The 458,920-nt window shown below is 59.4% G+C and carries 429 protein-coding genes, 10 tRNA genes and 17 pseudogenes (2 of these 456 only partly in view); 194 read left to right on the top strand and 262 right to left on the bottom strand.

From position 1 onward, the window contains the following. Positions 1-84 carry the 5' portion of a tetratricopeptide repeat protein gene (locus BVL55_RS07160; protein ID WP_075997990.1) on the bottom strand. It extends 744 nt beyond the left edge of the window, so the window shows 84 of its 828 coding nt (coding positions 1-84); it begins with the start codon at positions 82-84; its stop codon lies off the left edge, out of view. Next, on the bottom strand, positions 71-1,819 hold the full coding sequence (gene ilvD, locus BVL55_RS07155) for a dihydroxy-acid dehydratase (protein ID WP_075997989.1): 1,749 nt from the start codon (positions 1,817-1,819) through the stop codon (positions 71-73). Before ilvD ends, BVL55_RS07160 begins: the two co-directional genes overlap by 14 nt. Before the next feature lie 406 nt (positions 1,820-2,225). Between ilvD and BVL55_RS07150 the strand changes: the two genes are divergently transcribed. Further along, on the top strand, positions 2,226-2,879 hold the full coding sequence (locus tag BVL55_RS07150) for a class I SAM-dependent DNA methyltransferase (RefSeq protein WP_075996313.1): 654 nt from the start codon (positions 2,226-2,228) through the stop codon (positions 2,877-2,879). 125 nt (positions 2,880-3,004) lie between these two features. Here BVL55_RS07150 and BVL55_RS07145 read toward each other — a convergent pair whose 3' ends face one another. The 7 genes and pseudogenes from BVL55_RS07145 to BVL55_RS07110 form a co-directional block, all read right to left on the bottom strand. Beyond that, positions 3,005-4,129 (bottom strand): OmpP1/FadL family transporter, encoded by a 1,125-nt coding sequence (locus BVL55_RS07145; RefSeq protein ID WP_075996312.1) that lies wholly within the window; start codon positions 4,127-4,129, stop codon positions 3,005-3,007. Between the two features lie 201 nt (positions 4,130-4,330). Beyond that, positions 4,331-4,726 (bottom strand): hypothetical protein, encoded by a 396-nt coding sequence (locus BVL55_RS07140; protein WP_075996311.1) that lies wholly within the window; start codon positions 4,724-4,726, stop codon positions 4,331-4,333. A gap of 21 nt (positions 4,727-4,747) precedes the next feature. Continuing rightward, positions 4,748-7,659: pseudogene (locus tag BVL55_RS07135) on the bottom strand (valine--tRNA ligase). A 198-nt stretch (positions 7,660-7,857) separates the two neighbouring features. Further along, complete coding sequence (locus BVL55_RS07130) at positions 7,858-9,027, bottom strand: DUF2497 domain-containing protein (RefSeq protein ID WP_075996310.1); 1,170 nt, start codon at positions 9,025-9,027, stop codon at positions 7,858-7,860. Between the two features lie 232 nt (positions 9,028-9,259). After that, the gene (locus tag BVL55_RS07125) at positions 9,260-10,633 is read right to left on the bottom strand and encodes a TolC family outer membrane protein (RefSeq protein WP_075996309.1); all 1,374 of its coding nucleotides are present in this window, start codon (positions 10,631-10,633) and stop codon (positions 9,260-9,262) included. Positions 10,634-11,027: 394 nt separating this feature from the next. Next, positions 11,028-11,681: a protein-L-isoaspartate O-methyltransferase family protein gene (locus BVL55_RS07115; protein WP_075996307.1), complete on the bottom strand. Its 654-nt coding sequence runs from the start codon at positions 11,679-11,681 to the stop codon at positions 11,028-11,030. A gap of 144 nt (positions 11,682-11,825) precedes the next feature. Beyond that, positions 11,826-11,900, bottom strand: a tRNA-Asn gene (locus BVL55_RS07110). Positions 11,901-12,107: 207 nt separating this feature from the next. Here BVL55_RS07110 and BVL55_RS07105 point away from each other — a divergent pair. The 7 genes and pseudogenes from BVL55_RS07105 (at position 12,108) to BVL55_RS07075 (ending at position 16,710) form a co-directional block, all read left to right on the top strand. Then, positions 12,108-12,181 (top strand) — tRNA-Cys (locus BVL55_RS07105). Positions 12,182-12,397: 216 nt separating this feature from the next. Next, a pseudogene (locus tag BVL55_RS07100) lies at positions 12,398-13,440 on the top strand (cysteine synthase A). A gap of 12 nt (positions 13,441-13,452) precedes the next feature. Beyond that, on the top strand, positions 13,453-14,196 hold the full coding sequence (locus BVL55_RS07095) for an alanyl-tRNA editing protein (protein WP_075996306.1): 744 nt from the start codon (positions 13,453-13,455) through the stop codon (positions 14,194-14,196). An 18-nt stretch (positions 14,197-14,214) separates the two neighbouring features. Next, positions 14,215-14,709 (top strand): GFA family protein, encoded by a 495-nt coding sequence (locus BVL55_RS07090; RefSeq protein ID WP_075996305.1) that lies wholly within the window; start codon positions 14,215-14,217, stop codon positions 14,707-14,709. Next, complete coding sequence (gene sseA, locus BVL55_RS07085; protein WP_075996304.1) at positions 14,702-15,553, top strand: 3-mercaptopyruvate sulfurtransferase; 852 nt, start codon at positions 14,702-14,704, stop codon at positions 15,551-15,553. The genes BVL55_RS07090 and sseA overlap by 8 nt, the downstream gene beginning before the upstream one ends. Before the next feature lie 57 nt (positions 15,554-15,610). Next, entirely contained in the window at positions 15,611-16,144 is a 534-nt protein-coding gene (locus BVL55_RS07080; RefSeq protein WP_075996303.1) for a GNAT family N-acetyltransferase, read from the top strand. A gap of 89 nt (positions 16,145-16,233) precedes the next feature. Continuing rightward, complete coding sequence (locus tag BVL55_RS07075; RefSeq protein WP_075996302.1) at positions 16,234-16,710, top strand: DUF1203 domain-containing protein; 477 nt, start codon at positions 16,234-16,236, stop codon at positions 16,708-16,710. Between the two features lie 233 nt (positions 16,711-16,943). Here BVL55_RS07075 and ald read toward each other — a convergent pair whose 3' ends face one another. Next, positions 16,944-18,062 carry an alanine dehydrogenase gene (gene ald, locus BVL55_RS07070; protein WP_075996301.1) on the bottom strand — a complete coding sequence of 373 codons (1,119 nt, stop codon included), beginning with the start codon at positions 18,060-18,062 and terminating at the stop codon, positions 16,944-16,946. A 140-nt stretch (positions 18,063-18,202) separates the two neighbouring features. Here ald and BVL55_RS07065 point away from each other — a divergent pair, with 140 nt between their 5' ends. The 6 genes from BVL55_RS07065 to BVL55_RS07040 all read left to right on the top strand — a co-directional run bounded on the left by BVL55_RS07065 (position 18,203) and on the right by BVL55_RS07040 (position 23,835). Beyond that, positions 18,203-18,679: an Lrp/AsnC family transcriptional regulator gene (locus tag BVL55_RS07065; RefSeq protein ID WP_075997988.1), complete on the top strand. Its 477-nt coding sequence runs from the start codon at positions 18,203-18,205 to the stop codon at positions 18,677-18,679. A gap of 119 nt (positions 18,680-18,798) precedes the next feature. Beyond that, a complete protein-coding gene (locus BVL55_RS07060) occupies positions 18,799-19,770 on the top strand; it encodes an alpha/beta hydrolase (protein ID WP_075996300.1) in 972 nt (323 codons plus the stop codon). A gap of 51 nt (positions 19,771-19,821) precedes the next feature. Next, complete coding sequence (locus BVL55_RS07055; RefSeq protein WP_075997987.1) at positions 19,822-20,358, top strand: SixA phosphatase family protein; 537 nt, start codon at positions 19,822-19,824, stop codon at positions 20,356-20,358. Between the two features lie 119 nt (positions 20,359-20,477). Beyond that, positions 20,478-21,941 carry a YcjX family GTP-binding protein gene (locus tag BVL55_RS07050; protein ID WP_075996299.1) on the top strand — a complete coding sequence of 488 codons (1,464 nt, stop codon included), beginning with the start codon at positions 20,478-20,480 and terminating at the stop codon, positions 21,939-21,941. A 49-nt stretch (positions 21,942-21,990) separates the two neighbouring features. Further along, positions 21,991-23,121, top strand: coding sequence for a YcjF family protein (locus BVL55_RS07045; RefSeq protein WP_205410853.1), 1,131 nt, complete (start codon positions 21,991-21,993; stop codon positions 23,119-23,121). 189 nt (positions 23,122-23,310) lie between these two features. Continuing rightward, complete coding sequence (locus tag BVL55_RS07040) at positions 23,311-23,835, top strand: hypothetical protein (RefSeq protein WP_083649417.1); 525 nt, start codon at positions 23,311-23,313, stop codon at positions 23,833-23,835. Positions 23,836-23,847: 12 nt separating this feature from the next. On the opposite strand, the gene folK is transcribed toward BVL55_RS07040, so the two are convergent. Genes folK through folP form a run of 3 tightly spaced genes read right to left on the bottom strand, consistent with a single transcriptional unit; the run spans position 23,848 to position 25,648 of the window. Next, positions 23,848-24,411 (bottom strand): 2-amino-4-hydroxy-6-hydroxymethyldihydropteridine diphosphokinase, encoded by a 564-nt coding sequence (gene folK / locus BVL55_RS07035; RefSeq protein ID WP_156892459.1) that lies wholly within the window; start codon positions 24,409-24,411, stop codon positions 23,848-23,850. Further along, on the bottom strand, positions 24,395-24,760 hold the full coding sequence (gene folB / locus BVL55_RS07030) for a dihydroneopterin aldolase (RefSeq protein WP_075996295.1): 366 nt from the start codon (positions 24,758-24,760) through the stop codon (positions 24,395-24,397). The genes folK and folB overlap by 17 nt, the downstream gene beginning before the upstream one ends. An 18-nt stretch (positions 24,761-24,778) precedes the next feature. Beyond that, positions 24,779-25,648, bottom strand: coding sequence for a dihydropteroate synthase (folP, locus tag BVL55_RS07025; protein WP_075997986.1), 870 nt, complete (start codon positions 25,646-25,648; stop codon positions 24,779-24,781). 199 nt (positions 25,649-25,847) lie between these two features. On the opposite strand from folP, the gene BVL55_RS07020 reads away from it, so the two are divergent. Continuing rightward, positions 25,848-26,696, top strand: a complete 849-nt coding sequence (locus BVL55_RS07020) for an MBL fold metallo-hydrolase (RefSeq protein ID WP_075996294.1) — start codon at positions 25,848-25,850, stop codon at positions 26,694-26,696. A 43-nt stretch (positions 26,697-26,739) separates the two neighbouring features. On the opposite strand, the gene BVL55_RS07015 is transcribed toward BVL55_RS07020, so the two are convergent. Then, positions 26,740-27,582, bottom strand: a complete 843-nt coding sequence (locus tag BVL55_RS07015) for a FecR family protein (RefSeq protein WP_156892458.1) — start codon at positions 27,580-27,582, stop codon at positions 26,740-26,742. A 194-nt stretch (positions 27,583-27,776) separates the two neighbouring features. Here BVL55_RS07015 and BVL55_RS07010 point away from each other — a divergent pair, with 194 nt between their 5' ends. The 4 genes from BVL55_RS07010 (at position 27,777) to BVL55_RS06995 (ending at position 33,637) form a co-directional block, all read left to right on the top strand. Next, on the top strand, positions 27,777-29,960 hold the full coding sequence (locus BVL55_RS07010; protein ID WP_083649416.1) for a CHASE2 domain-containing protein: 2,184 nt from the start codon (positions 27,777-27,779) through the stop codon (positions 29,958-29,960). A 15-nt stretch (positions 29,961-29,975) separates the two neighbouring features. Then, complete coding sequence (locus BVL55_RS07005; protein ID WP_083649415.1) at positions 29,976-31,496, top strand: cryptochrome/photolyase family protein; 1,521 nt, start codon at positions 29,976-29,978, stop codon at positions 31,494-31,496. 246 nt (positions 31,497-31,742) lie between these two features. Next, a complete protein-coding gene (locus BVL55_RS07000) occupies positions 31,743-33,008 on the top strand; it encodes an SAM-dependent methyltransferase (protein ID WP_075996291.1) in 1,266 nt (421 codons plus the stop codon). Positions 33,009-33,064: 56 nt separating this feature from the next. Next, positions 33,065-33,637 (top strand): DUF922 domain-containing protein, encoded by a 573-nt coding sequence (locus tag BVL55_RS06995; protein WP_075996290.1) that lies wholly within the window; start codon positions 33,065-33,067, stop codon positions 33,635-33,637. Positions 33,638-33,674: 37 nt separating this feature from the next. Here the strand turns inward: BVL55_RS06995 and BVL55_RS06990 are convergent, their stop codons facing one another. The 3 genes from BVL55_RS06990 to BVL55_RS16815 form a co-directional block, all read right to left on the bottom strand. Next, positions 33,675-33,995, bottom strand: coding sequence for a 2Fe-2S iron-sulfur cluster-binding protein (locus BVL55_RS06990; RefSeq protein WP_075996289.1), 321 nt, complete (start codon positions 33,993-33,995; stop codon positions 33,675-33,677). Between the two features lie 262 nt (positions 33,996-34,257). Beyond that, positions 34,258-34,614: an Hpt domain-containing protein gene (locus BVL55_RS06985; protein WP_075996288.1), complete on the bottom strand. Its 357-nt coding sequence runs from the start codon at positions 34,612-34,614 to the stop codon at positions 34,258-34,260. A gap of 124 nt (positions 34,615-34,738) precedes the next feature. Next, on the bottom strand, positions 34,739-35,068 hold the full coding sequence (locus tag BVL55_RS16815; protein ID WP_205410852.1) for a hypothetical protein: 330 nt from the start codon (positions 35,066-35,068) through the stop codon (positions 34,739-34,741). A gap of 388 nt (positions 35,069-35,456) precedes the next feature. Here BVL55_RS16815 and BVL55_RS06975 point away from each other — a divergent pair, with 388 nt between their 5' ends. Then, complete coding sequence (locus BVL55_RS06975) at positions 35,457-39,476, top strand: apolipoprotein A-IV repeat region-like domain-containing protein (protein ID WP_075996287.1); 4,020 nt, start codon at positions 35,457-35,459, stop codon at positions 39,474-39,476. Between the two features lie 62 nt (positions 39,477-39,538). Here BVL55_RS06975 and BVL55_RS06970 read toward each other — a convergent pair whose 3' ends face one another. The 4 genes from BVL55_RS06970 to BVL55_RS06955 form a co-directional block, all read right to left on the bottom strand. After that, positions 39,539-40,201 (bottom strand): ABC-type transport auxiliary lipoprotein family protein, encoded by a 663-nt coding sequence (locus BVL55_RS06970; protein WP_083649414.1) that lies wholly within the window; start codon positions 40,199-40,201, stop codon positions 39,539-39,541. Positions 40,202-40,318: 117 nt separating this feature from the next. Beyond that, positions 40,319-41,689 (bottom strand): MlaD family protein, encoded by a 1,371-nt coding sequence (locus tag BVL55_RS06965; RefSeq protein WP_075996285.1) that lies wholly within the window; start codon positions 41,687-41,689, stop codon positions 40,319-40,321. Beyond that, positions 41,689-42,513, bottom strand: coding sequence for an ABC transporter ATP-binding protein (locus tag BVL55_RS06960; protein WP_075996284.1), 825 nt, complete (start codon positions 42,511-42,513; stop codon positions 41,689-41,691). Before BVL55_RS06960 ends, BVL55_RS06965 begins: the two co-directional genes overlap by 1 nt. Before the next feature lie 7 nt (positions 42,514-42,520). Next, positions 42,521-43,711, bottom strand: a complete 1,191-nt coding sequence (locus BVL55_RS06955; RefSeq protein WP_083649413.1) for an ABC transporter permease — start codon at positions 43,709-43,711, stop codon at positions 42,521-42,523. Positions 43,712-43,852: 141 nt separating this feature from the next. Between BVL55_RS06955 and dgcA the strand changes: the two genes are divergently transcribed. Further along, positions 43,853-44,836 (top strand): N-acetyl-D-Glu racemase DgcA, encoded by a 984-nt coding sequence (gene dgcA, locus BVL55_RS06950; protein WP_075996283.1) that lies wholly within the window; start codon positions 43,853-43,855, stop codon positions 44,834-44,836. Here the strand turns inward: dgcA and BVL55_RS06945 are convergent. The 4 genes from BVL55_RS06945 to BVL55_RS06930 form a co-directional block, all read right to left on the bottom strand. Further along, on the bottom strand, positions 44,802-45,995 hold the full coding sequence (locus BVL55_RS06945) for an MFS transporter (RefSeq protein ID WP_075996282.1): 1,194 nt from the start codon (positions 45,993-45,995) through the stop codon (positions 44,802-44,804). The two genes, dgcA and BVL55_RS06945, sit on opposite strands and share 35 nt — an antisense overlap. Further along, a complete protein-coding gene (locus BVL55_RS06940) occupies positions 45,992-46,927 on the bottom strand; it encodes a threonine ammonia-lyase (protein ID WP_075997982.1) in 936 nt (311 codons plus the stop codon). Before BVL55_RS06940 ends, BVL55_RS06945 begins: the two co-directional genes overlap by 4 nt. A 121-nt stretch (positions 46,928-47,048) precedes the next feature. Beyond that, a complete protein-coding gene (locus BVL55_RS06935; protein WP_075996281.1) occupies positions 47,049-48,083 on the bottom strand; it encodes a glycosyltransferase family 4 protein in 1,035 nt (344 codons plus the stop codon). After that, positions 48,083-48,895: a UDP-2,3-diacylglucosamine diphosphatase gene (locus tag BVL55_RS06930; protein WP_083649412.1), complete on the bottom strand. Its 813-nt coding sequence runs from the start codon at positions 48,893-48,895 to the stop codon at positions 48,083-48,085. Before BVL55_RS06930 ends, BVL55_RS06935 begins: the two co-directional genes overlap by 1 nt. 146 nt (positions 48,896-49,041) lie before the next feature. On the opposite strand from BVL55_RS06930, the gene BVL55_RS06925 reads away from it, so the two are divergent. Genes BVL55_RS06925 through gltX form a run of 5 tightly spaced genes read left to right on the top strand, consistent with a single transcriptional unit; the run spans position 49,042 to position 56,485 of the window. Beyond that, a complete protein-coding gene (locus BVL55_RS06925; protein ID WP_075996280.1) occupies positions 49,042-49,821 on the top strand; it encodes an SDR family oxidoreductase in 780 nt (259 codons plus the stop codon). A 31-nt stretch (positions 49,822-49,852) separates the two neighbouring features. Beyond that, a complete protein-coding gene (locus tag BVL55_RS06920; RefSeq protein ID WP_075996279.1) occupies positions 49,853-52,177 on the top strand; it encodes an NADP-dependent malic enzyme in 2,325 nt (774 codons plus the stop codon). Positions 52,178-52,182: 5 nt separating this feature from the next. Beyond that, the gene (locus BVL55_RS06915; RefSeq protein ID WP_075996278.1) at positions 52,183-53,856 is read left to right on the top strand and encodes an NAD+ synthase; all 1,674 of its coding nucleotides are present in this window, start codon (positions 52,183-52,185) and stop codon (positions 53,854-53,856) included. A 35-nt stretch (positions 53,857-53,891) separates the two neighbouring features. After that, positions 53,892-55,130: an MFS transporter gene (locus tag BVL55_RS06910; RefSeq protein WP_075996277.1), complete on the top strand. Its 1,239-nt coding sequence runs from the start codon at positions 53,892-53,894 to the stop codon at positions 55,128-55,130. Beyond that, entirely contained in the window at positions 55,127-56,485 is a 1,359-nt protein-coding gene (gene gltX, locus BVL55_RS06905; RefSeq protein ID WP_075996276.1) for a glutamate--tRNA ligase, read from the top strand. The genes BVL55_RS06910 and gltX overlap by 4 nt, the downstream gene beginning before the upstream one ends. Here gltX and BVL55_RS06900 read toward each other — a convergent pair. Both BVL55_RS06900 and BVL55_RS06895 read right to left on the bottom strand, forming a co-directional pair. Further along, positions 56,448-57,554, bottom strand: coding sequence for a DUF2865 domain-containing protein (locus BVL55_RS06900; RefSeq protein WP_075996275.1), 1,107 nt, complete (start codon positions 57,552-57,554; stop codon positions 56,448-56,450). The two genes, gltX and BVL55_RS06900, sit on opposite strands and share 38 nt — an antisense overlap. Positions 57,555-57,596: 42 nt before the next feature. Further along, a complete protein-coding gene (locus BVL55_RS06895; protein ID WP_075996274.1) occupies positions 57,597-57,830 on the bottom strand; it encodes a hypothetical protein in 234 nt (77 codons plus the stop codon). A gap of 240 nt (positions 57,831-58,070) precedes the next feature. Between BVL55_RS06895 and BVL55_RS06890 the strand changes: the two genes are divergently transcribed. Then, positions 58,071-58,580 (top strand): BA14K family protein, encoded by a 510-nt coding sequence (locus BVL55_RS06890; protein ID WP_075996273.1) that lies wholly within the window; start codon positions 58,071-58,073, stop codon positions 58,578-58,580. A gap of 274 nt (positions 58,581-58,854) precedes the next feature. Next, positions 58,855-60,828, top strand: a pseudogene (parE, locus tag BVL55_RS06885) (DNA topoisomerase IV subunit B); the annotation flags it as partial. Between the two features lie 26 nt (positions 60,829-60,854). Here the strand turns inward: parE and BVL55_RS06880 are convergent. The 3 genes from BVL55_RS06880 to BVL55_RS06870 form a co-directional block, all read right to left on the bottom strand. Then, a complete protein-coding gene (locus BVL55_RS06880; protein WP_075996271.1) occupies positions 60,855-61,190 on the bottom strand; it encodes a DUF5615 family PIN-like protein in 336 nt (111 codons plus the stop codon). Between the two features lie 3 nt (positions 61,191-61,193). After that, a complete protein-coding gene (locus BVL55_RS06875) occupies positions 61,194-61,415 on the bottom strand; it encodes a DUF433 domain-containing protein (protein WP_075996270.1) in 222 nt (73 codons plus the stop codon). A 176-nt stretch (positions 61,416-61,591) separates the two neighbouring features. Continuing rightward, a complete protein-coding gene (locus BVL55_RS06870) occupies positions 61,592-62,185 on the bottom strand; it encodes a hypothetical protein (RefSeq protein ID WP_156892456.1) in 594 nt (197 codons plus the stop codon). A gap of 307 nt (positions 62,186-62,492) precedes the next feature. On the opposite strand from BVL55_RS06870, the gene BVL55_RS06865 reads away from it, so the two are divergent. Next, positions 62,493-63,995 (top strand): DEAD/DEAH box helicase, encoded by a 1,503-nt coding sequence (locus BVL55_RS06865; RefSeq protein ID WP_075996268.1) that lies wholly within the window; start codon positions 62,493-62,495, stop codon positions 63,993-63,995. Between the two features lie 42 nt (positions 63,996-64,037). On the opposite strand, the gene BVL55_RS06860 is transcribed toward BVL55_RS06865, so the two are convergent. The 12 genes from BVL55_RS06860 to BVL55_RS06810 form a co-directional block, all read right to left on the bottom strand. After that, positions 64,038-64,529, bottom strand: coding sequence for a phytanoyl-CoA dioxygenase family protein (locus BVL55_RS06860; protein WP_075996267.1), 492 nt, complete (start codon positions 64,527-64,529; stop codon positions 64,038-64,040). 4 nt (positions 64,530-64,533) lie between these two features. Further along, positions 64,534-64,902: a TfoX/Sxy family protein gene (locus tag BVL55_RS06855; protein WP_075996266.1), complete on the bottom strand. Its 369-nt coding sequence runs from the start codon at positions 64,900-64,902 to the stop codon at positions 64,534-64,536. Between the two features lie 9 nt (positions 64,903-64,911). Continuing rightward, positions 64,912-65,409, bottom strand: coding sequence for a VOC family protein (locus BVL55_RS06850; protein ID WP_205410851.1), 498 nt, complete (start codon positions 65,407-65,409; stop codon positions 64,912-64,914). Positions 65,410-65,661: 252 nt separating this feature from the next. After that, positions 65,662-66,051: an iron-sulfur cluster assembly accessory protein gene (locus tag BVL55_RS06845; RefSeq protein WP_075996265.1), complete on the bottom strand. Its 390-nt coding sequence runs from the start codon at positions 66,049-66,051 to the stop codon at positions 65,662-65,664. Positions 66,052-66,139: 88 nt separating this feature from the next. Further along, entirely contained in the window at positions 66,140-66,562 is a 423-nt protein-coding gene (locus tag BVL55_RS06840) for an SUF system Fe-S cluster assembly protein (RefSeq protein ID WP_075996264.1), read from the bottom strand. A 5-nt stretch (positions 66,563-66,567) separates the two neighbouring features. Next, a complete protein-coding gene (locus tag BVL55_RS06835; protein WP_075996263.1) occupies positions 66,568-67,809 on the bottom strand; it encodes a cysteine desulfurase in 1,242 nt (413 codons plus the stop codon). Between the two features lie 65 nt (positions 67,810-67,874). Continuing rightward, positions 67,875-69,143, bottom strand: coding sequence for a Fe-S cluster assembly protein SufD (gene sufD, locus BVL55_RS06830; RefSeq protein ID WP_075996262.1), 1,269 nt, complete (start codon positions 69,141-69,143; stop codon positions 67,875-67,877). A gap of 32 nt (positions 69,144-69,175) precedes the next feature. Further along, complete coding sequence (gene sufC, locus BVL55_RS06825; protein ID WP_075997980.1) at positions 69,176-69,931, bottom strand: Fe-S cluster assembly ATPase SufC; 756 nt, start codon at positions 69,929-69,931, stop codon at positions 69,176-69,178. A gap of 24 nt (positions 69,932-69,955) precedes the next feature. Further along, the gene (locus BVL55_RS06820) at positions 69,956-70,444 is read right to left on the bottom strand and encodes a cupin domain-containing protein (RefSeq protein WP_075996261.1); all 489 of its coding nucleotides are present in this window, start codon (positions 70,442-70,444) and stop codon (positions 69,956-69,958) included. Between the two features lies 1 nt (position 70,445). Continuing rightward, on the bottom strand, positions 70,446-70,613 hold the full coding sequence (locus BVL55_RS16465; RefSeq protein ID WP_156892455.1) for a hypothetical protein: 168 nt from the start codon (positions 70,611-70,613) through the stop codon (positions 70,446-70,448). Then, complete coding sequence (gene sufB, locus BVL55_RS06815) at positions 70,610-72,136, bottom strand: Fe-S cluster assembly protein SufB (RefSeq protein WP_075996260.1); 1,527 nt, start codon at positions 72,134-72,136, stop codon at positions 70,610-70,612. Before sufB ends, BVL55_RS16465 begins: the two co-directional genes overlap by 4 nt. Before the next feature lie 66 nt (positions 72,137-72,202). Then, positions 72,203-73,327: a cysteine desulfurase family protein gene (locus BVL55_RS06810; RefSeq protein WP_428977281.1), complete on the bottom strand. Its 1,125-nt coding sequence runs from the start codon at positions 73,325-73,327 to the stop codon at positions 72,203-72,205. A 370-nt stretch (positions 73,328-73,697) separates the two neighbouring features. Here BVL55_RS06810 and BVL55_RS06805 point away from each other — a divergent pair, with 370 nt between their 5' ends. Together BVL55_RS06805 and BVL55_RS06800 are read left to right on the top strand one after the other, a co-directional pair. After that, positions 73,698-74,381 (top strand): alpha/beta hydrolase, encoded by a 684-nt coding sequence (locus BVL55_RS06805; RefSeq protein WP_075996259.1) that lies wholly within the window; start codon positions 73,698-73,700, stop codon positions 74,379-74,381. A gap of 11 nt (positions 74,382-74,392) precedes the next feature. Continuing rightward, positions 74,393-74,791, top strand: coding sequence for a hypothetical protein (locus BVL55_RS06800; RefSeq protein WP_083649411.1), 399 nt, complete (start codon positions 74,393-74,395; stop codon positions 74,789-74,791). Positions 74,792-74,865: 74 nt separating this feature from the next. On the opposite strand, the gene BVL55_RS06795 is transcribed toward BVL55_RS06800, so the two are convergent. From BVL55_RS06795 to BVL55_RS06765, 7 genes are all read right to left on the bottom strand, one after another. Further along, complete coding sequence (locus BVL55_RS06795; RefSeq protein ID WP_075996258.1) at positions 74,866-76,296, bottom strand: Glu/Leu/Phe/Val family dehydrogenase; 1,431 nt, start codon at positions 76,294-76,296, stop codon at positions 74,866-74,868. Positions 76,297-76,740: 444 nt separating this feature from the next. Then, positions 76,741-77,742 (bottom strand): N-acetyltransferase DgcN, encoded by a 1,002-nt coding sequence (gene dgcN, locus BVL55_RS06790; protein WP_075996257.1) that lies wholly within the window; start codon positions 77,740-77,742, stop codon positions 76,741-76,743. Between the two features lie 167 nt (positions 77,743-77,909). After that, a complete protein-coding gene (locus BVL55_RS06785; protein WP_075996256.1) occupies positions 77,910-78,401 on the bottom strand; it encodes a DM13 domain-containing protein in 492 nt (163 codons plus the stop codon). Between the two features lie 110 nt (positions 78,402-78,511). Then, positions 78,512-79,030 (bottom strand): GNAT family N-acetyltransferase, encoded by a 519-nt coding sequence (locus tag BVL55_RS06780; RefSeq protein ID WP_075996255.1) that lies wholly within the window; start codon positions 79,028-79,030, stop codon positions 78,512-78,514. A gap of 34 nt (positions 79,031-79,064) precedes the next feature. After that, positions 79,065-80,567 (bottom strand): Asp-tRNA(Asn)/Glu-tRNA(Gln) amidotransferase subunit GatB, encoded by a 1,503-nt coding sequence (gene gatB / locus BVL55_RS06775; protein WP_075997977.1) that lies wholly within the window; start codon positions 80,565-80,567, stop codon positions 79,065-79,067. 137 nt (positions 80,568-80,704) lie between these two features. Continuing rightward, the gene (locus tag BVL55_RS06770) at positions 80,705-81,913 is read right to left on the bottom strand and encodes a trans-sulfuration enzyme family protein (RefSeq protein WP_075996254.1); all 1,209 of its coding nucleotides are present in this window, start codon (positions 81,911-81,913) and stop codon (positions 80,705-80,707) included. A gap of 90 nt (positions 81,914-82,003) precedes the next feature. Continuing rightward, positions 82,004-83,230 carry an MFS transporter gene (locus BVL55_RS06765; protein ID WP_075996253.1) on the bottom strand — a complete coding sequence of 409 codons (1,227 nt, stop codon included), beginning with the start codon at positions 83,228-83,230 and terminating at the stop codon, positions 82,004-82,006. A gap of 363 nt (positions 83,231-83,593) precedes the next feature. Between BVL55_RS06765 and BVL55_RS06760 the strand changes: the two genes are divergently transcribed. After that, the gene (locus BVL55_RS06760) at positions 83,594-83,848 is read left to right on the top strand and encodes a YjhX family toxin (RefSeq protein ID WP_075996252.1); all 255 of its coding nucleotides are present in this window, start codon (positions 83,594-83,596) and stop codon (positions 83,846-83,848) included. A gap of 12 nt (positions 83,849-83,860) precedes the next feature. On the opposite strand, the gene BVL55_RS06755 is transcribed toward BVL55_RS06760, so the two are convergent. The 5 genes from BVL55_RS06755 to BVL55_RS06735 all read right to left on the bottom strand — a co-directional run bounded on the left by BVL55_RS06755 (position 83,861) and on the right by BVL55_RS06735 (position 87,789). Beyond that, on the bottom strand, positions 83,861-84,631 hold the full coding sequence (locus BVL55_RS06755) for a HalD/BesD family halogenase (RefSeq protein WP_075996251.1): 771 nt from the start codon (positions 84,629-84,631) through the stop codon (positions 83,861-83,863). Positions 84,632-84,678: 47 nt separating this feature from the next. After that, a complete protein-coding gene (gene gatA / locus BVL55_RS06750; protein ID WP_075996250.1) occupies positions 84,679-86,160 on the bottom strand; it encodes an Asp-tRNA(Asn)/Glu-tRNA(Gln) amidotransferase subunit GatA in 1,482 nt (493 codons plus the stop codon). Next, positions 86,161-86,577 (bottom strand): GNAT family N-acetyltransferase, encoded by a 417-nt coding sequence (locus BVL55_RS06745; RefSeq protein ID WP_075997976.1) that lies wholly within the window; start codon positions 86,575-86,577, stop codon positions 86,161-86,163. An 83-nt stretch (positions 86,578-86,660) separates the two neighbouring features. After that, positions 86,661-86,948: an Asp-tRNA(Asn)/Glu-tRNA(Gln) amidotransferase subunit GatC gene (gatC, locus tag BVL55_RS06740; protein WP_075996249.1), complete on the bottom strand. Its 288-nt coding sequence runs from the start codon at positions 86,946-86,948 to the stop codon at positions 86,661-86,663. 130 nt (positions 86,949-87,078) lie between these two features. Continuing rightward, entirely contained in the window at positions 87,079-87,789 is a 711-nt protein-coding gene (locus tag BVL55_RS06735; protein ID WP_075996248.1) for a metal-dependent hydrolase, read from the bottom strand. Between the two features lie 109 nt (positions 87,790-87,898). On the opposite strand from BVL55_RS06735, the gene ruvX reads away from it, so the two are divergent. Further along, positions 87,899-88,387 (top strand): Holliday junction resolvase RuvX, encoded by a 489-nt coding sequence (gene ruvX / locus BVL55_RS06730; RefSeq protein ID WP_156892454.1) that lies wholly within the window; start codon positions 87,899-87,901, stop codon positions 88,385-88,387. Here ruvX and BVL55_RS16810 read toward each other — a convergent pair. Then, complete coding sequence (locus tag BVL55_RS16810) at positions 88,347-88,790, bottom strand: DUF6105 family protein (protein ID WP_075996247.1); 444 nt, start codon at positions 88,788-88,790, stop codon at positions 88,347-88,349. The two genes, ruvX and BVL55_RS16810, sit on opposite strands and share 41 nt — an antisense overlap. A 471-nt stretch (positions 88,791-89,261) precedes the next feature. Here BVL55_RS16810 and BVL55_RS06720 point away from each other — a divergent pair, with 471 nt between their 5' ends. Then, positions 89,262-90,197, top strand: coding sequence for an AEC family transporter (locus BVL55_RS06720; RefSeq protein WP_075996246.1), 936 nt, complete (start codon positions 89,262-89,264; stop codon positions 90,195-90,197). Here BVL55_RS06720 and BVL55_RS06715 read toward each other — a convergent pair. Both BVL55_RS06715 and BVL55_RS06710 read right to left on the bottom strand, forming a co-directional pair. Beyond that, positions 90,182-91,861 (bottom strand): acyl-CoA dehydrogenase family protein, encoded by a 1,680-nt coding sequence (locus BVL55_RS06715; protein ID WP_075996245.1) that lies wholly within the window; start codon positions 91,859-91,861, stop codon positions 90,182-90,184. The two genes, BVL55_RS06720 and BVL55_RS06715, sit on opposite strands and share 16 nt — an antisense overlap. Positions 91,862-92,105: 244 nt before the next feature. Beyond that, positions 92,106-93,815, bottom strand: a complete 1,710-nt coding sequence (locus BVL55_RS06710; RefSeq protein WP_162841465.1) for an ATP-dependent nuclease — start codon at positions 93,813-93,815, stop codon at positions 92,106-92,108. A gap of 307 nt (positions 93,816-94,122) precedes the next feature. Between BVL55_RS06710 and BVL55_RS06705 the strand changes: the two genes are divergently transcribed. The 4 genes from BVL55_RS06705 to dprA all read left to right on the top strand — a co-directional run bounded on the left by BVL55_RS06705 (position 94,123) and on the right by dprA (position 98,246). Continuing rightward, on the top strand, positions 94,123-95,115 hold the full coding sequence (locus BVL55_RS06705) for an aspartate carbamoyltransferase catalytic subunit (protein WP_075997974.1): 993 nt from the start codon (positions 94,123-94,125) through the stop codon (positions 95,113-95,115). Further along, on the top strand, positions 95,112-96,404 hold the full coding sequence (locus tag BVL55_RS06700) for a dihydroorotase (protein ID WP_075996243.1): 1,293 nt from the start codon (positions 95,112-95,114) through the stop codon (positions 96,402-96,404). The genes BVL55_RS06705 and BVL55_RS06700 overlap by 4 nt, the downstream gene beginning before the upstream one ends. A gap of 33 nt (positions 96,405-96,437) precedes the next feature. Further along, positions 96,438-97,052, top strand: coding sequence for a glycerol-3-phosphate 1-O-acyltransferase PlsY (gene plsY / locus BVL55_RS06695; protein WP_075996242.1), 615 nt, complete (start codon positions 96,438-96,440; stop codon positions 97,050-97,052). Between the two features lie 78 nt (positions 97,053-97,130). Then, entirely contained in the window at positions 97,131-98,246 is a 1,116-nt protein-coding gene (dprA, locus tag BVL55_RS06690; RefSeq protein ID WP_075997973.1) for a DNA-processing protein DprA, read from the top strand. Here the strand turns inward: dprA and BVL55_RS17025 are convergent. After that, positions 98,224-98,562 (bottom strand): hypothetical protein, encoded by a 339-nt coding sequence (locus BVL55_RS17025; protein WP_075996241.1) that lies wholly within the window; start codon positions 98,560-98,562, stop codon positions 98,224-98,226. The genes dprA and BVL55_RS17025 overlap by 23 nt on opposite strands. 315 nt (positions 98,563-98,877) lie before the next feature. Here BVL55_RS17025 and topA point away from each other — a divergent pair, with 315 nt between their 5' ends. From topA to rpmG, 7 genes are all read left to right on the top strand, one after another. Then, on the top strand, positions 98,878-101,433 hold the full coding sequence (topA, locus tag BVL55_RS06680) for a type I DNA topoisomerase (RefSeq protein WP_075997972.1): 2,556 nt from the start codon (positions 98,878-98,880) through the stop codon (positions 101,431-101,433). After that, the gene (gene rnr / locus BVL55_RS06675; protein ID WP_075996240.1) at positions 101,430-103,748 is read left to right on the top strand and encodes a ribonuclease R; all 2,319 of its coding nucleotides are present in this window, start codon (positions 101,430-101,432) and stop codon (positions 103,746-103,748) included. The genes topA and rnr overlap by 4 nt, the downstream gene beginning before the upstream one ends. Before the next feature lie 11 nt (positions 103,749-103,759). Then, positions 103,760-104,176, top strand: a complete 417-nt coding sequence (locus tag BVL55_RS06670; protein WP_075996239.1) for a DUF983 domain-containing protein — start codon at positions 103,760-103,762, stop codon at positions 104,174-104,176. Then, positions 104,166-104,567, top strand: a complete 402-nt coding sequence (locus BVL55_RS16240; protein ID WP_083649410.1) for an NUDIX hydrolase — start codon at positions 104,166-104,168, stop codon at positions 104,565-104,567. The genes BVL55_RS06670 and BVL55_RS16240 overlap by 11 nt, the downstream gene beginning before the upstream one ends. Continuing rightward, complete coding sequence (locus BVL55_RS16235) at positions 104,534-104,956, top strand: NUDIX domain-containing protein (RefSeq protein WP_162841464.1); 423 nt, start codon at positions 104,534-104,536, stop codon at positions 104,954-104,956. The genes BVL55_RS16240 and BVL55_RS16235 overlap by 34 nt, the downstream gene beginning before the upstream one ends. 108 nt (positions 104,957-105,064) lie before the next feature. Then, positions 105,065-106,279 carry an MFS transporter gene (locus tag BVL55_RS06660; protein ID WP_075996238.1) on the top strand — a complete coding sequence of 405 codons (1,215 nt, stop codon included), beginning with the start codon at positions 105,065-105,067 and terminating at the stop codon, positions 106,277-106,279. Between the two features lie 232 nt (positions 106,280-106,511). After that, positions 106,512-106,679 (top strand): 50S ribosomal protein L33, encoded by a 168-nt coding sequence (rpmG, locus tag BVL55_RS06655; protein WP_075996237.1) that lies wholly within the window; start codon positions 106,512-106,514, stop codon positions 106,677-106,679. Between the two features lie 702 nt (positions 106,680-107,381). On the opposite strand, the gene BVL55_RS06645 is transcribed toward rpmG, so the two are convergent. Both BVL55_RS06645 and BVL55_RS06640 read right to left on the bottom strand, forming a co-directional pair. Continuing rightward, on the bottom strand, positions 107,382-108,758 hold the full coding sequence (locus tag BVL55_RS06645; protein WP_075996235.1) for a PleD family two-component system response regulator: 1,377 nt from the start codon (positions 108,756-108,758) through the stop codon (positions 107,382-107,384). Positions 108,759-108,800: 42 nt separating this feature from the next. Further along, positions 108,801-109,172, bottom strand: coding sequence for a response regulator (locus BVL55_RS06640; protein WP_075996234.1), 372 nt, complete (start codon positions 109,170-109,172; stop codon positions 108,801-108,803). A gap of 204 nt (positions 109,173-109,376) precedes the next feature. On the opposite strand from BVL55_RS06640, the gene BVL55_RS06635 reads away from it, so the two are divergent. Together BVL55_RS06635 and BVL55_RS06630 are read left to right on the top strand one after the other, a co-directional pair. Next, positions 109,377-109,658 (top strand): DUF3572 domain-containing protein, encoded by a 282-nt coding sequence (locus BVL55_RS06635; RefSeq protein ID WP_075996233.1) that lies wholly within the window; start codon positions 109,377-109,379, stop codon positions 109,656-109,658. Between the two features lie 42 nt (positions 109,659-109,700). Next, positions 109,701-111,083 (top strand): DNA polymerase IV, encoded by a 1,383-nt coding sequence (locus BVL55_RS06630; protein ID WP_075996232.1) that lies wholly within the window; start codon positions 109,701-109,703, stop codon positions 111,081-111,083. Positions 111,084-111,401: 318 nt separating this feature from the next. Here the strand turns inward: BVL55_RS06630 and BVL55_RS06625 are convergent, their stop codons facing one another. Beyond that, a complete protein-coding gene (locus BVL55_RS06625) occupies positions 111,402-112,172 on the bottom strand; it encodes an EipB family protein (protein ID WP_162841463.1) in 771 nt (256 codons plus the stop codon). Between the two features lie 280 nt (positions 112,173-112,452). Between BVL55_RS06625 and BVL55_RS06620 the strand changes: the two genes are divergently transcribed. The 3 genes from BVL55_RS06620 to BVL55_RS06610 all read left to right on the top strand — a co-directional run bounded on the left by BVL55_RS06620 (position 112,453) and on the right by BVL55_RS06610 (position 114,990). Beyond that, positions 112,453-113,202 carry a glycerophosphodiester phosphodiesterase family protein gene (locus BVL55_RS06620; RefSeq protein WP_075997971.1) on the top strand — a complete coding sequence of 250 codons (750 nt, stop codon included), beginning with the start codon at positions 112,453-112,455 and terminating at the stop codon, positions 113,200-113,202. 20 nt (positions 113,203-113,222) lie between these two features. Continuing rightward, positions 113,223-114,413, top strand: coding sequence for a GNAT family N-acetyltransferase (locus BVL55_RS06615; RefSeq protein WP_075996230.1), 1,191 nt, complete (start codon positions 113,223-113,225; stop codon positions 114,411-114,413). A 145-nt stretch (positions 114,414-114,558) separates the two neighbouring features. Beyond that, positions 114,559-114,990 carry an HIT family protein gene (locus BVL55_RS06610; RefSeq protein ID WP_075996229.1) on the top strand — a complete coding sequence of 144 codons (432 nt, stop codon included), beginning with the start codon at positions 114,559-114,561 and terminating at the stop codon, positions 114,988-114,990. A gap of 95 nt (positions 114,991-115,085) precedes the next feature. On the opposite strand, the gene BVL55_RS06605 is transcribed toward BVL55_RS06610, so the two are convergent. The 3 genes from BVL55_RS06605 to clpS all read right to left on the bottom strand — a co-directional run bounded on the left by BVL55_RS06605 (position 115,086) and on the right by clpS (position 118,631). Next, positions 115,086-115,529 carry a hypothetical protein gene (locus tag BVL55_RS06605; RefSeq protein WP_075996228.1) on the bottom strand — a complete coding sequence of 148 codons (444 nt, stop codon included), beginning with the start codon at positions 115,527-115,529 and terminating at the stop codon, positions 115,086-115,088. Positions 115,530-115,751: 222 nt separating this feature from the next. Continuing rightward, a complete protein-coding gene (gene clpA / locus BVL55_RS06600) occupies positions 115,752-118,190 on the bottom strand; it encodes an ATP-dependent Clp protease ATP-binding subunit ClpA (protein WP_075996227.1) in 2,439 nt (812 codons plus the stop codon). Between the two features lie 114 nt (positions 118,191-118,304). Next, complete coding sequence (gene clpS, locus BVL55_RS06595) at positions 118,305-118,631, bottom strand: ATP-dependent Clp protease adapter ClpS (protein ID WP_075997970.1); 327 nt, start codon at positions 118,629-118,631, stop codon at positions 118,305-118,307. Positions 118,632-119,144: 513 nt separating this feature from the next. Between clpS and BVL55_RS06590 the strand changes: the two genes are divergently transcribed. Continuing rightward, positions 119,145-120,500 (top strand): serine hydrolase, encoded by a 1,356-nt coding sequence (locus BVL55_RS06590; RefSeq protein ID WP_075996226.1) that lies wholly within the window; start codon positions 119,145-119,147, stop codon positions 120,498-120,500. Between the two features lie 116 nt (positions 120,501-120,616). On the opposite strand, the gene BVL55_RS06585 is transcribed toward BVL55_RS06590, so the two are convergent. The 5 genes from BVL55_RS06585 to BVL55_RS06565 all read right to left on the bottom strand — a co-directional run bounded on the left by BVL55_RS06585 (position 120,617) and on the right by BVL55_RS06565 (position 124,188). Next, complete coding sequence (locus tag BVL55_RS06585; RefSeq protein WP_075996225.1) at positions 120,617-121,306, bottom strand: DnaJ domain-containing protein; 690 nt, start codon at positions 121,304-121,306, stop codon at positions 120,617-120,619. After that, positions 121,303-122,091, bottom strand: coding sequence for a hypothetical protein (locus tag BVL55_RS06580; protein ID WP_075996224.1), 789 nt, complete (start codon positions 122,089-122,091; stop codon positions 121,303-121,305). The genes BVL55_RS06585 and BVL55_RS06580 overlap by 4 nt, the downstream gene beginning before the upstream one ends. A 90-nt stretch (positions 122,092-122,181) precedes the next feature. Next, positions 122,182-123,117, bottom strand: coding sequence for a division plane positioning ATPase MipZ (locus tag BVL55_RS06575; protein WP_075996223.1), 936 nt, complete (start codon positions 123,115-123,117; stop codon positions 122,182-122,184). A gap of 144 nt (positions 123,118-123,261) precedes the next feature. Then, positions 123,262-123,696 carry a DUF1489 family protein gene (locus BVL55_RS06570; protein WP_075996222.1) on the bottom strand — a complete coding sequence of 145 codons (435 nt, stop codon included), beginning with the start codon at positions 123,694-123,696 and terminating at the stop codon, positions 123,262-123,264. Positions 123,697-123,792: 96 nt separating this feature from the next. Then, entirely contained in the window at positions 123,793-124,188 is a 396-nt protein-coding gene (locus BVL55_RS06565; RefSeq protein ID WP_075996221.1) for a rhodanese-like domain-containing protein, read from the bottom strand. A 529-nt stretch (positions 124,189-124,717) separates the two neighbouring features. Between BVL55_RS06565 and BVL55_RS06560 the strand changes: the two genes are divergently transcribed. Beyond that, positions 124,718-125,497, top strand: a complete 780-nt coding sequence (locus tag BVL55_RS06560) for a heparan-alpha-glucosaminide N-acetyltransferase (RefSeq protein ID WP_075996220.1) — start codon at positions 124,718-124,720, stop codon at positions 125,495-125,497. Positions 125,498-125,588: 91 nt separating this feature from the next. Then, on the top strand, positions 125,589-126,071 hold the full coding sequence (locus BVL55_RS06555) for a methyltransferase family protein (protein WP_075996219.1): 483 nt from the start codon (positions 125,589-125,591) through the stop codon (positions 126,069-126,071). Between the two features lie 56 nt (positions 126,072-126,127). Here the strand turns inward: BVL55_RS06555 and BVL55_RS06550 are convergent, their stop codons facing one another. After that, on the bottom strand, positions 126,128-126,535 hold the full coding sequence (locus tag BVL55_RS06550) for a MerR family transcriptional regulator (RefSeq protein WP_428977274.1): 408 nt from the start codon (positions 126,533-126,535) through the stop codon (positions 126,128-126,130). Positions 126,536-126,648: 113 nt separating this feature from the next. Continuing rightward, positions 126,649-128,076, bottom strand: coding sequence for a magnesium transporter (gene mgtE, locus BVL55_RS06545; RefSeq protein WP_075996217.1), 1,428 nt, complete (start codon positions 128,074-128,076; stop codon positions 126,649-126,651). 218 nt (positions 128,077-128,294) lie between these two features. On the opposite strand from mgtE, the gene BVL55_RS06540 reads away from it, so the two are divergent. Both BVL55_RS06540 and BVL55_RS06535 read left to right on the top strand, forming a co-directional pair. After that, a complete protein-coding gene (locus BVL55_RS06540) occupies positions 128,295-130,364 on the top strand; it encodes an ATP-binding protein (RefSeq protein ID WP_162841461.1) in 2,070 nt (689 codons plus the stop codon). 453 nt (positions 130,365-130,817) lie between these two features. Continuing rightward, positions 130,818-132,683 carry a 5'-nucleotidase C-terminal domain-containing protein gene (locus BVL55_RS06535; protein WP_075997969.1) on the top strand — a complete coding sequence of 622 codons (1,866 nt, stop codon included), beginning with the start codon at positions 130,818-130,820 and terminating at the stop codon, positions 132,681-132,683. Positions 132,684-132,734: 51 nt separating this feature from the next. Here BVL55_RS06535 and BVL55_RS06530 read toward each other — a convergent pair. Beyond that, positions 132,735-132,821 (bottom strand) — tRNA-Leu (locus BVL55_RS06530). Between the two features lie 155 nt (positions 132,822-132,976). Here BVL55_RS06530 and lipB point away from each other — a divergent pair. After that, the gene (gene lipB, locus BVL55_RS06525; protein ID WP_083649407.1) at positions 132,977-133,750 is read left to right on the top strand and encodes a lipoyl(octanoyl) transferase LipB; all 774 of its coding nucleotides are present in this window, start codon (positions 132,977-132,979) and stop codon (positions 133,748-133,750) included. Between the two features lie 24 nt (positions 133,751-133,774). Here lipB and BVL55_RS16230 read toward each other — a convergent pair whose 3' ends face one another. The 7 genes from BVL55_RS16230 to crcB form a co-directional block, all read right to left on the bottom strand. Beyond that, complete coding sequence (locus BVL55_RS16230) at positions 133,775-134,188, bottom strand: hypothetical protein (protein WP_156892451.1); 414 nt, start codon at positions 134,186-134,188, stop codon at positions 133,775-133,777. Beyond that, positions 134,164-134,796 carry a hypothetical protein gene (locus BVL55_RS16225; protein ID WP_083649405.1) on the bottom strand — a complete coding sequence of 211 codons (633 nt, stop codon included), beginning with the start codon at positions 134,794-134,796 and terminating at the stop codon, positions 134,164-134,166. The genes BVL55_RS16230 and BVL55_RS16225 overlap by 25 nt, the downstream gene beginning before the upstream one ends. A gap of 129 nt (positions 134,797-134,925) precedes the next feature. After that, complete coding sequence (locus BVL55_RS06515) at positions 134,926-135,948, bottom strand: DMT family transporter (RefSeq protein ID WP_083649404.1); 1,023 nt, start codon at positions 135,946-135,948, stop codon at positions 134,926-134,928. Between the two features lie 107 nt (positions 135,949-136,055). Beyond that, entirely contained in the window at positions 136,056-136,835 is a 780-nt protein-coding gene (locus BVL55_RS06510) for an ATP12 family chaperone protein (protein ID WP_075996215.1), read from the bottom strand. Further along, positions 136,828-137,559: an HAD-IA family hydrolase gene (locus tag BVL55_RS06505; protein ID WP_083649636.1), complete on the bottom strand. Its 732-nt coding sequence runs from the start codon at positions 137,557-137,559 to the stop codon at positions 136,828-136,830. Before BVL55_RS06505 ends, BVL55_RS06510 begins: the two co-directional genes overlap by 8 nt. Before the next feature lie 71 nt (positions 137,560-137,630). Continuing rightward, positions 137,631-138,581 carry an RluA family pseudouridine synthase gene (locus BVL55_RS06500; RefSeq protein WP_075997966.1) on the bottom strand — a complete coding sequence of 317 codons (951 nt, stop codon included), beginning with the start codon at positions 138,579-138,581 and terminating at the stop codon, positions 137,631-137,633. Between the two features lie 100 nt (positions 138,582-138,681). Continuing rightward, positions 138,682-139,065 (bottom strand): fluoride efflux transporter CrcB, encoded by a 384-nt coding sequence (crcB, locus tag BVL55_RS06495; protein ID WP_075996213.1) that lies wholly within the window; start codon positions 139,063-139,065, stop codon positions 138,682-138,684. Positions 139,066-139,264: 199 nt separating this feature from the next. On the opposite strand from crcB, the gene BVL55_RS16720 reads away from it, so the two are divergent. Both BVL55_RS16720 and BVL55_RS06485 read left to right on the top strand, forming a co-directional pair. Then, positions 139,265-139,498 carry a hypothetical protein gene (locus BVL55_RS16720; RefSeq protein WP_075996212.1) on the top strand — a complete coding sequence of 78 codons (234 nt, stop codon included), beginning with the start codon at positions 139,265-139,267 and terminating at the stop codon, positions 139,496-139,498. After that, the gene (locus BVL55_RS06485) at positions 139,422-139,850 is read left to right on the top strand and encodes a hypothetical protein (RefSeq protein ID WP_156892449.1); all 429 of its coding nucleotides are present in this window, start codon (positions 139,422-139,424) and stop codon (positions 139,848-139,850) included. The genes BVL55_RS16720 and BVL55_RS06485 overlap by 77 nt, the downstream gene beginning before the upstream one ends. A gap of 12 nt (positions 139,851-139,862) precedes the next feature. On the opposite strand, the gene BVL55_RS06480 is transcribed toward BVL55_RS06485, so the two are convergent. The 35 genes and pseudogenes from BVL55_RS06480 to rpsL all read right to left on the bottom strand — a co-directional run bounded on the left by BVL55_RS06480 (position 139,863) and on the right by rpsL (position 164,072). Then, the gene (locus tag BVL55_RS06480) at positions 139,863-140,405 is read right to left on the bottom strand and encodes a flavodoxin domain-containing protein (protein WP_075997965.1); all 543 of its coding nucleotides are present in this window, start codon (positions 140,403-140,405) and stop codon (positions 139,863-139,865) included. 32 nt (positions 140,406-140,437) lie between these two features. Further along, positions 140,438-140,725: a C2 domain-containing protein gene (locus BVL55_RS06475; protein ID WP_075996210.1), complete on the bottom strand. Its 288-nt coding sequence runs from the start codon at positions 140,723-140,725 to the stop codon at positions 140,438-140,440. Between the two features lie 87 nt (positions 140,726-140,812). Then, a complete protein-coding gene (locus tag BVL55_RS06470) occupies positions 140,813-142,144 on the bottom strand; it encodes a replication-associated recombination protein A (protein ID WP_075996209.1) in 1,332 nt (443 codons plus the stop codon). An 8-nt stretch (positions 142,145-142,152) separates the two neighbouring features. Further along, positions 142,153-143,688 carry a DegQ family serine endoprotease gene (locus BVL55_RS06465; protein WP_162841460.1) on the bottom strand — a complete coding sequence of 512 codons (1,536 nt, stop codon included), beginning with the start codon at positions 143,686-143,688 and terminating at the stop codon, positions 142,153-142,155. Positions 143,689-144,458: 770 nt separating this feature from the next. Continuing rightward, on the bottom strand, positions 144,459-144,899 hold the full coding sequence (rplQ, locus tag BVL55_RS06460; RefSeq protein ID WP_075996208.1) for a 50S ribosomal protein L17: 441 nt from the start codon (positions 144,897-144,899) through the stop codon (positions 144,459-144,461). A gap of 208 nt (positions 144,900-145,107) precedes the next feature. Next, the gene (locus tag BVL55_RS06455; protein WP_075996207.1) at positions 145,108-146,118 is read right to left on the bottom strand and encodes a DNA-directed RNA polymerase subunit alpha; all 1,011 of its coding nucleotides are present in this window, start codon (positions 146,116-146,118) and stop codon (positions 145,108-145,110) included. A gap of 100 nt (positions 146,119-146,218) precedes the next feature. Continuing rightward, the gene (rpsK, locus tag BVL55_RS06450; RefSeq protein WP_075996206.1) at positions 146,219-146,608 is read right to left on the bottom strand and encodes a 30S ribosomal protein S11; all 390 of its coding nucleotides are present in this window, start codon (positions 146,606-146,608) and stop codon (positions 146,219-146,221) included. Between the two features lie 126 nt (positions 146,609-146,734). After that, positions 146,735-147,103 (bottom strand): 30S ribosomal protein S13, encoded by a 369-nt coding sequence (gene rpsM, locus BVL55_RS06445; protein ID WP_075996205.1) that lies wholly within the window; start codon positions 147,101-147,103, stop codon positions 146,735-146,737. Positions 147,104-147,417: 314 nt separating this feature from the next. Beyond that, positions 147,418-148,065, bottom strand: a complete 648-nt coding sequence (locus BVL55_RS06440; RefSeq protein ID WP_075996204.1) for an adenylate kinase — start codon at positions 148,063-148,065, stop codon at positions 147,418-147,420. Further along, positions 148,065-149,456, bottom strand: coding sequence for a preprotein translocase subunit SecY (gene secY, locus BVL55_RS06435; RefSeq protein WP_075997963.1), 1,392 nt, complete (start codon positions 149,454-149,456; stop codon positions 148,065-148,067). The genes BVL55_RS06440 and secY overlap by 1 nt, the downstream gene beginning before the upstream one ends. Before the next feature lie 493 nt (positions 149,457-149,949). Next, positions 149,950-150,402 (bottom strand): annotated as a pseudogene (gene rplO / locus BVL55_RS17020) (50S ribosomal protein L15); the annotation flags it as partial. A 17-nt stretch (positions 150,403-150,419) separates the two neighbouring features. Continuing rightward, on the bottom strand, positions 150,420-150,614 hold the full coding sequence (gene rpmD / locus BVL55_RS06425; RefSeq protein ID WP_205410850.1) for a 50S ribosomal protein L30: 195 nt from the start codon (positions 150,612-150,614) through the stop codon (positions 150,420-150,422). A 32-nt stretch (positions 150,615-150,646) separates the two neighbouring features. Further along, positions 150,647-151,216 (bottom strand): 30S ribosomal protein S5, encoded by a 570-nt coding sequence (rpsE, locus tag BVL55_RS06420; protein ID WP_075996202.1) that lies wholly within the window; start codon positions 151,214-151,216, stop codon positions 150,647-150,649. A 96-nt stretch (positions 151,217-151,312) separates the two neighbouring features. After that, positions 151,313-151,675, bottom strand: coding sequence for a 50S ribosomal protein L18 (rplR, locus tag BVL55_RS06415; RefSeq protein ID WP_075996201.1), 363 nt, complete (start codon positions 151,673-151,675; stop codon positions 151,313-151,315). An 11-nt stretch (positions 151,676-151,686) separates the two neighbouring features. Next, on the bottom strand, positions 151,687-152,220 hold the full coding sequence (rplF, locus tag BVL55_RS06410) for a 50S ribosomal protein L6 (RefSeq protein WP_075996200.1): 534 nt from the start codon (positions 152,218-152,220) through the stop codon (positions 151,687-151,689). A gap of 43 nt (positions 152,221-152,263) precedes the next feature. Continuing rightward, entirely contained in the window at positions 152,264-152,662 is a 399-nt protein-coding gene (gene rpsH, locus BVL55_RS06405) for a 30S ribosomal protein S8 (RefSeq protein ID WP_075996199.1), read from the bottom strand. Positions 152,663-152,674: 12 nt separating this feature from the next. Further along, positions 152,675-152,980 carry a 30S ribosomal protein S14 gene (rpsN, locus tag BVL55_RS06400; RefSeq protein ID WP_075996198.1) on the bottom strand — a complete coding sequence of 102 codons (306 nt, stop codon included), beginning with the start codon at positions 152,978-152,980 and terminating at the stop codon, positions 152,675-152,677. A gap of 24 nt (positions 152,981-153,004) precedes the next feature. Further along, a complete protein-coding gene (gene rplE, locus BVL55_RS06395; RefSeq protein ID WP_075996197.1) occupies positions 153,005-153,562 on the bottom strand; it encodes a 50S ribosomal protein L5 in 558 nt (185 codons plus the stop codon). Then, the gene (gene rplX, locus BVL55_RS06390) at positions 153,555-153,869 is read right to left on the bottom strand and encodes a 50S ribosomal protein L24 (protein WP_075996196.1); all 315 of its coding nucleotides are present in this window, start codon (positions 153,867-153,869) and stop codon (positions 153,555-153,557) included. Before rplX ends, rplE begins: the two co-directional genes overlap by 8 nt. An 11-nt stretch (positions 153,870-153,880) precedes the next feature. After that, positions 153,881-154,249, bottom strand: coding sequence for a 50S ribosomal protein L14 (gene rplN, locus BVL55_RS06385; protein WP_075996195.1), 369 nt, complete (start codon positions 154,247-154,249; stop codon positions 153,881-153,883). 72 nt (positions 154,250-154,321) lie between these two features. Continuing rightward, positions 154,322-154,558 (bottom strand): 30S ribosomal protein S17, encoded by a 237-nt coding sequence (gene rpsQ, locus BVL55_RS06380; RefSeq protein WP_075996194.1) that lies wholly within the window; start codon positions 154,556-154,558, stop codon positions 154,322-154,324. Positions 154,559-154,569: 11 nt separating this feature from the next. Further along, positions 154,570-154,773: a 50S ribosomal protein L29 gene (gene rpmC / locus BVL55_RS06375; protein ID WP_075996193.1), complete on the bottom strand. Its 204-nt coding sequence runs from the start codon at positions 154,771-154,773 to the stop codon at positions 154,570-154,572. A 31-nt stretch (positions 154,774-154,804) separates the two neighbouring features. Then, a pseudogene (gene rplP, locus BVL55_RS06370) lies at positions 154,805-155,217 on the bottom strand (50S ribosomal protein L16). 55 nt (positions 155,218-155,272) lie between these two features. Then, the gene (gene rpsC, locus BVL55_RS06365; RefSeq protein WP_075996192.1) at positions 155,273-155,974 is read right to left on the bottom strand and encodes a 30S ribosomal protein S3; all 702 of its coding nucleotides are present in this window, start codon (positions 155,972-155,974) and stop codon (positions 155,273-155,275) included. After that, on the bottom strand, positions 155,974-156,360 hold the full coding sequence (rplV, locus tag BVL55_RS06360; protein ID WP_075996191.1) for a 50S ribosomal protein L22: 387 nt from the start codon (positions 156,358-156,360) through the stop codon (positions 155,974-155,976). Before rplV ends, rpsC begins: the two co-directional genes overlap by 1 nt. A gap of 2 nt (positions 156,361-156,362) precedes the next feature. Beyond that, on the bottom strand, positions 156,363-156,641 hold the full coding sequence (gene rpsS, locus BVL55_RS06355) for a 30S ribosomal protein S19 (RefSeq protein WP_075996190.1): 279 nt from the start codon (positions 156,639-156,641) through the stop codon (positions 156,363-156,365). Positions 156,642-156,653: 12 nt separating this feature from the next. Further along, positions 156,654-157,487 carry a 50S ribosomal protein L2 gene (gene rplB, locus BVL55_RS06350; RefSeq protein WP_075996189.1) on the bottom strand — a complete coding sequence of 278 codons (834 nt, stop codon included), beginning with the start codon at positions 157,485-157,487 and terminating at the stop codon, positions 156,654-156,656. 27 nt (positions 157,488-157,514) lie between these two features. Then, a complete protein-coding gene (locus BVL55_RS06345; RefSeq protein WP_075996188.1) occupies positions 157,515-157,808 on the bottom strand; it encodes a 50S ribosomal protein L23 in 294 nt (97 codons plus the stop codon). Further along, positions 157,805-158,425 (bottom strand): 50S ribosomal protein L4, encoded by a 621-nt coding sequence (rplD, locus tag BVL55_RS06340; RefSeq protein ID WP_075996187.1) that lies wholly within the window; start codon positions 158,423-158,425, stop codon positions 157,805-157,807. Before rplD ends, BVL55_RS06345 begins: the two co-directional genes overlap by 4 nt. Before the next feature lie 238 nt (positions 158,426-158,663). Then, positions 158,664-159,303 (bottom strand): annotated as a pseudogene (gene rplC / locus BVL55_RS06335) (50S ribosomal protein L3); the annotation flags it as partial. A gap of 59 nt (positions 159,304-159,362) precedes the next feature. Beyond that, positions 159,363-159,671 carry a 30S ribosomal protein S10 gene (rpsJ, locus tag BVL55_RS06330; RefSeq protein ID WP_075996185.1) on the bottom strand — a complete coding sequence of 103 codons (309 nt, stop codon included), beginning with the start codon at positions 159,669-159,671 and terminating at the stop codon, positions 159,363-159,365. 98 nt (positions 159,672-159,769) lie between these two features. Further along, positions 159,770-160,945, bottom strand: coding sequence for an elongation factor Tu (gene tuf, locus BVL55_RS06325; RefSeq protein ID WP_075996184.1), 1,176 nt, complete (start codon positions 160,943-160,945; stop codon positions 159,770-159,772). A 66-nt stretch (positions 160,946-161,011) separates the two neighbouring features. After that, a complete protein-coding gene (gene fusA, locus BVL55_RS06320) occupies positions 161,012-163,105 on the bottom strand; it encodes an elongation factor G (RefSeq protein ID WP_075996183.1) in 2,094 nt (697 codons plus the stop codon). A gap of 52 nt (positions 163,106-163,157) precedes the next feature. After that, positions 163,158-163,628, bottom strand: a complete 471-nt coding sequence (rpsG, locus tag BVL55_RS06315; RefSeq protein ID WP_075996182.1) for a 30S ribosomal protein S7 — start codon at positions 163,626-163,628, stop codon at positions 163,158-163,160. Positions 163,629-163,700: 72 nt separating this feature from the next. Beyond that, positions 163,701-164,072, bottom strand: coding sequence for a 30S ribosomal protein S12 (gene rpsL, locus BVL55_RS06310; RefSeq protein WP_075996181.1), 372 nt, complete (start codon positions 164,070-164,072; stop codon positions 163,701-163,703). 546 nt (positions 164,073-164,618) lie between these two features. Between rpsL and BVL55_RS06305 the strand changes: the two genes are divergently transcribed. Beyond that, a complete protein-coding gene (locus tag BVL55_RS06305; protein ID WP_075997962.1) occupies positions 164,619-164,936 on the top strand; it encodes a hypothetical protein in 318 nt (105 codons plus the stop codon). 54 nt (positions 164,937-164,990) lie between these two features. On the opposite strand, the gene BVL55_RS06300 is transcribed toward BVL55_RS06305, so the two are convergent. After that, positions 164,991-166,442, bottom strand: coding sequence for an O-antigen ligase family protein (locus tag BVL55_RS06300; RefSeq protein WP_075996180.1), 1,452 nt, complete (start codon positions 166,440-166,442; stop codon positions 164,991-164,993). A 373-nt stretch (positions 166,443-166,815) separates the two neighbouring features. Here BVL55_RS06300 and BVL55_RS06295 point away from each other — a divergent pair, with 373 nt between their 5' ends. Continuing rightward, positions 166,816-167,685 carry a polysaccharide pyruvyl transferase family protein gene (locus BVL55_RS06295; RefSeq protein WP_156892448.1) on the top strand — a complete coding sequence of 290 codons (870 nt, stop codon included), beginning with the start codon at positions 166,816-166,818 and terminating at the stop codon, positions 167,683-167,685. Positions 167,686-167,818: 133 nt separating this feature from the next. On the opposite strand, the gene rpoC is transcribed toward BVL55_RS06295, so the two are convergent. From rpoC to tmpA, 12 genes and pseudogenes are all read right to left on the bottom strand, one after another. Beyond that, entirely contained in the window at positions 167,819-172,012 is a 4,194-nt protein-coding gene (gene rpoC / locus BVL55_RS06290; protein ID WP_075996178.1) for a DNA-directed RNA polymerase subunit beta', read from the bottom strand. 154 nt (positions 172,013-172,166) lie between these two features. Next, positions 172,167-176,317: pseudogene (gene rpoB / locus BVL55_RS06285) on the bottom strand (DNA-directed RNA polymerase subunit beta). A gap of 371 nt (positions 176,318-176,688) precedes the next feature. Then, positions 176,689-177,069, bottom strand: coding sequence for a 50S ribosomal protein L7/L12 (rplL, locus tag BVL55_RS06280; protein ID WP_075996177.1), 381 nt, complete (start codon positions 177,067-177,069; stop codon positions 176,689-176,691). A gap of 45 nt (positions 177,070-177,114) precedes the next feature. Further along, on the bottom strand, positions 177,115-177,633 hold the full coding sequence (gene rplJ, locus BVL55_RS06275) for a 50S ribosomal protein L10 (RefSeq protein WP_075997961.1): 519 nt from the start codon (positions 177,631-177,633) through the stop codon (positions 177,115-177,117). Positions 177,634-178,079: 446 nt separating this feature from the next. Then, positions 178,080-178,772 (bottom strand): 50S ribosomal protein L1, encoded by a 693-nt coding sequence (rplA, locus tag BVL55_RS06270; RefSeq protein ID WP_075996176.1) that lies wholly within the window; start codon positions 178,770-178,772, stop codon positions 178,080-178,082. After that, a complete protein-coding gene (rplK, locus tag BVL55_RS06265; RefSeq protein WP_075996175.1) occupies positions 178,772-179,200 on the bottom strand; it encodes a 50S ribosomal protein L11 in 429 nt (142 codons plus the stop codon). The genes rplA and rplK overlap by 1 nt, the downstream gene beginning before the upstream one ends. A 251-nt stretch (positions 179,201-179,451) precedes the next feature. Further along, positions 179,452-179,982 (bottom strand): transcription termination/antitermination protein NusG, encoded by a 531-nt coding sequence (gene nusG, locus BVL55_RS06260; RefSeq protein ID WP_075996174.1) that lies wholly within the window; start codon positions 179,980-179,982, stop codon positions 179,452-179,454. A 55-nt stretch (positions 179,983-180,037) separates the two neighbouring features. Beyond that, positions 180,038-180,238 (bottom strand): preprotein translocase subunit SecE, encoded by a 201-nt coding sequence (gene secE / locus BVL55_RS06255; protein ID WP_075996173.1) that lies wholly within the window; start codon positions 180,236-180,238, stop codon positions 180,038-180,040. Positions 180,239-180,537: 299 nt separating this feature from the next. Then, positions 180,538-183,189, bottom strand: coding sequence for a response regulator (locus BVL55_RS17015; protein ID WP_075996172.1), 2,652 nt, complete (start codon positions 183,187-183,189; stop codon positions 180,538-180,540). A gap of 122 nt (positions 183,190-183,311) precedes the next feature. Next, positions 183,312-184,103: a phytanoyl-CoA dioxygenase family protein gene (locus BVL55_RS06245; RefSeq protein ID WP_075997960.1), complete on the bottom strand. Its 792-nt coding sequence runs from the start codon at positions 184,101-184,103 to the stop codon at positions 183,312-183,314. A gap of 209 nt (positions 184,104-184,312) precedes the next feature. Further along, complete coding sequence (gene tmpB / locus BVL55_RS06240; RefSeq protein ID WP_075996171.1) at positions 184,313-184,909, bottom strand: (R)-1-hydroxy-2-trimethylaminoethylphosphonate oxygenase; 597 nt, start codon at positions 184,907-184,909, stop codon at positions 184,313-184,315. Then, positions 184,906-186,063 (bottom strand): 2-trimethylaminoethylphosphonate dioxygenase, encoded by a 1,158-nt coding sequence (gene tmpA / locus BVL55_RS06235; protein WP_075997959.1) that lies wholly within the window; start codon positions 186,061-186,063, stop codon positions 184,906-184,908. Before tmpA ends, tmpB begins: the two co-directional genes overlap by 4 nt. Positions 186,064-186,170: 107 nt before the next feature. Between tmpA and BVL55_RS06230 the strand changes: the two genes are divergently transcribed. Next, positions 186,171-187,028 (top strand): LysR family transcriptional regulator, encoded by an 858-nt coding sequence (locus BVL55_RS06230; RefSeq protein WP_075997958.1) that lies wholly within the window; start codon positions 186,171-186,173, stop codon positions 187,026-187,028. A gap of 37 nt (positions 187,029-187,065) precedes the next feature. Here the strand turns inward: BVL55_RS06230 and trhA are convergent, their stop codons facing one another. Both trhA and BVL55_RS06220 read right to left on the bottom strand, forming a co-directional pair. Beyond that, complete coding sequence (gene trhA, locus BVL55_RS06225) at positions 187,066-187,704, bottom strand: PAQR family membrane homeostasis protein TrhA (RefSeq protein ID WP_083649401.1); 639 nt, start codon at positions 187,702-187,704, stop codon at positions 187,066-187,068. A gap of 389 nt (positions 187,705-188,093) precedes the next feature. Continuing rightward, positions 188,094-189,737, bottom strand: coding sequence for an isocitrate lyase (locus BVL55_RS06220; protein WP_083649400.1), 1,644 nt, complete (start codon positions 189,735-189,737; stop codon positions 188,094-188,096). A gap of 393 nt (positions 189,738-190,130) precedes the next feature. Here BVL55_RS06220 and BVL55_RS06215 point away from each other — a divergent pair, with 393 nt between their 5' ends. Further along, positions 190,131-190,478 carry a hypothetical protein gene (locus BVL55_RS06215; RefSeq protein WP_156892447.1) on the top strand — a complete coding sequence of 116 codons (348 nt, stop codon included), beginning with the start codon at positions 190,131-190,133 and terminating at the stop codon, positions 190,476-190,478. Between the two features lie 466 nt (positions 190,479-190,944). Here the strand turns inward: BVL55_RS06215 and apbC are convergent, their stop codons facing one another. Then, positions 190,945-192,117, bottom strand: coding sequence for an iron-sulfur cluster carrier protein ApbC (gene apbC / locus BVL55_RS06210; RefSeq protein ID WP_075996169.1), 1,173 nt, complete (start codon positions 192,115-192,117; stop codon positions 190,945-190,947). Between the two features lie 186 nt (positions 192,118-192,303). On the opposite strand from apbC, the gene BVL55_RS06205 reads away from it, so the two are divergent. After that, positions 192,304-192,379: transfer RNA gene (locus BVL55_RS06205), tRNA-Thr, on the top strand. 241 nt (positions 192,380-192,620) lie between these two features. On the opposite strand, the gene BVL55_RS06200 is transcribed toward BVL55_RS06205, so the two are convergent. After that, positions 192,621-193,049, bottom strand: coding sequence for a hypothetical protein (locus BVL55_RS06200; RefSeq protein WP_156892446.1), 429 nt, complete (start codon positions 193,047-193,049; stop codon positions 192,621-192,623). Positions 193,050-193,441: 392 nt separating this feature from the next. On the opposite strand from BVL55_RS06200, the gene BVL55_RS06195 reads away from it, so the two are divergent. Beyond that, positions 193,442-194,443, top strand: a complete 1,002-nt coding sequence (locus BVL55_RS06195) for a hypothetical protein (RefSeq protein WP_075996167.1) — start codon at positions 193,442-193,444, stop codon at positions 194,441-194,443. Between the two features lie 79 nt (positions 194,444-194,522). Here the strand turns inward: BVL55_RS06195 and BVL55_RS06190 are convergent, their stop codons facing one another. Continuing rightward, positions 194,523-195,389: a TrmH family RNA methyltransferase gene (locus BVL55_RS06190; RefSeq protein ID WP_075996166.1), complete on the bottom strand. Its 867-nt coding sequence runs from the start codon at positions 195,387-195,389 to the stop codon at positions 194,523-194,525. A gap of 224 nt (positions 195,390-195,613) precedes the next feature. On the opposite strand from BVL55_RS06190, the gene BVL55_RS06185 reads away from it, so the two are divergent. From BVL55_RS06185 to BVL55_RS06155, 7 genes are all read left to right on the top strand, one after another. Then, positions 195,614-195,698, top strand: a tRNA-Tyr gene (locus BVL55_RS06185). 155 nt (positions 195,699-195,853) lie between these two features. Next, positions 195,854-195,927, top strand: a tRNA-Gly gene (locus BVL55_RS06180). Between the two features lie 303 nt (positions 195,928-196,230). Next, on the top strand, positions 196,231-197,535 hold the full coding sequence (locus tag BVL55_RS06175; RefSeq protein ID WP_075996165.1) for a DNA cytosine methyltransferase: 1,305 nt from the start codon (positions 196,231-196,233) through the stop codon (positions 197,533-197,535). Then, positions 197,535-199,112: an ATP-binding protein gene (locus BVL55_RS06170; RefSeq protein WP_075996164.1), complete on the top strand. Its 1,578-nt coding sequence runs from the start codon at positions 197,535-197,537 to the stop codon at positions 199,110-199,112. The genes BVL55_RS06175 and BVL55_RS06170 overlap by 1 nt, the downstream gene beginning before the upstream one ends. Then, positions 199,102-201,303, top strand: coding sequence for a Z1 domain-containing protein (locus BVL55_RS06165; RefSeq protein ID WP_083649399.1), 2,202 nt, complete (start codon positions 199,102-199,104; stop codon positions 201,301-201,303). Before BVL55_RS06170 ends, BVL55_RS06165 begins: the two co-directional genes overlap by 11 nt. A gap of 6 nt (positions 201,304-201,309) precedes the next feature. Continuing rightward, the gene (locus tag BVL55_RS06160; RefSeq protein ID WP_075996162.1) at positions 201,310-202,272 is read left to right on the top strand and encodes a PD-(D/E)XK motif protein; all 963 of its coding nucleotides are present in this window, start codon (positions 201,310-201,312) and stop codon (positions 202,270-202,272) included. Positions 202,273-202,302: 30 nt separating this feature from the next. Then, the gene (locus BVL55_RS06155) at positions 202,303-202,995 is read left to right on the top strand and encodes a restriction endonuclease (protein WP_075996161.1); all 693 of its coding nucleotides are present in this window, start codon (positions 202,303-202,305) and stop codon (positions 202,993-202,995) included. Positions 202,996-203,134: 139 nt separating this feature from the next. Here the strand turns inward: BVL55_RS06155 and BVL55_RS16440 are convergent, their stop codons facing one another. Both BVL55_RS16440 and BVL55_RS06150 read right to left on the bottom strand, forming a co-directional pair. Then, positions 203,135-203,302 carry a hypothetical protein gene (locus tag BVL55_RS16440; RefSeq protein WP_156892445.1) on the bottom strand — a complete coding sequence of 56 codons (168 nt, stop codon included), beginning with the start codon at positions 203,300-203,302 and terminating at the stop codon, positions 203,135-203,137. Between the two features lie 109 nt (positions 203,303-203,411). Then, on the bottom strand, positions 203,412-204,674 hold the full coding sequence (locus BVL55_RS06150) for a tyrosine-type recombinase/integrase (protein ID WP_075996160.1): 1,263 nt from the start codon (positions 204,672-204,674) through the stop codon (positions 203,412-203,414). 620 nt (positions 204,675-205,294) lie between these two features. On the opposite strand from BVL55_RS06150, the gene BVL55_RS06145 reads away from it, so the two are divergent. Genes BVL55_RS06145 through BVL55_RS06130 form a run of 4 tightly spaced genes read left to right on the top strand, consistent with a single transcriptional unit; the run spans position 205,295 to position 210,890 of the window. Next, positions 205,295-207,424: a hydantoinase/oxoprolinase family protein gene (locus BVL55_RS06145; protein ID WP_075996159.1), complete on the top strand. Its 2,130-nt coding sequence runs from the start codon at positions 205,295-205,297 to the stop codon at positions 207,422-207,424. Then, a complete protein-coding gene (locus BVL55_RS06140; protein WP_075996158.1) occupies positions 207,417-209,066 on the top strand; it encodes a hydantoinase B/oxoprolinase family protein in 1,650 nt (549 codons plus the stop codon). The genes BVL55_RS06145 and BVL55_RS06140 overlap by 8 nt, the downstream gene beginning before the upstream one ends. After that, positions 209,063-210,160: a pyridoxal phosphate-dependent aminotransferase gene (locus BVL55_RS06135; RefSeq protein WP_244530602.1), complete on the top strand. Its 1,098-nt coding sequence runs from the start codon at positions 209,063-209,065 to the stop codon at positions 210,158-210,160. Before BVL55_RS06140 ends, BVL55_RS06135 begins: the two co-directional genes overlap by 4 nt. Next, positions 210,150-210,890 (top strand): maleate cis-trans isomerase family protein, encoded by a 741-nt coding sequence (locus BVL55_RS06130; protein WP_075996157.1) that lies wholly within the window; start codon positions 210,150-210,152, stop codon positions 210,888-210,890. The genes BVL55_RS06135 and BVL55_RS06130 overlap by 11 nt, the downstream gene beginning before the upstream one ends. A 27-nt stretch (positions 210,891-210,917) precedes the next feature. Here BVL55_RS06130 and BVL55_RS06125 read toward each other — a convergent pair whose 3' ends face one another. Further along, a complete protein-coding gene (locus tag BVL55_RS06125) occupies positions 210,918-211,883 on the bottom strand; it encodes a D-2-hydroxyacid dehydrogenase (protein WP_244530601.1) in 966 nt (321 codons plus the stop codon). Between the two features lie 76 nt (positions 211,884-211,959). Beyond that, positions 211,960-213,083: pseudogene (locus tag BVL55_RS06120) on the bottom strand (YeeE/YedE family protein). A gap of 41 nt (positions 213,084-213,124) precedes the next feature. Between BVL55_RS06120 and BVL55_RS06115 the strand changes: the two are divergent. Then, the gene (locus BVL55_RS06115; RefSeq protein ID WP_075996155.1) at positions 213,125-214,045 is read left to right on the top strand and encodes an MBL fold metallo-hydrolase; all 921 of its coding nucleotides are present in this window, start codon (positions 213,125-213,127) and stop codon (positions 214,043-214,045) included. Between the two features lie 126 nt (positions 214,046-214,171). Continuing rightward, the gene (locus tag BVL55_RS06110) at positions 214,172-214,990 is read left to right on the top strand and encodes a mechanosensitive ion channel family protein (protein ID WP_075996154.1); all 819 of its coding nucleotides are present in this window, start codon (positions 214,172-214,174) and stop codon (positions 214,988-214,990) included. A gap of 110 nt (positions 214,991-215,100) precedes the next feature. On the opposite strand, the gene BVL55_RS06105 is transcribed toward BVL55_RS06110, so the two are convergent. The 4 genes from BVL55_RS06105 to BVL55_RS06090 form a co-directional block, all read right to left on the bottom strand. Continuing rightward, positions 215,101-215,310: a hypothetical protein gene (locus tag BVL55_RS06105; RefSeq protein WP_075996153.1), complete on the bottom strand. Its 210-nt coding sequence runs from the start codon at positions 215,308-215,310 to the stop codon at positions 215,101-215,103. 433 nt (positions 215,311-215,743) lie between these two features. Then, a complete protein-coding gene (locus BVL55_RS06100; RefSeq protein ID WP_075996152.1) occupies positions 215,744-216,817 on the bottom strand; it encodes a YeeE/YedE family protein in 1,074 nt (357 codons plus the stop codon). Positions 216,818-216,850: 33 nt separating this feature from the next. Further along, positions 216,851-217,219 carry an ArsR/SmtB family transcription factor gene (locus BVL55_RS06095; RefSeq protein ID WP_075996151.1) on the bottom strand — a complete coding sequence of 123 codons (369 nt, stop codon included), beginning with the start codon at positions 217,217-217,219 and terminating at the stop codon, positions 216,851-216,853. Between the two features lie 83 nt (positions 217,220-217,302). Next, the gene (locus tag BVL55_RS06090; RefSeq protein WP_075997954.1) at positions 217,303-217,668 is read right to left on the bottom strand and encodes a thioredoxin domain-containing protein; all 366 of its coding nucleotides are present in this window, start codon (positions 217,666-217,668) and stop codon (positions 217,303-217,305) included. 228 nt (positions 217,669-217,896) lie between these two features. Here BVL55_RS06090 and BVL55_RS06085 point away from each other — a divergent pair. The 18 genes and pseudogenes from BVL55_RS06085 to BVL55_RS06005 all read left to right on the top strand — a co-directional run bounded on the left by BVL55_RS06085 (position 217,897) and on the right by BVL55_RS06005 (position 233,117). Then, positions 217,897-218,630, top strand: a pseudogene (locus BVL55_RS06085) (cytochrome c biogenesis CcdA family protein). Positions 218,631-218,687: 57 nt separating this feature from the next. Continuing rightward, entirely contained in the window at positions 218,688-219,233 is a 546-nt protein-coding gene (locus tag BVL55_RS06080) for a SoxW family protein (protein ID WP_244530628.1), read from the top strand. A gap of 165 nt (positions 219,234-219,398) precedes the next feature. Continuing rightward, positions 219,399-219,860, top strand: a complete 462-nt coding sequence (gene soxX, locus BVL55_RS06075) for a sulfur oxidation c-type cytochrome SoxX (RefSeq protein WP_075996149.1) — start codon at positions 219,399-219,401, stop codon at positions 219,858-219,860. A 22-nt stretch (positions 219,861-219,882) separates the two neighbouring features. Beyond that, positions 219,883-220,338, top strand: a complete 456-nt coding sequence (gene soxY / locus BVL55_RS06070; protein WP_075996148.1) for a thiosulfate oxidation carrier protein SoxY — start codon at positions 219,883-219,885, stop codon at positions 220,336-220,338. Between the two features lie 25 nt (positions 220,339-220,363). Next, on the top strand, positions 220,364-220,687 hold the full coding sequence (gene soxZ, locus BVL55_RS06065; RefSeq protein WP_075996147.1) for a thiosulfate oxidation carrier complex protein SoxZ: 324 nt from the start codon (positions 220,364-220,366) through the stop codon (positions 220,685-220,687). Positions 220,688-220,759: 72 nt separating this feature from the next. Then, positions 220,760-221,599, top strand: coding sequence for a sulfur oxidation c-type cytochrome SoxA (gene soxA / locus BVL55_RS06060; protein ID WP_075997953.1), 840 nt, complete (start codon positions 220,760-220,762; stop codon positions 221,597-221,599). A gap of 146 nt (positions 221,600-221,745) precedes the next feature. Then, positions 221,746-223,458: a thiosulfohydrolase SoxB gene (gene soxB, locus BVL55_RS06055; protein ID WP_075996146.1), complete on the top strand. Its 1,713-nt coding sequence runs from the start codon at positions 221,746-221,748 to the stop codon at positions 223,456-223,458. Between the two features lie 92 nt (positions 223,459-223,550). Continuing rightward, positions 223,551-224,851 (top strand): annotated as a pseudogene (gene soxC, locus BVL55_RS06050) (sulfite dehydrogenase). Then, positions 224,835-225,953 (top strand): c-type cytochrome, encoded by a 1,119-nt coding sequence (locus BVL55_RS06045; protein WP_075996145.1) that lies wholly within the window; start codon positions 224,835-224,837, stop codon positions 225,951-225,953. The pseudogene soxC and the gene BVL55_RS06045 overlap by 17 nt, the downstream one beginning before the upstream one ends. Before the next feature lie 72 nt (positions 225,954-226,025). Beyond that, positions 226,026-226,763, top strand: a complete 738-nt coding sequence (locus tag BVL55_RS06040) for a c-type cytochrome (protein ID WP_244530600.1) — start codon at positions 226,026-226,028, stop codon at positions 226,761-226,763. A gap of 42 nt (positions 226,764-226,805) precedes the next feature. Then, positions 226,806-228,077 (top strand): NAD(P)/FAD-dependent oxidoreductase, encoded by a 1,272-nt coding sequence (locus tag BVL55_RS06035; protein WP_075996144.1) that lies wholly within the window; start codon positions 226,806-226,808, stop codon positions 228,075-228,077. 121 nt (positions 228,078-228,198) lie between these two features. Beyond that, a tRNA-Gly gene (locus BVL55_RS06030) sits at positions 228,199-228,272 on the top strand. Positions 228,273-228,466: 194 nt separating this feature from the next. After that, on the top strand, positions 228,467-228,634 hold the full coding sequence (locus BVL55_RS16435; protein WP_156892444.1) for a hypothetical protein: 168 nt from the start codon (positions 228,467-228,469) through the stop codon (positions 228,632-228,634). Between the two features lie 113 nt (positions 228,635-228,747). Further along, positions 228,748-229,518, top strand: coding sequence for a hydroxyacylglutathione hydrolase (gloB, locus tag BVL55_RS06025; RefSeq protein ID WP_075996143.1), 771 nt, complete (start codon positions 228,748-228,750; stop codon positions 229,516-229,518). Positions 229,519-229,742: 224 nt separating this feature from the next. Then, complete coding sequence (tuf, locus tag BVL55_RS06020) at positions 229,743-230,918, top strand: elongation factor Tu (RefSeq protein ID WP_075996142.1); 1,176 nt, start codon at positions 229,743-229,745, stop codon at positions 230,916-230,918. Between the two features lie 125 nt (positions 230,919-231,043). After that, positions 231,044-231,119, top strand: a tRNA-Trp gene (locus tag BVL55_RS06015). Between the two features lie 294 nt (positions 231,120-231,413). After that, positions 231,414-232,118, top strand: a complete 705-nt coding sequence (locus BVL55_RS06010) for an HAD family hydrolase (protein ID WP_075996141.1) — start codon at positions 231,414-231,416, stop codon at positions 232,116-232,118. A gap of 57 nt (positions 232,119-232,175) precedes the next feature. Continuing rightward, entirely contained in the window at positions 232,176-233,117 is a 942-nt protein-coding gene (locus tag BVL55_RS06005; protein ID WP_075996140.1) for an alpha/beta hydrolase, read from the top strand. Positions 233,118-233,149: 32 nt separating this feature from the next. On the opposite strand, the gene BVL55_RS06000 is transcribed toward BVL55_RS06005, so the two are convergent. Beyond that, positions 233,150-233,995, bottom strand: coding sequence for an alkaline phosphatase family protein (locus BVL55_RS06000; RefSeq protein WP_075997951.1), 846 nt, complete (start codon positions 233,993-233,995; stop codon positions 233,150-233,152). 105 nt (positions 233,996-234,100) lie between these two features. Here BVL55_RS06000 and BVL55_RS05995 point away from each other — a divergent pair, with 105 nt between their 5' ends. After that, positions 234,101-236,134, top strand: coding sequence for a CocE/NonD family hydrolase (locus tag BVL55_RS05995; RefSeq protein ID WP_075997950.1), 2,034 nt, complete (start codon positions 234,101-234,103; stop codon positions 236,132-236,134). A 6-nt stretch (positions 236,135-236,140) separates the two neighbouring features. Here the strand turns inward: BVL55_RS05995 and BVL55_RS05990 are convergent. Next, positions 236,141-237,612 (bottom strand): annotated as a pseudogene (locus BVL55_RS05990) (protein adenylyltransferase SelO). A gap of 163 nt (positions 237,613-237,775) precedes the next feature. Between BVL55_RS05990 and BVL55_RS05985 the strand changes: the two are divergent. Continuing rightward, positions 237,776-238,270, top strand: a complete 495-nt coding sequence (locus tag BVL55_RS05985) for a PH domain-containing protein (RefSeq protein WP_075996139.1) — start codon at positions 237,776-237,778, stop codon at positions 238,268-238,270. Between the two features lie 7 nt (positions 238,271-238,277). Here BVL55_RS05985 and BVL55_RS05980 read toward each other — a convergent pair whose 3' ends face one another. The 9 genes from BVL55_RS05980 to BVL55_RS05950 all read right to left on the bottom strand — a co-directional run bounded on the left by BVL55_RS05980 (position 238,278) and on the right by BVL55_RS05950 (position 250,597). Next, positions 238,278-238,901, bottom strand: a complete 624-nt coding sequence (locus tag BVL55_RS05980) for a class GN sortase (RefSeq protein ID WP_083649396.1) — start codon at positions 238,899-238,901, stop codon at positions 238,278-238,280. Continuing rightward, a complete protein-coding gene (locus BVL55_RS05975) occupies positions 238,898-241,282 on the bottom strand; it encodes a marine proteobacterial sortase target protein (protein WP_075996138.1) in 2,385 nt (794 codons plus the stop codon). Before BVL55_RS05975 ends, BVL55_RS05980 begins: the two co-directional genes overlap by 4 nt. 534 nt (positions 241,283-241,816) lie before the next feature. Then, positions 241,817-241,972, bottom strand: a complete 156-nt coding sequence (locus BVL55_RS16430; protein ID WP_156892443.1) for a hypothetical protein — start codon at positions 241,970-241,972, stop codon at positions 241,817-241,819. A 368-nt stretch (positions 241,973-242,340) separates the two neighbouring features. Then, on the bottom strand, positions 242,341-245,328 hold the full coding sequence (gene uvrB, locus BVL55_RS16425; RefSeq protein ID WP_428977280.1) for an excinuclease ABC subunit UvrB: 2,988 nt from the start codon (positions 245,326-245,328) through the stop codon (positions 242,341-242,343). Positions 245,329-246,164: 836 nt separating this feature from the next. Beyond that, the gene (locus BVL55_RS05965) at positions 246,165-246,905 is read right to left on the bottom strand and encodes an HNH endonuclease (protein WP_075997948.1); all 741 of its coding nucleotides are present in this window, start codon (positions 246,903-246,905) and stop codon (positions 246,165-246,167) included. Next, on the bottom strand, positions 246,899-247,219 hold the full coding sequence (locus BVL55_RS16415) for a hypothetical protein (protein ID WP_156892442.1): 321 nt from the start codon (positions 247,217-247,219) through the stop codon (positions 246,899-246,901). The genes BVL55_RS05965 and BVL55_RS16415 overlap by 7 nt, the downstream gene beginning before the upstream one ends. 263 nt (positions 247,220-247,482) lie before the next feature. Then, complete coding sequence (locus BVL55_RS05960; protein WP_075996137.1) at positions 247,483-247,725, bottom strand: EF-hand domain-containing protein; 243 nt, start codon at positions 247,723-247,725, stop codon at positions 247,483-247,485. A gap of 388 nt (positions 247,726-248,113) precedes the next feature. Continuing rightward, a complete protein-coding gene (locus BVL55_RS05955) occupies positions 248,114-248,338 on the bottom strand; it encodes an EF-hand domain-containing protein (protein ID WP_075996136.1) in 225 nt (74 codons plus the stop codon). A gap of 348 nt (positions 248,339-248,686) precedes the next feature. Continuing rightward, a complete protein-coding gene (locus BVL55_RS05950) occupies positions 248,687-250,597 on the bottom strand; it encodes a bifunctional lysophospholipid acyltransferase family protein/GNAT family N-acetyltransferase (protein ID WP_075996135.1) in 1,911 nt (636 codons plus the stop codon). A gap of 360 nt (positions 250,598-250,957) precedes the next feature. On the opposite strand from BVL55_RS05950, the gene BVL55_RS05945 reads away from it, so the two are divergent. Beyond that, complete coding sequence (locus BVL55_RS05945; protein WP_075997947.1) at positions 250,958-251,293, top strand: hypothetical protein; 336 nt, start codon at positions 250,958-250,960, stop codon at positions 251,291-251,293. Between the two features lie 3 nt (positions 251,294-251,296). After that, positions 251,297-253,236 (top strand): annotated as a pseudogene (ggt, locus tag BVL55_RS05940) (gamma-glutamyltransferase). Here ggt and BVL55_RS05935 read toward each other — a convergent pair. Further along, on the bottom strand, positions 253,184-253,489 hold the full coding sequence (locus BVL55_RS05935) for a hypothetical protein (protein WP_156892440.1): 306 nt from the start codon (positions 253,487-253,489) through the stop codon (positions 253,184-253,186). The pseudogene ggt and the gene BVL55_RS05935 sit on opposite strands and share 53 nt — an antisense overlap. A gap of 154 nt (positions 253,490-253,643) precedes the next feature. Here BVL55_RS05935 and BVL55_RS05930 point away from each other — a divergent pair, with 154 nt between their 5' ends. Continuing rightward, on the top strand, positions 253,644-254,402 hold the full coding sequence (locus tag BVL55_RS05930; protein WP_075996133.1) for an NAD kinase: 759 nt from the start codon (positions 253,644-253,646) through the stop codon (positions 254,400-254,402). A gap of 18 nt (positions 254,403-254,420) precedes the next feature. On the opposite strand, the gene BVL55_RS05925 is transcribed toward BVL55_RS05930, so the two are convergent. The 3 genes from BVL55_RS05925 to BVL55_RS05915 all read right to left on the bottom strand — a co-directional run bounded on the left by BVL55_RS05925 (position 254,421) and on the right by BVL55_RS05915 (position 257,137). Next, positions 254,421-255,791: a DUF2336 domain-containing protein gene (locus BVL55_RS05925; RefSeq protein WP_075996132.1), complete on the bottom strand. Its 1,371-nt coding sequence runs from the start codon at positions 255,789-255,791 to the stop codon at positions 254,421-254,423. 163 nt (positions 255,792-255,954) lie between these two features. Further along, entirely contained in the window at positions 255,955-256,554 is a 600-nt protein-coding gene (locus BVL55_RS05920) for a flavin reductase family protein (RefSeq protein WP_075996131.1), read from the bottom strand. 4 nt (positions 256,555-256,558) lie between these two features. After that, the gene (locus BVL55_RS05915) at positions 256,559-257,137 is read right to left on the bottom strand and encodes a nitroreductase family protein (protein ID WP_075996130.1); all 579 of its coding nucleotides are present in this window, start codon (positions 257,135-257,137) and stop codon (positions 256,559-256,561) included. A 158-nt stretch (positions 257,138-257,295) separates the two neighbouring features. Here BVL55_RS05915 and BVL55_RS05910 point away from each other — a divergent pair, with 158 nt between their 5' ends. Next, positions 257,296-257,952 (top strand): methyltransferase, encoded by a 657-nt coding sequence (locus tag BVL55_RS05910; RefSeq protein WP_075996129.1) that lies wholly within the window; start codon positions 257,296-257,298, stop codon positions 257,950-257,952. Positions 257,953-257,986: 34 nt separating this feature from the next. Further along, positions 257,987-258,838: a hypothetical protein gene (locus BVL55_RS05905; RefSeq protein ID WP_075996128.1), complete on the top strand. Its 852-nt coding sequence runs from the start codon at positions 257,987-257,989 to the stop codon at positions 258,836-258,838. A gap of 35 nt (positions 258,839-258,873) precedes the next feature. Here BVL55_RS05905 and BVL55_RS05900 read toward each other — a convergent pair whose 3' ends face one another. The 6 genes from BVL55_RS05900 to BVL55_RS05875 all read right to left on the bottom strand — a co-directional run bounded on the left by BVL55_RS05900 (position 258,874) and on the right by BVL55_RS05875 (position 266,312). Beyond that, a complete protein-coding gene (locus tag BVL55_RS05900; RefSeq protein ID WP_075996127.1) occupies positions 258,874-259,821 on the bottom strand; it encodes a lysophospholipid acyltransferase family protein in 948 nt (315 codons plus the stop codon). A 401-nt stretch (positions 259,822-260,222) separates the two neighbouring features. Further along, a complete protein-coding gene (locus BVL55_RS05895; protein WP_075996126.1) occupies positions 260,223-262,136 on the bottom strand; it encodes a vWA domain-containing protein in 1,914 nt (637 codons plus the stop codon). A gap of 149 nt (positions 262,137-262,285) precedes the next feature. Continuing rightward, entirely contained in the window at positions 262,286-263,335 is a 1,050-nt protein-coding gene (locus tag BVL55_RS05890; RefSeq protein ID WP_075996125.1) for a zinc-dependent alcohol dehydrogenase family protein, read from the bottom strand. Positions 263,336-263,338: 3 nt separating this feature from the next. Then, on the bottom strand, positions 263,339-265,318 hold the full coding sequence (gene thrS / locus BVL55_RS05885; RefSeq protein WP_075996124.1) for a threonine--tRNA ligase: 1,980 nt from the start codon (positions 265,316-265,318) through the stop codon (positions 263,339-263,341). Between the two features lie 164 nt (positions 265,319-265,482). Then, a complete protein-coding gene (locus tag BVL55_RS05880; protein ID WP_156892439.1) occupies positions 265,483-265,830 on the bottom strand; it encodes a hypothetical protein in 348 nt (115 codons plus the stop codon). Between the two features lie 62 nt (positions 265,831-265,892). Continuing rightward, on the bottom strand, positions 265,893-266,312 hold the full coding sequence (locus tag BVL55_RS05875) for a hypothetical protein (RefSeq protein ID WP_075996122.1): 420 nt from the start codon (positions 266,310-266,312) through the stop codon (positions 265,893-265,895). A 39-nt stretch (positions 266,313-266,351) separates the two neighbouring features. On the opposite strand from BVL55_RS05875, the gene BVL55_RS05870 reads away from it, so the two are divergent. Next, positions 266,352-267,593 carry a cytochrome P450 gene (locus BVL55_RS05870; RefSeq protein WP_075996121.1) on the top strand — a complete coding sequence of 414 codons (1,242 nt, stop codon included), beginning with the start codon at positions 266,352-266,354 and terminating at the stop codon, positions 267,591-267,593. Here the strand turns inward: BVL55_RS05870 and BVL55_RS05865 are convergent. The 5 genes from BVL55_RS05865 to BVL55_RS05845 form a co-directional block, all read right to left on the bottom strand. Next, on the bottom strand, positions 267,545-268,771 hold the full coding sequence (locus BVL55_RS05865) for a GGDEF domain-containing protein (RefSeq protein WP_075996120.1): 1,227 nt from the start codon (positions 268,769-268,771) through the stop codon (positions 267,545-267,547). The two genes, BVL55_RS05870 and BVL55_RS05865, sit on opposite strands and share 49 nt — an antisense overlap. A gap of 127 nt (positions 268,772-268,898) precedes the next feature. Next, complete coding sequence (locus BVL55_RS05860) at positions 268,899-269,531, bottom strand: trimeric intracellular cation channel family protein (RefSeq protein ID WP_075996119.1); 633 nt, start codon at positions 269,529-269,531, stop codon at positions 268,899-268,901. 22 nt (positions 269,532-269,553) lie between these two features. Continuing rightward, complete coding sequence (locus BVL55_RS05855; protein WP_075996118.1) at positions 269,554-270,573, bottom strand: asparaginase; 1,020 nt, start codon at positions 270,571-270,573, stop codon at positions 269,554-269,556. Further along, entirely contained in the window at positions 270,564-270,887 is a 324-nt protein-coding gene (gene yidD / locus BVL55_RS05850; RefSeq protein ID WP_075996117.1) for a membrane protein insertion efficiency factor YidD, read from the bottom strand. Before yidD ends, BVL55_RS05855 begins: the two co-directional genes overlap by 10 nt. A gap of 5 nt (positions 270,888-270,892) precedes the next feature. Next, positions 270,893-271,453 (bottom strand): iron-sulfur cluster assembly scaffold protein, encoded by a 561-nt coding sequence (locus BVL55_RS05845; RefSeq protein WP_083649389.1) that lies wholly within the window; start codon positions 271,451-271,453, stop codon positions 270,893-270,895. Positions 271,454-271,592: 139 nt separating this feature from the next. Here BVL55_RS05845 and BVL55_RS05840 point away from each other — a divergent pair, with 139 nt between their 5' ends. Together BVL55_RS05840 and BVL55_RS05835 are read left to right on the top strand one after the other, a co-directional pair. Further along, entirely contained in the window at positions 271,593-272,453 is an 861-nt protein-coding gene (locus BVL55_RS05840) for a bile acid:sodium symporter family protein (RefSeq protein WP_075996116.1), read from the top strand. A 145-nt stretch (positions 272,454-272,598) separates the two neighbouring features. Next, complete coding sequence (locus BVL55_RS05835; protein WP_075996115.1) at positions 272,599-272,967, top strand: hypothetical protein; 369 nt, start codon at positions 272,599-272,601, stop codon at positions 272,965-272,967. A 23-nt stretch (positions 272,968-272,990) separates the two neighbouring features. Here BVL55_RS05835 and BVL55_RS05830 read toward each other — a convergent pair whose 3' ends face one another. Then, positions 272,991-273,275, bottom strand: a complete 285-nt coding sequence (locus BVL55_RS05830) for a hypothetical protein (RefSeq protein WP_075996114.1) — start codon at positions 273,273-273,275, stop codon at positions 272,991-272,993. Between the two features lie 186 nt (positions 273,276-273,461). Between BVL55_RS05830 and BVL55_RS05825 the strand changes: the two genes are divergently transcribed. From BVL55_RS05825 to BVL55_RS05805, 5 genes are all read left to right on the top strand, one after another. After that, positions 273,462-273,719, top strand: coding sequence for a type II toxin-antitoxin system HicA family toxin (locus BVL55_RS05825; RefSeq protein ID WP_075996113.1), 258 nt, complete (start codon positions 273,462-273,464; stop codon positions 273,717-273,719). Then, positions 273,716-274,057, top strand: coding sequence for a type II toxin-antitoxin system HicB family antitoxin (locus BVL55_RS05820; RefSeq protein WP_075996112.1), 342 nt, complete (start codon positions 273,716-273,718; stop codon positions 274,055-274,057). The genes BVL55_RS05825 and BVL55_RS05820 overlap by 4 nt, the downstream gene beginning before the upstream one ends. Positions 274,058-274,356: 299 nt before the next feature. After that, positions 274,357-274,821, top strand: a complete 465-nt coding sequence (gene rplM / locus BVL55_RS05815) for a 50S ribosomal protein L13 (protein WP_075996111.1) — start codon at positions 274,357-274,359, stop codon at positions 274,819-274,821. Continuing rightward, positions 274,821-275,300 (top strand): 30S ribosomal protein S9, encoded by a 480-nt coding sequence (rpsI, locus tag BVL55_RS05810; protein WP_075996110.1) that lies wholly within the window; start codon positions 274,821-274,823, stop codon positions 275,298-275,300. The genes rplM and rpsI overlap by 1 nt, the downstream gene beginning before the upstream one ends. A 378-nt stretch (positions 275,301-275,678) precedes the next feature. After that, a complete protein-coding gene (locus tag BVL55_RS05805; RefSeq protein WP_156892438.1) occupies positions 275,679-276,521 on the top strand; it encodes a lytic murein transglycosylase in 843 nt (280 codons plus the stop codon). Between the two features lie 6 nt (positions 276,522-276,527). On the opposite strand, the gene BVL55_RS05800 is transcribed toward BVL55_RS05805, so the two are convergent. Both BVL55_RS05800 and BVL55_RS05795 read right to left on the bottom strand, forming a co-directional pair. Beyond that, positions 276,528-277,385, bottom strand: coding sequence for a branched-chain amino acid aminotransferase (locus BVL55_RS05800; protein WP_075997945.1), 858 nt, complete (start codon positions 277,383-277,385; stop codon positions 276,528-276,530). A 176-nt stretch (positions 277,386-277,561) separates the two neighbouring features. Then, entirely contained in the window at positions 277,562-278,392 is an 831-nt protein-coding gene (locus BVL55_RS05795; RefSeq protein ID WP_075996109.1) for a cyclase family protein, read from the bottom strand. Positions 278,393-278,621: 229 nt separating this feature from the next. On the opposite strand from BVL55_RS05795, the gene BVL55_RS05790 reads away from it, so the two are divergent. Both BVL55_RS05790 and BVL55_RS05785 read left to right on the top strand, forming a co-directional pair. Then, entirely contained in the window at positions 278,622-279,017 is a 396-nt protein-coding gene (locus BVL55_RS05790) for a carboxymuconolactone decarboxylase family protein (RefSeq protein ID WP_075996108.1), read from the top strand. Between the two features lie 11 nt (positions 279,018-279,028). Further along, on the top strand, positions 279,029-280,012 hold the full coding sequence (locus tag BVL55_RS05785) for a quinone oxidoreductase family protein (protein ID WP_075996107.1): 984 nt from the start codon (positions 279,029-279,031) through the stop codon (positions 280,010-280,012). A 33-nt stretch (positions 280,013-280,045) separates the two neighbouring features. Here the strand turns inward: BVL55_RS05785 and BVL55_RS05780 are convergent, their stop codons facing one another. Both BVL55_RS05780 and BVL55_RS05775 read right to left on the bottom strand, forming a co-directional pair. Beyond that, positions 280,046-280,648, bottom strand: coding sequence for an HD domain-containing protein (locus BVL55_RS05780; RefSeq protein WP_205410849.1), 603 nt, complete (start codon positions 280,646-280,648; stop codon positions 280,046-280,048). Then, on the bottom strand, positions 280,645-281,589 hold the full coding sequence (locus BVL55_RS05775) for a phytanoyl-CoA dioxygenase family protein (protein ID WP_075996106.1): 945 nt from the start codon (positions 281,587-281,589) through the stop codon (positions 280,645-280,647). The genes BVL55_RS05780 and BVL55_RS05775 overlap by 4 nt, the downstream gene beginning before the upstream one ends. A gap of 128 nt (positions 281,590-281,717) precedes the next feature. On the opposite strand from BVL55_RS05775, the gene BVL55_RS05770 reads away from it, so the two are divergent. The 3 genes and pseudogenes from BVL55_RS05770 (at position 281,718) to argC (ending at position 284,680) form a co-directional block, all read left to right on the top strand. Beyond that, positions 281,718-282,593 carry a LysR family transcriptional regulator gene (locus tag BVL55_RS05770; protein ID WP_075996105.1) on the top strand — a complete coding sequence of 292 codons (876 nt, stop codon included), beginning with the start codon at positions 281,718-281,720 and terminating at the stop codon, positions 282,591-282,593. A 108-nt stretch (positions 282,594-282,701) separates the two neighbouring features. Next, positions 282,702-283,655, top strand: coding sequence for an agmatinase (gene speB, locus BVL55_RS05765; RefSeq protein ID WP_075996104.1), 954 nt, complete (start codon positions 282,702-282,704; stop codon positions 283,653-283,655). A gap of 87 nt (positions 283,656-283,742) precedes the next feature. After that, a pseudogene (gene argC, locus BVL55_RS05760) lies at positions 283,743-284,680 on the top strand (N-acetyl-gamma-glutamyl-phosphate reductase). Between the two features lie 4 nt (positions 284,681-284,684). Here the strand turns inward: argC and BVL55_RS05755 are convergent. Further along, on the bottom strand, positions 284,685-285,779 hold the full coding sequence (locus BVL55_RS05755; RefSeq protein WP_075996103.1) for a COX15/CtaA family protein: 1,095 nt from the start codon (positions 285,777-285,779) through the stop codon (positions 284,685-284,687). Positions 285,780-286,014: 235 nt separating this feature from the next. Between BVL55_RS05755 and BVL55_RS05750 the strand changes: the two genes are divergently transcribed. Beyond that, on the top strand, positions 286,015-286,227 hold the full coding sequence (locus BVL55_RS05750) for a DUF2842 domain-containing protein (RefSeq protein ID WP_075997943.1): 213 nt from the start codon (positions 286,015-286,017) through the stop codon (positions 286,225-286,227). A gap of 8 nt (positions 286,228-286,235) precedes the next feature. Here BVL55_RS05750 and BVL55_RS05745 read toward each other — a convergent pair whose 3' ends face one another. Then, on the bottom strand, positions 286,236-287,291 hold the full coding sequence (locus BVL55_RS05745) for a polysaccharide deacetylase family protein (protein WP_075996102.1): 1,056 nt from the start codon (positions 287,289-287,291) through the stop codon (positions 286,236-286,238). A 118-nt stretch (positions 287,292-287,409) separates the two neighbouring features. Between BVL55_RS05745 and BVL55_RS05740 the strand changes: the two genes are divergently transcribed. Next, positions 287,410-288,621: a GNAT family N-acetyltransferase gene (locus BVL55_RS05740; protein WP_075996101.1), complete on the top strand. Its 1,212-nt coding sequence runs from the start codon at positions 287,410-287,412 to the stop codon at positions 288,619-288,621. Positions 288,622-288,643: 22 nt separating this feature from the next. On the opposite strand, the gene BVL55_RS05735 is transcribed toward BVL55_RS05740, so the two are convergent. Further along, complete coding sequence (locus BVL55_RS05735) at positions 288,644-290,845, bottom strand: exopolysaccharide transport family protein (RefSeq protein ID WP_075996100.1); 2,202 nt, start codon at positions 290,843-290,845, stop codon at positions 288,644-288,646. Positions 290,846-290,879: 34 nt separating this feature from the next. Between BVL55_RS05735 and BVL55_RS16805 the strand changes: the two genes are divergently transcribed. The 8 genes and pseudogenes from BVL55_RS16805 to BVL55_RS05700 all read left to right on the top strand — a co-directional run bounded on the left by BVL55_RS16805 (position 290,880) and on the right by BVL55_RS05700 (position 296,818). Beyond that, entirely contained in the window at positions 290,880-291,143 is a 264-nt protein-coding gene (locus tag BVL55_RS16805; RefSeq protein ID WP_205410848.1) for a hypothetical protein, read from the top strand. Next, positions 291,131-291,699 (top strand): annotated as a pseudogene (locus BVL55_RS05730) (polysaccharide biosynthesis/export family protein). The gene BVL55_RS16805 and the pseudogene BVL55_RS05730 overlap by 13 nt, the downstream one beginning before the upstream one ends. A 15-nt stretch (positions 291,700-291,714) precedes the next feature. Further along, positions 291,715-292,842, top strand: a complete 1,128-nt coding sequence (locus tag BVL55_RS05725; protein ID WP_075996099.1) for a glycosyltransferase family 4 protein — start codon at positions 291,715-291,717, stop codon at positions 292,840-292,842. Positions 292,843-293,044: 202 nt separating this feature from the next. Then, a complete protein-coding gene (locus BVL55_RS05720) occupies positions 293,045-294,592 on the top strand; it encodes an undecaprenyl-phosphate glucose phosphotransferase (RefSeq protein ID WP_075996098.1) in 1,548 nt (515 codons plus the stop codon). Then, entirely contained in the window at positions 294,589-295,944 is a 1,356-nt protein-coding gene (locus BVL55_RS05715) for an O-antigen ligase family protein (protein WP_244530599.1), read from the top strand. Before BVL55_RS05720 ends, BVL55_RS05715 begins: the two co-directional genes overlap by 4 nt. An 87-nt stretch (positions 295,945-296,031) precedes the next feature. Next, positions 296,032-296,109 (top strand) — tRNA-Pro (locus BVL55_RS05710). A 119-nt stretch (positions 296,110-296,228) separates the two neighbouring features. After that, entirely contained in the window at positions 296,229-296,468 is a 240-nt protein-coding gene (locus BVL55_RS05705; RefSeq protein ID WP_075997941.1) for a GIY-YIG nuclease family protein, read from the top strand. Between the two features lie 110 nt (positions 296,469-296,578). Beyond that, positions 296,579-296,818, top strand: coding sequence for a GIY-YIG nuclease family protein (locus BVL55_RS05700; RefSeq protein ID WP_075997940.1), 240 nt, complete (start codon positions 296,579-296,581; stop codon positions 296,816-296,818). A 79-nt stretch (positions 296,819-296,897) separates the two neighbouring features. On the opposite strand, the gene BVL55_RS05695 is transcribed toward BVL55_RS05700, so the two are convergent. The 6 genes and pseudogenes from BVL55_RS05695 to BVL55_RS05670 form a co-directional block, all read right to left on the bottom strand. Then, entirely contained in the window at positions 296,898-297,485 is a 588-nt protein-coding gene (locus tag BVL55_RS05695; protein ID WP_075996097.1) for a MerR family transcriptional regulator, read from the bottom strand. A 188-nt stretch (positions 297,486-297,673) separates the two neighbouring features. Beyond that, positions 297,674-297,994 (bottom strand): integration host factor subunit alpha, encoded by a 321-nt coding sequence (locus BVL55_RS05690; RefSeq protein WP_075996096.1) that lies wholly within the window; start codon positions 297,992-297,994, stop codon positions 297,674-297,676. Positions 297,995-298,167: 173 nt separating this feature from the next. Beyond that, positions 298,168-299,138 (bottom strand): annotated as a pseudogene (locus BVL55_RS05685) (beta-ketoacyl-ACP synthase III). A gap of 42 nt (positions 299,139-299,180) precedes the next feature. After that, positions 299,181-300,233, bottom strand: a complete 1,053-nt coding sequence (plsX, locus tag BVL55_RS05680; RefSeq protein ID WP_075996095.1) for a phosphate acyltransferase PlsX — start codon at positions 300,231-300,233, stop codon at positions 299,181-299,183. Positions 300,234-300,436: 203 nt separating this feature from the next. Then, positions 300,437-300,994 (bottom strand): YceD family protein, encoded by a 558-nt coding sequence (locus BVL55_RS05675; RefSeq protein WP_075996094.1) that lies wholly within the window; start codon positions 300,992-300,994, stop codon positions 300,437-300,439. 31 nt (positions 300,995-301,025) lie between these two features. Then, positions 301,026-301,721 carry a ubiquinol-cytochrome C chaperone family protein gene (locus BVL55_RS05670; protein ID WP_083649386.1) on the bottom strand — a complete coding sequence of 232 codons (696 nt, stop codon included), beginning with the start codon at positions 301,719-301,721 and terminating at the stop codon, positions 301,026-301,028. Between the two features lie 72 nt (positions 301,722-301,793). On the opposite strand from BVL55_RS05670, the gene BVL55_RS05665 reads away from it, so the two are divergent. Beyond that, on the top strand, positions 301,794-302,312 hold the full coding sequence (locus tag BVL55_RS05665; RefSeq protein ID WP_156892437.1) for an outer membrane protein assembly factor BamE: 519 nt from the start codon (positions 301,794-301,796) through the stop codon (positions 302,310-302,312). 485 nt (positions 302,313-302,797) lie between these two features. Here the strand turns inward: BVL55_RS05665 and BVL55_RS05655 are convergent, their stop codons facing one another. The 12 genes from BVL55_RS05655 to glyA form a co-directional block, all read right to left on the bottom strand. Beyond that, positions 302,798-304,942, bottom strand: a complete 2,145-nt coding sequence (locus tag BVL55_RS05655; protein WP_075996092.1) for a sodium-translocating pyrophosphatase — start codon at positions 304,940-304,942, stop codon at positions 302,798-302,800. A gap of 256 nt (positions 304,943-305,198) precedes the next feature. Beyond that, positions 305,199-305,765 carry an OmpA family protein gene (locus BVL55_RS05650; RefSeq protein ID WP_075996091.1) on the bottom strand — a complete coding sequence of 189 codons (567 nt, stop codon included), beginning with the start codon at positions 305,763-305,765 and terminating at the stop codon, positions 305,199-305,201. A gap of 109 nt (positions 305,766-305,874) precedes the next feature. After that, positions 305,875-306,846 (bottom strand): TIGR00341 family protein, encoded by a 972-nt coding sequence (locus BVL55_RS05645; protein ID WP_075996090.1) that lies wholly within the window; start codon positions 306,844-306,846, stop codon positions 305,875-305,877. 14 nt (positions 306,847-306,860) lie between these two features. Further along, on the bottom strand, positions 306,861-308,078 hold the full coding sequence (locus BVL55_RS05640; protein WP_075996089.1) for an MFS transporter: 1,218 nt from the start codon (positions 308,076-308,078) through the stop codon (positions 306,861-306,863). A gap of 11 nt (positions 308,079-308,089) precedes the next feature. Then, positions 308,090-309,082 carry a thiamine-phosphate kinase gene (thiL, locus tag BVL55_RS05635; protein WP_162841457.1) on the bottom strand — a complete coding sequence of 331 codons (993 nt, stop codon included), beginning with the start codon at positions 309,080-309,082 and terminating at the stop codon, positions 308,090-308,092. A 30-nt stretch (positions 309,083-309,112) separates the two neighbouring features. Further along, entirely contained in the window at positions 309,113-309,637 is a 525-nt protein-coding gene (gene nusB / locus BVL55_RS05630) for a transcription antitermination factor NusB (protein ID WP_075996087.1), read from the bottom strand. Next, entirely contained in the window at positions 309,630-310,088 is a 459-nt protein-coding gene (locus BVL55_RS05625) for a 6,7-dimethyl-8-ribityllumazine synthase (protein ID WP_075996086.1), read from the bottom strand. The genes nusB and BVL55_RS05625 overlap by 8 nt, the downstream gene beginning before the upstream one ends. Positions 310,089-310,243: 155 nt before the next feature. Continuing rightward, positions 310,244-311,125 carry a hypothetical protein gene (locus tag BVL55_RS05620; protein ID WP_156892436.1) on the bottom strand — a complete coding sequence of 294 codons (882 nt, stop codon included), beginning with the start codon at positions 311,123-311,125 and terminating at the stop codon, positions 310,244-310,246. Positions 311,126-311,218: 93 nt separating this feature from the next. Further along, positions 311,219-311,827 (bottom strand): riboflavin synthase, encoded by a 609-nt coding sequence (locus BVL55_RS05615; protein ID WP_075996084.1) that lies wholly within the window; start codon positions 311,825-311,827, stop codon positions 311,219-311,221. A 17-nt stretch (positions 311,828-311,844) separates the two neighbouring features. Further along, positions 311,845-313,038: a bifunctional diaminohydroxyphosphoribosylaminopyrimidine deaminase/5-amino-6-(5-phosphoribosylamino)uracil reductase RibD gene (ribD, locus tag BVL55_RS05610; protein ID WP_205410847.1), complete on the bottom strand. Its 1,194-nt coding sequence runs from the start codon at positions 313,036-313,038 to the stop codon at positions 311,845-311,847. 3 nt (positions 313,039-313,041) lie between these two features. After that, positions 313,042-313,500, bottom strand: coding sequence for a transcriptional regulator NrdR (nrdR, locus tag BVL55_RS05605; protein ID WP_075996083.1), 459 nt, complete (start codon positions 313,498-313,500; stop codon positions 313,042-313,044). Between the two features lie 93 nt (positions 313,501-313,593). Continuing rightward, positions 313,594-314,910, bottom strand: coding sequence for a serine hydroxymethyltransferase (gene glyA / locus BVL55_RS05600; protein ID WP_075996082.1), 1,317 nt, complete (start codon positions 314,908-314,910; stop codon positions 313,594-313,596). 338 nt (positions 314,911-315,248) lie between these two features. Here glyA and BVL55_RS05595 point away from each other — a divergent pair, with 338 nt between their 5' ends. Then, the gene (locus tag BVL55_RS05595) at positions 315,249-316,157 is read left to right on the top strand and encodes a metallophosphoesterase family protein (protein WP_075996081.1); all 909 of its coding nucleotides are present in this window, start codon (positions 315,249-315,251) and stop codon (positions 316,155-316,157) included. A gap of 37 nt (positions 316,158-316,194) precedes the next feature. Here the strand turns inward: BVL55_RS05595 and BVL55_RS05590 are convergent, their stop codons facing one another. The 4 genes from BVL55_RS05590 to BVL55_RS05570 all read right to left on the bottom strand — a co-directional run bounded on the left by BVL55_RS05590 (position 316,195) and on the right by BVL55_RS05570 (position 320,102). Continuing rightward, positions 316,195-316,806 carry a hypothetical protein gene (locus tag BVL55_RS05590; RefSeq protein WP_075996080.1) on the bottom strand — a complete coding sequence of 204 codons (612 nt, stop codon included), beginning with the start codon at positions 316,804-316,806 and terminating at the stop codon, positions 316,195-316,197. A gap of 161 nt (positions 316,807-316,967) precedes the next feature. Next, a complete protein-coding gene (gene leuA / locus BVL55_RS05585) occupies positions 316,968-318,704 on the bottom strand; it encodes a 2-isopropylmalate synthase (RefSeq protein WP_075996079.1) in 1,737 nt (578 codons plus the stop codon). 452 nt (positions 318,705-319,156) lie between these two features. Then, positions 319,157-319,408, bottom strand: a complete 252-nt coding sequence (locus tag BVL55_RS05575) for a DUF6552 family protein (RefSeq protein ID WP_205410846.1) — start codon at positions 319,406-319,408, stop codon at positions 319,157-319,159. After that, positions 319,398-320,102, bottom strand: a complete 705-nt coding sequence (locus BVL55_RS05570; protein ID WP_075996077.1) for an SDR family oxidoreductase — start codon at positions 320,100-320,102, stop codon at positions 319,398-319,400. The genes BVL55_RS05575 and BVL55_RS05570 overlap by 11 nt, the downstream gene beginning before the upstream one ends. 98 nt (positions 320,103-320,200) lie before the next feature. Between BVL55_RS05570 and BVL55_RS05565 the strand changes: the two genes are divergently transcribed. Further along, entirely contained in the window at positions 320,201-321,088 is an 888-nt protein-coding gene (locus tag BVL55_RS05565) for a LysR substrate-binding domain-containing protein (RefSeq protein WP_075996076.1), read from the top strand. 152 nt (positions 321,089-321,240) lie between these two features. Here BVL55_RS05565 and BVL55_RS05560 read toward each other — a convergent pair whose 3' ends face one another. From BVL55_RS05560 to BVL55_RS05550, 3 genes are all read right to left on the bottom strand, one after another. Further along, positions 321,241-323,427 (bottom strand): anthranilate synthase, encoded by a 2,187-nt coding sequence (locus BVL55_RS05560; RefSeq protein WP_075996075.1) that lies wholly within the window; start codon positions 323,425-323,427, stop codon positions 321,241-321,243. Between the two features lie 638 nt (positions 323,428-324,065). Further along, positions 324,066-325,169: a DUF2333 family protein gene (locus tag BVL55_RS05555; protein WP_075996074.1), complete on the bottom strand. Its 1,104-nt coding sequence runs from the start codon at positions 325,167-325,169 to the stop codon at positions 324,066-324,068. Positions 325,170-325,181: 12 nt separating this feature from the next. Continuing rightward, positions 325,182-326,459 (bottom strand): DUF6638 family protein, encoded by a 1,278-nt coding sequence (locus BVL55_RS05550; RefSeq protein WP_075996073.1) that lies wholly within the window; start codon positions 326,457-326,459, stop codon positions 325,182-325,184. Positions 326,460-326,505: 46 nt separating this feature from the next. On the opposite strand from BVL55_RS05550, the gene BVL55_RS05545 reads away from it, so the two are divergent. Together BVL55_RS05545 and BVL55_RS05540 are read left to right on the top strand one after the other, a co-directional pair. Beyond that, entirely contained in the window at positions 326,506-326,706 is a 201-nt protein-coding gene (locus tag BVL55_RS05545) for a type II toxin-antitoxin system HicA family toxin (protein WP_075996072.1), read from the top strand. Between the two features lie 16 nt (positions 326,707-326,722). Beyond that, on the top strand, positions 326,723-327,118 hold the full coding sequence (locus tag BVL55_RS05540) for a type II toxin-antitoxin system HicB family antitoxin (RefSeq protein WP_075996071.1): 396 nt from the start codon (positions 326,723-326,725) through the stop codon (positions 327,116-327,118). Between the two features lie 142 nt (positions 327,119-327,260). Here BVL55_RS05540 and BVL55_RS05535 read toward each other — a convergent pair whose 3' ends face one another. From BVL55_RS05535 to BVL55_RS05465, 17 genes are all read right to left on the bottom strand, one after another. Then, a complete protein-coding gene (locus tag BVL55_RS05535; RefSeq protein WP_156892433.1) occupies positions 327,261-327,599 on the bottom strand; it encodes a type II toxin-antitoxin system PemK/MazF family toxin in 339 nt (112 codons plus the stop codon). Then, positions 327,596-327,844 (bottom strand): AbrB/MazE/SpoVT family DNA-binding domain-containing protein, encoded by a 249-nt coding sequence (locus BVL55_RS05530; protein WP_075996069.1) that lies wholly within the window; start codon positions 327,842-327,844, stop codon positions 327,596-327,598. Before BVL55_RS05530 ends, BVL55_RS05535 begins: the two co-directional genes overlap by 4 nt. Before the next feature lie 48 nt (positions 327,845-327,892). Further along, entirely contained in the window at positions 327,893-329,803 is a 1,911-nt protein-coding gene (locus BVL55_RS05525) for an AAA family ATPase (protein WP_075996068.1), read from the bottom strand. Between the two features lie 12 nt (positions 329,804-329,815). Beyond that, entirely contained in the window at positions 329,816-331,051 is a 1,236-nt protein-coding gene (locus tag BVL55_RS05520; protein ID WP_244530598.1) for a hypothetical protein, read from the bottom strand. Between the two features lie 26 nt (positions 331,052-331,077). Beyond that, positions 331,078-332,163 (bottom strand): coiled-coil domain-containing protein, encoded by a 1,086-nt coding sequence (locus tag BVL55_RS05515; RefSeq protein ID WP_075996067.1) that lies wholly within the window; start codon positions 332,161-332,163, stop codon positions 331,078-331,080. 156 nt (positions 332,164-332,319) lie between these two features. Next, positions 332,320-334,458 (bottom strand): calcium-binding protein, encoded by a 2,139-nt coding sequence (locus BVL55_RS17185; protein WP_162841456.1) that lies wholly within the window; start codon positions 334,456-334,458, stop codon positions 332,320-332,322. Between the two features lie 384 nt (positions 334,459-334,842). Then, on the bottom strand, positions 334,843-335,346 hold the full coding sequence (locus BVL55_RS05505; RefSeq protein WP_075996065.1) for a hypothetical protein: 504 nt from the start codon (positions 335,344-335,346) through the stop codon (positions 334,843-334,845). Beyond that, positions 335,346-335,759 carry a hypothetical protein gene (locus BVL55_RS16405; protein ID WP_156892431.1) on the bottom strand — a complete coding sequence of 138 codons (414 nt, stop codon included), beginning with the start codon at positions 335,757-335,759 and terminating at the stop codon, positions 335,346-335,348. Before BVL55_RS16405 ends, BVL55_RS05505 begins: the two co-directional genes overlap by 1 nt. Continuing rightward, positions 335,756-335,881, bottom strand: coding sequence for a hypothetical protein (locus tag BVL55_RS17180; RefSeq protein WP_280161843.1), 126 nt, complete (start codon positions 335,879-335,881; stop codon positions 335,756-335,758). The genes BVL55_RS16405 and BVL55_RS17180 overlap by 4 nt, the downstream gene beginning before the upstream one ends. A gap of 155 nt (positions 335,882-336,036) precedes the next feature. After that, on the bottom strand, positions 336,037-336,558 hold the full coding sequence (locus BVL55_RS05500) for a hypothetical protein (RefSeq protein ID WP_156892430.1): 522 nt from the start codon (positions 336,556-336,558) through the stop codon (positions 336,037-336,039). 220 nt (positions 336,559-336,778) lie between these two features. Next, a complete protein-coding gene (locus BVL55_RS05495) occupies positions 336,779-337,129 on the bottom strand; it encodes a nitrile hydratase accessory protein (protein ID WP_075996063.1) in 351 nt (116 codons plus the stop codon). Continuing rightward, on the bottom strand, positions 337,126-337,785 hold the full coding sequence (gene nthB / locus BVL55_RS05490) for a nitrile hydratase subunit beta (protein WP_075996062.1): 660 nt from the start codon (positions 337,783-337,785) through the stop codon (positions 337,126-337,128). The genes BVL55_RS05495 and nthB overlap by 4 nt, the downstream gene beginning before the upstream one ends. Further along, the gene (gene nthA / locus BVL55_RS05485) at positions 337,782-338,426 is read right to left on the bottom strand and encodes a nitrile hydratase subunit alpha (RefSeq protein ID WP_075996061.1); all 645 of its coding nucleotides are present in this window, start codon (positions 338,424-338,426) and stop codon (positions 337,782-337,784) included. The genes nthB and nthA overlap by 4 nt, the downstream gene beginning before the upstream one ends. A gap of 14 nt (positions 338,427-338,440) precedes the next feature. Next, entirely contained in the window at positions 338,441-339,034 is a 594-nt protein-coding gene (locus BVL55_RS05480) for a thymidine kinase (protein WP_075996060.1), read from the bottom strand. Positions 339,035-339,129: 95 nt separating this feature from the next. After that, positions 339,130-340,794 (bottom strand): putative bifunctional diguanylate cyclase/phosphodiesterase, encoded by a 1,665-nt coding sequence (locus BVL55_RS05475; protein ID WP_342097960.1) that lies wholly within the window; start codon positions 340,792-340,794, stop codon positions 339,130-339,132. A gap of 167 nt (positions 340,795-340,961) precedes the next feature. Continuing rightward, positions 340,962-341,726 carry an RlmE family RNA methyltransferase gene (locus tag BVL55_RS05470; RefSeq protein ID WP_083649384.1) on the bottom strand — a complete coding sequence of 255 codons (765 nt, stop codon included), beginning with the start codon at positions 341,724-341,726 and terminating at the stop codon, positions 340,962-340,964. After that, positions 341,723-343,279: a Ppx/GppA family phosphatase gene (locus BVL55_RS05465; protein WP_244530597.1), complete on the bottom strand. Its 1,557-nt coding sequence runs from the start codon at positions 343,277-343,279 to the stop codon at positions 341,723-341,725. Before BVL55_RS05465 ends, BVL55_RS05470 begins: the two co-directional genes overlap by 4 nt. Positions 343,280-343,327: 48 nt before the next feature. On the opposite strand from BVL55_RS05465, the gene BVL55_RS16400 reads away from it, so the two are divergent. Then, on the top strand, positions 343,328-343,807 hold the full coding sequence (locus tag BVL55_RS16400) for a hypothetical protein (RefSeq protein ID WP_156892429.1): 480 nt from the start codon (positions 343,328-343,330) through the stop codon (positions 343,805-343,807). Between the two features lie 265 nt (positions 343,808-344,072). Further along, positions 344,073-344,146, top strand: a tRNA-Gln gene (locus tag BVL55_RS05460). 172 nt (positions 344,147-344,318) lie between these two features. Here the strand turns inward: BVL55_RS05460 and BVL55_RS05455 are convergent. Both BVL55_RS05455 and BVL55_RS05450 read right to left on the bottom strand, forming a co-directional pair. After that, on the bottom strand, positions 344,319-345,092 hold the full coding sequence (locus BVL55_RS05455) for an MBL fold metallo-hydrolase (protein ID WP_075996058.1): 774 nt from the start codon (positions 345,090-345,092) through the stop codon (positions 344,319-344,321). A 188-nt stretch (positions 345,093-345,280) separates the two neighbouring features. Continuing rightward, positions 345,281-346,552, bottom strand: a complete 1,272-nt coding sequence (locus tag BVL55_RS05450) for a L,D-transpeptidase family protein (RefSeq protein ID WP_075996057.1) — start codon at positions 346,550-346,552, stop codon at positions 345,281-345,283. Between the two features lie 574 nt (positions 346,553-347,126). Between BVL55_RS05450 and BVL55_RS05445 the strand changes: the two genes are divergently transcribed. Together BVL55_RS05445 and BVL55_RS05440 are read left to right on the top strand one after the other, a co-directional pair. Next, positions 347,127-350,642, top strand: coding sequence for an autotransporter outer membrane beta-barrel domain-containing protein (locus tag BVL55_RS05445; protein WP_156892428.1), 3,516 nt, complete (start codon positions 347,127-347,129; stop codon positions 350,640-350,642). A 313-nt stretch (positions 350,643-350,955) separates the two neighbouring features. After that, a complete protein-coding gene (locus tag BVL55_RS05440) occupies positions 350,956-354,450 on the top strand; it encodes a class I SAM-dependent DNA methyltransferase (protein ID WP_075996055.1) in 3,495 nt (1,164 codons plus the stop codon). A gap of 72 nt (positions 354,451-354,522) precedes the next feature. Here the strand turns inward: BVL55_RS05440 and ldtR are convergent, their stop codons facing one another. Both ldtR and BVL55_RS05430 read right to left on the bottom strand, forming a co-directional pair. Further along, the gene (gene ldtR / locus BVL55_RS05435) at positions 354,523-355,017 is read right to left on the bottom strand and encodes a transcriptional regulator LdtR (RefSeq protein ID WP_075997932.1); all 495 of its coding nucleotides are present in this window, start codon (positions 355,015-355,017) and stop codon (positions 354,523-354,525) included. A gap of 207 nt (positions 355,018-355,224) precedes the next feature. Beyond that, complete coding sequence (locus BVL55_RS05430; protein WP_156892427.1) at positions 355,225-355,659, bottom strand: DUF6163 family protein; 435 nt, start codon at positions 355,657-355,659, stop codon at positions 355,225-355,227. A 226-nt stretch (positions 355,660-355,885) separates the two neighbouring features. On the opposite strand from BVL55_RS05430, the gene hemB reads away from it, so the two are divergent. From hemB to BVL55_RS05380, 10 genes are all read left to right on the top strand, one after another. After that, positions 355,886-356,899 carry a porphobilinogen synthase gene (gene hemB, locus BVL55_RS05425; RefSeq protein ID WP_075997931.1) on the top strand — a complete coding sequence of 338 codons (1,014 nt, stop codon included), beginning with the start codon at positions 355,886-355,888 and terminating at the stop codon, positions 356,897-356,899. Beyond that, on the top strand, positions 356,896-357,234 hold the full coding sequence (locus BVL55_RS05420) for a cupin domain-containing protein (protein WP_075996053.1): 339 nt from the start codon (positions 356,896-356,898) through the stop codon (positions 357,232-357,234). The genes hemB and BVL55_RS05420 overlap by 4 nt, the downstream gene beginning before the upstream one ends. A gap of 29 nt (positions 357,235-357,263) precedes the next feature. Further along, complete coding sequence (locus BVL55_RS05415) at positions 357,264-357,554, top strand: type II toxin-antitoxin system RelE family toxin (RefSeq protein ID WP_342097955.1); 291 nt, start codon at positions 357,264-357,266, stop codon at positions 357,552-357,554. 9 nt (positions 357,555-357,563) lie between these two features. Continuing rightward, positions 357,564-357,902, top strand: coding sequence for a helix-turn-helix transcriptional regulator (locus tag BVL55_RS05410; RefSeq protein ID WP_075996051.1), 339 nt, complete (start codon positions 357,564-357,566; stop codon positions 357,900-357,902). Positions 357,903-358,281: 379 nt separating this feature from the next. After that, positions 358,282-358,818 (top strand): fasciclin domain-containing protein, encoded by a 537-nt coding sequence (locus BVL55_RS05405; protein ID WP_075997930.1) that lies wholly within the window; start codon positions 358,282-358,284, stop codon positions 358,816-358,818. 128 nt (positions 358,819-358,946) lie between these two features. Next, entirely contained in the window at positions 358,947-359,459 is a 513-nt protein-coding gene (msrB, locus tag BVL55_RS05400) for a peptide-methionine (R)-S-oxide reductase MsrB (RefSeq protein ID WP_075996050.1), read from the top strand. A gap of 66 nt (positions 359,460-359,525) precedes the next feature. Further along, positions 359,526-360,014 (top strand): RDD family protein, encoded by a 489-nt coding sequence (locus tag BVL55_RS05395; RefSeq protein ID WP_075996049.1) that lies wholly within the window; start codon positions 359,526-359,528, stop codon positions 360,012-360,014. A gap of 166 nt (positions 360,015-360,180) precedes the next feature. Then, positions 360,181-361,977 carry an SLC13 family permease gene (locus BVL55_RS05390; protein ID WP_075996048.1) on the top strand — a complete coding sequence of 599 codons (1,797 nt, stop codon included), beginning with the start codon at positions 360,181-360,183 and terminating at the stop codon, positions 361,975-361,977. Then, entirely contained in the window at positions 361,974-362,726 is a 753-nt protein-coding gene (locus tag BVL55_RS05385) for an arginyltransferase (protein WP_075996047.1), read from the top strand. Before BVL55_RS05390 ends, BVL55_RS05385 begins: the two co-directional genes overlap by 4 nt. A 118-nt stretch (positions 362,727-362,844) precedes the next feature. Then, positions 362,845-363,738, top strand: coding sequence for a DMT family transporter (locus tag BVL55_RS05380; protein WP_075996046.1), 894 nt, complete (start codon positions 362,845-362,847; stop codon positions 363,736-363,738). Positions 363,739-363,765: 27 nt separating this feature from the next. Here BVL55_RS05380 and BVL55_RS05375 read toward each other — a convergent pair whose 3' ends face one another. Then, a complete protein-coding gene (locus BVL55_RS05375) occupies positions 363,766-364,404 on the bottom strand; it encodes a glutathione S-transferase family protein (protein ID WP_075996045.1) in 639 nt (212 codons plus the stop codon). Between the two features lie 9 nt (positions 364,405-364,413). Continuing rightward, complete coding sequence (locus BVL55_RS16395) at positions 364,414-364,584, bottom strand: hypothetical protein (RefSeq protein WP_156892426.1); 171 nt, start codon at positions 364,582-364,584, stop codon at positions 364,414-364,416. A 123-nt stretch (positions 364,585-364,707) separates the two neighbouring features. Between BVL55_RS16395 and BVL55_RS05370 the strand changes: the two genes are divergently transcribed. The 4 genes from BVL55_RS05370 to BVL55_RS05355 all read left to right on the top strand — a co-directional run bounded on the left by BVL55_RS05370 (position 364,708) and on the right by BVL55_RS05355 (position 366,678). After that, positions 364,708-365,475, top strand: coding sequence for a YHYH protein (locus tag BVL55_RS05370; RefSeq protein ID WP_244530596.1), 768 nt, complete (start codon positions 364,708-364,710; stop codon positions 365,473-365,475). A gap of 82 nt (positions 365,476-365,557) precedes the next feature. Further along, entirely contained in the window at positions 365,558-365,884 is a 327-nt protein-coding gene (locus tag BVL55_RS05365) for an ArsR/SmtB family transcription factor (protein WP_075996043.1), read from the top strand. Further along, positions 365,881-366,309 carry an SRPBCC family protein gene (locus BVL55_RS05360; RefSeq protein ID WP_075996042.1) on the top strand — a complete coding sequence of 143 codons (429 nt, stop codon included), beginning with the start codon at positions 365,881-365,883 and terminating at the stop codon, positions 366,307-366,309. Before BVL55_RS05365 ends, BVL55_RS05360 begins: the two co-directional genes overlap by 4 nt. Positions 366,310-366,366: 57 nt before the next feature. Then, the gene (locus BVL55_RS05355; protein WP_075996041.1) at positions 366,367-366,678 is read left to right on the top strand and encodes a YciI family protein; all 312 of its coding nucleotides are present in this window, start codon (positions 366,367-366,369) and stop codon (positions 366,676-366,678) included. Between the two features lie 19 nt (positions 366,679-366,697). Here BVL55_RS05355 and BVL55_RS05350 read toward each other — a convergent pair whose 3' ends face one another. From BVL55_RS05350 to BVL55_RS05340, 3 genes are all read right to left on the bottom strand, one after another. Further along, complete coding sequence (locus BVL55_RS05350; protein WP_075996040.1) at positions 366,698-366,952, bottom strand: Txe/YoeB family addiction module toxin; 255 nt, start codon at positions 366,950-366,952, stop codon at positions 366,698-366,700. Positions 366,953-366,957: 5 nt separating this feature from the next. After that, a complete protein-coding gene (locus tag BVL55_RS05345) occupies positions 366,958-367,212 on the bottom strand; it encodes a type II toxin-antitoxin system Phd/YefM family antitoxin (protein WP_075996039.1) in 255 nt (84 codons plus the stop codon). A gap of 80 nt (positions 367,213-367,292) precedes the next feature. Next, positions 367,293-368,381: an agmatine deiminase family protein gene (locus BVL55_RS05340; protein WP_244530595.1), complete on the bottom strand. Its 1,089-nt coding sequence runs from the start codon at positions 368,379-368,381 to the stop codon at positions 367,293-367,295. Here BVL55_RS05340 and BVL55_RS16710 point away from each other — a divergent pair. Next, the gene (locus BVL55_RS16710) at positions 368,380-368,619 is read left to right on the top strand and encodes a hypothetical protein (RefSeq protein ID WP_162841419.1); all 240 of its coding nucleotides are present in this window, start codon (positions 368,380-368,382) and stop codon (positions 368,617-368,619) included. The genes BVL55_RS05340 and BVL55_RS16710 overlap by 2 nt on opposite strands. On the opposite strand, the gene BVL55_RS17175 is transcribed toward BVL55_RS16710, so the two are convergent. Together BVL55_RS17175 and merF are read right to left on the bottom strand one after the other, a co-directional pair. Next, positions 368,592-368,738, bottom strand: a complete 147-nt coding sequence (locus tag BVL55_RS17175; protein WP_280161834.1) for a GDCCVxC domain-containing (seleno)protein — start codon at positions 368,736-368,738, stop codon at positions 368,592-368,594. The two genes, BVL55_RS16710 and BVL55_RS17175, sit on opposite strands and share 28 nt — an antisense overlap. 53 nt (positions 368,739-368,791) lie before the next feature. Further along, complete coding sequence (merF, locus tag BVL55_RS05330; RefSeq protein WP_075996036.1) at positions 368,792-369,004, bottom strand: mercury resistance system transport protein MerF; 213 nt, start codon at positions 369,002-369,004, stop codon at positions 368,792-368,794. A gap of 63 nt (positions 369,005-369,067) precedes the next feature. On the opposite strand from merF, the gene BVL55_RS05325 reads away from it, so the two are divergent. Next, positions 369,068-369,457, top strand: a complete 390-nt coding sequence (locus BVL55_RS05325; protein WP_075996035.1) for a MerR family transcriptional regulator — start codon at positions 369,068-369,070, stop codon at positions 369,455-369,457. A 77-nt stretch (positions 369,458-369,534) separates the two neighbouring features. On the opposite strand, the gene parC is transcribed toward BVL55_RS05325, so the two are convergent. Further along, positions 369,535-371,808, bottom strand: a complete 2,274-nt coding sequence (gene parC / locus BVL55_RS05320) for a DNA topoisomerase IV subunit A (RefSeq protein WP_075996034.1) — start codon at positions 371,806-371,808, stop codon at positions 369,535-369,537. Positions 371,809-371,838: 30 nt separating this feature from the next. Here parC and BVL55_RS05315 point away from each other — a divergent pair, with 30 nt between their 5' ends. Further along, on the top strand, positions 371,839-373,686 hold the full coding sequence (locus BVL55_RS05315) for a hypothetical protein (protein ID WP_156892425.1): 1,848 nt from the start codon (positions 371,839-371,841) through the stop codon (positions 373,684-373,686). Here the strand turns inward: BVL55_RS05315 and BVL55_RS05310 are convergent. The 5 genes from BVL55_RS05310 to aspS all read right to left on the bottom strand — a co-directional run bounded on the left by BVL55_RS05310 (position 373,673) and on the right by aspS (position 379,850). Next, positions 373,673-374,896, bottom strand: coding sequence for an MFS transporter (locus BVL55_RS05310; RefSeq protein WP_156892424.1), 1,224 nt, complete (start codon positions 374,894-374,896; stop codon positions 373,673-373,675). The genes BVL55_RS05315 and BVL55_RS05310 overlap by 14 nt on opposite strands. A 36-nt stretch (positions 374,897-374,932) precedes the next feature. Further along, complete coding sequence (locus BVL55_RS05305; RefSeq protein ID WP_075996032.1) at positions 374,933-376,309, bottom strand: FAD-dependent oxidoreductase; 1,377 nt, start codon at positions 376,307-376,309, stop codon at positions 374,933-374,935. Between the two features lie 67 nt (positions 376,310-376,376). Continuing rightward, complete coding sequence (locus BVL55_RS05300; protein WP_075996031.1) at positions 376,377-377,222, bottom strand: alpha/beta hydrolase; 846 nt, start codon at positions 377,220-377,222, stop codon at positions 376,377-376,379. A 191-nt stretch (positions 377,223-377,413) separates the two neighbouring features. Next, positions 377,414-378,001: a GNAT family N-acetyltransferase gene (locus tag BVL55_RS05295; protein WP_075996030.1), complete on the bottom strand. Its 588-nt coding sequence runs from the start codon at positions 377,999-378,001 to the stop codon at positions 377,414-377,416. Between the two features lie 22 nt (positions 378,002-378,023). After that, complete coding sequence (aspS, locus tag BVL55_RS05290) at positions 378,024-379,850, bottom strand: aspartate--tRNA ligase (protein WP_075997928.1); 1,827 nt, start codon at positions 379,848-379,850, stop codon at positions 378,024-378,026. A 236-nt stretch (positions 379,851-380,086) separates the two neighbouring features. On the opposite strand from aspS, the gene BVL55_RS05285 reads away from it, so the two are divergent. Beyond that, positions 380,087-381,307, top strand: coding sequence for an MFS transporter (locus BVL55_RS05285; protein ID WP_075996029.1), 1,221 nt, complete (start codon positions 380,087-380,089; stop codon positions 381,305-381,307). A 100-nt stretch (positions 381,308-381,407) separates the two neighbouring features. On the opposite strand, the gene BVL55_RS05280 is transcribed toward BVL55_RS05285, so the two are convergent. After that, positions 381,408-382,241, bottom strand: a complete 834-nt coding sequence (locus tag BVL55_RS05280) for a class I SAM-dependent methyltransferase (protein WP_075996028.1) — start codon at positions 382,239-382,241, stop codon at positions 381,408-381,410. A gap of 208 nt (positions 382,242-382,449) precedes the next feature. On the opposite strand from BVL55_RS05280, the gene rnd reads away from it, so the two are divergent. Next, a complete protein-coding gene (rnd, locus tag BVL55_RS05275) occupies positions 382,450-383,637 on the top strand; it encodes a ribonuclease D (RefSeq protein ID WP_075997927.1) in 1,188 nt (395 codons plus the stop codon). A 32-nt stretch (positions 383,638-383,669) separates the two neighbouring features. Here the strand turns inward: rnd and BVL55_RS05270 are convergent, their stop codons facing one another. From BVL55_RS05270 to BVL55_RS05255, 4 genes are all read right to left on the bottom strand, one after another. Further along, positions 383,670-385,229, bottom strand: coding sequence for a Ppx/GppA phosphatase family protein (locus tag BVL55_RS05270; protein ID WP_075997926.1), 1,560 nt, complete (start codon positions 385,227-385,229; stop codon positions 383,670-383,672). Beyond that, the gene (locus BVL55_RS05265) at positions 385,192-387,384 is read right to left on the bottom strand and encodes an RNA degradosome polyphosphate kinase (protein WP_083649379.1); all 2,193 of its coding nucleotides are present in this window, start codon (positions 387,382-387,384) and stop codon (positions 385,192-385,194) included. Before BVL55_RS05265 ends, BVL55_RS05270 begins: the two co-directional genes overlap by 38 nt. Positions 387,385-387,586: 202 nt before the next feature. Further along, positions 387,587-388,366 carry a P-loop NTPase family protein gene (locus BVL55_RS05260; RefSeq protein WP_083649378.1) on the bottom strand — a complete coding sequence of 260 codons (780 nt, stop codon included), beginning with the start codon at positions 388,364-388,366 and terminating at the stop codon, positions 387,587-387,589. A 14-nt stretch (positions 388,367-388,380) separates the two neighbouring features. Beyond that, entirely contained in the window at positions 388,381-389,529 is a 1,149-nt protein-coding gene (locus BVL55_RS05255) for an AI-2E family transporter (protein ID WP_075996027.1), read from the bottom strand. A gap of 260 nt (positions 389,530-389,789) precedes the next feature. Here BVL55_RS05255 and purM point away from each other — a divergent pair, with 260 nt between their 5' ends. The 7 genes from purM (at position 389,790) to BVL55_RS05220 (ending at position 395,566) form a co-directional block, all read left to right on the top strand. Further along, positions 389,790-390,911, top strand: coding sequence for a phosphoribosylformylglycinamidine cyclo-ligase (gene purM, locus BVL55_RS05250; RefSeq protein WP_075997923.1), 1,122 nt, complete (start codon positions 389,790-389,792; stop codon positions 390,909-390,911). Next, positions 390,911-391,600, top strand: a complete 690-nt coding sequence (purN, locus tag BVL55_RS05245) for a phosphoribosylglycinamide formyltransferase (protein ID WP_075996026.1) — start codon at positions 390,911-390,913, stop codon at positions 391,598-391,600. The genes purM and purN overlap by 1 nt, the downstream gene beginning before the upstream one ends. Positions 391,601-391,636: 36 nt before the next feature. Further along, positions 391,637-392,515 (top strand): 23S rRNA (adenine(2030)-N(6))-methyltransferase RlmJ, encoded by an 879-nt coding sequence (locus tag BVL55_RS05240; protein ID WP_075996025.1) that lies wholly within the window; start codon positions 391,637-391,639, stop codon positions 392,513-392,515. A 226-nt stretch (positions 392,516-392,741) separates the two neighbouring features. Next, positions 392,742-393,533, top strand: a complete 792-nt coding sequence (locus tag BVL55_RS05235) for a GNAT family N-acetyltransferase (protein WP_075996024.1) — start codon at positions 392,742-392,744, stop codon at positions 393,531-393,533. A gap of 52 nt (positions 393,534-393,585) precedes the next feature. Continuing rightward, the gene (locus tag BVL55_RS05230; protein ID WP_075996023.1) at positions 393,586-393,984 is read left to right on the top strand and encodes a RidA family protein; all 399 of its coding nucleotides are present in this window, start codon (positions 393,586-393,588) and stop codon (positions 393,982-393,984) included. A gap of 183 nt (positions 393,985-394,167) precedes the next feature. Further along, complete coding sequence (locus BVL55_RS05225) at positions 394,168-394,569, top strand: hypothetical protein (RefSeq protein ID WP_075996022.1); 402 nt, start codon at positions 394,168-394,170, stop codon at positions 394,567-394,569. Positions 394,570-394,714: 145 nt separating this feature from the next. Continuing rightward, entirely contained in the window at positions 394,715-395,566 is an 852-nt protein-coding gene (locus tag BVL55_RS05220; RefSeq protein ID WP_075996021.1) for an AIM24 family protein, read from the top strand. A 37-nt stretch (positions 395,567-395,603) separates the two neighbouring features. Here the strand turns inward: BVL55_RS05220 and BVL55_RS05215 are convergent, their stop codons facing one another. Continuing rightward, complete coding sequence (locus BVL55_RS05215; RefSeq protein WP_075996020.1) at positions 395,604-396,317, bottom strand: outer membrane protein; 714 nt, start codon at positions 396,315-396,317, stop codon at positions 395,604-395,606. Between the two features lie 303 nt (positions 396,318-396,620). Between BVL55_RS05215 and BVL55_RS05210 the strand changes: the two genes are divergently transcribed. From BVL55_RS05210 to BVL55_RS05175, 8 genes are all read left to right on the top strand, one after another. Beyond that, a complete protein-coding gene (locus tag BVL55_RS05210) occupies positions 396,621-397,565 on the top strand; it encodes a calcium/sodium antiporter (RefSeq protein WP_075996019.1) in 945 nt (314 codons plus the stop codon). Positions 397,566-397,588: 23 nt separating this feature from the next. Further along, positions 397,589-398,353 carry an SDR family oxidoreductase gene (locus tag BVL55_RS05205; protein WP_075997922.1) on the top strand — a complete coding sequence of 255 codons (765 nt, stop codon included), beginning with the start codon at positions 397,589-397,591 and terminating at the stop codon, positions 398,351-398,353. Positions 398,354-398,369: 16 nt separating this feature from the next. Continuing rightward, complete coding sequence (locus BVL55_RS05200; protein WP_075996018.1) at positions 398,370-399,602, top strand: patatin-like phospholipase family protein; 1,233 nt, start codon at positions 398,370-398,372, stop codon at positions 399,600-399,602. A gap of 77 nt (positions 399,603-399,679) precedes the next feature. Further along, positions 399,680-401,641 (top strand): excinuclease ABC subunit UvrC, encoded by a 1,962-nt coding sequence (gene uvrC, locus BVL55_RS05195; RefSeq protein ID WP_342098045.1) that lies wholly within the window; start codon positions 399,680-399,682, stop codon positions 401,639-401,641. A gap of 100 nt (positions 401,642-401,741) precedes the next feature. After that, a complete protein-coding gene (gene pgsA, locus BVL55_RS05190; RefSeq protein WP_075997921.1) occupies positions 401,742-402,350 on the top strand; it encodes a CDP-diacylglycerol--glycerol-3-phosphate 3-phosphatidyltransferase in 609 nt (202 codons plus the stop codon). Positions 402,351-402,354: 4 nt separating this feature from the next. Next, positions 402,355-402,609: a molybdopterin converting factor subunit 1 gene (gene moaD, locus BVL55_RS05185; protein ID WP_075996016.1), complete on the top strand. Its 255-nt coding sequence runs from the start codon at positions 402,355-402,357 to the stop codon at positions 402,607-402,609. Positions 402,610-402,617: 8 nt separating this feature from the next. Further along, on the top strand, positions 402,618-403,088 hold the full coding sequence (locus BVL55_RS05180) for a molybdenum cofactor biosynthesis protein MoaE (protein WP_075996015.1): 471 nt from the start codon (positions 402,618-402,620) through the stop codon (positions 403,086-403,088). A 21-nt stretch (positions 403,089-403,109) separates the two neighbouring features. Beyond that, complete coding sequence (locus BVL55_RS05175; protein ID WP_075996014.1) at positions 403,110-403,727, top strand: LysE family translocator; 618 nt, start codon at positions 403,110-403,112, stop codon at positions 403,725-403,727. A gap of 15 nt (positions 403,728-403,742) precedes the next feature. Here BVL55_RS05175 and BVL55_RS05170 read toward each other — a convergent pair whose 3' ends face one another. From BVL55_RS05170 to BVL55_RS05150, 5 genes are all read right to left on the bottom strand, one after another. Next, positions 403,743-405,557, bottom strand: coding sequence for an SLC13 family permease (locus BVL55_RS05170; protein ID WP_342097945.1), 1,815 nt, complete (start codon positions 405,555-405,557; stop codon positions 403,743-403,745). Between the two features lie 9 nt (positions 405,558-405,566). Then, positions 405,567-406,256 carry a nitroreductase family protein gene (locus BVL55_RS05165; RefSeq protein ID WP_075996013.1) on the bottom strand — a complete coding sequence of 230 codons (690 nt, stop codon included), beginning with the start codon at positions 406,254-406,256 and terminating at the stop codon, positions 405,567-405,569. 92 nt (positions 406,257-406,348) lie between these two features. Then, a complete protein-coding gene (locus BVL55_RS05160; RefSeq protein WP_075997919.1) occupies positions 406,349-406,870 on the bottom strand; it encodes a GNAT family N-acetyltransferase in 522 nt (173 codons plus the stop codon). Between the two features lie 366 nt (positions 406,871-407,236). Continuing rightward, positions 407,237-407,659: a nucleoside-diphosphate kinase gene (gene ndk, locus BVL55_RS05155; RefSeq protein WP_075996012.1), complete on the bottom strand. Its 423-nt coding sequence runs from the start codon at positions 407,657-407,659 to the stop codon at positions 407,237-407,239. Positions 407,660-407,785: 126 nt separating this feature from the next. After that, on the bottom strand, positions 407,786-408,481 hold the full coding sequence (locus tag BVL55_RS05150; protein WP_075996011.1) for a glutathione S-transferase family protein: 696 nt from the start codon (positions 408,479-408,481) through the stop codon (positions 407,786-407,788). A 128-nt stretch (positions 408,482-408,609) separates the two neighbouring features. Between BVL55_RS05150 and BVL55_RS05145 the strand changes: the two genes are divergently transcribed. Beyond that, positions 408,610-409,128 (top strand): DinB family protein, encoded by a 519-nt coding sequence (locus tag BVL55_RS05145; RefSeq protein ID WP_075996010.1) that lies wholly within the window; start codon positions 408,610-408,612, stop codon positions 409,126-409,128. Positions 409,129-409,453: 325 nt separating this feature from the next. On the opposite strand, the gene BVL55_RS05140 is transcribed toward BVL55_RS05145, so the two are convergent. Next, positions 409,454-410,380: a DUF4189 domain-containing protein gene (locus tag BVL55_RS05140; protein ID WP_075996009.1), complete on the bottom strand. Its 927-nt coding sequence runs from the start codon at positions 410,378-410,380 to the stop codon at positions 409,454-409,456. A gap of 100 nt (positions 410,381-410,480) precedes the next feature. Between BVL55_RS05140 and BVL55_RS05135 the strand changes: the two genes are divergently transcribed. Then, the gene (locus BVL55_RS05135) at positions 410,481-412,361 is read left to right on the top strand and encodes an ABC-F family ATP-binding cassette domain-containing protein (RefSeq protein WP_075996008.1); all 1,881 of its coding nucleotides are present in this window, start codon (positions 410,481-410,483) and stop codon (positions 412,359-412,361) included. Between the two features lie 278 nt (positions 412,362-412,639). Here BVL55_RS05135 and BVL55_RS05130 read toward each other — a convergent pair whose 3' ends face one another. Genes BVL55_RS05130 through BVL55_RS05115 form a run of 4 tightly spaced genes read right to left on the bottom strand, consistent with a single transcriptional unit; the run spans position 412,640 to position 416,022 of the window. Continuing rightward, positions 412,640-413,248: a hypothetical protein gene (locus tag BVL55_RS05130; protein WP_075996007.1), complete on the bottom strand. Its 609-nt coding sequence runs from the start codon at positions 413,246-413,248 to the stop codon at positions 412,640-412,642. Positions 413,249-413,277: 29 nt separating this feature from the next. Further along, positions 413,278-414,075, bottom strand: coding sequence for a class I SAM-dependent methyltransferase (locus tag BVL55_RS05125; protein ID WP_205410845.1), 798 nt, complete (start codon positions 414,073-414,075; stop codon positions 413,278-413,280). Beyond that, complete coding sequence (locus BVL55_RS05120; RefSeq protein ID WP_075996006.1) at positions 414,072-414,521, bottom strand: DNA polymerase III subunit chi; 450 nt, start codon at positions 414,519-414,521, stop codon at positions 414,072-414,074. Before BVL55_RS05120 ends, BVL55_RS05125 begins: the two co-directional genes overlap by 4 nt. Before the next feature lie 22 nt (positions 414,522-414,543). Next, the gene (locus BVL55_RS05115) at positions 414,544-416,022 is read right to left on the bottom strand and encodes a leucyl aminopeptidase (RefSeq protein ID WP_075996005.1); all 1,479 of its coding nucleotides are present in this window, start codon (positions 416,020-416,022) and stop codon (positions 414,544-414,546) included. Between the two features lie 375 nt (positions 416,023-416,397). Here BVL55_RS05115 and BVL55_RS05110 point away from each other — a divergent pair, with 375 nt between their 5' ends. The 6 genes from BVL55_RS05110 (at position 416,398) to rsmA (ending at position 424,316) form a co-directional block, all read left to right on the top strand. After that, on the top strand, positions 416,398-417,606 hold the full coding sequence (locus BVL55_RS05110) for an LptF/LptG family permease (protein WP_075996004.1): 1,209 nt from the start codon (positions 416,398-416,400) through the stop codon (positions 417,604-417,606). Then, positions 417,603-418,697, top strand: coding sequence for an LPS export ABC transporter permease LptG (lptG, locus tag BVL55_RS05105; protein WP_083649376.1), 1,095 nt, complete (start codon positions 417,603-417,605; stop codon positions 418,695-418,697). The genes BVL55_RS05110 and lptG overlap by 4 nt, the downstream gene beginning before the upstream one ends. Further along, a complete protein-coding gene (locus tag BVL55_RS05100) occupies positions 418,697-421,186 on the top strand; it encodes an LPS-assembly protein LptD (RefSeq protein ID WP_083649375.1) in 2,490 nt (829 codons plus the stop codon). The genes lptG and BVL55_RS05100 overlap by 1 nt, the downstream gene beginning before the upstream one ends. 181 nt (positions 421,187-421,367) lie before the next feature. Beyond that, positions 421,368-422,450 (top strand): SurA N-terminal domain-containing protein, encoded by a 1,083-nt coding sequence (locus tag BVL55_RS05095; protein WP_162841454.1) that lies wholly within the window; start codon positions 421,368-421,370, stop codon positions 422,448-422,450. Continuing rightward, positions 422,410-423,486 (top strand): 4-hydroxythreonine-4-phosphate dehydrogenase PdxA, encoded by a 1,077-nt coding sequence (pdxA, locus tag BVL55_RS05090; RefSeq protein ID WP_075996002.1) that lies wholly within the window; start codon positions 422,410-422,412, stop codon positions 423,484-423,486. Before BVL55_RS05095 ends, pdxA begins: the two co-directional genes overlap by 41 nt. Then, entirely contained in the window at positions 423,483-424,316 is an 834-nt protein-coding gene (gene rsmA / locus BVL55_RS05085) for a 16S rRNA (adenine(1518)-N(6)/adenine(1519)-N(6))-dimethyltransferase RsmA (RefSeq protein WP_244530594.1), read from the top strand. Before pdxA ends, rsmA begins: the two co-directional genes overlap by 4 nt. A 13-nt stretch (positions 424,317-424,329) precedes the next feature. Here rsmA and gmk read toward each other — a convergent pair. From gmk to fabD, 8 genes and pseudogenes are all read right to left on the bottom strand, one after another. Next, positions 424,330-424,937 (bottom strand): annotated as a pseudogene (gene gmk / locus BVL55_RS05080) (guanylate kinase). 118 nt (positions 424,938-425,055) lie between these two features. Continuing rightward, positions 425,056-425,943, bottom strand: a complete 888-nt coding sequence (locus BVL55_RS05075) for a YicC/YloC family endoribonuclease (RefSeq protein ID WP_075996001.1) — start codon at positions 425,941-425,943, stop codon at positions 425,056-425,058. Positions 425,944-425,995: 52 nt separating this feature from the next. Then, complete coding sequence (gene mltG, locus BVL55_RS05070; protein ID WP_075997914.1) at positions 425,996-427,189, bottom strand: endolytic transglycosylase MltG; 1,194 nt, start codon at positions 427,187-427,189, stop codon at positions 425,996-425,998. Positions 427,190-427,452: 263 nt separating this feature from the next. Further along, positions 427,453-428,712 carry a beta-ketoacyl-ACP synthase II gene (gene fabF / locus BVL55_RS05065; protein ID WP_075996000.1) on the bottom strand — a complete coding sequence of 420 codons (1,260 nt, stop codon included), beginning with the start codon at positions 428,710-428,712 and terminating at the stop codon, positions 427,453-427,455. Positions 428,713-428,856: 144 nt separating this feature from the next. Next, a complete protein-coding gene (locus tag BVL55_RS05060) occupies positions 428,857-429,093 on the bottom strand; it encodes an acyl carrier protein (RefSeq protein WP_075997913.1) in 237 nt (78 codons plus the stop codon). A 236-nt stretch (positions 429,094-429,329) separates the two neighbouring features. Continuing rightward, positions 429,330-430,511 (bottom strand): YbfB/YjiJ family MFS transporter, encoded by a 1,182-nt coding sequence (locus BVL55_RS05050; protein WP_075995998.1) that lies wholly within the window; start codon positions 430,509-430,511, stop codon positions 429,330-429,332. Between the two features lie 31 nt (positions 430,512-430,542). Further along, positions 430,543-431,280 carry a 3-oxoacyl-[acyl-carrier-protein] reductase gene (gene fabG, locus BVL55_RS05045; protein WP_075995997.1) on the bottom strand — a complete coding sequence of 246 codons (738 nt, stop codon included), beginning with the start codon at positions 431,278-431,280 and terminating at the stop codon, positions 430,543-430,545. A gap of 68 nt (positions 431,281-431,348) precedes the next feature. Then, positions 431,349-432,290, bottom strand: a complete 942-nt coding sequence (gene fabD, locus BVL55_RS05040) for an ACP S-malonyltransferase (RefSeq protein WP_075995996.1) — start codon at positions 432,288-432,290, stop codon at positions 431,349-431,351. A gap of 343 nt (positions 432,291-432,633) precedes the next feature. Between fabD and BVL55_RS05035 the strand changes: the two genes are divergently transcribed. After that, on the top strand, positions 432,634-433,260 hold the full coding sequence (locus BVL55_RS05035; protein ID WP_156892421.1) for an acyl-homoserine-lactone synthase: 627 nt from the start codon (positions 432,634-432,636) through the stop codon (positions 433,258-433,260). A gap of 46 nt (positions 433,261-433,306) precedes the next feature. Here BVL55_RS05035 and BVL55_RS05030 read toward each other — a convergent pair whose 3' ends face one another. Beyond that, positions 433,307-434,212 carry an alpha/beta hydrolase family protein gene (locus BVL55_RS05030; RefSeq protein WP_075997912.1) on the bottom strand — a complete coding sequence of 302 codons (906 nt, stop codon included), beginning with the start codon at positions 434,210-434,212 and terminating at the stop codon, positions 433,307-433,309. Between the two features lie 459 nt (positions 434,213-434,671). Here BVL55_RS05030 and rpsF point away from each other — a divergent pair, with 459 nt between their 5' ends. The 16 genes and pseudogenes from rpsF (at position 434,672) to BVL55_RS04950 (ending at position 453,993) form a co-directional block, all read left to right on the top strand. Continuing rightward, positions 434,672-435,097: a 30S ribosomal protein S6 gene (gene rpsF / locus BVL55_RS05025; protein ID WP_075997911.1), complete on the top strand. Its 426-nt coding sequence runs from the start codon at positions 434,672-434,674 to the stop codon at positions 435,095-435,097. Next, the gene (rpsR, locus tag BVL55_RS05020) at positions 435,097-435,333 is read left to right on the top strand and encodes a 30S ribosomal protein S18 (RefSeq protein WP_075995994.1); all 237 of its coding nucleotides are present in this window, start codon (positions 435,097-435,099) and stop codon (positions 435,331-435,333) included. Before rpsF ends, rpsR begins: the two co-directional genes overlap by 1 nt. Before the next feature lie 152 nt (positions 435,334-435,485). Further along, a complete protein-coding gene (locus tag BVL55_RS05015; RefSeq protein WP_083649372.1) occupies positions 435,486-436,421 on the top strand; it encodes a DUF2232 domain-containing protein in 936 nt (311 codons plus the stop codon). A gap of 35 nt (positions 436,422-436,456) precedes the next feature. Next, positions 436,457-437,035: pseudogene (gene rplI / locus BVL55_RS05010) on the top strand (50S ribosomal protein L9); the annotation flags it as partial. Positions 437,036-437,276: 241 nt separating this feature from the next. Beyond that, the gene (locus BVL55_RS05005) at positions 437,277-438,350 is read left to right on the top strand and encodes a hypothetical protein (RefSeq protein ID WP_156892420.1); all 1,074 of its coding nucleotides are present in this window, start codon (positions 437,277-437,279) and stop codon (positions 438,348-438,350) included. Between the two features lie 270 nt (positions 438,351-438,620). After that, positions 438,621-440,132: a replicative DNA helicase gene (locus BVL55_RS05000; RefSeq protein WP_083649370.1), complete on the top strand. Its 1,512-nt coding sequence runs from the start codon at positions 438,621-438,623 to the stop codon at positions 440,130-440,132. 21 nt (positions 440,133-440,153) lie between these two features. Then, a complete protein-coding gene (gene alr, locus BVL55_RS04995) occupies positions 440,154-441,293 on the top strand; it encodes an alanine racemase (protein ID WP_083649369.1) in 1,140 nt (379 codons plus the stop codon). 31 nt (positions 441,294-441,324) lie between these two features. Beyond that, on the top strand, positions 441,325-442,398 hold the full coding sequence (locus BVL55_RS04990; RefSeq protein ID WP_075997908.1) for a D-alanine--D-alanine ligase family protein: 1,074 nt from the start codon (positions 441,325-441,327) through the stop codon (positions 442,396-442,398). An 89-nt stretch (positions 442,399-442,487) separates the two neighbouring features. Then, positions 442,488-443,915 (top strand): DNA repair protein RadA, encoded by a 1,428-nt coding sequence (gene radA, locus BVL55_RS04985; RefSeq protein ID WP_075995991.1) that lies wholly within the window; start codon positions 442,488-442,490, stop codon positions 443,913-443,915. 216 nt (positions 443,916-444,131) lie between these two features. Next, positions 444,132-444,686: a CvpA family protein gene (locus tag BVL55_RS04980; RefSeq protein ID WP_075995990.1), complete on the top strand. Its 555-nt coding sequence runs from the start codon at positions 444,132-444,134 to the stop codon at positions 444,684-444,686. A 68-nt stretch (positions 444,687-444,754) separates the two neighbouring features. After that, a complete protein-coding gene (gene purF, locus BVL55_RS04975; RefSeq protein ID WP_075995989.1) occupies positions 444,755-446,227 on the top strand; it encodes an amidophosphoribosyltransferase in 1,473 nt (490 codons plus the stop codon). A 3-nt stretch (positions 446,228-446,230) separates the two neighbouring features. After that, positions 446,231-446,953 (top strand): SDR family NAD(P)-dependent oxidoreductase, encoded by a 723-nt coding sequence (locus BVL55_RS04970; RefSeq protein WP_156892419.1) that lies wholly within the window; start codon positions 446,231-446,233, stop codon positions 446,951-446,953. 94 nt (positions 446,954-447,047) lie between these two features. Next, complete coding sequence (locus BVL55_RS04965; protein WP_075995987.1) at positions 447,048-448,595, top strand: AMP-binding protein; 1,548 nt, start codon at positions 447,048-447,050, stop codon at positions 448,593-448,595. Between the two features lie 312 nt (positions 448,596-448,907). Continuing rightward, entirely contained in the window at positions 448,908-449,456 is a 549-nt protein-coding gene (locus BVL55_RS04960; RefSeq protein WP_075995986.1) for a PadR family transcriptional regulator, read from the top strand. A gap of 53 nt (positions 449,457-449,509) precedes the next feature. After that, positions 449,510-450,658 (top strand): efflux RND transporter periplasmic adaptor subunit, encoded by a 1,149-nt coding sequence (locus tag BVL55_RS04955; protein WP_075995985.1) that lies wholly within the window; start codon positions 449,510-449,512, stop codon positions 450,656-450,658. Further along, positions 450,655-453,993: an efflux RND transporter permease subunit gene (locus tag BVL55_RS04950; protein ID WP_075995984.1), complete on the top strand. Its 3,339-nt coding sequence runs from the start codon at positions 450,655-450,657 to the stop codon at positions 453,991-453,993. The genes BVL55_RS04955 and BVL55_RS04950 overlap by 4 nt, the downstream gene beginning before the upstream one ends. A gap of 19 nt (positions 453,994-454,012) precedes the next feature. Here BVL55_RS04950 and pssA read toward each other — a convergent pair whose 3' ends face one another. Both pssA and BVL55_RS04940 read right to left on the bottom strand, forming a co-directional pair. Next, positions 454,013-454,951: a CDP-diacylglycerol--serine O-phosphatidyltransferase gene (pssA, locus tag BVL55_RS04945; protein ID WP_075995983.1), complete on the bottom strand. Its 939-nt coding sequence runs from the start codon at positions 454,949-454,951 to the stop codon at positions 454,013-454,015. Positions 454,952-454,954: 3 nt separating this feature from the next. After that, entirely contained in the window at positions 454,955-455,653 is a 699-nt protein-coding gene (locus BVL55_RS04940; RefSeq protein ID WP_075995982.1) for a phosphatidylserine decarboxylase, read from the bottom strand. A 174-nt stretch (positions 455,654-455,827) separates the two neighbouring features. On the opposite strand from BVL55_RS04940, the gene BVL55_RS04935 reads away from it, so the two are divergent. Further along, entirely contained in the window at positions 455,828-456,304 is a 477-nt protein-coding gene (locus tag BVL55_RS04935) for a hemerythrin domain-containing protein (protein WP_075997907.1), read from the top strand. 49 nt (positions 456,305-456,353) lie between these two features. On the opposite strand, the gene BVL55_RS04930 is transcribed toward BVL55_RS04935, so the two are convergent. Together BVL55_RS04930 and BVL55_RS04925 are read right to left on the bottom strand one after the other, a co-directional pair. Further along, positions 456,354-456,890 (bottom strand): hypothetical protein, encoded by a 537-nt coding sequence (locus BVL55_RS04930; RefSeq protein ID WP_075995981.1) that lies wholly within the window; start codon positions 456,888-456,890, stop codon positions 456,354-456,356. A 92-nt stretch (positions 456,891-456,982) separates the two neighbouring features. Next, on the bottom strand, positions 456,983-458,920 hold the 3' portion of the coding sequence (locus BVL55_RS04925) for an ATP-binding cassette domain-containing protein (protein ID WP_083649366.1). Its footprint extends 12 nt past the window's final position; 1,938 of the gene's 1,950 nt are visible here — the last part of the coding sequence; the start codon falls outside the window, past its right edge; the stop codon is at positions 456,983-456,985.

Genomic DNA, 458,920 nt, shown 5'->3' with positions numbered 1-458,920 from the left:
GGACGGCAGGGCCGCCCCCGCAGCAAGCACGGCTGCTGCGACAAGCGTGGTGCGGACCTTACGCGATACTTCAGATGTCAGCATAACAATGCGTTTCTTCTTCTCCGCCCGGATGGGTCACGGCACCATATTGCGCGGTGCCGACCGTCTGGGCGTATTTCCACAATGCGCCGGACTGATAGTCGTGGCGGCGCGGTTTCCAGTTTTTGGCGCGTTCGGCGAGTTCCTCCTCGCTCAATCGCACATCAAGCGTTCCTTCAACGGCGTCGATCTCGATGATGTCGCCATCCCTCAGCAGGCCGATCGGACCGCCAACAGCTGCTTCCGGGCCCACATGGCCGATGCAGAAGCCGCGCGTGGCACCGGAAAAGCGCCCATCGGTGATCAGCGCCACCTTGTCGCCCATGCCCTGGCCATAGAGCGCTGCAGTGGTTGCCAGCATTTCGCGCATGCCGGGGCCGCCCTTGGGGCCTTCATATCGGATGACAAGCACTTCGCCTTCCTTGTACTCACGCTTCTGGACCGCTTCGAACGCGGCCTCTTCTGAATCAAAGCAGCGCGCGGGACCTGAAAACTTCAGCGTCTGCATGCCTGCGACCTTCACGATGGCGCCTTCCTGCGCCAGGTTGCCCTTCAGTCCGACGACACCGCCGGTCTTGGTGATCGGGTCGTTGGCGGGACGCACCACATCCTGCTCACCGTTCCAGGAAACATGCGACATGTTTTCGGCCAAAGTGCGGCCAGTGACCGTCATACAATCGCCATGAAGGAAACCGTGATCGAGCAGGGTTTTCATCAAAAGCGGAATGCCGCCAACCTCGAACATGTCCTTGGCGACGTATTTTCCACCGGGCTTCAGATCGGCAACATAGGGCGTTTTCTTAAAGATTTCGGCAACGTCAAACAGGTCGAACTTGATGCCGCATTCATGGGCGATCGCCGGCAGGTGTAGCGCGCCATTGGTCGAACCGCCGGAAGCGGCCACCACGGCAGCAGCGTTTTCCAGCGCCTTGCGGGTAACGATATCGCGCGGGCGAATGTTTGAGGCAATCAGGTCCATCACCTGTTCGCCGGCAGCATAACAGAACTTGTCGCGGATTTCGTATGGCGCGGGCGCCCCGCAGCTATAGGGCAGCGAAAGGCCGATGGCTTCGGCCACGGTCGCCATGGTGTTGGCGGTGAACTGCGCCCCGCAGGAACCGGCCGACGGACAGGCGACCTGCTCCAGTTCGTCGAGATCCTCATTGCTCATCTCGCCAACGGAATGGCGGCCGACTGCCTCGAACACGTCCTGAACCGTAACCTGGCGGCCCTTGAAGGAACCCGGCAGGATCGATCCGCCATAGATGAAGATCGATGGCACGTTGAGGCGCACCATGGCCATCATCATGCCGGGCAGCGACTTGTCGCAGCCGGCAAGGCCGACCAGCGCGTCATAACAGTGGCCGCGCATGGTCAGTTCAACCGAATCGGCAATAACGTCGCGGGAGACCAACGAGGACTTCATGCCCTGGTGGCCCATGGCGATGCCGTCGGTAACGGTGATGGTACAAAATTCGCGCGGGGTGCCGTGCCCGGCCGCAACGCCTTTCTTGACCACCTGGGCCTGGCGCATCAGGGCGATGTTGCAGGGAGCGGCCTCGTTCCAGCAGGAGGCAACGCCGACCAGCGGCTGGGCGATCTCGTCGGAAGAAAGCCCCATGGCATAAAGATAGGAGCGATGGGGCGCCCTGGACGGCCCCACCGTGGTGTGGCGGCTCGGCAATTTCGACTTGTCGAAACGGCTGGCGCCTTTCGAGCCGGTGTTTTCGCCGCTCATTGCATCCCCTGCATGCGTGTTGCCGCCTGTGGCGGCCTTGCTTCTTGTTGCCATGATGATCCCCAGCTACTGACTTTCGCGCAGGCTGCGCGCAATCTGCGCCGCCGCACCCGACAAACCGCCGTTTTCGGATTTTATTTCCGATCAGGCAAGTCTGAACGCACGCTATGCAATCCCGGTTTCCAAAATCTTATCCGGAACAGGATTTGCAGGTGCCGGGCCGTCAGGCCGGAAAAATCACGGATTTCCTGCCCTGCTCTGTCCTGCCGCAATGTGGCGCAATAGGGGCAAAGCCGGGCGGGACTGCCCTGCAGCGACCGGCCAGGGACAATCGGCAGGAAGATGTTGCAAAAGGGCAACGATTTTCGTTCACTGCGGCACGGATCGGAGAGGGAAGGAGGCAGACGTGAGCGGGCAGGACAGACCGAAAGCGGCGGCAGACAAGCGCTATTTCGAAAAGGCATATGACCTGAAGACGACCGACGAAACCCGGCAGCACTATGCCGAGTGGGCAGATGTCTATGATCTGGAAATCGGCAAGGAAAAGGGTTACCGCCAGCCGCAGCGCTGCGCGGCGGCGCTGAAGGCGGCCGGGCTGGAAACCAATGCGCCGGTTCTTGATGTGGGCTGCGGTACCGGGCTTTCAGGCAAGGCGCTGGCGGATGCGGGATTTACAACCCTCGACGGCTGTGACCTGTCACCTGAAATGCTGGCAAAGGCGAAGGCCACCGGCGTCTACCGTCGGCTGTTCGAGGCCGATCTGAACACCCCTCCCCTTGATGCGGGCGATGGCCAGTATGGCGCGGCCGCCTGTGTCGGCGTCTTTTCCTTCGGCCATGTCCGGCCCGATGCGATTGACGACATCCTGCGCGTGCTGGGATCCGGCGGGCTTCTCGTTATCGGTCTTAACGACCATTATTACGAGGAAGGCAGTTTTCCGGCCAAGCTGGATGCACTGGAGAAAGCCGGCGAGTTGACGCTGATCAGCAAGGAACACGGCGCGCATCTTGAGAATGTCGAAGGCTCCACCGGCTGGGTCTTCGTGCACCGGAAGGGGTGAAGGCTGCAGCTTCACGATCAAGCCTCTATGAAAAATGGCAATGTGCAGCCGGCTGCATGATAAAAAAAAGCCGCCCATTGGAACTTCCAAGGGCGGCTTTTGAATTTTTGTATAATCAGGCTGGCTTAGAAGCGCAGCGCGATCTTGGTGCCAAAGGCCCAGGCGTGGTTGTCTTCGAACTGGGCTTCAACAGCCTGTCCGGTGTCTGTTTCGTTGTCGCCCAGCCAAGTGTGGCTGACACCAGCAGACAGTTCGATGTTTTCCGTCAGCTTGTATTTGGCGCCCAAGCCAAGCGTGACTTTACCATCAACGGGCTGCAAGGTGCTAGGCTTTCCACTGCCATCTTCATACGTTCCACTAACCGACATGCTCAGGCGGTCGGTAAGCTGCTTTCCGACACCCAGTTTCCAAGTCAGACTGTCTGAAAAGTCTGTAAGAGCGAATGCATCAGGATTACCAACGCCGGGCTGGGAGGTATTCATTAGCTGAATGTTGGCACCGCTCCAAGATGTGTGGCGAACGCTGCCGAACAGCAGGGTGCCAGGCGCAATCCCGGTCTGAAAATACAATTCCCAAGCTTCAGGAATTGTAGCAGTTGTGGTGCCAGATGTTGGCCCCAACGCATTGCCGGTGACGGTAGTATCCAGATCAATGTCGAAGGCTGACTCGTAAGTCAGCGATACGCGAAGAGCAATATCGGGAATCGAGTAAGCGATACCCGCAATGTAGCCGGTACCGTGACCGGTATCGAAATCCCACACGTCCGCGCCAGCAGATAGGCTCGGCGTAATAGCTGTCGCATCTCCGCCCGCAACTATATGTTTGAAACCGCCAAAGAGTGAAATGTTGTCAGTGATATCAACTTTAACCGTACCTGTATAAGCGCGACCACTTAAGGAAGCCGTTAGTGGGACGTAAAAGTTGCCAGCGCCACTATAGTCAATGTCTGATCCCACCGCCTCAAATGTCTGGAATGCTACCGCTACGCGATCCGTAACGTCCATCTTTATGCCAGCTGACATCAATCCGTAATTTGGACTGATATCGTCAACTCCATTGATCGGGCCAACGTTGAGATCGCCGTCCACATCCGGATAAACCCGTGCAAACGAGCCTTCGATGTACACCTTGCCCTGTTCAAACAGAATGTGCGGTGTGTAGGTGGTACGGTCCAATCCCCCCGCATGGGCCGTGGTGGCCATCAGCGCAAGAGAGAGTGCCGCAAGGGTGGTTTTGGCTTGCATTTTCATTTTGGTATGCCCCCCAGGGTGAATCCCGAAAAATCTCCAGTTAGCCTATCCAAACGAAATCAGCCGCTTTCGCAAGCGAATTTTGACGTTTACGTCAGCGATCCGCGTTTGAAATCTTAACTGTTGCTTAAGGGCAACAAAATCCGCCGCCAATGGGGGAAAACAGGCGCGATTGACCGGGTTTTGCGGGCAAATGGGCCGTTATTGCTCGTATTTTTCCGCCTTTTGACGGAATTCCACGCATTGCGGGGTTTTGTCGCCATCGCTGCCCTGCAGCGATTCGCAGCTTTGTTCGGCCATCGAATCCATGCATTGAGCGGCGGAGCTTAACAGGTCCTGATAGACGAGCGCGGTGCCAAAGCCCACTTCAATGCTCTTGCACATGGAGTTGAGCGAATTCATCACCATGGCCTTCATGTCCTCGCTCATGCCTTCGGCATCTTCCATCTGGGACATGGCGCAGGACTTCATCTTGTTGCACAGGCGGTCATAGGATTCCTGATAGTCGCTGGCCGATGCCGGGGCGGAAAAAAGGACGCCTGCAGCCACAGCCGGGGCTACAAGGGCGATGGTGCGTCTTGCGTTTTGAAGCATCATGTTGATTTCCTTTGCCTTGGGTCAGGATGCCTGGCGGATGCGCTCCAGCGCGGCAACGGTTTTCTCGCGCTGTTCACGATAGCCCGACAGCTTTTCGCGTTCCTCGGCGACCACCGCCTCGGGCGCGTTGGCGACAAACTTCTCATTGCCGAGCTTGCCTTCAAGCCGCCTGATCTCGCCATCAAGCTTGCCGATTTCCTTTTCGAGCCGTTCGGTTTCCGCCGACTGGTCCACAGCGCCGGCAAGCGGCAGACAGTAAAGCGCGCCGGAAAGCACGATCTGGGCTGCTCCCTTTGGCGCTTCGGATGCAAACTCCACCGGCTCGACACGCGCCAGGCGGTGCAATGCCGGTTCGTGGCGGGCGACGTGTTCGCGGGTTGTCGCGTCCCCATCAACCACCACCAGCGGCAGGTGGGCGCCCGGCTTGATGCCCATTTCCGCGCGCACCGAACGGATTTCGGAGATCAGCGAGACCAGCCAGTTGATTTCATCGGCTGCCGCTTCATCGATCTTGCCCGCCTGCGGCCATTCTGCGTGGCACAGCAGGCTGTTGCGCTGGGCGGTCTTGCTCCACAACTCCTCGGTCATGAACGGCATGAAGGGATGAAGCAGCTTGAACGTTTCATCCAGCACATGGCCGATGCATTCCTGTGCTTCGGCCTTCGCGTCTCCATCCCCGCCGGCAAAGACCGGTTTCAGCAGTTCCACATACCAGTCGCACAGCGTGTTCCAGACGAACTTGTAGGCCACGTTTGCCGCATCGTTGAAGCGGTATTTTTCGATGCCTGCGGTTACATCGGCAACCGTTCTGGACAGTTCGGCCAAAATCCACCGGTTGACGGTCAATTTGACACCCTCGGGATCGAACCTGCCGCCGTGAACTGCGCCATTCATTTCGGCAAAGCGGGTTGCGTTCCATAGCTTGGTTCCGAAATTGCGATAGCCGGCGATGCGGTCGGGATCGAGTTTCACATCCCTGCCCTGGGCCGCCATGATCGCCAGGGTGAAGCGCAGGGCATCTGCGCCATATTTATCGATCAGTTCCAGCGGGTCGATGACATTGCCCTTGGACTTGGACATTTTCGCGCCGTGCTTGTCGCGCACCAAAGCGTGGACATAGACCGTGTGGAAGGGCTCCAGCGGGTCGCCTTCATCATCCTTCATGAAATGCAGGCCCATCATCATCATCCGGGCCACCCAGAAAAAGATGATGTCGAAACCGGTAACCAGTACATCGGTCTGGTAATAGCGGTCGAGTTCGGGGTTTCGTCGGGCCAGCCCAGGGTGGAAAACGGCCAGAGCGCCGAGGAAAACCAGGTATCGAGAACGTCCTCGTCCTGTTTGAGGATTTCACCCGGCTTGAAGTCGTTCATCCGCTCCTCGACCCAGGCCTTCCACGGGCCTTCATGGGCGAGATAATGGTTGACCGCTTCGTCAAGCGCCTCCTCCTCGCTCTTGGCCACGAACACCTGACCATCGGGTCCGTACCAGGCGGGAATGCGGTGGCCCCACCATAGCTGGCGGGAGATGCACCAGGGCTGGATGTTCTCCATCCACTGGAAATAGGTCTTTTCCCAGCTCTCGGGCACAAAGCGGGTGCGTCCCTCCCTTACCGATGCGATGGCCGGCTTGGCCAGGGTTGCCGCATCGGCAAACCACTGGTCGGTCAGCATGGGCTCGACCACCACATGGGAACGGTCCCCGAAAGGCTGCATGATGCGCTTTTCCTCGACCTTGATCATCAGCCCTTCAGCGTCGATGTCCGCAATGACGCGCTTGCGCGCCTCGAAACGGTCGAGACCTCGATATTGGTCGGGAACCAGATTTATTTTGTCGACATAGTCCGCGTCCGGCTCGCCACCTCCTTCGGCGCTGTTGCCGATCAGTTCCATCGCCTTGGCGGCTTCTGCAGCATAGGGTTCGCCATCGTTGCGCATGGCGGCCCTGGTGTCCATCAGCCGGTACAGCGGAATGTTGTTGCGGCGGGCGACCTCATAGTCGTTGAAATCGTGCGCGCCGGTAATCTTCACCGCACCGGAACCAAAATCCGGATCGGGATAGTCATCGACAATGATGGGAATCTGCCGCCGGTGCTCTTTTGGTCCCACAGGGATTTCGCAAAGCTTGCCGATGATGGGCGCGTAGCGCTCGTCGGAAGGATGCACGGCAACCGCGCCGTCTCCCAGCATGGTTTCGGGGCGTGTGGTGGCGATGGAAATATAGTCGCGTGTTTCACGCAGGGTAACGTTTCCGTCCGCATCCTTCTCGACATATTCGTAGGTTTGGCGTTTTCCGGTTTTTGGATCGGCGGCCAGCGGATACTTGAAGTGCCACATGTGGCCGTCGACCTCGATGTTTTCCACCTCAAGGTCGGATATGGCGGTCTCGAATTTCGGATCCCAGTTGACGAGGCGTTTGCCGCGATAGATCAGCCCTTCATCATACAGCCGGACGAAAACCTCCAGCACGGCTTTTGAAAGCCCTTCATCCATGGTGAAGCGCTCGCGCGACCAGTCACAGGAAGCGCCCAGCCGCTTGAGCTGGTTGAATATCAGGCCGCCCGACTCGCTTTTCCACTCCCATACGCGGTCAACGAACTTGTCGCGTCCCATTTCACGGCGGTCGGGCTGCTGGCGCTCGGCCAGCTGGCGTTCCACCACCATCTGGGTGGCGATGCCGGCGTGATCCATGCCCGGCTGCCACAAAACGTCCTTTCCGCGCATGCGTTCAAAGCGGATCAGAATGTCCTGCAGCGTGTTGTTGAGGGCATGGCCCATGTGCAGCGAGCCGGTAACGTTTGGCGGGGGAATGACAATGCAATAGGGCTCGGCGCCCTCGCCGGCTCCGGCCCCTGCGGCAAAGGCATTGGTCTCGTCCCATTTGGCAGCAATGCGCGGTTCGGCGCTTGCCGCATCGTAAGTCTTGTCCAGCATGATGGTCCGGCGGTTTGAGCCTTGAAAAGGCGAACAGAATTGATGCCGGGTGTAATGCCATGGCGCTGGCCAAGTCAACCGGCAGCAAGGGCTTGACGCTGCGCTGAAAAGGTACGGCAAACGTAACGGCGATCAAACTCCCGCACCTGCCGGAGCTTGATCGCCGTTCTTTGTCTGACAACGCTGCAAACCGGTTGTTCAGGCAGATTTTGCCTGCTGCGGCGCATCTTGAGGCGATTGATCCGCACCGCTTTCGCCTGCATCATCGACAATGCGGTCGATTTCCTGTTGCACCATGCGCTCCACCAGGCGCGGAAGGTTGTCATCCAGCCATTCACGGAGCAGCGGGCGCAACACGGCTTCAACCCGTGCCTGGTCAAGGCCGGACACTGCCTGTTTCAACCGGTCCATGGAGCCGGAAACCGCCTGCTGGGTGGAAGGGGAAACCAGTGCTTCCCGGAATTCCTCCGGCTTGTCCCCGCCCATCTGTGCAAGGTTGGATGCCAGTATGGCAGCTTTGGGTGCTTTGCCGGCAGACTGGCCGGATTCTGCGGTCTCGCCCGCTTCCTCCGTTAAGCCATCCCCCGTGGCAGCAATGGTGGTCTTGGGCGCCGTGGGGGCTGCCTGCGGCGGTTTGGCGCCGGAAACGCCGTTGTTGGAAGCTTCTTCAGCGTTGCCTTCGGGCGTGGCCGGTTGTGCCGCAGTCCCTTGCGCCCGGGCCTGAAGCGACTGGGCAAGTTCCGACAGGCTCCCGGCGGAGGCCGGATTGGGACCTGTATTTTCCAAGCGTGGTTCATCGCCCTGCGCTGCCTTGTCGCCGCCGCTCTCAGGCGTTTGCTTGGATGCAACGCTTGCCTCCACATCCTTTGTGGCAACCGCATCGATTTTCCTGTTGATCGATTTGGCCAGATCGGCAAGGCTCCGTGCACCGCTGTCAGATGCAGCATCCGATGTGGTTTCGGCCACTTTGCTGTCCGGTTTTTCAGCTGCCGTTGCACTGGCTGCTTTCACGTCGGTGGTTTCATTCTGACTTGCACCGGGCGCAGACTCATGGCCGTCTGCCTTGGCTTCGCCTTCAAGGCCCTTCGTTCCGCGCAATTGCTGGGCAAGGCCGGCAAAGGTGCCGGAACCGGCTTCCTGCCCGGCGGCCGGCTGGATGGGTGTATGACCTTCCTGTGGTGAAGCGGGCGGTGTATCCGCCGCCGCTGTCGCAGCCTTGCTTTCAGCAGCCGGCTGAACCGGTTTGCCTTTTGCCGGTTCCGGCGGCGTTTGCGGCGCCGCGCCCTCCTCGCTGTCCGAACTGATAATCCGGCGGATGGAAGCCAGTATCTCTTCCATCGAATTGTCTTTGGGTGCTGCGTCCCCCATGGCCCGATCTTCCCCATAGCCCGATCTCCGCTTTGCTGTCCCAATCAGCGCCCTCCCCGTTCCATTGAGGCGCATTGCCCCGCTCATGGGCCAGTAAAGAGCGCTGGCCATCCCCATGGCACGATGCGCTGAAAGCCACGAATCAATGAATGATACCCTATCGGCAAGCGAATTGGTAACCGCTGCGCACATGTGCTGCTACAACCGAAAATGGCTGTGGGATAGCGCGCCGCTACTGGCCGTCGGGCGTGCGCAGACCGTACCACTTGTCCTTGACGGCCTGATAGTGATCTTCAGGCTCATAGCGGGCGACGCTGAGCTTCAGCGTTGGCACATCCAGCTTGCCGATTGCCGAAAGGGCAGCATAGGAAGCGACCACAAGATCGCGGCGCGCCTGGGCCAGTGCAATCTGTGCATTGATCACTTCCTGCTGGGTGTTGAGGACGTCCAAGGTCGTGCGCTGGCCGACCTTGCGCTCTTCGACGGCCCCCTGCAGGGCAAGGTTTGCCGCCTCAAGCTGGGTCTGGTTGGCAATGACGGATGCGCGCGCGGCCTCTAGCTGGGAATAGGCGGAAACCACGGCGGCGCGCACATTGTCGATGGCCTGATCGACCTCGATGCGGCGCTGTCCCAGCACTTCCTTGTTCTGGCGGACCGTCGCCGATACGCGGCCGCCCTGATAGATGGGAACGCTCAAGCGGGCGGTGACGCTGGCTGAATCGCGGTCTGTATTGACGCCAACATCGACATCGCGGCTTATGCCGCCATTCAGCGACAGCGTCGGCAGAAGTTCGCCCTCGGCACTCTTGACGTTGAACAGCGCCTGGTCGACGAGATGCCTGGTTGCCTTGATGGCCGGGTGGTTGGTGCGCGCAACGTCCAGGGCGGTCGTCATGCTGGAGGGGATAAGGCGGGTTACCGGTTTGGGCGAGCGAAGGTTTTTCGGCTCACGGCCAACCACCTGCATGAATACTGCAATGCTCGATTTCAGCTGCGCCTGGGCTGCAGCAAGCTGCGCCTGGGCCGCGGCACGGCGGCCTCTGGCCTGGGCAACGTCAGTGCGGGTGCTTTCGCCCACATCGAAACGGCTTGTTTCCGAACGCACCTGTTCTTCCAGGAAAACCAGCGACTTGCGGCGGTAACCGGCAACGGCACGATCTCGCAGGACATCCATATACACGCTGGCTGCATCGAACAGGATGTTCTGCTCCACATTGCGCAGCGTTTCCCGGCTGGCCATCACGGCAGCTTTTGCCGACCGCACGTTGTTCTGGGTGCGAAAGCCGTCGAACAGGTTCTGGGAAATCTCGACACCGAACCCACCCGGCGCCAGACGCGTGGTGGTTTTGCCAAGGGGGGAACGTGTTTGTGTCCAGCTCTTGCCCTGATAGGCGCTGCCGGCAATCGTGGGCCGGTAACCGGATTTGGCGATTGCGACCGCCTCATCTGCTGCCCTGGTCCCCGCCCTCTGGGCATTGATGGAAGGATTGTTGGCATAGGCCAGCGCCAGCGCTTCCTTCATGGTCTGCGCCAGGGCAGGTTGCCCGCCGGCCAACAAGCCAACACACAGGCAGGCAGCAAAGAGAAACTTCCGGTGAATACGCATATCAACTCTACCCAGTGTCGACCCGCCGCGATGCCCCAAGGATGCCCCAAGAATGCCCCAAGAATGCGATGCGCAGTGCCGGTTCGGGCGCTTCCCCGTGCGCCGTGACAATTGCTGTTCCAGACTGTTTCGGCCGGTAAAGCGGCCACCCGCCACCGGCAGAGCGGAATTCCGACCGATACATGGCCCCATACAAAGCCCCATACAAGGCGTTGGCGGCAATCTGCACCAAATGCCGGCGCCAAAATATCGCGGATTTCCGAATTCAGAATTCTGCAAAGACACTAATGCCTGCTGCGGCAGGGTCAATGAAAATGACCGGTTTCATCGAGGCCGCTCACAAGCGTGGCAAAGAAGCAACAACCAGCCGTTGATTGCATGCGGCAATTCTCACTTAAAAAACGAATTCAGGTTTCTTTTCGAACCCGGGCAAAGGCTGGATGGCGCAATTGAACAGGCTGCGGCCGCTGAAATCCGACCCGTTGCGCATGTAGAGCCGTGCAACGCCCGCATTTCCGTGGCCCTCCACGGCCAGCAGTTTTCCGCCCTCGCTCAGTTGCGCAAACAGGCCGGAAGGAATTTCATCCACCGCACCGCCGAGAAATATCACATCATACGGCCCCTCGGAGGGGTATCCGGCGCGCAGATCGCCTTGAACGACAATCGCATTGTCGTAATCGAGTTCGGAAAGCGTGCTGGTTGCCAAAGCGGCAAGCCCCTCGTCCTGTTCAACCGCAATGACGATGGAGGCAAGACGGGAAAGAACAGCCGTGGTGTAACCGGAGCCGCAGCCCACATCGAGCACCACATCATCCTTCGACACGCCGGCGGCCTGAATGAGCTTGGCCAGGGGGGCCGGCTCCATCAGATAGCGGCCCCTGGCAATTTCAACGTCCTCGTCGATATAGGCAAGTTCCGCCTTTTCTTGCGGCACGAAGCGCTCGCGCGGCACGGTGGAAAGGGCTTCCAGGAGTTCATGGTTGGTGACGTCGCTGGTGCGTATCTGGCAATCAACCATGTTTTGGCGGGCGGTATCGAAATCTAGCATGGCATGTGCCCTATCCGGTTTCTGGCCGACTTTCGGGTCCCGAGACTGACTGCCATTCCCCGGCCGGGCGCCGGTGCCGCGGGGCGGATCGGGATGCCGGCCTGCCGGCGCACCAAGAGCCTGTCTGAGTGCGCTGTAAAAGAGTGGCTCCCCGGGCCGGATTCGAACCAGCGACCAATTGATTAACAGTCAACTGCTCTACCACTGAGCTACCGGGGATCACGTCGGTATCGACCGCGAAGCCTATACAAAGGGGAAACCGGTTTGCCAAGCCGCACAGCAAAAAATTCTTTGTACGGGGTCTGTTTTGCAGCCTGTGTTTGCCACCCGTTCACCTTGCGGTGAAATAAACCGGCCAATGCGGGTGCCTTTTGCCGCCTTCAACCTTGACAGGTTGTGGTGCTTGGCAGATATGGGGCGCCGGTTGGCCTCGTGGCGGAGTGGTTACGCAGAGGACTGCAAATCCTTGCACCCCGGTTCGATTCCGGGCGAGGCCTCCATCATTCCCTCCCCTTTACCGATAGCAATTTATTGCCGTGCCCGGCCCGGGCCGGAAAACGCGTTGCCGCCAATGGCGCGGATATGACATTTCCTTCGCATGACAGGTTTATCGTCTTGCTCCCGGTCTGCTTGGCCAATAGTCTGCCGCGTCAACAGCTTGGCAAAATGCGTAATGCGCGGTGCCAGACAAGTTTGCGGACAGGAAACATGCAATGATCAGGAATTCCACTCTCGAAGCGATCGGCAACACGCCGCTTATCCGCTTGCGGCAGGCCTCTGAAATGACCGGCTGCAACATCCTCGGCAAGGCCGAATTTGCCAATCCGGGCCAGTCGGTCAAGGACCGAGCCGGTCTCTTCATCATCGAGGATGCAATCAAGAACAAGCAGATCGAAAAGGGTGGCATCATCGTTGAAGGAACCGCCGGGAATACCGGAATCGGTCTTACGGTTGTGGCCAATGCGCTTGGCTTTAAGACCGTCATCGTCATTCCCAAGACCCAGAGCCAGGAGAAAAAGGATGCGCTGCGGCTGATGGGGCAGAGCTGGTGGAGGTGCCTGCCGTTCCCTATCGCAATCCCAACAACTATGTGAAAATCTCGGGTCGGCTTGCCGACCAGATCGCCAGGGAAAGTTCGGCCGGAGCAATCTGGGCCAACCAGTTCGACAATGTGGCCAACCGAGACGGGCACACCCGCACCACGGCGCAGGAAATCTGGGAACAGACCGAAGGCAAGGTGGACGGGTTCGTTTCAGCTGTCGGCACGGGCGGCACGCTGGCAGGGGTCGGCGCCGGGCTGAAGGCAAAGAACAGCAACATCAAGGTAGCGCTGGCAGACCCGAACGGCGCGGCGCTTTATTCCTACTACACCACAGGCGAATTCAAGTCCGAAGGCGATTCGATCACCGAAGGCATCGGCCAGGGCCGCATCACCGCCAATCTGGAGGGATTTACGCCGGACTTCTGTTACCAGATACCAGACAAGGAGGCTGTACCGATTGTTTTCGACGTCCTGGAACATGAAGGGCTTTGCCTTGGGGGTTCGACCGGTATCAACATTGCCGGCGCGATACGGCTGGCCAGGGAACTGGGGCCCGGCCACACGATCGTGACCGTATTGTGCGATTTCGGCTCGCGCTATCAGTCGAAACTGTTCAACCCGGATTTTCTGCGATCGAAGGAATTGCCGGTTCCGCCATGGCTCGAACGAACGCCCCGGGCCGATATCCCCTATGAAGACGTTCCCGAAAGCGCGTAAGGCAACCATCCCATGAGCGGACAGACCCGAAAGGCCTTTCTGGACGATGCCTATCTGAGCGCCTGCGAAGGCATGGTCACCGCCATCAATGAGCGCGGCGGCATTGTTCTTAACTGCACCAATTTTTATGCCACCAGCGGCGGGCAGCCGGGCGACAGCGGCCACCTGGAGCGCGCCGACGGCTCGAAAATCGCCATCGCCACCACCGTTCACGGAGATGACAAATCCGAAATCGTGCTGGTGCCGGCCGAGGGCGAAACAGTGCCCGAAGTCGGCGAGACACTCACCGGCCATATCGACTGGGAGCGCCGCTACAAGCTGATGCGCATGCACACAGCCTGCCATCTGCTTTCCGTCGTCTGCCCCTATCCAATCACCTCCGCCAATGTGGGCGAGGAAGAATCGCGGGTGGATTTCGACCTTCCCGAGGCCGGTATCACCAAGGAAGACGTGACGGATCAACTGATGGCGCTGGTTAAGGGCAATCATCCGGTCTTTTCGCAATGGATCAGTGAAGCCGAACTCGACGCCAATCCCGATATTGTGCGCTCGAAGAATGTGCGCCCGCCGCGCGGCCTCGGCGATATCCGGCTGGTTTGCATCGGGGAAAATTCATCGGTGGACAGCCAGCCCTGCGGCGGCACCCATGTGAGCGAAACCCAGGAGGTGGGCGAAATTCACATCGGCAAGATCGAGAAAAAGGGCAAGGAAAACCGCCGTTTCCGGCTGCGATTCGGTGCCCTTGCGCCACAGTAGACAAAACAGGGCTTAGCCATGAAGCTTGAAGGTTCCTGCCACTGCAAATCCGTCCGCTTCAGCGTGGAGACGAACACCCCCTACCCGTATCAGCGCTGCTATTGCTCGATCTGCCGCAAGACCCAGGGCGGCGGCGGGTATGCAATCAACATCATGGGCTGGGCCGATTCGCTGGAAGTCGAGGGCGAGGAACACATCGCCGTCTACAACGCGGTTACCGAGAACGGCATAAGCGACCTGGAGCGCCGGTTCTGCAGCAAATGCGGCTCGGGCCTGTGGGTCTATCACGGTAAATGGCCCGATCTGGTGCACCCGTTCGCTTCGGCAATCGATACCGACCTGCCCGCTGCGCCCGAAACCGTCCACATCATGACGGAATTCAAGGCGAGCTGGGTGGAGCCAGCCCGCGGGCCCAAACACCAGCATTTCGAAGGCTATCCCGACAAATCCATCGAAGTCTGGCATGAGGCGCTCGCCCAGCCGCAAGCAACCAGGGAAAACGCCGATGACTGAGCGCAGCGAGTTCTTTGTTTCAGCGCCGGAACTTGCAGAACGGCTTGAGAACAATCAGCCGAAATGTGTGGATGCTTCCTGGTATCTGCCGGCGATGGAACGCGACGGCAAGGCGGAGTTTTCGACAGCGCGCATTCCCGGTGCTGTCCATTTCGACATCGATGCCATCGCCGATACATCATCGGACCTGCCGCACATGCTGCCCTCTCCCGATGCCTTTGGAGATGCTGCTGGCGCCCTTGGCCTTGGTGAACAGGATGAAATCGTCGTTTATGACGGACCGGGGCTTTTTTCCGCAGCACGCGTGTGGTGGACGCTGAAGGTCATGGGGGCACGGAATGTACGCATTCTGGAAGGCGGGTTCGACCGCTGGAAGGAGGCCGGATATCCGGTTGAGACAGCCACGCCGCAAACACCAAAGGCTGCCACCTTCAAGCCGCGTTTTCAGGCAGACAGGGTTTGGGGGTTCGACCGGATGCTTGCCAATATCCGCCGCGGACAATCCCTGGTGCTCGATGCCCGGCCCTTTACCCGCTTTAGCGGGCAAGAAGCAGAACCAAGACCTGGCCTGGCGTCCGGCCATGTTCCTGGGTCGCGCACGCTGGCCGCCAGCGATGTGGTGCGCGAGGGAAGCCTGTTGCCCGCAGATGAGCTTTCGGCAAAGCTGCGGGAGGTTGCCGCCAACAAGGCCGAACACGTGGTGACCAGTTGCGGCTCGGGGGTGACGGCGGCCATCCTGACGCTGGCGCTTGATGTGTGTGGATATGAAAACCATGCCCTTTACGATGGATCATGGGCCGAATGGGGCAGCCGCAGGGAAGCGCCGGTGGCCCGCTGGGCATAAACCGGTCACCGGAACAGGCCACAGGGCTCGGGAAATCGCAAAACGGAGCAGCAATCCATGGCGGCAAAAAAACCTCGCAAGTTGAAGGCGCGGGTCACCCATCTGGAAATGCCTGCCAGGCCGCACAAGACCTTTGCAGTGCCCACCGTGCCGCGAACCGCCCTGCTGCACGCCGAAAACATGAAGCTGCATTTCTACCGCTATCTGTACGAACAGGTGGGCAGGCCCCATCACTGGTATGAGCGCCGTGTCATGAAAGACGGTGATCTTGCAGCCATTCTTGACGCTGAAACAACGGAACTTGCCGTGCTGTATGCCGATGGCTGCCCGGCGGGCTTTTTCGAACTCAACCTTGCCGGCCTGCCGGAGGCTGTTGAAATCGCCTATTTCGGCATCATGCCGGACTATCAGGGGCTCGGCTTTGGCAAGTGGTTTCTCAACGCCGCCATCCAGCAGGCATGGGATCATGATCCGGCCAAGGTGACGGTTCACACCAACACGCTGGATCATCCCGCCGCCCTGGGGCTTTACCAGAAGATGGGTTTTTCGCCCGTGGCCGTCAGCGAGGAAACGGTCACGACCTGGGAATAGGTTGCCAAATCGCACAATGTGCAGGAATCGGGTGGCTTGCGGCAGCAAACCCCGCCATCTCTCTCCCGTCATCAACACGGGAGAAAGCCATGTCAGTCAGATTTGTCGGAATGGATACGAAAACCGCCCGCCAGTTCTGGGACGGCAGCACGGATGCCTATGGCAATGCACCGATAGAACGCGTTTGCGATGGCGGGGCCATCCCCTGCCGCCATTGCCTGAAACCGGTTGCTGCGGGTGAAGCCTATTTGACGCTTGCCTACAGCCCGTTCGGCGAGCGCCAGCCCTATGCGGAAACCGGCCCGGTCTTCCTGCATGCCGAGCCTTGCGAACGCGCTGCCGATGCAAGCGAACCGGCCGCGATGTTCCACTACAACAACAATGAATACATTCTGCGCGGTTATGATGGCAAAGACTGTATCCACTACGAAGTCGCGGATGTGGTGCCGGCGAGCGAACTTGCTGCAGCCGCCGAAGCGATGCTCGCCCGCCAGGACGTTGCCTATCTGCACATGCGTTCATCGCGCTTCAACTGCTACCAATGCCGCATCGAGCGGGCAGAATAGACCGCCTGCCGCAGGCATGATTGGGGGGCAAAGGGCCGCTCACCGCCACCCCTGGGCTTGTCCCAAGGGCCCGAGGGCAGTCCAAGGGCGAGCACTCCAAAACGCGTTAGCCGGTTATGCAAAACCTGCCCTGTATCCCCGGCACAAGGCCGAGGATGACGAGGTGCAGGTTAGCCGTTCCGGGCCGCAGTTAGCAAATCCCCGGGCACCCCTTGTCTGAAGTGTTTCAAGCCTCAGGCGGTTTCAAGCGCCTTGAGCGGAGCAACCATCTTTTTCTTCAGCGACTGGGCAACGGCCTCATTGGTGATCATGCCGCGATGAACGTTGAGGCCGTTCTGCAGGTGGATGTTGCCGCGAATGGCATCAAGCCCCTTGTCGGCCAATTGCAGGCCGTATTGCAGGGTTGCGTTGTTGAGCGCGTAGGACGAGGTCATCGGCACAGCGCCCGGCATGTTGGCAACGCAATAGTGAATGATACCGTCGACCTCATAGGTTGGTGCTGCGTGGGTGGTTGCCTTGGAGGTTTCAAAGCAACCGCCCTGATCGATCGCAACGTCGACCAGTACCGCACCCTTGCGCATGTTCTTGAGCATTTTGCGGTTTACCAGCTTGGGAGCAGAAGCGCCCGGGATTAAAACCGCGCCGATGACCGCATCGGCCTCGTTGACACATTCCTCGATCGTGTCGGTGGTCGAATAGCGGGTGATGACGCGTCCCCCGAACAGATCGTCCAGCTCCCGCAGGCGCGGCAAGGAGCGATCGAGCATTGTGACGCTGGCACCAAGGCCAACGGCCATCTTGGCGGCATGGGTGCCGACGACACCGCCGCCGATCACCACCACATTGGCGGGCGCAACGCCCGGAACGCCGCCCATCAGCTTGCCCCGGCCGCCATTGGGTTTTTGCAGCGCCGTTGCAGCCGCCTGGATCGAAAGGCGTCCGGCAACTTCCGACATCGGCGCCAGCAGCGGCAGGGCGCCGCGATTGTCGGTCACGGTCTCATAGGCAACTGCCGTGCAGCCGGAGGCAATCAAGCCCTTGGTTTGTGCCGGGTCCGGAGCCAGATGCAGATAGGTATAGAGGATCTGGTCGGCACGCAGCATTTTCCACTCTGCGGGCTGGGGCTCCTTCACCTTGACGATCATGTCGGCCTTGGCAAAGACGTCCTTTGCCGTCTTGAGGATGGTCGCCCCAGCTGCCCGGTAATCCTTGTCGGAAGCATTGATGCCGCCCCCGGCATTGGTTTCGACAAATACCTTGTGGCCATGGGCAACATATTCACGAACAGAACCCGGCGTCAGCCCGACGCGAAATTCGTTGTTCTTAATCTCCTTCGGCACGCCAATGCGCATGGGGCATCCTCCCTTACTGAGCCTCAACTAAGATTGGCGCAATATGCCGCAACCGACACTGCATTTCCTTGCTAATTGAAGCGGGCGACCAAGGGGTGTTTCGAATTTTCTTTTGTGTTGCAGCGTGCTATTCGAAGATCATGCCATTTGAACGCTTCGACAAGATTGATCGTGCGATCCTTAGCGCGCTTCAGGACAATGCACGCATTTCCAATGTGGACCTCGCCGAACGGGTCGGGTTGTCGCAGTCGGCCTGCCTGCGGCGGGTGCAGTTGCTGGAAAAGGAAGGCGTTATCGAAGGCTATCACGCCGTCATTTCCAACCGTGCCATCGGCCAGACGATCACCGCGATCATCCAGATCACCCTCAACGGCCAGTCAGAAGAGCATCTTCGCAAGTTTGAGGACGCGGTTTCCAAATGCCCGTTCATCGTCGCCTGCTTTCTGATGTCGGGCCAGAGCGACTATGTCATCCGGGTCAACGCCCGTGACATGGAGCATTTCGAGCAGATTCACAAAAACTGGCTTTCCACCCTGCCCGGCGTTTCGAGAATGCTGTCCAGTTTTGCAATGCGCATGGTGGTCAACCGCGCCAATGTGGATGTTTCCAGTCTTTGAGCGGCCATTGCTCTGCGCGCGGCAATCCATGTGGCACTCCACACGCATGAACTCCCTTGCAGCTTTGCCTTCAGACAGGCAAAAAGAGAGATGAACGGCGACGGGACGATGAGGCACGCATGCGAAGGTTTGGCAAGATTGCGCTGGTGCTGCTCGTTGTCCTTGTGGCTGTCTTTTTGCTGGGGCCGCGTCCCGACACACGGCAATCCATGACCTTCGACGTCTCAAGCCTTGGCGATGACCTTGATGCCTATCTTGCCGGCAGCGAGGCGGCGTTTTCCGATATCCGTGAGGGCCTGCACAAGGAGATCCTGTGGGCCGATCCGGCCACGAAAGCCAAAACACCGGTGTCGGTCGTATATCTGCACGGCTATTCGGCCAGCCGGGTGGAAATCGATCCGGTGCCGCAGACCGTGGCAAAGGCGCTCGGCGCAAACCTCTTTTATACCCGGCTTGGCGGTCATGGGCGCAGTGGTGAAGCCATGGCCGAGGCAACGCTTTCGGGCTGGCTGGACGATACTGCTGAAGCACTGGCAATCGGAAAGCGGCTGGGCGACAAGGTATTGGTGCTTTCCGTCTCCACCGGCGGCACACTGGCGACCTGGGCGGCAAGCAATGGCGAACTTTCCGCCATGATGGATGCGCTGGTGCTGATCTCTCCCAATTATGCGGTGCATGGCGCCCCGATCTGGCTGCTCAACATGCCCTGGGCTGAAACCCTGCTGCCGCTGGTCCTCGGCTCACAGCGCTCCTGGGAGCCGCGAAACGAAGGCCAGGCCCATGGCTGGACGACCAGCTATCCCAGCAAGGCTGTGTTCCCCATGGGGGCGTTGCTGAAGGTGGTCTCAAGCATCGACCCGGCAAAAATCAAGGTACCTGCCCTGTTTGTCTATTCCATGCAGGACACGGTGGTGGATGCAAAGCGCACGGCAAAAATTGCCGCGGCCTGGGGCGGGCCGGCAAAGTCCGTCAAGATCGAAAACAGCGAGGACAAAAATCACCATGTCATTGCCGGTGACATTCTCAGTCCGGGCACGACCCGGGCGGTGGAGGATACCATCATCGAATGGGCCAAAGACCTGGGCCTATGATATCAAATCAGTTTCAGTAGCCGTTTGCCTGCGGCGTGAAGGAGAACAATGTTGCGTTTGATCATCTTGCGTCACCTGAAGACCGGCTGGGCCCTGCCCGGCCAGCGCGACATAGGGCGGCAGTTGGAGCCGCGCGGTATCGCCGATGCGGAAATCGTCGCAGGCTGGATCGGCGAGCACGGCCTGACGCCCGGCCATGTTTACTGCTCGGAAGCGGTGCGAACACGCCAGACGCTGGATGCCATCACGCCGGCTTTCGAACAGGCGCCGGGCATCACCCATCATCCGGACCTTTATTCCGGCACGGCGGATGACTACCTTGCCGTGCTTGAATCCCATGGCGAAGCTGAAACGCTGATGATCGTGGGGCACAATCCCTCCTGCGCGGCGCTTGCCAACATGCTGCTCGACCGCAATGCAGCGCTTGCCCCCGGCAGCGAGAAGGCATCCATCGCCTACAAATATCCAACCGGTGCGATGGCCGTTTTCGATTTCGACATCGAAAACTGGCAGGACCTGCGGCCAGGGACAGGAAATCTGGTTCATTTCCTGACGCCAAAGCCGTTTCGCCAGCCGGCCAGGTCATGAGCACTGGTTGAAGAGTGGCTTCAACGCCGGTGCAAACCGCTTTGATTTGCGTCCCTTAACTCCCATATACAGGGGGAACAGCGGACCTATCAGACCGTGGAGAACAGAGGGGCACCCGTTTGGCCAGCATCACCAATCTCGCCGATGAGGCGCTGATTGCGCTCGATAACCTGCAGGACAGCGCGAAAAACCTGTTTCAGCCGACGGTGCGCCTCGGCGTGACGGGCCTGTCGCGTTCGGGCAAGACGGTGTTCATTACCGCCCTGGTGCACAACCTGCTAAAGGGCGGCAGGCTGCCGCTGTTTGAAGCCCATGCCAGCGGCCGCATCGCCAAGGCGCAGCTCAACCCGCAGCCTACCATGGATGTGCCGCGCTTTTCCTATGAAGAACACATCAAGACGCTGGTGGAAGAACGCGCCTGGCCGGATTCGACCCGGGCGATCTCCGAACTGCGCCTGACGCTGCACTATGAAAGTGCATCCGCCTTTTCGCGCCGGTTCGGTGCGGGAACGCTCAACATCGACATCGTCGATTATCCCGGGGAATGGCTGCTCGATCTGCCACTGCTGGGCATGACCTTTACCGAATGGAGCCGGCAGGCGCTTGAACTGGCGCAAAAGGGTAATCGCAAGAAACTTGCTGAAAAATGGCTGAAGCTGCTGGCAAAGACCGATGCGGCAAAGGATGCGGACGAGAACCGGGCGATTGACCTTGCACGGGAATTCACCGGCTATCTGAAGGCCTGCCGGGAAGATGAAACGGCGCTGTCGACCCTGCCGCCGGGCCGGTTCCTGATGCCGGGCGATCTGAAGGATTCCCCTGCCCTGACCTTTTCGCCGCTTGACCCCGGCGACGGGGAGAAGGCTGCCTCAACATCCCTTTACGCACTGATGGCAAAGCGGTTCGAAGCTTACAAGGATGTGGTCGTACGGCCCTTTTTTCGCGAGCATTTTGCCCGCCTCGACCGCCAGATCGTTCTGGTCGATCCGCTGCAGGCGATCAATGCCGGGCCGGAGGCGCTGGGCGATCTTGAACATGCCCTGGCCGATATCCTGCGCTGTTTCAGGGCCGGATCGTCTTCCTGGCTGCCGTCCCTGGTGCTGCGTCGCATCGACAAAATCCTGTTTGCCGCGACCAAGGCCGATCATCTTCATCATGAAAACCATCAGCGGCTGGAGGCAATTCTCAACCTGCTGGTCAACCGTGCCGTGGAGCGGGCCCACTATGCCGGCGCCAAGGCCCAGGTCCTTGCCATGGCCGCCGTGCGGGCAACCAAGGAGGGTGTGGTGGAGGAAGGCGGGGAAACCTTTCCGGTCATTCTGGGCGAACCGATCAGCGGAGAGACGATCGGGGACAAGACGTTCGACGGCAAAACGCAGACGGCGGTGTTTCCGGGGGACCTGCCAAAAGATGTTTCCGTACTGCTCGATGAAACCGGCAAGGGCAGCGTTGCCGGTGATTTGCGTTTCGTGCGCTTTCGCCCGCCAAAACTGGAAACCACCGCGGAGGGGCTGACCCTTTCGCTGCCGCACATCCGGCTTGACCGGGCGCTCGAGTTTCTGCTCGGCGATCAGCTGGCTTGATGCACAGGGGAGCATGCCTTCAATGAGCAGGAAACCGAGAAGTTTCGCGGTGAAACAACAATCGGGCGACGGGGATCGTGCCGAACCCGCAGCCACCGCAAAATCGCAGTCAGCCAGGACTGCCCGCAGGCCCATGGCCATCGACGCGGCGGAGAAGAAGCGCGCGAAAAAGGTCAAACTGACCACCCTGCCGGAGGAAGCAGTCGATCCCGTATACGAGGATCTGGTGAGATCCGGTGCCAACTCAGAACAGATGCGCGACCTGCAGAAACTGGAAGCAGAACCTGCTTCCCCTGCCGGTCCACCGCGCACCTTCAGCTGGGGTAAGCTGGCGCTTTCAGCTTTCGGCCTGCTGGCTGGCCTTGCGCTGTCGCTCTGGCTCGACAGCCTGGTGCGAGACCTGTTTGCCCGAAACACCTGGCTTGGTTATGCCGCGCTCGGGCTCACCGCACTGCTGGTCATTGCCGTCCTCGCCATCGCGCTGCGGGAAATCAGGGCACTTTGGCGGTTGCGAAGCATTGACGGATTGCGCCATGAGGCGCAGACGGCCCGCACCGAAAACAACCTTGTCCTTGCCCGCCGGGTTTCGAAAGACGTTGTCTCGCTTCTGGCCGATCACCCAGAAACCGCGCGCGGCCGGGAGAAGCTCGCAGCCCATGACGGCGAAGTGATGGATGGGCGCGACATGATTGATCTGATCGAGCGCGACCTGCTCTTGCCGATGGACCAGACGGCACGGGCAATGGTGATGGGCTCCGCCAAACGGGTTTCTGTGGTAACGGCCGTCAGCCCGAGGGCGCTGATCGATGTGGGGTTCGTGCTGTTTGAAAACGTCCGGCTTATCCGCCGCATCGGCGAGCATTATGGTGGAAAGCCAGGTGTTCTGGGCGCTGCCAGGCTGGTCCGCCAGGTGGTGTTTCATCTGGGTGCCACCGGCGCCATCGCCGTCGGCGACGGACTGTTGCAGCAATTGATCGGCCATGGCCTCGCGGCAAAACTGTCAGCGCGGCTTGGCGAAGGGGTTGTCAACGGGCTTCTGACCGCCCGAATCGGCCTCGCCGCCATGGATATCTGCCGGCCGGTTGCCTTCGGAAAAAACAACCGCCCGAAGCTTTCCGAGTTCATGTCAGAGATCGTCAGGCTGCAGGGGAATGCCCCTTCCGGCAAGCCGGATGGCTGATGCTGCTTGAAGGTGTTGATTTGCCAACCCTGCCCGGCGGCTGTATTGTTTATGACCAATGACCGCCTTTTTTGTCGGCAATATGCGCGGCTGTAACATGATTTGAAGGCTGGCCGAGAGGAATGGTTAACCATTTTGGGTAACATTCCGCATACCAGTTTCGTTGTCCCCGTTATGAAAGAATGGACCATGTTGCGTAGCCTGATCAGTGCCTTGTTCTTCGCCCTTGCCGCATTCGGCTATGCCCATGCGGGCGAAACAGCCTTTTTCAAGGAAGTCCAGGGCAAATGGTCCGGACCGGGTGAAATCGTCGCCGGAAAGTACAAGGGGACCAAATTCACCTGCGTTTTCAACGGCATTAATCCATCCACCAGAACGGGCATGAAAATCGACGGGTATTGCCGTGTGGGGGTTTTTTCACAGCCGATGAACGCCTTAATTGAAAAGGCCGGTGGCAGCTATCGCGGCAAGTTTCTCGATGGCGAAGCCGGGGAAGGCATGGACATTACCGGCGGGCGCTATTCGCGCAACAAGCTGGTGGTCAACATCAAGCGCAAGGACCTTCGCGGCGTGCTGGTTGCCAGCAAGGACAATGCCGATCACATGCAGATGACGATTTCCGTGCGGGTCGACGGGCGCCTGATCCCGGTTATCGGCATGCGCCTTGACCGCATGGCAGGCAGCAGCAACGCCAAAATCGCCAAGCGCAGCTGATCCCTTTCCACCCTATCGCTGTAAATACTGCCCGGACCAGGCATCGGCTGCGTCCTGCAATTCGATTTCCGACCCTTCGCCCCTGGCAATCAGCGCATCAAGGTGTGTTTCAACGGTTTTTCCCTCGATTACCAATTGCGGGTTAAGGTCGAACAGCGGACGGATGACGAATATCCGCTCAGCCGTTCTTGGATGCGGCAGGGTCAGGCCATCCCACGTCCCTTCAATGCCTTCATAGACCAGAATGTCGAGGTCGATTGTTCTCGGACCCCAGCGGCGTGTCGTGCGGCGCTGCAAGCCGGTTTCGATCCGTTTTAGTTCCGCCAGCAATTCAATCGGCGCAAGCGCGGTCGCCATGCGAAGGCAGGCGTTCAGGAAATCGTCCTGATCCCTATCGCCCCACGGTTTGGTACGATAAAGCGCCGAAGCTGCTTCAATGCGGGTCTCAGGCAGAGCGGCAATCTGAGCAAGTGCCGTTTGCATCGCGCTGCGCACGTCGCCGACATTGCCGCCAAGACCGATCCACACCCGTGAAGAGGAACTTCCCGGGGCTTGTTCACTATTGGGGGTAGACAACCGTCACCTCGATGGTGTCGAGAATGCCCTGGACCGGTGCGTTGGGCTTGCGGATGGTGATTTCGGCCCTGCGGATCATCTTGAACTTCTTGCACAGGGCTTTTGCCACCTGCAGCGCCAGTGCCTCGATCAGATAGCGCCGCTGGCCGGTAACAACCCGTTCGATGACCCTGAACGCCTTGCCGTAGTCGACGGTGCCGGTGATGTCGTCGTTTTCGAGCGAAGTGCCGCCATCGACCTTGAGAACCGCATCGACAAAGAAGCGCTGACCGAGCACCTCTTCCTCGTTGTATATGCCATGGCGGGCGAAGAAGGCGCAGTTTTTCAGGGTGATGGTGTAGTCGCTCATTGGGTCCTTCCGGCGGCTTTACGGGCTGGGTTGGCTTAAAACGCGGCCTTCTGCGGCCAGTACGGCATCGGCAATGCGCAACGCATCGCGGTTTTTTGCCACATCATGCACCCGAAAGACAGCGCTTCCTTTCATCCGTGCGATAACGCTTGTCGCAGCCGTACCGGTATCACGGCGGCCGGCAGAACGGCCCGTTACGTGACCGATAAACCGCTTGCGCGAAGTGCCGGTCAAAATGGGATAGCCAAGGGAAAACAGCTCTTCCATGCGGGCCAGCAGGTCGATGTTTTCCTGGTGATCCTTGGCAAAGCCAAATCCGGGATCCAGCATGATCCTTTCGCGCTCTACGCCTTCGGCGGCTGCGGCCTTGAGGCTTTCTTTCAAGAAAGCATGCTGATCGCGGATGACGTCGGCATCCTTGTCTCGCTCACGCCCGGTATGCATCAAAAGACAGCCGCTTGAATGGTTGGCCGCCACGCCGGCAAGCTCCTTGTCGCGCTGGAAGCCCCACACATCGTTGATAATGTGAGCGCCGGCCTTGACGGCAAGAACTGCCGTTTCGGCCCGCCAGGTATCGACCGAAAGCAGAATTCCGTCATTCTTCAGGGCCTCGAAAACCGGCAGAATGCGGTCCTGCTCTTCAGCCGCGGAAATCTCGTTGAAACCGGGGCGCGAGGATTCCCCGCCAATGTCGATGATCGCCGCCCCTTCCCTTGCCATGCGTCTGGCACGGCGAATGGCTGCATCCGGGCGCTCATAGCGGCCGCCATCGGAAAACGAATCCGGCGTTACGTTCAACACGCCCATGATCACGGCCCGCGGGCCGATTTCAATCTCCCGGCCATGGCCGAGCTTCCAGAGGGAAGGAGCAAAGGGATCAAAAGCCATTTCAAGCGACCTGCACAGACGCGCCAAAACCGTTTCAGCACGAACCAGGCGGTAGCGCTGTAACAAATATTTTTCAACCGTGAAGAAGTTGATCGCCGGCTGTCAATATGACAGTTGATCGGAGCCGTTGATGCAAATAGGGTCGAGACGGGGCATTAGCGCTGCAGCAGGCGGCGGAATAATTGGCTGACAGGTTTACATGCAATCCATAAATCCTGGTGAAACGGACGATCTGTCCGTGACGTTCTGGGGCACCCGCGGAACCCGCATGGTCACCGGAGATGGCTTTACGCGCTATGGCCGCAAGACCATCTGCGCGGAAGTGCGTTGCGGCAGGCGCGTCATCGTGCTGGACGCAGGATCGGGCCTTGTGCCGCTGGGCTCTGCCATGATGGGCAACGGGATTCGTGCATTCGATCTGTTGCTGACCCACGCCCATTACGACCATGTTGAAGGCATTCCCTTCTTCGAACCGTTTTACGATCCGGGCTTTTCGATCGGATTTTGGTCCGGCAAGCTGAAAGGGATCGATCGCACGCGGGACATCGTCGATGGCCTCATGAAGGAACCGTATTTTCCTATTCGCCGGGAAAAATTTCGTGCGGGCATTCGATATCATGACCTGGAAGACGGCGCCTCGATTGATCTGGGTGATGGCATCATGGTTTACACAATGCGGCTGCACCATCCCGGCGGGGCAACCGGATACCGGATCGAATATGGTGGCAAGCGCTTTGCCTTCATTACGGATACAGCTCACGCACCGGGCCAGCGCGATGCTGCGCTTGTGTCGTTTTTAAAGGACGCGGATGCCTTCGCCTATGACTGCAGCTATGTGGATGAAGAGTTTCCACGCTTTGCCAGTTTCGGCCACTCAACCTGGGAAGAGGCGGAGCGGTTGAGGAAGGAAGCCGGGGCGCGCCATGTTTTCGGCATCCATCACATGCCGTTTCGCGACGATGCGGCGCTGGACAGGATTGCCGCCCGGATGGAACGGGACATGGCAAACTGCACCGTTACCAAGGATGGCATGCAGATCAGGCTGTAATGTACTGCCCTGGATGTTGCAAGATGTCCATTCATCCCACCGATCACGGATAGCCGGTAGTAGGGCCATAATCATTGGACTGCGGATCTGATTTCCGGTCGGATCTCGGCGACGGTTCCGTTTTTCCGCTGCCACCTTCACTGCCCTGAGATGGCGCTGGCGCCTTTTTGACGGCCGGGTCGAAAGCGGCGCGGATGGCGCAGGTCAGCACCGGGGCACGCCATCCAAGGCGAAAACGATTCTGGCGGGAGGTCAGGGTATAATTGCTATCCTCTCCGGTACGGTCGCCAGAACGCAGGTAAGGCAATTCGTGCGCCTCGCTGGACGTTACCTCGGCAATATCGCAGGGCCGGTTCACGACGACGCAATTGCTGCTTGAACAGGCCTCTATCTCTCCCTTGAACAGGATGACACGGGTCAGGCCAAGCGCATTGACATAGACATCGAAGACCGTTCCCCGCACGCCGATGGTCGACACCGGGGTCTTTACCGTGAAGGCGCCCTTTGGAGAATTGCCGGTGATGAAACGGAAAGCCCCCTTGGCCACCTCGATGGTGCCCTGCTGAAAGCCGTCTGCGCCGACGACAAACTCGTCAAGGTGAATAACGGAGTTTTCGCCGACAATGATGCGGGATTTGTCGTTCAGGCGGATTTCACCATGGGAGTTGAATTCAGCGGAAACAGACTCGCTGGCATAGACCGGGTCCCTGGGCGCAAGACGCCGGTTGTTCAGGGAACCGGTCACCACATTCTTAACCCTGATCGAACGCCCGATCTCCTCAACCGTCTGTGCGGGCGCGGGCGTTACCAGCAACAGCAGCGGAAGTGCCGGCAACAGTGCGCGGACACCGGCTTGCGGCATAACGGACCGGATTTTCTTCAACATGACGGACTCCACATTCGCCTTCAAAAACACCGTCTCCGGTGTCCCTCGCTGCCTGCACAGACTTTCCCGGAGGATGTAACTATTGTGTTGTGTGCCCCGTTTGCGGGGACTACCGTAACGGCTAACCTACCTGACGTAAAGCTGCTGTGACGTGCGTCACACAGCCGGTCTGAACCGTCTTTGTGACTCGCGGCATGATAAATCGCATCTTCAGGGGAAAAACACCGTATGTGCTGGCGATCTCTGCCGGCGTGGTTTTGATTGCACTGTTTTTTTCGCTGTCGCGTCCCGATCTGCTGCGCCCGCTGCAAAACCTGGTGTTCGATTTCTACCAGCAGCTCAAGCCGCGTGATGCATCCCAAAGCGCGGTGGTGGTAATCGATATCGACGAACCGTCGATTGCTGCCAGAGGCCAATGGCCATGGCCGCGCAGCGATCTGGCCGAATTGACAGACCGCCTTTCCCGGGCCGGGGCCGCTGCGATTGCCTTTGACATGGTGTTTTCAGAACCCGACCGGACGGCCCCCGCCTTTCTGGCCGGCAAGCTGCCACCGGACATGGCGGACCGGGAGGCAACCGCAGCAAAGCTGAAGGCCCTGCCCGACCACGATGCGCAATTTGCGGCGGCGATATCGCGCTCGCCCGCGGTGCTGGCATTTTTCGATGCCAGAGGACAAACACGCGACAGTGCCAGAAAGATTGCCGGGGTTAGCTGGCTCGGCGAAGACCTGAACGGCCTGCTCGAACCCCTGCAGGGTGCGATCTCAAGCCTGCCGGTACTGGTCTCGTCCGCAAGCGGCCATGGCCATATCAGCCTGGGGGAAAGCCAGACCGACGACGTGGTGCGGCGCATACCGCTGTTTGCGGCCCAGGACGGCAATGTCTATCCGGCTCTTTCGGCCGAAGCGCTGCGGGTTGCGCTGCAATCTGCCAGCGGAAAGCGCCACTCCTTTCTGCTGGTCACCACCTTTGCCGGCAGGGAGGGAGGCGAAGCAGACCGGGCCAGCGGCGGCTCGGCTGCAATCACCATGGCGCGGCTGGGCAATTTCACCATTCCACTCACCAAAAACGGCGGGCTCGATCTTTATTTTGCGCCCGCAGATCAGACCAGCTTTCTGTCAGCCGATAGGGTTCTGTCGGGCTCTGTTACCGAACTCGCGGACAAGGTGGGCGGCAAGATTGCCCTTGTGGGGGCATCGGCTGCGGGCCTGCGCGACATCCGAACGACCATCCTGCGCGAAGCGGTGCCCGGCGTTGCCATTCATGCCCAGGTGATCGACCAGATCATGCAGGGCAAGTTCCTCAACCGGCCCGACTGGGCGCCGGGCGCGGAAGCCGTGCTTGCGGTCCTGCTTTCGCTTGCGATCATCGCCGCCTTGCCGTTTCTGGGTGCGCTGTCGGCCGCCGCCTTCGGGATGGCGTGCGCGGTTATCGTGCTGGCAGTGAGCTGGTGGGCGTTCTCACGTCACGGGCTTCTCATCGATCCGCTGTTTCCCCTGCTGCTGTCGCTTACCGCCTATTTCCTGACAACATTGCTGCTCTTTGCCTTTGCCGACCGCGAGCGGCGCTTCATCAGAACCGCCTTCCGCCACTACATCGCCCCCAACCTGCTGACGCGGCTGGAGGAAAACCCCGACGCGCTCAAACTGGGCGGCGAAATCCGCGACATGACCGTGATGTTCATGGATGTGCGCAATTTCACGCCGCTTTCGGAAAATCTGACGCCCGAGGAACTGGTCACCTTTTTGAACAATCTGCTTTCACCGCTGTCCGACATTATCCAGCGCCATGAGGGCGCCATCGACAAATATATCGGCGATGCCATCATGGCGTTCTGGAATGCGCCGCTGGATGTCGAAGACCATGGCGGCAAGGCATGTCTTGCGGCGCTTGAAATGCTGGAGGAGGTCGAGCAGCTCAATGAGCGCGATGCGTTCGGCTTCAGGGCGCGCGGCCTTGGCGCGGTGGCAATCGGCATCGGCATCAGCACGGGGCCCGGCTGTGTCGGCAATCTGGGCTCAACGACGCGGTTTGATTATTCGGTGGTGGGCGACACCGTCAATGTCGCTTCAAGGCTTGAAGCGGCAACGAAGGATACGGGTGCGCCCATCCTCGTCTCACAGGCAACGGCTTCGGCAGCGCCCGGCCTTGCCTATCTTCCAGCCGGAAAACTCGATCTTAAGGGCAAAACGCGGGCCGAGGAGGTTTTCGTCCTTGCCGGGAACGAGCGTTGCGCAGAGAGCGCCGGGTTTCAGCGACTGGCCAAGACTGTTTCCCGTCTGCCATCGCTTCCTGCAGCAAAACGGAAAAAGGCCGTCAGCGATTGCCTTGCCGCCGCAAAGCCCTATCTGCATCCCTTCCTTTCACGGTTTTCCTGATTTCGGGATGATTTCATGACCAGCATTGCAAATCTTGCCGGAGCCGGGCCAGAAGATGGCGGACCGGGTGATGACCGGCAAGCCCCCGTCATTGTCTGGTTTCGCAATGATCTGCGCTGTGGCGACCACCCTGCCCTCAGCCATGCCGCCGGCCTTGGACGGCCTGTGCTTGCAGTCTATGTGCATGACGAGGAGACTAACGGCGTGCGGCCCATGGGGGCGGCACAGAAATGGTTCCTGCATCAAAGCCTGTCGGCGCTTGGCGATGCGCTTTCGAAGGCGGGCTGCAGATTGCGCATCTTTCAGGGCAAGAGCGAAACCGTTCTTGGCCGGCTGGCTGAGCAAACCGGTGCCAGCAGCGTTTACTGGCTGCGGCGCACCGGTGGCGCTGAAACGGCGATGGACAGCCGGCTCAAGATGCGCTTTCAGCGGGCCGGCATTGAAGCAAGAAGCTTCAACGGCAATCTGCTGCATGAGCCCAGCCGCTTTCTGACCGGCAGCGGTGGCCCCTACAAGGTTTATACGCCGTTCTTCAAGGCCCTGTTGCGTCAGGGTGAGCTGCGCCCGCCCCTGCCCGCGCCAAAGAAGCTGCAGGCCTTCAACAGCGAGATATCAGGGACCGTAAGCCTTGATGCTATTCGCCTTCAGCCTGAAAAACCCAACTGGGCGCAGGGCTGGGAAACCTTCTGGCCGGCGGGTGAAGCGGGCGCAAGAGAATTGCTGGCGCAGTTTCTCCAGGAGCGCAGCAACGGCTATAGCCAGGGGCGCGATTTTCCGGCCCGCAACAAGGTTTCCCGCCTGTCGCCCTATCTGCGGTTCGGGATCCTGTCACCCCGCCAGCTTTGGTATGCAGCACGCCAGCACCAGGAAAAAGGCACGATCGGCGACCGCGACGCCAGCAAGTTTCTTTCCGAACTTGGCTGGCGCGAGTTCTGCCATCATCTGCTGTTTCACTTTCCGGACCTTCCTGTGCGCAACTTCCAGCAAAAGTTCGATGCTTTCCCGTGGCGCAGCGACGAAACCCAACAGTTTGAGCGCTGGAAGAAGGGACAAACCGGCTATCCCGTTGTCGATGCCGGCATGCGTGAATTGTGGCAGACCGGTTACATGCACAACCGCATTCGCATGGTTGCCGCCTCCTTTCTGGTCAAGCACCTTCTGGCCGACTGGCGGATCGGTGAACGGTGGTTCTGGGACACGCTGGTTGATGGCGATGGGGCGAGCAATCCGGCGAACTGGCAATGGGTTGCAGGCTGCGGCGCCGATGCAGCGCCCTATTTCCGCATCTTCAATCCGGTGCTTCAGGGCCGCAAATTCGATCCTGACGGCGGCTATGTGCGCCGGTTTGTACCGGAAATCGCAAACCTGCCCGACAAATACCTGCATGCCCCGTGGGAAGCGCCCAAATCCGTTCTTGAGACCGGCGGCATCGTGCTGGGAGAAACCTATCCTGAACCGATGGTCGATCATGCCACCGCACGGCAACGGGCACTTGCTGCGCTTAAAGAAGTGAGCGGGCTGTCCGGCAATGCATGAACACCAGCCATTCTGCTTGCCCCAAAACCCTTGCCAACCCTTTGCAGAACATGGAAATATCGCTTCTTGAGGCCGCCAATGGCCGCAGAAAAAGCGGTTTGGCGGCGCAATGGAGGAACCCGAACATGCTCCCGCCGTTTGAGCGAGAGAACAAGGGCAACTGTAAGTTATGACAAAAAGTGCGGGGAACAAGCCTGAAAAATACCGATTTTACAGGCATCCTTTGATCGGAGGAGGCGTAGGGTCATGAAGGGAGCAGGTTCGGTAACGGCAGATGGCGGCGGAAAGTCCGGGCCGCTTGAAGTTACCCTGGACAACATCAAGCAAATTACGGCGAACCTGCCGTTTCACAGCACGGCCATTTTGAAAGCGCTGACCCAGCTCGACACGGGGGCGCTGACGATCGTGTTTCCCAATGGTGCGTCCTACCGGTTTGAGGGCAGCAGGCCCGGCCCGGATGCGGACATCACCCTGCATAACTGGAACCCGCCGCGCAAGGCGCTGATGGCCGGCTCAATCGGGGTTGCCGAAAGCTACATGGACAAGGAATGGGATTCCAGCGACGTCACCGCGCTGCTGGAGTTGTTCTCGGTCAATTATGACCTCGGCAACCAGCTGACCTCACCCGGTTTCATTCAGGTCATTCTCGAGCGCTTCCGCCACTGGATGAATACCAACACCAAGCGGCAATCGCGCAAGAACATTTCCGCCCATTACGATCTGGGCAACGAGTTCTACAGCCTGTGGCTCGACAAGAGCATGACCTATTCCTCGGCGATCTATGAGGATGGCGCCAATTCGCTGGAAGCTGCCCAGGCGGCAAAATACCGTTCACTGGTGGAAAACACCGGTATCGGTGATGGCGACCGGGTGCTGGAGATCGGTTGCGGCTGGGGCGGCTTTGCGGAATATGTGGCGAAGAATACCGACGCCCATGTCACCGGATTGACAATCAGCCAGGAGCAGTTCGACTTTGCCAGTGAGCGCATCCAGAAGGCCGGGCTTGGTGAAAAGGTTGATGTGAAGCTTCAGGACTACCGCGATGAAACGGGCGTTTATGACAAAATCACTTCAATCGAGATGTTTGAGGCCGTGGGCGAAAAATACTGGCCGGTCTATTTCGGCAAATTGCGCGAATGCCTCAAACAAGGCGGCAGGGCAGGTCTGCAGATCATTACCATCGCCGACCGCAGCTATGAAATCTACCGCTCCCGGCCGGATTTCATCCAGCGCTATGTTTTTCCAGGCGGCATGCTGCCTTCCCCTTCCATTTTATCGAATCTGGCTGCCGACGCTGGCCTGAGCGAACATCCGCCCCGCATCTTCCCCCAGGATTATGCGCGTACGCTTGCTGAATGGCGCGACAATTTCTGGAGTGCCTGGGAACGGATTGCCAGGTTGGGATTTGACGAACGCTTCAAGCGGATGTGGGAATTTTACCTGCACTATTGTGAAGCGGGTTTTCGTTCCGAGAACATTGATGTAAGGCAGGTCTTCTACGCAAAGCCCTGACATTGCCCTTACCGCCCGGCGTCGGGGGAACGGGTAAAGGCACGAAAGAAACCAGAATGCGGCTTACCAAGTGGATGACCATCGGACTGCTGGCGCTCGTTGCCGGCTGTACCGCCGTGTCGTCACGTACCAATGTCAATGTCGGCTACTACGATGTGGGCGGCGACTCATTCAGCGAGCTCGATCGCCAGATTGCCCTGCACGGACCGCAAGTCCCCGGCGTCGGCAAGGCGATTGCGGCAACCAGTGTGCGCATGACCCCTGCCATCCGCTTTGGTAATGTCGGCGGACAGTGCCGGGTGACCAGCGCCAAGGTCCGGGTGCATGCCAATGTCACCCTGCCGCGCTTTACCCGCCGCAGGGCCGCCGACAGGAAGCTGAAAAGCGCCCTCGACAACATCGAGTCCTATGCGCGGCTGCATGAGGCGGTGCATGTGTCGATCGCCGACCAGTTTGCCGAGCAGGCCGAACAGGAAATATCCGCTTTGCCGCCCGTTACCGATTGCCAGACCATGCGCGAGCGCATCGCCGCCACCTATAATAAAATCATGAAAGAGCACGAATCTGCCCAGCTGGCATTCGATGCCCAGGAACAGAGGCGGTTTGCAAGACTGCGCAAGGATTCCTGATCTATTACTTTAAATTACTTATATAATTTATTGATATCTATGCTTGTTTTTCGGGAACCTGGACCACCAGGCCATCCAGTTCCTCAGTCACCTTGATCTGGCAGGACAGGCGCGAACTTTCCTTCGGCTCATAGGCGAAGTCCAGCATGTCAGCTTCCATGATGTCGGCCTCGCCGGTCTTTTCCTGCCAGGCGTCATCAACATAGACATGGCAGGTGGCGCAGGCGCAGGCACCGCCGCATTCGGCCTCGATGCCCGGCACGGAATTCTTGATGGCGTTTTCCATCACCGTGGTGCCGACTGCGGCCTCCACTTCGTGGGACTTTCCGTCATGGGTGACATAGGTGATTTTCGGCATGTAGACTTCCTCTTGCAGCTTCTTGCTGCGGCCAGAACTCCGGAACGGGTTTTGTGATGAAGACGCGGCTTGCGGGGTGTGGCGAATTTCCTGACTGCGACGGCCTTGTTGCCGCAGGCCAGATCATGAATTGGCGTTTTCTGCCCGGGCAGTTTGCACTTAAGCAAAGATGGCTGCAAGTCAAGAGCAGCAGGCGGTTGCCGCGATTATCCAGGCAGTCGGCACCCTGGAGCGAAACACCGCCCTGGCTCTTTGATCGGGATCAGGCCCCCAATTCCTCGATATAGCCGATGACCCGTTCCAATTCGGCCTCGACCTCCTGATACCCGCCATGGCGGGGAGATTCCACATCGGCTGCCCGGTCTGCCAGATCAAAGGCCCCGATACCGCGTGCGGCACCCTTCAGCGAATGGGCTGCACGGATGCGATTGGTGACATCGCAGCTGTTGAGCATCATCTTCAGATAGATCCGGGACTGGGTCTTGAACATGGAGAGGATTTCAGCTTCCAGAGCCTGATCGCCTTGTGTCTGGTTTCCCAGATGAACCAGATCGACCGGCTTTGCGTTCCCCTCGCGGTGGCGGGCTTCGACCACATCCCGCTTTAGCGCCATCGGCATAAAACAACTCCTGCTTTACGGTCTCCCGCAAAACAGGTTAGCAGGTGGGGGTAAACAAGTTGCTTACTGACGGGAAAGCGGCAGGTGGCCTCTGTCAAAACAGCCGCCCAATGGAATGGCAAAATCAGGAAAGTCCGCGCTCGGCAGCCTTGCGGCCCTCTTCCGTCAACCGGCAAACCAGCCAGCCGGGCTTTACCGGATTTGAGAACCATGGTTCTGCCAAACCCTTTTCGATACAGCTTTTGATTGTGGCTGGCTTGATTTCCTGGCCGCCTTGGTCAAACAGCGGCAGTTTGCCGCCTGGCTGGCCAAGTCCGAGGCGCAGATAGCGCAATTGCGCCTGGCTGACCCTGCCGGCGGCAGAATTCCCCTCAGCGGCTGACGCCGGGACTTTTCGGGAATTGCCTGATTTTTCAGGCGTTTGGTCCTTGCGTGGCATTTGAACGACGGTCATGACGCACTCCAGGATGGCCCGTTCGGGCGCCGCAAAAAGCGGTTTTCATCATCCGGCAAGCCATAAGGAGCGCGCATCCCTGCCGGTTTTTAACCTTGTTTTAACTATTTGCTGAACAGCAAAGCCGATTTATTGTACCCTCAACCACAGTGTGCCATGTAGATTGGCTTGCGGCAAGACGGCAGCAGGAGCGCCCGGTAACCAGGGTTAACCAGCTGCCGATACGAGGGTGACCAGGGGCGCGGACACGGCTTGGCGATTTTTTCGCAGCCAGCCGCCTTCAATCGGCATCCAGCTTTCTGCAACAATCAAGGCCCACACACGACTGCCATACCGGCAGCCGGGCTTGGCCCGGAGCGGCGAAACGGGGATGCAAGAGTAACCGACCATGGCCAGCAAGTCCGGCAAAAAGCTTGAAACCGATGCGGTAGCCCAGGCCGTCGAGAAGGCACTGGACATTGAGGTCTCCTTTGATGATCTCGATGAAGCCACGCGCCAGGCGGCAGATGACGGCGATGCCCTGTTCAACGAACTGGAGGAAAAGCTTGCCGCTGCCGCCAGTGACTTGCGCGAGGCCGAGGAAAACGGCGATGCCAAGGCAAAAACCGGCGGTTCAAAAAAATCCGGCAGCACAACAAATACCGCTGCCAGCGCGCCCTCGGCCCGGCTTCCCGCCGGCGATGCGCCCGTTGACCGGGATGAAGCGGAAAACCCTTATCTGGTTCCGGCCAATGACGAGACGCGCAACGCGGTTTCCGAACTGGTTTACAGCCTGCAGAAGAAGCCTTCCCGCATGCCGCTGGTTATTGCCGCGATATGTTCTGTGCTGTGGCTGGCGCTGCTTTGGTATTATGTCCGGACAAACGAGCCCGGCCTTTTGGACCCGGCCATTCCGCTGCTTGAACGCCTGAGCGATCCGCAATCCTACATTTATGCCGGGCTTGCCATCATTCCGGTCATGATGATGTGGGCCTATGCCACGCTGCTGCGGCGGGCGCAGGAAATGCGGCAGGCAGCAGGCTCCATGACGGAAGCCGCCATACGGCTGATGCAGCCAGAATCGATTGCCTCTGATTCCATTCGTTCGGTGGGCAGTGCCATCCGCCGCGAGGTTGCAGCCATGAGCGACGGTGTGGAACGCGCCCTCGCCCGCGCCGGACAGTTGGAAAGCATGGTGCAGAACGAGGTCTTGAACCTGCAGCGCTCCTACTCGGACTCTGAAGTCCGCCTGCGTACGCTGTTGTCGGACATTTCGACGGAACGCGAAAGCGTCATCGGACATGCCGCACAGCTTCGCGATTCAATTGCCGGCTCCCATACCGGACTGGCGGAAGAACTGGATGCTGCAAGCGGGCGCATCAAGGGCGCCATCGAAGAAGCGACCAGCGTATTGAGCGACACGCTGCAAACACGCGAACACGGCATTACCGCCTCTCTCGGTGAAGCCGGCGAGCGGCTGGTTTCCCTGCTTTCCTCCAGCGGCACGGAGCTTGAATCCAGGCTTTCAGACCGCACTGCGGAGCTGGAAAAAACGCTGATGGCCAGAACCCGCGATCTCGACGAGCAGATATCGCTGGCCGGCTCCACCGTTGCCAATCTGATGCAGACCCGGTCGACTCAGCTCAAAGAACAAACTGAATCCCTCACCCGGGACTTCGAGGATTCGATCGGCATCCGGGTGTCGGACTTTTCCTCGCGAATGGCAGAAACGGGCGATAGCCTGAAATCCCTGCTGGATGCGCGGCTGGCTGCCCTCAACGACTCCCTGGAAAACAAGGGCGCCGCCTTTGTGGAAACGCTGGGCGGGCGAACCGCCGAACTCGACAAGGTGCTGACCGAACGCACTTCCGCCGTCAACGAAGCATTGAAGGCGCGCCTCGACAGCTTCTCCGGCGACGTGGGCAATCAGTTCGCCAGCTTTACCGGCATGCTGGACGAGCGCCAGAACCGGCTTGAAACCTCCATTCAATCGGTGGGCGAAGGCATCGCCCAGCGCTCCAAGAAGCTGGAAGAGGCGATACACAAGCAGCATGCCGACATCGCGGCATCGCTGATGAACGGCCTGACTGCCGTCAACGCCAAGGCGGCGGAGATCCGCGAAAGCCTCGACGGCGAAAACCGCAAGCTTGTCGAGGGCATGGATGCACAAAGCCAGTCGCTCATTCAGCAACTCGATGCACGCCTCAACTCCTTGACGCAATCGGTGGAAAACAACGCCGCCACGCTAGCCAGCCTGATGGAAGAAAAATCGACCCGGCTTGCCGAAACGCTTTCTGCCGGCTCGGAGGCCCTTTTCAGCGGCCTCGACACCCAGACCATCAACTTCGCCAGCGGCCTGGATGAGAAAAGCGACAAGCTGCTGGGCAATCTCGACCGGCGCACCGAGGACATGATTGCCAAGATCGATGGCAAATCGGACGGATTTGCCTCCACCCTTGAAAACCGCGTCGCGGCAATCGGCCAATCGATAGACGCCAAAACGGCGACATTTGCCGAAGAGCTTGAAGGCCGCAAGAAAGGCATCAGCGAGGTTCTGGACGAGAAACTGACGGAGCTTGGCGGTATCATGGCGACCGGCGAAGCCGGCATCACCAAGGCGGTCGAGAGCAAATACGGTCTTTTCTCGAAGATGCTGGAGGAGCGTCAGAATGCCATTGCCGCCGAACTTGATTCAAAAATCCAGTCGACGGTCGGCGCAATCGATGAAAAATCAGCAGCCATTTCCACCATCCTTACCGAACGGGCGAACATCATCCAGAACAGCCTGGGAAGCGGCCTGACCGAAAGCCAGCGCATGCTGGAAGCCAAGACCAGGGAATTCAACGAACTTCTGGAAAGCCGCTCGAAGGAGCTCTCGGAAATCCTCGATTCCACCGCCCTGCCCCTGGTCGAACAGATCAAGACCCAGGGAGACGAGGTGGCCGGCAAGCTCGGCACTGTCCATGCGTCCGTCAAGGAGGATGTTGGTGCCCTGCTTACCAGCCTCAGCGATGTCACCAGTTCGATGGGCGTGCTGATCGACCAGGCCGGCACCGATCTTGCCAGCATGCGGGAAACAATCTCCTTCCAGGCCGCCAACATGGCAGAGACAGTGGGCAAGGCCCGCAGCGATGTGGAGCAGTCAAGCGATTTGGCCAATGCCACCCATCTGAAGATGGAGGAAACCGTCCGAAACCTGCTGGCCAATATCGGCGACATCGCCGGCCGTTTTGAAAAACAAGGTCAGATGCTTGAGGAAGCAACCTCGCTTATCGACAATGCACAGCGCAATTTCTCCCAGACGCTGGAAGACCGCGAGGGCGCCCTTACCGAGCTTGCCGCTGGCCTTTCGGCGCGTACCAGCGAAATCGAACAGTCGATGGCGGCCTTCGGCAACATGCTGACCAAGACCATGGACGAAATGACACAACGCTCGCGTCTGGTCGGCAGCACGGTATCATCGGAAGTGGGCACGGCAATCGAGGAAACCACACAGCGCTTTTCCGCCGCCACCGAGGCGATGCGCCATGCCGCACAGCAAATCCAGAGCGAGTTGGAAGAAACCCGCAACCAGATGCGCCGCGGTGTCATGGAACTGCCGGAGGAAACCCGCCAGAGCGCCGATGCGATGCGCAAGGTCGTCGCCGATCAGATTGCCGCCCTGCGCGACCTGTCGGAGATTGTCACCAAATCGGGCAAGGCACTCGATACCGCACCAGCCCAGGCAACCCCGGCAAAGCAGTTTGCCAGTGCCGGTGCCAAGCGGCCGATTGCCGCCCCTCGCCCCCAACCTGCACCAAGCCCCCAACCCGCACCGGGCCTCCAGAACGTAGCAAGCACACAGGCTGCGCCCCGCCCGCAAGCGCCAACGCAGGCTCATGCTGCACCCCAGCGGGATTTTCCCCCGCAGACGCAGCGCCCGGCCGCTACCGGCCCCATCCCGGCGCCGCAAACGCCGGCAGAAGCGGCAAATGACGGCTGGGTCAGCGATCTGCTGCGCCGGGCATCGCAAGAAGACCGGAGCGCTCCCGCCAGCCCCTATGCGCCCGGCGGCGGGCGCCAGCCGCAGCAAAGCGACCTGCACCGCATTGAAAGCCTAAACGCGCTGTCAATGGACATTGCCCGGCTGATTGACGATGAAGCCTCGATTGACCTGTGGCAGCGTTATCAGCGCGGAGAGCGCAATGTGTTCACGCGGCGGCTCTATACCCTTCAGGGGCAGCAGACATTCGACGAAATCCGCCACAAATATTCAAGCGAGCCGGAGTTCCGGCGCGCCGTGGACCGTTATGTGGACGATTTCGAGCGGCTGCTGAAGGATGTTGCAGCCAAGGACCGCGACAACATCATGACGCAGACATACCTGACGTCGGATACCGGCAAGGTCTACACCATGCTGGCACATGCCGCGGGCCGCTTCGGCAACTGATATGCAAGCCTGTCTGAAAACTGTCCGGATATCGCGCGCGGCGACCGTGAGCGGCGTTGGCATTACACGCCCGAATAAGTCCATTTGACAATGTCCGCCGACACCAGATCGAAGGCGTCGTCGAGCGCCGTTGCCACGGCAAGGCCACCTGTGCCGCCCAACGGGACCGATGCGGTGAATACCCGGGTGCGCACGACCCGGCCCGTACGGTCGGAGACGAGTTTCACCGAAATCGAGACCTTGGCAACGCTGCCTTCCTGCAGGTTGGCTTCAAAGGCTCTGATATCGCTGGCCAGCTGATAATCGATGACCAGCCCCTCCCCGGGTTTTGAAACCGCCCTCGCCCGGCCCGTATTCTCAAAGGTTTCGACCAGCTTTGCCTGCACAACCTTGGGCAGGCGGTCTGTCCATTGCGCCCTGGCGATATACTCGACTTCCGCTTCGGACGGCTTGATGACGATCTGTTCGCTGTCGAGCACTTTCAGGGCGGTGGGCTCAAGAACCAGCAACTGGGCACGGGTCCCTCCCCGCAGGCCCGGCACGGTTTCCAGCGCCGTCAGATCGTAGGTGCTTGGAGCAGGACCGGCAAGCAGCGACGTGCAGCCGGAAACGGCAAGCGCCAGCGCCAGGCCGGCAGCGGCGGGAAGCAGTTGCATGCGCAAGTGTCTCACCACCACACCCGGCGCCGATTGCGAAATCTGATATGGCGCACCCCGCTTACGCATTACTGATTTACCTCTCAAAGCGCTTTACTTGCCCGAATTGGAGCAACCTCGCGCCACGCCCCATGTCATTGTTCCAGGACCCCTGCATTCCAGGATGCCTGCCGCCCCAAAGGCCGCCTATCGGCGTGGCCTTCCATTGTAGGTGCGCACACCCCCGCCCCCGCCAAGCAGAAAGCGCTGCGGATCGCGCTCGATCTGACCGACCACCCGGTCAATCCGGTTGACCGAACGGCGGGCATCGGTGATCAGCGCCTGTATATCGCCCAATCCGCTGTTGGTAAATCGGCTAATGCCGCCGGTGATCGAGTTGATCGAGGTCTGCATGGTTTTTGCAACAGTGCGGAATTCGGCCAGCGTCAAACGCACATCCTTCATGACATCGCCGCTGCCATCGGCGCCGAGAAAACCGTCCAGCTTGGCCAGAACGCCGTCAACCCGGGTGGAGGATTGGTTCAGCCGTTCGGCCATCTGCCTGGCGTCGGTGATGATCTTGTCGATGTCCTGCTGGCGGTCGGTGAAGGTCTTCGTCACCGTCCGGGCATCGGCGACAACCTGGCGGGCGCCCGATGCCGTCTCGCGAATATCGGTAATCGCCTGCTTGACGGTTTCCGGCTCGACGGAAGCAAGTACCCCGTCGGCCTTGTCCAGTGTGCCCGAGAGTTTGGTGGAGATGGTTTCAAGCTGTTTGGCCACTTTTTCAACCGATACCACCACGCTCTCGATGCGCTCGCCGCCCTTGCGCAAATCGGAGGAGAAGGCCGCCACATTGTCGACCGTGGTTTTGACCTTTTCGGGCTCAACCGCTGCAACGATGCGCTCCAGCCCCTTGGCGGTGCCGTCGATCTTGGAGCCAAGATCGGCCAGCGAATTGCCAATGCCCGAAGCGCTCTCCAGAAACTCGTCGACGCCATCGGCATTGCGGCCCAGCGCCTCCGAAAATGTTTCAAGATTCTTGACGGCATTGGAGACCGGGGTTCGGTTTTCCTCGATAAAGGCTTTAAGCGTGCCAAGGGCATCGTTGGCCTTGCTGGAGACGTCCCTGACTGTCTCCAGAATATCGGCGACCGCTGAAGGGCGGGCGGTAATCCTGGGTATCTGACCGGGCTCGGCGATATCGAACAGCGACTTGGCAGTGGGCGTTCCGCCTTTCAGCGACACGATGGAGACACCGGTCAGCCCCTGGGCGGCAATGGTCGCGGTGGTATCGGCGCGCACCGGCGTGTCCTCATTGACCTGGGCCAGCGCCAGGACTTCGCGCGGATCGTCGGGATTGAACACCACACGGGTGACCTTGCCGACCTTGATGCCGTTGAAATGAACGGCGCTGCCCGGCGCGAGCCCGGTTACCACACCGCGAATGGAAATGGTGATCGGGCGCTGGGCAACGTCCTCATCCAATTGGGCAACCCAATAGATGAAGCCAAAGCTCGCCAGGATGACGGCCATGGTGAAAAAACCCACTGCGACGAAATTGGCCCGTGTTTCCATTATGTCTGCACCAAACGCCGATTGTCCCGGTTGACCAGCCTGGCCCTTTTTCCCTGAAAATAGGCCTGCACCCAAGGGTGGTTGTATGCCAGCATTGTTTCAATATCGCCAGCCACCAGCACCTTTTTTTCCGCCAGAACGGCAATACGGTCACAGACCAGGAACAGGCTGTCGAGATCGTGGGTGACCATGTAAACGGTCAGACCCAGCGTATCGCGCAAGGTGGCAATCAGTTCATCGAATTCAGCCGCACCGATCGGATCGAGCCCGGAAGTCGGCTCGTCCAGAAACAGCAATTCGGGATCAAGCGCCAGGGCACGCGCCAGGGCCGCACGCTTGATCATCCCGCCGGACAGTTCGGACGGCAGTTTGCGGCCGGCATCCTGCGGCAGGCCGACCAGGCCGATCTTTACCCGTGCCAGTTCCTCCATGAGTGCGTTGGGCAGATCGAGATATTCCCGCAAGGGCACCTTGATGTTGTCGATCACCGACAGGGAGGAAAACAGCGCGCCGTGCTGGAACATCACACCGATGCGCTGGTCGAGCGCAAAGCGCTCTTCCTCGGAAAGCTTGCGGTAGTCGTGGCCGAACAGGCGGATTTTGCCGGCATTCATCTTGTTGAGGCCCAAAATGGCCCGCATCAGCACGGACTTGCCCGCCCCCGAGGCGCCGACAAAGCCTAGGATTTCGCCGCGATATACATCGAGATCCAGGTCTTTCAATATCTGCCGGTCGCCAAAGGAGACATCGACATCGCGAACCGACAAGACCACTTCGCCATGTGGCTGGCCGTTTTTTTCCGGTTTTGTTGTCTTTATTGCCATGGTGCGCTCAATAATCGATGGCCGCATAGAACATGGCGAACAGCCCGTCCACGACGATGACGAAGAAGATCGCCTTGACCACTGCAGCGGTCGTTCTGCGGCCGAGGCTCTCGGCGCTGCCTTCCACCTTCATGCCTTCCACCGCTGCCATGGTGCCAATGATCAGGGCCATGAAGGGGGCCTTGATCAGGCCGGAAAACACAGTGGAAAGGTCAATCCCGGCGCGCAACCGCAAAATGAAGTCCTCAATGCTGATGCCGGCATAAAACCGCAGAACAAGGCAGGCACCTGCAAGGGCTGCCATGTTGGCCAGGAAGGTCAGCAGCGGAAGCGCAATGGTCAGCGCAACGAGGCGCGGAAAGACCAGTACGCCAATGGGATTGAGCCCGATCACCGTCAGCGCGTCCACCTCTTCGCGCATCTTCATCGAGCCGATTTCGGCGGTCATCGCACTGCCGGAGCGGCCTGCCACCATGATGGCGGTCAGCAACACGCCCACTTCGCGCAGCAGCAGGATGCCGACCAGGTCGACAGCCCAGACCTCCAGGCCGAAGACACGCAGCTGAAAGGCGCCCTGCTGGGCAATGATGGCGCCGATGAGAAACGACATCAGGGTTACGATCGGCACGGCCCGCAGGCCCATCCGGTCGATGTGATGGACGATGGATATGGGGCGCACGCTGCCGCGGCGGCCGGCTTTGAGCTGCGGGCCGCGGATGGCAGCGCCAATCACGTTGAGCCCCATCAGCGTGTCCACCCACAAGGTGTTCACCACGCGGCCCAGGCTGTTGGCGGTTCGAACCAGCGCGTTTTGCCGCTTGTGGCGGTCAAGATGCTCGCCGACTTGAAAATCAATGGCGCCGATCAGGCGGCTGGCATGGCTGCCGGCATTGACCAGTTCCCATTGAATGCCGTGTTCACCGGCACTGCGCACCAGGCGAACGATCAGCCAGGCACCGGACGTATCGACACTTTCAAGGCCTGAAAGGTCTACCTTCAGCGCGGTTTTGCTGCCCGCAAGGCCGGCAAGCTCTTTTTCCAGTTCCGCCACCGCGAGCGCCATTTCGCCCGACTCGGCAACCAGCCAATCGCCTTCCGGCCTGGCGACCATGCGGTCGTCCTCCCGCAGAACGGGAAGCAGGGCCGCTTTGGCTGGCGCGCCGTTATCGGCGGTTTCGTTTGATGGCTGGATGTTCATACGTTTCGCTGCGGGTTTGCCGCCGGGTTACTCGGTTTTACCTGTGCCAGGCGGACATGATGGTAACAGCCCTTGCCTGTGTCACCGCAGCACCATAAACCTGCCGCAGTCAAATTGAAACGGCGTTGAAAGGCTGATTGCGTGGCAAGAAAACTGAGCATCCTGCGGGAGGTGTTTCCCATCGCCGGAAGTTTCACCATTTCAAGGGGTGCGCGTACCGAGGCGCATGTGGTTCGGGTCATCCTTGAAGACCAGGGGGCTAAGGCCCATGGTGAGTGCGTCCCCTACCCGCGTTACGGCGAAACCGCCGAAACCGTTACCGCCGCGATCGAGGCTGCAAGAACGGAAATCCAGTCGGGCTGTTCGCGGGCCGATCTGCAGCACATCATGCCGGCAGGTGCAGCACGCAATGCGGTCGATTGCGCCTTGTGGGACCTGGAAGCAAAAAAGCGCGGCAAAACCGCAGCCGAGATTGCCGGTCTTGCACCGCTCAAACCCGTGGTAACTGCCTATACGATCAGCCTTGGCGATCCTGAAAAAATGCGTGCCGATGCCCAAAAGGCCGCCCATCGCGACCTGCTCAAGATAAAGCTCGGCGGCGATGGCGTTGGCGAGCGCCTGACTGCAGTGCGCGAAGGCGCACCGCAGGCAACGCTTATCCTCGATGCCAATGAAGCCTGGAGCGAGGCCCTGTTCGAGCCGCTGATGGCGGAGGCGGCAAAAGCGGGCGCTGCCCTGGTGGAACAGCCCTTGCCCGCCGGCAAGGATGCGATGTTGCAGACGGTGTCGCGGCCTGTCCCCGTTTGCGCAGATGAAAGTCTGCATACGCGCGAAGAACTTGGCCAATTGCGCGAGCGCTATGATTGCATCAACATCAAGCTCGACAAGGCGGGCGGCCTGACCGAGGCGCTGGCATTGCAGAAGCAAGCAAGAACGCTCGGCTTTCAGATCATGACGGGCTGCATGGTGGGAACGTCCCTTGCCATGGCGCCGGCCATGCTCATTGCCCAGGATGCCGAATTCGTCGATCTCGACGGGCCGTTGCTGCTGGCTGAGGACCGTAAGCCACCGATCGAATTTCCCGGTTCGCTTATTTCACCACCGCCGCAGGCCCTGTGGGGATGACCCTGTAAAAAGCCAGAAGTGCCAATGCTGCCAGACAGACCGCGGTCATGATGAGAAAACCATGGGCGCCCAAACCGTCATATAGCGGCCCGGAGAAGAACACCCCTGCCCCCATGGCAATGCCACCCAGGACGAAACCGGCGCCCTGGGCAGCGCCGAGATTTTCTTCCGGAACCGCCTCCATGATGTAGTGCATCAGCCCGATGTGGACGGCACCGAAGGAAAGCCCGTGCAGAATTTGCAGGGCAAGAAACGCTGCCCCGCCATCCACAAAGGGAAACAGCGCCCAGCGCAGGGCGCCACCGGCACAGCCCGCTGCAATGACCTGAACCGGTGAAAGACGGGCAAAGACGGCTTTGGAATACTGAAACACTGCAATCTCGGCAAAGACGCCAATCGCCCATAAAAGCCCGATGAAAACGCCTGAAAACCCCAGTGTCTGCCAGTAAATCGATCCGAAACCGTACAAAAGGGCGTGGCTTGCCTGGCCGAGCCCGCTTGCTGCCAGAACCAGCAGAAAGGGCCGGTTGGCAAGCAGTTTGCGCCGTGTGAGGGCTTCTTGCCCATGGGGAGAGGCGGCCTGGCGGCGGCCAATGCGGGGGATGACGAAGGATATCGCTGCCCCCGCCACCATGGCTGCAATGATCGCATGGAGCAGCAGTTGCGGCTCACCTGACGCCAAAAGCCACCCGCCGCCAAGATTGGCGAGCACAAAGACGAGCGAACCCCAGATGCGGATGCGCCCGTAGTCAGTGCCATAGCGGCGCACCCCCGCAAGGGTGATGGCGTCCAGCAGCGGCAAAACCGGATTGAAGAAGAAATTGTAGAGCAATGTCACGGCCAGGATCGGCCAGAAACTACCGGTAAAAAGATACAGCAGGACAGACAGGGCCGAGGCCACATAGAGGTTCGACAATAATACCGAACGGTCATGATATCGGTCGGCAAAGGCCATGACCTGACCGGAAGCCAGCACGCGAATGACCAGCGACATGGAAAGCACCGTGCTGATTTCAAACGGCGTTAAGGACTGGGCTTTCAGCCAGACCGGAAAATACGGCAGGTACAGGCCGACAAAGATGAAATTGGCGCTGAATCCCAGTGCCAGACGGGTGGCAAACCAGGGTGGCGGGGTTTCACCCGCCTGTGGCAGATTCACCGGATCTGCGGCAGTTCTGCCGCCCTTTGCAGCATACCGGGGTCGACATTGCCGCCCGACAGAACCACCAGCACTGTCTTTGCGGCAAAATGCTCCCTGTGCTTGAAAAGGCTTGCCAGCGCCACCGCGCCGCCCGGTTCCACCACCAGTTTCAGCTCGCGGAAGGCGAAGGCAACGGCCTGCAATGCCTGTTCGTCAGAAACAGCAAAGCCCCGACCTGCCAGCTGGCGGTTGAGGGCAAAGCCGATTTCGCCAGGACTGGGGGTGAGCACCGCGTCACAGACCGAACCACCCTCGGCCGGATTTTTTTCCAGCCTGCCCGAGGCAAGCGAGCGCCGGTAATCATCGAACCCCTCCGGCTCACAGGTATGGACTTGCGCGCCGGAAAAAAAGTGCGCAACCGAAAGCGCTGTCCCGGAAGTCAGGCCGCCGCCACCGGTGGGAACCAGCACGTGGTCAAGATTTTCTTCGCCACGCGCCTGCAGGTCCCGGCAGGCTTCAAGCGCGGCGGTTCCTTGCCCTGCAATGACACGCGGATCGTTGAAGGGGTGGATGAAGGCGGCGGCGGTTTTCTCGCGATGGCCAGCGGCGACCTGTTCGCGGTCTTCGTTCATGCGGTCGTAAAGGATGATTTGCGCGCCAAGCCGCCTGGTCCGGTCGATCTTTGTTTTGGGTGCATCGGCGGGCATGATGATCGTCGCAGGAATGCCGTGAAGGCTGGCAGCATCTGCAACGCCCTGGGCATGGTTACCGGACGAGACGGCAATAACGCCGTTGGCACGCTCCTGCGGGGACATGGAGGCAATGGTGTTGTAGGCACCGCGAAACTTGAAGGAACCAGTGCGCTGCAGGCATTCCGGCTTGAGGTAGACGCGGCAGCCCGCCACTTCGTCAAGATAGGCTGAATTGAGCAGCGGCGTGTGCACCGCCATGCCTTCAAGGCGGCCTGCGGCGGCAACAACATCATCGAATGCGGGAGGCACTACCTTGTCCGGCACGGGCTTACTCCAAAGAGCCAAGCCTTTACCCAAGCGCGGCCGAATTACAATAGGTTCAGGCCGCTTCGCGCAGATTGGTCTTGAGTACGGAAAGCAGAATTCCGGCGCAAGCCTGCCAAGTGTAACCAAGGGCGTGGCGGCGGGCGGCGGCGCGGTCAAGATCGAGCGCGCAAAGCGCGGCGCGGCGCAGGTCGGCATCGACCACTCCGCATGCCGGGTCGGTAAGAATATCGATGGGACCGGGCACGGGAAAACCGGCAACCGGTAAGCCGCATGACAGGGCTTCCAGAATGACGTTGCCGAAGGTGTCGGTAAGGCTGGGAAAAACAAAGACATCGGCATTGGCATAGTGTTCTGCCAGCAAAACACCCTTGTGCACACCGGGGAATACGGCGCCGGGATACTTCGCCTTCAGCTTGGGCAGGTCCGGGCCGTCGCCAACGACTACTTTGGTCCCCGGCAGATCAAGCGCCAGAAAGGCATCGATGTTCTTTTCCGTGGCGATGCGACCGACATTGAGGAAAACCGGCCGTTCCAGCCCGGCATAAGGCCCGTCCTTTTGCGGGTTCTCGCGCCGATGGGCCGGATTAAACAGTTCATGATCGACGCCACGGGTCCAGGCCACAAGGTTGTTGAAACCCTTTTTGCGCAACTCCTGTGCCATGGACCGGGTTGCCACCAGGCAGCCATTGCCCGCATTGTGAAAGCGGCGCAAAAAGCCGTAGGTCCAATCCACCGGCACAGGGAGGCGGGCGTTAAGATATTCGGGAAAACGGGTGTGATAGCTGGTTGAAAACCGCCAGCCCAGTTGCAGACAGGCTTTTCGCGCCGCCAGTCCAAGAGGGCCTTCGGTTGCAATGTGCACCGCATCCGGCGCCGCATCGGCCAAGAGCTTGCGCATCGGGCGGGCAGTCGTCAGCGACAGGCGTATCTCGGGATAAGTGGGCATGGGAACGCTGACATGATCCTGAGGGGTGACGGTGATAACGTTGTGACCGCGCCGCTTCAATTCGCCGATAACGTTGACCAGCGTTCGCACGACGCCGTTTACCTGGGGGTGCCAGGCGTCGGTGACGAGGAGAATGTTCATCAGGCGGCCTTGCGCATCCGCCCGCTGCCGGATTTGCCATCTGCCGGCAGGAGGATGGTTCGATCGTCTTCACCGGCATTTTCATCCGCCCAGCGGATCAGTTCCAGATTGCCCTTTTGCGTTTCAACAATGGCGGTGCAGCTTTCCACCCAGTCGCCGGTATTACAGTATTGAATGCCTGCCCGCTCGGCGATGACGGCATGGTGAATGTGGCCGCAAATGACCCCGTCCAGACCGTGTTCGCGTGCCTCGCTGGCGAGTGAAACCTCGAATTCGCCGATGAAATTGACAGCATTCTTGACCTTAAGCTTTGCCCAGTTCGAAAGCGACCAGTAGGGAAAGCCGAACTGACGGCGCACCTTGTTCAGCCAGGTGTTGGCCCACAGGGCGAATACGTAGGCCCAATCACCAAAATAGGCGAGCCATTTGGCGTGGCGAACGACAACGTCGAACTGGTCGCCATGGATGACCAGAAACCGCCTGCCATCGGCTGTTTCATGGACCTGGCGGTCGCAAATCTCGATGCCGCCGAAATGCGAGCCCAGATAACTGCGCAGAAACTCGTCATGATTGCCGGCAACGTATTTGACCTCGGCGCCCTTGCGCACCTTGCGCAGCAATTTCTGGACAACGTCGTTGTGTTCCTGGGGCCAATACCAGGCCTTGCGCAGGCGCCAGCCATCAACAATGTCACCGATCAGATAATAGCGGTCCGCTTCAACCTGCCTGAGGAAGGATAACAGTTGTGCCGCCTGGCATCCTGCCGTACCAAGATGAACATCCGAGAGAAATACGGTTCTGAATTGTTGCACTTAATCGTCCCCATCCTTGGTAGCCGCTGCAGCCGGCTTGCTTGATTTGCATGACGGCGGCTTGACAGAGGTGTGACAGCTTTCAGACAGGATTGTGTACGGTAAGCAGGCGTGATGTGCCCGTTGGAAGTGAGGAGAGGCAGGACATGGATTTGGGAATTGCCGGAAGAAAGGCAATCGTATGCGCAGGCAGCCGCGGCCTGGGGAGAGGTTGCGCCGAACATCTGGCAGACGCCGGCTGCACAGTCTTCCTCAACGGGCGCAACCCTGAGGTCACCAACCAGACAGCAAGGGATATCCAGGAGCGCACCGGCTCGAAGGTTATCGTGGTGCTGGGCGACATTTCCGATCCGCTAACGCAGATGCATGTTTTCGACGCCTGCCCCGAGCCGGACATTCTCATCAACAACAATGGCGGCCCGCCGCCGCGTGACTTCCGCGAGCTAGGGCGGGAGGCAATTCTCGAGGGCGTGGTGCAGAACATGGTGACGCCCATCGAAATGGTGCAGAAATCGCTCGACGGGATGGTGAAGCGCCGGTTTGGCCGTATCGTCAACATCACGTCCCTGTCGGTCTATTCGGCCATTCCCGGCCTCGACCTGTCATCGGGTGCAAGAGCGGGGCTGACGGCATTTTTGGCCGGCATTGCGCGCACCACCGCGAAAGACAATGTCACCATCAACCAGATCCTGCCGGGAAAGATGGATACAGACCGCATCCGCTCCAACCTTGAGAATTCAGCCAGCAAAAAAGGCACGAGCCTTGCGGACGAAGAGGCTGCTTCGATTGCCGCCATTCCTGCCGGGAGATTTGGAACACCAAGCGAGTTCGGCGCCCTGTGCGCGTTTTTGTGTTCGGCGCATGCCGGCTATATGACGGGCCAGAACTTCCTGATGGATGGCGGCCTAAATCCAAACGCATTCTAATTTTAAAACAAGGTCATATAGAGTTTTATTAATGTCAGATATCAAGAAAACAAAAAAACAGAAACCGGGCGGCTACAAGCCGGCCAGCGAACTGGAAGAAGCAGCGCTGCACTTTCACCGCTATCCCCATCCGGGCAAGCTGGCGATCGTGCCGTCAAAGCCGCTGGGCAACCAGCGTGATCTGGCGCTGGCCTATTCGCCCGGCGTTGCCGCGCCCTGCCTGCACATTGCCGACGATCCTGCGATGGTGAGCGACTACACCTCACGCGGCAATCTGGTTGCCGTCGTCTCCAACGGCACTGCCGTGCTTGGCTTGGGCAATATCGGTGCGCTGGCTTCCAAGCCGGTGATGGAAGGCAAGGCCGTTCTGTTCAAGAAGTTTGCCGGGGTCGACGTGTTCGACATCGAGGTCGATGAAACCGACGTGGAGAAGTTCTGCAATGTGGTGGCAGCGCTGGAGCCCACCTTCGGGGGCATCAACCTTGAAGACATCAAGGCACCGCAGTGTTTCGAGATCGAAAAGCGTTTGCGCGAACGCATGAACATTCCGGTCTTTCATGATGACCAGCACGGAACGGCGATCATTGCCGCGGCGGCCATCCTCAATGGGCTGGAACTGGCCGGAAAGCAACTTTGCGACACCAAGATCGTTGCATCGGGTGCGGGCGCTGCCTCGATTGCCTGTCTGAACATCCTGGTCTCCATGGGCGCCAACCGCGACAATATCTGGGTCTCCGATTCAGCGGGCGTCATCTACAAGGGCCGCAAGGAGCGCATGGACCCTTACAAGGAAGCTTATGCCAAGGAGACCAATGCCCGCAGCCTGACGGACATCATGGAAGGGGCGGATGTGTTCCTTGGCCTTTCCTCGGCTGGTATCTTGAAGCCAGAAATGCTGAAGGAGATGGCGGAAAAGCCGATGGTGATGGCGCTGGCCAATCCCACGCCGGAAATCATGCCGGAAATCGCCATGGCGGCACGGCCCGACGCGATGATCTGCACCGGGCGCTCGGACTATCCAAACCAGGTCAACAACGTGTTGTGTTTCCCGTTCATCTTCCGCGGTGCGCTGGACTGCGGCGCAACGACGATCAACGAGGACATGAAGCTTGCCGCGGTCCATGCGATCGCCGAACTGGCAAAGGCGGAGCCGGCCGATGCCACCGCCATGCCGGGCGGCATGACACCCAAGCGCTTTGGCATCGATTATCTCATCCCCTCGCCTTTCGATCAGCGGCTGATCATGCGCATTGCGCCGGCGGTTGCCGAAGCTGCCATGAAAAGCGGCGTCGCCACACGCCCGATCAAGGACCTTAAGGCCTATCAGGACGAACTCTCCCAGATCGTCTTCCGTTCCGGCCTGATCATGAAGCCGATCATCGAAAAGGCACGCTCACAGCAAAAGCGGGTGATCTACGCCGATGGCGAGGACGAGCGGGTGTTGCGGGCTGCACAGGTGGGCATCGAGGAGCACGCTTTTGCGCCGATCCTGGTTGGCCGCCCGAAAGTGATCGAAAAGCGCCTTGCGCAATTCGGCCTTGGCTTGAAACCCGGCAAGGATTTCGAAATCATCAACCCGCAAAGCGACCCGCGCTACCAGGATTATGTGCAAGAATACATGATGCTGACAGGGCGGCGGGGAACGACGCCGGAAACCGCAAGGCTGCTGGTGCGCACCAACACCACGGTGATTGCCGCCCTTGCGGTCCATCGCGGGGACGCCGATGCGATGATCTGCGGCCTTGAAGGACGGTTTTCACGCCATCTCAACTATGTGCGCCAGATCATCGGGCTTGAAGACGGCGTTACGGATGTTGCTGCCCTCAGCCTGCTGCTCACCCAGAACAAGGAGATGTTTCTGGCAGACACCCATGTACGCGAGGAGCCGAGCGAGGATGAAATCGTCGCCACCACCCAGCTTGCCTGCCGCGCCATGCAGCGTTTCGGCATCCGCCCAAAGGCGGCGCTGCTGTCGTTTTCCGATTTCGGTTCGCGCGATACGCCCTCGACCCTGAAAATGCGCAAGGCGGCCGAGCGCCTGCACGAACTCGACCCCGAACTCGAGGTCGACGGCGAAATGCATGGCGACACGGCGCTTTCACGCCTGATCCGCGACCGGGTGATGCCGATGTCGCGGCTCAAGGGACATGCGAACCTGCTGATCTTTCCCAACCTGGACGCCGCAAACATCACGCTTTCGGTTGCCAAGCAGATGGCAGACGGGCTGCAGGTCGGCCCGATCCTGCTGGGAACGGCCAAGGCCGCCCATGTGCTGACGCCGGCGGTGACCTCCCGCGGGGTCTTCAACATTTCGGCGATTGCTGCCGTTGATGCCATTCATCATCAGGAGGGGTAAACGCGATGGCCAAACGCCCCGACACGCTGCGCATCGCGATAGCGCAACAAAATCCGACCATGGGCGACATTGCCGGCAATCTGGCGCTTGCCCGCGAAGCCCATGGCGATGCTGCACGCAGCCATGCCGATCTGGTTTTTTTCACCGAATTGTTCATTTCCGGCTATCCGCCGGAAGATCTGGTGCGCAAACCGGCCTTTCTGCGCGATTGCATGGAGGCGGTGGAAGAACTGGCGAAAGTGACCGCCGATGGCGGCCCCGGCATCGTCATCGGTTCGCCCTATGTGCACAAGGACGAGGTATACAACGCCGTTGCCGTGCTGGACGGGGGCAAAATCAAGACCTGGCGAATGAAGGCCGATCTGCCGAACTATGGCGAATTCGACGAAAAACGCGTGTTTGCCGCCGGCCCCATGCCGGGGCCGGTCAACTTCCGCGGGGTGCGGCTCGGCATTCCGATCTGCGAGGACATCTGGGGCGAGATGGGCGTTTGCGAGACGCTGGCCGAATCAGGCGCCGAAATCCTGCTGGTGCCCAACGGTTCGCCCTATTACCGCGACAAGATGGAGGTGCGTCAGCAGGTGGTGATCCGCCAGATCATCGAATCGGGCCTTCCCATGGTCTATGCCAACCAGCTTGGCGGCCAGGACGAACTGGTTTTCGACGGCGGTTCGTTCGTCATGAACGCCGACAAGACGCTTGCCGTTCAGATGAACCAGTTCGAGGCAAGCGTGGTAACTACCACCTGGCGGCGCGATGGGGATGAGTGGACCTGCGATACCCATGCGCTTGCCCGCCTGCCCGATGCCGACGAGGCCGACTGGCGCGCCTGTGTGATGGGTCTGCGCGATTATGTCGACAAGAACGGCTTCAAGAATGTGGTGCTGGGGCTTTCCGGCGGCATCGACTCGGCGATCTGTGCGGCGATGGGCGTTGATGCCCTGGGCGAGGAACGCGTGCGCTGCATCATGCTGCCCTACAAATATACCTCGAAAGACAGTTTCAAGGATGCCGCCGAATGCGCCGAACTTTTGGGCACGCGTTATGAGGTCATCCCCATTGAAGAACCGGTAAAGGGCTTTCATGCAGCGCTCGATGCCGCCTTTGACGGCACCGATGAAGGGGTAACGGAGGAAAACCTGCAATCGCGGGCGCGCGGCGTTATCCTGATGGCGATTTCCAACAAGTTCGGCTCCATGGTGGTCACCACCGGCAACAAGTCGGAAATGTCGGTGGGTTATGCCACGCTTTATGGCGACATGAATGGCGGCTATAATCCGATCAAGGACCTCTACAAGATGCGGGTCTATGAACTGGCGGACTGGCGCAACAAGCACCATCCGCCGGACTGCAAGGGCCCCACGGGCATGGTGATCCCGCAGAACATCATCGACAAGGCGCCGTCGGCCGAATTGCGGCCTGACCAGACGGATCAGGATTCCCTGCCGCCCTACCCCGTGCTCGACGACATTCTGGAATGTCTTGTGGAAAAGGAAATGTCGACGGAAGAGATCGTCGCCCGCGGCCATGACGAGGAAATTGTGCACCGCATCGAACACCTGCTCTACATCGCCGAATACAAGCGGCGGCAATCGGCGCCGGGGGTAAAAATCACCCGCAAGCAGTTCGGCCGCGACCGGCGCTATCCGATCACCAACCGGTATCGGGACAGGGGATAGATTTCCATTACAACAAAGCCGGTGCAGCAGGCCACATGACCATTTTCACCTTTCTTCGCGATAATGCCCGCTGGATTGGCGGCGGGTTTTTGCTGTGCTTCTTCTCTTCGTTCGGCCAGACGTTTTTTATCGCGCTTTCGGGCGGTGAAATTCGCGCCGAATACGGGCTGTCGAACGGCGAGTGGGGCTCCCTCTACATGCTGGCGACGCTGGCAAGCGCGATAACGCTGACCTGGCTGGGACGGGTCGTCGATCGCCTGTCGATTGCCACAACAACCGCCTTTATCATTCCCATGCTGGGTCTTGCCTGCTTTTTGATGTCCAGGTCCCGATCGGTGGTGCTGCTCGGGCTGACGCTCTACCTGCTTCGGCTGTTTGGCCAGGGCATGATGAGCCACACTGCCATGACGGCCATGGGCAAATGGTATGCTGCAAGGCGCGGCACGGCGGTTTCCATCGCCACGGTCGGCCTTCAGGGCGGCGAAGCACTGCTGCCGATCGCCATGGTATCGCTGTTTGCCGCCGTTGGATGGCGCCACTCCTGGCTTGCCATGGCCGCGCTGCTGGTTTTCATCGCCTTGCCGGTGCTTTACGGCCTGATGCGGGTGGAGCGCGTACCGGGCACCAATGAGGGGCCGGCAAGGCCGCGCGTGGCAAGGGACTGGACGCGGGGCGAGGTCATGCGCGATGCGCTGTTCTGGGTGATGCTGACCGGCGTGCTCGCGCCTTCCTTCATCGGCACGACCATCTTCTTTCATCAGGCCTATCTGGTCGAATTGCGCGGCTGGGAGCTTAATGCCTTTGCGGCCGCCTTCTCGCTGATGGCAGCGATGACGGTTCTGTTCGCGCTGATCTGCGGCCAGCTCATCGACCGCTTCGGCGCACCGGCGATCCTGCCGGTCTTTCTGCTGCCCCTTGCTGCCTCCTGCTTTGCCCTGTCCTTGGTGACCGGTGAAAGCGGCATCTTTCTCTTCATGGGGCTGATGGGCATTTCCTACGGCTTTTTCTCCACCCTGTTCGGCGCGCTGTGGCCGGAAATCTACGGCACGCTGCATCTGGGCGGCATCCGCGCCATCACCGTTGCCCTGATGGTGCTTTCCAGCGCCCTGGGGCCGGGCGTGAGCGGCATTCTGATCGATGCCGGCATTGCCTATCCAAAACAGATTTTCGTCATGGGCCTGTGGTGTCTTGCGGCCAGCGCCGTAATGCTGTTTGTAGCGCGCAAACTCATCGCCAGAGCCAACACCGAACGTCTGGATACCCGACCCGCATGACCGTTACCGTCCGTTTCGCCCCCTCGCCCACCGGCAACATCCATATCGGCAATGCCAGAACGGCGCTGATCAACTGGATTTACGCGCGTCAGAACAACGGAACCTTCATCCTGCGCTATGACGACACCGACCGGGTGCGCTCAAAACAGGAATATGCAGAGGGCATTGCCCGCGACCTTGCCTGGCTCGGCATTACCCCCGACCGCGTCGAACGTCAGTCCGAACGCATGCAGGCACACGAAGCGGCAACGCGGAAGCTGAAGGATGCCGGCCTGCTCTATGCCTGCTATGAGAGCGCAGACGAACTTGACCGTCAGCGCAAGCGGCTGGCCATGCGCGGCCTGCCGCCTGTCTATAACCGGGCCGGATTGCGCTACAGCAAAGAGGAACTTGCGGGGTTTAGCGCAGAAGGCCGCACACCCCACTGGCGCTTTCTGCTGCCAAACCACAAGGGGGATCCCTTCAAGCCGGAACGCACGGAAGTTCACTGGGACGATCTGGTGCGCGGTCCCCAGACCGTCGATCTGGCGTCGCTCTCCGATCCCGTTCTGGTGCGCGAGGACGGAAGCTGGCTTTATACCCTGCCAAGCGTTGTCGACGATATCGACATGGGGGTTACCCATATCATCCGGGGCGATGATCACGTCACCAATACCGGGGTGCAGATCGCCATCTTCGAGGCGATGGGCGCCGATGCACCGGGTTTCGGCCATCACAACCTGCTGACGACAGCATCCGGCGAAGGGCTTTCAAAGCGGTTGGGATCGCTGTCGCTGCAGGCGCTGGCGGACGACCATTACGAACCGATGGCCGTTGCCTCGCTCGCCACACTGATCGGCACTTCAGGCCCGGTGGAGGCGATTGCCTCCATGGACGAACTGGTAAGCCATTTCGACATCGCCTCGGTTACAAAATCGGCGGCCAAATTCGATGTTGGCGAACTGGACAAGCTGAATGCCAGGCTGGTGCATGAGATGCCGTTTGACGCGGTGGCCGGCCGGCTCGCAGCCGCGGGCGTTGGCGGCGGGGAAACGTTCTGGAATGCGGTGCGCGGCAACATCGACAAGGTGGAAGAGGCAGCCTTCTGGTGGCAGCGTGTTGAAAGCGCAACCCCGCAAATCGACGCTGAAGATGCCGAGTTCATTCAAACGGCGGCAGAACTGCTGCCGGACGAGCCCTGGAACGAAACCACCTGGAGTGTCTGGACAGCGAGCGTTAAGGAAAAAACCGGCCGCAAGGGCAAGAGCCTGTTCATGCCGCTCAGAAAAGCGCTGACGGGGGAAGGTCACGGACCGGAACTGGCGGCGCTGTTACCGTTTATTGGACGGGAAAGAACTCTGGCCCGACTATCCTGATACGCGAACTGCCGTTTGCGGCAGGTTCACTTTCACGCCGGTTTGCCAGCGCGATGAGGCGCTTTGCCGAAAGCCTGCCCCCGGCCAGCGCGAGGCCGTCGAGATCGAGATCCCGGTCGATGCGGAATTGGGGAACGGGGATGCTTCTGTCATTCTGCTCAGCCGGATCAGGCTCGGTCCCGGCGACTTCCTCAAACTCGCGTTTTGGATAGCGGCAGGTGCAGGACGTATCGACATTCTTTCGGTAGGCAAAGGCGTTGGGCAGGTTCTGGTAGGGTTCGCCGCTGCGGAAGGAAATCGATTGTTCCGCGTCCCCGTTGGGCATGGGGTGAAAAAAGAGCTCGGTTTGCGTGCCCGGGCACATTTTCTGGCACTGGTCCTCATCGGTGATGAAGCGGTCCGATGTGGTCGAAAAGCTGATGGGAAAATAATAACCGTCGCAGGTTCTCACACACAGGGTTCTGAACGTGCCGAAGCGGCGGTGCATGTTGGGATCAACTTCCCCATGGGCGCCGGTGTCGGAATAGGTCTTGGTTCCGAATATCTGCTCGAGCAGGGTCCTGCGCCCGGAGCGTGCGGGCTGCTGTTGTTGCTGGCGGCGCACGGTGACGGTGGAACGGTCATTGTCGAGGCAGCCATTGTTGCGCATGGAACGGATGATGCGCTCGCGGTCGCGGCTGGTTGCCTTGCGCGGCGCGAGCCGGTCGCGCTGGCGGCGCAGGCTTTCAAGATTGGCAATCATGGCGGCAAGGCTTGAATTGATCCGCTGGCAGACATTGGAACGGCGGCGGTTGCAGCCGTTTCGCCGTGCAGCGCGTTCTGTCTTTCTTATCTGCAGTTCCTGCTGGCGCACCGCACGGTCATATTCCTTGTAGCGGGCGGAGCTTCCCGCGCCCCTGCCCGTCTCCACGGCGGCCAGTTCCGCCTGCAGCGAGCGGCACAGCGCTCTTTGGGCGCTGGCGGGTGTGGCCGCGGCAAGGGCCGTCAACAGGAAGGCAGTGGCCAACAGCAGGCCGGCTGCGTTCCTGCGTCCATATCCTTTGGCCATATGGCTGGCGCTGTCCTTCATGTCCGCCTTTCAAGTCCGCCCCAAACGACGGCGCCCAATATCCTAGAACCTTTCACCTTCATACGGAATCGCTTGAACGCCGGCAATTGGGACTTTGGCAAGGCGCAAATAGCGCAGCAGTGCAGGCACTGTCAGCTTTTTGCAACGCGGTCCGACGGCCCGAGAACCAAGTTCAAACGATTGCAGGAACGACAGGTGTTTCAACAGGTCAAACTCCCGGCTGTGGAAGCTTTTCCAACCTGACTTCGCCGAAATCCTCGCAGGATGGATAAACATCCTGCTGCGGTGTTCTCCTTGTCAGATGCGAAAAATCCTACCATTCAAACGGCTTCCATATGAACGTGAAAGTCTCTTGTTCAGGTGGCCGAATTGTGTCAGCCCAACCCCACTTTCCGTCCGCTTTTACCGCAAACTTGGTTAACGAAGCCTGTTCAGCTTGCGTTCAGGCTGAATTTGCGAAGGTGCAGAAAAGGCGGAGTGCCGCTGAACACCAACAGGGAATAATTGGAGAGGACGATGAGCAATCAGGAATTGATACCAGTCAGGAAAGCCATCGCCACGGCGGTTGCCGCAGCATTTCTCGCAACCATTGTGCTGCCGGTGGCGACAGCCGATGCAGGGCACAAGAAGCGCTGGAAAAAGCACCATGGCCAGCATGTCGTGTATGTGAAGAAACACAAAAAGCGCAAGAAACACCGCAAGCATCGCAGACACGATCATGGTGATGCCCTGGCAGCGGGTATCGTTGGTCTTGCCGTAGGCGCGATCATTGCCGATCAGGTCCATCGCAGCCGCCGCTCGGAAGTCATCTACGTTCAGCCCCAGCCGCGTTATGTAGCGCCGCAACCGGTCTACCGTGCACCGGCGCCGCGCGTCATCACCTATGAAGACACGGTGCGCGCCACCTACGAACCCTGGTCGCCGGAGTGGTATCGCTGGTGCAATGCCAAATACCGCAGCTTCAATCCCTCCAAGGGAACGTTTCGCGGCTATGACGGGTATGACCATTTCTGCGTCGTGAAGTAAGACCCCACTTCCCTTCAAAGGGCGCGCTCGCACGCCTCGACGCAGGGCGAACCCGGTTGCCGGAGACGGCAGCCGGGTTTTTGCTGGACCGGTCCTTTCCGGCAGGTGGAGGACTCTCGCCATTCTGAAGTCCAGCAGGTATTGTTTGCGGAGTGATTCGACAGCGTTGAATGCGGCAAACCATACGAGCGTCATGGACAATACGAACGATCTGTTTGGCGGCAGCGAAGCTGAGCCGGAAATGGGTGGCAACGGCAATAAGCCGGGCACCGGCGGCAAAGCGCCGGCTGCCGGAAAAGGCAAGGACGTCAGCGGTGACTACGGTGCCGATGCGATTGCCGTGCTCGAGGGCCTTGAGCCGGTGCGCAAGCGGCCCGGCATGTATATCGGCGGCACCGACGAAAAGGCGATGCACCACCTGTTCGCCGAGGTCATCGACAATGCCATGGATGAGGCGGTGGCCGGCCACGCATCCTGGATCGAGGTGGAACTCGATGCGGAAGGCTATCTTTCCGTCACCGACAACGGGCGCGGCATTCCGGTAGAGCCGCATCCCAAGTTCAAGGACAAGTCCACCGTCGAGGTGGTGATGACGATCCTGCATGCAGGTGGAAAGTTCGACGGCAAGGCCTATGAGACCTCCGGCGGACTGCACGGGGTCGGCGTATCGGTGGTCAATGCGTTGTCTGCGCATTTGCAGGTGGAGGTTGCCCGCAATCGCAAGCTTCATATTCAGGAGTTCGCTCAGGGAAAACCCAAGGGAAAGCTGAAAGAGGCCGGCGAAGTCCACAACCGCCGCGGCACGAAGGTGCGGTTTCTTCCGGACCCTGAGATTTTCGGCAAGGGGTGCAAGTTCTCCCCTGCCCGGCTGTTCAAGATGGCCCGCTCGAAAGCCTATCTGTTCGGCGGGGTGGAAATCCGATGGACCTGCGACCCCTCACTGCTGGGCGAAAAGGACGAAACGCCGCAAAAGGCGAGTTTCCACTTTCCCGGCGGGCTGCGCGACTATCTGGAAGCCTCGCTTGGCAGCCAGCACAAGGTAACGGCGGAACCCTTTTCCGGCCGCTCGGAAAATACCGGCCGCAATGGCACGGTGGAATGGGCCGTCGCATGGCACGGGGATGACGGTTTCGTCAATTCCTACTGCAACACGATTCCAACCCCTGAAGGGGGCACCCATGAAGCCGGTTTCCGCATTGCCTTGACGCGCGGGCTGAAAGCCTATGGCGAGATGATCGGCAACAAGAAGGTGTCGATGATCACTACTGACGATGTCATGACATCGGCGGCCGCCATGCTTTCGGTGTTCGTGCGCGAGCCGGAATTCGTTGGCCAGACCAAGGACAAGCTGGCGACGGTGGAAGCCCAGCGCATTGTCGAAAACGCCATTCGCGACCCCTTCGATCACTGGCTTGCCGCCTCGCCGGCACAGGCTGCCAAACTGATCGAATGGGTGGTCGACCGCGCCGAGGAGCGGCTGCGGCGGCGCAAGGAAAAGGAAATCAACCGCAAGACGGCAACGCGCAAATTGCGGCTTCCGGGCAAGCTGGCCGATTGCTCGGCCAATGCCACCGGGGGGACGGAACTTTTCATCGTTGAGGGCGATTCTGCCGGCGGCTCGGCCAAGCAGGCGCGCAACCGTGTCAATCAGGCGATTTTGCCGCTGAGGGGCAAAATCCTCAACGTTGCTTCGGCCGGCCGCGACAAGCTTGCGGCCAACCAGCAGATTTCCGATCTGATCCAGGCGCTGGGCTGCGGCACGCGGTCGAAATACCGCGAAGAAGATCTGCGCTATGACCGTATCATCATCATGACCGATGCTGATGTGGACGGAGCCCACATCGCCTCGCTGCTGATCACGTTTTTCTATCAGGAGATACCGGAGATCGTCCGCGGCGGGCATCTGTACATGGCGGTGCCGCCGCTGTTCAAGCTTTCCCAGGGCGGCAGAACCGCCTATGCGCGCGATGAACTGCACCGCCAGGAATTGCTGGAGACGGAGTTTACCGGACGCGGCAAGGTGGAAATCACCCGCTTCAAGGGCCTTGGCGAGATGATGCCGCAGCAATTGAAGGAAACCACCATGGACCCGAAAAAACGCACGCTGCTGCGTGTGGTGGTCGATGAAAGCCCGGAAGCGGCAACCGGCAAGACCGTGGACCAGCTGATGGGCAACAAGCCGGAAGCGCGGTTCAAGTTCATCCAGGAAAACGCCGAATTCGCCACGGACGACCTGCTGGACGTTTAGAGCGTGTCTTGATCCAGATGGCAATGCTAATCCTGAGTTAGCATAAGGAATGAACTTGTTTTATCCTCAAGGAATACGGATATCAGCTGCACGTTGCGATCCAGCAATTCCTTGATCTCTTCGGTGCTGCTGTTTCCACAATTCAGCCAAAGAACTTTTGGCGGCGCACCATTGAGAAAGCTCATCTGCCTGAAGTCAGCATCCTTGGATGTGATGCAAAGCTTTCGCTTTCTCGCATATTTCCATATCTCAATGTCCGAAGCCCGGGAAAGCCCGACATCGTTTACATGAACGGTTGCGGGGAAACGATCCGAAAGATGACCAACCAGCCTCCAAGGCAAGTTTTGGTCAAGCAACAGCATGTCTTAGGCAGCGCCCATCAACCTGCGTTCGCGATCAGCGGCAAATTTCAGGCAGGCAAGAATGTCCGCCTCTTCGAGTTCAGCAAATTCAGCCAAAATATCATCCGAACTCATCCCGGAGGCCAGATATTCCAGTACATCGTATACGGTGATACGGGTGTCCCTGATACAGGGCTTTCCAGACCTCTTGTGAGGATCGATGGTGATGATGCCTTTTGCTTTCATTCAATTAATATGGTGTTATTTGGTCAAGCCGTCAATCAACGCAGACTCTATGGACCAGCTGATGGGCAACAAGCCGGAAGCACGGTTCAAGTTCATCCAGGAAAACGCCGAATTCGCCACGGACGACCTGCTGGACGTGTGATGGCGGTGCTGGCGCTCCCAACAGGTAGCTGCGCTTATTCAGGGTCGGGAAACGTCAGACCGGGCGCCGGCTCCAGACGCTGAACGATGAAGCTCTCGAAAGCGCTGCTCTTCATCGTGGTCTCCAGCCTGGGGACATAGCCGGATTGCGGGTCTACCCAGAACTTGTCGTGGATATCTGCAGTAAAACTGCCCTGCATCTGATAGTCGGCTTCGACCACTTCGTGCATTACGCCGTCAAGTTCCTCCTCGCCGCATACGGCATTTTCAACCGTCTTTGCGCGTTCTGCGAGCGATTTTTGATGGGCTTCGTTGTTTGCTTCCATGTCCCGCACTTTGGCCCAGGTCTTGCCCTTGTCGGTGGAAGAATACAGGACATTGTCGAGCCCCATGGACCATTGGGCATTGGCAGGCTCGATCATCTCGGTCAGCCAGTTTCCCTTGCCGTCCTGATAGTTCCAGTTGACGGTCTTTGTGCCACCCTTGATCTTTTGGGTGACGTGGATTTTCGTCGGCTCTTTCGCCGTGCGGTCGGTCATCAGCTGGACGAATTTTTCTTCGCAAGTTTCAGCCAGTGCGAACGATGCGGACAGGCCGGTGATTACCAAGGCGGCAAGGGCTGTTTTCATGATTGCTCCCTTCAAGGTCTTGCGGTTCAACTATGGAACATTCAATCGCGGTTTTGCGCCAGGGGCAAGGGATCGGGGCAAGGGATATGCGCGGAGCAGCGCAACCCCAATAGCCTGCAGCGACAGTCCGTCCGGTTGACTTGGCCCGCGCAAAGCCCTATGTGCAGCACAAACAGGGCGGATAACGCGCCATGTCAATACGGACATGGCTGCGCCTCGGGTTCGCAACACAGAAAATTGCGACATGCGGGCAAAACGAGCCCGGCCGATACCGCCCTCCTTTCAGAAGCAACAGAAATACCCGCACATGACATTTGATTCGCTCGGACTGAGCAAAAAAGTCCTCAAAGCTGTTGAGGCATCCGGTTACACCATCCCCACCCCCATTCAGGAACAGGCCATACCGCACGTGCTGGAGCACCGCGACGTGCTGGGCATCGCACAAACGGGCACCGGCAAGACGGCCGGCTTCGTGCTGCCGATGCTCTCGCTGCTGGAAAAGGGCCGTGCCAGGGCGCGCATGCCGCGCACGCTCATTTTGGAGCCCACCCGCGAATTGGCCGCCCAGGTGCATGAAAACTTCGAAAAATACGGCCAGAACCACAAGCTTTCGGTCGCCTTGCTGATCGGCGGCGTATCCTTCGATGAGCAGAACAAGATCCTCGACCGTGGCGCCGACGTGCTGATCGCAACGCCGGGCCGGCTGCTCGATCATTTCGAGCGCGGGCGTCTGCTGATGACCGGGGTTGAAATCCTCGTCATCGACGAAGCCGACCGCATGCTCGACATGGGCTTTATCCCCGACATCGAACGCATCGTGAAGCTGGTGCCGTTCACCCGCCAGACGCTGTTCTTCTCAGCGACAATGCCGCCGGAAATCGACAATCTGGCCAAAAAGTTCCTGCAGAACCCGGTTTCGGTTGAAGTTTCCAAACCCGCTTCTGCATCGGCTACCATCGTTCAGCGCGCCGTCGCTTCCCCTGTCGATGACTGGGAAAAACGTGCGGTGCTGCGCAAATTGATCGATGAGGCCGATGATCTGCAGAACGCCATCATTTTCTGCAACCGCAAGATTGACGTCGCCAATCTGTGGAAATCGCTCGACCGGCACGGCTATTCGGCCGGCGCGCTGCATGGCGACATGGACCAGAGCGCGCGGACAGCCACGCTGAAGGCGTTCAAGGACGGCAAGATCAAGATTCTCGTCGCCTCGGACGTCGCGGCCCGCGGCCTCGACATTCCGGAGGTCTCGCACGTCTTCAATTTCGACGTTTCGGTCAATGCGGAAGACTATGTGCACCGTATCGGACGCACCGGACGCGCCGGACGCAAGGGCGCTGCCTTCATGATTGTCACGCCGGTTGACCAGAAGGGCTTTGAGGCCATCGAGGACCTTATCGGCGAAACCATCGAATGGCAGGGCGAAAAGGTTGAATGGGATGCGCGGGCCGGCCGGCGCGGACGCGGGCGCGGCAAGCCTTCAAGACCCGAAAAACCGGCACGCCGGCAGCGCGAAGGCGGGGACAAAGCCAGCGCCAAAAGTGGCGACAGGGGCCGTGAAAAAGACAGCGGCAAAGACAGGGAACGGGGCGGCCGCAAGGAACGCACCGAGGCCAGGGACGCCAGGGACACTGCCCCGGCAGAGCGCAAGCGCGCCGCAAAGGGGGCGGGCCGCGATGATAACCGTTCTGAAAAACGTTCAGGCCGCAGCGGCGGGCGCCGCAATGACGGGCAAAAGGATCTTGTTGCCAGCGACCAGGATCACGCCTTTGGCGGCGAGGAAAACGTCCCGGCGTTTCTGCAGCGATAGCGCAATTGCCATTGAGGTTTTGTCAATCAGGGGATGGGCCGCTCAGGTGGCGGCCTCCTGATAGAGCGGTTCTTCCATTCCCTCCTGCAGGGTAAAGAGTGAGCCGGTTGCGTTGCCATCCTTGGGCTTTGGCGTGGGATTGGGTACGCGCACCGGAACGGGCTGAAGGCGCGGTTCGAACGTTGGCTCGCCCCGCAGGATACGGCTGTTGAATTCCTCCCATTCAAAGGAATTGAACACCGGAAACGCATCCACTGCCACATAGTTGAACAGCAGCAGCGGGCGGTTGGCCTTGCTGCGGTTTGCGCTTGAACCGTGCAGCGTTCTGACATGGCGGATCGAAATCGACCCGGCAGGCGCTGTCAGCGGAACCGCCCGATCAAGAACGTCTCCCAGCAGACTGGCCCGGATACCGCCAACAAAGCTTCCGCCCTGGTGGTGATCATAGACCGGCCCCTTGTGGGAGGCAGGCACCACCATCAGCGGGCCGTTTTCCAGGGTGCAGTCCTCCAGCATGATGCCGGCGGCCAGCATGTCGTTATGGGCTCAATTTGCGCTTGGCGGGCGGTTTTTTAGCACCGGCCCGCATGGCGACCTCAAACGCCTTCTGCGCCCACTGGCGCCGCGCCTCCTCATCGTCCATCAGGTGTTCGGGCATCTGCCAGTAGCCCATGTCCATCTTCCTGCCGTTTCGTTCGTAAACCCACGGCGCGCAGCCTTCTGCCGTGAAATCCGCATGGGTCTGCTCATCGGCTTTCAGGCAGATTTTGCCGTCTTCCAGCGCCAGCGCATACATCAGGCCGTGGCGGAACACGCCAACGCCGCCGAACATGCGCCTGGTATGAGAACCGGGCAGCACCGAAAACAAGTCCTCAAGATGGGAAGCAAATTCCCTGGTGATGGCCATCAGGAAATCCTAGCCATGAGGGTTTTCCGATGTGGCAGCCATTTCCATGTCCCAGAACATGGCCTCGATCTTGTGGCCGTCGGGATCACGCAGGAAACAGCCATAATACGGCGCACCATAATGGGGGCGTGGTCCCGGCTCGCCATCGGGCGTCGCGCCGGCCTTCACGGCCGCGTCCCAGAACGCCTGCACGGCCTCTTTCGACGGCGCCAGAAAGGCGAGGTGAACGCCATTGGCGGTTTCCGCCTTGCCGTTGTCATGGGGTGTCTGCACCCAGAATTCGGGAAACTGCTTGCCATAGGCGACCGCATAAGCGCCCTCCGGCATGCCTTCAGGTTCAAATACCCGCCGTGCACCAATGGTTGGCATGACGGCATCGTAAAAGGCCGTCGCTCTGGGATAGTCGTTGGTCCCGATGGAGACATGGGACATGATGGAGGGAGATTCCATGGCTTTTTCCTCATTGCCGATACAGCCGAGGATTGCGCCGCAGATCGCCGCCGTCAACCGCCATGTGCCAGACCTGCTGACAGGGTTTTGTCAGGAGGAAGGAGGGTGGCGCTGTAGCCCGTCACTCCTGGGCATTCCCTCGGATCTGCGTTGTCCCGACCGGAGCAATCGTGTTGATGCCACCAACCTTCGTCTTCGTCGGGCCTGACCCGCGATCCAGTGCTACAGTTTGTTCCCTGGATCCTCGGCTCAAGGCCGAGGATGACGAAAGTGCGGAGGAGTAATCAGCAGAACTCCGAACGCAGATAACTAACCGCCCGCCTGCATCTCCCGCTCGCGCAGCATTTCCGGCGTCATCTCGGCGGGTTTGAGCTCCACCGATTCGCCGCAACCGCAGGCCGACGTCTGGTTGGGATTGTTGAAGGTAAAGCCGGTCTTCAGCTTGGTCACCTCATAGCCCAGTTCCGTGCCGAGCAGAAACAGCGTTGCCTTGGGGTCGACATAGACATTGCCGGCGGGCGTTGCCACCTTGTCGTCGGCGGGATCGGGCTCGTTCACCAGATCGACGGTGTATTCCATGCCGGCGCACCCGGCATTCTTGACGCCGATCCGGATGCCTTCGGCATCGGGATGTTTGGCGAGGATTTCGCCGAGGCGGTTCTGTGCCGCCTCATTGACGGTAATGACCTCAAAAGCCATGTCGTTCTCCATTACAGGCGGGGTTAAGGCCCGCAGAATGAATCGTATGCGTTAAATGTGGGCATTTGGTTGCCAAAACGCAAGCCGCCTACCACAGCCCCACGGCGATCTGGGCTTCTTCCGACATGCGATCGGGCGTCCAGGGCGGATCGAAGACCATGTCGACTTCCACATCCATGACGCCCTCGACGCCGGCAACGGCATTCTGCACCCAGCCGGGCATCTCTCCGGCAACCGGGCAGCCCGGCGCTGTCAGCGTCATGTCGATCTTCACCGTGCGGTCATCCTCGATGTCGACCTTGTAGATGAGGCCGAGTTCATAGATGTCCGACGGGATTTCGGGATCGTAGACCGTCTTTAGCGCGGCGATGATGTCGGTGGTGATGCGCTCCAGTTCCTCGGGCGGGATGGCGCTGCCGGAAAAGGCAGCCGCGTTCGGCCCGGTAAGGCTCTCGGCCAGATCGGGTTCGGCGATGGGATCGGTATTGGCTGTGTCGCTCATTGTCTCCATGCCTTTCAGGTAAAGAATTTGCGCGCTTTTTCAAGGGCGTCAACCAGCGCATCCACCTCGGCGCGGGTGTTGTACATGCCGAAGGAGGCACGGCAGGTGGAGGTGACGCCATAGCGGTTCATCAGCGGCTGGGCGCAATGGGTCCCGGCCCTGACGGCAACGCCCTGGCGGTCGATCACCATGGAAACATCATGGGCGTGGATGCCCTCAAGCTCGAAGGAGAAGATTGCGCCCTTGTCCGGCGTGGTGCCGAAAAGCCGCAGGGAATTGATCCTCGACAATTGCTCGATGGCATAGTCGCGCAGATCGTTCTCGTGCGCCAGGATCGCCTCGCGGCCAATGCGGTCGACATATTCCATCGCCGCGCCCATGCCGATTGCCTGGGCAATGGGCGGCGTTCCCGCCTCAAAACGGTGCGGCGGCTCGCCATAGGTGACTTCGTCCTCGGTTACATCGAGGATCATCTCGCCACCGCCCTTGAAGGGCTGCATGGCGGCCAGGTGCTCCATCCTGCCGTAAAGCGCACCGATGCCGGACGGGCCGTAGAGCTTGTGGCCGGTAATGCAGTAGAAATCGACGTCAAGCGCCTGCACGTCCACCGGCAGATGGACGGCGCCCTGGCTGCCGTCTGCCAGGATCAGCGCGCCATGTTCATGGGCAATTGCCGCCACTTCCTTCAGCGGCACGATGGTGCCCAGCACGTTGGACATGTGGGTGATGGCAACCAGTTTTGTGCGGTCTGAAAAACAAGCCCTGAACTGTTCCAGATCGAGGCTGCCGTCTTCTGCCACCGGTGCCCAGACCAGTTTGATGCCCATGCGCTCGCGAAGGAAATGCCAGGGCACGATGTTGGAGTGGTGCTCCATCTGGGAAAGGATGATCTCATCGCCCTCCCGCAGATGTTTCATCGCCCAGCCATAGGCGACCAGATTGATCGCCTCGGTGGCGCCGGAGGTAAAGACGATCTCCCCGGCTTTTTCCGCGTTCAAAAACCGGCGGGCGGTCTCTCGCGCTTTTTCATAGGCGTCCGTTGCCGCATTGGAAAGAAAATGCAGGCCGCGGTGGACGTTGGCATATTCATGGCAATAGACATGGTTGAGTGCATCGATCACGGCCTTCGGCTTCTGGGCGGAAGCGCCATTGTCGAGATAGACCAGCGGCTTGCCATAGACCTCGCGCGACAGGATCGGAAAATCGGCGCGGATTTTGGCAACGTCATACATGCCGGAAAGATCATGCTTGTTCATGACTACCACCTGTTAGGTGCGAAAACGGCGCCTCCCTCCTGTGAGGGGGGAAAGCCTGGCAATGCTCAACCATTGAAATCCAGCCAGCTTTCAATACGGCCGATCAGCGCTTCACTCAGCGCCTCATTGCCGATGTCCTCGAACACTTCCTCGACAAACGCCTTTACCAGCAAGGCGCGCGCATCGCGCTCGCGGATGCCGCGGGCGCGCAGATAGAACAACTGCTCTTCCTCGATGTCGGCGACGGTTGCGCCATGGGCGCAGACCACGTCATCGGCAAAGATTTCCAGTTCGGGCTTGGCGGAGAAATCCGCTTCGTCCGACAGGAGCAGCGTGTTGCAGGCCATCTGCGCATCGGTCTTCTGGGCGGGCTGCGCCACCCTTATCTGACCCTGGAAGACCCCCCTGCCCGACCCCGGCACCACATTGCGGAAGAGCTCGGTTGCAGTGGTTTCGGGAACGTTGTGGGCAAGCGTCGTCGTCACGTCGATGTGGGAATCATCGCCCACCAGATTAACGCCCTTGATCGCCAGATTGGCGTTTTCGCCATTGACGGCCACATGAACTTCCTGGCGCACGAGCTTGCCGCCGGCGTTGAATATCAGGATGGTCAGATCGGCATCGGCTCCCAGTTCAACGTTCAACTGGCCGAGCCTGGTCGTCTCAACGCCCAGTTCCTGATCGATCAACCAGACAGCCTTTGCGCCTTTTTCAATAACGAGATTGCAGACGACATTCTGGAAATTGCCGGTGATCGAGGAGTGATGGCGTTCGATGAAGGTTGCCTTTGCGCCTTGTCCGACACGAACCGAATGGCGAAGGTTGGAAGCGGTTTCATCGGCGCAGGTATGGGCCAGGATGACCGGTTCGGCCAAATCCGCGCCCGCTTCGACGGAAAGGTTTACGCCGGTCTCGGCAAGTCCGGCATTAAGCGCTCCGATGGTATCGGCTTCGATCTCCACTCCATGGGTGCTGGCGATTGCGTCCTCGCCCACGGTGCCCGACAGGCCGTCCGGCATGTCGGCAAGATAGCCGATGACGTGGAAAGTATTGGAAAAGCCGAGCGTGTAACCATCCACCAGCGGCGGCAGATCGACCAGGCTTTCCGATGAGAACTCGCTCTGGATGGCGCGCGGCGGCTGGGGATATTCGCGCAGCAGATTTCGCAGATCGGTATAGTGCCAGGCCTCGACGCGGCGCGTCGGCAGACCGGCTTTCTCGATTGCGGCCAGTGCCTTGACGGCCGCGTCCCTTGCCTTGCCCTCGGTCCGGCCAAGGGCTGCAATCAGCCCTTCCTCAGCCGCGGTATGGGTGATCGGGGTTTGCATGTTCATCGTTTCAACCTCAAACCTGCCTTAAGCTGCCCTCAGGCGGCCTTGGCGATAATGTCCGCATAGCCCTGCTCTTCGAGCTGCAGCGCCAGTTCCTTGCCGCCAGACTGGATGATGCGGCCCTTGTAGAGCACGTGCACGCTGTCGGGCACGATGTGCTCCAGCAGGCGCTGATAGTGGGTAATCACCAAAAAGGCGCGTTCGGGCGAGCGGAGCGCATTGACCCCGTCGGCAACGACCTTCAGCGCATCGATGTCGAGGCCGGAATCGGTCTCGTCCATGACGCAGAATTTGGGTTCCAGCAGCGACATTTGAAGGATTTCAGCACGTTTTTTCTCGCCGCCGGAAAAGCCGGTATTGAGCGAACGCTTCAGCATGTCCATGCCAATGCCGAGCTTGGCCGCTGCCTCCTTCACCTTGCGGATGAAATCGGGCGTTGAAAGCTCGTCCTCGCCGCGGGCCTTGCGCTGGGAATTCATCGCCGCCTTGAGAAAGTTCATGGTCGGCACGCCGGGAATTTCCACCGGATACTGGAACGCCAGGAAAAGACCGGCGGCAGCGCGCTCGTCCGGCTCCATTTCAAGGATGGATTGCCCGTTGAGCAGAATGTCGCCCTCGGTGATCTCGTAATCCTCCTTGCCGGCCATGACATAGGAGAGCGTGGACTTGCCGGACCCGTTCGGGCCCATGATGGCGGCGACCTCGCCTGCCTTTACCGTCAGATCGACCCCGTTGAGGATCATCGTATCGGTCTCGGCGATTTTGACGTGCAGGTTCTTGATTTCGATCATTTTCGTCTCTTCCTTCATCTTTCGTCATTCCTCTCCGTCGAAGTAGTCGAGCGGTTCGCCAGGGCGGAAGATGTGGCGAATGCCGCCGCTCATGGCCGACCAGTCGAAGCGGCTGACGACGGCAACCTTGCCTGAATCGGGGTATTCCACGACTTCTGTTTCGGCCATGGTCGATATGCCGAGATATTTGAGCGTTTTTTTGCCGGTGTTGATCAACTGGTGGGCGTTTTCGGTTCCCCCGGCGGGGGCCGCGCAAACATCGCCCGCCTTTACCGGGTATTCCCTGTCGCCAAAGCGGTAGGTGCCTTCGCCTTCAAGAATCACGAACAGCTCTTCAATCTGGTGGTGCGCGTGAAAGGGAAACGCCTTCTTGCCGGCTTCAACCACATGCAGCATGACGCCCATGCCTTTTGAGCCGATCTGCGGCCCGAAGGAGGCGACGCTGGCGGAAAAGCCCGCCCCATTGCCGGTTTCGCGCATTTCAAGGTCGCCGATGTTGATGACCGGTTTCATCTCAATAGCCCATCATGTTCTTGACGAATGGCAGGATGCTTGCCGCCAGGATGCCGACCACCGCGCCGATGGTAATGCGCAGGCCCCGCCCGCCCAAAGAGGGCGCAAACGCCGCCAGCGCGCCGCAGATCGCTGCATACCAGACGATGGCCGTGCTATCGATAATCACCCCACACTCCCCTCAAGCGAGATGCCGATCAGTTTCTGCGCCTCGACCGCGAATTCCATCGGCAGTTCCTGAATGACCTCCTTGACGAAACCGTTGACGATCAGCGCAATGGCTTCTTCCTCTGGAATGCCGCGCTGCAGGCAATAAAACAGCTGGTCGTCGGAGATTTTCGACGTTGTTGCCTCATGCTCGAGCTGGGCGGTGGCATTCTTCGCCTCGATATAGGGCACGGTATGGGCGCCGCATTTGTCGCCGATCAGAAGCGAATCGCACTGGGTGAAGTTGCGCGCATCGGCTGCCTTGCGATGGACGGAGACCTGACCGCGATAGGTGTTCTGGGATTTGCCCGCCGAAATGCCCTTTGAGATGATGCGGCTGGTCGTGTTCTTGCCAAGATGCAGCATCTTGGTGCCGGAATCGACCTGCTGGGCGCCATTGGAGACGGCGATCGAATAAAACTCGCCGCGCGAACCGTTACCGCGCAGGATGCAGCTTGGATATTTCCAGGTGATCGCCGAGCCGGTTTCCACCTGGGTCCAGGAAATCTTGGCGTTGTCGCCACGGCAGTCGCCACGCTTGGTAACGAAATTGTAGATGCCGCCCTTGCCGTCGGCATCGCCGGGATACCAGTTCTGCACCGTGGAGTACTTGATCTCCGCATCTTCCATGGCGATCAGTTCGACCACGGCAGCGTGCAACTGGTTTTCATCGCGCTGGGGCGCCGTGCAGCCTTCAAGGTAGGAAACGTAGGAGCCTTTTTCGGCAATGATCAGCGTGCGCTCGAACTGGCCGGTGTTCATCTCGTTGATGCGGAAATAGGTCGAAAGCTCCATCGGGCAGCGCACCCCTTCGGGCACATAGACGAAGGAGCCGTCGGTAAACACCGCCGAGTTGAGCGTGGCGTAGTAATTGTCGGTGACCGGCACGACAGAGGCGAGATATTTCTGCACCAGTTCAGGATGGTTGCGAATGGCTTCTGAAATCGAGCAGAAGATTACGCCGGCCTTGGCCAGTTCTTCCTTGAACGTGGTGACAACGGAAACCGAATCGAACACCGCATCGACCGCCACCCGGCCGGATTTGTAGACGTTGTCGCCGCCATCTTCGTCAAGCGGGGAAGCTTCGCCCGGCTTGCGCACGCCGGCCAGGATTTCCTGCTCTTTCAGCGGAATGCCGAGCTTCTCATAGGTTGCCAGCAATTCGGGATCGACTTCGTCGAGCGATTTGGGGCCGTCGCCGAAGTCTTTCGGCGCGGCGTAATAATAGATGTCCTGAAAGTCGATCTGGGGGTATTCGACCCGCGCCCATTTGGGCTCCACCATCTGCTGCCAGCGGCGGAAGGCTTCCAGCCGCCACTGAAGCATCCATTCCGGCTCTTCCTTCTTGGCCGAAATGAAGGCGATGACATCCTCGTTCAGGCCCTTTGGGGCCTTGTCGGATTCGATGTCGGTGGAAAAACCGTACTTGTATTTGTCAACGTCGAGTTCAGCGACGGCATCAACCGTCTCCTGCACAGCAGGCATTGGCTCTCTCCATCCTTTGCGGGTTCAACTTCCCGCCAGTTGGTTTCACCTGAACCGCCTGCTGCCTCAGGCAGCGATGCGGTTCACTATGTTGCGGAAGGCGCCGAGAAATGCCTCGGCATCGCTTCCGGTCGATTGCGGTCCGGTGCTGACGCGCAGCGCGCAGACCGCCAATTCATCATCCACGCCCATGGCTTCAAGCACATGGGACTTGTTTACCTTTCCCGACGAACAGGCCGATCCCGAAGAAACGGCAATGCCGGCAAGATCCAGCGAGATCAGCGCCGTTTCGGCCTTAATGCCCGGCACGGCAAAGCAACTGGTATTGGCCAGCCTGCCTGCCGGAGCGCCGTGTCCGAAAAAGACCGGCTGCCCGGCCTTGTTTCCGGCTTCCCCACATATAGTGCTTATCCCGGTTTCAATCGAGTCCCTAAGCGCGGCAATTGCGCCTATTTCACCGGCCGTTTTACCGTTTGCACCTGCTGCCAGGCCGGCAGCAGCCGCAAAACCGGCAATTGCGGCAACGTTTTCCGTCCCAGCCCGGTTGAAATTCTCCTGTCCGCCGCCGCGTATCAGCGGCGCCGGTGAAATCGAGCCATTTGCCAGAACCAGCGCGCCTGCACCCTGTGGCCCGCCGATCTTGTGACTCGACAGCAGGATAAAATGCGCGCCCAGCTCGGTGGCCGAAAACGGTATCCGGCCGAAAGCCTGAACGGCATCGACCACGAAAAACCCGTCATGGGCATGCACCAGTTCGGCAATCTGCGCCACCGGCTGGATTACGCCGGTCTCGTTATTGGCGAACATTACGGCAACCATCGGCGACCCCTGCGCGCGATCATGGCCTGCAAGGGCATCCTTCAGGGCCGCAAGGTCCAGGGTGCCGGTGGCATCCACCGGAAGCACCTCGACGTTTTGCGCGGAAAACCGCCCGCCCGCCAATATGCAGGCATGTTCGGTAGCGCTCACATACAGGGTTGAAACCGGTATCTCGCTGCCGCCAGCGCGCACGACCGGGCAAAGGGCGTGGGCCGCCGCCTCGCTGGCACCGGAAGTAAACACCACCTGTCCGGGGGAAACGCCAAGCGCTTCGCCAAGCTGGCGCCGTGCCTTCTCCACGATAGCACGCGCTTGCCGCCCTTCAGAGTGGATGGAAGAGGCATTGCCACAAACCGACAGCGCCTGGACCATGGCGGCCCGGGCCTCCTCCCTCAGGGGAGCTGCGGCATTGTAGTCAAGATAGGTTCTCACCCTGCTTCGCCTTTGCGATTTGACCTTTGCTTGCGGCCCTGTTCTTGCGGCCCTGTTCTTGCCTGGGCCGTTTCGCCGCTTCAGGACCAAAAGCGCCGTTTTTCCCGCTGATTCCGCATTTTTCTTGTATTCGGCACCTTCAATTGTCTAAAGAAGCGCCCACGAGAAAATTCCACAGACGGACCGTGCTGTGAAGACCGGCCATTTAGAACGATTCTAAATGGTCTTAGACGGGCCGTTATCCAAGGTCAAGTATCCGGGGGTGCAGCGGCCAATGGCTGCCGAAGTGGCGCCCCTATCAGGAGAGACGATGCCAGAAGTGATTTTCAATGGCCCAAGCGGCCGGCTGGAAGGCCGCTATCAGCCTTCGGAAGACAAGACAGCCCCCATCGCGATCGTATTGCATCCCCACCCCCATCCGAAGTTTGGCGGGACCATGAACAACAAGATCGTCTACGATCTTTTCTACATGTTCGTGGAGCGCAATTTTACCACCCTGCGCTTCAATTTCAGGGGTGTGGGACGCAGCCAGGGCGAGTTCGACCATGGCCAGGGCGAACTTTCCGATGCTGCTGCCGCGCTCGACTGGGTGCAGAGCCTGCATCCTGATTCGCGCGGCTGCTGGGTGGCAGGTTTTTCCTTCGGTGCCTGGATCGGCATGCAGCTTTTGATGCGGCGGCCTGAAATCGAAGGATTCATTTCCGTCGCGCCGCAGGCAAACCTGTATGATTTTTCGTTTCTTGCCCCCTGCCCTTCATCGGGCCTGATCATTCATGGCGAAATGGACCGGGTGGCACCGACGAGCGATGTGCAGGGCCTTGTCGACAAGTTGAAGACACAAAAGGGCATCAAGATCACCCAGGATATCGTCGAGGGCGCCAATCACTTCTTCACCGATCAGGAAGACGAGTTGATCGAGCGCTGCGGTACCTATCTCGACAAACGCCTCGGCCTCATCGAGGGCGGCGTCGAGGAAACCATGCTGTTGCGATAAACCTGGCCATAATGGGCGAACTGATAGCAGACATATGGCACTCTCTCAGGGCGCTGCCGCTGTGGGTTCAGATCTGGACGATGGGCATTCTGGTGCCCGTCAACCTCGCCAGCATCCTGTTTATCGGCGAAGCTGACGGCGGCTGGATTGCCTTTCTGGCCATCGCCGGCATTGCGCCAAACCTACCGGTCATGGTGATCCAGCGCGGCTTTTCCAGATTGATGGCGTTTTCCCATGTGGTTTTCTGGACGCCGCTCGTCATCTGGCTGATCCTTTTCAGGCCGCAAGGCGCGCAAAGCTATCAGCTTTATCTGTTGCTGCTGCTCGCGGCCGATCTTATATCGCTCGGCTTTGACTATGGCGATGTTGTGCGCTGGTGGCGCGGTGAGCGCAAACCGGCCGGCCGATAGCACCGGGCTATGCCGGGGTAAACACCCCGGCATTGTTGCCGGACAAACCGCCGATTTTCCAATTGACGCTTTGGTTACAGGCCAAGCGCCTTGTAGCTGTCGGCAACCCGCTGAATGGCGATTATGTAGGCGGCGGTGCGAAGATCGAAATCAGGATCATCGCTGCGCTTGTCGTGCCAGGTTTCCCGCATGGTCGCATAGGAACCGCGCATGGTATCGTCCAGGCCGGAACGAACCAGGGTCAGTTCGTCAGCACCCTTGATGTAGCGCTCCTTGAAGGCCTTGGAGAGCTTGTTGCTGGTTGCCCGCTCGATCTCCTCGATCAGCATGCGGTGGCGTGCTTCCTCTTCGCGGCGCTGCATGCGGCCAAAGCGGATGTGGGAGAGGTTCTTGACCCATTCGAAATAGGAGACCGTCACACCGCCGGCATTGGCATACATGTCGGGGATGATGACGGTTCCCTTCTTGCGCAGAACCTCGTCGGCACCGGCCGTCACCGGGCCGTTTGCAGCCTCGATGATCAAATTGGCGTCGATGCGGTCGGCGTTTTCCAGATTGATGACCCCTTCCATCGCAGCGGGAATGAGAATGTCACACTCGGCCTCGAAGAGGGGCTTGGTTTCCTCGACGAATTCGCCCAGTTCGCAGTCCTTGAAGGAGCCGTGATGGGTAAACCAGTCCTTGGCTTCCTGCACCTTGATGCCCTTGGGATTCACCAGTCCGCCATTGTACTCGAGAATATGGGTGATCTTTGCATCGTCCTCCTCCTGGAGGAACTTGGCCGCATGATAGCCCACATTACCGAAGCCCTGGACGATAATGCGCTTACCCTTGAGATCGCCCTTCAGGCCCGATGCCTTGACGTCCTCGGGATAGCGGAAGAAATCGCGCAGCGCGTACTGGATACCGCGGCCGGTTGCTTCGGTCCTGCCGCGAATCCCGCCGGCATTAAGCGGCTTGCCGGTAACGCAGGCGCGCGCATCGATGTCGGTGGTATTCATGCGCTTGTACTGGTCGGCAATCCAGGCCATTTCCTTCTCGCCGGTTCCCATGTCCGGAGCCGGCACGTTCTGGGAAGGATTGATCAGGTCGCGCTTGATCAGTTCGAAGGCAAAGCGGCGGGTGATGCGCTCCAGCTCGTCTTCGCTCCAGTCGCGCGGATTGATACGCAACCCACCCTTTGAACCGCCAAAAGGCACCTCCACCACGGCACATTTGTAGGTCATCAGCGCTGCAAGCGCCTCGACCTCGTCCTGGTTGACGCTCATGGCGTAGCGGATACCGCCCTTGACCGGCTCGGCGTGCTCGGAATGCACCGAACGGTAGCCTGTGAAGGTATGGAAGTCGCCGCGCAGCTTGACGCCGAACCGCACGGTATAGGTGGAATTGCAGACGCGGATTTTTTCCGCCAGCCCTTCGGAAATGTTCATGTGCCGGATCGCCCGGTTGTACAGGGCATCCACACTTTGGCGAAAACTGGGTTCCTTGCGGTTATTGGACGACACGCCGAATCTCCTCCCTCGGTGGTGTAAGGCTTTCAGCCTGTCATACTGCGACGAAAGTTTAAACTGCTTGCCGGACAAAAATATTGTGAGTGGCGCGTGTCCCGCGGCGTGGCGGGCGCCTGGAGCGTGCCCGGTTTAAATGGAAGCAGTTTGCATGGATGGATTTTTCGTTTCTGGTGAGGAGAACACCGCAGCGCGGTGCCTTGCCACCTTGCGAGGATTTCGACGAAGCCAGAACGCAAAAGACACCACAGCCGGGCACTTAACATCATGAATGTATCGGGTTTTCTGCAATCGTTTGAACCTGGTTCCTTGCCCTTCGGGCAGCGCCGGAAAATACTGACAGTGCCTGCACTGCGCCGCATTTTCCTCCTTGCCGAAGACCAAACTCCCGGCGCTCAAACGATTCCATTTAAGCCGGACACGCTCTAAAAACAGCTTTCCTTACAGAGCCTTGAGCGCGTCAGCCAGGGGTTCAGCGCCATGGCGGAAGGGATCGACCGCAGGCAGGCCGAGCCGTTTTTCAACAGAGCGGCAATATTCCAGCGCCTCGCTGTCCCCCATTGCCGACGTGTTGAGCGAAACGCCCACAGCCTGACAGGCCGGATTGACAATGCGGGCAAGCGATAGAGCCATGTCACGAACCTGTTCCAGCGATGGCATCTGATAGTCCGGCAATCCGCGCATGTGCGCCCTGCCCGGCTCATCGCACAAGATCAGGGCATCGGGCTGGCCGCCATGGACAAGCGCCATGGTGACACCGGAATAGGAAGCGTGGAACAGGCTGCCCTGCCCTTCGATGAGGTCCCAATGGTCTGCCTCATTGTCCGGGGTCAGATGTTCGATGGAACCGGCCATGAAATCGGCGATGACCGCATCGAGCGGCACGCCGTCGCCGGTGATCAGAATGCCGGTCTGGCCGGTGGCACGGAACGTCGCCTTCATGCCTTTGGCGTGCATCGCCTTTTCCATGCACAGTGCTGTGTACATCTTGCCGACAGAACAGTCGGTGCCGACCGGCAGGCAGCGCTTGCCGGTTCGTTTCACACCACTGGCGATGGGGTATTTGACCGACGGAATGCGCACATCGTGCAGCATCCGGCCTGCCGAATTGGCAACCGCCACGAGATCGGGTTCATCGCGCAGCAGGTTGTGCAGGCCGGAGGCAAGGTCATAGCCCATGTCGAGTGCCTGATGGAGAACCGCCTTCCAGCTGGGGGAGATGACGCCGCCCCGGTTTGCAACCCCGATAACAAGCGTTCGGGCGCCCTTATCCCAGGCTTCCTGCAGGCTCATGTCCGGGGCGCCAACATCAGCCCTGCAGCCTTCGAGCCGCAACTGGCCTACCACATTGTCCGGCCGCCAGTCGCCGATACCGCGGGCAACCTTTGCGGCAAGCTGGTCCGGCGCATCGCCAAGAAAAAGAAGATAAGGCGTCTTGATCACAGCGAACTCCCAAAACCTGCCGTGTTGGATGATCTGACGTGGCGCTTGCGCGTCTTTATTCTCCAAAAGGTTGGCCAGCGGCCGCCCACGCCAATTTCACAGTAAACTACACAAAGCTGCAGCCGGAACAATGTTCTTCCAGCGCCACGGATGGAAATGTTTTTCGATCAGGACCCGTTGGCCGAACTCAGCGCCGCAGGCGAGAACAGCACGGAAAACTGTTCGCACCAGATGACAACCGAACCGTAGGCAGAGACATCCGTCTCTGCCGGAATGACATAGGTCTGATCGCCCACATTGCCCTTGAGCGCGCCCAGTGACACCCATTCGGAGGCCAATACATCGGAAGAGGATTTGGGGTCTGGCGCCTTGACCAGCCAGACTTCCAGATCAGGACCGTTCGTGACACGGAAATCGGTCATGCGCAGCAGCGTGGTGCCTGCCCCACCCTGGAGGATTTCAGCCTTGCCGGAGCCTTTGTGAGCACTGTCGGCATCAACAAACGTGCCGCTTTTGAGCGTGGTAAGCTGCAGTTCGGCCGGCAGGCTTTCGGAGACTTCCCGGTCAATCCACAGCGGCGAAAACAGATACCAGAAGGCATTGCCGGCAACAAAACCGAGGATGAAGACAGGAATGGCGATTTTGAGAAAGCGTATCATGGTGGAAGCTCCGGGAAAGAGGATAACGCACCTGCCCTATTGTGCCGCAGTGGGCGTTGCAACTCAATTGACGATGGCAAATGCGTGAGCTGGTTGTGAACTGAACGGAACTAAAGCGCATTCCAACGGTGCTGTTCGGGAATGTCGAGCAGCAGCGTCACATGGTCCATGCCCGTTGCTTCCTCGCGCACCGGATCGCTGCCATCAGACGCAAAGTCGAATGCGGTATAGAAGCCAACTGCGCCGGTATTGGCGCTGGCAACCTGAACCCGCATGGTCTCAGCACCGATGAAACAGCTCAGCAACTCCCGGATGAGCTTCGTCCCAATACCGCTACCCTGGTGCGCCGGTGAGACATAAAGCTGCTGTAAGTCGATGACCTTACCGTCCTGGCTGGCGAAGGCCATGGCGGTGATCTCGCTGCCGGTGTCGGCAACCAGAAACTCGGAGTTCGGTGCAGAGAGGCGGCTTTCCAGCGCCTCGGGCGAATGCCAAATGGCAGTAATCTCATCGACCTTGTCCGCGCCGATGATCGGTTCATAGGTCGCATGCCAGGTCTCGATCAGCAGTTGCCGGATCGCTGCAAGATCGCGTTTTGAAGCTGTACGGATGAAGACCTGGGATGCCACAGGGAAAAATTCCTATTGAGAATAACGGCCCGGTTCAGCCCTCAATACCCAACTTCTCGCGCACCAGCTTGTTGACGGCCTGGGGATTGGCCTTGCCGCCGGTCGCCTTCATCACCTGTCCGACAAACCAGCCCGCCATGTTGGGCTTTTCCTTCGCCTGTTCGGCCTTGTCGGGGTTGGCGGCGATGATCTTGTCGACCTCGGCCTCGATGGCGCCGGTATCGGTAACCTGCTTCATGCCGCGTTCTTCGACAATTTTTCCCGGGTCGCCGCCTTCCGCCCACACGATGTCGAACAGTTCCTTGGCGATCTGGCCGGAAATGTCGCCCGACTTGATGAGGTCGAGGATTTTGCCTAGCTGATCGGGTGAAACCGGGCTTTCCCCGATCTCCTGTCCGGTTTCGTTGAGCTTGCCGAGCAGGTTGTTGATGACCCAGTTGGCGGCCTGCTTGCCGTCACGGCCCTCGGCCACCTGCTCGAAATAATCGGCAATCGCCTTCTCGGAAACCAGAATGGAAGCGTCATAGGCCGTCAGGCCCAATTCGGCCATCAGGCGGTTTTTCTTGTCGTCCGGCAACTCAGGGAGATTTTTCGCCAATTCATCGACCCAGGCCTGTTCAAATTCAAGCGGCAGCAGGTCGGGATCGGGGAAATAGCGGTAATCGTGGGCATCTTCCTTGGAGCGCATGGAGCGTGTCTCACCCTTGTTCGGGTCGAACAGCCGGGTTTCCTGATCGATCGCTCCGCCGTCTTCAAGGATCGCGATCTGGCGGCGGGCCTCGTATTCGATGGCCTGACCGATGAAGCGGATCGAGTTGACGTTCTTGATCTCGCAGCGCGTGCCGAACTCGCCGCCGGGCTTTCGAACCGACACGTTGACATCGGCGCGCAGGGAACCCTGCTCCATATTGCCGTCACACGTGCCCAGATAACGCAGGATGGTTCTCAGCTTGGTGATATAGGCCTTCGCCTCGTCGGCAGAACGCATGTCGGGCTTTGAGACGATTTCCATCAGCGCAACACCGGTGCGGTTCAAATCCACATAGGACATGGTGGGATGCTGGTCGTGGATCGACTTGCCGGCATCCTGTTCCAGATGCAGGCGCTCGATGCCGATTTCAATGTCCTCGAATTGCCCCTTGTTGTCCGGCCCCACGGAGATGATGATCTTGCCCTCGCCGACGATCGGATCCTTGAACTGGGATATCTGATAGCCCTGGGGCAGATCAGGATAGAAGTAGTTCTTGCGGTCGAAAACCGAGCGGTGGTTGATTTGTGCCTTCAGCCCCAGCCCCGTGCGGATCGCCTGGGCCACGCATTCGCGGTTAATGACGGGCAACATGCCGGGCATGGCGGCATCGACCAGCGACACGTTGTGATTGGGTTCAGCGCCGAACTCGGTGGAAGCACCGGAGAAGAGCTTGGCGTTGGAGGCGACCTGGGCGTGTACTTCGAGGCCGATGATGATCTCCCAATCGCCGGTGGCACCGGGGATGAAGCGTTTGGGATCGGGCGTGCGGGTATCGATGAGGGTCATGATGTCGTTGGGCAAAACCGGGCGGTGTACAGCAAATTTGTACGCCCTAATGGCGGCTTGCCGCTGGCAGGTCAAGGAGAATTGGCTCTTGCCGCCCGGCCATTGCTGGCTTCCATGAAAATACCCGTTCCGTTTTCCTATAAAACACGGTCGAGATCGCGGATCAGGTCCTCGGCATCCTCCAGTCCCACTGACAAGCGGAAAATCCCGTCGCCGGCAAAGGCGCGGTAGCTTTCAAGCTGTTTTCCCTCAAGACGGAAAGAAGATTCCATCAGGCCTGCGGTCTCCATCCAGAAGATCAAGGAGCGATGGTGGCCCAGGGAAACGGCGTAGTGAATGATTTCAAGATCGCTCGCCATGCGGGTGGCAGTTGCCTGTCCGGTTGCCGCATCGCCCACCTGAAAGGCAATCATGCCGGAGAAATTATGCATCTGGCGTTTTGCCAGATCATGCTGGGGGTGGCTTTCAAGGCCGGGATAAATCACCCTGGTCACCTTGGGATGGTCTTCCAGAAACTGCGCAACCGCCTGCGCCGTTTCCTCATGCGCTTTCATGCGAAGCGGCAGGGTTGCCGCACCACGGGCGATCAGCCAGGCGTTGAATGGCGACATGATGCCGCCATGATGAATGCCCGCTTCAAGGTTGAGGGCCGCGATATCGGCTTTCGAGCCGGCCACCGCGCCGCCGACCGCATCGCCATGGCCGCCGATGTATTTCGTTGCCGAATGCATCACGTAGTCAACGCCCACAGACGCCGGTCTTGTCGCCATGGGCGAAGCAAAGGTGGAATCGCAGGAAACCTTCGCACCGGCTTGCCGGGCGATGGCGCAGACCGCTTCAAGATCGGTCAGCCGCACGATCGGATTTACCGGCGTTTCCACATGAACAAGACGGGTGTTTGGGCGCATGGCGGTGCGCACCGCATCAAGATCGCTCATGTCGGCGAGTGTTACGTCTATGCCGAACCGCGGCAGGGTTTCGCGAACCAGTTCAGCCACCCCGGCATAGCTGACATCGGAAACCACCACATGGTCACCGCTCGAAAGACTGCACAGAAAGATCGCGGTTGCTGCTGCCATGCCGGAGGCAAAACACATGCAGGCCTCGGTGCCTTCCATCGCGGCGATCTTGCGCGAGAGCATGTCGACCGACGGATTGGCCCAGCGGGCATAAAGATACGGCGCGTCATCTTCCAGATCATGGGCGGAAAAGCCTGCCACCTGTTCGGTGACATAGGTTGAACTCATGACAATGTTGGGGGCCGATGCCCCGGTTGCCGGATCGGGCGCTTCGCCGGCATGGATGGCCTTGGTGCGTTCGCCCGTCATGTTGGATTTTTCCGACATCGATTTTTCCTGAACTGGTCGGGACCCTGTCTTGAGTACGCTGGATGCGCGAACCCTCAAAGCCCGGCGTGGCAGCGTTTGCAAGCACTTTCATGCCGCAGGGCGGTGTCCCTTGCCAAGCCTGGGATTGAGCCTTGCAGCAACAAACCAGCAGGCAAGCAGGCCAGCTCCCGTGGCGGCAAAGACCGCCGTCAGCGGTGCAAAGACGAGGATCAGGCGCGCCGCACCGGGGGTGACGACGGCTGAAACATCGCGATAGGTGGAATAGACAGCCGCCATTTCGGTGCGTTCTGAAGGTTTGACCGACATCAGGAACGGCAGGCCTGCTGCAACGTCGAGCACGACGAGAAAGACGGTGGAAAGGAAGAGTGTGGCCACCGTTGCCATGGCGGCGGCGCTGTAGGGCAGAAAGGCAAGGCCCACGGCAGCAAAGTAAAACAGGGCGCTGAAGCCGAAGCCGATCTGGATGGCAAAGCGCACGCTGCGGGCAACCAGAAAGCGCAATACCAGGGGCGCCAGGAACAGCAGGGCGTTGGAGAGCGACAGCATCATCCCGCCAAGCTGCTCTCCCAGGCCGTTTTCGACGGCAAAAATCGGCAGATAGACGATATAGACCTGCCAGCCGACCGAACGCAGGCAGGAAAAGGCCCAGCCGGCAACCAGCAGCGGCTGAACGGCAAAGCGCTTCAGATAGGCCAGCGGATTGGCCGGTTTTGACCGGGCACGGGTGATGACCTTGCCGTCGCCAAGGCGCAAATACCAGAAGAAGGCGAGCAGGGCGAAGCAGAACACGACCGCGAGCCAGAACGGGCCTTGCGGCCAGATGTCCATCAGCAGAACGCCAAGATAAGGCCCACCCGCCCAGGCAAGACCGGAATAAAGCAGCCTTGCGGTTTCGTTTTTGCCCATGGAAGTGCGGTCGATGAAATCCATGACATAGGCGTTAAAACAGACCGTCATGACCACCAGCGCCACCGTATTGCCCAGCAGCGCGAAAGGGGCTGCCGGGGCGCCCAAAAGCGCTGCGGCAATGTTGGAGGCGATCATCACCACAATGCCGCCGGTATAAAGAAAGCGGCGCGGCACGTGGCCCGCCAGCCAGGGGGTGAACAGGGCGACGACCAGCGAGACCAGCCCTGCGCCGAAATAGACCTCGGAAACGGCCTGGGCGTTGCCCAGGCTGCGGTAGAGCAGCACCGGAAAGACCGAGATGATGACGGCACGGGAGGCTGCCTCAAAGGCCGCCAGAACGGCAAATGCCTGCACCCCTGCCCTTGCAGGGCGGTAGACAGTAAGCGGAATGCGGCGCTGAACCATGACTGCTGCCCAGATTTGACACCGGCAGCCTGCGGACAATGGGATTGGGTACCACATCCCCGCGTGTCGGATAGGAAAAGACTGACCGCGAAAAAGGCAGCCTGACAAGCAGCCAAATGCGGCAATCGGGGTCGCAGATCGCCGGATCAGGCGGCAATTGGTGCCTTTTGTTGCCGATTTGGCTTTGACAAGCCCCTGGCCCCGGCCTTAAAGAACTCCCGCAAACCGGAGCTTTTATGTTCAACGAGACCCGTTGAAGCCCGGCCGGTCGATCCGGCGGGGCAATCACTGAACCCAACCGGCCGCCTCATTCAGGTGGCCCGTTGATGCTTATCCAGTGTTTTCAGCGGACCTCTCACAACCATGGACATTTCACGCGACGAGCAGCGTGTCCTGCACCTTTTGGCGCAGGGCGGGCGCATTGAAATCATCAAACAGCACAGGAAGATCACCGCGACAGTGTGTTTTACCCGCGAGGGCTGGCGCTATGGCGGGCTTGATCTTGAACTCTTCCGCAAATTAAAGCGCCGGCGCGCCATCGCCTCGCGCCTGGGCGGACCTTATCGCATTACAAGGCGCGGGCTCGAACTGGTGCGCGGCCAGATGGACAACCGGTAGGGCTTGCGCAAGTTACGCGGTGCGGCCGTAAAAGGTCCGCATCGCGCTTTCGGACAATGAGATGCCGGGCTCTGAATTGTAGGCCAGCACGGCAAGCATGCGCGTTACCGCACCTTCGGCCGGGGTTACCCGGTGGAGGGAATCGCGGCCTCTAAACAGCATCAGCGTGCCGGGTTCGGCATCGAGCGATTGCGGCTTGATCTTACCGTCGAGCACGGCGGCGACGCCTTCATAATTCATCTCGCCCTTTTGCGAGTTTCGAAGGTCGCGGACATATTCGAAGCGCCCGCCCGCCTGCGGCTTGTGGATCAGGATGGTGGTGGCGAAAGAGGAATTGTCGAAATGCCAGCCAAGCTCCTGGCCTTCCCCGGCAAAATGCAGGTTCACCGCCGAAAGCCGATCGGCATAGGGATGAACTTCCCTTTCCCCGGTCACATGGCTGATGAAGGCCGTAAAACCGGGATCGTTGTAGATCGCCTTGAGCGGCGAATTTTCCCCGATCTGGTCATCGGCAATCAGGCCCTTTGAGGAAACCACCTGCCGGTTGAAGGGGTGATCGCCGGGCAGGGTTTCATCGGTCTGCGTCAAATAGACATTGTGGCTGGTGGTGCAGAAATAGGCTTCCCCGATTTTCGCTTCCCCCTCCGCGCGTACGGCTTCGACCGCCTCAGGCGTCAAGAACCCGTGCAGCACCAGCGCACCGGCTTCGTCGAACGCCGCCTTGCATTGCTCCCTGAAAGCAAGACCGGTGATCGGATAGCGGCTGGAGATGTGATGTGTCATGCGTTTTCGCGCTCCCCGTCCGGCCCTGTTTTGCCGGGATACACAGTCTACCACCACTTTTCCGGTTCGAACCTTCCCGCAGCATCCTCGATGACGTTGGCGGCCTGAAACAGGGTTTCCTCCTCGAATGGCTTGCCGATCAACTGCAGGCCAAGGGGCAGGCCCTGATGGTCGAGGCCGGCAGGAACGGCGATGCCGGGAAGGCCTGCCATGTTGACGGTGACGGTAAAGATGTCGTTGAGGTACATTTTCACCGGATCGGCGGCCATGTCCTGATCGGCGACGCCGAAGGCTGCCGACGGGGTTGCCGGCGTCAGGATGGCATCGATGCCGTCGGCAAAGACCGTCTCGAAATCCTTCTTGATCAGGGTACGCACTTTCTGGGCCCGCAGGTAATAGGCATCGTAATAACCGGCCGACAGCACATAGGTGCCGATCATGACCCGGCGCTTTACCTCCGCGCCAAAGCCTGCCGCCCGGGTATTTTCATACATTTCGACGATGTCCTTGCCGTCAACGCGCAGGCCGTAGCGCACGCCGTCATAGCGCGCCAGGTTGGAAGAGGCTTCCGCCGGGGCGACGATATAATAGGCCGGCAAGGCATATTTGGTGTGCGGCAGGGAGATATCGACGATCTCGGCGCCCGCTGCCCGGTACCAGTCAATGCCCTGCTGCCAGAGCGTTTCGATCTCTTCAGGCATGCCGTCCATGCGGTATTCGGCAGGAATGCCGATCTTCATGCCCTTTACCGATTTGCCGATGGCTGCCTCGTAATGGGCTTCGGGCAGGGGAACGGACGTCGTGTCCTTGTCGTCGGCGCTGGCCATGGACTGCAGCAGGATCGCCGCATCGCGCACGTCGCGGGCAATGGGGCCTGCCTGATCGAGCGAAGAGGCAAAGGCGGCAATGCCCCAGCGCGAGCAGCGGCCATAGGTGGGCTTGATGCCCACCGTGCCGGTAAAGGCGGCGGGCTGGCGGATCGAGCCGCCGGTATCGGTTGCCGTGGCGCCTGCGCACAGATGGGCTGCGACGGCCGCCGCCGAACCACCCGATGAACCGCCGGGCACCAGATCCTTGTTGGAACCCTTTGCCCGCCATGGATTGATCACCGGGCCGTAATAGGACGTTTCGTTGGAGGAACCCATGGCGAATTCGTCCATGTTGAGCTTGCCCAGCATGACGGCGCCGTCATCCCACAGGTTCTGTGTCACGGTGGATTCGTATTTCGGCCTGAAGCCGTCAAGCACATGGGAGCAGGCCTGGGTATGGACGTCTTTCGTGCCGAAAAGATCCTTGATGCCGAGGGGGATGCCTTCCAGCGCGCCTGCTTCGCCCTTTGCCCGGCGCTCGTCGGACACCTTCGCCATTGTGCGCGCCTTGTCGTGAGTCACCGTGACATAGGCGTTAAAAGCCGAATTGGCATTGTCGATGGCCGTCAGATAGGCGTCCGTCAACTCGGCAGACGTAAATTCCTTCGCGGCCATCTTGTCGCGAGATTGAGCGATGGTTAGTTTCGTTAAATCTGTCATTTATCCAAGTTTCTTCATGTAAAATCTCGACCAGCCGGAATCCGGGTAGTCGAGAAACGCGCCGCAAACCGTATAGCCGCTGCGCTCATAGACCTTCCAGGCTTCCTCGAACCCCGGCGCCTCGCCGGTTTCGAGCTTTAACTCCTTCAGTCCCTTTTGGGCCGCCAGGGCTTCGACCTGCTGCAACAGCTTCCAGCCAACGCCCTTTCCGCGTGCCTGAGGGCGGGTATACATGCGCTTGACCTCGCCCATGTTTTCATCGTGCACCTTCAGCGCACCCATGCCCAGCGCCCTGCCCTCACCGTCCCGCGCCAAAAACAGCGTGGTATCGCTTTCGTCGATCTGCTCTGCGGTCATCTGGAACTGAAACTGCGGCGGCGACAGCGGGTTCATGACGGCGTTCAGTTCCTTGATCATGGCCCGCACTTCATCCTGCAGCGGCGTTTCGGCTTTAATCGTGACCTTCGGGCCACCAAGAGACGTAACCACGGGCGCAGGCCTTATTCGACAACCTTCGGAACCATGAAGAAGTGATCTTCCGTCGCCGGTGCATTGGCGACGATGTCATCGGCCTTGTTGCCGTCACTGACCACATCATCGCGCTTTTTCATTTCCATGGAAACGACCGAGGTCATCGGCTCGACGCCCGAAACATCGACCTCGTTCAACTGCTCGACAAAGCCAAGGATCGTATTGAGCTCGCCCTGCATCTTTTCTGCCTCCTGGTCGGAAACGGCGATACGGGCAAGTTTGGCGACGCGCTTGACGGTGGCAAGATCAACGGACATGGGAGAACCTGACGATTACGACGGCAATCGCACTTGTGCGACTTTTGCTACAATTATCACAGCAGCCTATAACGGCAGCATCGCGCCGGTTCAATGGCGCAGCGCCAAATTGCCTACGTAATTCGAGGCATCAAACCTCGATCGAGCCGCCGGCTTCCAGCACCTTCACCTTCTCCGCATCGCCTTCCATCGCCGCGACAAACCCATCGGCCGTCTGGTCGATGATGGGAAAGGAGGCATAGTGACAGGGCAAAATGGTGCTGAAATCAAAAAAACGCCGGCAGGCAAGCGCCGCCACGGCCCCGCCCATGGTGAAGCGGTCGCCAATCGGCACAATGCCCACATCCGGCTTGTGCAGTTCGTTGATCAGCGCCATGTCGCCGAAAATGTCCGTATCACCCATGTGGTACAGCGTCTTTTCGTTCGCCGCGTGGATCACCAGCCCGGCAGGATTGCCCAGATAGACATTGTTGCCGTTCTCCCCGGTCTGTTTTGAGGAAGAATGCACGGCCTGCACGAAGGTGGTGGTAAAGCCGCCGCAATCGACCGTCCCGCCGTGATTTCCGGGATTGATCTGCTTGTCGGACAACCCCTGGCCGACCAGATACATGCAGATTTCGAAATTGGCGACCAGCATGGCGCCGGTTTGCCGGCAGATGGCAAGCGAATCGCCGATGTGATCGTCATGGCCGTGGGTCAGCAGCACATGGGTGGTACCATTGATGGCGCTGTTCTTCTTGTCCTCGTCCTCATAGGGCCCGAAGAAGAAGGGATCGATAAGGATCTTGGCTTTTCCGGTCTCGACACCGAAGGCGGAATGGCCATACCAGGTGATTTTCATGGGTTTCTCCCGACTGCGCGCCGTTTTGCGCGGCTGTTTGCCGACTGTGTGCCCAACTGTCTGTCAACGGCGCGTTGCATTTACCGGTTGAGGCGATCATAGAGGCTCCATGACAACAGGAAAAAAGGCAACTGGCAACATTATCTCAGTTGAGGATTTGAAGGCGCTGCACAAACCCGGCAGGCGCCTGCTCGGGCTTGATCTGGGCACCAAAACCATCGGGCTGGCGATTTCCGACGGTCTGTTGACGGTATCCTCCGCCTTTTACACCATCAAGCGCACGAAATTCACCGCCGACGTGGCCGAACTGAAAAAAATTGCCGAAAAGGAAGGGGTTTTTGGCCTCGTCCTCGGCCTGCCGCTCAACATGGATGGCAGCGAGGGATCGCGGGTCCAGGCGACGCGCGCTTTCGTGCGCAATCTGGCGGCCCATTGCGATCTGCCGGTGCTGTTGTGGGATGAACGGCTTTCCACGGTCGCCGCCGAACGGGCCATGCTGGAAGCTGATCTGTCACGCAAGAAAAGAGCGGAAAAAATCGATGCCGCGGCGGCGGCGGTTATTCTGCAGGGTGTGCTGGAACGGTTGCAGCGGCTGTAAGGCCGTCATACGCATTGCCATTGACGGGCGCACTGTCATCGACAGGATCGTCCTGCCAGTAGGAGGCCAGCATCTCGCGCAGATGAGGCATCCAGGAAGCGCGCCAGCGAAAGGCCGCAATCGCCATGATCAGCGCTGAATCGACCGCGCAGGCTCCGGCAATCATGCCCGGCAGCAATTCGCGCTCGACGCCCAGCGTGCGGGCATAGATGTCGAAGACGACATCATGCAATTCACGCGACAGCATGACGAAGCCGAAAGACCAGTCGTTCACGCTTAACGCAAACCAGCCCCAGAACAGAACCAGGGGGAAAAACCATAAAAACAGAATAACGCGCAAGGTGACCGCCTTTCGTTCGCCGCCAGCATGGGTGAAAGCGCGGCGCCCTGCAACGTAAACCAATTGTTAAGGTTAACGGGGCGGGCGAGGAGCATAGCGGAAGTTTTCCACCTGTCATCCTTCACTGGACAGCCCAAGCACCCAAGCAAGACGGCCTGTTCTCCTGTTGTTGCAAGGCTCCTCGAATTGGGAGCGACGCTGATGAGCACTCCGTCATTCCTGTGCTTGTCACAGGAATCCATGCCTCGAACCATCCGTATACAGACTGTTGGCGACCGGCAGAATGCAACCCACCAGATAGCTGTCAGCGGAGCAGAATGGACCCCTGTGACAAGCACAGGGGTGACGAAATCCCGGCGGTACGCTGGGAACGTTGACCGGGACGCGATTGCTTAGCCCCATGGAAAGCAACGGCAATGATGACGGGCAAGGGCAATTGCGCTATTGCACAGGAAACGGCCTGGTACCCTGCCCCAAAGGCAGCCCATACCGCCCGCTGCTGCCATCTCCCGCCCTGTTCGGAGCGCCCTGCCCTTGCTCGCCATTTTTGAAAGCCTGTTGCCGGTATTCCTGCTCATTGCGCTGGGCGCAGGGCTGAAGGCGATCTGCCTGATCGAGGACGCCCACTGGACCGGCATGGAGCGGATCAGCTATTTCGTGTTCTTTCCCAGCCTGCTGGTCCACACGCTTTACAATACCGATTTTGCCGCCATTCCGGCCAGCCGCTCGGTTGCCGCCTATTGCATCGGGCTTGCGGCCATTCTGGCGGTGGCGCTGATCCTGCGCGTGCCCTTTCGCAGGCTGTTCGGTCTTGACGATCCTTCCTATTCCAGCGTGGTCCAGGGATTTATCCGCTGGAATGCCTTTGTCGGCCTTGCCATCGCCGAAAAAATCGGCGGACCGGCAATGTTCACCGTGGTGGCGCTCGGCATTGCAGTGCTGGCCATTCCGATCAACATCGCCGCGGTTTCGGTTGTTGCCCGCCTGGGCAGCAAGTCGGCAGAAGCGGGCGGCACGGTAAGACTCGTGGCGCGCAATCCGCTGGTCATCGGCACGGCGATTGGCCTTGTTCTCAATTTTTCCGGCATCAGCCTGTATGCGCCCTTTGCCGATGCGATCGAGCTTTGCTCGCGGGTTTCCCTGCCCATGGGGCTGATTTTGGTGGGCGCCGGACTGCGTTTTGTCCTGCCGCGCCAGGCGGTTGCCGCCGCTGCAGCGACCGGGGCGCTGAAGCTTGCCCTGGTGCCGCTGATCTATGCAGGGGTTGCCTACGGGCTTGGACTGCGCGGGGAGGAACTCATCGCGATTGCCGTTTCCGGTTCGGTTCCCACCGCCATGAACGGCTATCTGGTGGCGCGCGATCTGGGCGGCGATGCGCCGCTTTATGCCGCCATTGTGACAATGCAGACCATTGCCGCCTTTTTCACCATTCCGCTGGTCGTGCTGACGGCAAGCTATCTTGCCGGATAAAGCTGCTCGATGATGGCAGCTGCATTCTGGCGGCTGTCCAGCATGCCGTAAGTGTTGCGCCACAACCCGCCGAGGCGGGTTTCCACAAAGGCATCGGCAAGATCGGCAAGGCCGATGCGGCGCAGTTCGGCGGCAGCGGCCGTCAGCGCCAATTGCTCGGTGAGAATACGGGCCGATCCCGGATCGCCCAGTGCCATGCGGGCGGCGGTGCGGATCACATCGACGGTCTTTGCCGCCTTGTCGCCGCCCAGATCGCGCTCGAGCGAGGCAAGCACCGTTTCCAGGCTTTCCGGCTCCCTGGAAAGCACCCGCAGCACATCAAGGCACATGACATTGCCGGAACCTTCCCAGATGCCGTTCAAAGGCGCCTCACGATAGTGGCGGGCAAGATTGCCGTCCTCCACATAGCCATTGCCGCCAAGGCACTCCATGGCCTCATAAATGAGCGGGGAAGCGATCTTGCAGTTCCAGTACTTGATGACCGGCGTCATCAGCCTTGCATAGGCAGCTTCGGCCGGATTGGCGGATGCCCGGTCAAAGCTCTGTGCCAGCCGGAACGCAAGGGCCGTTGCGGCGGCAACATCCAGCGCCATGTCCGCCAGCACGCGCTGCATCAGCGGCTGGTCGATCAGCCTTGCTCCCATGACGGAGCGGTGTCGGGCATGTTCGACCGCCTCCCACAGGGCCATGCGCATCAGGCCGGCCGAACCCAGCGAACAGTCGAGCCTTGTCAGCGTCACCATCTGGATGATGGTCTGCACCCCCTTCCCCGGCTCACCGATCAACTGGCCATAGGCACCACAGATCTCGATTTCGGTGGAAGCGTTGGAGCGGTTGCCGAGCTTGTCCTTCAGGCGCTGGATGCGAAGCCCGTTCTGGCGCCCGTCAGAGAGCCGGCGCGGCACCAGAAAACAGCCCAACCCTTTGGCACTGCCCTGTTTGTCGCTGCCGTCTTCCATCTGGGCAAGGATCAAAAACGCATCGCACATGGGGGCGGAAAAAAACCACTTGTGGCCGGTCAGTTGCCACAGCCCGTCGCCTGCCGGGCGGGCCGTGGTCGTGTTGGTGCGTACATCGGTGCCGCCCTGCTTTTCCGTCATGCCCATGCCGACGGTAACGCCCGATTTCTGCACCGGCGGGCGGTTGGAGGGATCGTATTTGCGCGAGGTGATCAGCGGCAGCCATTCTGCGGCGATTTCCGGCGAATTGCCCATCGCCGCCACACAGGCGCTGGTCATGGTGATGGGGCACAAATGCCCCTGCTCCACCCCGCCGGTCATGTAAAAACGCACGCCGCGCGCCACGTGCTTGTGGCCGGTCTCCGCCCCCTCTTCCCAGATCGAACAATGCAGGCCCAGGCCCACCGATTTTCGCATGAAGGCGTGATAGGCCGGATGGAACTCGACGAGATCGATCCGGTTGCCCTTGCCGTCATGGGTTTTTAGTTGCGGCAGATGGCGGTTGGCCAGCCGGGCCAGTTCCAGCGTGTCGGCAGCGCCCAGCCAGGCGCCATATTGGGAAAAGCCGGCCTTCGTCCCGGCCGGAAGCGCCGAGGCGATGCGCTGCAGCAGCGGATCGCCCTCCCAGGTGTTGATGGCGCCAAAGACCGGCGACTGGTTGAAGACCTCATGGGTGTCGAAGGGGGTATTGTGGGAATCTGCCATGGGGCGAGTTTAGCGGGAAAAAGCCCGGATGAACATTCGGGTCACCAACATCTCTGAAACGTATTCCTATGAGGTGGAGGTGCATGCGGTTGGTTTGCGAAGGCGGTAGACGCGCCATAAATAGCTGTTGTGCGGGATATTCAAGACCACTTTGGGAACCCAATTGGAAAACTAGGTGAGAAGTGAACATTGGGTGACTTGCATAGACAACCGACAGCCCAACCACTGCAGGGACCGAAACACACTATCGTTCATTCATGTGTCGGGGTTGCCCCGCACGACCTCTGATCGCCTCTAGGGTTACATCCGCTTGAACTTCCCCAACATTGGGGTCTAGGAAGCGAACATTGAATCGCTCCTGCAACACGCGGCGTATCCGGCGCCTCCTTTGTTTCGGGTGCATCATGCCCCATGGATCCTGCCGACATTCCCGGGAGGCAGCGGCGGCAAGGTTTCCATGGTTGATTTGGGCACCACGGCCAGCTTTCCTCTCAATATCAACACGGCCATTTACGTAGTTTTCGACAGTTCTATCTAGTTGGTTTTCACATACGAATTCTTTTAGTTCTTCAAGTTGACAGGCAACATTATCACGCAAGAAATTCTCAAGATATTCATCAGAGATGAGGTAGCCTTCGATGTCACGGTCAGCGGTGACAAATGGTTCGGCGCCCAACGCGCGGATGCTAACCTCCCAAGTAGCAATTTCATCAGGCTGCAAAAAGTCTTTGTCCCTGTGCACGATGATTTGACTCGGACTCACATCTCGGATCTGCCTGAGCAAAGGCTCTAGTAGGTGCACTCCCGTAATCCCCTTGTAGGGCAAAATTAGAAATTCATTCTCAGCGTAACCGCTTGCTTCCAACACTTTTCGCAGGGTGCTGTAATCTGAATCCTCTGAGAGTATAACAAAGGCGGGGTTCTCGGCTGCAAGCCTTTCGCGAACGTCCAGTGCGCCCAAGTCGATCAACAAGTCCACTTGATCATCACGTGAAGCAGGATTAGCGCTGCCGTTTTGCATCCAGACGATCACGCAACTATCCGAAAGAGAGTCAATCATGTGGCGCGAATGCGTGGTGAGAACAACTTGTGTATTCCGTTCACTCGCAATTGTCTTGAATACCGCACAAAGATTGCGTTGATTGTTTGGGTGCAAGTGCGAATCTGGTTCGTCAAACACCATGAGTTTTGGTTTGAACAAATGCAGATAAGCAAATATCTGAATTGCCTGAAGCAAGCCAGTGCCCGATAGGTCGAGAGGAACAACAACATCTCCCCTCTTGGTTGAAATGTTTATTGACTCATCAACCTCTTGGTCGAAATTGACTTCGAATTCCAGGTGTTGAAAAAGAGTGTCTAAATCGGTTGTGAATGCTGCCCACGCTTGTCTATCATCGTGTAGACGCAATAACGTATTCCTAAGAAACGCATTGGCGTCGCCTCGAGAAAGTGCCCGGAGCAAGACACCATCCGAAACATACTGTTCAGACTTAGAGACCCCTGCTAGTCCAGGTGAGAAGATTGAATAGGGCTCGTTTAATCCAGCAATGTTTCTGAGATAATCAACATTAGTGGGCTCAACCAAAACATTAGTAATTCGCCCCTTTCGGACCTTCAATTGCGTGTGCTCGCCATCTGAGAAATAGAAGTCCAATATTATTGCTTGATCTTCCGCCTCGCGTAATTTTCCGCCTATCCCCAAAGAATAAGGGTCCAACGACGGAACATAAATCAGTTCTTCAGGGCTGATAGTAGTTGAACGCTGGTTTCGAGAAGGCCATTTGTTCGAAATCTGTAAGGACTGGAAAAGCGTGAAAGCAAAGTGAATAGCCTGAATAATCGTTGTTTTTCCAGAATTGTTTCCCCCGACAAAAACCGTCAGCTCACCTAAGTTAAAATCCACGTTTTCAATACTTTTGAATCGCTGGATGCGCACCCGGTCAATCTTGGCCACAAACATCTCCCCAACTACAGATTCATCAACCCAATCGCTAAAATAGTTGCGGTAACAAGGCTGTCCAATGCATGTATGGCACACTATTTTCTATTGATGCAAACTTCTGAAAGTTGGCTGGAAAATAGGCGCGAAAATCGAAATAAACGTCCGGAATGGGGCAGAACTCCGCGTTCAACCAAGTAAGGCGTGAGTTTCAAACCAATTTGCTACTGCCTTCCCCATCTTTCCCTCTGCTTCCCCCTTGTGGCCTGAGCGTTTCCCCCCTATAGCAGCCGTTTTAATGAGCGCGAAAAAATCCGACCGAATGCCGGGCATTCCCGGCTACGCCTTTCCCCACCGCCATCTGCTGGGGATCGCAGATCTTTCCCCCCACGATATCGAGTTTCTGCTGGAGCGCGCCGACGATGCGGTGTCGGTCTCTAGGGCAGTTGAAAAGAAGAAGGTCGCCCTGCGCGGGCGCACCCAGATCAACCTCTTTTTCGAAGCCTCCACCCGCACGCAATCCTCCTTCGAACTGGCAGGAAAGCGCCTTGGCGCCGATGTGATGAACATGCCGGTGGGCGCTTCCTCGGTCAAAAAGGGCGAAACGCTGATCGACACGGCGATGACGCTCAACGCCATGCAACCGGACCTCTTGGTGGTGCGCCATCATTCGGCGGGCGCGGTGGAACTGCTTGCCCAGAAGGTCGGCTGTTCGGTGATCAATGCCGGTGACGGGGCGCATGAACATCCAACACAAGCCCTGCTCGATGCGCTGACCATGCGGCGGCATCTGGGCAGCATTGCCCGGCGCACGGTGGCGATCTGCGGCGATGTCCTGCATTCGCGGGTTGCGCGCTCCAACATCATTCTGCTCAACGCGCTGGGCGCACGGGTGCGGGTGATCGCGCCCTCCACCCTGCTGCCTGCCGGCATTGGCGATCTTGGCGTCGAAGTCTTCAATCGCATGGAAGACGGGCTTCCCGGCTGTGATGTGGTCATGATGCTGCGCCTGCAGCGCGAGCGCATGGAGGGCGCGCTGATCCCCTCCGTGCGGGAATATTTCCGCTATTTCGGCCTCGACCGGCAAAAGCTGAAACTTGCCAGGAAGGACGCGCTGGTGATGCATCCAGGCCCCATGAACCGTGGCGTGGAGATTGCCTCGGATGTCGCCGACGGGCCGCAAAGCGTGATCGAGGAACAGGTGGAAATGGGCGTTGCGCTGCGCATGGCGGTGATCGAAACCCTGATCGAAACCGCCGACCGGCTCGATCAGCGGCGCAAGAACAAGCCTTCCTCCAAGGGGGCGGCTTCATGAAACCCCTGATGATCGCCAAGGCCCGGCTCGCCGATCCCTCGCAGGATTATGACGGCCCCGCCTCGCTGCTGATTGCGGACGGAAAGATCGAGGCGGTCGAAAAATCTGCCAGCAGGATTGAGGCGCCCGAAGGGGCCGAAATCCTCAATGCACGGGAAAATCTCGTCATTCCCGGCCTGGTCGACATGCGCGTTCATCTTGGCGAACCGGGCAGCGAGTATCGCGAAACCATCGCCTCTGCCTCTCAGGCCGCAGCATGCGGCGGGGTGACGGGCTTTGTGATGATGCCCGATACCAGCCCGGTGATCGACGAGGTCTCCCTGGTCGATTATGTGCGCCGCGCCGCGCGCGACAATGCCCAGGTGCATGTCTATCCCAGCGCTGCCATCACCCGCGGGTTCGAAGGCAGGGAACTGACCGAATTCGGCCTGCTCAGGGAAGCGGGTGCGGTCATGCTCAGCGAGGGCAAGCATTCGATCCGCTCGGCGCTGACCCTGCGGCGGGCGCTCACCTATGCGCGCGATTTCGGCCTGCTGATCGCAAAGGAAACCCAGGACCGCGACCTCGCCTCCAACGGCGTGATGAACGAGGGCCTGACGGCGACCCATCTGGGTCTTGCCGGCATTCCGCGGGAAGCGGAGATCATCGCGCTGGAACGCGATCTGAGGATCGCGCAGCTTTCCGGCGGGCGCTATCACGCCGCCAAGATTTCCACCAGCGATGCTGCCGGGGCCATTGCCCGCTGCAAGCAGGCAGGCGCGGATGTTTCGGCCGGGGTATCGATCAATCACCTTTCACTGAATGAAAACGATATCGGACGCTACCGCACGTTCTTTCGCCTGTCGCCGCCGCTCCGGGCCGAGGAAGACCGCCAGGCGATGGTTGCTGCGCTGCGCGATGGCCTGATCGATGTGATCGTCTCCTCGCACGACCCGCAGGACGTCGATACCAAGCGCCACCCCTTTGCCGAGGCCGCCGATGGCGCCATCGGGCTAGAAACCCTGCTGGCTGCCGCCTTGAGGCTGCATCACAATGGCGATGTGCCGCTGCTCAGACTGATCGATGCAATGTCAACGAGACCGGCACAATTGCTCGGCCTTGAAGCAGGATCGCTGAAAGCGGGCATGCCGGCCGACCTTGCGCTGGTTGATTGCGACGCCCCGTGGATTTACGGAGAAGACCAGATTCGCTCGCTGTCGAAGAATACGCCGTTCGAGGGAGCACGGTTTTCCGGACGGGTATTGCAAACGCTGGTGGGCGGGCGCACAATATTCACGCATAACGCGTAGCACCGGCAGCACTGGTCTGCGCGGGAGGAAGTCATGCCCGATCCGATCAGTTGGTCCCATTCCCTGCCCTATTATCTGGCTGCCCTTGTGTTCGGCTATCTGCTGGGCGCCATACCCTTCGGGCTGATTTTTGCAAGGCTTGCCGGGCTCGGCGACATCCGCAAGATCGGCTCGGGCAATATCGGCGCAACCAATGTGCTGCGCTCGGGCCGCAAGGGCATTGCCGCGCTGACCCTGCTGGCCGACATGGCGAAGGGGGCACTCGCTGCCTGGCTGGCGGGCCGTTTTGGCCCCGATCCGGCGGTGATTGCGGGCCTGGGCGCCTTTTTGGGCCATTGCTTTCCGGTCTGGCTCAAGTTCAAGGGCGGCAAGGGCGTTGCCACCTATGTGGGGGTTCTGCTGGCGCTTGCCTGGCAGGGCGCGCTGGTTTTTGCGGGCGTGTGGCTGGCGGTTGCAGCGGTTACCCGCTATTCGTCGCTTTCCGCGCTTGCCGCCACCCTCGCCGTACCCGCCGTGCTGTACTGGATGGGCGATATCCAGGTGGCCGAACTCTTCATGTTGATGTCCGCCCTGGTCTGGCTGTTTCACCGCCAGAACATCGCACGGCTGCTTTCGGGCTCTGAAAGCAGGATCGGCGGCAAGGGGTAGGCTGTGGGCGGGGAGGAAGACGGCAAATCCGGTACACCGCGATCGCTCTCGCCTGGCGGTTCAGCCGCATCCGGGGCCATTCCCTTAAGCGACGAACAGCGGCTTACCTGGCTGCAATTGCTGCGCAGCGAGAATGTGGGGCCGGCCACCTTTCGCGACCTGATCAACCACTTCCGCTCGGCGGCTGCCGCGCTGGAAGCGCTTCCCGACCTGATCGCCCGCGGCGGGGCGGCAGGGAATATCCGTATTGCCAGCCGTGAAATGGCCGAGCGCGAAATGGCGCTTGCCGAAAAGGCGAATGCCTGTTTCATCGGCATGGGGGAACCTGATTATCCCCCTGCCCTTCGCAGCATCGATTACCCACCGCCGCTTGTCTGCGTTACCGGAAATCCGGGCATCCTGACCCAGAATGCCGTGGCGATTGTCGGCTCGCGCAATGCATCGATCAACGGCATGCGGCTGGCAGGACGGTTTGCCTCCGGCCTTGGGGCTGCGGGCTATGCCATTGTATCAGGGCTTGCGCGCGGCATCGACACCGGCGCCCACAAGGGCAGTCTGAACACCGGAACGATCGCCGTCTTTGCCGGCGGAGTGGATGTCGTCTTTCCCGAAGAGAACGAGGCGCTGGCGGCAGACATCACCGGCAATGGCGGAGCCATCGTTTCCGAAATGCCGATGGGCTGGAAACCGCGTTCGAAGGATTTTCCGCGCCGCAACCGCCTGGTCTCTGGCATTGCCCACGGGCTTGTTGTGGTGGAAGCGGCGCGCCGGTCCGGCTCCCTGATCTCCGCACGTCTTGCCAATGAAGCAGGCAGGCCCGTCTATGCGGTTCCCGGTTCGCCGCTCGACCCGCGCCATGAGGGAACCAACTGGCTGATCAAACAGGGCGCTACTCTGGTTACGGAGGCAGACGACGTGGTGCGCGATCTGGCCGATTCTGTTCCCCCTGCCGGCAACGCCTTCTGGAGCGGGGAAGCGGAAGACGAAGCCGGCGACCTGCCGGTTGCCAGCGCTGATCATGCGCGCCAGGCGGTGCTTGGCGCCCTTGGGCCGGAGCCGGTGGAGGTTGACGATATTATCCGCTTTACCGGTGCCACCAGCGGCGAGGTTCAACTGGTTCTCATCGAACTTGACCTTGCCGGGCGCCTCGAACGCCATGGCGGCAACCGTGTCAGTCTGATTCAGGCGCCTTGAATTCCTCATTGAAGCGGCCGGTCTGCAGGGCGCTGGCCGTTTCCACCAGTGCCATGTCGATCAGGTAGGAAACCATTGGCTCTCCAACCGAAGCGGCCAGTTTCCTTAATTCGACCAGCATTTCGTGGATATAGGTCAGTTTTTCAACCTTCAAGTCCCCGCTGACATGGGTGTTTTCCACCAGAGCGGACAGGCGGCTTTCAGTGACCGCCGGATCGTCGGGATGAAAGACATCCTGTTTTTCTTCTGTTTCCTCTGCCTGTGCGGGATCCTGCGGTTTTGAATGCAAATCCGGTAGCGGTTTGCCAGCAGCCATGGGTTGCTCCCCAATTCCTGATTGCCGCCCGCTTTCCTGTTGCCATCATGCCGATACCCTGCTGCCCCCGGCCTTCCCACTCGTCTTTTCGGTGTGGTTGGCAGGTAGGTAAAATTTTAACGTGTATATTTTCATGTTGCAATCACTAATTGTTTTTTGGTGCGATTTGCCGGTCAGCAGACAGGAAATATACCTGCCGCCCTTGACGGATCGCCTTTGTGCCGCCAAGTCAACGGCCCGGTCGGGGCAGTGCTGCGGCCAAAAAAAAATGCGGCCAACCGCATATCCACCACCGTCAACAAGCTGAAGTGTCCTATGGGCCAGAGTGTCGTAATCGTCGAATCGCCCGCCAAGGCGAAAACCATCAACAAGTATCTGGGCAAGGACTACACCGTCCTGGCCTCCTATGGTCATGTGCGCGACCTGCCGCCCAAGGAAGGTTCGGTCCTGCCGGACGAGGACTTTTCCATGTCTTGGGCGGTCGATTCGAAATCGAAGAGCCGGCTCAACGATATTGCCAAGGCGGTGAAAACCGCCGACCGTCTGATCCTCGCCACCGACCCCGACCGGGAAGGCGAAGCGATTTCATGGCATGTGCTTCAGGTGCTCAGCGAGAAAAACCTGCTCAAGGACAAGGACGTCCAGCGGGTCGTGTTCAACGCTATTACCAAGCAGTCGGTTCTCGACGCGATGGCCCATCCGCGCGAAATCGACGGCGACCTTGTGGATGCCTATCTGGCGCGCCGGGCACTGGATTACCTGGTGGGCTTTTCGCTTTCACCCGTTTTGTGGCGCAAGCTGCCGGGCGCACGCTCGGCCGGCCGGGTGCAATCGGTCGCGCTGCGGCTCATTTGCGACCGGGAGGCAGAGATCGAGGCCTTCAAGCCGCAGGAATACTGGTCGATCACGGCCATGCTGAAGAACGGTGCCGGAGCTGCCTTCGAAGCGCGCATTGCCGAGTTCGACGGCCAGAAGCTCCAGCGCCTCGACATCACCACGCAGGAGCAGGCCGAAACGATCAAGGCCCTGCTTGAAGCTGCCGATCTTTCGGTTTCAAGGGTCGAATCAAAACCCACCAAACGCAATCCCTATGCACCGTTTACCACCTCTACCCTGCAGCAGGATGCCAGCCGCCGCCTCGGCTTTTCGGCAAGCCGAACCATGCAGGTCGCCCAGAAACTCTATGAGGGCATCGACATTGGCGGCGAAACGGTGGGGCTGATCACCTATATGCGTACCGACGGCGTGCAGATTGCACCGGAAGCCGTCCCCCAGGTGCGCTCGCAGATCGAGGCACAGTTTGGCGCCCGCTACGTGCCGGAAAAGCCGCGGCATTATTCGACCAAGGCCAAGAACGCCCAGGAAGCGCACGAGGCGATCCGGCCCACCGATGTGAGCCGCACGCCAAAGGACATGAAGAGCTATCTGAGCGAAGAACAGATGAAGCTCTATGAGCTTGTCTGGCGGCGCACCGTGGCTTCGCAAATGGCCTCCGCCGAGATCGAGCGAACCAGCGTCGACATCACCGCGGCAAGCGGCGGCAAGAAGGCCGTCCTGCGGGCAACCGGCTCGGTTGTGCGCTTCGACGGTTTCCTCGCAGCCTATGAAACGCAACCCTCCGGTGAGGATGAGGAAGACGCAAAGCGCCTGCCGGCGCTCGCCGAGGGCGAAGCAGTGTTGCGCGAGGCAATCGAGGCAAAGCAGCATTTCACCGAACCGCCGCCGCGCTATTCGGAAGCCTCGCTCATCCGCAAGATGGAGGAATTGGGGATCGGGCGCCCGTCGACCTATACCTCCGTGCTTTCAACCCTTCAAAACCGCGATTACGTGACGTTGGAGAAGCGCCGTTTCACGCCTGCGTCCAAGGGGCGCGTGGTCACCAGCTTCCTTGAGAGCTTCTTCAAGCGCTATGTGGAGTATGATTTCACCGCCGATCTGGAGGAAAAACTCGACAAGATCTCTGCCGGAGAACTTGCCTGGAAGGATCTGCTGCACGATTTCTGGAAACAGTTTTCCGCCAGCATCGAGGACATCAAGGATCTGCGCGTTTCGCAGGTTCTCGACATGCTCAACGAGGAACTGGCCTATCTTGCCTTCCCGCCGAAAGAAGACGGCTCCAATCCGCGCGCCTGTCCCAAATGCGGCGAAGGCCAGTTGTCCTTGAAGGTCGGCCGGTTCGGCGCCTTTATCGGCTGCTCGAACTATCCTGAGTGCAATTTCACCCGCCAGCTGGGCGCGGGAGAAGACGCCGATGCAGAAGACAGCGGCCCGAAAGTTCTGGGCCGCGATCCGCAAACCGACGAGGAAATCACCGTGCGTACGGGCCGTTTTGGACCTTATGTACAGCGCGGTGAAGGCAAGGAAGCCGTTCGCGGCTCCATCCCGAAGGGCTGGAACCCGGCTGAAATCGACTATGAACGCGCCATGCAGTTGCTGTCCCTGCCGCAGGAAGTGGGAAAACATCCCGAGACCGGCAAGATGATCAGCGCCGGCATTGGCCGCTACGGCCCGTTCGTGCTGCATGAGGGCGTTTACGCCAATCTCGACAGTCCCGAAGAAGTCTTTACCGTCGGGCTTAACCGGGCGGTGGACCTGATTGCCGAAAAGGCAGCCAAGGGCGGGCGCCGCGGGGCGGCAAAGTCGCTCAAGGACCTGGGAGAACATCCCGAGCTTGGCGGCATGATCGCCGTCAAGGACGGGCGCTATGGCCCTTATGTCAATCATGGCAAGGTCAATGCCACCCTGCCGAAAGACAAGGACCCCCAATCGGTGACGCTGGAAGAAGCGGTGGCGCTGATTGCCGCCAAGGCCGGCGCAAAAGGCAAGGCCAAGACCAGGAAGAAGGCCACCGCCAGGGCCGGCAAGGGCTGAGCGTGACACGCCGAACCCCACGCCCGGCAAAAGAGCGAAAGCGCAAGGAGCGCGGCATTCCGAGCCGCGAGGCGATCCTCGATTATGTTGCGGAAAATCCCGACATGGCGGGCAAGCGCGAGATCGCCCGCGCCTTCGGAATCAAGGGCTCGGCAAAAATCGACCTCAAGGCTTTGCTCAAGGAAATGACCGAGGAAGGCCTGCTGGAGCGGCGCGGCAAACGGCTTTCGCGCCCTGGCGACCTTCCGCGGGTAACCGTGCTGGATATTACCGCCCGCGACCGCGAAGGCGGTTTGCTGGCAACGCCCGCCAGTTTTGATGGCGAAAGCGGCAAGGCCCCGGTCGTACACATGCGCCGGCAGAAATCCGGCGAGACGGCGGCAGGCATCGGCTCGCGGGTTCTTGCCCGCATCGAGCGCGGCGATGGCAGCTATCATGGCCGTATCATCAAGGTGCTGGAAAAGCAGCGCCGGGCTGCGCTCGGCATTTTGCGCATTGGCGAAAACGAGGCGCGTATCGAGCCGATTTCCCGCAAGCAGGATGAAATGATCATTCCCGCCGACGCGCTGGGGGAAGCAAAGGACGGCGATCTGGTGGAAGTGGAGCCGCTGCGCTCAACCAGCCGGTACGGGCTCAAGCGCGGCAAGGTGCGCCAGGTGGTGGGTTCGGCCATCACCGAGCAGGCTGCCTCGATGATCGCCATTCATGCCAACGAAATACCGCACATTTTTCCCGATGCCGTCATGGCCGAGGCGAACGCCGCCAAACCCTTGACGCTGAAAGGCAAAAACAGTGCCGCTGAAACTCATGAAGACTGGCGCGATGTGGCGCTGATCACCATCGATCCGGCCGATGCCAAGGATCATGACGATGCCATTCATGCCATGGCCGACCCGGAGAACGAAGGCGGGCACATCATCACCGTCGCCATTGCCGATGTGAGCTATTATGTGCGGCCGGGCAGCGCCATGGACCGGGAAGCGGAAAAGCGCGGCAACTCGGTGTATTTTCCCGACCGCGTGGTGCCGATGCTGCCCGAGCGCATTTCCAACGATCTGTGCTCGCTGCGCGAAAAGGAGGACCGCCCTTCCCTTGCCGTGCGCATGTGGTTCGACAGCGAGGGCCGCAAGGTGCGCCACAGCTTTCATCGCATCGTGATGCGAAGCCATGCCAAACTGGCCTATGTGGAAGCCCAGGCAGCGATCGACGGTGCCCCGAACGACACATGCCGTGCCTTGCTTGAACCGGTTCTGAAACCGTTGTGGGAAGGCTATGAGTGCCTCAAGCGCGGCCGCAACGCGCGCAGCCCGCTGGAACTTGACCTGCCGGAGCGCAAAATCCTGCTCAAGGAGGATGGAACGGTCGACCGGGTGATCGTTCCCGACCGTCTGGATGCGCACAAGCTGGTCGAGGAATTCATGATCCAGGCCAATGTGGCCGCCGCCGAAACGCTGGAGGCCAAGCGCCAGGCGCTCATCTACCGCATTCACGACAGCCCCTCCCTCGACAAGCTGGAAACCCTGCGGGAATTCCTGAAGGGCCTTAATCTGAGCCTGTCACGCTCCGGCAATCTGAGGGCCGAGCACTTCAACGGCATTCTGGCTGCCGTTGAAGGCAGTGAAAACGAGGAACTGGTCAATCAGGTGGTGCTGCGCTCCCAGTCGCAGGCCGAATACAGCCCGGACAATATCGGCCATTTCGGCCTGAACCTGCGCAAATATGCCCACTTTACCTCGCCGATCCGCCGCTATGCCGACCTGATCGTTCATCGGGCGCTGGTCAAGGCCCTTGGCCTTGGACCCGGCGGCATTACGCCGGAAGAGGAAAAGAACCTCGATGCGGTTGCCGCCGATATCTCGATGACGGAGCGGCGCGCCATGGTGGCCGAACGCGAGACGAAGGACCGGCTGATTGCCGGCTTTTTGTCCGAACGCGTAGGCGAGCGCTTCAACGGCCGCATCAACGGGGTCACCAAGGCCGGATTGTTCGTGACCCTCAACGATACCGGGGCAGACGGGTTTATTCCGATTTCGAAAATTTCGGACGAATATTATGTTTACGATGCTGCGACCCAATCGCTCATTGGCGAACACAGCGCGCTGTCCTATCAGATCGGAATGGATGTGGAAGTCCGCCTTGCGGAAGCTGTCCCTGCGGCCGGCTCGTTGCGCTTTGACATGCTGAGCGAGGGAAAACCGGTTGACGGGCTGCCGCGCTCGCGCCGCACGGGCCAGAACCGGCGCGGCCGGGGGTTCCGTCCGGGGACGGGCCAGTCCAAATCGAGGAAGCATCGCGGCAGAAAAGGCCGCAAATAAGGGAAGAAGACATGCAATCGTTCAGCGAAACCGCCGTCTATGGCACTGAGGGAGATGATCCTGAGCGCTCACTCCTGCAGGCAGCCCGCCGCGGCTTTGCAAAGACCTGCCCGGCTTGCGGCAAGGGAGCGCTCTTCAACGGCTTTTTGAAGGTGCGGCCCAACTGTGAGCGCTGCGGCGAGGAACTCCACCACCACCGCGCCGACGATCTGCCGGCCTATCTCAACATCTTGGTTGTCGGCCATGTGGTGCTCGGCGCCATGATGGTGCTGATGACGTGGGAGTTTTTCGGCATGTGGACGACCATGTTCATCACCATGGCCGTTTCGGTCATCGCCGCCGGGGTATTGATGCAGCCGCTTAAGGGCATGGTGGTCGGCACCCAGTGGGCGCTCAGAATGCACGGTTTCGGCGGGCATGACGACTGAGGCCGACAACAAGGTTTTTGAGGAAATCGCCCGCATCGAAACGATGATCAATTCCGAACCGATGCAGCGCATGCGCCGCAAGGTGCGGGCGGGCGGGCCGCGTGTCATACCGAAAAATGCGGCGACCATCATCCTGCTGCGCGGGGAACCGGGCCGCGAAGAACTGGTGATGGGCCGGCGCAACCGCAATCTGAAATTCATGCCCGGCGCCATGGTGTTCCCCGGCGGCAGGGTCGACCGCGGCGACTGGCGCGTTCCCGCCGCCGATCCCTTGCAGCCGCACGTGCGGGCAAAACTGCTTGAAAACCTGCGCGGCAGACCGGGGATGCCAGTGCCCATGCGCTGGGGATTGCCGCCTTGCGGGAGCTCCTTGAAGAGACCGGCCATCTGATCGGCCGCAAGGCCGCCACCCTGCCCCGCCATCCCGACTGGCAGGCCTACCGGCAAAAAGGCCTTGCCCCCAGCCTGGACAGGCTGCGGCTGCTGGCGCGTGCCATTACCCCGCCGGGCATGCACCGTCGCTTCGACACATGGTTCTTCGTGACGCGGCTGGACGAGCGCCATGTACAGCCTGATGGCGGCTTTGCCCCCTCCGGCGAACTTGAGGAACTCAAATGGCTGACGCCGGAAGCGGCCATGGCCGAGGATACGCGGGAAATCACACGGGTAATCCTGGTTGAACTGATCAACCGGTTGAAGGAAGACCCGCGGCTTGATCCGGCCTGGCCGGCGCCGTGCTACACAACGCAGCACGACCGCTTCAAGCGGAAAATGATGTAAGGCCGGCGTTCTTCCCCCGCCCGCCAGAAGCAAACATCGATCCAGATCGCTGTAACCTGTTCAAGAATCCGGATTGCTCCGCAGAATCTTCCGGGCTACGGATTATCGATGTCCGATAGTCATATCCACAGCTCCGGTGCGGTAACCGACAGCAGAACCGATTTTGCCGGCGCCTTTGCCTCCATCGCCGCCATATCGGCGATCGGCAGCGCCATCGGGCTGTCCTTCCCCCTGCTCAGCCTCATCCTGGAACAGCGGGGCTATTCGGCCTCCGTCATTGGTGCCAATGCGGCAACGGCCGGAGTTGCCTCCATGGCGGCGGTCTGGCTGGTCAACCCGCTGGTCGACCGGCTCGGTGTAGTCAGAACCCTGATTGCCAGCGCGCTGGTGGCCGCTGTCAGCCTCATCCTGTTTTATCTGTTCGATTCGCTGGCGGCGTGGTTTGTCCTCAGGATCACCTTCAACGGCGCGCTGACGCTTTCCTTCGTACTGTCGGAGTTCTGGATCAATTCGGCAGCTTCCGAGCGCCAGCGGGGCATGATGCTCGGGCTCTATGCCACCGTTCTGAGCCTGGGTTTCGGCATTGGACCGGGGATACTGGCCCTGGTCGGCTCGGCGGGCCCCTGGCCGTTTGCCATCGGCACGGTGATCATTCTTCTTTCCTGCCTGCCGATCCTGTATGCCCGCAAAAAGGAACCGGTTCTCGACGGCTCGCTGGGCTCGTCCGGCGGCTTCCTGAAATTCGTTCTGATTGTGCCGCTTGCAACGGGTGCAGTTGCAATCTTCGGCGCGGTCGAGCAGTCCATCCTTTCGCTTGTGCCGGTCTATGGCCAGCGGCTGGGTTACAGCGAGGCAGGGGCGGCGCTTTTCCTGATGATGATTGCAGCGGGCAATGTCGCCTTGCAGATCCCCCTTGGCATCGCCAGCGACAAGGTGCGCGACCGGCGCATCATCCTGTATCTGTGCGGGATAATCGGCGTTGTTGGCGCGCTCATGCTTCCCGTGGCGCTCAGCAGCGGCGCACCGGCATTTCTGCCGCCGCTTGTCCTGTTTGTGTGGGGCGGAGTGATATCCGGCATGTATACGGTGGGGCTTGCCCATCTGGGATCAAGACTCAAGGGCGGCGACCTGGCGCAGGCCAATGCCGCCTTCGTTTTCTGCTATACGCTCGGCATGATCGCCGGCCCGCAGCTTTCGGGCATCGCCATGGAAGCAGCCCCGCCGCACGGCTTTGCCTGGGCCATGGCTGCCTTCTTCGGCCTCTATCTGGCCCTGTGTGTGCAGCGGGCAATACGGCGGCGCAGCCTGTCCGATGGAAAATAGCGTAACAGTGCCGCCACAGGCATGACTTTCACTTGACTTTCAACGGCCAATGAGTAGGTTGCGCGCCGACCAGAGGGGCACAACAGCGATTGCGCCCCTCGATTTATTGGATTGCGGCTAGCCGCGCTTTCTTATGGTGCTGATACAGGCGCCCGGAACACCGGTTCCACGGCAAAAGCGCGTTTCGCCAAACTCCCCGATTTCGACACGTTAACCGGGCTGGAACAGCACCATGGCAAAAGCAACCACCATCAAGATCAAGCTTGAGAGCACGGCCGATACCGGCTTTTACTACGTGACCAAGAAGAACAGCCGCACCATGACCGAAAAAATGGTCAAGCGGAAATATGATCCCGTCGCCAAGAAGCACGTGGATTTCAAGGAAACCAAGATCAAATAGGTTTCCTGCTGCCAGAACATATTGCTTGAGGCCCTGGCATTTCGCCGGGGCTTTTTTGTTTTTCACGCTGCGATGCAGGCGGCTGTACAATGCCCGGCAAGGGAGCCCGGCAAAGGGGGCCCGGCAAAAGGGGGCCCGGCAAAGGGGGCCCGGCAAAGGGGGCCCGGCAAAGGGGCCCGGCAAGGGGGGCCCGGCAAGGCGTACAGCAAAGGGCTCAGCAAAAGGCGCAGTGCGGAAAGCTTGAAATTCTTGGGGAAGAAAGGGTCGGCCGGTCAGCCGGATATGGTACGAGGAGGCCAATAGTCCGGTGACCGACCGACAACCCCACGGACCCAGGAGATGCGGCGGACCTGAGCACTCCGTAGGGAAACTGTTCATATGTCGGGGCTTGCGCGGCTTCTTCTTCAAGCCGGTTTTGTGCAACCGCCCCTTCGGCGCATTTCATTTCCAGGACAGCAAAACCTGCCAATGCCCTGTAGATGGGGAAATATAGAAACAATCTGTCAGGAAAATCAACGATTTCGTAACCATACTCGAAACAGTCGTTCAAGATGGTTAGAGATCAACCTTAACGCGGCACGCCGATTTTCCGCTGAAAACCGGTAATTGCGGCGTCAAAACCCAAGTATTTGCCGGGTTTTTCAGCTTGTGGACAAGGGCGAAATCACCCCGGCCAGTTGCATGAGCCAGGCCAAGGCGGCTTCATGCAGCCTCGTAGACCACCATGTTGCGCCCGCCGCGCTTTGCCTGATAAAGCCCGTTGTCAGCGCGTTTGAGCAGGCTTTCGGGCGTGTCGTCCGGCGCTTCAAGCGATGCAACGCCCAGGCTGACGGTGACGGCCAGCTGCTTGCCGCCCTGGTCCACCACAAAGGGATGCATGGAAATCTCGTTGCGGATCCGCTCGGCGACGATACGGGCCGTCTTGATGTCGGTTTCCGGCATCGCAACGACAAACTCCTCGCCGCCGAAGCGGCAGGCAAGATCGATGTTGCGCACGTTCTTCTTGATGCGGCGGGCAAACTCGGCAATGACCTCGTCGCCCACGTCGTGGCCGTGATTGTCGTTGACCTGCTTGAAATGGTCGATGTCGCAGATGATCAGCGAAAGGGGCGAGTTGCGCTCCTGGGCCTTCTCGATCATGCCCGGAAGATGGCTGTCGAGATAACGGCGGTTGTTGAGGCCGGTAAGGGAATCGGTCACCGCCATTTCGATGGTCTGCTGCACCGAATCGCGCAAAAGCAGGTTGAAGCGCTTGCGGCGCACCTGGGTGCGGACGCGGGCAAGGATTTCATTGCGGTCGACCGGCCGGCGGACATAATCGTTGATGCCCATGTCGAGGGCCTGGATGACCTTCTGTTCCTGATCGATCTCGCTGACAATCAGCAGCGGCAGCATGCGCGTTTTCTCCAGCGACTTGAGCTGGGCGCAAAGACGCAATGCGTCCATGTCTGCCAGGGAAAGGGAGATGATGGCGGCATCAAAATCATTGTCGGCAGCCTTCAGCAGCGCCTCCCGGGGATCGGACACCAGGGTGATGCGGTTTTCGGCCGACAGGTATTTGACGATGCGCTCATACGATGAAGGCTTGTCGTCGACGACGAGGATTTTCGCCTTCTCCGATTCTGCGTTGCGCAGGGATTGCGCCATCAGTTCCTGAACACTGATTTCCTGCCCGGTGGTTGCTCTCAGGCGAAGTTCGTCGGTCAGCATCTTGAGCCGCACCAGGCTCTTTACCCGCGTTACCAGGGCAAGGTCGTTGACCGGTTTTGTAAGAAAATCGTCGGCGCCCGCGTTGAGCCCCTGAACCCGGTCCTCGACCTGGTCGAGCGCTGTCACCATGACAACGGGAAGATGCATGGTGCGCGGATCGGCTTTCAGCCGGCGGCAGACCTCGAAACCGTCCATTTCCGGCATCATGACGTCGAGCAGCACCACGTCGCATTCGCCGTTGGCGCAGATTTCCAGCGCATCGCGTCCGTTATAGGCGGTCAGCACCTGAAAATACTCCGCCATGAGGCGGGCTTCCAAGAGCCTTACATTGGCCTCGATATCGTCAACAACCAGAATTCTGCCTGACATGCGATGGGATCTCTATCGTGCAATGCGTGTAAACGTTGGGAACTAGTCCCGGTTCAAATATGTCTCAATGGTTTCAAGGAAGGTGTTCACCGAGATCGGCTTGGAGATGTAAGCCTCGCAACCGCCCTGGCGTATCCGCTCCTCGTCCCCCTTCATGGCAAAGGCCGTCACTGCAATGACCGGAATGGCATGCAGTTCATTTTCCTCTTTCAGCCATTTGGTGACTTCCAGCCCGGAGACTTCCGGCAGCTGAATGTCCATCAAGATCAGGTCAGGCTTGTGCTTGCGCGCCAGATCCAGCGCTTCCATGCCGTTTCTGGTCTGGATCGTGCTGTACCCCTTGGCCTCCAGCAGATCGTTGAAAAGCTTCATGTTGAGTTCGTTGTCCTCAACAATCATCACGGTTTTCGTCATGCCAAATCCGCTTGCAGTGTTTCAGTCCCCGTAGACCGGCCAATCCGGGTGAGCCCGGCTTTGATCATCGTGCCATTGATCCCGGCAAGGCTAAAGCAATAGTATTGACGAAATGGAAACAAACGTCACCTGCGGCCACGGGATTGAGCCCCACAATGCAGGCTGTTCAGGGTTTCTGTCATTGTCATCAGGAAATACACGCTAATGACCGAGGAAGAAGCCCGAGACATTGCCGTTTCCGGCCTGACCTATATCGCGGAGGACCCGGAGCAACTCAGCCGTTTTCTGGCGCTGACCGGGGTTGATCCCGGCGGCATTCGCACGGCCGTCAGGGAACCGGCCTTTCTTGCCGGAGTTCTCGACTTTTTTCTCGGCTTTGAGCCGGCGCTGCTGAAATTCTCGGAAGCCAGCGAAATAAGGCCCGAACGGGTGGCCAAGGCGCGGCAAATCCTGGGAGGGCCGACCGAACCTTGGCAGAGCACATGACATCATGCCGCATTCCGGCAGATCGCGACTGAGGCACTGGCGGTGACAAAGCAAAAGCCATCGAATACGCGCGAGCCTGCAGTTCCTCAAGAAAGCGCCGCCGCGCCGCCGGCAAAGGGCGGCAACGGATTTTGCCGGGACTGCCTTGCGCCGCTTGCGCAGGCTGCATCTTCCGCGTCTTCCGCGCCGGCGTCCCGGTGCAAGAGCTGCGGCAGCCCGCGGCTGGTCATGCATCCCGAGCTTTCCCGCCTGCATGTTGCCCATATCGATTGCGATGCGTTCTACGCCTCGGTGGAAAAACGCGACAATCCGGAACTGGCCCCCCTGCCCGTCATCGTTGGCGGGGGCACGCGCGGCGTTGTTTCGACCTGCTGCTATGTGGCGCGCATCCGCGGCGTGCATTCGGCGATGCCGATGTTCAAGGCGCTGGCGGCCTGTCCCGATGCGGTGGTGATCAAGCCGGACATGGCCAAATATGTGGCCGTCGGGCGGCAGATACGGGAGATGATGCGCGAACTAACGCCAATGGTCGAACCGCTTTCCATCGATGAAGCGTTTTTGGACCTTTCAGGCACCGAAAAGCTGCACAAGGCGACCCCTGCCCTGACGCTGGCACGCTTTGCAAGGCGCGTGGAAGAAGAACTCAACCTGACCGTCAGTGTTGGGCTTTCCTATTGCAAGTTTCTGGCGAAAGTGGCCTCCGACCTTGAAAAGCCGAAGGGTTTTTCGGTCATCGGTGAAGCGGAAGCCTATGACTTTCTGCGCAAACAGCCGGTCTCGCTGTTTTGGGGCGTGGGCAGGCAAACACAGAAAATGCTGGCATCCGACGGCATTACCGGCATTGCCGCCGTTCAGGACATGGAAGAAACCGAACTGGTGCGCCGCTATGGCTCCATCGGCCAGCGCATGGCGCGGCTTGCCCATGGGCGGGATGTGCGAACCGTCTCGACCAGCATGGCCACAAAGAGCATCAGTTCGGAAACCACGTTCAATACCGACATTTCAGACGCTGGCGAACTCATGCGGATAGCAAGGCGGCTTTCGGAAAAGGTCTCGGCCCGGCTGAAGGACAAGCATCTGGCCGGTCAGACCGTGGTGCTGAAACTGAAGACAGCCGACTTTAAAACCCGAACCCGCAACCGCTCGCTGCCCGACCCGACACAGCTTGCCGACCGGATTTTTCGCATTGCTGCCAGCCTGCTGGAAAAAGAGGCGGACGGCACCCGTTTCCGCTTGCTGGGGATCGGCGTTTCGACGCTGATGAGCGATGAGACCGCCGACCCCGAAGATCTCGTGGACAGGGATGCAGCGCAACGGGCGAAGGCCGAACATGCGATGGATCATATCCGCCGCAAGTTCGGCGACAAGGCGGTGGAGCTGGGGCTTACCTTCAAGGAAGGACGCAAACCGCCTGCAGGGCGCTAGAGCGTGTCCTGGTTAGCTGGAAGCAGTTTGAATGGATGGATTTTTCGTGCCTGGCAAGGAGAAGACCGCTGCAGGATGTTTATCCATCCTGCGAGGATTTCGACGAAGCCAGCGCAAAAGACACCACAGGTGATGCAATATCATGTTGAATGCCTTTTGTTTTCTGCAATCGCCTGAACCTGGTTCCCGGGCCTTCGGGCTGCGTTGCAAAACGCTGACAGTGCCTGCACTGCTGCGCTTTTTGCGCCTTGCCGAAGACCAAACTCCCGGCGCTCAAACGATTCCATCCAACCAAGGCACGCTCTGGGATGTTCCAGGTCAGTTCCGGATGGTGCAATCGCTGTCGTCGAGGAATTCCAGGGAAACGAGCGAGCCGCGCAGGGAATAGTCGGGATAGCGCATGACGAGCTTGCGCGATATGCCGCCCTCATAAAGCAGGAAGGAAACCTCATAAACCGGTGTCGGCTCGGTGGAATCGGTTCTTTCCTTCTTGAAATAGCCGATGGTAACCGGCCAGGCGGGGTCTTCGGCGAGTTCCTCGACTGCTTCTGCCTTTTCACCGGGCAGCAGTTCGTCATAGGTTTTCGCCTCACCGACGATGTTGGTTGTCTTCAACACCTCGTCGGCATCGTCGCCACCGTCGAAAACGTCAAGACTGAAGAACCGGCGCCCTTCCCTGGCGCCCTCGATCACCTTGACCAGATGGCTGGAAATGAAGTTGGCCGCCTCCAGTTCCAATTCGCGCTCCTGTGGCGATGACAGGCTCACATCCATGGTGTCGCGGCGGTTGACGGCAACACCCTTTACGGTGCGGTCAAGCCTGTCATTGACGAAGGACTTGGTCAGAAAGGAGTATTCATTTCCATCCGGCGTTTCGTGGGAAGCGGTGTGCTGATCGGTCGTGAAGATATCGCCGTTTGCATTGACGCGGGAAACAAAGCGGTAACTGACTGAAATTCCGTCGCATTCATCCCCCTTCATCTCGTAGACGATCCGCCCGCTCATCGAATTGATGCCGGAGCGTTCGCTCGCCTGCTCAAGTTCGATCTCATAGACGGCACGATGGGGCTTGAGGATCTCAAATCCCACGGCAGCAGCCGGTGCGGGAGCGAATATTGCGGTCAGCGCAAAACTTGCTGCCGCAATGCAGGTAACTGGATTACTTCCTTGCATGGGTTTTTTCTTCATCAACTCCGGCCACATGGCCCGCTCCCCGTTTATTGAGCCTGCAGGATGTGGCAAAATTGGGTTGCATACAACGGCTTTCTCCGACAATCCTGAAACAAGGCTAATTCTGGTAAACGCAGCAATTTGCAGCCGGTTGCATTTTGCACTTGCAGGAGTCGATCCCATACCTGGTAATGCGTCCGTGACCGCGAAGACCCAAAAAGCACCCTGCCCGACAGACTGGATCAGGCAGCGTCCGATCGCCCATCGCGGACTGCATGATGTTTCAAACGGCGTTTTCGAGAACACCCTTTCAGCTGCTGCGGCGGCAATCGACCATGGCTACGGGATCGAAGTTGATCTGCATCCGTCAGCCGATGGTGTGCCGATGGTCTTTCACGACAACATCCTTGACCGGCTGACCGACGAAAGCGGCAAGTTCCTGGACCGCACGGCCGATGAACTGGGTGCCATTACCATTGGCGGCTCGAAGGACCGCGTGCCCACGCTCCGGCAATTGCTTGATCTGACCGCCGGCAGAAGCGGACTGGTGCTGGAGCTCAAGGGCATTGCGGGTGAGGATGACGGCTTTGTGGCCGCTGTACTGGCGCAGCTTGAAGCCTATGACGGACCTGTGGCCATCATGTCATTCAACCACTGGCTTCTTGAGGACGCACGCAAGCTCGGCACGCAAATTCCGGTCGGTCTGACGGCAGAGGGCGGCGACAAGCTCCATGAGACCCACCACCAGGCCCTGGCGGCCTACGATCCCGATTTCCTGTCCTATGGCATCGACGATTTGCCGAACCGGTTTGTGCACGAATTCCGGCAAACCGGCAGGCCGGTGATCACCTGGACCGTGCGTTCGCCCGAAGCTGCCGCAAAAAGCGCGCTTTATGCTGATCAGATCACCTTTGAAGGATTCTTTCCGCCTCTGCCGCAGGGGGACTGATACCCCATTGATTGGAGCTCATGGATAGCCAAGCCAGTTTCAGCATTCGCATACATGCCTCGATCAACGCGGTGGATGCAGCAACATGGGACCGGCTGGCACAGGTCCCGTCCGGCACCGGCGCCGCAGCCTTCAATCCTTTCGTTTCCCATGCCTTTTTGTCGGCGCTGGAAGACAGCGGCTCGGCGGTGGCCGAAACCGGCTGGCTCGCACAGCATCTGATTTTGGAGAACGACAGCGGCAAGGCGCTGGCCGCCCTGCCATGCTATCTGAAAAACCACAGCCAGGGCGAATATGTCTTCGACCATGGCTGGGCCGATGCGTTCTACCGTGCCGGTGGTGAATACTATCCAAAGCTGCAATGCAGCGTGCCCTTTACCCCTGCAACCGGCCCGCGCTTTCTGACCGGACAAGCGCACAACCGCCAGGCGCTTTCCTATGCCCTCATCAACGGGCTGCAGCAACTGACCCAGCGCCTGGGTGCTTCCTCGGCCCATATCACCTTCATGCCAAAGGCCGAATGGCAGCTTTCACGCGATGCCGGCCTGCTGGCGCGCACCGACCGGCAATTTCACTGGTTCAATCGCGGCTATGAGAATTTCGAGACATTTCTGCAGTCGCTTTCCTCCAGAAAGCGCAAGAACATCCGCAAGGAACGGAAAACCGCACTGTCGGTGCCGGGGCTTGAGATCGAGCACCTTACCGGCAGCAAATTGAGCGAAGCGGCATGGGACGCCTTCTTTGGCTTCTACATGGATACCGGTTCGCGCAAATGGGGCACGCCCTACCTGACCCGCACGTTCTTTTCACATGCCAGCGAACGCATGGCCGACAAAATGTTGCTGGTGATGGCAAAGCGCGATGGCCGGTATGTTGCAGGTGCGCTCAATTTCATCGGCGGCGATTGTCTGTACGGGCGCCATTGGGGATGCGTTGAAGACCACCCCTTCCTGCATTTCGAATTGTGCTATTATCAGGCCATCGAATTTGCCATCGCCCACGGCCTGGCGCGGGTGGAGGCCGGTGCGCAGGGCGAACACAAGCTGGCACGCGGCTATGAGCCGGTTACGACCCATTCGGCCCACCATATCGCCAATGCCGGCCTGCGGCGGGCAGTCGATGAGTATTTGCGATCAGAGCGCCATCACGTGAAGATGGAGCAGGAAATCCTGCGCGATCACCTGCCCTTCCGGCAAAGCGGCGATTCATGATGGCATCCCCTGCCGGGCGGTGCCTGGCGGGCAGTGCCTGGCGGGCAGTGCCTGGCGGGCGGTGCCTGGCGGGCGGTGCTTGAACCAGCCCTCACTTGTGCCCATAGTGTTGCCGGAAAGCGCTGAATTGCCTGGAGGACAGCCCATGCCGGACCCCTATGATGACGAGAACATTTTCGCCAAGATCCTGCGCGGTGAGATGCCAAGCCACAAGGTCTATGAAGACGATGATACGATGGTGATCATGGACATCATGCCGCGTGGCGACGGCCACTGCCTGGTGCTGCCGAAGCGCCCTGCCCGCAATCTGCTTGATGCCGATGATGAAACCGTTGAAGCGGTGGCGCGCACCTCGGCGAAAATGGCCAGAACCGTCGTCAGGGCCTTCGGTGCAGACGGGGTAACGGTTCAGCAGTTCAACGAACCGGCCGGCGGACAGGTCGTCTTTCACCTGCACGTTCATGTCATCCCGCGCTTTGAGGGGGTGAGCCTGAGGCCCCATACCGGCGCGATGGCGGATCAGGAAGCGCTCACCGCCCATGCGGACAAAATCCGCGCCGCGCTGGAAAGCGCGTAACGCTGCCCGCCACACATCATGACCATGGCAGCGGGGTTTCAGCGAGCAAGAACTGGCTTTAAGAAAAGCTCTTAAAATCCTGTTTTAAATTGGTTTCAAGGTTTTGAAGCCCCGTCATCCACGTTGAGAAGTTCAGCTTCCAGGCTGTCCTCAAGCGAAAACTCCTCGCTTGCAGGCGCAGCTTCTGCGGCCTCTTCAACTGCATCGGAGGCAGGATCGGAAGCAGTTTCGGGCGCTGCTTCTGCCTGTGGCTCACCCCCCGAATTAAGGTCGGCCTCCGAGTTAAGGTCAGCATTGGCATCAACCGGATTGTCCCCGCCAGCGCTTTCGGCAGTTTCGCCGCCGGTTGGCGCAGCACCACCTGCTTCGGCTGCAGCGGCGGCCTCTTCAGCCTCGAAGGATTTTTTCAGATCGTCGATCAGCAAGGTGAGTGAGGCAACCAGCTTTGCATCCGGACTGCGCTCAAGTGCTGCGCGGGCTTCTTCAAGCCGCTTTTCCGCCGCATCGCGAATGCTGGCGAGTTGTTCCAACTGTTCCATGACTATAACCCCTTTTGACCGGGCATGGCTTCCCCGGTTTCCGGCCCTGAACCGGCCGCATCTTTCATTTTGTGGTACTTGTTTCGACCGCAAGCTTGTCTAAACGGTTTGTTCTGCTCTGCCAAGAGTTTTGCGGACGGGCCGGAGTCCGTTCGATGACAAACTGTTTCAACTGAAACCCGGCATTGCCGGGTTTCAGTATGTTCAGATGGTGTTTTTGCCTCAGGTCTTGAGCGGAACCTTGGGAACCGAGCCGGATTTGCCCGATTTACCGGTCGATTGGCCACCCTTGCCGGTTGCAGGTTTCGCCTTCGCCTTGGCGGCAGGTTTGCGCGCCGGTTTGCTGCGCTTGGCGGGCTGTTTTTTCGGCTTTACGGGTGCATCCTCCATGGCTTCCAGTTCGATGCGCTCCTTGCCGTCGTCGTCCCGGCCAAGGGAGACCTTCACCGTACCGCCGGTCTTCAATTTGCCGAACAGCACCTCTTCAGCCAGCGGCTTCTTGATGTGCTCCTGGATGACGCGGCCGAGCGGGCGGGCGCCCATCTTCTCGTCATAGCCCTTGATCGCCAGCCAGGCGGTCGCTTCCTTCGTCAGTTCGAAGGTTACCCCGCGCTCTGCAAGCTGGGCTTCAAGCTGCATGATGAACTTCTCGACCACCTTGTGGATGACGGGGGTCGGCAGCGAGCTGAAGGGAATGACAGCATCGAGCCGGTTGCGGAATTCCGGCGGGAACAGGCGGTTGATCGCCTCCTCGTCATCGCCGGTGCGCTTGGTGGAGCCGAAACCGATGGCAGCCTTCTGCATTTCAGAAGCGCCGGCATTGGTGGTCATGATGATGATGGTGTTGCGGAAATCGATCTGCTTGCCGTTGTGATCGGTCAGCTTGCCGTGGTCCATCACCTGCAGAAGGATATTGAAAAGATCGGGATGGGCCTTCTCGATCTCGTCCAGCAGGATGACGCAATGGGGGTGCTGGTCGACGCCGTCGGTCAGCAGCCCGCCCTGGTCAAAGCCAACATAACCGGGAGGTGCGCCGATCAGCCGTGAGACCGTATGGCGTTCCATGTATTCGGACATGTCAAAGCGCAACAGCTCGATGCCCATGGAGCTTGCAAGCTGCTTGGCAACTTCGGTCTTGCCGACCCCTGTCGGGCCCGAGAACAGATAGCAGCCGATCGGCTTTTCCGGCTCGCGCAAGCCTGCCCGCGCCAGCTTGATGGAGGCCGACAGCGCTTCCACAGCCGTATCCTGGCCATAGACCACCCGCTTTAGCTGGTTTTCCAGATTGGCGAGCACCATGGCATCGTCCTTGGATACGGTCTTGGGCGGGATGCGTGCCATGGTGGCGATGGTTTCCTCGATCTCCTTGACACCAATCTGCTTGCGCCGCTTTTTCTCCGGCAGCAGTTTCTGGGACGCGCCGGTCTCGTCGACCACGTCGATCGCCTTGTCGGGCAACTTGCGGTCATGGATGTAGCGGGCCGACAGTTCCACTGCGGCCTTGATCGCATCATTGGTATATCTGATCTTGTGGAAGTCCTCGAAATAGGGCTTCAGCCCCTTCATGATGTCGATGGAATCGGCAATCGTCGGCTCGATCACATCGATCTTCTGGAAACGGCGCACCAGCGCCCGGTCCTTTTCAAAGAACTGGCGGTATTCCTTGTAGGTTGTCGAGCCGATGCAGCGGATTGTGCCGGCAGAAAGCGCGGGCTTCAGCAGGTTGGAAGCATCCATCGCGCCACCGGACGTGGCGCCGGCACCGATGACGGTGTGGATTTCGTCAATGAACATGATCGCGCCGGGGGTATCCTCGACTTCCTTGATCACCTGTTTCAGGCGCTCTTCGAAATCGCCGCGATAACGGGTTCCTGCCAAAAGCGTGCCCATGTCGAGGGAGAAGATCGTGCTCTCGCGCAGCACCTCCGGCACATCATCCTCGACGATGCGCTTGGCCAGGCCCTCGGCGATGGCCGTTTTGCCCACGCCCGGATCGCCGACATATAGCGGGTTGTTCTTCGAGCGGCGGCACAAAACCTGAATCGTGCGGTTGATTTCGGACGTCCGGCCGATCAGCGGATCAATCTTGCCCGAGCGCGCCTTTTCGTTGAGGTTGACGCAATAGGCCGACAGGGCATCGCCTTGCTGCTTGGCTTCATCATCGCCAATGGCGGCGTTTTCGTCTTCCACACCCCGCACGATACGCGGTTCGGAAGCGCCGGGACGCTTGGCAATGCCATGGGAAATGTAGTTGACCGCGTCATAGCGGGTCATTTCCTGCTCCTGCAGGAAGTAGGCGGCGTGGCTTTCGCGCTCGGCAAATATGGCGACCAGCACATTGGCGCCGCTGACTTCCTCGCGGCCGGACGACTGGACGTGGATCACCGCACGCTGGATTACCCGGTGGAAACCGGCGGTGGGCTTGGCGTCCTCATCGAAATCCGTCACCAGATTGGACAATTCGTTGTCGATGTAGTCGGACAACGTGCTGCGCAGGCTTTCGAGGTCCACATTGCAGGCGCGCATGACGGCGACCGCATCCTTGTCCTCGGTCAGGGCCAGCAGGAGATGTTCAAGTGTAGCGTATTCCTGGCTTCGTTCGTTGGCCAGGGTCAGCGCCGTGTGAAGCACTTTTTCAAGGCTTTCGGTAAAAGAAGGCAATGGCTGCTCCGTTCTTCCTCTTCAAGTTCCTTTAATATGGGCATCCTTGTGCCCGCCGCCAATCCCCAGATTGCATGAACCTGTTTGAACCGGCCTGTGTAATCTGCGCCCCATCTATTTCTTCTCCATCACGCATTGCAGCGGGTGCTGGTTCTGCCGCGCAAAGTCCATGACCTGGGTTACCTTGGTTTCGGCCACCTCATAGGTATAGACACCGCATTCGCCGACACCGTTATTGTGTACATGCAGCATGATCTGCGTAGCTTGCTCGGGGCTTTTGCGAAAAAAGCGCTCCAGCACATGCACGACGAATTCCATCGGGGTGAAATCGTCGTTGAGCAACAGGACGCGATAAAGATCGGGCTTTTTGACCTTGGGCGCCGTCTTGGTTGCAAGCCCGGTTCCCGCGCCCTCATCCGTGCCCTTTTTTCCCGCCTGCATGACCAGCGCATCCTCCCGTGCGGCAATTGGGGCCACAGCACGCTGGCCGCCCCCTTGCGGGGACCCCGCAAGATCGTTCAGTGCTGCGATGACGGCTCTTTTCATTTCTTCCTTCACACGGATTTGTCCAACCTGCCAAGGCAATTCATCAGCTTTTGGGCCAATAGCGGCCAGTGGCTGCGCGGCAGATCAAACCGTTACCGACTCAAAAGACTAGGACCGCAATTCCCACCCGTCAATGCATCCCGCACTGCAGGAAAGCCAACCGAAAACCGGCGCCACGGCGCGCTTGCGTGGCCATACAAATAGGTTGCCGTGGCGATGGTTTCATCGCTTCAGGTCAAAAAAATGACAGGCGGCCCCGCGCATAAACCCCTTGGTAACCATGGCCCGTTACTCTCGCTCCAATGCCACGCCCAATACCGGTGTTGGCACATTACCGCGCCACCACCCGGCAGGGACAGCCGGGGGCGTACAAGGGACAGGCGGAAGCCTATCAGGACGGGGATAGTTGTGCGTACCGTATTCGCTACACTCAAGCGCATTCATGCGCCTTTGCTTTCAGCCATGCTTGCAATCCTGACCGCCCTGGCGGTGGCCATTGGCCCGGCGCAGGCAAAGCAGGACTATGCCGGCATTGTGATGGATGCCAAGACCGGCAAGGTGCTCTATTCCCACAAGGGCACCGCCAAACGGTATCCGGCCTCGCTGACGAAAATGATGACGCTCTACATGCTGTTCGAAGCGCTTGATACTGGCCGCGTCACCAAAAAGACACGCATCCGCTTTTCAAGGCATGCAGCCTCAATGCAGCCTTCCAAACTCGGCGTTAAGGCAGGCAGTTCGATTTCCGTACAGCAGGCGATTTATGCGCTTGCCATCAAGTCGGCCAACGATGCGGCGGCGGCCGTCGGCGAGCATCTTGGCGGCACGGAAAGCAAATTTGCCCAGATGATGACGGCAAAAGCCCGTTCGCTCGGCATGAAGAACACCGTGTTCAAGAACGCATCGGGCCTGCCGAATTCGCGACAGCTTACCACAGCCAGGGACATGGCCCTGCTCGGCATTGCGCTGCGTGAACACTATCCCCATTACTACAGGTATTTCTCCACGCGTTCCTTCAAGTTCGGAAAGCGCAGCTATCGCAACCACAACCGCCTGCTTGGCCAGATTCGCGGCTATGACGGCATCAAGACCGGCTATACGCGTGCCTCCGGCTTCAATCTGGTTTCCTCGGTTGAGGACAAGGGCCGTTCGATTGTCGCCGTGGTCATGGGCGGCAGAACGGGCAAGAGCCGCAATGCGCAGATGGCCAAGCTTATCCGCCAATATCTGCCAAAGGCTTCGCGCGGCCGCGACCGGATCGTTGTCGCCAAGGCCGGCGGGGGCGCGGGCAATGTGTTTGCCTCGCTCCTGAAACTCGTCAAGCGTGCTCCTTTGCCGGAGCCAAGCCCGAGAGAGCCCGATCCCGCGCCGGTCGTCACAGCCTATGCAGCGCCAACGCCGGCGCCCTCACAAGTCATAGGCCGTTCACCCGATCCGCTCACAACAGCAAGCGTCAAACCGGCTGCGCCGGTTACCAGCGCTGCAGCATCCGAACCGATTGCGATCCGCGAAAGCATTTCAGGATGGCATGTGCAGATTGGCGCCATGCCCAGCAAGCACAGCGCGCTCGCCCGGCTTGAAAAGGCCCGCAGCGCCCTGCCCGGCCTGTTCGACACCGTCGCCAACTATACCGAGACCGTGGAAAGCGGCGGCACGACTCTGTACCGGGCCCGCTTTGCCGGCTTCACCTCAAAAGACGCCGCATGGGGCGCCTGTTCGCGCCTGAAGAAAGCAAAATTCGACTGCCTGGCACTCAAACAGTGACACAGGCGCAATGACTGGGGGCGGCATGACAGCGTGCAGCCCGGGTAAAGCGTAATCCGGCGGCGTTGTAATCCGGCGGAGTTGAGTAGGGAAAAGACATGTCAGTCAAAAAGCACTCAGTCGAGAAGCACGTCCTTGGCCGCGTTGATTTTGGCGGCAAGAAACTCCGTTCCGCCGGAATCGGGATGCACACTCTTCATCAGCTTGCGCCAGGCCTTGCGGATTTCCGCCGGAGAAGCACCCGGTTCAAGACCAAGAATCTGATAGGCCTCCTGCTTTGTCATGGTGCCAGAAGCCGGCGCGCTTCGCTCCCCTTCCGCCCCATGCGGGTCAGCGTGTTCGCGCCAGAGGGGCATTCTGCGGTCAAGATAAGCTTCCAGTAAGGCGCCGCTCTCGGGATCCTCGCCAATCTGGCCATAGAGTTCCAGCAACTGCTCTTCGGTAAGTGCGGACAGTGTCTTTCCCTCGAAAGCGCCTGCAAGAACCCTTCCCTCCATTTCACCGGTATCAAGGTCGAGTTCCATTTCAAGCGCTGCAGAGCGCACGGTGGACTTTCGTGCACCGCCGCTGGTGCCAATCGGACGGGTTGCCCGCATGCGCTGCCAAAGGGCAAGACCGAATGCTGCAAGCGGTATGCCGAACCCGCCCCGGCCCACCAGCGTTAACAACCCTCCCAGGGCAACCAGCGCCAGGGGCGCGCCCGTTTTCATGCCGCGGGCAAGGCGCTCTGCGGGTGTGGACACAAACAGCCAGGCCAGGCCGCCGGCAAAAAACACAAACAGGACGAGATAGAAGATCGCCGTCATGAAGAAGATTCCAAACGCTCAAGCAGCAGCCGGTCGGCTTTCTTCCCGCTTGACTGAAGCGCTGTAAGTCCGCCGCGGGCATAGCTGGCGACGGCAGCCAGAAGATCGGCAAGTTCCCGTGAGGAATTCGGCCCGAGGCGAAAATAGGCGCCACAGGTCAAGCGGGCCATCTCCCGGAAAGCGCGTTCGGTAACGCCATCGCCGCCCTCCTGAAAAAAGAAGCAACGGGTGCCCTTGAGCCCCAACTGGCCTGCCCGGTCACACAGAAGATCGATGTCCTCCTCCATGGCATCGCCGATGAAAACCAGCGCATCGACCTTCGCCTTGGCATTTTCCTTGTTCACATGGGAAAGAACCTTTCCGATCTGGGTCTGTCCGCCGCGGCATTCGATGCCTGTCATGAGATCGCGAAGGGCTTTGGCGTTGACAACGAAGCGGGATGCCCGGCACTCGCCAAACCCCCTGAAATAAACCAGTTGCACGCTCAATCCGGCGCCGCCGTCGCGGCTTTTTCCCGCTTCATCGACCGCATCGAACATCGATGCCTGCAGCGTCATCGCGCGGTCCCAGCTTGGCTGGCGGCTCATGGTGGCATCCATGGCAAAGACCAGGCGGCCGGCAGCGGTGGTATTCGTGGTTCTGGCAGATTTGATGAAATCGGCGATTTCGCCCGTGCTGGAGCGGCTGGCAAGGTCACCACTGCTTTTGCGGGCTACATCTGATGTGCCCTTCGCGGCGGTAGCGCGCTGGGGCGTGTCCGCACGGCTTTTGTCGTCTTCTGCCATGGGTAATATTTGGGGTGATTGCCGGTGACAGGCAAGGCCCAAACGTCTTGGCAATCAAGGTAATTGCGGCAAAAATGGCCGGGCGCGGCCCTAATCGGCAAAGATGCGCAGTCCCTCAACCGGTTTTTCCGCCTCTTTCATCCAGTTTTTGCGGGCGGCAGCCCGGTGGCGGCTTGCTGAATCCACCGGCAGGCGAAGGGTCGAAACCAGCGCGCGGACTTCCTGGCGCCCTGCAAGGTGGGAAATGCTTGGCTGGCTGCCCAGGGTTTCCTCGTTCAGTTCATCAAGCGCCGTCAGGCCGAGCGGAAACAGTTCGCGGAAAATGACGCGTTCTGAAATGCCGTCTGCCAGGCGGCAGCCAAGCTGCATGGACAGGTTTTTCAGGCTTTCAGAAACACTCGCCTGGTTTCTCGATGAAAGATGGGAAAGCCGGTTGCGCACGACGATCCAGTCAAGCAGTGCATTGTCGACAGAATGCCGGTGCCGGCGCGCCTCGCGCACCATCTGGGCATAATGGGAAATCTCGATGACTTCGCCGGTTGCCGGATCGACCCGGCCCAATACATCAAAATCCACATAGGAATCGTTTAGCGGTGTGACCAGCGTATCGGCCATGGAATGGGCAAGCCGCATCAGGTAGCTGTCGTGTCCCGGGGTATCAATGACGATGAAATCATATTCGTTTTCAACGCGTTGCACGACCTCGGAAAAACGGCGCAGCTCCTCGGACTCATTTTCGAATGCGCTGTCGTGGCTGCCGCGCACCAGGTGATCGTGATGGGGATGGGGGACGGAAAGCTTGTGCTTGCGTGACCAGTTGCGGCGATTTTCAAGATAGCGCGTCAGGCTTAGTTGGCGGGCGTCCAGATCGATGCTCGCCACGGTATGGCCGCTGTTCAAAAGATGCACGATAATGTGCATCGCCGTGGTGGTTTTGCCCGAGCCGCCTTTTTCGTTGCCGCAGACGATAACGTAAGCTTGTCTGCTGCCAGCGCTGCTGCCACCTGTGATTGTATCCGGATACATGACTTGTCCCTCACCCAGAAGTCCCAACCGCAAGTATTATTGTTCAACAAGTGCTCTGCCTGCGCAAGCAAAACCGGAAAATCGAAGGATTTTGTTTCCCCATGGTTAAGATAAGAAACGGGCCAAAACCCGGCTTTTTTTACATCAAAGCAGGCCGAGTTCGGCCAATTCATTGCGCAAGCCGGGCGGCAGTGCAGCAATGCCTTCATCGCCGCTGAGATCGCCTGGTGCGTCTTCGGCGGTCAGATAGCGCCAGCCCTGAAAAGCCCGGCGCGGCTGCCAGCGGGTTGCAATCAGTTTGCCGTCCATCACCAGTTCACAGCGGCGAATGCCCTCCTTGTCGGTAAAGGGGCGAATATCGACGAGGCGTTCGCGAACCTGAATATTGCCCTTGATGACCCAGTACAGCGAGCCGCCATCCAGCAGTTCGTCCATGCGTTTTGGCATCATGCGGGTGACATGGATATGCTCCTCGGCAAGGCCCTCGGCACGTTTTTGCGCCATCCTGCCTTCAATCCAGCTTTGCAGGTCCTCTATTGAGGTGGCGCCAACGCATAATTTCAGCAGGTTCAAGGCCATGGCCGCCAGCTTAGCAGGGCAATTGACCCGGCAACAGGCAGCCACGCATTTGCGCTGATGCTATCCACAGACCGCTTGCCGGGTTTGCCCTGCCGGTCAGCTTTCGGCTTTTTTGCCCGTGATGGTGGCGCCCTGTTCGCTGAGCGCCCCGAAGCCGCCGTCCACATGGGCGATGTTTTCAAATCCCATGTCCTTGAGGGTTTTCGCTGCAAGGGCGGAGCGCCAGCCTGCCGCGCAGAACAGAATGTATTCGCTGTCCTGGGCAAAGACCTCCTTGTGATAAGGGCTTTCGGGGTCAAACCAGAATTCCAGCATGCCGCGAGGGGCATGAACGGCGCCTTCAACCCGGCCTTCACGGTTCAATTCGCGAATGTCGCGGATGTCGACCAGGACAGCACCTGAAGCCTGGCGGGCCAGGGCCTCAGCCGGTTCGTGGGTGGTGATCTCCCTGTTTGCGCGTTCCACCAGGGTTTTGACGCCGGTAATCGCCATGCCGCTTCCTCTTTGTCTGACTTGTTGCTTTCATCCTTCCACGATAAAAGCAAAGCAGCCAACAAAAAACCGCACCGGCAGGCGCCTGGTGCGGTTTTTTATTAATCCCGGTCTTGCCCGGTTATTGCGCTGAAGCCAGCGTTGCAGTCTCCGGGCCGGGTACCAGCCCGCCAACGGCCATTACGGCCAACAACACAACAATGGCTACCACGGCCACGTTCCAAACGGAGCCGGGAGATTTTTCATGAAGCATGTTTGACGCCCACTGAATTTATCGCCGGTTGATCCGGCTTGGTCTTGGCGCTGCTCAACAAGGGCAGCGGGCGGCATTTAAGGATTTGGTAAGATTTTGGCAAGCGGATTCTGACATCAAACGGTCACAATTTGGGATATCTCGCATGCACGCCGTGCATGCCTCGCAAGACCTTTAACGGCCCTATCCCGCTACAGCAGCCAAAGAGGGCAGCAATTGCCCCTTCCCTGCATGCAGCCCCTTCAACAATGCCGGTTTGAAGTGCATAAACAAGCCATGCAGAGCAAAGCCCAAACCATGGCTGATCCGATCGGGCAGGCCGAGCCTGAAGCCAGATCCTTTCGGGTCGATGCGGTCGATCTCGCCAGAGGGCTGGCGCTCGTTGCGATGACCACGTTTCACTTTGGCTGGGATCTGGAACTGTTCGGTTTTGTCGAGCGCGGTTTCGCCACCCAGGCCTGGATGATCTGGTATGCACGGCTGATCGCCTCCAGCTTTCTGGTACTGGTCGGGGTCTCCTTTGCCCTTGCCCATCACAGCGGCCTGAAGGCAAGGCCGTTTTTATGGCGGCTGGGAAAGATAGCCGGTGCAGCCTTTCTGATCACCCTTGCAACGCGATTCGCAACACCGGACATTTTCATCTTTTTCGGCATTCTCCATCACATCGCCCTGGCAACCATATTGTGCATCTTCTTCGTACGGCTGCCGGTACCGGTCCTGCTTGCGCTTGCTGCCGGCGTGCTGCTGGCCGCTTCTTATGCCCGAAGCGAGCTGTTCAATGCGCCCTGGTGGTGGTGGAGCGGGCTGAACGCCGTCATGCCGCGTTCGAGCGACTATGTGCCGGTGTTTCCGTTTCTTGCTGCAGAACTTACCGGGCTGGCATTGGGCAAGTGGCTGATTTCAAGCGGCATGGCCGCTCAACTTGCCGGCAGGCGGGCGAAGGGAGGCATTGCCGCCACGCTTCGTTTCATCGGCCGCAACAGCCTTGTCTACTACCTGCTGCACCAACCGGTCATGCTGGCAATCCTGTATCTGGTTCAACTGGTTATGCGCTGATGTTCAAAAACCGATTCAGGGCGCTGAAACGGCAAAAGCCTGGCTGCGGAGCCCAAAGCCACAGAAATTGGTGCCAGACGGATCGCTATCGATGACGACACTTCAGGAAAAGCCACCCTCGTCCTTTCCCTGGCCGCCGGTTCTTTATGCGGTAGCAATTCTGTCCGCACTGTCTATCCAGGCGTGGGTCTATCCCCTTCCCTGGCTGCCGGGAACGGTTGGGGGCATGGCGTTCATGGCCGGGTTATTGCTGATCGCGGCAGCCGTTTTCATCGATGTGCGGACATTTGCCGAGTTGCGCCGGCACAAGACGACCATCCTGCCGACAAAGGCAGCGAGCCGTCTGGTAACCAGCGGTCCGTTCAGTTTTTCAAGAAACCCGATTTATCTTTCCAATACGATGCTGACGGTCGGGCTTGGGCTGGCGCTTGGCAATGCCTGGCTGTTGCCGGCCGCCTTTCTGGCAGCCTATGCGGTGACCAAACTTGCCATTGAGGGGGAGGAAAAACACCTTGCCCGCAAGTTCGGTACGGCCTGGCATCACTATGCAAAGAAGGTTCGGCGCTGGCTTTAGGGCCAAAACTCACTGCTATTGAGTCTTGATCCTGGTTCCGCCGGGAGGATCAACCGTCAGGTGCCGACGCCGATTTCGGCCAGCCGTGCCAGGCTGGTTTCCTCGACCTGATCGAGTTCGCGCAGCGTTTCCTCGATGTCGCGGCGCTTTTGTTCCAGTTCGCCGCGCTTTTCCTTCACCTTGTCGATCAGGAGGCGCAATTGCCCGGATTCGCCCGGCGGTTCCTTGTACATGTCCTTGATTTCGCGGATTTCGGCGATGGAAAAGCCGAGCCGCTTTCCGCGCAGGATGAAGCTCAGCAACCGCCGGTCGGACTGGCGGAACAATCGGGTGCGGCCGCGCCGCTGGGGGCTGATCAGCCCCTCATCCTCGTAAAAACGGATGGTGCGGGTGGATACGCCGAACTCCCGGGTCAAATCGGTGATCGTGTAGAACTCGCGCGAATCTGGAATGGCAGTGTCCAAGGTCATGCCCTGTTGTTTGGCAGATTTACGTAAAAGTCAACGCTGACTTACGTAAAAGTAAAGTGCCGTGCCAATGCCGTTCCAGTGCCGTGCCAATGCCGTGCCAGTGCCGGTCAGATGCCGAACCACCAGGCTGCCAGTCCCAGAAAAGCGAAGAAGCCGACCACATCGGTGACAGTGGTGACGAAAACGCTGGAGGCAATCGCCGGATCAAGATCAAGCCGATCCAGCAGGATGGGGATCAAAATACCTGCCAGCGCGGCACAGAGCATGTTGAAGACCATGGCGACCGCAATGATCAGGCCGATGTCGGGGCTGGAAAACCACCAGGCGGCGATCACGCCGATAAGCAGCGCGAACGCAGCGCCGTTGAGCAGGCCGACCAAGATTTCGCGGCGAATGATGCGCCTTGTGTTGTAGCTGTCCATGTCGCGGGTGGCGAGCGCGCGCACGGCGACGGTCATGGTCTGGGTGCCGGCATTGCCGCCCATGGAGGCAACAATCGGCATCAGGATGGCCAGTGCCACCATCTGTTCGATGGTGCCATCAAACAGGCCGATGACCGCCGAAGCAAGGACGGCGGTTACAAGGTTGATCAACAGCCACAAAAAGCGCGAGCGGGCAATCTCGAGCACCGTATCCGACAATTCCTCGTCACCGACCCCGGCCAGGCGTTTGATGTCTTCTTCAGCCTCCTGATTGATGACATCGACAATGTCATCAATCGTCATGACGCCGACGAGCCGCCCGCCATTGTCCACCACGGCAGCAGACAGAAGATCGTATTGCTGAAAAATGTAGGCCGCCTCCTCCTGATCGAGCATGGCGTCGATCGGGTGGATGGATTCTTCCATGATCGTTTCGATCCTGGCGCTGCGCCCGGTGCGCAGCAGCCGGTCGAGCTGGACATAGCCGAGAAGTTCGTATTGCGGCGAGATGATGAATATCTCGTGGAAACGGTTGGGGAGCTCTTCCTCTTCCCGCATGTAGTCAATCGCCTGCCCTACCGTCCAGAACGGCGGCACCGCGATAAACTCGGTCTGCATGCGGCGGCCGGCGGACTCCTCGGGGTATTCGAGCGCGCGGCGCAGCAATATGCGATCATCGAATGGCAGGCGGTCAAGAACCTCTTCCTGATCCGCCTTCTCCATGTCCTCGAGAATGTAGATGGCATCGTCAGAGTCGAGGTCCTGGATGGCATCGGCAATGGCCGCATTGGGCAGCGAGCCGACAACGTCCAGGCGGATTGCCTCGTCCACCTCGGTAAGCGAGGTAAAATCGAACTCCCCGCCGGCAAGGCGCACCAGACCCTGGCGATCCTCGGAGGCAAGCGCTTCGAGAAGATCGCCAAGTTCTGATTCATGCAGCGGACCGATCAGCCCCACGACGGCTTCACGATTGCCTGCTGCGACCGCCTCGCGCACGGCCTCGGTGAAGTCGGTGCGCAGGTGGCCATCTTCGTTGTAGAGGGTCTCGTCGAAACCGGGCACGGCTTCATGCCCTTCGCGGGGCGTGCCGGTATCGGTATCCTCCAAGCTCATACAGCCCTCCTCACGCCGGCGCCAATGCGCAGTATCCCCTGCCGGGACAGCCCGGCCTTCTTGCTCAACGGCTATCCCGACGCAATGAAGCGCATCCGGTGCAAAAGCAAGGTCGGCAGCCGAAATTGAACCAAAAATTTACCTTCCTGAACGAAACTGTATACATCCGCCGTAACAGTTGTGTGATCGACTTGCAGAGTGAACCGACAGACCATGCGATGGCCGTAAGGGCAAGCGAGAGCGCGCCGCAGAACCCTGCCGGCACGGGCGAGGGCGAGCTTGACCCGGACCGCCGCCGCACCCGGGGCCATGTGATCCGGTGCGATGCCCACCATGCGGTGATCGCTGCCGAGGTGGACGACCGTCTCGAATACATGGAAAACTACTGGGCAGTCGGACAGATTGTCTCGATCTGGGTTGGCGAGAACCGCGTTATCGGACAGACCGCCAAGGTGGTTTCGCCCGACAATGGCTGGGTGGACGGCGAGCGCAATCATGTGGCCGTCCATGTGGAACTGATCGGTGAAGTGGCGCCCACAAGGGACGGCACCCGTTTTACGACCGGCATTTCCGGTTTCCCGCAATTGGGATGCATTGCCCACCGTATCCGCTCCAGCGATCTGGCGGCGGTATTTAGAAACAATTCGGAAACGACGATCCGCATCGGGCACGTTACCCAGGATCCCTCGATCGAGGCAAAGATCGACTTTGAAAAGCTGCTGAGCCGGCATTTTGCCGTGGTTGGCTCCACCGGCGTTGGCAAATCCACGTCGGTCACCCTGATGTTGCGGAAGATCGTCGAGGCGCGGCCCGACATTCGCGTATTGCTGCTCGACCCGCACAATGAATTCGGCTCTGCATTTCCCAGAAACGGCTATGTACTCAACGCCAGCCGTCTTGTGCTGCCCTTCTGGCTGTTCACGCTGGAAGAGATTGCGGAAGTGATTTTCCGCGGCCAGGACGGCATCGAGGTGGAAAAGGAAATCCTGCGCGACATGGTCGTTACGGCCAGAACGCAGCACATGGAAGAGGCCCGCGACACGAACATGTCGCTGATCCGTTCGGCCAACACCGCAAAACAGCGCATCAATGCCGATACACCTGTTCCCTATCGCATGCTGGACCTTCTCAAGCTGATCGATGACCGGATCGGCAGGCTCGACGGCAAGGCCGAAAAACCGCATCTGAAATCGCTCAAGGACCGCATCGAGACCATCGTCAACGATGCACGCTTCCAGTTCATGTTCGATCCTTCCAAATGCGGCGGCGACCGGATCAACGAAGTGATCTCGGAGATTTTCAGAATCCCGCAGGGGGGCCGTCCCATCTGCATCCTGGAGATGTCGGGTCTGCCTTCAGAGGTGGTATCGTCCGTCGTCTCGGTTTTGTGCCGGCTCGCCTTCGATCTTGCGCTGTCGAGCGAGGGGGCGGTTCAGACACTGGTGGTTGCCGAGGAAGCGCACCGCTACATTCCCGCCGATCCAAAGGCCGGATTCTGGCCGACCCGTATGGCGATCGGACGCATCGCGAAGGAAGGCCGGAAATACGGCGCCTATCTCGGCATCATCACCCAGCGGCCAAGCGAACTCGACCAGACCATCCTGTCCCAGTGCAACAGCTTTTTCGCCATGCGGCTTTCCAACACCAAGGACCAGGAAATCATCGCAGGGGCGTTCAACAGCGGCGCGCAGAGCACGATCGCCTTCCTGCCTTCGATCTCCAACCGCGAGTGCATCGCCTTCGGCGAAGCCGTCTATTCGCCGATGCGCATGACGTTCGAGACGGTCGGTGCAGAAGACCTGCCGGGGGCGCATATTCGCGAGAACCAGGACGCCGTGCGCGCCGGGCGCGAAGTCAACCTGAATGCCGTTGTCACCCGCATGCGCGGCAACCACATGCCGGCAAACCTGACCCAAACAGACGATCCGTACGGGCAGGAACCGGTGCGTGCGGCAACTGCGGCCATGACTTCGCCTGCACCGGCAATGGCGCCTGCACCGGCAACCGCACCGCAAGCAGCACCTGCAACGTTTCATGCAACGCCAGATGCACCGCCACATTCAACACCACCGGGCGGAAATGCCGGGAATGCGGCAATGGCTGATGCACCTGCTGCGCCCGGTAGCAAAATGCCGGACCGGTCGAAAATCGATGCCCTTGAGGCGCTTGCCACCAAGAGCATCGAACAGCGCTATGCGGAGGCAGCCAAAAACCCGCCGGGGGCGCCCAAGGCCCCTGTGGCTCGCAAGGAAGACGGCAACAGCCTTGTCAAGCGGCTGCGCGGATAGCTCTCTCCAGGCTGTATCGACATTTAGAGCGTGTCCGGCTTAAATAGAATCGTTTGAGCGCCGGGAGTTTGGTCTTCGGCAAGGAGGAAAATGCGGCGCAGTGCAGGCACTGTCAGCTTTTTGCAACGCGGTCCGAAGGCCCGGGAGCCAGGTTCAAACGATTGCAGAAAACCCGATACATTCATGATGTTAAGTGCCCGGCTGTGGTGTCTTTTGCGTTCATGCAAACTGCTTCCATTTAAACCGGACACGCTCTGGCGCCTTTGCGCAAGCGGCCGCGTTCCCGCCAAATCGTGAAAAATCCTTGTCACAATCGGGCGCGATAACTACCCTGTCATGTGCTGTGACCGTGCACCGGCCCAACTGACCGGCACGGCAAGGCAATGCCGGATACACGGCAAAAAGCGCGCAACAGCATGCCGGGGCATGCCCGCCCGCCAACAGGAGGTTATCATGAACAGATTTGTTTGGCTTGCATCGGGCTCGATGCTGGCGGTGAGTGCAGGCACAGCGCAGGCCGACTATGTACTCGATATTCTGCACACAAATGATGTGCACAGCCGCATTCAGTCCGTCAACAAATACAATTCCACCTGTGCGGTTGAAGACGAGGCCGAAGGCAAGTGTTTCGGCGGCATGGCACGCATCAAGGCCAGGATCGACGAGCGCCGCGCCGCACTGGCGCAAGACAATGCCAACGTTCTGGTGCTCGATGCCGGCGACCAGTTCCAGGGTTCGCTGTTTTACACCACCTACAAGGGGGAAGTGGCAGCCGAACTCCTCAACATGATCAGGCCCGATGCCATGGCCGTGGGCAATCACGAATTCGACGATGGGGCGGAAACCTTGTCGAAGTTTGTCGACAAGGCCGAGTTTCCGGTGATTTCCGCCAATACGTCTGCCTATTTCGAGCCGCTGCTGAAGGACAAGCTGCCAGGCTATGTGATCGTTGAGAAGGGCGGCGAAAAAATCGGCATCGTCTCGGTGGTTGCCGCCGACACGAAGGAGCTTTCCTCGCCGGGCGACAATGTTGCCTTTGCCGGTGAAATCAGCGTGTTGAAGTCGGCCATTCCCGAAATACAATCCCAGGGTGTCAACAAGATCATCGCGCTGACCCATGTGGGCCTTGCGATGGACAAGCAGATCGCAGCCAGTGTTTCCGGCATCGATGTGATTGTTGGCGGCCACAGCCATTCCCTGCTTTCCAACGGTGAAGAGAGCGCCGCAGGTCCCTACCCTGTCTGGGTGGAAAATCCGGACGGCGTTAAAGTGCCGATCGTGCAGGCTGGTGCCTATTCGAAATATCTTGGCGAGATCAGCGTCAACTTCAACGATGAAGGCGTGGTGACGGCAGCCTATGGCGAACCGCATCTTCTGGATTCAAGCGTAACGCCCGATGCGGCGGTTGCAGCGCGGGTTGCAGAACTTGCCGCCCCCATTGAAGAATTGAAGAAAAAGCCGGTGGGAGAAACAGCCGCCGTCATTGACGGCGATCGCAGCTCCTGCCGCGTTGGCGAATGCGCAATGGGCAATCTGGTGGCCGATGCCATGCTGGAACGGGTCAAGGGCCAGGGCGTTACCATCGCCATTCAAAATGGCGGCGGATTGCGCGCCTCGATTGACGAGGGTCTGATCACCATGGGCGAAGTGCTGGAAGTCCTGCCCTTCCAGAACTCGCTTTCGACCTTTGAACTGAAGGGCTCGGATGTGATGGCCGCGCTTGAAAACGGCGTCAGCCAGGTTGAGGAGATCAAGGGCCGTTTCCCGCAGGTTTCAGGCCTTCGCTTTTCCTGGGATGATTCTGCCGAGCCGCTCAAGGGCCGCGTCAAGCAGGTTCAGGTCATGGCGGACGGCAAATGGAGCGACCTCGATCCAGACGCCACCTACAAGGTTGTCTCCAACGACTTCATGCGCGGTGGCGGCGACGGCTATGCGGTGTTCAAGGACAAAGGCCTGAACGCCTATGATTATGGTCCAGGTCTTGAAGAAGTGGTTGCCGACCATCTTGCCGCCAACAGCCCCTACAAGCCCTACACCGATGGCCGTATCCTGAAGGGCGGCATGTTTGAAATGGCCATGACGGAAGCGCCCGCAGCGGCCGAGGAGCCAGCCCAGCAGGAAGAAACCGCGATAGAAGAAAGTTCCACGGCAGAAGAAACAATGACCGGCGATCATGTCGTCAAGGCCGGCGATACCTTGTGGTTCATCGCCAAGGAACATTATGGCGACGCGCTGGAGTGGAAGAAGATCGAAACCGCCAATTCGGTGGAAAATGTCCGCCGCCTGCAGATCGGCGACAAACTGGTCATTCCCCAGTAAAGGCCAGAAGGGCAGAAAAAAAGCCTCCGGCAGGATGCCGGAGGCCTTTAATGGTGCGGTCGAGAAGACTCGAACTTCCACCCGTGTTACCGGACAGCGACCTCAACGCTGCGCGTCTACCAATTCCGCCACGACCGCATGAAAATCTGGGCGCCCGGTTTGGACCGGACCTGCCGATGGGGCGTTTAGCAAATGCCCTGATGCGAAACAAGGGTGCAATTGGCAGGCCCGGTGATTTTTTGTAAACAGGCCTGTGCACTCAACCTGCTGCAGAAAAGGCGAAGCCGCCGCTGATGGCTCCAATTTCCACCCCCACCGCTGTCTCTCAAGACGAAAATCCGGGCCCTGCCGGCCGCGCCATTCCGCGTGAGGGGCTGGCGGCGCGGTTTTTGCCGCTGCAAGGCGCGCCACCGGTGCGCTGGCGTGTCCTGGAAGGATTGAGCGCATACGAACAAACCGTGCAGGACATGGAGCAACTGGCGATGACAATCGGCCAGGGAAACGAACAGGAAGCCGTCTGGCTGGTCGAGCATCCCCCGCTCTATACCGCCGGCACCAGCGCCCGTGACGGCGATCTCATCGCCCCGGGGCGCTTTCCCGTGCACGCAACAGGCCGTGGCGGTGAATATACCTATCACGGACCCGGCCAGCGCGTTTGCTATGTGATGCTGGATCTGAAGCGCCGCAAACAGGATGTGCGCGCCTTTGTCGCTGCGCTCGAAGCCTGGATCATTTCGACCCTCGCCGATTTTTCCGTCACCGGCGAACGGCGCGAGGACCGGGTCGGCGTTTGGGTAAGGCGGCCGGACAAGGCACCGCTTCCCGGCGGCATACCGCACGAGGACAAGATCGCGGCAATCGGCATCCGGCTGAAGAAATGGGTCAGCTTTCACGGCGTTTCGCTCAATGTGGAACCGGAACTTTCCCATTTTGACGGCATCGTACCGTGCGGCGTTACCGGCCACGGCGTAACCAGCCTGGCCGATCTGGGCCTGCCCGTCACCATGGAGGATGTGGACGTGGCGCTGAAACGCAATTTTCAAACGGTATTCGGGCCGGTTGAATGACGTCAGGCAAGTTGCTTGTGTTGCTTATGCTGCCACTTCGTCAATCAGGCTTTTTACCGAGGGATCAATGCTGTGGCTTTCGGCTTTCAGGAAGCTCAACAGGGCCTTTTCGTTTTCATTGACCGCCCCATCGCGGCGGATGCGCTCGATCAGCCATTTCGCCTCACCGGCATCGATCCGTTCGTTTGCCTGCGCTGCGGCCTCGAAAGCCCGGTTTTTGCGTGACCAGGCGCGCTCCATCTGGACATGGGCCGAGGTAAAGACATCGTCGAAAAAGCCTTCGGTGAACAGGCCGCCGAGCCCGGTAAAGACCTGTCCCATAAAACCTGCAACATCGGTGTCGTTATCCTCAAGCCATTCCTGGCGGGCAAGCGCCTCGGCCCTTGTGGGGGCAGAGGGAGAGGAAACCGCCATCAGATAGTTTGCCGTGGCACGCACGAACAGGTCCTGCCAGCTCGGGTGATTGCGTGCGCCATCGGTGCGCTCATTGATGTCGAACAGGATTTCAGCTTCCTGACGGGAGATCGAAAGTCCATTGGCGCCCCTGCCGCATACAATACGGCGCGAAGCAGATCGACCTCCGCCTCGCCGATTACGCCCCTGGTCAGTTGCATGCCGCGGGCAATCGGGCCTTCCCCCTCGACCACCGCATAGGCAATCTGGGCCAGCGCGAAACCTGCCAGCGCCGGCGGACACTGGGTGGATTTGGCCAGCACACGAACCAGCAGTTCCAGTTCACTGGCACTGTCGACCACCCCGTCATGGGAAATCCGGTTTGCCAGCCATTGGGCATTGGCGTTTGAAACATAGCCGCGCGGTTCTGCCTGCATTACCGTGTAGTCGGTCAGCGCCTCGACGAAAAACTCGTTCCATTCGTCACACTTGACCGCGATGGCATCGTTAAAGGCAAAAACGGCATCGGCCTCCAACTGGCTGACGATGCCGTCCCGAAACATCTCCCGGCGCAGCCGGCGCACATCACTGGCACTGATTTCACCCGGTTTTTCAAGCAGTTCTGCATATGGGCCGTAATTTTCTGTATGCATGGCAAATTCCCCTGTGCCGAATTCCGGTGTGCCAAATTCCCGTGTTTGTGGCGCTGTGACAGGATATCAGGGCATGGTTTCCCGATTGCCAACAAACACGGTTAATGGGGGGTGAATACGGGGAGACCGCTACCCTTTCAAACGCCGTTCGCGCAGAAAGATGTAAAGGCCGGAGGCGATGATGATGAAGATGCCGAGCCATCGCAGCGGCGTGGGAAATTCGCCGAACACAAAATAGCCGGCAACGGTGATCGTGGCGATCTCAAGATACTGGAACGGCGCCAGGATGGAGGCTTCGGCGCGGGAAAAGGCGATGATGATCAACAGATGGGAGAAGGTGGCGATGATGATGATGGCGATGAGCCATAGAAAAGGTTCAAGGCTTGAAGGGGCTGTCAGCACGAAGTCCGAAATGCCCGCCCATTGGCCGGCAACCAGAAACGCTGAGCAGGTGGCGACCCCGCCAAGACCCGACCAGAATTGCATGGTGTAGGGGTTTTCCTTCTGCCCGACGACCCGCGACAAGATCAGATAGATCGAAAACAGCAGGGCGGTCACCAGCGGCAGAAGCGCGGTTGGCCCGAAGATGGCATAGGTCGGCTGGATGATGAGCAGCGCGCCGCCAAAGCCCACCAGGGCGGCAAGATTGCGCCGCCAGCCCACCTTCTCGCCCAAGAACAGTGCCGAAAGCTGCAGCACGATCAGCGGCTCGACAAAGAAGGTGGCGATCGCCTCTGCCAGCGGCAGGTATTTTATGGCAATGAAGAACACACTGACCGCTCCGCCGATCAGCATTCCACGGACAAAGTTGACCAGATTGTTCGTGCCGCTAACGCCGGACAGCCCCATTCGCAGCACGATGAAGAAGAGCATCAAAATCGCCTGACCTGAAAACCGGGCCCAGGTGATCGTCACCGGACTGATGGCGTGGCGCGTCGATAGATATTTCGAAATAACATCCATCAGCGGCACGATGGTCATGGCAATTACCATCAAAATGATCGCGCTTGTCACCGTTGCGCGATTGTCAGCTTGAGGGCCGGACTCCGGCAGCGTGGGGCCGGCGGCAAGGGTGCCGGTCAAAGGTCTTGCCGGGCCGCGGGAGGGCATGCCGTTCGGTGGTTTCTTGGGGGAAAACTGCTTGCCGGTCATTGGCCAAGCGTTACCCGGATTGCTTCAGCTTGGAAAGCAAAATGCTGACAGACACTGTCAGCACAATCCGCATGGACGACGGGCGATTTGCAGCTGAAGTCGACCGGTCAGGAAAGGGCCGCCAACAGGTCGGCTGCCGCCTTCATTTCAGCGAAACGTTGTTTGCGGCGTGTGGCCGCCTCATGGTCTTCGCCCCACTGGGCGATGTTGTGGTCCTCATCGACATGGGCAGCCTTCCAGGCAGCATCGAGGCTGATTTCCCCCTCCGCCAGCGCATAGGCGGTCAGGGCCGAGCCGGTCAGCGAGGTCATGGTGTGCACACAGGCAAGGGCGACCGGCTCGTCATAGGGCTTTAGATGCGCGGAAAACAGCGCCAGCGCCTCCCGGCTCTGGTCGATGTGCATGACGCCCTCCACACATTCAAACCGTGCCCCGGTGCGGGTACCAACCCAGTCCAGGATCGGGTCCCAGTGCTGTTTCTGGCTTTCGACCAGCGCTTCGGGATAGGAAGCGCGGTAAAAAAGCAAATCGCTGGCGGCAAAGCGGACGATGTCCTCCAGCACCGGCTGTGTATCGCCTGCAATGCCGTCCAGCGCCGTATTGACCAGCCGGGTAACCGGCATTGCCGCAGGGTCAATATGCTCGCCCTGGGCCTCCCATTCGCCAGCAACGAGCCTGGCGGCCGCTTCGCCCGGCAGCGACAGGGTGGCCTTGGCAGGCGTTCGCACGGATTTGCCATCGAGCAATACCGCATAGGCATCGTGCTGCGGTGCGATGGAAACGGTTTTGTAGAAACGTTTTGGCAGGACGGGGCGCATGTTTTCCTGGGCAGCGGCTTCAGGCGTTCGCTCGCCCCCGTTTCCCCCACCCGTCAGGATGTCACGCATACTGGAAGTTCCGCATGCCCTGAAAAAGGTCTGCAGGCTCGGCGGGTTCGCCCAGCGTTTCCCCATCAAGCCAGTCATCAACCATCGTCTGCAATGCCTGGCTGGAATGGGCAACCGCGCTGGCGCCGGCCGTCAGCATGCGCTCGGCCGGATGGTAGCCCCAGCCGACCCCCAGTCCCGTAGCCCTTGCTGCGGCGGCCATTTCCATGTCGAAACTGGTATCGCCGATCATCAGGGTGTTGGAAGGAGAAATGTTGGTTTCATCGCAACATTCCAGAACCATTGCCGGATGGGGTTTCGAGGGGCAGTCGTCGGCACAGCGGGCGACCGAGAAACGGCCCGAAAAATGCGGCGTCTGCAGCATTGTGTGAACGCCGCGGCGCGATTTTCCCGTCGCAAGGCCGAGCAGTACATCGTCGCGCCGCGCCAGCCGGTCGAGCAGCGATGCAATGCCGGCGAACGGAAGGGATTGCATTTCGGGCTGCCGTGAAAGCTGCAGATAAATATCCTTGTAGTCGGATACCATGGCGAGAATTTCATCATCCACCTCGCGCTGGAGCAGTCTGGCAATGGCTGTATCCAAGGTAAGGCCGATCAGGGTGCGGGTCGCCTCGCCGGAAGGTTCGTCATAGCCCCAGCGCTGTAGTGTAAGGCGCATGGATGCGTGGATGACAGCCTTGCTGTCAATCAGTGTCCCGTCCACATCGAATAAGATCAGCCGCATGATTCGCTTTGTATAGCTGCTTCGCGAATCAGCGGTCAATGCATGGCGAATCGGTTTTGCAAAAAAATGTTTCAAACAGAGTCAAGTTCTGAATCCGGATCGAAGCCGAGCAGATTCCATGTCTGCACCATGTGCGGCGGCAGCGGGGCTGTTACATCCAGCATGCCGCCGTCGGGATGGGCGATGCGGATACGGCGGGCATGCAGGTGAAGCTTTTTTTGGATGCCGCCCGGCAACTGCCAGTTTTCAATGTCGAAATATTTCGGATCGCCAAGGATGGGATGGCCGAGGGACTGGCAATGAACCCGCAGTTGATGGGTTCGCCCTGTAACCGGTTTTAGTTCCAGCCAGCACAGCGCTGAGCCTGACGCCTCCACCACCTGGTATTCGGAAACGGCGTGATCTGCGTCAGGCGTACCATGGCGCACCACGCGCATGATGTCGTCGCCCTCTTCATTGCGGACTTTCGCCAGCCAGTTGGAAATGCGCCCCTGGCGCGGCTTCGGCACGCCCCTGACCACGGCCCAGTAGGTTTTTTCGGTATTGCGGCCTCGAAACTCCCTGGTCAGCGCGGCAGCAGCGCCCCGGGTCTTCGCCACCACCAGAACCCCCGACGTGTCGCGGTCAAGGCGGTGAACCAAGCGCGGCTTTTCGCCCTTCTTGTTGCGCATCGCCTCAAGCATGCGGTCGACATGGCGGTTAAGTCCCGAGCCACCCTGCACGGCCAGCCCGGCGGGCTTGTTGAAGACAACGACCTTGCCGTCCTCATGGAGCGTCATTGCCTCAAGTACTTCCAGATCGTGTTTGTCACGGATCGTGTTGGCGGTGAGCGGGCCGGTGCGCACCCCGCTTTGAAGGCCGGTTACCTGCGGCGGCAGGCGAACCGCCTGTCCCGGCTTTAACCGGGTGTCGGCCTTTACCCGGCCGCCATCGACGCGGATCTGGCCCGAGCGCAGCAGTTTCTGCAACTGGCCAAAGCCAAGGCCGGGAAAATGCAGCTTGAACCAGCGGTCGAGCCGCATGTTCTGCTCGTCTTCGACAACGGTTTTCTGGCTTACGATCGGGGTCAATGCGGAACCTTTTTCAACGACACTTTTTTTTATGACAATGGCCTGCCGGGTTTCATGCAAGGGCGGCACGCGCCAGCCACAGGCCGGCAAAGATGGCGGCCAGAGAGAGTACAACGCTTGCTGCAGCATAGCCGAAGGCGATTGCCAGCCTGCCATCTTCCCAAAGCGCGGCAAAATCAAGCGAAAAGGCGGAAAAGGTCGTAAATCCGCCCAGCAGGCCGGTTGCCAGGAACAGCCGTAGTTCCGCGCTTGTCCCGCCGGTGCGCCGCGCCAGCCAGCCGATCAGCAACCCCATGGCAAGCGATCCTGCCACGTTAACGAACAGCGTGCCGAAGGGAAAGGCCGGCCCGAAGGTGCGCAGGAAAAACAGGCCGGAAAGATGACGCAGCGACGCGCCAACAGCACCGCCAAGGGCAACAAGCAGAAGATGGATCATGCGACCAGTGAATAGCCTTTTCGCGGCTCAAAACAAATGCAAAAACACCTGTTGCTTGTAAAGCCGTACCCAATCTCATGCATTTTTTCATGAACGAGACAACCACGAAGCCTCACAAACACAGCCAAAATGGCAAGCTATCAGAGTTTGCCGGTGACATTGGCCTGCGTGGGTTGCCTTTGGTCTACTGGCTGGCGGAATGGCTGGCTTCCTCTTTACCAAGCTTGCAGAGCAAATGAGAAGCAGCGGCAGCCTGGGCGAGCAGATTTTCGCCATGATCGCTTCTCCGTACTTCACCCTGTTTACCGGATTGATACTGGTTACATCCACCATCGTGGCATGGCATTCGCACAGCCATGCTCAACGCCCGGATGAAGCGCGGCGAGCTCTGCAACAACGCATTGATGCCCTGCGCGACCGCGACCCGGCCTAAGGAAGAAAACCCTTGTGGAGCCGGCAAAACTGGAATCGCTGCTGAAAGAACCCCAAGGCTTCTTGTCTGGCTTGGCAGCCAACACTATTTCAATAATCCGATATTTTATCTGGAAAGCCTTGATCGCACGAATTTTCTGACTATTCGCGATGATTTCGAAATCATCAACGATTTCCTCAAGGCACGTGCTCCCACTGCGCCAAGAGCGTTCTTCAAAGATGGCATCTGGCTTGGTGGCGCCACCGTGTGGGGAACGGGCGCGGTGTTGCCGAAGATCGGTCTTGCAGCAGACCTTGCCGAAGACCCGGTGACCGGCGTTCAAACGATTCCATCCAACCAGGACACGCTCTAGCCAAAAACCCTGCTACGTCACCACATCCACTTCCAGCACGAAGTTGGAGACAAATTCCTTCAACTGGTCCCAGTCGGTCAGTTCGTGATCCTTGGATGTGTCGACCGGGCCGCCTTCCATGGCCGAGATGCGGCGCATCATCCAGCGCTTGAAGAAATCGTATTCAATATATTTCAGCGCACCGGCAACGTTGTGCACCCGGTTGGCGCGCCAGCCGGTTTGTTCAAACAGCACTTCAGGAAATGATTCGGCTTCCTTGCGTTCCACCCTGATTTTGCTGGCAATTCCCAGCGAGGACGTGATCAGCGCCGTGGGAATGTCGGACAACTGGGATTTCCAGCTCTGAATGAAAGCGACAAAGGCCTGGGGATACTGGCCGACGTGAATGGGCGCTGCCAGAATGGCAGCATCCATGTCCGCAACCCCTGTCGGGCCAGGCTGGCTGACGTCGACAAGGACCGCTTCATGGCCGGCCTCTTCAAGCTGGGCTGCGACCCTACCTGCAATCTTGCGGGTGTGGTCTTCCACCGTTGCAAAGAAAACAGCAATTTTCATGGAAGTTCCTTTCGTGCGGCGCTGCGGCTTGTTCAACAGGTCTGCACTTGACAGGGCTTGGCGGTAAACTCGCCCTCCTCACCGATGCGGCTGGCGTCGAACTGCCGTCCATCGACGCATTGCAACCGCGCTTCATAGGTTTTCTGCGCGCCCAGTTGGCCTTCCTTGATGTGAAGGTAATAGGCGACCTCGCATTCGTGGTTCTTTTCCATCTCGAAGTTGAGCGTTTCGATCCAGGCCGGATTTTCGGACTGCGCGGCAGCGGCAAGCGGCATGGCGCAGAACAGAAGAGCGGCAGCAAGGTGCTTTGATTGGTTCATGAATTTGCCTCTTGAACTCAGGGTCGGTCATGATCCCGTAACGTGATTTGGCGGCGGTTTCCTTGACCGGTGTCAAAGCCGCCGGGCTCAATCAGCTTTTTTTGCACGCTCGCGCCGCAGTTTTTCCCAGTATTCCAGCCGCTTCCTGATTTCGCGCTCAAAGCCGCGTTCGGGCGGGTCGTAGAACGTGCGCCTGCCCATCGTTTCAGGGAAATAGTCCTGGCCGGAAAAGGCATCGGGCTGGTCGTGGTCGTAACGATAGCCCTCGCCATACCCCTCCCCCTTCATCAGCTTGGTGGGTGCGTTGAGGATGTGTTTGGGCGGTGGCAGCGAGCCGTGTTCCCTGGCCGCTGCCATGGCGCCCTTGAAGGCGGTATAGACGGCATTGGATTTGGGCGCGGTGGCAAGATAGACACAGGCCTGAGCCAGCGCCAGTTCGCCTTCGGGCGATCCGAGAAAATCGTATGTATCCTTTGCGGCATTGCAGACAACCAGCGCCTGCGGATCGGCATTGCCAATGTCTTCTGAAGCCATGCGCACCAGCCGGCGGCCGATAAAGCGGGGATCTTCACCTGCATCGAACATGCGGCAAAGATAGTATAGCGCCGCATCGGGATCAGAGCCGCGCACCGATTTGTGCAGGGCTGAAATGAGATTGTAATGGCCGTCGGCGCCCTTGTTGTAGATTGGCGAGCGCCGCTGCAGGATCTGCTGCAAGGCGGCTGCGCTCAGGGTCTCCTCCGGCTTGGCGACGCGCCAGACTTCTTCAGCCAGCGACAGAACCGCCCTGCCGTCGCCGTCGGCCATGCGAATGAGCGAAGCGCGCGCTTCCTCATCAAGCGGCAGTTTTCGCTCCTCCAGGGCTTCGGCCCGTTCCAGCAGTTTTCCAAGCGCATCGCCATCCAGGGGCTTGAAGGTCAGCACGCTGGCGCGCGACAAAAGCGCAGCATTGAGTTCAAAGCTCGGATTTTCCGTCGTTGCGCCAACGAGCACGATGGTGCCGTCTTCCATCACCGGCAGAAAGGAATCCTGCTGTGCCTTGTTGAAGCGGTGGATCTCGTCAACGAACAGCACGGTGGTTTTGCCGTTGGCGCGCCTGAGCCTGGCTGCCTCGAAGGCCTTCTTCAAATCGGCAACGCCGGAGAAGATTGCCGACAACTGCTCGAAAGCAAGGCCGCTCTCGCCGGCGATCAGCCTTGCCGCTGTCGTTTTGCCCGTACCGGGCGGGCCCCAGAAGATAAGGCTGCCAAGGGATTTGGAGCGAAGCATGCGGGTCAGCGACCCGTCCGGTCCGGTCAGATGCTCCTGGCCGGCAATTTCGCCGAGGCTTTGCGGCCGCATGCGATCTGCGAGCGGGCGATAGCCTTCGGGCGCTGCTCGCTCCCCATCATCATCATCAGCTTTGAACAGATCGGCCATGCAAAATTTCAGAGCCGGTATTGGCGGAAGAAACGGCCATTGCGCTCGAAGGCCAGCTGGCGGCCATTGCGCTCCAATACGACCTGCCAGCCGCGGCGTGACTGGCGGGCGGTGATGCGCTCGACCTCCCGCACGGTATCCACCTCAACGCCATTGATGGCCAGAATGATGTCTCCCTTGCGCACGCCATTTGCAGCCGCACGGGTGCCACGCTGAACGTTCAGGACAACCACCCCGGTGTCGCGCGAGGAAATGCCCACATCCTGCGCCACTGCCGGCGAGAGATTGGCAATGGTGGCACCACCCAAAACCGTTTCGGGGGCCATCACGGTTTCACGGCGCGGCACGGTTTCAGGTGCTTCCTGCAGCCGCAGGGTCACCACCTTGCGCTCATCGCCGGAAAGGACCACCAGTTCGGCATCCCCGCCAATGCCGATGGTGTCCAGGCGATAGGCGAGCGCGTCGTTGTTCTGCAAGACCTTGCGGTTGATGCCGATGATCACATCGCCTGGCTCCAGCCCTGCCCGGTCCGCCGGGCCACCGGGATAGACGGAGGCCACCAGCACTCCGCCCGGCCGCTTCATGCCCAGGGATTCGGCGATCTCGGCCGTTACTTCCTGGGTGTCGACCCCAAGCCATGGACGGGTAACGCTGTCATCGCCCGATTCAACGGAGCGCATTACCACCCGCGCCATGTTGGAGGGAATGGCAAAACCGATGCCGTGGGAACCGCCCGAGCGCGAATAAATGGCCGTGTTGATGCCGATCAGTTCGCCGCGCATGTTGACCAGCGCACCGCCGGAATTGCCGGGATTGATGGCGGCATCGGTCTGGATGAAGAAGTCGAAATCGGTGATCCCCACGCGCGAACGGGCAACGGCGGAAACGATGCCGCTGGTGACCGTCTGGCCAACGCCGAATGGATTGCCGATGGCAAGCACGAGATCGCCGACAGCCACTTCGTCGGAATCGGCGATTTCGATGGGCTCAAACCGGCCACCCTCGGTAATCCTGAGCACGGCAAGATCGGACTTTTCGTCCTTCAGCATGATCTCCGCCTCGTATTCCGAGCCGTCATTGAGCACGACCTTGACTTCGTCGGCATCGGTTATGACGTGGTTGTTGGTCAGCACGAAACCGTCTTCGGAAATGATCACGCCGGAGCCGAGGGAGTTCTGCATCTTGCGGCGCTGGCGCGGTGCGCCGAACGGACTGTTGCGGCCAAAGAACCGCTCAAAGAAGGGATCGCCTTCAAACGGGGAACGGCGCGCCTGCACCAGTTTTGCGGTAAAGACGTTGACCACGGACGGCGCCGCCTCACGCACCAGCGGTGCAAAAGTCAGATCGATTTGCGCCCTGGAGGCGGGGACCTGCTCCGCCCGGCTCTTGCCATCGCCACCTTTGGTGGTGCCGCCGAGCAGGTCGTCAAGCGTCTTCTTGAAGACATCTTCAAGGGCATTCTGGGCGCGCGCAGGCGGGGTTGCCAGGGGCATGACGAAAACAAGGCCGATCAGGGCCAGGACGGCAATTGGCCAGCGTTTCATGGAGAAATCCTTCTGCGGAAAGCGGGAATCCTGCCATGAAAATAGGGACGCAAACATGGCAAGTAAACCGCGCGCAGGCAGCCATACCGTCAAAAAGCCAACGGAGCAGAGGCCCCGATGGCTGGCGCGGGCTGAATTGCAGCTTAGAGCGTGTCCGGTTTAAATGGAAGCAGTTTGCATGGATGGATTTTTCGTTTCCGGCAAGGAGAATACCGCAGCGCGGTGCCTTGCCACCTCGCGAGGATTTCGACGAAGACAGAACGCAAACGACACCACAGCCGGGCACTTAACATCATGAATGTATCGGGTTTTCTGCAATCGTTTGAACCTGGTTCCCTGCCCTTCGGGCAGCGCCGGAGAATACTGACAGTGCCTGCACTGCGTCGCATTTTCCTCCTTGCCGAAGACCAAACTCCCGGCGCTCAAACGATTCCATTTAAGCCGGACACGCTCTAGCGCTCGTGATGCAATCGCGCGCTGTCACCTGGTGAAACCGTCAGCGGTTGCGGCCGGCCATATAGCCAAGGCCGAACCCGATCGCCAAAATCACCAACAGGAAAAAGAGCATGCCGAAGCCCATACCGAACATCATGCCGTCGCCGTAACCCTGCATCATCGTTCAAACCCTCCTTGGTGATGAGGGCCAAGCATGCAGCTTACAGCTACGGGAAGGTCAAGAAGTTTCGTTCCGGCCGGCGCGGGAGCAGCCACAAAAAAGCCGGGCTCTGGCAAGCCCGGCCTTGTTTGCAATGCTGTCGATCCGCCGGTGATCAGGCTTCCGCGCCCTCGGCGGTTTCCATCTCGGTTTCCATTGCCTCAAGACGGGCACGGTCCTTTGCACCCTTGGCATCGGGATCGCGGTCGACCAGCTCGATGACCGCCATCGGCGCATTGTCACCGTAGCGGAAACCGGCCTTCAGCACGCGGCTGTATCCGCCATTGCGTTCAGCATAGCGCGGACCCAGTACGTCAAACAGCTTCCTGACCTGTTCCACATCGCGAACCTTGGCAATGGCCTGGCGGCGGGCATGCAGATCGCCGCGTTTTCCCAGCGTGATCAGCTTGTCGATGATCGAGCGCATTTCCTTGGCTTTCGGCAGCGTGGTGACGATCTGCTCGTGCTCGATCAGGGATGCGGCCATATTGGCGAACATCGCCTTGCGGTGGCTCGCCGTCCGATTGAGTTTGCGATGGGCTTTTCCGTGTCTCATTTGCCTTCTCCTTCAGCGGAATGTGCTGCGCCTAGGACTTGAGATCGCAGCAACTGTGATTTTCGCTCACGGCGAGGAAGCTACGCTTCCTGCCTGCGCGGGGGCGGCCCACCGGCCGGCTCGCTCTTCGCCCGCACAATCGCGAACGAAGAAGTTTCATTTCGGCCCCCCGGATCGCATCGCCATTGCGGGCGTCCGGCTTTGCCGGTTAGTACTGGTCCTCGTAACGCTTTGCGAGGTCCTCGATGTTTTCCGGCGGCCATGCCGGCACTTCCATGCCCAGATGCAGGCCCATGCCTGCGAGCACTTCCTTGATCTCGTTCAGCGACTTGCGGCCGAAGTTCGGCGTGCGAAGCATTTCGGACTCGGTCTTTTGAATGAGATCGCCGATATAGACGATGTTGTCGTTTTTCAGGCAGTTCGCCGAGCGTACGGAAAGTTCCAGCTCGTCGACCTTTTTCAGCAGCGCAGGGTTGAAGGCCAGTTCCTGGACTTCTTCCTGGACTTCCTCTTTCACCGGCTCGTCGAAGTTGACGAAGATGGAAAGCTGGTCCTGGATGATACGGGCTGCATAGGCAACCGCATCTTCCGGCGTGACAGCGCCATTGGTTTCGATGGTCAAGGTCAGCTTGTCATAGTCGAGCACCTGGCCTTCACGGGTGGCGTCGATCTTGTAGGAGACCTTGCGTACCGGTGAATAAAGGCTGTCGACGGGGATCAGGCCGATCGGCGCATCCTCGGCGCGGTTGCGGTCTGCAGGCACATAGCCCTTGCCGGTGTCGACCGTCAGTTCCATGCGGATTTCCGTGCCCTCGTCGAGGGTGCAGATGACCAGATCAGGATTGAGGATTTCAACATCGCCCACGGTCTGGATATCGCCAGCGGTTACAACGCCCGGGCCTTCCTTGCGCACGACCATGCGCTTGGGGCCATCGCCTTCCATGCGGATGGCGATTTCCTTGATGTTGAGCACCATGTCGGTGACGTCTTCGCGGACACCGGCAATGGAGGAGAATTCATGCAGAACGCCGTCGATCTGCACGGCGGTGACGGCTGCGCCCTGAAGCGAGGACAGCAGCACCCGGCGCAGCGCATTGCCAAGGGTCAGGCCGTAGCCGCGTTCCAGCGGTTCGGCAACAACAACGGCCTTGGTTGGGCTGGACGACACGATATCAAGTTTGTTGGGCTTGATGAGTTCGGACCAGTTCTTCTGGATCATGGGACATGTTTCCTATGGTTGGCTGCCACCATCCACTCGTGGCATTTTCCAAAGGCAGACCTGCAATGCGGAATGGTTGCAGGCGACTTGCAGACTGGCGTCAGACCCGGCGCTTCTTGCGCGGTCGTACACCGTTATGCGGAATGGCGGTCACATCACGAATGGAGGTGATGTAGAAGCCGGCGGCCTGCAGTGCACGCAGCGCCGATTCACGGCCAGAGCCCGGACCGCGCACCTCGACCTCAAGGGTCTTCATGCCGTGTTCCATGGCTTTCTTGGCGGCATCCTCTGCAGCGACCTGGGCGGCATAGGGGGTGGACTTGCGCGAGCCCTTGAACCCCTGCATGCCGGCGGATGACCAAGAGATTGTATTGCCTTGGGCATCGGTAATGGTGATCATGGTATTGTTGAAGGTGGAATTCACATGGGCAACGCCCGATGAGATATTCTTGCGTTCACGCCGTTTGACGCGTCCTGCTTCCTTGGCCATTTACGTTTCCTTGCTTTGATCTCAACACCGCCGTAATGCCAGCGGCTCCACCAGGTATCTGCCCATGCAACCGGCAGACACCCGATTGTTTTCCTGCAGCGCCCCGGCCGGAACGCCTGCAGGGCGTTACTTCTTCTTGCCTGCAATCGCCTTTGCCGGTCCCTTGCGGGTGCGGGCATTGGTGTGGGTGCGCTGACCGCGAACGGGAAGCCCGCGGCGATGGCGCAGGCCACGATAGCAGCCAAGGTCCATCAGGCGTTTGATGTTCATCGACGTTTCGCGGCGCAGATCGCCCTCAACGGTAAATTCGGCATCGATGATTTCACGGATGCGCACGACTTCCGAATCGTTGAGTTCATTGACCCGGCGGGCAGGCTCGATACCGGCCTGTTCGATGATACGGGCAGCCCCCTTGGGGCCAATTCCATGAATGTATTGAAGGGCGATGATTGCGCGCTTGGCGGTCGGCAGGTTGACACCGGCGATACGGGCCATTTTTTCACTCCATGTGTTCGGGCAGGCAGATCCCGCCCCGATTGCATTACCCGCGTCCGGTGGAGGCCGGCCCTTGCAGGCGTTTAACAAGTCTTGAAAGCTGTTTTCAAAACAAAAGACCGGTTCCGGCCATTTTTCCGGTTCCGATCTGTATCTTTTCAGATTGTGGCCCCGATTTAGTAGCGGGACCGGGTGTTGTCAAGCGCATTGTCGGGTATGTGACCAGCAATTGGCACGAAAACTGCTTTATTGCGGGGGCGCTGGCTGTCACAGGGGGCTTTTTGGGGGGGCTTTTGGGGGCTTTGAGGGTGGCTTCAGGCCTCCAGAACGGCCCGAATCGCCTTGGTCACATCGCCGATATCGGCCATGCCGTCGACGGTCCTGAGCTTGCGGTAGGCATGATAGTAGCCGATCAGCGGGGCGGTATCCTTGTAATAGGCAAACAGCCTGGTGCGCAGCGTTTCGGGATTGTCGTCCTTGCGGCGCTTGAAGTCACTTTCGCCGCAACGGTCGCAAACGCCTTCCTTTGCCGGCTGTTTGAATTTGTCGTGGTAGCCTTCCCCGCAATTGCCGCAGGTAAACCGGCCTGAAATACGCTCGACCAGCGCATCGTCGTCCACTTCCAGGGCGATGACCGTGTCGATCTCCATGCCCTTGCCTTCGAGCATGTGGTACAGCGCGTCTGCCTGTTCCAGGGTACGGGGGAAGCCGTCGAGGATGAACCCCTTCCTGCAGTCTGGCTGGCTGATGCGCTCGGAAATGATTGCATTCATGATATCGTCGGAAACCAGCTTGCCGGCCTCCATGATGGCTTTTGCCTGTTTGCCGACATCGCTGCCGGCAGCAACTGCCTCGCGCAGCATGTCGCCGGTCGAAAGCTGCGGAATGCCATAGGCGTCGACCAGAAACTTGGCCTGTGTTCCCTTCCCCGCTCCCGGCGGTCCAAGCAGTATCAGTCTCATCAACGTCTGTTCCTCCCCGATCTGTGGCCGGATTTTTGACCCGATCTCTGTCCACCACGGTTTTTGCCGCCGCGAAGCTGAGACTTCTTGACCAGGCCTTCATACTGGTGGGCCAGCAGATGGCCCTGGATCTGCTGGATCGTGTCCATGGGCACCGATACCATGATCAGCATCGACGTGCCGCCCAGGAAGGCGGAGATGCCGATATTGCTCAGGAAAACTTCCGGAATAAGACAGACGATCACCAGATAGACCGCACCGACAGCAGTAACGCGGGTCAGCACGTATTCGATGTATTCGGCGGTGCGCTCGCCAGGACGGATACCCGGAATAAAGCCGCCCTGCTTTTTCAGATTGTCGGCGGTGTCCTTGGGATTGAAGACGATTGCCGTATAGAAAAAGGCGAAGAAGACGATCAGGGCGGCATAAAGCAACAGATAGACCGGCTGGCCGCGTCCCAGATTGGCGGCAATCACCGAAAGCCAGCCAGGCAGGCTTTCATTGTTGGCAAAGCTTGCAACCGTCAGCGGCAGCAGGAGCAGCGAAGAGGCAAAGATCGGCGGAATAACCCCGGCGGTGTTCAGCTTGAGCGGCAGGTGGGAGGTGTCCCCCTGGAACATCTTCATGCCGATCTGGCGCTTGGGGTACTGGATCAGCAGGCGGCGCTGGGCGCGCTCAACGAACACGATCACGCCGATCAGCACGATCATGGCGGCAAGGATCAGCAGGATGATAGGCGTTTCGATAATGCCCTGACGGCCCTGTTCGAGCAATTGCGCCACGGCGCCAGGCATGGCAGCGACGATGCCGGCAAAAATGATCAGCGAAATGCCGTTGCCCACCCCGCGGGCGGTCATCTGTTCACCAAGCCACATCAGGAACATGGTGCCGCCAACCAGCGACAGCACCGCAGTGATGCGGAAGAACCAGCCCGGATCGGTGACGATCCCCTGCCCGCCTTCAAGGCCAATGGCGATGCCATAGGCCTGCATGGTGGCGAGAATGACCGTGCCGTAGCGGGTGTACTGGTTGATGATCTTGCGGCCCTGTTCGCCTTCCTTTTTCAACGCTTCCAGCGAGGGAACGATGGACGTCATCAACTGCATGATGATGGAGGCGGAAATATAGGGCATGATGCCGAGGGCCAGAATGGCCAGGCGCTCCACGGCGCCGCCGGCAAACATGTTGAACAGGCCAAGCACGCCCTGGCTCTGGCTGTTGAAGGCCTGGGCATAGGCTTCCGGGTTGATGCCCGGCAGGGGAATATAGGTTCCGAGCCGGTAAACGATCAGCGCGCCAAGGGTGAACCACAGCCGCTTTTTAAGCTCGGTTGCCTTGGAAAAACTGGAAAAATTGAGATTGGCGGCAAGTTGTTCGGCAGCTGATGCCATGGAATTCTCCGCGGTTTCGGGCTGATTATCCAAGGCCCGCAAATTCAACGCCTATATGGACCTTCGCGGGGGCGTTTTTCAACCGCTCATTGCCGATCCGTCTGCAATTTTAGCCAGACTTTGGTTCAACAATGTGCGAGGACCGCAAGGCCGAAACAATAAAAAAGCCCGGGAATTTCCCGGGCTCGATCTTCATTCCCGGTTGTTATTTACCGGATTTTTCGCCCATTTTGCGGGCCAAGTCCCGGTCAACCTGGGCACGCGGCGGTTTGCCGTCGATCATTTCCTGGGCCTGGACCTTCCATTCCTGGGATTTCCAGGACGAACCGGCGCCTGCTTCCTTGCATGCCTTTGCCAGTTCCCCATCGTCCATCTTGACGAGCTCGCTGAGCCTGGAAACGCCTGCAGCACGCAGAGCCCTTGCCGTCTTGGTGCCGATGCCGTCGATCAGCACGACATCGTCGACAAAGGGAACATCACCGGCATCACCGGAAATCTCGAACTTGCCGCCGGCTTTTTCGAGCTTGGCGATGGCGGCCCTTGAGGCACCGGCAACGGAAACGCTGACCTTGGCCTTGATGTCGCCGTCGGAAAGGATGCGAACACCGTCGCGCACGCGGCGGATCACACCGGCCTTTACCAGTGCCTCGGCGTCCACGGTGGCCTTGGCATCGAGTTTGCCGGCATCAATCGCTGCCTGAATGCGGCCAAGCGAAACTTCGTTGTAATCCTTGCCGAACATTGCGTTGGAGAAGCCGCGCTTTGGCAGGCGGCGGTAGATTGGCATCTGCCCGCCTTCGAAGCCGTTGATGGCAACGCCCGAACGGGATTTCTGACCCTTGACGCCACGCCCGCCGGTCTTGCCCTTGGAAGAGCCGATGCCGCGTCCAACGCGGCGGCGCGAGGGATTGGCGCCCTCATTGTCCTTGATATCATTCAGTTTCATAATCGTAACTCCCCGGCTCAGGCTTCTTCGACGATGCGCACGAGGTGCGGGATCTTGTTGATCATGCCACGCACGGCAGGAGTATCTTCCAGCGTGCGGCGGCGGTTCATCTTGTTGAGACCGAGACCGATCAGCGTGCGGCGCTGAATGTCAGGACGGCGCAGCGGGCTGCCGATCTGCTCAACCGTAATGGTCTTTTTCTTGTCAGCCATGATTTGGCTCCTTGTAACCGGTTGACGCCTGCTTATTCCTCGCTGCCGATCAGATCACGGCGGCGGGCCTGCAGGGTCGAGTATTTCAGTCCGCGCTGGGCGGCGATGTCCTTGGGATGCATCTGCTTTTTCAGCGCATCGAAGGTGGCACGCACCATGTTGTAGGGGTTGGAGGAACCGATCGACTTGGCGACCACGTCCTGAACGCCCAGGGTTTCGAAAACGGCACGCATCGGGCCGCCTGCAATGATGCCGGTACCAGGTTCGGCAGCGCGCAGATGCACCTTGCCCGCGCCCCAGCGCCCGTCAACATCGTGGTGCAGGGTACGGCCCGAACGCAATGGAACGAAGATCATGTCGCGTTTGGCAGATTCGGTTGCCTTGCGGATCGCCTCGGGCACTTCGCGTGCCTTGCCATTGCCAAAGCCGACGCGGCCTTTCTGGTCGCCAACGACCACCAGGGCTGCAAAGCCGAAACGGCGTCCGCCCTTGACCACTTTGGCAACGCGGTTGATGCCAACGAGCTTGTCGACGAATTCGCTGTCGCGCTCGTCACGGTCATCGCGGGAGCGATTGCCGCGGGGTTTTCTGTCCTGTGCCATGATCCTGTCCTTGTTCTTTTCCGGAAGCACGCGTGTTTTCCGCCTGGTGGTTTCGCTGCTTCATGCAAAGCGCGACCTGCCGGGCGGCATGTGAAATCAGAAGTTCAGACCGCCCTCGCGGGCAGCATCGGCCAGCGCCTTGACGCGGCCATGATAGATGAAGGCGCCACGGTCGAAGACCACTTCCTTGACGCCTGCCTTCACGGCGCGCTCTGCAACCAGCTTGCCAACAGCTGCCGCAGCAGCTGAATCGGCGCCGGTTTTCAGATCGCCGCGCAGATCCTTTTCCAAAGTGGAGGCTGCGGCCACCGTCACGCCCTTGGTATCGTCGATAACCTGGGCATAGATGTTTTTGGAGGAGCGATGAATGCTCAGGCGCGGACGGTCGCCGGCCACCTTGCGGAGCTGGCGGCGGACGCGGGTAGCGCGCCGTTTGGTGCTTGAATGATTGGAAGCCATGTCCGTCTCGCTTACTTCTTCTTGCCTTCCTTGCGGAAGATCGTTTCGTCGGCGTATTTGACGCCCTTGCCCTTGTAAGGCTCAGGGCCGCGATATTTGCGGATTTCCGCCGCCACCTGGCCGACTTTCTGCTTGTCGATGCCGGTGACCGTGATTTCCGTCGGCTTGGGGGTGGCAACGGTGATGCCCTCGGGCACTTCGTAGATCACTTCATGGGAAAAACCGAGCGAGAGCTGCAGGTTCTTGCCCTGCATGGCCGCACGATAGCCCACGCCGTTGATTTCCAGCGACTTGCTGAACCCTTCGGAAACACCGGTCATGATGTTTTCGATCTGGGTGCGTGACATGCCCCATTTGGAGCGCGCGTCTTTCGACTGGTCCCGCGGGTCGACCTTGATTCCATCATCGTCCATCTTGACGATAACTTCCTCGTTGACGACAAAATTCAGTTCGCCCTTGGGCCCTTTTGCAGTCACGGTCTGCCCGTCGACGGAAGCGGTCACGCCGTCGGGAACTGCTACCGGTCTTTTTCCTATCCGAGACATTTGTTCACCTGTCCGGTTGCGTTAACTGGGTTCGCCTGCCCGATCAGAAGATCTGGCAGAGCACTTCACCGCCGACATTCTGTTCGCGGGCCTCGTGATCGGCCATCACACCTTTCGGCGTCGACAGGATCGCGATGCCAAGACCATTGGCGACGCTGGGGATGTTCTTTACCGACGCGTAGACGCGGCGGCCAGGCTTGGAGACGCGGGCGATCTCGCGGATCACAGGCGCGCCTTCAAAATACTTCAGTTCGATCTCGAGTTCGGACTTGCCGTTGTCGAAATCGGTCTGGCTGTAGCCGCGGATATAGCCTTCGGACTGCAGCACATCAAGCACGCGGGCACGCAGCTTGGAGTTCGGCGTGCTGATCTTGTTCTTTCCGCGCATCAGGCCGTTGCGGATGCGGGTCAGCATATCGCCGAGAGGATCGGTCATGGACATGTGCTTGCCTCCTTACCAGCTCGACTTGACGATGCCGGGCACCTTGCCGACATTGCCCAGTTCGCGAAGCGCGATGCGCGACATTTTCAGTTTGCGGTAGTATGCGCGCGGCCGGCCGGAGACTTCGCAGCGGTTGCGGATGCGGGTCTTGGAGCCGTCACGCGGCATCTGGGCAAGCTTCAACTGCGCGCGGAAGCGTTCTTCCATCGGCGTTGACTTGTCCATGATAATCTTCTTCAGCGCAGCACGCTTTTCAGCGTGGTTTGCCACAGTCCTGCGGCGGCGCTTGTTCTTTTCTACGGCGCTAACCTTAGCCATGTTGTTCCTTCCTTTCGCTTGCCGTTACTGACGGAACGGGAAGTTGAACTCGCGCAGCAGGGCGCGGGCTTCATCATCCGTTTTCGCCGTCGTACAAACGATGACGTCCATGCCCCAGATTTCGTCTACCTTGTCGTAGTCGATTTCCGGAAACACGATGTGCTCCTTGATGCCCATTGCGAAGTTGCCGCGGCCGTCGAAACTTTTCGGGTTCAGGCCGCGGAAGTCGCGCACGCGGGGCAGCGCGATGTTGATCATACGATCAAGGAATTCGTACATGTGTGCCTTGCGCAAGGTGACCTTGGCGCCAAGGGGCATTGCTTCACGCACCTTGAAGCCGGCGATCGACTTGCGGGCGCGGGTCACGACGGCCTTCTGGCCGGCGATCAGCGAGAGGTCGTCTGCCGCTTTCTGGGCTTTCTTGGAATCGGCGGTCGATTCGCCGATACCCATGTTGAGCACGACTTTCTCGATACGCGGCACTTCCATGGGATTGGCGTAGCCGAACTGCTCGAGAATCTTCTGACGAACCACGTCGTCATAAAGCTTGCGCATGCGCGGGGTGTATTGGGTGTCAGCCATCGATCACTTCTCCCGAACGCTTGGCGACGCGAACCTTGCGGCCATCGTCCGTTGTCTTGAAGCCGACACGGGTCGCCTTGCCGTCCTTGGGATCGGCAAGCGCCAGGTTGGATACCTGGATCGGCGCTTCCTTGGTCACAATGCCGGCCTCGGCGGAAGCAGTCTGGCGCTGGTGGCGGCGAACCATGTTCACACCCCGTACAAGCGCCCTGCCCTCTTTCGGCATCATCTGCACTACTTCGCCGGTGCGGCCCTTGTCCTTGCCGGCAAGGACGACCACCTGGTCACCTTTGCGGATCTTCTGCATGGGAACGCTCCTTAGAGTACTTCTGGGGCCAGGGAGATGATCTTCATGTGGTTCTTGGCGCGCAATTCGCGCGGAACCGGTCCGAAGATACGGGTGCCCACTGGCTCTTTTTTGTTATCGACGAGCACGGCGGCGTTACCGTCGAAACGGATGACGCTGCCGTCGGCGCGGCGGATGTCCTTGGCCGTGCGAACAACGACGGCCTTCATGACGTCGCCCTTCTTTACACGGCCACGCGGGATGGCTTCCTTGACGGATACCACGATGATGTCACCAACCGAGGCGTATTTCCGTTTGGAACCGCCCAGGACCTTGATGCACATAACACGACGGGCGCCGGAGTTATCGGCGATGTCGAGGTTTGTTTGCATCTGAATCATGACTGGCTACCTTCTGTCAGATGTGGCGGAAAACCGCCGCGCATTTCTACCAGGCCGGTTTCCCGGCCGCATTCAGCTTTGCGACTGGACGATGGTCCAGCGCTTGTCTTTCGAAACCGGTGCGCACTCCTCGATGAACACCGTGTCGCCAACCTTGTGGGAATTGGCTTCGTCATGGGCCTTGTAGTTCTTGGAGCGGCGGACGGTCTTTTTGAACAGCGGGTGGGTAAAGCGGCGCTCTACCTTGACCACGACCGTCTTCTCGTTCTTGTCACTGACCACAGTGCCCTGCAATACGCGCTTTGGCATATCCGGCTTCCTTACGCTTTTTGTGCTTCGGCCCGTTTTTCGCGGGCGATGGTTTGAATACGGGCGATGTCGCGGCGCACCTGGCGCTGGCGAACGGTGTTGTCCAGCTGGCCGGTCGCCTGCTGGAAGCGCAGGTTGAACTGCTCTTTCTTCAGCTTGAGGAGCTCATCCTTGAGCTGGTCCTCCGTCATCACACGAACGTCGCTGGCCTTCATGGCTTTACTTCCTTCTGTCTAACTGAGCCGCTCAGTCAGCAATGCGCTGAATGAAGCGGGTCTTGATCGGAAGCTTCATTGCGCCAAGGCGCAGAGCTTCGCGTGCCACATCCTCCGGCACGCCATCGATCTCGAACATGATTCTTCCCGGCTTGACGCGGGCCGCCCAGTAATCGACCGATCCTTGCCCTTGCCCATGCGGACTTCGGTAGGTTTGGAGGTTACCGGAAGGTCCGGGAAAATGCGGATCCACACACGCCCGGCACGCTTCATGTGACGGGTGATCGCACGGCGGGCAGCCTCGATCTGGCGGGCGGTAACGCGCTCGGGTTCCTGGGCCTTCAGGCCGTAGGCGCCGAAGTTCAGATCGGTGCCGCCCTTGGCGTTCCCGTGCAGCCGGCCCTTGTGCTGCTTGCGGAATTTGGTGCGCTTTGGCTGTAACATCTCGTCTTATTCCCAATCCAGTCGGTTGTGGCGTTCGGTTGCCTTGCCGCTCCGGTTATGCGTTCTGGCGGCGGTTGCCGCCCTGTTCTGCGCCCTCGGTGGCGCGGCGCTCGGAGGCCATCGGGTCATGCTCGAGGATTTCCCCCTTGAAGACCCAGACCTTGACGCCGCAGATACCGTAGGCGGTCGATGCTTCGGCAGTGCCGTAATCGATGTCGGCGCGCAGGGTGTGCAGTGGCACGCGCCCCTCGCGATACCATTCCATACGGGCGATCTCGGCGCCGCCAAGACGGCCCGAACAGTTGATGCGGATGCCTTGGGCGCCAAGGCGCATGGCAGACTGCACGGCGCGCTTCATGGCACGGCGGAAGGCGATGCGCCGCTCAAGCTGCTGGGCGATCGACTGGGCGATGATGGTCGCATCGATTTCCGGCTTGCGCACTTCCAGGATGTTGATGTGCACCTCCGAATCGGTGAGTTCACCGACCCGCTTGCGCAGTTTCTCGATATCGGCACCCTTTTTGCCGATGATGATGCCGGGGCGGGCAGCATGGATTGTCACGCGGCACTTCTTGTGCGGGCGCTCGATGACAATCTTGGAGACCGAAGCAGCCTGCAGTTCCTTTTCCAGGAACTTGCGGATCTTCAGGTCTTCATGCAGCAGCTTGCCGTATTCGGCGGATTCAGCATACCAGCGGGAATCCCAGGTACGGTTGATGCCGAGGCGCAGGCCAACGGGGTTCGTCTTCTGACCCATTATGCGGCCTCCTCTTCTTCTACTTCGCGGACCACGATGGTCAGGTTTGAGAACGGGCGAAGGATGCGGCTGGCACGGCCGCGGCCACGCACGTGAAAACGCTTCAGCACGATCGACTTGCCGACATAGGCCTCGGCGACAACCAGATTGTCGACGTCGAGGTCATGGTTGTTCTCGGCATTGGCGATTGCGGACTGCAGGGTCTTCTTGACCGTCTCCGCGATACGCTTGCGCGAGAAGGTCAGGTCGGCGAGTGCCGCTTCGACCTTCTTGCCGCGGATCATGGCCGCAACCAGATTGAGTTTCTGCGGGCTGACGCGGATGGTGCGGGCGACAGCCCGGGCCTCGTTGTCTTTCAGCGCCCGTTCGCGCTTCGGCTTGCCCATGGTTACTTCCTCTTAGCTTTCTTGTCCGCGCCGTGACCGTAATAGGTCCGCGACGGGGAGAATTCGCCCAGCTTGTGACCGACCATGTCTTCGCTCACATTGACGGGGATGTGCTTTTGGCCGTTGTAGACGCCAAAGGTCAGCCCCACGAACTGCGGCAGAATGGTGGAGCGGCGGCTCCAGGTCTTGATGACTTCATTGCGGCCGCCTTCACGGACCTTGTCTGCTTTCTTGAGCAGATAGCCGTCCACAAACGGGCCTTTCCAGACTGAACGTGTCACTTTATCGACCTCTTACTTCTTGCGCTGATGGCGCGAGCGCATGATGAACTTGCTGGACGTTTTGTTCGTCCGGGTTTTCTTGCCCTTGGTTGGCTTGCCCCACGGCGTAACCGGATGACGGCCACCCGACGTGCGGCCTTCACCACCGCCATGGGGGTGATCGACCGGGTTCATGGCAACGCCGCGGACATTGGGACGGCGGCCGAGCCAGCGGTTGCGGCCTGCCTTGCCCTTGTTGGTGTTGGAGTTGTCCGGATTGGAAACCGCGCCGATGGTGGCCATGCAATTGCTGTGCACCAGGCGCTGCTCGCCGGAATTAAGACGGATGATCGAATAGGCACCGTCGCGGCCGACGAGCTGGGCGTATGCGCCTGCGGAGCGGGCAACCTGGGCGCCTTTTTCCGGCTTCAGCTCGATGGCATGAATGATGGAACCGACCGGAATGGCTTTCAGCGGCATGGCGTTGCCGGGCTTGACGTCAGCGGAAGCCGAAGCCACCACCTTGTCGCCGGCGGCAATGCGCTGGGGTGCCAGGATATAGCTCAATTCGCCATCGTCATACTTGATCAGCGCGATGAAGGCGGTGCGGTTGGGATCGTATTCGAGGCGCTCGACGGTTGCTTCCACATCCCACTTGCGGCGCTTGAAATCGATCTTGCGGTAGCTGCGCTTGTGGCCGCCGCCGCGATGATGCGAGGTCACCCGGCCATAGTTGTTGCGGCCGCCGGAAGCTGAAAGGCCTTCGGTCAAGGTCTTGACCGGCTTGCCCTTCCACAACTCCGAACGATCGACAATCACCAGCTGGCGTGTGCCAGGCGTGATTGGATTGAACTTCTTGAGTGCCATGGTTTTAAACCCTTGCCTGCTATTGCCTTAAAGACCGGTGGTCACGTCGATCGACTGGCCTTCGGCCAGGGTGACGACAGCCTTCTTGACGTTGCTTTGACGGCCCTTGATGCCGCGAAAGCGCTTAACCTTGCCCTTGCGGACCAGTGTGTTGACCGAAGCAACCTTGACGGAAAACAGGCTTTCTACAGCCGCCTTGATTTCCGGCTTGGTGGCGTCGGGAGCAACGTTGAAGACCACCTGGTTCGATTCAGAGGCCATCGTCGATTTTTCCGTAATGACCGGTGAAACGATCACGTCGTAATGATGGATGTTGCTCATTTGAACCGTGCCTCCAGGGCTTCGACGGCGGCCTTGGAGAGAACCAGTTTCTCCCGGCGCAGAATGTCGTACACGTTGATGCCCTGAACCGGCAGAACATCCGTGTTGGGAATGTTGCGGGCAGCCATCGCAAAATTGCTGTCGACTTCGGCGCCAGCGATGAACAGTGCATTTTCAAGGCCGAGTTTCTTCAGCTTGCCGCGCATTGACGATGTCTTGGCTTCCTTCAGGGCCAGATCGTCCATGACGATCAGCTGGTCGGAAGCGCGCTTGGCCGACAAGGCATGTTTCAGTGCCAGGGCGCGAACCTTTTTCGGCAGATCGAAACCGTGATCGCGCGGGGTCGGGCCAAAGGCACGGCCGCCACCGCGGAACTGCGGAGCCTTTGCCGTGGAGTGACGAGCCCGGCCGGTGCCCTTCTGCTTGTACATCTTGGCGCCGGTGCGCGAGATTTCACTGCGGTTTTTCACGTCATGGGTACCGGCACGCCGCTTGGCGAGCTGATAGCGCACCATGCGCTGCAGGATGTCGGTGCGCGGCTCCAGGCCGAACACGGCATCGGAAAGGGCAATCTTGCCCGAAGCCTTGCCGTCAAGGGTGGTTACGTTCATGTCCATCACGAATTGTCTCCCTCGCCTGCACTACCATCCGGTTTGGCGTCAGATTTTGCATCCGCGTCCGAAGCAGCTTCCTTCTCGGCATCGGCAGCAGCTGCAGCACGGGCGGCCTCACGCTCGGCAGCTGCTGCTGCCTGTGCTTCGGCTTCTTCTGCCACCATCGCTTCTTCGGCAGCCTTGGCAGCTTCTTCTGCGGCAGCAATGTCCTTGCGGGTTGCAGCCGGCAGAATCACGTCTTCAGGAAGCGGTTTCTTGACCGCATCCTTGACCAGAACCCAGGCGCCCTTGGGGCCGGGAACCGCACCGCGAACCAGGATAAGGCCGCGATCGTTGTCGACATCGTAAACGCGCAGGTTCTGGGTGGTCACGCGGCTGTTGCCCATGTGGCCGGCCATCTTCTTGCCCTTGAACACCTTGCCCGGATCCTGACACTGGCCGGTGGAGCCGTGCGAGCGGTGCGAAATCGAGTTGCCGTGGGTTGCCCGGCCGCCGCCGAAATTGTGGCGTTTCATGACACCGGCAAAGCCCTTGCCGATCGTGTCGCCGCTGACATCCACATACTGGCCCGGCAGATAATGGCCGGCGATGATCTCGGTGCCCACATCCAGCAGGTTTTCCGGAGATACGCGGAACTCGGCCACACGGCGCTTGGGCTCGACCTTCGCTGTGGCGAAATGGCCGCGCATCGGCTTGGTCGTGTTCTTGACCTTGGCAAGGCCGGCGCCAAGCTGCACGGCGGTGTAGCCATGCTTGTCCTCGGTACGCTGGGCGACAACCTGGAGCTTGTCCAGTTTGAGAACAGTGACCGGCACCTGCTCTCCCGCATCGGTATAGATGCGCGTCATTCCCAGTTTCTGTGCAATTACACCAGAACGCATCGGTTCATTCCTTCACAGAGTTGCGGAGCAAAAGCCCCTACTCCCGTTTATCTCTTCGCCTACAGCTTGATCTCGACGTCAACGCCGGCGGAAAGGTCCAGTTTCATCAGGGCATCCACGGTCTGCGGCGTCGGGTCGACAATGTCGAGCATCCGCTTGTGGGTGCGCATTTCGAACTGCTCACGGCTTTTCTTGTCGATATGCGGCGAGCGGTTGACCGTAAACTTCTCGATCCGGGTCGGCAGCGGTACGGGACCGCGAACCTGGGCACCGGTGCGCTTGGCCGTGGAGACAATCTCCTTGGTCGAAGCATCGAGGATGCGATGGTCAAACGCCTTCAGGCGGATGCGAATGTTTTGCCCAGTCATGTTCTTGCTTTCTCAAACCTGGATACCAGCCTGCAAATCGATGTTCACAGTGCCGTTTTTCCTGGCGGGACAGGTCACCTGCCCCGCCGGTTTTTTCCTCACTCGACGATTTCTGCGACGATGCCGGCGCCGACGGTTCTTCCGCCTTCGCGGATGGCAAAGCGCAGGCGCTCTTCCATGGCGATCGGCACGATCAGTTCAACATCCATGGTGATGTTGTCGCCCGGCATCACCATCTCGGTGCCTGCGGGAAGCTGCACAACACCCGTCACATCCGTCGTGCGGAAGTAGAACTGCGGACGGTAGTTGGTGAAGAACGGCGTGTGGCGCCCGCCTTCCTCTTTCGTCAGAATGTAGGCCTCGGCCTTGAACTTGGTGTGCGGCTTGACCGAACCGGGCTTGCACAGCACCTGACCGCGCTCAACCCCGTCACGCTCGATGCCGCGCAGCAGAACCCCGACATTGTCGCCCGCTTCGCCGCGGTCCAAGAGCTTGCGGAACATCTCAACGCCCGTGCAGGTCGTCTTCTTGGTGTCGCGGATGCCGACAATCTCGATCTCGTCACCCACATTGACCACCCCGCGCTCAATGCGGCCCGTCACAACCGTACCGCGGCCCGAAATCGAGAACACGTCCTCGATCGGCAGCAGGAAGGGCTGATCCACCGGACGGTCGGGGGTCGGGATGTATTCGTCCACCTTCGCCATCAGCTCGCGGATGGCATTCTCGCCAATCTCAGGATCGCGGCCCTCAAGGGCAGCAAGCGCAGAACCCTTGATGATCGGAATGTCGTCGCCCGGGAACTCGTAGGAAGACAGAAGCTCGCGAACCTCCATGTCGACAAGCTCCAGAAGCTCCTCGTCATCCACCTGGTCGACCTTGTTCAAGAACACCACAATCGCCGGAACGCCAACCTGGCGCGCAAGAAGAATGTGCTCGCGGGTCTGGGGCATCGGGCCGTCGGCGGCAGAGCAAACCAGGATCGCGCCGTCCATCTGCGCTGCACCCGTGATCATGTTCTTCACATAGTCGGCATGGCCAGGGCAGTCCACATGGGCGTAGTGGCGGTTTTCCGTCTCATATTCCACATGGGCCGTCGAAATCGTGATCCCGCGCGCCTTCTCCTCAGGCGCACCGTCAATCTGGTCATACGCCTTGAACTCGCCGAAATACTTCGTAATCGCAGCCGTCAGCGTCGTCTTGCCGTGGTCAACGTGACCAATCGTGCCGATGTTCGCATGCGGCTTCGAACGCTCAAACTTCTCTTTTGCCATGGGACTTCTCCATTTCAGCGGATGAGAAACTCATCTCAAGCAATTGAACTCAATAGGTTAATTTCGTTAGCCAGTGTATTTTTCCTGGATTTCCTTGGAAACCGCAGCAGGCACCGGCGCATAGTGGTCAAACTGCATGGTGTACTGGGCACGGCCCTGTGACATCGAACGCAGGTTGTCGACATATTTGAACATGTTGGCGAGCGGCACATGGGCGTTGATCACCACGGCAATGCCGCGCATTTCCTGACCCTGGATCTGGCCACGGCGGGAATTGAGGTCGCCAATCACATCACCGACATACTCTTCGGGCGTTACCACCTCGACCTTCATGATCGGCTCAAGCAGCTGGGCGCCAGCGCGGGGAGCAGCCTCGCGGAATGCAGCGCGCGAGGCGATCTCGAAGGCCAGAACCGAGGAGTCGACGTCGTGATAGGCGCCGTCCAGCAGGGTTGCCTTGACGCCGAGCATCGGGAAGCCGGCCAGCGGGCCCGAATTGAGCACGGACTGGATGCCCTTTTCGACGCCGGGAACGTATTCCCTGGGAACGTTGCCGCCAACAATCTTGGATTCGAATGCGAAATCCTCGCCGTCGGGGTTCGGCTCGAACAAGATCTTGACGCGGGCAAACTGGCCCGAACCACCCGACTGTTTCTTGTGGGTGTAATCGACTTCGTGGGCCTGGGTGATGGTTTCGCGATAGGCCACCTGAGGCGCACCGATATTGGCCTCGACCTTGAACTCGCGCTTCATGCGGTCAACCAGAATGTCGAGGTGAAGCTCGCCCATTCCGGCGATAATGGTCTGACCGGATTCCTCGTCGGACTTGACGCGGAAAGACGGGTCTTCTGCTGCCAGGCGGTTGAGCGCGATGCCCATTTTCTCCTGGTCGCCCTTGGTTTTCGGCTCGATGGCAATCTGGATCACCGGATCGGGGAATTCCATGCGCTCGAGAATGACCGGCTTGAGCGGATCGCAGAGCGTGTCGCCCGTGGTCGTATCCTTCAGGCCGGCGAGCGCAACGATGTCGCCGGCATAGGCAACGTCAATGTCCTCGCGGGAGTTGGAGTGCATCTGCAGCATGCGGCCGATGCGCTCGCGCTTTTCCTTGACGGTGTTCTGCAGCGAGCTGCCCTTTTCCAGAACGCCCGAATAGATGCGGGCAAAGGTCAGGGAACCCACAAACGGGTCGTTCATGATTTTAAAGGCAAGCAGGGAAAGCGGCTCGTCATCGGAGGACTTGCGGCTGATTTCCTCTTCGGTCTTGGGATCGACCCCCTTGATCGCGGGAACTTCAATCGGCGACGGGAGGAAGTCGACAACACCGTCGAGCAGCGGCTGAACGCCCTTGTTCTTGAAGGCTGAGCCGCAATACATCGGGAAGAATTCAACGGCGATGGTGCCCTTGCGGATCAGGCGGCGCAGGGTGTCGTTGTCGGGCATGTTGCCTTCAAGATAGGCTTCCATGGCCTCGTCATCGACCTCAACGGCCGTCTCGATCAGCTTTTCGCGGTATTCCTCGGCCTTTTCCTTGAGGTCGGCCGGAATGTCCACAACATCCCATTCAGCGCCGAGATTTTCAGACTTCCATACCAGCGCATTCATCTCGATCAGATCGACAACGCCGGCAAATTCGTTTTCCGCGCCGATGGGAAGCTGCATGACCAGCGCCTTGGCGCCGAGGCGGCTGCCCACCATCTCCACCGAGCGGTAGAAGTCGGCGCCGATCTTGTCCATCTTGTTGCAGAAAATCATCCGCGGGACTTTGTACTTGTCGGCCTGGCGCCAGACGGTCTCGGTCTGCGGCTCAACGCCGGCATTGGCATCCAGAAGGGCAATCGCACCATCGAGCACGCGAAGCGAACGCTCCACCTCAATGGTGAAATCGACGTGGCCGGGGGTGTCGATGATGTTGAAGCGGCGCTTCTTGCCGTCGCGGCCTTCCCAGAAGGTCGTGGTGGCAGCAGAGGTAATGGTAATGCCGCGCTCCTGCTCCTGCTCCATCCAGTCCATGGTGGCAGCACCATCATGAACTTCGCCGATCTTGTGGGACTTGCCGGTGTAGAACAGGATACGCTCGGTCGTCGTCGTCTTTCCGGCATCGATGTGGGCCATGATGCCGAAATTGCGGTAATCCTCAATTTTGTATTCGCGGGCCATTGCCGTCTACCTCTTGCTTGCCGGCCCGGGGCCGGCGATCAATTCAAATCCGTTACCAGCGATAATGGGCGAATGCCTTGTTGGCGTCCGCCATCTTGTGGGTGTCTTCACGCTTCTTGACCGCTGCGCCCCGGTTGTTGGAGGCGTCCATGAGCTCACCGGAAAGGCGTTCGACCATGGTGGTTTCGTTGCGCTTGCGGGCAGCGGCGATCAGCCAGCGGATGGCCAGTGCCTGGCGGCGCTCGGGGCGCACTTCAACCGGCACCTGATAGGTTGCACCACCCACACGGCGCGAACGCACTTCCACGTGGGGCGAAACATTTTCAAGCGCTGCGTGAAACGCTTCGACAGGGTTCTGCCGGGCCTTTTCCTCGACCTGGTCGAGGGCGCCATAGACGATGCGCTCGGCGACCGACTTCTTGCCGTCAAGCATGATGGCGTTCATGAATTTCGTCAGAACGAGATCGCCGTATTTGGGATCCGGGTTGATCTCTCTTTTCTCTGCGCGGTGACGACGGGACATTTGGTATCTCTCTCATGGACCCCGGGTCCGTCGCGCCTTGCGCTGCCCGGGGTAACCTCCACTACGTTTCGGTTACTTCGGACGTTTGGCGCCGTATTTGGAACGGCGCTGCTTGCGGTTTTTCACGCCCTGGGTGTCCAGAACGCCGCGAATAATGTGATAGCGCACACCGGGAAGGTCCTTGACGCGGCCGCCACGGATCATCACCACCGAGTGCTCTTGAAGGTTATGCCCCTCGCCCGGAATATAACCGATCACTTCAAACCCGTTGGTAAGACGAATCTTGGCAACCTTGCGGAGCGCCGAGTTCGGCTTTTTCGGCGTCGTGGTATAGACGCGCGTGCACACGCCGCGTTTCTGCGGGCACTGCTCCATGGCCGGAACCTTGTTCCGCTTTACGACTTTCTTGCGCGGGTTGCGTACAAGCTGGTTAACCGTTGGCATTCAAAACCTGACCTTGTTACGGTTTATCATAACCCTTGCGGGCAATCTCGACATGGCGTCTTCCGGCGCCGCGGGCCGCACAACATGCAAAAAGGCTCGCCGCTCGTGACCGGTGAATTTCACCCGGAAATCCCAGAGCGGAAGCCTCAAACACGCAGAGGAACGGTTTCCCGTTCGTGCAGCCTGAAATCAGTTTCGTTTTTGCAAGCCTTGTTTGATACGGTGTCTGGAAACAAACCAGACGGTTCTGGAGCGAGTCGCTCCGGAACGGTCCCGGATCACATCGGCTTGTGCTGGCGCTGCCTATAAATGCTTCGATTCTGCCCGTCAACCCTGATCGCGGGCAGGCAAGCAAAAAAACGAGTCAAAACAGCAATTTGGACTGCAGGATTGCCATGGCGCAGCGGAATATCGGCTGCATGGCGCGCAAAACCTGGCAAATCCCGGCAAATCTCCCTGGCCGCCTTGCAATGGGCGCTGTTTTCAGGCTTGGTCGGCGGACACGGGTGCACAAAGCGCCCCTATACGCGCAAACCGGAAAAGAGCATGTCCCAACCCGGCCAGGAAGAAGACGACGTCATGGTGTTCATCATCCTGGGCGAAGTGCGCCGGGCAGAAGAGAGCGAAATGCGGCCCTTCAACGCGCTGCTGAGCGGGGCCGACGATGATTCTGCGGTGCGCAGCTGCCTGGAGGCACTGGCCCAGCAGGGCTATGAGGAAGCCAATCTGCACCAGATCGGCAATCTGGAGGAAGCGCCCGACGAGGAACCCTTCGCATCAGCCTATCAGGCGGCCCTTGAAGGCGAAATCGCGCTGATCGCCTATGACGGCGAGGAAATCGACGGGCTCGGCACCCTGCAGTAGGGGGGGCCTCTGAGACTTTTCGGCAACACGGGACGCTTGGCATTTGGACAGGATTTATACCTGCAATCGAGACTTGTGAACCAGCACGTAGGTGGCGGTTGTCATCAGCGTCCATGAGGCAAATACGCTATACTGAAGATTTGCAAAGTTCAGATTGAAAAGATTCTCGACCATAATGAAAACGCTAAAAGCAGCACTCGGCGCATAGAGTATTGCCCCCTGTTTGCCGCACCACATTGCATGAAACATGAGCAGTAGCGGCGCGGCCAAAATTATAAGTACGGGAATCAACAACACGAGACCGCCAATAACGGCAATATGCAGATACAAGTTGTGCGCATGATCCAGATAAAGAACAGCACACATGTCGTCGGTCGGGATGTGTTTAACCAGTTGATGCTTGTCGTAGGCACCATATCCGAGCAGAGGACGCTCCAACCAAGCCCTGAAAGCAAAATCATAAATGGCAAAGCGAAGCTCGACATTAGCGTCCCTCCCCTTCCAGGTGACATCGGCTGCTGTCGCTTTGCCATCGGAACAGTCGGGCCCACCATCAAGCGTGTTGTCGGGTTCTCCAGCCGCGTCGTCCGGCTTGGCTGAGTTATCAACTTGCGCTGCAGGCCGGTTTGCTTGTCGAGATTGATTCGGCTCTTGCAAAAGCGATGTTATGTGGCGTTTTACCGTAGGCCAGCTTTTCGTTGCCTCGGGAACAATCCGATCCCATTGGGATGCCGACAGAAGCAAAACTATTACGATCGCAGCAAGCGCCACAGCGTATTTGCGAAAACAAACAAGAACCGCTAGCGAGAAGCCGAGAGCTGCCGTGATACCTAACCAGCCGCCCCGGCTTTCTCCATAAATTATAATGCCCCAAAGGATTGGCATCATAATCACTACAATCAGCCAATGCGGGTTCAATCTGCTATTGCTGCTGTTCCAAACCGCCAACATCGTTGTCCATATTGATGCACAAATTGCCGCAACGGCGTAATCATCGTAGAAACTTGGGTTCCTGCCAAAAAAACCACTAGACTGGCCAAGCACCCCTTCGAGACCAGTCCTAAAGGGTGCTTCCTTGGTAAGAAGCACATACACCAACTTGGCGAAAATTATTAAAAACAGAGAAACATGATATAAATAAAATACTTTATAATAATCCAACTCAGATTTCATAATTGTTACATAGGAAAAATCCACAATCACCGGCAAAAATAAAATTAGTAAAAATAGCCTATGCCTATCCACAAAAACGCTCTCAAAATCACTCCCAATCAAGAATCCATTTAGCAGTACAATTAAAGATATTATTGCGATAAAAATAAAGAAACCTTTCAAAAAATACCTTTCAACATCTCCATCCCTCTCTTTAAAGTAATAAACATTGCATAAATATGACAACAGTAAAACTATAAATGTAATATTCTCATCGCCTAAAACGCTTGCTAGCGCTACTGGTAATAATATATTTGAAAACTTTTCAGCGCTAAACTCTGTTTTATTCAACATTTTATTCTCTTTTATTTTTCAGTCGACTTCCTGGAAATAGCTGTATGCACACTCTCCGTGAGGCGCAGCTTTGACATTGCCTCCCGTGACTTGTCGAACTGCGGCTGGCATATTTCACAAGATGAGCTTCTTTTATACCACACGATGGCACATAAGGAGACCCAACACCCACAGGCTAAGATGCAGCTTTTTAACGCAAATTCAGCTACGATGGGCAGAGAAACGTTACATTGGCCGAGTATTACCTCGCCCCAGTGCAATTCGGGTTTTTCGAGATCGGCAATGTGATTTTGGCTAGTATCGGGCTTGCAGTTCTGCCAAATATGACTTGCGCCAAATAAAGTAGCTTACTGCCCAATATTGAGAACTCAAAGTGAAACGAAGTGATGATATCTGGCAGCGGCCAGCCAAACTTGGGCCGTTGAGACTTGCCCAAAAGGCGGGACTTTGCAACGCACGAAACATGTACTGGGCGTGGTATAACCCCCGCAATTTTGGTGATTGGATCGGGCCGCTGATTTATGAATGGCGGACAGGTAACGAGCCATACCACTTTAGACCCAAGAAATTCAATGTTGGCTTTGGCAAGATGTTTTTTACCGCGGGCAGCATTATGCGGAAGATACGCGTTGATAACTGTGCGACGGTATGGGGGTCAGGTATCATACATCAGAATGATACATTTTCGCGGCCGCATGAAATTCTTGCTGTTCGCGGCCCGCGGACACGCGCACGCTGTATTGAACTTGGGTACGACTGCCCCCCTGTGTATGGAGACCCTGGTATTATTCTGCCCAAAATATTCCCAGATACCGGGATAGCGACGACCCGCCTTGGGATAATACCGCATTACGTTCATTTGGATACTGTACGCAAAAAGTTTCTGGCCGACAGTCAGATAGAAAAATCAGTAAAGATAATTGATGTTCGCAAACCTGTTCAAGAAGTTGTTGAGCAGATAATGGACTGCAATGTGACCGTATCCAGCTCGTTACATGGGTTGATTATTTCACATGCATATGGCCGCCCCTCGGCTTGGGTTACATTTAACGGCGATCCCCTGGACGGGGACAGCATCAAATTTGTGGACTATTATGAAGGAACAGGATGCTTCGACTCCGTAGAGCCACATTTAATCGATGAAACGTTCTCAATGGAGAGAATTGAGCAATTAGCAAAGCTTTCGCCGCAGCCCGATACCTCAAAGATGGCAAACCGTCTGCTTGATGTATGCCCATTCTAATCGATAGCTGACACAAGCCTGCATTCTATCACCGCTATGAGTGCTGTGTCCCTGAGTGCTGCGCCATACCACCATTGGCAAAAAGGCCCGCACAAGCGGGCCTTTTCAGTATTGTGCTCTGTGGCAAGGCGCCCTATTCGGCAGCCTCGCCCGACATGTCCTGGAGGCGGGCATTGGCATCGGCGATCTTGCGCTTTTCCTCGATGATGAGGTCGTCGCGCTGGTTTGCCAGACGGCGCACCCTGTTCATCACGCCGCCCGTGCCGGCCGGGATCAGGCGGCCAACGATGACGTTTTCCTTCAGCCCTTCCAGCGTGTCGGACTTGCCGGCAACGGCCGCTTCCGTCAGCACGCGGGTTGTCTCCTGGAAGGAGGCAGCCGAGATGAAGGAGCGCGTCTGCAGGCTTGCCTTGGTGATGCCGAGCAGCACCGGATTGGCCTTGGCGATTTCCTTGCCTTCCTCGGCAAGGCGCTCGTTGAGGATGTCGAACTCGATGCGGTCGACATGTTCACCGACGATGAGGCCGGATTCGCCTGCATCGGTCACTTCGACCTTCTGCAGCATCTGGCGCACGATCACTTCGATGTGCTTGTCGTTGATGACCACCCCCTGCAGGCGGTAAACTTCCTGGATCTCGTTGACGAGGTAGGCGGCCAGCGCCTCCACGCCCCTGATGGCCAGAATGTCGTGCGGCGCAGGGTTGCCGTCGAGAATATAATCGCCCTTTTCGATCTGGTCGCCATCCTGCAGATGGAACGGTTTCGATTTGGGGATCAGATATTCAACCGGCTCCTGGGTCGAGTCATTGGGTTCGATCGCAATGCGGCGCTTGTTCTTGTAGTCGCGGCCAAAACGGATCGTGCCATCGATTTCAGCGATGACGGCATGGTCCTTGGGACGACGCGCCTCGAACAGTTCGGCAACCCGCGGCAGACCGCCGGTGATGTCCTTGGTCTTGGCGCTTTCAAGCGGAATACGCGCCAGAACGTCACCGCCCGACACCTTCTCGTCCGGCTCCACCGACAGTACGGCATCGACCGACAGCAGGTAGCGCGCCTCGCCACCGCGATCCAGCTTGACCACCTCGCCGTTCTTGTCCTTGATGACAATGGCGGGCTTGAGATCGGCGCCGCGCGGATTGGCGCGCCAGTCGACAACAACACGCTTGGTAATGCCGGTCGATTCGTCGGCGCTTTCGGCCACCGACAATCCGTCCACCACATCCTCGAACTCGACGGTGCCTTCAGCTTCCGTCAGGACCGGGCGGGTATAGGGATCCCACTCGGCAAGGCGCTGACCCTGTTTGACCTCATCGCCATCGTCCACATGGATGCGCGAACCGTAGGTGATGCGGTGGGAGGCCCGCTCATTGCCCTTGGCATCCTCGATGACGATGGCCATGTTGCGGCCCATTGCCATCAGCCGGCCTTCGGAATCGCGCACAACGTTGCGGTTGCGGATTTTCACCGTGCCGTCATAGGAGGCTTCCAGGAAGGAGGAGTCGACCACCTGGGCCGTTCCGCCGATGTGGAAGGTACGCATGGTGAGCTGGGTACCCGGCTCACCGATCGACTGGGCCGCGATCACGCCGACCGCCTCGCCCATGTTGACGGGCGTTCCGCGTGCCAGGTCGCGGCCGTAGCAGGCTGCACAGACGCCGTTCTGGGTTTCGCAGGTCAGTGCCGAGCGGATTTTCACCACCTTGACGCCGGCCTCTTCGACCACGTCCACGTCCCGCTCGTTGACGAGCGTGCCCGCAGCAAGGATCACCTCACCGGTTTCGGGATGGACGATGTCTTCGGCAACGGTCCGGCCAAGGATGCGCATGCCCAGGGTTGCAACCACCTGACCGGCATCGACCACGGCCTGGACGTCAAGACCGTCTTCGGTGCCGCAGTCCTCGGTGGTGATGATGCAGTCCTGTGCCACGTCAACCAGACGGCGCGTCAGATAACCGGAGTTGGCCGTCTTCAGCGCGGTGTCGGCAAGCCCCTTGCGGGCGCCGTGGGTCGAGTTGAAGTATTCAAGAACGGTCAGCCCCTCCTTGAAGTTCGAAATGATCGGGCTTTCGATGATCTCGCCAGAGGGCTTGGCCATCAGGCCACGCATGCCGGCAAGCTGCTTCATCTGGGTCGGCGAACCGCGGGCGCCCGAATGGCTCATCATGTAGATCGAGTTCATCGGATGCTGGCGGCCGGTTTCCTCATCGACCTTGATGGCGCGGATGCGCTGCATCATCTCCTCGGCAACCTTGTCGCCGCATTTTGCCCAGGCATCGACCACCTTGTTGTACTTCTCGCCCTGGGTGATCAGGCCCTCATTGTACTGCTGCTCGTATTCCTTGACGAGCGCCTGGGTTTCACCGACCAAATCCACTTTGGTTTCGGGGATCACCATGTCGTCCTTGCCGAAGGAAATACCGGCCTTGCAGGCATAGGAGAAGCCAAGCTGCATGATGCGGTCACAGAAGATCACGGTGTCCTTCTGGCCGGAGTGGCGGTAGACGGTGTCGATCATCTTGGAGATGTTCTTCTTGGTCATCTCCGTGTTGACGATTTCAAACGGCACGTTCGGATTTTTCGGCAGCAATTCGCCGAGGATCATGCGGCCAGGCGTCGTGTCGTAGAGCTTCGACACCAGGTTGCCTTCATCATCCTTGGTCGTATAGCGGCCCTTGATCTTGGTGTGCAGGGTAACGACGTTGTTCTCCAGCGCATGGTGCAGTTCGCCCATGTCGGCAAACGCCATGCCCTCGCCCGGCTCGTTTTCAGCCACGATCGACAGGTAGTACAGGCCCAGCACCATGTCCTGGGACGGCACGATGATCGGCGCGCCATTGGCCGGGTGCAGGATGTTGTTGGTCGACATCATCAGCACGCGGGCCTCAAGCTGGGCTTCCAGCGAAAGCGGTACGTGCACGGCCATCTGGTCGCCGTCGAAGTCGGCGTTGAAGGCCGCACAGACCAGTGGATGAAGCTGAATTGCCTTGCCCTCGATAAGCACCGGTTCGAAAGCCTGAATGCCGAGGCGGTGAAGCGTCGGCGCGCGGTTCAAGAGAACCGGATGTTCGCGGATAACCTCGTCGAGGATATCCCACACTTCCGGCTTTTCCTTTTCAACCAGCTTCTTGGCCTGCTTGACGGTGGACGAATAGCCCTTTGCGTCCAGCCGCGAATAGATGAACGGCTTGAACAGTTCGAGCGCCATCTTCTTGGGCAGACCGCACTGGTGCAGCTTGAGCTCCGGTCCGGTCACGATGACCGAACGGCCCGAATAGTCGACGCGTTTTCCAAGCAGGTTCTGGCGGAAGCGGCCCTGTTTGCCTTTCAGCATGTCGGAGAGCGACTTCAGCGGACGCTTGTTGGCGCCGGTGATCGTGCGCCCGCGGCGGCCGTTGTCGAACAGCGCATCGACCGCTTCCTGCAGCATGCGCTTTTCATTGCGGATGATGATGTCAGGCGCACGCAGCTCCATCAGGCGCTTCAGGCGGTTGTTGCGGTTGATCACGCGGCGGTAAAGATCGTTGAGGTCGGACGTCGCGAAACGGCCGCCATCGAGCGGTACCAGCGGGCGCAGGTCCGGCGGGATGACGGGAATGACCTTCATCACCATCCATTCGGGCCGGTTGCCCGATTCGATGAAGCTCTCGACGATCTTCAGCCGCTTGGTCAGCTTCTTGTATTTGAGTTCCGAATTGGTGTCGGCAATCTCGACGCGCAGATCGGCGGCGATCTTCTCCAGGTCCATGGAGGCCAGAATCTCGTGAATGGCCTCGGCGCCGATCATGGCGGTGAAGGAGTCCTCGCCATATTCGTCGATCGCCATCATGTATTCTTCTTCGGAAAGAAGCTGGAATTCCTTCAGCGCGGTCAGGCCCGGCTCGGTTACGACGAAGTTCTCGAAGTAGAGCACGCGCTCCAGATCCTTCAGCGTCATGTCGAGCAGGTTGCCGATGCGCGAAGGCAGCGACTTGAGGAACCAGATATGGGCAACGGGCGAAGCCAGGTCGATATGGCCCATGCGCTCGCGGCGCACGCGCGAAAGCGTTACCTCGACACCGCACTTTTCGCAGATGATGCCTTTGTACTTCATCCGCTTGTATTTGCCGCACAGGCACTCATAGTCCTTGATCGGCCCGAAAATGCGGGCGCAGAACAGGCCGTCACGTTCCGGTTTGAACGTGCGGTAGTTGATCGTCTCCGGCTTCTTGATCTCGCCATAGGACCAGGAGAGGATCTTGTCCGGCGAGGCGATCGATATCCGGATGGAATCGAAATTCTGGGCGGCTGCCGGATTGTTGAAGAGATTCATGACCTCTTGGTTCATGTGTTGGCTCCTTCGGGAACTTGCCCTTTTGAAGAGTGCTTCAAATGTCTATTCGCTCGACTTCAAAACACATGATAATTCGTTATGCGGTTTACGCTGACTGATCACGCTAACTGGGGGGCAGGAGCGCGTTGCTGCTCCCCTGCCCTTTTGATTATTCGGCGGCATCGGCCATCGGTTCGTCCTCATCGCCCTCGGCAATGAGATCGACCTTGGTGTTTTCCAGATCAACGCTCAATCCAAGCGAACGCATCTCCTTGACGAGCACGTTGAAGCTCTCGGGAATGCCGGCTTCGAACGTGTCGTCGCCGCGTACGATGGATTCGTAGACCTTGGTACGGCCAGCCACATCGTCCGACTTGATCGTCAGCATTTCCTGCAGCGTATAGGCAGCGCCATAAGCTTCCAGTGCCCAGACCTCCATCTCGCCGAAGCGCTGGCCGCCGAACTGCGCCTTGCCGCCCAGCGGCTGCTGGGTAACGAGCGAGTACGGGCCGATGGAACGGGCATGGATCTTGTCGTCGACCAGATGGTGCAGCTTGAGCATGTAAATATAGCCCATGGTCACCTGGCGGTCGAAGGCTTCGCCGGTACGCCCGTCATAGACAGTGGACTGGCCCGATGAATGCAGACCTGCCTTCTCGAGCATTTCCACAATGTCGGCTTCATGCGCGCCGTCAAAGACCGGCGTTGCAATCGATACGCCGTGCTCGAGCTGGTTGGCCAGGCGGACAACCGAGTCGTCGTCGAACCTGGAAACCGGCTCGTTGCGGTCGTTGTCGTCGAACAGGCTCTCGACTTCCTTGCGCAACGGCTTGATCTCGCCTTTTTCCTTGTAGGCCTCGATCAGCTCGCCGATCTTTCGGCCCATGCCGGCACAGGCCCAGCCCAGATGGGTTTCGAGGATCTGGCCGACGTTCATGCGGCTCGGCACGCCGAGCGGGTTGAGCACGATATCGGCATGGGTGCCGTCCTCAAGGAACGGCATGTCCTCGACGGGCAGGATGCGGGAGACCACACCCTTGTTGCCGTGGCGGCCGGCCATCTTGTCGCCGGGCTGGATCTTGCGCTTTACGGCGACGAAGACCTTGACCATTTTCATGACGCCGGGCAGCAATTCATCGCCGCGCTGCAGTTTTTCGACCTTGTCCATGAAGCGGCCTTCCAGCATCTTCTTGGAGTCGTCATACTGGTTGCGCAGCGCTTCCACCTTGGCCTGAAGCTTCTCGTCTCCGGCGGCAAACTGCCACCACTGGGAGCGCGGGAACTCTTCCATCACCTCGGCTGAGAGCTTGGTGCCCTTCTTGAAGCCCTTGGGTCCGGCAACTGCTTCCTTGCCTTTCAGCATGTCGATAAGGCGGCCATAAACGTTGCGATCGAGGATCGACTGCTCGTCGTCACGGTCTTTCGCCAGCGCTTCGATTTCCTCGCGCTCGATCGCCATGGCGCGTTCGTCCTTCTCCACGCCGTGGCGGTTGAAGACGCGCACTTCCACGACCGTGCCGAAGGCACCGGGGGCATGCGCAGGGACGTATCGCGCACGTCGGAAGCCTTTTCACCGAAGATGGCGCGAAGCAGTTTTTCCTCCGGCGTCATCGGGCTTTCGCCCTTCGGCGTGATCTTGCCGACCAGAATGTCGCCCGGCCCGACCTCCGCACCGATATAGGTAATGCCGGCCTCATCGAGGTTCTTCAGCGCTTCTTCCGATACGTTGGGAATGTCGCGGGTGATTTCTTCCGGGCCAAGCTTGGTGTCGCGGGCCATGACCTCGAATTCCTCGATGTGGATCGAGGTGAAGATGTCATCGCGCACGATGCGCTCGGACAGCAGGATGGAATCCTCGTAGTTGTAGCCGTTCCAGGGCATGAACGCGACGAGCACGTTGCGGCCGAGCGCCAGATCGCCGAGATCGGTGGACGGGCCGTCGGCGATGATGTCGCCCTTTTCGATACGGTCGCCAACACGCACCAGCGGACGCTGGTTGATGCAGGTCGACTGGTTGGAACGCTGGAACTTCTGCAGGCGGTAGATGTCGACGCCCGATTTGGAGGGATCGAGGTCCTGGGTGGCGCGGATAACGATGCGGGTCGCATCCACCTGGTCGACCACGCCGGTGCGGCGGGCAACAATGGCAGCGCCTGAATCGCGGGCCACGACGCTTTCCATGCCGGTTCCCACATAAGGTGCCTCGGCACGCACCAGCGGCACGGCCTGACGCATCATGTTGGACCCCATCAATGCGCGGTTGGCGTCATCGTTTTCCAGGAAGGGAATCAGCGAAGAAGCAACCGAAACGAGCTGCTTGGGCGAAACGTCCATCAGATCGACATTTTCAGCCGGCATCATCATCACATCGCCGGCATGGCGGCAGACAACGAATTCGTTGGTGAACTTGCCGTTCTTGTCGAGCTCGGCATTGGCCTGGGCCACGTTGTAGCGGGCCTCTTCCATGGCGGACAGATAGACAACCTCGTCGGTCACCTTGCCATTGGCCACCTTGCGGTACGGGCTTTCGATAAAGCCGTATTTGTTGACACGGGCAAAGGTCGCCAGGGAGTTGATCAGACCGATGTTCGGGCCTTCCGGCGTTTCAATCGGACAGATGCGGCCGTAATGGGTCGGGTGCACATCGCGCACCTCAAAGCCCGCACGCTCGCGGGTAAGACCGCCCGGTCCAAGCGCCGAGAGGCGGCGTTTGTGGGTGATCTCCGACAGCGGGTTGGTCTGGTCCATGAACTGGGAAAGCTGGGAAGAACCGAAGAACTCGCGCACGGCGGCAGCCGCCGGCTTGGCGTTGATCAGATCCTGCGGCATGACCGTGTCGATCTCGATGGAGGACATGCGCTCCTTGATGGCGCGCTCCATGCGAAGAAGGCCGATACGGTACTGGTTTTCCATCAGTTCGCCGACAGAACGCACCCGGCGGTTGCCCAGGTTGTCGATGTCGTCGATCTCGCCCCTGCCGTCGCGCAGGTCCACCAGCGTCTTGACGATGGCCAGGATGTCTTCCTTGCGCAGCACGCGCACGGTGTCCTCGGCATCCAGGCCAAGGCGCATGTTCATTTTGACGCGGCCAACGGCCGACAGGTCGTAGCGCTCTGAATCAAAGAACAGCGAATGGAACATCGCTTCCGCGGTTTCCATGGTCGGCGGCTCGCCGGGACGCATGACGCGGTAAATGTCGAACAGTGCTTCCTGGCGGTTCTCGTTCTTGTCGGCAACCAGCGCATTGCGGATGTAGCCGCCGATATTGACGTGGTCGATGTCGAGGATCGGCAGTTCGTTGATGCCGGCCTCGGCCAGCACAGCCATGTTCTTCTCGTCCAGCTCCTCACCGGCATCAAGATAGATCTCGCCGGTTTCCACGTTGACGATGTCTTCTGCAACATAGGAACCGTAAACCTGTTCGTCGGTCACACGGATCGCCTTGAGTTTCTTTTCCTCAAGCTGCTTGAGCAGGCGGGGCGTCAGCTTTTTGCCGATCTCGGCAACCACCTTGCCCGTATCGGCATCGATCAGGTCATGGGTCGGCTTGGTACCTTTGACCGCCTCGGCGTTGAACGGACGGCGCCAGCCTTCCTTCTCCCGCTTCAGCGTGGAGGAGGTGTAGAAGGTCGACAGGATTTCCTCCGGTTCCAGTCCCAGCGCCATCAGCAGCGTGGTGACCGGCAGCTTGCGGCGGCGGTCGATGCGGGCAAAGACGATGTCCTTGGCGTCGAACTCGATGTCGAGCCAGGAACCGCGATAGGGAATGACACGGCTGGCAAACAGCAGCTTGCCGGACGAGTGGCTCTTGCCCTTGTCGTGATCGAAGAAGACGCCCGGCGAACGGTGCATCTGGGATACGATAACGCGCTCGGTACCGTTGATGATGAAGGTACCGTTGCCGGTCATCAGCGGCATGTCGCCCATGTAGACATCCTGTTCCTTGATGTCCTTGATCGACTTGGCGCCGGTATCCTCGTCGATATCGAAGACGATCAGGCGAAGCGTCACCTTGAGCGGCGCGGAATAGGTCATGTCGCGCTGGCGGCACTCTTCCACGTCATATTTGGGCGGATCGAACTCGTAACGCACGAATTCGAGCATTGCCGCACCGGAAAAATCGGTGATCGGAAAGACCGATTTGAACACCGCCTGGAGTCCTTCATCGGGACGTCCGCCTTCCGGCTCGTCGACCAGCAGGAACTGGTCATAGGAAGACATCTGGACTTCGATGAGGTTGGGCATGTCCGCGACTTCGGCGATGTGACCGAAAAACTTGCGTACCCGTTTGCGACCGTTGAAAGTGACTGCCTGAGCCATCGTTGCTCCTTGATCAGGTTGCGGGCACCTTGCGCGAAACAGCGCCCATCAAAACGTCAAAATGCGGCTGTCCGCCTGAACCATCTCCGAAGAACCCATTCTGTCGGTTCTTAAGACATGCTTCAGCGGCATCACCGCTAAAATTTCCGGGGGCAAACCGGTACTGTACCTGCCGCAGGGTGCTGCCATCCCTTCGCAACAACCCAGATATGTACTGTCCGGCATAAAAACAACCACGCCGCTTTGGCCGGACAATGCCCGGGGCTGCCAATCTGGTGAAGTTTGGCGGCAAACCCGGTTGCAGGTTCCGGAATCGCTGCGAATCCGGAACCCGATCTTGTGGGCCAGACGAATCTGGCGAAAAAAAGAACCTACTTGAGCTCAACCTTGGCGCCGGCTTCTTCGAGTTTCTTCTTGATTTCCTCGGCTTCCGCCTTGGCAACGCCTTCCTTGACAGGCTTGGGCGCGCCTTCGACGAGATCCTTGGCTTCTTTCAGGCCAAGGCCGGTGATGCCGCGGACTTCCTTGATGACGTTGATTTTCTGGGCGCCGGCTTCGGCGAGAACGACGTCGAATTCGTCTTTCTCTTCTGCAGCAGCTTCGCCACCGGCAGCACCGCCTGCAGCAGCAGCCACAGCGACGGGAGCAGCGGCGGACACGCCCCATTTTTCTTCAAGCATCTTGGAAAGCTCGGCAGCTTCCAAAACCGTAAGGTTGGACAAATCGTCCACGATCTTTGCGAGATCAGCCATTTTGATGTTTCCTTTTCAGTTCGAACTGTTTGTCGAAAAACGGCCTTACGCCGCTTCGTCCTTCTGGGAATAAGCCCCGAACACGCGGGCAAGCTGGCCTGCCGGTGCGTTGACGACCTGTGCGATGCGGGTTGCCGGCGTGGAAATCATGCCGACAAGCTTGGCGCGCAGCTCGTCCAGTGACGGCAGGTCGGCAAGCGCCTTCACACCGTTCACGTCGAGGTTCGTTGCGCCCATCGCTCCGCCAAGGATGACGAGTTTGTCATTGGCCTTGGAAAAATCGACGGACGCCTTGGGTGCAGTCACCGGGTCCTCGGAATAGACGACCAGCGTCTGTCCCTCGAAAAGTCCGGAAATGTGTTCTGCATCCGTGCCCTGAAGAGCGAGCTTGGCGAGGCGGTTCTTCGCGACCTTGACCTGGCCGCCTGCTTCCTTGACCTTGGCGCGGAACGCGCTGATCTCGGAAACGGAAAGCCCGGTATAGTGCGCCACAACCACGGCCCCGGCGTCGTTAAACACCTGGTTCATGGATTGGACGAACTCGCGTTTTTCCGCTCTATCCACAGTCTCTCTCCATTCTGGCTCCAGCCCTTCAATGCGCTGGAACCGGTTGACATTGCCGCTCCCCGTGCGGGCCCTTCCGGCTCCGCCGGGAGACAACACCCGCGCACAAAACGGCGCTTCAAGGTCCTGTCCCCTGATGGCCATTCCGCCGGTCCCGCAGGACGGTGGAACAGACAAGGTCAACGAGTTCGAACCGAAACCCTGGCGCCAGGCGCCCAAATTCCGTTTCTCACCCCCATCTCATGCAGGCCCGGCAACGCTTTCGCAATTGGCCGGATTAAGGCGCTCCCAAACGGGAAACCGCCCGCAATCTCGGACAGGATACCGTTGAAAAACATGACTCTACGTCATTTTCTTCAACAGCCGCTTCAACTTCATCCACTACCGGACTTGGTTGAAACTACCGGGCCTGGAAAACCGGACCCGGAATTCTACATCGCCATCGCTCAGGCTTCGCCGAGTGATGCCAGATCCACTTTTACGCCAGGCCCCATGGTGGAGGAGATGGCGATCCGTTTCAGATAGGTGCCCTTGGCGCCGCTGGGCTTGGCCCTGGAAACGGCGGAGGTAAAGGCACGAATGTTTTCTTCGAGCGCCTTGGCATCGAACGAAGCCTTGCCGACACCGGCGTGAACGATGCCCGCCTTCTCGACGCGGAATTCAACCGCACCACCCTTGGCGGCAGCAACAGCAGCTGCCACATCAGGCGTAACGGTGCCAACGCGCGGGTTCGGCATCAGGCCGCGCGGGCCCAGCACCTTACCGAGGCGGCCTACAAGTGCCATCATGTCCGGTGTTGCGATGCAGCGGTCGAAATCGATCTCGCCCTTCTGCACGGTTTCCACCAAATCCTCGGCGCCGACCAGGTCGGCACCGGCCTTCTTGGCTTCTTCGGCCTTGTCACCCTTGGCAAACACGGCAACGCGCACATCACGGCCGGTACCATTGGGCAATTCGACCACGCCGCGGACCATCTGGTCGGCATGGCGCGGGTCAACGCCCAGGTTCATCGCCACTTCAACGGTTTCGTCGAATTTGGCCGTGGCACGCGCCTTGACCATCTCAACGGCTTCGTCCAGCGAATAGGCTTTCTTGCGGTCAATGCCCTCGACGGCATTACGAGTACGTTTGCCAGCCATCAGCCCTGCACCTCAATTCCCATCGAACGGGCAGACCCTTCAACCATCCGCATGGCGGAATCGATCGTGTCTGCGTTCAGATCCTGCATTTTCGCCTCGGCGATCTCGCGCACCTGCTTGGCGCTGATCTTGCCGGCGGTTTCCTTGCCCGGCGCCTTGGAGCCGGACTTCAGCTTGGCGGCCTTCTTGATGAAGTAGGAGACGGGCGCCTGCTTCATGTCAAAGGTGAACGACTTGTCCTGGAAGATGGTGATGACGACCGGGATCGGTGCGCCCTTCTCCATCTCCTGGGTCTTGGCGTTGAATGCCTTGCAGAATTCCATGATGTTGAGGCCGCGCTGACCCAGGGCCGGCCCGATGGGCGGCGACGGGGAGGCATTGCCTGCTGGCACCTGCAGTTTCAGGTAACCGGCGATTTTCTTGGCCATGTTGACTGCCTTTCACTTGCCTGCCCAAACCGGGCGGGCGATGCGGTTTCCCGGTGGCGCCCGATGCCATTGTCGGCAGGCGGTCCCGGCGTTGCAGTTGCGTGGTGCGGTTTGACCGGCGGCCAGCCAGCCTTACCTTCCACGCATTGTGCTATTCAAATCTTGCGCATCCCCCGCCTTCGCGCGGTCTGCGTTCAACTTGAATGTGCTCAAATCCCGCGCTTCGCCCCTGGCGAAATGCCGGACCTGAACTAGACCTTCTCGACCTGGCCGTATTCCAGATCGACGGGGGTTGCCCGTCCGAAGATCGAAACTTCTACCTTCAGGCGGGCGCGTTCCTCGTCCACTTCCTGAACGACGCCGTTGAAGGATGCGAACGGCCCGTCGGAAACCCGCACCTGCTCGCCGATTTCGTAGGAAACGGACGGCTTGGGATGTTCCACGCCTTCCTGTACCTGGTTTAGGATGCGCTCGGCTTCACGATCGGCAATCGGCTGCGGCTTGTTGTCGGAACCCAGAAAACCGGAAACCTTTGGCGTGTTCTTGATCAGATGGAAAGCCTCGTCGGTCAGTTCCATCTTCACCAGCACATAGCCGGGAAAAAACTTGCGCTCGGCATCCACCTTGCGCCCGCGGCGTACCTCAACCACCTTCTCGGTCGGCACCATGACGGCCTCGAACAGATCTTCGAGACCTTTCTGGCGCGCCTGTTCCTGGATCGATTCCGCCACTTTCTTTTCGAAGTTCGAATAGGCGTGAACGATGTACCAACGCTTGGCCATTTGTCTTAAGTCCAGTTCCTCGTAGCCGGCCGGCCCAAAAGGCCGCCGTCTTTCCTCAGCTTCCGATATCCAGGAGCATGCCCACGACCGTTGACAGCACCTGATCCACCGCCAGGAAGAAGAATGCCGCCAGAAGGATCATGATAAACACCATGACCGTCGTCACCATGGTCTCGCGCCGCGTCGGCCAGGTGACTTTCGACACTTCCTGGCGGACCTGCTGAAGAAAGGTGAACGGATTGGTTTTCGACGCCATTCCAAAGAATTCCTGATCAAACCCAAAGCCAGAGCCGGTAAAACCGGGGCGTAAACGCCACCGCGACAACCGCCATTCCTCGCGGAACGGGTGATTCAGCCCGCACTGGATTCGAAAAAACCTTGCTTTTCCATGAACTTAAGCGCGCAAAGACCCGTTGCGGCCCAGCGCGCTGTTTCATTACTTGCGGTGTAGATAGCGGCGGGCGGTGCAAAAGGCAAGGGTAAATCTTGCCGGAATTTTGAATTCACGGAATCTTTTCAATGGCATGCGATGGCTGGATCAGCGGGGCCAGCGTTTCACACCGCGGTCATGGCGCGCGCCGCTTGCGTTTCGCCCTTGTCCGCCGCCTGCGGCATCCACCGGTCGATCTTTTCGCACAGCCGGTCTGGAGAGACGGGTTTGGCAAGATAATCGTCCATGCCCGCTTTCAGGCAGCGCTCCATGTCGCCCTTGATGGCGTGGGCGGTCACGCCGATGACCGGGGTATGGCCCCCCGTGCCCTGCTCCAATTTGCGGATCGCCCCGGTTGCCTCCAGCCCGTTCATCCGCGGCATGGAGACATCCATCAGGATGAGATGGGGACGGTATTTGGAATAGAACGCCACGCCCTCCTTGCCATCCTTTGCGATCTTGTAGGAATAACCGGTGCAATCCAGTATCTGGGTGAAAACGATCTGGTTCACCTCATTGTCCTCGCAAACAAGGATATCCAGCGGCGCTTCGCCGTTTTCTGCAACCCCGGCAGTTTCGCTTGCAGCCTTAGCCTTGCCGGAATTCGTGCCGGATGCCGTGCGCTGCTGTTCCGGCTCCAGGGTCGGCTTGTCCGATCGGGAAGCAGTCGCCTTCGAAGGAGCTCTGTCTTGCAGTGGCTCTTCATGTTGCGGCTCACCATGCTGCGGCTCTTCATGTTGCGGCTCACTGTGCTGCATCTCACCGAGCACCGTCTCCCTGGCCTCGCAAACGTCCTCAGACGGCGATGCAGTCCCCACGGTTGCCATTTTCCGGGCCATGGCAATGCCACTCAACATGCCCTCCTCGCCTTCAGCCCGGCCGCGCGCATCGCGCAATGCCTGCTGGATGGCTTCCAGCAATTGTGAAGAGCGTGCCGGCTTGACCAGTTGCGCACTGATGCCAAGGGAGGAAAACGCCTTGCCGTCCTCGGTCTGCTCTACCGAGGTGAGCATGACGACCGGGATGTCACACAGCAGGTCTTCGCCTTTCATGGCCCTAACGACATCGCCGCCGTTCATGCCGGGCATGTGGTAATCCATCACCACGCAATCGACGGCCAACCCGCGGCAGGCAGCCTCCCGGAGAACCGCAAGTGCCTCCTCCCCGCTCACACAGGCAGCCGCATCGAACTGCCAGGCGGCCATCTGTTCGCTGAGGATGGAGCGGTTGACCGCGTTGTCGTCCACCACAAGAATTTTCGCACCGGCAGCATTGACGGGGATGTCCTTCGCGCTTTCCTTACCCTCATGGGCCGGCAGTTCGACGGTAAACCAGAATGTCGATCCCTTGCCGGGTTCCGATTGCAAACCAATCTTGCCGCCCATCAGTTCGGCCAGCGAGGCTGCAATGGAAAGTCCCAATCCGGTTCCCTCGTGCCTTCTGGTGGCCGATCCGTCGACCTGGGAGAATTTCTCGAACACGGCGGCGCATTTTTCCGGTGGAATGCCGATGCCGGTATCCTCGACCTCGAACGTCAGCCGGTATCGGCTGGCGGGGCCGCCGTCTTCCCCATCGCCCCTGGATGGACAGACCGCTTCGCCGCGGATGTTGAGGAAAATGTGTCCTTGTTCGGTGAACTTGACCGCATTGCCCATCAGATTGGTGACGATCTGGCGCAGGCGCCCGGCATCGCCAACCAACATTTTCGGCAGATCGGGATCGATCCTGACGATCAGTTCCAGATCCTTCTCGACAGCGCGGGAGACAAACAGGGCCGTTACATCCTCCATCGCCTCCGCCAGATTGAAGGGCACGGCATCGAGCTCCATCTGGCGGGCTTCCAGCTTGGAAAAATCCAGAATGTCGTTGATGATGGTCAGCAGCGATGCGCCTGACTTCATGATGATGCCGGCATAGGTTTTCTGTTTCGCGCTCAGCTCCGTTTTAACCAGCAATTCGGCCATTCCCATCACGCCGTTCATCGGCGTGCGGATTTCATGGGACATGTTGGCGAGAAATTCCGATTTTGCCCGGTCGGCGGATTCGGCGCGGCGCCGTTCGCGGCGCAGGGCCCGCATCGTGCTTTCGATGGTTCGCTCAAGCGGGCGGAAAATCAGCAGTATCACAGCGGCGTTGAGCAGCAGGAAAACGGAAACGAACACCCAGGCAACGCGTGTAAGAACCTGGTGCTGCAGCGTCGCGCGCTGGGCAAAGGCTGCGTTAAGGGAGTTGTAAAAGGCTGCCGTGTTGTTCTCGTACAGTTCAAGCAGGCCGGCAATGCGGCCCTGCATGTCGGCAGGTCCTTGCGCTTCGATGACGTAATCGACCTCATCGGCAAACAGTTCAGCGGCGGCAAGGGCCGAGGAATAGGCCCGGTTAAAGGCCTGCAGAGACGCGCTGGCGGGAATCTCCAGCATCCCCAATTGCCCGGTCAGCGAGATGATCCACTCAGAAAGGCTGTTGACCTTGCTGATCTCCTCCATGGCGGCATCCAGCTTTTCCGTCTCGCGCTTGATTGCCCCAACCTCAATGGAGAGGCTTTTGGCGGTGCGCTCGAACATGGTCGCGCTGCTGACCGCCCGTTCACGCCGGGCCACGGTGACAAGGTTGAACGTTTTTCGCTCAAGGTATGAAAACTCTTTCGATGCTTGGCTGATGCCGGTGGCGGCGGAGTTGAACAGCAGCAGGGCAGCGGTAAACAACGTCACCGCCCCCAGGGTAAGAAGGCCTGCGATCAGATAGCCAAACCGCAGTTTTCTTGTTTCTGCACCGTTCATTTGAAGCCCGCGCCTGGGCCTTGCGGCCACGCCCCCACCAAATGCAGAGAGCCTAGAGGGTCATGGTTAACATCCGGCTAATGGAGCGGGGCCGGTGCGCCGGCCTGCAGACGGCAGCTCGCCTATGAAGCGGAGTAGAGGACCGGGAATTCCTCGCCTTCGAACGGATCGCCCGGAGAATAGGAAAGATCCGGAAAGGCGGGAGACGTTGCGCCCAGCCGGTCGGCAAACCGGGCATCATCGCCAACCCAGCGCACGGAGACCACCCGCCTGCGATCGGGCGAAGCATTGGCCGGCGCGCCATGCAGGGTGGTGAATGCGAAGGCAACCGCATCGCCCGGCTCCACCGCCCAGCCGAGAATTTCATACTGATCGCGATTTGCATCGATATCGGGCACGGCTTTGGAAGCATCGCCCTCAAACAGCGGCGTCCCGTCGAAGCGGTCGGGGCGGAAAACCGTGTTCCATTTGTGGGATCCGGCGACATATTCAATCGTGCGGTCGCGCGGCACCGCATCAAGCGGCACCCAGAAGGAAACGGTCTTGTCCCCTTCTACCAGGTAATAGGGCGCGTCCTGGTGCCAGGGGGTAACGTTGGAATTGCCCGGCTCCTTGACCAGGATGTGGTCGTGGAAGATGCGCGCCGTCTTCGAACCCATCAGCCTTGCCGCCATTTCAGCCATGGGCGACTCCTTTACCAATGTGCGGTAGCCGTCAAACCGGTTCCAGACCACATAGTCCTGGAAGAAGGGCGCGGCCGCTCCGTCGGGCTGGTAGGTGCGCTCGCGCCAGGAGGGGTTGGCCTTGTTTTCCTCAATGGCCTTGCGAGCAATGTCCACATAATCGCGGAACGCGCCCTTCAACAATACCGCGCCATCGCGCCGGAAAGCCTCGATCTGTTCATCGGTCAGCATGCCAACCTCCTGTGCCGCGATGTGCAGTGCTGCCACGCACCGCCTGTTCCATTTGCCTGACCATACAATTCCGGCGGCAGGCGGCAAGCAAAATCATGAGCGTCATGGCCCCAATGGATCATGCCGCCAATACGGTGGCCAGGTAGACTCGGTGCCGGGCTTCATGACCGGGAGGTCGATGGTGTGCGGCTGTCTGCCCTGCCCGGCCACTAGCCGCCACAATGAGCGTCCACTACCCGCTGGACCATCGGGGCGTAGTGGGAAAACGGCCTGGTTTGCAAACCTGCCTGTTTGCCCGCTTCATCATAATGGCGGACCTTGATGATGTCGGCCAGGTTGGGGTTTTTCTCAAATTCCGCCACTTCGCCGTCGTTCATCGGCCCGCCCTGCAGTTTCAGCGAATGAACGGAAGCCTCCGACAGGCGTTTGAAATAGGCCGGCCGTGTGGCGCACAGATAGCGCTTGGCGGCAACGTGGTATTTGACGCAGTCGGTGACCAGCGAAGGAAAGAAGGGCGCCAGAACCTCGGCGCCCGCATCCTCGTGGTGGCGGTCCTGGGTATCGGCCATCGAGAAGGTGCCGAACTCGCTCGTAAAATGGCCGATATCGTGCAGCAGGGCGGCAACGATCACTTCTTCCCTTTCGCCCGCCTTTTCGGCGAAATGGGCGCCCTGCAGCATATGCTCTGCCATGGTGACGGGTTCGCCGAGATATTCCTCGCCGCCCCGGCGCTCGAAGATATCGCCGAGAAAGGCGACGATCGTCTCCCGGGTCAGGTGCGGCTTGCTGGCCGTGCCGGCACTCATTGGGCGGCCTTTGGCACGTCGGCCTTGAGTGCGGCAAGGGTCGAATACAGCCCGTCCTTGTCGGCATAACATCCCTGCAGCCAGCGCGTGCCGGTGCCCGAATAGGCCTTGCGGGCATGAAGCACCCGCGTGTTGTCGACCACGAAGCACTCGCCCGGTTCAAGGCGGAAGGTCACTTCCATGGCGCGATCATCGATGATCTCGCCCAGCCTGCGATAGGCTTCATAATAAAGCGGCATATCGTCATAAGGGATGTCGGTGAAGGCGGCTGCCGAGCGGTTGTTGAAACGAACGCCGATCAGCTCGCCATCGGGTGCCAGTTCGATCATTGGCCGGCGGGCGCGCAGCGCCACACCCTGCGAGCCGGCATATTCAAAGCGCGCGCAATGGCGCGAAAGCACCTTGAAAAAGTCCGGGTTTTCCTCTCTCAACCGCAAGGCGGCGGCGAAACCGTCTACGACCATGTTCTCGCCGCCTGCCGCCGAACTTTCCAGACAGTAAAGCACCTGGATGGTCGGCACGGGGTCGCGGTAGGGATTGTCGGTGTGGGCCTGAAGGCCAAGACCGGTATAGGCCAGATTGGTGGGATTGACCTCAGTGCGGACCTCGAAATGACGGCCGTAATTGGTCTCGCGCACATGGCCGAACAGATCGACGACCGAAAACAGGGCCCCTTCCTTGACGGGGCCGTTTTCGAGCTTGGCAAAACCGTAGCGGGCAAGGGCTGAAAGCCAGGCACGCAAGGCATGGCGGCTGCTTGAAACGTCCGTAAAGTCGCCACCGGGAACAGCCGGTTGCAGGGTGGCATCCCAGGTTTCGACGGCCTCATCGAGCCAGCCCGGTTCACGGTGCTGCTGCCGGTCATAAGCGTGGGCGAAAAGCCAGGAAAGATCGTAGTCAATGGACTTTCCTTTCGGGGTCTTTCCCCCCGGCTCGAAGACGAGCTGCAACACGCCGTCCCTGATCTCCGCTTCGGTGATCCTTGTATCGCGGGGAATATCCGACAGGGTGATCAGACGCTGGCCATTGCCGGGATTGCGTGTTGTCTCATCGAAGGCATTGTCGCGCAGCCAGAGCGCATGAAAGCGCCGCTCCTCGCCATTTTGTGCGATCGCGATCGCGCTGCCGCCAGCCAGCAAGGTCACCTGTGCCATTTGTGCCTCCTTCAAAGCCGCAAACATTCGTGGACAGGGTGCCATTATTCTGCGATTCACCCATTAGGGCAAATTAGCTGTTTGCCATCATGGATACGGTTTTCATTATGGCTGATACAACACTCGCCAACCTCCCGCTGGAATGGATCCGCGCCTATGAAGCGGCCGGGCGCACTGGCAGTTTCACGGCGGCAGCTCGCGAAACCGGGCTTACCCAGGCTGCCATCAGCCAGCGCATTCTCAATCTGGAAGGCCGGCTTGGTGCCCAACTCTTTGTGCGGCAGGCGCGGGGGGTGGCGCTGACGGTCGAGGGCGAGGCGTGGCTTCCCTATGTAAGCGCTGCGCTGGCCACCCTGCGGGAAAGCAGCGAGGAACTGTTCGGCACGCGGCAAAGCCGGATTACGGTCTCAGCCAGTGCATCGGTGATCGAACTGTGGCTGGCACCGCGGCTGGAGGCTGCCGGTGGCGACTTTGCACCGGAGCTGGCCTTTTCCACCCTGGTTCTCGAACCGCAGGGCGAGCAGGCAAAAGGACAGGTCAAAATCCGTTATGGAGGCGGCAACCGGCCCGAACATTACAAGCGCCGGCTGTTCAGCGAAGCGCTCAGCCCCGTCTGTGCGCCAGGGCTGGCGAAGGCTGCCAGCAACTGGCAGGATCTGCCGCGCATCGCCCTTTCAGGACCGCGTGCCGGCTGGCAGGAATGGGTGCGCCAGACCGGTGACAGCGCCGTGCCGGTGCCATTGATCCGGTTTGACAGCCTTGCCGCCGCCCTTGCCGCTGCTGAGGCAGGCGCAGGGGTGCTGCTTGCTTCCCTGCCCCTTTGCAGGCAGGCGCTTGACGGCGGCAGCCTGGTGCGTCTTTCAAGCCATGTTCTGACGCCGCAGGAAACCTACTGGATGGTGGCCCATCGCAATGCGGTTTCCCGCCGTGACTGGGCTTATTTGACCGAACGGTTCTGCGAATAGGTCTTTATGTCGAACCGGCGAACGGGGGCGCGGAAGTTCAGGCCGAAAAGGCGCTCACCCAGATGGCAGAATAAAACAGCGCCGTGCCGCCGAGCACGAAACCGTGCCAGATGGCATAACGGTAGGCCTGGAACGTCCTGGCATAGAATATCGTTCCGAAGGAATAGACCAGCCCGCCCGCCACGATGGCGGCCAGCGCCGGCCAGGGCAGTCTTGCCCCCATTTCCGGCAGCGCCAGCAGGCCGATCCATCCGATTGCCAGATAAGAGGCGAGCGACCAGCGCGGTTCCAGCTTGGGCGCCACGAGTTTGTAGATCATGGCGGGAACGGCAAGCAGCCAGACGATCGCCAGCACGGCAAGACACCAGAACCCGCCGAGCAGCACCAGCAGCGGGGTAAACGTACCGGCGATCAGTGCATAAATGGCGGCATGATCAACCCGGCGCCATGCCCTGCGCCAGTAATGCCAGGGCAACAGGTGATAACCGGCCGAAACGCCGAAGGAAAACAGCATGGTCAGGCAATAGACGGTACAGGCGATGACAACGGCCCAGTCAAGACGGGTGGCGGCATTGACCAATAGCAGGACGGAGCCTGCAAAAACGCCGAGAAGGCTCACCAGGTGTACGGCGGTATCGGCGAAACGTTCCCGCCTGCACTCCGATGGATACATCATACGCGATACCCTTATGCGCGATACCTGAAAAAGAGCCTGACAGCAGAATATGACCTTTACGTAAACAGCTATGCTTTTTTTGGCCAGTCACGATGAATTACAATCCTGCAACAGGGTTGCAATTGGCCTGCAACAGGGTTGCAATTGGCCTGCAACAGGGCTGCAATTGGCCTGCAACAGGCCTTTCGCCCGCAAAAGCGATTTACCAATGGGTTGAATCGGTTGGGGGAAAATACTGCAGAGAAGAATCAGGTTTAAGCTGCCGAGATAGCATAATGACGGCTTGCAAGCCGTCATGGTGACCGTGCTGTACCGACTCGCAAAAAAGGCGGGGCTTTGCGCCCCGCCTGCCAGTTGACCGAAGGATATGCCGGTATCTGCCTTTTGGTTCACACTTCCGAGAACTGGTTCATGGTGTTGTCTTCACCAGCCGCTTTGAGCGCCGCTTCGCCGGCAAAATACTCCTTGTGATCATCGCCAATGTCGGAGCCTGCCATGTTCTGGTGCTTGACGCAGGCAATACCCTGGCGGATTTCCTCGCGCTGAACGTTCTTGACATAGCCCAGCATGCCGTCCTCGCCGAAATAGCGCTTGGAAAGATTGTCCGTCGACAGCGCCGCCGTGTGATAGGTCGGAAGCGTAATCAGATGGTGGAAGATGCCGGCCTCGCGCGCAGCGTCCGCCTGGAAGGTGCGGATGCGTTCATCGGCTTCTGCGGCCAGTTCCGACGCATCGTAGGTCTGGCTCATCAGGGTTGCCCGGTCATAGGCCGATACGTCCCTGCCCTCTTCTTTCCAGGCATCATAGACCTGCTGGCGGAAATTCAGCGTCCAGTTGAAGGACGGCGAATTGTTGTAGACCAGCTTGGCGTTGGGGATGACTTCGCGGATGCGCGAAACCATGCCGCCGATCTGGCCGATATGCGGCTTTTCGGTCTCGATCCAGAGCAGGTCGGCGCCATGCTGCAGCGAGGTGATGCAGTCGAGCACGCAGCGGTCCTCACCGGTGTCCGGCTTGAACTGGTAGAGGTTGGAGGCCAGCCGCCTGGGCCGCAACAGCTTGCCGTCGCGCTTGATGACGACATCGGAGGATGCAAGCTCGTCCGCGGTCACTTCCTCACAGTCGAGGAAGGAATTGTACTGGTCGCCCAGATCGCCCGGCTCATTGGAATAGGCAAGCTGCTGGGTCAGGCCCGCGCCAAGGGAATCGGTGCGGGTGACGATGATGCCGTCCTCAACGCCCAGTTCCATGAAGGCATACCGGCAGGCGCGCACCTTGGCGAGGAAGACCTCGTGGGGAACGGTGACCTTGCCATCCTGGTGGCCGCACTGTTTTTCATCGGAGACCTGGTTTTCGATCTGCAGGGCGCAGGCGCCGGCCTCGATCATCTTCCTGGCCAGAAGATAGGTCGCCTCGGCATTGCCGAAACCGGCATCAATATCGGCGATGATCGGCACCACATGGGTCTCGTGGTTCTCGATTGCCGCGGTGATTTCGGCTTCCCTTGCACCATCGCCGGCTGACCGGGCGCCATCCAAATCGCGATAAAGACCGCCCAGTTCGCGGGCATCGGCCTGGCGCAGGAAGGTATAGAGTTCCTCGATCAGCGCCGGCACGGAGGTTTTTTCGTGCATGGACTGGTCGGGCAGCGGGCCGAATTCAGAGCGCAGCGCAGCGACCATCCAGCCGGACAGATAAAGGTATTTGCCCTTGGTAGTGCCGAAATGCTTCTTGATCGAGATCATCTTCTGCTGGCCGATAAAGCCGTGCCAGCAGCCCAGGGACTGGGTGTAGTTGTTCGGATCGGCATCGTAGGCTGCCATGTCGGCACGCATGATCGCGGCGGTGTATTTTGCGATGTCTAGGCCGGTCTTGAACTTGTTCTGCAGGCGCATGCGGGCAACCGACTCAGCGTCAATGCCGCTCCAGGTCTTGCCCTGTGAATCGATGAAGGACTTGGCTTCGGCGATGGCCTTGGCGTAGCTGCCAGCACCGTGGTTTGGGCCGGCGGGATTGGGCTGATGGGCCGTCATGGGAGGATCTCCTTGGATTTGCCGGTCGTTCCGGGATTGCCGGATCGCCGGGATTTGTAAAAGCCGGTAAAAAACCGGGCTGAATTGGTGTTTCCGGTTGCATCGACACCAGCAAAACGCCTGCAAGCAGTTCACTGGCACGCTTCGGGTCCGCTTTTACAAGGATTTTTACAAAAGTCAGTACACCAAAAGGCCTATTTCACCGCTTTTCGTGTCGGATTGTGTGGAATGCGGTGTGAGAATTCTGTCAATTTGTAAAATTTTTACAGAGTATGGATAGGCAGGTGTGAAAACCGGGGCCGCGCACCAAATACCAAGGTTCGCGCAATGTTGCGCGCCTATTGTGATTTCATGTCCAACCCGTTTTCCATGGCCGGGCAATCAGGTGCACCAATGAAATTGCTTCTTTGGGCAGGACTTGCCCTTGCCGTTCTTGTTGCCGGCGTCTGCTGGGCGCAGGCTTCTACCTTGTCGGTGCAGCAGCAAAAGGGAATGCTGCGCCACGGGATTTGGGAATGGAGCCTTAAAAACTGCCCCGGCGCCTATCGCAATACGGGATACTGGTTTGCCCTGAAGGAAGTCGGCGAATTTGAGAACGCTGACGAGATCATCCGCAATGAAGGCGGCCCGGACTTCAAGGACGGATGGAACTACATGGATCTGAACGCAAGCCTGTACGGGGTGGAGGCAACTTGCGATTATGCGTTCGAGCAATGGCCTGCGGTTTTGTACCGGGAGTAAGGGGCTTTGCCGGATTTTCTCCTTTCGGCGAATGCATCCAATCGCCTGCCGTGCAGTGGTGACAAGCACAGGAATAACGGTGGCGGGACTGTGCGCAATCCGGCACTCGCCCTTCGACAAGCCCAGGGTGAGACCGGATAGAATGAGCCGCCCTTCTCCTTCGTCATCCTCGGCCCTTCTCCTTCGTCATCCTCGGCCCTTCTCCTTCGTCATCCTCGGGCTTGACCCGAGGACCCAGTGAACAAGGGTTAACGCTTGCTCCCCGGCTTGCGGCGGCGCTTTGCTTGCCTTTCGCGATCGGCGGCGCTTCGCTTGCCTGGGGACAGGCCTGGTGATGACGAACTTTGCCGGCCCTGTGATCATGGAAAATCACGGAACGGGTCCTCGGGACAAGCCCGGTGATGACGACCGAGAACAGGCGCCCCCTCCCCCGGTGAGTTAATTAAGTCATGAGGAAAACCAGGACCTATTCGAAAACGATCTCCGGGCCGGTTTGCACCTCCGTTTTCATCGCCGCCAGCACTTTTGCAGCGATATCGGAATAGACCCTGGCATGAGGGCCTTCGGGAGCGGAGACCACCACCGGCGTACCGCCGTCGGAGTTGGTGCGGATATCAATGTGCAGGGGCACTTCGCCCAGAAAGGCAACCCCGTCTTTTGCTGCTTCCTGGCGGGCGCCGCCATGACCGAAAATGTCGGAGCGCTCGCCGCAATGGGGGCAGATGAAGGTCGACATGTTTTCGATGATGCCGAGGATCGGCACTTCGACGCGCTTGAACATGTTGATGCCCTTGCGGGCATCGATGAGCGCAATATCCTGGGGCGTTGAAACGATGACGGCGCCGGCCAGCGGCACCTGCTGGGCCATGGTCAGTTGCGCGTCGCCGGTGCCCGGCGGCATGTCCACCACCAGAATGTCGAGATCGCCCCATTCGACCTCGCGCAGCATCTGGGTGAGCGCGGATATCACCATGGGCCCGCGCCAGATCATCGGCGTTTCCTCTTCCACGAGAAAGCCCATGGACATGACCTTGAGCCCGTAACCTTCCATCGGGGTGAGCGTGCGGCCCTTTGCGGTGGGTTTTCCGGTAACGCCCAGCATGCGCGGAATGGACGGGCCGTAGACATCGGCATCGAGAATGCCGACCTTTTTGCCATGGCCGGCAAGCGCGAGCGCCAGATTGACCGAGGTGGTCGACTTGCCGACACCGCCCTTGCCCGAGGCAACGGCAATGATCGACTTGATGCCGGCAACGGCAGCCTTGGGTTTTGGCCCGCCTTTCCCGCCTTTCCCACCCTGGCCTGGCTGGCCCGGGGAAGCCGCGGCAGGCGCGGGCCTTGCTTGTGCTGGGCCGGAACCGGCCTTGCGCTCGGCGGTCAAAATGACCGACGCCTTGGCGATCCCCGGCAGCAGCGACACCGCCTTTTCGGCCGCCACGCGCAGCGGCTCCAGCTTTTCGGCCTGTTCAGCGGGCACTTTAAGGGAAATAACGGCCGTATCCTTCGACAGATGCACCCCTTCCACCATGCCGGCCGAGACAATGTCCTTGCCATCAGGCCCGGAAATCGCCGACAGGGTCTGAAGAACGGTCTTTTCGGTTGCCGGTTTTTCGGCATCGGGTTTGCGGCGGAAAATCATGAGACTTGGTTCCGGTCTTTTCTGGGTGGAAAGGTTGGAAACTGCGGCAGGCCATTGGGCGGCGCCTTGTTTCCTGACATATCAGCCGCGCAAAAATTGACAAGGGCGGCGGCAATTCAAGCTGCCGCGTGATGGCCGCAAAACACGCTGGACAGCGCCCGCCATTGTGGGTATCAGCGGCGCAGTGCCGGCTTAGCTCAGCTGGTAGAGCAGCTGATTTGTAATCAGCGGGTCGGCGGTTCGAGTCCGTCAGCCGGCACCAATAATATTCCGTCAGCCGGCACCAGTAATATCAAGTGTCCGACCCGGAGCCATTGGTAACGGTTTGTACCCAAGACATGGGTGACAATGTCGTGCCGAACGGATTGTCGATGGTCTGCAAGGTTCTTTGCTCCAGGTCGATATATCCCAGATCATAGTGCATGATGCGATGCAGGGCTGTTGATCCAACGGACGAAGTTCGTCAGCTATTGTGCGCATTGCCCGCCGGTAAAGCCAGAAGGTCAGAATTCGCCGTAGCCCGCTGCGACCTGCTGGAGGGGTTCCGCGGCGGACTGTTCGCGTTCAAACAGCATCATCGACGCGGATTCTTCATCCGAAGCCTGCATCAGACGATCAATCATTGAGGCCTGCAGCAGCATTTCCCGCATTCGTTCAGCCTGCATTTTGGCCAGGTCCGCATCCGCGGCGGCCTGGCCATAGCCGGGCTTGCGGGACACCGCGCCGGATGATCCAGCAGCGTCGTGAGCGTTTGATGCAGATTTGCCGCCTGCGGAGGCGTGGGCAGAGGCGCCCGGCGCAGTATTGCCGGAGGAGGTTCCGTCCTTTGCCTTGGTTCCAGAATCACTGCCGGCTTCATTATGTTCGTTGTCCACTGCAGGCGGGTTGCCGGAAGCCGGTGGATTCGTTGTGCCGGCGCCGTCACCCGGCAAGATCGGAGAAAGAATGGATGATATCAGCATGATGCCCCCGTGTTGTTGTCATCAAACCATATCCGTTTCGAATTAACGCAGCGGCAAGCAGCGCCCTGGCGTTTGTTTCAAAGTTGATTAAACCTTTTCCATTCTCCCGGCAGATGAACCATGGCGGGACGCTGCGCCGGCAGGCAGGGAATTATCCACATTCAGCGCCGCCGCGGGGCATGGGCGCTTTTGCGGCCTCCCCCGCCGTTAACCATGTTTGTTGAAACAGGGTTAACCACACCCACTTTGCCCCCTCCCGGTCTTGCCCTGCCCTGCCGGGGCATCCTAGGTTGGGGGTGGATGCGGATCCATCGAAACCAGGCGGCGCAAAAATGCCGGCCTGCGGCCTGAAAGGTTAAGCGATGCCCCGCACCCCGTTTCCGCCATTTGTTTTTGTTCACGGATTTTCAGCAAGGTTTGCCGGCCTTTTCGCTTTTGCCTGTCTCATCGCTGCTGCGCTGACCCTTCAGGAAAGGCCCGCCCGGGCCGGCAACAGCCTGCTGATGCAGCACGTCGCCGGTGACGTGAAAGGCAGCAGGAAATCAGGCAAGCGGAGCGGCATGCGGGAGTTGCGCCCCAACAAGCGGGGCGACGGCCAGGACAGCAAGGCAAACCGGCGGGCAAACCGCCAGGACAAAAACCGCGGCAATATGAGGACCGCCCGTCATGAGGGGGGATATGGCGGCAGCGGATATGACGGTGGCGGCCATTACCGCAAAGACAAACGCGATGGCAAAAACCGGCGTGACGGGCTGCGCAACATCAACCGCAACAACAATGCCAATGTGAATGCCAACCGGAACGTCAACCGCAACACCAATACGAACCGCAACGTCAACACCAATCGCAATGTCAATACCGCGGTCAACCGCAACAACATCAACATTGAAAACAACATTCTGCTCGGCCAGCGCCGCAGCGGCGTGCGCTATGTGACCGGTGGAAAACACCGTTCGGTGCGTTATGCAGGCGGGCAGTACCGTTCCAGCAGCACGCACACCGTTTCCAAGCGCCGCATGACCCGCTCCAAGGTCGGCCGCTACAGGCTTGGCGGCAGCACGGTCATGCATGGCCGGCGGGGCGGCAGCGGCTTCAACAACAGCGGCATGATCATCGTGTCGATCAACAACAATTCCAACAATAACGGCCTGCAGGAAGTTGCCGGCAGCGGCAGCGTTGCACAAACCGGCGTCGCCGATTGCGCCTATGGCACCTATTGCACCATCGATCTGGGCGGGCCGAAGATCATCACCTTCAACGATGTCGCCGACATTCAGGACGGGGAATTTTCGCAGCAATCCGATGACGGCTATCCCGCGCTGGAAGACGACCTTCCCGAGGATTACCTGCGCCATACCAAGTAGTCACCGTCTGCCGGCGGGCGGCGGCTGGCTGCCGGCAGAGCGTGTCTTGCCGTCTTGTTCACCTTGTTCGTCTTGATTGTCAGCCGAGCTGCCGCCTTGCAATGTAAAGCGCCAGAATGGCCGCGTTTGAAACGTTCAGCGAGCGGATGGCTCCCGGCATGTCGATGCGCGCCAGCGCCGTGCAGGTATCCCTGGTCTTGCGGCGCAGCCCCTTGCCCTCCGAACCGAGCACCAGCGCCATGCGGTGATGGCCTGCGACCGTTTCCTCAAGGCCCTGCGGCCCCTCGCTGTCGAGGCCGATGGTGGCAAAGCCGAGGCCGTGCAGGCTTTCCAGCGTTTCGGCAAGGTTGCGCACCTCGATATGGTCGATGAGATCCAGCGCGCCGGAGGCCGATTTTGCCAGTACGCCGGTTTCGGCCGGCGAGTGGCGGGACGTGGTGATCAGCGCGCCGGCGCCCATGGCCACCGCCGAACGCATGATCGCGCCCACATTGTGCGGATCGGTCACCTGGTCGAGCACCAGCAGCAGATCGCTGTCGGCCAGTTCCTGAAGGGTGCGCGGCTGAAGCGGTTCGACGGCCAGCACACAGCCCTGATGGACGGCATCGGAACCCACCAGCCGGTCGAGCGCTTTGGGCTGTGCTTCGCGGATTTCCACCTCGCGCGGTATCCTGCCTTCAAGGTCGAGGCGCTGCAGGGCATTGGCGGTAACATGCAGCACGGATTTTCTGCGTGCCGGATTGAGCAGCGCATGGCGCACCGGATGCAGGCCATAGACATGATAGGCGGACGGATCGTCAGCTTCGATGTGCGGCCGGCCCCTGCCCCCGGTGTGGCGTTGATCTTCCCCCCACTGTGATTTCTTTCCACCCGTGCGCTGCTGGCGCGACGCTTCGCGGCGTTTGCGCCGCTGTTCGGCATGATGGCGGTCATGGGCCTCGCTCATCTGCTTGCCCTTTTTGCCGCTTTGTCCCTGACCGCCGGGAGGTGAAGTATCGCTCATGAACTCCCGCCTATCGGCGTCGCACGGGACGGTCAAGGACAAAGCGGAAACCGGCCGGTTGACGGCCGCCGCAGCGCGCAAACAAAAACATGCCGCAAGTCCCTTCCCCTTGTTGACAGGGCAAGGCCATGGCGGCATAACCCACGCGGCCCGACGGAAGCCGAAACGGGGGAATGTCCCGAGCGGCAAAGGGGGCGGACTGTAAATCCGCTGCGTAATGCTTCGTAGGTTCGAGTCCTACTTCCCCCACCATTCCGGCTACCGTCATACGGCCCGTTCCTTTCCGAAGTCCGCAGCTTGCCGAAAGGCGCAAGCGGGAAGATGACGGACAGCAGCGCTGCCCGGTATTTCCAAACCGGATGCATGTGCTGCTGCCAGCAACGGAAAGCGGAACCGGGGCAAAATGGGCGGGTATAGCTCAATGGTAGAGCAGCAGCCTTCCAAGCTGAATATGCGGGTTCGATTCCCGCTACCCGCTCCAAAATTCCTTCATTAATTCAATAATTTATGACTTCGTTGGTGTCGCGTTCTACGCGCACGGGTCGCGCTGGATAGCAACTGGATAGCAAATCGAGGGAAAAGTTGTGGAAACTTACATGCGACTCGTCCACACAAACGAGGCTGTAGAAGCGACTCGACCTACAAAAAATTCGCGACGCTCATGGATTTTTCGAGCGCGCTTCGTTGACTGCTCAACGTATAGATGTAAATTGAGTTCGAAGGGGATATAGCTTCATTTGCGAAACTGAAGTTAAGCTGTTCTAGGCTGGAAAAGAATATACATATGAAGTTCATTGATCTCTTTGCTGGTCTGGGGGGCTTTCATCAAGCGCTAGCAAGTAGAGGGGCTGTGTGCGTATTTGCATCTGAGCTTAACAGGGAGCTTGCTTCGCTTTATGCGAAGAATTTCGGAATCGAGCCTGCTGGCGACATCCGGAAAGTTGACCTCTCAACTATTCCTAACCATGACATCTTATGTGCTGGATTCCCTTGCCAACCCTTTTCGAAGGCAGGCGACCAGAAGGGTCTCGAGTGCCCGCAATGGGGCAACTTGTTTGACTATGTTGTTGCGATCTTAAAGCTTAAACAGCCTCGTTATTTCATAATCGAAAATGTGCCAAATCTGATCCGGCATAAAGGCGGAGAGACTTGGTCTATCATCTGCGATCAACTTACAGATGCCGGTTATGCGATCAGTTTTGAGCGGCTCTCACCGCACTTTTTTGGTGTTCCGCAAAAGCGCGAACGAGCATTTATTGTCGGCGACCGTCGAGGTCTTGAGAGTTTTTTATGGCCCGTCCCAGATGTTGTGCCGCAAACAACGGTTAGATCAGTCCTCGATGAAAATCCGGACGGGGCGCACTGCCTAAACCCCGACCATCTTCACTACTTGGAGATTTGGCAGGAGTTTATTGCGACATTTCCGACCAATAAACATCTGCCGTCTTTCCCTATTTGGGCAATGGAGTTTGGTGCCAATTATGAACTCAATGGCCCTACACCTGACGCGCGCGGGTATGAGGGATACGGTAAATCAAAGGGCGCATTCGGCATATCACTGTCAGGAATGACGCCGGAAGAAGTCAAAGCGGCTTTGCCTTCCTATGCCTGTACTTCACTTGATCGTTTTCCCGCCTGGAAGATCGATTTCATCCAGAAGAATCGCGCCTTCTACAAAGAGCACAAAAATATCATTGACCCGTGGATCGATAAGATCAAACACTTCCCGCCAAGCTTTCAAAAACTGGAATGGAACTGCAAAGGAGGCAAGCGGAGTATTTGGGAGCACATTATTCAATTTCGGGCGAGCGGCATAAGAGTAAAAAAGGAAGACACTGCTCCGTCGCTCATAGCCATGACGACGAGCCAAGTCCCAATCATTGCATGGAAAAAACGCTATATGACTCCGCGTGAGTGTAGCAGATTGCAAAGTATGGGCGGGCTAGCTCATTTGCCGGATACTAAAAATGGAGCCTACAAAGCATTCGGTAATGCAGTAAATGTGGATGTTGTAGGAAACATTTACGATGCCCTAGTGGCCGACTCCGAAGCGGCAAATTGCAAATATCCCGCCGTGGCAGCCGAGTGATGGCTCAATTAAATTCCGTAAATATCCGTCCCGGCGTCAACGTACTTTCCGTTCTCCCACACCTTAACTACAAGGCATGGTTTGCCTTGGCCGAGTTTGTAGACAACGCGATCCAGAGCAGTCTGGATAGGATAAGAGAACTGAAAGCTATTGACGGTGATGATTATCGCCTTCAAGTCGATATTCGCTTCATGTCACAGGAAAACTGCATCACGATCCGCGACAATGCAGCCGGCATCGCCGCTTCCGATTATCAGCGAGCCTTTCGTCCTGCTGAAATTCCGCCTGATGCATCGGGTTTGTCCGAATTCGGCATGGGGATGAAGAGCGCTGCGTGCTGGTTCGCTCCAAACTGGACCGTCCGGACAACCGCGCTTGGGGAAAACATCGAGCGTACTGTTATCTTTGATATCGACAAAATTGTTGAAGATAGTACCGAAGAACTGCATATCATCTCGACGCAAGTGGCGTCAGAGAAGCACTACACGGAAATCCGCCTGGACAATATCCGCCGTTTTCCGCGCGGTCGCACGGTTCAAAAAATTAGGGACCATCTATCCAGTATCTATCGGATCTTCATTCGTGACGGATCTATGCTTCTGACCGTTGATGGTGAGCCGCTGACCTACAAAGATCCAAACATATTGGTTGCCCCAAGCTATCGGGAGCCCGACGGGCCTGACATCACCTGGAAGAAAGAGATCGATATCGACCTAGGCGACTCTCGTGTCGCAACGGGCTTTGTGGCGATTCGCGAACCCGCCAGTACCAGCCTTGCAGGCTTAGCGCTTTTTCGCCGCAAACGCTTGATTATGGGCAGCTTTGACGAGACCTATCGCCCCGAAGACATATTTGGTCGATCCAACAGCTTTGCCTATCAACGCATCTTTGGAGAAATCCATCTCAAAGGTTTTCACGTCAGTCATACTAAAGACGGGATCAAATGGGAGGAGGCCGAAGAGACTTTCTTGAAAGAGCTCCGCGATGCACTTTCTAGTGAAGCATTTCCGCTTCTCCAGCAAGTCCGCGAGCACAGAAGCAAGAAGGATGCAAGAACCACTCGAAATGACGCCGCCGCCGCGCTCAAATCAATGGCTGAGCGGCTAAATAATCAAAGCCTCACAACGCATGCAAATGCAGATACGCAAGATCGGACTAATCCGCTGCAGTCTGATCAGGAGCCTGATGAGAGCTTGCCGCTTCCCGAGCTACCTGATGCCGATAACGAGCATGTCCGTTTTCGGATGCGTTTTCGCAGCGATGACTGGATCGTCGCCGTCCAGTTATCCTACGCCGATAACGGCGCAGACTGGCTGGATATCCGCAATCGTCCATCAATCGCAGACCCAGAACCGCGCCAGATCACAATACGGCTAGCCATGCTTCATCCGTTCATGGCTCAATTCCCAACGCTGGACTCCGAGAGCTTTACTGCGGTCTTGAATATCGCAGCTGCGATGGCCCTTGCCGAGATAGAGGCAGTAGAGCTTGCTGATCGCAACCCATCCGCCATCCGCCGCTTCACCAACGAGATTCTTAGAAACCAAATGTCCAAGAGGCTGTTCGATGGCGAATGATCACCGAACGATCACAATCACACCTAGCCGTGCTGACCGAGATGGCAGTTGGGTGCCTATACAAGGAAGCGCATTCACCGATTTGCTGAATACAAACACGGCCTTGTCGGATGATGAGAAGGAGCGGCTTGTTCAGGAAACCGTTTCGATTATGCGCGATTGCGTCCCGCCGGAGGCAACTGACGCTGTAAATACCGGGCTCGTGATCGGCTATGTTCAGAGCGGCAAGACGTTGTCTTTCACGAGTCTTGCCGCGCTCGCGCGGGACAATCAGTTTCGGCTTGTAATTTTGCTTGCAGGGACGACCAACAACCTTGTCGAACAGAGCTTTGACCGCCTTAAGGGTGATCTGGATATCGCAGGGACCCGCGAGTGGAACCTGTTTACGACACAGCAAAAGGCTTTCCAGCAGAGTGAAGTGGAGCGCGTGAATACCGAACTCGCACGCTGGCGTCGTGGAAGTCGCCGAGCGCGGACGATTATGATCGTCTCGATGAAGCAGCATCAGCACCTGGACAACCTCGCTAGACTTCTAAGTCAGTCTGAATTTTCCGATGTGCCGACCCTGATTATCGACGATGAGGGTGATCAGGCGGGCATGAACACGAAGGCCAAGCAAGATGACGAGAGCACGACCTATGCACGGATCAAGGCCCTGCGCGCCTTGTTCCCCCATCACAGCTATATCCTCTATACGGCAACGCCCCAGGCACCACTCCTGATCAGCCGCATTGATGCGCTCTCGCCTGATTTTGGGCGCGTCCTAACTCCCGGCACACATTATGTCGGTGGGCAAGAATTCTTTGTCGATGGAGCGGACAAATACGTCAAACTGATCCCCTTGAGTGAAGTGCCCGATAAGAACGACCCGCCACATGAAGCGCCGAAGAGTCTGCGAGCAGCACTTCAAGACTTTTTTGTTGGTGTCGCAATAGGCTTGCTTGAAGATGAATTTCAGAAGGGCCGAAATCGCTCAATGATGATCCATCCCGCCGTAGCCAAAGATGAACACTTAATGTTCAAGCGATGGACGCAGCAGATCAAGGATCAATGGTCAGCGATCCTGCAGGACAGCGCGCATCCTGACCATACAGGGCTTTTGGATGAGTTTCGCAAGTCCGCAGAAGGTATCTTCAAGACTTACAGTACGTCACTGACCTTTGAGGATATCGCCCCTATCTTGTTCGAAGCGATGGAAGAAACCGCCGTTGCCGAACTCAATACTCGTGAGAAAAGCCGCATCGCCCCCGTCGATTGGGCCGGTGAATATAGCTGGATTCTGATCGGCGGCATTGGCCTTGATCGTGGGTTTACAGTCGAGGGCCTGACAGTCAGTTACATGCCTCGATCAACTGGCGTTGGAAATGCTGACAACATCCAGCAGCGTGCTCGATTCTTCGGCTACAAGAAGCGCTATCTCGGGTTATGCCGCATCTATCTGACCAGCGCGAATACCGATGCCTTCACTGACTATGTGAAGCACGAGGAATCCGTTCGCAACTCTATCCGAAAACATCTAGAAGAAGGCGGGAGTCTGAAGGATTGGCGTCGCACATATTACTTGGATCAGAGGCTTAAACCCACACGTTCCTCGGTCATCTTGCTGGAGATGTATCAGTCTAAAGGTCAAGGCGGTTGGATCGTCCCCGATCATCCCTTCGACGACAGCGAAACAGTTGCTGAAAATCGAGAGCTTGTAGAACGGATTCTCGTGTCTTTCGCTTTTGCGCCCTATGGCGAAGATGGTTGGAACGACAATCAGGTCATACCCGCTTTCAGCAACACGCTTTCCCTTGCCGACATTCTGCCAATGATCAGTCAATTCCGCTATCGCTGGCCTGACGACAACCTTCGCCATAGCGCGCTTTTGCTGGGGTTGGAACGCATGATATCTGAAGAACCGACTATGACATGCAGCTTCTATGCTCTTCCCGGTCCGTGGTCGGGCGTGGATTACAGGCGCACACTGTCAGAGAAATCACCGCCAAAGGTCAAGCAACTCTGGCAAGGTGCAAATGCGCCGACCAATTATCCGGGTGCGCGCGCATTGGTGTCTTCCGAGACGGTGACCTTCCAATTCCATCGTTACGATATCCAGACTGCCGACAAGAAGCGTACGCTGCGCGACGTTCCAATCCTCGCTGTGCATATTCCTGATCCGTTGATGGAGCGTGTTTGGGTTGAGCGGTGAGTGCACATGCTGACCGATCTGTACCAAACGCTTTGTCAAACAATCCCCGAGGATGGCGCTGCCATGTTCGGACTGCCAGTTGTTGGCGACTATCCGTATTGGCTTGCCATTGATGCGCAAGCCTATCCCGCGCTATTGCTTCCCGCACGTGCGGATGACCTCCGGCCCGATATCAAGTTGCGCGCGGTCGATACCTTGTTCTCCCGTAACTGTGTCATCGCCACGGACACGCCATTACCGCACGAGGGGTACTTCTCGCTTATCCGCCTGAAGGATAGCGATCCGGCCATTGTGCGCCTGTTTCTGAGAATACTTGAGGAAAGTTTCTCTACGGCAAGTCCGCCGATCTCCAACGCCAATATAGCCGCACGTGTTCAACAAATCGCGGCACTCTTTAGCCGCATCGAAGACAATACGCGCGATCTTGTCGGCCTTTGGGGCGAACTTGCTGTTATCGCACATGCACGGAACACAGATGCCGCCGTGCGGTGCTGGAGTACCCGAAAGACCGCCAAGTATGACTTTATCGCCGAGCACTTCGTACTGGATGTGAAGACGACAACAAAACCTGCGCCCAAGCATCGTTTTTCGCTCGATCAACTCCGGCCGTCAGGCGCATTTGACGCCTATATCGCTTCGCTTTGTGTCATAGAGGTTCAAAGTGGTCAGACCGTTGTCGAACTCATGGAGACCATTGCCGCCAGAATTTCAGATCAAGAACTGCGTAGCGCCTTTTTGATCCAGTGCCTCGCCAAGGGTGGCCGCGACCTTTACCATAGCGATCTGGTCCTACAGACCTATCCGGATAATACCTCACTGGATATCTTTCGGGCCGAAGATATTCCGGTGCCGCATATTCGTTCATGTGATCCAATTGAGAACATCCGCTTCGATGTTGATCTGTCTGGCTTAGCGTCACTGCCAGACCATATTCGCACATCGGTTTTGGAATTCGAGGCAGGCGAATGAAATAAGGCTAACAAATTTCGACAGTAGATTATGACAACTGACGTTCCCGATTGGCGAATTTACGAACGGGTCGCTGCCTGTTTTGAGATTGACGTTGCAGGTATGGATATGTCTGTTACGCCAAATGCTTTACTAATGGGTTCTATCAGCCGGGTTAATCGGCAGATTGACATACTTGTGGACGCCCGCTGGGAGGACGGGATCGAACGACGCATCATCTATGACGCGAAGCGCCGCCATCGAAAGATTGACGTAAAAGACGTCGAGTCCTTTGAAGGCATGATGCGGGATGTCCGTGCGAACCGAGGAGTGATCATTTGTTCGGGTGGGTGGACCGCAGCAGCTGAAAGTCGCGCGGCTCAAATTATCGATATACGCCTCATGACAGTTGAAGAGGCTGAACACCTCGACCACGCTGCGTCCGATGACTGTCCAAATTGCCGGAACACGTCTCGAAAGCAAAGAGGTATCGTTTTTTGGGACGGACAGCTATCTCTGCCGCTAACGGGTTGGGCCGTCATTTTCACGGGGAAGTGTGACACCTGCCGTAGTTTTGCATTCTGGTGCTGGGATTGCGGCGAGAAAGTTGTTGTTCCCGACGACGAAAGCTATGAATGTGGTTGCGAACGCATCTGGTTCACTGAAATGAACGCCGATGAGGTCCTTTTCATCGTCCGCGTCGAAAATGGTGAGATACCGCTCGATAGGCGCCCGCTTCGCTAGAGGATTTCATGGGTGCTGATTCAAGCGGCTTTGAGATGCTTGTGAATAAGCCTGTTTTGGACAATGGAGTGATGGACAGGGATGGATGAGCGAGGGAGTGGAGTGAGGACAAGATAAAACAATTGGCACCAAGGTCGGGTCAGTTCGTTGTTTTCAAAAGGCTTTTTTGATCCCATCCATTTTTCGTTGGTGTTTCAGGCAAGCCAAGCGTTTGAAAATTCTCGGCAAATCTGGTGCCCATTGTCCGGCTTTGGATTGCAGTTCCTTCCGCCAGTTTTGCATCGCCAAGCCATCCGTCAAGGCGCATGCCCGCTTTCGCGGCGCGCCGGTTGAGGTTGGCGCGGCCTTGACCGTGCGGCTTCCGGCGATGCTCTGGCTCCGGAAGCGCTGCGAAGGGAAGCGTATTCGAACTCCGTTCAGTTGGCTGCTGTCGTGCCCTTGTAGGCATTCGCAACCACTTCCGAAACCGGCCTGCGGGCATCAAGCAGCAGGTGCGCATAACGCTCCGTGGTGCTCGCCCGGGCATGGCCCAGATTCTCGCCGATAGCCTTCAGCGAGAAGCCAGCATTGATCGCAAAAGAGGCATAGGCATGGCGAAGATCGTGAATCCTGAAATCGGCAATCCCGGCCTTGGCCATCACCTTGTCCCAGGTGTAGGCAAGCGTCTTGATGTGCATGTCGCCATCCGGCTCGATCGGGAAGACACAGGCACTCGTACCGGCGTGACGGCGGCACCGCTCGAGGATCACCATACAGTCATTTGAAAGTGGGATCGCCTTGGGTCGGTTGGCACCGCCGGTCTTGTGCCTTGCAGGAGGCAACAGGAGCCTCTGGTTGTCCGCATCGACCTCTGACCATCTGAGACCCATGATCTCGCCCTTGCGCGCTGCGGTATAGGCAATCAGGCGCAGACAATCGGCATGGAGCGGATTGATCACCCCGGATTGTTCCAATTCGTCCATCGCCGAGAACAGGCGTTTGGCTTCGTCCAGGCTCAGATATCGGTCGCGCCTGCCATCGGCGAGGCGTTGGACCGACTGGCAAGGGTTCTTTTCCGCCATGTCCCGCGAGATCGCCCAGCCATACATTGCGGAGAGGCAGCGCATGGCGTGAACTGCCGCACCGCGCCCACCGCGCACTGTAGGGCCGCGTTTGGGCTTGCGCCGCGCAGCTATGCCGTTGGCAACCGCATGCTGGAATTGGACAAGCTGGTCGCGATGCAATTCGCGGAAGGGGATATGGCCCAGATGCGGGACGACATGGTTGTAGAGATAGCCCTTGTCGTTGAGCCAACTGCTTTCGCGCTTGTTAGGCCGGTCCAGCGGACCTTCCGTTAGATACCGCTCGACGAGTTCGGTAACAGTCGTTGCATCCAGCCGTTCTCGGATCTTCTTTTCATGCGGGAAGTCGCCGGTCGCGACATTGCCCAGAAGTTCCCGCGCCTTGATGCGCGCAGCCTCGGCTGTCCATGGATCGCCGTGCTTGCCGATGGTGAACCAGCGGAAGCGTGTAGAGCGGTCTCGGTATCCGATCACATAGACCTTGCGCCCGGTTGGATAGGCGCACACGCAGAAGCCCTTTAATTCGCTGTCCCAAAGACGCGCCTTTCCCTTGACGGGCAGGGGCATGGCATCCACTGTCCGTTTGGTGATCCGGGCGATGTTCTTCTGTAGAGCCATCCTGATCCATAAACCGGTGCTTCGTGTCGCTCCGAACCTACCCGCTTCTTGGAATCCTGGATAGCAAATGGATAGCAGACGGAACGAATTCGCGGCCATTTCGGGCCATTTCGAGCAGCTTCGAATGCTTCAGCGTATCTTTGTAAGATGTTGATATAAAGGCATATTTTATGGATGCGCGTGGACGCCTATGGAAGCCGCCGGGCGAACTTCCAAGCTGAATATGCGGGTTCGATTCCCGCTACCCGCTCCAGTTATCCGCCAAACCATGCCAGGCTTTTGAAGGCATCGCGATATTGCGGTGTGACTTTGGTGCCATAAGCCACGCGCTTGATGTCCAATAGCGGGGCGTTGGCGTCCCGGTTTCCGGCCAAAGTCCTTGGGCATGCGGGAAATTTTCCGCCATCTGCTGAAAATCGTGATTGCACGGGCGATGATCCGGGCGTAGGTTTTCTCCATGAGAGGTCTCTTCGTGCCAAAGCGCATGGATCGCCGCGCAACGGGCTGCGATCTGGTTGCCTAGCAAGCCCGCCATACGCTCACGGCGGTGAGCAGATACGCGTTGTGCGGGCGGGCAGTCCGCCGGCAAGTTTGCTTCAGTGAAGAGATAACTACCTTAAATGGCTTCCTCCAAAGATCTGCGCAACGAATTACGCCTGGCCATCGACATCGGCGGCACCTTCACCGACACGGTTCTGATGGAGGGCGAGGAAGGCGTTCTGGCCTCTGCCAAAACGCTCACCACCCATGCCAATCCTGCCGACGGGGCGATGGAGGGGGCAAACCGTGTCATTAAGGCCGCAGGAAGGTCCTTCGGCCAGGTGACCGGCTTCATCCACGGCACGACACTGGCCACCAATGCCCTGATTGAAAAACGCGGGGCAGAGGTTGCCACCATCACCACCGATGGCTTCCGCGACATTCTGGAGATCGCCTATGAGCGGCGATACGCGCAATATGACATCAATCTGGAAAAGCCCGATTTCCTCGTCCCGCGCGAGCGTTCGCTGACGGTCAGGGAACGCATGTCGGCGGCCGGTGAGGTGCTGGTGCCGCTGGATGCAAGTGCAGCCGGCCGGCTGGCAGAAAAGATCGGCAGGATCGGCGCGCAATCGGTCGCCATATGCCTGCTGCATGCCTATGCCAATGGCGAACATGAGCGTACCCTGCGCGATGGCCTGCTTGAACGGCGGCCAGACCTCTCGATCTCGCTTTCCAGCGAAACAAGCCCGGAAGCGCGCGAATTCGACCGCCTCTCCACCACCGTCGCCAATGCCTATATCAAGCCGCTGATACAGGGCTATCTTGAGCGCTTCAGCGCTCGGTTCGGCGAAGCGGGCCTGACATGCCCCATCCTGATGATGACGGCAGGCGGCGGCATGTGCACCCTTAACATCGCGGCGCAATTTCCTGTCCGCCTGGTTGAATCCGGCCCTGCCGGCGGTGCCATCCTGGCAGCGCGGATCGCCGGCGCAGCCGGGGAGCGCGAAGTGCTTTCCTTCGACATGGGAGGAACGACCGCCAAGCTCTGCCTGATCGACAAATACCGGCCGCAGACCTCCCGAAAGTTCGAAATCGCCCGGGCAGCCCGCTTCATCAAGGGGTCTGGCATGCCCGTGCGCATTCCGGTGATTGAAATGATCGAGATTGGTGCGGGCGGCGGCTCCATCGCTTCGGTCGACCGGCTTGGCCGCCTTGGCGTTGGGCCCCAAAGTGCGGGTTCGGAGCCCGGTCCGGTTGCCTTCAAGCGGGGCGGGAAGCAGCCGACAGTCACCGACAGCGACATCACGCTCGGCTATATCGTGCCGGGCGAATTTGCCGAAGGGCATATCGAAATCGACCCGAAGGCGGCGGCGCAGAGCCTTGCCGAAGCCATTGGCGCGAAAATCGGCACCGATCATGCCGGAGCCGCGGACGGCGTCAGCCGGATCGTCGATGAAAGCATGGCCAGCGCCGGGCGCATGCATGGCGTTGAATCCGGCAAGGAACTGGCAACACGCACCATGATCGCCTTTGGCGGAAACGGCCCGCTTCACGCCACGCGGGTTGCCCGCTCTGCCGGGATTGGGCGGATCATCATTCCGCCCAATCCGGGCGTTGGTTCGGCCATCGGGTTTTTGTACGCGCCGGTTTCCTTCGAGATCGTTCGATCCCATTACGCACTGCTGGCCTCCATCGACCTGACCGCCATCAACGGGCTGGTGAAATCCATGGTGGAGGAAGCAAGCGCCGTCGTAGCCTTGGGAACAGGCAAGAATGGCATTGAGGGCGCGCAAATTCACCGGTCCGCCTTCATGCGCTATCGCGGACAGGGCCACGAAATCGAGATCCCGATTGACGGCGAAACGATTGTCGAGGACGATATTCCCGGTCTTGTCAGCGCTTTCGAGGAAGCCTACCGCAAGCAGTTTTCCCGGCCCGTTCCCAACATGCAGATCGAGATTCTCAACTGGTCGGTGCGGGTGGCAACCGCCGAACGCGATGCCGCGCCGGTGCAGGAAACAAAGGCGCAACGCGATGTTGTTCCATCACAGCAGGTGACCATCATCTGCGATATCGACGGCACAGAGTGCAAGGCAGCGCTCGTTCATCGCTCCGACCTTTGCGCCGGGGACACGATCACCGGCCCTGCCCTGGTGGTCGAACCCCAAACGACGACCCTCGTGTCGGCTGACTTCACGGCGCTGGCCGATGGGGCCGGAAATCTTGTACTGACCCGCATTCTTCAACAGGAAATGGCAGATGGCTGAACCTACGAGCGCCCAATACCAGGTCATGTGGAACCGGCTGCTTGCCGTTGTCGAAGAACAGGGCCAGACGCTGATCCGCGCGGCCTTCAGCCCGATCGTACGCGAATGCGGCGACATTTCAGCGGGCATTTTCGACGTTTACGGCCGCATGCTGGCGCAAGCGGTGACCGGTACGCCCGGCCATATCAACACCATGGCGGCGGCGGTGGCGCATTTGAGAGAGTGTTTCCCGGTGCAGACCATGAAACCGGGCGATATCTACATGACCAACGATCCGTGGCTGGCGTCCGGACATTTGAACGACTTCCTGCTGATGATGCCCGTTTTCCGGCAGGAACGCGTTGTCGGCTTTACCTCATGCACCTCCCATCTGGTCGATCTGGGCGGCCTCGGCATGGGGCCGGAAGGAAGCGACATCTATGATGAAGGCCTGCTGATCCCGCCCTGCAAACTTGTCGAGGAAGGCGAGCCCAATGCCCTGCTGCTCGACATCGTCCGCGCCAACAGCCGCGAACCGGTGGCCAATGAAGGCGATATCTATGCGCTGATTGCCTGCTGTGAAGCGGGTGCAAAGCGGCTGGCCGAAATGATGGATGAATACCGGCTCGACGATCTCGATGATCTCGCCGCATACATCATCGAAACCTCCAGGCGCGGCACGGTTGAAGCCATAAGCGAGATTCCCGAAGGCATTTACCGAAACACGATGAAGCTGGACGGCTATGAAAACGAGCTGGAACTGCATGCCACGCTGACAGTCCGCAACGGGACGATGCATGTGGACTTTGAGGGGACGTCACCCTGTTCGCGCAAGGGCATCAACGTGCCGCTCAATTACGCAACCGCCTATACGGTTTTTGCGCTGCGGTGCATCGTCGGGCCGGACATCCCCAACAATGCCGGTTCGCTCGAACCCTTTACGGTCACGGGGCCATCGGGCTGTATTCTCAACGCGCCGCGGCCGGTGCCGGTCGCCATGCGCCATACCATCGGACAGGTCACGCCCGACCTTGTCCTGGGCTGCCTGTTTCAAGCGGTGCCGGAAAAGGTTCCTGCAGAGGGCGCCTCCTGCATGTTCGATCTGCCGATGCGCCATGCGCCGGAAGTTGCACGCGATGGCGGCGAAGAATTCGCCATCGAACTGGTGCACAATGGCGGGACCGGGGCGCGCCCGCACAAGGACGGCCTTTCGGCCACTGCCTATCCTTCCGGCGTTTACGGGTCTCAGGTCGAGATTACCGAAAACGTTGCCCCGGTCATCATTTGGAAGCGGGAACTGCGCCCTGATTCCGGCGGCGCGGGCACCTTTCGCGGCGGCTTGGGCCAGCGCATCGAGGTGACATCCGCCAATGGCGCGCCCTTTGTGCTGTTCCTGTCGGTGGAGCGGCTGAAATATCCTGCCCTGGGCCGTGCCGGCGGTTTGCCGGGCGCGCCCGGACGCATCCGCATCCGCGGACGGGAAAAGAATCTTCCCGGCAAGGGCGAGCTGCGGGTTGAGGCGGACGATTATCTCATTTTTGATACACCCGGCGGTGGCGGTTATGGCGATCCGGCAAAGCGGGACAGGAAGGCACTGGAAAAGGATATAAGACAGGGACTTGTGAGCAAGGATGGCGCCAGTATTTACGGAGAAAAGCCATGATACGCCCGGCAACTCGCGGGGGCATCCGCCCGGTAGGTCATGTGGGCGCGATGGCGCCTTACGCCCTGGCCGATCCGGTGGAAAAAGGAACGGTTTCACTGGCCCAAAACGAATCTGCCTTCGCCCCCAGCCCGCTGGCAATTGAGGCGGCAAGGAAGGCCGCTACCGATCTTCTTCCTTATCCAGACCCTGACTGGACGGAATTGCGCGATGTCATCGCCGGGGTTCATCACCTGGACCCCAAGGCCATTTTATGCGGCGCCGGTTCGATGGAACTGATTGCCAGCCTTGTCAGGGCCTATGCCGGCCGGCACGAAGAGGTGCTGGGTTCTGAATATGGTTATCTGTTTATGGCATCGGCCTGTGCGCAGGTAGGCGCCCGGTACGTTACAGCGCCTGAAACCGGTTACAGGGTCTGTGCCGATGCGCTGCTGGACGCCGTCACCAGCCGCACACGCATGGTATTTGTGTGCAATCCCGGCAATCCGACAGGTACCCTGATCGCCAACAGCGAGATGGTGCGCCTGCGCAATGGCCTGCGCGACGACATTTTGCTCATCGTCGATCAGGCCTATGGCGAATTTGCCGACGGGGCCGAAGACGGTTTTGAGATCATGCAACTGGCGCAGGGATCTGCCACGGTCGTGACCCGAACCTTCTCCAAGGCCTATGCCCTTGCCGGTGCCCGGGTGGGATGGGGGATGTTTCCAAAACCCGTTTTGCTTGAAGCAAGGAAAACCCTGAACCCCAACAACATCTCCCAGATTTCCCAGGCTGCAGCCGCAGCGGCGATGGGCGACCAAGCCCACATGAAGTCGGTTGTGGCCAGAACCGCTGCAATCCGGGACCGCTTTTCGGCGCGGTGCCGAAAAATGGGATTTGCCGTTCCCGACAGCCACACGAATTTCGTATTGATCCCCTTCGCCCATGCCGATGCCGCCGCCAGGGCCGACAGGATGCTGCGCGAAAACGGGCTGCTGCTGCGCGGCATGAGGGGATACGGATTGGCCCATTGCCTTCGGGCAACCATCGCCGAAGCCCCCGTGATGGACCGCGTTGCATCGGTACTGGAAAGGATCAGCGATGAAACATGAAGCGCGTGACCGCGGCAGGATCGGGGTTCTGGTTCCCTTCACCAATACCAATCTTGAACCCGATCTGATGATGATGCGCCCGCCGGGCACCACACTGCATTTTCAGCGCCTCGGCGGGTATGATGTCGACGAAATTCCGGCAAGCGGCCAGATGGCGGGCCTTGGTGCTTCCGACATTACCCATGACCTGCAGATGATCGCAGGGGTGCGCCCCGACGTCGTACTCTATGGCTGCACCTCGGCAACCCTGACCCACGGGCCGGCCTTCGATGCAGATCTTGCGCAGAGAATCAGGGAGAATTCCGGCGCAAGCTGCTTTACCGCCGCCGGTGCGCTGGTGTCTGCGCTCAAGGTGCTCGGGATCGCAAAAGCGGGGTTTTCCTCGCCCTATGTTGGGGAAATCAACGATCAGGCAACGGATTTTCTGCAATCCAACGGTATCGAAATCGTCAAGCGTGCCGATATCGGGCGGCCATTGAGCAATTACGGCCAGGGGGAGTTGACGCCGCAAGAAGTGTTCGAACTTGCCTGCAAGGCGGATGACCGGGATGCCGAAGCGATCATCCTGAGCTGCACGGACATGCGCTCGGCCGAAGCGGTGAGCACAATCGAGAAGGCGCTCGGCAAGCCGGTGGTCACCTCCAACCAGGCTCTGGTCTTCTGTACGCTGCGCACACTCGGCATTCCCCCCCATGACAGATTGCCGGGCCGCCTGTTCGATCATTTGTAAGCGTTTGGCCGGAGATCGTATCCGCGCTTAATAACCGCGTTCGGGATCGACCACGTTGTGCAACGGCTCGCCGCGCCGGTAGCGGTCCAGATTGTCGCAGAACATCTCAACGGATTTCAGTTCCCATCCATCATAGATGGACGAGCAATGGGGGGTGAGGACAAGGTTGTCCATGGCCCAGAGCGGACTGTCGGCGGGAAGCGGCTCCGTTTCGAAGACATCGAGAACCGCGCCCCTGATCTGCCCGCCTTCAAGCGCCGCGATGAGAGCTGTGCCATCGATCACCCCTCCCCTGGAAACATCGATGACGACGGCGGTCTTCTGCATGGCGGCAAACGCTGCCGAATCAATGAGCTTGCGCGTCGCCGGCAGCAGCGGGACACATACCGCGATATAATCGGCCTGATGCCAGAGATCGGGCAAACGCTCGAAGTGATGCACTTCATCGGCATTGGGCACGGCTTGCGGGTTGGCGCGCACGCCGATCGTGCGCATTCCCATGGCCTTGGAAATCGCCGCCACCGCCTGTCCGGTCTTGCCAAGGCCGATGACGAGCACGGTTTTTCCCGTCAGGGGTTCGACCTTGCCGGCGGTCCATTGGCGGCGGTTTTTTGCCGCCATGAACGCAGGCAGGTTCAGGGAGAAATGCAGCATGCCGCCAAGCACGTATTGGGCCATCATTTCGGCGGCAACGCCGGCCGAATTGGTGACCGTGACGTTGGAGTTGTCCCATGGGGCAAGGTGATCGGTGCCGGAGCCGCCAACCGCCACCCATTTTACGCAAGGTGATTCCACCAGCGCCTGGCGCGGAAAGCCTGACGTGCCGGCAAAGCGTACCGTATAAACGATTTCGGCGTCCGATTGGGCGACAAGCCCCGGAAGATCCTCATAGGTTTCGCAGGCAATAACATCAACATCGCCATGGCGGGCCTTTACCAGTTCGACTGCCGGACCTGTGATGTCGTTGTGGATGATAACGGTTGGCGCTGTCACTGGCATCTCCTCACGATCCGGGGCGTTTAATCCGGCACTGTACCTCTACATCCCTTGGAGGTTGGGCCGCGAACCGTCAACCCGCGTTCACGGGCCGGGCGCTGCGCCGGTCCACCAGCCAGTCGGTGATGCCGGCAGAAAGCCAGATGGCAAAGAGCGTTATCCAGGCGGTCAGTGCAAAGACACTGGCGCCGGTAACGCCTGCCCCGACGGCACATCCGCCCGCCAGCATGCCGCCGAACCCCATCATGGCGGCCCCCAGCAGGTAGCGCCGCATGGCCGCCCCGCCCTCAAAGCCCTGCAGTGCCAGCTGGCCGGTCAGGGCGGCGGCCAAGAACGCACCCAGAAAGACCCCCGGCACCAGGCCGGTGTCGAATTCCAGTGCCTGGCCGGGGGCGTCAGGAACATCATCAGCGTATCGGCGGATGGCCCGGTGAAGGTTACCCCTTCAAGCTGCACCGGATCGAATGCCATACGGCCCATTTCCGCGGTAAACAGCCAGGCAGCGGGAATGGCAAGGCCTGCCAGCATGGCAAACAGGGTGATCTTGATGCCGTTCCTGCGGAACAGGGAAAACAGGACGGCCAGCATGAAGGCAAAGACGCTGGCCAGCAGCGCAATTTCGGGCGACAGGCCCAGCATGCCGGTCAGGGAATTGCCACTGGTAACCCGGGTTGTTGCAAGGCCGGCGATGGCTTCACGGGCGGGAGAAAGAAATCCCCTCAGGCTGGCCTGCGCCACCACGGCAAAGACAAGGCCGGACAGCAGCGCGCGCAGATTGCCCGTTGCCGACAATACCAGCAGGCGGCTGGCGCAGCCGCGCGCCAGCACCATGCCGGCCCCGAACAGCAACCCGCCAATCAGGGCGCCGGAAAGGCTTTGCGGGGATGCAATCTGGCGTGCTTCGGCCACCGGTACGGCACCCGAAAGCGCGGCAAGCTGGGTGCCCATGACAGCGACGGTAAAAACGACCAGCCAGATCGCGGTGCGGTTGCCGATTTGCCCATGGGCAAACTCGACGGCTGCCGCCCGCAGGCAGAATTTGCTCTGCTGAGCCGCGATGCCGAAGATTGCGCCAACCAGAAGCCCCCGATGGCAAGGGTGGCGCCCTCGCCCGCCCAGTCGATGATCGCTAGCAAGTCCATGATGAAAAGATGCCGCAAAATCCCGGCTGCGAGATTGACCTGCATCAAGCAGCATGAAAAAATATGCGAAAAATACAATGTATTGGAGATCGCACCATGCCCGCGCGCCTTAACAGAAGGCAATTGCTTGCCGCCGGCCTTCCCGCAGCCGCCTTCATGCTGGCACCAGGGCCTGCCTGGTCGAAAATGGCGGTCGGTTCGAAAACCGTTTCCACCCTTTCGGACGGGCATTTGACCCTGCCAATCAACTTCGTCTTTCCCGATGTGCCGTCGGAAGAATTGCAGGCACTGCTTTCACCCGGCGGCAGCCCCGTTGAAGCAATCGAGCCGCCCTGCAACCTGACCCTTTTGGAGGACGGCGATCGCAAGGTGCTGTTTGATGCCGGATCGGGGCCGAACTTCATGCCGACGGCAGGCAAGCTTGGCGATGCACTGGCCGAAGCGGGGATCGATGCCGAGGCAATTACCGATGTGGTGTTTACCCATGCCCACCCCGATCACCTGTGGGGGATCATAGACGACTTTGACGAGATCGCCTTTCCTGCCGCGCAGCTGCATGTTCCGCGAAAAGAGTGGGAATACTGGCATGACGAGAACACTGTCGACACGATCGGCGATGCGCGCAAGACCTTTGCCGTTGGCGCCCGCAACCGGCTGGAACTGATTAGGGAACAGGTTACCCTGTTCGATGCCGGAGCAGAGGTCGTGCCGGGTGTCGAGACCGTCGGCACCCACGGTCACACTCCCGGCCATACTTCCTACGTTATTCATGACGGCAAGGGCGGCGGCGTTATGGTGATCGGCGATGCCATCACCAATGCCAGCGTTTCCTTTGCAAAACCGGACTGGCCGACCGGCTCCGACCAGGATCAGCAGCAGGGCGTCAAAACACGCATGGCACTGCTTGACCGGCTGGCCACCGACGGACTGTCGATTGTCGGCTTTCACCTTCCCGATGGCGGGACCGGCCGGGTGGAGCGCTCCGGCACTGCCTACCGGTTCGCCGCCTCCCGCTGACGGGCAGCGCCTCCCCTGCCGGATGCTGAACGCACCGGCACTGGGCGTAGGGTAGACATTGCCGCCTCCAATCTTTACGTTAGGTAGTATTCCGTTACGTAATGATAAGTCTGGAGGGTTTCCGTCATGGAAAACGAAGCAATCGAGCAGGCCTCGGCCGGATGGTCCTGGTTTGTCTCCAATTCGATGAATGTGCTGTACGCCATTGCGATCATCGTCGTGGCACTGTTTCTGGCCAAATTGGCCAAGCGCTTTATCGTGCAAATCGCCAATTCCAAACCGTCGCTGGACGACACGCTGTTCGAGTTTCTCGGCAGTCTGGTGTTTTACATTATCCTGGTCTTTGCCGGTCTGATGGTGCTGGAGCGCTTCGGCATCACCACCACCTCGCTGGTCGCACTGATTGGTGCAGCAGGTCTTGCGATCGGCCTTGCCCTGCAGGGAACGCTTTCGAACCTGGCTGCCGGCGTCATGCTGCTTTTGTTCCGCCCGTTCAAGGTGGGGGATTTCATCGATGGTGCAGGCGTGTTCGGCAAGGTTGATGCGATCAGCCTTTTTACCACCGACCTTGTCACCTTCGACAATCAGCAGATCATCATTCCCAACAGTGAATTGTGGGGCACGAAGCTGATCAATCACAGCCATTTTGAGGATCGCGGCGTGGATCTCACCTTTGGTGTTTCCTACGGCACCGACCTGAAAAAAGCGGAAAAGGCGATCCGCAAGGTCCTGTCAGCGCATGACAAGGTGCTAGAGACGCCCGAGCCATTCATCGCGGTCGACAAGCTCAACGACTCCTCGGTCGATTTTCTGGTCCGCCCGTTCTGCAAGGGCGAACACTATTTCGACCTACGCTATTCGCTGCCGCAACTGGTGAAAGAGGAATTCGACCGCCAGAAAATCGAAATTCCCTTTCCGCATCGCAAGGTCATCATGGCCAAATAAGCGAGTATAAAGCCTGCTGGCACCCGATGACCGAGGCGCCAGCATCTTGCATAGCAAAACCCCCGGTGCGGTTGCACCGGGGGTTTTGTTGTTTTCAGGATGTGGTCTGCTTAGCGCAGGGAAGCGGGGATACCGCCCTGGTTGGCATCAAGGCGGTTGTCATAGCCGCCGGCAATGCCGGTGAAGCCGGAGACCTGAACAGCGGATGCTGCGTGGTTGTTTGCCAGGCTTGCCGGAATGCCGTTCTGGCTGGCATCAAGGGCAAAGGCCGAGGTGGCAGCGGCCAGGGAAACGATGAGGGTTGCGATCAGGGTTTTCATGACATTAGTTCCTTTCGGGTTTATGTGCCCCGGTTTGACGCCGTAATCTGTGGCTGGCGGGGCGGGTTGGTTTGTGCCGGAAGGAGGTAGCGCCCGGGCCCAGGGAATGGGGAACTCTTGGAGAGAACTCTTGGAGAGAACTCTTGGAGAGAACTCTTGGAGAGAACTCTGGGGAGAGAACCCTGGGGGAGAACCCTGGGGTTTGGGGAGGACTTTGCACCGGGCGCTACCTCCTTCCGACGCAATGGAAGTTAGGCAAGATCGCGCTCACTTGGAAATGAAAGGACGGCGAGAAAGCCGTGATCGCCAGTCGCGAAAACGCGAGTGGCCGTGATCGGCGCGTCATCGCAGCAGCAAAGGAGCATTACCGGCGCATCATCAAGGGAACGGGAGGATGGTGAAACAGCGCCCGAACCGCATTGGCAGCCAGCCCCTATCGCCGGAAGGCAGAGGCGATGGAGCCTTCCAGCAGCCAGGCAAGACCAATGCGTGCGCCGATGATGATGGAACCCAGCGTAAGAGGAACGGAGACCGCGAGCACGGAGGCGGCGCTGATGCCCTGGCCTATGGTGCAGCCGAAGGCCAGCACTCCGCCGAACCCCATCAGCGCGGCACCGGTAATGTGACGCTTGAGTTCGCGCGCATCATCGCAAGCCTCCCAGCGTATGTCATCGCCAAGGCGCGCTGCAATCCCCGCACCCAGCACCACACCGAACACCATGCCCACGCCATAATCTGGCGCTGCCCCGGTAAAGGTCACCATTTGCAGAAGCGCATCGCCTACCGGCGCCACGAAGCTCGCCGTTTCGATCTGGAAGGGATAAAAAGACCGTGCAGACAGAAATGTGGTGGCAAGCCAGCCAAAAAGAATGATGAGGCCGACCATTATTCCGGTGGCAATGGCCCGCCGATCGGTCCTGAACTTCACATCGCTGAACACCCATGCCGCCGGCAGGCCAATCGCCAGCGCGGCTGCTAGCGGGCCTGCTGCAGAACCGGCAAGGGCGGACGCAATGTCGGGTATGGACTGCGATCCGGCGAAAGAAAAATCCAGCACCCATTGCTCGAAGAAGCGCTCCCTGCCAAGGCCCAGAATGCCCCGCATGGTGGAGAGCGCCGTGATGCCAAGCACCAGGATTGCCATCAGGCTTTTCAGGGAACCGCCTCCCAGTCGAACCAGTGCACCAAAGCCGCAGGTGCCCACCAGCGCCATGCCGATGCCAAAGGCAAGCCCACCGGCAATTGCGCTTACGGGAAAAAGTTGCGGCATCAGATAGAAACTGGACGAAGGCCTTATCCATCCCAGCGCAGAGAATGCCCATACGCCGGCAGCGGCCACGATGGCAGCCAGCACCCAACTGCGCACGCCGCTCGCATCATCGGCATACCAATAGCGTTCAAGGGCAGAAAGCGTACAGAAGAAGTTCCGCCGGGCGACATAGCCAAGTGCCGTGCCGGCAAGAAGCCCCGCGAGGGGAAGCAGTATTGGAACCAGATCGACAAGCATCGGGCAGTTGACCCCGGCGGCTTGCTGAAAGCCTTATTTTTTGGTTTCCGGTTTTCCGGACTCCGGTCTTACGGGCGCGCAGAAGATTGAGTACAGCTGGTCGATGATACCACCGACTTCCTCGCTTGCAATTTGATAGTAGATGTTGCGTCCGTCCCGGCGCGTGGTCACCAGGCGGTCAAAACGCAGCCGCGCCAATTGCTGGGAAACCGCAGCCTGGGGAACAGCCATGATCTTTTCCAGTTCGGAAACGGACTTTTCCCCCTCCGACAGCAGGCACAGGATGAGCAGCCGGGTTTCGTGCGACAGCGCCTTGAGCAATTCGCTGGCCTTGCGGGCCTGAGCCAGCAACTCGTCCATTTCCTCGGGCGTTGCATCTGCTTTCAGTTTCGGCAAGGCCATAACTGCTATCCCTCAATCTGTCCCCATTCCGCCTTTCGCGGTGCCCGGGAGCCTGATTCTGCACCTGCCCAACGCAGTTTGGCCTAAGGCAGCTTGGCCAGCATCTCATCGAGCAGAAACCAGAAAAACTCATCCCCGGAATAACCGCGCATGCGGGCTATCTCACGGCCATCTTCTACCAGAACGAACGTCGGGGTAAATGCCTCCCGGCGAATTGCCGCAAGGTCCCCGGGCCAGGGCTCGTGAATGTCAACCTGGCGCAGTGGCGCAATCTTCGCTTCCGCAGTCTTGGGATAGATTTCGCCGATTTCCTTGTGCCAGCGCACACACCAGGCGCATCCCTTCTGCTCCAGCATGAGGAGTTCGGCAGCAAAACCCTGCCCCGGCAAGGCGGCCACCAGCGCGCTGCAGGCAGCCATCACAAGCAGCAGGTTGCGAACCGGACCCATCCTGTTTCCACTTTCCGTTCTGGCACGTTTCTGTTTTGACCCGGCTGATGCCTGCCGGAACACGGCCAGTGGCAGCATCGCCTTCGCCACATCATGTGTGAATCACAATACTACCGGCCACAATATATATTGAAATTCGAATGTTTTCCAGCCATGGTTCTGCATGACCCTGCCCGGGCTAATGCAAGCAAGATTTGCGGAATGCCGGGACAATACCGGAGGAATGCCGTGCTGGATGTGGGATTTGGAGCTGCCCTGATTGCAGGATTGCTGTCTTTCGTTTCCCCGTGCGTGCTGCCGATCGTGCCGCCCTATCTGGCCTATCTTGCCGGCATCAGCTTTCAGGAACTGGGCAGCGAGAGCGTCTCGGCGGCCATGCGCCGGCGCATCGTGCTGGCATCCCTGTTTTTTGTCCTCGGCTTTTCCACCGTCTTTGTGGCGCTGGGGCAACGGCCAGCTTTATCGGCCAGACCATCGCGCAGTATTTCGGCATGCTGTCGGTCATTGCCGGCGTTCTGATCATCCTGATGGGGCTGCATTTCCTCGGCATCTTCCGCATTTCGATGCTGTACCGTGAAGCGCGGATCAACGTTGCTTCTAAGCCGGCGGGTTTCGTTGGTTCCTATGTCATGGGGCTGGCCTTTGCGTTCGGCTGGACGCCCTGTGTGGGGCCGGTACTGGCCACCATTTTGTTTGTTGCAGGCGCGGAGGACACGGCTTTGCGAGGGACCGGGCTTCTTGCCGCCTATTCCCTCGGCATTGGCCTGCCCTTCATGCTGGCCGCGCTGTTTGCCAGCCGCTTTCTTGAATGGGCGAACCGCTTCAAGCAGCACATGCGCAAGATCGAGATCGCCATGGGCGGCCTGCTCGTGATCACCGGTATCTTGTTCATTACCGGCTCGATGTCGCGCATCGCCCAGTGGCTGCTCGAGACTTTCCCCGGTTTTGCAACCATCGGATAGGAGATAGCCGTGAACCGCCTCATGAAATGGTTTTCCCCCCTGTTTTTCGCCCTGGCGATGCCCGCCCTCGTCCATGCGGTGGAGATCGGCGATGACGGATTGCACAAGCAACCCTGGTTCGCCCTCACCTTCAAGGACATTGGCGAAGACATCGAAACCGCCAGGCAGGACGGCAAGCGGCTTGTGCTGATGGTCGAGCAGCGCGGCTGCATCTATTGCCAGGAAGTGCATGAACAGTTGCTGACCCAGCCGGAAATCCGCGACTACATCAAGGAGAACTTCATGGTCGTGCAATACAACCTGCATGGTGACGAGGAGGTCACCGACACCGATGGCGAGGTGCTGACTGAAAAGACGGCGGCGCGCAAATGGCGGCTGTTGTTTACGCCGACCTTCCTGTTCATGCCGGAGGAAACACCAGAAGGCGTGGATGCAGCCACGGCAGCCGTTGCTGTTATGCCCGGCGCCTTCAAGCGCAACACCTTCATCGAGATGTTCATCTGGGTAAGGAACAAGGGATATGCGGGCGAAGAATCATTCCAGACCTATTTCAACCGCCGGTTCAACGCCGGCAAGGCTGGCGATACCGCGACGGCAAATTGAAGCAACGCGGCGAGCCGCCAAAGGTTGTTCAGGCGGCAGTTCAGCCGGCTGTTGATATATTCAAATATTCATATTTGTCCTTGATCGGTGAAAAGATCGCGGCTACGCTGGCCGTGCCGAGGCGGGATAGAGGGCCCGGTTCGACTTGGAGGAGGTTATCGGCAAATGAAATTTTCTATGTGTGTTGTCGCGGCTGCCGCGATGCTGGGATTTGCAGGTCAGGCCCTGGCTGATGCTGTGGCGCCTGCAGATGTGAAGTTCGAGGATGGTGCTGTTGCGATGCCGGTTTCCGGCGCAGCAGGCGATCCGACCAACGGGGCAAACGTGTTCAAAAGCCGCAAGCTCGGCAATTGCCTTGCCTGTCATGCCAATTCGGCGATGAAGAACGAATTGTTTCATGGCGAGGTCGGCCCCGAGTTGGACGGCGTTGCCGACCGCTGGAGCGCGGAAGAACTGCGCGCCATCATCGTCAATTCGAAGGCGGTGTTTGGAGAAGAAACCGTCATGCCCGGCTTTTACAGCCTGGATGTCGGCAAGAATGTTCGCGAGGATCTGGTCGGAAAGACCATTTTGAGCGCGCAAGAGGTGGAAGACGTTGTAGCCTATCTGGGCACACTCAAAGAGTAAGGGACAACGAGGAGACATACGCATGAAAATGAACAGACGCCATGCAATGGCGATGTCCGCAGGCGCGGTGGTCTTCGCCGCGACCGGACTGTCTTCGACACGGGCTCTGGCCACGGCCGAGGACGTCGACAAGGCGATGATGCAACTTGGCGGCGGCAAGATGCCGGAAGCCGGCAAGGTCACCCTGACCGCACCGGAAATCGCTGAAAACGGCAATACGGTGCCGATCAGCGTGGAGGTGGACAGCGCCATGAGCGACGGCGACATGGTCAGTTCGGTCACCATCTATGCCGAAGGCAATCCCAATCCCGACGTGGTGACGTTCAATTTCTCCGCGATGAGCGGTACTGCCACAGCATCGACGCGGATGCGCCTTGCCAAGACCCAGAATGTTGTCGCCGTTGCCAAGATGGCCGACGGTTCAACCTATATGGACAAGAAGGAAGTCAAGGTCACGATCGGCGGCTGCGGCGGCTGACCCGAGGGATTGAAGGAGAAACGACATGGCATCGAAACCACGGGTTAAAGTCCCCAAGACGGCATCGGCCGGTGAGGTCATCACCATTAAAACCCTGATTTCCCACAACATGGAATCAGGCCAGCGCAAGGACAAGGAAGGCAACCTCATCCCGCGCAAGATCATCAACAAGTTCACGGCGGAATTTAACGGCCAGCCGGTCTTTTCCGCCGATATGCACGGGGCGGTATCGGCCAATCCGTACATGGAATTTACCGCCAAGGTGCAAGAGAGCGGCACGTTCAAGTTTGCCTGGGTGGACGATGACGGTTCGGTCTACGAGGCGGATGCAAACATCGAGGTGAGCTAAGGGCGAGAGGGCGCCCTGGCCGCTTTTTGCAAATTCAGTTGGGAGGAAGACAAGGTGAGGAAGTCTGTTCATATTGCTGCAGCGGCTGCCGTAGCGCTGTTTGCGTATTCCGGTTCGGCAAATGCCGAGCCGGTGGATGAAAAACTGGTCATTGACGGCGAAATCGAGATGATCACAAAAACCGCCGCGCCGGAGGGTCATCCTCTCGACGAGGTGCTGTCGGGCTGGCTTTTCCGCACCAAGGAGACGCGGGCACTGGAAGCTGATTCGTTCCAAAATCCCGGCTTGCTTGGTGTGGAACAGGGTGAAGCGATCTGGAACACGGTGGAAGGCAGCGAAGGCAAGTCCTGCGCTTCCTGCCATGGGGATGCAGCCGAGAGCATGAAGGACGTGGGGGCGAACTATCCCAAATGGGATGCTTCGGCAAACCGGCCGATCAACATCGAACTGCAGATCAACAAGTGCCGCGAAGAGCGCATGGGCGCCGAGGCCTACAAGTTTGACAAGGGCGGCCAGAAACCGCTGACCGCCTATATCAAGCACCAGTCGCTGGGCACGCCGGTCAAGCTCGATCTTTCCCAGGGCGGTCTTCAGGAATGGTGGGAAAAAGGCAAGGAACTCTACTATACCCGCACGGGGCAGTTGAACCTTTCCTGCGCTTCCTGTCACGAAGCCAATTCCGGCAAGTATATTCGCGCCGACCATCTCAGCCAGGGGCAGGCGAACGGGTTTCCGACCTACCGCCTCAAACAGGGCAAGCTGATCTCCATACATAACCGGTTTCGCGGCTGTATCCGCGACACCCGTGCGGAGTATCCGGCTGCGTTTTCCGATGAACTGATGGCGCTTGAGGTCTACGTTACCTGGCGCGGAACCGGTCTTTCGGTGGAAACACCGGCGGTACGCCAGTAAGGCGAAGACCGCTTGCGCGGCCCGCCCGTTCAACACCGGGCGGACCGCATTTTTGAAATGCCCCCGGCTTCAGTTTCCGGAAATTCCTGTTTCCGGAACAGGTATAACATTGCCCTTGCGGGCGACCAGAAGGTGACAGAAAGTCAATGGCAGCAAAGTTTTCGCGGCGGGAATTCATGCAATATGGCGCAGTGGCGGGTGTCACATTCGCCGGCGCCAGTGGCTTTGCCGGCAATCTGACACGGGCTCTCGCCCAACAAGCCCTGACCCAGGAGGGCCTGCTGAAATTCGACAGCAAGGGTCAGGTTACGCTGCTTCACTTCACCGATGTGCATGCACAGCTCAAGCCGGTTTATTTCCGCCCGCCGGACACCAATATCGGCGTTGGCGCATTCGAGGGCATTCCGCCTCATCTTGTTGGCGAGGCCTTTCTTGAATATTTCGGGCTCGATGCGGGCTCCCCCCTCGCCTATGCCCACACCATGGTCGATTACGTCAATCTTGCCCGCAGCTATGGAAAGCTTGGCGGGCTCGACCGCACCGCAACCCTGGTCAAGGCAATCCGGGCCGAGCGCGGCGACGACAAGGTGCTGTTTCTTGATGGCGGTGATACCTGGCAGGGCTCGTACACTTCCCTGAAGACCAACGGCCAGGACATGGTCGACTGCATGAAGCTGTTAAAGCCCGATGCGATGGTGGGCCACTGGGAGTTTACCTTCGGCGCCGAGCGGGTGCTCGAACTGGTTGAGGAGATGGGCTATCCCTTCCTTGCCTCCAACATTGTCGATACCAATTGGGAAGAGCCGGTTTTTGACTCTACCGCCATGTTCGAACGCGGCGGCGTCAAGGTCGCCGTCATCGGCCAGGCCATGCCCTATACGCCGATTGCCAATCCGCGCTGGATGTTTCCCGAATGGTCGTTCGGCATCCGGCCGGAGGTCCTGCAGGCGAATGTGGATCAGGCGCGCGAGGATGGCGCGGAAGTTGTGGTCCTGCTTTCCCATGACGGTTTCGACGTCGACCAGAAGCTTGCCACGGTGGTTTCGGGCATTGATGTTATCCTGACCGGCCATACCCATGATTCCATCCCGCGGGCAATCGAGATCGGCAACACGCTGCTGCTGTCTTCCGGCTCCCACGGCAAATATCTTGGCCGGATCGATCTGGAAGTCTCCGGCGGCAAGGTTACCGGTTATTCCTCCAACATGATCCCGGTCTTTTCAGACGTGATCACCCCCGACCCGGAAATGGCAACGAAGATTTCCGAAGTGCGCGCGCCCTTTGAGGATGAATGCAACAGGGTAATCGGCAAGACGGAAGACCTGCTCTACCGGCGCGGCAATTTCAACGGCACGTGGGATGATGTCATCTGCCAGGGCCTGATTGAAGAGCGCGATGCGGAAATCTCCCTGTCGCCGGGCTTCAGATGGGGCACGACGCTGCTGCCGGGACAGGACATCACCATCGACGACCTCTACGCGCAGACCTCGATGAACTACCCCAATGCCTACCGGCTGGAATTTACCGGCCAGCAGTTGAAGGACATCCTCGAGGATGTTTGCGACAACCTGTTCAACAAGGATCCGTTCTACCAGCAGGGCGGCGACATGGTCCGCGTCGGCGGCATGAGTTATGCCTGCGCGCCGAAAGAGGAAATCGGCAACCGCATCTCCGACATGACCGTCATCAGGACCGGCGAACCGGTCGATGCGGCCAAGAAATACGTCGTCGCGGGCTGGGCTTCTGTCAACGAGGCAACCGAAGGCCCGCCGATCTACGAACTGATGGAAAACTATATCACGCGCAAGAAGGTGATTACCGCACCCCAGGTCTCCACCGTCAAGGTGACGGGCTATTAGCACGTGCCCTGCGATAGGCGGTGCGGCCTTTTGCAGCATGACATATAGTGTTTTTTGAATGTATATTCTGGCTTAGTCCTGAGGAGGAGTTCATGTCAGATACCACCAAACCCGGCAATGATGCAGAACCGCTGGTGACGGCGAAGGTCAGCCGGCGCAAACTGCTGACCGGAGGTGCTGCGCTGGGCGGCACGGTTGCCGGCGCAACCGCAGCCCGTGCTGCCGGTGCACCCGATCCGCTGATTACCGAAATCCAGGACTGGAACCGCTATCTTGGCGACGGGGTCGATGCCCGGCCCTACGGCACGCCATCGCAATTTGAAAGCCATGTGGTGCGCCGCGATGTTGCCTGGCTGACGGCAGATTCAAAGTCGTCGGTCAACTTCACCCCGCTGCATGAACTTGATGGCATCATCACGCCGAACGGGCTGTGCTTTGAGCGCCATCACGGCGGCATTGCCGAAATCAGCCCTGCCGACCACCGGCTGATGATCCATGGCCTGGTCGACAAACCGCTGGTCTTCACCATGGAGGATCTGATGCGGTTTCCGCGCGAGAACCGGGTCTTCTTCCTGGAATGCGCGGCAAATTCGGGCATGGAATGGCGCGGCGCCCAGCTTAACGGCTGCCAGTACACGCACGGCATGGTGCACAATGTCATGTATACCGGCGTTCCGCTCAAACACCTTCTCAACGAGGCTGGTCTTAAATCCTCCGCCAAGTGGCTCCTCCCGGAGGGCGCCGATGCCGCTGCCATGACACGTTCCGTGCCGCTGGAAAAGGCGCTGGACGACTGCCTTGTCGCCTTCAAGATGAATGGCGAGGCGCTGCGGCCCGAACAGGGCTATCCGGTGCGCCTGGTGGTGCCGGGCTGGGAAGGCAACATGTGGGTGAAATGGCTGCGCCGCATCGAGGTTGGCGACCAGCCGTGGCACCACCGCGAGGAGACGTCGAAATATACCGACCTGCTGGCCAATGGAAAGGCACGGCGCTTTTCCTGGGAGATGGATGTCAAATCCGTCATCACCAATCCCAGCCCCAGGCGCCGATACTCCATGGCCGCGGCCAAACGGTGATCACCGGGCTTGCCTGGTCGGGTGCAGGCACCATCAAGCGGGTCGACGTGACCATCGATGGCGGGCGCAACTGGCACACCGCGCGGCTTGACGGGCCGAGCCTGCCGAAATCGCTGCACCGATTCTATTTCGACTTCGAATGGGACGGATCGGAACTGCTGATCCAGTCCCGTGCGATGGATGAAGCCGGCAATGTGCAGCCCACAAAGGACATGTTGCGTTCGGTTCGCGGTGAAAACTCCATCTATCACAACAACGGTATCCAAACCTGGCACATCAAGGGCGACGGGAGTGCGGAAAATGTCGAAATTTCTTAAGCTTGCCGTATTTGCCGGGGCACTGGCCGCGCTTCCCGCCGCATCCATCGGCGCTGCACTGGCCCAGGATGCCGGTGCAGGCGAAAAGGTCTTCCGCAAGTGCAAGGCCTGTCACGCGGTTGGTGAAGGCGCCGGCAACAAGGTCGGCCCGCATCTCAACGACCTGATCGGCCGCACGGCGGGATCCATCGACGGCTTCAAATATTCCAGGGCGATGAAACAGGCCGGGGAAGAAGGCCTGGTTTGGAACGATGAGACGATCGATACCTATCTGACCAAGCCCAGGGCCATGATCAAAGGCACGAAGATGGCCTTTGCCGGTTTGAAAAAGGATGAGGACCGGGTAAATGTCATCGCTTATCTGAAGACATTCGCGTCCGAGGCTGGCGAAGAAGCAGAACCGGCAGCCGAGGAAAGCAAGACGGAAGAAACCGGAGCGCAAACCGAAACGGCAGCAGCAAAGCCTGCGGTCCTGGCCAGGGATGCAGCGGTGCCCGATCACGGCGTGTTTCACCTTGGGCGCGAAGCGCTGAGCGAGGAAATCGCCGCCTGGGATATCGACATCAGGCCCGATGGCACCGGCCTTCCCGAAGGACGGGGAACGGTTGCGCAGGGCGAGCCGATCTATACGGACAATTGCGCGGTCTGCCATGGCGATTTCGGCGAAGGCACGGGCCGCTGGCCGGTGCTGGCGGGCGGATTTGACAGCCTGACCGAGGAGCGTCCGGAAAAGACCATCGGCTCCTACTGGCCATACCTTTCCACCGTCTATGACTATGTCCGGCGCGCCATGCCGTTTGGCGATGCACGTTCCCTTTCCGATGACGATGTCTATGCGCTGACGGCCTATCTTCTGTACCTCAACGACGTGGTAACCGAAGAAGACTTCGAGCTTTCGAAGGAAAACTTCACCGAAATCCGCCTGCCGAATGAAGAGAATTTCTTCATGGACGACCGGGCCAGCGAACCCCATTATGCAAAAAAGGCCGAACCCTGCATGAAGGATTGCAAAGCAGAACCTGCGGAGATCACCATGCGCGCCCGGGTTCTGGACGTTACGCCCGATGGCGAAGAAGGAGAAGCAGCCGGCTCCATCGAATAACCTGCGATGAAGCCACGCAACCGGCGCTGCACAAAAAGACAGCACCGGCGGGATGATATGGGAGGAACGCAATTGCCAACGCAGGTAAGCGTCAGGAAGCCGGCATTCTCCGTGCAGCCAGCAGCTGCGGGGTTGTGGGCGGTGCTGGCGGCCATCCCTGCTTTCGCGGTAGCAAAAAATCCCGATGCGGCAGGCGAAAAACTCTTTGACGCCTGCAAGGCCTGTCATGACGTGGGCGCCGATGCAAAACACAAGGTTGGTCCCCATCTTGACGGGATCATCGGACGGCAGGCAGGCAGCCTGAAGGATTTCCGGTATTCCGGCGCCATGCGCAAAGCGGGTGAAGCCGGTCTGACATGGTCGCGGGAAAACCTGCACCGCTATCTTGAAAAACCGAGGGAATTCATCCCGGGCAACCGCATGTCGTATCGCGGCATGGCATCGGCTGAAGACCGCAGCACGCTGATTGAATGGCTTGCCCGGGTTTCGGCAGCCGCGCCGGCGGAAAATCCGGTATCCGACACCACAAGCTCAATCCCGGGGTTTTCCGAAGCACTGCTCGACATGGAGGGAGACCCCGAATACGGCGAATACCTCGCCGGGGAATGCGTTACCTGCCACCAGCAATCGGGCCAGGTTTCAGGCATCCCGTCCATTGTCGGCCTGCCGCAAGACTACTTCATCCGCTCCCTGTTTGAATACAAAAGCAATGTGCGCAGCAATGAGGTGATGAAGTTGCGGGTGATCAATCTGAGCAATGAAGAGATCGCGGCGCTGGCTGCCTATTTCAGCAGCCTGGAACCGCAATAAACCCCTGCCGGAAGCGATGGCAGGCAAAGCAAGGAGAATGCCATGACCAGAATGAACAGACGGCAGTTTTCAACCATGCTGGGAGCGGGTACGGCCGCGCTCGCCCTGCCCCACTATGCCCGGGCACAGGACAAGCCGCGAGTGGTGGTGATCGGCGGCGGCGCCGGTGGGGCAACCGCGGCACGCTATATCGCCAAGGATTCTGAAGGCGCGATCGACGTTACGCTGATCGACGATTCCGGCACCTTTACCACGTGCTTCTTCTCCAACCTCTATCTGGGCGGTTTCCGCGACTTCAAGTCGATCACCCACGGCTATGACAAGCTTCAGTCGGATTACGGCATCACCAAGGTGACCGGGATGGCAACCGGCGTTGACCGTGGCGCCAAGACCGTCACCATGGCCGACGGCGCCACCGTGCCCTTTGACCGGCTGGTGGTCTCTCCCGGCATCGACCTGATCTGGGATTCGGTTGAAGGCTATTCGGAAGAAGCAGCGCAAATCGCGCCCCACGCCTGGAAGGCGGGGCCGCAGACACAGCTCTTGAAGGAAAAACTCGATGCCATTTCCAACGGCCAGCAAATCGTGATGGTGGCACCGCCCAATCCCTATCGCTGCCCGCCCGGCCCTTATGAGCGGGTTTCCATGATGGCACATCTGCTCAAATCGAAAGGGATTGATGCCAAGATCATCATTCTTGATCCCAAGCCGAAATTCTCCAAACAGGGCCTGTTCCAGGAGGGCTGGGAGAAACACTATCCCGGCATGATCGAATGGTACGGTCCCGACGTTCATGGCGGCATTGCCAGCGTCGATGTTGCCGCCGGTACGGTGGAAACCGATCTCGATACGTTCAAGGGCGACCTGCTCAACATTATCCCGGCCCAGAAGGCCGGCATGATTGCTGCTGAAGCCGGGCTCACCAACGAAACCGGTTTCTGCCCGATCGACGCTGCCTCGATGCGCTCGACGGCAGACGAGAACATCTTCGTCATCGGCGATGCCTCAATTGCCGGCGCCATGCCGAAATCGGGCTTCTCGGCCAACAGCCAGGCGAAGGTGGCGGCGATGAACATTCGCGGCGACCTGATCGGTTCGAAAGTCTTCCCGGCGAAATATTCGAATACCTGCTGGAGCCTGATCGAAACCGATGACGGTGTGAAGGTAGGTGCCCAATACGCACCGGCGGAAGGCAAGATCGCTTCCACCTCTTCCTTCATTTCCCAAACGGAGGAGGACACGGCCATCCGCAAGGCAACCTATGAGGAATCGATCGGCTGGTATGCCGGGATTACGGCCGACATGTTCGGCTGATCCTGCCGGTCTTGCATCCTTGTGAGAGGCACGTCTGCTGACGGCAGGCGCGCCTTTTGCCTGCTGCCCGGCTTTTGCCGGTTGCATTCGGATCAGGCGCACCGCATGCTGGCCGAGCTCTGCGGGTGTAGCTCAATGGCAGAGCAGAAGCTTCCCAAGCTTACGATGAGGGTTCGATTCCCTTCGCCCGCTCCATTTTTTTCTTGTTCGCAGGCGGCTGTGCCGCGCTCACGCCGCTTCGCGGACCGCTCTTCGCGCTCAAAGAATGACAAATCCCCTGCTGTTCGCAGGCGGCTGTGCCGGCAATTGCGCCCGCGCAAGGGAACCATCATGCGGCCCTGGCGTTGAACCGGGAAGGAACAGCCCTCCTTCGACCGGGGAGAACAGTCATGAATGCGAACCACAAGCCTGAAAAAGCCGGTGAAAAACTGGAACAAGCTGCCAGGGAAGACGAGATCAAAACCGAAGACGCCAAAGGCTCCCCGCTGAAAAAGGGCGCAGAACGCGTCACCGAAAGAGCGGTTTCGGCAAACGAGGAAGGCCCGAAGGCAGAATAAGGCAGTTGCAGACTGCCGGCGAAAATGAACTTCCAGCTCTCTGGACAGACAGGGCTGTGCTTGCAACAGTGCGCACCAATCGACGAAACATGCCCAGTTGCAGGAGACCATGAATGCCGCGTTTTGCCTATCATCTTTTCCCTTATCTTTCAGATAATTACGGCGTTCTGCTTCACGATCCCGATAGTGGCGCCACCGCAGCGGTGGACGCCGGTGACGGGGAAGCCGTGCTGGCAGCGCTGGCGGAAAAAGGCTGGAACCTCACCGAGTTGTGGATCACCCACCACCATGGCGACCACACGGACGGCCTTGCCATGGTGAAGGAGAAGACCGGCTGCACGGTTACCGGCCCGAAGGGCAAGTCCGCCTCCATTTCCGGCATCGACCGCGAAGTGGGCGAAGGCGACACGTTCGAGTTTGCCGGGGCTGAAGTACAGGTTCTCGAAACGCCGGGGCATACGCTCGACATGATCAATTTTTATCTGCCCTCGGAAAAGGTGGCCTTTACCGGCGATACGCTGTTCACCCTGGGCTGTGGACGGGTGTTCGAAGGCGATTTCGCGATGATGTGGGAGAGCCTTTCCAAACTGATGAAGCTGCCTGCAGACACGGTGATCTACTCCTCGCACGAATACACGCTGGCAAATGCCGAATTTGCCCTCAGCGTCGATCCGGACAATGCGGCGCTCAAGGGGCGGGCGGAGAAGTTCAAGGCGATGCGGGCCAATGACCAGCCGACCGTTCCCAGCACCATGGCCGAGGAACTTGAGACCAATCCCTTCCTGCGTGCGTCCGATCCTGCCATCCGCAGCCATCTGGGGATGGAAGGCGAAAGCGATGCGGCGGTGTTTGCCGAAATCCGCCAGCGCAAGGACAATTTCTGACCTGAATCCGTCGCTCAACCTGCCGGGAGTGGATGGAGCGTACGGTTTTCAGACGGCCAGCATCGCCTGACGGACATCCGGTGCAGCGATGCGTTGCGCCAATACGTTGCCCCCTTGCGAATCCGGCTCAAACACATTATGTCCCCACACGAGTTGAACGGGCCTCGCGGGAGGCCCTTTTCGTATGTCTCAATACCACGTGTTTAGCGACAGGAAGAAGTCCCATGGCAAAAGAGAAGTTTGAGCGTTCGAAGCCGCATGCGAACATCGGCACGATTGGTCACGTTGACCACGGCAAGACGACGCTGACGGCTGCGATTACGAAGTATTTCGGCGAGTTCAAGGCGTATGACCAGATTGACGGTGCGCCTGAGGAGAAGGCGCGCGGGATCACGATTTCGACGGCCCATGTGGAATATGAGACGGAAAACCGCCACTACGCCCATGTGGACTGCCCTGGCCATGCCGACTATGTGAAGAACATGATCACGGGTGCAGCGCAGATGGACGGCGCGATCCTGGTTTGCTCTGCCGCCGACGGCCCGATGCCCCAGACCCGCGAGCACATTCTTCTTGCGCGCCAGGTTGGCGTTCCGGCGATTGTGGTGTTCTTGAACAAGGTCGACCAGGTGGATGACGAGGAGCTTCTGGAGCTTGTCGACATGGAGGTTCGCGAGCTTCTGTCTTCCTACGAGTTCCCGGGCGACGACATTCCGATCATCAAGGGTTCTGCGCTTGCTGCCCTTGAGGGCCGCGATCCTGAGATTGGCGAGAATGCCATCCGCGAGCTGATGGCGAAGGTGGACGAATACATCCCGACCCCCGACCGTCCGGTGGATCAGCCCTTCCTGCTGCCGATCGAGGACGTGTTCTCGATTTCGGGCCGCGGTACGGTTGTGACGGGCCGCATTGAGCGCGGGGTGGTCAATGTGGGTGACGAGATCGAGATTGTCGGCATCCGCGACACCAAGAAGACGACCTGCACGGGCGTTGAGATGTTCCGCAAGCTCTTGGACCGCGGCGAAGCGGGCGACAATGTCGGGGTTCTGCTGCGCGGCATCGAGCGTGACGGGGTTGAGCGCGGCCAGGTGCTGTGCAAGCCCGGTTCGGTCAAGCCGCACACCAAGTTCAAGGCCGAGGCCTACATTCTGACGAAAGAGGAAGGCGGGCGCCACACGCCGTTCTTCACCAACTACCGTCCGCAGTTCTACTTCCGCACGACGGATGTGACGGGTGTTGTGCAGCTTCCCGAAGGCACCGAGATGGTGATGCCGGGCGACAACATCACCATGGATGTTGAACTGATCGTGCCGATCGCCATGGAAGAGCGCCTGCGCTTTGCCATCCGCGAAGGCGGAAGAACCGTCGGCGCCGGCATCGTCGCAGAAATCGTCGAGTAAGCAGCGGTTCAAGCGAATTGAAAGGCGGGCTTCGGCCCGCCTTTTTGTTTTCGTCTGATGCCGGATGCAAAACGCTTGCAAACCAACTGCCTTTGGCGCTATCAAGCGCCTGCCTTGACGGCCACAGGGGTATAGCTCAGTTGGTAGAGCGACGGTCTCCAAAACCGTAGGTCGCGGGTTCAAATCCTGCTGCCCCTGCCAAAGCGTTTCAGCTTGCTGAAACGCCACAACCTCCAACACGAGCTATTCTCGCAGCGGCAGGTGCATTGCGAAGCAATCACCGGGAGTCTTCTCCTTTTTAACCACCACTGATTGGAAAAGGCTCTCGACGTCACCCGCTTCGCGGGCTCGTCTGCCGCCCAACGGCGGCGCTTTGCTTGCCTTGGGACGTTCGCGGCTTTATACGCTCACTTCGCGGGTTCAAATCCTGCTGCCCCTGCCACTTTTGCCTTGCAAAAGTGGTGCGAAGTTTCCCCAGGCACCGTGAGGCGATTCATGATCCGTGCGGTTTTGTTCGACAAGGACGGTACGCTGATCGATTTCGAGCGCACCTATGGACCTGCAACCGCACAGGTGATGCTGGCGCTTGCCGGGAACGATGCCGGGCTTGCCGCCCGATTGGCCGAACCGGTCGGCTTCAACATGGAAACCTGCTCCTTCAACCCCGCGTCGGTAATCATTGCCGGCACGGCACGCGACATGGCGCACAGCTGGGCCGGCATGCTGGGCGAGAGCGACACCGAGACACTGACGGCCCGCATCGACGCACTTTACCTTGATTACAGCCGCACAAGCGTCGTTCTTTTTGCCGAAACCGTTCCGGCGCTGTCAAACCTGAAAGAGCGGAGCCTTTCGCTGGGCATTGCCACCAATGACAGCGAAGCGGGGGCCCGCGACCATGCCGAACAGGCCGGCATTCACCACTTCTTCGAATTCTTTGCCGGTCATGACAGCGGCCACGGTTACAAGCCCGGCCCGGGCATGGTGCTGGCCTTCGCCGAGGCGATGGGGTTCGACCCCGCGGAAGTTGCCATGGTGGGCGACAGCCTCCACGATCTGGAAGCAGCACGGGCTGCCGGTGCGGTGCGCATCGGGGTGGCTTCGGGCCTGGCAAGAGCCGAAGAACTGCAGCCGGCGAGCGATCACCTGCTTGAGGGCATCGGTGCCCTGCCCGCACTGATTGCCGAACTCAACGGTTAGCCGCCACGGGCGTGGCTGCATTGCCACCGGGATTGCCCGGGCGGAAAGGAAAATCCCGTGACCGATTATTCCAGACTGCTTGCGCCGGGAATTGAAGCCTTCATCGCCCGAACCGATGCCTGTTTTCCGCCGGATGCCGCAGCGCGCGGCATTGCAGAACAGCGCGAACTCTATAACGCCATGTGCAAGGTGTTTCATGCCGGACACCCTGATGGTGTGACGGCAACCGACGGCAAATTGAATGCTGCAGGAAGAGCGATACAGGTGCGCCGCTATTTACCTTTCTCACCTGCCGGCGAAGCGCTTGTTGTTTATTATCATGGCGGCGGGTTCATCCTCGGCGGGCTTCAAAGCCATGACGATGTGTGCGCAGAAATCTGTTCTGCTGCGGGATTGCCCGTGGTTTCGGTCGACTACCGTCTGGCGCCGGAGTTCACCCACCCTGCACAGTCGGACGATGCCATCGATGCCTTCCGTGCGCTGGCAGCATCCCACAAGGGCCCGATCATCCTGTGCGGCGACAGCGCCGGCGGAACCCTGTGTGCTGCGGTGTGCCATGCCGTTCGCGGAGAAGAAATAACCCCGGCAGGACAGGTGCTGATCTACCCTTCCCTGGGCGGCGATGAGAGCCGGGGCTCCTATATCACCCATGCCAATGCACCGGGCCTGACCACCGCCGACATGAAGGTGTATGCGGCCTTGCGCAGCGGCGGGCGCAAAATCATGGGTGATCCTGCTTTCAAGCCGCTCATGGATACCGATTTTTCCGGCCTGCCGCCCACGGTCATGGTTTCAGCCGAATGCGATCCGCTGAACGATGATTGCCGCGACTATCGCGACGCGTTGCTGAGTGCAGGTGGAAAGGCACACTGGATCGAGGAAAAGGGCCTCATCCACGGATTTCTGCGCGCCCGGCACATGGCCGAGCCCGCCAGAGCGGCGTTCAGCCGGATTATCGAAGCCGTTGCCGCGCTCGGCAAAGGTAATTGGCCCTATTGACCTTTACTGATCGGGATTGATCCGGCAAGCGGTCACGCCAGAAAGGGCTTCGCCTTCATTGTCGAAGGAATGGCAACGCCCAGGTGCTTCAGGATGGTCGGAGCAAGCTGGCGCTGATCGATGACGCTGCCAGAGGCTGCAAGCTCCTTTTTGAGCTTCGCCTTGCCGAACCAGTAGAGCGCGGTTTCCTGCTGCAGGTCCTCGCGCCCGCCATGATGGCCCCTGTCGGTCTGGCCATGATCGGCGGTTACGATCACCTCATAGCCCATTTCCCGCCATTTCGGCAGAAAGGCGGCCAGCATCGCATCCATGGCACAGCAGGCATGGTCCATGGGCGTGTTGTCGTGGCCGAAGCGGTGGCCCATGGAATCCAGCGTGCAGGTATGCAGGATGCCGTAATCGATGCCATGACGCAGGCACAGCATGGTCAGCGTGGCGAAAAGATCGGCATCGCAGGGCGTCATCTGGTTGTCGTGGTTATAACCGGTCATGGTGTGGAACCGGCCGTGATGAATCGGCCCCTCCGCCTCGTCATATTCGATATCGCGGACGTAATCGAAGGGATGGCGGTTGAAGAATTCCGACCAGTAGGAATGGGTCACCGCACCGCTCTTGCCGCCTGCCTTCGCCACTTCGGAGAAGATATCGGGCTGGGCAACGCGAAAACGCACCTCGTTGGAAAAAATGCCGTGGATTTGCGGCTCGACCCCGGTATGGATCGTCGCATAACAGGGGCCCGATACCGAGGGCAGGCAGGCGCGGTGCCTTGTCACCTGGGCTTCGCCTGAATCCACCCAGCCTTCCAGATTGCCGAACAGGCGGCGGAAATTGCGCCACGGCACGCCGTCGAGCACAATTAAAAGCAGTTTGTTTTTCATCGCCTTGACCTGTTTGGCTGAGGTTTTGATTCCGATACTCACCACGGTTTTTGTGACTTGCCAAGCGCAATCGTTTTCCAACAAAGTGCAGGGAGGAGGATGGTCATGAAAATCGTATCGCAGTTTCCCCGCAAGGCTGTCGAAAATCCCGACGTGACGCTTACCATGTCCGATGGCTGCCGCCTGTCTGCGCGCCTTTGGCTGCCTGAAGACGCGGAGGAAAATCCCGTGCCGGTGATCCTTGAACACCTGCCCTATCGCAAACGCGACGGCACGATCGCCCGGGACGAGCAAACCCATCCCTGGCTTGCGGGCCATGGCTATGCCTGCTTGCGGGTCGACATGCGAGGCAATGGGGATTCCGACGGGCTGATGGCGGATGAATACACGCCGCAGGAACTGCAGGATGCCTGCGAGGCGATTGCCTGGGCAGCAGGCCAGCCCTGGTGCAATGGCAAGGCCGGCATGATGGGAATTTCCTGGGGCGGGTTCAATTCCCTGCAGGTGGCAGCGTTAAGGCCCCCTGCCCTGAAAGCGATCATTACCATCTGTTCGACCGTCGACCGCTATGCCGACGACATTCACTACAAGGGCGGCTGCCTGCTGGGTGAGAATTTCGGCTGGGCGGCCACCATGCTTGCCTATTCCTCGCGCCCGCCGGACCCGGCACTGGCCGGCAACCGGTGGCACGAAATGTGGATGCATCGTCTCAACAACCAGCCCTTCCACATCCAGCAATGGCTGCGCCATCAATGGCGGGATGCCTACTGGAAACACGGCTCGGTGTGTGAGGATTACGCGGCAATCGATGCGGCGGTGCTGGCCATTGGCGGCTGGCATGACGGCTACCGCAATACCATGGCGCATCTTGCCGAAAACCTGCCGGAACACGGCAATGACAAGGTCAAGGCCATTGCCGGCCCGTGGATTCACAAATATCCCCACATCGCGAAGCCGGAGCCGGCCATCGACTTTCTTGGCGAAGCCAAACGCTGGTGGGACAAATGGCTGAAGGACGCAGAAACCGGCGTTGAAGACGATCCCGCCTTCCGCCTGTGGCTGATGGACTCAATCAAGCCGAACCGATGGATGCCGGAACGGCCCGGGCGCTGGATCGCCTGCAGGAACTGGCCTGACCCGGCCATTGAAAGCAAAACGCTGACCCTTGGTCTGAACACGCTGGATGATGCAGGTGGCGATGGGGAAGGCAATGCCGGCGCCTTCTCGCTTTCTGTGTGTTCACCACAGGATTGCGGCATTTGCGGAGGCGAGTTCTTTCCCTTCGCCTATTCCGATGAACTGCCGGGCGAGCAGACACCGGACGATGAAAAATCGCTGTGCTTTGACGGCGAGCCGCTCAAGACACCCATCGACATTGTCGGCGCGCCGGCGGTCAAGCTCACGCTTTCATCTGACAGGCCCCATGCGCAGATTGCCGTGCGGCTGTGCGATCTCAGACCGGACGGTACTTCAGCATTGATCACTCTGGGCGTTCTGAACCTGACCCATCACCGCTCACACGAACATCCCGAACCTCTCACCCCCGGCGAAAGCTTCGAAGCGGTAGTGACGCTGGACCAGATCGCCTACCGGGTTCCGGCAGGACACCGGCTGCGGCTTGCGGTCTCCACTGCCTATTGGCCGCTCATCTGGCCTTCTCCTGAAGCTGCCACGCTGACCCTGTCTGGCGGGGCGCTCAAGCTGCCCCTGCGCCCGCTTGCAGAAGCAGATGAATGGCAGTTTGACCCGCCCCAGGGCTCGCCGGCCTGGAAGATCGAGGTGTTACGCACGCCTTCCTACAGCCATGAAGCAAAAAAGGATGCAGATGGCGGCAAGACGCTGGTTCTGGTCGACAACGACATGGGCGAGCAGCGCGATCTGAACCACGGTCTGATTTCCGGCTCGCACAGCTGGGAGCGCTGGTCGATAGACCCCGATGATCCGACGTCGGCAGTGGCCGAGATCGACACCGAGAAGACCGGCGGCCGCGATGGGCAAAGGTGGAAAACGCGCATTGAAACCCGCATGAGCTGCGACAAGGAAAACTTCCTTGTCGAGGCCAATCTGAAGAGCTGGGAAAACGACAAAGTCGTTTTCGAACGGGATTATTCCGACACGATCGAACGCAAGCTGGTCTGAAAGGCCTCACGTCCCGCAGAAGGTGCGGTGGACCACTTCGCCGGGCTCCGGCGGCAGGGCGTAACGCTCCATGCCCTTGCGGCGCTCGAATGGCTTTGCGACTGCCTCCAGCAGCTTGTCCATCGGTTCGAAGTCAGAAGAATGCTCGGCTTCCCGGATTGCTTCCTCGACCAGATGGTTGCGCGGAATGTAGAGCGGATTGGCAAGGCGCAACCGTTCGCGGATCGCGTTAATGCCGCCTTCCCCGGCAAGGCGGACACGCCATTGTTCCAGCCAGGGACCAATATCCCCAACTTTGTCGAGGGGGCGGCAGACGCTGCGGCCTCTCCCTCACAAAGGGTTTCAAGCGCGGCAAAGCCGCTGGTGAAGTCGATTGATCCCTTGTGCAGCAAGGTCAGAAAATCGAGAATGAGCGGCCGGTCGTCTTCACCGGGGGACGAAAGGCCCAGCTTGGCGCCCATTGCGGCAAGCCAGGCGTCTGCAAAAGCCGTGTCGAAGCCATCCAGGGCAGTTGTAGCGGCCTTAACTGCCTTTTTCCCGTCCTCACCCATCAGCGGCAGCAGCGCTTCGGCGAGGCGGGCAAGGTTCCACTTTGCGATGGCCGGCTGCGCCCCATAAGCATAGCGGCCCTGCTGGTCGATGGAGGAAAAGACCTTGTAGTGCTCATAATGATCCATGAAGGCGCAGGGGCCGTAATCGATGGTTTCGCCGGAAATGGTCATGTTGTCGGTGTTCATCACACCATGAATGAAGCCAACCGCCATCCATTGGGCGATCAGGCTTGCCTGCCGTTCGATGACGGCGCCAAGCAGGGCAAGGGGCGGGTTGTCAGCCTCCTTCAATTGGGGGTAATGGCGCGCCAGGGTGTAATCCAGCAGCTTCTTCAGGTTATGTGTATCGCTTCTTGCGGCAAAATGCTGAAACGTGCCGATGCGGATGTGGCTTGAAGCAACCCGCGTCAGAACGGCGCCGGGATGGATCTGCTCGCGGATGACCATCTCACCGGTGGTGGCGATTGCCAGGCTTCTCGTGGTCGCAATGCCAAGCGCATGCATCGCCTCGCTGATCACATATTCGCGGATTACCGGGCCAAGCGCCGCGCGGCCATCGCCCTGCCGGGAAAAGGGCGTGGGACCGGAACCCTTGAGCTGTATGTCGAAGCGGCCGCCCTCTTCCGTCACCACTTCACCCAGCAGCGCTGCCCTCCCATCGCCCAATCCCGGATTGAACTGCCCGAACTGATGGCCGGAATAGGCCATGGCGAGCAATCTTCCGCCATTGCCCGGCGCGAGGTTGCCGGCAAACAGGTCCGCCAGTTCCTTTTCGTCAATTCCGCCAAGGTTTAGCCCCAGATTTTTGGCCAGCGCATCGTTCAGCCTGACGAGTTTGGCATCGCGAACCGGCGAGGGGGGAACCAGCGCATAAAAACTCTCCGGCAGGCCCGCATAGCTTTGTTCAAGGCAAAGCGCTTCGGCCAGGGCTGAATTCTGATGACCGGAAGTTGCGGATGCTTCAGGTGATGTCACGGTGCCGTTCACAGGCCTGCGTCTCCATTTCGTGCTTGCCTTTCCTATTTAGTGCATTTGCGGCACACTTTCATCCTGCCGGAATCAAATAGCGGCAATGGCGGGGAATAATGCCATGCGGTCGGTACATGACCTGGAGGACAGTACGGAACTGGAAATGCCGGATAGGCCGGGCGGCAAGACGTTCCGGCCGCACTGGCAATTGTTCGTGCCGACCGTGGTCATTTTCGCAGGTTACGGGCTTTCCCTGCTCTATTTATGGATGACGGGACGGTCCGGAAGCGGGCTGTTTCGCCTGTTTGCGATCGTTGCGGCCATTGGCGTGCCGCTTCTGGCCGCTCACGCCTTTCTGCGCTACGAAACGGTGCGGGTACGGCTCGGCAAGCAGCGCATTCTTTTTCATCCCGGCTGGCCGCGGCGCAATGCCCGTGAAATTCCCGCCGGGCTGGTTTCTTCGGTGAAGGTCAAGCGCGGGCTTGCCGGCCGGTTGTTCGGCGGCGGAACGCTGGTCATCGAGACAACGACCGGCGGCCGGTTTGCGGTGGCCGATCTGCGCATGCCGGATGTGCTGGCCGAGGAGATCAACCGCCTGCGCGAAAGCGCGGGCTGAACTGGCGTCAAATGGCCTGATCTGCCGCTTCGCTGCCTGTTTCCACGCCCTCGACAATATAGCGCCAGTCGCTGCGCAGGGTGGAATTGAGCGGCCAGCAGGTTGTCAGCATCAACAGGCGCTCCGGCGCATGGCGATCGATGCCCGGCGCGTCGTATTTGGCAACCCAGGCGCGGCGGATGCGGTATTGACGGCGCTTGCCGTCTGGAGTTTCCACTACTACGAGATCGCTTTTGCGCAAGTCACCCAGCCAGCGGAAATGGGTGTCGCGGTGGGCTGAAAAAACGGCGGCGCCGGTTTCTCCCGGCTTTGCGCTGTCCGGCAGATGGCCGGGACCAAAGGCAAGTGCTTCGCCACTTACATTGTCGAGTACGATGTTTTCGGCGCCGAGCCGTGGCGCTGAAATCCGCGCGAAGGGCCTGATATCGGCCCAGCCCCAGGGTTTTTGCAGGCTTGCCTGCCCGGCGGAAGCCAGAAATGCCCGGTCCAGCATGACCTGCGCCACCACTGCCTTGGTCTTGATCCACAACCCGTCGGCGAACAATGCCGCTCCGGCGAGAAACACAGCCCCGAATACGGCGTGATGAAGTCTTGGCCGAAAACGCCGCATTTTTTTCAGGATGCTGTTCATGGCAGACGATCCCGCGCTTGCGCGTTGCGGGCCGCGTCGGCCCGGCGCACCTTGCGGCCAAGCCGGCCATACATGCGCAAAATGGCGCCGCTCAGCACGGCCAGCAACATCAGGATCAGTCCGATGATCATGTTGCGTTCTGCAGGGGTTGCCGTCTGCGGCAGGCTCAGTGCCTGATTGGCCCGGGCGACCTTGGCAGCTGCCTCCTGTGTCGGTGCAGCGGCAACCAGTTGCGTTGCCTGTTTGCGGAAATTCTGCAGGAAGGTTTTCTGCGGGCCAGGCGCATCCACGGCCTCTTCCCCGCCGAACCATTTGTCCGCATCCCAGCCATCAGGCAGGTTGAGCGGCAGTTGGGTGGAGGCAAGGGGTTCCCCGCCAGGCCGCGTGACCTTTACATCGACGGCAACCAGGCTGGTGCGGCTGGAAACCAGACGATGGGCAAGCGCAACCATTTCCACTTCGCGGTTTACCGCCTCCCAGTCAGAGCCATAGGAGCGTGCGGCCTCCAGCGCGGCGATCTTGCGCCGTGCCCAGAGCTTGCCGATGCCCTCTCCTTTTGCAGCCTGGGCGATGTCCATGTTGACCTGCCAGGGATTGCCGGCAAAATCCCCGCCGATCGCCAGCATGCCCGACGGCTTGTCGATGATGGCGGCCAGCACCACCGGCTCACCCAGATATAAGTCGGGCAGAGGATCGGGGCTGACCTCAGACAAAACTGCCCCCACCTCCGCCCGGCCGGCCAGTTGGGCCGACAGCCCGGTCAAGACCGGGTTTTCAAGCTTGGCGAAGAATGCTCCCATTTTTTCGCGCACCTCACCGGTGGCACCGATATGGGTGAAGGTGCCACGGCCGAGTTCGGCGGCCCGCGTCATGAAGAAGGAATTCGGCGCAGAGCCGATGCCCACGGTAAAGACCCGGCTTCGGCCGCGCTGCCGGGCAATTGCGTCGAACAATTGCTGCTCATTGCCGATGGCACCGTCGGTGATGAAGACAATCTGGCGCACACGCTGTGTATCGCCGGCATTGCGGTCCACCAGCGCAGCCTTCAGCGCTGGCAGCATTTCCGTGCCGCCATCGGCAGTCAGCCGCCTCACGAAGGCGCGGGCAACGGCAAGGTTTTCACCGTCGGCGCGCACTGCATCATCGAACAGCACTTCGAACGTGTCGTCAAAACGCACCACGTTGAAGGTATCGGCGGGTTTCAGGCGCGACAGCGCGTCGTCCAGCGCCAGCTTGGCCTGGTCGATGCTCTCGCCCGCCATGGAGCCTGAATTATCGATGATGAAGACGACTTCACGGTCCTTTTTCGGCAGCTTGGCGGGGGCAATGCGCGGCGGGGTCAGAAAGGCGAGCAGATAGTGCTGACCATCGACCTCCTCGGTAAACAGCGCCGCATTGGGCGCATCGCCCGACGCGCGCCATGTCAGTTCGAAATCCCGGTCGGCGGGTACGGTCTCGTTTTTCAGCGTCAGGATGCGGGTCTCATCGTCCTGGCTGGTCGAGATCATGTCATGATAGGGATTTTCCACCGCACCGAGAGGAAACCCGGCAGCAAGCTTTACCGTCAGCGTGACCGGGTTGATCTTCGCGTTTTCGCGCGGATCGAGCACCGGGGCTTCAATCTTCCCGCGCTCCGGCACCGGATCGACCACGCCGAAGCCGCTGCCGTTCCTTTTGTCGAAATCCACCATCTGAATGACAGGCTGGGGGTTGTAACGGGGGGCTACCACCATGGGAAAGCGCAGCGAGAAGACGCCGCCGTCCTGGCGTATGGTCTGCTGATATTCGATGTAGACGATGACCGTCTCGCCGGGGCCGATATTGGCGATGTTGTTGGTGAAAAGGTTGTCGCGCTGCTGTTCGAGCAGGGCTGCCTTCCTGCCATCGCGCTTGGCATCCTCGTAGATCCGGCGGGCTTCCTCGCGCACCTTGATGACGCCCTCGATCAGCCGGTCGCCGACGCGCATTCGCAGCGTGTCGACGGCGCTGTTCTCAGGCAGGGGAAAGACGTAAACGCCCTCGACCCAGCCGTCAGACGGGTTTTCGAAGCGCTGGGTGACCTTGACCCGGGCAATGGGGCCGTTGATTGCGATGTCCACATCGCTGGCAAGGCGCGGCGCCTCGACATACTGGCCCGGCCTGGTGGAAGGCAGCAGCAGCGCCCCGGTATTCATGTCGTTGGGACGAACGAATTTCGCCTTGATGACGGGCGCTGTACCGGCAGCCTGTGTGGTGGACGCTGCAGCTTGCGCAAAGGCAGTGCTGGCAGCGCTCATCAGGCCGAAGCTTGCCAGCGCGATGGCGAAGATGAGTGTAAGATTGACAATCAGGTGAATGGCGGCCAAGCGGACGCGCACGGCGATGTGGTGGTGTTCCTGCATGTATCCCCTCCGGAACGTTGCGCGCCGCGCCGGAGTGGGCAGCGCTGCGGAAGGGAGCCCTCTTTTCCTCTCCGCGACAGGACCGGCAGATCACCGGCACGCAGAAGATGAAGCCCCAGTTCGGCGAGGATGGGCCGAAAAAACGGCGGGAACGGACAGTTCTTGTGGCGCAATTGAGGCGGGGTTTGCCTCGAAATGTCATCCTCGGGCTTGTCCCGAGGATGACATCAGGTTCAGTTTTCCCGATCTTCCAAAAAAAACCAAAGCCCCGCCTGATCCGCTTGTCGCGGGGCGGGGCTTTGGATGTCTTGCGCCCTTTCCTGTCGGGATGGGCGGCTTGTCTGTTGCCGTTCGACTTCGGCGCCAACGCGCCTTGTCTTGGGCACTCGACGTCGCCATGCCTGTGGCATGGCTTGTCTGTTGCCGTTCGACTTCGGCGCTAACGCGCCTTGTCTTGGGCACTCGACGTCGCCATGCCTGTGGCATGGCTTGTCTGTTGCCGTTCGACTTCGGCGCTAACGCGCCTTGTCTTGCTTAGCGGCCAGCGTGCTCGGTGGCGACCGGCAGGTTGCGCAGGGCAGCGGTAACCGACGGGCGCATGGCTCTTTCGGTCATGTTGTGACGGGTATCGACCGAATGACGGAAGCCGAGTTTCAGGCCATAGGTGAGTTCGCGAATGGTATCGAACATTGGAAGTCTCCTCTCGAAAGAAAAGCGTTGATCGTTTCGAGGCCTTATCTATGCCTCCCCGCGCCCGGCCACAAATGCTCTTTGAGCATGGGGGGCATGCAATAGGGGCATGGGCGGTGGCTGGCGCTTGCAAGCCGGTTATCGCCCTCGGGCTTGTCCCAAGGATGACATCGAGGAAAGCTTGAAAAACGGAAGCCCCGCGTTATCCGTTCAGACAGGCAGGAGTAGCGGCATATGCTACCGCCCCGGCCTGCCCGTCTTCTTCGGGCGACCCCGGCGGCGTTTTTCGTCCGCCGGATCTTCGTAGGAGCCAATGCCGGGTTTGTTTCTTTTCATGTTTCCCGCCGGGACGTCCTGATTGTTTTCGCTCACGCGAGTGGCCCCTGTTTCACCGGGCCCACCGCTGCGCGGGCGCGGCGCATCAGCGCCGGACGCCTCTTCGGCGTCCGATCTTGCTCCCCTGCCTGCTTCCCCCGTACCGTTCCGTCGGTTGAAAGATTCTCGCGCATGTCGTCGCCATAGGATTTGCGCGGAGATTGCCATCTTCCGTCCAAATCTTGCGCATCACTCGGCTGGTTCGCTTCGGCATCGCTCGTGCTGGATTCTCGGGTCAAGCCCGAGGATGACGACTCGGCAGGTTTCTCAGGAGCCTGCCAGCCTTTTGATTGGTTCGCCCCAGGCGGCTGCGCCGCGTCGCTCCGCTGCCCGCGCGCCTCTTCGGCGCGGTCCGGCTTTGCACCCGGTTTTTGGGGCGCCTGCCACCCCTCCGGCGCTTTCTTCTTCTCGGTGCGACCGACGGTCATTTCGTCGAGATGGGGCTTGCGGAAGAGTGAGGCTTTGCTTTGCTCGCCTTTCCCTGACCCGTCCGGGTTATTTTCTTCGTTCTCTTGGGCGGAAGTTCGGGCTTCACCCTCACCCGCCCGCCGCTTCGCGCCTCGGCTATCGCCTCGGTTGGCCGTGCCCTCGCCACCCTTTCTCCCCTTCGCCTTGTCGCGGCGGGAGGTTTGCGTGTTGGCAACGCCCGCATCGCGGGCCAGCGGATCGTCGGCTATCGCCAGTTCCACTTCGCGCAGGCGCTTGATCTCGTCGCGCAGGCGGGCGGCGGTCTCGAAGTCGAGGTCGGCGGCAGCATCCCGCATGTCCTTTTCCAGCGCTTCCAGATGGGTGGCAAGATTGCCGCCCACCAGTTCGCCCGAATCCTTGCCCAGCTTGTCGGATATGCCCTTGCCGGGGGTCACGTGATCGGCCTCGTAAACGCTTTCGAGAATGTCGGCGATGTTGGATTTGATCGATTCGGGCGTAATGCCGTGCTCGGCATTGTAGGCGAGCTGCTTTTCGCGGCGGCGTTCGGTTTCGGCAATGGCCCGCTCCATGGAGCCGGTCACCTGGTCGCCATACATCAGCACCCGGCCATCGACGTTGCGCGCGGCACGGCCGATGGTCTGGACCAGCGAGGTTTCGGACCGCAGAAAGCCCTCCTTGTCGGCATCGAGAATGGCCACCAGGCCGCATTCGGGAATGTCGAGCCCCTCGCGCAGCAGGTTGATGCCGACCAGCACGTCGAAGGCGCCAAGCCGCAGGTCGCGCAGGATCTCGATGCGCTCCAGCGTGTCGATGTCGGAATGCATGTATCGCACCCGCACGCCGTTTTCGTGCAGGTATTCGGTCAAATCCTCGGCCATGCGCTTGGTCAGGGTGGTGACCAGCGTGCGATACCCCATCTTCGTGGTGGCGCGGATTTCACCCAGCACATCGTCGACCTGGGTCTTGGCCGGGCGCACCTCCACCGGCGGATCGATCAGGCCTGTGGGACGGATCACCTGTTCGGCAAAGACGCCGCCCGATTGTTCCAGTTCCCAGCCGCCGGGCGTCGCGGAGACGGCAATTGTCTGGGGGCGCATGGCGTCCCATTCCTCAAAACGCAGCGGACGGTTGTCCAGGCAGGACGGCAGGCGGAAGCCGTATTCGGCCAGCGTTGCCTTGCGGCGGAAGTCGCCGCGATACATGGCACCGATCTGGGGGATCGTCACATGGCTTTCATCGGCAAAGACGATGGCATTGTCGGGAATGTATTCAAACAGGGTCGGCGGCGGCTCGCCCGGCTTGCGGCCGGTCAGATAGCGTGAATAGTTTTCGATTCCGGCGCACGAACCCGTCGCCTCCAGCATTTCAAGATCAAACCGCGTGCGCTGTTCAAGGCGCTGGGCCTCCAGCAGGCGGCCTGCCGCGTTGAGTTCGTCGAGGCGCTGCTTCAGCTCCGCCTTGATGCCTTTGGTGGCCTGGTTGAGCGTCGGGCGCGGCGTGACATAGTGCGAATTGGCGTAGATCTTGACCGATTGCAGTTCATCGCTCTTGTGGCCGGTGAGCGGATCGAACTCGGTGATCTGTTCGATCTCGTCGCCGAACAGGGAGACACGCCAGGCGCGGTCTTCAAGGTGGGCGGGAAAGATTTCGATCGTGTCACCGCGCACCCTGAACGTGCCGCGCACGAAATTGGCATCGGCACGCTTGTATTGCTGGGCCACCAAATCGGCCAGCAACTGGCGCTGGTCGAGCCGGTCGCCGACCGACATCTTGAAGGTCATCGCCGTATAGGTTTCGACCGAGCCGATGCCGTAAATGCAGGACACCGAGGCGACGATGATGACATCGTCACGCTCCAGCAGCGAACGGGTCGCGGCATGGCGCATGCGGTCGATCTGCTCGTTTACCGAGCTCTCCTTCTCGATATAGGTGTCGGAGCGCGGCACATAGGCTTCGGGCTGGTAATAGTCGTAATAGGAAACGAAATACTCTACCGCGTTGCCGGGGAAGAACTGCTTCATCTCGCCGTAAAGCTGCGCGGCCAGGGTCTTGTTGGGCGCCAGGATCAGTGCCGGGCGCTGGGTCTCCTCGATCACCTTGGCCATGGTGAAGGTTTTGCCCGAGCCGGTCACGCCCAACAATACTTGCGTATTGTCGGGTTGGTGTAGGTTTTCCGCCGGCGCCTCCGCGCCGCCGTCCGCCAACCCGTTTTCCTGGGCACCTGCACTCACTTCGCTCGCTTGCGCTGCCAGGGAGGGTGGACGCCCTGCCCTCCGGGCCCGTTCGGCGGCTTCTTCCACGTCCAGACCTCCCGCCAGCAGCGCCTCGCCATAGGGCTTGCCCGTAATGCCCTCGACCAGATCGCCGATCGCGGTTGGCTGATCGCCGGAAGGCTTGAATTCCGTCACCATCTTGAGCGGGATGCCGCCCTCGGACTTTTCCGGCCGTTCCGGGCGGTGGGGCACCCAGCCCTGCACCAGATTGGGATCGCCTGCCTTGAGCAGGCTTTCCAGCGCCGTGGAGGTCGCTGCAACGCCAAAGTTCTCGCTCACGCCAGGCTCGCCGCGCCCGCCGGCTTTGCGGGAGCGCTTCGCGGCGGCCTCTTCGGCCGCTTTGCCAGCAGCGAGCAGCGCTTCCGCGTCCTCCAGTGAGACATCGACGCCGGCAACCGGGTTCAGCCCCACCGCGGCACGCTCATGGGGATCGTTGGTAGCGCCAATGATGCCGCGCGAGGAGCGTTTTTCGCTCACTGCCGAGTTGCGCGCACGCTTCGCTTTCTTTTCGCTCACGCCAGATGCTGATGCATCGGCTCCGCGTGGGCGGGCTGACCGCCCGGCTCGCTCTCCGCTCGCTTGTGCTGCCACGGAGGGGGGCTCTTCGCCCGTTTCCGATCTTTCTTGGCCGGAAGTTCGGACTCCTTGATGTTTCTCGGAGCCCTCACCCGGCCGCCGCTGCGCGGGTCGCTCTTCGCCCGTTTCCGATCTTTCTTGGCCGGAAGTTCGGACTCCTTGATGTTTCTCGGAGCCCTCACCCGGCCGCCGCTGCGCGGGTCGCTCTTCGCTCCCTGCCTGATTTTCCCCGGCAGCCTGGCGGGCCTTTTTCTGCACCTTTACCCGGTGCTTGCCGGCCTCTGAACGGATCTGCCGCATTTCCTCGGCACGGGCCTGTTTTGCCGCTTCCTCCTCGGCAATGCGCAGCCAGTCCTCCAGGGCATCCCCCTGCAAGGGGCCACCTTCCAGGTCCGGCTGGGGGACTCCGAGAACCCCTCCGGCTGCTTTTTCTTGCGGGAATCCGTCATGCCCTAAATATGGGCTGGAAGCAGGGCGAAAGAAAGGGGAGAAGGGAAGATCGCACCGGACCTGCTGACAGGGGAATGTCAGGAGGCTTGCTAATCGTGAAAGTTTTCTCGATGCTCTCTAAGCAATCCAAGGTCTGGCCGAAAACGCGACGGAAATGAAATATAGCCCGTCTTGTTCATGTTGGTCAGTTTGTCTCTCGCCTCCGGCAGTAGTCGCCGCGAATACAGTATCTTCCCATCGTCTTCGATGGCAATTAGGTGCGCTTCAAAGGCTTTGTCATGTAGTCTATTTAGACAAATCCCATTTCTGGGATTCATCCGGTTTCTGTGATCAACTGACCATGGTCGAATGTGGCCGGCTACAAGAAGTTCCTGCTGCTCAATTCCAGTAATTGCGCATTTGAAGTCATAACTTGCCAGTATCATGTCGCGGAAAAATTGTTGCCCTTGTCGAACTGAGACAACCCGCTTTGTATCAGTTCCCAGCCTTGCGTCAGATTCGAAAACTTCTTGTTTATTGTCTCCAAAACCCCTGCTGTGTGAAACGCGTGTATCTGCTTTCGGTAACATTGCAGCGCTTTCCGCCAACGTGTCGAAGAAGCTTTTCCATACGTCTTTATCCAACCTGCTAGCGTTCGCCATTCCTCTTCTATTTAGTGTCTCATCAATGCTAGCAAGATTAGCGAGCTTGAGCGCAACTGCACTTGGCGTTCTTCCAATTTGATGCGACAGGTCTATGATTTCTGGGTTGCTACTATGTATTTTACCAAACGGCGTAACTAAATATAGCCGAATGGCTTCTTCAATTTCTTCTCGTGTCCAGTTTACCATAGCTTGTTTGTAAAACTCGAAAACCAACCGTTACGATGCGCTGATTTGAACCGTTCTGCAAGTTCGTCTGCACTACAGATCGGTTCCCCGCTGGATACAGCTTCAAATTTCTCCAATGTGTGGAGATAGTGATCATCCTCATTCATGGGCAGGTTGAGGAGATGGGGCAACCCGACTTCATGAGGCACAAAAAACTCCCCATCGAATAGGCAATCTTCTACCATCTCCAAGCTGAATTTACCTGATACATGAAACTCACCCCAAAACTTGTAGTTTGATGCATCACGGTAGCGATAGGTAACTTTGGTTATCATCTTCAAACACCCCTTCAGTGCCGAAGATGAGCTATTTTCTTGATCATTTCTCCTGGTCTTTAGACCAGGAGAAATGATCGCTATCGACAGACTTCAAATTTTGCCAACTCCCTGTTTCTTTAAAAAACCCCCGGTGGGTGACACCGGGGGAGCATTGTCGGGCTTTGTGCGATGGATCGGGCGGGCGGGTACCATGCAGGGGCAGGCAATGAGCTCTGCTGCGCCCAGTCCCGCAGAAAGCGGCTGGCAGAAGCCGGCAGTACTCAGCCGGCGGTTGCGGCTGCAAACTCCTCGCTGTTGAGCGCGCCGTCGCCATCGGCGTCGGCCTCGTCGAACTGCTCTTCACTCCAATCCCAGCCGGCCGCAGTTACCTCTTCCAGGGAGACCATGCCGTCAGTGTCAGTATCGACCATGGCAAAGTCCGTTTCGGTTGCCTGAGCAGACATTGAAAGGACGGACAGGGAAGCAAAACCCGCGACTGCGAGTGCGAGAACGATTCTCTTCATTTCTGGACAACTCCGTAAGAAAACCGCAGCGGGCAGAGGCTGGAACCGGACTGGTTCGCACCTCATTTCCGTCCCCTGCGGCATCTCTGCCAAGGCGCCCGGATTGCGGCGGATTCAAGGCTGTTGCCGGGCGCGGGCAGCAATTATTTCATCTGCCGCCACACTGCGGGAATCCTCCTCGAAACAGCAACAAGCAAAAGGCCATCCGCGGACATGCCGCGAATGGCCTTCCCAGATACTGCCGGCGCCCTTTTGAGGCCGGGCCGGGGGACCCGTCTGCCGGCAGCAGCCCCTGGCCGTTCCGCAGTTCGGCAAAACCGGGAACGGCCAACCGGTCAGAGCAATTCAGACCGTCCGATTACGGCCAACCCAAACTGCTCCATGAGGCTCAGCCCGCCGCAGCAGCAAATTCCTCGGCGTTGAGAGAGCCGTCACCATCGGCGTCGGCTGCCTTGAAGTCGTCTTCCGTCCAGGTCCAGCCTGCAGCAGCGGCTTCTTCCATGGACACCATGCCATCGGCATCGGCATCCACCTTGGTGAAGTCGGCTTCCTGTGCGAGTGCCGGCAATGCGGCAAACCCGGCAAGGGAAAGGGCAAGAACAAGTTTCTTCATAACTACCTCCTTGAGGAACGCTGTCGGGCGCGTGGCCGCCGGCACCTGGCCGCAACGGCTGGCCCGTTTCTCGGGATGCGCTACTTACGGGTATGTTGCCCGGGTGGCGCAACGGCCGATACTGCCTTCCAACATGGCGGCAATCCGGCGAAAATAGTGCGAAATCTTGATCTGCGGTAAAGCCTGGTTTCAGTGTAAAAAATCTTTTGAATTCAATTTGTTATGCAAAGTGTTACATCACGCTTTCTATCGGCATGAAAGAAAGGGAAAAGCACGGCGTGGGGCGCCAGAAACGGCGTTGGGAAGCAGCTCACGGCAAGATGGGTGGCGCCGTTGCGGGGGGCGTGCTCAGCGGCCCTCGAAGAACTCTTCGGCGTTTTCCTTGCCGAGATAGCGCGAAACGAAGTCGCGCCGCGCCTGGGAAAGATCGAGCACGGCAAGCGAGGCCATGGCGTGGTCGAGTTCGGGCCACTCGCCCGTTGCCACATATTTCAGCCCGACATTGGCATATTGGCGATAGAGCACGGGCAGCTTGCGTTCGCCGCCTTCCAGGGCCTCGATGATGCAGCCGATCTCCGGCACGGTTTTCGCCTCGCCGATCAGATCGTCGACTTCGACCTGCAGCGGCAGGGGCACGGTAAAGGGCTTGCGCGGCGCGGCATAGCCGAACAGCGAGGGATCCGAAGACGTCTTTTCCAGAAAACGCTTGAGCACATGGCGCGACAGCGGAGAATAACTTTGCGGGATCGTGACCGGCCCGATCAGGTATTTCAGCGATTTGTCCCGGCGCAATATGTCCATGATGCCGCGCCACATCATCATCAGCGGCGCATAAGAGCGCTGGTAGTCCTCGCTGATGGCGGCACGGCCAAGTTCCAGCGCCTGGGGAAGAATGTCGACAAAGGGCTGTTTCAAATGGAAGATCGAGGCAGACACCAGATCGGAAAGATCGACCCCGCCTTCAATGCGCGAAGGAATGATGTAGCGGTAACTGCCGGCGATCCGGCCGGCTTCCTCGTCCCACAGGACAAGGTGGGAGTAGACGCGGTCATATTCATCGATCAGATCCAGGGGCGAAGCCACCGAGGCGCCGCCTGCATAGGCATCGAAACGCACGCGGGCAATCGCCGCTTTCAGGCTTTCCGGCATGCCGTGGCGCACATTGTAGGTTTTCAATGCGCCATGCTCGACCAGCACAGGCCAGTCAGCCAAGGCCTTGCGCAAGGCGCTGGCGGGGGGCTGTTTGACTGCAGCAGCGGCAGCGGCGCTGCGGGTCTGGGGGACGCGGACCGGGACATCGCCCCTGCCCTTGAACTGGGCTGCATAGCGCGGGTTGGTGGCATAGGTGAGTGCGCGGGCAATCTGGCCGGGAGGCGCGATGCGTCCGGCCTTTATCAGCGCCTCGGCGGGAACGGGTTCGCCCAGCGTGAAGGAAAAATCGTGGCCGCCGCGGATGAATTCACGCAGGATCAGCAGGGTACGCAGTTTGGGATGGACCAGCCCGGCAGCCTGAAAACGCCAGCTGTTGCGCCCTGAAACATGAACCGGGACCAGATTGGCGCCGCCTGCCTCGACAAAAATGCGCACCTGATCGGTCCATTCGCCATCCTGAATGACGCGCTGCCCCCATTTAAGGTGCGAGCACAGGCGTCCGGGAAACAGGGCAAGATCGCCCCCTTCCTTCAGATGCTTGAGCGCCGACATCATCGAGCGGCGGTTCATGGCGCGGCTTTTTTCATTCATGAACGGGTCAACGAACAGCAATTTGTGGGTGATCGAATCCGCGCTGGTCAGGAACGAATTGGCAAACAGCTTGAAGTTGGGCCGGTGGGTTTCCAGCATGTTGTTCATGGCGAAGGCATCGGCCATGCCATAGGGGTGATTTCCGACAAAAACGGCAGGCTTGCCCTCAAGGCGGTCGAACATTTCCGGATTGCTGACCTTCCAGCTTATCGAAAATTCCCGGAACAGATGATCGATCATCTGCCGGCTGGAAGGCCAGGGCATGCCGGCCTTGCGGCAGATCGCGTTGACGTGGCCGATGCCAAGCACCTTTTCGGCAAGCCACACGGCAGCGCGGCCGGGCAGGGTCTCGGTGTCGGCGTCCAGGAGTTCCTCGGTGCGCAGATATTTCGGCCCCGGCCCGCCCGAACCGTCGGGATTGTAGCGCATCTGGTGGGGCTGGGTCGAAAGACCGGCCTTGCGATCCGGGCTGACCTTAACCGCAGCGCTGCTGTTCGGCTTGTCCGTGACTGTCATCGCCGCCCGTACCGTTCCTTGCCGAGATCAAATCAGGCTGGATGGAACCGGGGATTGTTCCCGCATCCTGAATGCCCACCGTGCTGTACAGCCAGTGCCCACACCGCCTGCATGCCGTTTGTGTCCACTGTGTGGCCTTGTAGTCCACTGTGTGGCCTTGGGTGAACTTATCGTATCAAACCGCGGTTCGAAAGCGCGAAAAGCGTACAAACACCACTTTGTTGCCAGGAAAACGGCATTCCGGCGCAAAATGGCGTGGCACCGTTCACAATTGCGCCAATTCTCCGGGCGAAGCTTGTCAAAGCGGTTCGCGCTATCCAGAGTGCACCGATACAGGCTTTTGCCCAGAAAGGAGAAGACATGTTTGCGCACCGTTTAAAGGCTGCTCTTGCCGCCACACTGACGCTGACATCCGTCCTTGCAGCATTTTCCCCCGCACAGGCGGCCAGGGTCGATGCCCGCCAACTGACCTGCCAGCAGGCGCGAGCGCTGGTTCAACAAAGTGGCGCTGTTGTCATGAGTTTTACCAACACGGCCTATGACCGCGTGGTGAGAAACCGCGTTTTCTGTGACCACGGCCTGATCACCAAGCCGAAATTCACCCAGACGCTGGATAACCCCAGATGCCATGTGGGCGGGATTTGCATTGATGATCCGTGGAAAGACACCATGCGGTTTTTGATGCGGCGCAATTAGCGAATGCCAATTCCATTTTTGCAATCCGGCACCTGCCGGGTGCTACCGGCCTTTGCCTTTATCCTGGCATTTCTGGCAACTGCATCCGCCCAGCAGGCAAGCGATGCGATACAGCCTGAAACCGGCCATGACCGGGCTGAAAACAGGCTTGTAACGGCAAAGAGCCAGATGGTCGCGGCAGCCCATCCCCAAGCGAGCGCAGCCGGAATTGCCATGCTGGAAAAGGGCGGAACGGCAGCCGACGCCATGATTGCTGTGCAACTGGTGCTGGGGCTTGTCGAACCGCAGTCTTCCGGCCTGGGCGGGGGGCTTTCCTGCTATATCACGACAGCGAGGATGACCGGCTTGTTACCTATGATGGCCGTGAGACGGCGCCAATGGCGGCCGATGGCAGTCTGTTCATGGGGCCGGACGGCGAACCGATGAAATTCTTCGATGCCGTCATCGGCGGGCGCTCGGTTGGTACACCGGGCACGGTTGCGCTGCTGGCTAGGGTTCATCGCAAGCACGGCAAGCTCGACTGGGCGGAATTGTTCGAACCGGCCATCGAGCTGGCCGAACAGGGCTTTACCGTTACGCCGCGGCTCAATGAGTCAATCGCCCGCAATGCCGAAAGCCTGTTTCGCTATCCGCAAACCCGGCAGTATTTCTTCTCCGAGGAAGGCGTGCCGATGTTTCCGGGCACGGTGTTGAAAAACCCGGCCTATGCGCAAACCCTTCGCGCTATCGCTTCGGAGGGTGAAAAGGCCTTTTATTCCGGCAAGATAGCTGAAGACATTGTCAATGTGATTCAATCTGCCGAAGGCAATCGCGGCCTTTTGGCGATGGCCGACCTAAGCGCCTATCAGGTCAAGGAACGCCCGCCGGTCTGTTTTGACTACCGCAAGACAAAAGTCTGCGGGATGGGGCCGCCTTCCTCCGGCATGCTCACCGCCGGGCAAATTCTCGGCATGCTTGAAGCCTACGACCTTGCCGCCCTTGGGCCGGACAGCCCGGAAGCCTGGCGGCTGATCGGGGAAGCCTCGCGGCTGGCCTTTGCCGACCGGGGCCGCTACATGGCTGACAGCGATTTTGTGAAAATGCCGAAGGGCCTTTTGAACCGGGCCTATCTTGCAGAGCGGGCAAAGCTTCTCAAGGCGCCAGATGGCGGACCGAAATCCCTGCCGCAAAACGAAGTGCAGCCTGGCGATCCACCCCGCGACCATGCCGGGCGATTTGCCGATGAACAGTCGCTGGAATTGCCTTCAACCAGCCATTTTTCGATCGCCGACCGGTATGGCAACGCAGTGTCCATGACCACAACCATCGAGAATGCCTTCGGCTCCCGGCTGATGGTGCGCGGGTTTCTGCTCAACAATGAGCTGACGGATTTTTCCTTCGTGCCGGAATTTGCCGGCAGGCCGGTGGCAAACCGCCTTGAACCCGGCAAGCGGCCGCGGTCTTCCATGGCGCCGACCATCGTCTACCGTGATGACCGGCCCTGGCTGCTGATCGGCTCGCCCGGCGGCAGCCGTATCATCGGCTATGTGGCCAAAACGCTCATCGCCATGATCGACTGGGAGATGGATGTTCAGGCGGCCATCAATCTGCCGCATCTCGTCAACCGCTTCGGCACCTATGATGTGGAGGAAGGAACGGCTGCCGAGGAACTGGCACCTGCCCTGGCGGATTTCGGCTACCGGGTTGAAGCGCGCCAGCTCAATTCAGGCCTGCACGGCATCGTGTTCACCGGTGGCGGGCTTGAAGGGGGGCCGACCCCCGGCGCGAAGGCGTTGTACTGGGGGATTGATATCTACTGTTTACGGAACGCAAGGAACCCTGCGGGAAATACCCGCAGGGCGTCCTTTGGTTCAGGCCTGATCGTGCCCCGGCCTGCCGGGTATTTGCATTCTAAGCAGCGAGCTGCTTCATGTTGGCGATCAGACGATCCTGCTCAACGGTGAGGCGGTCCACTTCCGGCTGGTTTTCGGCCCGCTCGGCTGTGACACGCTCGGCGATGATGGCCATCAGTGCATCGCTGGAAGATTTCAGCGCTTCCATGCGGGCCAACATGCTTGCTTTTGCACGAAGAGCTTCGGAAGGCGGGTACTCGATCTGGCTGGCTGGACGGATCATTGACTTACTCGCTACTGTTGCAAGGGCAAAAGCCCCATGGGTTAATTGATGGTCGTGCAGGCTGCCGGCAATTTTCGGCAACCATGCATTCCTCACCAAATTGTCGGCCAACAGGATTAACAAAGCCCTAATCAGCAGTGCGCAATGCCAGGCAATCGCCTTTGCGTTGGCTGTCCTTCAATGTAGACTACCATTCCCGCCCGTCCCTCCCGTCACCTTCAATCAGGAACTTCCATTGAAAATCGCATTTGTCGCCAGCCGCTCGAAGGAAGCGCTTGAAGGCCTCAAACGGCTGGAGCAGCGCTATGGCAGCGTTCCACCCGGTGAAGCAGACTACATCGTTGCCCTGGGCGGTGACGGTTTCATGCTGTCCACCCAGCACCGCTTCATGAATTCCGGCACCGGTGTCTACGGCATGAACAAGGGCACCGTGGGCTTTTTGATGAATGAGTACCGGGAGGAAGACCTGGAAGAGCGCCTGGCCAAGGCGAGCGAAAGTGTCATCCAGCCCCTGGTGATGAATGCGGTGGATGCCGGCGGCAAGAAATACCGGCACAAGGCAATCAACGAGGTTTCGCTGCTGCGCCAATCCTATCAGGCAGCCAGCCTGAAAATCACCATCGACGGAAAGGTACGGCTGCAAAACCTGGTGGGAGACGGCATTCTGGTGGCAACGCCGGCAGGCTCAACCGCCTATAATCTGTCGGCGCACGGGCCAATCCTGCCGCTCGATGCGCCGCTGCTGGCGCTGACGCCGATCAGCCCGTTCCGGCCACGGCGCTGGCGCGGAGCACTCATTCCGTCAAGAAGCGTCGTGGAAATCGACATCAACGAGGCGCAGAAGCGGCCGGTCAATGCGGTCGCCGATCATTTCGAGGTAAAGTCCGTCGTCAAGGTCACCGTTCGCGAGGACCGCGACTCAAAGGGCATCATCCTTTTCGATCCCGATCACTCCTGGGATGAGCGCATTCTGGCTGAACAATTCCAGTATTGAGACAGATGGGGCGGCGGATCATGCTGCCCGTTCAAGATCGCCAGCAAGCCCCTGCTCCAACAGGCTGGAAGGTCCGCCAATGGACGACTGGCCTCCATTGGCCGCATCAAGGCGCTGGCGTGCCTCGCCAAGGCTGTATTTGTCCTCCAGGGCCAGTTCGGCCAGTTCTTCGGCAAGGTTTTCGGCAAATTCCATCAGCTGTTCAGGTTCTAGTTCCTCAACGGCCTCTTCCGGTTGGGGCAATGCCATGGCCTGTTCGTGGCGCAGGGCCAGTTCGCTGACCTTGCTGCGTGCTGATTCGCGGGCAAAATCGGTGCAAATGCGCCGCAACAGGATCAAAAGCTCGTCGACCACCGCATCCCGCCTGCCCTCATATCCGGCCAGCACCTCCCGGGTGACCCGGTAGGGCAGTCTGGAAGCATCCGCAGCAGCCCCATTGCCAAGGTGATGGCTCCAGCTTGCAAGCGCTGCAAAAAACACCGGTTCTGCTGAAGCAGGCAGTCCGGCTTTTTCATAAATGGCGCGGAAGGCGTTTGCCCGCTGATCCTTCAAAATACGCTCCACCCGATCCGGCGCCTGACCGGAAAGAACCGAGAGGGCATGGCAATAAAGGGTCAGATTGCCCATGCAGATCGCCCGCAGCAAGAATGCCGTGGTCAGTTTCTGGCGGCCGATCAGCGCCTCGACAATCTGGCGGTTTTCACTGTCCCCCAGTTCAGCCGCGTAGGTGATGATGGCCTTCTCGGCAATCTCTGCGGTTTCAAGTTCGCGCGCGGGATGATCAAGATCTTCATCCTCGGCAAGACAGGCCGCATATTTCTCGATCAAAAGGGTGCGCGCGCGCATGCCAATATCAGGCCGGGCAAACAGGCATTGGCGTGCATGGGAGCAATCGCCGAAACGTTCGGCCAGGGTGTAAAAACTGTCCTCGGTGAGGCGGGCCGCCGGATTGGTCAGCATGATCAGGCAGGCAAACTTGCAGCCGTGGCTGGCAAGTGTCGCGCCGATACGCTCATTCACCACCGCACGGCGGGCGATTGCCGCCTGTTGTTCCTCAGTGCCGTTTTCGATCAGATGAACCAGTTCCCCATCGACCAGAACCGTGCTGTGGGCAAGCACCGGCAGGGATATTTCTGGGCTGTCTTCTGCAAGCGCAAGGACAAGATGGCGCGGCGGATCGATTGCTTCGGCGAGCGCTGTTGAAAGCGACAGGCGGACCTCCTCATCAGGATCGTCCAGCATGCATGTCATTGCCGCTTCCGCGCTTTCGCGCTGCTCGGGTGAAAGATCGGCGACCTGCCAGGCGCGAACCAGTGCGCTGGCTGCCCTGGCGCGCTTGTCGGCGGGCGCTGTGTCCATCCAGCCGACAAGTTTTTCAATGATCAACAAATGCGTACTCCGTACCTTTACTGAACTGCATTTTGCTGCAGGCCGGCTGGACCCCACGGCCATATCTGCTGCGAGCCAAGTCATTGTAAGCGCAAAAGGATTAACGTTCGGTTCACCATGGAAACGAAGGTTTCGTTAACCATTGGAAGGCAGCTCGTGCCGGTCAGCCGGGCCGGCGCATCTCGAACAGATCGCCCAAACGGGCATAGTCCATATAACCCAGCCGGGTAATCGGAGCAGCCTTTTTCACATCGAAACGGCCGTCCTTGATGTAGGCATCGTCAATATAGATACCGAGTACCTGGCCGATCACCATGAAATGGTCTGCGGATGCACCGTGAACATCCTTCAATTCCACAATTTCCGTGGCGCGGCATTCAAGCGCCGCCGCGACGCCCCTTACGCGGGGAGCGGAAACCAGCGTGCTCTGTTCGGCCTGTAGCTGCGCGAGTTCGAATTCCGATATTTGCGCCGGGGCCGGCGCAGAAGTGGCGTTCATGGCGTCTGCCAGATCTGCGCCTGCGTAATTGCAAACGAATTCTCCACTCGCCTCGATATTGGCAAGGGAGTCCTTTCTGCCGGCAGAGGAGAACATCACCATGTCCGGACGGGAGGAGACGGCGTTGAAAAAGCTGTAGGGGGCAAGATTGTTTACGCCTTCGGGCGAACAGGTCGAAATCCAGCCGATCGGGCGCGGTGCAACCAGCGCCTTGAACGGGCTGTGGGCAAGGCCGTGATCTTCCAGAACCGCGTCGTAGAACATGGTTTCAGTCCATCCTGGTGAAAATGGTTTCAATATCCGGGCGGTCGCGCTCGGTTTTGGGCGCTGTCCTGGTACCGATATGAATAAACCCGGCGATTTTCTCCCCTTCCCGGCAGCCCAGTTCGGCAGAAAGCACTTCGTCGAAGGCAATCCACTCGGTCAGCCACTGGGCATCATAGCCATGGGCGTTGGCTGCAATCAGCCAGGCAAGACCCGCTGCACCGCTGGAAAGTTCCTGCTCCCAGCGCGGAATTTTGGGATGATCGACGGCAGCGGAAATCAGTCCGATCACCGTGGGGGAACGGGCCATCCGCCCGGCCTCGATCTGCAGCGCTTCGCCTGAAAGGTCCGGATATTTTTCCCGGGCCCGCTCATGGATGCGCTTGTCCAGCCGCAGCTTTGCGTCTTCGGAGTAATGAATGAAGCGCCAGGGCGCGATTTTGCCGTGGTCGGGTATGCGCGAGGCGATCTTCGCCATGTCCAGGATTTCCGCTTCATCCGGCCCCGGCCCGCCCATCGTCTTGGCGGGAACCGAGCGGCGCGTGCGCATGAAGTCGAGAACCGTTGTGTTTTTCGTCTGCATTCCTGTTTGCCCATATAGCTGCGACCGGACAGCCTTTTGCAGATTGTCATCCGACCGTCCACCCCATGGCAGGGTCAACAGACCGTCAAACCCATTTTTGCCATATTGAAAGTGGAAGTTTCATGCCGTGCTTGCGGGAATTCCCGGAGAATAGTGCAATGAGCCTTCCTGCCTCTTCCTATCGATTCTCTGCCGGACGCTTCCTGGCATTCAAGGCGGCACCGGTCTGGCTGGTGGTTGCCGTACTTGGCGTCACAACAGGCCCCGGCCTGCCGGACGACCACGCTGTGCGCGAGTTGCTGGAAGCTGCCGGTATCATGGTGTTGATGGCCATGGTCGTCGGGCGTTTTTGGACAATTCTTGCCATGGAGGCCGGCAGGAACGGGCAAATCGCCGTTCAGGGACCGTTCCGTTACCTTGCGCATCCAATGGAGTTCTTTTTCGCGCTCGGCATGCTGGGCATCGGTTTCATGTATGAGTCCATCCTGCTTGGCGTGTTCATGTTCCTGGGATGTCTTGCAGCCTTGAAGTACTGGGTTGATGCCGGCGATGCCATGCTTGAAAAAGATCAACCTGCCGTCAGTGGTCATATGCGTGATTTTCGCGAGCAGTACCGGCGATTGGTACCGGCCTTCATTCCGTCGATTAAGCCAGCCATCGTTCCATATTATGGTGATCATCTGAACTACACCCAGCACACGCTGCTGCGCTCGGCGTGGGATATCATCGTGTTTACCGGCTGTATCCCGATCATCGAACTGGTGGCATTCCTGCGCGAAACCGGCGCGGTGCCGGGATTGCTCGTTCTGCCATAGCGCTGCCTGCCCGTTTTATGTAATACCAGCCATCATGAACACCCCGGTACGAATCCTGCTGTTTCCCGCTGTTGCGTTCTGCGCCTTTTTGGTGCTGGCCTTCTCCGCCAGCGCCCAGGATGAAACCTACCGGGTCACCTTTGTGGCACAGCTGACACCCGACAGCATTCCCGTCGAGGAAGGGCTTGAATGGCGCGTCTTCGGCCCCAAGATCGGTGCCGACGGGCAATTGCCGCTGCTGGCCAATGCCACCGGCGGCAGCCGCTCCTTCAACATGTCGGCGGGTGAATACCTGGTGCATACGGCCTATGGCCATGCCAGCGCCATCCGCAAGATCGAGGTCAATGCGGACAGCAATGAGGAATATTTCATCCTCAATGCCGGTGGCATGGAGCTTAGCGCGGTGGCCGGCGACGACACCCCTATTCCCGACAATCTGCTGCGTTTCGACATATACGAAGACCAGGCCGATGAACGCGGCGAGCGCAAGCTGATTGCGAGCCGTGCGCTGCCAGGCCAGATCATCCCCTTTCAGCAGGGTACCTATCACGTGGTTTCACAATACGGCACGCTCAATGCCGAAGTGCGGGCTGATATCCGCGTTACCGCGGGAAAACTCACAAAGGCCAGACTCAAACACCGCGCTGCGCGCATCACGCTCAAGCTGGTGCGGACGACCGGCGGCGATGCGCTGGCCGACACCCAGTGGTCCGTGCTCAACGTTTCCGGCGACCTGATTACCGAATCGACCTCCGCCTTTCCGCGCATGGTGCTGTCGGAGGGCGTCTATACAGCGATCGCCAAGAACGGCGACCGCATCTTTTCCCAGGATTTCGAGGTGCGCCCGGGCGTCAACCAGGATGTGGAAGTTCTGACGGGAGCATAGGCTCTGGGCTGCACCTGCCCTCAATGCAGCTGCACTCAGGCCGCGATGCTGTCATCCATTGGGGGCTCGGCTCTTTTTGCCGAAAGCAGCGGACGACGCCGCATTGAAAGCACTCGTTTGCGGGCAGCCGGTGCCAGCGAGAACACAGTGTCGTGGAGATGACGGGTAAGCTCCTGACGGCAGCCAATTCTTGCCAATTCCGGTGCAGAAAGAACATCGCCCACATGGGCGCGAATTTCCCGGCCTGCCAGGCGGCGGAATTCGCGAATCAGCAGTGCCGTGCGCAGGGTCAGGCTGATACGGCTGGCAAGTTGAAAGCTCCTGCCGCACTGCCCTTCAAAAAAGACCGGCAGGACCGATGCATTGGCTGCCTGAATGAGACGGGCGGGAAAACGTTTCCAAGGCAGGTCCTCGGCCTTGCCAAACCCCTTTCTGGCAGTGGCGACGCCGCCGCCAGGAAAAGCAATGATCGTTACGCCTTCATTGAGCAGGCGGATCGCCTCACGCCGGGTCTCCAGATTGAGCCGGGTCGCCTCCCGTGTTTCCGCAAATGAAATCGGCAGGGCATAAGGGGCGATTTCGGGAACTTTCATCAATTCGTTGTTGATCAGAACCCGGAAAGGGCGGCCCATGCGTTCAGCCAGTGAAAGAATGGCGACACCATCGCCAATACCAAATGGATGGTTGGCAACAATCACCAGTGGTGCGTCCGGCAGCTCTCCAGGCTCCGGCAGACGGCCATTTACCGTGAGCTTGATATCCAGCAAGTCGAGCATGCTGCCCATGGCCGGTTTGCCGGCGCTGATCGCCGCACGCCAGATATTGTAGCGTCTGGCGAAAAAGCCGCGGCCGGAAAGGGTTTCCACACGGGCAATAAACCAGCGTTTCCAGCCCGGATCATTGGCGCAGGCATAGGTCAGTTCGGGAAAACGCCGGTGTTTGATAGCAAAACCTGGAATGGCGGAAAGCTTGATGCGCGGCATGGCTTGGCCCAGTCAGATGCAACTGGCACCTGCCATGCCCGTTTTCCATGTCACCGCGATGACAAGCTGCCGCGCCTTGGACCGGTCCGCCGCAAAACCAGGATGTGCGGCGACGTTCGCCAGACCATGGCCTAGGCTGTATCGACATTTAGGATTTGGAGCGCGGTATGGGGGAAAATCGTTCAATTCCAGGAGCGGGACCGATGACCGGTCGGTATCCTTTCGAGGTTCCGCGACGCCGAAGTGGGCAATTTTCGCCGTATTCTTCTAGAACGCGGCGGATTTTGCCCCTGGCATCGTTGAAAACCCCTTGTGGTGGGGCCACACCACGGCGAAATTTTCGCCTTGCCAGAGACGAAATCCGTCTCGCGCCGCGTCCGAAACCTAAATGTCGATACAGCCTATGGCGCCAGCTTGACTTCCGTCAGCTTGCCGGCGGTGACTTCCACCTCCGCCTCGGCCACCTTGTCGCCGGTCTTGCCGGATAGAACGTATTTTCCGGCCGGAATGATGACGGGCTTGCCGTTGGGCCGGAAAGAATCAACATGGGTCCGGGTGCCGTCGAGGCTCTTCTCCGCCTCGAAGACCGACACATACACCTCTTTGGAAGCGTCAACCAGCAGTGCGCCGGCCTGAAGGTTCAGCACCGGTTCGGCCAGGCTGCCGGCCTTGACTTCCACCTCTGCTTCGGCGGTCGCATTGTCCATCTTGGCATGGACGACATACTTGCCAGCCGGCAGGGCAAAGCGGTTGCGCTGATTGCCGCCCTCTACGCGGTTGCGAGAGCCATCCAGTGCCTTTTCAGCCTCGTAGACGGTGATATAGGCATCCTTGAACGGCTTGCCGCCCTCAGCGGGAATGGCCGATGCCTGCAACATGCCCATGTCGATGATGATGGAAGCTTCTGTGCGCTCGCCCGGCTTGACCTCAATCTCGCGCCCGGCCACTGCCTTGCCTACCTGGCCGGTGACGTAATAGGTGCCGGCGGGAATGGAAAACTGGGTGCGCTGGTTGCCGTTTGCCACCTTCTTGCGCTTGCCGTCGGCCGACATTTCCGGCTCGTAGACATGGATGTAACCATCATCAAGCGGCTTGCCGCCTTCCATCGCCAGCACATCGACCTTGAGCACGCCTGCCCCCAGCACCAGGGTGACATCGGTGCGTTCGCCCGGCTTTATCTCGACCTCTGTGCCCTTGGTGGTTTCGCCGAGGGTCGCGGTGGCATAGTAGCGACCTGTCGGCAGGGTGAACAATTGGCGCTGATTGGCGCCGGTGATCCGGTCACGGCTGCCATCGGCCTTTTCTTCCGGCTCATGGACATAGATATAGGCTTTGGGGTTTGGCTCCCCGCCCTCCTTTTCCGTTGCCTTTACCGACAGCAGGCCCGCATTGAGGATGATATCGGCCTCCAGCGCGGCGGCAGCTTCCACATCAACGACGGTTGAACCCGGCGCCGCGCCCACCTTGGTGCTGACAAGATATTTGCCCGGCGCCAACTCAAAGGTGTGACGCGCTGCTCCCTGGCCCGCTTCTTTTCCCTTGGCACCGGCATCGTCGGTTTCATAAAATCGCAGATAAGCTCCCTTAAGGGGTTCGCTTCCTTCTGCCAGCCGTACCGTTATCTTCACATTGCCGGGTCCGGTGGCAGGCTCAGGTTCGGGCTTTGGTTCGGGTTCAGGCTCAGGTTCGGGGGCAGCAGCAACCACTGTTCCGATGGCCTCGCCGAGCTGGTCGGCGCTTTCGGCCGCCAGATATTTGCCGCCCGTCGTGGTGGCCAGGCATTGCAGGCTGGCGGTATCCTCGTCCTTCAGATCGAAGCCGACCACATGGGCGGTGAAATCGATGCCGGCGCTTTCAAGCTCGGAAGCAAGGGCGCACGGATCCGCATCGCAGGTCTCAAGCCCGTCGGACACCAGAATGACGGTTGCCTTTTCCTCGGTAAAGCGCAGTTCCTCTGCTGCCTTCCTTACCGCCGCAGTGATCGGCGTCTTGCCCTTGGGATTGAGCGCGTTGATCTTTTCCATGTAGCGGGCGCGCTCGACCTTGCCGACCGGGATCAGTGTTTCGATATCTCCGCAATCGCCCTTCTTGCGGTGGCCATAGGTCATGATGCCGATCTCGGCCTTGCCGTCGAGATCGCCCAGCACCTGGTCCATTACCTCGCGGGCAATCTGGATTTTCGGCTTGTCATCGATACGGCCCCACATGGAGCCGGAAGCATCGAGCACGACGATGACGTTTTCATCGGCGGCGCGGGCAAGCGAAGTGATGGCAAACAGGGAAAGGAAAACAGCAAGAACGATGCGGGTCAGCATGTGGGGCACACTCCAAGTAAACTGGCCAAGTAAATTGGCCAAGTGTATTGGCCTGCCATCAGGCAGGCGCAATTATCGCCCCAACGATCTGTCCTGTTTTCCAATCCTGCTGCGGCAAGTCAAGTGACATCCGTCACACCATGCCCGCCTTACGCGTCAAATTGGTCGATTACCGTGACGCCCGGGCTGGCAAATCGTTCCAGCTCAGCCAGGGCTTCGCCTGCCTTGTTCAAGGCAACCGCCCGCTTGATGAGGCGTGCCGGGTCGATCTTCCCGCTCTCCACCATGGTCAGCATGGCGGGAAAACGCCTGGCGGCGATGCCGCGTGTTCCCATGATCTGGATTTGGCGCGAATAGACGGTTTCAAGCAGCGGCACCACGGGATTGGCGTGAGCACCCACGGGCATGCCGATCTGCACGTGGCGGCCGAGTTTGCGCAGGCTGCGAACCGAATTATGAAAGGTAGCGGTTACCCCCAATCCCTCGATGGAAACATGGGCCCCACCGCCAGTCCGTTCGCGGACCGCGTTACCGACATCGTCAATGGACGACGCGTTCAGGGTTTCGCTTGCGCCCATACCGGTGGCCAGTTTCAGGGCGGCTTCGTCAATATCGACGGCAATCACCTTTGCGCCCATCGCCGCGCCGATCATGATGGCGGACAGACCCACCCCGCCGCAGCCATGCACCACCATGGTCTCTCCCGGCTGCAGCTTTGCCCGGTCGACGATGCCGCGAAACGCCGTCGAAACCCTGCAGCCCATGCCCGCCGCCTCGACAAAGCCGATGGCATCAGGCAGGCGAACCAGGTTGAAATCCGCATGGGGGACTGCACAGTATTGGGCGAAGGCGCCGTGGCCCGAAAAGCCCAGAACATGCTGATGGTCGCAAACGGTCGGATCGCCGCCGAGGCATTCATGGCATTCGCCGCAGGCCAGAATGAACGGCGCCGTGACGCGGTCGCCCTTGCGGTAGCGGGTACAGTCCGGCCCTGCCTCCTCCACAATGCCTGCGAATTCGTGGCCCGGTACATGGGGCGGTGAAACGTCCGGGTCCACGCCCTGCCAGGCATGAACGTCAGAGCGGCACACGCCACAGGCTTCCACCTTGACGATCACGCCGTTTGGCGGGCACGCCGGTGTGTCGATCTCCTCGACATTGAGCGGCCCGGAAAACTCACGGAAGATCGCTGCTTTCACGGGTCAGACGTCCCGCAAATCCGGCGGAGTTGCTTCTTCGGCCAGCATGGCAATCGCCTCATCAAGGGGCATCGACTTGCTGTCCTTGGAGCCGAGCCGGCGCATGGAGACGGTGCCCTCCTCGGCCTCGCGATTGCCGACAACGAGAATGACCGGTACCTTGGAAAGCGAGTGTTCGCGCACCTTGTAGTTGATCTTCTCGTTGCGGGTATCGGCCTGCGCAATGAGCCCGGCCTTTCGCAGCTTCGCCACCGCTTTGTGTGCATAATCGTCGGCATCGGAGGTGATCGTTGCCACCACTGCCTGCACCGGCGACAGCCAGAGCGGAAAGTGGCCGGCGCAGTTTTCGATCAGGATGCCCAAAAAGCGCTCCATGGAGCCGCAGATGGCGCGGTGGATCATCACCGGCTGGCGCTTTTCCGACTTGTCGTCGATATAAAAGGCGTTGAAACGCTCCGGCAGGTTGAAGTCGACCTGGGTCGTGCCGATCTGCCATTCGCGGCCAATGGCATCCTTCAGCGTGTATTCGAATTTAGGCCCGTAAAACGTGCCCTCGCCTTCATTAACACCGGTCTTGATGCGGCCGCCGGATTCTGATGCCATTTTCTCCAGCACCCGGCGCAAAATGTCCTCGGCATGATCCCAGGAAGCATCGGAACCGACACGCTTTTCGGGCCGCGTGGCGAGCTTTACCTCGACTTCCTCAAAGCCGAAATCGGCATAAACCTTCATCATCAGATCGTTGATGCGCAGGATTTCTGCTTCGAGCTGATCCTCGGTGCAGAAGACATGGGCATCGTCCTGGGTAAAGCCGCGCACGCGCATCAGCCCGTGCAGGGCGCCGGACGGCTCGTAGCGGTGAACATTGCCGAATTCGGCCAGCCGCACCGGCATGTCGCGATAGGATTTCAGCCCGTGCTTGAAGATCTGCACGTGGCCGGGGCAGTTCATCGGTTTCAGGGCAAAGACGCGGTGATCGGCTTCCTCGTCCTTGTCGTTGATGAAGGCATGGGCGGATTTTACCGCGAACATGTTCTCATTGTACCAGCCCCAGTGACCGGAGGTTTCCCACAGCGCCTTGTCGAGCACTTGCGGGGCGTTGACCTCCTCATAGACCCCGTCGAGCTGGCGGCGCATATAGGAAACCAGGCCCTGGAAAACGCGCCAGCCCTTGGCATGCCAGAAGACGACGCCCGGGCCCTCCTCCTGAAAGTGAAACAGGTCCATCTCGCGGCCAAGCTTGCGGTGGTCGCGCTTTTGCGCCTCCTCAAGCACATGAAGATAGTGCTTTAACTGCTTTTCATCGGCCCAGGCGGTGCCGTAGATGCGCGTCAGCATGGCGTTGGAAGCATCGCCGCGCCAGTAAGCCCCGGCAACGTTCATCAGCTTGAAGGCATTGCCGATATCGCCGGTCGAGCGCATGTGCGGGCCGCGGCACAGGTCGAGCCATTCACCCTGCTTGTAGATTTTCAGGTCCTGGTCTTCAGGGATCGCATCGACCAGTTCGACCTTGTAGTTCTCGCCTTTTGCGGCAAAGAACTTCTTCGCCTCGTCGCGGCTCCACACTTCCTTGGTGAAGGGCTCGTTGCGGGCAATGATCTCCCGCATTTTCTTTTCGATCACCGGCAGGTCTTCCGGCGTGAAGGGCTCGTTGCGGGCAAAATCGTAGTAGAAGCCGTTTTCGATCACCGGGCCAATGGTAACCTGGGTGCCCGGCCACAACTCCTGCACGGCCTCTGCCATCACATGGGCCGCGTCATGGCGGATCAGTTCCAGCGCCTTTTCATCGCCCCGGGTGACGAGTTCAATCGTGCCATCGGCCTCGATCGGATCGGCAAGATCGCGCAATTCGCCGTTGAGAGCATAGGCGACGGATTTCTTGGCAAGCGATTTGGCAATCGAACCAGCAACCTCTCCACCGGTGATGCCGGCGGGAAATTCCTTCTTGTTGCCATCAGGAAAGGTGAGCGTAATGGAGGGCATGTTCTGTCTCCTATCCAGTCCCGCCTACGAGCGCGGGTGGTTGATCGGAAGCGCCGCTCATACTGCGGCTTATGTGTGCTGCGCATATAGGTGATTTGATAGGCGAGGATCAAGGGGCCGCGATTACCCGTGTGGCCGGTTAAAAACCGTGGTGCTTGCTACGGTTAGCGTGCACGGTCCAATAAATCGTCGGTTTCGCTTTGCTCCAGCCTGGCAGCTTCCTCGACAAGCATTTTGCGGATTTTCGCTGTCGAATCTGAATCATCAACCTCGAAGCCCAACCTGCGGGCAGCTTCCACCAATTGCTTGTGCCTAAGGTAACGGGCAGTTTTGGGATTGAGCGCAAGTCTGAGGCTTTGCTTGCGGGCCAATTTGCGTTCGTTCTCTCCGATTTCCGCGCGCTTCACACCAAGTTTGGTCAGTAATTGATTCAAGGACTGAGTATCCTTGGCGCTGGCTGAAACCTTATTCCGGCCTTGCAGCTTCCTTGGCTTTCTATTTCCAGATGGCATGTCGCTCTCACCTTTCCCTTTCCGCAGGGCTTTCAAGTAAGGAATCTAAGCCAGATGGTCAGTTATTCCAAATCCGAAAGGATTTCATACACTGGTTCGGAGTATTCATCAGGCCGGGTTTCAGCCAAAGTGGTAAGGAAATAAATACCCGCCATGGTGACTTGCGGCTGATCGTGAACCAACATTTCAACGCCTTCCTTGAAACGCTGCAATGCCCATTTCCTTTCCTCCAGTTCGTGGTTACGATCAGCAGTTACTGCCCGCCAAATGGCGATGGCAATTCCCACTGCACCAGCGAGAACCAGAGCATAGGAACGAACAATTTCGTGGTTGGCGCCCGAAACCAGCCAACCGAAAAAGTCAGCGCCTACAGGCGTCGCTGCCGCCAGCGCGGCGAAGGCTGATAAAACAAACACGACAAATGCCATGTGCGTATAGTAATCACACAAACACTTGTCAGAAGAATCTTGGAATTCCCCCACCAAAACCTCCCACAATAACCTAGAATATTAACAGCAAACATGCATTCAACTCAAGAACCCTACGGCAACATCCTCTCCTTCGACCTGACCTGCCCGCCGGAGGCGTTCATTGCCGACCCATTTCCGTTTTATGCGGCGATGCTGGAACACGCGCCGGTGCTCAAACAGCCCGACGGCAGCTACATCCTTTCGCGTTATGCGGACCTCGATGCGGTCTACAAGGATACGGAGCGGTTTTCCTCCGACAAGAAGTCTACCTTCGGACCGAAATACGGAACGGGCAGCCTGTTGTTCGAACATCACACCACCTCGCTGGTGTTCAACGACCCGCCGCTGCATACCCGTGTCCGCAAGGTGATGGTCGGTGCGCTCAATGCACGGGCCATCGCCGCGATGGAACCTGGCCTTGTGGCCACCATCGACCACCTGCTGGAGGAAATGGCGGGAAGGCAAAGCGTCGACCTGATAACCGATTTCGCCTCCCGCATTCCCATCCAGATCATCGGCAACCTGTTTGACATGCCCATGGCCGAACGCGGGCCGCTGCGCGACTGGTCGCTGGCGATCCTTGGTGCGCTGGAACCGTCGCTTTCCGCCGAGCAGGAAAAGCGCGGCAATGAGGCGGTGCGGGATTTCAAGGTCTATCTTGAAGACCTTGTGGCACGGCGGCGTGCCAAGATGGGCGATCCGGAGACGGATGTGCTGACGCGGCTGATCCTTGCCGAAGGCGATGAACTATCGGAACTGGAGCTGCTGCAGAACTGCATTTTCATTCTCAATGCCGGCCATGAGACCACCACTAATCTGATCGGCAATGCCCTTGCCGCATTACAGGCGTTTCCCGATCAAAAACAGGCCTTGCTGGACGATCCCGGCCTCATTGGCACCGCCGTCGACGAGTTTCTGCGGTTTTTGTCACCAAACCAGTTCGGAAACCGGCTGACGACCTGTGAGGTGGTATTTGGCGGAACAGAAATCCCCGTGGGAACCAATCTGCATTTGTGCATTGGTGCTGCAAACCGCGACCCGGCGGTTTTCGACGATCCGAACCGCCTTGATCTGACACGCAAGCCGAACAAGCACCTTGCCTTTGCCGGCGGGCCCCATCTGTGCGTTGGTTTTCAACTGGCACGGCTGGAGGGACGCATCGCCATCAGCCGTTTTTTGGAGCGCTATCCGGCATACCGCCTTCTTGACGGTGCAAGGCTTGAAGGAAGGATCCGCTTTCGCGGCTATGCCGCCTTGCCGGCGGCGCTTTCGCCGATATCCGGCGATGCCTGAGCGCGCCCTGTGATTTCAGGGAACCCCTTTCCCGATGCCGCCATGACCTGATTGCGGCCGCTTTTCTTGGCGAGAAACAGGGCGGCATCAGCGCGTCCGAATACGCGTTCAAGGCTCTCGCCCAGCCTCCCCTCTGCGACCCCCATGCTGACGGTGGCCGTAACACCGGTATCGGGCCTGTCCGGCTGCCAGTTGGCCATTTGGGTGCGCAGTTTCTGGGCGACAAAGATTGCCGCACTTTCATTGGCTTTCGGCAACAGAATGCAGAACTCGTCCCCGCCAATACGCCCGGCGAGCCCCTTTCGCCCGATGCCGCTTGAAATATAACCGGCAAAGGCCCGGACCACTGCATCGCCTGCCAAGTGTCCCGCGCGGTCGTTGATGTCCTTGAAACTGTCGAGATCAGCGATGATCATTGAAACGCGCTGTCCGTTGCGGCCGGCTTTTTCAAGCAGTTCGCCGGCACGGCTTTCAAACCCCCTTCGGTTCAACAGGCCCGACAGAGGGTCGGTCATCGACTGGTTTTCCAGATCGCGGATAACGACGATGCCGTAGGAGATGAACAGCGCCACGGCGATGGCGGGAGAGATGACTGAAACCAGCAGGTTGACGGCTGCCATGTAGACGGAAAGATGCAGGTTCTCCACCGTCAGGCTTTCGCCGTGAACGCGGTGGGTCAGAACGCTGTTGGCAACCAGCATGAGGGCAAAGATCACCAGAAGCCAGGCCAGCACGTGGTCGATTTTCCACAGCCGTTTCGGCCAGATGGTGGCAGCAGACATGAGCAGGTATGTGGCGCTGGCCAGGGTAATGATGTGAATGCGGGCAACCACATCCGGCTCGGCAAAGCGGAAATACGCATCCGCCACAATCGCCAGGGCGGCCACGCCAGACGCCCGGATCAGGGGAAGCCGCACATGATAAAAATCCGCTGTGGCCTGGAGAAAGAGAAGGGCTGACACCACGTAAAAACTGTCGCCGAGAAAACGCAGATAGCTCGCATGCATGGGCACAACCAGCGCTTCGGCCGTGAAGGCGGCTGCCGCAAAGCCGTAACTGAGCGCAAAAAGCGCAGCCGAATGCAGCTTGCTATAGTAGAGCCTGAATCCGGCAAAGCCGAGCGCGAACAGGGCAAACAGAAATGCCGGAAGCAGTTGGTTGATCAGGTTTGCGCTCATACATCCGCCATTATTCGGCACCCGCTGAAAGACTGGCGACAGCGGGCACTTGATTCGTTAACGAGTCTCGTTGGGTATGGTTACCAAATGGTTATGAAGCGGGCCGCAAGGCGGTCTGGGTCATGACCTACTCTCCACCGCTGATGTCGCGGCCGGCACGCGGCTTGTAGCGCGGCAAAGTCCAGCCGAAGCGCAATGCGCCGCCCCGTATGATGAAGGCGATGGCAAAGGCAATTGCCAGCGAGAGTGCCTGGGGCAGGCCTGCTGCCACCGAAACCGTATAGGCGGCGGCGCCCGCCATGGCAGCAGAAACATAGATTTCAGAACGCAGCAGCACGGAAGGTTCGCCGGCCAGCAGGTCGCGCAGGATGCCGCCGAAGGTGGCTGTCAGCATGCCGGTGATGATGGCAAGCGTTGCCGACCCCGTGGCGTCCAGTCCCTTGGCAGCCCCCATGGCGCCGAACGCGGCAAGCCCGACACAGTCGAGCCAGAGCAGCACCCGGTAGCGGCTTTCCATCAGATGCGCCGTGCCATAGACCAAAAGGGCCACAGCCGCACAGACCAGCACATAAGCAGGATTGAGCACCCAGAAAACCGGCAGATCCAAAACGAGATCGCGGAACGTGCCGCCGCCAATGCCGGTGACGGAGGCAAGAAATACAAAGCCGACAATATCAAGCTGTTTTCGCGAGGCGGCAAGCGCACCGGTGGCAGCAAAGACGGCGACCCCTGCATGGTCCAGGACAAGCAGCGCGTTCATGCCGTCCCTTCCGAAACTTTGGTCATGGCCTTGTTCTCAGACTGCCAACCACGATTTCATTGCGGTTCTTCAGAACGGGATTACACAATTCTTTCAATGCCTTGACCTCGGCTTGCGAAAGTTTCGAATCGGATTCTTCAAGCATCGATTCAACCAGATGGGCGCAAGCAACTTCCGCTGCCCGGGTGGCCCCGTCCCGGCATTTCAAGGCAGCGCCAAGACCAAGTTCAGGAATGGCGATGATGAAAACACCCTCCGCCCCGGTTTTGGTGAAAACACGGCCGGGAAGCGCCTGCATCATGGCCGTATCGAAACGTTCACTGCCGGCCACCATGACCGGATGCGCCATGCAGGCATCGCGCAGGCGCAGCATGGCGGCTGAACGCTCCCTTCCCGGATCGCTGCCGGTGCCAAACCTTGCATAGGCCACGGCAAGGCTTGCCAGCGGGATTTCGTAGGTGGGGATCGAGCAGCCATCAATGCCGTAATTGTCCTCACCATGGGCCGCGCCGGTGACGGTTTCCAGCACGCCGGCGATCTCCTTCTGCACGGGATGCGTGGCGTTAACGTAGCCGGCGGTTTCCATTCCCTCCTGAACGGCGAAGGCAAGGAATCCGGAATGCTTGCCCGAACAATTGTTGTGGATCGCACCTGCAAGCTCACCTGACCGCACCAGCGCTTCGTGGTCGCGCGGATGGTAGGGAAGTTGCGCGCCGCATTCCAGACAGGTCTGTGAAAGACCGGCCGCCGCAAGCATTTCGCCGGCACCGGCGGTGTGGACCGGCTCGCCATTGTGGGAAGAACAGGCCAGGGCGAGGTGTGCAGGCGAAAAGCCAAACCGGTCGGCAGCGCCACTCTCAACGAGCGGCAGGGCCTGCAATGCCTTGATCGCGGAGCGGGGAAACACACCCCGGTCGCCATCGCCATGGACAGCAGCAATGCTGCCGTCTGCAGATGCGATCACGGCATCGACCGCATGCAGGCTTTCCACACGCCCGCCGCGCAGAGCTTCGACGATGAGGGGCTGATTTGTTATTTCCATTTTGTCCAACGCATTTTTACCGGGACCGGGTCGATACCGCTGGTTCCCAGGGGATTGCATTTGAGCACCCGCCAAAAGGTCAGCCACGAACCGGGGATCAGGCCGTGGCGGGCAATCGCCTCATAGGCATATTCCGAACAGGTGGGGAGATGGCGGCAGGAGCGGCCTATTATGGGCGACAGGGTGATCTGGTAGAGGCGTATCAGACCGGTGCCAAGCAGGCGGCCCGGTGTTTTCGGCCATTTGCCCTGCCAGTTGCGGTCAGCATCCCGGCCGCTGTGGCCAGACCGCCGTGTGGGCCTGCCGTCTGCCATTGTTTTCAACGTACCCGGAATTTGATGCCGGCCGCACCGAGCGCATGAACGGCCGCCTTGGTGGCCTTTTCGCGTTTTTCAGTGCGGGCCTGCTTGTCGCGGGCCTTGGCGGTTTTCTCCGCGGCCTCGATCTGCTCGATGCAATCGACCACCGCATCGAAGGTGAGCAGGGTGGAGGCATGACGGGCCTTGTAGTCGCGCACCGGCTCGAGAAAGCGAAACTCGGCGAAGCGGCCTTCCGGCGGCGGGCCATCGTCCTTGAGCATGGCATACATGGTCTTCTTCAGCGCCTTCAGTTCGTCTGCCGTCGCCCCAATGATGGTGCGCGCCATGATGGAGCTCGAGGCCTGACCCAGCGCGCAGGCTTTCACCTCATGGGCAAAATCGGTAACGACCTTTCCCCCAGAGCCATCAGGGCCATCGGCCATCTTCAGGTCAACGACAACGGTTGAACCGCAAAGTTTTGAATGAGCCTTGGCAGTGGCATCAGGCGCCTTGAGCCTGCCGGTTCTCTCGATGTTGCCGGCATATTCGATGATCTTGGCATTGTAGACATTGTCGAGCATGAATGAACCCTTTTCCGAAATGCGAATATAGGCCCGGCTGCAGCAAAAATCGAGTGGCTGATGGCAGGGTTACCGGCTTGCATTTTTACCGCAAGCCAATAGGTTGCCCGTGCCGCAAGGCAACTGGGAGGGATAAATCATGGGAATTTTGCTGAGCGTGTTTTTGCCGCTGTCGCTGGCGGTTATCATGTTTGCACTGGGTCTGGGACTGACGGCTGGCGACTTTGTTCGCGTGGTGACGCGGCCGCTTGCCTTCATAGCCGGTGCCCTTGGCCAGATGGTGATGCTGCCGCTGGTTGCCTTCGGACTGATCCAGGCCTTCGGAATTACCGGCGAACTGGCGGTCGGCATGATGATCCTGTCCCTGTGCCCGGGCGGGGTGACCTCCAACATCCTGGCCAAGCTCGCCCATGGGGATGTGGCGCTTTCGGTGACGCTGACCGGTGTCATTTCTCTGCTTTCGATCCTGACCGTCCCGCTCATTACAGCTTTCTCGGTCAACTGGTTCATGGGTGAAGATGCGCCTGACGTGAACGTCACCAGCCTTGCGATTGCGATGTTTCTCATCACCGCCGTTCCGGTGCTGATCGGCGTTTTGATCCGCCACTTCAAGGAGGACTGGGCGGTGAAGGCCGAGCCGCTGATGTCACGCCTGGCAACGGTGCTTTTCATTGTCATCGTTGCCGGTGCACTGGCCGCCAACTGGCAGGTCTTCATCGACAATCTGCCGAGCCTTGGGCCGGCGCTCGTAGTGCTCAACATCGTTCTTCTGCTGGCCGGCGGCCTGCTCGCCAATCTGATGGGGCTCGACCGGGAAGAGCAAAAGACGGTATCGATCGAAACCGGCATTCAGAATGCGACGCTCGGCATTACCGTCGGCGCGCTGATCCTGCCCTCGGCAACCGAACTGACGGCCTATTCCCTGCCGTCGGGTGTTTACGGCATTACCATGTACATCGTGACGATCCCGTTCGTGCTGTGGGTCGCCAACCGGGGGTAGTGCGGCAAAATCCCGAAGCTCAGATCACTTGCGGGCTTGCATGCACGTATGGGCACTGGAGGTGTAAGCGCAAAGATTTCGCTTTACTGTGTGTTGCCCACATCCTCTAATGTTCCGAGGCGCTTTTGCGCCAGGGAGAAGACCCATGAAAATGCCGAAAACGCTTGCCATGACGGCAGTTGCAATGCTGCCAGCCGCTTCCTTTGCGCTGGCACAGGGCACGGGCTCGGAAGGCTATTTCGAAATCCACAACAACACCACAAACAATGTCGTGGTTGGTTTCTACACCAATGACGGAGAAGGCTGGAGCACAAACTGGCTCGAGGATGGCCTGGTTCCCGGCACTGCGGCCGTTGCCCGGTTTACCGCACCGTCCGGCAATTGTGACCAGACCTTGCGCGTGGGGTGGCTTGGTGCCGATGGCGAGAGCGAAGTGCTGGATGACCCGATCAACATCGACATTTGCGCTGCCACCGACGTTTACCTCGACGACAACGAGATCTATTTCGACTGAGACTGCTCCGCTCCCAGAAGCGGTTATCCGGCCAGGTCCGGGCGGTATTTCGCGATCGCAGCCAAGGCCGCACCGGTACTCGCCGCTTCGGCGACCGGCACGAGGTTGGCAAAGCGCTTGCCGGTGGTGACCACCTTCAGATAGTCGTGACGGCAATTGCCCTGTGGCATTTCCAGCCCCTTAACGTCGCTCCAGCGGATCAGATACTCCTGCGCATAGCGATGAAGGATGTGGATGCCGGCGGCATCGAAACGGCAAAATCCTGGAGAGGTGTAACTTTCGGCCTTGCGGCTTGCATGGCTTGCCATATCGCCATCCTTCCTGCTGCAGGGCCCTTTGCCCGCCTTCGCTGGACCGGCGCGGCAAGGGTGCGCCGGGGCATGACAAAAGCCTGCGGCAAAATCGTTAAAATTTTACGAGTTTGGTCGTAAACCAAAGCTTGCAAATAACGCAATGCTGCATGCTTGCATATTCTGATAGCAGCCTTGTATTGCTTGCATGAACAGCAGCATAAACGAACCCTTGCAACTGTGTTTGCCAACCCGGTTTCAGGCACAATCAACTGGTCTGATATTGAGAACCTGCTGATCGCTGCAGGCGCCGAAATCATTGAGGGTTCCGGCTCCCGTGTTCGCTTTCACAAAGACGGCGAGATTGAAGTGTTTCACCGTCCTCACCCCGAAAAGGAAGCAAAGCGGTATCAGGTAAAAGCTGTACGGGAGTTTCTAATCAGAATTGGAGTAACACCATGAGCAATGTCATGACTTACAAGGGCTACAGCGCCCGAGTTCAATACGACGACAAAGACGAGATTTTTTTCGGTAAACTGGCCGGCATCCGCGATGGCGTCGGCTTTCATGCCGACAGCGTCAGCGGATTGAAAGCAGCCTTCCGTGAAGCGGTGGACGATTACATTGAAACTTGCAGCAAAGCCGGCAAGTCTCCGCAAAAACCCTTTTCCGGCAAGGTGATGTTCAGAATAAGCCCCGAAACCCATCGCCGGGCAGTCATTGCCGCTGAACTGGAGGGAGTAAGCCTTAATCAATGGGCTGAAAGCGTTTTGGAACAGGCCACCACAGCGCAGGACTGACTGACAGGACCCAAAACAAATTTATCCACCCATAGCAATTTACTCCCTCGTAGACGGTAAAATAATACCGTATTTTTAAGTCATTGTTTTTATTGCGTTTTGTTGAGCATCTTGCAAACAAAGCGCTTGACGCCTTGTCTGCCCTCGCCTATAAGCCAACGCGAAACGGGCGTCCGGCACGGCCTTGACAGGTTTTGCGGGTGCTTTGGGTTTTCCGGCACATCCTTGCATGAGCATCTGCCTTTTTTGCGGGCGGTGGCAAGGCGATTGCCGATACAAAGAAAAAGCGAGTTTGACCGATGAACACGTTCAGCCAGAAGCCTGCCGACGTGCAGAAGAAATGGGTGCTGATCGACGCCGAGGGTGTGGTGCTTGGCCGCCTTGCCGCCGTCGTCGCCTCCCGCCTGCGCGGCAAGCACAAGCCGACCTTCACCCCGCATGTGGACGATGGTGACAATGTCATCATCATCAATGCCGGCAAGGTGAAGCTGACCGGCCGCAAATACAACGACAAGAAATATTATTGGCATACCGGCCATCCCGGCGGCATCAAGGAGCGCACGGCGCGCCAGATCATCGAGGGCCGTTTCCCCGAGCGGGTGGTACAGAAGGCCGTGCAGCGCATGCTTCCCGAAGGCCCGCTGGCCCGCCAGCAATTGCGCAATCTGCGCGTTTATGCCGGTAGCGAACATCCCCATGAAGCCCAGAGCCCCGAAGTGCTCGATGTGGCTGCAATGAACTCGAAGAACAAGAGGGTAGCATAATGGCCGAGCTCAACTCACTGGAAGAACTGGGCAGCGCCGTTGCCGAAACCGAAGAGCCGCAGGCTCCGGTTTACGAGCAGAAGCTTGATGCCCATGGCCGTGCCTATGCGACGGGCAAGCGCAAGGACGCCGTTGCCCGTGTCTGGCTGACGCCGGGAAGCGGCAAGATCACCATCAACGGCAAGGAATACAACGCCTATTTCGGCCGTCCGGTGCTGCAGATGCTGATCCACCAGCCGATCAAGGCGGCCAACCGCGACGGACAGTACGACATTGTTGCAACGGTTACCGGCGGCGGACTTTCCGGACAGGCCGGCGCTGTGCGCCATGGCATTTCCAAGGCGCTGACCCATTACGAGCCGACGCTGCGCCCGGTGCTGAAAAAAGGTGGTTTTCTTACCCGCGACAGCCGCGTGGTGGAGCGCAAGAAATACGGCAAGGCAAAAGCCCGCCGGTCTTTCCAGTTCTCCAAGCGCTAAGCGCGCTTGCGGGGCCAGTTCTCCAAGCGCCAAACGCGCTTGCGGGGCCAGTTCTCCAGGCGCCAAGCGCGCTTGCGGGGCCAGTTCTCCAGGCGCTACGTGGGGCAATTGGAGACGGCTTTTACAGCAAAGTTCAAACGGGGCCCGCACGGCCCCGTTTTCTTTTTGACTCTTTGCCTTTTTCACGGCCGGGTTTGGCTCGCGAACAGGGACAGCGCTCTTGCCCCAAGGGCAGGCTGTGGCATACTCCGCCGCGATTGCCCTGCGCGTTCGTGATTCCAAAGTGGCTTGAGCCGTCACATTGGAGCCGGATTCTTCGCTAGAACGTGCTGTTTGCTGGAACCTGCTGTTGACGGTTTTCTTGAGGTGGAGATTTACATGTATTCTGCAAAATCAGTTCGCAATTGGCTTTTTGCCCTGCCCCTTGCCTTGCCCTTGGGGGCAGCGCTTGCCCTGCCCGTGCTTGCTCCGGGCGAAGCCCTGGCTGCCTTCTGTTCCAATGACAGCGCCCGCTTCAACGAATGGAAACAGGCGGTCAAGGCAGAGTACAGGGGCAAGTTCAAACCGTCGACACTGGCAAAGATCGACGGGCTGAAATACTCCTCATCCGTCATCAAGCTCGACCGCAACCAGAAAAGCTTCAAGATGAGCTTTGATCAGTTCTACAAGCGCCGGGCGACAGGGGTCGCGTCGGGCGCGCGCAAGCGCATCAAGAAGTACAGGAAATATTTCGACCGGGCCGAGCAGAAATTCGGTGTACCGCCGGAAATCATCGCCGCGATCTGGGGGCTTGAATCGGCTTTTGGTACCTACAAGGGCAAAACCTTCCCGATCCTGCAATCGATCGCCACACTGTCCTATGACTGCCGCCGAACCGATCTGTTCAGCCGAGAATTCCGCGCAGCGCTGGAGGTCATAGACCGGGGATATTACGATCTTTCCCGGGCCAAGGGCGCCTGGGCCGGCGAGATCGGCCAAACCCAGTTCCTGCCTTCATCCTTCCTGCTTGGCGCCACTGATTTCGACGGCGGCGGCATTGATGTGTTTCGCTCGCCTGCCGATGTGATCGGCTCGACCGCCAAATGGTTTGCCCGCAATGGCTGGCAGCGCGGTGGCAGCTATCAGCCGGGCAGTGCCAATTTCGGCGTCATCCAGCGCTGGAACAAGGCAGGCGTCTACCAGAAAACCATTGCCAAGCTGGCAGCGGAGATCCGCGGGTAGTCCCGGTCAGGCCCCTGCCCATTCCCAGTAGAGTTCGCGCGCCAGCCTGGTTTTCGGCCCGTGTTCATAGTCGCGCTCTTCCAGTTTCGTGGCGGGCGTGACCTTGTTGTAATTGCCCGACAGGAAGATTTCGTCAGCGGCGCGGAAATCGTCCAGCGTCAGCGTTGTCTCCCAGACCTTTTCCCCCCTGTCACGCAGGAGCTGCATCAGCCGCTGGCGGGTAATGCCATTCAGGAAAGTGCCATTGGGGATGGGCGTGAAATATTCGCCGTTCTTGACCATCCAGATGTTGGCCGTCGCGGTTTCGGCCACATTGCCCAGGCCATCGCAGCAGATCGCGTTGGAAAATCCCTTTTGCTGGGCTTCTTTCAGCATGCGCGCATTGTTGGGGTAAAGACAGGATGCCTTGGCGTTGACCGTGGCAGAGGCAAGCGTCGGGCGGATGAAGCGCGTGGTCGCCAGCGTGACCGAGGCATCGGGTGGGGCAAGCGATGCTTCCTCAATGCACAAGGCAAACCGTGTTGAATCGGGATCGGCATCCACCGTCATCGTGCCCGCTTCAGTCGACCAGGCCATGGGGCGGATGTAGAGCGCGTTCTTGCCGGAGAACTTCTTGCACCCCTCGGCTGCCAGTTCGACGATCTCGCCGGTCGCCATGGGCGGTTTCAGGCCGAGGGCCGCAGCGGAGTGGTTTACCCGGGCACAATGGCGGTCAAGATCGGGCGTAACGCCATCAAACCAGCGCGCGCCGTCGAATACCATGGTGCCAAGCCAGGTGCCGTGATCGGCCGAGCCCATGATGGGAATGTTGCCCTCCTGCCACTTCCCCTCGAACCAGGTCCATATCTGGCGGTTTTTCGCCATTGCCATGAGATTACTCCATCAAAACAGACAGGCTGTGCAGGCCTGGACAGGACCATAGCGGTATGGTCCGGTCAAGCTGCTGTCTGCCGGCAATCACAGAACAAATCAAAACGCCAAAGGACAAAGGGCAGGTCTGCCCCTGCCTTGCTCGAGATTCACTTTGCCCTGGCCGCGATTTAAACCATGGCAAAGACGCGCGCCGGTCCGCCCGTGCCGCCGCGATGCTTGGGCGCACCGACCACCAGCGTTGCGCCGGCAGCAGGAACCCCGTCGAGATTGGCGAGATTTTCCAGCCCCCAGCGGCCGGCCGGCAGCCAGGCATAGTGGGTGGCGAAATCACCCGACATGCCATAGTCGAGCGACAGCGTATCGACGGCGATGCCGGCGGCACTGGTTTCTTCCAGCAATTGCTGTGCTGCTTCAACATGGAAGCCGGGGAAGTGCATTTTCTCATCCTCCCCCACATTGCGGAACTTGGCGTCGTTGACATAGGCACCCCAGCCGGAATTCATCGCAACGCAGGCCTTTTCGGGAATGGGCCCGTTGCGGTCTGTCCATGCCTTGACGTCGTCGGGCGTGACCTGTGCATCGGGGTTTTCCACGGTCTTGGCGCGGATATCGATGACGCAGAGCGGCACTACCAGGTCACCAACCGGGATCTCGGCGACCGAACTGCCGTCTTCGGAAAAATGCAGCGGCGCGTCCATGTGGGTGCCGGTATGTTCGTTGACCCGCAATTCCAGCAGGTTGAACTTGTGTTCGGCGTAGTTGAACTTCTGGTCGCGGAAGAACTGCTGCTCGCCGAAGAAGGTCGGAAAATCCTCGTGCAGTTCATGGGTCATGTCGGTAACCGAGCCGTGGGAGGCGGCGTTTGCCGGCAAGGCGGTGGCTGCAAAGCCCGTTGCTGCTGCGCCTGCCGCCGCACCGGCGGTTGTTGCGCCCTTCAGGAAGCTGCGCCGCGACAGCATGGTATCCTTGATTTCGTTGATAATGCACGCGTTGCACATGACATTCCTCCCTGTGGTTGCGCCACTCTCTTGCAATTTACCCATCTGCTCCGCCCACACCGGCAGGCAGCAGAGGATGCCTCATGGAAACGCCAATCGCGGCTCCGGTCAAGCCTGGCGGCACGGATGATAGCGCATGTCGACGCAGGTAGCGGTTCCGGCGTTTGCCGAAGGCAGATTATTTGCTAGGTTAGCCGGCGAGCGGCATTTCGCCGGCGGGGTAACATTGATGGCAACGACAAAGCTTATCCAGGATGGGGAAGCATCTGCAGAGGTGACGGCGGTCTTTGACGATATCCGCAAGGTACGCGGCACCGATTTCGTCAACAATTTCTGGCGCGCACTGGCCAATGATCCGGCGGCGCTGAAGGCAACCTGGGAGGAAATCAAGCAGGTGATGGGGCCTGGCAGCATCGATCCCCTGGTGAAGGAAATGATCTATGTGGCGGTGTCGACCGCCAATGGCTGCAGCTATTGCATCCATTCACACACAGCATCTGCCCGTGCCAAGGGCATGAGCGAGGAACAACACAGCGAATTGCTGCGTGTAATCGGGCTCGCCGGCAAGACCAATCACATGGTCAACGCAATGCAGGTCCCTGTCGATCCCGAATTTACCGTCTGAAAGGAAAGAGTATGGCTTACGCAATGATCGCCGAAAAGGCGGGGGGTTCGAACGTCTTCAAAAAGCAGACGATCGAACTGCCCAAGCCCAAAAAGGGCGAGGTACTGATCCGCCAGACCGCGATCGGAATCAACTTCATCGACGTCTATCACCGCAGCGGGCTTTACCCCCCGCCAGGGGGTGAATTTCCGGCCATTCTCGGCTCGGAAGGTGCTGGCGTCGTGCAGGGCGTGGGCGCCGGTGTGACCGGGCTGAGGCCCGGCGACAAGGTGGCCTATACCGTGCCGGGCGGAGCCTATGCCAGCCACCGGGTGATCGAGGCCGAAAAGCTGGTGAAAATCCCTTCAGGCGTCAAGGACGAGGTGGCGGCGGCAGCCATGTTGAAGGGGCTGACGGCGCATTATCTCATCCATGATTCCTACAAGGCGAAGGCTGGCGACACCGTGTTGTTTCACGCGGCGGCCGGCGGCGTCGGGCTGATTGCCGGCCAGTGGCTGAAGGCAAAGGGCGTTACCGCCATCGGAACGGCAGGCAGCAAGGAAAAGGCAGCCCTTGCCCGCAAGAACGGCTATGCCAAATGCATCGACTATACCAAGCAGGATTTCGTCGACGAGGTGCGCAAGATCACCAAGGGAGCGGGCGTACAGGCTGTCTATGACTCGGTTGGCAAGGCGACCTATCCCGGTTCGCTCAAATGCCTGTCGAATTTTGGAACCTTCGTTTCCTTCGGCCAGTCTTCAGGCCCCATCGAGGATTTCAAACTGGCCGATCTTTCCGCCTATGGTTCGCTTTATGCAACGCGACCGACGCTGTTTGCCTTCATTGCCGAGCGCAAGGAGCTGGAGCGGCGGACAAAGGCACTGTTCAAGGCCATCAAGGACGGCGACATCAAGATCCAGGTCAACCAGACCTTTGAACTGGACAAGGTGAAGGCAGCCCATGATGCCCTGGAAAAACGCCAGACAACCGGGCAGACGGTTCTGCTGGTAAGTTGATGGTGTGTTGGCGCGCGGAGTGCTGGCGAACGCCTATCCAAGCCCCCTCACCTCACCTTCGCAGATGACCGCCGGGTCGTAGGCCTTGCGCGAGAAGACCTCATGCACCCGGTCCTCGAAATGTTCGAGCGGCTTCATGGGATAGCCGGGATCAAAACTCGACTGGTCCCAGCGTTCGCAGAAGTCGGCGCAGGTCTGATAATAGGGGTGGTCCTTGTAACGCTCGCGGGCATTGCGGTCCCAGCCATAATGATGGCCGTAAAAATAGGACTGAAACAGGCCGTGATGTTCGATTACCCAGGCAACTTCCTCGCGCACAAAGGGGCGCAGGATTTCTGCGGCAAACCGGTCGTGATTTTGCGGCGCCAGCCCGTCACCGATGTCGTGCAGCAGGGCGGCCACCACCCAGTCAATGTCCGCGCCGTCATCTTCGGCGCGGGTGGCCGATTGCAGGGCATGCTGCAGGCGGGTGATCTTGTAGCCGGCAAGGGTTTCCTCATCCTGGGATTTCAACTCGCGCAGCAGGCGGCTGGCCGTCATCTCGTGGTGCGGCTTCTCCAGCGTGGCCAGGAGTTCATAATCTTCCTTCGTGCCATCCTTCATGGCGGTGAACGATACGGTGCGCTGGCCGTTCATTCTGCCTCTCCCTTTCTCGCCCGGCGGGCATCCCCGCCAGCCTGTTTTTCATACAAGGATACGGCACCTTGGGCGCCACCGGCAAGAACGGCTGACTGTACGGCGAGAATTTCCTCGTAAAGATCAAGGCTGTGCGGCTCAAAGGGGTATGCGGGCGCTGCAATGTTGATCCAGGCCGAGTTACGGTCCTGGCCGCGCACCAGCATGGCATAATCGGCAGGGCCATCCACCGGCTTTACCCGCGGCGTGACATAGCGGACCGCAACGCCAATGCGCCGGTCTGAGGAGCGGTTGGGGCCGGAAGCGTGGAAGGTACGGCCATGGTGGAAGGACATCTCGCCGGGCTTCAGCGCACCGAACACTGCCTGTGTCTCGTCAATGCCGGCGATCTGCTGGCCGCGGGACAAGAGGTTTTCGCCATCGAACGTGTCTTCATGGGCAACAATCGTGTTTTTGTGGCTGCCGGGAATAAACCGCATGCAGCCAGCCTGTTTTGAAACATCGCTGAGCGCGATCCAGGCCGTCAATTCCTCGTCGGTCTCGCCCATGCCCCAATAGGTGATGTCCTGATGCCATGAGACGACCTTGGTGGTTCCCGGTTCCTTGATGAACAGTTCCACCGACCAGACCAGAAGGTCATCGCCCAAAATGGCAGCAACCTTGCCGACAATGGCCGGCGTTCGGGCGATATCCGCCAAAAGCGGCAGCACCACATGGCCGTTGACGCGGAAATACTGGTTGAGATCGCGCTCACCGCAGCCGGCTGAATGATCGCGCTCAAGCGTTTCCACCGCCTGCCGCAAGGCATGTGCCTCCTGCCGCTCAAACGCCTGAAGCGGGCTGAGGAAGCCATTGTCACGATAAAAGGCAAGCTGACGGGGCGAAAGACCGCCCATCCCCTGCAGCCCTTGCGTTTCTTCAAGTGCCACGCCCTGCGCCATGGTGATTTGTCTCCCGTAACAGCGTTTGGGCGATCTGAAAGGCAAAAGACCGCGAAAACAAACGGTCTTTGTTGCGTATGAGCATAAGTGCAACTTATGCTGGGGCGCAAACACTTGGAGATCGAAACGTGCCGGCAAGCCGCATTCCCTCGCTGAACTGGCTGCGCGTGTTCGAGGCGGCGGCCCGCACGGAGAGTTTTGCCCGCGCTGCCGAACTGCTCAACATGAGCGCTGCCGCTGTCAGCCAGCAGATCAAGGCACTGGAAACCCATCTGGGCCGCGACCTGTTCGTCCGGGAGGCAAAGCGCGTGGTTCTGACGGAAACCGGCCGATCGTTTCTGCCCGCCGTTCAGCAATCGCTGTATTCGGTGGAAACCACCGCAGCAGCCCTGTTCGGCACCAGGGAAGAAGAGCAGGTCACCATTCAGATGGTCAGCGTTCTGGCGATCGGATGGCTGGCACCGCGCCTTGCCCGTTTTGAGGCAGCGCATCCGGGCATCCGGGTCAATGTCAACACCGCCAATCTGGTCAGCGATTTCCGTGCGCTATTGCCGGGGCGCGATGCCGATCTGCAGGTTGCGTTCGGGTCGGCGACAGACTTTCCCGAGGGAGCTGAAAGGCTGATGGGAGAAACGCTTTATGCCGTCGCTCCGCCTCAGATCGCGGAGGCAATCCATTCTCCGAAAGACATCAGCGGGCACCTGCTCAACGAAGTTGCCACCCATCGCAGCGGCTGGCACCAGGTGCTGTCAGGGGCAGATGGCACCGATATCGGCCAATGCAGGCTGCGCATGGTCGACAACACGCCGCTTTCGCTCGTGCTTTCAGCAAGCGGTGACGGGCTGGCGCTGGCCAGGGCCCCGGCAACGGATTTCTTGACCGGCAGATTGGGTCTGGCGGCAGTCGGTGCGCTGGCGCCGGTTCGGGGCAACCAGCACTACCATCTCTTTACCAGCCAGACACGGCCCTTGGAAAGGGCGCGATCCTGTTTCGCGACTGGCTGATGGCCGAAGCCCGGCACTCAGTGGGCAAAAGCCCCGCGTAAGAGGGTGGTTGGCAGCATAAAACCGAGGTGCTACCGCTAACGTCTCAATCAAGGCAGGAATTTCCCGATGGCCAGCAAGACCACCGCCGATCACGCGATCACCACCACCGACCTTCATGCGCCCGCTGGCGACAACACCTTTTCCGGCGTCATGTCCTTCATGCGGCGCAAATATACCAAGGATGTCGGCGGGGCGGATGTGGCGGTATGGGGCATTCCGCTGGATACGTCCGTTACCAACCGCAGCGGGGCGCGCTTCGGGCCGGCGGCCGTGCGCCGTGCATCGGCGATTTTTGACAATGATCCGCAATATCCCTTCAACGCCGATCTGTTCAGACAGATGGCGGTGGTCGATTATGGCGACTGCCAGCTCTCCTATTCGCGGGTCTGGGAGAATCCCGAACGCATCGAAAACGAGGCGGCTGCCATTCTCGACCAGGGCTGTTATCTCCTGTCCCTGGGCGGGGATCATTTCGTCACCTGGCCGCTCCTGAAAGCCCATGCCGACCGGCACGGCCCGCTCGCCCTGGTGCAGTTTGACGCCCATCAGGACACCTGGGCCGATGACGGCGAAGAGATCAGCCACGGCAATTTCGTCACCCGTGCGGTGCGCGAAGGCATCATCGACCCCGAGCGCTCGATCCAGATCGGCATCCGCACCCACGCCCCGGACGATTTCGGCATCGAGATTTTATATGGCGACGAGATCGACGAGATGTCTTCAGAAGAGATCGCGGCAACCATCCTGAAACGTGTCGGCGCCATGCCCTGCTACATCACCTTCGACATCGATTGCCTGGATGTTGCCTTTGCGCCCGGCACGGGAACGCCGGTCGCCGGCGGCCCCTCATCGGCCAAGATGCTGGCCGTACTGCGAAAGCTTGGCGGCCTCGACATCAAGGGCAGCGATGTGGTCGAAGTGGCGCCGGCCTATGACCATGCCGACATAACGGCAATTGCAGCTTCCACGGTCGCAATGTATATGCTCGGCCTGCGTGCGGAGAAACTGGCGGACGAATAATCTGCTTGCTGGCGGCTAAAGTATCGATTCAGATTCCGGTGTTTTCTGCAACGCATTGATTCTGAATCTTTTTCCGGAAACCACTCCATGACAAAACCGCGGATTTTCATTGACGGAGAACACGGCACGACGGGTCTGCAGATCCGCGAACGGCTTGCCGTGCGCGATGATCTTGAGGTGCTGTCGATCCCCATGAGAAGCGGCGCAATGCCGATGTGCGTGCCCGGCTGCTCAATGAGGCCGACCTCGTCATTTTATGCCTGCCGGACGATGCAAGCCGCGAGGCGGTTGAGATGCTGGCTGCCGCCGACAATGAGACAACGCGGGTGATCGATGCTTCGACCGCCTTCCGGTCAGCGCCCGACTGGGTTTACGGTTTTGCGGAACTGGAAGCCGGCCAGCGCGAGAAGATTGCTGCGGCGCGGTTCGTTTCCAATCCCGGCTGCTATTCCACCGGTGCCATTGCGCTGCTGCGCCCGCTGATCGTGTCGGGGCAGCTACCTGCGGATTATCCGGTCACCATCAATGCGGTTTCGGGCTATTCGGGCGGCGGCAAGCAGATGATCGAACAGATGGAAAATCCGCAGGCCGAAGGGGCGATCACCGCCAACCACTTCCTTTATGCCATGCCGCTAAAGCACAAGCATGTGCCGGAAATCGTCAACCGGGCGGGACTTGCACGCGAACCGATCTTCACGCCCAATGTGGGCCGGTTTGCCCAGGGCATGCTGGTCAACATTCCGCTGCATGTGGAATTGTTGAACGATGCTTCGCTGGCCGCAATCCACCACTGTTATGACGAGCATTATGCAGGGCAGGAGGTGATCGAGGTGGTCAGCCTGAAGGATGTGGCGGCGGCCAACCGGCTGGACCCGGAAGAAATGCGCGGTACCGACCGCATGAAGCTCTATGTCTGCGGCACCGCAGGCGCGGGCCAGGTCAATCTGGTTGCCTCTCTGGACAATCTGGGCAAGGGCGCGTCAGGCGCCGCCGTGCAGAACATGGACATCATGTTGGGCGCATAGATATTCACGCACGCACTTCCAGCCCCGTTACCGGCGAATACGGCCCGACAATGCCGCGCCAATGGGCGATGGCTGCCGCCAGCAGGACCACCGCCACCGCCTGATGCGCAAGGGCGGCATGGAGCGGCACTTCCCAAAGCACGGTCAGGATACCAAGGGCAAGCTGGACAAAACCAATCAGCACGATGAGCAGCGTGCGGCGCTTGTGCTGGCGTTCAGCACCGCTGCGCAGCGCCACCCAGGCCTGGGCCAGGATCAACACAAAAAGCAGATAGCCGCCCAGGCGGTGGTTGAACTGGACGGAAATCGGGTTCTCAAACCAGTTGAGCCAGATGGGCGCAAGGTCCCAGATGGCTTCCGGCACCCACTCGCCCAGCATTTTCGGCCATTCATTGGACGCGAGTCCGGCATCGAGGCCGGCCACCAGTCCGCCGAGAAACACCTGCGCGAGGATTGCCAGCACGACCACAGGCGCAAGAATGGCAACGTGCCGCGGCACGTCACGGGTGGTCGTGTGGGGCGCCAGTCCCCGTGCAATCCAGAAGGCATAGGCAAAAATCACGCAGGCCAGCGTCAGGTGGACGGCAAGCCGGTACTGACTGACATCGACGCGGTCGACCAAGCCCGATTTTACCATCCACCAGCCGATGAAACCCTGAAGACCGCCCAGCGCCAGCAGGAAAAGCAGTTTCGGCTTGAGCCTGGTTTCGATGCGGCCTGAAAGCCAGAAGACAATGAGCGGAATGGCGAATACCAGGCCGATCATGCGGCCGAGGAAGCGGTGGCCCCACTCCCACCAGAAGATCGTCTTGAAAGCATCAAGGCTCATTCCCGCATTCTGAAGCTGGTATTCGGGGATCTGCCTGTACTTTTCGAACTCATCGTGCCAATCGGACGCAGAAAGCGGGGGGATGATGCCGTGGACCGGCTTCCATTCGGTGATCGAAAGGCCGGAATCGGTCAGCCTGGTTGCGCCGCCGACGACCACCATCACCAATATCATCAGGCAGACGAAATATAGCCACCAGCGCAGCAGGTTGCGGTTGCCGCGTTCGCGCTCAATTGCAGCTTCGATCGGGTTTTCATCTTCCATCGGCATTCCGGTTTTGCTTATCTGCTGGCATAAGCGGCAGGCAACATGAAAATGGCGGCCACCATGGCCAGTTCAACTGACATGGGGAATAGCCCAAAGCGGGGCTCGCCTTGATGGGACATCACGTCGCGTATGGCGCAATGATACCGATCGCCTATAGAATGCTTCCGGTTTCATGGATGTGTGGCCCCACGACGCCCTGCCCGCCAAGATCGCCGCGCCCGTTCCGGAGAAAACAGCCATGCCTGTAGCCATCAAGAAGATTTTCGGCATGATCGCCCTGGTGGCGCTGGTTGTCGTTTATGCGCTGGTGGCAACCGCGATCGCAACCGCCCATCTGGGGAATTCGCCCTGGTGGGTGCACATGCTCTACTTCTTCCTGACCGGAATTTTATGGGTGGTGCCGGCAATGTTCATCGTCAGCTGGATGATCCGCCTGCCGAGCGGTAAATAGGCGAGGCTTCAGGCGACATTCAGCCGCCTGCCCTTGTTGGCAAGTCTCGTGGTGGTGCCAGAAAGCAGGGCGCGCACATAGCGCAGTTTCTGAAAATGCCCGTTAAGGGAAATGCGCGGCAGGGCTGTCAAATGGTTCGCATGGTCGCGGTACACGACGCCATGGCGGGTCGTGACGGCGGTTTCATAACCACAACGCCCGGCAAGGACAAACTCCCGTTCGCCGGCGGCAGCAGGATAGCCGTAGGGATAGGCAAAGTGCTTTGGGCGAATGCCGGTTTCAAGTTCGATCAGGGACCGGCTTTCTTCAAGTTCTGCAATGGCATCCTGTTCGTTGAGCCGGGCAAGTGCATAATGGCCGATGGTATGGGCACCCAGAGTGCAGAGCGGGTCGGAAGAAAGCTCTTTGAGCTCCTGCCAGGTCATGATCGATTGTGCCCTGTGGGCCTCGGCATCCACGCCGGACATCCCGCAAAGCCCTGAAACGATGCGGCGCTGATCGTCCTCGCTGACCTCATTGGTCAGATAGGCCATCAGATAATCAAAGGCTTCCTGCTTTTCCTTGTGGTTTGACAGGGGCAGTTCGCGGCGCAGGCCCTTCCAGTCGAAATACAGTGTGTTGCGGGCTTCAAGCACCGCGGCAAGGTCTTCCCACCACAAACTGGCGCGCCCGTCGACAAGGCCCGGCGCAACAAAAACCGTGTAGGGTATGTTGTATTTGCGGAAAACCGGCACGGCATTTTGCAGGTTGTCTCTGTAGCCATCATCCAGGGTTACGGCAATAAACGGCCGGTTGCCCTTGCCGCTGTCGCGAATGCGCTGGGCAGCTTGATCCATGCTGACGAACTCGAAAATGCTGCGCGACAGGGCATCAGCAAGACGGTCGAGAAATTCCGGCGTCACCGACAGGTGCGCATTGGGCGCAAAGCCGTTGTTTTCAGGCTTGCACACCCGGTGCAGCATCAGGATTGAGCCGATACCCCGCAAACGTTCATTGGCCAGATTGGCAGCGCCTGAAAGCCGGATCGCTTCAAGCATGATGCGGGTTGCGAGCGTTCCGGGCATTGTGCGTTAACCTGCTGTTAGGGAAAACCAGTACGGACCCAAGCTAATCATGGATTATTTAGATTCGGTTGATAGCGTGCAGCCGATCAACAGTTCCAACGCATGAGCCAGGAAAAACGTGTCGCGCGCCGCTGTACTGAACGCCGGAAAATCCATTGCCGCCGCCAGGGATGTTCGCATTCTGGCTGATGAAATCGACTTGTCGATCCATGGCAGCGCGCAGGGGCTCAGGGAAGAATGGGAAGCGCTGGAAAAAACCGCACCGGTTTCCGTTTACCAGCGGTTTGAGTGGATTGAGACCTATCTTCAGGAATATGCCTCCAGAAAAAACATTCATCCCTTCATTGCCGTTGGCCGGCATGAGGGCAAAATCGTGTTCATTCTGCCGCTGTCAATTCACGGCCGGTGGGTGCGTCGGTTGAAGTTTGCCGGCGGCAGCCATGTCAACTTCAACATCGGTATCGTTTCGCCGGAATATGCCGGCCGGCTCGGGCCGCAGAGTTTTGACCGAATCTATACCCGGCTGCGCCGCATTCTGCCCGGCGTTGGCTATGTCGCCTTGTGCTGCCAGCCGCAGACTTGGCTTGGAAAGCCGAATTCCGTCATTGGCTCGCAGGCACATCGCAGCGGCAACCCCGCCTATGTACTTGACCTTGAAGGCGGCTTTGATGCAACGCTTGCCCGCGGCAATGGCAAGCGCAAGCGCAAGAAATTCCGGCAGCAGGTGCGTATGGCCGAGTCGATGGGCGGATATGAATTCGTCACGCCGCAAAGCCTGCCGGAAGTCGAACACATCATTGATGTGTTCTTCGAGCAGAAATCCCGCCGGCTGAAGGAATTGGGCATCCGGGATGTCTTTGCCGGACAGGAAACCAAGGCCTTCCTGAAAAAACTGGCGCGCAAGTCGCTTCATGACAGCGAACCGCTGTTGCAGATCTTCGCCCTGAAAATAAAGGGCGAGATTGTCGCCATTTTTGGCGGCGGTGCGCACAACAGGCGGTTCTCCGGCTATTTCTCCTCAATCGCCAGCGGCTGGGAAAAACTGTCACCCGGCGAGATGCTGCTGTATCTGGTGGTGGAGAAGCTTTGCTGTGAAGGCTATGTCCAGATGGATCTGGGTGCCGGGGATGAACGCTACAAGCGTTCGTGGAGTTCTGAACGCATCGAAACCTATGAAACGCTGATGCCCTTCAACCGGGCAGCGCTTCCTGTAATCGCCCTGCGCAAGCTGTATGGCGGCCTGCGGCGCATTGTGCGCGAAGACGAGCGGTACTGGTCGCTTTACAAGGATTTTCGCAAACTCAAAGCCCGGCTGCAGTTTATGAATTAACGAACCAGCTTTGCCCGCCCCTTCAGGCAACATGCGCTGCTGCAGCAAACGGATGATCGCGCACCATGATGGTCTCGGAAAAGCCGGCTGCCTTGAGCTCACGTTCAATGCGTTGTCCCGGCTCAACGGTGTGCGGCGTCACGGAGACCAGAACCACCGTATGGCCGCCGGCAATGCGTGAAATTCCGGCAACTCCGGCATCACCGCAATCGAAGATCGCGTAGTCGTAGCTTGCTTCCAGGGCTTCGGCGACCTGGGACAGATTGTCCATGGACGCGCCCTGCTCATTGTTGCCGGAAGCCAGCACGTGAACGCCACCGCCCTGGTCGACAAACAAGACCTCGCGCAAGGTTGCCCGCCCTGCAAGAACATCAAAGAACCCGGTTTGCGGCAGGCTTCCGAGCATTTTCAGCGCAGTGGTGCCGTTGCCTGAGAAGTCTGCCACGACGACCGACCTGCCGGACGCCGAGAGTTGGCGTGCGGTTTCGCTTACCAGGGTGCCATTGTCGCCCCGGTTGGATGGATTGACCACGGCGATCGCCGCCCGGCCCATGTTCTGCAGCGCCTTGACGGCAAACTCCGGTGCAAAGGCGTCTGTGTCATTGGCGGCTGCCTGGGTACGGGGCGGAATGGGAACATCCTGAAGCAGGTCATTTTCAGCCGGTACCAATGGCGGTGCGACGGCAGTATCCGGATTGGCCGGAGCCTGACTGGCGGCCGGAGCTGGCGCCGCCGCAACCGGACGGACCGTTTGCGGCTCCGCGCGCATTGGATAGTCTTCTTCACGAATGGGCGCCACAGGCCTGAACGCCCGGCCGCTCAACAGTTCGAACGTCAACAGGCCGACAATGCCGAGCACCAGCAGCGCTGTCATGCCAGCCAGCGTGAAGGGAACCACTTTGGGGAAGTAGCTGCCGGCGGGCAGAACCGCGTGTTCGATGATCTTGGCCTCGCTTGCGGCGTAACCGGAGTTCTGCCGGCTTTCAGCCTCGTTAAAGCGCAACAGATAGCCTTCCAGACGCTCGCGCTGGGCGGTTGCCTCACGCTCCAGGGCACGCAACTGCACCTCGGCCTCGCCTACCCGCGCCGATTCCGACTTGTAGCGGTTGACCTCCTGCAGCAGGACCTGTTCCTGCTTGCGGGAACGCTCGACGGAGTTTTCCAGGCTGGTGAGAATATTCTGCGCCGCCTTGCGGATCTGTTTTTCTATTTCCGGTAATTGCGAACGCAGCGCCTTGATCCGCGGGTGGTTCGGCAACAGGGTTGTCGACAGCTCCGAGATTTCCGTCTGGGTCGTCACCTGGCGTTCACGCAGGCGCTGAATCAGGGGCGAGGAAATGACTTCCGGAATAACATCCAGCGATCCGCCATTGGCGAGCGCTGTGCGGATGGAATCAATGCGCGCTTCGGCCGCCGTGCGCTCGGAGCGAACGCGCGAAAGCTCGGAAGAAACCTCAGAAAGCTGCTGAGTTGCCAGCAGGGCATTGTTGTTGCCTAAGAGAATGTCGGACTGGGAACGGAATTCGGCGACCCTGGCTTCGGCCTGCTGCACTTTCTCGCGCAGTTTTTCGATCTCCGGTCCTAGCCATTCGGCAGCGCCGGAATCGGTTTCCAGTGTCGCATTGCGCGTTGTCTCAAGATAAAGATTGGCAAGCGTGTTCGGCACGTCGCGCGCCAGACGTTTGTCCCGCGCCCAGAACTCGACAATGATGACGCGGGATTTTTCCGCGGCATAAACAAGCAGCTGTTTTTTGAACCGCTTGAGCACCTTGGGCGACACGTCAAGTCCGGTATCGGGTGCGCCCGCCACGGGACTGTTGTCTTCCGGCGATTTCAGAAGGCCGGTTGCCAGGGAGATCAATCCCTTGCTGGAACTTCCCTTGAACTCTGAATGATTTTCCAGATCGAGTTTCTTGATCACCTGCGCGGCCAGATCATCGGAGTTCAGCACCAGAACCTGGCTTTTGACCGCCTCCTCGTCGAATTCACCGCCATTGGGTTGGAACTCGTTGGTCTGAATGCGGGTGAAAACCGACTCGCGCTTTTTAATGAGGATCTGCGCATCGGATTTGTAACGCGGGGAAATGGTGGCGAGCATGGCGAACAGCAAGCCGCCGCCCACAAGGGTCAGCAAAAGCAGGAAAAACTTTCTGCGCCAGACGGCTGAAAGCAATCCCTTGATATCGATATCTACATCGGCTGAAAGCGTACGCGCGCCTGACATGGTCCCACTCCGTTACAATAATGGTGAGCAGACCATGAACGAACATGGTTTCCATCGGGTTAAGACGCACCGGCTGTTGTCATTTGTTTATATCGAAAACCCGACAGCAAACCGGCTTTTTTGTTTAACCGGAAGGCTGCACCCTTTACCGGGCATTAACCTTAATGAGGGATTAAATGGAGAGCCGGTGAAACGGCGGTTTTTCATTTTACGGAAAGCGTTATGTCTTCAAAGTACCCTTCCCGTCCCTTTCTTTTTGGATTCTTCTCCGGAACATCCCGGCGAATGGCCAGCGTGATTATGCGCAGCCTGGGCGCTGTTGCTGTGTCCGGCTTGCTGGTTTCCGGTTGCGCCACCTATCAGCCGGTGGATGAAGCCTTTCACGCCGCACTTCAGCAGCCCTATCGCCTCGACGCGGGCGATGCCATTCGCATCACCGTCTTCGAGCAAAAGGAACTGACCAATGCCTATTCGGTGGACAAGGCAGGCTATATTGCTTTTCCCCTTGTCGGCAGCGTTGCTGCACGGGGCCGCACCCCAAGGAAGTCGAAGCGGATATTGCCGCCAAACTGCGCAACGGGTTCATCCGTGATCCCGATGTGTCGGTGGAAGTGGAGCGCTATCGCCCCATCTTCGTGATGGGTGAGGTCGGCTCTGCCGGACAATATGTATATGTGCCCGGTATGACCGTTCAAAATGCGGTTGCCATTGCCGGCGGCTTTACCCCCCGCGCCCAGCAGGCCAATGCCGATATCACCCGCAACATCAACGGCAAGGTGCTCAGCGGCAGGGTACCGCTCAGTGACCCTGTGCTGCCTGGCGATACCATCTACGTCCGCGAACGGTTGTTCTGAGGGTCCGGCCGGCAAATGCCAGATGAAAAGCTACGGATCATCCACTGCTTCAGATCGCCAGTCGGCGGCATTTTCCGGCATGTTCGTGACCTGATCGACCTTCATGCTGCCCAGGGCCACGAGATCGGCATTTTCTGCGATTCCCTTACCGGGGGACCGCACGAAGAGCGGTTGTTCAGGGAAATTGAGCCAAAGCTTGCACTGGGGCTGACACGCATTCCCATGCGGCGGGCGATCACGCCGGGTGACCTTGCCGCGTTGTACAGAAGTTACAAGCATTTCAAGGAATTGAAGCCGGATATCCTGCATTCGCACGGCGCCAAGGGTGGCGCCTATGCACGCATTATCGGCTCCGTGTTACGGGTATCAGGTTCCAGCGTTGCCCGTCTTTATTGCCCCCATGGCGGTTCGATCCACTACGATGAGAACAGTTTGAAGGGAAAACTGTTCTTCACCCTCGAACGGGCCATGGAACGGCTGACGGATTGTCTCCTCTTCGTCAGCGATTATGAACAGCGCGGCTATCACCGCAAGATCGGCGAACCGCGCTGCCGGACCCGTCTGGTTTACAACGGTCTTGCCAAGGCTGAATTCATACCGGTGGCCGCTTCCCCAAAAGCGGCCGATTTTCTTTACATCGGCATGATGCGCGACCTTAAGGGGCCGGATGTGTTCCTGCACGCACTGGCCATGCTCAATTCGTCCACTCAGAAGGCGACGGCGCATTTTGTGGGCGACGGTCCCGACAAGGACCGATACCGGACCATGATCGGCAAACTCGGCCTTGAAGCAAACATCACCGTGCACGACGCCATGCCGGCACGGGAAGCCTTTGGGCTTGCCGATATCGTTGTCGTGCCGAGCCGCGCTGAATCCATGCCTTACATCGTTCTGGAGGCGATTGCCGCACAAAAACCGGTGATCTGCACCAGGGTCGGCGGCATACCGGAAATCTTCGGTGATGACGCCGGCCGCCTTGTCGAGCCTGGCGATCCCAAGGCGCTTGCAGGTGCCATGGCGGCAGCCCTCAGCAATCCAAACCGGTCAAAACAGGCAAAGAAGATGCGGGAAGCCCTGCAGAAACGCTTTTCCGTAGAGGGGATGGCCCACGACGTCATGGAAGCCTATCGCGCCTGCCTGTAACCCAGTCCGTTGGCCGACTGATTGTTAGGTTTTGTTAGCTATCCCGGCCGCGCTGGCAGCAAAACGGCCCAAATCCGCACAATCTGGTACCGGTTTGTTAGGCAATTTCGTCTAACAATTTCCCATTGGTCATTCACGCTTGAAAACAGGAAACGGCGTTGCAACCGGCCGTCCTGCGAGAGCCCAGCCAAACGGGGAAGCCATGGCAACCGAAACAACAGACGCCAAGCAGATTTTCTCGGCCCGCAAGGTTCGCGAGGCTGCCAACGACGCCAGCATCGACGATGCCCGGAAGATCGAGCTTAACGAGCTGGCAAAACAGGTTGCAGAGCAGTTTTCCTCCAATGTGGTGGCGCCGGGTTTCATTGCAGGCCTTGCCCGGATAACGGAATTTCTGGCGCTGAGCGGAATTTCCCTGCTGATTTACATGCTCTATGTGGGGCCGCAAGCCTATCAGGGCGGGCTCTATCTTGCCGCCTCCGTTCTTGGCGCATTTCTGACCGTTGCCGGCATTCAGGCAATCGACGGCTATCAGATGGATACGTTCCGCAGCCCCGTTTCGCAGATATCGAAGGTGATTGCGGGCTTTGGTTTTGCCATGCTGCTGCTGGCAGCACTCGGCTTTTTTGCCAAGATGAGCGATGAATATTCCCGCGTCTGGTTCGGTTCGTGGCTGGTTGCCGGTGGCGCATTTCTTGTCTTTTTCCGCCTCTGGCTGACCTATTATGCCCACCGCCTGATGAGCGATGGCCGCCTTGAGCGCAGGGCGGTCATTGTCGGCGGAGGAGAGCCGGCAGCTGAACTGATCCGCACACTGGAAGCCCAGCACAGTTCCGACATCCGCGTATGCGGCATTTTCGATGACCGCTCCGGCGACCGGTCACCGCCCGTTGTGGTTGGCTATCCCAAGCTCGGCACCGTCGCCGAACTGGTTGAATTCGGCCGTATGGCGCGCATCGACATGCTGATCGTTACCCTGCCGCTGAGCGCTGAAAAACGGGTGCTCCAGCTGTTGAAACGCCTGTGGGTCCTGCCGGTAGACATCCGCCTGTCGGCCCATACCAACAAGCTGCGCTTCCGCCCGCGCTCCTACAGCTATGAGGGATCTGTTCCCTTTCTCGACATTTTCGAAAAGCCGATCGCCAATTGGGATGCCGTCAGCAAGCGCATCTTCGATCTGTTCTTTGCCAGTCTTGCCCTGGTGTTGCTGAGCCCGGTGATGCTGGTAACCGCGGTTGCAATCAAGCTGGAGAGCAAGGGGCCTGTGCTGTTCCGCCAGAAGCGGTACGGCTTCAACAATCAGGTGGTGGATGTACTCAAATTCCGCTCCATGTATCACGAGATGTCGGACCCTGATGCCAAAAAGGTAGTCACCAAGGGCGATCCCAGGGTCACCCGGGTCGGCCGCTTCATCCGCAAGACCTCGATCGATGAATTGCCGCAGCTTTTCAACGTGCTGCAGGGTGGCCTGTCGCTGGTGGGGCCACGCCCGCATGCCGTCAACGCGCACACCGCCAACCGTCTTTGGGACGAGGTGGTGGACGGGTATTTTGCCCGTCACAAGGTGAAGCCCGGGGTTACCGGCTGGGCCCAGATCAACGGCTGGCGCGGCGAAGTGGATGATGAAGAAAAGATCAAACAGCGGGTCAATTGCGATCTGTACTATATCGAAAACTGGTCGCTGATGCTTGATCTGCAAATCCTGTTCTTAACGCCGCTGAAGCTGCTGAACACGGAAAACGCCTATTGACCACCGCCAGCGCGCCCTTTTTTGCCGCCTCTGCACCGCTTGCTGCCAGCGATCAGCGGGCGGCCAACGCTGCCGCGGGCCAGATGCTCGCCAACGGGGCCATTGCCTTTGCGGTGTTTCTTGGCGGCTTCGTCATCTTCGAGCCGGCACCTTATGAACTGTTTCTGGCCGCCCTGCTCGGCGTGTGGTTCATCTGCGGCATGCGCATTCCGCGCGAGATCGCGCCATTGCTGTTCTTGTTCACCCTGTTCAATTTCGGCGGTGTGATTTCCTCCCTCACCATGGAGGAATACACCCGCGGCCTGATCTATGTGGCGATATCCTATTTTCTTGCGCTGACCTCGGTGTTCTTTGCCATCGTCATCCGTCAGGACATGGGGCGGCTGCGGCTGATATTCCGTGCCTATATCGTGGCTGCCACGATCACGTCGCTTCTGGGCATTATCGGATATTTCAACGTCGGCGGGTTCGAGATTTTCACCCGTTATGAACGGGCCATGGGCGCCTTTCAGGATCCCAACGTCTTTGCCCCGTTTCTGGTCACCCCGATCCTCTACCTGATCTACGGAGTGGTAAACCGCTCCCCTACCCTGTTGCCATTGCGGGCCGGCTTGCTCGCCATTTTGCTGCTGGGGCTTTTTCTGGCCTTCTCGCGCGCCGCCTGGGGACTTTCGGTCGTCTCCGGCGGGCTTTTCTACCTGCTGCTGATCATCAATGAACAAAAAGCGCGAACCCGCCTGAAATACATCGTTATCGGGGTTGCCGGCATTGTCGCCATCATGCTGCTGCTGCTGGTTGCACTCCAGTTCGATGAGGTGTCGAAGCTGTTTGCCGAACGGGCAAAGGCCGTGCAGGATTATGACGGAGGCCGCATTGGCCGGTTTGCCCGCCATCTGCTGGGCTTTGAACTGGCGCTCAGCAAGCCGCTGGGGATCGGGCCGCTGGAATTCGGCTACATCTTTGGCGAGGATACCCACAACAACCTGGTCAAGGCCCTGATGGCCCATGGGTGGATCGGGTTTGTCACTTGGGTGGCGGTCATGGTGTGGACACTTGTTGGCGGCTTCAAGCTGCTTTTCCGCCAGCGCCCCTGGCTTCCCTATCTGCAGATCGCCTATGTGGTCTTTTTCGGCCATGTGTTGATCGGAAATGTGATCGATACCGACCACTGGCGCCATTTCTATCTGCTGATCGGCATTATCTGGGGCTGCATGGCGCTTGAAAAAAGCCGGCAAAACACCAATGCGCGGCAGATGAGCGTCCGAGAAAACATGCCCGGCAGTTCTGTTGCCCGTACCGAGGCCCGGCTCAACGCAGCGCCAACAGCACGAAATTCGCTGCTGGAAGCATGAATGGCACTGAATGCGCAGCAGCCTCTGTTTACGGTTGAATTGGAACTGCCGCTTGCCTATAGAGGGGCTGGTTTTACAACCATTTGTCGGAGCGTAGCGCAGCCCGGTTAGCGCACCCGTCTGGGGGACGGGAGGTCGGTGGTTCGAATCCACTCGCTCCGACCATCCGCCTTCGCGGTTTCCGGCGAAGCCGGCAACCTGCTTCGGCGTGATTGGCCGAAGGCCAATCCTCCGAACACCGCGAAGGCGGATGTCACGCCGCAGCTTCAGCGGAGGCGGACTTCATGAAGTATGCCTATATGCTTCAAAGCAAAGTCAATCCAAGCCGATACTATGTTGGCAGTACGCGTGATCTCAAAAAGCGTTTCAACGCGCACAATGCAGGGCACTCTGAACACACGCGCAAATATCTTCCTTGGGAATTGCGCGGATATGTTGCCTTCAGCGAGCCTGCCAAAGCCGACAAATTCGAGGCTTATCTGAAAACAGGTTCGGGCCGCGCATTTGCAAAAAGGCACTTCTAGAGCGTTTCCGGCGAAGCCGGCAACCTGCTTCGGCGTGATTGGCCGAAGGCCAATCCTCCGAACACCGCGAAGGCGGATGTCACGCCGCAGCTTCAGCGGAGGCGGACTTCATGAAGTATGTCTATATGCTTCAAAGCAAAGTCAATCCAAGCCGATACTATGTTGGCAGTACGCGTGATCTCAAAAAGCGTTTCAACGCGCACAATGCAGGGCACTCTGAACACACGCGCAAATATCTTCCTTGGGAATTGCGCGGATATGTTGCCTTCAGCGAGCCTGCCAAAGCCGACAAATTCGAGGCTTATCTGAAAACAGGTTCGGGCCGCGCATTTGCAAAAAGGCACTTCTAGAGCGTTTCCGGCGAAGCCGGCAACCTGCTTCGGCGTGATTGGCCGAAGGCCAATCCTGCGAGTTTCAAACCAGACAACTTCAGTCCGAGCGGACCTGATCGAGAAGGCGTTTGCATTCCAGCAGCTCATACAGGGTGGTCTGCAGATTGCGGCGGTCTTCCACCGACAGGCCGCTGCCAAGTTCTGCGGCCATTTCACCGGCTTCCTCGCTGCTGCCGCGCAGGCGGCCAAGCAGCCCCTTGCCGGATTTCTGTCCCTTGCGCCCGGTCAACTCGCCAACCGTCACGGCTGCCTGCCGCGGGGCGTCGGCCTCAACTTGCGGTTCGGGGACGGGCGCGGCAGCTTCGTTGCTGCTGGTTGCCGCCAGCAAAGCTGCGGGATCGCCGATATCGATCTCGCCGCTGCCAATGCCGATGACAAACCGGTTGCCCTGCTCGCGCAGGATGCGCTGCACACCGCGAATGGTGTACCCTTCCTCGTATAGAAGATGCCGGATGCCGCGCAGCAAATCGATGTCGTCGGGGCGGTAGTAGCGTCTTCCGCCGCCGCGTTTCATCGGTTTTATCTGGGAAAACCGGGTTTCCCAAAAACGCAGGACATGCTGGGGAAGGTTAAGGTCGTCCGCAGCCTCGCTGATGGTGCGGAACGCGTCTGGGCTTTTTTCCAATCCTCACTCCCGTCGAACCCTGTTCAACCTGCCGCCCGGAAGCGAATCATAGCACAGGATTTTGCCGAAGGCACCTGACGGAGACGGTGAAATTCACACCAATGGAAGACAATGGCCGTTAAAACAAAGAAGGGAATGCCAGCTGCGGCAAGAACGGCTTCTGCCGGGGCCCTGACGGTTACAGCGCCCTACTCTTCGCCACCCGCGCGGCCTGAATTGCCCTTCAGCACCACATCGCGAAGCTTGTTGGAGGGTTTGAAGACCATGACGCGCCGCGGTTTGATGGGAACCTCTTCGCCGGTTTTCGGATTGCGGCCAATGCGCTCGTTCTTGCTGCGCACCACAAAGGACCCGAAGGAGGAAAGCTTGACGGTTTCCCCATTGACGGCGCAATCGGAAATCGCCGCCAGAACGCTTTCGACCAGATCGGCGGACTCCGTCCGCGAAAGGCCAACCTTGCGGTAGACAGCCTCTGCCAAATCCACACGGGTAAGTGTCTTTCCCCCCATAGCAATCCTACCGTTTCAAGAAACGTTCACTAGCGCGGCAAACCGTTGATTTGTTCCCACTTGCGGCGCGCGCTGGAAAGAATTTCGCCAAGACTAGGTTTTTTTGTTCTCTTTTACAAGCAAGTTACCGGGAAGATTGAACAATACCCTTACCCAGCGTCATTCATCTGACATCACCAGCGAAGCAGAACGCTACCCCAGGTAAAGCCACCTCCCATCGCTTCCAGCAGCAGCACGTCGCCCCGTTTCACCCGGCCGTCACGGACCGCCTCGCACAGCGCGAGGGGATGGAAGCAGCAGAGGTGTTGCCGTGATGGTCGACGGTGATCACCACCTTTTCGGGCGCGATGTTGAGCTTTTTGGCCGAGGCATCGATGATGCGCTTGTTGGCCTGATGGGGAATGAACCAGTCGATGTCATCCGATGTCATGCCGGTTGCATCATAGGCAGCCTCGATCACATCGGTGATCATGCCGACGGCGTGGCGGAAGACCTCCCGGCCCTCCATGCGCAGATGGCCAACCGTCCCGGTGGTGGAAGGACCGCCATCGACATACAGCTTGTCCTTGTGGGAGCCGTCGGAGCGCAGATGCGAGGACAAAATGCCCCGGTCCTGCGGCGTGCCCTCGCCCTCCACCGCTGTGACGACAACGGCACCGGCGCCATCGCCAAACAATACGCAGGTGGTGCGGTCGGTCCAGTCCAGAATGCGCGAGAAGGTTTCTGCGCCGATTACCAGTATGGTTTTTGCAAAGCCGGTACGGATGTACTGGTCTGCGGTTGTCAGTGCAAAGATGAAGCCGGAACAGACGGCCTGGGAATCGAATGCCGCGCCGTGCCGCATGCCGAGCCGTTCCTGTATTTCGACGGCGGTTGCCGGAAAGGTATTGTTGGGCGTGGAGGTGGCCAGAATGATCATGTCGAGATCGTCGACTGCAACACCGGCATCCGCCAGCGCCGCGCGGGCTGCTTTCTCGCCGATGTCGGCAGTGGTTTCCCCCTCTGAAACGATGTGGCGCTGGCGAATGCCCGTGCGCTGGACAATCCATTCATCGCTGGTTTCCACAACCCCTTCAAGATCGGTGTTTTTCATCACCTTTTGAGGGGAGTAGGAACCGCACCCGATGATCGCTGATCGTATCATGTAACTCTGCCTGCCCAGGGTCGGAACCCACGAAATATTGAATTAGGTTTCAGCGCTTTTCGACATTTCCGGCACTTCCTTGATGCTGCGAAGGTCCGTCGCGATCTTGTCCATTATTGCGTTTGCCACCATGTCATGTCCCATCTCCACGGCGGCGGCAAACCCTTCCGCATCCGTGCCGCCATGGCTTTTGATCACCACGCCGTTCAACCCCAGAAAGACGGCGCCGTTGACCTTCCTGGGATCCATCTTCTCACGCAACTGTTCAAACGCGTTGCGGGCGAAGAAATAACCGATGCGGGCCATGATGGTGCGGCCCATTGCCGAGCGCAGATAGGAGGCGATCTGCTTGGCCGTGCCCTCGGCGGTCTTCAGCGCAATATTACCTGCAAATCCCTCCGTGACCACCACGTCGACCGTTCCCTTGCCGAGGTCGTCGCCTTCGACAAAGCCGTGATAGTGCAGGTTTTCAAGTTCCGCCTCGCGCAGGCGCTGGCCGGCCTCGCGCACATCTTCCTGCCCCTTGACCTCTTCGACGCCGATGTTGAGCAGACCGACGGTCGGGCGATCAAGGTCATACAGCGCGCGCGCCATCGCCGAGCCCATCAGGGCAAAGTCGACCAGCTGGCCGGCATCGGCGCCAACATTGGCGCCAACGTCCAGGACCACGCTTTCGCCCTTCATGGTCGGCCACAACGCCGCCATGGCAGGACGGTCAATTCCCGGCATGGTGCGCAGGCAAAACCGCGCCATGGCCATCAGCGCGCCGGTGTTGCCGGCAGAAATACACACGGCGGCATCACCATTCTTGACGGATTCAACGGACCGCCACATGCCCGATTTCCAGCGCCCGGCACGCAGCGCCTTTGATGGCTTGTCGTCCATGGCAACGTGAACTTCGGCGGGCACGATCCCGGATTTCTTCGCCAGAGCCGGAAATCCCGCCAGTTCCCCCTTGATGGCACTTTCATCGCCATGCAGCAGAAAGGAGAGCTGCGGTCGGCGCTCCAGAGCCAGGGCCGCACCGGCAATCGAGACGGACGTCCCGAAATCGCCGCCCATAGCATCGAGCGATATGATGTCCGTATCTGGCATTCTGGCTCTACCGAGAGTTCCCAATTGATGCCCAGCGCCACGAAAGCCGGAAACGAACGGCCGAAAAGACGCGGGCCATAGCCATTAGCCGTTTGGCACAGGGGGATCAAGCTTGGGATGGCGATCTCTTCGCTACCCCTTGCAGGAGGGCAGGCCCGGCTGAACGGCGTAAGCAGATTTTCCTGCCCAGTCAGATTTGTGGTTCAGTCCGGCCGCTTGAGCTTGTTCAGCACCGCGAAGGGCGAAGGCGGCCTGTCATCTTCTGCTTGCGGGTTTTCGGCCTCGTTGAAGACGGCGCCCGGTGCCCGGGGAAACGGGTCGATGGCCAGCAGGAAATGCTCAAGCAGCACGCCCCAGATCTCCAGTGTATCGGCTTCCAGTACATCGGGCGGGTCGGCGCCCTCGGCATCGAGCAGCCATTCCCCGTCGCTGTTGAGCCGTGGTTTTGCCAGCCTTGAATCCGGCGGCACGAAAGTGCGTTCAATCGTCTCCTCGGCATGCCCTGCCACCGGCTCCAGGGTGACGATGCAGGCCTGTGTGAGGTCCGCGCGGAGGTTTCCCGACAGTTTCACGCCGTCGCGCTGCCAGCGCTTGAGCGTCAAGTCCGCCCTGAAGGTTTCAACGCTTTCCACCCCCGCCTGCTGCGCCAGCCAGGCCCGTTCGGCTTCATTTGCGCTAACCGGTATGCTCATGCCTTTTGAGGGCAGTACGTTCACCTGAACGGGCATGGAAGGCGCCGGCCCCGCTTTTTTTACAGTCATCTCCAGTCTCCCTCAGCCGGCCGCAGCAATATCAGCGCCTTGTGGTACGGTCATTTCTTGCGTGTCGGCCCTTGCGTGGCGGCACATCGGGCCAGGTCAACCGCCCGGCGAGAATGGCCTCCATGTCCTGCGCCTGCAGATGCTCTGCGCAGTCCAGGGTGTAGCGGGCAATGACGGATGCATCGAACGTTGCCTGATCTCCCTCGTGTTCTTTGAAGCGTGCAGCGAGCGTTTCTGCCAGCAGGGTCTCATCGCCATTACCGAGCGGCGCGCCAAGTTCGTCGACCATGGCGTAAAACCCGCGCAACAGCTTCTTGTTGCGCTTTGCCACACTGGTGTCTCCAACCCCCAGTTCACGCAGGGCACGATCGGTGTCGCGCACGAAGTGGTCAAAGACTTCCTGATTGAGGCTTGCAGCAAGCGGATGGGGGTCAGCCACCAGCCGGCGGGTGAAAAGGTACAGATGCAGCGCCAGGCAGTCGAAGCGTCCCGTCACCGTGTCGGCAAAGCCATGATGAAGAAAGAAGGCCGGTTGCCGGGCCTGCTCAACGACTGCCGAATAGAGCATCTGCGGCACCTCTGGGGGCTGGCTTTTGTTGAACGAGTTCAGGATCATGCATCCGCCACCTTGTTTGTCGCTCCAGGTCATGAATTCACGGACAGGATCGAAATTGCCGGCAGCTTGCTGCCCATCAACAAGCCCGGTTGAACTTTTTCGCCGCCTCATGTACTGCGTCCACAATTCGGACACCCTATTGGCGTAGCGACAGCCCTTGTAAGGCGGCAGGCACGAATTTCAATGCTTTCAAACAATATGATCAACCGACCGGCAAACAGATCGAACGTGGTGCGCAGCGGTTGCGCTGCCATGGCCCTGGCAGCAACCTTGATGCTCGGTGCCTGCAACACGGCGGATGTGGTTACCAACGGCCCTGTCATCGGCGAGGAAGAAATCGCGCTGGTGCCTGTGGGCTCAAGCCGCGAACAGGTTTTGCTTGCTCTCGGCTCACCGTCGACGACCGGCACCTTCGACAATGAGGTGTTTTACTACATCACCCAGAAGCGGCAGCGCAAACTGGCGTTCCAGAAGTTCAAACTGGTCGACCAGCGGGTGCTGGCAATCTATTTCGATGAAGAAGGCATCGTCGTTCAGGTGGCCGATTACGGGCTGAAGGACGGCAAGGTGTTCGACTTCATCTCCCGGACCACCCCGACGGGCGGCAAGGAACAGACACTGCTGGGCCGAATTCTTTCACCCAGCAAAAAAGGCATCACTGCGGCACCACCGGCGGTCGGCGAGCCCAGTGACAATTTCTAGAGCGTGTCCGGCTTGAATGGAATCGTTTGAGCGCCGGGCGTTTGGTCTTCGGCAAGGAGGAAAATGCGGCGCAGGGCAGGCACTGTCAGCGTTTTGCAACGCGGTCCGAAGGCCCGGGAACCAGGTTCAGACGATTGCAGAACAAAAGGCATTCAACATGGTATTGCACCGGCTGTGGTGTCTTTTCCACCTTGGCTTCGTCGAAACCCTCGCAAGGTGGCAAGGCACCGCGCTGCGGTGTTCTGCTTGCCGGAAACGAAAAATCCATCCATGCAAACTGCTTTAATTTAAACCGGACACGCTCTAGCCTCTTTGTACATTGTAACAAAAACCCCGCCGGAACAGCGTCCGGCGGGGTTTTTTCGTTTCTTGCGATCAATACCAATCTGATCGTTTCACGTTTCGCAGGAAACGCGACGGCGGTTTAACCTGCAGATTTGTTTGCGCATCCAGGTTTCACCAATTCCGGCGAAACCTGAATTGCCCTAGTGTGCAAGAACCGCCAGCAGCAGCAGCGCCACGATGTTGGTGATCTTGATCATCGGGTTGACGGCAGGCCCGGCGGTATCCTTGTAGGGATCGCCGACGGTATCGCCGGTTACCGAAGCCTTGTGGGCTTCGCCGCCCTTTTCATGCTTTACGCCGTCCTTGTCGATGAAACCGTCCTCGAAGGATTTCTTGGCGTTGTCCCAAGCACCGCCACCGGCGGTCATGGAAACGGCCACGAAAAACCCGGTTACGATCACGCCGAGCAGCATGGCGCCCAGCGCAGCAAAGGCGTCCGCCTTCGAGCCGGTGATCCAGTAGATCACGTAGAAGCAGACAATCGGCGACAGCACCGGCAGCATGGACGGTACGATCATTTCGCGGATGGCCGCTTTTGTGAGCATATCGACGGCACGGCCGTAATCCGGCTTTTCGGTGCCTTTCATGATGCCCGGCTTTTCCTTGAACTGCCTGCGCACTTCCTCAACAACCGCACCGCCTGCACGGCCAACTGCCGTCATGGAGATGCCGCCGAAAAGATAAGGCAGCAGACCGCCGAACAGCAGACCGACCACCACATAGGGGTTGGACAGCGAGAAGTCGACGGAAACGCCTTCGAAGAAGGAACCGGCTGTTGCCTGGGACGCGAAGAATTTCAGGTCTTCGGTATAGGCAGCAAACAGCACCAGCGCGCCAAGACCGGCCGAACCGATGGCATAGCCCTTGGTAACCGCCTTGGTGGTGTTGCCCACGGCATCCAGCGCATCGGTGGTGACGCGCACTTCAGCCGGCAGTTCCGACATTTCGGCGATGCCGCCGGCGTTGTCGGTTACCGGGCCAAAGGCATCGAGCGCAACCACGAAACCGGCCAGTGCCAGCATGGTGGCAACCGCAATGGCGATGCCGAACAGGCCGGCCAGTGCATAGGTGGCGATGATACCGGCGATCACAACCAGCGCAGGCAGCGCGGTTGATTCAAGCGATACGGCCAGACCCTGAATGACGTTCGTGCCGTGGCCGGTCACAGAAGCCTGTGAGATCGAACGGACCGGGCGGTAGCCAACACCGGTATAGTATTCGGTGATCCAGATGATCAGGCCGGTGATGATGAGGCCGATAAAGCCGCAATACATCAGGTGACGGCCGAGGAAGGTGCGAGCGTCCTCGCCGGTTCCTGCGGTGAACTGGGTATCCATGCCGAGCCACAGCCAGACAATGCCCACCAGCGCGACGGCTGACAGAACAGCGGTGGCAATAAAGCCCTTGTAAAGGGCACCCATGATGGAGTTGTTGGAGCCCAGGCGGACAAAGAAGGTTCCGATGATGGACGTGACAACGCAAACTGCGCCGATCATCAGCGGGAAGACCATCAGCATGTTGGCTGCTTCACCGGTGAAGAAGATCGATGCCAGCACCATGGTGGCAACCACGGTCACCGCATAGGTTTCGAAGAGGTCGGCGGCCATGCCGGCGCAATCGCCAACGTTGTCGCCCACATTGTCGGCGATGGTGGCCGGGTTGCGCGGGTCATCCTCGGGAATACCGGCCTCAACCTTGCCGACCAGGTCGCCGCCGACATCTGCACCCTTGGTGAAGATACCGCCGCCCAGACGGGCAAAGATCGAGATCAGCGAAGCGCCGAAACCCAGTGCCACCATGGCATCGATCACCGTGCGGTCAGTAGGCGCAAAGCCTGCAGGACCGGTCAGGTACCAGAAGTATACGGCAACGCCCAGCAGGGCGAGACCGGCAACCAGCAGGCCCGTTACCGCGCCCGCCTTGAAGGCGACATCAAGTCCTGCGCCAAGGCTCTGGGATGCGGCCTGGGCGGTGCGCACATTGGCACGGACCGAAACCAGCATGCCGATGAAACCGGCAATGCCCGACAAAATGGCGCCGATTGCAAAGCCGATGGCGGTCAGAATACCAAGCAGCCAGGCTACGATGGCGAAGACGACGATGCCGACAATGGCAATGGTCATGTACTGGCGGGTCAGGTAGGCTTGTGCGCCTTCCTGGATGTAACCAGCGATTTCCTGCATCCGGCTATTACCGGCGTCGGCACTCATTACCGACATGGTAGCCCAGATGCCGTAAACAATGGACAATACGCCAGCGGCGATTGCCAGATAAACAGCAGTCATGGTCGAGAATCCTCTTGTTCTTTTCCCCGAAAGAAAGGTCATTCCAACAGGGCTGAAAAGCCGCTTTCCCCGCTTGCCCGGGACGTGCTTCCCGACATGCTTCGGGACTTGCTTCGGGTTCGGGCGGCCTTTCCCCATAGATCAGCAGCCGGTTTTGGACAAACCGGCTGCGTCAGCGCGCGTTTTAACCGAAAATTCGCGGTTTGCAAGGCTTTGAGGGGTAGCCTTTGGAAGGGGCCGGTTTACCTGTGGACGATCAGCGGATCACGAAATCGGTAACCCGGCGCAGGGTAACCCTGCGGTTGCGCCATTCAGGCGCGGAGGTGGGAACGAGCAGGTAGTCTTCGCCATAACCGATGGTTTCCAGCGCGTAGGGATCGATGCCGAAGCGGCGTACCAGCACCCGCCTGAGGCTGGCTGCCCGGCGTTCCGACAACAGCTGGTTTGAATAGCGCGACCCTACGGCATCGGTGTGGCCTTCGATCAGAAAGATTTCATCCCGGTTGCGCCGCAGGATACGCCGCATGGCAATCGCGATTTCCTCAACCTTCCAGCGCTCTTCACGGGGGATGCGGGCGGAACCGAACTCGAAATTGATCGCCTGGATATCGATGGAAGGCGCTGCGATGCGCAAATCGCGGCGGCGCTTGAGTTCGCGGCGTTCAACACGGTCCTGACGGCGCAGGCGCTTGCGCGGAGCAGCAGACAGCGAGCGCTCAATCTGGTCGGCGGTCGGGGCATGCTGGGCAAAGGCCGTGCCGGGCACAGCGGCAGCAAATGCTGCAGCTGCCGATGACAGAACAAGATAACGTCGTGTGAGCATGATGGTCTCCTCGTGGCAAACGGGTTTGCTTTCCGGGACATCATGAAACCGGCAGGCTGAACGGGTACTGAACGGCCCGTTCAGGCGTAACGCCGATTTTGCCGGGGTATCAGGCCTTGAATTCGAACCAGATGAGCGTCAGCAGGACAAGCATCAGGACGCTCCATGCAAGCAGGCTGACCTTGAAGGACTGCTCCGCCTTCTTGCGCATGTACCAGGTTCTGGGTTTGATGCCGCGCACCAGGAAAACGATCTGGCCTGAAAGAAACAGTGCGCTCAGATTGACTGCAAGCAGCAGCGCCGCCCCCAATGCCAGCGGCAGATCGCCATTGCCGGCAAAAATGCCGATGGCCGCTGCCGGCGGCAGCAGGGCCACCGCCACCATGACCCCGACCAGAGCTGCCGAAACGCCGGCGGTGATCGACAAGGCGGCGGCAATACCGGCGGCCAATGCCAGCGCCATATCCTCAAAACCGACCGCGCCGCGGCGGGCCAGTTCCGGCTGGCCAAGATCGGGATGAAGCAGCAGCCCCATCACCGCGCCGGTGGCAATGGCAAGCGCGATGCCGCTGGCACTGGCGAGCGCAGCCTTGGCGATCAGCTTTCTGTCCCCCAGCGAAACGCCGAGAATGGAGGCAAGTACCGGGCCAAGCAGCGGCGCGATCACCATGGCGCCGATGATGGCCGCGACGTTGTTTGCGATCATGCCGAGCCCGGCGACAATGGCGGATACGAACACGAGTGCGAAATAGGTGGGATTCAGGCGCGCACCGCGGGAGATTTCGTCGAGCAGCTCTTCCCGGCTTTGCGCATTGTCGCCATCGGACTGCTTGCCCGACTTCATCACCACAGCATCGACCGGCATGATGGCAATCTGCCAATCGTCGAGCTTGTTGCAAGCAGTCTGAAGATCGTCCAGCAGGGACTGCTGGGCGTCGGGGGCTGTCAGAAAGGTTATTGTGCGGGCAGGCCCCTTGACGGCGGAGATGCCGCTGACTGAAACGCCCTTGCGCTCGGAGCGTTTGAGAACGTCATCGACCGACTTTTTGGGAACCGTAACCTGGACAGAATGATAGGCCATCGCAGCTTGCGCCTTTATGCCGTGGCCTTGCCCCTACCCTTCAGCCACCAGAGGCTGACAAGGCAGAGGGCAACAATCGGGAACACGATCCAGTTGATGAAATCCCATCCCATGTTGTTCAGCGAGATACCCGACATCAGGCTTGCCAGGGCAACCGTTCCGAACAGCACAAGATCGTTGGCGCCCTGTGCCTTGTTTTTTTCGTGCGGTTCATAGGTGTCGGTAATCATGGCGGTCGCGCCGATAAAACCGAAGTTCCAGCCAACGCCAAGCAGGATGAGCGCAAGATAGAAATGGGCAAGCGAAATGCCGTTGAGCGCCACAATGGCACAGGCGACGAGAATGAAAAGACCGATGGCCACGATGCGCTCCTTGCCGAAGCGGGCGATCAGGTGGCCGGTAACGAAGCTTGGCGCAAACATGGCCATCACATGCCACTGGATGCCCCAGGTCGCATCATTGATATCAAAGCCGCAGGCAATCATCGCAAGGGGGGCAGCCGTCATGACGTAGGACATCAGCGCATAGGCTGACGTACCGCACATAACCGCCACGATGAAACGCGGCTGGGCCATGATTTCCAGCAGCGGGCGCTGCGGCTTGTTGGCCAGTTCCTCCGCCGATTTCGGCGGATGGCCGGGCGCCATGAACTGGATGATCAAAATACTGGCCAAAAACAGCCCGGTGCCCCACAAAAACGCACCAGCGAACGGTATTGGCTGCAAATAGTCCTTGAAATGCAGGATCATCTGCGGACCGATGATCGCCGCCGCGATGCCGCCGATCAGAACGATGGAAATCGCCTTGGGCTTGTATTCCGCCGTCCCGCGGTCGGCGGCGGCAAAACGGTATTGCTGAACAAAGGCATTGGAAGCACCGGCAAGTAGCAGGGCAAAGGCAAACAGCCAGAAGGACTGCATGCGGATGGCCTGGACAGCAAGCAGCATCCCGGCGGCACCAACCAGCGCGCCAATGCGAAACCCGTTCCGCCTGCCGATGTTGCGCATCAGAATCGCCGCAGGAAGCGACATGATCGCAGCGCCAACCGTAAAGCCGGTTACCGGTGCGGTCGCCAGGGACTTGTCGGCTGCCAGCAGGTAGCTGCCCACTACCCCGCCAAGGGCGATGGAAAGCGGCGCGGCAGCACCATTGACCGACTGGCACGCCGCCAGAAGGATTGCATTCTTGCGGGCAACCGCGTTTTCGCGAGCTTCCGCCTCGATGACCGCCATGTCCACGTGCCTTACTCCCGAGAATCCGCCGAGAAATGGTCATACCCATGCCGGCGGCCAAATGCCATGGGCTTTCCCGCCGCATCAATCACTTGCACGCCCTCCGCCTGCGGCACGATCTCGCCAACCGGGTAACAACGGGCAATGCCACCGGCATTGGCAAGCATTTCAGCCTTGTTTTGCGGCACGGTGAAGAGGCAGACATAGTCATCGCCACCGATAAAGGCCTGCTCACGGGTGAAGGCACCAGCCTCGACAAGACGGCGTACGTTCCGATGCAGCGGCACCGCTTCTGCTTCAACGCGCGCGCCAACGCCGCTGGCAGCGCACAGGCGCTCTAGATCGATGAGCAGCCCGTCTGAAACGTCCATGGATGCTGAGGCGTGATCGCGGATGGTCCTCGCATAAATGTCGTTGAAGGGCGTTGTGGGGGCGCGGTATTCTGCGATCAATTCGGCCAGGTCATCGCCTCCGGCAGCCTTTGTCCATGCTTTATCGGTTAATGCCTTGAGCCCGGCAGCCTTGGTACCAATGGGACCGGATACGAACAGCCGGTCGCCGGTTCGTGCGCCGCTGCGTTTTACCATTTTTCCATGGGGCACTTCGCCAATGGCGGTCACCGTTACCGACACCACATCGCCGCCCACGGCCAGATCACCGCCGAGGATTTTTCCGTGAGCGCGGCTTGAAAGCCCCTTGGCAAAACCCGCAAACCAGTCCTCGCACGGGCTTTCAGGCAGGACCAGCGCCACGAGATAGCCAAGGGGGGCAGCGCCCTTTGCGGTCAGATCGGACAGGTTGACGGCAATGGCCTTGGCCGCAATATCGGCCGGAGGATCGCCCGGCAGGAAATGGGTGTTCTCGACGATGGCATCGGTGGTGAAAACCAGTTCCATGCCGGGGGACGGTGTCAGGCAGGCGGTGTCGTCGGTCAGGCCCAGCCCGCCGGGCGCTGCGAGCGGCGCCAGGTATTTCTGGATCAGCTGCGTTTCACCAACCGGCACACCATCACCCCGCTGCAGTTTTTGCGCCGCCTATTCGCCATCCTGCGGCGATCCGGAAACCGGTTCGGCAAGCAGTTCATCACGGCTGGTCCGGGCGATACGGTCGAGTACGCCGTTGACCAGTTTGTGCTCGTCTTCCTCGAAAAAGGCGCGTGCCACATCGACATATTCGTTGATGACGACTTTGGCCGGAACATCCTTGCGGGCAATCAGTTCCCAGGCCCCTGCCCTCAGCACCGCCCTGAGCAGGGTTTCAATGCGGGCAAGCGGCCAGTCCGGCGGCAGGTTTTTGGCGATAACCGGATCGATTTGCCGCTGCTCTGCCAGTACACCCGACAGCACGGCACGGAACCATTGCGGGTCGGCCTCGCGATAGATCTCTGGGCTTTCGCCGGGATCGACTTCCTTGCCAAGGCGGAAATTCTCGAACTCGGCAACCACGTCCATCAGCCGGGCCGAAGTCAGATCCATCTGGTAAAGCGCCTGCACGGCCGCAAGGCGCGCAACGCCCCGCTTGTTGGCGGCCTTGGAAAGCTGTGGTGCCGGTTCAGCCATTGCCGCTGCCCAGCCTGTTTTTCAACTCGATCATGGCAAGGGCCGCACGGGCCGCAAAACCGCCCTTGTCGAGACGGGCCGGATCACAGCGTTCCCATGCCTGTTCGGCGTTTTCGGTGGTCATGATGCCATTGCCGAGCGCAAGGCGCTTTTTGACCGACAGGTCCATCAGGGCACGGGCAGATTCGTTTGCCACGATGTCGAAATGATGGGTCTCTCCGCGAATGACGACGCCGAGCGCCACATAGCCATCATAGGCCTTGCCGCCATTCTTGGCGGCCTTGGCCGCAAAGGCGACGGCGGCCGGAATTTCCAGTGCACCGGGCACGGTGACGACATCACAGCTCGCGCCGGCAGCTTCGATTGCCGCCTGCGCACCTTTCAGCAAGGCGTTGGAAAGATCGTCGTAAAAACGCGCCTCGACGATCAGGAGATTCAGCTTGTCAGGCATTGCGGATTTCCGTCACTGGATCGCCGGCAGGGGCGGCGAATTCGATTGGCCGGGAGAAACCACGCAGCGCCCGCTTTGGCAAGGGGAAAGTCCTGCTCGACTGGTGTGCACGGCGCGCATGGCAACGGTTCGAGCCGCAGAAACCCAACCGGCGTTCAACGGCTGTTGGATTGGGCGATCACCCTTGCATGCAACTGATCGTTGTCGCCAAGGGGGATGTGCGAAGACTTGTAGACCTTGCGCTCAAAAATCGTCGAGGTGTTGCCCTTGGCCATCCTGACCCGGGCGCGGGTGCAGTCGATGTAGGAACAGGTCAGATTGTCGGCCTTGCGCACATTATCGGGAACCGGCTGCAAATGTGTACCGTCCACAATGCCCAGATAATTGACCGGCACACCTTTCTTGTCGAGTTCGCCGGCAATCACCGTGACAAGGTCGGCGCCGAGCGAAATCCCGATCAGATTGATCATGGTGTCGGGATTCTGCCGCCAGGCCGCCTCTGCATCGGCAATCACCTTGGGAGCGATAATGGCAGGGCCCTCGACAATGCCCATATAGGAGTAGATTTTTGCCTGCGGCATCTTCTTTTTCAGGTTGCGAAAACCGTAGCCAATGAAGGGCACTGCACTTAACAGGCCGTTGATAAGATAGGTCTTTTTCGGTGATTGCGCAGCGGGCGCAAGGCCACCTTCCAAAGAGGGCTCCAGTGCATCGGATGACGGGCGCACCGCAGCAGGATCAAGGGCTGCCAGCGCAGGCGCGGATTGCGTGGTAGCGCTCAGGGTATCCGGCCGGGGTGCAGCGGGGGTATCAACGCCCGGCAGCGCGGTATTTGCCGGGGGCTCCTGCGCCGCCATTGCCTGCAGGCTGTCAGGACGGGCAACCGTTTGCGGTTGCGGCGCGATGGAAGTTTCAAGCTCGCTTTCAGACGATGTTGATGCCGATTCGAGCACATCGGCCGACTGGCATGAGGCAAGCAGGATCGCACCGGCCACCAGGCCGGCAATGGCAATCGGTTTTCCTGCAAGCTCAGTCAAAGTGCGGCACCCTTCAGATTCTGCAAGCCATGCCCGGCCTGCGGCAGGAAGCGCCATACCGGGGAACCTTGACCGGAACATGGCATAAGCTGTTCAGCTTTCGCGCTGCTCCAGCAGACGGGCGGCATAGCGGGCCATCTGGTCAACTTCCAGATTGAGGCTGTCGCCTTCCCTTCGTTTGCCCCAGGTGGTTACTTCCAGCGTATGGGCGATCAGCAGCACATCGAAACGATTGCCGCTAACGCCGTTAACGGTAAGCGAAGTGCCATCGAGGGCAACCGAACCCTTGGGCGCGATGAACCTTGCCAGGGCTTCAGGCGCTTCGAGCGTAAAACGGGCCGCCTCCCCTTCCCGGGTCACCGAGACAATCCGCGCCAGGCCGTCCACATGGCCTGAAACCATATGGCCGCCCAGTTCATCCCCCATTTTCAGCGAGCGTTCCAGGTTCATGCGCTCACCCGTTTTCCAGCCGCCCAGCGTTGTCAGCCGCAGCGCCTCTTCCCAGACCTCAACCTCATGCCATCCGCCGTTTTTGCCATCCCCCTTGGCAGTGACGGTCAGGCAGACGCCGGCATGGGCGATCGATGCGCCAATGTCGACCGTCGCATAGTCATACGCCGAACGAATGCGGAATGCCTTGCCGCCATCGCGCTGCGTAATCGCGTCAAGCGTGCCAATTTCGGTAACGATACCGGTGAACATGATGGGTTACCTTTCGTTCAGCGTGCCGTGTACCGCGTCAGCGTATCCTCGCCAAGGGTGAGTGTTTCGCGTTTTTCGAAGGCCGCCAATTGCCGCTCTCCCACCGGCGATGTGACCGGTTTGCCCGTGCCGCCGATTTTGCCGGCACCGTTAAACAGCATCACCTGATCAACCAGGCCTTCCTGCAGAAAAGCAGCAGCGGTTTTTGCGCCGCCCTCAACGAGGACCGAGTGAATGCCGGCCGCTGCCATATCCTCCAGAAGTTCGGGCAAGGCAACACGGCCCTTCTCCATCTCGCAGGGCATGATGGTGCATCCCGCCGCTTGCAATGCAAGACGGTGGGCCTGCGGCACGGCCTCACCCAGAACGATAATCGTGCGCCCCTGGCCAGCCGTTCTGATCGCTGCCGCGCCTGGCTGCACACGGCCATTGGGATCGAGCACAATGCGTATGGGTGAGCGGCCTTGAAGGCCGGGCAGCCGGCAGGTCAGTTCCGGGTCGTCCTCGATTACCGTTGCAGCGCCGACCAGAATGGCGTGATGGCGTGCGCGCATCAGATGGCTTTGTGCGCGGGCAACCGGACCGGTAATCGCAACCTGTCCCTTGCCTTCAATGCCGATGAACCCGTCGGCGGAAACCGCAAGTTTCAAAGTCACTTGCGCCCGGTTTTTCGCTTTTTGAATCAGATAAGCCGCCAGGCCTTCAGCCGCCTCTTTTGCCATGCAGCCGGCGGTAACGTGGATCCCTTCGGCCCGCAGCATGGCATGGCCTTTTTCGTTTACCCGCTCGTCGGGATCGACCACCGCTGTGACCACCCGGGCAATCCCGGCATCAATCAGCGTTTGGGCACAGGGCGGGGTGCGGCCGTGATGGGCACAGGGCTCCAGCGTCACATAGGCGGTGGCGCCTTTTGCCAGACTGCCCGCTTCGGCCAGGGCAATCGGCTCTGCGTGGGGCCTGCCGCCGGGGGCCGTGATGGCGCTGGCAACAACATACCAGCCCTCACCGTCATCGCGCACCAGTACACAGGCAACCGAGGGATTGGTGCCCGTCAGCCCCTCATTGCGCCGCGCCAGGCGGATGGCCGCCGCCATATAGCGTTGATCGATACGGTTGTGATCCATGCCGGAATTGGTAGCGGGTGAAGGGCCGATAGGGAAGAGTGCAGAAGGGGTTTGACAGGCAGCGGCCAGCACGCAGCCGCCAAGCACCAATTACTCCTCCGCGTTTCCTATCTCGTGCAGGAACCCTTCAAAGTCCTCCGCTTTCTGGAAATCCTTGTAGACGGAGGCGAAGCGGACATAGGCGACTTCGTCAATCTGCTTCAGCCCGTCCATCACCAGCATGCCGATTTCGCCTGAAGGGATATCGCCCTCGCCGCGGCTTTCGAGCTGGCGCACAATGCCGGTAATCATGCGCTCGACGCGTTCGGGGTCCACATCGCGCTTTCTGAGCGCCGTCTGCACCGAGCGGGTGAGCTTGTCACGGTCGAAAGGAACGCGCTTGCCGGATTTTTTCGCCACGGTCAGTTCACGCAGCTGCACGCGTTCGAAGGTTGTGAAGCGGCCACCGCAATCGCTGCACACCCGGCGGCGGCGGATTGCGGTGTCGTCTTCCGTCGGACGGGAGTCCTTCACCTGGCTTTCAGTTGAGGAGCAATAGGGACAGCGCATGGTTTCAAAGCAAGTAGTGGATAGCGAAACAGCGAATAGCGTTTGAAACGCTGCAGCGCCACCCCAATTCGCAATTGGCTACTCCCAATTCGCTTACCCCATATAACCATACATCGGGAACCGTTCTGTCAGTTCGATGACTTTCTTTTGTACCGCAGCTTCCACATCGGCATTGCCCTCGTCGGAATTTGCAGCCTTCAGCCCGTCCAGCACTTCAGAGATGAAGTTGCCGATTTCGGCAAATTCCGCCTTGCCGAAGCCGCGGGTCGTGCCGGCCGGCGTGCCAAGGCGCACGCCCGAGGTAACAAACGGTTTTTCCGGATCGAAGGGAATGCCGTTCTTGTTGCAGGTGATGTTGGCACGGCCAAGGGCGGCCTCGGCGCGCTTTCCCGTCGCATTCTTGGGCCTTAGATCGACCAGCATGAGATGGTTGTCGGTGCCGCCGGAGACAATGCGCAACCCGTTGGCGGTAAGGCTTTCAGCAAGTGCCTTGGCGTTGTCGGCAACGTCTTGCGCATACTGCTGGAAGCCCGGCTGCAGCGCCTCGCCGAACGCCACCGCCTTGGCGGCGATCACATGCATCAGCGGGCCGCCCTGAAGACCGGGAAATACGGCGGAGTTGATCTTTTTGGCAATGGCTTCGTCATTGCTCAGGATCAGACCGCCGCGCGGGCCGCGCAGGGATTTGTGCGTGGTGGAGGTCACCACATGAGCGTGCGGCACCGGCGAGGGATGAACGCCGCCGGCAACAAGACCTGCAATATGCGCCATGTCGACCATCAGATAGGCCCCGATTGAATCGGCGATCTCACGGAAGCGCTTCCAGTCCCATACGCGCGAATAGGCGGTGCCACCGGCAATGATCAGCTTGGGCTTGTGTTCCCTGGCCTTGGCTTCCACCGCATCCATGTCGAGCAGTTCGCTGCCCTCGGCGACGCCATAAGAGATGACGTTAAACCACTTGCCGGACATGTTGACCGGCGAGCCGTGGGTCAGGTGGCCACCGGAATTAAGGTCAAGCCCCATGAAGGTGTCGCCGGGCTGCAGCAGGGCCAGAAAGACGGCCTGGTTCATCTGCGAACCGGAATTGGGCTGGACATTGGCGAACTCGGCGCCGAACAGTTTCTTTGCCCGCTCGATCGCCAGTTCCTCGGCGATGTCGACGAACTGGCAGCCGCCATAGTATCGTTTGCCGGGATAGCCCTCGGCATACTTGTTTGTCATGATCGAGCCCTGGGCCTCCAGCACGGCGCGCGACACGATGTTTTCGGAGGCGATCAGCTCGATTTCGTGGCGCTGGCGGCCAAGTTCCTTGTCAATCGCGCTGGAAATCTCCCCATCCACCTCCTCCAGCGGCTTGTTGAAGAAGTCGGTGAGCGCTGCAGATTTCTGTTCAATGGACTGATCCATGCGGAGGCTCCTGATCGGGTGCTGTCAGAGATTGTGACACAATGGGGGACTGGCTATACCAAACCGGCTTCATAACCAATGGCCATATCGGTATTGACGGTATTCGGCGCTGTTTTCCACAAAATGCGCTTAAACGCCGCATTCGCTCAAAACACCCGTGTTTTTGCGCCGTTTTTGGATGGGATTTGCGACGTGACAGCAAAACCGGGGCGCCGATGGGGGCTCATGCCGGAAAATTCATCCCCAACTTGCTACCAAAGCCTGCAAGCCCGCCAACCTTGCCCACCCACCTTGCCCGCCCGCCTTGCCCGCCAGCGGCAAACCGGCATAGTGGGCCCATGACACTGCGCCTTGCCCATATCTCCGACATCCATCTTGGTCCCCTGCCCAAGGTGAAGCGAAGCCAGCTTTTTTCAAAGCGTATCACCGGCTATGTCAATTTTCGCCGCAACCGGAGAAATGTGGACCAGCCGCAGATCACCGCAAAACTCGTTTCCTTCCTCAAACGGCTAGCGCCCGATCACACCGTGATCACCGGCGACCTGATCAATCTGGGGCTGGAACTGGAATTCGAGAATGCCGCACGCTGGCTTGCCGGGCTGGGCGAGCCTGCCGACAACACCGTCGTTCTGGGTAATCATGATGCCTATGTGCGCGGGGCGCGGGACAAGGCCATGATGGCCTGGCAGGAATGGATTTGCGGCGATGACGGCAAGACCATCCGCAATGCGGATGATTATCCGGTTGTGCGCAGGCGCGGCAAGGTATCGCTGATCGGCTGCAATTCGGCGCGCGCATCCGCACCCTTTCTTGCAACCGGCTATTTCAAGAAGAAACAGGCCAGAGGGCTAGAGGAAATCCTGGATGCCGAACATGCAGCAGGCCAAATCACGGTCATCCTGATCCATCACCCGCCCTACCCCCGGGCAACGGCGCGCCACAAGCGCCTGATCGGCCTGTCGAAATTCACCAAAGTGATCGCCAAACACGGCGCCGACCTCATCCTGCACGGCCATACCCATCTGGCAACGCAGGCTTCACTCAAGGGGCCGGACGGCAAGGTGCCGGTCATCTGCGTGCCCGCGGCCTATCAATGGCCCGGCCACCGCAAGCCGCCTGCGGGCATCAATCTCTTCACGGTGAGCGGCCATCACGGCAACGCGCAGATCGCCCTGGAGCGCTATGCCTATAGCGGAACCCCGGGCGAGGAAATCACCCTGGCGGAAAAAACCGTGCTGTCGGAATAGCCTGCCCTGAAGACAGGCTTGTTTAAGGCAAATAGGGTTACTGGAACCAGGCCATGATGTCCGCGCCATAGCGCTGCCAGCCGAGCAGTGCCACAACACCGGCGGCGATGCCCAGCAGGAACCAGGAAATCACTTCCCCAATGCCCCGGCCCCTGACCTTGCCGTTTGCGGAAACAGATTCGCTTTCTTCCGGCCGGTCGAAATCGTAATCGCGCATGGCAGTCCATTCGCCCTCGATCATCCGCTCGCGCTCGAGAATGCGCTCGGCGACATAGTTCGACACCATTTTCGACATCCGCTCGCGGTCCTCGGAATGTCCAAGAATGGTGCGGCCCATCCTGGTATCCTTGACGAACTCGTATTCGCGGCGGTCACGGCCCATGCGGATATAGGAGGTCATGTCTATCCAAAGGCGCGGGTTTTCACCGCTGGTCAAGGCAAATTCGAACTGGTCGTTGTCGTCCGGAATTTCCTTGAACAGTGGCTGCAGATCCTTTGCCAGCAGTTCAAGGCGGGCAATCCTGGCCTGTTTCATCTCGATGACCACATCGTCCCGAGCTGCCTGATCGTCGCGCACCCGCTCCATGGCCTCGGCAAGATCACTGACCTTGCTTTCGATCTGCTTTGCATCCAGTTCGACTTCCGACATATCCCGTCTCCATGCGCAGCTTGAAGGCAACCGGCCTGCCGCGGTAACAATTCGTTAACTTATAGACAAAATTTGGCCGGAATACAGCCCTGCCGGTTGGGCGGGCACAAAATGCAAAAGGGCTGCTTCAAGCAGCCCTTTCACCGGTTCACCCATGAAAATCAGCCAAGCGAGCGGTTGCAGGCCGAAATCAGCGCCTCAAGCGAGGCAGCTACAATGTTGGTGTTGATGCCCACGCCGAAGACGGTTTTGCCGTCAATGTCGGTTTCCATGTAGCAGATGGCGGCCGCGTTCGAGCCCTGTTTGAGCGAATGCTCGGAATAGTCGCGCACGCTGACCGACTTGCCGAGGTGTTTTGAAAGCGCGTCGGTAAAGGCGTCGATCGGGCCGGTGCCCGTGCCCTCGACCACCATCTTGCTGCCCTGGTCGGTAATCTCGGCTTCAATGCGGCGCGTTCCCTGGCCGGCGGGATCTGGATAGGTCGAATGATCAACAAAGGAAAGCCGCGCACCGGGCTGATTGACGTAGGCTGCCAGGAATTCGTCATGGATGCGCTGGGGCGAGAGTTCCCTGCCTTCAGTATCGGTGATCGCCTGGATGACTTCGCGAAACTCCATCTGCAGCTTGCGCGGCAGGTTGATGCCGAAATCCTCCTGCAGGATATAGGCGATGCCGCCCTTGCCCGACTGCGAATTGATGCGGATGATCGCCTCATAGGTGCGGCCCACATCCTGGGGATCGATCGGCAGATAAGGCACTTCCCACAAGGGCTTGTTGGCCTTGCGGATGGCCTTCATGCCCTTGTTGATCGCGTCCTGGTGGGAGCCGGAAAAAGCCGTGTAGACCAGTTCGCCCACATAGGGGTGGCGCTCTGGAATGCGCAGCTGGTTGGCGTATTCATACACCTTCTTCATCCGCTCGATGTCGGAACAGTCGAGTTGGGGATCGACCCCCTGGGTGAACATGTTGAGCGCCAGGGTGACGATGTCCACATTGCCGGTGCGCTCGCCATTGCCGAACAAAGTGCCTTCCACCCGGTCGGCCCCGGCCATCAGGCCCAGTTCAGTCGCCGCGATGCCGGTGCCCCGGTCGTTGTGGGGATGCAGGGAGATGATCAGGTTTTCGCGGTTGTCGAGATTGCGGCACATCCATTCGATCTGGTCGGCATAGATGTTGGGCGTCGACATCTCCACCGTTGCCGGCAGGTTGATGATCAGCTTGTTGTCGGCATCGGGCTGGATGATTTCCGTCACCGCGTTGCAGATTTCGAGGGAAAAATCGAGTTCGGTGCCGGTAAAGCTCTCGGGCGAATACTGGAAGCGGTAACCCCCGCCGCCCTGTTTGGCGATGGCGTCTTCGGCCATGTCGCGGATCATTTTGGCCGCATCCATCGCAATCTGCCTGATGCCGTTGCGGTCCATGCCGAACACCACCCGGCGCTGCAGTTCGGAGGTGGAATTGTAAAAATGGACGATCGGCCGGTTGGCGCCTTCCAGCGATTGGAAGGTCCGCGTGATCAGTTCGGGCCGGCACTGCACCAGCACCTGAAGCGAAACATCGTCGGGCGTTCCCTTCCCATTGGGGCCCTGTTCCACGCACCAGCGCGCGAAGTCGAAATCCGTCTGGGAGGCGGAAGGAAAGCCGATCTCGATTTCCCTGAACTTCATGTCGAGCAGCAGGCGGAACATGCGCTCCTTGCGGTCATGGCCCATGGGATCGATGAGCGCCTGATTGCCGTCGCGCAGGTCGACGGAACACCACACCGGTGCCTTGGTGATCGCGTTTGAGGGCCATTGCCGGTCCGGCAGGTCGACCGGCTGGTAGGGCTGGTATTTGGATGCCGCCATGGGCATTACCGGTTTGATGCCGGCCGGCTTGATATCGGGTTTTGCAGTCATGGAGTTCGCTCGCTGTCAATCGGATCGGCGCTGCGATCCGGTTATCTCAAATCTGTTGTGGGAGACAAGGGGCTGGGGCGTTCGAAACCGAACCATTTCGACCGCCGAACGCCCTCCTTAAAGCCGAGCCCGACGGTCGCCGCTAAGGCCGAGTAGGGCCAGCAGGAAATAAGCAACAGGCTTGATGGCGTGCGTCGTCATGAATCAACTATGCGCGAAGAAACCCAAAAGGGCAAGGGAGATTGGGTTGGGGTGGGGGAGTGCTGAGATGCTGAATGACGGAATGGGGCGGGAAACGGTCATTCGCGGCGTGTGTGAGCTAGGCATGCAGCTATGGGGAAAGCTGACGTTCATCAACCGAGATTTCTCGGCTCTGCTCTGCACTGCCGCAAGTCGGCTCGGAGCCCAGAGTGACTGATGCTGCACAACGCTCAAGCGGCTGCTTTTGCTCATCAGCCGCTTGCCATACCGGCGATCATTGCACCTAACGCGACAAGGTGGACAAGCATGAGCGCCCTATCCTTCCATAGCGCGCCGACCGCGAACCACCCCACGACACCGACAAGAAACAGGTAAAGGTTCCAGGGTGTCCAACCAAACCCCGTCGCGGCGTATCCCATGATCTGTATGGCAGATGCACCCCACTTCACTGAGAAGACAAGGCGCTCACGCGGTAATACGAAGTCCAAGGTATCAGACAGCACGGGTCAACCCCCCGTCAATGCGCAGGTTTTGTCCCGTCATGTAACTACCGTTCTCCGAGGCAAGCCAGGAAATGAGAGAAGACACTTCCGAAGCGAAGCCGTAACGTCCCATTGGAATACGCGCTTTGCGATCTTCTGTTTCGGGCAGGCTGTCTATGAAGCCCGGCAGGACATTGTTCATACGAATGTTCTCTGACGCATACTTGTCCGAATAGAGCTTTGTGAATGCGGCAAGCCCGGCTCGGAAGACCCCCGACGTTGGAAAAAGCGGATCGGGTTCGAATGCTGCAAAGGTTGAGATGTTGATGATCGCCCCGCCGCCCTGCGTCTGCATAGAGGGTGTGACAAGTCGCGTTGGGCGTATCACGTTCATTAAGTAGACTTCCATCCCTTGATGCCAGTCGTCGTCGCTGATTTCTAGGACCGGCCCTTTCGGCCCGTGGCCAGCAGAGTTGACCAAGATATCGATACGGCCCCAACGTTCCTTCGCACCCTCGACCAAAGCGCTAAGTGCTTCTCCATCAAGGTTAGAGCCAGTCACACCAAAACCGCCGAGTTCGTCGCCGAGCGCTTCACCCTTGCCGGACGAGGACAGAATGCCGACCTTGAACCCGTCTTCCGCCAATTTGCGTGCTGCATTCGCACCCATGCCGCTGCCTCCAGCTGTTATCAGAGCCACTTTTTCTACTGTCATTTCTCGTGTCCTTTCATGTTTGAGCCTTATATTATATATCAATGGAGAAAGCTCGATTGAGAATTGATGTTACATGGCAGTAGAAATACTATTGCGAAATGCCTGAACTTCCCCCACTCAACAGTTTGCGTGCTTTTGATGCAGCAGGCCGCCGCCTCAGTTTCCGCTCAGCCGCTGATGAATTGGGTGTCACGCAAGGGGCTGTTGCGCAACAAGTGCGCCAGCTCGAAGCGCATCTTGATGTGGTCTTGTTTGAACGGGTTCCGAAAGGCTTGGCTTTTACTTCAGCCGGGCGCAGCTATCATAACAGGATAGCAGGGATATTCGCTGACCTTCGATCCGCAACTGCGGAATTGAAGCCAGAGCCGAACAAAGTCATTATCAGCGTCACTCCGACCTTTGCTGCGAAATGGCTTATCCCCAATCTACCGGACTTCACAGCAGCCCACCCGAATATTGACTTGCGGATCATGGCTACTGAAAAAGTCTCGAGCTTTTATAGCGACGGGATAGACCTTGCAGTGCGCCAAGGATCGCCGCCCTTTGGCGCATCATTGGACGTATCGTTTTTGTTCAAGCAATCGTTAATCGCGGTCGCCGCGCCAATGTTTGCGGACAATGGTGACAATCCTCTTGATCCAGAAACACTTGCAAAACAGCCGAAGGTCCATGACACCCATGACTTATGGCCAAGCTATCTTGCGCATATGGGTGTTCAGGACAGGTCTCGTCGACACCTTCGTCTAAGCCAGACGTCTCTTGCGGTTGATGCAGCCATCGCCGGGCAAGGCGTGGCCTTGGTAAGCCGGTTTCTGGTGGCTCATGACCTTGAAACCGGACGATTGGTCGAGGTAGGCGCGGCGTGGGACGCAGGCAAGAATGACTTTTATGTCCTCATGCCGCGAACCGCCAAAAACAATAAGTCGGTGGCCAACGTTTTGACATGGCTCAAGTCGCGCTCCGCCGAAGATACCCAACTACATTGAATGAGGGCGGTCATACAGATCATTCGGACGAACGGCAGAAAAGTCCGCAATGCCGCCATCCAGGCATGGATAACTTTCGATTGAGGTAAATGTCCGCTCTCGAGAAGCTTGCCGGAATTGATCGAATGTCCGCCAAGGGCCGAATACCCCCCTCAGACCCGCTCACTCTTATCCCGGGTGTTTGCCCGCCGTGCCAGATGCGCCACCACGTTCTCGATCATTTTGATGCCGGCGTCACCGCCCAGGCTCATGATCGATTCTGGGTGAAACTGAACGGCGGCGACGGGTTCTGATTCATGCTCGATGCCCATCACCACGCCGTCTGGCGTCTGGGCGGTGATGGCAAAGCCGCGCGGCAGGCGCACCGGATCGGCAAAAATCGAGTGATAGCGGCCCACGGTGATTTCCCTTTCAAGGCCGCAAAACACCTTGCCGGGCTTTAACACCTTGATGCGCGAGGGCTTGCCATGCATGGGGACCGCCAGTTGCCGCAGGGTGCCGCCATAGGCTTCTGCCAGCGCCTGCAGGCCCAGGCACACGCCGAAGACCGGCAGCTTGCGCTCGCGCAGTTTGCGGATTGTCGCCTTGCAGTCAAAATCGGACGGCATGCCCGGTCCCGGCGACAAGACGACGAGATCGGGCTGGTGCGCGTCGATCACCGTCTCGGCAACCGGCGAACGCACGGTGGTCACCTCAGCGCCCGTCTGGCGAAAATAGTTGGCCAGCGTGTGAACGAAACTGTCTTCATGGTCGATCAGCAGGATCTTGACGCCCGCGCCGACCTGGGCGGCCTTCCGCTTGCCGCTGTCCTGATTGGATTTGCCCGCTTCGCGGATTGCCGACAGAAGCGCGGAGGCCTTCAACTCGGTTTCGTTTTCCTCTTCCACCGGATCAGAATCAAACAGCAGCGTTGCCCCTGCGCGCACTTCGGCAATGCCCTCCTTCAACCGGATCGTGCGCAGGGTCAGCCCGGTGTTCATGTCACCGTTGAAATGCACCACGCCCACCGCGCCGCCATACCAGGCGCGGGCGCTCTTTTCGTTTTCCTCGATATAGCGCATGGCCCAGAGCTTGGGCGCGCCGGTAACGGTCACCGCCCAGGCATGGGACAGGAAGGCATCGAAGGCGTCCATGCCGTCGCGCAGCCTGCCCTCGATGTGGTCGACGGTGTGAATGAGCCTTGAATACATCTCGATCTGGCGCCGCCCGATCACCCGCACGCTGCCCGGCTCGCACACCCGGCTCTTGTCGTTGCGGTCCACATCCGAACACATGGTGAGCTCGGATTCGTCCTTTTTCGAGTTGAGCAGTTTGAGGATTTGTTCTGAATCCTCGATAGCGTCCCTGCCCCGCTTGATGGTGCCGGAAATCGGGCAGGTTTCCACCCGCCTGCCCGTCACCCGAACATACATTTCAGGCGAAGCGCCGATCAGATATTCGTTGGCGCCCAGATTGATGAAGAAGGAATAGGGCGAAGGGTTGATTGCCTTGAGCTTGCGCGAAATGGCGGAGGGTTCGTTGTCGCATTTTTCATAAAAGGTCTGGCCGGGCACCACCTCGAACAGGTCGCCGCGCTTGAATTTTTCCTTGGCCTTTTTGACGCCCCGCGCATATTCGCCGGGCTCATGATCGCCGCGCGGCGGCTGTTTGGCGCTGGCTTTGAATGCCGCATCGGGCGTGTTGCGGGCAAGGCCCTGCGTCGAGTTGCCATCGACCTCGAATTCGTAGCGGTCATGCCAGGCGGTCGCCTGGTGATGGTCCACCACCAGGATTTCATCGGGCAAAAACAGAACCAAGTCGCGATTGTCGCCGGGGCGCTCAAGGCGCTGTTCGATCTCCTCGAACTGGAACGCCAGATCGTAGCCGAACGCCCCGAACAGGCCGAGGCTGGGGTCCTCCTCACTGTAGAACAGATCGGTGATCGCCCGCACAACGGAAAACACCGTCGGTGCCCGCGAGCGCATTTCCTCGGACTCGATTTTTCCCCCATCCCTTACGGCCAGTTCGATGGCTTCCTCGTTCTGCGTCAGGGAGGCAACATGGTCGTGGCCATCCAGCACTTTTCCGATCTTCGGCAACAGCACTTTGCCGCGACCGTTATAGGCAAGGATGCGGACCTTGCGGCCGTCTGCCTCAATCCCCAAGGGGGGGTCGACAATCGCCGTATCCCAGCGGGTATAGCGCCCGGGATATTCATAGTTGGAGGAAAGCACCGCACCGCGCCGCCGGTTGACGCGCTCCAGCATGTCCTCAATGGCCGTCGCATAATCGGCCTCAACGCTGGCGCGCGAAACGCGCACCCCACCCTTTGTCACATAGTCGATTGGACGCGAAACCATCTGTTTTAATCCCGTCTTGCCGTTTTACGATGGGCCGGCCACAGGCAAACAAAAAGCCGCCCTGGCGGTTCCCCGGCGGCTTTAATTCCATGATGCATGCGCAGCAATGGCCCGGCCGCCTCAGCGAACCTGCCACCACCAGTCATGTGCCATCACGATGTTCATGCGCGTGATGTAGACCGAAACGGCGCGGCGTGCAACCGCCGCCTTGCTGCTCTGGGGCCACGGTCTTCTTGCTGAAGAAAGACGACAGGAAGACCCGAACCGGGCGGATTGGTTCGGGCCTTCCATTCAGGGACCCGGCCCCTGCAGGAGGCAGCAGCCAGGTACACGTGTGCCGGGATGTTAGCAGGGGGTCCGGCACGCCGTGTCTCGTTACGCGCTGCGGTGTCTTGCACTCTTTATGCGCGTGTTTTTGTTCTTATATAACTTTAGATTGTATTTGTAAACAAAATGCTAAACGCACCGGATGCTGTGTGATTTGAAATACTATAATAATATCAAATAGTTGATTGTTTAGCAGGTTTCAGGCCAAGGCCCATGTGCACGGGCCAGTCCTCAACAGCGACCGACAATACAACCGGAAGGCGAATCATCTCCAGCCAGAACGGCTTTCGACGCCCGTCTGCAGATGCAGGTTATTTGTCGAGAACGTCGCGGATTTCGACAAGATTGGCACGAACCCTGAGCAGGTCGAAACCGATCGATTCCAGATGGGATTTGACGAGGCTGGAAGCGCTGCCGTTCATCACAATGGGCGGGCGCATGGTCAGGGCATCTGTCAACTGATTGTCAACGCGCTGCCAAAGCGAATAGAGGTTGCGCTGGCGCACCACATCGCGGAAGTCGCTTTGGGCCGCGGTAAGAATGCCGTGATAGGCATAGAGCTGGCCATAGGTGAACCAGAACCGGTCATCGGCGCGGCGGTCCAGCCCGAAGAAATTGGCTTCCTGCATGCGCCGCTGCAGGATTTCCGATGTAGAGCCGATGTCGGCGGTCATGCGGTCGATAAACTGCAGCAGGTTGTCGGCACGGGTGTCGAAATCCGCCTGGCAGTTGGCAAGCTCCTGGTTGAATTCCAGGAAGCTTCGGCGGGCGTCACGCAGCCGCGCCGGCGTTGAGGGTTGAAGGAATGGCGGAGACAGGGTGACCACCCATGCGTTTTCGCGGTAATTGGCCGCTTCACGGGCATCCTGCAGGCTCTTGTTGATCGACGATGTGCCGCGAACCCTGCCCAGCCGGTCGACCAGCTCGATGGCCGTGCGCCGGATGGCCTGGTTGGTTCCAAGCTGAAAGGCGGCCTTGTTGTCGAAAAACGGCGTATCCTTCCAGTCCCAGATGAAGAACAAGCCCATCTTGTGCAGCGGATTGGACGGCACCCAGCTGTCCTCCACCACATTGCGGGCAAGGAGGTCGGCTGTTACCTGCACCATGGCGGAAGGCTGGCACTTTCCGTCTTCAAGCGGCGCGCCGGCGGCCTGATAGGTGTTCTGAAAGTCGTATTTGCTGGCGTATTCAGGGTCGGTATTGCCCCAGAACTGGGTGATATAGAACATATAGGCATAGCCGAACACCAGCAGCAGAAGCAGCAAAAACACCGGTATCTTTACAAACCATCCGCGCCCGCGCAGCCAATTGCGGAAGGCAACGAAGGGCCAGATGAGGATGGCGATACCCTTGCCGATTCCCCGGCCGATCCAGTAGAAAACGCGGGTGAAAAAGTCGACCACCGGGTCCAGCATGAATTCCTGTCCTTATCCGTAGAAGCGGGCACGCAGCGCGCGTTTGTCCTTGAAATAGGTATTGCGGATCGTCTTCACAACATATTCCCGGTACTCCTCCGGCCAGTCCTGATAGGCACGGTAGAAACCCTGTTTGTTGAAAACGAACAGGGTGAGAAAGTCAAAACGCAGATACTCCGAAATCAGCCGGTTGGTAAGCCACCAGTCGGCATGTTTGGGGTTGGCGCGCGAAATCAGGAACCGGTGTTCGGGCCGCACTTCGTGCAGGTCCACGGCCGACCAGTCGCGTGAGCGCTTGAGGACGAATTCCAGCAGCGGCAGGGCGCCATCGCGTTCGATTGCCTTGGCGTGCTTGTGCACCCAGCCATCAAGCATGCGGTTGGACAATTCATCCAGTTCCACAGCGGGATCGCGCTCGACCATCATGCCGATCACCAGCATGCGGGCGCGCTGCTTCAGCAGGCCGGACTTTTCCACCCAGGAACCGCGCGGCGGTTCGATGCGCCGCGTTTCGAGCAGAAAGCGGAATACCTGGGCATGGTTGTTGATGTCGATATAAGAGACTTCCCAGGGGCGCGACTTGCGGAAACCGCGGGTGTTTGGATCGGCGATCACCGTCACCTGCCGGTCGTCGTTGAAGACGTAAACCCCGCCAAAATGGGATGTCCAGAAGGCATTGTGGCGGAACACCACCTCCTTGGGCAGCAGTTCGTTCGTCCGGATGTCGCCGGTAACCTTTGCGATCTCCACCATTTCCGCCAGCATCGCCTCATCCTGCCAGGCATCGGGATCCTTCATCAGCTTGTCGATCATCACCTGAAGTTCATGCGCCTTGCCGAGAAGATCAGCAGAGGTCGACAGCTTGAATTCCACCTGTTCGATGCGCAGCAGGTCTTCCAGATTGTCAACCGCATGCACATTGTCCTCGATCTCGCCATAGAGGACATCCTTGATGGTCAGGGCGAAGATTTCCCGCCGGTTCTTGTCAAAGAACTCCAGCATCAGTTCTTCGGTGTTGGAGAACTGGGTGTGCACCACCGGCAGTTCGGACTGTTCGGGCGAAAGAATGATGAAACGGCGGTTGACCCCGTTTGGATCAAGATATTCCAGGTCGTTAAGCGCATCGGCGACTTCCGGCGAATATCCGGTCATGTCGATCTGAAACCGCTTGAGCTTGACGGGCTTGAGCCCGAACCCCTTCAGCGCCTTGTTGTAGCGCTCGACGAGATGCGGCTCGTCGATCGTCAAAAGCCCACCGAAAATCAGCTTGTGGTCATACAGGCGCTTCATGTGTCAGGTGCCTTGAAAGAAAAGAATGGTGAGTATATAAATACACATGATATCAAAATCGCCCTCTACCGAAACCAACAGCCGCACCATTATCAGACGTCTGAAAAAAGAGGGCTTCGAGCTTGTTGGTATAAGAGGCTCCCATCACAAGTTCAAGAAAGGCAACCATACCGTCGTCGTTCCGCACCCAAAGAAAGACCTGCCGCTTGGAACGGCAAGAAACATTGCAAGGATGGCGGGCTGGTAATGAAAGCGAAAACACCATGACCCACTATATCGCAATCGTGCACAAGGATGAGAACAGCGCCTGGGGCGTCAGCTTCCCGGACCTTCCGGGCTGTTTTTCCGCAGCAGACAGCGAAGCCGATATTCTTCCCAATGCCATGGAGGCGCTGGAGTTTTTTGCCGAAGACCTAGCCAGGATGCCCTCCCCCTCGTCCATTGAGGCAATCCGCGGCCTGCCGGACATCGCCAGTGACCTGAAAACAGGCGCCTATCTGATCTCCGTTCCGCTGTTGAAAAACATCGGTAAATCGGCCCGCATCAACATCACCCTCGACAAGGGGTTGCTGGAAGCAATCGACGATGCGGCGCAGCAGCGCAAGATGACCCGGTCAGGGTTTCTGGCCCAGGCAGCGGCGAAAGAGATTGGGGGTTAGATTTCAATCCCCGTCTTGTTCTTTGTTTATGTTCTAATGTGGCCTGTCATTAAAGTGCGACGGACTTGCTCCCAGTTCACAACCAAAAAAGGATTTTTCTACAGCGCGTTCACTTGTGGTCATACAGGCGCTTCACGGCTGTTTACTCATATTGAAAAATCTCAACCAGCCTTCGGGCGATCAAGCGGGCATCCGCAACAGCGATCTTTCCAAGGCGTCTTTCCAGTCTCGTTTTGTCCACAGCCCTTACCTGATCCAGGGCAACGTCCCCGTCCCTTTTTTCAAACCTTACGGGAACCCGGCTCGGCCACTTTTTGCGGGTGCTTGTCATCGGCGCAACGATTACGGTGTTCAATATGTCGTTCATGACAAGCGGTGATACGACGACACAAGGCCGAACCTTGCGAATTTCCGATCCCCGGGCAGGTTCAGGATTGAAGAGCCAGACATCGTAACGATTGAACTGCCGTGATGGCGTCACCACTGCCACTCCGAGTGGTCAAATTCGTTTGGAGCCTCGCCCATCAGCAGGCCTTCATCCTTTGCCGGAGGGTCGGCTCTGAACGCCTCCTCCCAGTTTTCCCGCACCTTCGTCAGTGGCGAAAGCACAATTTTACCTTCCACAATTTCAATCTCCACAGCCTCTTCCAGCCCAAGCGTGTCGATCAGCGCCTTCGGGATGCGGATGCCCTTCGAGTTTCCGATCTTGATGATGTCGACCTTCATGTCTACAGCCCTTTCGTAATTACAATGTAATTATATATTGATTGGGCATCAAGCCCCCCAGTGGCCGTCCTTTTTCATCTGCTTGATTTTGTCGACTGCTTTTTCGCGCTGGCGCTCGCGGCGGATGATTTCCTGCACCGCCGCATTGTCGGCCTTGTCGGTGTAGCGGAATTCTGAATCCGCATAGCGGTTGATTTCCTGCATCACCATGTCGAGGGTGAACGGCCCGCGCAGTTCCTCGATCATCGCGGTCTTTTCATCATAGGGCTTGTGCATGAAGGTTTCCGCTTTTTCGAACCATTCATCCGGCAGATCGACATCCATCGCCCGCATCTTGATCGCGTCGGTGATGTTCTTGATCGCCCGGCCGGTAAAGCGCGGCTCGGCCTTCTTGATCATGTGAAGATAGGTGCCCACATCGGCCATGGTCTTCAGCTTGCCATGGTCCTTCTTGAAGCGCTCATAGATCGCCAGCAGTCCCTCTTCCTGTGGCTTGGTGTGTTCGTCATAGGCAACCGATACCGCCTTTTCGATGACCTGCGCCTCATACAGGTCATGATCGCCCAGGGGAATGTTGTGGTTCTTGCCGGCCAGCAGCACGAAAATGTCGATATAGTCATCCCGTGTGATCGGCCCGTCCACCAGCCAGCGCGCACCCGCCCGCTGGCGCAGGGCATCGTCGACATTTTCCGGATAGTTGGAGAACATGCCGAAAGAGCAATTGCCGCGCACCACGGTGGTCGCGCCGGCAAAACTCTCCATCAGCACCGCCGTTACCTCCTGCTGGCCGGCCGAAGCACGATCATCGGAGCGCTTGGCCGCCACCTGGTCGATATCATCGACGGTGCCGAACCCGATGGCCCGCGGATTGAGACAATTGTTGATGAACTGCTTGCAGTTCTGGCCGGATTTGCCCTGATAGGAGGAAATCTGGTCGACGCCGAAATTCTCGTAGTGGAAGGGATAGCCGGCGATCTGGCAGTAATCGTTGATGAGGCCGGCGATCATCTGGATCAGAATCGTCTTGCCGGTGCCCGGCGCCCCGTCGCCGATAAAGGTGAAGACAAAGCCGCCCAGCTCGACAAACGGGTTCAACTGCCGGTCGAAATCATAGGCCATCAGCATCTTGGCGAGCTTCATCGCCTGGTATTTGGCGATGTGGTTGCCGATGATCTCGTTCGGCTTCTTGAAGGTCATCACCAGGGGCTTGACCTTTGCGCCGGGCACATCGTCAAAACCGTTGAGTTCAAACCCGTCGCTGTCGAGCTTCAGATGGGTGTTTTCGAAGGCTGCCAGCCCGCTGAACCGCGCCTTGCGTGACAGAAGGTCCTCGATACAGGCTTCTGCCGCCTCTCTTGTGCGCGTCAGCAGCACCATGTCATCGGCCGACGATGCGGCGGCATCCTCAAGACAGGCAACAAACCCCTTGAGCGCATCCTGGGGCGTTGAAAAATCGAAACTGGGCGGGGTGACATCGCTGACCGGCTCGCCGGAAGCCTCCACCATCTGCTTGACGTAGGCTGCCGCCGTGAACGCCGCCACATAAGCCGATGCTTCCAGCATGGCGCGGAACCGCTCTGCCTCCTCTCCCTGCAGGGTGGCCGATGCGTTCTTGTCGCGCAGCGCATCCATGCCTGTCCGCCTTGCATAAAGATCGGCAACCGCCAGCGCCACGGCAATCGCCCGGCGCGCCTTGTAAAGGACGCCGTGCTGAGCCACCGACAGCATGGAATCGTCCGGCGTGATCTGCGTCAGCGTGGAGGCCAGCTCAACGCTGCGGGAGGACTTGGCACCGGAGGTTGAAACCGTCTGCACGAAACGGCGCCTGGTGCCGGCAATCTCGGTCTTGGACTTCGACTTGGCTGCCTCGATCACCGATGTCCTGGTGACCAGCGATTGCGCCGTTGCAAGATGTTTGGCGATGTCCTCTTCGCGCAGTGTCGTCAGCGCAGCATCCATCCATTCGCTCCTCTAGAAATTCCTCAGCACCTGCCCGCCGGAAATGACGTGGGTCTTGTAGTCCTCGAACAGCGCCTTGCGCTGGCCGGAGGCAAATACCGCCTGATAGGCTTCATGGGGCACCAGGGCATGGCGCTCGAAGGCAGAGACGCCCATGCGCGCCGCATCGAGATTGTCGGTATCGATGTGGAAGGATTCGCGTGCCGGCTCGCCGCCCCACAGCCCCCATTTGGCAGGCTTTTCATTGACCGAGAAGATTTCCTGGATGGTCCAGGTCAGCAACCACTGGTTTTCGGCCCGTTTCACCTTCTGCAGGATCTTCTCGACCTTTTCCCCGTGGCTGGTGATGTCGGCGTGATAGAACGGCCCCAGCACGAACCGGCGCAGCTGTTTGGGGTGGAGAAAATCGAAGTCCTTGTCGAGACTGGAGGCGATGGTCGACAGCGTCAGGGAGTAGGATGAGTTCTTTTCACAGAATTCGTCGAACCGGTTGGCAAGTGCCGGATTGAGCAAGCCGCCCACCGGCAGCGGAATGTCCACATCCTTGTTGAGCTTGCCGCCCTCGGCGACCAGCGTCTTGATCATGTCCTCGCTGGAATCCTCCAGCGCCACCATGTAAACGAGCGGCAGGTTGGCCATGCCGTCATAATAACCCCAATGGACGATGTAATAGGGCCAGTTCGTCTTCGGGTTTACCGAGACGCGGATGGTCTTGGGCAGAACCAGGGGAGAAAAGTGCTGGCCTTCCTGAACGCTTTGCAGATAGCGCCGCTCCGCCATGGCGCGGATCAGCGGTTTGGGCATCGCCTTCTTCTTCAGGATGTAGTCGACCATCTCCTGGCGCAGGGTCTCCTCGTCCTGGATTTCGGCAAGCCGCTTTTCTGCTTCCCGCCGGTCGTTTTCCAGTTCCAGCACATTCTGAAAAGCGGGAAAACCGGACTCTGACCGGGATATGCGGAACTTATCGGCAAAGGCCAGCCGGTTTTCCCAGCTTGCAAAGGAGCCGCGCAGCCGCGCCAGATAGGAGGCAATCACCGCCCCAACCAGATCATGCTGGTAGAGCGGCGAATCCTCTTCCTGAAGATAAGTGTCGAGCCCGTCCAGCGCTGCGCGAACGGCATTGAAGTATTTTCCGACCGGCTCTGCGGCAGCTTTGCCGGACCGGTTCGCATCCCCGCCGGCAGTTCGGCTGGCAGGCCGGCCGGCGGATTTCGAAGGGCTTTTGGCCCGCTTTTGCCTGGCAGCCATATGCCGCTACCCCTGCCCTGACACCATCATGTCCGCAGGTAGTCGGCGGAATTGTGCTTTCGCATCACCTCTTCGAAACGCCGGCCAAACGCCTCGTCGGCAAGTTTCTTGCGGCGCTGGATATCCTTGGTGGAAAGCATGTTCTTTTCATGCATTTCCAGCAGATCGCCGATATGGGACTGCGCGGCGGCGCCAATGCCGGCCATGGTTTCTTCTGCCGCCGTGTCGACCTTGTTGCCCAGGGTGTTGATCTTGTGGGCGACATCCTGCTGGGCGGCAGTTTTCAGGGAGTCTTCCAGCGCCTTGTAGAGCACGACCCGCTGCTCGGTATCGATTTCCAGCTTGTTGATCAGCGTCTGCTGGGCAGCGATCTGGTTGTTGAGGGAATCAACGAAGGTCTGGAACATCGAGGTATAGCGCTCCAGCGTCTGGCTTTCGGCCAGCAGCTCCTGCTCCTTGGCCTGGGCCTGGTTGTATTCGGTTGCCATGTCGGAGCGCTGGGCTTCCAGCTTGGTGCGCTCCTTCTGGTTGGTGGTGGCGGAAATCCGGTTTTCCAGATCGAGCAGCAACGGGTTGAGCTCCTCGATACGGGCCTGCGTCCCCTCCAGCACTTCCATGGTGGACTTGCGCCGTTCCAGCACCTGTTTGAGCGAGGTTTCGGAGGACTTGTAGCGGCTTTCAAGCGCTGCCTTCTGTCCCTTCAATATGCCGATGATCTTGTCGGATTTCGACAGCAGTTCGGAAAGATTGCCGGCAAGCGACATGTTGCGCACACGCTCCGAGCGCATGCGCTGCATGCGCTGCTTGGAAAAGATGCCGATGAACTTTTCCCAGCCGGTATAGCTTTTCATGCTCTCGAACTCGGCGCCGAAGACGTTCGTTGCATCCTCAAGGCCGATGATCAGGTCGGCAATGTTGCCTTCCATCACCCCCTGCTGGCGCAGCACGTCCTCGATGCGGGCGTTTTCGATGTCGAAATCAACCTCGCCAATGGTTTCCGCCTTGGCCAGTTTTTCGAGCACAATCCCCGACTGCTCGAGCTTGGTCTTCATTTCCTCGACCGTCTGGCGCGTCTTCTCGATCTCGGCGTCAAACTTCTGCAAATTGGCCATGTATGGAATCTCCCGCAATAGGCGGCGCAAGGGGCTCATGCCGCACAAGATAAGCTGTCGGCAGTCAATATAGACATCGCCGCCCGCCATTTGAAGCAGGGAAATAGGGAAATGCAGAGTCGGGAAAATCGGCTTCAGCTAGCCAGGGTCAGGACCCTAGATCACAAAATCGCTTTCGTGCAGCGCGCTTTGTTCGATCCCTTCGAGGAAAATCGAGCCGGTGCCCAGGGAGACCAGGGTGCCCACCAATTCGCCCTCATCGTCGAATTGATCGGCACTGGCCGAAAGCAGATCTGCAAAGTCGGTCACGCCATGATCGCCGTTCAGACGAATTTTGTCGCCGGGTCCCGTTCCGGCCTCGAAATCGGTGATCGTGTCGCTGCCGAATGACTCGTTGAAGATGAAGACATCCCGTCCCGCACCACCGGTGAGTATATCGTTGCCAAGTTCCCCCAGCAGACGATCATTTCCTTCCCCGCCCAATATCACATCGTCACCCTCGCGGCCTGCCAGCCGATTGTCACCTGCATCGCCGGAAAGGACGTCATCAAACCGGGAACCCACAAGGTTTTCGACTTCCTCAAGACTGTCGCCTTCTGCGTCCCCGCCGCTGCCCATACCATCGGCAAGAAAAACACTGATCCCTGCTTCTGATGCGAGGTAAACCGCAGTATCAACACCACTGCCGCCGTTCAAACCATCGGCGCCTGCGCCACCGATCAGCCGATCATCGCCCGCACCGCCAATCAACTGGTCATCACCGTCACGACCCGCCAGCCGGTTGTCTGCGGCATCTCCTTCCAGAAAATCCTCATATGACGATCCTGCCAGATTCTCGATCCCCGTCAGCGTGTCGCCTTCGGCATCCCCGCCCGACGCGGTTTCGCCGGCCAGCGAAACCGCCACGCCTGCGTTGGAATTTCCATAGGCCGCCGTATCGCCGTTACCTTCCCCGCCATTAAGAACGTCGCCACCGGCACCACCGTTCAGCCGGTCGTTGCCCATGCCGCCATCAAGAGCATCGTTGCCTGCCCTGCCCCGCAGCGTGTCGTTGCCAGCACCACCATTCAAAAGGTCGTCGCCTCCGTCACCGCGGATATCGTCATCGCCTTCGCCGCCGGTCTCTTCAACGGGCGGTGGCGGGAGCGGCTCCTCGGGGGCGTCGGCAATATCATCGATGTTGATCTGGATATTGTAGACCGGGTTCGTGAAGTCGATGACCGGCACGAACTGGTTTCCGAAGAATGGCTGTTGCGATCCGTCAAGATAGAGACTGTCACCACCGATGTTGAAAAGCGCATAGTCCAGCGTGATATCGAGACCGGTTTCGAAAACCGCCAGGGAAACCGCATCGCGCAACAAGCCAATATCGATGAAGTCCGCCGCCCAGTCGGTCAGGCCGGCAATGTCAAAAATGCCGATGATGTCGGTGAACGACGATCCCCCGCCCTCGCCGGGATCAAAAGTCTCCGACTGGAAGTAGTAGTTGTCAGCGCCGCTACCGCCAATAACATAGCTTGCACCGAAACCGATCTGGTTCTGGAAATAAAAGTCGTCATCTCCAGCTCCCCCGACCAGAAAATCGCCCCAGCCACCGCTGTAGAAGTCATCGTCGCCGTCGCCGCCAAAAGCGTTGTCCGGCTCGTAACCCAGTGGAGCGCCGGCGGAAGTGCCGTCCTGAAGCGACGCCAGGATTGCTTCCGGTTCGGCTTCAGAGAGATCGAAGGTGAGCGGATCGACACCCGCAAGTTCACCCGTGACAATGATGTCATTGCCAAGGCCACCATAGAGGGCATCGAAACTGCCGGGGCCATCCGGTCCCGTGCCGCCGATCAGCTGGTCATTGCCATTGCCGCCGTAAAGCCGGTCTACCCCCGAACCGCCATGCAAATGGTCGTTGCCGCCGCCGCCGCGCAGAACATCCCAGCCGGAACCGCCGGACAGCGTGTCGTTGTTGGCGCCGCCATAGAGCTTGTCGTCGCCACCATTGCCGATCAGGATATCGTCGCCGCCTTCACCACGAAGCACATCATCGCCATCGCTTTCCGTCTCGCCGCCCTGCGCATCGCCATACAAGGTGTCGGTACCGCCGCCGCCATGCAGCCTGTCGCCACCACCATTGCCAATCAGGGTGTCGTTACCGATGCCCAATCGTATCGTGTCATTTCCATCCGATCCCGTGATGTTGAGCGAAATGAGATTCCCGCCACCGACACGGTCAGTCAGTATATTGCGTTCCACACTAGGGAAGCTGTCGATTTCAGGCGCTGTTACTCCTAGGAGGTATGTCGCCATATCGATCCCGACAATTGACAGAAGCGTTGTTACGTAGGCGTTGCTGTTCTGGTTGAAGTTATAATCGATCTCAAATCCGCCAGTCAGGAACTGATTATGCACCTGAGCCAGAATACTCCAAACAGCATCCTCTGACATACCATCTGGTAATGTCACCGCTTCTGCCGCATAGTAATTTGTATTTGTGTCGGAATAGTTTGGTGTATTCGTTGTGTGATCGCGTATCGGTGGGAAATCAAAATCACCAAGAAGAACCAAATCCGGCGCCTGCGCTTCAATTTCAAGCTTTGATGTACCATCAACGCGCACAATCTGAAGATGCCCCCAACCCGGCGTTAAGTTGATGTAATTTGCTGCAATTTGGATTGCCATCCTCAATTCCTCTTACTCGTAGTTGTACAGAGCCTGTGTGCTAACCAGATTTCCAGATTTTGATATCGTTACGGATACAAACAATCCGTATGCGAATGTTCGCCGCCACCAACGACCAAGCGGACCATCGATCTCGCTCGGGTCGCGCGTGCCTTGAACCGAAACTCCGGGTTCATTGAATCCATTAAGACGCATCACCAAAGAGCCAACTGGAATCACCCCAACTTTAAAACCGGAGTTTTCCAGATAGTCCCGGATTTGCTCTTTGCTACCCAGCAATATCGCCTGCTGTTCGAGGTGACTTTCGAGTTGTTGCAGCGTTTTGATTTCCTGCCAGGGGATACCGTCCTTCATGCTGGCTTCTTCCGCGTGAAGTTCAGTCATGGCTGTAATCGGTAGAATCGCCACGAAGGAAATGGCGCAGAAAACAAGGAAGGAAATGTTTGCGCGCGGCGTTAATTTCCAGAGAATGAATTTGCGAGTCATGAAATCTGATAAAAATCGTATCTCACTCATTACCAAGCCCTTTCAATTCTATCAGATCGTCCCGCTTCCTTGCTAATATCCAGGCGGATAATTTTTCTATCTATAATCGAGAAGCCAATTGGGAAGCAGGACATATCATTTCTTGGTCTATCAAATACGACCGTATAGTTCTTATCTTTAATATCAATATTTCGAATACGATATCCACTGTTCTGAACATAGTTCAGAACTTTATCCGCGAAATAATTCTCAGTTTTTGCGTATGACATCACTGCCTGCTGGAACCATCTTGCATTTTGCGAGGTAATACATGATGCCGCTGGTCCATAGAATGAATACGGAACGAGAAGGTATGCCAAATAGCCCGCTACGACCCACCAGCGCTTCTTCTTCCACCATGGCCGGTGCCGACGGGTCTCTTCGCCGGTCTTGTTCGCTGTCACGCCCTGAAACTCCCACACTCAAATTCGCCCGCCACCAATTCGCCACCTGCGGTTTCATAGACAATTTGCAGGTGACCATAGCCGGCCGCCACGAGATTTGATGCAAGATACAGGCCTGCCATATTCATTTCTCCCTATTTCAAATTATAACCGCTATTGACATCCAGCGGATTGCCGCCGCCGTCCAGAACCAGCGAAACACTGAAAGAACCCACCAGTGCGTTCGGAGGGCGCAACAGGCGTTCAGCATAGCCGGCAAACCGGCTGATACGCGCCGTCATTGGGGGATAAGGTAGCTAACGTTTATTCTATTTCCATCACCATGGACGCCGTAACTGCGCATCAGTATTGAATCCACTTTGAGAATATTCAGCCTCTGATTGGAATCTCCCGGCTTCAGCCATCCAAGCAGCTTGTCGGCATCACCAAATTGCCTTGCCGCCCAGAAGGCGCAGACTTCAAGATCCTCAAGGAACCGAAGCCTGCGCCAGTACATGGCACCCTGATCGTCAATGCAGGCGTTAAAGTCGGGAAAGGCGATGGCCGATGCCTTGTAATAACGTATGGCGTTGTTGTTGGGGCGGCCGTGTTTATCCTGCCAGCTTGACAGCGGTTTTCCGCGGATCAGTATCTCCTCATCAATTGGATAAGTGTAAAATACGTGCCCCAAATACGGAAACCTCGGAACGGAATATGCTCCCGTAATCCAAAGCACCAACAACCCCACGACCCACCAGCGCTTCTTCTTCCACCATGGACGGTGCCGACGGGTCTCTTCGCCGGTCTTGTTCGCTGTCACGCTTTATAACTCCCACACTTTAATTCGCCCGCCACCAGTTCGCGCGTCATCTCTTCGACACGCAACCGGCCCATAGCCCCACACGCAAAACGCGAATCATGGGTGCATGAGATCAAGCCCAGGCGGCGGATACAACTCCCCATAATTGGGGGTGTTGAAAGATGATGCCATGGCGTGGCAACAAACCACATTCAGCTCATGGCGCCAGAACGGCCCGGCATTACGCGCGATCAAGCTCTATCGGCTCGCCATGGGGCGTTCTTGCCGCGGCAGCCTGCCATTGTGCTGAACGGCGGGCACGTTCCTGCACGCTGGCAAGGGCATGTTGCTCGCCGATCTCCTCCAGCGTGTGCCACCAGACCTCGTAATAGGAGTTTGGCTCGCCCGCCCTGGTATTTGCCTTCAGATTGGCGCCGAAGGCTTCTGCCCATTCGTCCCATGTGAACACGCCGCGCTCATTAAGATGCACGGCGAGGGCAAAGGCCCGCGCCTCCCAGGGTTCGGCAAAGACCGGCTCACCGCAATCGCGCGGTATGCCCGGAACGGCAGCAAGTGCATCCTGAGCGCTCATTCCACCGCCCTTTCAAGATACGGCTCCCAGCAATCGACAAACACTTCATGGCTGCCGGCGCCAAACAGGTCTCGGGCGCGAAATGCTACCGAATAAAGCCAGTGGGGGTCTTCCCCCTGCCCATCTGCATTTGCATCGGGAAAGACATGAAAACCCTGCACGGCGGCGATGATGCCGGGCCTGCCCCGCACATAGCGCGGCAGGCGGGTGTGGCCCTGCGGATGGTGGTTGCGGGCAACAATGGGTTCGCCCGGCGCAAATGCCGGCTGTGTGGAAGTCTCCCGGCTTACGGGGCCGCCGGCAGCAAGCGCCACACCCATGGCGGCCCGGTCCGGCGCCGGGCGCTTCGTTTGCACTGCAGAAATTTCCAGTTTTCCGCTCTCAAGCTCTGCGCCATTCACCATGCCGCGTGCTTTCATCAGGCTTTCGAGCCCGGCCAGCCAGATCTGATAGTAGGAGGAAGAAAGATAGGCAACCGGCGGCAGGTTTTCACGGGCAAAGCGCGACTGATCGAGGTTCCACATGCCCGCTGCCCCCATGGCAACGGTAATGGCCAATGCCCGCTTTTCCCATTCGCCATGAAACACCGGCTCATCAATTTCCGGCTCGACGGGACCGTAACATTGCATGCCGCCCATGTCGTGCGGGCCGTTCATGTGGCTTGTCCTGAAGCTGCGCCCGGCGAAAGCGCCAGTCCCGTGCCGATCATGCTGTCACGGGTGACCAGTGCGGCGAGTTGCTCTTCATCCCAGCCCTGGGTTTGTGGCGGGCGCTCGGGGATGACGAGATAGCGCATTTCGGCGGTCGAATCCCACACGCGGATGGTCTTGCCTTCCGGCAGTTTGACGCCGAACTCCGCCAGCACGGTTTCAGGTTCGCTTACCGCCCGCGAGCGATAGGGCGCCGATTTGTACCAGACCGGCGGCAGGCCCAGCACCGGCCACGGATAACAGGAGCACAAGGTGCACACGACCATGTTGTGGACTTCAGCCGTATTCTCGACGATGCGCATGTGCTCGCCCTGGCGGCCGGAAAAGCCGAGTTCGGCAATGGCCGCCGTTGCATCCTCGCGCAGGCGCTCAAGATAGGCCGCATCGCTCCAGGCCCTGGCAACGACCTTCGCCCCGTTGCGCGGGCCGACGCGGGTCTCATAGGTTTCGACAATCTCGTCCAGCGCGCCGGGGTCGACATAGCCCTTTTCCACCAGCAGTGACTCCAGCGTGCGAACCTTCAGTTCCATTCCCTCCAGATGGGAATGCTCATGATCATGGTGATCGTGACCGTCGTCTTTACCCATCTGTTCTCATCCGGCTATTTTGATCCGGCAGGGCCAAGCTGCTTTTTCGACCAGTGCTTCCTGCACAGCGAAACGTACTTGTCTTCACCGCCGATGACAATCTGTTCGCCGTCCTCGATGATCTTCCCCTTTCCATCGAGGCGCACAACCATGATTGCCTTCGAACCGCACCAGCAGATCGTGCGGATTTCGCGAAGCTGATCGGCAATCGCCAGCAAAATGGCAGAGCCGGGAAACAGCTTTCCCTGAAAATCCGTCCGCAGCCCGTAACACATGACCGGGATGCCCATCTCATCGCCCACCCGTGCCAGTTGCCAGACCTGGTCTTCGGTAAGAAACTGCGCCTCATCGACAAACACGCAATCAAGCTTTCTGCAAGCGTGCTCCTTTGCAACAAAGGCGTGCAGATCGGTATCGGGGTCAAACAGCTCGGCGGCCATGTCGAGGCCGATGCGCGAGACGATCCGCCCCTGCCCCTGCCGGTCGTCGAACGCGGAGGTGAGCAGCAGCGTATGCATGCCGCGCTCCCGGTAATTGTGGGAGGCCTGCAGCAGGACGGTGGATTTCCCGGCATTCATCGCCGAGTAGGAAAAATAGAGTTTGGCCATGGCACCGGCAGAATGGTTGCCGGTATTCCATGCCTTTCCCGCCGCCCGCTTTCAAGCGTCCCGGCAAGGTCTCCACAACTACGGCAGGTGATGGCTCAGGCGATTTTTGCTTCGCGGTCCGATTTTGAAATGCGCCGGAATTCGCGAATATAGCTCATGGTGCGCAGGGCATCCTGGGGCTTGCCGAACAGATAACCCTGGCCGGCGTGACAGCCGTAACGCTTCAGGTTTTCGGCCTGATCGATTTCCTCGATCCCCTCGGCAACCACGGTAAGGTCCAGTCCGGCGCACATTTCCAGAATGGCACGGACAATGTGCTGGGATGGCCTGTCGTTGGCAAGCGCCATTACAAATGCCCGGTCGATTTTCACCTTGTCGAGCTTCAGGTCGCGCAGCCTTCCAAGGCTCGACTGACCGGTACCGAAATCATCCATCGAAACGCGCACCCCGGCATCGTGCAGTTCCGCGATGATCTGTTCGGCGGTTTCCGGATCGCTCATCATCGCGGTTTCCGTCACCTCGATTTCCAGGCGGTGCGGCGGCAATCCGGCCTGCTCGATGACGTTGAGGATTTCGTTGGCCGTATTGGGGTCAACCAATTGGGTGCTGGACAGGTTAAAGGACAAAAACAGGTCCTCCGGCCATTCGGAGGCGGTTTTCGCAGCCTTGAAAAGCAGCAGTTCCGTCAATTGCGCGATGATGCCGCGTTCTTCGGCCAGCGGCACGAATTTCGCCGGAGAGACAAAGCCCAGCTCAGGATCAATCCAGCGGGCAAGTGCCTCAAATCCCAGCAGATTGCCTTCCTGCAGGGAAACAATCGGCTGATAGTGCGGCGAGATGTTGTCGTCGGAAATGGCGCGTCTGAGCGCCTGCTCCAGAATGGCGTTTTCGCGAACGGTCTGCTCGATTTCCGAAGAATGGATCGTCAGGCGGCCCCTGCCGCGGCGCTTGGAATGATACAGCGCCGTTTCGAGTGCGGCCGTCATCTTTTCGATCGTGGTGCCCGCTTCGGGATAAAGGGCAAAGCCGAATGATGCCGACAACCGTACCGAAGAGCCGTTGATGTCGAAGGGCGCAGCCAGCACCTCCTGCAGCAACCGCCCCATCTGCTTAACTTCCTCGCGGCTGGTGGCATCTGGAAGGATGAAGGAGAACTCGTCGCCCTCATAGCGGAAAACGTAGCCGTTATCCTCAATTGCCGCGCGAAGGCGGTTGGCGCATTGGGTCAGCAGCAGATCGCCGCCGGCAAGGCCGTAAAGGTCGTTGATCGGCTTCATGCCGTCCAGATTGAGAACCCCGACAGCAAAGCTCGCCGGTTGTTCGTTTCCGTTCTTCAGATTGGCTGCCTGGGAAACCGTCTTGAATTTCTCCAAAAACCGCATCTTGTTGCCAAGACCGGTTGTCTTGTCGGTAAAGGAAAGGGTCAGGACCTTGCCATCTTCCCGGCGGCCAGGCTCGTTCCTGTCCTTGCCTGACCGGTCGTCTTGTTCGGATGCTGCTTCCTCGCGTTGCCTGTCCAGGGACTCCTTGGTGTCCACACTCATCAGCTGGACAATAATGCAGGCAGCCGCACTCGCCATCAGTGCGGAGATCCAGTACTTGGCCGATTGCGGCGAAACGAGCCATTCGGTGGTGAGCGAAACGAAGCCGGAGGCGATCAGGAAGAATGCAGCCGCAATCAGAAAGATGCGGTTGTGATCCTTGGCCTGCGCGGCAACCCGGTCAAGAAAACGCCTTTTCCTGCCGTCCTTGTTCTGCATTGCCGCTTTTCCTGTTCCCCGATCCATTGAGGCGACCATGGGTAAAAAAGGTAAATGCCCTCCTGCCGCGCTGTACAAATCAGCGCTTTGACCGGGTTTGGACCGGCAAAACAGTCAACGTGGTTAGCGGGAGGTAAACGGCTGGTGCCCGCTGGCGGGTCAAGGCACTATCCTTGGAAATCCTTGGCCAGAAGGTACAATTCGACCGAGCCGGTGCGAGAGGCCGGCGGCTTGACGTGATGCACCGAGCCGAAGCGTTTCTTCATCGCCTTGAGCAGTTCAGCCTCGGTGCCGCCCTGAAAGGTCTTGCACAGGAAGTGCCCGCCCGGTTTGAGCACCTTTACGGCAAAGTCGAGAGCAACTTCCACCAGATGCATGGTCCGCAGATGGTCGGTCTTGCGGTGCCCGGTGGTCGGCGCGGCCATGTCCGACAGAACGACATCCGGCAGTCCGCCACCCAGGGCCGCCATCAGAAGATCGGGCGCATCCTCATCGAGAAAGTCCTTCTGCAGAATGGTCGCGCCGGGAACCTCGATCATCTTCAGATAGTCGATCCCCACCACCAAAATGTTTTCCGCCGTGGAACCGGTCCGCTCCACGCTCACCTGGGTCCATCCGCCGGGGGCTGCCCCCAGATCGATAACCCGCTTGCCGCGGCCGAGCAGGCCATGGCGGTCATCGATTTCCTTCAGCTTGTAGGCGGCCCTTGATGCATAGCCTTCTGCCTTGGCCTGCTTCACATACGGATCGTTCAACTGGCGCTGCAGCCAGAGGGTGGAGGACAGTTTGCGGCCCCTTGCCGTCTTCACCTTCGTGGTCAGGCTGCGGCTCTTGACGCTTTGGCGGCCGCTGCGGCCGCGCACACCGGGAGTACCGGAAGAAGCTCCCCTGCCGGTTCTGCCCTTTCCGCCGGGCGGTTCTCCCTTGCTCATCGCTGTTTCTTTCTCACCCAGCGGCCCTTTTTGGGCGGCAGCCAGGCATTGTCTGCACTCATCAATTGCGTCAGCGCACCCTCGCGCAGCCCCCGGTCGGCCACTCTGAGGGTCTGGCAGGGCCAGGTGCGCCGGATGGCCTCCAAAATGGCACAACCGGCCATCACCAGGTCGGCCCTCTCCTGCCCGATGCACGGACTGCTGGCGCGCTGGTCATAATCCATTGCTATCAACTGGCGCAGTACCGTGTCGATATCATCAGAACGCATCCACAATCCGTCGACCAGACGGCGCTCATAGCGCGGCAGGTCAAGGTGAATGCCTGCAAGCGTCGTCACCGTTCCAGACGTGCCCAGAAGGTGCACCCGGCCATTGCGCCACACCCGGGAAAAACCCTCATTGTCGGCAAATTCGGCAAGGTGGACGCGCACCTCTTCCACCATGCGCTCGAACAGTTCCTGGTCGACCATCTTGCCGCCAAAACGCTCGGCAAGCGTCACCACACCGATCTGCAGCGAGGTCCAGTCCAGGATCTGTTCGGATATCGCGGCGTTCTTGCGGCCCCGCCTGACAAGCACGAGCTCGGACGAACCGCCGCCGATGTCAAACAATACCGCGGCCTCCGCCTTGCGGTCGATCAGCGAACCGCAGCCCTCGGCAGCAAGATAGGCTTCCGTCTTGCGGTCGATGATTTCCAGCTTCATGCCGGTATGTTCATACACCCTGTCAAGAAACGCCTTGCCATTGCCGGCCTGGCGGCAGGCCTCCGTCGCGATCAGGCGGTGGCGGCTGATATCGTGGCTGATCAACTTGCCGGCACACACCTTCAATGCCTCAAGCGCACGGTCCATGGCGGCCTGCGAAAGTTCGCCGGATTGTGCCATTCCCTCCCCCAGCCGAACGATGCGGGAAAACCCGTCGATCACCCGGAACCGGCCCTTTTGTTGCGGCAGGGCGATGAGCAGCCGGCAATTGTTGGTGCCAAGATCGAGCGCTGCATAAAGCGGTCTTGTGTTTCGTGCCGGGCGGCCATGACTGGCTGGGGCCCCATGTCTTCGGCCGGGTTCTGCTCTGGTCTGCTTGCGGCCTCTGCCGCCTGCTTCATTGCCACCACGCTTGTGATCTGCACGGCTGCCCGGATGTTGCGGCCTTTTCTGTCTGTGCGGTCTGTTTTCTGCGCCGTGGTCGGGCACGGCGGTTTCACCGCGCTGCGCAGAACCGCCGGCGGCGTTGCCCCGGCCCGGGTGGTAGACAACATCCGGCGCCGGTTCCACCGGGCCGCGCAGGCCGCGGATTTCGGCTTCGCCATTGTGTCTGCGCCTGCGTTTTTGCTTGCCGTTTGGCCGCGACGCACCAAAGGCGTTTGCCGGCACCGGCTTGTCCCGGCCGCCGGAGGGGGGGCCGCCATGGGCATGCTCGCCCGCCGGCTGCTTTTGGCGGCCGGAAACCGGACTAATGGAAGATGCGTTCCGTTTGCCTGTTCTGCTGTTCAGCGGGTGCTGATTGGCGGCCTTGCCGGCGGCAGGATGGCCGGCATCACCGCCGGCATGCACTGCGCGGTCATCATCCCGCGGTGATCCGCCGCTTCTTGGCGCTGGCGTTTGCTGCAGTTCAGGATTGCGTTGAAAAGCGCTGAGCGTGTCATCGAAAACTTCTTTCTTTTCAACGTTTTTACGGCTTCGCTTCTTCCCCTTTCGGCGCGAATGGCCAGGGAATCTGCTCAATTTGATGCCTTTCAGATCCGGCACGTCGGCCCGATCGGATGTTTACAGTTGGCAAAAGGCTACCACTCAAAATGCAATTCGCAAATACCCCATCAAGCTTGTAATGGTCCGCTGGCGTCTGCCTTAGGCTGTATCGACATTCAGGTTTCGGACGCGGCGCGAGACGGATTTCGTCTCTGGCAAGGCGAAAAAACCGCCGTGGTCCGCCGTGGTATGGCCCCGCCACAAGGGGTTTTCAACGATGCCAGGGGCAAAATCCGCCGCGTTCTGCAAGAATTAGGGGGAAAATCGCCCACTTCGGCGTCGCGGAACCTCGAAAGGATAGCGACCTGTCATCGGTCCGGCTTCTGGAATTGAACGATTTTCCCCCATACCGCGCTCCAAATCCTGAATGTCGATACGCCTAGACCCCTCCCACGGGTTTGCCGGCCTGCCGCTGTCATCGAGCGCTTTAGCCCGGCGTTCCTTAAAGCGGCAGGACGGGCTTGCAAATGGGCTTGCAAATGCCGTTTTTGGGCAGTAATAGCTGCCCAGGCTTTTCGCATGGCACGGTACCGGGCACGTCCCGCCGGTCATCTCTCGATGCACCGCCGGTGTGTTGAAGGCAGCGAAACCATCCTACTGGGGATTAGTTTAACGGTAGAACAGCGGACTCTGACTCCGTCAGTCCTGGTTCGAATCCAGGATCCCCAGCCAGCCTTTCCGGCGATAATTTATTGAGAGAATTTCCAATCGTCATGGAATGCCGGTGTGCATTTCTTGAGGCACTACACGTTTCATCACCAATGGCACAGCGCTCTAATCCGCCGGCCTTGGTTGCACATTCAGCTTTTCCGATCTGCCCGCAACCTGTTTGTCAACAACACAGCTAGGCGTACCAGCCAGCCAGCTTAACCTCCACACCATCGCCAACGAGCTTTGCAAAGGCTTCTGGATCCTGGGTGCCGCCATCGCGGCCGCGATAGTGATAAGGATAGACGTATTTCGGCTTGAACTCGGCAACCGCGGAAGCGGCCTGTTCGACATCCATGGTGAATGGCAGGTTCATGCAGACAAATGCAAGATCGATGCCCGTCAGCGCCCGCATTTCGGGAATGTCCTCGGTGTCGCCGGATATATAGACGCGCAGGCCTTCAAAGCCGAGCACATAGCCGTTGTCGCGGCCTTTCGGGTGGAAATTCAACCGCTCCTTGGTTGTGTTATAGGCGGGGATGGCCTCGATCGACACGCCGTTGAATTCACTCGACCCGCCATTGGCGATCTGTGATGCCCTGGCCTTGAGCGTATCGGGCAGCATGGCGAAAACCGCCGGATTCGTGATGATTGACGTGTTTTCGGCAATGATCGCCGAAAGCGTATCCGCCTTGTAGTGGTCGCCGTGCTCGTGGGTGATGAGGATGAGGTCAGGCGCCGGAAAGCTGCTATAGGCTGCCGCGTCGCCGACCGGATCGGCATAGATGGTACCGGCGGGCGTTTCCATGACAAAGGAGGCGTGGCTGACGGGATGGACAGTGATGTTGCCGCCGGAGGCTTCAAATACATCGCCACCATGGCCTGCGGCGCGCACGCCATAAGGCAGCAAGGTCACAGTTCCGGCTATCGCCGAGGCGGTGGCAACAAACTGGCGTCTGGTCTGGTTCATGAGGTTTCCTCTCCTTGCAATTATCAACGTTTATCCCCAGCCATCCGCCGGCGAATGTAGCCGGGAAGCCGGTAACGGCGAAAGCATAACAGGCAAACACACCGTCAACCGGATGCAGTCCGCCACCATCCAGGCAGATCCTGGAAGCAGAACCGCGGCCAAATTCCGAATTCAGGGCACTAGGCCGCTTAAAGCGTGGTGCCCGTGCCGAGCGCCAGCTCCTCCACCCCGTCGCGGCGGTAGATATCATCGCGGAACTGGACCACGCCGGTTTCCGTCGCCCAGGCGGTCACATAGGTGAAATAGACCGGCACGGGCTCGGCAAGCGCCACGTCGATGCGCTCACCGCTTTCGATGACGCGCTCAATCTCGCGGCGCGACCAGCCCGGCGTGTCCTTGACGAGCCAGGCCACCAGGTCGCGCACGTTCTGGACGCGCACACAGCCGGAGGATTCAAAACGAAGCAGCTTGCCAAACAGGCTCTGCTGGGGAGTATCGTGCATGTAGACGGCGTGGGGATTGGGGAAGTTGATCTTCACCGAGCCCATGGCGTTGATGCGGCCGGGGTCCTGGCGGAACATGTAGTCCACGGCCTGCTCTGAATTCCAGTCGATGCTTTGCGGCGGAATTTCCGTGCCGTCCGGCGCAAAAATGCGAATCGCATTGCGCGTCAGATAGGTCGGGTCCTTCTGCATCAGCGGAATAATGTCCTTCTTCACGATGGAAACCGGTGCCGTCCAGTACGGATTGAGGTTTATCTCGTGAATCTTGGAATTCAGGATCGGCGACTGGCGGTCGACCTTGCCGACAATCGCCGTGTGGCGGGAGACCACCTCACCGTTTTCCACCGCCTCGATATGGGCAGCGGGAATGTTGACCATGACATAACGCTGGCCGAGAAAACCCGACATGGCGCGCAGGCGCACCAGGTTGGTTTCAAGCTGGCCAAGGCGGGTCGAGGCGGGAATGTTCATCGCCGCATAGGTGAAGCGTCCAAGAACCCCGTCGGCCGGCAGGCCATGGCGGGCCTGAAAGCGTTTTACCGCCGCCGTCACCCATGTGTCGTAGACTTCCGAACTGCCGGCAGCCCGGTCAAGATCGCCGGAGATGGCCAGCCGCTGGCGCAGCAGCGGCACATTGCGCGAGGTGGCGCCCAGTTTCAGTTTCTGGTTTGCCGGCACCACGGGCCAGCCGCCATTGCCGACAATGCCGCGATACTCGCCAATCGCCCGCTCGATATGAAAGGGCGTCTGCTCTGAGAAGATCGGCGATTTCGAGGAATTGAGCGCAACACCCGATGCCTGAGCATCGAACTGGTCATTCCAGCTGCCATGGCCGGGATTCTTCAGGATGCGATCGATGACGCTTTCCGCACGCGCCTCGGTGCCGGCCATCGTCCCCGAAAGGGCCGAGGCCCCCAGCAATGCGGTCGCACCGCCAAGAAATTCGCGTCTCTTCATAGTCGATCCCGTGTTTTGCGGATGGCCGGTTATATAGGCGCAAATGTGACCATTGAAAGGCTTTACCGCCCTTCATGGGCGGAAATCGATACCACTTTCAAGTCGATATCCCGATTCGCCCATCAATCCTAAGTGAGCGGTTGTATAGAAAGCGTTAACCATGGCGATTTGAGTATTGTGCCGGCGCCTGGCAGGTGCCCGGGTTGAAGCCGCTGGTTTCGGGTTCCTGCCAGCGGTAAAGATGTCACGGCCAAACGCGCTTCCGGCAGATGGCGGCACGCCGATTTGCAGCATCAACCGAAAGCTTTACCGCCACAAGCTTCACACAAGCGAATCGCGCAAACGGCGCGCGATAAAAGTAAAATATCCTACAATAAAATATAAAACTGATTCTCGCTGTAATATATCTGATACTTCCCCGTAGTGCCCAAGCAATTCCATTAACCTTTTGTTAACCATTTGGGCCAAAGCGTGGGATTGCTGATGCGGCGGATCCTCTTTCTCTTCAGGTTCTGGTCAGCAGAAATTTTTGATCGACTGCCGAACCATCCGGCAGGTTACAGGGGGCAATTTCATGACCATACTCCGTATGGGTCAGCGCTTTTCGCGCGGCCTGATGCTTTGTTCTGTCTCAACGACTGCGATGACGCTCGGACTTGCGGTTTTTGCAGCCAATCCGGCCCAGGCAGCTTGTACCGGTTCGACCACGGCAGGCGACGACATCATCGAGTGTACCACGGATGGCGCTCCACCCGATGGCGGTACCGGCAACGACACGCTGATCCTCAACGCCGGGTCCTATACCGGCGGCGACATCAATCTGGACCAGGGCAACGACTTCATCGACATTCGCGGCGACGTGAACACGCTTGAGGATCTGGCGCTCGGCATCAGCGTCTCCCCCGGCAATGAAGACCCGCAAGGCGGCAACAACGTCTTTCAGGTCATCGGGCACACCCTGAACGTCAACGGCGTGCTTTCGGGCGGCGTGGTCAGCCCCAATTTCAACGGTGTTGTTGGTGGCGGCGAATATCTTGACGAATTCATCATCACCAATTCAACCGTCCAGGGCCGCTTCGATCTCAACAACGGCAATGACATCATCCGCATCACCAATTCGACCGTTGCCCAGCAGACCGGCAATGTGCGGGTTATCGAAGGCGAGAACGGGAGTGATTTCATTCTGATCGAAAGCGGCAGCGTCATTGGCCGCGCCGACCAGACCAACAATGTTCTCATCGATGGCGGCAATGACGGCGATCGCATCGAGATCAACAACTCGACCGTGCATGGCCGTATCGACATGGGCAATGGCGACAACGACAATTCGCTCGCCATCACAGCCGGCTTTACAGGCACGGCCGGCGCTGCCGGCGAGAGCATTTCGGTAACCGAGGTTGTCACCACCGGTGGCCTCTACATTGCCAACTCTACCGTCAACGGCACCAACAACACGATCAGCGGCGGTACCGGTAATGATTATGTCGAAATCAGCGGCACTTCGAGCATTGCCGAGGACATCAACCTGTTCGGCGGCGAAGATGAAATCCTGATCTCGGGCACAACGAATGTCGGCGGCGGGGTCGATATGGGCGTTGGCAACGACATATTCGGCATGAGCGGCGGCACGGTAACCGGGCTTGTGGATCTGGGCACCGGCGATGACACGGTCAACCTCTCCGGCACGGTCACAATCGGCGCGCTGGAAGGCGCTGACGGTGTGGAAACCATCGACATTGCAGCCGGCACCACGGTCAATTTCACCGATGCCAGCGGACTGGGCGCACTTGTACCCGGCGAAGTTGTCGACCTTGGCACCGATGGCGACACCCTGTCGGTGAGCGGCACCATCAACGCGCTGATCGGCGGTATCTACCAGACGGTCAGCCTGGGCGGTGGCGAAGATACCTTCAACCTTGATGGCGGCACGCTGGATGCCAATCTCGACACCGGCTCCGACAACGACATCATCAATCTGAACAGCGGCACCGTCAACGGCCAGGTGTTCGGTTCGAACACTGTCGGCGACGTGTTCAATGTCCATGCGGGTGTGACGCTCAATAACGGCCTGGGTTCTGCCCTGCCCGTGCGGCGGGCCGATGAAGGCGATGTCTTCAACATTTATGGCGGCACGATCAACGCCAACACGCTCGATACCAGCGAAGCGGACGGCGGCAATGCCATTTTTGCAGGTTCCGGTCCCGATGAGGTCGGCCTGTTCGGCGGCACGATCAATGGCGAAATCAATCTCGGCGACGGGCTCGACACGCTGGTGATCGATTTCGGCGGCGACGAATTCGCCGCAAATCCGGACCTGGCGGGAACCGGCCTGACAGCACCGGCCGGCGCAACCGGCCCGCTCAACCTGGCGTCGCCCCGTTTCAACGGCGATGCCGGCGAGGACAGTGCCTATATCTACGATCTGGACCCTGCCGACGATCTCATCTTCGAGAGCTTCAACGACGTCAACATGTTCGGCCAGGCCTTCTCCCTGGACAATACGGAAGTCGCCGGTGAGCAGCAGAACACCATCGACAACCTCAACCTGTTCACCGATGCAGGCGGCGTTCATTCGACCTTCCGCCAGACCGACGGCGATCTCATCATCCGCAATGAAGCGGGCGGATCGCGCGGCGATCTTCGCGTTCAGACCAACAATACCGTCACCATGGTGGACGGCGTTGCCGATGATTCCATCACCGTGCAGATTTATGCGCCGGAAAGCGGCAGTATTCTTGAGGTCGACACCAATCCTTCCCTGCAGACTTCCGATGTTCTGACCGTTACCAGCGTTGACCGCAGCAACATCACTGCCGGCAGCCCGGTGCTTGTCGACACCCGCATCATCGGCGGCGGTGCGGTGCCGATCACGGGCTCCATCGCAATCGTCGACGATGATGGCCGTGTTGACCCTGCCGTTCCCTCCCCTGGCGACACCCTGACCCCGTCCGAGGACTTCGTCTTCCTCAACGACCCCTCTTCGGCGGCAAGAAGCTATTTCCTGGTCGATGAAGGCGGCAGCACCAATGGTGTCTTCCTGCAGTGGGTAACGCCGGCAAGCGGCGCGACCGCGGGCGGCGCGGCGGCAGCAGCAGCAGCCGGTGCGGGCTCGGCAGGCGCGGCAATTGGCGGAGCGGGCAATGCGGTGCTGGCGGCAATCAGCGGCCCCAACCTTCCCGGCCTGCCCGAAACGCCCCGCCTTTCCGATCCCGAGCGCCCGGTTGACGAGACCGATCCATATGGCGATCCGACAGGGCGGCAGAGCTTTGCGGGCGCCTGCGCCGACTCCACGGCAGCCTGGATCGACCTTTCCGCCTACCGCACCGACCGCGACGCGGTGAGCAGCGGGGGCCAGACCTTTGCCGGCTATGATACCACCGGATACGGAATCACGGTGGGCGGCGACATCGACCTTGGCGGCTCGCTGATCGAGGAATGCGGCAAGGTTCGCGTCGGCGCATTCGCCAGCTACGGCATGGCATCGGTCTCGGTGGAGGACGGCTCTTCGGCCGATGTGACCAGCACGATGGGGGGCATCTATGCCACCCTGCGCCAGGACGAGTTCTACGCCATGGGCATGCTGGTCTATGGCCAGCTTGCGACCGAGGCCTCCAACGCCCTGCTCGGCGCGACGTCGGAAGAAGACGCCACGCTGTTCGGCGGACTGGCAGCCATCGGCAAGCAGATGGCGCTGAGCGAGAACACCTTCCTGGATGCGCGCCTGTCGGCCCAGATGAACCAGATCGAGGGCGCCCCCTACAAGGACTCCATGGGGCTCGAATTTGAAACCAACACGGTGTCCCAGCGCTATGAGGCCTCTCTTGGCCTGGTCAGCGCCGGTGTCAACGAACTGGGCCAGCGGGTAACCGGCGAGTTGCGGGCAGCCGTGATCTGGGACATGTCGGAAACCGAAGTTGGCGTTGGCGGCCTGCCGGTTACCAACGAGACCGAAGACCTGCTGCTCGGCCTTTCGGCCCGCTTCACCACCCAATTGACCGACAGCGCCAAGCTTTATGGCCGGGTGGCGACAGAATTCGGCGACACCACCTCAACCATCAGCGGCAGCGCCGGCATCCGCTTTACCTTCTGAGGCTTCGCCGCCTCGCCCTGCCCTGCCGCCGGCTCCCCTGGCCGGCGGCGGAGCGGGGATTATCTGAAAGAATGCAAAACCCCGGTCTTCGGACCGGGGTTTTTTGCTGACCAGGTCTTCACGCCCTGATACCGGGAAAAGAGGCGGCTGCGATATCAGACCGGTGTCTGCACGGGTGACAGTGGGTGAAGGATAGGGGGAGGAGGGAAAAGCGTGCGATAAGTTTTTGCTGAAAACGCCACCTGCCCCGCTTTCCGCTTTGCCTTTTGCCCGCGACTTTCTAGAATAAGGCAGGTGTGAGGGGAATTTAGGTATGAGTGCTGACGATCAGCTTGAAGCCTTTATCAAGCGCTGGCAGGAAAATGCGGGCGGGGCCGAACGTGCCAATTTTCCGTTGTTTCTCACCGAACTGTGCGAAATCGTGGGCGTTGAGAAGCCCGAGCCGGCGAGCACAGATACCGAAAACAACGCCTATGTTTTCGAACGCGCAGTCACCTTTCGCGAGGCGGGAAACCGTACCGGCCATGGCCGCATTGATCTCTACAAACGCGGTTCATTCGTCCTTGAGGCCAAGCAAAGCGTCAAACGCGCCAGCCAGAAAAAACTCGATAATCAGGAAGACCTGTTCCGCGCCGAGGACGACAAGGGCGCAAGCCGCCGTGCCGACCGCAAATGGGACGTTCTGATGATGAATGCCCGCCGTCAGGCGGAAGAGTACGCCAAGGCACTCCCTGCAGCCGATGGCTGGCCACCCTTCATACTGGTCTGCGATGTGGGGTTCTGTATCGAGGTCTATGCAGATTTCACCGGTCAGGGAAAGAACTACTCCCAGTTTCCCGACCGTCGCGGTTACCGCATTTACCTGGATGACTTGCGTGATGCCAAAACCAGAGAGCGTCTGAAAGCGATCTGGGAAGACCCGAAATCACTGGACCCCACGGCGCGCGCGGTGAAGGCATCACGGGAAATCGCCGAGCGTCTGGCGCAGGTATCCAAATCGCTGGAAGCTGCCAAGCATGACCCCGAAGAGGTTGCCGCTTTCCTGATGCGCTGCCTTTTCACCATGTTTGCCGAAGACATGGAACTGCTGCCAAAAGACAGCTTTCGCGACATGCTGAAAGGCTGTGAGGACAAGCCGGAAAATTTCGCGCCCATGGTAAGTCAACTGTGGCAGGCAATGGACAAGGGCGAATTCGCCTACGGAATTGCCGCCAAGGTACGCCAATTCAATGGTAATCTTTTCGCTTCATCCAAGGTGTTTGAGCTAAATCAGGAGGAGATCGGCGAACTGCGCCACGCTGCTGATGCAGACTGGACGGAGGTGGACCCGTCCATCTTTGGAACGCTTCTGGAACAGGCGCTCTCGCCAACTGACCGGTCAAAGCTCGGCGCTCACTACACGCCACGTGCCTATGTGGAACGGCTGGTGATTGCCACCATCATGGAACCGCTGCAGGAAGACTGGCGTAACGTGCGCAACACGGCTGAACGCCTGCATTCGGAAAAACGCGACGCCGAAGCCATCAAGGTGGTGCGCGAATTCCACGAAAAACTGTTTAACACAAGGGTGCTGGACCCTGCATGCGGCACGGGCAACTTCCTCTATGTTTCGCTGGAACTGATGAAACGGCTGGAAGGCGAAGTACTGGAAGCGCTGCTTGATCTTGGCGGACAGGAAGCGCTACGCGGACTTGAACGGCACGAAGTCGACCCGCATCAATTTCTCGGGATCGAACTCAACCATCGCGCCCGCCACATCGCCGAACTGGTGCTGTGGATCGGCTTCCTGCAATGGCACAAGCGCAACCGGGGCGAACTGCCAAGCGATCCCGTGTTGCGCGACTATGGCAATATTCGACAAGGTGATGCGGTGCTGACCTGGGATGGCTATCCCGTGCCGACCATCAAGGACGGCAAGGAGACCTTTCCCAATGCTCGACGGCCGGACTGGCCGGAGGCCGAATTCATCGTCGGCAATCCGCCGTTTATTGGCAAGGGCGCAATGATGCGTGAAGCGCTCGGCGACGATTATGTTGAGGCTTTGTGGAAGGTTAACAAGCACATCAACAAGAGCGCCGATTTCGTCATGTACTGGTGGGACCGGGCAGCGGAAATCCTCACACGTAGGGGGACAAAGCTCCGGCGCTTCGGGCTTGTGACGACAAACTCCATTACCCAGATATTCAACAGGCGTATTCTTGAAGAGCGCCTTGGCGACAAGAATCCAATCTCTGTGGTAATGGCGATACCGGATCATCCATGGACCAAAGCCTCCAAGGATACAGCGTCAGTCCGAATAGCCATGACTGTTGCCGAAGATAAAAACAGCGTTGGGCAGCTTTTGAAAGTGACCAACGAAAAAGCCCTTGATACGGACGATCCTGAAATCAGTTTTCGCCACGATTTCGGGAAAATACATGCCAATCTTTCGATCGGCGCTGATCTGACATCTGCCGTAGAGCTACAGGCAAATGAGGGAATGTCGTGCAATGGCATGATGCTGGCAGGACGCGGTTTTGTGCTAAGTGAATCGGAAGCCAACCATCTTAGGAAATTGGATAGAGAAGCGGCTGGCTCGGTTATCAAACCATTCATCAACGGTGGTGAGCTGGTTCGAAGCTGGTCCCGGCGCTACGTCATTGACTTCTTTGGTTTGGACGAAAAAGAAGCAAGGGAGCGGTTTCCAAACGCGTTCCAACATCTTCTCACCAACGTGAAGCCTGAACGTGATAAAAATCGCCGTCCTGCCTTCAAAAAGCGTTGGTGGATATTTGGAGAGCCCCGTCGGACCTTCAGGCCAGCTTTGGAACGACTTCAGAATTACATTGGAACCACCGAAACAGCGAAACACCGCGTGTTTCAATTTCTCAGCACCGATTATCTGCCAGACCATATGATCATTGCGATTGGTTCGGATGATCCCTTTGTTCTTGGCGTATTGATGTCGGACATTCATTCGATCCTATGGATGAAAGCGAGCGCTGGGTCACTTGGAGTATACAAAGGAAATGTTCGCTACAACAAATCCCGCTGCTTCGACCCATTTCCGTTTCCCGATCCTGACGACAAAACCCGCGCCGAGATCGGTGCGCTGGCGGAGGAGATCGATGCGCATCGAAAACGTGCGCAGGCAGAGCATGGCGTGACGCTGACGCAGATGTACAACGTGCTGGAGAAGCTAAGGGCTGGCGCGGCCTCTCATCCTGAGCCTGTCGAAGGAGAAGGGGCCGCCCCTATGGTTCGACAAGCTCACCATGAGGGCGGAGCCGACATGCACCTCACCCCCGAGGAGCATGAAATCCACGACAAGGCGCTGGTGACGACGCTCAAGCATTTGCATGACAGGTTGGATGAAGCCGTTGCCCGTGCCTATGGCTGGCCTGCTGACTTGTCCGAGCAGGAAATTCTCGCCAATCTGGTCGCGCTCAACAAGGAGCGGGCAGAAGAGGAAAAACGCGGCACCGTGCGCTGGCTGCGGCCCGAATACCAGATACCGCGCTTTGGCTCAGCAGCGGAAAAAGCCAAGCTGGAGGAACAGATCGAAGCCGATCTGGGCGAGCAGGCGGCGCCGGCAACTAAAACGAGGAAGCCAAAATATCCCACCGACGAACTGGCGCAGACCATTGCCGTTACCCATGTTCTGGCCAATGCCGGGCACTCGCTTTCCATTCCTGAAATTGCCGCGCACTTTTCGCAAGGCATGAAGGTACGCAAGCAGATCATATCCACCCTGCTTGCCATGGCCCGTATGGGAGAACTGACCTCGCACGACGGCAACAAGACGGTCACACTGAAACGGGCCGCCTGATGAAAAAACCCCGGTCTCTCAACCGGGGTTCTGGGTCCTCGGCACAAGGCCGAGGATGACTAATTGTGAGATTCAAAGCCGATACAGGATCTGGTCGGTCCAGAAGCGTTCGAGGCGCTGCAGGGCCTTGTTCATCTTTTCGAATTCGCCATAGGAAAGCCCGCCGACCTTTTCGATCGAGGCGATATGGCGCTGGTAAAGCCCCTCGACGATGTCGGCAACTTCCATGCCGGAATCGGTCAGGCTGACGCGGACCGAGCGGCGGTCGACGCGGCTCTTCTGATGGGAGATCAGGCCCATGTCGACCAGTTTCTTCAGGTTATAGGAGACGTTGGAGCCCAGATAATAGCCGCGGGTGCGCAACTCGCCGGCGGTCAGCTCCGAATTGCCGATATTGTGCAGCAGCAGCGCCTGGACGGCATTGATGTCGTTGCGGCCCTGGCGGTCGAATTCGTCCTTGATCACGTCGAGCAGGCGGCGGTGCAGGCGTTCCACCAGCGTCAGGGCTTCCAGATAGCCCTGTTTGATGTCGCCTTCGGTTTCCGGCTCGATCCGTTTTCCCACCATTGCGGATGTCATGGTCATTTGATGCCTCTTATTGTTGTTTTGACCGGATTGTTTCCCCCGGCTCTGAAGGCAACATAGCGCTTTCATCTCAAATTTTATTTAAAGCGCAGGCTTAACGGTTTCTTTCACCCTGCCCCGTGGTGAAACAGGGTTATCAATTCTTCACCGCCTGCCGGAACGGCGACAGGCGGGTCGGCAAAGCGGTCCCTATGAGCGCGAAGGCAGGATGCGGCGCCTGCCGCCGATCATCCGGGAAAGGGCCTTGAGGGCAAAATAGACAATAATGGCAGCAAGATGGAACCAGACCACCTCGCGCCCGCCGGCAAAACGCTCGGGCAGGCCCAGATACATGACAAGCTCGATGCTCACCGTCAGCAGCCAGGAGATCGTGCCCCAGGAAAACTGGCCCCAAAGGCCGAGGGCGGAAACCGGCAGCATGACGGCCAGAACGGTGGAGGCGATGCGCCAGTGTTCGGGCATGGTGTCGAACTGCAGGCCGTTGCCGGGCCAAAGCCCGGTAATGCGCGCCCAGTAGCCAAGGGCAAAGACGATGAGGAACAGCGCCACCATGCGCTTGAAGACGACAAGCGCGGCGCCGATCAGGCCCTGATCGCGTTTGCGGTGGTAAAGCTCAAGTTCCATGCCGGTGTTCCAGCCGCTCGCCTGTTCCAACGGTTCAAATGTTCAAACCGTCCGGTTGGCGCTGGATAGCCTTTGGCGGGACGGCGGGCAAGGGCAGACGCCAATACGGGACTATATGAGCGGGACAGCACGGCGGGACAAGATGAACAATTGCAAATTGGCCCCTGTCACGGCTATGAGAGGCTGATGGTCCTTCATGAACACCAATGGCACAAACGGGCAGGTCATGAAACGCAGTGTGGATGAGATTACCGGTTCCAGGCGCTTGCGGCGCAACCGGCGCTTTGACTGGTCGCGGCGCATGGTGCGCGAAAACCGGGTAACGAGCGATGATCTGATCTGGCCGGTCTTTCTGATCGAGGGGAAAAACCGCACCGAGCCCATCGCCGCCATGCCGGGGGTTGAACGCCTGACCGCCGACAAGGCGGTCGATGCGGCAAAGAAGGCACGTGACCTGGGCATTCCGGCGATCGCCACCTTCGCCAATATCCCGCTGGAAAAGCGCGATGAAACAGGTTCTGCCGTGCTCGATGCGAAAGGCGTGGTCAATGAGGCGACACGGGCGATGAAGGCCGCCGTGCCGGAAGTCGGCATCATCACCGATGTGGCGCTCGATCCGTTCACCAGCCATGGCCATGACGGTATTTTGCGCGACGGCATCATCCTCAACGATGAAACGGTGGAGCAGGTCGCCAGGGCGGCGGTCGTACAGGCCGATGCCGGTGCCGACATCATCGCACCATCGGAAATGATGGACGGACGCATCGGCGCAATACGCGACGCGCTGGATGACGCAGGCCATCAGGACGTTGCGATCATGAGCTATGCCACCAAGTTCGCCTCGGCGTTTTACGGCCCCTACCGGGAGGCGGTCTCCACCGGGGGGCTGTTGAAGGGCGACAAGAAGACCTATTACCTGGACCCGGCCAACAGCGATGACGCGCTGCGCGAATGCGAACTCGACATTGCCGAGGGCGCCGACATGCTGATGGTCAAGCCCGGCATGCCCTATCTCGACATTGTCGCCCGCGTGAAGGACGCCTTTGCCATGCCGACCTTCGCCTATCAGGTGTCGGGCGAGTATTCGATGATCATGGCCGGTGCAGAGAAAGGCTTTCTCGACCGTGACAAGGCCATGATGGAAGCAATGCTCGCCTTCAAGCGGGCAGGCTGCGACGGCGTGCTGACCTATTTTGCGCCGCTGGTCGCCGAACTGCTCCAAAAGGGGTGGCGGGAATGAAGCACTGGCTTAATATTGCAGCGGCAGGTAGCGGGGAAACGGAACGCCCTTCGTCCGATAAGGTTATCAGCGGCGATCCCGTCTTTACCACCTGGAACGCAGAAGAGCGCGACGGGCTTTACTGCGGGGTTTGGCAATCGACCCCCGGCAAGTGGCGCATCCGGTATGATGAGTGGGAATTCTGCCACATCCTGTCCGGCACCTCGATCATCACCGACGCCGATGGCAATGCCCGTACCGTCACCGCCGGCGACAGTTTTGTGCTGCAGCCGGGCTTCAGCGGCAGTTGGGAAGTGGTCGAGACCACCCGCAAGGAATATGTCATCCGGCTTTAGGCTGGCGGCCTGGCCATCCACGAGATGTAGTGATTGACTACATAGTAGCATTTCACTACAGTCTCGCCATGAGGCAGATTGCCTACACGAAAAGTGCCCTGCGCACCCTGAGAAAAATACCGGACAACACGGCAAATCTCATTCGTTCGAAAATCGGGTCATATGCCGCTGATCCGGAATCTGTGGCCAACAATGTGACCGCGCTGCAGGGCCGCAACGCCATCCGGCTCAGGGTCGGTGATTGGCGTGTCATCATGAACGATGAGGGTGCCGTATTGATGATATTGCAGATCGGCCCGCGCGGAGGGGTATACAGATAGGAGTGCAAGATGAACGTCACCATCTCCAAGGAAGAGTATGACCGGTTGCTTGAAGCCGCCCAAACCCTTGCCGACCTGCAGGCATATGACAGGACCATGGCAGCCCTTGATTCGGGAGAAGAGGAACTGATACCGGCAGAAACGGCAAACCGGATTTTGAACGGTGAAAGCCCTCTTGCGGTGTTTCGCGAATGGCGTGGTTATAATCAGTCGTCGCTGGCAAAGGCATCCGGTGTCAACCGGGTGCAAATCGCCGATATCGAAGCAGGACGCAGCAGCGGTTCGGTTGCAACGCTGAAGAAACTGGCGGATGCACTTCAAGTGAGCATTGATGACCTGGTGGCGTGAGGCCGCAAAAGAATCTTAATGCGGCAAAGTCCGCTGGCAGGAAATATGTCATCCGGCATTAGGACTGGCCGGCTCAAGTTCTGATTCACATTCATTGCAACCAACCAAGCATTTGTTTTTGTGCATTTTTCTTCGCGCTAGCGCAGCACCTTGAATTTTCAAGCGTGGGCTTGCCTCACGATTTGTTCAAGTGTTGGGCATGCCGTTTGGCGAAACCAATTTTCCCTTTCTCCCGTAATCCCCAGCAAGACCGCGATGACCGGTCTGCCTGACAAGACGGCGGTCAGCACCGCTTAAATCCAACGCTCAAAACGGGAGAATCCCCATGCATGCCAAGAGGCATTCCGTGAAAACCACCCTTGCCGCGCTTGCCGTGGCCATGATCCCCCTCACCGCCAGCGGGCCGGCGGCGGCAGCCAGCCATTCGGCCACCGGTAATCCGATGGTCGGCGGCGCAGCGATGTTTCCCGACAAGAACATTGTCGAGAACGCGGTGAACTCGAAAGATCACACGACGCTGGTCGCCGCCGTAAAGGCAGCCGGTCTGGCCGAGACGCTGCAGGGCGATGGCCCGTTCACGGTGTTCGCGCCAACCAATGCGGCATTTGAAAAACTGCCGGCAGGAACGGTGGATACGCTGTTAAAGCCGGAGATGAAGGCCGACCTAACCAAGGTACTGACCGCCCATGTGGTGGCCGGGAAGATCACCTCGGAAGACCTGGCGAAAAAGATCAGCGCCCATGGCGGCCGCTACAACATGCAGGCGGTAAGCGGCGATGCGCTGACGGCTGCCAGAAGCGGCAGCAGCATCTACATCTACGATGAAAGTGGCGGCGCCGCCAAAGTGGAGATTGCCGACGTGATGCAGTCGAACGGCGTCATTCACTCGATCAACGACGTGTTGCTGCCGAAATAAGCAGTGCGATCCCAGTGTGCCGGCGTGAGCCCACCGCGGCGCGCCGGCCCGCTCGCGGCAAGTTGAACCTGTTTGATTGGCCTCACACCTGCTTCTGCACTACATCGGGAAAAACACTGGAGACTGTCATGAGACGACGCGACATTATCTTTTCAGCCCTGGCTGGTTCCGCTTCGCTTGGAACGCTGGGATGGCTTTTGTCCGGCAACCGCACCCCGGCAAAGGCTGCCAGCGAAAGTTTCGAGATTACAAGGACGGAAGCTGAATGGCGGGAAATCCTTACCGAGACGCAGTATGCGGTTCTGCGCGAAGAAGCTACAGAACGCGCCTTTACCAGCCCGCTCAACGATGAAAAGCGCGCCGGCACCTATCATTGCGCAGGCTGTGACCTGCCGCTTTATTCCTCAAAGACCAAGTTCGACAGCGGCACGGGCTGGCCGAGCTTTTACGAGGCGCTGCCCGATGCCGTCGGCACCAGAACCGATTTCAAGCTGATCTATCCGCGCACAGAGGTTCATTGCCGCCGCTGCGGCGGGCATCTCGGCCACATCTTCAACGATGGTCCCGCCCCTACCGGCGAGCGCCATTGCATTAACGGTGTGGCGCTGACCTTCAAACCCCAGGCAGAAAGCGCCTCGTAAGCAGATTCAGGCGGAACTTGCCGATGCCTCCATGCGTTCCTATATCAACGCCAAGGAGCCATCAGCATGAAGCAGACAGATCACACCGCAGATAATACCATCGAACACGACGGCATGGACCGCTATGGCGCGTCCCCGCGCCTTGAAGGTGTGCGTACACGGCGCGTCATGGCGTTCATCGTCGACTATCTGATTGTTGCGGTACTGACCATGATTGCCATGGTGGCGGTTTTCTTCATCGGCATTCTGACCTTTGGCCTTGGATGGCTGCTTTATTTCGTGCTGGCACCGCTGGTCGCCATGGCCTATGTGGGCTCGACCATGGGCGGGCCAGCCCAGGCAACGCCCGGCATGCAGTTCTTTTCCATCCGCATCGAACGCGACGACAGCCAGCCGGTTGATTTCTTCCTCGCCGTCCTGCACGGGGTGATTTTCTGGGTTGCCCACATCACCCTGACGCCCCTTCTGCTGGCCGTGGCACTCATGTCCGAGCGCAAGCGCCTGGTACAGGACATCCTGCTGGGTACATCCGTGATGCGCTCTGATATCGGCTAACCCAGCCGGCAGAAACGCAATCGGGCGTACCAAGATAATCCTTGAAAATTGCTCGGAAATGCGCCCACTCTTGGCTGCGGGACGCATTATCCCGTAATTGGCGGGCCTGTAACGGCAACAGGCGTGCAGGACTGGAGGCGGCACGATATCACCTGACCCGTTCCTGATGTGGGCGACCTATGCGATCATCGCCTTTTCGGTGATCGGCTTTGCACTTGAAAAATGGTCGATCGAGGCGACGGCGCTGGCAACGCTGGCGGCGTTTCTGCTGCTGTTTTCCGTCGCGCCGGGCGATGCGGCGGGCGTTACCTATCATGATCTGGTGATGGGCTTTGCCAATCCTGCGCTGATTACCGTCTTGAGCCTGCTGATGATCGGCCAGGCGCTGTTCAACACCGATGCACTGGACACGCCGACCCGGATTTTGGCGCGCATCAGCGGTACGGGCATCACGCGCACCCTGCTGGTGCTGCTGGGGGCGGCGGGCGCGATTTCGGCCTTTCTCAACAATACGCCGGTGGTGGTGATGTTCATCCCCGTCATGACGGCGATTGCCGCCCAGCGCAATTTTGACGCGGCAAAGGGGCTGATGCCGCTCTCCTATATCTGCATTCTGGGCGGCATGACGACGCTGATCGGCTCGTCGACCAACCTGCTGGTGGCCGATGTTGCCGGCAAGGAAGGGTTCGACATCGGTTTTTTCGATTTCACCGTACCCGGCCTGATGCTGGCGGCCGCCGGGGCGCTGTACATCATCTTCGTGATGCCCCTGATCCTGCGCAAGCGCTCGGGGCTGATCGACCAGTTCAAACCGGGAACCGGACGGCAATTCGTCTCCCAGATCGAGATTACGCCCAACCATCCCCTGCTTGGCATTCAGTCGCGGCTGGGACTGTTTCCCCAGCTTGAGGACATGACGGTAATGATGGTGGTGCGCCGGGCCATCCCCATCCGTCCGCCGTTTGAGGAGCTGGTTCTGTCGGAAGGCGACATCGTCATCGTGGCCGCCACGCGGGCATCCCTGACCAAGGCGCTTTCCACCGGTTCGGCCAATGTGCCCTCCCACCCCCGGGACGCTGAACCATCCGCGGAAAAGGAGATTGAACCGGATTTTCACCTTGCCGAGGCGATCGTCTCGCCCGGTTCGCGCTATGTGGGCCGCACCGTACAGGGCGCCAATATCCGCTTCATCGAGGGCGTGATCGTGATGGGCGTGCAGCGCACGCGGCGCATGCAGCATCGCGAATTCCGCGAAATCCGGCTGGAGCCGGGCGACACGCTGCTGGTGGGCGGCACGATGGAGGCAATATCCCGGCTGCGCGCAAGCCGCGACCTGCTGCTGCTGGAATGGTCGGCGGCAGCAGTGCCCCTGCGCCGTTTTGCGCCGCGGGCAATCTTCATCTTCCTTGCCATCGTTGCGATGGCCTCCACCGGGATGCTGCCGATCATGGTGGCCTCCGTGCTTGGCGTACTGGCGATGATCGCAACGCGCTGCCTCAACGTGCGCCAGGCGATGCGCACCGTCGACAGCCGAATCTTCATGCTGGTGGCCGCAGCGCTTGCCGGCGCGGTGGCGCTGGAAAAGACCGGCGGGGCGGCCCATATCGCCAATTCTGTGGTGGCGCTGTTTGAGGGCAGTCCCACCTGGGTCGTGCTGTCGGCCTTTTTCCTGGCCATTGCCCTGCTCACCAACTTTCTGTCAAACAACGCAACGGCGGTGCTGTTCACGCCGATCGCCGTCAAGATCGCCCAGGGCATCGGCGCGCCGCCGGAAGCCTTTATCAGCGCGGTGATCTTTGCCGCCAACTGTTCGTTTGCGACCCCGGTCGGCTACCAGACAAACCTGCTCGTCATGGGCCCCGGCCACTACCGGTTTTCCGATTTCATCAAGGCGGGGACACCGCTTGTCATTTTGATGTGGCTCACCTACTCTTTCGTCGGGCCCTGGTACTACGGACTATGACGAAGCACTCGCTTGACACTCCCCAGTTTTACCTGACTGCGCCGCAGCCCTGCCCGTATTTGCCGGGCCGGCAGGAGCGCAAGGTCTTTACCCATCTGGTTGGCGAGAAGGCCGGACAGGTAAACGACATGCTGACCCATGGCGGCTTCCGCCGGTCACAGAACATCGCCTACCGGCCCGCCTGCGAGGGCTGCAGGGCCTGTGTTTCCACACGGGTGCTTGTCGATTCCCACAAGGCCGGCCGCAGCCTGAGACGCAATCAGGCAAGAAACAAGGACATCATCAGCCGGGAACTGCCGCCAGCACCCACATCCGAGCAGTTTTCGGTATTCCGTGCCTATCTCGACGCCCGCCACTGGGACGGCGGCATGGTCGACATGACGGCGCTCGACTATGCCATGATGGTGGAGGATACCCACGTCAATACCATGCTGATCGAGTACCGGAAGCGGTTGCCCGATGACGGCATTACCGGCCGGCAGGAAGGCCAGCTCGTCGCCGTGGCGCTGACCGACATCCTGTCGAACGGGCTGTCCATGGTCTACAGCTTTTTCGATCCCTTCGAATCGGACCGCAGCCTTGGCACGTTCATGATCCAGGATCATATCCAGCGCGCGCGCAAGCGCGGCCTGCCCTACGTCTATCTCGGCTACTGGGTGGAAGGTTCGCCGAAGATGGACTACAAGACCCGCTTCATGCCGCAGGAGCACCTGACGATGAACGGGTGGCGGATGGCTGAAAAAGGCTGAACCACCCTTCCCTGTGCTGAGCCCCGTTTTCTCTCCGCGATTGCCCTTCAGCATGCTGGAACCCGCAGGCGATTGCGTGTAAAGCCAGTCTTCTTTTCGAACGGACGGCAGGCAATTCATGACGGCGATCAGGACCTATCAGACGGCGGGCATTCTGCTCGGCCTTGTCGGCGGGCTGGTCATTTCCTTCGACGTGCCGGTGATCCGCGCAGCCGGCACCGATCCGTGGCTGCTGCTGGCCGCACGCTCCCTGGTGCCTCTGCCGCTTTACCTTGTCATTTGGCGCTACTTCCGCCGTTTCCACGGCACGCCGCAAAACCCCTTCGCCAACATCACCTGGGTCCAGGTCGGCATCATCTACGGCCTTTCGCAAATCTGTTTTACCACCAGCGTGTTCAATACGTCCGCTGCCAATCTGGTTTTCATCCTGGCCTTCAACCCGCTGCTGGCGGCGGTGCTGTCGTGGTGGCTGATCGGGGAAAAGCCGAAGCTCTCGACCTGGATCGCCATTGCCGCGACCATGGCCGGGGTGGCGATCATTGTCGGCGGCGGGTTGCAGGCCGGCACCTGGTTTGGCGATTTCTTCGCGCTGGGAGCTGCCGTCACCCTGGCGCTGGCCCTGACATTGTCACGAAAGTCGGGCGCCGACATGTCGCTCGCGCCGGGACTTGGCGGATTGATTTCCGCTGCCTATGTCCTGCCGATGGTGATCACCCATTACAGCCCGCCGGAAAGCTGGGGCTGGCTGATCGTCAATGGCGCCCTGCTGGTGCCCATTGCCGCCATCTGCCTTGCCATGGCGCCGCGCTTTATTCCCGCGCCGCAGGCGGCGATCTTCTATCTGCTGGAAACCGTCCTCGCGCCACTTTGGGTCTGGTGGTTCTTCGGCGAAAAAATGACCCGGGAAACGATGGCCGGCGGGGCGATCGTGCTGGCCGCCATTGCCGGCCACACGCTGTGGAAACTGCGCAGACCGGGGCCGCGGGTCAAGCAAGTCGAGCTGCCGGCATGAGGCGGACAGGGTGGCGTTGAGGCCCGTTCAGGCTTCGTCGGCGGGCACGATCCAGGGTTCGGCAATCGCCGCCCTTTCCCATTCGATCCAGGCAGGCAGTGCCTTCATGGCGCCGGTATAGGCCGCAACGGCCTCATGGTCCGACAGTGCGTATGTTTCCAATCGGTTGACCACCGGCGCGAACATGGCATCGGCATTGCAGAATTCGCCAAACAGGAACGGCCCGCCCGAGGCTGCAAGGCAGCCGTCCCAGAGCGTTTCGATGCGGGCGACATCCCGGCGCACGGCACCGGTTACGCCGATGGCGCGCACTTTACGGCGCATGTTCATCGGGCATTGCGACCGCAAGCCGCCAAAACCGCCATGCATTTCGTTTGCCACGGCCCGGGCTCTGGCCCGCACGGCGATATCCTGCGGCCAGAGGGCCTTGTCGGGGAAGCGGTCTGAAAGATATTCCAAAATGGCAAGGGATTCCCAGATGGTCAGATCGCCATCCACGAGGGTCGGCACCTTGCCGCTCGGCGAGAACTCCCTGAACTCAGGATTGCCGCCTTCATCGTCGAAGGGAACGAGCACCTCCTCAAATTCGATGCCCTTTGCCTTCATGGCGATCCATGGCCGCAACGACCATGAGGAATAGTTCTTGTTGCCGATAAAAAGCCGCATGAAAGGTCCCTATTTGCGATGCCAGTAGACGGGGATCATGAAGGCGATGTTGGCGGCCAGAAAGGCGAAAGCTCCCGCCAGTGCCACACCGTCGCCTGCCCGCCAGGCTGCCCAGATGAAGAAACAGGCGGAAACGACGAAAAGCCACCAGCCCAATTTCACGAAGAACGCGTCGTTCATGACCATACCCCGATCATTCGCCACCCTTTCATGACATGAAATTCATTCGCCGGTAATCTTCCGGTCATGTGGGGTTCTCCATTCTCGCGGCGGGGCAGTCAACACGCAAACGGGATGATTTTCATGCGACACAAAACAACCCTGATCCTGGCAACCGCACTGTGCGCTGCCTCCGCTACCGCCAGCATTGCCGCCAACAATGCACGGATATCGAAAAATGCCGGTCAGATCTGTATTGCTTCCAACGGCTTGCCCAACCACGCCATGGGCCGGTTTCCCAACCGCGGCAATCCCCATGCGGTGTCCGCCCAGCGTATTCGCGTCTGCGTTCCCTCCAATCCCAAGAAGGCATCGCAGCCGCGCTGGATCGACCGTGGCGGAATCGGCATAGCACTGAACGGTGTGATGATCCGGCCAGAGGCCGCCGATTGCTGGGACCCGTCGAGCCCGCGCGGCTTTTCGCGCAACTGTGCTTCAGGCTGGCGGCTCGAACCGATGGGTCCCGGCAACAAATTCGGGCTTGATCAAAACAAGGCGCATGTGGACCGTCGCGGCCTGTACCATTATCACGGCATGCCATCGGGCCTTGGTGCTGCAAAACAGGGAACGCTGATCGGCTATGCAGCGGACGGCTTTGAAATCCACCATGCGGGCGGGCGAGTGAAATCCGGCTACAGGCTTAAACCCGGAAAACGGCCCTCCGGCGGAGGCAACCCAGGTGGCCGCTATGATGGCTCTTTCGTGGAAGACTATCAATATACAGGCGGCAGCGGCACGCTGGATGCCTGTAATGGCGGCATGCTGAACGGCAAGTATGTCTACTTTGCCACGGCCGAGTTCCCCTATTTCCCACGCTGTCTTTATGGCACCCAGGCAAAGGCGTTTCGCTAGTTCTTTTTTGCAAGACGAAGCAATGGCCGGTTGACATTCCTTGATTAACATGTTTGTTAATTAACAAATATGGGAATAAAGAATGCAGCAACTTGTCAGCACGTTTTCGGCTCTGGGCGATCCTGTCCGGTTTGCCATTGTCGAGCGCCTGCTTGGCGAGGGGGAATTGAGCGCTGGAGATCTTCAGGACAGCGCTTCGGTTTCCCCGCCGGCCATTTCGCGGCACCTGAAGGTGCTGCGGCAGGCGGGAATTGTTGATCGGAGAATTGAAAAGCAGCGGCGGTTTTACTCCGTTCGCCCGGAAGCCGTGCAGGCGATCAGCGCCTGGACGATGAGCCACCGGGAGTTCTGGGAAGCCAGCCTTGACCGGCTGGAAGCCGCAATAATGAGAGAGGTACAGCGCAAATGACCGATCTGAGGATTGAACGCAAATTTGCCCGTGACCCGGAAACGGTGTTCAACTACGTGACCCGTACCGAGCACCTGCTGGAATGGTGGGGACCGGAAGGCATGGGCGTTCCGGAATACGAGATGGATTTCACCAGGCCCGGCCCGTGGTGGTCGGTGATGGTGAATGCCGAGGGAAAGCGCTACAAGGTTTCCGGAAAGGTCATTGCCGTGGACCCGCCAAAGGCGGTGGAGTTCACCTGGGGCTGGCACGACGAAAACGACGAGCGCGGGCACGAAAGCACCGTGCGCTTTGAGGTTACAGCGGACGGCGCCGGAGGCAGCGTGTTCACACTGCTTCACAGCGGCCTTGCCGATGAGGAAAGCGCCACCAACCACAATATGGGCTGGACCTCGGCACTGAAAAAGCTGGAACGCATGGCCTGAACTGCACAAACTGAACTGCAACAAGTAAATACCCAACCCGAACTGAAGGAGGAGAGCATGCCCAAATTCGTATTCGCCTATCACGGGGGCAAAATGCCGGAGACGCAAGAAGAGGGCGCCAAGGTCATGGCCGCCTGGGAAAGCTGGCTGGGCGGGCTGGGCGATGCCGTTGCCGATGGGGGCAATCCGGTAGGCATGTCGAAGACCGTCACCGCATCGGGCGTTGAGGACAATGGCGGGTCGAACCCCCTTTCCGGCTATTCGCTGGTCAACGCGGCCGATATCGGTGCTGCCTGTGATATCGCCAAAGGCTGCCCCATTCTGGACGCCGGGGGAACCGTGGAAGTGGCCGAAGCCATGGAGATGTAGGGCCGGGAGCGCGCGAACCTCAATAGTGATAGCGGCATTGGGCAATCAGCAAATCGTCCTTTTCCGCACGATAGACCAGCCGGTGTTCGCGGTCGATGCGGCGCGACCACCAGCCGCTCAGAGGGCCGCGCAAGGGCTCCGGCTTGCCGGTCCCCCTGTAGGGCGTCCTGGTACATTCACGGATAAGGGCATTGATGCGCTCAAGACGCTTGCGGTCTTTCGACTGCCAATAAAGATAGTCTTCCCAAGCCTGCGGGCTGAAGACAATCTGCACCTGGCCTACTCGGCCAATTCGCGTACTTCGCCTTCGCCTTTCGAAAGCCCTCCGATGCTTTCAGCGAGGCGGCGGGCATTTTCAGGCGACTTCAGCAAATATTGAGTTTCTTCATAAGAAGCGAAATCCTCAAGCGACATCAGCACGGCTGAAGGCTTGCCGCCTTCCCGGGTAATGAGAAGCGGTTCATGATCGCCGGTTACCCGGTCAACCATCTCGGCGAGGCGCTTGCGCAATTCTGTGATCGAGGTGCTGTTCATGGCAGCAATGTACGTTATTGCGTACGCTCATGCAAGTCTATGCTTAAACCGGCCATCCGCCGCAAGCGCGCACGTTTCACTTAACGCGCGCGCCTGATGCCTGTATTTATCGTCCCCGTCCAGATGCCTGCCGATGCGGGCTGCTGCTGGGTGGCGCAATGAATGCCGCCCCCCGCTTCGCCGATGGCATCCACGTTGAGCAGGACGATTTCGCGGCCGGGATATAGTTCGCCAAGGGTTTTGGCCGCAATGGCATCCGCCTTGTCATCACCGAATTCGGCGGCAATCACGGCGCCGTTGCATAGATAATAGTTCACGTAGGAAGCGACGAAATCAGGATAGGCCGAGCGAACCTGAAGCGGTTCGGGAATGACCACGATCTCGAATTTCCGGCCTGCATGGTCCACCGCGTCCTTCAAAATCCGGTATGTGTTCCATGCTGCTGCCGACCAGGGATCAGCCGGATCGATTTCATCGGGCAATTGAATGAGGATCACGCCCGGTTCGACAAACCGCGCCAGGGCATCGATGTGGTAATCGGTAATGTCCTGACCATAGACGCCCTTTGCCCAGATCAGTTTTTGTGCACCATAGGCCAGTTTGAGCTGCCGGGTGACCACATCGCGGGAGGCGCTGTTCCGGTTCGGATTGAGCCAGGAGGATTCATGGGCGATCAACGTACCCTCCCCGTCGAATTCGATGCCGCCCGGCTCCCCCACGACACCGGTGTTGAATTCGTGCACGCCCATTTTTTCAAGCAGGGTTTGCGCCACCCTTCCATCCCTGTCGTGCTTCTGCTTTTGGCCCCAGCCATTGAAGTTCAGGTTGGCGGCGGCAAGTTCGTCCCTGCCGTTGAGCAGAAACAGCGGCCCTGCATCCCGGCACCACAAATCTTCGGTGGCCACATCCCACAGTTCGATGTCTTTTGACGACAGCCAATAACCGATTTCATCATGCAGTCCGGCATCCGCCAGCATGACGACGGGTTCATACCGGGCGATCGTATCGGCGATCAGCGCAATTTTTTCCTGTACCGCTTCAAGGTCATCCCGATTCTTGTAGACCTCAAGGGCGTTCGGCCACTGCATGAAGGTGCGCTCATGGGGGTCTGCTTCCTCGGGCTGGCGAAAGCCGAGCGCCATCGGGTTGCTCATGCCGGAAGCGGCCATGGCGGAACCGGAAAACCCAGCAAGCGCACAAGCAGCAAGCCCATGGTTAAACGTCCTTCGGTCGGTCTTCATGCAATTGCCTGACCCGGTGAACCATCGCGCCATCATTTCCCCGAACGGCAGGAAAAGCAATCACACCGAAAACTCGTCTTTTTCGGGAACACCGTTGGGCGGCAGGCTGGAATGGCGGATTGCAGGCTATCAAGGACATCAGCTGCAGCACGAATTGCCTTCCTGAATCGGCGGACAGGCAACCGTTCCGTATGAACAAAAGACGCAACAATCTCCGGGTTTTGGTTTCAGCAATTTACCGCACCCTTTGCAGTCATAAAACCACTGGCAAGCGTCTGTTGGCATGGTCTCCAACTCGGTGTGACCGCAATCGGGACACGTGATTTCCGACTGAAGTGTTACCGGGTCTGACGTCGCCAAAATGCATATCCTGTAACAAGAACAAACACGCCCAAAGCAGGGAACAAAACGATATCCAGATAGCCTATTATTCCAGCAAGCCCGATTGCCGTGAGAAGCCAAACCAGAATTGGTGTAAAGCAGCACAAGGCGGTCACGAGTGTCCCGGCAACGCCGGTTTTGAGCAGCCTGTTTCCCAAACTTGTCTCCATGCTTGCCAGTTTCCGGTCTCAGTATACAATCTGTAGTGACTACAGGATCAAGAGGGATGTCCGATGCTGGCGATTGGAAAAGCAGCCGAACTGAGTGGCGTAAACATTGAGACCATTCGCTATTATGAACGCGAGGGGGTTGTTCCCAAACCTGAGCGTACAGTGTCTGGCCGGCGGATCTACTCAAAGGCAGATATTGACCGCCTCCGGTTCATCAAGCGATGCCGCGAATTGGGACTGCCAATTTGCGAGGCCAAATCACTGTTGGGATTGGCTGGCAAGAAGAAGCTCAACTGCGCAAGCGCACGGAGCATTGCCACCGATCATCTTTCTGTGGTCCGGAGGAAAATCGTTGAGCTTGGGCGGATGGAAACCGCATTGCAGAATTTGATTGTTCAGTGTGAAGAAAACGATCGAAACTGCCCGATCATTGATGAACTTCTGGCAGATTGACTGGCCAGCTTAATGCGCTTGGCAACATTCACGGTGATGCGAAAAGATGCCGGAAATCCGGCCGCCTTCAGGGTAAATCAGCCTGAAAATCTGCCGTTTTTGGGAAAACCCTTGGGCACCATGCGGCCGGCCTGTGCGCGCTCGCCGAGATATTCGGCAAGATCGTCCTTCGTCCTGGTAAAGGTGCGGCCGGCTGAATCGGTCCAGGAAAGCCCGTCTTCGAGCCTGAAGGGGCGGGCATCCTTCGCACCGCCATCCTTGTATTTTTGAAGCCTGACGCCCTTGCCGCGGGTCATCTCCGGCAATTGTTCGAGGGGAAAGAGGATCATCTTGCGGTTCTCGCCGACCACCGCCAAATGGTCGTCATCGTCGGCTACCGGAACACACAGCAGCGCCTCGTCGGGCAGTTTGACGTTCATGACCTGTTTGCCCTTGCGGGTATTGGCGATGATGTCGGCCTGCTGCACGGTAAAGCCGTTGCCGGCGCGTGAGGCCAGCAGCAGCCTGCCCCCGGGATCGTGGCGGAAGGCGGCGACGATGTCGGCATCGTTTTCCATCTCGATCATCACGCGCACCGGTTCGCCATGGCCCCTGCCCCCGGGCAGTTTGTCGCCGCCAAGGGTGAAGAACTTGCCGTTGGTGGTAAACAGCACGATCTTGTCGTGGCTGTCTGCATGGAACGCAATTTTCAGCCGGTCACCCTCCTTGAAGGCAAAGGTGGAAAAATCTGCCACATGGCCGCGCATGGCGCGGATCCACCCCTTTTCGGAGATGACGACGGTGATCGGCTCCTTTTCGATCATCGCCTGCTGGACGGCTTCCAGATCGATTTCCTTGGCCTCGGCAAACCGGGTGCGGCGGCGGCCAAGGTCTGTGTTCTTGCCGAACTTCTTCTTGATTTCGCCGATGTCATTGGCGAGGATTTTCCACTGCCGGTCCTCATCGGCCAGGATCGCCTCGATCTGTGTTTTTTCCTCCGTCAGTTCGCCGTGCTCGCGCCGGATCTCGATCTCCTGCAGCTTAGCAAGAGCCCTCAGCCGCATGTTGAGGATCGCCTCGACCTGGGTCTCGGTCAGCTCGAACCTGGCGATCAGCTTCTGCTTGGGCTCATCCTCGAAACGGATGATGCGGATCACCTCGTCGATGTTGAGATAGGCGATCAGCAGGCCGTCAAGGATTTCGAGGCGTTTCTCGATCTGGGCAAGGCGGAATTTCGAACGCCGCACCAGCACGTCGCGGCGGTGGTCGAGCCACTCGCGCAGGACTTCCTTCAGCCCCAGCACACGCGGCACCTTGCCGCCGGAAAGCACGTTCATGTTCATGGAAAAGCGGCTTTCAAGGTCGGTAACCTTGAACAGGGATTCCATCAGCAGGTCGGGGTCGACAGAGCGGCTCTTGGGCTCCAGCACGATGCGCACGTCTTCCGCGCTCTCATCGCGAATGTCCTCCAGCATCGGCAGTTTGCGGTTGATCAGCAGTTCGGCGATCTTCTCGATCAGCCGAGACTTCTGCACCTGATAGGGAATTTCGGTGACGACGATGCGATAGCCGCCCCGGCCGGTTTCCTCCTTTTCCCATTTTGCACGAACGCGGAAAGAACCCCGCCCGCTCTTGTAGGCCTCGATGATCGTGCCCTTGCCGTCGACGATCACGCCGCCGGTGGGAAAATCCGGCCCCTGCACCATGTCGACCAGGGTTTCAGCGCGCGCATTGGGCGTCTTGATCAGGTGCAGCGCCGCCTCGCACAGTTCGGCCGCATTGTGGGGCGGGATGGACGTTGCCATGCCGACGGCAATGCCGGACGAACCATTTGCCAGAAGGTTCGGGAAGGCGCCGGGCAGAACCACCGGCTCCTTGTCTTCCTCGTTATAGGTCAGGCGGAAATCGACCGCGTCCTCGTCAATGCCCTCCAGCAGAAGGGTCGCCACCTCGGTCATTCGCGCTTCGGTGTAGCGGTAGGCGGCGGCGTTGTCCCCGTCGATATTGCCGAAATTGCCCTGGCCGTCGATCAGCGGATAGCGCTGCGCAAAGTCCTGGGCGAGCCGCACCAGCGCATCGTAAACGGCCTGATCGCCATGGGGGTGGAACTTACCGATGACATCGCCGACGATGCGGGCGCATTTCTTGTAGCCGGTATTGGGATCGAGCTTGAGCACGCGCATGGCATGCAGAATGCGGCGGTGGACCGGTTTCAGCCCGTCACGCACATCGGGCAGAGCCCGGCCCATGATGGTCGAAAGCGCATAGGCAAGATAGCGCTCTTCCAGCGCCTTCTTCAGATCGATGAGTTCGATATCATCTCCGCCGCCGCCATCGGCACCACCGGGGGGAGAAAGCAGGTCTTTTCCCATAGTCCGCACCTTTTGGACGGGGTTAGCGAAATGGTTGATTCGTGGCAAGGGCGGATTGAAGCGAAAACTTTCAGCGTTTCTTCACATCCCGCCTTTACCCGTGCCTGCATATCGACACGATTTGCCGTCAAGAAGCTGAAACCACATGACGATCCACATGACGATATTGGGGCAAGCGAGGAGTTCAACATGCCAGTTACGCCATCTTCCGTCACCGCACTGCCCGCAGGCCGGATCATCCGGCATTCAGCCGCCGCGTTCCTGCTTGGCACCAGTGTCTTCGCTGCAGGCCCGGCATCTGCACTCGATGCAACCGACTTCTTCAGGGGCTTGCAGGCGGAAGCTGAAAAGGACGGCAACACGCTGACCTGGCGCTCGCTGGAAACCGTCGGCAGCGACGGTGCCCGGGCCCTTGATGTGGTGATGGAAAACAGCACTGAGGGCGAACGCATCACCATCGGGGAAATGACGCTTTCGGGGACCGAGGTCATCGGCGAGGACGGCTTTTCCTTTGCCACCATGGACGCAGTCAATCTTGTCTTCCAGACCACCGGAAAAAGCGAAGACCAGGACGGCCAGGACGAAAAAGGCCCGGCAACGCTGACCATCGACCATCTTTCAGCAGAGGATTTCAACTTCCCTCCGATCAAAAACCGCAAGCGGCCGTTCTGGCCCTTCGACATGGCGCAAGGTGAAGCAACCGGCGTCAACATCGTCTCAAGCGGCAAGCAGAGCGTTGCCCTTACCCTGCCCTCCGTCAGGATTTCCGGCTTGACGCATCTTGGCGGCGAGCGGAATTTTTCCGTCGACAACTTCACTTCCGATGCAGCGACCGGCTCGGCCGCCGAAGACGGTAAAGGCGGTTCGTTTCAACTGGGCGCGATTTCCGTTCAGGGTTTTTCGCTGTTCGGTGAAAGCGGCTATAGGGCCGAAAGCGCGGAATTTGCCGGGTTCCGCATTGACGGCACCGACGAAAAAAACCGCAGCTTCTCGATCGATATGGGTGACGTTGCCATCGACAACTTGTTCAGCCCCGATTTCGGCGAGGGAAGCGATCTGGTCTTTCCTGACAAGGACATGACCGCGACGCTGGGCAGTGTATCCTTCCATATGGAGGGTACTGAACTTGCCCGGCTGGCGGGTGGAAAATCCGTGGCCCGCTTTGACAATGAAACCAGGGAATATACCGGCACGGCGACCTTCAACGACCTTTACCTTGCCGTTTCCCAATTTCCCGCCGAGCCAGGAAAGGATCAGGGCCGAAAGCAGTTCGAGGCGCTGGGATATGATTCCATCAACATGGACATCGATATCGAGGCTGCATGGAATGCCATGAGCGGCGACCTCACCCTTTCGAAATACCGCTTTGCCGCCGATGAAATGATGGTGCTCGATCTCGGCTTGTCGCTGGCCGGCTACACCGTGGACTTCGCCCGGAACCTGCAGAAGATTTCAAGCCGCATGAACTCCGCCATCGATGACGAGGTCCGCCAGGCGTTGAGCTTCCAGCTGCTGGCTGAAATGTCGGAACTGGAAGTAAAGGACATGCGCATCACGGTGGAAGACCAGTCGCTGATGGGCCGCATCATGGAAATGCAGGCCGCCCAGTCCGGACAGACAAAGGAAGACATGCTGGCCGCCGTTCCGTTCATGGTGGGGGCCATGATGGCGCCGCTGGAAGCGCCGGAATTTGCTTCCTCCGTTGCATCCGCCGTGGGCCGTTTTCTGCAGACTTCCGGCACGCTGACCCTTACCGCAAATCCTGAAAACCCGGTTTCCCTGGCGGAACTGATGGGGATCGGTGCAGGGCTGAAGGCCGGCAATGTCAAACCGGCGGAACTGATCGAGCGCTTCAACGTCGAGATCAGCGCGCCGTAGCCTTGTGGGCTACCGGGCCGGCGTGACGCATCAGCGGCAGAAGCGGCAGGACCGCCACGAGGCCGGCAAGGACGATTGCGGCAATGCCCCAGCGGTTGCCGCCGACATCACTCACCCAGGCGATGGCGAACGGCGCGGAGGCGGTCACCAGAATGCGGAAGAACCCAAGATTGCCGGTCAAACGGCCATAGCCCTGCGCCCCGAAAAGGTATAGCGGCACGGCGCCGCGGATGATGTGGGCAAGCCCCTGGCCTGCCCCGAAAAAGACGGCAAACGCAATCGCCGCCGGAACGCCGAAGGCAAAGGCGAACATCAGTGCTGCACCGGCCAGCAGGGCGATGTTGCAGACAAGCGCCGTCCACAGGGGATGGCGCGACTGGCCAAAGAGCACTTCCACCACCCGTGCGCCCACTTGAAAGGGGCCGATCATGGCGCCGACCGCGGCAGCAGCAGCCACCGTATAGCCGGTCTCCAGCAGCAGGCGCGGCAGGTGCGCCTGAACGGCAACCACGACAAACCCGGCAGCCGAAAACGACAGCGCAAGCGCCATCAGCGCGATCGTGCGATCCCTGCCGGCAAGCGGTTCGGGAAGCGGCTGTTCATGGGCTGCGGCCGCCGGATTGCGGCTTGCCTCATGGCGGGGCAGGGACAAATGGATGGGCAGGCAAACCGCCAGGTTGATTGCCGCAAGCCAAAGATAAACCTGCTGCCAGGTAAAGTGTTCGAGCAGGAAACTGCACAGCGGCCAGAAGATGGTTGAGGAAAAACCGGCTATCAGCGTGATCGCGGAAATCGCCGCCCGTGCCTTGCCCTGGCGGATCTGGGTCATGGCGGTAAAGCCCGCCTCATACTGGACAAAGGTGGCCATCGCCTCGATGGCAATCAGCGCTGCAAGATAGGCAATTGGCGTTTCAACAAAGAACATGGCGGCAAGCGCCAGGCTTGCCAGCACCGTTCCCGCCGACAGGACCAGGCGTCCGCCCAGCCGGTCGAGCACCCTGCCCGAAACGGGCGCGAAAACGGCGCTGGCCAGCAAGGCAATCGAGAACGAGCCGAAAACGACCGACCGCGACCAGCCGAAATCCGACATGATGGCAGGCGCCAGGATGGCGAAGGAATAAAACATCGCCCCGTAGGAAACGGTCATGGTGATGCCAAGACCGATCGCCACCGGCGAAAAGCCGGCCAGTATGCGCTGCAAGGGTGTCAACGATTGTCCCGCCGAGAGCCGATACCAAACCCGGTATTACTGGTAGCGCACGCCCTGGCGGTCAAGCTCCTTGTGCACCTGGGCAATGTCGATCCGGTCGAGTTCGCGGTTCGATTTGAGCGACAGGGCAGCGGCAATCCCCGCCCCCTGCCCGGTCACCGCGCAACAGCTCATGTTGCGGGTCGCGGCATGGGAAATACGGTCGCCACCGGTTGCGCGGCCTGCCACCAGCAGGTTCCTGACCTTTTTCGGCAGCAGGTTGCGGTAGGGCATGTGGAAATAGCGGCCCGTCGTCGGCAGGATCAAAACGCCGTAGCCATCGATGAACTCCGGATAGATGCCGACCGAATCCTCGAACCGGGCCTGGTTGCGCACATCGTCCTCGGTCATGTTGTAATGGCAATCGGCCTTGCGGGTGTCGCGAATGCCGATGGTCATGCCGAAATTTCTCAGCCGCACGCTTTCGCAGCCGGGCATGTAGCGCCGAAGCGCCTCGATGGCCATCATCGACTGGCGGCGGCCCTCGATCTCGAAACGGGTCATCGAATCAGGGTCCGTGCCGTCGCATCCATCAAGATGGATGAGGTTCATATAGGTCAGTTCGCCGGTGTCGTGCAGGGCGCCCCAGGTGCCGGCAATGGTCTGCAGATGGGCCGGGATCAACCCGTCCTCGATTGCCTTCTGGAAGGGCTTCTTGATGAAGGGCGAAAACATCTCGTCCTCCTTGCCGGAGGTTTCGATGTTCCATTCGCCGCCGCCGCCCCAGTCCCTGTAGGTCTGGGGATCGTTGCGGATGCCCTGCATGAATTTCGCCTTGTCGACCCCTGCAACATGAAACATCACCGAGGCGGCCATCATCTCTTCTTTCGGCGTCTTGAACGTCGGCGCGCCGGCATGGTGCAGCACGTCGGCATCGCCGGTGGCATCGATGATGCGTTTGGCCAGGATCGCCTCGCGGCCTGCCTTCGATTCGGTGATGATGCCGGTAACCGTATCACCATCCATGATTGGCGCGACGAAAAACCGGTGCATCATCGGGTGAACGCCGGCTTCTTCCACCAGCGTGTCGGCAACCAGCTTGAAGCCTTCTGAATCCAGTTCATAGGAATTCGACTGGCTTTCGGGCACCGCAGCGCCCATTTCATGTGCCCTGGTCTCGAATTCGCGGCCAATGCCGTTGGCTTCGACCGTCTTGTCGTGGCGGTACCAGGCAAAGCCCTCAACGCCAACGGCGGTGATGTTGCCGCCAAGACAGCCAAAGCGTTCGACCAGGGTTACTTCAGCCCCGGCACGGGCCGCCGCAAGGGCAGCCGAAAGCCCGGCAGGGCCGGAACCCACCACCAGAACATCGGTTTTCCGGATGACCCCGATTTCGCGCGCAGGTTCGCGAATGCTGCCCAGACCAACGGCCATGTGAATTCCTCCCGGTCCAACGCCTCGTAGTGATGGCCGGCCAGAAAGCCGGCAAAAGCGAAAGACGTTACCGGTAGGCCCGGCGCAGGAAGTTGTCCAGAGCCCTTGTAACTTCCGCGCTGGTGCCGATGCCGCGGGCAATCGAGCCGTGGGAATAGCGCGAACCGTTAAACAGGGTGACATTTGTGCCCCTTCGGCGCAGCTCGCGGGCAAAGGCTACCGAGACGATCGCCCGGCGCGGGCGGTGGGAGCGCGAATACATCACCAGAAAAGGCGGAAAGCCGTTGGAGCGGCGGGCATAGGTAACGGGCGACCATCTGATCCAGTTGTCGGGATTTTGGCCGAAGGCCTTCAGATAGACCCCATCGATGCCGCCGCGGATCGAGGCATAGGCCACCATGTCATAGGCCTGAACGTCGTTGGCGACGATGCCGCGCAGCGGGCCGGCCTTTTTCTGCACGCCCACCATGGACACCAGATGGGCACCGGCCGAATGGCCCATGATGACGATTTTCTTGGGATTGCCGCCATAGCGGGCAATGTTCTTGCGGGTCCAGTTGATGGCACGGATCACATCTTTCACCTGACCATCGATGTTGGTGCGCGGGACCGGGCGGTAGCTTGCCGAAACCAGCATGTAGCCACGGGAGTTGGCGAAGGAGGGCAGGTTGTAGACGCGGCTGGTATCGCCCTTGATCCAGCCGCCGCCATGGACATAGAGCAGAACCGGAACCTTCCTGCGAATCTGAAACAGGCCCTTGGGCTTGGCGGCATCGGGGACATAGATGTCGACATGCTGGCCGAAGCCGACAGGCACACCGGCCTTAAGCTCCTGCGCGGCGGCGGCCAGCGTAGAAAGCAGAATCAAGACTATGACGGCAGGCGCGGCGAAAACGCGTGCAATGCGAACCATGGATGAAACCCGGAAAACTCCTCCGCCCCGCCCTGATGTCGGGGCCTTCTAACGCAAGGGCATTCCTAGCGTTTCCTGCCGGCGATGCAAGGGGTCCGCCCCTCCCGCAGATCAACATTTCGTGGATGTTGCAGATTTGCTGGCAGCGCCGGCATGTTCCAATTGCCGTGACTGGCCGGACAAAACCGGCGTCAGACAGGCCGCTCCATGCGTGCTGAAGAGGAAAATCCGAACAGGAATTTGAGCGGGCCCAGATGTTCGCTACCCGTCTTGACGAAACCGAGCCGCTCATAAAGTGCCCTGGCGCGTGGGTTGGTATCGATGACATCGAGCCGGATGCGTTTCTTTCCCCGGCTTTCGGCTTCTTTGAAAATGGCCTGCAGCAGTTTCGTGCCGACGCCCTGCCCGCGCGCGGCCTGGGAGACGGCAATGCCGTCCATCAACAGGACATCGTCTTCAAGGTCACGCTCCAGCAGCGACAGGATCAGGCCGCGCCACAGCGCGCCGAACCAGCCATGGATGGCGGCAAGGTCAGACAGTTCGCCGCCCACCAGGGCGCCTTCGGAAGTCTTGAAACCGGCAATGCCGTAAAGCGTGTTGCCGTCCCTGGAGACGGCGCTGATGGCGTGGCCGGGATCGATGACGCGCTCGATGAAGCGCACGCCCCTGCCGTCACGGCCGAGAATGCCGCCGATCTTGCCTTCGAAGGCGGCAAAATACAGGGCGGCCGCATCGGGCTTGAGCGCGGGCGGAAAACCGTTTTGAAGCTTGATCTGCACCGGCCCTGCTCCCGTGAACGGCTCAGGCGTCCCTGGCCTTCGGATTGACGCGGATGTTGAGGTCGCGCAGTTGCGCAGCCGAAACCTCGCCGGGAGCGCCGAGCAGCAAATCCTGTGCCTGCTGGTTCATGGGGAACATGGTGATCTCGCGCAGGTTCTTTGCGCCCAGCAGCAACATGACGATGCGGTCGACACCGGCGGCCATGCCGCCATGGGGCGGGGCGCCATAATGGAAAGCACGGTAGAGCCCGCCGAATTCGCGCTCCACCGTCTCCTTGTCGAGACCGGCGATTTCAAACGCCTTGACCATGGTTTGCGGCAGATGGTTGCGGATACCGCCCGAAGCAATCTCGAAGCCGTTGCAGACCAGGTCGTACTGATAGGCCTTCAGTTCGAGCAGGGCAGCATCCCCCTCCTCCTGCGCCTTTTCCAGCGCTTCGCGGCCGCCCTGGGGCATGGAGAACGGGTTGTGGGAGAACTCGATCTTCTTGTTGTCCTCGTCCCACTCGTAGAACGGAAAATCGACAATCCAGGCAAGTTCGAACCGCTCGCGGTCGACAAGGTCTAGTTCTTCGCCCGCACGGGTGCGTGCGTCCCCGGCAAATTTGTGAAACTGCGCCGGATCGCCGGCGGCAAAGAAACAGGCGTCGCCCGCCTCAAGACCGAGCTGTGTGCGGATTGCCTCGGTGCGTTCCTCACCAATGTTCTTGGCGATGGGACCTGCGCCCTGCACCCTGGCTTCTTCTGCGCCGTCCTCTTCACGCCAGAAGATGTAGCCCAGCCCCGGCTGGCCCTCTCCCTGCGCCCAGGAATTCATCCGGTCGCAGAAGGCGCGCGAACCGCCGGTTTTCGCCGGGATTGCCCAGACCTGGTTCTTTTCCGACTTGTCGAGAATGCCGGCGAAAACCTTGAAGCCGGAGCCGCGGAAGTGTTCGGAAACATCCTCCATGACGATGGGGTTTCTCAGGTCCGGCTTGTCGGTGCCGTATTTCCTGATCGCCTCGTCATAGGCAATGCGCGGGAATGCCTCCGTCACCGGTTTTTTACCGGCAAACGCCTTGAACACATCGCGCACCACCGGCTCCATCGCGCCCAGCACATCGTCCTGCTCGACAAAGCTCATTTCCAGATCGAGCTGGTAGAACTCGCCCGGCAGGCGGTCGGCGCGCGGATCTTCGTCGCGAAAGCACGGCGCAATCTGGAAATACTTGTCGAAGCCACTCATCATGACGAGCTGCTTGTATTGCTGTGGCGCCTGGGGCAGCGCATAGAACTTGCCGTGATGCAGGCGCGAGGGCACCAGAAAATCGCGTGCGCCTTCAGGGCTTGAGGCCGTCAGGATCGGCGTTGAAAACTCGGTAAAGCCCGCATCGTTCATCAGCTTGCGCATTTCGGCAATGATCCTGGTGCGCATCATGATGTTGTGATGCAGTGTCTCGCGGCGCAGATCGAGAAAGCGGTATTTCAGCCGCGTGTCCTCGGGATAGTCCGGCTCGCCGAACACCGGCAGCGGCAATTCGTCGGCCTTCGACAGAATTTCGATTTCGCGGGCAAAGACCTCGATCTCCCCCGTCGGCAGGTTGGCGTTCACCGTCTCATCGCTGCGCGCCTTGACGTCGCCGTCTACACGGATGACCCATTCAGATCGCACGGTCTCGGCCAGGCTGAAAGCCGGCGAATCGGGATCGGCGACCACCTGGGTGATGCCGAAATGATCGCGCAGATCGATAAACAGAACGCCGCCATGGTCGCGCACCCTGTGCACCCAGCCGGAAAGGCGGATTGTCTGTCCCACATCGGACTTGCGGAGTTCGTCGCAGCGATGGCTGCGGTAGCGGTGAAGCGTCATCGTCCCGTGAATCTCATCTCTTGGAAGGCTTTTGTGCAGGCACTCGGCGCGTTCGGCCCGGGCCAGCGGGAATCTGCCGGGACAAACACCTTTCCGGGGTGATTTGTCAAGGTTTCGGCGGCCTTTGGCGCACAGCCAGCCGCAAGCGCGGGAAAACAGTGAATTGAATGCCGGCTTCTTGCAATCGGCGGCCTTCGGGCGCAACAGTTGGCAGGTCCAATCCGATTCGCGGTTTCATGCAAGCGATCCGCCCGCTCATACCCCTTCTCATCGCCGCCGGCATTCTGCTGGCCGGCAACGGAATGCAGGGTACGCTGATTGCGGTGCGCGGCGGCCAGGAGGGATTTTCAACAGCACTCATCGGCCTGATCGGCGCCGGTTATTTTGCCGGTTTCATGGCCGGCTGCTATGTGGTGCCGCATGTGCTGCAGATGGTCGGCCATGTGCGCGCCTTTGCCGCCATGGCGGCGCTGACCGCATCGGCCACGCTGGCGCTCGTCATGCTGGTCGACCCGATTGCCTGGCTCATCCTGCGCTTTATCATCGGGCTTTGCTTTGCCTGCCTTTTCGCCACGGTGGAAAGCTGGATCAATGCCAAGGTTTCGAGCGACAATCGCGGCCAGGTGCTGTCGATTTACCGGCTGGTCGATCTGGTTTGCGTGGTCTCCAGCCAGTTCATGATCCCGCTTTTCGACATCAGCGGGTTTTCCGTCTTCGGCGTCATGGTGATCATGATCACCCTGTCGCTGGTACCGGTGTCGCTTGCCGACCGCTCGCGGCCGCAACCGCCGGGGCCGTTCAAGTTCGACATGCGGTTTTTGTGGCACCTGTCGCCGCTTGCCTGTGTGGGCTGCATCGCCATCGGCATGACGGGATCAGCCTTCCGCATCATCGGTCCGGTCTATGCCCAGTCGATCGGCATGTCGGTTGCCTCGGTGGCGACCTTCATGAGCGCGGGAATTTTCGGCGGCATCATCTTGCAGTATCCGCTGGGCTGGCTATCGGACCGTTACGACCGGCGCGTCGCGCTGGCGGCAGCTTCCGCAGGCGCTGTCCTTGCCGGCATGTTCATCTATCTGTTTGCCGGAACCAACGAGACGCTGAACTTCACCGGCATCTTCCTTTTCGGCTGTTTTGCACTGCCGCTTTATTCCCTGTCCGCCGCCCATGCCAACGACTTCGCCAAGGAAGGCGAATATGTGCTGATCGCCACCGGCATGATGTTCTTCTGGTCCATTGGCGCGATTTCAGGGCCGCTGGTTGCCTCCCTGCTGATGCAGGGTTTCGGCCCGGGGGTTCTGTTCATCTTCACCAGCATCGTTCACGCCGCGCTGGTGGGCATGACGCTGTGGCGCATGACCGTGCGGGCCACCGTACCGCGCGACAAGCGCAGCCGTTTCATCGGCCTGCTGCGCACGTCTCCGATGATGATGAAGATCGCCAAGCGGCGCGACTGATAACGGCTGTTTCCTGGTTGGGGTTTTTGTGGCGGGATTGTTTCTGCATCACCATTCCGCGAAAGTCTGTAACCAGGCAAACCAGATCTCACTTGCCTGGCTAAACGGCCACCGCAGCCGTAACCACTGCCGGGATTGGCACGTTCCAAAGGGGTCCGCCGCCATGCTTTTCCATTACCAGCGCAATCACTGCATCGCGGATCGCAACAGCGTTCTTTTCAGGCTGCGGCCGCAATAGCGCACCGCCTCGTGCCGTTCCTTCGAGGAAGTAATCATATGGTGCCCCGGGATCATCTACCTGCCACATTGAGGCCACCGTTGTGCAGTGGCACTCCTTGAAGCCTGCAGCTTCCAGTACCGGAAAGGATATCGCCGGATCTGCATAGTCATTTGCGCCGGGTCCGGGCGGCAAAGCAATGTCCGGGTGCCCGTGCGCTTCAATGGCACCGAAGACATATCCAAGTGCTGTATCCACTTCAGGACCGCACCAAACCGAAAATGCCAATCGTCCATTGGGCCGCAACACCCGGCGAACCTCTTCAACAACCCTTGCAGGGTCTGGAACATGTGGCATGCCGAAGCCGATGGTGACCGCATCGAAGGTTTCTGCCTCGAAACCGATATTCATTGCATCGCCTTCAACGAACCGTGCTTGGGGCGCCGCCTTGCGCGCCATTTCCAGCATTGCAGGCGAGAAATCGAGACCTGTCACTTTCGCGCCCTTGTTCACCAAACCGCCAGTAACGTTGCCATGCCCGCAGCAAAGGTCGAGCACCTCTGTATTCGGCCCGGCTTTTACCGCAGATACCAAGTGCGGCACCACCATATCCGCCGCCTGGGCAAACGCACGGGCATAGGATTGCGCGACGGCCGCATCCGACCACTCATGCTTTTCCAGAGCAGCAAAGCCGGTGGTATCATCTTGAATTTTCATGGCACCTCCCAACCCGATCCTAGCAGCCAGGGACTTTTGCACAAAACGGTACCTGTTGAACGTGGTTGAGGAGGACCGCTCAGCCCCCCAAACCGAAAATCAGGCCAAGCCACCACCCCTGATTTCAGCGGTTTGCAAACTCGCGTGAGATATGTTCAAAATGGCGTGAGCCGGTTTCCCGGCAGCCCGATGAAGGTAACCCATGCATATCATAACAAAAACGGACGATCTTCGCTCCGCCTGCCAACACCTCTCCCAAGCAAAATTCGTTACTGTTGATACCGAGTTCATTCGCGAGTCCACCTTCTGGCCGGAGCTCTGCCTGATCCAGTGCGCCACGCCGAAAGACAATGGTGGCACCGGCTACATCATCGATCCGCTGGCCGACGGGATGGACCTGGCGCCGTTCTTCGAGCTGATGGCCGATGACCGGATCGAGAAGGTGTTTCATGCCGCCCGCCAGGACATCGAGATCATCTACAAGCTGGGCAATCTGATCCCCCACCCGGTTTTCGACACCCAGGTTGCTGCCATGGTCTGCGGCTATGGCGACAGCATTTCCTACGATCAGCTGGTCTTCAAGGTAACCGGCACAAGGGTGGACAAGTCCTCGCGGTTTACAGACTGGCGCCGGCGCCCGTTGACCGACAAGCAGCTCAACTATGCAATCGCCGATGTGACGCATCTGCGCACGGTTTACCAGAAGCTGAAGGCCAATCTGGAAGAACAGGGGCGCGCAAACTGGGTGACCGAGGAGATGGACGTCCTCACATCGCCCGATACCTATGAGATGCTGCCGGAAAACGCCTGGAAGCGGCTGAAGCTGCGTGTGCGCAAGCCGCGTGAACTGCTGATGCTCAAAGAGCTGGCGCGATGGCGCGAGGAACAGGCCCAGCGCTTCAACCTGCCGCGCGGGCGGGTGGTGAAGGACGAGGCGATTTACGAGATATCCGGCAATCCGCCGGCTTCCTGCGCCGATCTCGACCGTTATCGCGGGCTTTCCCGCGGCTTCGACAAGAATCGCTGGGGCGAGGCCATCGTCGAGCTGTCAAAAAAGGTTCTTGATGTTCCCAAGGAGCAGTTGCCGAAACTGCCACGGCCAAAGAACGCGCCGGAGGGCTGCAGTGCAGCGACCGAAATGCTGAAACTGCTGTTGAAGCTGACGGCGGAAAAAGAGGGCGTGGCGCCAAAGATCATCGCGACGGTGGACGATCTGGAAAAAATCGCTGCCGATGACGAAGCCGATGTGCTGGCCTTGAAAGGCTGGCGGCGTGACGTGTTCGGCCTTCAGGCATTGAAGCTCAAACACGGCAAGCTGGGCATTTCCTACCGCAACCGCAACATCGTCATGGTCGATCTGGAAAAAGTGCAGGACCTTTCCATGGCTGCCGAGTAACTGCCGGCGCGGCGAAACGTTGCGCTCTGCGATCAGTTTTCCACCACCATCTTCAGCGTCAGCCCGATCTCGTTGCCAAGCTGGCGGACCCGTTCTTCCGGCCGTTCGCCGACAAGGTCTGCCAATTCGGCCGGAATGAGAAGTTCGCCATCCGAAGGTCCGCTCTTGCGGAAACCGATCATCGGCAGCACGCCGGGGGTGGAGGCCGACAAGAGATAAAGCACACGAAAGAATGCCGCCAGAATGCGGGCGCGGCGCTTTGAGGTTTCGCTCGCCAGCACCGCCACCTCCGGCTCGCCGGCTTTTTGCGAAAGCCCCTGATAGCGGTGATAGGCGGCTATGGCGAGATAGGCGCGGCCTTCATGGCTGATGCCGACGAAACCGGCATTGGCAATGACTTCCAGCGCCTGGCGGGCGCGAAAATCGGGATGCGAACGCCAGCCGATATCGGCCAGAAAGCAGGAGGCCATGCGATGGCGGCGATCGTCCTCGCTTTCCTCGATCCCCAGTTCGGCGAAGGCCTGTCCGGTCCACTCGGCAAGTTCAACGCAGTGTTCGGGAGCGCGGGCGCGCAGGATGGAAAGGTCGCGCGCAGCGGTCAGCAGCGAATCCTTTGCCCGCTCGTCTTCGGTCAGTCTTGAATACAAAAACCCTTCGCGCACTCCCAGGGAGGAGATGGCGACGGTCTCGGGCTGATAGGCCTTGATGACCTCCCCCATCACCGCTGCACCGTAAGGCAGCAATTCACGCCGGTTCTTGGAAACCGCCTCGATGCCGCGAATGTCGGAGAGCTGGCGGGCAGCCACCTTTGAACAGAAACGCAGCATGCGGTCTGCCGGAACTTCATACTCGTGCACCGCCGGCAGGGGATGATCGTAATAGGAAAGATGCAACCGGCCGAGGGAACGCCAGGTGCCGCCCACCGCATAGAAGGTGCGGCGGCTGTCGGCCCAGGTTACCGGACTTTCCGCAAAGGCCTTGCGTGCGATCTTGGCGGCCTTGGAAAGGGATTCGCCGGCCATCTCGCGCAGGCGCAGACCGCCGAGCGGCAGGGTGATGCCGCTTCCCTTTTTCGCATTGACGTTGACGAGTTCCAGCGAACCGCCACCCAGATCCCCCACAATGCCCGATGGCCGGTGAAATCCGGCATGAATGCCCAGGGCCGCATAATGGGCCTCCATCGCACCGGTCAGCACCTCCACCGGATATCCCATCAGTTCCTCGACACGGGCGATGAACTGGGGGCCGTTTTCCGCCTCCCTGGCGGCGGCGGTGGCCAGAATGTGTACATCGCCAACCCCGGTCTGGTGTTGCAGCTGGCGAAAGCGGCCCAGCGCCCGGATGGCGCGCTCGACGGCAATTTCATTGAGCCTGCCGCTCAGATGCAGTCCCTCGCCCAGGCCGCAGAGGATCTTTTCGTTGAAAAGCACGGCCGGCGAGCGGGTCTGGCCCTCATAGATGACCTGGCGAACCGAGTTCGAGCCAAGGTCGATGACGGCAACCGGTTCACGCTCCTTCAGCCGGCCCTGCGCCAGCTCCACGGCCTTGCGCTGGTTAGCGGAAAAACTGCTTTGCAAAGCTTTTCGGAGCATCATCTTTGAGAGAATCCCCCCTGCCGGAGAGGCTTGGATTTGTCATGAAGTAGCGCTGTGCGCTGAAGGATTCACTTTCCTCGCTGGGAGCGATACGGCGCGATTTTCCTTCCGACGTGATTTCCCAACTCTGCTCGTTGTCCATCAGGTTTGCCACCATGATCTGGTCCAGCACCTGCTGAAGGACGGTTTCGGTTTCCAGCCTGACCATAACTTCGACCCTGCGGTCAAGGTTTCGCGGCATCAGATCGGCCGAACCCACATAAACAAGCGCTGCCGCGGAAGGAAGGCCCTCACCATTGCCGAAGCACAGAATGCGGCTGTGTTCGAGAAAACGGCCGACAATCGACTTGACGCGGATGTTGTCGGACAGTCCGGCCACCTGCGGGCGCAGGCAGCAAATGCCGCGCACCACCAGATCGACCTTAACGCCTGCCTGAGAGGCACGGTACAACGCATCGATCACCACCGGGTCGACCAGTGAGTTCATCTTCATCCATATTTCGCCGCGCCGGCCCGCCTTAACATGGGCGATTTCCTGATCGATGTGTTCGAGGATGCGATTTTTCAGATGCTTGGGCGAAATTGCCAGCGTGTTGAGTTCGTCGATCTCCGCGTAACCGGTAAGGTAGTTGAAGACCTGCGCCACATCGCGCGCAACCCGCGGATTGGCCGTGAAATAGGACAGATCGGTGTAGATGCGGGCGGTGATGGGGTGATAGTTGCCGGTACCGATATGAACATAGGTAACGAGCCTGCCTTCCTCCCGGCGGACAACCTGGCTCAGCTTGGAATGTGTCTTCCAGTCGACAAAGCCGAAAACGACCTGAACGCCGGCGCGCTCCAGATCGCGTGCCCAGCGGATGTTCGCCTCCTCGTCAAACCGGGCCTTCAGTTCGACCAGCGCGGTAACCGACTTGCCCTGTTCTGCCGCCTCGATCAGCGCGGCGACAATCGGTGAATCGTTGGAGGTTCGGTACAGTGTCTGCTTGATGGCGACGACGCCGGGATCGTTGGCCGCCTGGCGGACGAACTGCACCACCACGTCGAAAGACTCATAAGGATGGTGAACGATGATGTCCTTTTGCCGGATGGCGGCAAAACAATCGCCGTTCATCTCCCGGATGCGTTCCGGATAGCGCGGAATATACGGCTCGAACTTCAACCCCGGCCGGTCGATGGAAACGATTTCCGAAAGGTTGTGCAGCGCCAGCATGCCGTTGACCGTGGCGACATGGGTCATTTCCGAAACGATCTCCTCGCCGATGAAACGGCGCAGGTTTTCCGGCGTATCGGCATCGACTTCGAGGCGGATCACCGATCCGCGGCGGCGGCGCTTCAAGGCCGTTTCAAAGGTTCGCACGATGTCTTCGGCCTCTTCCTCCACCTCGATGTCGGAGTCGCGAATGACGCGGAAATTGCCCGAACCGATCACCTCGTAACCGGGAAACAGCTTGCCGATAAACAGCGAGATTACCTTTTCGATGGAGACGAAAATGGTCTTGCGGTCCTTGCGCGGCGGCAGTTCGACGAAACGGCGGATGCCCGAAGGCAGGCGCAAAAGCGCGACCATGGCATCGCCGTCGCGGGTGCTTTTGAGATCGTAGACCAGCGCACTGCCAAGATTGGGAATGAAGGGAAACGGATGGGCCGGATCAATCGACAATGGCGTGAGCACGGGAAAGACGTTGTCCATGAAATAGGCTTCCAGCCAGGACACGTCGGTCTTGTTGAGCTCGCGGGGATGGGCAACGATGATGCCTTCTGCCTCAAGCTGGGTGTCGAGGCTGTTCCACACCTTCTGCTGGTCGGACTGCAGGCTGTTGAGGGATTCGCCAACCGCTGCAAGCTGCTCGCGCGGGGTGAGGTTTTCCGGCGTTGTCGTTTCAATGCCCTGGCGCACCTGGCTGATCAGGCCGGCAACGCGAACCATCAGGAATTCATCGAGATTGTTGGCCGAGATCGACAGGAAACGAACCCGCTCCAACAGCGGATTGCGCGGGTTTTCGGCTTCTTCCAGAACGCGGCGGTTGAATTCCAGCCACGACAGCTCACGATTCATGAAGCGCGAAGGCTCGCTGAACCAGTCCGGTGTGCCGGCATTTTCGCCGGTTTGTGATGGGCCCTGCCCAGATATGGTCTCATGCTTGGTCATCTTGGCTATCAATATCAGTCTTTGGGCTGGACTCAATATCGTTCCCCTTGAAGCTTCACGCGAGCTACCATGAGTCAGCACTGGCGCGCGATATGGCCCGTAGGTGCCGACACGCTCTAGCGGCGGAATATGACAATTCGGTTGCTGTTTACCGCGTAATTGCCACTTGCCGGCATGGCGCCGTTTCGCGATCAAACCGCCCTCAGTTGTTTTCCGGGTTGTCCATCGCCGCCAGTGCTTCGGCGGCAAGACTGCGATTGATCTTGCGCCCGCGCGCCAGTGCCTCCCGGTCGAGCCAGGCTACCAGCCTGCCCGCAGCCTCCATCGAACGTTCCATTCTGGCGACAAGATAGGCAACGGTTTGCGGTGGAACCTCCAGCTGCCGGTCGGCAAAAAGCTTGATGATGATGGCCGAAAGCAGCTCATCGTCCGGTTCGCTTAGCTCGACGAGATGGGCAAGGCGCAGACGCGATTGCAGGTCCTTGAGGCTCACCATCCAGGCGGAAGGAAAACTGCGGCTGGTAAGAAGCAGGAAATGACCGGCCGCCTTTACCTGGTTGAAGGCATGAAACAACGCTTCCTCGTCAAGACAGCCGGGACCGGCATCCTCAAGCACAAGATTGCCTTGTGTGGCGATGCCGGGATGCTCGCCAAGGGCAGCGGAAGGCAGAATGGTTGCCCCGGCCTGTGCCGCCCAGATGGCGGCGAGATGGGATTTTCCCGAACCCACAGGGCCTGCCAGCACCACCACATTCGATGGCCAGTCCGGCCAGCCGTCGATCAGATCGACCGCAAGGCGGTTGGCCGGGCTTTCAAGCAGGTCGTCACGGCTGACAGCCCGCTCGACCGGCAGTTCGAGGGCAAGTTGCGCCGGCTTTTCACCCTTTTTCGGACTGCCTTGGAACTGGTGTTCAGGCGGGCGTTCAGACCGGGATTCAGACGGGCGGGGGGACGGGCTGACGGGCGTTTGCGGTTTTGCCATGGCCGGTAAAGGGCTCAGCCCTTGCGCTTGTTGCGGGCGGCACGGCTGCTTGCAGGCGGTGCCAGCAACCGTTCCTCAACGCCGTCTGCCCCGTCGGTGTACAGTTCACTCTCCTTGTAGCGGCTCATGGCAAAGCGCACGACAACGCCAATGGCTGCCGCCGCCGGAACGGCGATCAGCATGCCGACAAAGCCGAACAGGGAGCCGAAGGCAAACAGCGCAAACATCAGCCAGACCGGGTGCAGGCCGACGCTGTCGCCGACCATTTTGGGCTGCAAAATGTTGCCTTCGAGAAACTGGCCGAGGCCGAAAATGCCGGCAATCAGCGCAATCGAGATATAGTCCGGCCAGAACTGGACCAGGGCAACGCTCATGGAAAGCACCAGGCCGGTGAGCGAACCCACATAGGGAATGAACGATATCAGTCCTGAAATCAGTCCGATCAGAAGGCCGAAGTTGAGGCCGGCCAGCGTCAGCGAGATACCGTAAAACAGGCCGAGCACCAGACAGAGAGACCCCTGCCCGCGGATGAAACCGGCAACGGCCACATCGATATCGTGAAACAGCTCCCGTACCGTTTTTCGGTTGCGCGGCGGCACCCAGCTGTCGACCTTGGCGACCATGCGGTCCCAGTCGTAAAGCATGTAGAAGGCAACCACAGGGGTCACCACCAGCAGGGAGACCACGTTCAGCAGCGATTTTCCCGACGCCCACAATTGTTGCAGAACGGTGGAAACGAACCCCGCGCCCTGCTGCAACAGGGCGTTGAGGTTGTCTTGCAGGGTCTTGCCGTCGATGCCGAAGCGGTCGCGTATCCACTTGTTTTCCGTGGAGGCTATGAGTTCCTGCAACCGGTTCACCAGTTCAGGCAGACGATCCAGGAATCCGGTCAGCTGATTGACCAGAACCGGGATGAGGATTGCCATGGAAAGGACGAAGAGAACGAGCAGCAGAAGCGTGATCAGAACCGTCGACCACATGCGGGAGATGCCGCGGGCTTCGAAGAAATCTGCAACCGGGTCAAGGAAATAGGCAAGTGCCATGCCGGCGATGAACGGCAACAGGATATCGTCGAACAGCCACAGAAAGGCCAGGAACGCTGCAAATGCAGCCGACCAGAAGAGCGCCTGTTTGCGCACATGCATGACCGTTTTCTGTTTCATGTTCTATTTTCCGCAACCTGCTGTCAGGATTTGTAAGGCCTGCCAGGCAAATGTGACACCTGCTATGTAAATGGCGGGAAAGAGCGGCGCAAGGCGAAGCATGGCCGCCAGCCCAGCTTTGCGCAGGAACATTCGCGTTTCCACACTATCAACAGGCTGCGTCATTCAAAACGCTTGCAGTTTGCCCCGCCATGCCGCAAACCCGCCGCACGGTGTTTCAGCCTGCAACGGATCTTCGAAAACGGACATTGTGCGCGCAGATGAGCAGCAATTCCCCCAAGGACACTCTTCGCCAACACAACCGGCAGGGCATGACCTATGCACAAGCCGGGGTCGATATCGATGCCGGCAACGAACTGGTCACCCGCATCAAGCCGGCGGTAAGATCCACGCTGCGCTCGGGCGCAGACGGAGAGATCGGCGGGTTTGGCGGGCTGTTCGACCTTAAGGCGGCAGGATTTGAAGACCCGGTTCTGGTTGCCGCCAATGACGGCGTCGGCACCAAGCTGAAGATCGCCATCGAAGCTGAAAAGCACGATACGGTGGGCATCGACCTGGTCGCCATGTGCGTCAACGATCTTGTTGTGCAAGGTGCCGAACCGCTGTTCTTCCTCGACTATTTTGCCACCGGTGCGCTCGACGTTGAAGCTGCAGCCCAGGTCATCGAGGGCATCGCCGAGGGCTGCCGCATCGCCAATTGTGCACTGATCGGCGGCGAGACGGCGGAAATGCCCGGCATGTATGCAAAGGGCGATTACGACCTTGCCGGTTTTGCCGTGGGGGCGGCCGAGCGCGGCACGCTTTTGCCCAGCGCGGAACTTGCCGAAGGCGACGTGCTTTTGGGGCTTGCCTCTTCCGGCATCCACTCCAACGGCTATTCCCTGGTGCGCAGATTGGTGGAAAAAAGCGGGCTTTCGTGGGATTGCCCGGCGCCTTTTGACCCGGAGATGACACTGGGCGAAGCGCTGCTGGCGCCGACCCGCATTTACGTGCGGGCGCTGCTTGCCGCGCTTGGCAGGCAGGAAGCCGCCCATGGCGGCATCAAGGCGCTGGCACATATCACCGGCGGCGGCTTCACCGAGAACATTCCCCGGGTGCTGCCGCAGGCGCTTGCGGCGGAAATCGATCTGTTTTCCCTCACCCCGCCACCGGTTTTCGGCTGGCTGCAGGAGGTGGGCAACATTGCCGAAGCCGAGATGTTGAAAACCTTCAACTGCGGCACCGGCATGGTGGTTGCAACCGCTGCCGACAACGCGGACGCGGTCACCCGAACGCTGGAACAGGCAGGCGAGCGCGTGCAGCGTATCGGGCAATTGATCAGGCGGGAGAGCCAGCCGGTCGTCTACATAGGCAAGCTCGAATACGCGCGGGCCGCATCGTGATGGCAAAGGCCGAAGACACCCGAAAGCGCGTCTGCGTCCTGTTTTCCGGCCGTGGCACGAACATGGCAAGCCTGATCATGGCGAGTATGGCGCCCGATTACCCGGCCATCATTACCCATGCCTTCACCAATGTGCCGGGCGCCGGCGGACTAGAGATCGCCGACTTCCACAACATCGCCTCGGCGGTTGTCGATCACAAGGCATTTGACAGCCGCGAAGCCCATGAGGCCGCGCTGCTCGAAAAAATCGAGGAGGCCAAACCCGACATCATCTGCCTTGCCGGCTATATGCGGGTGTTGACGGAAAGCTTCGTGCGACGCTTTCGCGGCAAGGTCCTCAACATTCACCCCAGCCTGCTGCCGGCCTTCAAGGGAGTCGACACACACCACCGGGCGCTGCTGGCAGGCGTTCGCATTCACGGCGCCACGGTGCACTTTGTCGATGAAACGCTTGATGGCGGGCCGATCATCGCCCAGGCTGCGGTTAGCGTCGATCCGGCCGATACCGACGACAGCCTCGCAGAGCGGGTGCTGGAGACCGAACACCTGCTTTATCCCCACGCGCTGGCGCTGGTAACTTCAGGAAAGGTGCGGCTTTCGGGCTCGCGGATCGTGGTATCCGATGGTGCGGCCACCGGGCAACCGGCGCTCTTCTCCCCGCCCGTCGGCAGCACACAGCGGGTTCTTTAGGGCCAAAACCCCAAGCACGCCCTGAACGGGAAGCCAATGAACTACCGTCACGACTATCATGCGGGCAATTTTGCCGATGTCTTCAAGCACATCGTGCTGTCGCGGCTGATCGAATATCTGAAACGGAAGGAGAAAGCCTTCCGGGTCATCGACACCCATGCGGGCGCCGGGCGCTACCTGCTGGCACCGAAAGATCAGCGCGATACGCGCGGCAATCCGCCCGAATGGGTGGGCGGCATCGGCAAGCTTGCCGGCTGGAAACCGCAAGGCGAAGCAGCAGGCCTGCTTGCCCCCTATCTTGGCGCCGTGTTCGGCAATGGGGCCAATCAGAAGGCACTTTCTGAGTATCCGGCTGAATATCCGGGCTCGCCGCTGCTGGCGATGGAATTGATGCGCAGGCAGGACCGGCTGACGGCCTGCGAGTTGCATCCGGAGGCTGCCGGAAAGCTGAAAACCCTGTTTGCCGGCAATTATCAGGCCCGCATTCTGACCCTTGACGGCTGGCTGGTTCCCGGTGCCCACCTGCCACCAAAGGAAAAGCGCGGGCTTTTGCTCATTGATCCGCCGTTTGAGGACGCTGCCGATTTTGGCCGCATGGCAGAGGCGGCCCTGCGCGCGGCAAAGCGCTGGCAGGGCGGCAGCCTGGCCTTCTGGTATCCGCTCAAACATCCCGGGCCCGTTGCCCGTTTCAAGCAAATGCTGAGGGAAAGCGGCATCAGCGATCTGGTGTATCTGGAACTTGAAATCTGCAAGCGCGAAACGCCGCCTGTCCTGCATGGCTGCGGCATGATCCTGCGCCATGCGCCCTATGTGCTGGAGGGGGAAATGGCGGCGATCCTGCCGCAGCTTGCCGCCCGGCTTGAGGCGGCGAAGGGCCAGGGCCGCTGGCGTTATGAGCGGCTGACGGCAGAGTGAAGGCGGGAGAACCCTCCAAAGACCATGCGGCAAGGGTCAAGTTGCGTGCCTGCCATGCGGATAAAGCTGTCATTTGTCGAAGCTCGCCTTCAGCCTTCACGGTATCACGCTTTGCGGGGTGTTTTTGCAATAGCCAAGCAAGAGCACTTGATCAAACTCAGCATAAAAAACCGGTTTCTCGCAATTTTGTTCCGGTAAATGTATCATCAACCCGCTGGAGGGTGCGATGGACTGGTACTTTGGAACGGATCAGCAGGTTCGACTGCAAAAGAAGGTCGACGAGCTTACCAAGTGGTGTTCACAAACCAAGGGCGCTGTAAACGGCGGAAGGTTTCTTGGAACGGATGACTACAATGCCCTTGGCTGGGAGAGGGTCATTGAACTCATCAAAGACCATGGCGTCTTTACCTTCAGAATGATCCCGGTTGAGATGCTGGACGAGTTTCGGGCCAGTTTGAGCAAGCATGATATCCGGTTTGATTCCTGGAACGTGTTCTCAGCGGACCGCCAGACAATTGACACGCATACCAGGCAGCTGGTTGAAGCCTCCTTGCCCGAGGGGTATGCGCTGGTTGACGAAAAAGAACTGGCTGACGCCGCGGTGATTTCCGCGATTCAGGAATGCATGGCCCGAAGCGGCGTTGTTCCATTCACAGGACGCCTGCTGGCCGGCATGTCCTTGCCTTCGGTTACAATCGCCATAAGGGATGAAAACGGCGCAATCGTTGGAACGGCTTTTGGTTACTATCCGTACAATCAGCATAGCCGGTGGGCTTCAACCGCCTGGGGCGGCCTTGTGTCGGTAGACGAATCCCAACGCGGGAAAAAGCTGGGCGTCTTGATCAACGCACTTATGGTCCGCGGATGTGTGGAAAAGCTGGGCGCCCATGAAGTGCAAGAATACGCTGCAGCCACCAACAAACCTTCCCGCAGGATGATTGAGCGAAGCGGCTTGCGGCTTGATCCCGGTGTCGTTTGCGGAATAGCGACTACCGGGGCAGCACGATTTACCGCATAGGGTTTTCTTTTACCTGATATACTCCCGTCTCTTCACAACAAGGGAGCCAACCATGAGCTACAAGCGCCAACTGATTTCCAATGGTAACCCAATGGAAGAGATCGTGGGGTTCAGCAGAGCAGTGCGCGTTGGTCCGTTTATTGCCGTTGGCGGGACAGCTCCAGTAGATGAGAACGGTGAAACTGTTGGTATCGGCAACGTTTTTGCTCAGACCACCCGGTGCTTTGAGATTATCAAAACGGCTCTGGAAGATGCCGGTTCTGGCATTCACGATATCGTTCGCACACGTGTCATACTGACCGACATAGAAAACTGGAAAGAAGCGATTGAAGCCAGAAAGGCGTATTGTCGCGAATGCAAGCCAGTTGACACCATCATGGCAATTGACCGGTTCGTAAATCCGCAGTGGCTGGTTGAGATCGAAGTTGATGCATTTGTGGCAAAGGGATAACACCACCTGATCGGTTACTCAAAACTGGCGTCCGCAAAGGGCTCCAGGCAGGCATTCGGACTGGCCGCCGACCGACCGGACACACGGCTTGAACTTCACGCGCCTTTGGTACAGGTTGGGGCAAGTTGTACCAAAACCAGCTACCATCCGCACCGAAAAGCAGCCGACGTGATGAAACCCTCCATGCCAGCAAGAACCCTGTTCTCCTTGAAGCTTGCCGCCATCGGCCTTGCCCTTGCCGGCACGGCCAGCGCGGCGCAGTTTCCCCTGTGCACCGACCTTCCGGTGGCTGGGCGCATCATCGATGAGTTCAACTGGGCGGAGAAAAAGACCTGGCAGCGCGGCTTCACCCTGGTGAAGCTCGACCGCATGCACGAGCACCGCACGACGAGCATGGTCAATTCACCGGTCACGCGGCGCTATTGCAACGCCACGGCGGTTCTTTCCAACGGCCAGCGCCGGCAGATCTGGTACATGATCGAGGATATCGGCGGCTTTGTCGGCCAGAACTGGGATGTAACCCATTGCGTTGCCGGGCTCGACCCGTGGAAGAACCATGACGGATACTGCCGCACAATGAGATAGTAGCCGGGCGGTAATATCGGCGCTGTAACAGCAGCGGCTGGTTGAATGCCTTTTTCGGGCAAGTTTCTCCAATCCAAAATTGCCCCGGCGCGGCCGATCGGGCACATCATGGCGCAACCGATTCTCATGCCAAAGGAACAGCGCCATGGTCTTGAACACCGTCCCCAGCATTCCCATCGCCCGGCACGAACGCTCCGCCAGCCTGGCAGACGACATCGATTTCGAAATCAAGGGCCAGGAGATGCAATTTGCCGAGATCGAACTCGATCCCGGTGAATCGGCCGTCGCCGAGGCCGGCTCGATGATGTTCAAGGATGCCGATATCGAGATGACGACGGTGTTCGGCGACGGGTCACAGGCACAAGGCAGCGGGTTTCTCGACAAGCTGGTGGGCGCGGGAAAGCGGCTGATCACCGGCGAAAGCCTGTTTACCACGGTGTTTACCCATACCGGCGCCGGCAAGGCACGGGTTGCCTTCGCAGCGCCCTATCCCGGCCACATCCTGGCAATCAAGCTCGATGAAGTCGATGGTGAACTCGTCTGCCAGAAGGATGCGTTTTTATGCGCGGCCCGCGGCGTGTCGCTGGGCATTGCCTTTCAGCGCCGGATCATGACCGGCCTGTTTGGTGGTGAAGGGTTCATCATGCAGAAGCTTGAGGGCGATGGCTGGGTGTTCGTCCATGTCGGCGGCACAACGGTGGAGCGCACGCTTGAAGCGGGAGAGGAACTGCACATCGACACGGGCTGCGTCGCCGCCCACACGGCAAGCGTCGATTTTGACCTGGTGCGGGCCGGATCGATCAAGTCGATGATTTTTGGCGGCGAAGGCGTCTTCTTCGCCAAGCTTACCGGTCCGGGCAAGGTGTGGATACAATCCCTGCCCTTCTCGCGGCTAGCAGGCCGCATGTGGGCCGCAGTTCCAGGCCGCGGCAACACCAAAGGCGAAGGATCGATCCTGGGCGGTATCGGAAATCTGCTCGACGGCGACAACCGGTAAACCCCGCCGCCCCGCAGGGCAGGGCGGCAGGCTTTGGTTAGAACTTCAAACCGACGCCCAGCTTGATGCCATGGTCGGTAAGATCGACATCACGATTGGGTCCGGCGGTCTCGAACTCAGTCTTGCCGAAGCGCGAATAATCATATTCGATGCGCCCGATAATGTTGTCGGTCAACTGCCGTTCGACGCCGGCGCCGACCGTCCAGCCGTTCATCCAGTTGGTGTCGGAATTTCCGGCATTGGAGACCGTCACGCGTGAGGTCTTGACCCCAGCCAGCCCGTAAAACAGGTTCTGCTCGAGCGCATAGCCCATCCGGGCACGCAAGGAGGCATCCCAGTCCTGTTCGACCGTGTAGCCGCCCTTGCTCTGGCTCTTGCCGGAATAGCCGCCCATGACCTCAAGGCCGCCGATAATGGGGCCGTAGATTTCCTGGTTGTAACCGATATATCCGCCGATACCGGGGCTGTGGCTCATGTCGATGTCCGATGAACCCATCACGCCGACCTTGCGCCATTTCAGATCGCCATGAACGCCGGCATAGGCACCGTTCCAGACCGAGCTGTTGGCGACCGGATCAAACCCCGGTTGCACAATGCCCGGATCGGTCCCGGTGTTAAGGTCGGCAGCGTTTGCCGCCACCGTACCCAGAAGAATGGCAAGACCGGACAGTGCACCGCGCGAAACGGCGGCCGCCGATAGCCGGGGATTTGCTTTTTTCCCTGATCGGGAAACGATTTTCTCAGGATACATAACTCATACTCCTCGTGGTCCGCAGGAGACTTGTCGCAGCCAAATCGGGCAAAGAGATAGAGGAACCTTGACGACAAAGCGGCAATCTCGTGGCGCTGCAACTGTGGTTAACGCGCGCCAAACCCTCCCGGCCACGCGGTCTCATGTACAGAACCTGCCAGTTATTGCGCCGATTATGGGCGCCGGGGCTTCCAACCTTCGCCGCAGCATCCTATATGCGCTGCTTGTATTCTTCCGTTATGCCGCCACATTTGCCACTCCCTGCGGCCAGTTGATTGTCCATGATACCATCCGGAATGTTCGATGCTTGATTATGTGCTGCTAGTGACTGGGCTTGGACTGCTTCTGGTTGGCGGCGATGTGCTGGTCAAAGGCGCGGTTGGCCTGGCCGAACGGCTGCAGGTCCCTGCCCTGATCATCGGGCTGACAATCGTCGCCTTCGGTACGTCGGCACCGGAACTGTTCATCTCGATACAGGCAGCGCTGGCCGGCGCACCGGGCATTGCCATCGGCAATGTGGTGGGCTCCAACATTGCCAATGTGCTGCTGGTGATGGGCCTGCCCGCGCTGATTGCCGCTTCGCGCTGCGATGACGCTGGCATCGGTCGGAACATCCTGGTGATGATCGGCTTTACCGCCGTGTTCATGATCATGCTGCTCGATCAGCTCGTCAGCCGCGTTGAAGGCATCATTTTGCTGATCTTGCTGTTGCTCTTTCTTTATGACCAGTGGTGCTGTGCAGCCAGGGCCAACACCGATGCCGCCGCCGACATTCACGAGGAAGTGGGCGAAACGCCAAGCTCCATGCCACTGATTTTCGCCCTGCTGGCAATCGGCCTGATTGCGCTGCCCTTCGGTGCCAATCTGACGGTCGAATCGGCAAGCGCCATTGCGCGCCGCTGGGATGTCTCCGAGGATGTCATCGGCCTTACCATCGTCGCCATCGGCACCTCTCTGCCGGAACTTGCGACCACCGTCATGGCGACGCTTCGAAGCAGCAACTCGATTGCCATCGGCAATGTGGTCGGCTCCAACATCTTCAACATCGGATCGATCATGGGCATTGCGCCGATTATCGCGCCCATGGCAGCGTCCGGCAGGATCGTCTATGTTGACATGTGGGTAATGCTGGCCTGTGCCCTGCTGCTGGCGGGCCTTGCCCACTGGAAAATCAAGATCGGCAAGCGCGTCGGCACCGTGATGATTACCGCCTATACGCTGTATGTGGCGGCGGCGTTTGTCACTTGACCTGAAGCGGCAGCGAGCAAGTGGTGACGAAGACAGACCACCCGACCAATGTTCTGATAACCGGCGGCGCCAGAAGAATTGGCGCGGCGATTGCACGTTCCCTGGCCGGGCTTGGCTGCAACATCGCCGTTCACCATCATCAGTCGCAGGATGACGCCGACGCGCTGGTGCAGGAACTGGGTGAAAGCGGGGTTAAAGCCGTCGCACTTGCCGCCGATTTCGGCGAGAGCGGTGAAGCTGCCCGCCTGTTTGGCGAAGCGGCAAAACAACTGGGCCCGATCGACCTCATGATCAACAATGCATCGGCGTTTGAACCCGACAGTGTCACGCAGTCCGATGATGGCGTGTGGAAGACCCATTTCGACCTTCATGTGAAGGCACCGTCGGACCTTGCAACCGCCTTTGCCGGCCAGGGGCTTGAAGAAGGGCTGATCGTCAACATCATAGATCAGCGCGTGTGGCGGCCAACGCCGCATTTTCATTCCTACACGCTCTCCAAATCGGCATTGTGGATGGCAACAAAGACGCTGGCACAGGCGCTTGCCCCGGCCATTCGCGTCAACGCCATCGGGCCGGGACCGACACTGCCCAGCGAACGACAATCGCGGCAGGACTTCGACCGGCAGGTGGAGGGGCTGATCCTCAAACGGGCAGCAATGCTGGATGAATTCGGCGACACGGTTCACTGGCTTTGGCGGGCAAAATCCGTCACCGGGCAGATGATCGCGCTCGATGGCGGCCAGCATCTGGCATGGCAAACACCGGATATCACCAACGCGCCGGAATAGGCAGTGAGCCGCATTTGTGTCAGTTGCCTGGCAGGGCCATGGCGCTGCAGCGATGCAGGCAGTTGCTTTTCAATGGCACAAGACAGTATTCGAAGGGGCCATGGTCAAAAACGCGTCCAACCTTTTTTGCGTGCTGCTGCTTGTGCTGGTTGCTGCCTGTACGGCGGTCAAGCACGATCCTGTACCCGAAGCGCTGCTCGGGTCGGTTCGTGTGGCGGGACTGGAAAATCTGCGCACCTGGGCGGATGAGTTCAGCGGCGACAGCGATTTACTGACCCGCCAATATGCCGAAGCCATCCGAAAGCACGTCGAGACGAATGGACGCAAGCTGGATTTTCTGACCCTTTCCGGCGGCGGCCAGAGTGGCGCCTACGGGGCGGGCCTTCTCAATGGCTGGACGGCATCGGGAAGGCGGCCGCAGTTCGAGATCGTCACCGGCGTTTCCACCGGCGCCATCATCGCCCCCTTTGCCTTTCTGGGCAGCGAATACGATCCGGTGCTGAAGGAAATCTACACCACCACACGCACCCAAGACATCGGCACGGTCAATCTTGCCGGTGCCGGACTGCTGAATGTCAGCGGGTTTGAATCCCTGTTGAAGAAATACGTAACGCCACAATTGCTGGCAGAAATCGCACGGGAAAGCAGCACAGGCCGGATCCTTCTTGTGGGCACCACCAATCTTGAAGCCGAGCGCGGCGTCATCTGGAACCTGAGCGCCCTGGCGCAGAGCGATTATCCGGGCAAGGCCGATCTGTTCCGAAAAATCATTCAGGCATCCGCTTCCATTCCCGGCGCCTTTCCGCCGGTTTCCATCGCCGTCGATCACGGCGGGCAGCAGTTCGAGGAACTGCACGTCGATGGCGGGGTGACCGAGCAGGTATTCATCTACCCGCCCAACGTCACGATCCGCAAGCTGGAGCGTGCGCTGGGATATGCCCTGAAAAAGCGCGTCTTCGTCGTGCGCAATACCAAGCTCGATGCCTCCTACAAGCCGCTGAAAGCCGCCACCGTAAAAATTGTCGAGCGTTCGCTCAATACACTGATCCGCAACCAGGGCCTATCGGACGTACGCCGCATTTACGACATTGCCGAGCGGGACGGCATTGCCTTTCACCGCACGTCCATTCCCGGCACCTTCAACGGCAAATCCAAGGGCTTTTTTGACCCCGAATACATGCAGCCCCTGTTCGATTTGGGGTACCGGGACGGTCTTGATCCGGCTGTTTGGGAGCGGTCGCGCCCATGAGCAAAACGCCTCAAAAACAGCAGAAGACCATACCGGAAACTGCCAAGCCCGATCTTTCAGCCACCACCGGCGGCAAGATTGCCTGGGAAGAAGCGCTTCAGCCAAGTGGTGAAGAGAACCCTGCAAGGGGCGCTGAGGTCATTTCCCGGTTCGTCAAAAGGCTGCCCAACTCGCCCGGTGTCTACCGCATGTTCAACGCACGCGGCGATGTGCTCTATGTAGGCAAGGCAAAGAGCCTGAAGAAGCGGGTCGCCTCTTATGCCAAAATGGGCGGACACACCAACCGCATTGCGCGCATGATTGCAGAAACAGCGAACATGGAGTTCGTGCGTACCCGCACGGAGACCGAAGCGCTGCTCCTGGAAGCCAATCTGATCAAGCGGCTGCGCCCGCGCTTTAATGTGCTGCTGCGTGACGACAAGAGCTTTCCCTATATCGTCATCACCGACGATCATGAGGCGCCGGGAGTTTTCAAGCACCGCGGCGCGCGCATGAAGACGCGCGACTATTTCGGGCCGTTTGCCTCTGCCGGCGCGGTAACCCGCTCGATCAACGCCATGCAGCGGGCATTCCTGATCCGCACCTGTTCTGACGGTGTGTATGAAACCCGCACCCGGCCGTGCCTGCTCTACCAGATCAAGCGCTGTTCAGCGCCGTGTACCGGCGAGATATCGCTGGAGGCCTATGCAGGGCTCGTGGCCGAGGCCAAGCAGTTTTTGTCCGGGCGCAGCTCGGCGATCAAGCAAACCCTGTCGCAACAGATGGAGGAAGCCGCCGAAGCGCTCGATTTCGAACGGGCAGCGGTCTATCGCGACCGGCTTTCGGCGCTTTCCATGGTGCAGGGCCATCAGGGCATCAATCCGCGCGGTGTGGAGGAAGCCGATGTCTTCGCGATTGCCGAGCGCGACGGCATGACCTGTGTGCAGGTGTTCTTTTTCCGCACCGGGCAGAATTGGGGCAACCGCGCCTACTTTCCGCGCGCCGACAAGGCGGTCGCTGCAACGGAAATCCTGTCCCAGTTTCTTGCCCAGTTCTACGACGACAAGCCCGTGCCGCGGCAGATATTGCTGTCCCACCGGGCAGACGAAATGGGCCTGCTGGCCGAAGCGCTGACGCTGAAGACCGGCCACAAGGTCTCCGTCATCAGGCCCCAGCGCGGGGAAAAGCGCGATCTGGTCGACCATGCCCTGCTCAATGCCCGCGAGGCGCTGGCGCGGCGGCTGGCGGAAAGTTCGACCCAGGCGCGGCTGCTGGAAGGCGTTGCAAAGGCATTCGGCCTGGAAGAGGCGCCCAAACGCATCGAGGTCTACGACAACTCCCACATCATGGGCACCAATGCGGTCGGGGCGATGATCGTTGCCGGGCCCGAGGGCTTTGCCAAAAACCAGTACCGCAAGTTCAACATCAAGAACGAGGAACTCACGCCCGGCGATGATTATGGAATGATGCGCGAAGTGCTGACGCGGCGCTTTTCGCGGCTGATCCGGGAAGCCGGGCTACGCGATGGCGCAGATGAGGTAGCCGCCGAAGACAAAGAAGCCAATGGAGAGGGCGAGGCCAATGGCGAAACCGGTGCCATGCCGCAATGGCCGGATCTGCTGTTGATCGATGGCGGGCTTGGCCAGCTCAACGCCGTCATGGAGGTGATGCGCGAACTGGGCATTGAAGACCAGGTGGCGGTGGCGGGCATTGCCAAGGGGCCGGACCGCGATGCGGGGCGGGAGAAATTCTTCATGCCGGGCAAGCCCTCCTTCATGCTGCCTGAACGCGATCCCGTGCTGTATTTTGTGCAGCGGCTGCGCGATGAGGCGCACCGTTTTGCCATTGGCTCGCACCGGGCCCGGCGCAAGAAAGAGATGGTGAAAAATCCGCTGGACGAGATTTCCGGCGTGGGGCCTGCGCGCAAGCGGGCGTTGTTGCACCATTTCGGCACCGCCAAGGCGGTCGGGCAGGCCGCACTTGCCGATTTGATGGTGGTGGAAGGCATTTCAAGGGAGATGGCACAGACAATTTACGACCATTTCCACGAAAACAGTTGAACCGCAGCCAATTCACTGCAATCCCTTGGTCACAGCAATCCCTTGGAATGGAAATAGCGCTCTACTACATGCAATCGAAATGACAGTTTCCGGAACCAAAATGGCGCAAAAGCGGAAAAAATCAGATGCACACTGGCTGGCCCTGCCCAATGTGCTGACCTATGGGCGGATCGTCGCCGTGCCGCTGGTTGCACTATGCTTCTTTCTGGAAGGCAAGCTGCAGTCGAGCGATCTGGCGCGCTGGTCGGCGCTCGGCATTTTCATCGTCGCCTCCATCACCGATTTCTTCGACGGCTATCTGGCGCGTGCCTGGCAGCAGACGTCCACGATTGGGCGAATGCTCGACCCGATCGCCGACAAGCTGCTGATTGCCACCTGCCTGCTGTTGCTGGCAGCCGATACGGACAAGACCATCGCCGGCTGGTCGCTTTGGGCGGCGATCATCATCCTGTGCCGGGAAATCCTCGTTTCCGGCCTGCGCGAATATCTTGCAGAGCTAAAGGTCAGCGTGCCGGTTACCCAGCTTGCCAAGTGGAAAACCACGGTGCAGATGGTGGCCATCGGCTTCCTGCTGGCCGGGCCCGCCGGCGACAAGGTGCTGCCTTATACGACCCAGACCGGCATCTTCTTGTTGTGGGTTGCGGCGCTGATCACGCTTTATTCCGGCTATGACTATTTTCGTGCCGGCATCAAGCATGTGATGGATTAGGTCGATGAAACTGGTCTACTTTTCCTGGATACGCGAACGCCTCGACCTGGCCGAGGAAGAGGCCGATCTGCCCGACAGCGTAAAAACACTGGGCGACCTGCTGGCCTGGCAAAAAGGGCGTGGCGAGGAATTTGCCGCCGTCTTTGCCCATGAGAAGATTGTCCGCGTGGCGCTCAATCAGGAGCATGTTGACGATCCCGCGGCGCCACTTGAAGACGTCAGGGAAGCTGCCTTCTTTCCTCCCATGACAGGTGGTTGAGAAAACCGATGGCAAGAATCACGCCCGGCATTCGCATCCAGAAAGCGGATTTCGACGTGGCCGCGGAAATTGCCAATTTGACCAAAGGCCGTGCGGACACGGGCGCCGTGGTAACGTTTACCGGACTTTGCCGCGATGAAGGCGGCAGGCTTGCCGCACTGGAACTTGAGCATTATCCGGGCATGGCGGGAGCCGAAATCCGCCGCATTGCCGAAGAAGCCATCGCCCGCTGGCCGCTGACCGGGCTTGTCACCATTCACCGTCATGGCAAAATCGCGCCGGGGGAGAATATCGTCCTGGTGGTGGCAACCTCCGCCCATCGACAGGCTGCGTTCGAGGCGGCGAATTTCCTGATGGACTTCCTGAAAACCCGTGCACCGTTCTGGAAAAAGGAACACCTTGCCGGTGGCGGTGAAGGCGAATGGGTGGAAGCAAAGGACGTCGACGATGCGGCAGCCGAGCGCTGGAAGCGAAAGTAAAACCCTTCAGGGGAGTGGAACATGCCCATTGAAAGTCTGCTGATCTTTGCTGCTGCCCTGGCGGTGGTGGCCGGTTCGCCCGGCCCTTCCATTGCCGCTCTCATCTCCCGCGTGCTGCAGGGCGGGGCTTTGAGCGTATTGCCGTTTCTTGCCGCCATGTGGATCGGCGAAGCTATCTGGCTGACGGCAGCGATCCTGGGAATATCCGCCATTGCGGAAACCTTTCACGGGATATTCGTCATCATCAAATATTGCGGTATTGCCTATCTGCTCTATCTCGCCTGGCAGATGTGGACGGCGGATGAGAAAATTGAGGGAGGCGAAGGGCCCCCGAAAACCGGCTCGGGCTGGAGCATGTTCTTCTCCGGTCTTGCCCTTACCATCGGCAATCCGAAAATCATGGTGTTTTATCTGGCGCTGCTGCCGGGCATTGTCGATGTGACGGCCATCGGCTTTGCCGCCTGGGCACAGCTTGTGGCCGTGCTTTTCGTTGTGCTGGCGGGGCTGGACCTTGCCTGGGTGGGGCTTGCTGCCGGTGCGCGCGGCCTGTTCAAAAGCAAAGCGGGGGTTAGAATTGCCAACCGGCTTTCGGCCACCGCCATGGCCGGCGCTGCCGGGGCCATCGCACTCAGGGATTGAGGCCGTGCAGCGCGCTTACAACGGAAACACCAGCATGATCACCGGCACGGAAACCGCCACGACAAGGATTTCCAGCGGCAGGCCCATGCGCCAATAGTCGCCGAATTTGTATCCGCCGGGTCCCAGTATGAGCGTGTTGTTCTTGTGCCCTATGGGCGTCAGGAAGGCGCAGGAGGCAGCAACCGCCACGGTCATCAAAAAGGCATCGGGATTGGCATCAAGCTGGTTTGCCACGTCAACGGCAATCGGCGCGCCGATGACGGCGGTGGCCGTGTTGTTGAGAACATCCGACAGGGTCATGATCACCACCATCAGCACGGTGAGCACCACCCATGCCGGCATGCCCTCGGTATAGCCGACAAGGCTGCCGGCGATGAGTGCGGTCCCCCCTGAATTTTCCAGCGCCCCGCCAAGGGGGATCATCGAACCCAGCAGCACGATGACCGGCCACTCGATGTGGTTGTAAAGACTGCGGATGGGAACGATGTCGAGGATGACATACAGCGCGACGACCGCAGCAAGCGCAGTTGCCAGATAAACGAAACCAAGAGCGGAAGCAGCAATGGCGGCAGCGAAGATGGCGACCGCCAGTCCTGCCTTGGCCGGCTGGGTGATTTCCATGCTGCGGCGGGCAAGCGGCAGCGCGCCGAGCCATTCCACTGTTTCGGCAAGTTCAGCGGGCGGTCCGATCAGCAACACGATGTCGCCAGCACGCACCGGCGCGTGGCGCACCCGGTCGCGAATGCGGCGGCCCTGGCGCGAAATGCCCAAAAGCGCAACGCCGCGGCGTGCACGAAGCCGCAGTGAAATGGCCGAACGTCCGTCAAAACGGCTGTCGCGTGGAATGACCGCCTCCACGATGTCGAGATCGCCCTCGACCGCGTCGGAGGTATTGCGTTCGCCGAAATATTCCAGTTTGAGCTGGCCGCGGAAACTGTCGAGGTCGGAGGCAGCCGCTTCCACCAGCAGGTGATCGCCGGCTTTCAGTTCCACGCTGGCGGCAAAGCCCGGCAGGCGCTTGCCGTTGCGCACCGCGCCGAGGATTGCCAGATCGTTGGCATCGGCGGCCTCGTGAAGGGCGCTGACCTTGCCGCCCACGGCGGGGGACTTTTCAGGCACGACTAGCTCGGCAACAAAGCCGTCGTTTTCCCCGTTGCCGCGTGCAACCGGTTTGCCATCGCCTGCGGGGATAAGCCGCCAGCCGATGAGCGCAACAAAGGCGATGCCGACAAGCGACACGGCGAGCCCTACAGGCGAAAAATCGAACATGGAAAACGGTTCGCCCAGGGCCTTTTCGCGAAAGGCGGCAATGATGATGTTGGGCGGCGTGCCGATCAGCGTCACCATGCCGCCGAGAATGGTCGCGAAGGAAAGCGGCATCAGGGTAGCGCGAACCGCCCTGCCCGCCTTGCGCGCCGATTCGATGTCGACGGGCATGAGCAGCGCCATCGCCGCCACATTGTTCATGAAGGCCGACAGTGCCGCGCCAATCGTGCTCATGACCGTAATATGACCGCCGACAGAACGCTCGGGGTCGGACAGCCTGCGGGTGATCATGTCGACGGCGCCGGAATTCTGCAGTCCGCGCGAGACCACCAGCACCAGGGCAACGATGATGGTTGCAGGATGGCCAAAGCCCGAAAAGGCTTCTTCCGTCGGCACCAGACCGAGCAGCAGTGCGACAACGAGGGCGGAAAAGGCAACGAGATCGTAGCGCCAGCGCCCCCAGATGAGAAACACAAAGACCAGGGCAAAAAGACTGAACAGGAGAATCTGTGGTGTCGACATGCGCTCAACCTTGGCCATGACGGCGGCAAGATCAAGAGCCATTGCCGCAGGTCACACCACGGTCATGATTTCCTCGAGCGGTTTCTTGATGGTGGCTGCCTGCGGAATGGTGGCATCTTGCGCCGGATAGCCGGCGGCGATGATCATCACCGGCTTTTCCGATTTAGGCCTTGCAAGCAGGCCGTTGAGAAACGCCATGGGGTTGGGCGTGTGCGTCAGGCAGGAAAGGCCGGCATGATGGAGCGCGGCGATCAGGAAACCGCAGGCAATGCCCACGCTTTCCGGCACATAGTAGTTCTTGTAGCGCGTTCCGTCGTCAAACTCGCCCCAGCGCTGGGCAAAGACGACAAGGAGCCAGGGGGCGATTTCAAGATGCGGCTTTGAAACGCCCGTTCCCAGCGGCTCGAGCGCCTTGATCCATTCATCGCTGGCGCCGCCGCCGTAGAACGCCTCCTCTTCCTGCTCGGCGGCTGTACGAATTTCGCGCTTTGCATCGGGATCGCGCACGGCGACGAAATGCCAGGGCTGGTGGTTGGCGCCCGACGGGGCGCGGCCGGCGGTAGCGATACAGTCGGCAATGACTTGCCCGTCCACCGGGCGGGGTGAAAAATCGCGCACGGTGTGGCGGGTCTTCATGCGGGCAAAAAAGGCACGCGCCGCCGCCATGGACTCATCGTCGCTGAGCGCCGGCGCAGCCTCGAGCGGCAATGCGCGGTAGTGAAGCTTTTCTCGCGTGAACATGGTTCGCCTGCTCCCTGACTGGATCGAAGCCATGTTGTCCGATCCCGAAGGGGAATTGCAAGCCTGTTTGCGCCCGCCGCAAGGGAACCGGCCTATTTGCGGGCCGGCTCCATCAGCGAGGAAACATAATCGCTGGCCTCGTCGAACCATTCGGAAAACAGCGAGCCGAAGGAGGGATGCAGGTCGGTAATGCGCCCTTCCACCGAATCGACACAATAATCGAGGATCGCCTCGTTCTTCTGTGCCAGGTGTTTCATCTTGTGGTTGTCGCGCAGGCAGACCATGTAAAGTTGTGAGACGCCGCGATTTTGGGCCGCCTGTACAAGGCGCTTCAGCAAGGCACCGCCAATGCCCCGGTCCTGATAGTTGTCCTCGACGGAAACGGCAGCCTCGGCAAACCGGCCCCAGGAGGTGGCATCGCCGCGCATCTCGGTGACCCCGCGGATGACGCCATCAATCTCGGCGCCATAAACGATGGAAACCGCATCAAACAGGGCCTCGGCATAGCGCTCCAGAAACTCGTCGGAGACGGGCCGGCCAAACCGCAGACGGCGGGAATTGGAGCCAAGGCGCAGAAAGTGGTCGCGCACCCGCTCCAAGTCGCTGCCGGTCATGCGGTGTATATGAAACCTGGCATGCGATTCGTCATCGCGGCTGCCGGCCTTCTGTATCGGTTGTAGTTGCATGAGGAACTTCCTTTCACGAAGGTTGTTCCTCCCACCAGATCACTGCGCCACCTGCCCGATGCAGCGAAGCAATCTCTCCATTCGGCTTGTATTGACGTAAACGTAACAATGATTTGCGGCACTGCAATGACGCAATGCGTCATAAGGCAGGAAACGCCTGCAGCCCTGCCCTGCATTAAAAGCAGAGCAGAACAGAAAGCCGGATGCATAAAGACCGGGCCAAAAAGACCGGGCCAAAAAGACCGGGGCAGGCAGCGCCCGCACCCGGTCCTCTCAATGGTATGTGAGGGTGCCTTAACCGACGATTTCGTGGCCAGCGAACCAGAAGGCGATTTCCTCGGCAGCGGTCTCCGGTGCATCGGAGCCGTGTACCGAGTTTTCGCCGATCGAATTGGCGTAGGTCTTGCGGATGGTGCCTTCATCGGCTTCTGCCGGGTTGGTGGCGCCCATTACTTCGCGGTTTTTGGCGATGGCATTTTCACCTTCCAGCACCTGAACGACGGTGGGGCCGGAAGACATGAATTCGGTCAGTTCGCCGAAGAAGGGACGTTCCCTGTGAACGGCATAGAAGGCTTCCGCCTGACGGCGGCTCATCCACACGCGTTTGGAAGCGACGACGCGCAGGCCCGCATCCTCGAGCATCTTGGTGATGGCGCCGGTCAGGTTGCGCTTGGTGGCATCCGGCTTGATCATGGAAAAGGTACGTTCGATGGCCATGGTATTGCCCTGTCTTTTCAAGTTTTCTGGAAAGAGAATGGAAATTCCGCGCCTCTATAGCCGCAGCAACCGGCGCTGCCAAGAGGATGAATGGATTGCGGGATGCGCGATTATCCTTCGCCTGCCCTATTGGGCTTCCGGTACCGAGCGGCCAACGCCGTCATGAAGGTCGAGCAGGCGTTCAAACCAGTCGCGGACGGGATCGTCCTTGTCCCACATGGCAAGGCCTGAACAGATGCGCAGCCATTGCAGCGCGCCGAAGGGGATATAGTCGGCGAACATGGGCTGAGTGCCGCCCAAATAGGGCTGGTGCTTGAGCATCAGGCGAATGGGCGCAAGCAGTTGCTGCAACTGCCCTGCCCGTTCCTCCCGCCCCTCGACAAACGCCTCCAGCGTTACCCCGAAGCGCTTTTCGCGGCTTTCACGAAAATAAGCCTGATCGGTTTCATTCAGCATGTTGTGGATATCGAGCGCAGCCCATTTGATGATCCAGGGGTGGAGCTGGGAGTTGCTCCACGCCTCGATGAAACGCGACAGGGCAATCGATCCCTCCCCCTGGAACAGATGGCCGTCCCGGTCGGGATAGGCTTCACGCAGATGAAGGGCGATCTGGAAGGAGTCGGCAATGACCCGCTCGCCATGGCGGATAACCGGAACGATGCCCTGGCCGCCGTTTTCGATGTCGGGAACTTCGGTAAAGCCGACAGGGACCGTCTCGTATTCGAGCTGCTTGTGGGCGAGCGCCATGCGCGCCTTCCAGCAATGGGGCGAAAACGGCCGCGAGGTGTCCTTGCCAGCCAGTTCATAAAGCTTGATCGACATTGAGTATTGTTCCTGTATGAATCACGCTGATCACTCGGGTCTGGAGCCCTTCACGCCCGCACGATTGCCCGACGCGGCAACGCGCCGCAAGTGCGGGAAAGCCACACCGGGAAGGAAAACCGAACACAATGAATTTACTGCAGACCTTTCGCCTGTTTGCCGCCTATAACCGCTGGGCCAATGGGCAGTTGTACCAAGCGGCAAGCGGGCTGGATGAGAAAGACTACCGGCGCGATTGCGGCGCCTTTTTCAAGTCGATGCACGGAACGCTCAACCACGTTCTTGTCGCTGACCGGATATGGATGAAGCGGTTTACCGGCAAGGGCGAACACCCCGACAAACTCGATGCCATCCTGTTCGATGATTTTTCTGCCCTGCGCGAGGCGCGGGAAGCTGAGGATGCCCGCATCATTGCCTGGGCAGGATCGCTCGATGAAGCCGCCGTTGAAGGCTCTTTCACCTACACGCCGGTCACGATGGCGCAGACCATCACCCAGAAGCTGGCGCCCTGCATCAGCCATTTCTTCAACCATCAGACCCATCACCGCGGCCAGGCCCACACGATCCTGTCATTGCTCGGCCATCAACCGCCATCACTCGATCTGATCTATTTTACCCGGACGGACGAAGGAAAGGCGCTGTGTTGAACAGCGCTGGCTGTGAGCTAGATGTGCCCGGTTTAAATGGAAGCAGTTTGAATGGATGGATTTTTCGCCTCTGGCAAGGAGAATACCGCTGCAGGATGTTTATCCATCCTGCAAGGATTTCGACGAAGCCAGAACGGAAAAGACACCACAGCTAATGCAATACGATGTTGAATAGCTTTTGTTTTCTGCGATCGCCTGAACCTGGTTCCCGGGCCTTTGGGCTGCGTTGCAAAACGCTGACAGTGCCTGCACTGCGTCGCATTTTCCTTCTTGCCGAAGACCCGGTAACCGGCGTTCAAACGATTCCATTTAAGCCGGACACGCTCTAGCGGCAGCGCACATAGGTTACCTGGCAGTTTTTCGCTCCGGATTTCTTGCAGGCCTTGAAGGCGCTACTGGAGGCACGGTCGGAGTTTTTCGACGCACCGAAGAAGGCGACCTCGCCGGCATGGGCCAGCGCATGGCACTTGCGGGTCGTCACGTTCTGCACATTGCATTGCGCCGTGCCGCAATAGCCGAGCGCTGCTGCTTCCGCCGCTTCGCGAACGGGGGCCGAACCGTGGCCATAGCGCCCCTTCGGCCCGATGGCGTAAGCCTGGTAAATCACATCCGATCCGGATCCGACCTTGGCGGCGTTGCGGCAAACCCGTTTCAGACCCTCAACCTTCGTTCCTTCAGAACAGATGATGCCACCCCATTGAAAGCCGGTGCGGCCATCGGTCAGTTTAATGCGGAACCAGTTGTAGCCACGATAGCTGGTGCGGGCGTTGGAAAGGATCATCAGCCGCGTTCCCCGGCGAAGGGGTTTCATGCGGGCATGGTTGATGCCCGGGCCCACCCGCATGTTGCCGCCAAGCGACATTCCCGGGCGCTCCACCGCCGTTCCGCCCTGTTTTGCCGTGGCCGGATCGGCAGCCGCCTTGATACAGGCAAACTGGCGAAAGCCGACAATGGCGAGCGGCGGCTGGTCAGCCGGCAGGAAGGTAACCGACGCCTCGGCATTGACCCAGCGATTTGACTCTGCCTTCGTCATGTCGATTTTCAGGCCAAGGCCGGAAAAACTGCCCTTGCCCTGTTGTTCATCGAGAATGATGGCGAGCGGCGAATCCCCGCTGCCGGCCTGGCAAATGTAATTGTCTGCCGCATGAGCGGTATTTGCGCCTGCCAGGGCAACAAGGCAAAGGATAAACAGGCCACCGCGCCATGCGGTAGCCGTTTCATGCTTCGCCCCTTTTGAAACCGGCCGTCCCATATTCCGGACATAATGGGTCAGCGCGGTGAAAATTGGGTTACCGGCCCAATTAGGACAACAATCCCTTGCCTGTGCACGCTGCTTGCGTCAAAAGCCGCCCATGATTTCAGTTTCCGACCTCACCTTCCGCATGCAGGGGCGCCCGCTTTTTGAACAGGCCGGCGTGTCGATCGATGCCGGCTCGAAAACCAGCCTGGTCGGCCGCAACGGAACGGGCAAGACAACCCTGTTCAAGCTGATTACCGGCGAGTTGCAGCCTGAGACCGGTGATATCCGCATTCCCAAGGGCGCCCGGATCGGCCAGGTGGCGCAGGAAGCGCCGGGTACACAAACAAGCCTGCTGGAGACGGTGCTTGAAGCCGATGTCGAGCGCAACCGGCTGATGGCGGAAGCCGAGACCGCGACCGACGCCAACCGGATTGCCGAAATACACATGCGGCTGGCCGATATTGGCGCCCATTCCGCCGAAGCCCGCGCCGGGGCGATCCTTGCCGGGCTCGGGTTTGACGCCGCCGCCCAGCAACGGCCCTGCTCGTCCTTTTCCGGCGGCTGGCGCATGCGCGTCGCGCTGGCAGCGGTGCTGTTTGCCGAGCCCGATCTGCTGCTGCTGGACGAACCGACCAACTATCTCGATCTTGAAGGCGCGCTGTGGCTTGAAAACTACATCGCGCGCTACCGCCACACGGTCATCATCATCAGCCATGACCGCGACCTGCTCAACAAGGCGTGCAACACCATCGTGCATCTGGAACACCGGAAGCTGACGCTTTACCGCGGCAATTACGACACCTTTGAGCGCACCCGGTCAGAACGGCTCATCCTGCAAATGAAGATGAAGGAAAAGCAGGACGCCCAGCGCAAGCACATGGAAGCCTTCATCAACCGTTTCAGGGCCAAGGCATCGAAGGCACGCCAGGCGCAAAGCCGTATCAAGGCCTTGGAAAAGATGAAGGAAATCGCCGTCGCCACCGATGAAAGAGTGGCGCCGCTGTCCTTTCCCAGTCCCAAAAAACAGGCCGCCTCGCCGATCATAAACCTGTTCGACGTCGCGGTCGGTTATGAACCGGGAAACCCGGTGCTCTCGCGGCTTTCCCTGCGCATCGATGCCGACGACCGCATCGCGCTGCTGGGGGCAAACGGCAATGGCAAGTCGACCTTCGCCAAGCTGATTTCCGGCCGGCTTGCTGCCGAAAGCGGCAACGTCACCCGGGCCGACAAGCTGCGCGTTGCAATGTTCGCCCAGCATCAGCTCGATGACCTCGTTCCCGAGCAATCGGCTTATGAGCATGTGCGCAAGCTGATGCCCGGTGAAGCGGAAGGCAAGATACGCGGGCGCGTTGCGCGCATGGGGCTTTCCTCGGAAAAAATGGATACCAGGGCGAAGGATCTTTCCGGCGGCGAACGGGCGCGCCTGCTGCTGGGCCTCATCACGTTCGAGGCGCCGCATCTGCTCATCCTGGATGAACCGACCAACCACCTGGACATCGACAGCCGCGAACAGCTCGTCATGGCGCTCAACGACTATGAGGGCGCGGTGATCCTGATCTCCCATGACCGCCATCTGGTGGAAGCGAGCGCCGAACGGCTGTGGCTTGTCGCCAAGGGCGGTGTTGCGCCCTATGACGGCGACATGGAAGATTACAAGCGGCTGATCCTGAAGGGTGAGGAAGCGGAGGCAAAACACCGCAAGGCAAAGCAGGAGATTGCCGAGCCGGTCAACAAGGCAGCGAAGCGAAAACAAGCCGCCGTCAGCCGCTCCGGGCACGATGCGGTGCGCAAACGCGTCAAACAGCTTGAGGCCATCATGGCGAAGGCGGAAGCTGCGATCGGCAAGCTCGACAAAATGCTGGCAACGGCATCCACCAACCGGGAAACGGAGAAAATCCGCGAACTTGCCACCAAAAAGGCGGAGGCGGAGCGCCGGCTGGTCGAGGTCGAGGAGGAATGGCTGGAGCTTTCCGCCGAGCTGGACGGGGCATGAAGACTTCCGCACGCGCCGATCACTTCAATGCGTCCCCGATAGCGTTACGCGCTTCCAGGATGACGATTGCTGGTTCGTTCCCTCGACCGTCATCCCGGACGGCCGCGGGCCGAGCCGGGACCTATTGTGCCTGTGCGAATGCAAGGCCTTTGGTCGTTCTCCTCAAAGCAGCGGATAAAGATCGTCCCATTCTGGATTGATCCCTTCGATCAATTCGGTTTTCCAACGCTGGGCGACAATTGGAGCAGGGCCACAATGTCCGCATCCTTCGCCCCGCCCTACTGGCGCCCCCAGCGGCGGGCTCGCGCTTTTGCCTTGCGCGCTTTCTTGCGGCGGCGTGCCGAGAACAGGTAAAGCAATGTCCCGATGGCGAAAATGCCAAGCCCGGCGGACGTGAAGCTGTAATCAGCAGCCTGTGCATTACCAACAATTTCGGCTTCCATCCGTGCAAGATTGATGTCGCCGCCGGTCAACAGGCGTACCGAAAGGGTGTGGGTGCCGCCGGCCAGCACATCGAATTCCGGCAGGGAGATGAAAAGATGCTCCGACGCCGTTGTGCTGTTGGGATTTTCCTCGCGCACACCAAGCTGGAACTCACCGGAAAGAACCGGCCCCTGCGGCCCTGTCATTTCAACGAAAACCGGAAGGGTGGAAGGCATGTTGGTGGTGCCGGAGATGAGCGTGCCCTTAAGGCGGATGCGGTAGGGGCCGCCAGCTTCCGTCAGGTCGGTGTCGTGATCCTTCCAGCCATCGCGCCAGCCGCCTGAGGCACGGTCAAAGACAGTGGCAGTTTCGACGGTCTTGCCGGCGAAGTCCGTTTGATAAAGCGGCAGCGCAAACGCGATTGCGAGCCCCAAGAGAATCAACACTACCGAAAGAAACCGCATAAAGCCTTCCCTGCCCGTTCGCCCATGTCTCACGTCACCTGGGTCACACGCCGCCAGTGGGTGAAGGCATGGGGGATCACCCGTGCCGGCCTGTCCGCCGTTGCCGCTTTTTCAACGGTAAAGCGCGTTTCAGTGATGCGTTCAAATCCGAGCGCGGCAAAACAGTCAAGTCTGGATTCTTCCAATGGCCAGGGCGGGCCATCCACGGGCGCTCCATCCTTGCGCCAGCGGGTATAAACCAGCAGGTCGGCGCCGGGCGCTGCCAGTGCGGCAATTGCCGCCGCGGTTTTTCCCAGCATTTGTGGCGGCAATGCCTGCAGGGTGAAACACTCATGGACAAGATCGAAATTTTTCAGCCACTTTTCAGGCGGCGCAAACAGGTCAGCCTGACAGTACTTCACCGGACTTTCGGGGAAGCGCCTTTTTGCCCAGTCGATGGCATCCGCCGACAGGTCAAAGGCAGTCGTTTCATAACCTGCCGCAGCCATGGCCTCGGCATTGTCGCCAAGGCCGCAGGCGATGTCGACAGCGCTTGGAACCGGGCTTGAGGTACTTGCGGAACTGATTCCGGGGTTTTCCCTAAGCCATTGCACCAATTCGTCTTTTGGCTTCATGTCTGCCCATGGAACGTAGGCTGCATCGCCTGCTGCCTGGACATAGACATCGTTGAAGAACGCCGTGCGCTCGGGCTGGCTGTGCACCTTGCCGCGATCAAGCGCGTTTACTTTTTCCCTGGCCGCTTCGCGCCGTTTTGGAAATTCGGGATCGTCCCGGCCGGCTTTCGCTTCGCCTGGTTTCGGCGTGTCGCTTACAGGCACTTTCGTCACGCCTTGCGCTCCCAGCTTCCACCAGGTTTCTGCTGCCAGTAGGTGATGTCGTGGCCGTTTTCCTTTTCCGCTTTCCAGCACTCGCGCGCCTGTTCGATGGCGGCTGCATCATGGCCGTCAAAGAGATAGACCCCCCGTTCATAACCCTCCAGGGAGTGTGCAACGGCGCCGTCGACCAGGAACCGAATGGCGGCACCGTTGGGGTTTTCATCATCCGTGGTAAGAAAAACCGGCTGGTATTTTGCGTAAGCGTCATCGGCGGCCGAATGCGCCAGGAATGCATCGTCGCGCCAGGTCCACAACAGGGAATCCAGCGCTTCGACCCGCTCTTTCGATCCGGCCTGCACCACGGCGCGCCAGCCGCGCTCAAGGCTTTTTTCCAGCAGGCCCGGCAAGGTCTGTTCCAGGGTGCGTTCGGTCAGGTGGTAGAAGAGAACTTCGGTCATCTCCTGCTGTTTTCTGTGTCCCTTATTCGTAGCTGTTGGCAACCAGCCGGTCGAGCAGCCGCACCCCGAAACCCGACGACCAGCCCTGGCTGTATTCGTTTTTGGGAGAGCCCATGGCCGTGCCGGCAATATCAAGATGCGCCCATGGCGTATCCTTGACGAAACGCTGCAGAAACTGGGCAGCCGTGATCGAGCCGGCCATGCGCCCGCCGATGTTCTTCATGTCGGCGTTTTTCGAATCGATCAGCTTGTCGTAATCCTTGTCGAGCGGCATGCGCCAGACCCGCTCGCGCGTATCCATTCCCGCCTCAACCAGGCGCTCGGACAATTCATCGTCGTTGGAGAACAGGCCGGCATGGGCATTGCCCAGTGCGATGATGATGGCGCCGGTCAAGGTTGCCAGATTGACCATGAATTGCGGCTGGAACTTCTCCTCGCAATAATCGAGGAGGTCGGCCAGAACGAGACGGCCTTCAGCGTCGGTGTTGAGCACCTCGATGGTCTGGCCGGAGCGCGAGGTAACGATGTCGCCGGGACGCTGGGCATTGCCGTCCGGCATGTTTTCCACCAGGCCGATAATGCCCACCGCATTGACCTTGGCCTTGCGGGCAGCAAGGGCATGCATCACGCCGCTGACGGCAGCCGCGCCGCCCATGTCGCCCTTCATGTCCTCCATGCCGGCCGCCGGCTTGATGGAAATGCCGCCGGTGTCGAACACGACGCCCTTGCCTACAAAGGCAACGGGCTTGTCCCTGGCCTTGCCGCCCTTCCATTCGATAACGGCAACCCGCGCCGGCCGCACCGATCCCTGTGCGACGCCCAAAAGTGCGCCCATCTTTTCCGTCTTCAGCTTTTTCTCATCGAGAACGGTAACCGTGCAGCCCAGTTTCTTCAGGCTTTCGGCTTTCTTGGCAAATTCCACCGGGCCCAGCATGTTGGCCGGCTCATTGACCAGATCGCGTGCGAACATGACGCCGCCAGCGATCGCCTGGGCCTGTTTTACCGCCTTGCGAAGCGCCGAATCGCTGCCGGAAACCAGCGTGAGGGCGACTTTCTTCTTTTCGTCTTTCTTTTTGGTGCGATAGGCATCGAACTCATAGGCCCGCAATGTCGCGCCCATGGCGATGCCGGCTGCCTCCTGCGCTTCAAGCGCTCCCCGCTCACCATCAAGATCGGTGGCGATGGTCGCCGAGGTGGTTTTTCCAAGGGCAGCGAATACCTTGCCGCCTGCCTTGAGCCAGGTTTCCTCGTTCCATTCCTCCGGCTTTCCAAGGCCGGCAATCAATATCCGGTCAAGGCCCGCTGCCGGGGCCAGCACATTGACCAAGGCACCCGCCTTGCCGTCAAAGCCGGCGACCTTGATTGCCCGGGCAAGACGCCCGTCTGCATCGAAAGGCCCGGCGGAAGGGGGCAGCGCACCATCCTGCGGCACGAAAAACACGAGCGCGCCCTTGGGTTTGCCGATGGATTTGGCGATTGCGACACCGGGTAACTTGGCCATGTAACTTCCTTCAATCCTTCTGCCTTCAGGCGCTGGGATAGCCAGCGCCGCATGCAAGGGATAAGGCGCGAAAAGGATTATGCAAGTGGCGTGAAGGCAACACTGCTTCAAAAAACGTTTAACCGGCTGTTAACTGCCTTCTTTCGCCCATTTTTAGCCAATTCGCTGTTTACTGGTTAACCAGCCGCTAACCTTTTGAAATCCGCTCATGCCCGGAACGGCCTGCGGTGCTGAATTCGGCCTTTTTTGGCAGTTAATCTGCAGGTGGCGGGAGCGGACCGGAGCCGGAGCGGCCAACGGGCCGCCAAAAGTTGGGCACCATCGCGGGAACAGGCGGAAACGCCGGAAAAAAAGAGGGGACGGCCAGCCGGCGCCATGAGACTGATCGAGCGCTACATATTCCGCAAAGCCGGTATCGCGACCCTTGCGATTTTGCTGTCGCTGGCAGGCGTGGTCTGGATTGTCCAGGCGCTTGGAAAGATCGATATCATCACGGCCAAGGGCCAGTCGCTGCAATCTTATTTCATGGCAACGACGCTGGTCATTCCGATGCTGTTTCTGGCGGTTATTCCCGTTGCCCTGCTGCTTGGCACGGTGGCGACCGTCAACACGCTCAATTCCAATTCCGAACTGGTGGTTATCAATGCGAGCGGTGCCTCAAACCGAATCGTGTTGAAGCCGTTTTTGGTGCTCGCGCTGATCTGCTCGCTGTTTACCGGTTTTGTCGGCCATTTCGTGATTGCCTGGAGCCTGACCTCGCTGAAAACCTACAAGCGGGAGATGGCTGCCGACCTTGTCTCGATCCTGGTCAAGGAGGGCGATTTCACCCAGGTCGAAAAAGGGCTGACCATCCACATCGCCAAGCGGCTGCCCGATGGCAGGCTGGGCGGCATTCTGATTTCCGACGACCGCACGCCCGAGCAGCAGCAGACATTCCTGGCGCGTGAAGGGGCGCTGTCGCGCAGCGACCAGGAGGCAATCCTCTATCTTCGCGATGGCGAGATCCTGCAGAAGAACCTTTCCGACAATTCCTCTTCCGTCATCCGTTACGACAGTTACGCGTTTGACCTCGACACCCTGTCGGCCAAGGACAAGAGCTTCAAGCAGCGCCCCAAGGAACGCATCACGCCGGAATTGCTGTTTCCCGACCCCGATGACAGCTATTACAAGAAACAGCCGGAGCTTTACACGTCGGAGATCCATCAGCGGTTCTCCGAAATGCTGTGGCCGTTTGCCTATGTGATGGTGATTTTGGCGTTCTGCGGCCAGGCGCGCTCAAGCCGCCAGGGCTATGGTTCCGCCATTGCAAGCGGCATGATCCTGCTGCTGGTCTTGCGCGGATTTGCGTTCTCGGCCGCCAGTTCCATCAAGGCCAATGAATCGATGGCGATGTTTTTGTACATCATCCCGCTTGGTGCCATCGCCTATGCCGGTTACTACCTCTACCAGAACCGCCAGATCGGCGTGCCGCGGCGCCTGCAGCCGGTTCTCGAGCGGGCGAGCCTACGCAGCGAAGCCTGGCTGAAAGCCCAGAACGAGCGCTATCTTGCCTGGCGCCGCAAGCTGGCCGGGGTGGCATCATGATCGGCCCTACCCTGTTTCGCTATATCGCCTGGCGCTTTACCAAGGCGCTGTTGGCCATGATGGCGCTGCTGCTTTTCCTGATTGTTACGGTGGATTTCATCGAGGGCCTGCGAAAGCTCAACGACCAGATCGATGTCAGCGCCGGGCAGGTCTATCTGATTTCGCTGTATACGGCGCCGTTCTTCATCGACAAGGCGTTTCCCTTCGCATGCCTGTTTGCGACCATGATCACGCTGTTTCAGCTTAACCAGAAGATGGAACTGGTGGTGGCGCGGGCAGCGGGCGTATCGGTTTGGCAGTTTCTGCTGCCCATTGGCGCAGCGGCCTTCGCCATCGGGGTATTTGCCGCTACCGTCTACAATCCCGCGGCGATCAGCTTCTACCAGAAGAGCCTGGACATGAAGGCCGAACTCTTCGGAAGGAAGGTTGAAACCAACGCCAAAACCGTCAGCGGTTTCTGGATGCGCCAGGATGACGGCGCGGGCAAAAGCACCGTCATCAACGCGAAACTCGCCCGCCAGGGCGGCACCCAGCTCGACGGCGTTCGGATGCTGCGGTTCGACGGGGATGGTGCCATCTATTCGCGCATTGAAGCGGCAAGTGCAGAACATCACGGCGACCGCTGGAAACTGATGGATGTTTCGATCACCGATTCTCAGCAGAAAACCCTTCAGACGGCCAGCCATGAGGTGGAAACCAACCTCTCCGCGCAGTACCTGCTGGGAGTGAGCGGAGATGCGGATTCAACCGGCTTCTGGGACCTTCGAAAAACCGCCGAACGCATCCGGCTTTCCGGCCTTAACCATCTTCCCTATCTTGTTCAGTTTCATAACCTTTTGGCCCTTCCTCTGTTCCTTATCGCAATGGTATTCATAGCGGCCAGCGCATCGTTGCGTTTCGTGCGTTCAGGCCAGGCCGGAAAGCTCATTTTGGGTGGCATTTTGGGCGGGTTCGTGCTTTATGCATCGACAAGACTGGTGACATCTTTGGGGAGTAACGGCATCGTGCCGCCGCTGTTGGCTGCATGGTCGCCGTCTTTAGTAGCTGTTTTGTTTGGAATGAGCATTCTGTTGTATCAGGAGGACGGCTGATGGCTGCCCCCGGATACCTATTGCGCGGCTGCTTTGCGGACCGGCCCATTGCGCCCTGTGCCCCTGCGCAGGGCGGGGTGTTTCGTGCGTCCAGCAGAACGGTATTTGTCCTTGCAGCAGCGCTGGCGCTTTCCACCGCCATCGGCGCGGTCACCACGGCAACCCCCTCCCTGGCGCAGGTTTCCGGCGAGACGCTGTTTGGCGAGGCTTCGCAGTCGCCCCAGGCACAGATGCTGCTGGAATCCGACGAGCTGGTTTACGACGACACCAACAACACGGTGGCCGCCGTCGGCAATGTGCAGATCGCCTATGACGGGTATACGCTGGTTGCCGAGCGGGTAACCTACGACCGGGCCAGCGGGCGCGTCCTTGCCCAGGGTGCGGTGGAGATCGTCGAGCCGAACGGCAACCGGGTCTTTGCCCAGGAAATCGATGTCACCGACGATTTCCAGAACGGCTTTGTTTCCGCCCTGCGGGTCGAGACACCGGAGAATACGCGCTTTGCCGCCGAAAGTGCCGAACGGCGCGACGGGCAGGTGGCGATCTTCAACAATGGCGTCTACACCGCCTGCGAACCGTGCCGCGACAATCCGGCCAAGCCGCCCTTGTGGCAAATCCGCGCCGACCGGGTGATCGTCAACAATGCGGCCAAGACGGTTTCCTACGAAGGCGCCAGTTTCGAACTGTTCGGCAAGCCGATCGCCTATCTGCCCTATTTTTCCCATGCCGATCCCTCGATCCGGCGCAAGTCCGGCTTCCTGCCGGTGCGCCCGCGGGCATCCGACGAACTGGGCTATAGTGGCGGCGTTTCCTACTTCTGGGCCATGGCGCCCAATTACGACCTCACGCTCACCGGCAAATACTATTCCAAGCAGGGTTTTCTGGGCGAAGCCGAATGGCGCCACCGCACGCATCTGGGCGAATACAATTTGCGCGTCGCGGGCATCGACCAGCAGGACCAGCGGGCGTTCGACAGCGGGGATATCGACCGGATGGAAGATGAACGCGGCGCGATCATGTCCACCGGCCGTTTCAGTCTCAATCCGCGCTGGAAGTTCGGATGGAACGTGCTGGCGCAAAGTGACGGCAATTTCGCCCGCACCTACGACCTCGATGATTATTCGAGCCGCGAGATCACCAATGAGGTCTATCTTACCGGCCTTAACGGCAAGAACCATTTTGACCTGAGAGCGCAGAAATTCCTGATCCAGGATGATGGCGCGAACCAGATCACCATCGACGATATTGACCTGGCCGGAAATCAGGACCTTTACCCCGGCAATGACCTGCGCCAGGAGCAGCAGGCGCGCCTGCTGCCCTCTTTCGACTACAATCTGGTTTCCGGCAATCCGGTTGCCGGCGGGCAGGTTTCCCTCGACATGAACGTCGCCAGCGTTTTCAGAAGCAAGTCCGACATCGTCAACTACGATGAGGGCGCCGGCATTACCGGCACCGATGAGCGGTTCCACGGGATCGAAGGCAAATACACCCGCGCCAGCGCGGAAGCCGAATGGAAGGCTTCCAGCATTCTCAACGGCGCCATGGTTACCACTTCGCTGAGCGCACGCGGCGACGGCATGTGGGTCGATACCGACAAGCTCAACTCCGAATACAATCCGCTGACCAGCAATGAGGAAATCTGGCGCGGCATGCCGGCGGCGATGCTGGAAATCCGTTATCCGCTGATTGCCAATGACGGCCTTGCCTCCCATCTGTTCGAGCCGATTGCACAGGTTATCGTGCGGCCCGACGAAACCCATATCGGCGAATTCCCGAACGAGGATGCCCAGAGCTTCGTCTTCGACACCACAAATCTCTTCGAGCGCGACAAGTTCTCGGGCTTTGACCGGGTCGAAGGCGGCACGAGGGCAAATGTCGGCTTGCGCTATTCGATGAGCTTCCAGAACGGTGCCAGCATCAACGTGGCGGCCGGGCAATCCTTCCATCTTGCCGGAAAGAACTCATTCTCCCAGCGCGATCTGGTCAATGCGGGGCTCGAAAGCGGGCTTGAAAGCGACAAATCGGATTATGTGGCTTCGGTCGATGTCAATTCGGGCGCCGGCCTGAAGCTGGGCCTGTCGGGCAGGTTTGACGAAAAAACCGCGGAACTGCGGCGGGGTGAAGCCGGCATTTCCTATGCCGATCCGGTTTTCGCAGCATCGGCATCCTACATCTTCATCGACAAACAGCCCAATTACGGCTTTGACGATGACCGCCATGAGGTGCGCGGCTCGGCCAGCGTCAAACTGAACGACTATGTCCGGCTGTTCGGCAGCGCCGCATTCGATGTCAGAAACAGCGAAATGTTCTCGCGCAGCGTCGGCATCGCCTATGACGACAGCTGCACCTCGATATCGGTGGCCTATCAGGAAACCGATGACCGCTATAGCGGTGACTCGGTGGAACGTTCCGTCATGTTCCGCCTAGGGCTGCGGACCATCGGCCAGACCGAGTACAAGCGGGTGCTGTACGAGGAAGAGGACTTCTAGGCTAATCCAACGTCGCCGAATTTGTCATTTTGATCAAAGTTTTGCCGCATCCGCACTTCAATAGTCAGCGCCGCCTACCGCAATGCGTGGCGGAAACACCAGAACAGAAAGCACCGGGGCAACCGACACGACAATGCGCAAGGTCATGGATATTCCGATGAATTGCACGCTGAGGCGATGCGTGCGTTCTGCCCGCATGCTTCGGGCGGGTGTTCTGCTGGCGTTTTTGCCCCTGGCACTTGCTGCCTGCAACACGCCCACCAGTGCCGTGGAAGAGGCCGGAACCCAGCCGCAGCAGGCACAGCAGCCGGCAGCCGGCGGAAGCGAAGAAACCGTTGAGGGTGAAACCCAAAGCGAAGCAAAATCCGCCAATATCATCCACCGCCAATCGACGGTCACCCAGAAGGGCACCAACATCAAGGCGGTGGTGAACGGACAGCCGATCACCAATTACGATGTCCAGCGCCGGGCCTCCTTTCTGCGCCTGCGCCGGGTAGGCGGCGACCGCAACGCCAAGGCGCTTGAGGAACTGGTCGATCAGACCATCAAGATGCAGGAAGCACGGCGCCGCAATTCGCTCGCCAGCAGCAGGGAGGTTGACGAGGCCTATGCCCGGTTTGCCAAGTCCAACCGCATGAACACAAGCCAGCTCAATCAGCTGCTCAGTCAGGCAGGCGTTACCAGCAGCCACTTCAAGAGTTTCATCCGTGGCCAGATGAGCTGGCAGCGGGCAGTTTCCCAGAAATTCAGAAGCGAGACGACGGCCAAGTCATCCCAGGACGCGCTGTTCGAAATTCGCCAGTCCGGCGGCGACAAGCCCGAGACGACGGAATATCTTATCGAACAGACCATTTTTGTCGTACCCGGCAACCGCGCCAGCGACAAAGGCTACATCGCCCAGCGCCGCAAGGATGCCGAGGCGTTCCGCAAGCAATTCATCCGCTGCGATGAAACCGTCAAACAGGCGGCCGGCATGCGGGATGTGACGGTGCGCAAGCTGCCGCGCGTGCTGGAACCGCAACTGCCGGAGCGGTGGGCGGACGAACTGACCGCCCTTGCCGAAGGCGGCGTTACCGAGGTCAAAAAAACCGATCGCGGCATTGAGTTTCTGGCCATCTGCAAAAAGCAGAGCGTAAACGACGACATGGCGGCTCAGGTCATGTCGCAGGCCAAGGAGTTCGAATCCTTCAACGAGCGCGGCAGTGAAATCGCGGATAACTATCTTGCCGAACTCAAGTCCAAAGCCCAGATCATCTACCGCTAGGGGCAGACCCGGTGATCTTCCGGTTGCCGTCAGCCTTGGCGAGCCGGCCGGCATCGGCCCTGAGGTTATCCTCAAGGCCTGGCTTGCGCGCCGGGAAGAAGCATTGCCACCCTTCATTGTGGTGGGCGATGCTGGTTTTCTGAAGCAGTTGGCGGAGAAACTGTCGCTGAATGTGCCGGTTCGCCCGTGCGAAGCTGAAGCCGCAGCAGAGGCGTTCGATAGCGCCCTGCCCGTGTACCAGACCGGCGCAGCGCTGAAGGCAGCGCCCGGCAGGCCGCATGCCGATGACGCAGTTCACGTTGTGGAGTTCATCCGGACCGGCGTTGATCTGGTACTGGCCGGAAAGGCAAGCGCACTCACCACCGCCCCCATCAACAAGCATGCCCTTTATGCGGCGGGTTTTGAGCACCCCGGCCATACCGAGTTTCTCGGCGAACTGGCGCAGCAGCACACCGGTAGCACCGTGCATCCGGTGATGATGCTTGCCGGACCGCAACTGCGCACGATACCGGTCACCGTGCACATCGCCCTGAAGGAGGTGCCGGCCGCGCTTACCGCCGAAGCCATTGTCACCACCTGCCGTATCGCCGCCAAAGACCTTGCCGCGCGCTTTGCCATTACCGCACCAAGACTTGCCGTCAGCGGGCTTAACCCCCACGCCGGAGAGGCGGGCGCCATGGGTAAAGAGGACGACACCATCGTCCGCCCGGCCATCGAAGCGCTCCAGGGTGAAGGCATCGATGCCTTTGGTCCGGTTCCTGCCGACACCCTGTTTCATGCAGCAGCACGCCGCCGGTATGATACGGCCATCTGCATGTATCACGATCAGGCACTGATCCCCGTCAAGACGCTTGCCTTCGACGATACCGTCAACGTGACGCTCGGCCTGCCGTTTGTCCGCACCTCACCGGACCACGGGACTGCCTTCGACATTGCCGGCACGGGCACGGCGAACCCTGCCAGCATGATTGCCGCCCTGCGCATGGCGGGAGCGATGGCGAAAAATGCCGTGCCTGTTTCCGGGGACAGGGCGTGAGCGGACAAATCGACAACCTGCCGCCGCTGCGGGATGTAATCGCCCGCCATGGGCTGAGGGCAAAAAAGGCATTGGGGCAGAACTTTCTGCTCGATCTTAACCTGACGGCCCGGATTGCCCGCCAGGCAGGTCCCCTTGAAGGCCATGATGTAGTCGAGGTTGGGCCGGGGCCGGGCGGCCTGACGCGGGCGCTTCTGGCAGAAGGTGCAAGACAGGTCATCGCTGTGGAAAAGGACCCGCGCTGCCTGCCGGCACTGGCGGAAATCGCCGGCCGGTATCCGGGCCGTCTAAAGGTTGTGGAAGGCAATGCGCTGGAAGCAGACCTTCCCTCGATGGTAAGGCCGCCAGCCCGCATCATCGCCAATCTGCCTTATAATGTGGCCACGCCGCTGCTGGCCGGCTGGCTTCTGGCCGAGCCATGGCCGGCGTGGTTTTCCTCCATGACGCTGATGTTTCAGCGCGAGGTGGCCGAGCGTATCTGTGCAGCGCCCGGATCGAAAAGCTACGGGCGGCTGTCCGTGCTTTCGCAATGGCGCTGCGAGGCGGCCATTGCCTTTGAGGTCAGCCCGAAAGCATTCACCCCACCGCCAAAGGTCACTTCTGCGGTGGTGGTCCTGTATCCGAGGGAAAATCCCCTGCCCTGTACGGCCGATGCGTTGCAGCGCGTCACCCAGGCAGCCTTCGGCCAGCGGCGCAAAATGCTGCGCCAGTCACTCAAGCCGATCGGCGGAGCGCCGCTGCTGGAAAAGGCGGGCATTGAACCGGAGCGCCGGGCCGAAACGCTCGATATCGCGGAATTTGTGGCGCTGGCCAATGCGCTGAAAAGCTGAGCCCCCCAGTTCATCATTTCCCGTTGCCGGTCAGGGTTCTGGCAAAATCATACAGGCCGTGGCGGCGGTCCTGGCGCAAACGCTCTGCGATCAGGATTGATTTTACTTCCTGAAACGCCCGGTCGAGATCATCGTTGATGACCACATAGTCATATTCCTCCCAATGAGGAATTTCCTCCTGGGCGTTCTTCAAACGGCGGGCGATCACGTCTTCGCTGTCTTCGGCGCGGCGCACCAGGCGGCGTTTCAGTTCCTCCATCGAGGGTGGCAGAATGAACACCGAAACCACATCGCCCCGCGCCTTTTCCATCAATTGCTTGCCGCCCTGCCAGTCGATGTCGAACAGCATGTCGCGGCCTTCCTTCATCGCCTGAATGGCCGGATCGCGGGGCGTGCCGTAGAAGTTGCCATGCACCTCGGCCCATTCAAGCAGGGCATCGGAATCGCGCATGCGCTGAAACTCGGTTTCCGAGATGAAACGGTAATGGGTGCCGTCGATTTCGCTGCCGCGCCGCGCACGTGTCGTGACCGATACCGACAGCGTCAAATCCGGAAATGCGTTGAGCATGTTGCGGGCGATGGTGGATTTTCCCGCCCCGAGGGCGAGGAAAGCACCAGCATGACGCCGCGCCGCTCCAGCCTGCCTGCCACTGTTCCAGCCCCTTCCCGATCAGCCAATGTCGCCCCTTCCCCGGTTGGTAATCCTGTTTGCATCAAGGCGGCCAGACCAGTTGCGCCGCTACTGAATGTTTTGCACCTGCTCTTTGAAGCGGTCAATCACCACCTTCATTTCAAGGCCGAAACCGGTTACCGCAACGGCGTTGGACTTGGAACAGATGGTGTTGCATTCACGGTTGAATTCCTGGCTGAGGAAATCGAGCTTGCGGCCCACCGCACCGCCTTCGGCAAGCAGGCTGCGGGCCGATGCTATGTGGGCGATGAGACGGTCTATCTCTTCCTGCAAATCGGCCTTGGTGGCAAGCAGGGCAGCCTCCTGGTGAAGGCGCTGTTCGTCAAGACCATCGGCAGCTTCCATTGCCCTGGCCAGCTGGGTGGCAAGGCGTTCACGAATAGCCTCCGCGCTGCGCGAGGGATCATCGGCAACAGCAAGGGTCAGCCTTTCGATCTCATCGATCTGGCCGGCCAAAACGCCGGCAATCGCCGTGCCTTCCTTTTCCCGGGCCGCTTCAAGGGCAATAACGGCCTCTGAGAAGCTTTCCATCATGGCCTTGCCGCGCGCCTCAGCGGCAGCCGGATCAAGCGGTGCCTCGCGGTATTCGACGACACCGCGAATGGCCAGCAGCGCCTCCATGCCTGCCGGCGGCAGGCCGGTCTGTTCTGAAACCTTGCGGGTGATTTGGCTTGCCGCGGCCAGCGCCTCCTCATTGAGCACGGGCAGGACGGACGCTGCGCCCTCTTCAAGCTGCAGGGAAACCTGGATATTGCCTCTGAGAATGCGCTCGCAAAGCAATTCCCGCAACGCTGCTTCCTCGGCTTCCAGACCTGCAGGCAGGCGGAAACGCACATCGAGCGACTTGCCGTTTACCGACCGTATTTCCCAGACCCAGGAGGTTTCTCCCATCCTGCCCTGGCTGCGGGCAAACCCGGTCATGCTTTGTAAGGCCATGTGCCCCCCGGCGGCTTGGTATGTGCCGTTGAATTAAAACGCCGTGCAGGCCCTACTGGGTCTGCGTGGCGGTGTCTGCGGCCTCCCCGGCAGTGCTTGCAGCTTCTTCAGCCGCAAGCGCGGCCTTGGCCGCCTCTTCCTTCAGCCGCTTTTCGATTGCCCTCCAGCGCGCCACGTTCTGGTTGTGCTCTTCCAGCGTTTTGGCAAAGACATGCCCGCCGGTGCCATCGGCGACAAAAAACAGGTCCTCGGTGCGCGAGGGATTTGCCACTGCCTCCATGGCAGCGCGGCCGGGATTGGCAATGGGGGTCGGCGGCAGGCCGTCGATCTGGTAGGTATTATAAGGCGTTTCACGATCAATGTCGGACTGGAAAATCGGCCGGTCCTTGGGTTTGCCCTGACCGCCGAACAGACCGTAGATGATGGTCGGATCGGACTGCAGGCGCATGCCCTTGTTGAGGCGGTTGATGAACACGCTGGCAACCCTCGGGCGTTCGTCCGCCTTGGCGGTTTCCTTTTCCACGATAGAGGCGAGGATGACCAGTTCCTCCGGTGTCTTGATCGGCAGTCCCTCGATGCGGCGCTCCCAGATCTCGGCAAGCTGGCGCGTCTGCTGGCGCTTCATCTGCTCGATGACTTCCTTGCGTGTCGTGCCGCGCTGAAAGGGATAGGTATCGGGCAGCAGACTGCCTTCTTCCGGCACTTCATCCGGCATTTCCCCTTCCAGCACCGGATGCTCGGCAATGCGCTGCATGGCCTGGAAGCTGGTCAGCCCTTCGGGGATTGTCACCTTGTGGATGATGCCCTTGCCCGAAACGATGGTTTCCATGACCTCGCGCATGCTCATGCGCGGCTTGAAGGCATATTCGCCGGCTTTGAGGGAGCCGGTGTTGCGGGTCGCCTTGACCCCCTGGGTAAAAACGAAATCGCTGGAAATAATGCCCTGGGACTCCAGGGTGGCTGAAATCGCCGACAGGCTGGTGCCTTCCTCGATGACGATTGTCTTGGCGCGCTGCAGCGGGCCCTTTTCCTCGAACCGCAGCTTGCCGAAATAAAATGCCGCCCCCGTGGCGAGTACCAGAAAGACCAGCAGCGACATGCAGAAATTCAAAAACACCACAAACCGGTTGCGTGCCTGGCGCGAACGCCTGGGCGGCGGCGGCACTTCGCGCGGCTGCAGCACTTCCTCGGGCGAGCGCGGGGCGGGGCCGGTATCGTGTGCCGTGTCGTGATTTCCGGCCGGCATTTCACTGCGCCGGCCAAATATCCGCTTGCCGCCATCGCCGTTCTGCAGATCGTTCGGGTCCTGCTCGCTCACGCCGTCTCTCCGTTTAATCCACCGCGAATCGGTACGACCGGCGAATTGCCGCCACAATATCCCAGTTGCCCATGCTGGAAAAACCGCCTTTGGCCCTTTCGGTCATCAGCCGGTCGGTCAGATGCGGTCATCGCCCGTTTTTTCGACCAAATTGTGTTCGCACGGCAGGCAGAACCAGCCGTAAACAGGACTTAATCCGCATTCTTGAAGATCAGCGAGGCATTGGTGCCGCCAAACCCGAATGAGTTGGACAATGCCGCCCGGATTTCACGGCTGCGCGGCTTGTGCGGCACCAGATCGATGGCGGTTTCACGCTCCGGATTGTCGAGGTTGAGTGTTGCCGGCGCCACCTGATCGCGCAGGGCCAGGATGGAGAAAATCGCCTCCACGGCACCTGCAGCCCCAAGCAGATGGCCGATTGCCGATTTTGTGGAAGACATGGAAACGCTACCGGCAGAATCACCCATCAGCCGTTCGGCAGCGCCCAGCTCAATGGTATCAGCCATGGTCGATGTGCCATGGGCGTTGATATAGTCGATGTCGGACGCCTGCATGTTCGCGTTTTTCAGGGCCGCCTGCATGCAGCGCAGCGCACCATTGCCGTCCTCTGCAGGTGCCGTGATGTGAAAGGCATCGCCGGAAAGGCCATAGCCTGCCACTTCGGCATAGATTTTCGCGCCGCGCGCCCTGGCGTGCTCGTATTCTTCCAGCACGACGACGCCGGCGCCTTCGCCCATCACGAAACCGTCGCGGTCGCGGTCATAGGGGCGGGAAGCACGCTGGGGTTCATCGTTGAAATCGGTGGACAGCGCCTTGCAGGCGGCAAAACCGGCAAGGGAAATGCGGCAGACCGGGCTTTCGGTGCCGCCGGCGACCATGACATCGGCATCGCCCAGCATGATCAGCCTTGCTGCATCGCCTATGGCGTGCGCACCGGTGGAACAGGCGGTAACCACCGAATGGTTGGGGCCCTTCAACTGATGCTGGATGGAAACCTGGCCCGACGCCAGGTTGATCAGACGGCCGGGGATGAAGAACGGACTGACACGGCGGGGACCGCGCTCTTCCAGCAGGAGAGCGGTTTCGGCGATGCCCTGAAGGCCGCCAATGCCCGAACCGATGAGCGTGCCGGTGCGGAACTGGTCTTCGTCATTGTCGGGGTGCCAGCCGGCATCATCTAGCGCCTGGGTTGCTGCCGCCATGGCATAGATGATGAAGTCGTCAACCTTGCGCTGTTCCTTCGGCTCCATCCAGTCGTCCGGATTGAACGTGCCGTCGCTGCCATCGCCGCGGGGGATTTCACAGGCAATCTTTGCGGCAATGTCCTCGACTTCAAAACCGGTCACGCGGGCAGCGGCATTGCGCCCTTCCAGCAGGCGCTGCCAGGTTATTTCAGTCCCGCAGCCCAGCGGAGACACCATTCCCAGGCCCGTCACGACTACCCTACGCATCGCCTTCCACTCCCGTCCAACTTTGCAATTTGCCGTTTCTTTCCGCCGGAAGACTGCTGCCCGCCGGCGGGTCAAACGAAATCAGGCGGCCTGCAGGCCGCCTGAAACTTATCACATGGCTGATGACCGTGAAGGGGCCAGCCTTCAGGCCGTCGCCTTTTCCACGTATTTGATCGCATCACCCACGGTCTGGATGTCCTGGGCTGCGTCGTCGGAAATCTCAACACCGAACTCTTCCTCAAAGGCCATCACGAGTTCAACATTGTCCAGGGAATCGGCACCCAGATCATCAATAAAGCTGGCGCTTTCGGAGACCTTGGCGGCATCCACGTCAAGATGCTCCACAACGATTTTCTTGATGCGTTCTGCAACGTCGCTCATTTTCATACCTCAGTCAGGTTCGTGTTTGGCCCTAGTTAAAGGGCATTCACCCGGATATCAAGAGATTGTTGTCTTGGCTGGGCCGGCCGGAAAAAGCTGGCAGTCACCGGGTTTTCGCTTGCTGCCACCGCCGCCCGCACACAGGATGCCTGCCGGTCCAATCATGGCAATTCGCGTGCCGCCTACCACGAAACCGGGCCGCTGCAAAGCAGATTTTGGATGGTTGTGGATGCAGCTCACGTCTCCAGACGTTTTGACAGCAGGGTCAGCACGACGGTCAGGGTGAGCGCGGTGATCGCCGCGGTAAGGGCGGGTGCGAAACTTCCGCTGCTTTCGAACAGGAAGCCGGCAAGGACAGGGCCGATCATCTGGCCAAGGCCGAAGGATGCCGTCATCAGGGCCAGGGCAGCAGCAGCCTTTTGCGGCACCATGGAACGCGCCTTGGCAAGCCCCAGGGCGGTAACCGCCATGAAAGTTGCGCCCAGGGTCAGGCCCGATATCAAAAGGGTTGCGGGCGTTGCATGCCAAAGAAGGAGGAGAATTCCCGCCGCCTCGACAAAACATGCAATGGAATAGGTATAGGCAAGGCCGATGCTGCCGGTCAGGCGGTTCCACGCCCAGATGGACGGAATGCCGGCAAGCCCGACGACGAGCCACACCCAGGGTTCGGCAGGCTGCAGAATCGGATTGGCCTTGGCGATGGTGTTGAGAAAGGTGGCGGAAACCGAATAACCGAAGCCGAAAAAGCCGTATCCGGCAAGCAGAGCCCAAAAGGCAAGGGAAAAGGCCTCCGCTTTGCCAGCCTCCTGGCCGGCCCCGCTGGCAGCAGGTTCGCTGCCTGCGGCGGATGCAGGAAGCAGGACAAGAACGGCAAGCCACAATACCAGCGCAGCAGCACCGGCGGCAAACCACATCCAGGACCAGGACAGCCCGCCTGCCACCAATGCCGGTACAATGAGTGCGGACAACACGATGCCGAAGCCGACCCCGGCGAAATGAACCGATATCAGGCCGGGGCGGTCGTTGTCCTGAAAAATACGCATCACGATGGCAGAGATGAAAATCATCGAGAAGGCACTTGCTGCACCGCCTGCAAAGCGGATCAGGGAAAACGGCAAGAGCCCCAGCCACAGGCCGGACAGCAACAGCGTCATGCCGCAGGCCGGCAGTGCGAGCCAGGCCATCCAGCGATAACGGTGCGCGGAAAAGAAGGGCGCGGAGGCTGCCAGCGCGCCAAGCAGATAGCCGAGGAAATTGGCCCCGGCAGCCAGCCCGCCCTCACCGGCTGTCAGCCTACCTGCCTCCAGCATGGGCGGCAGAACCGGCGTATAGAAAAAACGGCCAAGGCCCATGGCAAGCGCCATGGCGAAAAATCCGGCGAATGCCGCCCTGAGAGCCGGGCTTGAAGTGCCTGCCATTTGCGCGATCCGGCCTGACTGTCCGTTGGGGTCAGATCATCGCCATGCCGCCATTGACGTGCAAGGTCTGGCCGGTGACGTATTTCGCCGCATCGGAAGCAAGGTAGACGGCAGCCGTTGCAATGTCCTCGCCCTCGCCCATTTTCTTCATGGGAATGGCGGACATGATCGCTTCCTTCTGCTTGTCGTTCAGCTTTTCGGTCATGGCCGAAGCGATGAAGCCGGGCGCAATGGCGTTGACGGTAACGTTGCGGCTGGCGATTTCCTGGGCCAGTGATTTGGTAAATCCGATGATGCCGGCCTTGGAAGCGCAGTAGTTTGCCTGGCCGGGATTGCCGGTAACGCCGACGATGGAGGTGATGTTGATGATGCGGCCGGCCTTGCGGCGCATCATCGGATAGGAAATCGCCTTGGTGAGGCGGAAGACGGCGGTCAGGTTGACCCGGATAACGTCGTCCCAGTCATCGTTGGGCATGCGGGCCAGAAGACCGTCGCGGGTAATGCCGGCATTGTTGACCAGAATGTCGACGCCCTCCATTTCCGCCTCGGCCTTCTCGCCAAGCGCATCGACCGCCTCCAGGTCGGAAAGGTTGGCAGGCAGTACCAGGGTACGCTCACCCAGTTCGCTGGCAAGCGCGTTCAGCTTTTCCTCCCGCGTTCCATGCAGGCCGACAACAGCGCCGCCGGCGTGAAAGGTACGGGCAATCGCCTCGCCGATGCCGCCGCTGGCGCCGGTCACAAGCGCCTTCTTTCCGGTCAGGTCAAACATCACAACATTCTCCAATCAACAAACTTCTTGAATTCGTGCCACCGCAACCACGGCAATGGCGTCGGGGATCAGGCGTCCGCACCCAGATAGGCGACAACGTCGTCCGGCGTTCCGACCGCCTTCGAAGCAAGATCGCGATTGATGCGGCGGGCGAGCCCGCTGAGCACCTTGCCGGACCCCACCTCAACCAGCGTTTCAACCCCGTTGGCGGCAAACCATTGCACGGTTTCGCGCCAGCGCACCTGCCCCGTGACCTGCTCGACCAGCCGGGAGCGGATTTCATCGGGATCGGTAATGGGTGCAGCCAGCACGTTGGCCACCAGCGGCACCACAGGTGCCTTTACCTCGACCTCGCCCAGCGCCTGCTGCATGGCTTCGGCGGCCGGGGCCATCAGGGCGGAATGGAAAGGGGCGGACACCGGCAGCAGCAATGCGCGCCTGGCGCCTTTTTCGCTTGCCAGGCTCGCGGCCTTTTCGACGGCTTCCTTTTCACCGGAGATCACCAGCTGGCCGCCGCCATTGTCATTGGCAATCTGGCATACCCCGTCCTTTGAAGCAGCCTCACAGACGGCTTCGACATCGTCGCGTTCAAGGCCGATGATGGCCGCCATCGCGCCCTTGCCCACGGGGACAGCGGCCTGCATGGCATTGCCCCGGATGCGCAACAGCCTGGCGGTGTCGGCAAGCGAAATGCTGCCTGCCGCGCACAGGGCCGAATATTCTCCAAGCGAGTGGCCGGCAACGCAGGACACGGAAGCAGAAAGGTCGAAGCCTCCTTCTTCAAGCGCCCTCATTGCTGCCATCGAAACCGCCATCAGCGCCGGCTGGGCGTTGGCGGTAAGCGTCAGCGTATCCTCGGGACCTTCAAAGATCACCTTCGACAGCTTCTCGCCAAGCGCTTCATCCACCTCCTCGAAAACCGCCCGTGAGGCGGAATGTGCTTCGGCAAGGGCCTTTCCCATGCCGACCTGCTGGCTGCCCTGGCCTGGAAACGTGAACGCGACTGTCATGGATTGTCACCTGCTGTCGAATGGAACCGGGCCGACGACCAATTCACGTTCGTGCGAAAACGGGACGATGATCGCATCGGCGGGTTTCGATTACGCATTCACGCCCTGACGGTCAACCTGCCAGTTGATGTCAGGCCAGTTGGTGTACGACGCAGCCTGCTTGTGTACTCCCGCTGGCAGCCCATGTCCCAGTGACTCGCCAAATACAACTTCAAGTTTAATTTTTATCCCCTAGATATAGGGGGTTGTTTTTTGGTGATTGCGCCCATGCCTCCCCGCGGTGCCGAATTTGCGGGTCTTCCGGCTGTTTCCGGAGGCCAACGCAACCAGGGAGAGCCTGCCAATGATCCGCTACATCACGCCTGAAAAACGCCACCGCCACCGCGCGGAACTCAAACAGTATTTTGCGCTCAGAAAGCGCGTCTTCTGCGACAAGCTCGGTTGGGTGGAAACCGATGGAAAGCCCATTGAAACCGATCGGTTTGACGGATTATTCAATGTCTACCTGCTGTGCATCGACCCGCCGACAGGCGCCGTATCGGGCGGGGTGCGATTGATGCCGACCACCGGGCCAACGCTGCTGCATAGCGTGTGGGCCGACATGCTGCCTGAGGGGGCACAACTACGCTCCCCCCACATCTGGGAAGCAACCCGGTTCTGTGTCGATGAAGCAATGACCACGCGAAAATCCAACCTGCTCAACCGCGCCACGCTGGCGCTATCCATCGCGGTTGCCGATTTCGGCAATGCCAATGGCATTTCCCACGTGGTGGCGGTATGCGAGCGCTACTTCTTCGACATGGCCGGCGTTTACGGGCCACAGGCGGAAATCATCTCAAGCAGGCTGGATGACAACGGGCTGGAAATCGGCTGTGGCGTGTGGTCGACAGCGGCAATCCGCGACAGGCTTACCTGGAGCCGGATGCTCACCGGCAATGTCGAGCCGGCCATTGTGCGCAAGGTGGCCTGATTGTGCACAAGGTGGGCTGATCTGCGGAAAACCTGGCGGGAACTGCTCACCCCGCCCCGCCGGCGGACAGCAGCCAGTTGATGGCGCTGCGCCAATCGACCATGCGAACCGGTGTGCCGTGATTGCCGGTGTCAAAGACGGTCATGCGTACCGGATAGGACTTTACATTAAGGGCGTTGTAAAAGTCCTCCATGGCTTCCACCGCATAGACCGGGTCGCGGGAGCCATGGGCGATGTAGACGGGGACGGGCTTGACGGCCCCTGAATAGGCCGCGCGCAGAAAATTGCGGTCGGGAAAACCGCCGAGCACGACGATGCCGGCCAGATTTTTTCGAATTCCCGCATCATCGGCAAGTGCCCAGCATATTTTCGTGCCGAGCGAGCCGCAGGCCAGGATAACCGGACCGATCTTTCCGGCTCTCGCGGCGATCAGGGCAGCGATATCGGCTGCGCCCCTGGCTTCAAAGCCGGAAAAATCGGGGCTCAAATAGGCGCCGCCGGCTGCGGCCACCAAGTTCTTCAGCCGGTTGAAATTGCCGCCGAAGCGTTCATCGTCGAAGCCCCATTTGCGGTTGCCATCGCGGCCATGAAGGTAAACCACCGTAAGGCGCGCTGCAGCATCGAGCTTTCCCGCGCCCAGAACGCCAAGCTCGTTTTCGCCCGAAGCATAGGTAAAGTCGCGTTCTGCAGAGGCGGGAAGCCGCCGGATGTAGCGGCTGTGAACCTTGCGCACCGGCATTTCATCGCGCTGGTTGATATCCTTCAGTTCATCATAGGGAACGACCAGATAAGAACCGCCATCGCGAACCTCGAGCGGTTTGCGGTAGGCAAACAGTGCATCCTTGAACTCGGGAAGCGGTCCTGCCGGGGTTCGGCGGCCGGTTGCCTCGTTTGCTGCCGACGATAGCGCATCGGATGTCTGACATGCCGACAGCACCGGGAGAACGGCCAAGAAAAGCGCCGCCAGTACGGAAATCACGGGCTTTGTGCGCAGGATACCTGCCGCGGCACGGGCGCGATGTTGCGGATACAGAACCATTGCAGCCCGCATTACGCGCCAAGCACCGGGTTTGTCCATCCCCGGCGAAAACTCCGGGATTTCGCGATGGCCGGAAAGCGCATTTCGGGCGGGTTGCAATTGCGCGGGAAATGCGTATAACCCGCCCGTTCAAGTTCCGGGCGGTTACGCCGGAGGCTGAAAGGAAGGTTCTGCGAATACCGGTAGACGGGTTCTATTGGGAACGGTTCGCGGAACGGGCCTAAAAACGGGCCGGCTTCCCTTGTCTCTGCTCTCAACCGTTCCCAAACGCCTTTCCCGGCGATGGCTGCTTTCAACGTGAGGCCATCTCCCCTGAAAAGCGGTTTGGAGGCTTCGCGCGAAGGCGCCCGGCGGAAAGAAAGGAAAGGCATTATGCCACTATACGAACACGTGTTCCTGGCGCGCCAGGACATTTCCGGCCAGCAGGCCGACGCCCTTTGCGAACACTTCAAGGGTGTTCTGGAAGGCAATGGCGGCAAGGTTGGCAAGGTCGAAAACTGGGGCCTGAAGACCGCAGCTTACAAGATCAGGAAGAACCGCAAGGCCCACTACATTTTGATGAATGTGGAAGCCCCTGCGGACGCCGTATCCGAAATGGAGCGCCAGATGCGCCTTCACGAGGATGTTCTGCGCTACCTGACCATCAAGGTGGAAGCCCATGAAGATGGTCCTTCTGCCATGATGAAGAAATCCGACCGCGACGACCGCGGTCCCCGCCGTGACCGTGACGACCGTGGCCCGCGCCGCGGACCCAAGCCCGATGACAGCGGCAAGAAAGAAGCAAGTGGAGACGCATAATGGCCATGGCTGGACGCAGACCCTTTAACCGCCGCCGCAAGTCGTGCCCGTTCAGTGGTGCGAATGCTCCGACGATCGACTACAAGGACGTGAAGCTTCTGTCGCGCTACATTTCCGAGCGTGGCAAGATCGTTCCCTCGCGCATCTCCTCGGTTTCCAACAAGAAACAGCGCGAACTGGCACAGGCAATCAAGCGGGCCCGTTTTCTCGGCCTGCTGCCCTATGTGATCGGCTAACGGCCGTTGAACAAAAATGCCGGTGGCGTTAAAAACCGCCACCGGTACCGACTGGCACTGCCCGCCACGATGGGGATCGTGACCGGGACTTGAAATACCCAGGTTGGCGCAAATGGCGCCTAACTGTCGAAACGACAGGACAGCGAGAGACAATGGCAAACCGTTCCATATTGATCGGACTTGTGGCCGGGCTGGCAGCCGGCCTCATGGTGACGGCAACCGTCACCACCATGCCGTTCGCCTTTTTTCTGCCGTTTGTCGCCGCCGGCGCCATCTACATCGCCACCATGGGCTGGGGCTTTCAGGCCGGCATCGCCTCGGTAATTGCCGGCACGGGCACGATCGGCGTTTTCACAGAACCTTCCACCGCGCTCGCCTCCTCGGCCATGCTGTTTGTTCCTGCCGGCTGGGTCGGACATCTGACCAATCTTGGCCAGAGCGATGAAGACGGCGGCATTGTCTGGTATCCGCTTGGCACCATCCTGTTTCACCTGATGTCTATCCTGGTGGTGGCGTTTATTGCCATTGGAGCCTTCAGCGGCATCAGCGAGGCGATGCTCGTCGACTCGTTCAAACAGATTTTCCAGGAAGTCATGCGCCAGCGTCCCGACATGAGCGGGCTGACGCCGGAAGCCATCGACACCCAGGCACAAGCCTATGCAACAGCAATCCCGCTGATAGCGCCAGGGGTGTGGCTGCTGATGCATGTGCTGACGGCGTTTGCAGCTGCCGCCATCACCAGGCGGTCCGGTATTCTGGCACGCGAGCGCGAGGACATTGCCGCAACGGTCACCCTGCCGCCCCAGGCTGGCGGCTTTCTGGTTGCCGGTCTTGCCGGCATGCTGTTCTTGAGCGGCGGAGCGTCGCTGGCTGGCGGCGTCATGCTAGGGATTTCGATTTGCGGTTACGGGCTGATCGGCCTGGCGCTGCTGCACTACCGGCTGCGGGGCAATCCCGCCGCGTTTTTGGTGCTTACCATTGCCTACGGATCGATCATCCTGCTGGCATTTCCGTTCATCATCTTCACCATCATGGGCCTGTTTCGCAGCTTTGCACAGCAGGCCCGCAATACACCCGGGCAGAGCTAGGCCCGGCACCAAACACCAAACAAGGAACCTTAACCATGCAGATCATTCTTCTCGAACGCATCGCGAAGCTGGGCCAGATGGGCGATACCGTTACCGTCAAGGACGGCTATGCGCGCAACTACCTGCTGCCGCAAGGCAAGGCCCTTCGTGCCAATGAAGCCAACAAGGCACGCTTTGAATCCCAGCGCGCCGAACTGGAAGCGCGCAACCTTGAACGCAAGAACGAAGCCGACAACGTCAACGAAAAGCTCAACGGTTCCAGCTATGTGCTCATCCGTTCTGCCGGAGAGACCGGCCAGCTCTATGGCTCGGTTTCAACCCGCGATATCTCCGCTGAACTGGATGCTGCCGGTTTCAAGGTGGCGCGCAGTCAGGTGAGCCTGCAGAATCCGATCAAGACCATCGGCCTGCACACGGTCGAGATCGTGCTGCATCCGGAAGTCACGTCCACGATTACCATCAACGTTGCCCGTTCCGACGACGAAGCCGAACGCCAGGCTGCCGGTGAGGATCTGACCAAGCCGAATGCAGGCTTTGAAGCAGAAGATGCCGGTGAAGCCGAAATCGACCTTGAGGAAATCTTCGAAAATCCGGACGACGCGGAAAGCGCTGCCGAAGAGATCGAGGAAGCGGTTGAAGAAGAAAGCGCTGAAGCTGCCGAAGAACCGGCTGGCGAAGAGGCTGCTGAAACCAACGATGCTGCCGCAGAAGAAGAGGCCGGCGAAGAAGAAGCCAAATCCTGACCTTGTCGCAATTGGGGGCGCTTGCCAGCCAGTTGCGAATTGTGACACTTGTGGACGGGGGCGCGGAAGAAAGTTCCGCGCCCTTTTCTCGTTGTGTTTGCACATGGAAGCCATGACCAAAACCGGCAGCACGAAAAACAGGACAACGCCCCCGGACATCCGCCTTGAGCGGCGGTGGTGGCATGAAATTCCCATGTGGCTGTTCTACGTGCCGGTTGCGATCGGCATTGTGGCGATGCTGCTGCGCTACCGCAGTTTCAGCGCGCCATTATGCGCCAATTACGGGCTGGAACATGGCGGGCTGTATCCGGCATCCAAGGAAGCCTTCTTTGACCGTTTCCCACCGGGCTGCCCGCTGCTGGTAAAGCAGACGGCGCTCGATGCTGCCCTTGCGGCGGATGAGGCGCTTGCCCGCTATAGGGCATTTGCAAGAACGCTCGATGATCCCCGCGCCGTCCTGAAACCCGATGAAGGCGTCCAGGGAACGGACGTTTTGTGGATCAACAGTATCCCGGATTTCAAAAACGCCTGGCAGCAGGCCGCCGCATCGGGCGGAACCTGGCTGTTGCAGGAATTTGTCGGCGGCGTTGAGGTTGGCCTGTTTTATGTGCGCGACAGCCCGGCCGTGCACGGCAGGATCGTCTCGATGACGTTAAAGCGCGGCTTTCCCGTAACGGGCGATGGCAGGCGCACCATCGGCGAACTGATTAATGCCGGCGATGGCGTTGATGCGGACAGGCAAACGCGCAGGCGGGTTGCCAAATACAACCGCCTGCAGTTGCAGCGGGTACCCAAAGCCGGTGAAGCTGTCGACCTGATGCCGGTGCGCAACCACCATCTTGGTGCGACGTTTCAGGATATCTCCGGTTTCATAACCGATGCTCTCAATGCAGGGGTTGCTTCCCATCTCGATGCCATTGAGGGCTATCACTATGGCAGGCTGGATGCCCGTGCACCGGATTATGAAAGCCTTTTTGCCGGAAGAAGCATCAAGGTGCTTGAAGCCAATGCACTTTATTCAGAACCGGTACATGCCTATGACCCGCGTTATGGGCTTTTGAAGGCGACCGGCATTTTCCTTTCCCACTGGCACCTGGCGATCAGGGCCGGCCTTGCCAACCAGCGGGCCGGAAAACCGCGCATTGCCTTCTGGCGGTCGGTATTCAAAGCAGGGTCAAAATCCTGATTTCCTGACGCTGAACCCTGCGAATCAGTTATTTGTGTCAAGGCAAAACCGCGGCGGTGAAAAGAAAGCTGTTAATTGGCGTGGAAGCTGCCAACAGTGCTGGCAATCCCCGGCAGATGGTGAAAACCCTGAAAGGGGTTGGCGGGAATTGCCGGGCAGTGCGCGAAGAGATGTCAGTACGCGTGCGGCCACACTCACAACATTGCGCTTGGTATTATCAACCTTTCATGCCGGTCGGCATGACTTTGTTGGCATGACATTGGGAAGAGCATGGCCGAAAACATTTCATATCTGAAGAACGAGGAAACAGAACGCCGGGGCGATGCAAATGCCCTGCCCTTCCGGGCAGCGCCGCAGAACGTGGAGGCAGAACAGGCGCTGATCGGCGCCATTTTGATCAATAACGATGCCTATTACCGGGTTTCCGATTTCCTGAAGACCGAGCATTTTCAGGAACCGATCCACCGGCAGATTTTCAAATGCGCATCCGACATGATCCGGGTTGGCAAGAAGGCCGACCCGCGCACGATCAAGACCTTTCTGCGGGAAGACGACAAGATCGGCGACATGACGGTGGCGCAGTATCTGGCGAGGCTGGCGGCAGAAGCGACAACGATCATCAACGCCGCCGATTACGGCCGTCTTATCCATGACCTTGCAGTGCGCCGTTCGCTGATCACCATTGGCGAGGACATGGTCAACATCGCCTATGACGCGCCGGTGGACGTGCCGCCGTCAGGCCAGATCGAAGATGCCGAGCGGCGGCTGTTCGAACTGGCGGAGACCGGCAGCTATGGCGGCGGGTTCCAGGAATTCTCGGACGCAATCCAGAAGGCAATCGAACTGGCGGGCGCCGCCTATGAACGCGATGGCGGTCTGTCGGGCATTTCGACCGGCATCCACAATCTCGACCAGCGCATGGGCGGGCTTCAGAAATCGGACCTGATCATCGTGGCGGGACGGCCCGGCATGGGCAAGACCTCCCTTGCCACCAACATCGCCTTCAACATCGCGCACGGATATGAAGCCGACATCAATCCCGACGGCTCCCACAAGGCACTCAATGGCGGGGTCGTTGGCTTCTTCTCGCTGGAAATGTCGGCAGACCAGCTGGCGACCCGTATCATTTCCGAACAGGCGGAAGTTTCGTCCTCCAAAATCCGCCGCGGCGAAATCACCGAAGCCGAATTCGTCAAACTCTCCCATTGTTCGAGCGAAATGCAGCGCATTCCGCTTTATATCGACGAGACCGGCGGCATCTCCATCGCCCAGCTCGCCGCCCGTGCCCGGCGGCTGAAACGCCAGCGCGGCCTCGACGTGATGGTGGTCGACTACATTCAGCTGATGCAGGGCTCAAAGCGCAGTGGCGAGAACCGGGTACAGGAAGTTACCGAAATCACCACCGGGCTGAAGGCGCTGGCCAAGGAACTGGACATACCCATCATTGCCCTGTCCCAGCTTTCACGCCAGGTGGAAAGCCGCGACGACAAGCGCCCGCAACTGTCGGACCTGCGCGAATCGGGTTCGATAGAACAGGACGCAGACGTGGTTCTGTTCGTTTTTCGCGAGGAATATTACATCAGGAACCGGGAACCCAAGCCCGGCACCGAGGAATATCTGAAGTGGGAAACGGACATGGCCGAAGCGCAGGGCAAGGCCGAGGTGATCATCGCCAAGCAGCGCCACGGCCCGACGGGAACAGCCAAACTCGGCTTCCAGGCGGAGTTCACCCGCTTCAGCGATCTTGCCGAAGACGACCACCTACCGGACAGGTATGGGTAACGCGCGAGTGGGAACGGGCTGATGACAACGCCAATGCCTTCGCCGCCACATCCCAACGGGCGGCTGACCGTTGATCTTTCCGCCATCGTGGCCAACTGGCAGAAGCTGCGCGGCAAGTCAGCCCACAAGCAGTGTGCCGCCGTGGTCAAGGCCGATGCCTACGGGCTGGGGACGCAGCCGGTGGCAAAAGCGCTCTACAAGGCAGGCTGCCGGGATTTCTTCACGGCCACAATTGGCGAAGGCGTGATGGTGCGCAAGGTGGCGCCCAAAGCCAATGTGTACATTTTCAACGGCTTTAACGTGAAGGCGGAGGCCGAATACCGTCGCCACATCCTCACCCCCGTCATCAATTCGCCCAGGGGGATCACCAACTGGACGGCAAAGGCACGACGCGGCCAGCGAGCGGCGCTGCATATCGATACCGGCATGAACCGCCTCGGCCTCGGCCCGGAAGAGCTATCCTGGCTGCTGTCTTCCCCTGAACTGCTGGAAAAACTCAACCCCGAACTGGTGGTCAGCCATTTCGCCTGCGCCGATGATCCCCGCCATCCGCTGAACGGGCGGCAGATCGAAAGATTCGGCGAGGCGGCCCGTCATTTCCCCGAAGCCCGCAAATCGCTCGCCAATTCCGCCGGTGTGTTTGTCGGCAAAAAAGCCCATTTCGATTTGTTGCGGCCCGGCGTATCGCTTTACGGCGGCGATGCGGTCAACGGCGTCAAAAACCCGATGAAACCCGTGGTGCGGCTTGAAGGCCGCATCCTGCAGATGAGGACCATCAAGAAGGGCGAAAGCGTCGGCTATGGTGCTGCGGCGGTGTTAAAGCGTAACAGCCGGGTTGCCACCGTCGCCATCGGCTATGCCGACGGGCTGCACCGGCAGGCGTCAGGCGCGGGAACCCCCCTGCGCAACAATGGGGTTGGAACGGGCGGCTGTGCAATGATCGGGCGGCACCGCGCTCCCATCCTTGGGCGCATCTCCATGGACCTGACGGCGCTCGATGTCACCGACATCCCCGAACGAACGCTGGCCAGGACCGAATGGGTGGACTTTATCAACAGGCAGCTTCGGGTCGATGAACTGGCGGCAAGCGCCGGCACGATCGGCTATGAACTGCTGACCAGCCTGGGCCAGCGCTATGAGCGCATCTATGCAGGGTCCTGACCCACTGATTGACAAACAGGACATTCGACACGTGGAGCCTTCTTCGGAAAAAAGAATTCGCATCGGTGTCGTGTTCGGCGGGCGCTCCGCAGAGCATGATGTTTCCGTGCTTTCGGCCACCAATGTGATGGCCGCTCTCGACCCGGTAAAATACGACGCCGTTCCCATCTTCGTTACCCGTCAGGGCACATGGCTGGCGAGCCGTTATGACGAGGGCGTGCTTGAACAGCCCTCCACCGGCGGGCAAGTGTGCCTGATGCCGGGCGGCGAAGGGCGCATGACCGCAATCGAACCGGACGGGACAACCCGTGAACTGGAAAAACTCGACATTCTGTTTCCAGTGCTGCATGGCCTGCCGGGCGAGGATGGTTCGGTGCAGGGTTATGCGGAAACCGCCTGCGTGCCGCTAGCGGGCTGCGGCATCCTTGGTTCGGCAACCGCGCTGGACAAGGATATCACCAAGCGCCTGCTCAAGGCTGCCGGCATTCCTGCCGCACGCTCGCTCACCATAAGACGGGAAGAAAGACCCGGTTTCGATGCGCTGGAAGCAGCACTGGGGATGCCGGTTTTCATCAAGCCTGCCCGGCAGGGTTCATCGGTCGGCATCAGCAAGGTAGCCGGTGAAACCGATTACGCTGCGGCGCTTGAGGAAGGTTTCAAACACGACCGCGTTCTGCTGGCGGAGGAATTCATCGAGGGGCGCGAGATCGAATGCGCGGTCATCGAGGATGCCGGTGGCGAGCTCTTCGTCTCGCGGCCCGGCGAGATTGCACCCGCGGAAAATCACGGCTTTTACAGCTATGATGCCAAATATGTCGATGCCGGTGGCGCGGAGCTCCACGTTCCCGCCGATCTGCCGCAAGCGGTTGAGGATAACATCCGCAAAACGGCGGCCGAAGCGTTTCGGGCCGTGGGGTGCGATGCCATGGCCCGCATTGACTTCTTCCTGCGCGAGGACATGACCTTCCTCGTCAACGAACTCAACACAATCCCCGGCTTTACCGATATCAGCATGTATTCCAAGGCGATGGCCGCCAGCGGCATCGCCTACGGCGAAATCATCGACCGGCTGGTGGCACATGGCCTTGCCCGCGCCGGGAAATAGAGGAAGCGGAGACAACGCCTTGTCAGCGCTTCGTTGATCGAATAGAACATAATAAGAACATTTGAGCGGTATACCGGCTGCGGGGAAGCATGGCCAAAACAAAATCGCAATTTGTCTGCCAGTCCTGCGGCAATGTTGCCCCGCGCTGGTCGGGCCGGTGCGAAGCGTGCGGGGAATGGAACACGCTTGTGGAGGAGCGCGGGGAAAGCGGCGTGGGCGCTGCGCCCGGTGCGAGCCGCATGAAGACCGGCCATGCGGTCGAACTGGTGGCGCTGGCCGGCGACACTCAGGAAGCGCCGCGCCTTGCCAGCGGCATTGCCGAACTCGACCGGGTGACGGGCGGCGGCTTCGTGCCCGGTTCCGCCCTGCTGGTGGGCGGTGATCCGGGCATCGGCAAGTCGACCCTGCTGACCCAGGCAGCCGCCGCGCTGGCAAAGGGCGGTCATCCGGTGGTCTATGTTTCCGGCGAGGAGGCCGTTGCGCAGGTGCGGCTTCGGGCCAGGCGGCTTTCGGCGGTCGAGGAAAACATCGGCCTTGCGGCGGAAACCAGTGTCGAGAACATTCTTGCCACCTTGAAGGCCGGCCAACCGCCTGCCCTTCTTATCATCGATTCGATCCAGACCCTGTGGACCGACACGGTCGAGTCGGCACCGGGCTCGGTGACCCAGGTGCGCGCCTCTGCCCAGGCGCTGATCCGCTATGCCAAGCGCCATGGCACGATCCTGGTGCTGGTAGGCCATGTCACCAAGGACGGCCAGATTGCCGGGCCCCGCGTGGTCGAGCACATGGTCGATGCGGTGCTCTATTTCGAGGGCGAAGGCGGGCATCATTTCCGCATTCTTCGAACGGTGAAGAACCGTTTCGGGCCAACGGACGAAATCGGCGTGTTCGAAATGTCCGATGGCGGGCTGAAGGAGGTGGAAAATCCGTCCGAACTGTTTTTGGGCGAACGCAATGCCAATGCACCGGGGGCTGCCGTCTTTGCCGGAATGGAAGGCACCCGCCCGGTGCTGGTGGAAATCCAGGCGCTGGTTGCTCCCTCGTCGCTCGCGACACCGCGGCGCGCGGTTGTCGGCTGGGACAGTTCGCGCCTTGCCATGGTGCTCGCCGTGCTGGAAGCCCATTGCGGCGTGCGCCTTGGCCAGCATGACGTTTACCTCAATGTGGCTGGCGGATACCGGATCATGGAGCCTGCTGCCGATCTTGCCGTTTCGGCGGCGCTGATTTCCTCGCTTGCGGGCGTCGCCCTTCCCGTCCAGAGCGTCTATTTCGGCGAAATCAGCCTTTCGGGCGCGACACGGCCGGTTTCCCATGCCTCCGCCCGATTGAAGGAAGCCGAAAAGCTGGGATTTGGCCGGGCGATCCTGCCGTCAGGCAGCACTGCCCGCAAAAACGGGCGTGACGGTGCAAAGGCGAAGGCAGCAGCGCCCAGCGGACTGGAACTTGTGGAGATCAGCGAACTTGCTGATCTGGCAGGCAGAATTCTCGCCAAGGCAAAGCCTGCGCAACAAGGATGACAATCGGCAGGAGGCTGTCTTGCAACGTCCTTGCATGGAGCACCGTGTCAGAATATCCACACATTCAAAGGCGCATTTACCCAAAGTGTCATTGGCGATTGATTTTTCACCTGCAACGCGGCATTAGTCGCCCAACGGGCCGCTGTGGCGGGCGCGTTCGTGCAGCTATTGCACAACGCATTGTCCGGGCAGTGACAAAAGCCCTGAGGGAATACGATGATTACTCTGTTTGACGGCGTGCTGATCGGATTGATGCTGATTTCCGGCCTGCTCGCCATGATCCGCGGTTTTTCCCGCGAAGTGCTTTCGGTTGCCTCATGGGTGGTCGCAGCCCTTGCAGCCTTGTATTTCTACAAGTCGCTGTCGCCATTTGCGTATAACTACACCCAGTCGATTTCCGACAGCCAGACGATTGCGGACATTGCGGCGGCGGCCGGCATCTTCGTCGTGGCGCTGATTGTCGTCAGCGTCATCACCATGAAAATTGCCGATTTCATTGTCGATTCGAAAATCGGCCCGCTCGACCGTACCCTCGGCTTTGTCTTTGGTGCCGTGCGCGGCGCACTGCTGGTGGTCGTCGGCCTGCTGTTTTTCAACTGGCTGGTGCCGGAAAACCAGCCCGGCTGGGTTGCCAATGCCAAGTCCAAGCCCATGCTTGAATCGATCGGCGAAGGCCTGGTCGAACTGCTGCCGGACGATCCGGAAAAGTCGATCATCGACCGCCTGAAGCCGCAGGACGGCGCTGGCGGGGAAGAACAGACCAATAGCTGATCTGCACAGGTGTGTGCGGATCCGATTGAAACCCGCAATGCCAAGTCATGACATAAGACAGGATCGCCATGCCTTTCGCTTCCAACCCCCATCTGGAAGATGACGACACGCTTCACGAGGAATGCGGCGTCTTCGGCATTTTCGGCCACCAGGACGCAGCAGCGCTGACGACGCTCGGCCTGCACTCCCTGCAACACCGTGGACAGGAAGCTGCCGGCATCGTCAGCTATGACGGCAAGCAGTTCTTTGCCGAACGCCATCGCGGCCTGATCGGAGACACCTTCACAAAGCCCGATGTCCTGGAGCGTCTGAAAGGCTCGCGCGCCATTGGCCACAACCGCTATTCGACCACCGGCGGCGACGAAATGCGCAACGTTCAGCCGTTTTTTGCCGAATTTGCCGGCGGCGGGTTTGCGGTTGCCCACAACGGCAATCTGACCAATGCGCTGACGCTGCGGCGCCAGTTGCAGCGCGATGGTGCGATCTTCCATTCGACCTCGGACACGGAAGTGATCCTGCACCTTATCGCCATGGACAAGGCGGCAAGCTTCGAGGAAAAGCTGACCGATGCGATCCGCCAGCTGGAAGGCGCGTTTTCGCTGGTTGGCATCACCAACAAGAAACTGATCGGCTGCCGTGATCCGCTGGGCGTGCGCCCGCTGGTGCTGGGCGATCTCGACGGCGCCTACATTCTGGCATCGGAAACCTGCGCCCTGGACATCATCGGCGCACGCTATGTGCGCGACATCGAGCCGGGCGAACTCATCATCATTACCGATTCGGGCATCCGCTCGGCCTACCCTTTCGAAAAGACGGGCAGCCGGTTCTGCATCTTCGAATATGTTTACTTTGCCCGGCCCGATTCCATGATGGCGGGCCGCAACGTCTATCACGTCCGCAAACAGATCGGCGTTGAACTGGCAAAGGAAGCGCCGGCGGAAGCCGATTTCGTCGTTCCGGTTCCCGATTCCGGCGTTCCTGCCGCGATCGGTTTCGCGCAAGGGGCTAACCTTCCGTTCGAACTGGGCATCATCCGAAATCACTATGTGGGGCGCACCTTCATCCAGCCCACCGATTCGATCCGTCACATGGGCGTCAAGCTGAAGCACAATGCCAACCAGCGCATGATCGAGGGCAAGCGCGTCGTGCTGGTGGATGATTCCATCGTGCGCGGAACGACCTCCAAGAAGATCGTCCAGATGGTGCGCGAGGCAGGCGCTGCCGAAGTGCACATGCGCATTGCCAGTCCACCGACCGCCTCCCCCTGCTATTATGGCGTCGACACACCGGAGCGGCAGAAATTGCTGGCCTCACGCATGAGCATCGAGGAGATGGCGGAGTTCATTCGCGTCGATTCGCTCGCCTTCATTTCCCTGGACGGGCTTTACCGTGCTGCCGGAGAGGCAAAGCGCAACGCCGACGCACCGCAGTTCTGCGATGCCTGCTTCTCCCGGGAATATCCCACCGACCTGACCGACCACAATCTCAGCGACGGTAAGACCTCGAACATTTCCCTTCTGGCCGAACGCCAGGGACGCTGACACATCATGAAAAGACTGCAGGACAAAATTGCGCTGGTGACCGGCGCATCGCGGGGCATCGGCTATTTTACCGCTTTGGCGCTGGCGCGCGAAGGAGCCCATGTCATCGCCCTTGCGCGCACGGTGGGCGGACTTGAGGAACTTGACGATGCCATTGGCGAAGCCGGTGGAACGGCAACGCTGGTTCCCCTTGATATCACCGACTACGACGCGCTCGACCGGCTCGGCGCCAGCATCGATGAACGCTGGGGCAGGCTCGACATCTTCATCGCCAATGCCGGCATTCTGGGCGGCCTGTCGCCGCTGGGCCACTTCGAGCCGAAAACCTTCGAAAGGGTGCTTGCCGCCAATCTGACCGCCAACTGGCGGCTGATACGCTCGCTCGATCCGCTGCTGAAGGCATCAGATGCCGGGCGCGCCCTGCTGGTTTCCTCCGGCGCGGCCCAATCCTGCAAATCGTTCTGGGGCGCCTATTCGGTTTCCAAGGCAGGCCTTGAGGCGCTCGGCAAGACTTGGGCGGCTGAAAGCGCCAACAGCAATCTGAAAGTGAACCTGGTCAATCCGGGTGCAACCGCAACGGCGATGCGGGCACAGGCAATGCCTGGCGAGAACCCCGAAACCCTGCCCCATGCCCGCGAAGTGGCGGAAACATTCGTTGCCCTGGTCCTGGCGGAAAACACCGTCAATGGCGGGCTTTTCGATCACAAGAACCAGAGCTGGGTATAAGCGCCCTTCTTTCAGGTTGGCTATGGCCCCTTTCCTTCCAGCCCGTTCCCTGCCACACTTCTTTTCGGAGGAATAAAGCGCGAAGGAGGCGTGCTTGGGAGAGAAGGATTTCACGTCCTGCTTTGCGGGACAAACCCTGTTTGACGCGCTGGTGGGCGCAAGCCGGCGTTACAAATCAAGCGAGCCGCAACTTGAAGACGCCATCGGGCAGAAGTTCTCCTATGGCCGCGTTTTGCTGGGGGCAAGGCTGCTCGCAAAGCGATTCGAGAAGGTCACACAAGCCGGTGAAATCGTTGCAGTATTGCTGCCCAACGCAAATGCCGTTGTAAGCACTTTCTTCGCCCTGCAATCGGCTGGCCGCGTGCCGGCAATGCTCAACTACACAGCCGGGCCGTCCATCGTGGTTTCCGCCTGCCGGACGGTCAAGGCTCGGCTGGTGATCGCCTCGCGCACCTTCATCGAGAAAGCAGAACTGCAGTCGCTTCAAGGCGCACTGGAAGAGGCAGGGCTTGAGTTCTTCTGGCTGGAAGACCTGATCGACAGCGTCAGCCTGGTTGAGAAAGCGGCTGCCGCCCTGTTCGCCCGGCGCGCTGTCGCCAACCCTGATCCTGCAGACCCTGCCCTGGTGCTGTTCACCTCCGGTTCGGAAGGCCATCCCAAGGCTGTGGTGCTTTCCCACGACAACGTCCTGTCGAACTGCGCACAGATTGCAGAACGCATAGATTTCGGCCCGGCGGACAAATTGTTCAACGTATTGCCGGTGTTTCATTCCTTCGGCATCACCGGCGGCATGATCCTGCCGCTGATGTATGGTGTCAGACTCTTTCTCTATCCCTCGCCGCTGCACATGAAGATCATTCCCCAGGCCGTGGCGAAATCGAAGCCGACCATCCTGTTCGGTACCGACACGTTTTTGACCGGTTACGCGCGGGCAGCAAAGGACGATGACTTTGCCTCGTTGCGGCTGGTGGTTGCGGGTGCTGAAGCGGTCAGGGACGACACACGCAAGACCTGGGCCGAACGGTTTGACACGCTGGTACTGGAAGGCTTCGGCATGACCGAGGCGGCTCCCGTGGTTGCCGTCAACACGCCGGAAGAAAACCGGCCCGGCTCTGTTGGCAAATTGCTGCCGGGCATCGAGGCGCGGCTTGAACCGGTCGAGGGGATCGATGCAGGCGGCAGGCTGTGGGTTCGCGGCCCCAATGTGATGCTCGGCTACATGACCCATGACAGGCCGGGCGAATTGCAGCCGCCCGCCGATGGCTGGCACGATTCCGGCGATATTGTCGACATCGACACAGAGGGCTATGTGACGATCCGCGGCCGGGCCAAGCGCTTTGCCAAGGTCGCCGGAGAGATGGTGCCGCTCGGCGCCATCGAGATGGTGGCGGGAAAACTGTGGCCGGAGGCAAACCATGCTGCGGTATCGCTCCCCGACAAGCGGCGCGGCGAGAAAATCGTGCTGGTGACGACCTGGCCGGAAGCGGCCAAGGAGCCGCTGATCAAGACGGTGAAACAGCTCGGCTATCCGGAGCTGATGGTGCCAAACGTGATTGTGAAAGTGGCCGAAATCCCGGTGCTGGGCAGCGGCAAGACGGACTATGTGACCACCCAGAAACTGGTAAACCGGCACCAGAAATAAGCGCATGCCGCCAAGCCGGGTGCGATGCCGGGTGCGATCATGGGCGATGGCCTGCGCTCTGCGGGTGCAAAATCGCCAATTCTCCTGACACCCTTCTGTCAGCAGGATTGCACCGGAAATCCAAACAGTGTTTTTTTTACTCCTGTCTATTGATATATATCGGCCCGATATATAACTGCCACCCAACGGCATCCGCCGAATGCAGGCAATCCCTGGCGCAGCGGCCTGATGGTGACAACGGCCTGACAGTGAATTGAACAGGGATGCCCGCATGGTGCACGCCCACCTGCCCGGCCATGAAGGAAGCATATCGTGAATGTGAGAACCCTGATCCTGGCAATCCTGAATTTTCAGGATGCAAGCGGGTATGAGATTCGCAAACTCGCCAGCGACGGCCCCTACAGCCATTTCATCGACATCGGATATGGTTCGATCTATCCGATGCTGGCGAAGCTGGAGGCCGAGCAACTGGTAACCAGCCGTGCCGAACAAAGCCAGGGCAAGCCCGAACGCAAGGTTTACACGATCACGGAGGCCGGGAAAGCCGAATTTCTCCACGCCATCATGCAGCCCCCGGGCAAGGACGTCTTCAAATCGGAGTTTCTTCTGGTTGCGATGACCGCAGAATTCGGTACACAGCACAGCGTGTCCGATGCCATTGAGCAGCGAATCGCCTTTCTGGAAGGCCAGTTGTCGGTGATCTGCGAGCATTCGGCCGAGTGCCAGCATCCCGGCACGCGGTGGGTTGCAGCCTACGGAAAGCATGTTCTCAAGAGCGATCTGGAATATCTGATAAAAAACAAACAGCAGTTGCTGGAAATTGCGGGCAGTTCCCTGCCGAGCGCGGCAGCCGCAGAATAGACGGAATGGACTGATAAGCGGTCTTCAACGAGACCCTGGTAAGGAAGCAGAAAATGGCCTTTAAAATCAAAGGTTCCCATGTGCTGGCCATTGCGCTGGCCGGCGGTCTCGGACTGTGGATGATGGCTGGCGACGTGAAGATCGGCGGGCAGTCCGATAATGGCGAAAGCGCAGTGCCGATCGCAGAGCGTGAAGCTGAGCGCAGCGCTGAAATTTTCAAGGTGCGCCATGTTCCCCTGATGGCACAGGAGCGCCAGCAAAGCGTGCTGGTGCGCGGCAGAACCCGTGCCGATGCAGTGGTGACCGTGCGGGCGGAGACGGCGGGCGTACTGGAAAAACGTCTGGTTTCAAAAGGCCAGAACGTGAAGAAGGGCGACCTTGTCTGCGTGATCGAACGCGGTGCCAGGGAAGCCAGCCTGGCCCAGGCAAAAGCGCAACTGGCGCAAGCTGAAACCGAATACAATGCCAATGCGCAGCTGAAGAAAAAGGGGTTTGCCTCGCAAAACCGGCTGACCGCGCTGAGGGCGGCACTGGATGCGGCCAAGGCATCGGTGGCGTCGGCGCAGCTGGAACTGGAGCGCACCGAGGTGCGGGCCAATGCTGCCGGAATCGTACAGGACCCGATCGCAGAGGCTGGCGACATGCTGTCGATGGGCGGGACCTGCGTGACGCTGATCGACAATGATCCCATGCTGTTCACCGGTCAGGTTTCAGAACGCGACATCGGCAGAATCGCAACCGGCATGGAAGCGGAAGTAAAGCTGATCACCGGAGATACGGCTACCGGAACCATTCGCTACATCGCGCCATCTGCAGATGCCCAGACGCGTACCTTTGCAGTCGAGATCGAATTCGAACCGGGTTCCGGCGTGCGTGACGGCATGACCGCAGAAGCAAGGATTGTGCTTGATGCGGGCAAGGCGTTCCGTGTTTCACCTTCCTGGGTGACGCTGGCCGATGATGGCACCATCGGCATCCGCATCGTGAAAGAAGACAACACGGTAGCCTTTGTGCCCGTCACCATCCTTTCCCAGGAAAAGGACGGATTTTGGGTGACGGGGCCCAGCGAGGGCGACAGGGTTATCACGCTCGGCCAGGAATATGTCGTTGCCGGAGAGAAGGTGGAGACGGCGCCGGATGAACGCTATGCCGGCAAGCTGGCGGCAGCCGAAGGGCTGCAGGCCACCGGGACAGCCCAATGACCGGCGCGCTCGAAGCCATTCTCTCCAGGCCGAAAACCGTCATCACCATGATGATCGTCATGGTGATCGCCGGCATATTGTCCTATCTGGCAATTCCCAAGGAAGCCAATCCCGACATCGATGTTCCGGTCTACTACGTTTCGATCGGGCAGCGGGGCGTATCGCCGGAAGATGCCGAACGGCTGCTGGTCAAGCCGATGGAGACGGAACTTCGCGGGCTGGACGGGCTGAAAGAGATCACCGCCATCGCATCGGAGGGCCATGCCGGTATCGTGCTGGAATTCCAGATCGGATCCGACAAGGACAAGGTGCTGGCCGATATTCGCGACAAGGTGGACCTTGCCAAGGCCAGCCTGCCCGGCGATGCGGACGAGCCGGCGATTTTCGAAACGAATTTCGCGCTGCAGCCGACCATCATCGTGACCCTTTCGGGTGATGTTCCCGAACGCACACTCTACAATCTTGCCCGCCAGCTCCAGGATGAAATCGAGGCCATCGCGACAGTTCGCGAGGCAAAGCTGAAGGGCGCCCGCGTCGAACAGCTTGAGGTCGTGCTCGACCTGCTGAAGCTGGAATCCTACGACATTACCCAGCAGGAACTGCTGAACGCGCTGGCCCAGTACAACCAGCTTGTTCCCGCCGGTTTCATCGATGACGGGGCGGCGCGTTTCAACGTCAAGCTCCCCGGCCTCGTTGAAAGCGCGCGCGACGTTTACTCCATTCCCATCAAGCAGAATGGCGAGGGCGTTGTAACCCTCGGCGAGGTGGCCGATATCCGCCGCAACTTCAAGGATGCCTCCACCTATACCAGGGTCAACGGCCAGCCGGCGATGTCTCTGGAGGTCGTCAAACGCATCGGCACCAACATCATCGACAACAACACCAAAGTGCGCGAGGTAGTGGGGGAATACACCAAGGACTGGCCGCAAACCGTCAAGGTCAATTACCTGATCGACCAGTCGAGCTTCATCTTCGAAGTGCTTGGTTCGCTGCAATCGTCGATCATGACAGCTGTTTCGCTGGTGATGATTGTCGTCATCGGATCGCTGGGACTGCGCTCCGGCCTGCTGGTCGGACTGGCCATTCCAACCTCATTCATGGTCGGCTTTCTCATCCTCGCCTTCATGGGCATGACGGTCAACATGATGGTCATGTTCGGCCTCGTGCTGACGGTCGGCATGCTGGTCGATGGTGCCATCGTGATGATCGAATATGCTGACCGGAAACTGGCGGAAGGCCTGCCGCCGGATGAAGCCTATAACCGGGCGGCCAAGCTGATGTTCTGGCCGATCGTTTCTTCCACAGCGACCACGCTAGCCGCCTTCCTGCCACTGCTGCTTTGGCCGGGGGTTTCGGGCGAGTTCATGAGCTATCTGCCGGTGATGGTGATCATCGTTCTGACCGCGTCGCTTCTGACGGCACTGGTATTCGTGCCGACGACAGGCCGCGTTTTTGCCCATTTCGGCGAAGGGGTAAACCGCCTGCTTGGCCGCAAACGGCGGGAGGGCCCGACCGCGGCAGGCAAGATGCTGTCTTCCCAGGCGAAACTCGAACCTGATAAACTTCGGGGCGTGATGGGGGTATACGTTCGCACGCTGGACGACCTGACGGGCAGCCTTTGGGGGAATCTGGTGGTCGTTGCCATCGTGATTACCCTTACCGTGACGACGTTCATCACCTTCGGCGCCAACTCCAACGGGGTTGAGTTTTTCGTGGAGGAAGAACCCGACATTGCCACGGTCTTCGTTCAGGCACGCGGCAACCTGTCAGGCCAGGACATTCGCGACATCGGCATCGAGGTCGAACGCGAAGTGCTGAAGGTTGCCGGCATCGACAATGTGGTGATGACGGCCAGCGCTCCCGGCGGCGGCGGCGGTGGCGGCGGGATCGATCTTGCCGCGCCTCAGGACATGCCCGCGGACGTTCTGATCGTCATGCAGGTGGAATTGGCCGATTATTCGGAACGCCGCAAGGCGACGGAGATCTTTGCGGAAATCCGCCAGCGCACGGCTGATATTGGCGGCATCAAGGTGGAAATCCGCAAGCTGGAGGGCGGACCGCCCACCGGCAAGGATGTTCGCCTGCAATTGACCTCCAGCAACTACGACCTGCTGGCCGAGCAGGTTGGCCGTGTTCGTGGATTTTTCGACAGCCAGCCGGAATTGCAGGATGTTGAGGACAGCCGTCCGCTGCCCGGCATCGAATGGGAAATCGATCTCGATCGTGAGGAAGCAGGCCGCTACAACGCCGGCATCGCCGCCGTGGGCTCCATGGTGCAGCTTGTCACCAATGGCGTTGAAATCGGCAAGTATCGCCCCGATGATTCTGAAGACGAAGTCGACATCATTGTTCGTCTGCCGGAAGCCGAGCGCTCGCTCGACAAGCTCTCGGAACTCAAGCTGCGCACCCCGAACGGACAGGTGCCGATTTCCAATTTCATCGAGATGAACCCCCAGCAGAAGGTTTCCTCCATCACCCGCCGCGACGGCTTTTATGCCATGGACGTGAAGGCAAACATGGTGAAGGGAGTGCAGTTCGAGGGCCGCGACATGCTTCCCGACGACAAGGTCAAGCAAATCCAGGCCTGGCTCGACGGTCAGGAATGGCCTGCCGACCTGCGCTTCCGCTTCCGCGGTGCGGACGAAGACCAGAAGGAAGCCGGCGAGTTTCTGGGCAAGGCGGCCGCAGGTGCGCTGTTCCTGATGTTCATCATCCTCGTCACGCAGTTCAACTCCTTCTACCAGACCTTCCTGACGCTCACGACGGTAATCCTGGCGATTGTCGGGGTGCTGATCGGCATGATGGTTACCGGGCAGAAATTCTCGATCATCATGACCGGTACAGGCGTGGTGGCGCTGGCGGGGATTGTCGTCAACAACGCCATTGTGCTGATCGATACCTACAACCGGCTGCGCTCGGAAGGGGTCGATGTCCATCAGGCGGTGCTGAAGACGTCGGCGCAGCGCTTCCGCCCGATTTTCCTGACGACGTTCACGACAATCCTGGGCCTGATCCCGATGGCACTGACGATCAACTTCGACTACATCAACCAGGTCATTTCCTACGGTTCGATTACCTCGATCTGGTGGGTGCAGTTGTCGACTGCGGTTATTTCCGGGCTGGCCTTCTCGACCTTGCTGACGCTGGTGCTGATCCCGGTCATGCTGTCGCTGCCAACAAACATTGCCGGGAAATTCAGCCGCCGGCGCGTGGCCGCTGCCGCAGATGGTGTGCCGATGGAAGCGGCCAATGACGAACCGGTCGCCAAGCCGCGCCGCAAATCCGGCAAGAAAGACGGAGACGGCATGGCGGCCTTCAAGGACGCTGCCGAATAGAGCCCCGCCGAAAGCCGGTTTACCTGGTGGTCTTTCTGCCGGGCTTTGAAGCTGCAGACGCTGAAGCGCCTTTCTTTTTGGATGCAGCGCTGGCCGATGCCTTGGCGCGGCTTTCGCTGCGCTTTCGCCGTGCGACGTCCTGGTCGCGGCGATGGGCCGCTTCCAGCTTGTAGTAATAGTTGCGGAAAAAAGGCAGCGCCGCGAGATAGGCGGCAGCGCATAGCGCCAGAACCAGCCACGGATAGCTGAGCAGCAGGGCAACGAATACCACAGCGGCAAGGATCATCGGCATGGCGATGGAACGCGGGATCCGCTTGCCCAGCGTCTTGCCGGAATAGGTCGGCAGGCTTGAAACCATCAGCAGGCCGACGGCCATGACATAGCCGCTCACCAGAATGTCGAGAAACAGGGATTCGCGCAGCCCCAGCAGCAGCAGGTAGATGGGCAACAATACCACCATGGCACCGGCGGGCGCCGGAACCCCGACAAAGAAGTCCTGATGGAAATCGGGCCGGTTCGGGGTGTCGAGCTGCACATTGAAACGGGCAAGTCGCAGGCAGGCACACATGGCGTAGACCAGCGCCGCAATCCAACCGAAGGGACGCAGTTCGTCGAGCAGGGTGAAATACAGCACCATGGCAGGCGCAACGCCAAAATTGACGAAATCGGCAAGGCTGTCCATCTGCGCACCAAAACGCGTGGTGGATTTCAGAAAGCGCGCCACCCGGCCATCGATGCCGTCAAGAATGGCAGCCAGAATAATGGCCCCGAGCGCCAGTTGAATGCGGCCTTCAATGGCAAAACGGATGGCCGTCAGTCCTGAACAGATGGCCAGCAAGGTCAGGATATTGGGAAACAGCGTTCTGAGCGGAATGTCGCGCAGCCTGGTGGCATTTGCCGGTTTGCGGCCTTTTGTAACACCATCGTCCGGGTCGAACGGAGGAAAGGGGGCGGCCACAGCTCAGCTCTTTCGCACGAGCGGGGTGACCGAGTCTTCATCGAAACGGGCAAGAATGGTCTCCCCGCCAATCGCCGTCTGGCCAAGGGCGACCGCAGCCGTTGAACCCCTGGGGCAATACACATCCAGCCTCGAACCGAAACGGATCAGGCCGAAACGTTCGCCGGTGCCGATTTCCTCGCCGGCATTTGCCCAGCACAGGATGCGGCGGGCGACCAGGCCGGCAATTTGCACCACGCCGACATCGCCATTGGCCGATGCGATCACCAGCGAATTGCGCTCATTGTCTTCAGATGCCTTGTCGAGCTCAGCGTTGAGGAACTCTCCCTTGCGGTAGACGATACGGGAGATTTTCCCGCGCACCGGCGCGCGATTGATGTGGCAGTTGAAGACATTCATGAAGACCGAGATGCGCAGCATCGGCGCGTTGCCAAGTTCCAGTTCGGCGGGGGGGACGACCGTTGCCACATGGGAAATGCGGCCATCGGCAGGGCTGATGATGAAGTCGTCATTGACCGGTGTTACACGGGGCGGATCACGGAAGAACCAGGCGCACCAGGCCGTCAGCAGCATGCCGATCCAGAACAGCGGATCCCACAGCCAGCCGAGCAACAGCGACGCCACAAAAAAGATGGCGATGAACTTGTATCCCTCGGGATGGATGGGAACCAGGGCATTTTTAATCGAACCGGAAACCGACATTCAAAAACCGCCATCATTGAGAACAGACACGCTGTCATAGCCGCCAAGGGGATGGCGGCGCAAGAAAAAGCGGAACCCCACCCCCTTTCCGGACGTTTGGTGTTGGCAGAGCGGAGGACGCGCAAGCGCATATCCTCACCTTCCAGCTTTTCAATCCCGGGAAAGGAATTCACCATGCCAACGATCTACGAAGCAATCCGCAAGGACCATGACCATCATCGCACCCTGCTGGAAACCCTCGCCGACACCCAGGGCGACAGCGCCAAAAGAAGTGAGGCCTGGGATGAATTTTATTACGATGTGAAATCCCATGCCGCCGCCGAGGAAGAGGCGTTCTATTCAAAGCTGATGGAAAAGGCCCATGGCCAGGATGATGCCCGCCACAGCGTGCACGAACATCAGCAGATCGACGATATCATGGAAGAGCTCAACGAAATGGACATGTCGAGCCCGGGCTGGCTGACGCGCTTTAAAACGCTCAAGCATGAATACGAGCATCACATGGAAGAAGAGGAAAACGACATCTTTTCAAAAGCGCGCGACGTGCTGACCGATGACACGGACGGCAGGATCGCCAGCGAGTTTTTAACCCGCAAAGACAAAGAGCGATTGCTGGTCGATGAAAAGGCAGCCGCAAGTCTGGAGGACTGACCCGGGTCATGAACTGCGGCCGGGGGCGGTGCGGTTCTCAAACGCCGTTCTATCCGCCGTGAAACAGCGCTTCGGGCAGGCCGTACTGGCCGAGCCAGCCATACCAGTGCACATCGGTGGGGCCGACCACATAATCGACCACCTGATACCCGCCGCCTGAACGGCGCAACAGCACCATGATGACATCGCTCATCGCATCCATGGCCCAGTCGTCGGCAAATCGGGTCGCGCTCCAGTCGAGGGCGCTGCCATCGGGATTTCGGGGCTCGGCCTGCAGATAGGCCCAGTCTCCATCGCTGCGCAGAACCGATACCGTGAAGATTACGGTTTTTCCGATTGCAGCAGAAACCGGAACGCGGGCTGCATCCATGATGGCCCGGCGCTCTTCCGTGCCCCGGCGGGGCGTATAGTAGTGCGAGGATATTTGGACGACCGCCCGCCGATTTTCTGCGGCGGCCGGTTGTGCAATGCGGGTCTGCTGGGCGGCTTGCGCATGGGCAAAGCCAGCCGCTGCTGCGAGAAGCGACAGGGCCAAGAAGAGCCTCCCAGCCTTGATGGCGCACAAAATGCTGCAATCGGCCATCATGGCTCTCCTCTTTTCCCTGTCTTCCCCAGCCCCGCTTCCCGCATGAAAACAATAGGAGGAAACGGCGCGGTCGCCTTGATCAGGATCAAAGGTCAGGATTTGGCCGGGGCCACCTGTTCTCCTGCCGCCCTGCCCCGCTCGATAACGCCTTCGCGGTCCTGTTCGCGTGCCTTGCGCAGCCGCTCTTCGGCTTCGGTGGCCTCGCGCTGGCGGTTCCACATTTCCGCATACAGGCCCTTTTTGCGCAGCAGTGCCTTGTGGGTTCCGCGTTCGGCGATTTCACCGGCCCGCAGAACGATGATCTCGTCGGCGGACACGACGGTGGAAAGCCGGTGGGCGATGACCAGCGTCGTGCGGTTTTGCGACACCATGTCGAGGGCGGACTGGATTTCCCGCTCGGTCTGGGTGTCCAGCGCAGAAGTAGCCTCATCAAGGATAAGGATGGGCGGTGCCTTCAAAAGTGTGCGGGCAATCGCAACGCGCTGCTTTTCACCGCCGGACAGCTTCAGCCCGCGCTCACCCACCTGGGTTGCAAACCCTTCCGGCAGGCTGCGGATGAAATCGCCGATCTGGGCCATGTCGGCGGCCTCCTGCACTTCGGCCTCGCTGGCATCAATGCGGCCATAGCGGATGTTGTAGGCAATGGTGTCGTTGAACAGCACGGTATCCTGCGGCACCATGCCGATGGCCTGGCGCAGGGTTGATTGGGTAACGTCGCGCAAGTCCTGACCGTCAATGGTGATCGCGCCGCCAGTTACATCGTAGAAGCGGAACAACAGGCGGGAAATCGTTGACTTGCCGGCGCCCGATGGCCCCACAATCGCCACGGTTTTTCCCGCAGGCACTTCGAAGTCAACGTTCTTCAATATCGACCGCTCGGCATCGTAGTGAAAATCCACCGCATCGAACCGGATGCTTCCCTTTTTCACCTCCAGCGGCACGGCATCGGCCTTATCTGCGATTTCGCGCTCCTCGCCCAGCAATTCGAACATTGCCTCCAGATCGGCAAAGCCCTGGCGGATTTCGCGGTAAAGAAAACCGATGAAGTTGAGCGGGATGGAAAGCTGCATCAGGAGGGCATTGATCAGCACGAAGTCGCCCAGCGTCTGCTCGCCGCGCTGCACGGCCAGGGCCGAAAGCACCATGCAGGTGCCCATGCCCAGCCCCAGGATTACCGCCTGGCCGAAATTGAGCCAGGCAAGCGATGTCCATACCCTTGTGGCCGCCTTCTCGTAACGCGCCATGGAAGAATCAAAGCGGCGCGCCTCCATCTCCTCATTGCCGAAATATTTGACGGTTTCGAAATTCAGCAGCGAGTCGACGGCCTTGGAATTGGCATCGGTATCGTTGTCGTTCATGTCTCTGCGGATGGCGATTCGCCAGTCGCTGGCGCGGATCGAGAACCACACATAGGCCCACACCATGGCGGAAATGATCAAGACGTAGGTCAGTCCGAATTCATACCAGACCACGGCTGCCATGAAGGCAAACTCGATGATCGTCGGCCCGCCATTGAGGATGGTGAAGCGGACAATCGATTCGATGCCCTTGGTGCCGCGTTCGATGACCCGCGACAGGCCGCCAGTGCGGCGGGCCAGATGGTAGCGCAGGCTCAATGCGTGCATGTGGCGGAATACCAGCGTCGCCAGGCGGCGAACCGCGTGCTGGCCGACGCTGGCAAAGGCTGCATCGCGCAGATTGTTGAAACCGACCATCAGAACACGCCCGGCATTGTAGGCAACGACCAGCATGACCGGCACAATGAGAAAGTCAGGCAGCCAGCCCGGCAGCGGAGCGGCATTCAGGGCATCGGTCGCCCATTTGTAGAAATACGGCACCAGCACGGTGATGATCTTGGCGATGACGAGCACCACCATGGCACCGGCAACCCGCAGCTTCAGGTCAGGCCGGTCTGCCGGCCACATATAGGGCCACAAATTCCGGATGGTCGAAAAGGTCTCGCCACTCTGGGCGCTGACGACCGGCTGCTGGCGGGCCGGTTCGGCGCCGCTTGCGGGCTTGTTACGTAC

The sequence above is a fragment of the Salaquimonas pukyongi genome (genome assembly GCF_001953055.1).
Lineage (GTDB): Bacteria > Pseudomonadota > Alphaproteobacteria > Rhizobiales > Rhizobiaceae > Salaquimonas > Salaquimonas pukyongi.
The sequence above is the reverse complement of the archived record's forward strand: the minus strand, read 5'-3'. Positions and strand labels throughout refer to the sequence as shown.

Excerpts from the sequence above, each read along its gene's own strand:
- ilvD (WP_075997989.1), bottom strand. The coding sequence starts at position 1,819 with ATGAGCGGCGAAAACACCGGCTCGAAAGGCGCCAGCCGTTTCGACAAG.
- BVL55_RS07145 (WP_075996312.1), bottom strand. The coding sequence starts at position 4,129 with ATGAAAATGCAAGCCAAAACCACCCTTGCGGCACTCTCTCTTGCGCTG.
- BVL55_RS07140 (WP_075996311.1), bottom strand. The coding sequence starts at position 4,726 with ATGATGCTTCAAAACGCAAGACGCACCATCGCCCTTGTAGCCCCGGCT.
- BVL55_RS07130 (WP_075996310.1), bottom strand. The coding sequence starts at position 9,027 with ATGGGGGACGCAGCACCCAAAGACAATTCGATGGAAGAGATACTGGCT.
- BVL55_RS07125 (WP_075996309.1), bottom strand. The coding sequence starts at position 10,633 with ATGCGTATTCACCGGAAGTTTCTCTTTGCTGCCTGCCTGTGTGTTGGC.
- BVL55_RS07115 (WP_075996307.1), bottom strand. The coding sequence starts at position 11,681 with ATGCTAGATTTCGATACCGCCCGCCAAAACATGGTTGATTGCCAGATA.
- BVL55_RS07095 (WP_075996306.1), top strand. The coding sequence starts at position 13,453 with ATGAGCGGACAGACCCGAAAGGCCTTTCTGGACGATGCCTATCTGAGC.
- BVL55_RS07090 (WP_075996305.1), top strand. The coding sequence starts at position 14,215 with ATGAAGCTTGAAGGTTCCTGCCACTGCAAATCCGTCCGCTTCAGCGTG.
- sseA (WP_075996304.1), top strand. The coding sequence starts at position 14,702 with ATGACTGAGCGCAGCGAGTTCTTTGTTTCAGCGCCGGAACTTGCAGAA.
- BVL55_RS07080 (WP_075996303.1), top strand. The coding sequence starts at position 15,611 with ATGGCGGCAAAAAAACCTCGCAAGTTGAAGGCGCGGGTCACCCATCTG.
- BVL55_RS07075 (WP_075996302.1), top strand. The coding sequence starts at position 16,234 with ATGTCAGTCAGATTTGTCGGAATGGATACGAAAACCGCCCGCCAGTTC.
- ald (WP_075996301.1), bottom strand. The coding sequence starts at position 18,062 with ATGCGCATTGGCGTGCCGAAGGAGATTAAGAACAACGAATTTCGCGTC.
- BVL55_RS07065 (WP_075997988.1), top strand. The coding sequence starts at position 18,203 with ATGCCATTTGAACGCTTCGACAAGATTGATCGTGCGATCCTTAGCGCG.
- BVL55_RS07060 (WP_075996300.1), top strand. The coding sequence starts at position 18,799 with ATGCGAAGGTTTGGCAAGATTGCGCTGGTGCTGCTCGTTGTCCTTGTG.
- BVL55_RS07040 (WP_083649417.1), top strand. The coding sequence starts at position 23,311 with ATGTTGCGTAGCCTGATCAGTGCCTTGTTCTTCGCCCTTGCCGCATTC.
- folB (WP_075996295.1), bottom strand. The coding sequence starts at position 24,760 with ATGAGCGACTACACCATCACCCTGAAAAACTGCGCCTTCTTCGCCCGC.
- folP (WP_075997986.1), bottom strand. The coding sequence starts at position 25,648 with ATGGCTTTTGATCCCTTTGCTCCTTCCCTCTGGAAGCTCGGCCATGGC.
- BVL55_RS07020 (WP_075996294.1), top strand. The coding sequence starts at position 25,848 with ATGCAATCCATAAATCCTGGTGAAACGGACGATCTGTCCGTGACGTTC.
- BVL55_RS07015 (WP_156892458.1), bottom strand. The coding sequence starts at position 27,582 with ATGTTGAAGAAAATCCGGTCCGTTATGCCGCAAGCCGGTGTCCGCGCA.
- BVL55_RS07010 (WP_083649416.1), top strand. The coding sequence starts at position 27,777 with ATGATAAATCGCATCTTCAGGGGAAAAACACCGTATGTGCTGGCGATC.
- BVL55_RS07005 (WP_083649415.1), top strand. The coding sequence starts at position 29,976 with ATGACCAGCATTGCAAATCTTGCCGGAGCCGGGCCAGAAGATGGCGGA.
- BVL55_RS07000 (WP_075996291.1), top strand. The coding sequence starts at position 31,743 with ATGAAGGGAGCAGGTTCGGTAACGGCAGATGGCGGCGGAAAGTCCGGG.
- BVL55_RS06995 (WP_075996290.1), top strand. The coding sequence starts at position 33,065 with ATGCGGCTTACCAAGTGGATGACCATCGGACTGCTGGCGCTCGTTGCC.
- BVL55_RS06990 (WP_075996289.1), bottom strand. The coding sequence starts at position 33,995 with ATGCCGAAAATCACCTATGTCACCCATGACGGAAAGTCCCACGAAGTG.
- BVL55_RS06985 (WP_075996288.1), bottom strand. The coding sequence starts at position 34,614 with ATGCCGATGGCGCTAAAGCGGGATGTGGTCGAAGCCCGCCACCGCGAG.
- BVL55_RS16815 (WP_205410852.1), bottom strand. The coding sequence starts at position 35,068 with ATGACCGTCGTTCAAATGCCACGCAAGGACCAAACGCCTGAAAAATCA.
- BVL55_RS06975 (WP_075996287.1), top strand. The coding sequence starts at position 35,457 with ATGGCCAGCAAGTCCGGCAAAAAGCTTGAAACCGATGCGGTAGCCCAG.
- BVL55_RS06970 (WP_083649414.1), bottom strand. The coding sequence starts at position 40,201 with ATGCGTAAGCGGGGTGCGCCATATCAGATTTCGCAATCGGCGCCGGGT.
- BVL55_RS06965 (WP_075996285.1), bottom strand. The coding sequence starts at position 41,689 with ATGGAAACACGGGCCAATTTCGTCGCAGTGGGTTTTTTCACCATGGCC.
- BVL55_RS06960 (WP_075996284.1), bottom strand. The coding sequence starts at position 42,513 with ATGGCAATAAAGACAACAAAACCGGAAAAAAACGGCCAGCCACATGGC.
- BVL55_RS06955 (WP_083649413.1), bottom strand. The coding sequence starts at position 43,711 with ATGAACATCCAGCCATCAAACGAAACCGCCGATAACGGCGCGCCAGCC.
- BVL55_RS06940 (WP_075997982.1), bottom strand. The coding sequence starts at position 46,927 with ATGGCGGTGCACACGCCGCTGCTCAATTCAGCCTATCTTGACGAAGTG.
- BVL55_RS06935 (WP_075996281.1), bottom strand. The coding sequence starts at position 48,083 with ATGAACATTCTCCTCGTCACCGACGCCTGGCACCCCCAGGTAAACGGC.
- BVL55_RS06925 (WP_075996280.1), top strand. The coding sequence starts at position 49,042 with ATGGATTTGGGAATTGCCGGAAGAAAGGCAATCGTATGCGCAGGCAGC.
- BVL55_RS06920 (WP_075996279.1), top strand. The coding sequence starts at position 49,853 with ATGTCAGATATCAAGAAAACAAAAAAACAGAAACCGGGCGGCTACAAG.
- BVL55_RS06915 (WP_075996278.1), top strand. The coding sequence starts at position 52,183 with ATGGCCAAACGCCCCGACACGCTGCGCATCGCGATAGCGCAACAAAAT.
- BVL55_RS06910 (WP_075996277.1), top strand. The coding sequence starts at position 53,892 with ATGACCATTTTCACCTTTCTTCGCGATAATGCCCGCTGGATTGGCGGC.
- gltX (WP_075996276.1), top strand. The coding sequence starts at position 55,127 with ATGACCGTTACCGTCCGTTTCGCCCCCTCGCCCACCGGCAACATCCAT.
- BVL55_RS06900 (WP_075996275.1), bottom strand. The coding sequence starts at position 57,554 with ATGAAGGACAGCGCCAGCCATATGGCCAAAGGATATGGACGCAGGAAC.
- BVL55_RS06895 (WP_075996274.1), bottom strand. The coding sequence starts at position 57,830 with ATGTTTATCCATCCTGCGAGGATTTCGGCGAAGTCAGGTTGGAAAAGC.
- BVL55_RS06890 (WP_075996273.1), top strand. The coding sequence starts at position 58,071 with ATGAGCAATCAGGAATTGATACCAGTCAGGAAAGCCATCGCCACGGCG.
- BVL55_RS06880 (WP_075996271.1), bottom strand. The coding sequence starts at position 61,190 with ATGCTGTTGCTTGACCAAAACTTGCCTTGGAGGCTGGTTGGTCATCTT.
- BVL55_RS06875 (WP_075996270.1), bottom strand. The coding sequence starts at position 61,415 with ATGAAAGCAAAAGGCATCATCACCATCGATCCTCACAAGAGGTCTGGA.
- BVL55_RS06870 (WP_156892456.1), bottom strand. The coding sequence starts at position 62,185 with ATGAAAACAGCCCTTGCCGCCTTGGTAATCACCGGCCTGTCCGCATCG.
- BVL55_RS06865 (WP_075996268.1), top strand. The coding sequence starts at position 62,493 with ATGACATTTGATTCGCTCGGACTGAGCAAAAAAGTCCTCAAAGCTGTT.
- BVL55_RS06860 (WP_075996267.1), bottom strand. The coding sequence starts at position 64,529 with ATGCTGGCCGCCGGCATCATGCTGGAGGACTGCACCCTGGAAAACGGC.
- BVL55_RS06855 (WP_075996266.1), bottom strand. The coding sequence starts at position 64,902 with ATGGCCATCACCAGGGAATTTGCTTCCCATCTTGAGGACTTGTTTTCG.
- BVL55_RS06845 (WP_075996265.1), bottom strand. The coding sequence starts at position 66,051 with ATGGCTTTTGAGGTCATTACCGTCAATGAGGCGGCACAGAACCGCCTC.
- BVL55_RS06840 (WP_075996264.1), bottom strand. The coding sequence starts at position 66,562 with ATGGAGACAATGAGCGACACAGCCAATACCGATCCCATCGCCGAACCC.
- BVL55_RS06835 (WP_075996263.1), bottom strand. The coding sequence starts at position 67,809 with ATGAACAAGCATGATCTTTCCGGCATGTATGACGTTGCCAAAATCCGC.
- sufD (WP_075996262.1), bottom strand. The coding sequence starts at position 69,143 with ATGAACATGCAAACCCCGATCACCCATACCGCGGCTGAGGAAGGGCTG.
- sufC (WP_075997980.1), bottom strand. The coding sequence starts at position 69,931 with ATGATCGAAATCAAGAACCTGCACGTCAAAATCGCCGAGACCGATACG.
- BVL55_RS06820 (WP_075996261.1), bottom strand. The coding sequence starts at position 70,444 with ATGAAACCGGTCATCAACATCGGCGACCTTGAAATGCGCGAAACCGGC.
- sufB (WP_075996260.1), bottom strand. The coding sequence starts at position 72,136 with ATGCCTGCTGTGCAGGAGACGGTTGATGCCGTCGCTGAACTCGACGTT.
- BVL55_RS06810 (WP_428977281.1), bottom strand. The coding sequence starts at position 73,327 with ATGGTCCAGGCGCTGTCGGTTTGTGGCAATGCCTCTTCCATCCACTCT.
- BVL55_RS06805 (WP_075996259.1), top strand. The coding sequence starts at position 73,698 with ATGCCAGAAGTGATTTTCAATGGCCCAAGCGGCCGGCTGGAAGGCCGC.
- BVL55_RS06800 (WP_083649411.1), top strand. The coding sequence starts at position 74,393 with ATGGGCGAACTGATAGCAGACATATGGCACTCTCTCAGGGCGCTGCCG.
- BVL55_RS06785 (WP_075996256.1), bottom strand. The coding sequence starts at position 78,401 with ATGATACGCTTTCTCAAAATCGCCATTCCTGTCTTCATCCTCGGTTTT.
- gatB (WP_075997977.1), bottom strand. The coding sequence starts at position 80,567 with ATGACCCTCATCGATACCCGCACGCCCGATCCCAAACGCTTCATCCCC.
- BVL55_RS06770 (WP_075996254.1), bottom strand. The coding sequence starts at position 81,913 with ATGTCGGAAAAATCCAACATGACGGGCGAACGCACCAAGGCCATCCAT.
- BVL55_RS06765 (WP_075996253.1), bottom strand. The coding sequence starts at position 83,230 with ATGGTTCAGCGCCGCATTCCGCTTACTGTCTACCGCCCTGCAAGGGCA.
- BVL55_RS06760 (WP_075996252.1), top strand. The coding sequence starts at position 83,594 with ATGGACATTTCACGCGACGAGCAGCGTGTCCTGCACCTTTTGGCGCAG.
- BVL55_RS06755 (WP_075996251.1), bottom strand. The coding sequence starts at position 84,631 with ATGACACATCACATCTCCAGCCGCTATCCGATCACCGGTCTTGCTTTC.
- gatA (WP_075996250.1), bottom strand. The coding sequence starts at position 86,160 with ATGACAGATTTAACGAAACTAACCATCGCTCAATCTCGCGACAAGATG.
- BVL55_RS06745 (WP_075997976.1), bottom strand. The coding sequence starts at position 86,577 with ATGATCAAGGAACTGAACGCCGTCATGAACCCGCTGTCGCCGCCGCAG.
- gatC (WP_075996249.1), bottom strand. The coding sequence starts at position 86,948 with ATGTCCGTTGATCTTGCCACCGTCAAGCGCGTCGCCAAACTTGCCCGT.
- BVL55_RS06735 (WP_075996248.1), bottom strand. The coding sequence starts at position 87,789 with ATGAAAATCACCTGGTATGGCCATTCCGCCTTCGGTGTCGAGACCGGA.
- ruvX (WP_156892454.1), top strand. The coding sequence starts at position 87,899 with ATGACAACAGGAAAAAAGGCAACTGGCAACATTATCTCAGTTGAGGAT.
- BVL55_RS06715 (WP_075996245.1), bottom strand. The coding sequence starts at position 91,861 with ATGGCAGATTCCCACAATACCCCCTTCGACACCCATGAGGTCTTCAAC.
- BVL55_RS06705 (WP_075997974.1), top strand. The coding sequence starts at position 94,123 with ATGCCGGGCATTCCCGGCTACGCCTTTCCCCACCGCCATCTGCTGGGG.
- BVL55_RS06700 (WP_075996243.1), top strand. The coding sequence starts at position 95,112 with ATGAAACCCCTGATGATCGCCAAGGCCCGGCTCGCCGATCCCTCGCAG.
- plsY (WP_075996242.1), top strand. The coding sequence starts at position 96,438 with ATGCCCGATCCGATCAGTTGGTCCCATTCCCTGCCCTATTATCTGGCT.
- BVL55_RS17025 (WP_075996241.1), bottom strand. The coding sequence starts at position 98,562 with ATGGCTGCTGGCAAACCGCTACCGGATTTGCATTCAAAACCGCAGGAT.
- topA (WP_075997972.1), top strand. The coding sequence starts at position 98,878 with ATGGGCCAGAGTGTCGTAATCGTCGAATCGCCCGCCAAGGCGAAAACC.
- BVL55_RS06670 (WP_075996239.1), top strand. The coding sequence starts at position 103,760 with ATGCAATCGTTCAGCGAAACCGCCGTCTATGGCACTGAGGGAGATGAT.
- BVL55_RS16240 (WP_083649410.1), top strand. The coding sequence starts at position 104,166 with ATGACGACTGAGGCCGACAACAAGGTTTTTGAGGAAATCGCCCGCATC.
- BVL55_RS06660 (WP_075996238.1), top strand. The coding sequence starts at position 105,065 with ATGTCCGATAGTCATATCCACAGCTCCGGTGCGGTAACCGACAGCAGA.
- rpmG (WP_075996237.1), top strand. The coding sequence starts at position 106,512 with ATGGCAAAAGCAACCACCATCAAGATCAAGCTTGAGAGCACGGCCGAT.
- BVL55_RS06645 (WP_075996235.1), bottom strand. The coding sequence starts at position 108,758 with ATGTCAGGCAGAATTCTGGTTGTTGACGATATCGAGGCCAATGTAAGG.
- BVL55_RS06640 (WP_075996234.1), bottom strand. The coding sequence starts at position 109,172 with ATGACGAAAACCGTGATGATTGTTGAGGACAACGAACTCAACATGAAG.
- BVL55_RS06635 (WP_075996233.1), top strand. The coding sequence starts at position 109,377 with ATGACCGAGGAAGAAGCCCGAGACATTGCCGTTTCCGGCCTGACCTAT.
- BVL55_RS06615 (WP_075996230.1), top strand. The coding sequence starts at position 113,223 with ATGGATAGCCAAGCCAGTTTCAGCATTCGCATACATGCCTCGATCAAC.
- BVL55_RS06610 (WP_075996229.1), top strand. The coding sequence starts at position 114,559 with ATGCCGGACCCCTATGATGACGAGAACATTTTCGCCAAGATCCTGCGC.
- BVL55_RS06605 (WP_075996228.1), bottom strand. The coding sequence starts at position 115,529 with ATGGAACAGTTGGAACAACTCGCCAGCATTCGCGATGCGGCGGAAAAG.
- clpS (WP_075997970.1), bottom strand. The coding sequence starts at position 118,631 with ATGCAGGCGGGAAAAAAGGGCACGGATGAGGGCGCGGGAACCGGGCTT.
- BVL55_RS06585 (WP_075996225.1), bottom strand. The coding sequence starts at position 121,306 with ATGACGGCGATCTTCTATCTCGTCCTGTTTGTGTTTTTTGCCGGCGGC.
- BVL55_RS06580 (WP_075996224.1), bottom strand. The coding sequence starts at position 122,091 with ATGGCAGAAGACGACAAAAGCCGTGCGGACACGCCCCAGCGCGCTACC.
- BVL55_RS06575 (WP_075996223.1), bottom strand. The coding sequence starts at position 123,117 with ATGTATCCGGATACAATCACAGGTGGCAGCAGCGCTGGCAGCAGACAA.
- BVL55_RS06570 (WP_075996222.1), bottom strand. The coding sequence starts at position 123,696 with ATGGCCTTGAACCTGCTGAAATTATGCGTTGGCGCCACCTCAATAGAG.
- BVL55_RS06565 (WP_075996221.1), bottom strand. The coding sequence starts at position 124,188 with ATGGCGATTACCGGCGTCAAAACCCTGGTGGAACGCGCAAACAGGGAG.
- BVL55_RS06560 (WP_075996220.1), top strand. The coding sequence starts at position 124,718 with ATGCAGAGCAAAGCCCAAACCATGGCTGATCCGATCGGGCAGGCCGAG.
- BVL55_RS06555 (WP_075996219.1), top strand. The coding sequence starts at position 125,589 with ATGACGACACTTCAGGAAAAGCCACCCTCGTCCTTTCCCTGGCCGCCG.
- mgtE (WP_075996217.1), bottom strand. The coding sequence starts at position 128,076 with ATGAGCTTGGAGGATACCGATACCGGCACGCCCCGCGAAGGGCATGAA.
- BVL55_RS06540 (WP_162841461.1), top strand. The coding sequence starts at position 128,295 with ATGGCCGTAAGGGCAAGCGAGAGCGCGCCGCAGAACCCTGCCGGCACG.
- BVL55_RS06535 (WP_075997969.1), top strand. The coding sequence starts at position 130,818 with ATGAACAGATTTGTTTGGCTTGCATCGGGCTCGATGCTGGCGGTGAGT.
- lipB (WP_083649407.1), top strand. The coding sequence starts at position 132,977 with ATGGCTCCAATTTCCACCCCCACCGCTGTCTCTCAAGACGAAAATCCG.
- BVL55_RS16225 (WP_083649405.1), bottom strand. The coding sequence starts at position 134,796 with ATGCATACAGAAAATTACGGCCCATATGCAGAACTGCTTGAAAAACCG.
- BVL55_RS06515 (WP_083649404.1), bottom strand. The coding sequence starts at position 135,948 with ATGACCGGCAAGCAGTTTTCCCCCAAGAAACCACCGAACGGCATGCCC.
- BVL55_RS06510 (WP_075996215.1), bottom strand. The coding sequence starts at position 136,835 with ATGCGTGACATCCTGACGGGTGGGGGAAACGGGGGCGAGCGAACGCCT.
- BVL55_RS06505 (WP_083649636.1), bottom strand. The coding sequence starts at position 137,559 with ATGCGGCTGATCTTATTCGATGTGGACGGGACACTGATTGACAGCAAG.
- BVL55_RS06500 (WP_075997966.1), bottom strand. The coding sequence starts at position 138,581 with ATGCGGCTCGACCGCTGGTTCAAGCTGCATTTTCCCGGCCTTGGCTTT.
- crcB (WP_075996213.1), bottom strand. The coding sequence starts at position 139,065 with ATGATCCATCTTCTGCTTGTTGCCCTTGGCGGTGCTGTTGGCGCGTCG.
- BVL55_RS16720 (WP_075996212.1), top strand. The coding sequence starts at position 139,265 with ATGGCTGGCTTCCTCTTTACCAAGCTTGCAGAGCAAATGAGAAGCAGC.
- BVL55_RS06485 (WP_156892449.1), top strand. The coding sequence starts at position 139,422 with ATGCTCAACGCCCGGATGAAGCGCGGCGAGCTCTGCAACAACGCATTG.
- BVL55_RS06480 (WP_075997965.1), bottom strand. The coding sequence starts at position 140,405 with ATGAAAATTGCTGTTTTCTTTGCAACGGTGGAAGACCACACCCGCAAG.
- BVL55_RS06475 (WP_075996210.1), bottom strand. The coding sequence starts at position 140,725 with ATGAACCAATCAAAGCACCTTGCTGCCGCTCTTCTGTTCTGCGCCATG.
- BVL55_RS06470 (WP_075996209.1), bottom strand. The coding sequence starts at position 142,144 with ATGGCCGATCTGTTCAAAGCTGATGATGATGATGGGGAGCGAGCAGCG.
- BVL55_RS06465 (WP_162841460.1), bottom strand. The coding sequence starts at position 143,688 with ATGAAACGCTGGCCAATTGCCGTCCTGGCCCTGATCGGCCTTGTTTTC.
- rplQ (WP_075996208.1), bottom strand. The coding sequence starts at position 144,899 with ATGAGACACGGAAAAGCCCATCGCAAACTCAATCGGACGGCGAGCCAC.
- BVL55_RS06455 (WP_075996207.1), bottom strand. The coding sequence starts at position 146,118 with ATGATCCAGAAGAACTGGTCCGAACTCATCAAGCCCAACAAACTTGAT.
- rpsK (WP_075996206.1), bottom strand. The coding sequence starts at position 146,608 with ATGGCCAAGGAAGCAGGACGCGTCAAACGGCGTGAACGCAAGAATATC.
- rpsM (WP_075996205.1), bottom strand. The coding sequence starts at position 147,103 with ATGGCCCGTATCGCCGGTGTCAACCTGCCGACCGCCAAGCGCGCAATC.
- BVL55_RS06440 (WP_075996204.1), bottom strand. The coding sequence starts at position 148,065 with ATGAGACTGATACTGCTTGGACCGCCGGGAGCGGGGAAGGGAACACAG.
- secY (WP_075997963.1), bottom strand. The coding sequence starts at position 149,456 with ATGGCATCAGCTGCCGAACAACTTGCCGCCAATCTCAATTTTTCCAGT.
- rpmD (WP_205410850.1), bottom strand. The coding sequence starts at position 150,614 with ATGGCTGACAAGAAAAAGACCATTACGGTTGAGCAGATCGGCAGCCCG.
- rpsE (WP_075996202.1), bottom strand. The coding sequence starts at position 151,216 with ATGGCACAGGACAGAAAACCCCGCGGCAATCGCTCCCGCGATGACCGT.
- rplR (WP_075996201.1), bottom strand. The coding sequence starts at position 151,675 with ATGGCTTCCAATCATTCAAGCACCAAACGGCGCGCTACCCGCGTCCGC.
- rplF (WP_075996200.1), bottom strand. The coding sequence starts at position 152,220 with ATGTCTCGGATAGGAAAAAGACCGGTAGCAGTTCCCGACGGCGTGACC.
- rpsH (WP_075996199.1), bottom strand. The coding sequence starts at position 152,662 with ATGTCCATGACCGATCCTCTCGGCGATATGCTGACCCGCATCCGCAAC.
- rpsN (WP_075996198.1), bottom strand. The coding sequence starts at position 152,980 with ATGGCTAAGGTTAGCGCCGTAGAAAAGAACAAGCGCCGCCGCAGGACT.
- rplE (WP_075996197.1), bottom strand. The coding sequence starts at position 153,562 with ATGGCTGACACCCAATACACCCCGCGCATGCGCAAGCTTTATGACGAC.
- rplX (WP_075996196.1), bottom strand. The coding sequence starts at position 153,869 with ATGCAGAAGATCCGCAAAGGTGACCAGGTGGTCGTCCTTGCCGGCAAG.
- rplN (WP_075996195.1), bottom strand. The coding sequence starts at position 154,249 with ATGATTCAGATGCAAACAAACCTCGACATCGCCGATAACTCCGGCGCC.
- rpsQ (WP_075996194.1), bottom strand. The coding sequence starts at position 154,558 with ATGCCAAAGCGCGTATTGCAGGGCACTGTGGTCAGTGACAAGAACGAG.
- rpmC (WP_075996193.1), bottom strand. The coding sequence starts at position 154,773 with ATGAAGGCCAGCGACGTTCGTGTGATGACGGAGGACCAGCTCAAGGAT.
- rpsC (WP_075996192.1), bottom strand. The coding sequence starts at position 155,974 with ATGGGTCAGAAGACGAACCCCGTTGGCCTGCGCCTCGGCATCAACCGT.
- rplV (WP_075996191.1), bottom strand. The coding sequence starts at position 156,360 with ATGGGCAAGCCGAAGCGCGAACGGGCGCTGAAAGACAACGAGGCCCGG.
- rplB (WP_075996189.1), bottom strand. The coding sequence starts at position 157,487 with ATGGCACTCAAGAAGTTCAATCCAATCACGCCTGGCACACGCCAGCTG.
- BVL55_RS06345 (WP_075996188.1), bottom strand. The coding sequence starts at position 157,808 with ATGAGCAACATCCATCATTACGACGTGATCGTTTCACCGGTCATTACG.
- rplD (WP_075996187.1), bottom strand. The coding sequence starts at position 158,425 with ATGGACATGAACGTAACCACCCTTGACGGCAAGGCTTCGGGCAAGATT.
- rpsJ (WP_075996185.1), bottom strand. The coding sequence starts at position 159,671 with ATGACTGGGCAAAACATTCGCATCCGCCTGAAGGCGTTTGACCATCGC.
- tuf (WP_075996184.1), bottom strand. The coding sequence starts at position 160,945 with ATGGCAAAAGAGAAGTTTGAGCGTTCGAAGCCGCATGCGAACATCGGC.
- fusA (WP_075996183.1), bottom strand. The coding sequence starts at position 163,105 with ATGGCCCGCGAATACAAAATTGAGGATTACCGCAATTTCGGCATCATG.
- rpsG (WP_075996182.1), bottom strand. The coding sequence starts at position 163,628 with ATGTCCCGTCGTCACCGCGCAGAGAAAAGAGAGATCAACCCGGATCCC.
- rpsL (WP_075996181.1), bottom strand. The coding sequence starts at position 164,072 with ATGCCAACGGTTAACCAGCTTGTACGCAACCCGCGCAAGAAAGTCGTA.
- BVL55_RS06305 (WP_075997962.1), top strand. The coding sequence starts at position 164,619 with ATGTCCCAACCCGGCCAGGAAGAAGACGACGTCATGGTGTTCATCATC.
- BVL55_RS06300 (WP_075996180.1), bottom strand. The coding sequence starts at position 166,442 with ATGTTGAATAAAACAGAGTTTAGCGCTGAAAAGTTTTCAAATATATTA.
- rpoC (WP_075996178.1), bottom strand. The coding sequence starts at position 172,012 with ATGAACCAAGAGGTCATGAATCTCTTCAACAATCCGGCAGCCGCCCAG.
- rplL (WP_075996177.1), bottom strand. The coding sequence starts at position 177,069 with ATGGCTGATCTCGCAAAGATCGTGGACGATTTGTCCAACCTTACGGTT.
- rplA (WP_075996176.1), bottom strand. The coding sequence starts at position 178,772 with ATGGCTGGCAAACGTACTCGTAATGCCGTCGAGGGCATTGACCGCAAG.
- rplK (WP_075996175.1), bottom strand. The coding sequence starts at position 179,200 with ATGGCCAAGAAAATCGCCGGTTACCTGAAACTGCAGGTGCCAGCAGGC.
- nusG (WP_075996174.1), bottom strand. The coding sequence starts at position 179,982 with ATGGCCAAGCGTTGGTACATCGTTCACGCCTATTCGAACTTCGAAAAG.
- secE (WP_075996173.1), bottom strand. The coding sequence starts at position 180,238 with ATGGCGTCGAAAACCAATCCGTTCACCTTTCTTCAGCAGGTCCGCCAG.
- BVL55_RS17015 (WP_075996172.1), bottom strand. The coding sequence starts at position 183,189 with ATGAACGGTGCAGAAACAAGAAAACTGCGGTTTGGCTATCTGATCGCA.
- BVL55_RS06245 (WP_075997960.1), bottom strand. The coding sequence starts at position 184,103 with ATGCTGACCGATGAACAGATCGAGGCTTTCCGGCGCGATGGCGCGGTA.
- tmpB (WP_075996171.1), bottom strand. The coding sequence starts at position 184,909 with ATGAGTGCCGGCACGGCCAGCAAGCCGCACCTGACCCGGGAGACGATC.
- tmpA (WP_075997959.1), bottom strand. The coding sequence starts at position 186,063 with ATGGCACAGGTGACCTTGCTGGCTGGCGGCAGCGCGATCGCGATCGCA.
- BVL55_RS06230 (WP_075997958.1), top strand. The coding sequence starts at position 186,171 with ATGGCTGATACAACACTCGCCAACCTCCCGCTGGAATGGATCCGCGCC.
- trhA (WP_083649401.1), bottom strand. The coding sequence starts at position 187,704 with ATGATGTATCCATCGGAGTGCAGGCGGGAACGTTTCGCCGATACCGCC.
- BVL55_RS06220 (WP_083649400.1), bottom strand. The coding sequence starts at position 189,737 with ATGACGGCCCATCAGCCCAATCCCGCCGGCCCAAACCACGGTGCTGGC.
- BVL55_RS06215 (WP_156892447.1), top strand. The coding sequence starts at position 190,131 with ATGAAATTGCTTCTTTGGGCAGGACTTGCCCTTGCCGTTCTTGTTGCC.
- apbC (WP_075996169.1), bottom strand. The coding sequence starts at position 192,117 with ATGATTTTCCGCCGCAAACCCGATGCCGAAAAACCGGCAACCGAAAAG.
- BVL55_RS06195 (WP_075996167.1), top strand. The coding sequence starts at position 193,442 with ATGCCCCGCACCCCGTTTCCGCCATTTGTTTTTGTTCACGGATTTTCA.
- BVL55_RS06190 (WP_075996166.1), bottom strand. The coding sequence starts at position 195,389 with ATGAGCGAGGCCCATGACCGCCATCATGCCGAACAGCGGCGCAAACGC.
- BVL55_RS06175 (WP_075996165.1), top strand. The coding sequence starts at position 196,231 with ATGAAGTTCATTGATCTCTTTGCTGGTCTGGGGGGCTTTCATCAAGCG.
- BVL55_RS06170 (WP_075996164.1), top strand. The coding sequence starts at position 197,535 with ATGGCTCAATTAAATTCCGTAAATATCCGTCCCGGCGTCAACGTACTT.
- BVL55_RS06165 (WP_083649399.1), top strand. The coding sequence starts at position 199,102 with ATGGCGAATGATCACCGAACGATCACAATCACACCTAGCCGTGCTGAC.
- BVL55_RS06160 (WP_075996162.1), top strand. The coding sequence starts at position 201,310 with ATGCTGACCGATCTGTACCAAACGCTTTGTCAAACAATCCCCGAGGAT.
- BVL55_RS06155 (WP_075996161.1), top strand. The coding sequence starts at position 202,303 with ATGACAACTGACGTTCCCGATTGGCGAATTTACGAACGGGTCGCTGCC.
- BVL55_RS16440 (WP_156892445.1), bottom strand. The coding sequence starts at position 203,302 with ATGCGCCTTGACGGATGGCTTGGCGATGCAAAACTGGCGGAAGGAACT.
- BVL55_RS06150 (WP_075996160.1), bottom strand. The coding sequence starts at position 204,674 with ATGGCTCTACAGAAGAACATCGCCCGGATCACCAAACGGACAGTGGAT.
- BVL55_RS06145 (WP_075996159.1), top strand. The coding sequence starts at position 205,295 with ATGGCTTCCTCCAAAGATCTGCGCAACGAATTACGCCTGGCCATCGAC.
- BVL55_RS06140 (WP_075996158.1), top strand. The coding sequence starts at position 207,417 with ATGGCTGAACCTACGAGCGCCCAATACCAGGTCATGTGGAACCGGCTG.
- BVL55_RS06135 (WP_244530602.1), top strand. The coding sequence starts at position 209,063 with ATGATACGCCCGGCAACTCGCGGGGGCATCCGCCCGGTAGGTCATGTG.
- BVL55_RS06130 (WP_075996157.1), top strand. The coding sequence starts at position 210,150 with ATGAAACATGAAGCGCGTGACCGCGGCAGGATCGGGGTTCTGGTTCCC.
- BVL55_RS06115 (WP_075996155.1), top strand. The coding sequence starts at position 213,125 with ATGCCCGCGCGCCTTAACAGAAGGCAATTGCTTGCCGCCGGCCTTCCC.
- BVL55_RS06110 (WP_075996154.1), top strand. The coding sequence starts at position 214,172 with ATGGAAAACGAAGCAATCGAGCAGGCCTCGGCCGGATGGTCCTGGTTT.
- BVL55_RS06105 (WP_075996153.1), bottom strand. The coding sequence starts at position 215,310 with ATGAAAACCCTGATCGCAACCCTCATCGTTTCCCTGGCCGCTGCCACC.
- BVL55_RS06100 (WP_075996152.1), bottom strand. The coding sequence starts at position 216,817 with ATGCTTGTCGATCTGGTTCCAATACTGCTTCCCCTCGCGGGGCTTCTT.
- BVL55_RS06095 (WP_075996151.1), bottom strand. The coding sequence starts at position 217,219 with ATGGCCTTGCCGAAACTGAAAGCAGATGCAACGCCCGAGGAAATGGAC.
- BVL55_RS06090 (WP_075997954.1), bottom strand. The coding sequence starts at position 217,668 with ATGGGTCCGGTTCGCAACCTGCTGCTTGTGATGGCTGCCTGCAGCGCG.
- BVL55_RS06080 (WP_244530628.1), top strand. The coding sequence starts at position 218,688 with ATGCCCGCCCTCGTCCATGCGGTGGAGATCGGCGATGACGGATTGCAC.
- soxX (WP_075996149.1), top strand. The coding sequence starts at position 219,399 with ATGAAATTTTCTATGTGTGTTGTCGCGGCTGCCGCGATGCTGGGATTT.
- soxY (WP_075996148.1), top strand. The coding sequence starts at position 219,883 with ATGAAAATGAACAGACGCCATGCAATGGCGATGTCCGCAGGCGCGGTG.
- soxZ (WP_075996147.1), top strand. The coding sequence starts at position 220,364 with ATGGCATCGAAACCACGGGTTAAAGTCCCCAAGACGGCATCGGCCGGT.
- soxB (WP_075996146.1), top strand. The coding sequence starts at position 221,746 with ATGGCAGCAAAGTTTTCGCGGCGGGAATTCATGCAATATGGCGCAGTG.
- BVL55_RS06045 (WP_075996145.1), top strand. The coding sequence starts at position 224,835 with ATGTCGAAATTTCTTAAGCTTGCCGTATTTGCCGGGGCACTGGCCGCG.
- BVL55_RS06035 (WP_075996144.1), top strand. The coding sequence starts at position 226,806 with ATGACCAGAATGAACAGACGGCAGTTTTCAACCATGCTGGGAGCGGGT.
- BVL55_RS16435 (WP_156892444.1), top strand. The coding sequence starts at position 228,467 with ATGAATGCGAACCACAAGCCTGAAAAAGCCGGTGAAAAACTGGAACAA.
- gloB (WP_075996143.1), top strand. The coding sequence starts at position 228,748 with ATGCCGCGTTTTGCCTATCATCTTTTCCCTTATCTTTCAGATAATTAC.
- tuf (WP_075996142.1), top strand. The coding sequence starts at position 229,743 with ATGGCAAAAGAGAAGTTTGAGCGTTCGAAGCCGCATGCGAACATCGGC.
- BVL55_RS06010 (WP_075996141.1), top strand. The coding sequence starts at position 231,414 with ATGATCCGTGCGGTTTTGTTCGACAAGGACGGTACGCTGATCGATTTC.
- BVL55_RS06000 (WP_075997951.1), bottom strand. The coding sequence starts at position 233,995 with ATGAAAAACAAACTGCTTTTAATTGTGCTCGACGGCGTGCCGTGGCGC.
- BVL55_RS05995 (WP_075997950.1), top strand. The coding sequence starts at position 234,101 with ATGAAAATCGTATCGCAGTTTCCCCGCAAGGCTGTCGAAAATCCCGAC.
- BVL55_RS05985 (WP_075996139.1), top strand. The coding sequence starts at position 237,776 with ATGCGGTCGGTACATGACCTGGAGGACAGTACGGAACTGGAAATGCCG.
- BVL55_RS05980 (WP_083649396.1), bottom strand. The coding sequence starts at position 238,901 with ATGAACAGCATCCTGAAAAAAATGCGGCGTTTTCGGCCAAGACTTCAT.
- BVL55_RS05975 (WP_075996138.1), bottom strand. The coding sequence starts at position 241,282 with ATGCAGGAACACCACCACATCGCCGTGCGCGTCCGCTTGGCCGCCATT.
- BVL55_RS16430 (WP_156892443.1), bottom strand. The coding sequence starts at position 241,972 with ATGTTCGATACCATTCGCGAACTCACCTATGGCCTGAAACTCGGCTTC.
- BVL55_RS05965 (WP_075997948.1), bottom strand. The coding sequence starts at position 246,905 with ATGGTAAACTGGACACGAGAAGAAATTGAAGAAGCCATTCGGCTATAT.
- BVL55_RS16415 (WP_156892442.1), bottom strand. The coding sequence starts at position 247,219 with ATGATAACCAAAGTTACCTATCGCTACCGTGATGCATCAAACTACAAG.
- BVL55_RS05960 (WP_075996137.1), bottom strand. The coding sequence starts at position 247,725 with ATGAAGAGAATCGTTCTCGCACTCGCAGTCGCGGGTTTTGCTTCCCTG.
- BVL55_RS05955 (WP_075996136.1), bottom strand. The coding sequence starts at position 248,338 with ATGAAGAAACTTGTTCTTGCCCTTTCCCTTGCCGGGTTTGCCGCATTG.
- BVL55_RS05950 (WP_075996135.1), bottom strand. The coding sequence starts at position 250,597 with ATGACAGTCACGGACAAGCCGAACAGCAGCGCTGCGGTTAAGGTCAGC.
- BVL55_RS05945 (WP_075997947.1), top strand. The coding sequence starts at position 250,958 with ATGTTTGCGCACCGTTTAAAGGCTGCTCTTGCCGCCACACTGACGCTG.
- BVL55_RS05920 (WP_075996131.1), bottom strand. The coding sequence starts at position 256,554 with ATGTTCTACGACGCGGTTCTGGAAGATCACGGCCTTGCCCACAGCCCG.
- BVL55_RS05915 (WP_075996130.1), bottom strand. The coding sequence starts at position 257,137 with ATGCAGACGAAAAACACAACGGTTCTCGACTTCATGCGCACGCGCCGC.
- BVL55_RS05910 (WP_075996129.1), top strand. The coding sequence starts at position 257,296 with ATGAGCCTTCCTGCCTCTTCCTATCGATTCTCTGCCGGACGCTTCCTG.
- BVL55_RS05905 (WP_075996128.1), top strand. The coding sequence starts at position 257,987 with ATGAACACCCCGGTACGAATCCTGCTGTTTCCCGCTGTTGCGTTCTGC.
- BVL55_RS05900 (WP_075996127.1), bottom strand. The coding sequence starts at position 259,821 with ATGCCGCGCATCAAGCTTTCCGCCATTCCAGGTTTTGCTATCAAACAC.
- BVL55_RS05895 (WP_075996126.1), bottom strand. The coding sequence starts at position 262,136 with ATGCTGACCCGCATCGTTCTTGCTGTTTTCCTTTCCCTGTTTGCCATC.
- thrS (WP_075996124.1), bottom strand. The coding sequence starts at position 265,318 with ATGCCCTCCATTACGCTCACCTTTCCTGATGGCAACAAGAAGGAATTT.
- BVL55_RS05880 (WP_156892439.1), bottom strand. The coding sequence starts at position 265,830 with ATGCCATCTGGAAATAGAAAGCCAAGGAAGCTGCAAGGCCGGAATAAG.
- BVL55_RS05870 (WP_075996121.1), top strand. The coding sequence starts at position 266,352 with ATGCATTCAACTCAAGAACCCTACGGCAACATCCTCTCCTTCGACCTG.
- BVL55_RS05865 (WP_075996120.1), bottom strand. The coding sequence starts at position 268,771 with ATGAGCGCAAACCTGATCAACCAACTGCTTCCGGCATTTCTGTTTGCC.
- BVL55_RS05860 (WP_075996119.1), bottom strand. The coding sequence starts at position 269,531 with ATGAACGCGCTGCTTGTCCTGGACCATGCAGGGGTCGCCGTCTTTGCT.
- BVL55_RS05855 (WP_075996118.1), bottom strand. The coding sequence starts at position 270,573 with ATGGAAATAACAAATCAGCCCCTCATCGTCGAAGCTCTGCGCGGCGGG.
- yidD (WP_075996117.1), bottom strand. The coding sequence starts at position 270,887 with ATGGCAGACGGCAGGCCCACACGGCGGTCTGGCCACAGCGGCCGGGAT.
- BVL55_RS05845 (WP_083649389.1), bottom strand. The coding sequence starts at position 271,453 with ATGCTCGACAATGTCTACAATGCCAAGATCATCGAATATGCCGGCAAC.
- BVL55_RS05840 (WP_075996116.1), top strand. The coding sequence starts at position 271,593 with ATGGGAATTTTGCTGAGCGTGTTTTTGCCGCTGTCGCTGGCGGTTATC.
- BVL55_RS05835 (WP_075996115.1), top strand. The coding sequence starts at position 272,599 with ATGAAAATGCCGAAAACGCTTGCCATGACGGCAGTTGCAATGCTGCCA.
- BVL55_RS05830 (WP_075996114.1), bottom strand. The coding sequence starts at position 273,275 with ATGGCAAGCCATGCAAGCCGCAAGGCCGAAAGTTACACCTCTCCAGGA.
- BVL55_RS05820 (WP_075996112.1), top strand. The coding sequence starts at position 273,716 with ATGAGCAATGTCATGACTTACAAGGGCTACAGCGCCCGAGTTCAATAC.
- rplM (WP_075996111.1), top strand. The coding sequence starts at position 274,357 with ATGAACACGTTCAGCCAGAAGCCTGCCGACGTGCAGAAGAAATGGGTG.
- rpsI (WP_075996110.1), top strand. The coding sequence starts at position 274,821 with ATGGCCGAGCTCAACTCACTGGAAGAACTGGGCAGCGCCGTTGCCGAA.
- BVL55_RS05805 (WP_156892438.1), top strand. The coding sequence starts at position 275,679 with ATGTATTCTGCAAAATCAGTTCGCAATTGGCTTTTTGCCCTGCCCCTT.
- BVL55_RS05800 (WP_075997945.1), bottom strand. The coding sequence starts at position 277,385 with ATGGCGAAAAACCGCCAGATATGGACCTGGTTCGAGGGGAAGTGGCAG.
- BVL55_RS05795 (WP_075996109.1), bottom strand. The coding sequence starts at position 278,392 with ATGTGCAACGCGTGCATTATCAACGAAATCAAGGATACCATGCTGTCG.
- BVL55_RS05790 (WP_075996108.1), top strand. The coding sequence starts at position 278,622 with ATGGCAACGACAAAGCTTATCCAGGATGGGGAAGCATCTGCAGAGGTG.
- BVL55_RS05785 (WP_075996107.1), top strand. The coding sequence starts at position 279,029 with ATGGCTTACGCAATGATCGCCGAAAAGGCGGGGGGTTCGAACGTCTTC.
- BVL55_RS05780 (WP_205410849.1), bottom strand. The coding sequence starts at position 280,648 with ATGAACGGCCAGCGCACCGTATCGTTCACCGCCATGAAGGATGGCACG.
- BVL55_RS05775 (WP_075996106.1), bottom strand. The coding sequence starts at position 281,589 with ATGGCGCAGGGCGTGGCACTTGAAGAAACGCAAGGGCTGCAGGGGATG.
- speB (WP_075996104.1), top strand. The coding sequence starts at position 282,702 with ATGGCCAGCAAGACCACCGCCGATCACGCGATCACCACCACCGACCTT.
- BVL55_RS05755 (WP_075996103.1), bottom strand. The coding sequence starts at position 285,779 with ATGCCGATGGAAGATGAAAACCCGATCGAAGCTGCAATTGAGCGCGAA.
- BVL55_RS05750 (WP_075997943.1), top strand. The coding sequence starts at position 286,015 with ATGCCTGTAGCCATCAAGAAGATTTTCGGCATGATCGCCCTGGTGGCG.
- BVL55_RS05745 (WP_075996102.1), bottom strand. The coding sequence starts at position 287,291 with ATGCCCGGAACGCTCGCAACCCGCATCATGCTTGAAGCGATCCGGCTT.
- BVL55_RS05735 (WP_075996100.1), bottom strand. The coding sequence starts at position 290,845 with ATGTCAGGCGCGCGTACGCTTTCAGCCGATGTAGATATCGATATCAAG.
- BVL55_RS16805 (WP_205410848.1), top strand. The coding sequence starts at position 290,880 with ATGAACGAACATGGTTTCCATCGGGTTAAGACGCACCGGCTGTTGTCA.
- BVL55_RS05725 (WP_075996099.1), top strand. The coding sequence starts at position 291,715 with ATGCCAGATGAAAAGCTACGGATCATCCACTGCTTCAGATCGCCAGTC.
- BVL55_RS05720 (WP_075996098.1), top strand. The coding sequence starts at position 293,045 with ATGGCAACCGAAACAACAGACGCCAAGCAGATTTTCTCGGCCCGCAAG.
- BVL55_RS05705 (WP_075997941.1), top strand. The coding sequence starts at position 296,229 with ATGAAGTATGCCTATATGCTTCAAAGCAAAGTCAATCCAAGCCGATAC.
- BVL55_RS05700 (WP_075997940.1), top strand. The coding sequence starts at position 296,579 with ATGAAGTATGTCTATATGCTTCAAAGCAAAGTCAATCCAAGCCGATAC.
- BVL55_RS05690 (WP_075996096.1), bottom strand. The coding sequence starts at position 297,994 with ATGGGGGGAAAGACACTTACCCGTGTGGATTTGGCAGAGGCTGTCTAC.
- plsX (WP_075996095.1), bottom strand. The coding sequence starts at position 300,233 with ATGCCAGATACGGACATCATATCGCTCGATGCTATGGGCGGCGATTTC.
- BVL55_RS05675 (WP_075996094.1), bottom strand. The coding sequence starts at position 300,994 with ATGACTGTAAAAAAAGCGGGGCCGGCGCCTTCCATGCCCGTTCAGGTG.
- BVL55_RS05670 (WP_083649386.1), bottom strand. The coding sequence starts at position 301,721 with ATGAGGCGGCGAAAAAGTTCAACCGGGCTTGTTGATGGGCAGCAAGCT.
- BVL55_RS05665 (WP_156892437.1), top strand. The coding sequence starts at position 301,794 with ATGCTTTCAAACAATATGATCAACCGACCGGCAAACAGATCGAACGTG.
- BVL55_RS05655 (WP_075996092.1), bottom strand. The coding sequence starts at position 304,942 with ATGACTGCTGTTTATCTGGCAATCGCCGCTGGCGTATTGTCCATTGTT.
- BVL55_RS05650 (WP_075996091.1), bottom strand. The coding sequence starts at position 305,765 with ATGCTCACACGACGTTATCTTGTTCTGTCATCGGCAGCTGCAGCATTT.
- BVL55_RS05645 (WP_075996090.1), bottom strand. The coding sequence starts at position 306,846 with ATGGCCTATCATTCTGTCCAGGTTACGGTTCCCAAAAAGTCGGTCGAT.
- BVL55_RS05640 (WP_075996089.1), bottom strand. The coding sequence starts at position 308,078 with ATGGCGGTCATCGAGGCGGAAGCTCGCGAAAACGCGGTTGCCCGCAAG.
- nusB (WP_075996087.1), bottom strand. The coding sequence starts at position 309,637 with ATGGCTGAACCGGCACCACAGCTTTCCAAGGCCGCCAACAAGCGGGGC.
- BVL55_RS05625 (WP_075996086.1), bottom strand. The coding sequence starts at position 310,088 with ATGCCTGACAAGCTGAATCTCCTGATCGTCGAGGCGCGTTTTTACGAC.
- BVL55_RS05615 (WP_075996084.1), bottom strand. The coding sequence starts at position 311,827 with ATGTTCACCGGTATCGTTACCGAAATTGGCACGCTTGACGCGATTACG.
- nrdR (WP_075996083.1), bottom strand. The coding sequence starts at position 313,500 with ATGCGCTGTCCCTATTGCTCCTCAACTGAAAGCCAGGTGAAGGACTCC.
- glyA (WP_075996082.1), bottom strand. The coding sequence starts at position 314,910 with ATGGATCAGTCCATTGAACAGAAATCTGCAGCGCTCACCGACTTCTTC.
- BVL55_RS05595 (WP_075996081.1), top strand. The coding sequence starts at position 315,249 with ATGACACTGCGCCTTGCCCATATCTCCGACATCCATCTTGGTCCCCTG.
- BVL55_RS05590 (WP_075996080.1), bottom strand. The coding sequence starts at position 316,806 with ATGTCGGAAGTCGAACTGGATGCAAAGCAGATCGAAAGCAAGGTCAGT.
- leuA (WP_075996079.1), bottom strand. The coding sequence starts at position 318,704 with ATGACTGCAAAACCCGATATCAAGCCGGCCGGCATCAAACCGGTAATG.
- BVL55_RS05570 (WP_075996077.1), bottom strand. The coding sequence starts at position 320,102 with ATGACAGTAGAAAAAGTGGCTCTGATAACAGCTGGAGGCAGCGGCATG.
- BVL55_RS05565 (WP_075996076.1), top strand. The coding sequence starts at position 320,201 with ATGCCTGAACTTCCCCCACTCAACAGTTTGCGTGCTTTTGATGCAGCA.
- BVL55_RS05560 (WP_075996075.1), bottom strand. The coding sequence starts at position 323,427 with ATGGTTTCGCGTCCAATCGACTATGTGACAAAGGGTGGGGTGCGCGTT.
- BVL55_RS05555 (WP_075996074.1), bottom strand. The coding sequence starts at position 325,169 with ATGCTGGACCCGGTGGTCGACTTTTTCACCCGCGTTTTCTACTGGATC.
- BVL55_RS05550 (WP_075996073.1), bottom strand. The coding sequence starts at position 326,459 with ATGAAGCGCCTGTATGACCACAAGCTGATTTTCGGTGGGCTTTTGACG.
- BVL55_RS05545 (WP_075996072.1), top strand. The coding sequence starts at position 326,506 with ATGATATCAAAATCGCCCTCTACCGAAACCAACAGCCGCACCATTATC.
- BVL55_RS05540 (WP_075996071.1), top strand. The coding sequence starts at position 326,723 with ATGACCCACTATATCGCAATCGTGCACAAGGATGAGAACAGCGCCTGG.
- BVL55_RS05530 (WP_075996069.1), bottom strand. The coding sequence starts at position 327,844 with ATGAAGGTCGACATCATCAAGATCGGAAACTCGAAGGGCATCCGCATC.
- BVL55_RS05525 (WP_075996068.1), bottom strand. The coding sequence starts at position 329,803 with ATGGATGCTGCGCTGACGACACTGCGCGAAGAGGACATCGCCAAACAT.
- BVL55_RS05520 (WP_244530598.1), bottom strand. The coding sequence starts at position 331,051 with ATGGCTGCCAGGCAAAAGCGGGCCAAAAGCCCTTCGAAATCCGCCGGC.
- BVL55_RS05515 (WP_075996067.1), bottom strand. The coding sequence starts at position 332,163 with ATGGCCAATTTGCAGAAGTTTGACGCCGAGATCGAGAAGACGCGCCAG.
- BVL55_RS17185 (WP_162841456.1), bottom strand. The coding sequence starts at position 334,458 with ATGGCGACATACCTCCTAGGAGTAACAGCGCCTGAAATCGACAGCTTC.
- BVL55_RS05505 (WP_075996065.1), bottom strand. The coding sequence starts at position 335,346 with ATGAGTGAGATACGATTTTTATCAGATTTCATGACTCGCAAATTCATT.
- BVL55_RS17180 (WP_280161843.1), bottom strand. The coding sequence starts at position 335,881 with ATGGCAGGCCTGTATCTTGCATCAAATCTCGTGGCGGCCGGCTATGGT.
- BVL55_RS05495 (WP_075996063.1), bottom strand. The coding sequence starts at position 337,129 with ATGAGCGCTCAGGATGCACTTGCTGCCGTTCCGGGCATACCGCGCGAT.
- nthB (WP_075996062.1), bottom strand. The coding sequence starts at position 337,785 with ATGAACGGCCCGCACGACATGGGCGGCATGCAATGTTACGGTCCCGTC.
- nthA (WP_075996061.1), bottom strand. The coding sequence starts at position 338,426 with ATGGGTAAAGACGACGGTCACGATCACCATGATCATGAGCATTCCCAT.
- BVL55_RS05480 (WP_075996060.1), bottom strand. The coding sequence starts at position 339,034 with ATGGCCAAACTCTATTTTTCCTACTCGGCGATGAATGCCGGGAAATCC.
- BVL55_RS05475 (WP_342097960.1), bottom strand. The coding sequence starts at position 340,794 with ATGCAGAACAAGGACGGCAGGAAAAGGCGTTTTCTTGACCGGGTTGCC.
- BVL55_RS05470 (WP_083649384.1), bottom strand. The coding sequence starts at position 341,726 with ATGAGCAAGGGAGAACCGCCCGGCGGAAAGGGCAGAACCGGCAGGGGA.
- BVL55_RS05455 (WP_075996058.1), bottom strand. The coding sequence starts at position 345,092 with ATGAACCAGACCAGACGCCAGTTTGTTGCCACCGCCTCGGCGATAGCC.
- BVL55_RS05450 (WP_075996057.1), bottom strand. The coding sequence starts at position 346,552 with ATGAAGAGACGCGAATTTCTTGGCGGTGCGACCGCATTGCTGGGGGCC.
- BVL55_RS05445 (WP_156892428.1), top strand. The coding sequence starts at position 347,127 with ATGACCATACTCCGTATGGGTCAGCGCTTTTCGCGCGGCCTGATGCTT.
- BVL55_RS05440 (WP_075996055.1), top strand. The coding sequence starts at position 350,956 with ATGAGTGCTGACGATCAGCTTGAAGCCTTTATCAAGCGCTGGCAGGAA.
- ldtR (WP_075997932.1), bottom strand. The coding sequence starts at position 355,017 with ATGGTGGGAAAACGGATCGAGCCGGAAACCGAAGGCGACATCAAACAG.
- BVL55_RS05430 (WP_156892427.1), bottom strand. The coding sequence starts at position 355,659 with ATGGAACTTGAGCTTTACCACCGCAAACGCGATCAGGGCCTGATCGGC.
- hemB (WP_075997931.1), top strand. The coding sequence starts at position 355,886 with ATGAAACGCAGTGTGGATGAGATTACCGGTTCCAGGCGCTTGCGGCGC.
- BVL55_RS05420 (WP_075996053.1), top strand. The coding sequence starts at position 356,896 with ATGAAGCACTGGCTTAATATTGCAGCGGCAGGTAGCGGGGAAACGGAA.
- BVL55_RS05410 (WP_075996051.1), top strand. The coding sequence starts at position 357,564 with ATGAACGTCACCATCTCCAAGGAAGAGTATGACCGGTTGCTTGAAGCC.
- BVL55_RS05405 (WP_075997930.1), top strand. The coding sequence starts at position 358,282 with ATGATCCCCCTCACCGCCAGCGGGCCGGCGGCGGCAGCCAGCCATTCG.
- msrB (WP_075996050.1), top strand. The coding sequence starts at position 358,947 with ATGAGACGACGCGACATTATCTTTTCAGCCCTGGCTGGTTCCGCTTCG.
- BVL55_RS05395 (WP_075996049.1), top strand. The coding sequence starts at position 359,526 with ATGAAGCAGACAGATCACACCGCAGATAATACCATCGAACACGACGGC.
- BVL55_RS05390 (WP_075996048.1), top strand. The coding sequence starts at position 360,181 with ATGTGGGCGACCTATGCGATCATCGCCTTTTCGGTGATCGGCTTTGCA.
- BVL55_RS05385 (WP_075996047.1), top strand. The coding sequence starts at position 361,974 with ATGACGAAGCACTCGCTTGACACTCCCCAGTTTTACCTGACTGCGCCG.
- BVL55_RS05380 (WP_075996046.1), top strand. The coding sequence starts at position 362,845 with ATGACGGCGATCAGGACCTATCAGACGGCGGGCATTCTGCTCGGCCTT.
- BVL55_RS05375 (WP_075996045.1), bottom strand. The coding sequence starts at position 364,404 with ATGCGGCTTTTTATCGGCAACAAGAACTATTCCTCATGGTCGTTGCGG.
- BVL55_RS16395 (WP_156892426.1), bottom strand. The coding sequence starts at position 364,584 with ATGAACGACGCGTTCTTCGTGAAATTGGGCTGGTGGCTTTTCGTCGTT.
- BVL55_RS05370 (WP_244530596.1), top strand. The coding sequence starts at position 364,708 with ATGCGACACAAAACAACCCTGATCCTGGCAACCGCACTGTGCGCTGCC.
- BVL55_RS05365 (WP_075996043.1), top strand. The coding sequence starts at position 365,558 with ATGCAGCAACTTGTCAGCACGTTTTCGGCTCTGGGCGATCCTGTCCGG.
- BVL55_RS05360 (WP_075996042.1), top strand. The coding sequence starts at position 365,881 with ATGACCGATCTGAGGATTGAACGCAAATTTGCCCGTGACCCGGAAACG.
- BVL55_RS05355 (WP_075996041.1), top strand. The coding sequence starts at position 366,367 with ATGCCCAAATTCGTATTCGCCTATCACGGGGGCAAAATGCCGGAGACG.
- BVL55_RS05345 (WP_075996039.1), bottom strand. The coding sequence starts at position 367,212 with ATGAACAGCACCTCGATCACAGAATTGCGCAAGCGCCTCGCCGAGATG.
- BVL55_RS16710 (WP_162841419.1), top strand. The coding sequence starts at position 368,380 with ATGGCGGAACCGGAAAACCCAGCAAGCGCACAAGCAGCAAGCCCATGG.
- BVL55_RS05340 (WP_244530595.1), bottom strand. The coding sequence starts at position 368,381 with ATGGCCGCTTCCGGCATGAGCAACCCGATGGCGCTCGGCTTTCGCCAG.
- BVL55_RS17175 (WP_280161834.1), bottom strand. The coding sequence starts at position 368,738 with ATGCCAACAGACGCTTGCCAGTGGTTTTATGACTGCAAAGGGTGCGGT.
- merF (WP_075996036.1), bottom strand. The coding sequence starts at position 369,004 with ATGGAGACAAGTTTGGGAAACAGGCTGCTCAAAACCGGCGTTGCCGGG.
- BVL55_RS05325 (WP_075996035.1), top strand. The coding sequence starts at position 369,068 with ATGCTGGCGATTGGAAAAGCAGCCGAACTGAGTGGCGTAAACATTGAG.
- parC (WP_075996034.1), bottom strand. The coding sequence starts at position 371,808 with ATGGGAAAAGACCTGCTTTCTCCCCCCGGTGGTGCCGATGGCGGCGGC.
- BVL55_RS05315 (WP_156892425.1), top strand. The coding sequence starts at position 371,839 with ATGGTTGATTCGTGGCAAGGGCGGATTGAAGCGAAAACTTTCAGCGTT.
- BVL55_RS05305 (WP_075996032.1), bottom strand. The coding sequence starts at position 376,309 with ATGGCCGTTGGTCTGGGCAGCATTCGCGAACCTGCGCGCGAAATCGGG.
- BVL55_RS05300 (WP_075996031.1), bottom strand. The coding sequence starts at position 377,222 with ATGGTTCGCATTGCACGCGTTTTCGCCGCGCCTGCCGTCATAGTCTTG.
- aspS (WP_075997928.1), bottom strand. The coding sequence starts at position 379,850 with ATGACGCTTCACCGCTACCGCAGCCATCGCTGCGACGAACTCCGCAAG.
- BVL55_RS05285 (WP_075996029.1), top strand. The coding sequence starts at position 380,087 with ATGCAAGCGATCCGCCCGCTCATACCCCTTCTCATCGCCGCCGGCATT.
- BVL55_RS05280 (WP_075996028.1), bottom strand. The coding sequence starts at position 382,241 with ATGAAAATTCAAGATGATACCACCGGCTTTGCTGCTCTGGAAAAGCAT.
- BVL55_RS05270 (WP_075997926.1), bottom strand. The coding sequence starts at position 385,229 with ATGCTCCGAAAAGCTTTGCAAAGCAGTTTTTCCGCTAACCAGCGCAAG.
- BVL55_RS05265 (WP_083649379.1), bottom strand. The coding sequence starts at position 387,384 with ATGACCAAGCATGAGACCATATCTGGGCAGGGCCCATCACAAACCGGC.
- BVL55_RS05260 (WP_083649378.1), bottom strand. The coding sequence starts at position 388,366 with ATGGCAAAACCGCAAACGCCCGTCAGCCCGTCCCCCCGCCCGTCTGAA.
- BVL55_RS05255 (WP_075996027.1), bottom strand. The coding sequence starts at position 389,529 with ATGAAACAGAAAACGGTCATGCATGTGCGCAAACAGGCGCTCTTCTGG.
- purM (WP_075997923.1), top strand. The coding sequence starts at position 389,790 with ATGAGCAGCAATTCCCCCAAGGACACTCTTCGCCAACACAACCGGCAG.
- purN (WP_075996026.1), top strand. The coding sequence starts at position 390,911 with ATGGCAAAGGCCGAAGACACCCGAAAGCGCGTCTGCGTCCTGTTTTCC.
- BVL55_RS05240 (WP_075996025.1), top strand. The coding sequence starts at position 391,637 with ATGAACTACCGTCACGACTATCATGCGGGCAATTTTGCCGATGTCTTC.
- BVL55_RS05235 (WP_075996024.1), top strand. The coding sequence starts at position 392,742 with ATGGACTGGTACTTTGGAACGGATCAGCAGGTTCGACTGCAAAAGAAG.
- BVL55_RS05230 (WP_075996023.1), top strand. The coding sequence starts at position 393,586 with ATGAGCTACAAGCGCCAACTGATTTCCAATGGTAACCCAATGGAAGAG.
- BVL55_RS05225 (WP_075996022.1), top strand. The coding sequence starts at position 394,168 with ATGCCAGCAAGAACCCTGTTCTCCTTGAAGCTTGCCGCCATCGGCCTT.
- BVL55_RS05220 (WP_075996021.1), top strand. The coding sequence starts at position 394,715 with ATGGTCTTGAACACCGTCCCCAGCATTCCCATCGCCCGGCACGAACGC.
- BVL55_RS05215 (WP_075996020.1), bottom strand. The coding sequence starts at position 396,317 with ATGTATCCTGAGAAAATCGTTTCCCGATCAGGGAAAAAAGCAAATCCC.
- BVL55_RS05210 (WP_075996019.1), top strand. The coding sequence starts at position 396,621 with ATGCTTGATTATGTGCTGCTAGTGACTGGGCTTGGACTGCTTCTGGTT.
- pgsA (WP_075997921.1), top strand. The coding sequence starts at position 401,742 with ATGGCGCAAAAGCGGAAAAAATCAGATGCACACTGGCTGGCCCTGCCC.
- moaD (WP_075996016.1), top strand. The coding sequence starts at position 402,355 with ATGAAACTGGTCTACTTTTCCTGGATACGCGAACGCCTCGACCTGGCC.
- BVL55_RS05180 (WP_075996015.1), top strand. The coding sequence starts at position 402,618 with ATGGCAAGAATCACGCCCGGCATTCGCATCCAGAAAGCGGATTTCGAC.
- BVL55_RS05175 (WP_075996014.1), top strand. The coding sequence starts at position 403,110 with ATGCCCATTGAAAGTCTGCTGATCTTTGCTGCTGCCCTGGCGGTGGTG.
- BVL55_RS05170 (WP_342097945.1), bottom strand. The coding sequence starts at position 405,557 with ATGGCTCTTGATCTTGCCGCCGTCATGGCCAAGGTTGAGCGCATGTCG.
- BVL55_RS05165 (WP_075996013.1), bottom strand. The coding sequence starts at position 406,256 with ATGTTCACGCGAGAAAAGCTTCACTACCGCGCATTGCCGCTCGAGGCT.
- BVL55_RS05160 (WP_075997919.1), bottom strand. The coding sequence starts at position 406,870 with ATGACCGGCAGCGACTTGGAGCGGGTGCGCGACCACTTTCTGCGCCTT.
- ndk (WP_075996012.1), bottom strand. The coding sequence starts at position 407,659 with ATGGCCATCGAACGTACCTTTTCCATGATCAAGCCGGATGCCACCAAG.
- BVL55_RS05150 (WP_075996011.1), bottom strand. The coding sequence starts at position 408,481 with ATGTCGATCAAGCTTTATGAACTGGCTGGCAAGGACACCTCGCGGCCG.
- BVL55_RS05145 (WP_075996010.1), top strand. The coding sequence starts at position 408,610 with ATGAATTTACTGCAGACCTTTCGCCTGTTTGCCGCCTATAACCGCTGG.
- BVL55_RS05140 (WP_075996009.1), bottom strand. The coding sequence starts at position 410,380 with ATGGGACGGCCGGTTTCAAAAGGGGCGAAGCATGAAACGGCTACCGCA.
- BVL55_RS05135 (WP_075996008.1), top strand. The coding sequence starts at position 410,481 with ATGATTTCAGTTTCCGACCTCACCTTCCGCATGCAGGGGCGCCCGCTT.
- BVL55_RS05130 (WP_075996007.1), bottom strand. The coding sequence starts at position 413,248 with ATGCGGTTTCTTTCGGTAGTGTTGATTCTCTTGGGGCTCGCAATCGCG.
- BVL55_RS05120 (WP_075996006.1), bottom strand. The coding sequence starts at position 414,521 with ATGACCGAAGTTCTCTTCTACCACCTGACCGAACGCACCCTGGAACAG.
- BVL55_RS05115 (WP_075996005.1), bottom strand. The coding sequence starts at position 416,022 with ATGGCCAAGTTACCCGGTGTCGCAATCGCCAAATCCATCGGCAAACCC.
- BVL55_RS05110 (WP_075996004.1), top strand. The coding sequence starts at position 416,398 with ATGAGACTGATCGAGCGCTACATATTCCGCAAAGCCGGTATCGCGACC.
- lptG (WP_083649376.1), top strand. The coding sequence starts at position 417,603 with ATGATCGGCCCTACCCTGTTTCGCTATATCGCCTGGCGCTTTACCAAG.
- BVL55_RS05100 (WP_083649375.1), top strand. The coding sequence starts at position 418,697 with ATGGCTGCCCCCGGATACCTATTGCGCGGCTGCTTTGCGGACCGGCCC.
- BVL55_RS05075 (WP_075996001.1), bottom strand. The coding sequence starts at position 425,943 with ATGGCCTTACAAAGCATGACCGGGTTTGCCCGCAGCCAGGGCAGGATG.
- mltG (WP_075997914.1), bottom strand. The coding sequence starts at position 427,189 with ATGCCGGCCGGAAATCACGACACGGCACACGATACCGGCCCCGCCCCG.
- fabF (WP_075996000.1), bottom strand. The coding sequence starts at position 428,712 with ATGCGTAGGGTAGTCGTGACGGGCCTGGGAATGGTGTCTCCGCTGGGC.
- BVL55_RS05060 (WP_075997913.1), bottom strand. The coding sequence starts at position 429,093 with ATGAGCGACGTTGCAGAACGCATCAAGAAAATCGTTGTGGAGCATCTT.
- BVL55_RS05050 (WP_075995998.1), bottom strand. The coding sequence starts at position 430,511 with ATGGCAGGCACTTCAAGCCCGGCTCTCAGGGCGGCATTCGCCGGATTT.
- fabG (WP_075995997.1), bottom strand. The coding sequence starts at position 431,280 with ATGTTTGACCTGACCGGAAAGAAGGCGCTTGTGACCGGCGCCAGCGGC.
- fabD (WP_075995996.1), bottom strand. The coding sequence starts at position 432,290 with ATGACAGTCGCGTTCACGTTTCCAGGCCAGGGCAGCCAGCAGGTCGGC.
- BVL55_RS05035 (WP_156892421.1), top strand. The coding sequence starts at position 432,634 with ATGATCCGCTACATCACGCCTGAAAAACGCCACCGCCACCGCGCGGAA.
- rpsF (WP_075997911.1), top strand. The coding sequence starts at position 434,672 with ATGCCACTATACGAACACGTGTTCCTGGCGCGCCAGGACATTTCCGGC.
- rpsR (WP_075995994.1), top strand. The coding sequence starts at position 435,097 with ATGGCCATGGCTGGACGCAGACCCTTTAACCGCCGCCGCAAGTCGTGC.
- BVL55_RS05015 (WP_083649372.1), top strand. The coding sequence starts at position 435,486 with ATGGCAAACCGTTCCATATTGATCGGACTTGTGGCCGGGCTGGCAGCC.
- BVL55_RS05005 (WP_156892420.1), top strand. The coding sequence starts at position 437,277 with ATGACCAAAACCGGCAGCACGAAAAACAGGACAACGCCCCCGGACATC.
- BVL55_RS05000 (WP_083649370.1), top strand. The coding sequence starts at position 438,621 with ATGGCCGAAAACATTTCATATCTGAAGAACGAGGAAACAGAACGCCGG.
- alr (WP_083649369.1), top strand. The coding sequence starts at position 440,154 with ATGACAACGCCAATGCCTTCGCCGCCACATCCCAACGGGCGGCTGACC.
- radA (WP_075995991.1), top strand. The coding sequence starts at position 442,488 with ATGGCCAAAACAAAATCGCAATTTGTCTGCCAGTCCTGCGGCAATGTT.
- BVL55_RS04980 (WP_075995990.1), top strand. The coding sequence starts at position 444,132 with ATGATTACTCTGTTTGACGGCGTGCTGATCGGATTGATGCTGATTTCC.
- purF (WP_075995989.1), top strand. The coding sequence starts at position 444,755 with ATGCCTTTCGCTTCCAACCCCCATCTGGAAGATGACGACACGCTTCAC.
- BVL55_RS04955 (WP_075995985.1), top strand. The coding sequence starts at position 449,510 with ATGGCCTTTAAAATCAAAGGTTCCCATGTGCTGGCCATTGCGCTGGCC.
- BVL55_RS04950 (WP_075995984.1), top strand. The coding sequence starts at position 450,655 with ATGACCGGCGCGCTCGAAGCCATTCTCTCCAGGCCGAAAACCGTCATC.
- BVL55_RS04940 (WP_075995982.1), bottom strand. The coding sequence starts at position 455,653 with ATGTCGGTTTCCGGTTCGATTAAAAATGCCCTGGTTCCCATCCATCCC.
- BVL55_RS04935 (WP_075997907.1), top strand. The coding sequence starts at position 455,828 with ATGCCAACGATCTACGAAGCAATCCGCAAGGACCATGACCATCATCGC.
- BVL55_RS04930 (WP_075995981.1), bottom strand. The coding sequence starts at position 456,890 with ATGATGGCCGATTGCAGCATTTTGTGCGCCATCAAGGCTGGGAGGCTC.